The sequence below is a fragment of the Sphingobium sp. WCS2017Hpa-17 genome (assembly GCF_031843765.1).
Lineage (GTDB): Bacteria > Pseudomonadota > Alphaproteobacteria > Sphingomonadales > Sphingomonadaceae > Sphingobium.
Map to the genome: position 1 here is coordinate 230687 of NZ_JAVTIV010000002.1, position 461373 is coordinate 692059.

Sequence of the window (461373 nt, forward strand, 5' to 3'; positions counted from 1 at the left end):
CTCGGTCAAACGGGACGCATCGACCGTATTTCGAAAGGCGAGGTCACATCGTCCGATTTCGCGGGCATCGCCGACCGCCTTCCCGCCTTTGTCGCAGCAGGAATCCGCGCGCTGTGCATGCCAGAAAAATACCCAGAAACAGAAGCCTAGCAGCCTCAATAACATATTTCTTTTCTAAAAAAGAAATATGTTGACTCCGACGGGCTAAGCAAGGACATTCGGCGTCAGGAGAAGGACGGGCGACGGTAAGAAACCGCAGGCCCGAAACTGAAAGGGCGGCACATGTTTCATGCAGTCTTGCGCACATCGGCCTGCGCGGCAGCGCTGATGGCGGGCACGGTATCGGCACAGGAGGATGGCAGCGGCCAGGCCGGGGCGGAAGTCCCCACGGCTGACATCGTCGTCACCGGATCGCGCGCCATTCGCGACGGGTCGCAGGCACCCACCCCCGTCACCGTGGTCGCGGCGGAAGCGCTGACAAAGGCGCAGCCGGGTCTGATCGGCGAAGCGTTGAACCAGTTGCCGGCTTTCCGCGGATCGACCCGCCCGACCGGTGGCTTCACCGCCGCGACCGGGCCGGGCACGGGCAGCTATCTCAACCTGCGCAATATGGGGCCGCAACGCACGCTGGTGCTGGTGGACGGCCGCCGCGCGGCGCCCTCGGCCCGTGACGGCTCGACCGACATCAATCTTCTGCCCGAAGCGCTGATCAAACGGGTCGATGTCGTCACTGGCGGCGCCTCTGCCGCCTATGGGTCGGACGCGGTGGCCGGCGTCGTCAACTTCGTGCTGGATACCCGCTTCACCGGCCTCAAGGCGACGATCCAGTCGGGCATTTCTGATCAGGGCGATGTCCCGACCTACAAGGCTAACCTGACCGCCGGCCACAGTTTCGCCGACGGGCGCGGCCGCATCGTGGCCAGCGCCTCCTATCTCGACGTCGGCGGCCTGCAAAGCGTGGCGGACCGCGACTGGGGGCGACCCGGTACCGGATTCCTCAGCAATCCGGCGGTCCCCGGCCAGCTCATCTTCCGCGACGATCTGCGCGCCTCGACCGCATCGCCCGGCGGTCTGATCCTCAGCGGCCCGCTCGCCATGCAGCAATTCGCGCCGGACGGCACATTGATACCCTTTTCGCGCGGATCGCTGCAATCGGGCCTGATCCAGGTCGGCGGTGATGGGGCGCAGGTGTTCAGCAACCTGTCCGCCGCGATCCGCACCCACAGCTATTTCGGCCACGCCGAATTTGACGTGACGCCTTCGCTTACCCTGTTCGCGCAGGGGAATCTCGCCTTCGCCCGCAACCATTATAATCAGGTGCAGCAATTCAACCTGGGTGGTTTCAACGGCTTTACCATCTACAGCGGCAACGCTTTCCTGAACCCGGCGGTGCAGGATATATTGACCGCCACCAACATACCGGCCTTCGCCATGGGGCGGATGAATTTCGATTTCGGCGACCCCGCCAATGCGACGGCCAAGGCGCGCACCATCGACCTCAAGACCGGATTCCGTTTCACCGGTCCGAACGACCTGACGATCGAGGGCTATTATGGCCATGCGAAGAACTGGACGCGCATCCGCACCGACAATAATGTCGTGCTGGAACGGCTCTATGCCGCGGCTGATGCAGTCCGTGACCCGGCCAGCGGCACTATCGTCTGCCGCGTCGCCCTCACCAATCCGGGCCTTTACCCCGGCTGCGTGCCCATCAATCTGTTCGGCAACGGCGCGCCGTCGCAGGCGGCGATCGACTATGTCGAAGGGTCGTCTGCCTATCGCACCGACTTTACGCAGGATGTCGCCGACCTGTCGGCTCGCGCTCAGCCTTTCTCGACCTGGGCCGGCCCGGTGTCGCTGGCGGCGGGCGGCCAGTATCGCCGCATCAAGCTGGATCAGGTAACCGACGATATCGGCCCTTCCATCAATGACGCGACCGGTATTCGGGGCTTCCCCGCCGCCTATCAGAACCAGCCGGGCGGCTATCTGCTGACCAATGTCTTTCCCATTTCGGGCGGCTATCATCTGTGGGAGGTCTTTGGTGAGGCGGCCGTGCCACTGGCGCGCGACATGCCTTTCCTTCACGCGCTCGATCTCAACGCAGCGGTCCGCTACACCAATTACAGCACCAGCGGCGGCGTCACCACCTGGAAGGCGGGCCTGGTCTGGGAGCCGGTTGCCGGCCTGCGCCTGCGCGGCACGGCATCGCGCGATATCCGCGCGCCCAACGTGCCTGAACTGTTCGCGGGCACGGTCCAGAACACCGGGTCGGTAATCGAAAATGGCACCACCGTGCCGATCATCCAGGTGACGCGCGGCAATGCCAGCCTGCAACCCGAACGGGCCAGGACCTATACGGCCGGCATCGTGCTCAGCCCCTCCTTCCTGCCGGGCCTGACCCTGTCGGCGGACTATTATGCGATCGACCTGTCCGGCGTCATTTCTTCGCTCACGCCGCAGATCACGCTCGACCAGTGCAATGCCGGGGCGACCGCGCTCTGCGCCAACATCACCCGCAATGCCGCCGGGCAGATCACCCGCATCGAATCCCCGACGCTGAACCTCAATCGCCTGAAAAGCGCCGGTATCGATTTCGAACTGGGCTACCGCCCGACCGGTGATGTGCTGGGCGGGTCGATGCAATTGCGGATGGTCGCCAGTTTCCTGCAAAAACAGCGACAGGATATCAGCAACGGCACCTCCACCGACCGCGCCGGCGAAGTCGGCCTGACCGCCAATCCGCGCTGGACGGCGACCGCCAACGTCACCTGGGCGCGTGGTCCGTTCGAACTGTTCGTGCAGGAACGCTTCATCAGCGCCGGCACATATGACGTCACCCGGCAGGAACCGGCCCGGATCGAGGATAACAGCGTCAAATCGGTCTTCTACACCGACGCGACCGCCTCCTGGCGCATCGACAAGCGCTTCCGCCTCTTCTTCACCGTCAATAATCTGTTCGATCGGGATCCGCCGCTTGCGCCCAACGGCACGCTGGTCACTTTCATTCCTACAAATCCGCAGCTCTATGACGTGATCGGCCGCCACTTCACCGCCGGCGTCAATCTCAGCTTCTGATGTCCGCGCAGGAGAACCGCATGCCCAGCATCCCATGTCTCACCCGCCGCAGCGCCCTGCTGGCCGCCGCCGTCGCCATGGCCGGCACCAGCAGGGCAGGGCGGGCCATGGCGGCCACGCGCGCGTCCGTGCCGCTGCCGACCGCCGACCAGATCCGGCGCGATTATCAGCAGATGGTCGATTTCGGCCCGCGCCTGCCCGGTAATGCCAATCATCTTCGCTTCGTGGACTGGCTCGCGCGTCAGATGGTTGCGGCGGGCCTGCAAATGGGGCCGTGCGAAAGCTACGCCTATCGCCGCTGGGAACCGAAAAGCTGGACCCTCGACCTCCTCGATGGAGGAAAGCGCAGCAATATTCCGACCGCCTATTTCGTCCGCTCGGCCTCCACCGGGCCGCAGGGTGTCACCGGCCCGCTCGTCTATGCCGGCCGCCTGGAAGCCAGTGGCCCCGCCAGCTTGCCGCCCTTTAAAAAAGATAGCCTTCTGGTTTTCGACGCCTCGCTCCCCGACATGGCGCTCAGTCATATCGTCCACCCCCATTTCATCCACCTGCGCGGCGAGGCGCGGGCGGATGTTCTGGACACGCGCTACCATCGCCTCTGGACCATGCCGTCCTTCCAGATGGATGCGCTGGCGGCACAGGGCGCGGCGGGCGTCGCCATCATCATCAATGCCTCCTCCGCGATGATAGCGGGCAATTTCTCGCCTCATGCTTCTCCCTACAAGGCGAAAGTCCCGGCGCTCTTCGTCGGGCAGGATCAGGGCGACACCCTGCGCGCGGCAGCAAAAGCGGGACAGTCCGCCCACCTCACCCTCCATGCCGACTGGATCGACGGCGACGTACCGCAGATCACGGCGATCCTGCCCGGCATCAGCGATGAGGTCATGATCGTCGATACCCACACCGACGGCCAGAATTTCATCGAGGAAAATGGCTGCATGGCGATGCTGCAACTGGCGCGCCATTTCGCCAGCCTGCCACCGGGACAAAGGCTGCACCGTACCCTCGTTTTTGCCGGCTGGCCCGGCCATATGAGCGGCGACATGCCCGAAGCGCCCGGCTGGGCGCTCGCCCATCCCGACCTCATGCGCCGCGCGGCTGCCGCCTTCACCATCGAGCATCTGGGCGCCAGCGAATGGGCCGATATGCCGGGTCGGGGCTATGCAGCGACCGGCCATCATGAATATATGAACTGGCCAGCCACTGCCGGACCGCTGAACGATATGTTGATAGAGGGGATCAAGCGCCACGACCTGTTGCGCCACGCGGTGGAGCAGGGGCCGGGCTATACGACCGGCCGGGTCTTCCATAATAGCGGCATCCCCCATATCGCCTGCATATCCGGCCCCAATTATCTGCTCGGCATCGCGCCCAACGGCCATATGGACAAACTGGATGCCGATCTTGCCGCGCGCCAGACGGCGATGATCGCGGATCTGATCCGGCAGGCCGACGCGCTGCCCATCGCGGCGCTCAGGGGCAGCGACAAGAGCCTGGGCGCCGATCCGGTCACGGGGCGGGATACTGCCACCCGCGCCGCCTGTCCCGCCTGATCCATGGCACCTGACAAGCGCCCTTGCGTTATTCTCCCTTCTGACTCATTGGAGGCGATCCGTTGAACGCGCCCAAGCTTCTCTCGACCCCCGGCACGGACGCCTATGTCTATCCCCTGCTGATCCGCCACCTGCTCGCCAATGTCGCGGACCAGAGTGAGGCAGAGATCGTCAGCGGCGACCGCCGTCTGACCTATCGCGCCTTTGTGGACAGGGTGACGCGGCTGGCGACCCTGCTGGCGGCGCGCGGCGTCCGTGCGGGCGATACCGTCGCGGTAATGGACTGGGACAGCCATCGCTATCTCGAATGCTATTTCGCGATTCCGATGATGGGCGCGATCCTGCAAACGGTGAATGTTCGCCTGTCGCCGGCCCAGATCGACTTCACTTTGCGCCAGTCCGGTGCGACCTTCCTGCTCCGTCATGCCGATTTCGCGCCGCTCTGCGCGCAATTGCTGCCGGCCCTGCCTCAGATCAGCGGCGTGATCGTCATGGAAGGGGACGGGGATGACTATGAATCTTTGATCGACGCCACGCCGCCCGAATTCACCTTCGCCGATTTCGACGAGAATGCGATCGCCACCACCTTCCACACCACGGGCACCACCGGCGATCCCAAGCAGGTCTTCTTCAGCCACCGTCAGCTTGTCCTTCACACCATCACGCTGGCGGCGACACTGGCTAATCAGCCGGACGGGCAAGGGTTGCGGCGCACCAACGTTTACATGCCGATGACGCCGATGTTCCATGTCCATGCCTGGGGCATGCCCTATGCGGCGACCATGCTTGGCGTGAAGCAGGTCTATCCCGGCCGCTATGATCCTACGACTCTGCTTGCACTCAAGCGGCGCGAAGGCGTCGATTTCTCCCATTGCGTGCCCACCATCCTGCGCATGCTGCTGGACGCCAATGCCGCGTCGGGTGAGAACCTGGCGCCCTGGACCTTCGTGATCGGTGGTGCGCCTCTGCCTGTTGCACTGGCGCAGGAGGCGGATGCAGCGGGCATCACCACGCTGGTCGGCTATGGCATGTCGGAAACCGGACCGATCATCACGCTGGCGCGCGGCGCGCCGGACGATGTCGCCGGCCGTTGCCGCGCCGGCTTCCCCGCCATATTGGTACAGGCGCGGATCGACACGACCCACGGCGGCGAATTATTGTTGCGCGCACCCTGGCTGACGCAGGGCTATGCGACCCAGAAGGACAGCGACGCGCTCTGGGCCGATGGCTGGATGCACACCGGCGATGTCGGTGCCGTCGATTCCGATGGCACATTGCGCATCGTCGACCGGCTGAAGGATGTGATCAAGACCGGCGGCGAATGGGTGTCCTCGGTCGATCTGGAGGATCTGCTCGTCGCCCAGCCCGGCATCGCCGAAGCCGCCGTCGTCGGCATCCCCGACGCCAAATGGGGCGAACGCCCGGTCGCCTTCCTCGTCACCCGCCAGGGTGCGCAGCCTCCGCATCCCGACGAGCTTTGCGCGGCGTTGCAACAGCATGTCGCCTCCGGCCGGATCAGCCGCTACGCCATTCCGGAACGGCTGCTGACGCTCGAAGCACTGCCGCGCACCAGCGTCGGCAAGATCGACAAGAAGGCGTTGCGCGCCATGTTGGCCTGAAGACAGGCGGAAGGGGGGAATGATGGCGCGACGCAAGCTCCTGATCGGCGGCATGACTAGCCTCGCGGCGCTGGGCGGCCTGCTCGCATGGCGATCGCGCCCTTTGCCGCCGCTGCCCTACGTCGCGCCCGCTCCCATCCCGGATCGCGACACGCTCTGGCACTGGATCGAGCGGCTCAACGCCTTCGGTCCGCGCCTGACGGCCAGCCCCGCCCATCAGAAATCGGTCGACTATATCGCCGAAGAACTGGCCGCCATGGGCCTGACGGTGCATCGCGATACCCATCGCATCCGCCGCTGGACGCCCGGCCGCACCGCGCTGCGACTGGAGGATGGCACATCCATCCCGGTCGCCGCGCCCTATCCCTATTCCGGCAGGACCGGGCCGGACGGCATGACCGCACCGCTTGTCTGGTTCGACAATGCACCAAAGGATTTTTCCGCCGCGCGCGGCAAGATCGCTATCGTTCCGGTCGGTCGGCTGGACCTGACGACGCTCACCACCCTGATGCTGTTTGATCGTCGCGCCACTCTGCCGGACGAAAGCGCCGATATTGCCAATGGCGAAATCGTGCCGGTCCTCGGCCCGCTTACCAATATCTTTCTCGATCGGGCCAGGGCAGCCGGCGTGCGCGGCGTCATCTGCCTGTTTGAAGGGCTGTCGGACGCACTGGCGCAGGGGCAGGTGCTTCCGTTCACCACCCCTTATGCCGATTGCCCTGCGCTCTGGGTCGGCGATGGCCAGCGCGATAATCTGCACCAAGCGGCCGCACGCGGCGCCTCCGCCACGCTGACGCTGGAAGCCACATTGGCGGATGCCGACACCGACACGCTCCATGTCGTACTGGAAGGGAGCAATCCCCATGAAACGATCATCGTCAACACCCACACGGACGGCCCCAATGCCTGCGAGGAAAATGGTCCGGCCGGTCTGCTCGCTCTGGCGCGCGCCCATGCCGTGCGGCAGGATCGCCGACGCTCGATCATCTTCGTCTTCGCCACCGGCCATTTCCAGATTCCGCAGCTGGTGGACGGCCATGGACAGGCGACTACCGCCTGGCTCCGGCGCCATCCCGAACTGTGGGACGGCCAGCCGGGCCATGCCCGCGCCGTCGCCGGCCTGACGCTGGAACATCTGGGCTGCATGGAATGGAAGGATAGGGATGATCGCCCCGCGCCAACTGGCCGGCTGGAGCGGGAAATCGTCTATGCCACCAACCGGCAAATGGAACAGGTCTATCGCGCTTCCGTCGCCGGTCGTTCCAAACTGCGCAGCTTGGTGGTCGCGCCGCGTCTGGCTCATATCTTCCTGGGCGAAGGTGCGCCGCTCTATCAATGCGGCATTCCCTCCATCTCGCTGGTGCCCGGACCCGACTATCTCTGCCAGCTATTGCCGGACGGCGGACTGGACCGGCTCGACGCGGACTTTGCGCACCAGCAGGTGGATAGTTTTTCCCGTGCACTGACCCTGCTCGATGCGTTGCCCGCCGCCGCGATCGGCAGCGCGCGCCCCGCCGGCGGTTTGATGCGTCCGCTCGCGGTGGTGGCGGAGGCTCTGGCGGGCTTGCACCGCTAAGGCGCGCGCTACCGGAAAATGCCGCATCCTATTTTCTATATTTGATCTTTTTCTTTAAATAAGACAAAAAATATCCATGAAGAAAAATCAGTTCAGCGAAAACATGATTTACCTGTCCAACTCGTTGTCGCGTTGGTGCCTGGTCCTCTTGGTCATCGGGGCCGGTATCGCCCTGGGATTATTGGCCAATCGCCTGCCGAAGCCGGTCCCGGACACGGCGCCCGCAACCCTGTTTTCCGCCGAACGGGCGATGAAGGATGTCCGTGCCATCGCCACCCGGCCGCACCCGACCGGATCGCCGGAAATCGGGGAAACGCGCCGCTATCTGATGGCGCGGATGACCGCTCTCGGCCTCGCACCGCAAATGCGCACCCATGATGCCGTTTCCGCCCGCCCCTACACCAAGGAAATCGCCCCGGCCGGCCGCATGCGCAATATCGTCGGTACCTACCGGGGCACCGATCCGGCGCTTCCTGCCATATTGGTCATGGCCCATTATGACACCGCTGCCCTGTCGCCCGGTGCTGGGGACGACACATCCGGCGTCGCCGTCGCGCTGGAGGTTGCCCGCGCGCTCAAGGCCGCCGGGCCACTGCGCCGCTCCGTCATCTTCCTGTTCACCGATGGAGAGGAAGCCGGTCTGATCGGCGCCTCCGCTTTCTTCGCCGCCGACCCCCTGCGCCACCGCATCGGTCTGGTCCTGAACCTGGAAGCGCGCGGCGACAACGGCAAGGCGCTGATGTTCCAGACCAGCGCCGGCAACCACCAGCTGATCGACACCTATCGCCGCACCATCGCGTCGCCGGCCGCCGACTCGCTGATGGCCACCGTCTACAAGCGCATGCCCAACGACACCGACCTCACGGTAGCGCTGGACAAAGGGCTGGCCGGCATGAACTTCGCCTTTGTCGGGCATCAGGTCGCCTATCACACCGCGCTGTCGACTCCCGACCGGCTCAATGTCGGCAGCCTCCAGCATATGGGCGATCAGTTGCTGCCGCTGGTGCGCAGCTTCGCGGACGCTGACACGCTGGACCAGACCGGTGGCGACCGCATCTTCACCGACTTGTTCGGCCAGTTCTTCATCGCCTATCCGCTCTGGCTGGGCTGGCTGCTGGCTCTTGTCGCGATCGGCGGAACGGTCGGCATGACCGGGGTGGCCCTCGTCCGCCGACGCATCGACTGGCGTGACGCTTTGGCCGGAACGGGTGGATTGCTCGCAACCCTGCTTGGCATCGCGACCCTGCTGATGCTGGCCATCCGGCTTGCGGCCTTTCTGGTAAGCGATGTTTCTTCACCCTATGCGCTCATCGGCCAGTTCGACTGGCTGCTCCCCGCCACGCTTTTGCTCGGCCTCGGCGCCGGTGGGCTGTTGCTGGGCATTGCCGTCCGTGGGCGGCCAAGGGGTGCGGCGCTGCTGCTGGTGGCGTCGGGTCTGGCGGGCGCCCTGCTTGGCATGTTCAGCGTACTCCCGCTCGTTCTCGGTATCGTAGCAGCACTGCTGGTCTGGACAAGCATGCGTCGGCCTCGCTCGCTCGCCGGTTGGTTCGCAGGCGCCCTGACCCTGCTTGCGCTGCTCGCACTCGCCATGCAGGTGACCTTGCCCAATGGCGCGCATATGCTGGTCTGGCCGTTGTTCCTGCTTGGCGCGCCGCTGGCGCTGCTGCTCTTTGCGCCGGATCGGGCCGCGCGCCCGCTGGGTCTGGCCGTCATCACCCTCCCTGCCCTGCTGATCGCCGGGCTGACGGCACGGTCGGGCTATGATTTCTTCCTGATGATCGGCACCTCGTTGCCGGCCGTGGTCACGCCCTTCCTGCTACTGACCCTGCTGGCGCTGGCGCCCTTGTTCTGGCCCATCCGCGCCCTCCCGCGCGTCGCGACGTTCGCCACAGCCGCCGGCCTTGCCCTGTTCGTCGCAGCCGCCATTCTCGCGCGCACGCCGACCGCCGACAATCCGGACATGGTGGAGGCCTTCTACATCGCCGATCTCGACAAGGGCCGCGCCAATTGGGTCAGCGCCAAGCTGGACCGCGCTGGCTGGGTCCGCCGCGCCCTGACGCAGGATGGCGGCGACCCGAAGCTGGGTTCGATCGCCCCCATCTCGAAGGAGGATCATTGGATCGCTCCGGCCAGGCGCGCCGCCTTCATTCGCCCGCAGCTGGCCCTGACCGCCAGTGGCGTGGGCAAAGCCCATCGCCTGAGCCTCGACGCGGCCAACCGCAATGGCGGCCGTTTCATGCGCCTCTATCTCAAGCCTTCGCTGGACCTGCGCAATGTCCGCATCATGGGCCAGAGCGCACCGGGCACGCTCAAGGCCGGCGACTGGACGCCCGTCACGTTCCACGCCAGCGGCGCCGATCCGGTTCGCCTGACGATGGATGCTACCTGGAAGGGCAAGGTGGACGTGCAGATGATCGAACTGGTCGATCACTGGCCGAAGGGCAGCAAGGTCATCCCCTTGCCGCCCCACAGCATCGCCTATCGTCGCTCGGGCACCAGTCTGGTCATGGCCAGCACGACGCTGGCTTGGTGAGCGCGGCTCAGGCGGCCTGCCGGTTGGCTGCGGCGATGGTTCGTTCGGCCATCTCGTCCGCCACCCAGGCCGCCGATCGCCCCTCACGCCGGGCAAGGTCCAGTATCTCGCCCACGCGCGGACCGATTTGGTCGACGCGCGCCGCCACGCTGGCCCGGTCCTCGCCCAGATATTCGGCCGATACGCTGATGATGCCGCCGGCATTGACGACATAGTCCGGCGCATAGGCGATGCCGCGCTCCAGCATCAGGTCGGGGACGTCAGGCGTGGCCAACTGGTTGTTCGCCGCGCCACAGACCAGCCGGGCCTTCATGCCCGCCACGCTCTGCGCCGTCAGCGCACCACCCAGCGCACAGGGGGCGAATATATCCGCCTCCACCGCCATGATGTCTTCCACATCCACAACCGTGGCGTTCAGCACCGCGCCCAGCGCGTTGCGGCGGCGCGGGTCGATATCGGCAATCACCAGCCGCGCCCCGGCATCGGCCAGTTGCCGGCATAGGCTCGCCCCGACATTGCCGGTGCCCTGCACCGCGACGGTCAGGTCGGACAACTCCGCGCCCAATGTCAGCCGGGCGGCGGTCCGCATGGATTCAAACACGCCCAGCGCGGTCCAGGGCGACGGATCGCCGCCAGCCTGATCGCCTGCTGGGTCCAACCCGGCGACATGGCGTGTCACCATGGACACTTCGCGCATGTCGGCAACCATGGTGCCGACATCCTCCGCCGTAACATATAGCCCTTCCAGTTCCTCGACCGCACGGCCAAAGGCACGGAAGAGGGCGGCGCGGTCGAAATGGCCTTCGGGCCGGCGCAGCACTGCCTTGGCTCCACCAAAGGGCAGCCCGGCCAGCGCATTTTTATAGCTCATGCCCTCGGCCAGACGGCAGGCATCGTCGAACGCGGCCTCAAGATCGGGATAATGCCAGAAGCGGCATCCACCGGCCCCCGGCCCCAACGCGGTGGAATGAATTGCGATCACGCCGTCCAGGCCGCTTTCGGGATCGAGCAGGCGCACCGATTGCATCGGCGGGTTCAGGCGGGCGAGACGGGCAACCATGATCTTCTCCTTGGGAATGTCCCGTCCTTATCGACGTCCGGTAGAGAAGAATCTTGCCTGATCTTTTGGTCATACTCGATAAAATGCGAATGATTTATCCGCTGATGTGGGATAAGTAGGAAAATATGATCGAACTCGACAGTTTCGAGCGGAAGATTCTCCGCGAGCTGCAACGCGATGCCAGCCAGACCACGGCGGAAATTGCGGAGAAAGTAGGGCTGACGCCGTCGCCTTGCTGGCGCCGCATCGACCGGCTGGAGCGGGAGGGGCTGATCCGCAAGCGGGTCGCGGTGCTCGACCGGCGCAAGGTCGGCCTGAATGCTCAGGTCTTCGCTCAGGTGAAGCTCAACGCCCATGGCCGCGCCAATCTGGACGAATTCAGCGCCGCCATTCAGGGCTTTCCTGAAGTGCTGGAGGCTTATGTGCTGATGGGCACGATGGATTTCATGCTGCGCATCGTCGCCAAGGATATCGAGGCTTATGAGCGCTTCTTCTTCGAGCGGCTGAGCAAATTATCGGGCGTGCAGGAAATCAATTCCACCGTCGCGCTGTCTGAAATCAAGGCGACCAACGAACTGCCGATCTGAAACGGTGGCGGCGGGTCTTGGCCCGCCGCCCCATAGTGTCATTTCCAGGTCGCGCCCAGCAGCCGACGGAAATTGCCGCCCAGCACCGCGCGAATATTGGCGTCCGAATAATCGCGACGCGCCATTTCCTCGACCAAATTATAGATTTTCAGCGGATCGTCGAACCCGTCCGTGTCGATCTTGTCGCGGAAGGCATAGCTGCCCTTATAGCCGGCCTTCAGCTTGGCATAGGCGGTCGGCTCCATGTCGTCATAGCCGTACAGATCGGCGTCCGACCCGATGCCGACCTTGTCGATGCCGATCAGCTTGGCGACATGGTCGACCTGATCCACCAGATTGATGATTGTCGTCGGCTCCTGCGCTGTCAGGAAATTGCGCACGCCGGTAATGCCCATCACGCCACCCCTGGCGCCCAGCGCCTTGATCGCCTCATCCGTCTTGGTGCGGGGATGGTTGTTGAGTGCGCGGCAATTGCTGTGCGTGATGGCGATCGGCCCGCTGGCCATGGCGATCGCATCCAGCGTCGTTTTGTCGCCGCAATGGGACACGTCGACCAGCATGCCGATCTTGTTCATCTCAGCCACGATCGCGACGCCATAGTCGGACAGGCCGCCATCGATCCGATCAGTACAGCCCGACCCGATCCGATTCTGGCTGTTATAGGTCAGCTGCGACACGCGCTGGCCCAATTGATAGAAAGTCTTTACATCCTCGACCGTATCGAAATGGTCGCTATTTTGCAGTCCCATGATGACTGCCATTCGGCCGTCCGCCTTAGCGCGGTCGAGATCGGCGCCCAGCCCCACGCCCTGGAACAAATGCGGGTTGCGCGCGACGAAGCCGGTCCAGGCGAGCAGCCATTGCAGGGTCTGCTGTTTCGCATCCGGCCCGCCGATGCCGATGCTGTTATGGAAGGCGGTGATGCCGCTCGCGCGGAAATCGGCCGCCCATTTCTCGCTCACCGGTTCGGCATAGACTTCGGGGCGGAAGTCCAGCGTCAGTGGCCCCAGCATGTCGATGATGAGCGATTCCCGCACCAGATCGGTCACGCGCTTGGAGTAGCGGCGCGGGGACGCGGCATGCGCCTGATACAGGCCGCCATTGATCATCGGAAAAGCGAGCGCCGTTGCCGTGACGGCGCCTGCCAGCATCTGCCGCCGCGAAACACCCTTTTTGTTGTCCATGTCTCACTCCCTCATTGTCCGGATTGAAAAGAGTTTGCCGACATTGATTGATCCTGTATAGAGAAATAATATCTAAAACGAGAATATATAGGGGGTTCGGCATGCTGTATCTCGATCAAGACCGTTGGTGTCGATGGAGGTGGACCTTTGGCGGCGCGGCTGCCGCGCTTCTGCTGGCCCCGGTTGGCCCAACAGCGCTCGCAAAACCCGTTGCAGCGGCAAACCCTGCATCCATAGACCGTATAAAATTGGCCGGACTCCCGGATTTTATCGACGGTATAGTGGCGCAGCAGATCGCGCAGCGCGAAGTGGCGGGCGCGATTATCACCGTCGTCCATCGCGGCAAGGTGATCATGACGCGCGGTTATGGCTTTGCCGATGTGGACAAAGGACTTGTCGTCGATGGGCGGCAGACGCTGTTCCGGCCGGGGTCGGTGTCCAAACTCTTCACTTGGGCTGCGCTGATGCAGCAGGTCGAAGCCGGCAAGGTGAATCTGGATGCTGACGTAAATCGCTATCTCGATTATGAAATTCCGCCATTTCAGGGCCAGCCGATCCGGGTGCGCGATCTTTTCGCTCATGCCGTGGGCATGAGTGACCTGTCCTATGCCGAAGGCGAGTGGGAAAAGGAGGAGGCCTATCAATCTTTCCTCAAGACCCATATTCCCCAGCGTCTCTGGGCGCCGGGTGGCGAAATTTCCTATTCCAACTACGGTGCGTCGCTGGCCGGTTACATCGTGGAATGTGTGTCGGGCGAAGCGTTCCCGGATTATGTCGAGCGCCATATTTTCCAGCCGCTTGGCATGGCCAATACGACCTTTCGCGAACCGCTGACGGGAGGCAGGGCGGCGCATATGGCGCTGGGCTATGCGCTGGTCGACGGTCGCTTCCAGGCGAAGCCCTATGAACGCTATGACAAGATCATGCCGGCGGGTTCGGCGGCGGCCACGGCGCCTGATATAGCGCGCTTCATGCTGGCTATGCTTGGCAATGGCGCACTGGGTGGGGCGCGTATCCTTAAGCCGGAGTCGGTGCGCTTCCTCGAAAGCGATTCGATCGCCAATGCGCCGGGTCTGCCGGGCATGGCCCATGGCTTCATGGTTGCGCGCGAAGCGGGGCCGCGGCTGGTCGGACATGGTGGCAACACCATGGATTTCCACAGCTATCTGCTGTTGGCTCCAGAAGCCGATTTCGGCTTCTTCGTGTCGATGACGGGTGGGCAGGGCAGCTATGGCGCTCGCACGGAACTCAGTGATGCGATCATCGGCCGCCTTTTCCCGCAGGCGCCGGCGACGCGCTGGACGCAGGCAAGGGCCAGGCTGCCGGTCGGTGCCTACCGTGTCAACCGCCGCGATTATGCCAAGCCCGCAGATCCGGCGGGCGACCTCAAACTTTCGCTTCAGGGCGAACATGGCCTGCTGGTCGAGGGGCAGGGGCGCAAAAGCTATTGGGAACAGATCGGCCCGGCACTGTACGAACAGGTGACCGGCGCGAGAAGTGGCGGCCCCTATGACCGGCTGCTCTTTTATGGCGCGTCGGACGATCCGCGCCTCTCCTTCGGCTCCCAGCCACATGTCACCTATCATCTGGTGCCCGCAGCGGAAAAATGACCAGTTAAATGCCGCCGATCGAGCCCGATCGGCGGCATTATTTTTCTGATATGACAATTTTATCTCATTTAGGATTGAACTGTCCTTATATTAATGTTCTTATCCTCCTCAGTTGAATCGAAGTAAGCGGTCACGTCAGGCGGAAACTAAGCGAATTATAAGCGGACGGCCTTGGTGTGCTGCGCCCTTCGATGGGTGCAAAGGGGTATGAGCATGAAGTCCAACCATTTGTTGTGGCTTGCGGGCACCGCGTTGGCGGGGATCGCAGGCATGTCGCCCGCCATGGCGCAGCAGCCGGCGGAACAGGCCGCGGAATCCGAAATCATCGTCACCGGATCGCGCATTCAGCGGCAGGGCTTCGATGCGCCGACGCCCACCACCGTATTGGGGGTAGAGCAATTGCAGCAGGGCGACCGGCCGAGCCTCGCCCAGGCGCTGAACGACATTCCGCAATTCCGGCCCACCGCCACGCCGGAAACCACCACCGGCAACACTACCGCTGCCGCATCGCCGGCCGACTTGCGCGGCCTGACCGCCGTGCGCACGCTAACCCTGCTTAATGGCCATCGCTTCACCGGCAGCGCTGACCTGAACAGCGTGCCGCAAAATCTGATCAAGCGGGTAGACGTGGTGACTGGCGGTGCGTCGGCCGCCTGGGGGTCGGGCGCAGTTGCCGGCGTGGTCAACGTCATTCTGGATGACGAACTGACCGGCTGGAAAATGGGCGCCAACACCGGCATATCGTCGCGCGGCGATGGCCATCGCTTCGGCGGCGACATCGCCTGGGGCACGAAATTCGCGGGTGATCGCGGCCACATCATGGTTGGCGGCGAATATCTCAAGAGCCGGGGCGCCTTCGATCGTGATTCCCGGCCGAACCTCAATGCCGGACTGTTCCAGCGCGCCGATGGCCAACTCGTCCTGACACCGGATGTGAACTACACCATCCTCAATCGTGGCGGCTCGATCCTCAGTACCTCTGCCGTCCCCTATAATCTGGTTTTCAATCCCGATGGGTCGGTTGGCCCGTTGCCGCTCGGTAGCGAAACCTATGGCCAGCAGACGATCGGCGGTGGCGGCCAGAGCATCTACGACTATTTGTCGGTCAGCACGCCCTATGAACGGACCAATCTCTTCGCTCGCGTCAGCTACGACCTGACCGACAATCTGAAGATCTGGGCCGAGGGCAGCTACAACCGCATGGCCGGCGACTTCAGCTTCTTCCCGGAAACGCCGATTTCGGTGATTCAGCAGGACAATGCCTTCCTGACCGCGACCGCCAAATCGCAACTGGCGGCGGCTGGCGTCACCGGTCCCTTCATTCTCGGACGCATATTGGACGATGTCGGGCCGGACGGCATGTTGCGGTTCAACTATGCCCGCCGCAATCTGGAAGGAGCGATCGGGTTGGATGGCAGCTTCGGCGATGGCTGGAGCTATAAGGCCTATTATGACCATGGTGAGTTGCGGAACCGGCAAACGCTGGGCAATCAGCGTATCGCTGCCCGCTTCAACAAGGCGATCGACGCGGTGCTGGTCAATGGCAGCCCGGTCTGCCGCGTCAATGCGGACGCCAGCACGACGAATGACGACGCCGCCTGCGTGCCGATCGACATTCTCGGCAATGGCAAGATCAGCGACGCTGGGCGTGCCTATGCCTTTGGTGACGCCTCCTCGACCAGCACAACCAAGCTGGACGCGGCAGGCTTCAGCGTCAGTGGTCAGCCTTTCTCAACCTGGGCCGGCCCGGTCGATATAGCAGTGGGCGGCGACTTCCGCTGGGAAGAGTTCGTCACCAACTCGATTGATGGGCTCTCGGCGACCCGCGCCTTTGCTACGCTCAACTATGCCCCGACCAATGGCGGCTTCAATGTGAAGGAATTCTTCGCGGAAGTCGCGGTGCCGCTGCTCGATGTCGCGGACACGGCCAAGCTGGAAGTGAACGGCGCCGCCCGCTATTCCGATTACAGCACCAGCGGCGGCATCTGGTCCTGGAAAGCCGGTGGCACGTTGCGGCTGGTCAACGACCTGCTGCTGCGTGCCGTCTATTCGCGCGACATCCGTTCGCCCAGCATCAACGAATATTATCTGGGTCGCGCCACCAATATCGGCAACATGCAGGATCCGTTCCGCGACAATTCGGTCGCACTGAACGTGTTCAGCTATACCGGCGGCAATCCGGACCTCGATCCTGAAATCTCCCATACATTGACGTTGGGCGGTTCCTATTCGCCCCACTTCGTGCCGGGGCTTCGCCTGTCGGTCGATTTCTACAAGATCAAGATCGACGGCGTCATTGTCACGCTGGCACCGCAGGACGTTCTGAACCTCTGCGCAGCGCAAAATCCAAACGACAATCTGTGCGGCGGCCTGTTGGAGCGCGATGCCAATGGCGGCCTTGTGTCCGTGCTGCGCACCTATCGCAACCTGGCCCAGTACAAGACCAAGGGGCTGGATATCGAAGCGGCCTATCAGGTACCGGTGGGAGCCGGGCGAGTGACCGTGCGCTCGCTGGCGACCCACGTCATGGAGTTGCTAATCGACGATGGCGTCACCACGACCGATCGCGCGGGCATCGTTGGCGGCGACACGCTCTTCTCTACGCCCAAATGGCGTGTCACGACGTCGGTCGGCTATGATGACGCGCATTTCGGCACGGACTTACGCGTGCGTCATGTCAGCGGTGGTCAATATACCTATGTGCCTGGCCCCAACGGCCAGTTGCCGCTGAACAACGACATCAGTGGTCGCACCTATGTCGATCTTGCCGTCCGCTTCAAGGTGGGAGCGTTCACTCTCTACGGCAATGTCAACAACCTGTTCGATCGTGATCCGCCGATGTCGCAATATACCAACGCCAATTACGACGTGATCGGCCGCTATTTCTCCGGCGGGGTGAAACTGAACTTCTGATCGCTGTACGGCGACCTGGGCGGCGGCATGCCCCTTGCCTGCCGCCGCCCGACTTCAAGGGATGAAAGGATATGACGATGTGTCTGGCACATCCATCTTTTCGAGCAGCGGATACCCAGCGTGGGGCGCGACAATGACGGAACGATCTGCAAACAGGATGAACAGGGAAGGGGCAGCATCATGCGATGGATGAAATATCTGGCCGCCGGCGCATTGGCGCTGGCCGGCGGCGTTACCGTGGCGCAGCAGGCACCCGCCGATGCGCCGTCCTTGCTGCCGCAACCGGCGGCCAAACCCGGCGCGCTGCTGCCAGTGCCATCCTCGGTCGATGGGCAGCATGCGCTGACCAAGCAGGATGCGGATGCCTGGCTCGACGGTTTCCTGCCCTATGCACTGGCGCGGGGTGACGTTGCGGGTGCAGTCGTCGTCATCGTCAAGGATGGACAGGTGCTGACCCAGCGCGGCTTTGGCTATGCCGACGTCGCCGCGCGCAAGCCGGTCGATCCCACCACTACGCTCTTCCGCCCCGGCTCGGTGTCGAAACTCTACACCTGGACCGCCGTGATGCAGCAGGTGGAGGCCGGCAAGCTGAACCTGGACACGGACGTCAACCAATATCTGGACTTCAAGATCCCGCCCTATGACGGCAAGCCAATCACGCTGCGTAACATCATGACGCACACCGCCGGCTTCGAGGAAGCGGGGCGTGACCTGATCGGCAAAAGCGACAATATCCCGACGCTGGAAGCCGCCTTAAAGCGCTGGACGCCGCATCGCGTCTATGCGCCGGGGTCGACGCCGGCCTATTCCAACTATGCGACCGCGCTGGCCGGCTATATCGTGCAGCGGGTCAGCGGCATGCCGTTCGACGATTATATCGAACGCAACATCTTCCAGCGCCTCGGCATGCAATATGCCAGCTTCCGCCAGCCGCTGCCGGCTGCGCTCCAGCCGCACATGGCTAAGGGCTATCAACTGGGATCGGGCGATGCCAAGCCGTTCGAGATCGTCTCGGTCGCGCCCGCTGGCAGTTCTGCGATCAGCGGCGGCGACATGGCGAAGTTTATGATCGCGCACCTCGACAATGGCGGTCTGCTACTGAAGCCCGAAACGGCGAAGCTGATGCACTCGCCGGCCAATGAACCGTTGCCCGGCCTCAACCATATGATGCTCGGCTTCTATGAGGAGAAGATCAACGGCATCAGCGCCATCGCCCATGGCGGTGACACACGCTGGTTCCATTCCGATCTGACGCTCTTCCCGAGCAAGAATGTCGGCATCTATATTTCGCTCAACAGCATGGGGAAGGAAGGGGCGGTCAGCCCGATCCGCAACACCTTCTTCAAGCAGTTCGCCGATCGTTATTTCCCGGCGCCAAAGACCACGCCCAAGGAACTCCCGACCGCCAAGGCCCATGCGGCGCAGGTGGCCGGCACCTATGCCAGCAGCCGTGCACCGGTTGAAAACTGGGCCGCGATGATGGGCTTCCTCGGCCAGATGGAGGTTGGCACGGACAAGGATGGCAAGCTGTCGGTCCCTGCCTTCAAGACCATCGGCGGCGCGCCGCGCCAATGGATGGAGGTTTCGCCCTACATATGGCAGTCGACCGAAGATGGCGACCAGTTTGCGGCACGGGTCGAAAATGGCAAGGTCACGCGCGTCTTCTACGGCCCGGTCGCGCCGATCATGGTCTGGGATCCGGTGCCCTGGTACAAGGATACCGCCTGGTTGAAGCCGCTGGCGATCGCGGCGCTGGCTATTCTGGCACTGACCGCTTTGGCCTGGCCCGCAGGCGCCATCAATCGCAAGCGCTACGGCGCGAAGCTGGAACGGACGGGGCATGCCCTGACCCTGCATCGGCTGGTCCCAGCATGTGCATGGGGCGTGCTGGCGTTGCTCGGCAGCTGGCTTCTGGTCGTGACCAAATCCAGCGAGTTCGTGACGTCTGCCGGATTGATCTGGTTCAACCAGATTGCGGGCCTGCTGCTCTTCTTCGGCTTTGTCGGCGTGGCCGGCTGGAACGCTTATCTGGCTTTTCAGACTAAGCGCGGCTGGTTCGGCAAGCTGTGGAGCATCCTGTTGCTGGTTGCCGCCATCGTGATGCTGTGGGTGGCACTCGCCTTCCACCTCATCAGCTTCGGCGCCAACTGGTAACAGCGGGTGCAGCCGGGCGCGACGGCGTCGCCCGGCTGCCCTTTTTCTTCAGATCTCTCGTCCGCCCGCTCTCGATGCGCGGGCGCCGGGCGACTTGCGCCCGATCGCTTCAGGAGTTTTCATCGTGACCACCGCTCTGACTCTCGACGTGCAAGCCCAGCGGCTCGACTTCAAGGCGCCGTTCCGTATTTCAGGTTATGTGTTCGAGGGGCTGGACTGTGTGGTCGCGACTCTGTCGGATGGCACGCATAGCGGGCGTGGTGAAGGCGACGGCGTCTATTATCTGGACGACCGCCAGCCCCATATGCTGGCCGAACTGGAACGGGTCCGCGCTGCGATAGAGGCTGGGCCGACCCGCGAAGAGCTGCGCGCGATCCTGCCGGCCGGCGGCGCGCGCAATGCGGTCGATGCCGCCTTGTGGGAACTGGAGGCGAAGCGCAGCGGCACGCCGGTTTGGGCGCTGGCCGGGCTGGAGGCACCAAAACCGGTCGTCACCACCTTCACGCTGGGTGCCGACGATCCGGCGAAGATGGCGGAGGCTGCGGTCGCCTTCGGCTCGGTCCGTGCGATCAAGATCAAGCTGACCGGTGACCTCGACCTCGACATCGCCCGCGTGGCCGCGATCCGCGCCGGGCGGCCGGATGTGTGGCTGGGCGTCGATGCCAATCAGGGTTTCGCGATCAACGAGTTGGACAGTTTGGTGGCCGCAATGGTCACCGCCAACGTCTCCCTGATCGAGCAGCCTCTCGCGCGCGGGCGGGAGGCCGATCTGGACGGCTATCGGTCGCCCATCCCGCTGGCGGCGGACGAAAGCGCGCTGACGCTGGATGACGTGCCGGGGCTGGTCGGCCGGTTCGACGTGGTCAATATCAAACTCGACAAATGCGGCGGCCTGACCGAGGGGTTGATGATCGCCGCGGCGGCGAAAGCGGCCGGCCTGGGTGTCATGGTGGGCAATATGGGCGGCTCCACGCTCAGCATGGCACCCAGTTTCCTGCTGGGGCAGCTATGCGATATTTGCGACCTGGACGGCCCGATTTTCCTGAGCGGGGATCGTGATCCCGCCATCCGCTACGAAGACGGCATGGCCTGGTGCGACGAGCGCATGTGGGGCCGGCAAAGCCCGGATGCGACATGAGCGTCGCCGGAGTTCTTAGTCAGTGAAGCCTGTGCATGATGCGCGCAGTTGGTTCGGCCAGCCGCCGGGACTGACCATCTTGTTCCTCACCAACATGTGGGAGCAATTTTCCTATTTCGGCATGCGGGCGCTGCTCGTCTACTACATGACCCGGCAACTGATGCTGGGGCAGGGACAGGCCTCCTTCGTCTATGGCGCCTACACCGCCTGCGCCTATTTCACGCCGATCGTCGGCGGGGTGGTCGCGGATCGCTGGCTGGGCAAGCGCCGCGCCGTTGCGATCGGCGCCTCGATCATGGCGGCGGGCCATTTTATGATGGCGTTCGAGCCGCTCTTCTATCTTGCGCTCGGTACGATTGCGCTGGGCAACGGCCTGTTCCTGCCCAGCCTGCCGAGCCAGATCAACGACCTGTACGCGCCGGGCGATCCCCGGCGCGGCTGGGCCTATAATGTCTATTATGTCGGCATCAATATCGGCGGCTTCCTGGCGCCGCTGATCTGCGGGACGTTGGGCGAAGTCTATGGCTGGCATTATGGTTTCGGCGCTGCCGGGATCGGCATGTTCGCTGGCCTTGCCATCTATCTTTTGGGGCAGAAGCATTTGCCGGTCGAGCGGATGTCACCATCTATGGTCGATACAGCAGCGCCAGCGCCAGCGGCGCATAACCGCCAACTCTGGCTGGTGCTGGCGGCGGTGGGGCTGTGCGTCACCATATTTCGTGGTGCCTATGAGCAGGTCGGCAATACGGTCGCGCTCTGGGCCGGCAGCGGGGTGGATCGCACCTTTGGAAGCCTCACCATTCCCATGACTTGGTTCCAGTCATTGAACCCACTGCTGGTCATGCTGCTCACGCCGCCCTTGCTGGCGCTGTGGCGGCGACGGGCCGAGGCGGGGCGCGACACCGCGCCCGCGCGGCGGATGGCGCATGGCGCGCTGCTCGTCGCTCTCGCCTATGTCCTGCTCGCGCTCGTCGCCTGGCAGTCCGGGGACAGGCAGGCGCCCTGGCTCTGGCTCGCCCTCTTCTTCCTTGTCTTCACCGTGGGAGAATTGTTCATCCTGCCTTCGGGTCTTGGGCTCTTCGCCCGCCTCGCGCCACCCCGGCTGGGCGCGACCACCGTGGCAGCCTGGTACCTCACCATCTTCGCTGGCAGCCTGAGCGCGGGTCTGGTTGGTACGTTGTGGAGCCATATGGCGCATGGCAGCTATTTCTCGTTGCTCGCTGCACTTGCCTGCCTCGCCGCTTTCCTGCTCCGGCTGCTCGATCCGGCCATTCGTCGCATCGACCAGAGCCGGAGTGATAAATAGGTTGATTATTCTCTAATCAGGATCATAATGTCCTTATTAGCAAAAATGGAAATGAGATATGACGATGCAGTCTGGCGGGTTTGATCTGGGAACGTTGATCCTGCCCCGCCCCTATCTCCTGTTTTTGGGCGACGCGACCGAGCGTGGTTTCGCCAAGACGGCGCTTGGGTTGGCGGACTGGGCGCCGGACCTGTGCATCGGCGAATATGGCCTGCCCGGCTGCACGGTGATCGCCGGCCTGCCGCAACTGACACCGACGCAGGCGAAGGAAAAAGGCGCCCGTGCCCTTGTCATCGGCGTAGCCAATGTCGGCGGCGTCATTCCTGATCACTGGATGGACGCGCTGGTCGAGGCGCTGGAACAGGGCTTCGATCTGGTCAGCGGCATGCACGCCAAACTGGCCAGTTTCCCACGGCTGGCTCATGTGGCGGCGCAGACAGGGGGGCGGTTGATCGACATACGCACGCCCCCGCCCGGCATCCCGATCGCCACCGGACGCAAGCGCAGCGGTAAACGGTTGTTGACCGTCGGCACCGATTGCGCGCTGGGCAAGAAATATACGGCCCTGTCCATTGCCGATGGCCTCAAGGCACGCGGCGTGAATGCCGATTTCCGCGCCAGTGGCCAGACCGGTATCATGATCGCGGGATCGGGCATGCCGATGGATTCGGTGGTATCCGATTTCCTTGCCGGCGCGGCCGAGATACTCAGTCCCGATGCATCAGAGGAACATTGGGACGTGATCGAGGGGCAAGGATCTCTATTCCATCCCGCTTATGCCACGGTATCGCTGGGCCTGCTGCACGGCAGTCAGCCGGACGTCTTCGTCGTCTGCCATGAGGTTGGCCGGACGGACATATTGGGCGTCAGCGGCTACAGCCTGCCTTCCATCGCGCAGGTGATCGAACAGACCATCGCCATGGGACGTCTGACCAATCCGGCAATCCGCTGCGCGGGTATCAGTCTCAATACGGCGTCGCTCGATGCCGCAGGCGCCGCTGCGGAGATCGACCGCCTGTCAGCCGAACTCGGCTATCCCGTCGCCGATCCGATCCGGCGCGGTCCGGCCTTCGACCGGCTGCTAGACGCCTGCCTCGCATGAGCGGCGCGGGGGGAGAGAAGGGAGCAAGCTGGTTCCAGCGCTTCCTGCTGCCCGGCTTCGCACTGAAGGCGGTCATCATCGGCGGCGGCTATGCCACCGGGCGCGAACTGGCGGAATTCTTCCTGCCGAGCGGGCCATGGGGTGGCCTTGCCGGCATGATTCTGGCGATGCTGATCTGGAGCATCGTCGCCGCCGTCACCTTCCTCTTCGCCCGGATGGTCGGCGCGCGCGACTATCGCAGCTTTTTCGAGGCGTTGCTGGGCCGCGCCTGGTTCATCTTCGAAATCGGCTATCTGCTCTTCATCATCCTGATCCTCGCCGTGTTCGGTGCAGCGGCCGGCGCCATAGCGCAGGCGGCATTTGGCGCGCCGCCGATCCTGGGCACGCTGGCGCTGATGGCGGGCATTGGCCTGTTCGCCACCTTCGGCAATGCGTCGGTAGAGCAACTGTTCAAATGGGTGTCCTTCCTGCTTTATGGCGTTTATTCGTTGTTCCTGATCCTGGCGCTCGTCGGCTTCGGCGACCGGATCGGAGCGGGTTTTGCGGTGCCTGCTGCAACGGATGGCTGGGCGCTGGGCGGCCTCACTTATGCCGGCTACAATATCATCGGCGCCGTCGTGATCCTGCCAGTCCTGCGACATATGACGTCGGATCGCGATGCGCTGGTCGCGGGCCTGATTGCCGGACCGCTCGCCATGGCGCCGGCCATCGCCTTCTTCGTCTGCATGATCGCCTTCTATCCGGGCATTGCGCAGGAAGTGCTGCCGTCCGATTTCCTGCTCGGCCAGTTGGGCAGCCCGGCCTTCCATCTCCTCTTCCAGTTGATGATCTTCGCGGCCTTGCTGGAAAGCGGCACCGGTGCGGTCCACGCGGTCAATGAACGCATCGCCAAGGCATGGCATATTCGGCGCGGTGCGGTGCTGGGCAATCCGGCGCGCCTCGGCATCGCCCTGTTCATCCTGACCGGCTGCATGCTGGTCGCCGACCGTGTCGGTCTGGTCGCCCTGATCGCCACCGGCTATCGCGCACTCGCCTATATTTTCCTCACTGTCTATGTCCTGCCGCTGCTGACGATCGGTCTTGTCCGATTGGTGAGGCGGCGGTCCACACGCCAAGCGGAGGCTGCATGAAGCGCCTGTTGATTGCTCTCGCCGTCACATCCACGTCGGTCTATGCCGCACCGCCTGCCGATTTCGACGTCCGTGTCGAAGCATTGCGCAAAGCAGCCGGCGTGCCCGGTGTCGGTGTCGCCATTGTGGAGCAGGGCCAGACTGTTCTGGCGAGGGGCTACGGCGTCAAGCGGCTGGGCTCTGCTGACCCGGTGACGCCGCACACGCTGTTCGCGACCGGATCGACCGGCAAGGCGGTGACGGCGGCGGCGCTCGCGACCCTGGTGGATCAGGGCAAGATCGGCTGGGACGACAAGGTGATCGACCATCTGCCCGGCTTCCAGATGTGGGATAGCTGGGTCACGCGCGAAATGACGATCCGCGACCTGCTGGTCCATCGCTCCGGTCTGGGGCTGGGGGCCGGCGATCTGCTGTTCGTGCCGCGCAGCAACCTGTCGCGCGCGGAGGCGGTGCGGCGCCTGCGCTATATCAAGCCTGCGACCAGCTTCCGCAGCGGCTATGCTTATGACAATATCCTCTACATGGTTGCGGGCCGCCTGATCGAGACGGTCACGGGCCAGACATGGGAAGCCTATGTGAAGGACCATATCTTCAAGGTCGCGGGAATGACGGATTCGGTCAGCGACGATCCCGATCGTTTCGCCACTCCTGACCGCGCCCAGCCCCATGCCCGCATGAATGGCGGCCTACGCGGGGCCGGCGATCAGGAAGTGCTGGACGAACGGGACGGTCTGGCGCGTAACGCCGCGCCAGCGGGCGGGCTGGCGGTCAGCCCGGTCGACATGGGCAAGTGGCTGGCGCTGCAACTGGCTAAGGGTAAGCTGCCCGACGGTGGGCAGCTCTACAGCACGACGCAGGCGGAGCAGATGTGGCGCCCCGCTACGCTGATGCCGATCGCGCCCAGGCCGCCCGAACTGGCGCTGACCCAGCCCAAATTCCTCAGCTATGCGTTGGGCTGGCAAGTGCAGGACTATCGCGGTGCGAAGATCCTGCAACATGGCGGCGCGGTGTTTGGTTTCCAGACCATGGTCGTGCTGATGCCCGAACAGGATGTCGGCTTCGCGATCGAGATCAACAGCGAGGATGGCGAACTGGTACAGGGGCTCGTCTATGAGCTGCTCGACCATTATCTCGGCCTGCCGGCGCAGGACTGGCCAGCGACGTTCCGCGCGTTCAAGGCGAAGAAGATCGCCGAAGGCCTCGCCGCCTTTAAGGCGAAGGCCGCCGTTCCGGTCAAATCCGCGCCCTCGCTACCGCTCGCCCGTTATGCCGGCGCCTATCGCGATCCCTGGTATGGCGACATCGTCGTTGGACAGGACCGGCAGGGGCTGACCATCGACTTTCGCTCTACGCCGCGCATGGGCGGGCGGCTGGCCCATTTCCAATATGACAGCTTCCTGACCCGTTTCGACGACAAGACGATCGAGCCGGCCTATGTCAGCTTCGGCCTGGATGCGGACGGCAAGGTGGAGCGGGTGACGATGAAGCCGGCCTCGCCCATTGCCGACTTCAGCTATGACTATCAGGATCTGCTGTTCACGCCGGTCAAGCCGTAAGGCGCGGCTTCAGCCCTTGCGCGGCGCGCGCTTCTTGACCTCGTCCTTGGTCACATGGTGATGCGCGTCGTGCATCAGGTTGGACAAATCCTCTTCCGCGCTGGACATGACGCCGATGGTCAATGTTTCCTTGAAGCCCGGCGCGCAGACATAGGCGTGCCCCATGCCTGAATCGATATAGATGGACTCGCCGGCCTTCAGCTCGATCGGGTCGTAAAATTCCGTGTGGACGATGATCGCGCCTTCCACGACATAGATGAATTCCTCACCGGAATGGCGAACCAACTGGCCGAATTCCTCGATCGTCTGGGCATGGATGCGGGTGACGACCGGCACCATCCGTTTCTGCCGCAATTCGGTGCAGAGATAATAATATTCATAATTGGATGTATCGACGCGCACGGCATTGTCGATCGTCCCGACGCTGCGCCGGCCCATGATCGCCGTGGGCTGGGCGGTATCGGCCTCCACGAACAGGTCGGCGATGCTGATGTTCAGCCGTTCGCTCAGTTGCAGCAGCTTGTCATAGGTCAGCGACAGCCGGTCATGCTCCACCTTCGACAAAGTAGACACCGGAATGCCGCAGCGCTGGCTCATTTCCTTCAGCGTCCAGCCATTGCGGGTGCGCAGGTCCGTGATCACCGCGCCCAGGGTCCGTCGACCGCCTGCCATTCAATTCGCTCCTGTATTACCCTGCGCGAACGGACCATCATGTCCTGTTCGGAAACCCCGCCATAATCTAGCATTGCCGCGCCGGGATACGCAATGCGTCGCCCTGTTCCCTATCGTTTACCCGGCCGTGGCAATGGTCGAACGCGCTTTGCCTTACGACGATCCATTCGACCATCGAAAAATATGTCCTGATAGGAAAATTTGTTTTGCCGGACGGCTGGTGGGCTGATGGCTCCATTTTCAGGCGCAAGACAGGATGGAAAATCTATGCTAATCGGGAAAATCGTGTCCATCTGTCGGGCACAAGGACAAGCATAAGCGGAAACGGATGGCAGTTACTCCCAGGCCCGGTGTCGACAATAATCCCGGCGCGTTTCTGCGAGAATTCCGCCTTGCCCATGGCCTCACCCTGGCGGAAGCGAGCCGGAAGACTGGCTTGCCCGTATCGACCCTGTCCAAGGTCGAAACAGGCAAGATGTCGCTCAGCTACGAGAAACTGGTGAAGGTCAGCAGTGGCCTTGGCATCGACATCGCGCAACTGTTTTCGGGCGCTGCGGCTGCCGCGCCAGTGGCGCAGATGCCGACTGGTCGTCGCAGTATCACGCTGGCGGGGGACGGGCCGACCATCCGCACGGCCGCCTATGATTATAGCTATCCCTCTGCCGACCTGCTGAACAAGCAGTTGAACCCGATGATTCTGGATGTCGGTGCCCGCTCGATCGACGAGTTCGGTGCATTGATGCGCCATCCCGGAGAGGAATATGCCTTCGTGATCGAGGGGCAGTGCGAATTTCACAGCGATATCTATGCCCCGTCACTGTTGAAGACGGGCGATTCCATCTATTTCGACGCCTCCATGGGCCATGCCTATGTCGCAGTGGGCGAAGGGCCGTGCCGCGTGCTCTGCGTCTGTTCGGCCAAGGATGCCGAACTCAAATCGACCCTGCATCCGATTGGCGCTGACCAGGCGTAAAATACTCCATTTCTGCCTTTTTTCCGGGCCGATCGGCGCAGGAGCAGAGATGTGTCCGCTCTATTGACAATTTGACTTGTCTGTTGTCAGATTAGAAAAAATTTCCATAATGGAAATTTTCGCGTCTTTCGGGACGGTAATCGACATAAGGGGGCGGCATGCGCGCATTGTGCAAAGGGATCGGCATGGCCATCATGGCCTGGGCGGGGCAGGGCATAGCCCAGCCGCCCGTCGCTCCACCGGTCACAACGACCACCCCGATCGTGCAATCCGTCGTCCACAGCCTCGACAAGGCCGATGTGGATGCCTGGCTCGACGGCTTCATGCCCTATGCCTTGCAGCGTGGCGATGCTGCCGGCGCCGTGGTGGTCGTAGTCAGGGACGGGCAAATCCTGACACAACGCGGTTTCGGCTATGCCGACGTCGCGAGCCGTCGACCGGTCGATCCGGATAAAACCCTGTTCCGTCAGGCGTCCATTTCGAAACTCGTCACCTGGACCGCCGTGATGCAGATGGTGGAGCAAGGGAAGATCGACCTTGATCGCGACGTGAACGCCTATCTGGATTTCAAGATTCCCGATCGCTTCGGCAAGCCGGTCACGATGCGCAACCTCATGACCCATCGCGGCGGGTTCGAAGAGGTGCAGCGCGGCCTCAACAGCTACGATATCAAAGACATCCCGCCGCTCGACGTCGCGTTGAAGCGTCAGATCCCGGCGCGGATCTTCCCGCCCGGTACGACCCCGGCCTATTCCAACTATGGCACGACTTTGGCCGCCTATATCGTCCAGCGCGTGTCGGGCGAACCGTTCGATGCCTATGCGCAGAGGCATATTTTCGCGCCGGCGGGGATGGTGCGCTCCAGCCTCAGCCAGCGCCTGCCCGCCAGCCTACAGGCGCTGGTGGCAAGCGGCTATGGGCGGGGGTCGGGCAAGCCGACACGGCTGGAACTCAACAGCTTCTGGCCCGCCGGCGGCATGAGCGCATCGGGTGCAGATATGGGCCGCTTCATGATCGCCCATCTGGCCGATGGCGGCGCGCTGCTGCGCCCCGACACGGCGCACCGGATGCACGACACGATCCTGAAGTCGATCCCCGCGCTTAACGGTATGGCGCTCGGCTTTTACGAACAGAATATTAATGGCCGTCGTGCGCTTTCCCATGCCGGCGACACGCTGACCTTTCATAGCCAGCTCTGGCTGCTGCCAGGCGAGAAGGTCGGCCTCTACATGTCGATGAACGCGGCCGGTACGGACAAGCTGTCCGGCGCGATCCGCAGCCATTTGTTCGATGCCTTCGCGGATCGCTATTTTCCCTCCGACCGCAAGGAGGAAGACCGCGTCGATGAAAAGACGGCGCGTGCCCATGCGCGCATGATGGTCGGCACCTATAACAAGACGCGGCGGTTGGAGACGAGCTTCCTGAAAGCGATGGAAGTGGTGGGCGGCCAGTTCAGCATCGGGCTGGACGCGCAGGGCGGCCTGCTGTTCAAGGCATCGCCGGCATTGGGTGGCCAGCCCCGGCAATGGATCGAGGTTGCGCCCTTCGTCTGGCGCGATCGCGACGGGCCTATGCGCCTCGCCGCGCAAGTGGAAAATGGCAGGGTGGTGCGCTTCGGCCTCGACAGTTCGTCCCCCTACATGCTGTTCGAGCCGGTGCCCTGGTATCTGTCCACAAGTTGGATCAGCCCGGCGTTGCTCGCCAGTCTGGCCGCCTTGGCCGTCACGTTCCTGTCCTGGCCCGTCGTTGCGCTGATACGCCGCCGCTATGCAGTCCGCCCGGTGCAAAGCGTTGCGCAATGGCGCGTCTATCGGCTGTCGCGTACGTTCGCAGGATTGGCCGCTGTCCTGCTGGTCAGCTGGCTGTTGTTCGTGAGCAAGCTGGTCAGCGATTTCTCGTCCATGAACGGGGAACTCGACTGGGCGCTCATCACGCTGCAAGTCGCGACGCCGCTGATCCTGCTGGGCCTGTTGTGTACCACGCTTTGCTACGCAGTGCTGAGCTGGCGGCGGCCCGGCATGCGATTTGCGAAAATCTGGAGCCTTGTCCTTGTAGCCAGTGCTGCACTGCTGTTGTGGGTGGGGGGCGCTTTCCACCTGATCGCATGGGGGCATAATTTCTGATTGGAGAATTATTTGCTTGAAATTCTCCTAATGGAAAAATACTATGAAGTCACATCAACGGTGCAGGGCATGGAACGGGATTCGCCATACAGGCGTCCGGCATGCCCGCCTCCACTGACAGGTGAGACAGGTGTTTCTTCAGACAATCGACCATGCCGCTGGCGCCGATGCGCGCCTTCAATCGCTGCCCCAGCCCTATCTGCTGTTCCTGGGTGACACGGCGGAGGCCGGTTTTGCCAAGACCGCCTTTGGCCTGCGTGACTGGGCAGCGGACAAATGCACTGGCGAATATGCACTGCCGGGCGCAACCGTCAGTACCGGGCTGCCGGCCTTAAACCCAGTGCAGGCGCATCGGGCCGGCGCCCGTTCGCTGCTGATCGGCGTCGCCAACAGCGGTGGCGTGCTGGCCGATAATTGGTTGCCGGCGCTGGTCGAGGCGCTGGAGGCTGGGCTGGATATCGTCAGCGGTCTGCATATGCGCCTGTCGGAATCGCCGGTCCTGACAGAGGCGGCGGCGCGGCTCGGTCGCCGGCTGATCGACGTGCGTCATCCGCCCCGCGATATTCCGGTCGGCACCGGGCGCAAGCGCAGCGGCAAGCGGCTGCTGACCGTCGGCACCGACTGCGCGCTGGGCAAGAAATATACTGCCCTCGCCGTCGCGCGCGCCTTTGCCGACCGGGGCATCGCCAACGACTTTCGCGCTACCGGCCAGACCGGCATCATGATTGCGGGCGGCGGCGTGCCGATGGATGCGGTCGTCTCCGATTTCGAGGCGGGCGCGGCCGAGATGCTCAGCCCTGATGCCGCGCCCGATCATTGGGATGTGATCGAGGGGCAGGGATCGCTCTTCCACCCTGCTTATGCCGCCGTGTCGATGGGCCTGCTCCATGGCAGCCAGCCCGATTGCATCATCGTCTGCCACCACCCCGGACGCATGGAGATGCTGGGCACGCCCGGCTATGCCCTGCCTAGCGTGGAGGAGGTGATCGACCTCAACCTGCGCATCGGATCGCGCACCAATGCCGCCATTCGCTGTGCCGGCCTGTCCTTCAACACCGCGCATCTGGGCGAAGCAGAGGCGTTTGCTCTGATGGAGGCGGAAAGCCAGCGGCTGGGCATGCCGGTTGCCGATCCGATCCGCGGGGGAGCCGCCTTCAACCGGCTGATCGACCGCTGCCTCGCATGACGATAGCGGCGCCATCCCACCCCGGCAGGGGTAAGCGCATCAGGCGTTGGGCCGTGCGCATCCTGCTCGGCTTGCTGGCGCTGGTCCTGTTGCTGGTCGTGGCCGGCGCGCTTTATGAAGGCTGGAGCCGACATCAAGCCAGGCGCCTGTATCCGCCGCCGGGCCGGCTGGTCGATATTGGCGGGCGCCGCATCCATATCGACTGTCGCGGCGCCGGGTCGCCAACCGTCATCCTCGAATCCGGTCTGGGTTCGGGCGGATCGGTCGACTGGGCGCGCGTCCATGATGCGCTGGCCCGCCATAGCCGCACCTGCGCCTATGACCGGGCCGGCATCATGTGGAGCGACCCCAAGCCCGGCCCGCAAAATGCCGCTGCCGTGGCGGACGATCTTCATGCCACCCTCGCGGCCGCCGGCATCAGCGGTCCGCTGGTGCTGGTGGGCCATTCGGTCGGCGGCCCCTACACCCGCGTCTATGCCGGCCGCTATGGCAATCAGGTTGCGGGGCTGGTCATGGTCGATGCGTCCCACCCCGATCAGGTTGCACGCTTCGGGCAAGTGGTGAAGGCCAATGTCGATCCGGGCAAGGCCGCCGGTATCGTCCGCATCGCCAACGCCTTGTCCTGGACCGGCCTCGTCCGCCTGATGACCAACGGCCAGATGCCCAACCTGCCGCCGGAAGCGGGCGCGAAGATCGGCGCCTATACCAGCCATTCGATCGGCGGCGCGCTCAGCGAATTGCAGGGCTTCAACCGCACCATGGATCAGGCGCGCACCGTGCACAGCTTCGGTGATCGCCCACTGATCGTGCTGACTGCCATGGCGCCCTACACGCCCGCGCAATTGAAGAGCCTCGATCTCTCGCCGCAGGATGGTGCGCGTATGAAGCAGGTCTGGCAGGCGCTGCACAGCGACATGGCCGCTATGTCGACCCATGGCAGCCAGCAGATCGTGCCGGATTCCGGCCATTATATCCAGATCGACCGGCCCGATGTCGTGATCGCGGCGGTCGATCGGGTCGTCGATGCCGTGCGCGTCAGGCAAGCGCAGCAATCAGGCCGCCACATAGGGGAGAAATGAAGATGAAACGTGCCTTGCTTTGTAGCGTCATGGCGTTGCTGCTCGTCGCCAATGCACCCGCCGCCGATTACGACATCGTCATCCGGGGGGGGCGGGTGCTGGACGGCGCCGGCAACCCCTGGGTTCGCGCTGATGTTGCGATCAAGGAAGGGCGGGTCATCCAGGTGGGTCAGGTGAGCGGTCATGGCGCAAAAGAAATCGACGCCAAGGGTCGCTATGTCTCCCCCGGCTTCATCGACATGATGGACCAGTCCGGCGGCGTGCTGCTGAAAAATGGCGCGGCGGAGAATAAGCTCCGCATGGGTGTGACCACCGTGATCGCGGGTGAAGGCGGCACCCCGGTCGAGGCGGCGCAGATCCCCGCATATTTCGCCCAGCTTGAGAAACAGGGCATCTCGGTCAATTTCGGCAGCTATTATTCCACCACCCAGGCGCGGATGAAGGCGATGGGCGATGGTGCGGGCAACCCGACGCCAGCGCAGATGGACATGATGCGCAAGGAAGTGCGCACCGCCATGGAAGCGGGCGTGTTCGGCGTGACCAGCGCGCTCATCTATCCGCCCAGCAGTTTCTCGACCACCGCCGACCTTGTCACCATGGCGAAAGTGTCGGCCCAGTGCGGCGGCTTCTACGCCACCCATATGCGCGACGAAAGCGGCGACCTTGTCAAAGCCGTCAACGAGGCGATCGAGATCGGAGAACAGTCGGGCGCGAAGGTCGAAATCTTTCACCTGAAGGCGGCATTCGCACCGGGCTGGGGCAAGCTGATGCCCGAAGCGATCGCGGCGGTGAACGCGGCGCGGGCGCGGGGCGTCGATGTCGCGGCGGACCTTTATCCCTATACCGCCGGCGGAACCGGTCTGGAGATCATCGCGCCGAGCTGGGTATGGGCCGATGGCGTGCAGAAGGGGATCGAAAGGCTGAAAGACCCCAAGCTGCGGGAACGGATGAAGAAGGAGGTTGCGGCCGGCTCCATGCCCGGCTGGTCCAATCTGGTGCAAGCATCGGGCGGCTTCGGCAATGTCATCCTCGCCAATGGCTTCAGCCAGAAATATGCGCCCTATCATGGTCAGAGCCTGGAAAAGATCGGTGCCGCACTGAAGCGCGATCCAGCCGATGTGGCGTGGGATATCCTGCTGGCGGGGCTGCCCAACCGGTCCGTCGCCCTCTATTTCATGATGAATGAAGGCGATATCGAAACCGCCCTGCACCAACCATGGGTCAGCATCGGCAGCGATGCAGCCGCGTCGGAAAAGTTCGGCCAGATGGACGCGCTCGGCCTGCCGCACCCGCGCGCCTATGGCACCTTCCCGCGCATCATCGCCGAATATGTGAAACGCCGCCCGGTGCTCTCGCTGGAGGATGCGGTGCGCAAGATGACCGGCTGGCCTGCCCAGCGCATGGGCCTGACCGATCGCGGCCTGATCCGCGACGGGATGCGCGCCGACATCGTCATCTTTGATCTCGACCGGCTGGACGACGTCGCCAGTTGGGACAAGCCGACGGCAGCGCCCACCGGCATCGACACGGTGCTTGTGAACGGTGTCGTGACGATCGAGGATGGCCGGCACAGCGGTGCGAAGGCCGGGGCCGTGCTGCGTCACGGCTGCGGCGGCTGAAACAGAGGGAGGACAGAATGAAGCGGATTTTATGGACGGCGCTGGCGACCAGCATGCTGGTCACGCCGGCCTTGGCACAGGACAAAGCACCGTCGCAGCGCAGCTATATCCAGGCCGGCCGTCTGCTCGCCGACCCGGCAACCGGCCGCGTCGACAGCAACAAGACGATCGTGATCGAAGGCGGCAAGATCGTCGAGATACGCGATGGCTTCGTGGGTGAAGGCCAGGTGATCGACCTGCGTGATGGCTTCGTCCTGCCGGGCTTCATCGACAGTCATGTGCATATCACCTCCCAATCCGGTCCCGACAGCCGGCTGGACGGCGTGACCAAATCGACCACGGCGCAGGCGTTCGACGGCATCGTCTATGCAAAGCGCACGGTACGGGCCGGTTTCACGACCGTCGCCGATCTCGGCTCAGATCCTGAAGCGATCAACGCGCTGCGCGACGCCATCGCGCAGAAGAAGGTCGTCGGGCCGCGCATCCTGGCTGCTGGCATCGTCGCGGCGCATGGCGGCCATGGCGACGTCCATGGCTATCGGCAGGAAATACTGGACCTGTTCCGCCCGACCACCCTTTGTTCGGGCGCCGACGATTGCGCCCGCGCGGTTCGGCAGGCGGTGCAGCAGGGGGCGGACGTCATCAAGACAGCCTCGACCGGCGGCGTCATGTCGGACACGGCGGCTGGCCTTGGCCAGCAGATGAGCGACGCCGAACTCCTCTCCATTGTAGAGACGGCGCACCGGCTGGGACGCAAGGTTGCGGCCCATGCCCATGGCACGGACGGGGTCAACGCCGCCCTGCGCGCCGGCGTGGATTCGGTCGAGCACGGGACCTATCTCGACGCGGAATCCATCCGCCTGTTCAAGGCGAAGGGCAGCTATCTTGTGCCAACCCTGCTGGCTGGCGACACCGTGACGCGGCAGGCGGAAACCGCCGAATGGATGCCCGCCACCGTCCGGGCCAAGGCGCGGATCGTCGGTCCGCTGATGATCGACGCCGTGCGCCGCGCCCGCGCCGCCGGCATCAATATGGCGTTCGGCACCGACTCCGGCGTCTCCGCCCATGGCGACAATGCCCGCGAATTCGCGCTGATGGTACAGGCGGGCCTGCCGCCGATCGACGCCATCCGCGCCGCGACCGTGTGGGCCGCCACCCATGTCGGGCTGGATAAGGAGGTCGGCTCGATCACCCCCGGCAAGGCGGCGGACATCGTCGCGGTCAAGGCCGATCCGCTGGCCGATATCCGCGCGCTCGAAACCATGGCCTTCGTGATGAAGGGAGGGGATGTCGTCCGCGCCGTCGGCGAATGACCCCTTCCTGACCCCGCAATGACCGACCTGCCCGAACCGGCTCCGCAACCCTGCGGGGCCGGATGGCCCTTTTCATGCCCAGACTTTGGAGATTCTCATGCAGCGCCTCACGCTTGCCGTCACGATCGAAACGCTTCGGCTGGCTGAAACCTTTCGCATATCCGGCCGGGCGATCGACAGCGCGGACGTGATCGTCGTCACCCTGGACGATGGCGATCATCGCGGGCGGGGGGAGGCCGCCGGCGTCTATTATCTGGGCGACGATATCCCGCAGATGCTGGCGATGCTCGATCTGGCACGCCCGGCGATCGAGGCGCATCCCTCACGCGCGGAGTTGCGCACCATCCTGCCGCCCGGCGGCGCGCGCAATGCGGTCGATGCAGCGCTCTGGGATCTGAAGGCCCAGCGTTCGGGCACACCCGTCTGGCAACTGGCCGGGCTTCAGGAACCCAGTCCGCTGCGCACCACCTTCACCATCGGTGCCGACGATCCCGCGCGCATGGCGGCCAAGGCGCACGCTCATGCACAAGCCCGTTCGATCAAGGTCAAGCTGACCGGCGACCTTGATCTCGACATTACCCGCGTCGCTGCGATCCGTGCCGCGCGACCCGACATCTGGCTGGGTGTGGACGCCAATCAGGGTTTTGCCGTCGCCGACCTTGATGCCCTTGTTGCGGCCATGGTGGCGGCCAGGGTTTCCCTGATCGAACAGCCCCTGCCACGCGGGCAGGAAGCGATGCTGGAAGGGTTGGACTCACCCATCCCGCTGGCCGCCGACGAAAGCGCCCTGACGCTGGACGATGTCGACGGACTGAAGGGGCGGTTCGACGTCTTCAACATCAAGCTCGACAAATGTGGCGGCCTGACCGAAGGACTGATGATTGCCGATGCCGTGCGTCAGGCGGGTCTGGGCGTGATGGTCGGCTGTATGGTCGGCAGCAGCCTCGCCATGGCGCCGGGCTTCCTGCTGGGGCAGGTCTGCGACTTGGTCGATCTCGATGGCCCGCTCTTCCTTGCGCAGGACCGGGCGCCGGCCATGATCTATGAATATGGTCTGGTCCATTGCAGCGCAAACGTCTGGGGCGGCTGACACAAAAAGGGCAGCGACCCGTTCAGGCCGCTGCCCCTTGCAGAACGGGGAGGGAAAGGCCCGTTCAGAATTTCAGCTTCACTCCGCCCGACATGTAACGGCCGATCACATCATAATGGGGGCTGATGAAGGGGGTGAGCGGCGGATCGACATCGAACAGATTGTTGACATTGCCGAACAGGGTGAAGGCACCGGCTTTGAACTGTACGCCCGCGTCGGTATATATCCGCCCGTCCACAGCATTGTTGCGGATCGACTGGCCATTGGGGCCGACCTGTCTGCTATAGACGCCGCCATCGACATAACGCAGGCGCAGATTGGCGCCGAAGGCGGTGCTGTCATAGGCAATCGTGCCGGTCAGCCGCCATTTGGGCGTGGAGAACGCCGTCTCCCCGCCCACAATGCCCGTGACATCGGTGCCGTTGATCTTCAGGTCGAAGACATGGTTGGCCAGTGCATGGAAGGACAGGCTGCCTGCGCCGACCGCCATGCGATAGGAGGCTTCGACATCAATCCCGCGCGTGCTGTAATGGGCAAGGTTACGATAATAGGTCTGTAGGGATTCGATCGTGCCATTGGTCGCGCGGGTGATGACGCCGCCACAGCTGGGGTCATTCGGATCGGCGGCAAAACACTGGTTCAGCGTATCCTGCGCCGTGATCGTCGTGATCACATTGTCGATCTTGATGCTGTAATAGTCGGCAGACAGCCGCAGCCCGCGCGCGAAGCGGGGGGAATAGGAACCGCCCAGCGTCAATGTATGCGATATTTCGGGTGTCAGGTTCGGATTGCCACCACCATAGACGACGACATTGGTTTGCGGCGCGCCCAGAAAGGGGTCCTGCAAATTGCCAATGCCGGTGGAGCGGCTGAGATAATATTCGCCGATGCTGGGCGAGCGGATATCCCGCGAATAGACGGCGCGCAGCAGCAGGTCGTTGACCAGCCGCAATGTGCCGCCCGTCTTCCAGGACCAGATGCCGCCGCTCGTGCTGTAGTCCGAATAGCGGGCGGCGCCGTTCACCTCCAGCCTTGCGACATCGACGGCGTCGATCAGCGGCATGTTGACCTCGACAAAGGCCTCCTTCACGCTGAAATGGCCGCTGGTCGCGGAGGAATTGAGCGTGCCCAATGCCTTGACCAGCGACAGCGCATCCACATGGTTGGTGACCTGCCTTTCCCAGCGGACATCGGTGCCGAAGGCGACATCCACTGCGCCGGCCCAGGTGGAAAAGGGCTGGCCCTGCACGCTGGCACCGGCGGCATCCAGCTTCATCGTGTAGATGAGGTGCGATCCGCCGAAGGCGTATGCCGCCGCAGCGTCGGAGATATTGCCGTTGCCCAGCAAATTGATCGGCGCACAGGTCGGATCGTCATTCGCGGTGGAGGCATCGGCATTGATCCGGCAGACGGCCTGGCCGTCCACCAAAATGCTGTCGACCGCATTGTTGAAACGGGCGGTGATGCGCTGATTGTCGATCCGGCTGCTGATCCGCGCCTCGCCATGATCATAATAGAGATTATAGCTCCACCCGTCGCCGAACGTCCCGTCCAGGCCGATCGCACCCTCGATGATGCGCCGGCTCGTGCGTAGCGTCAGCATCTTGTCCGCGCCGACATCGTCCAGCATCCGCCCCAGCAGGAAGGGACCGGTGACGCCCGCCGCTGCCAGCTGGTCGCGCGCGCCTTGCGTCAGGAAGGCGTTGTCCGGCCGGATCACCGCCAGCGGCGTCTCGGGGAAGAGCCCGTAATGGGATGTGGTGCGATGGAAGCTCGCATTGGCCCAGATTTTCACATTGTCGCTGATCTCATAATCCGCGCGGGCAAAGAGGTTGGCGCGTTTGTAGGGTGTGCTGACCGCGACATAGTCGTAGATATTCTGCCCGTCGCCGCCGACCGTATATTGGCCCGCCGTCTCGCTGCCCAACGGCAGGGGGCCGACGCTGCCATCGGGATTGAAGATCAGGCCATAGGGGACGCCAGTCGCACTCAATATGGACCCGCCCCGGTTCAAGAGGGTGAAATTGGGATTACGCACCAGTTCCAGCTGGCCGTCGGCATGCTGGAAGACGCCGGCTTCGAGATTGGGCCGCTCCTTCCGGTTCAATATGCCGCGTTCGAGCAGATAGTCGCCCGACAGCATGACATGTCCCCGACCATCGGCGAAATTGGCGCCCCAGGCCAGGTCGGCACCATAGCGGGCGCCGTCGCCGCGACTGGACACGCCGCTCTGCATGCCACCGCGCAGGCCAGTCATGTCATCGTCCAGCAGGATATTGACCACGCCCGCGACGGCGCCTGACCCCCAGGCGGCCGATGCGCCGCCGGTCACGACGTCGATCTGTTTCACCAGATTTTGCGGAATAGCATTCAGGTCGTTGCTGCCGATGAAGCGATGGCCGTTGAGTAGGGTCAGTGTGCGCACCGCGCCCAAACCGCGCAGGTCGGCGGTCGAAACGCCGCTATTCGTCCCGCCGACCGTGGTCGTCGGGGTGGATGTCGGGCGGAATTGCGGGGCGTCGTTCAGCACCTGCGCGATGCTGGGTCGGTTGCCGAGGTCCAGGTCCGCGCCGCCGATCACCGTGGTCGGCGTGGGCGCATCATATCCCGATCGCTGGATGCGCGACGCGGTGACGACAATCTCCTCGCGTGCGTCGGCCGTCTGAGGTGCGACGTTCCCTGCTTGGGCCACCGTCCGGGCTCCTGTCTGGGCCAGTAGCGGGTTGCCCCATGCCAGGACGGACAAAGCCGTTCCCGCACACCATCTCCAGGCTGCGACGTCCATAATCTCCCCTTTCTCCCTTGGCCGGCCGGACCGACGCCTTGTTCCGCTGCCGCCATTGCTGCGTGCAGTCTGAAGAGAAAGAAGCAGAAAATTTAGAAAATATCAACTTGATATGAAAAATATTTCAAATATTGAAAAATTATTCAAAATCAAGACGAGGTGGCGGCCGCTAAGGGCTGCAACAGGCGATTTGCCTGTCCAACTCGTTGTTCATTTTGAAGGGCTGGCAGGCCGCTCACCCTGTGCAGGGAGCGGCCCGCTCGCATATCATTCGGGCGCGATTGCGCTCCATTTCCGGTCGGATGCGGCATTGGCGATGACGGTCTCGACAAAGGCCATGGTCCGCAGGCCGGCTCCGATCGAAGGGAAGCCGTCCGCCCTGTCGTCGGCGCCCGTACGGATACGGGTCGCGAACAGGCGATAGAGATTGGCAAAGGCCTCGATATAGCCTTCGGGATGGCCCGCTGGCGTGCGCAGGCGCGGCAGGGTGGAAGGCGCCAGTCCCGGTCCGCCGGCTCGCACCAGTTCCGTTGGCCGGTCCAGCCAGCGGAGGGTCAATGTGTTCGGCTCCATCTGCGACCATTCCAGGCCGCCCTTTTCGCCATGGATGCGCAGCTTCAGGCCATTCTCATCGCCTGCCGCGATCTGGCTGGCCTTGAGCGTGCCGCGCGCGCCATTTTCCAGCCGCAGCAGGATGCCCACATCATCGTCCAGCCGGCGCCCCTCGACATGGGTGGTCAGGTCCGCGCACAGTTCCCGCACCTCCAGGCCCGACACATGTTCGGCCAGGTGGAAGGCATGGGTGCCGATATCGCCAAGGCAGCCGCCCAGTCCCGCGCGCGCAGGGTCGGTGCGCCATTCGGCCTGCTTGTTGCCATCCCGGTCGATCGGCTGGCTCAGCCAGCCCTGCGAATATTCGACCTGCACCAGCCGGACCTTGCCGAAATCGCCCCGCGCCACCCGCGCCCGCGCCTCTTCCACTAGGGGATAGCCGCTATAGGTGAAGGCGAGGCCGAACTGGCGGCCGGACCGTTCTGCCGCCTGCGCAATCTGCCGGGCCTCCGCCAGGCTGAGCGCCATCGGCTTTTCGCAGAAGACATGAAAGCCGGCATCCAGCGCGGCGATGGCCATCGGTGCATGCAGATGATTGGGGGTCACGATGGCAATGGCATCGACGCGCTGATCGACAGGGAGCGCCGCCTCCGCCGTCAGCAGCGCATCGAGCGAATCATATACTCGCGACGGCACAATGCCCAGCACCGTGCCGGATCGCTGATTGCGTTCGGGGTCGCTGCTGAAGGCGCCCGCCACCAATTGCCAGTCGCCGTCCAGTGCGGCGGCTGCGCGATGGATCGCGCCGATGAAGGCGCCTTCGCCGCCGCCTGCCATGGCTAGGCGCAACGCTCTTACGGTCATCTCTCTCCTCCTTCTATGCTGTTCACCGGTAGCGCAATCACTCCGGTCTTGATCTCGGATGATTTACCGGTAAATGAATAGCAAGAATAAACAAGACGGAGAGTCGAGGATGCGCAGGGTAGCGAACCTCAGCCTGATACCGGCCGCAGCTCTAGCGGCCATCGCCATGTCGGCCAGCGCGCAGACCCCGCCGCCGGCCTTTGGCGCCTGCCGCGCCTGCCATACTGTCCAGAAGGACGCGAAAAGCGGCATCGGCCCCAATCTGAACGGGGTCGCAGGGCGTGCGGCGGCATCATTGCCCGGCTTTACCTATTCGGCGGCGCTCAAGGGATCGAAGCTGCGCTGGGACGATCAGACTCTGGACGCCTTCCTGGCCGCACCGATGAAGAAAGTGCCCGGCACCCGTATGCCGATCGGTACGCCCGATCCGGCCAAGCGCGCTGCCATCATCACCTATCTGAAGAGTCTCAAATGAAGCAGAGCAATGGCATGCGCGGTCCCGCCATCCTTCTCGCCCAATTCATGGGCGATGCGGCGCCCTTCGATACGCTGGACAATGCTGCACGCTGGATGGCGGATGCGGGTTACAAGGGCATTCAGGTGCCCAGTAACGATCCGCGCTGCATGGATCTGGCGCTGGCGGCCGAAAGTCAGGATTACTGCGATGAGCTGGCCGGCCGTTGCCGCGAAGCCGGTGTCGAGATTTCCGAACTGTCGACCCATTTGCAGGGGCAGTTGGTCGCGGTTCACCCCGCCTATGACGCGGCCTTCGACAATTTCGCGCCACCGCAATTGCGTGGCAAGCCGGTCGAGCGGCAGGCCTGGGCCGTCGATCAGTTGAAGCTTGCCGCCAAGGCGAGCCGCCGACTGGGGCTGAAAGCGCATGCCACCTTCTCCGGCGCCTTCGCCTGGCCCTTCATCTATCCCTGGCCGCAGCGCCCCGCGGGGCTGGTGGAAGAAGCGTTCACGGAACTGGGCCGGCGCTGGCTGCCGATTCTTGATGCGTTCGAGGACGAGGGTGTGGACCTCTGCTACGAATTGCATCCGGGCGAGGATCTGCATGATGGTCTGACCTTCGAGCGGTTCCTTAACGCCGTTGGCGGTCACGCGCGCGCCAGCATCCTCTACGATCCCAGCCATTTCGTGTTGCAGGCGATGGACTATCTTCAGTTCATCGACATCTATCGCGACCGCATCAAGATGTTCCATGTGAAGGATGCGGAATTCAGCCCGACCGGCAAGGCCGGCGTCTATGGCGGCTACGCCGACTGGGTCGATCGCCCCGGCCGTTTCCGCTCGCTGGGCGACGGGCAGGTGGACTTTACCGGCATCTTCTCGCGCCTCACCCAATATGGCTATGACGGCTGGGCCGTGCTGGAATGGGAATGTTGCCTGAAGCATCCCGAGGATGGCGCGCGTGAAGGCGCGCCTTTCATCGAGGCGCACATGATCCGCCGGCCGGAACGGGCATTCGACGATTTTGCGGGCGGCGGCGATCCCGCCAACAACCGGCGCTGGCTGGGACTGGCCTGACAGCGACGCAAATCAAGGCCCCGATAACAAACATCATATGGGGCACAGGGTAGAGGAACGGGCATGACGGGCATAAACCGGCAGAGGCTATTTTGGTTGAGCGTATTGGCGCTCTTCACCGCGTCGATGAGCGCGGCGCTGCGCGCGGCGATCGCCAGCAGTCTGAAGGCGGAATGGATCGACCCGATCGCGCCGATCGCTGCGGGCGAGATGATCGGCGCCGCGCTAGGCTCCGCTTTCCTCGGCTTTTCGATCACCGTCTTCGTGGTCAGCGCCTTTCTCGATACGCTGGGTGTGCGCCGCGTCCTGATCGGCTGCGGTGTCGCCTTCCTGATCGGCACGACGCTGATCGTCGGCGCAGGCAGCTTTGCCAGCGGCATGGGCATCTATCATCTGGTGTGGCTCGGCATGTTGCTAAGCGGCATCGGCTGGGGCTTTGCCGAAGCGTCGATCAACCCGCTGACCGCGCGCCTCTATCCTGACGACACGACCCATCGTCTGAACGTGCTGCACGCCTGGTATCCCGGCGGTCTGATCGTCGGCGGGCTTGCCGGCGTCTTTCTCGCCTCGGTTTTGCCGTGGCAGGCGATCATGGCGCTGGCTTATATCCCCGCCATCGCCGTCGTGCTGATCGCTGCTACCACCAGCTTCCCCGCGCCCCCTGCAACCGCAGGCAGCCGCGCGATGAAGGACATGATGCTCGAAGTGTTCCGCCGCCCCAGCTTCTTCATCTGGTTCGGCGCGATGTTCCTGACTGCCTCGTCCGAACTGGCGCCGGGCCAGTGGATCGACGTCGCGCTCACCAATCGCGTCGGCATGCGCGGCATATTGCTGCTCGTTTATGTCAGCGCGCTGATGTTCGTTTTCCGCCATTTCGCGGGGAAGATCGCCGGTCGCCTGTCCAACCCCGGTCTGCTCTGGGTGTCCAGCCTGCTTGCCGCCATCGGCCTCTTCCTGCTGTCGCAGGCGCAGTCGCCTGTCTCCGCCATCCTCGCCTCGACCGTCTGGGGCCTTGGCGTCTGTGCCATGTGGCCGACCATGCTGGCTTCGGTCGCCGAACGCTATCCGCGCGGCGATAGCTGGGCGCTGGGCCTTGTCGGATCGGCGGGCGCGCTCGCCAGCTTCTTCGTTCTGCCGCAACTGGGCGAGATGTTCGACCGCGCGAAGGTCGAGATTGCGGGTGGTCCCGAAGCCTTCACCCGCCTGACCGGGGAAGCGCTCCGCGCCGTGGAAGATGCCGCCGCATCGCAATCCTTCGCGCGCCTGACCTTCGTGCCGATCACGCTATTGTTCGTCTTTGGCGGCATCTGGCTCGCCGAGCGACGCGCCGCCAACCGAGGGACGGGCGCATGACGATATCCCGTCGCACCATGATCGGCGCGACCGTGGCGGTGGCAGCCGCCCCCGCTATCGCCGCAGCCGCCGGCAAGGGCAGTTCCAACGCCGCCCGCTTCTCGCTCGCCTACGCCCCGCATGAAGGCAGCTTCGCCAGCCGGGGCGCTTTGCTCGAACAGATTGCCTATGCCGCCGATCAGGGCTTTACCGCCTGGGAAGATAATGAAGCCCGCGCCCGCCCGGTCGAACAGCAGGAAGCCATGGCAAAGGCGCTGACCCAGCGCGGCATGACCATGGGCGTCTTCGTCGCCTCCATGCCCAAATGGGCGGATTTCCGCCCGCTGCTGGGCAGCAATGACGATGCCGAGCGCGAAGCCTTCCTCGCCGACGTCCGCTCTTCAGTGGAGGTCGCCAAGCGCCTCAATGCGAAACATGCGACCGTCGTCACCGGCTTCATGGACCGCAAGTTGCCGCAGGATATCCAGACTGCGCGCATCATCGACTGCATGCGCCGCGCCGGCGATATCGTCGCGCCCCACGGTTTGACGCTGGTGATGGAACCGCTCAACACCCGGACGAACCATCCCGGCGTCTTTATGCAGTCGATCGCGCAGGGTTATGCCGTCGCGCGCGGCGCGAACAGCCCCGGCGTGAAGATATTGGCGGACCTCTATCATGAGCAGATCCAGTCGGGGAATCTGATACCCACGCTCGACGCCTGTTGGACGGAGATCGGCTATATCCAGTTCGGCGACAATCCCGGCCGCAAGGAGCCGGGCACGGGCGAGATCAACTATGCCAATATCGTCCGCTGGCTGCGCGGGCGCAATTATGGCGGCGTGATCGGCATGGAACATGGCAATTCGGTGAGCGGCCGGGAGGGCGAGGATCGCCTGATCGCCGCCTATCGCGCTATCGACAAAGCATAAGACAGGAGGAGGCGAGAGGATGAAACGCATTCCTATCGGCATGGCAATGGCGCTCGGCCTGATGGCAGGCACGCTGGCCCATGCGCAGGACAAACCCGGTTTCAAGGACACGCCGATCCTGCCGGGCGGTAATTGGCATGTCCATGATCCCGACCGGCCGGCCCCCACGGTCGTCACCCCGACGGTGCAACCGGGCGGCGCGCCGTCCGACGCGATCATCCTGTTCGACGGCACATCGCTCGACGCATGGCGCAGCGAGCGCAAGCCTTGGCCGGTGGCGAAGGGCGTGCTGACGGTCCCGTCCCGCGCCGAAAGCGGCGGCGAAAATGCTCTCATATCGAAGCAGGAATTTGGCGACGTCCAGCTGCATCTGGAATTTCGTTCGCCCAACCCGCCGACCAAGACATCGCAGGATCGCGGCAATAGCGGTATCTGGTTCATGCAACGCTATGAGGTGCAGATCCTCGACGGCTATCAGAACCCGACCTATGCCGACGGCACGGTCGGCGCTGTCTATGCGTGGAAGCCGCCGCTGGTGAACCCGTCGCGCAAGCCCGGCGAATGGCAGAGCTACGACATTATCTTCGAACGGCCCCGCTTCGCCGCGGATGGCAGCGTCACGCGCCCGGCCTATGTCACCGTGCTGCTGAACGGCGTGCTGGTGCAAAATCATCAGGCGATGCTGGGCACCACCGCTTGGCGCAAGATCGCCCAATATCAGGCGCATGGCGACAAGGCGCCGATCCAGCTTCAGGATCATGACTCGCCGGTATCGTTCCGCAACATCTGGGTCCGGCCCTTGCCGGAAGACGCTATCGCACAGGATTTGAAAGGGGCAGGACAATGATGGATCGCAGACAGGCGCTCGCCGGCGTACTCGCCCTGTTCGGCGCGCAGATTTTTGCGCCGCTCGCTCGCGCTGCCGGCCTTGCGCCCGCCGGTGTGATCAGTGAGGGCGCACCCAGCATCCAGGTGTTCACGCCCGACCAGCGCGCGCTGATGACGGCGCTGAGCGAGCGCATATTGCCGACCACCGACACGCCCGGCGCGATTGCGGCAGGGGTGCCCGCCTATATCGAAAAGCTGCTGGCCGACTGGGCGCTGCCGGAGGATCAGGCACCGATCCTGTCGGGCCTAGCGGAAATCGATTCCCGCAGCCGGCAGGATTACAAGATACCCGCCGTCGATACCAAGCCGGAACAGCAGGACGCCCTGCTGACGCTGGCGATGAACGACGCGATCCCGAACGGCATCGAGTTTTTCGAAGCGTTCCGGCAACTGGTCATCACCGGCTATTATACATCGGAAATCGGCATGACGCAGGAACGCGAATATCTGCCCGTACCCGGCGAATATAATGGCGCCTTCCCCTATGCTCAGGTCAACAAGGTCTATTCCGCATGATCATGAATCGTCGCTCCATGCTGCTGGGCGCGGGTGGCCTCGCCGCGCTCGCCAGCCAGACCTTCATCGCAGGCGGCGCGCAGGCGGCGCAGCTCCGCAAGGTCGGCCTGCAACTCTATACCGTGCGCGACCTCTTCTCCGCCGATCCGGTCGCCACGCTGGAGCAGGTGGCCAAGATCGGCTATCGCGAGGTGGAATTTGGCGGTGGCGGCTATGACGCCATGGACCACAAGCTGCTGCGCAAGACGATGGATCGCCTCGGCCTGACCAGCCCGTCGCTGCATATCGGTTATGACGCGCTGCTCGACAATTTCGACGCCAGCGTCGCCATGGCCAAGACGCTGGGCGCTGACACGGTCATCCTGCCCTATATGGTGGACAAGCATCGCGAAGCGGCTGCCTGGGACGCAGCGCTGGTCAATATCAACCGCTTCGGCGCGCAATTGAAAGCGGCTGGCCTTGGCTTTGCCTATCATAATCACGACTTTGAATTTACCGTGAAACCCGACGGCGTCAGCCTGTTCGACCGGCTGGTCAAGGCCTGCGATCCCGAACTGGTGAAGATCGAACTGGACCTTTACTGGGCGGTCCATGCCGGGGAAGATGTGCAGGCGCTGATCAAGCGTCTCGCCGGCCGCATCTACGCTTATCATGTGAAGGACATGCGCCCGGATCGCAGCATGACGGCGGTCGGCGCCGGCACGATCGACTTCGCCAGCCTGTTCAAGCTGAACGCGCTCGCCGGGGTACGGCATTTCTATGTCGAAAATGATCAATGCCCGGCGCCCTATATCCCGGACATCAGCAAGAGCTTCCAGACCCTGCGCGGCCTGCGCTTCTAAACATTTCATCCTTGGGAGAGGATCATCATGGCTTCGACGGACAGGTTTGATGCGATCGTCATCGGTACGGGCATCAGCGGTGGCTGGGCCGCCAAGGAATTGACGGAAAAGGGGCTGCGCGTCCTGATGCTGGATCGCGGCCATATGGTCGAGCATGGTGAAGGCTATACCTATGACGGCCGCCCCGCCTATGATGTGCCGGCCCGCAACATCATGCCAGACGCCTTGCGGGAGAGCGATTACTTCATCGCCAAACATGGCTATGTGCAGCCGAGCAATCAGGCCTTCTACAATAATGATCGCCTCAACCCCTATGATTATGGCGAGGGCAGCAAATTCTACTGGATCCGTCCCGGTGCCGTCGGCGGCAAGTCGCTGATCTGGGGCCGGTGGAGCTTCCGCTGGAGCGCCGCCGATTTCGAGGCGAACAAGCGGGAAGGGATCGGTGGTGCCTGGCCGATCACCTATGACGACCTCGTCCCCTGGTACGACTATGTCGAAAAATATGCCGGCGTGTCGGGATCGCGGGAAAACCTCCCCTATCTGCCGGACAGCCAGTTTCAGCCGCCCATGCCGATGAACATCGCGGAAAAATGGATGAAGCAAAGGCTGGAGTCGGAATTTCCCGGCCGGAAGTTGATCCACGCCCGCCTGTCCAACATGACGGAGGACAAGCCGGAGCAGGGCCGCACCAGATGCCAGGTCCGCAACCAGTGCGGCAATGGCTGTTCCTTCGGCGCCTATTTCTCGACGCAGGCGGTGACGCTGCCGGCCGCGCGGGCGACGGGCCGGCTGACGCTGCGGTCCGACGCGGTCGTCACCAATCTGGAATATGATCCCGCGACCAAGAAGGTGACGGGCGTGCGCTTCGTCGACACCAAGACGGGGCAGGCCGAAACGGTCAGCGCGAAACTGGTTTTCCTCAACGCCTCGACCCTCGGTTCGGTGCAGATTCTCATGAACTCGCGCCAGCCCGACGGCACGCGCAGCCATTTCGATTCCAGCGGTACGCTCGGCCGCTATGTCATGGATCATATCTTCCGCGTCGGCGTGAAGGGCGACATCCCCGGTATGGAGGAATTCATCGAATTTGGTCGTCGTCCCGGCGGCGTCTATGTCCCGCGCTTCCGCAACAATGGCCAGGAGGGCGATGTCGGTTTCAAACGGGGCTATGGCTATCAGGGTGCCGCCTATCGCGAACCGTCCAGGCCGGTCGGCTTCGGTGCGTCGATGAAGGAAGGCATGCGTCGCTATAGCGGCTGGAAATTCCAGATGGGCGCCTTTGGTGAATGCCTGCCCTATGAAGACAATCATGTCGCGCTGAACCCGGACAAGACCGACCGCTTCGGTGTCCCGCTGATGCGGTTCAACGTCACCTTCCGTGAAAATGAGCAGCGGATGATGATCGACGCCCGCGAGCAGGGCGAAAAGATGCTGCGCGCTGCCGGCCTTAAAAATGTCGAAAGCAGCGTGCGCGAGCATGTGCCCGGCGATGCCATCCACGAAATGGGCGGCGCACGCATGGGCGACGATCCCCGCGCGTCGGTGCTTAACAAATGGAGCCAGGCGCATGATGCGTCCAACCTGTTCGTCACTGACGGCGCGCAGATGGCGTCGATCAGCTGCGTCAATCCGTCGCTGACCTTCATGGCATTGACGGCGCGCGCCGTGGATCATGCGGTCAAGGGGCTGAAAGCCGGCACAGTCTGAACGACATCCCGTCCCTTTCGCCACTATGACGCAGTCGACAAGGCGCTATCAGGGGGGCGAGGGGGACATGGATGTGACGGTAAGGCGACGACAAAGGGGTGTGACTATCCGCGCAGTGGCGGAACGGGCCGGCGTATCCGCCATGACGGTGTCCAACGTGATCAATGGCGCCGGTCGCGCAGGCGCAGCAACGATCGAGGCGGTGCAGGCGGCGATTGCGGACCTTGGCTATGTCCCCAATCTCGCCGCCCGCCGTCTGGCCAAGGCACGGGCGACGACCGTTGGCCTGATTTACGACCGGCGCACACCCTTTCTGGATGCGGTACTGGTCGGTTCGCTGCGGGCCACCAATGCCCATGGGCTGCAACTCATCCTGCGCGATGGTGAGGATGTCGCGCGCGCCAGTGCCGAACGGATCGCGCAGGACCTGGTGCGCAGCGGGGCCGATGCGCTGTTGCTGGTCCCGCCCTTTGCCGAACGACTGAGCGGTTCGGCAGCGTTAGCTTCGCTGGGCGTACCGCTGGCAACGATCGCGACCGGCACGGCGATGGTGGACATCACCACCGTCCGCATCGACAATCGGGCGGCGATGTTCGCCATTACCGAGCGGGTGATCGCCAACGGCCACAGGCGGATCGCCTATATCGCCGGTCCCGATCCTTATAGCGTCGTCGCCGCGCGTCTCGACGGCTTTCGTGCGGCGCTCGCGCAACATGGCCTGCCTGAAGAACCGGCGCTGATCGTTCAGCATGGCGATTTCGACTATATGTCCGGCATCGCTGCCGCGCAGTCGCTGCTATCCAACCCGGACCGGCCCACGGCCATCATATGCAGCAGCGACGATCTGGCCGCCGGCGTCATCGCGCATGCCAATGACATTGGGCTGCGTCTGCCGTGCGATCTGACGGTGACGGGTTTCGACGACACGATATTGGCGTCGCGTATCTTCCCGCCGCTGACCGTGGTGCGCCAGCCCGTCGAGGACATGGCCTTTCGCGCGACCCAATGCCTGATCGCGGCGCTGGGCAAGGGGACCGAGCAGACCGTCATCAGCGACGAACTTTTCGACCATGTCATTGTCGAGCGCCAATCCGTAGCGGCGGCACCTGAACATGAATTTATGAAGGAGTGAGGCAATGAAGGCCAGCAGAAGGGAATGGGCAGCCATGGTGGCATTGGGTGGCGCGGGCATGGCGTTGACGCCGGCAAAGGCGGCGGAGCAACCACAACTGGTGCATCATGTCTTCTTCTGGCTGAAACAGCCCGGATCGCAGGCCGATCGCGACCGGCTAATCGCGGGTTTGCGCACCTTGCGGGATATCCCCGTCATCCGTCGTCTGGAAATCGGTGTGCCTGCCAGCACCGAAAAGCGCGACGTCGTAGACTCAAGTTATGACGTGTCGGAACTCATGTATTTCGACAATGCGCAGGATCAGAAAAGCTATCAGGACCATCCGATCCACCAGGCGTTCGTCAAAGCCTGCGAAGGACTTTGGCAGAAAGTCGTGGTCTACGACATGGCGATCGTACCGGGCTGAACCGGTATGGCATCCGCCCACGGGCGGTGGGAGGATGCCGCATCAACGCGCAATCAATGACGTTTGGCGCCTGATGACTTTACCTTGATCCGTTCGCTTCGAGCGCAGTCGAGAAGCAGATAGTGCGGTGCGAGCGTTTCTCGACTGCGCTCGAAACGAACGGAGGTTGTTGGATCGACCTGATACCATCCGATCCTGGCGCATCGCTGACAGAGGTAGTCCATCAATCCTTTCGAATTGACAAAGTAAATTGATTTAATAAATTGCCGGCCATCCGAACGGGCGACATAAGATCGTCTGGGGTGAGGAGAGAGCGGACTGGCATGGCTTTGACATATGGTGTTTTACGGTCGCGTTGGTCTCGACGCGCTATCGCAATGGGATTGCTCGCGACCGTAGCGCAGATCGGCGCAGCGCAATCACCGACCAAGCGCGGCGTCGACCTCGCCAATCCGCTGGTCGGCACAGCGCCGCTCGACCGGCAGGATCTGATCGGCAATGCGCCGCCGCCCGGCGAGCCGGTCTATTCCGGCCAGACATCTCCGGGGGCGCGCCTGCCCCATGCGTCGGTCGAAACCGCGCCGGTGAACAACAATATCGCGCTGACCTATCCCAATGGGGTGCCGACGCCCTATCATTATCCCAATCCCACGATGATCGGCTTCACCGGTGGCGGCGGGCAGACCTATGGCGGCAATGCCGAACCCATCATCATGCCGGTGGTGGGCGACTGGTCGGTGCCGCCTGCCTATAGCCAGGCTTATTATGACAAGAAGCGGGAGGTCGCGTCGCCCGGCCGCTATTCGGTCTATCTCGACACATTCCGGACGCAGGTGGACCTGACCGGCACCCGCTGGGCCAGCCTGATGCAGTTCGCCTTCCCGCAAAGCGAACGGTCGAACATCGTCCTCAATCTGCCGGGCCATGGCGGCACGGTGGAGGTGGTGGACGACCATACTATTCGCGGCTTGTCGAAGGGGCAGGAGTCGATCGACGGCCGCTATTTCGTCGCCGAATTTTCCCGTCCTTTCACCGCCCATGGCGTCTTCAGCAAGGCGCCGGGCGACGCGAAGGGGTGGGGCATAGGCGAAAAACATGTCGCGCCCGGCGAAAGCCGGATCGAGGGTGCCTATGCCGGGGCCTACGTCACCTACGCCACCAAGGCAGGGGACAAGGTGCTTGTCCGCATGGCCCATGGCACCAGTTACGAACAGGCGACACAGCGTCTGCGACAGGAACTGCCCGACTGGGACTTCGCCGCCGTCCATGCAAAGGCGCGGGGCGTATGGGACAGACTGCTGCGCCGCGTGCAGGTCAGCGGCGGCACGGAAAAACAGCGGGCGATGTTCTATTCCACCCTGTTCCAGTCCTTCGCCAGCCCCCGGTTGATCGCGCAAAAGGGGGAGAGCTTCACCGACAGCAATGGCAAAGTGCAGGTCGCGACCCATGACCGCTATGGCCCGGTGCCCTTCTGGGACACCGGCCGCAACCAGATCGTCCTGCTGACGCTGATGGAGCCGGAGGTGGTGCGCGACATCATGCAGTCCGAATATGAAATGGCGCAGGAAAAGGGGTATATGAACACCTCCTTCCACGCCGACAATGCGGTGTTCCTGTATCTGGGCGCGTGGAAGCGGGGCGTCGATTTCGATTACGCAGGCGTGTGGAATTATCTGCGTAAGAACGCGACCGATCCTAAAGGGCCGCGCGATTATCTGGCGGAATATGACCGCAATGGCTGGATCGCGGACATCGTGCCCGACAGCAATCCCAGCCCGCCCTATGCGGGCGGCAAGGCGGGCGCGGCCAAGACGATGGAATATGCGTGGGACGATCATGCGCTGGCCGACTATGCCAGGCGGCTGGGGAAGGCGGAGGACCAGCGCCGCTTCCTGAAACGCGCCGGAAATTATGCCAATGTCTTCGACAAGGGCACCGGCTTCATCCGGGGCCGCACGGCCGACGGAAAATGGATCGCCCCCTTCGATCCGCAGGAACCCTATTATAATTTCATGATGAAGGAAGCGTCGGGATGGTCCACGCTCTGGCTCGCCCCGCATGATGTGAAGGGGCTGATGACCCTGCTCGGCGGTCGCGAAGCGTTCAACGCGAAACTCGACCAGTTTTTCGGAACGCCCTACACGCCCAAGGGCATATGCCGCGACTGCACCGGCCTGATCGGTCAATATGTGCACGGCAATCAGCCCGACCAGCAGGTGCCCTATTATTATGACTGGTCGGGCCAGCCATGGAAGACGCAGGCGCTGGTCCGCCGCATCCTTGCCGACATGTATGGCAGCGACGCCGCCGGCTACGGCTATGCGGGCATGGACGATCAGGGCGCGACATCCTCCTGGTATGTCATGAGCGCCATGGGCTTCTACCCCGTCGATCCGTCCAGCGATGTCTATATGATCGGCAGCCCGATCTTCGACCATGTGTCGCTGGAAATGGGCGGCGGCAAGCGGCTGGAGATCAGCGCGCAGAATAATAGCGCCGCCAATATCTATATCCAGTCGATGACGCTGAACGGCCGGCCATGGGACAAGCCCTGGTTCCGCCATGCCGACATAAAGGACGGGGCAAAGATCGCCTTCGTCATGGGGCCGAAACCGAACATGCGATGGGGCAGCGCGCCACAGGCGACCGCGCCTTCCATGTCCGACGACCAGACCAAGGGGAAATGACCATGCGCTTTTTCGGCCCGGCCCTGCTGGCCCTTTCCGTCGCGGTGGCCCCGGCGGCCATCGCGCAAGGCGACGCCACCTATACCAGCGACCTGACCACCATCTGGGGCAAGGGCGTGACCCCCGATAATGTCTGGCAAAGCTATCCCCGGCCGCAACTCCAGCGGCGCGAATGGCGCAATCTCAACGGCCTGTGGGACTATGCGATCACCGCGCCTGCCGTGGCCCGGCCGGACAGGATGGACGGGCAGATATTGGTGCCTTTCCCGGTCGAATCCCGCCTGTCACGGGTCGCGCGAAAACTGACGCCTGACCAACGGCTATGGTACAAACGCAGCTTCACCGTGCCCGCCAACTGGGCGGGGCAGCGGATCATGCTGAATTTCGGCGCGGTCGATTATGCATCGCAAATCATGGTCAACGGCGCGCCGGTGGGCGGGCACAAAGGCGGCTTCGACGCCTTCGGCTTCGACATCACCGACTATCTGAAACCGGGCGACAATGAAGTGATGGTGCAGGTGGCCGATCCCAATTCGGCGGGCACCCAGCCGCGCGGCAAGCAATCGCTCGACCCCAGCGGCATCTGGTACACGGCGGTCAGCGGCATATGGCAGACGGTGTGGATCGAGCCGGTGCCCAAACTGCACATCGCCGACGTGCGCGCCACCGCCGACATCGACCGGGGCGTGGTGGAAGTGGACGTCGCGCTCAGCAACTGGGCCAGCGACACCGACGCCGTGCGCCTTACCGCCAGCAGCGGGGGCAAGGTCGTCGCGACCACGATCCTACGTGGCAACCGCCATGCGACCCTGCCGATCCCGAACGCGCATCTGTGGTCGCCCGACGATCCGTTCCTGTACGATCTCAAGGCCGAACTCATCACCGTGCGCGATCCCTATGCTGGCCAGACCGACCGCGACCGCATGGCCTATGACGTCCGCTTCACGCTGGCGGAGACGCAACGCTACGCCGCTGCGCAGTCTGATGGCGTGCCCCGCGACAGCGTCCAGACCTATTTTGCGATGCGCAAGATTTCGGTGGGGCAGGGGGCGGTGCGCGGCCAGCCGGTGCTGCTGCTCAATAACAAACCGCTTTTCCATAACGGCACGCTGGATCAGGGCTGGTGGCCCGACGGCCTGCTGACCCCGCCCTCGGAAGAGGCGATGAAGAGCGACCTCCTCTTCCTCAAGAAAGCGGGCTTCAACATGGTCCGCAAACATATCAAGGTCGAACCGGCACGCTATTATTACGACGCCGACAGGCTCGGCATGATGATCTGGCAGGACATGCCATCGGGCGGGGGGGAGGATCAGTTCGTCGCCGGCAGCAGTCAGGGACAGGCGATCTTCCCGTCCGCCACCATGGCCGACCATATCGATGAACTCACCCGCATGGTGGGCAATCTGCGCGCTTTCCCCTCCATCGTGCTTTGGGTCGTGAATAACGAAGGCTGGGGCCAGTTCGACAGCGACACCCTGTCCCGCACGGTCAAGGGGCTGGACCCCAGCCGACTGGTCGATGCGAACAGCGGCTGGATGGACGTCGCCCCCGGCGTGTCGGATGTGTTCGACATCCACACCTATGAGGACAAGCCCAATGTCCCCGCGCGCCATGCCGATCGGGCCATCGTGTTAGGCGAATATGGCGGTGTCGGCCTGCCAATGAAGGGCCATTTGTGGAAGCCGGGCAAGTCGCTGTGGAGCTATCAGGTGGCGGGCGGCGACGGCGATTATCTGACCCGATATCGCGCCAAGATGGAGGAGGTGGTGCGGCAGGCGAAGCAGCATGGCCTGTCCGCCGCCGTCTATACCCAGACCAGCGATGTGGAGGACGAAATCAACGGCCTCCTCACCTACGACCGCGCGCAGGCTAAGGCGAAGGCGGAGGATCTGGCGAAGATCGCCGCGCCTCTGTGGGACGCAACGCCCTGACATTGGGAGACGGAAAGCAGCCCGATATCCGAAACATTGCGCCGCTTTTAATTTAATTGACAAATTTCTTTTTTTAATCTGATATTGGCGATGGACAGGGGTTGTGGCCGGAACCGTTCCGAGCCGTCGCCTCTCCCATCATAAATCGAACAAGGGCGGATACCGCCCAAAACCCTTGGGAGGGTGCTGAAATGACTATTGGATGTGAGGAAACTCGCCTTGGTTCGGGCCGTGCCCGGTTGGCGCGCGCTTTGCTGGTTTCGGTCAGCCTCATGGGTGTCGTTACTGCCGCGCAGGCGCAGGATGCCCCCGCTGCCACGCCCACGCAGCAGCCAGCCGCCGCTCCGCAGGACGCCGCGCCGGATGGCACCATCGTCGTCACCGGCTATCGCCAGTCGATCGAACAGAGCCTGCGTCAGAAGCGCGAGGCCAATGCCTTTGTCGATGTCATCACGGCAGAGGATATCGGTAAATTCCCTGACAAGAATGTGGCCGACTCGTTGCAGCGCGTGCCGGGTGTCATCATCGAGCGCGATGGCGGCGAAGGATCGAAAGTCAGCATTCGCGGTCTCAGCTCCGACCTGACACTGACCCAGCTGAACGGCAATTTCATCGCTTCTGCCGATAGCGGCGATCCGTCGCGCTCGTTCAACTATACGCTGCTGCCCGCGAACATGATCTCCAGCGTCGAAACCTTCAAGTCGCCCGAAGCGCGGCTGGACGAAGGCGGCGTCGGCGGCACCGTCATCCTCAAGACCCGTCGTCCGCTCGATCTGGAACCCTGGACCGGCTTCGTCTCGGCCGAAGGCGTCTATGCCGACGTGTCCAAGAAGTTCGAGCCGCAAGTGTCCGGCCAGTTGAGCTGGCGCAATGCCGATGAGACATTCGGCATATTGGTTGGCGCCACCTATCAGGAACGGCGTAACCGGACCTTGTCGGCCGGGACCGAAACCTGGTCCTGGTGGACCTATGACCGCGCCAATGAGCCGGCGACAGACGTCAACGGCAACCCCTATGCCAATGACGACGCGATCACCTATTGGGCAGAAAATACCGGCGCCACGACGCAGGATGGTACCCGCTATTCGGGTTATTGGGCGCCGCAGGCGGTCAGCCAGTCGATTCAGGACCAGCAGCGCAAGCGTCTGGGCATTCAGGCGACGGCCCAATGGAAACCGACCGACGAGTTGACGCTGACCGCCAATTATTTCCGCTTTCAGATCAAGAACAACTTCACGTCGAACGTGCTGAAGATTCCCGAATGGGGTTATCGCAATTTCTTCACCGGCGGCACCTTCGACGACAGCGGCACGATCCTGCAAGGCGCGAACTTCGCCGTTCCTCCTGCCGGCACGGGATGCCTGGCGCAGGCCACGCCCTGCACCATGGAAACGCCGCAGTTGTCAGGCCAGTATAGCCGCGAAAAAATCACGTCGAACACCTTCGACATCAATGGCGAATATGAACATGACCGGTTTAAGGCCAGCTTCGTGGTCGGCAAGACGCGCGCGACCGGTGGTCCTTCGCTGCGTTTCAGCGTAGCGGCCAAGCCACGCCTGACCACGGCGACGCAAAACACCAACGGCAATCTGGTCAGCGACTGGGCATTCAAAAACGGCTCGGTCGACATGCAATTTTCGCCGGAGTTGCAGCAGAATATCATGAACGGCATCGCCCAGATCGACGTCGGATCGACCGGGGGCAGCTATACCAACAGCCTGATCGAACAAACCTATGCGCAGGTCGACCTGACCCGGTCCTTCGATAGTTTCATCGACTCCGTGCAGGTCGGTGCCAAATGGCGCGATGGCAAGGTCAGCCGCAAGATCGGTCGGGCCGAATGGTATGCCGATGCCGAAAACAAGATCCGCTATCAGGATACGCCGGGCGGCGCCGTGGCGCGGCCGGAATTCTTCTACGACAAGTCGATGGGCAATATTCCGGGCGGCTTCACCGCCAGTTCCTTCCCTGGTATCAATTTCGGCAATTATCTGGACTATCTCAATAGCACCTATGGCGATTCCGTTCGGGTAGAAGAGGATCAGAATCTCTACCGTATCGGGGAAAAGATCTGGGCCGGCTATGCACAGGTTAATTTCAAGACCGATACGCTACGCGGCAATCTGGGCCTGCGCATCGTCAATACCAAACAGACCGGTCGGTCGACCGACACGCTCTATTATCAGGACGATTATTGCGTGAACGGGCCGGGCGGTCCCTTCTCCCCGCCGCCGCAGGGCGCGGACGGCAACTGCCTGGTCATCCCGCTCGACGATCGTGAACGCCGCGTCTTCAGCGCGGTCGATGAATCGAAGAGCTACACGGATTTCCTGCCCAGCTTCAACGTCTCATGGGAAGTCCGCCCCGATCTTGTCCTGCGCGGCGCGGTGTCGAAGGTGATCGCACGGCCCGGCTATAATGACTTGGCTGGCGCCCGTTCGCTGACCTTCAACTCCGATGCCTTCGTCTATGACCGTCAGCAGTTTGGCGCGCGGCCCGGCTGGTTCGGCAATGGCGGCAATTTCGACCTGAAGCCTTTCTCCGCCTGGCAATATGACCTTGGCATCGAATGGTATTTCCATCAGGGATCGGTGCTGGGTGCCACCCTGTTCCGCAAGGATGTGTCGGACTTCATCGTGCCGCTGGTGCTCGACCTCACCCAGACCGTCGCGGGCGAGACGGTGGTGGTCCAGCAATATTCGACACAGGCCAACGGCTCCAAGGCCAAGTCGCAGGGCATCGAACTTTATGCCCAGCATACCTTGCCCTTCGGCCTCGGCGCGCAGGTCAACTTCACCTTTAATGACACATCGGTCGCGGACATCGCGCTCGGCGGCCAGACGGTCGGCACATCGCCGCTGGTCGGCAGCGCCAAGACCCAGCTTAATGCCTCGCTCTTCTGGGAAACCGACAAGTTCCTGGTCCGCGCCTCCTATAACCGCCGTGGCAAGGTGGTGCGCGGCATTGCGTCGGGCCTCAACATCTATGACGACCCCTATGAGCAGGTGGACCTCAATGCCTCCTACAATATCAATGAAAAGCTTTCGTTGACGGCGTCGGTCATCAACCTGACCAAATCGGAACAGCGGCAGCATCTGGGCAATGACACGAAGGATCGTTTCTATTCGAACGTCTATGCCGGGCGGCGTGCCTATGTCGGCGTGACCTATAATTTCTGACCGGGTCGCACCGAAGGGGCGGATGTCTGCACGCATCCGCCCCGCACTTTTTGAAACGGGGAGCAGGGATTTGGGGCGTCGGTTGACATGGTGGATGGCGGGCGCGGCGGCGCTGCTGCCGATAGCCGCGATCGCGGGCAATCCGGCGCTGCCCGGCTATTATGCGGACCCGGAAATCCGCGCCTTTGACGGGCAATACTGGATCTACCCCACCTACAGCGCCCATGACGGCGCGCCCGACCTGACGAAGCGCTTCACGCCGCAGCAGGCAAAGGCGCGCAAGGCCAGCTCCATCCGCCCCTCCTATCTCTATCAGACCTTCTTCAACGCCTTTTCCTCGCCCGATCTGGTCCGCTGGAAAAAGCATGACCATGTGCTGGACGTCGCGAATATTCCCTGGGCGTACAAAGCGATCTGGGCGCCTACGGTCATCGAACAGGGCGGGCGCTATTATATGTTCTTCAGCGCCAACGACATTCAGTCGGATATGGAGGTGGGCGGCATCGGCCTCGCCGTCGCCGACCATCCCGGCGGCCCGTTCCGCGACGCCATCGGCAAGCCTCTGATCGACAAGTTCCACAATGGCGCGCAGCCGATCGACCCCTTCGTCTTTCGCGACGATGATGGACAGGTCTATCTCTTTTATGGCGGCTGGAAGCATTGCAACGTTGTCAAACTGAGCGCCGATCTGAAGTCCGTGGTCCCCTTCGAAGACGGCACCACCTACCGCGAAATCACCCAGCCCGGCTATGTCGAGGGCAGCTTCGTCATCAAGCGGAACGGAACCTATTATTTCATGTGGTCCGAAGGCGGCTGGACCGGCCCGGACTACGCCGTCGCCTACGCCACCGGTCCCACCGCGCTCGGCCCCTTTACGCCCAAGGGCCGGATATTGGCGCAGGATTTCCGCATCGCACGCGGCGCGGGCCATCATTCGGTGCTCAACATTCCGGGGACGGACGACTGGTATATCGCCTATCATCGCCGCCCGATCGGCGATGATGTCGGCGAACATCGGCAGGTGGCGCTGGAACGGCTGATCTTTGAAGCGGACGGCAGCATCCGTGCCGTGGTGATGACGAACGAAGGCGTGGCGCCGCAAAAGCCGCCGCGCACGAACAAAGCAGGGGAGTGAAGTGAGCGTGAAGAATCTCCGCAGAGCCATTGGCTTCATCATGGGCGCATCCCTGCTGGCGCTGACGAGCTTGGCGAGCGGGCAGGGGACACCCATGGCGGAACCCGCACATGGTGGGCGCGCGCCGCAGGCGGCGCCTGCGCTGGTAGACCTCGCCAACCCGCTGATGGGCACGGACAGCAGCTACGAACTGTCCTACGGCAACACCTATCCCGCCGTCGCCGTGCCATGGGGCATGAATTTCTGGACCCCCGTCACCGGCAAGATGGGCAATGGCTGGGCCTATAGCTATGACGCGCACAAGCTGAACGGCATCAAGCAGACGCATCAGCCCAGTCCGTGGATGGGCGATTATGCCGCCTTCGCCCTGTTCGCCGAAACCGGCGCGGTCAAGGTGAAGGAGGAGGAGCGCGCATCCTGGTACAGCCACAAGGCGGAGGAAAGCCACCCCTACAGCTACAAGGTCTATCTCGCCGACTATGACGTGACGGCGGAGGTCGCGCCCACCAGCCGCGCCGCCCAGTTCCGCTTCACCTTTCCGCAGAGCGACCAGTCCCATATCCTGCTGGACGCCTATGCCGGCGGATCGATGGTGAAGATCGATGCGGCCAACCGCCGCATCACCGGCTATGTCCGCAACAACAAGGGCGGCGTGCCGGACAATTTCCGCAACTATTTCGTGGCGCAGTTCGACCATGACTTCACGGTCGGCCAGACATGGGATGGCAGAGGGACCATCGACGCCACCGCCCAGCGCGAAGGCGATCATGTCGGCGCGGTCATCAGCTTCAAGACGCAAAAGGGCGAGCAGATCGGCGTCAAGGTCGCCTCCTCCTTCATCAGCGCGGAGCAGGCGCTGCGCAATCTGGAAAGCGAAGTCGGCAGCGGCAGTTTCGACGCGACGAAGGAAAAGGCGAAACAGGTCTGGGAAAAGGAGTTTCAGCGGATCAGAGTGGAAGATCCCGACATCGACAACCGCCGCACCTTCTATTCCGCGCTCTACCGGATGCTGCAATTCCCCCGCGCTTTCCACGAGATAGACGGGCAGGGGAAGCAGGTCCACTACAGCCCCTATGACGGGAAAGTGCATCCCGGCCCCCTCTATACCGACAATGGTTTCTGGGACACGTGGCGCGCCGTATTCCCCTTCTTCGCGCTGATGTACCCGGAACTGGACGGGCAGATCATGCAGGGTCTGGTCAACACCTACAAGCAATCGGGCTGGCTGCCCGAATGGGCCAGCCCCGGTCATCGCAACGTCATGATCGGGTCGAACAGCGCGATCCTGATCGCCGACGCCTATGCCAATGGCGTGCGCGGCTTCGACGTGAACACCCTCTATGAAGCGATGGTCAAGAACGCGACCACCTCAAAGGGCCGCCCCACCGATGCGAAGGGCAGGACGCTGACCGCTGTCGGCCGCGAAGGCGTCGAATATTATAACGATCTGGGCTATGTGCCCTATGATGTCGGCATCAATGAAAATGCCGCCCGCACGCTGGAATATGCGACCGCGGACTTCGCGCTGTCGCGCCTCGCCACGCAGCTGGGCAAGACCGCCGACGCCAGACTTTACGCCGCCCGCGCCCAGAATTTCCGCAAGCTCTATGACCAGCAGAGCGGCTGGATGCGCGGCCGCAACAGGGACGGGTCGTGGAGCGCGAACTTCAATCCCTATAAATGGGGCGACGCCTTCACGGAGGGCAATGCGCTCCATTACAGCTGGTCGGTGATGCAGGATGTGCAGGGCCTCATTGACCTGATGGGCGGCGACGCGAAATTCGTGGACCGGCTGGACAGCATCTTCACCACGCCGCCGATCTTCGACGACAGCTATTATGGGCAGGTGATCCACGAAATCCGCGAAATGCAGATCGTGGACATGGGGCAATATGCCCATGGCAATCAGCCGATCCAGCATATGATCTATCTCTACGACTGGGCGGGCGCCCCGTGGAAGACGCAGAGCCATGTCCGCGACGTCATGCGTAAACTCTATGCCCCGACGCCCGATGGCTATCCGGGCGATGAGGATAATGGCCAGACGTCGGCATGGTATGTCTTCTCGGCGCTGGGCTTCTACCCGGTGACGCCCACGGTCGGCCAATATGCGATCGGCAGCCCGCTCTTCCGCCGCGTGACCCTCACCATGCCGGGCGGCAAGACGCTGACGGTGGAGGCCGAAAACAACAGCGCCACCAATGTCTATATCCAGTCGGTGACGCTGAACGGCCAGCCATGGAACAAGCCGTGGCTGCCGCGTGAAGAATTGCAGAAGGGCGGCACCTTGCGCTTCGTCATGGGCGCGCAGCCTAACAAGGCGTGGGGCGCGGCCAAGGCCGACGCGCCCTTCTCCATGAGCAAGCCCAAATAAGAAACGAGAGGATCAACCCCATGAGTTTCCGGCGCCGCGACGTCATCACCGGCGCCGGAGCGCTGGCACTGGCTGCTACCATCCCCCAATCCTCCCCCGGTGCAGCCAGTGCCAGCGCATTCCCGACCAAACGCCCGCCAAAGGGCGACCGCCGTTTCGTGAGTCGAGCAGTGGAGGCGGAAGTAGCGCGGGTGAAGGCAAAGATCGCCGATCCTGAATTGCGCTGGCTGTTCGAGAACTGCTATCCCAACACGCTCGACACCACGGTCTTTGCCGGGACGGTGGACGGCAAGCCCGACGCCTTCGTCATCACCGGCGACATCGACGCCATGTGGCTGCGCGACAGTTCGGCGCAGGCGCAGACCTATGTCCACCTGACGCCGAAGGACGCCGACCTGCGCCGCCTGTTCCATGGCCTCATTCAGCGGCAGGCGCGCTGCATCCTGATCGACCCCTATGCCAACGCCTATATGAAAGACCCGGCGGCCCGCTCCAGCCTGCCCGCCATTTCGGACAAGACCGACATGAAACCAGGCGTCGCCGAACGGAAATGGGAGATAGACAGCCTCTGCTACCCCATGCGCCTGTCCCACGCCTATTGGACCGCGACGAAGGACAAGGCGCCCTTCGACGCGCTCTGGGCGAAGGGGATGGCAATGGCCGTCGCCACCTTGCGCGAACAACAGCGCAAGGATGGCCCCGGTCCCTATCATTTCCAGCGGATCGACAAGTCGCCCACCGAAACCCTGATGTTCGACGGCTATGGCGCGCCCACGCGCAAGGTCGGCCTGATCCATTCCGGTTTCCGCCCGTCGGACGACGCCTGCCTCTATCCCTTCCTGATCCCGTCCAACTTGTTCGCGGTGTCCGCGCTGCGGATGTTGGCGCAGGTCTTGAGCGAGGCACGCGGCGACGCGGCGGCGGCGCAGGATTGCGCGGCGCTCGCGGCGGAGGTGGACGCGGCGCTCAAGGCCCATGGCCAGATGGACGACGGGAAGGGCGGCAAGGTCTGGGCGTTCGAAGTGGACGGTTATGGCAATGCGATCTTCATGGACGACGCCAATGTGCCGAGCCTGTCGGGCCTGCCTTTGTTGGGCGCGGCCGACCGGAGCGATCCGCTATGGCAACGCACCGCCGCGCTGGCGTGGAGCGATCGCAACCCTTATTTCTTCGCCGGTTCGGCGGCGCAGGGCATAGGCGGCCCGCATATCGGCATGGACATGATCTGGCCGATGTCGCTCATCACCCGCGCCCTCATCAGTCATGACGATGCGACGCTGCGCCAATGCCTGACATGGTTGCGCGCCACCCATGGCGGCACTGGTTTCATGCACGAAAGCTTCCATAAGGATGATCCGGCCAACTTCACCCGCAGTTGGTTCGCCTGGGCCAATGGCCTGTTCGGCGACCTGATACTGGACATCGAAAAGCGCAGGCCCGCCCTGCTGGCGCAGCGCTTCGCATAAGGGGAGAGGATGATATGCTGACCGCCAATCGCCGCCAGCTTCTGGCCGGCGCCGGGATCGCCGCGATGACCGCGACCCTGCCGATCCGCGCCACCGCGCAGGGTGCAACCGCCGCCGCACAGCCCGACCTGTTCGTCGGCACCGGCGGCCATGGCCACACCTTCCCCGGCCCCTCCATGCCGTTCGGCATGGTGCAGCTGGGACCGGACACCAACAATGCCGGATGGGACGCCTGCTCTGGCTATCATGTCGATGACGGGTCGATCATGGGCTTTTCCCATACCCATTTGTCGGGCACCGGCATCGGCGACATGCTGGACGTGCTGGTGGTGCCGACCCGCGGCCCGCTGCAACTGACGCCCGGCCCGGTCGGCAAGCCGGACGAGGGCTATCGTCAGCGTTTCACGGATGAACAGGCCGAACCCGGCTATTATCGCGTAAAACTGGAATCGGGTGTATTGGCGGAACTCACCGTCACCGAACGCACCGGCCTGCACCGCTATCATTTCCCGGCAGGGGCGGGGCATATCCTGATCGACTTCGCCCATTGCAAGCAGGAAAAGCCCGACGAACCGATCCGCATCGAAAACGCCTCGCTCGATCTCGCGCCGGACGGCACCCTGACCGGCAGCCGTCAGGTCTTCCGCTGGGCGGAGGGGCGGCACATCCATTTCGCGCTGCACCTTTCGCGCAAGCCCGACCGGGTGGCATTTTTCGGCGACAACGACACCCCGCTGCCCAAGGGCGCAATGTCGGCCAAGGGCCAGCGCCTCAAGGTCGCCTTCTTCTTCGATGAGGCAGGCGGCGATCCCATCCAGATCCGCACCGGCATTTCCGCCGTCGATATCGTAGGCGCAAAAGCCGCCCTCTCGGCCGAAGCCCCCGACTGGCATTTCGACGCCGCCCGCGCAGCGGCCAGCGCAGCATGGAAGAAAGAACTGTCCAGCGTCACCGTGCGCGGCGGCACACCCGCCCAGCGCACCATCATGGCCAGCGCCCTCTACCACTGCCTGCTCGCGCCGCAGCTGTTCACGGATCGCGACGGCCGCACCATGGGGCTGGATGGCAAGGTCCGCACGTTGCCGCCCGGCGAGCGCGCCTTCACCGCCTATTCGCTGTGGGACACCTATCGCGCGTTGCATCCGCTGCTGACGATCATTCAGCCGGATCGCGCCGCGCTGATGACCCGCGACCTCATCCGCCAGACGCGCGAAAGCCCCTATGGCCCGCCGGTCTGGCCGTTGCAGGGCAAGGAAACCGGTTGCATGATCGGCTGGCACGCCGTGTCGGTGCTGGCCGAAGCGCAGACGAAGGGGATCGAAGCGGACTATGCGGCCGCATGGCCCAATATCCGCCGCCGCGCCTTCGACCGGACCATGCCCGATATCGACAGCACGCTGGGGCGCGGCTTCTATTACGACCTCGGCTACATCCCCGCCGACAAGATCTGGGAGTCGGTCAGCCGCACGCAGGAATATGCCTATGACGACTGGGCGATGGCGCGCCTCGCGCAGGCGGCAGGCGCAAGCGAGGATGCCGCAGCGCTCAAAGCACGTAGCCGCAATTACCGCAACGTCATCGACCCGAAGATCGGCTTCGCCCGCCCGCGCTTTGCCGACGGCAGCTGGTGGCATGATTATGACCCGATCCAGATCGGCCACGATCCAAAGCGTCACCGCGACTATACGGAGACCAATGGCTGGCAGGCGACCTTCCTGACGCAGCATGATATTTACGGCCTGATCGACCATTTCGGCGGCGACGCGGCGTTCGAAAAGAAGCTGGACGCCCTGTTCAACGCGCCATCGACCCTGCCCGACAATGCGCCGCCCGACATCAGCGGTCTTGTCGGCCAATATGCCCATGGCAATGAGCCGGACCAGCACGCCGCCTATCTCTACGCCTATTGTGGCGCGCCGCATAAGACGCAGGCGATGGTCCGCCGCCTGCTGACCGAAATGTACAAGGCCGCGCCGGACGGCGTCATCGGCAATGACGATTGCGGCCAGATGAGCGCCTGGTTCGTGCTGAGCGCATTGGGCTTCTACCCCGTCGATCCGGTCAGCGCGCTTTATGTGCTGGGGTCACCGCTGTTCGACGAAGCATCCGTCGATCTCGGCAACGGCCGCCGCCTGACGGTGAAGGCGACCGGCAACGCCCCGGACTGCCCCTATGTTCAGTCCGTGCGGTGGAACGGCCAGCCCTATGAACGCAACTGGATCAGCCATGCCGATCTGATCAAAGGCGGCGAACTGCTGTTCGACATGGGGCCAAATCCGTCGCGTTTCGGCACCGCCACCCGCCATCGCCCGCCATCCTTCGATTGCCGGCGCAGCTGACCGGTCAGGCGTCGCTATCCGCCCCCATGCTATGCGGCACTTTCCACAGGGCGCCGGGCTTGGGCAGCAGGAAATGGCTGAACGGCAGGATGGCGGCCCCCACGGCCGGCGCATCCTCGGACAAGGTCGCGCGGGCCACCGGCGCGAGCGAGGGCAGCTTGTCCGCCATCGCCTGCAAATGCGCATTGGCCCGTTCCGCCAGCAATTCGACCATCGCCGCCGGCAGGCGTCCGCCCACCAGCACGGCGGCGGGATTGACCAGGCAATTGACAGCCGCCAGCGGCTCGACCAGTTGCCGTGCCGCCAGATCGATCCAGCGATCCGCGCAGGCCGCCGCTTCCGGCACTTCCCCGCCAAGCGCATCGGCCAGACTATGACCGTCCTCGGCCAACGCTCTGGTCAAGGCGGATAGCGACACGATATTCTGCAATTGCGCATCGCTGCCGCCCTCGACCCGGTGCGCCGGCATGAAGCCGATTTCGCCGCTGCGCCCATTCGCACCGCGCACATAATTGCCGTCGATCACCAGCCCGCCGCCCAGACCCGACGACAGCAGGATGTAGAAGAAGCTGTTGATCTTTTGCCCCATGCCCAGTTGCATTTCGCCCATGGCGGCGGCGGCGGCGTCATTCTCCACGAAGACGGGTGGACCGAAGCGGTCGGAAAACAGGTCGCTCATCTGCACGCTGTTCCATTCGCCATAGGCCGCCGGCCGACCGGGCAGGTCGACCGATCCCAGATCGTCGGGCACCGCCACGCCGATGCCGACCAGCTTGGCCGGGTCCACGCCCGCACCCTGCAACATGCCCTCGATCGATTTGTGATAGAGCGCCTGGACATGGGGCGGCAGCGCATAATCGATATTCTCGCTGATGCGCGCCAATGTCGTGCCGGCGAAATCGACCAGAACGATGGTGAAATGATCACGGTCGATATTGATGCCGATGGAATAGCAGGCGTCGCTGCGGATCACCAGCTTGGTGGGCGGCTGGCCGCGCCCGCCACGCCGCTGCCCGGCCTCCTCGATCAGCCCGTCCTGCAACAGCCGCTTGGTGATGTTGGCAATGGCAGGCGCGGTCAGGCCGGTGATGCGGGCCAGTTCGACACGGGTCAACATACCGCACACGCGGATGGCGTGCAGCGTGATGCGCTGATTATGGTCGGCGGCGCGTTCCAGATTGGTGCCCGACAGGCGCGGCCGATGGGATGTCTCCGTCATGCCTGATATCCTTCGGGCGGCAGGGCCGAACCCACATCAATACGCAATGTCGTCATAAGGCGGCTTCCCATGCCGTGCGCCACCGGTCAATGGCCCATCTTCCAGTCTGGACCCGCGCGTTTCGGGGAAATATCGCCACACCACCAGCAGTTGCACGACCATCGCGCCCGAAAATGCCCAGAAGGGCGCCGCCCGCCATCCCTGCGCCACGATCGGAAAGCCAAAGGCGATGGCAGCGTTCAGTCCCCAATGCACCGCGCTGCCCAGTGCCTGTCCACGCGCCCGCACGGCGGTCGGGAAGATTTCGGACAGATAGACCCAGATGACGGCGCCTTGCGACAGTGCAAAGAAGAGGATGAAGCCGACCAGCATCGGCAGCAGCAAAGCCTGTCCACGATCCAGCGTATAGATGGTGGCGACGCCCGCCAGCGCCACCGCCGTCCCCGCCGCGCCGATCAGCAGAAGTGGCCGCCGTCCCGCCCGGTCGATCATCGCCATGCCGATCAGCGTTGCGGCCAGATTGGCGATGCCGATCGCGACCGATTGCAGGTCGGCGGACAGGCTGCTGAACCCGGCCATCGCGAATATGTCGCCCAGATAATAGAGGATCGCGTTGATCCCCGACAACTGGTTGAAGGCGGCGATGGCGATCGCCAGCAGGATGGGCCGGCGATGGATGCGCCAGGACAGGCGATCGCCTCCGCTATCGACGGCAATGGCATCGGCCATCAACGCGTCTGCCTCCGCCATCGCCAGTCGATCCATGGCCCGTCGCGCCGCGTCGGTCCGCCCCCGCTGCAACAGCCAGCGGGGACTGTCCGGGATGCGCAGCAGCAGGATCAGGAACAGGCCGGCCGGTACCGCCGCCACGCCCAGCTTGATCCGCCAGACATCCGGCGTCTCGTTCGCAAGACCGATCAGCGCATTGCTGAGATAAGCGGCCAATATGCCGATCACGATGCTGAGTTGGAAGGAGGCGACCAGCCGCCCGCGCCGGTCGGGCGGACTGATCTCCGCGATATAAACGGGTGCCAGCACGGACGAACCGCCGATCGCCAGCCCGCCCAGTACGCGAAAGGCGATGAACGCAGGCAGATTGCCACTCAGCGCGCAGCCGATCGCCGAGACGATATAGGCGATGCCGATCCAGATCAGCACGGCCCGGCTGCCATAACGGTCGCCCGGCGATCCGGCCCCCAATGCGCCGATTAACGTGCCGATCAGCGCGGCGGACACGGCGGCGCCCAGACCCGATGGTGACAGGGCAAAGCTGTCGGTCAGCGCATGGGTGATGCCGGCGATGACTGCCGTATCGAACCCGAACAACAGACCAGCCAGGGCCGCTGCGGTTACGGCGCTCCGGTGCACTGATTCATCCGTCTGGGCCGGCCGACCCTCATAGCTCCGTTCAGCCCGATCCCGCGCCATATATCCTCTCCCTCCAGCACTTTGCCGAATGTCTTATTGAATAATGCAATTTAATGTATTAATTGAAAAGGGCCAGCATAAATGGCTTTATACCTTCCCGTGGCGGGGCAAGAAGGAGAATGGGTGTGGGAAGAGGCAAGGGCGCAATGGTCGCGCGCCAAACGGATTCAACTGTCCAACTCGTTGTTCACGCCCTGATTGCCGCGCATGAATAATCTGCCGGATCAGCCGCCTCTGGCCCGCCCGCTGGCCGGCGTCGAACTGGGCGGAACCAAGTGCATCTGCACTCTGGCGACTGCGCCAGACACGATCCTCGACCAGCGGACCATCCCGACCACCCGGCCGGAGGAGACATTGCCTGCCATCCTCGCCATCTTGCGGGAATGGGACAATCAGGGCGGTTTTTCCGCGCTCGGTCTGGCCTCCTTCGGCCCGGTCGATATCAATCCTGTCTCGCCCGGCTATGGCCATGTTCTCGCCACGCCAAAGCCTGGCTGGCCCGACGCGGACATAGTTGGCACGCTGGCTGGCGGCTTCGATGTACCGGCCCGGTTTGACACGGACGTCAATGGCGCGGCGCTGGCGGAAATGCTCTGGGGCAGCGGGCGCGGCCTGCGCGATTTCGCCTATGTGACGGTCGGCACTGGCGTGGGCGTTGGCCTGATCGTCCATGGCGCCCCGACGCGCGGCATCGGCCATAGCGAGGTCGGCCATATCCGCGTGCCCCGTCTGGCCGGCGACTCTTTCGTCAGCACATGCCCCTATCACCCCGATTGCGTCGAAGGACTGGCCGCTGGCCCGGCGCTGGCCGCGCGGTTGACCGGGCGGTCCCTGGCGGATGTCGGGCCGGATGATCCGGTCTGGTTGCCGGTCATCGATGCGCTGGCGGGCATGGCTCATGCGCTGGTGTGCAGCACCGGGCCGCTCCGCATCGCGATGGGTGGCGGGGTGCTCGTCGGTCAACCCCATCTCCTGCCCCGCATCAACGCCGCACTGTTGGAAAGTCTCAATGGCTATATGGTGTTACCCGATAGCGTCCCTTATATCGTGAAGCCGGAACTGGGTGGGCAAGCCGGCCCGCTGGGCGCGATTGCGCTGGCCGCCATCGCCTTGAAGGGAGCGCTCATTTGACCTGCCATCGTCTGACGCCCCATATGGTGGAAAAGCCCTGGGGCCGGACCGATATTCCGGCGCATTATGGCGCGACGCCCGGCCAGCGTATCGGTGAGGTCTGGTTTACCGGGCCGCAAAGCCTGTCACAGCCGCTGCTGGTCAAATATCTCTTCACCAGCGAGCGGCTCTCGATTCAGGTTCATCCCGATGACGCGCAGGCGCAGGCTAAGGGCCTGGCTGGCGGCAAGTCGGAATGCTGGTATGTGGTTGAGACGCAAGGCAATGCGCAACTGGGTATCGGAACGCGAGACAGGGTTGACGCCGAAACGCTGCGGGCCGCAGCGCTCGACGGCGCGATCGAGGATATGCTGGACTGGAAGCCTGTCTGGCCCGGCAGCTTCTATTACATCCCTGCCGGCACCATTCATGCCATTGGCGGCGGCATCACTCTGATCGAGGTGCAGCAGAACCATGATGTGACCTATCGTCTTTACGACTATGGACGGCCGCGCGAACTGCATCTGGACGATGGACTGGCGGTCAGCCAGGCTGAGCCTTATGCGCGACCGGAAATGCAGGTTTCGGGCGATAGCTCTTCTTTGCTGGTCGATGAGCCACATGCCCCCTTTTCGCTTGAAAGCCTGATCGGTCAGGTTGACGAGAGCGTGCATCTGGACAACGGCCCTCTCTGGTTCATACCTTTGCGCGGGCAGGGCGTGATGGACGGGCAACAATGGGACGCAGGAGAATGCTGGCTGATCGAAGATCAGGCTGATCTTCTCGTCACTCAGCCATTCCACGGATTTGTCGCGCGCCCGGTGGAACCATTGGCCCGGCCGGCGCAATAGCCGAAACAGTTATCCGGCGGATTTCGCTTGTTCCCTGATGCCACCCTTCTACATTGCGGGGAAGGCACAGGGGAGCGCCATGGGCATATTGGACTTTCTTTCGAAGCAGTTCGTCGATGTCATCGACTGGGTGGAAGAACCCGGACAACTTGGCTGGCGCGTGCCGCTGGCAGACCGGGAAATCCAGAATGGCGCGCAACTGACGGTGCGGGAAGGGCAAATTGCCGCCTTCTTCAACGAAGGACGGATCGCCGACATGTTCGGTCCCGGCCTCTATACGCTCGACACCGCGACCCTGCCGTTGCTGACGGCGATCATGCACTGGGACAAGGGGTTCAAGTCGCCCTTCAAGTCCGACGTCTATTTCTTCTCCGAAAAGGAACAGGTCGGCCTTAAATGGGGCACGGCGCAGCCGGTGACGCTGCGCGACCCCGAACTGGGGCCGCTGCGCGTCCGCGCTTTTGGCAGCTATAGTTTCCGGATCAAGGACGTCGCGCCCTTTGCCTCACGGATCATGGGAACGCTGGGCGAGGTGAAGGTCGCTGATATCGAGCCGCAACTGCGCGCTGCGATCCAGACGGCACTGGCGACAGGTATCGCAGGTGGCGGCACCGCTTTCCTCGACCTTGCCGCCAGCCAGACCGCTCTGTCCGATGCGCTCAAGGCCGCGGTCGCACCAGCTTTCGCCCAATGGGGGCTATCGGTCGAAAGTTTCTTCGTCGAAAGTCTGTCCCTGCCCGAAGAGGTACAGAAGCATCTCGACAAGGCCAGTTCGATACGCGTGCTGGGCGATCTCGACCGCTATGCCAAGTTCCAGGCAGCCGAGGCGATCGAGACGGCAGCGGCGCAGTCTGGCGGTGTCGCGGGTGTTGGCGCCGGCGCGGCCGCGGGCCTCGCCATTGGCCAGACTATGGCTGGCGCGTTGGGCAGCGGGGCGAGCGCTTCTGCGGCGCCCGCCGAAGACCCCTTCGCCCTGATCGAAAGGCTGCACAAGCTGCTGGAAATGGGCGCGCTGACTCAGGCTGAGTTCGACGCCAAGAAGGCCGAATTGCTGGGCCGCATCCGCTAAACCCCCGATGCAGTCCGTCGCCTGCCCCACTTGCGGCGCGGAAGTCTCCTTCCGTTCGCCGGCCTTGCCCGTCCGGGTGTGCGACTATTGTCGCACGCTGGTCGTGCGCACCAGCCAGAGCGCGCAGGCTATGGGTGAGGCGGCAGTGCTGCCCTTCGACATCAGCCCGGTCCAGATTGGCACCGAGGGACGCTGCTTCGACCAGTCCTTCACCATCATCGGGCGGATGCGCTGGTCCTGGGACGACGGGGCCTGGAATGAATGGCTGATGCTAATGGCCGATGGCAGCCACGCCTGGCTGGGCGAGGCAATGGGACAGTTCATGGCCCTGCGCAAGGTGGAGTTGGCAGGGTCGTTGGCGCAGGTCATCCGCCGCCTGATGAACGACACGCCGGTCAAGCCGGGCGAGAGCGGCAATATCGCCGGACATGCCTATGAGGTCGCCGATATTCGCACCGTGCGTTGCATCGGCTGCGCAGGCGAACTGCCTTTCACCGCTCCGGCGGGTTGGGAAGCACTCAGCGTCGATTTCCGCAACCGGGATGGGCGCTGCGCTTCCTTCCAGAAGGACCGGCACGGGCCGACCCTTTATGTCGGCCAATATGTAACGCTGGAGTCGCTGCAACCGCGCAACCTTCGCGCGCTGCCGGGCTGGAGTCTGCACCCCCATGTCGCCTGACGACAGCAGTGTTCGCACCCTGTCCTGCCCGGCCTGCGGCGGGACGATTGCCATGCGCGCGGCTGGCTATACGGTGACGCTCGCCTGCGAATATTGCGGCACGCTGATCGACGCGACCGACTCGGACGCGCGGATCATTACACGCTATCATGAAATGCAGGCATCGCTCGCCATCCCGCTCGGCACGCGCGGCACGTTGCGCGGCGTGGAGTGGGAAGCGATCGGTTGGCTGCAACGCTCGGACGGCTGGGCAAGCTGGGAAGAATATCTGCTGTTCAACCCCTATGCCGGCTATCGCTGGCTGATCGCGCAAAATGGCCAGTGGAGTCTCGGCACGATGCTGACTGCGGCGCCGCAGCGCGACGGGCCGGACCAGATCGCCGCAGGCCGGCGCTTCAGCCCCTTCTACAGCGGCAACACCGCGCGGGTGACGCGGGTGGCAGGCGAATTCTACTGGCGGGTGAAGGTGGGCGAAGAGGTGCGCGCCACCGACTATGTCCGCCCCGGCTTCATGCTCAGCCTGGAACAGGACGACCGGGAGAAAAGCTGGACGATCAGCGAGCTTCTGACCGGGCGAGAGATAAGGGCAGCGTTCGATGTCGATCCGCCGCCGGCCTGGCTTCCGGGCATCACGCCACTGGCGCACCAGCCGTCCCCCTATGCCCGGCGGCTCAAGGGCTGGTGGCCGATCGCCACCCTGTCCTTCCTGGGGCTGCTGGTTCTGCTAATTCTGCTCGGCGGCACCATGCAGCCGCAGAGCTTCAGTCTTGCGGCAACGCCAGATGGCCCGGCAGTGTCACAAACCTTTGGCCCGATTGTGCTGCCCTTGGGGCGGCAGGCGATGACGGTGGAGGCGGTGACGCCCAATGTCGAGCAGGGCTGGGTCGATATCGACGTCTCCTTCGTCGATCGCAAGACGCAGGACAGCTATGACGCCTATGCCCTCAATGAACGCTATTCGGGGCAGGATTCGGACGGCTATTGGTCCGAAGGCAACCGGTCGCAGACGCTGAAGGTCGCCAGCCTCCCTGCCGGCACCTATGATCTGGTGGTGGACGTACAGGCCCATCATTGGGGCAGTTCGGGAAGCTTTGCCTATGATACGGCAAGCGGCACCTACAAGGCCGATGGCCTGCCTCCGGTCGAAATCGTCCTCACCGTAGCGCGTGGCGCGCGCTTCGCCTCCAACTTCTGGCTGGCGGTGCTGATGATCCTGGTCCCGCCGCTGCTGATGCTGGTCCTGCACATCCTGTTCGAAAATGCGCGACTGGCGCAGAAGGACGGTTCGCCGGCCGATGCTGATGACTGGCTTCAGGGCATGCAATCGCCATGAGCCGCAGCAGTTTCCTCTATGCCCTCTGGTGCATTGGCGTGCTTGGCCTCTATCTCGCCGCGGCCTCACAGGGCTATTCCCCCTTCGCCGATGGCGGACGCACGGCCGGCGCCTATCGCGCTTATGGTCCCACGCATAAATAGGAGACGTCGATGCTCATATCGTTGCCGACATTGGTCAATTCGCTCGTCTATGCCGGGGTCGGCATCGTCGTCTTCGTCGTCGGCTTCGTCATTCTCGACCTGCTGACGCCGGGCAAGCTGTGGGAGGAGATACGCGACAAGCAGAATCTCGCCGTCGCTCAGTTCGCGGGCGCCATCGCCATCGCGCTCGGGATCATCGTGGCCGCCGCCATTCATGGCTGACACGCCGTCTGCCCCAACGGAGCGCAGGCGCACCGCGCTGGTTGGGCTGTTGCTCGCCAGCGTGTTTGCGGTCGCGACCTGCGGCCTCATCTATGAACTGCTCGCCGGGACGATCGCCAGTTATCTGCTGGGCGACAGCGTCACACAATTCTCGACCATCATCGGCACTTATCTCTTCGCCATGGGCGTGGGCAGCTGGTGCTCGCGCTATGTGAAGCGCGACGAACTGCGGCTGTTCATCCGGGTGGAGATACTGGTCGCTCTGCTTGGCGGCTGGTCGGCCGCCGGCTTGTTCCTGCTCTTTCCACTGGTCGAACAGTTCCGGCCGATCCTCTATGGCCTCGTCTTCGTCATCGGCTTCCTCGTCGGCCTCGAAATACCGCTGCTGATGCGCATCCTGCGCGATCGCTTCGACTTCAGCGAGACGGTGTCGAACGTCCTGACCTTCGACTATGTCGGTGCGCTGGCCGCGTCCTTGCTCTTTCCGTTGCTGCTGGTCCCACATCTGGGCCTGATCCGCACCGGCCTGATGTTCGGCCTGCTCAATGTCGGCGTTGCGCTGCTCTTGCTGCTGTTGGTCCCCGCCCGCGCCAGCCTGATGCGGGAACGCATATTGGCGCTGGTCGTGATGGCCAGCCTGATCACGGGCTTCCTGCTGGCCGACCGGATCCAGCGCTGGTCGGAAATTGCCGCCTATGGCGAACGGGTCATCTACGCTACTTCCAGCCCCTATCAACGGCTGGTGCTGACCCGGCATGATGAAGACATCCGCCTCTATCTCAACGGCAATCTGCAATTCTCCTCGCGCGACGAATATCGCTATCATGAGGCGCTGGTGCATCCGGCGATGGGGCGGGTGGCGCGGCCCGAACATGTGCTGATCCTGGGCGGCGGCGATGGCCTCGCCGCGCGCGAGGTGTTTCGCCATCCTCAGGTACGCAGTGTCACCCTGGTCGACCTTGACCCGGCCATGACCCGCCTGTTCAGCCAGACCGGAATTCTCCGCTCGCTCAACGGCAGCGCGCTCACCGACAAGCGCATGCACGTCGTCAATGCAGACGCCTTCCGCTGGGTGCGCGAAAACAAGGTGCGCTTCGACGTCATCATCGTCGACTTTCCCGATCCGGTGGATTTCTCGGTCGGCAAACTCTACACCGAGACTTTCTACCGCATGCTGCGCCCGCATCTCGCACCCGGTGGCATGGCGGTGATCCAGAGCACATCGCCGCTGGTCGCGCCCGCCGCCTTCTGGACGGTGGCGCAGACGCTGGAGGCCGCCGGCTTCCACACACGCCCCTATCATGTCTATGTACCGAGCTTTGGCGAATGGGGCTTCATCCTGGCCGGGTTGGCCGATCCGGGCGCGGCGACGCGGCTGCTGCCGGGCAATCGCTTCCTGTCGGACGCCACCGCGCGGCAGGCCCAGTTCTTTCCGCCCGACATGGCGCGTCGTCCGGTGCCGGTGAACCGGCTCGACAATCAGGCGCTGGTGCGCAGCTTCGCCGAAGAATGGGCGCGCTATGAAGGCTGACAGGCGGGCGGTGCTGAAAGGTGGCATGGCGGCGGCCACCGCGCTGGCGCTGCCCGGCTGCGAAGCCCCGACATCGGGCAGCAGCGGCGGCGCGGACATGGCGCTTGGCCACCGGCTGCGCGACGGCGCCTTTCCCGAACCGCAGCGGGAGGTGCTTGTGCCGATCCTGATCGCGGGTGGCGGCGTCGCCGGCCTGACCGCCGGCTGGCGGCTGCGCGAGGCGGGCTGTGATGATTTCCGTCTGATCGAGCTGGAGCAGCAGCCCGGTGGCAATGCGCGCGGCGGCCGCAACGCCGTATCGGCCTATCCGCTGGGCGCCCATTATCTCCCCATTCCCAATGAGGAAGCGCGCGGTTTGCGCCATATGTTGCGGCAGTTCGGCATGATCGTCGGCGACCGGGATGGCAAGCCGGTCTATGATCCGCTGCAACTTTGCGCCGACTTGCAGGAACGGCTGCTGTGGCAGGGAAAATGGCAGGAGGGGCTGGTGCCGAAGACCGGCCTGTCGGTAAAGGACAAGGCCGACCTTGCCGCCTTCGACCGTATTGTGGCCGATTTCTCGCGCCGCCGCGACGCACAGGGGCAGCCCGCCTTCGCCATTCCGATCGCGTATAGCGCGCAGGATGCCGACCTGCTGGCGCTCGACCGGATCAGCTTCGCGCAGTGGCTCGACCGCCAGGGCTGGACCTCGCCAGTGCTGCGCGCCCATGTCCGCTACGCCTGCCGCGATGACTATGGCACCGAACCGGCGGAGGTGTCAGCCTGGGCCGGTATCCATTATTTCGCCAGCCGGCGCGGTTTCACCGCTGACGGTGCGGGCGACAATGAACTGACGTGGCCCGAAGGCAATGGGCGCCTCACCCGCCTAATGGCCGATCGGCTGGGCGACCGCATCGCCACGGGCCAGGTCGTCTTTCGCGCTCGGTCCGATGGTGCCGGCGCAACGGTTGATGTCTTCGACGCGGGACAAGGGAAGAGCATCCGCTATCGCGCCGATGCCGTCATCCTCGCCATGCCGCATTTTATCGCCAGCCGCCTGCTGGGCGAGAAACCTGATACCGCCCATAGCTATGCGCCCTGGCTGATCGCCAATGTCACTGTCGATCGCGCGCCAGCCGGGAAGGGAAGCGCACTCGCCTGGGACAATGTTTCGGCCAGCAGCGCCTCGCTCGGCTATGTCGTCTCCACCCATCAGAGCGCCTCGCGCGAAGGGCCGACGGTGCTGACCTGGTATATGGCCTTGTCCGACATGCCGCCCGCTGCCGCTCGCCGCCTGCTGGTCGAGCGGTCCGATGCGGACTGGCGCCGGATGGTGCGGGACGACCTGCTCGCCATGAACCCCGATCTGGACGGCGCGATCCGGTCGATCGACCTGTGGAAATGGGGCCATGCCATGATCCGCCCGACGCCCGGTTTCCTCTGGCAGGTCGCCCCTGCGCAGCGCGCCGCGATCCGGCCACCCTTCTTCCGCGCCCATTCCGACCTCAGCGGTCTGTCGCTGTTCGAGGAAGCCCATTATCAGGGCATGGCCGCTGCTGAAGCGGCCCTGTCCTCGCTCGGCCATGCCCATGAAACTTTGCTGTGACACCGCCCATGACTTATGACGGCCGGCATCTGCTGGCGGATCTTTACGGTTGTCCCGTGCTGGACGATGTGGCCCTGATCGAAACCGCCCTGCGCGCTGCGGCGGAGAGCGCCGGGGCGACGGTGATCGGCCTGCACCTCCATCATTTCGGCGAAGGGCAGGGCGTCACCGGCGTTGCGCTGCTGGCGGAATCCCACATGTCGATCCATAGCTGGCCGGAACATGGCTATGCGGCGGTCGACATCTTCCTGTGCGGCGTGCGTCATGACCCTGCCAAGGCGTTGCGGACGCTATCGGCCTATCTGCTCCCTATCCATATAAAGGAGAATGTGGTGCGGCGGGGCAATCAATCGGAATTGGGAAAGACGTGGCAACCGGATCATTGATGTGAAAAGGATAGTATGACTGAAGGCCTGAACCCATAGTGCGGGCCACGTGCGATCAGATCATCTTCATCACCTTGCCCTGTCGCAACGCCACGGGTTCAGACCAGCGAATTGAGCGCGGCCGGCAACGCGCGTTGCAGGCATTCCACCGCTTTGCTCACCTTGGGCAAGAGGTGCCAGCGCTGGGGATAGACGGCCCAGATGGGTTCGTCGGCAGGTCGCATGTCATCAAATAATAATGCCACCTTGCCTTCCTGGAGGAGCGGCAGGACATAGAAATCGGGCAGTTGGCAGATACCGAGGCCAGCGACGCAGGCTTCGATGACGGCGTGCCCGCTGTTGCAGCGAAACCGGCCATCGGGCCGGTGAATCACATCCCGTCCGTTTATGTTGAAGTGCCATGTCGAACTGGTACCTCTCAGACATTCATGACCGGATATATCCTCGATCGACGCTGGTATGCCGCGCTGTGCGAGGTAAGAGGGCGCAGCACAGGTCAATAACCCCCGAGAAGCGATACGTGTCGCGATGAGTCGATGATCGGAGACGGCCCCGGTGCGAATAGCCAGGTCGTATCCCTCGCCAACCAGGTCCACAATCCTGTTCGACAGGTCAATGGACAGGCGCAGTTTCGGGAACGGGGTTGCGAAACTGCGCAAGATTGGAGCGACAAATCGCTCCCCCATCGCTGTAGAACAGCTGACCCGCAATTCGCCTTGCGGCACCCCCTTGTCGGACACGAGGGCAATGGCTTCGTCGCGTTCCTGCTCAATTCGCTCGCATCTTTCGAAGAAGACACGGCCGGTGTCGGTCAAGCGAACGGTCCGGGTCGTTCTTTGGAAAAGTTGGGCCTGTATTCTTTGTTCCAGCGCCAGGACGGCGCGGCTCACATGCGTCGTCGATACGCCCAGGCTTTGCGCGGCGCGCGTGAAGGATCCCGCCGACGCAACGGCCACAAATTCTTCAATGCCCGCCCATGCTGCCACCATTATCACTCCAAAGTAATAATCTGTTGCGAAATGAGGATGTTTATCACGAGTTGGGGACATTTCTATAACCGGATATGCCGGATCAGGAGAGGCTCGGAGCGCAAGCTGTGGAACGGTGCTCACTGCTTATCGGTTTCGGGCGCGCGCGGACACACGATGGAAGCGCGAACATCGCAAGGCCGCGTCGACAAAGTGGATTCCCAATCGGCCTGATTTCTGGTGCAGGGCTTCTCTTTTTGGCAGAGGCAATGGCTCGGGGTGATCTGACGGACGCGGAATGGAATGTCATGGCAAGACTTCATCCTGACTGGAAGGGAGGCATCTGGCTCTGGTGCTGTCGATGCCCTGATGGGGATCCCCGTCATCAAGCCCAAGGCCTTGCTCGCCGACAAAGATTATGATGGCGACGCCGCGCGCGACAAGCTGCTGATACGGGGCATTCTTCCGATCATCCTGCTCAAATCCAATCGCCGCGAGCCCGTTGCCTTCAATGTCCGCCGCTATCGGGATCGCAACCGCACCAAGCGCATGGTCTGCCACAAGCAGTTCCGTCGCTTCGCCACGCGCTACGACAAAACCGCTCTATTCTTTGCCAGCTTCCTCGACCTCGCCGAGATCTGCAAATGGCCGCCGCACTTTGTCAACGCCACCTACGTGCCTATTCTTTTATTCCTGCGACCGGGCGATCGAACCAATAGGCTGTCGTCAGGACATGGCGATTGACGTTGATTTGCACCCACAATAGCTTGCCGCAGGCTGGTGCGGCAGTCGGAGACCGGTTCATGGACAATATCGCCGAAGGCCGTGCGCCGGGCTATCGCTACTCGCGGCGCGGTACCCTGCCTCTGATCCGGATATTGTCCGTCGTCGACAATCGGCGCAATGCCCTGCTGCTCGCCCTTCAATGGATAATCATCGTCGCCGCCATGGCGATCGCGATCCGGGCAGACCATATATTGGTGTACGTGCTGGCCGGCCTGGTCATCGGTACGCGGATCCAGTGTCTGGCGGTGATGATGCACGATGCTTGTCACGGCTTGTTGTTCAGCAATCGGCGCATCAACGATCTCATCGGTGACATTTTCGTTGCCTATCCGCTGGTCCTCAGCATCGACCTCTATCGTGTCGCCCATATGGTGCATCACCGCCATACCAACACGCCGCAGGATTATGACTATCGGGTCCAGCGCAAGGATCCCGACCAGCATTTCCCGAAAAGCGGCAGGGCCATGGTCCGACTGTTCTTCCGCAGCCTGTTTGGCCTCAACTATTATCGCGTGGCCCGCGCGGCGCGGGTCTGGTCACCCATCGCCAATTTCCACAATCCCCGCCGCTTCGGCTTCGATTTTCGCCTGGCATTGCGGCTCCGCTATGTGGCCTGGGCGGTGATCGTCTATGGGCTCGTCCTCTGGTCGCCCTGGCGTTGGCAGATATTGGGTCTTTTCATGATCCCGCAATTCATCTGGGCCAATGTCTTCAACCGCATCCGTGCCATGGCCGAGCATGTCGGCGTCCCCGACGCGCAGGAACTCAACGGCACGCGCACCGTCATCCCCACGCTGCTCGACCGGATCCTGATCGGGCCGCTCAATGTCAGCTATCATCTGGAACATCATCTGTTCCCATCGGTGCCCTGGCATAATCTGCGCCGTCTGCACGGGCATCTCATGGCCGATCCGGTTTATGCGGCAAATGCGCACATCACGCAGGGCTATTGGGGCGTGGTCAGGGAACTGATGCCCCAGCCAGCATCGACCGCTAGGGGCGTGAACAGCGGGCATGCAAAGGTGGAATGAAGATGTCCGTGGTACGCGTGCACGACGGGTGCTGCCGAGACATCACCTCAATCTGACGCTCGGCGAGACTTGCCACAGAAAATGTAAAAGACTAACGAGCTGTTGCGAATTATTCGCAATTGCCTGACGGGGCTGATCCGGGTGGATGGGGGGTGAGGGGTTTCGTGGCGAACGAGCAGGGGGCTCTTTATTTCTATCGCACCCATCGTGCATCGCTGATCGACTATGCGCGCGTGATTACCGGCAGTCAGGCCGAGGCGGAGGATGTTGTTCAGGATGCCTGGATACGATTCGACCGGGCTTTCGATGGAGACGCGGTACGACAGCCGCTGCACTATCTCTATCGGATCGTCCGCAATCTGGCGCTGGACGGGCGCCGGCGGGCGTTGATCGCGGGAGAAAGGCAGGGGGACGATCTCGCCGATCTCGTAAACGCCGTTCCGTGCGAGCGGCCCACGCCAGAAGCGCAGGCGATAGCCCGCAACGAATTGGATCATGTCCGTGCCGCACTTGCCGAACTGCCGGAGCGGACGCGCATAGCGGTGGAAATGCACCGTTTCGGCGGCCATACGCTGATGGAGATTGCTCAACATCTGGGTGTATCCGTCGGGCTGGTCCATGGCCTGGTGGCCGATGGTATCAAACATTGCCATCGGCGCCGGATGGCGGCCCGCGAATGATTTTTGCGATGCGGCTGAAAAACCGGTTACCCTCAAACGTCTTCCGTCCATGGACGAAGCGGACCCTGCATGGCAGCCGACGGCCTGGCGCACACGGCTCAGGCTGGTGGCGCATTTCGGATGTGCCTGTGTAATGATGGATGATGACGAACGCATATTGGGCGAAGCCACAAACTGGCTGCTGGCGCTGGCCGATCATCCGGACGATACGGACATGGCTGCCCATTTTCGCGATTGGCTGTCCGCGGATGCGCGCCATTGGGATACATGGCAGCAACTCGGCCAAAGCTATGAGATGATTGGAGACGCCGGGACGGCTGGCGCAACGTCCGCCATGGCTGCGGAGCCAGCGCGACTGCCCATGGGACGGTGCGCACGCCGCCGGCGGGCGACTCCGTCGCTCATTCTGAAACGGCGACCGATGATCGCGAGCGCCGTTGCGGCGGCCCTTGTCGCCGTCTGGCTGGTCCCCTCTGCGCTGCTGGCGATCCAAGCCGACCATAGAACCGGAACGGGGGAGTTGGAGACGGTGGCCCTGGCGGATGGTTCCACCGCGCAACTGGGACCGCAGTCCGCGATCCGCGTGACCTTTACACAGGGGGAGCGTCGGATTCACCTGTTGCAGGGGGAAGCGCTGTTCCAGGTACGGCCCAATCCTGCCAGGCCCTTTCGCGTCGCGGCCGGTTCGGTCACGACCACGGTGTTGGGAACCGGATTTGATGTGCGCAGATTGGCCGCTGCCACCCATGTCGGCGTGCAACATGGCCGCGTGCGCGTCGACGATAGCGCATCCGGTGCACGATCGACCTTCCTGTCGGCGGGGGATGAGGTCCGGATAGACAAGGGCGGCAGGGCGCAGGTCGACCATGTGGCGCCAGCGTTGATCGCATCCTGGGCCTTGGCGGAGGTCAATGCCCGTGACCGGACCGTGGCGGAGGTGATTGATGACATCCGACCCTGGTATCGGGGCAGGATCATCCTGATGGACGATGCGATCGCTGCACGGCGCGTCAACGGCGTCTATAATCCCCGCAATCCGCTACAGGCGGTTCATTCGCTGGTCGGGCCTATCGGGGGCAGCGTGACCCGGATTACGCCCTGGCTCATTATCGTCGGATAATATCTATTAAAATCATATATTTGATCCAGATTTCGTTAAGCTACCAGAAAAAATCTGAAATTCCTCTCTAGTGCCACAGTCCTTGGAATGCAGCGCGATCGCATATGCGACACATTAGCACATATGGATCGCGCTCATAAAAGATCATTGATGACCGGGGGTTTGAAAAGACATGAACAATGGACGCTGGTTCCGGGCGCACAAGGCGGCGTGCCTGGCGCTTCTCCTGACGAGTGCGGCGGCGCTGCCTTCCGCGCCGGCGCAGGCGCAGGGGCGCACGACGCGCGATTTTGATATTGCCACCCAGCCCTTGCCGGACGCTATCATCCTGTTCGGCCGGCAGGCGGGGATCGAGGTGTCGGCGGAAAGCAGCGTGACCCGCGGTCGCCGGACGCCGGGCGTGTCGGGCAATCTTGCGCCGGCCGAAGCCTTGTCCCGCTTGCTATCTGGCACCGGCCTTACCTTCCGCTGGCTGTCCAGCCGGTCGGTCATGGTCGAAGCCGCGCCCGATAGCGCAGATGGTACGGTCCAACTGGGGCCGGTGCGCGTAGAAGGCGCGACCAGCGGCGGCGGGTCCATCGTCACCAGCGATGCGAATGCGACCGAGGGCGACAGCAGCTACGTTGCGCGCGCAATGGGCACGGCAACGGGCCTGTCCTTGTCACCGCGTCAGACGCCACAGTCCGTCAGCATCGTCACGCGCGCGCAACTGGATAATGAGGCGGCGGTATCGATCAACGACGCGCTGGCCCATGCGACCGGCGTGAAGATCAACGAAGGCGAATATTTCGGCACGGCCATCACTATTCGTGGTTTCGACATCACCACGATCCAGGTGAATGGTGCGAACGTCAATTTTCCGCAGCAGCCCGGCGCTGCGCAGCAGGATATGGCCATCTACGACCGGGTCGAGGTGTTGCGCGGCGTGGCCGGCCTGACCCAAGGATCGGGCAAGCCGGGCGGTACGGTCAATCTCGTCCGCAAGATGCCCACGCTCGATCATCAGGCGAACCTGCTGGTGCGCGGCGGATCATGGGATAACTACCGCGTGGAAGCGGACGTTTCGGGCGCGCTCAGCGAAGACGGCCATCTGCGCGCGCGCATTGTGGGCGCCTGGCAGGACAAGGACAGCTTCATCGACTATGTGAACGAGACGAAGCGCGTGGCCTATGGCGTGGTGCAGGCCGACCTTGGCAGTTCGACCATGGTCAGCATCGGCGCGGACTGGGCGAAGGCGACCGGTACGCCGGAATCCATGGGCTATCCCCGCTACACCGATGGCGGCGCGCTCGAATTGCCCCGCTCCACCTTCTTCGGTGCAGCCTGGAACCGCCGCGACAGCGAGACGACGACCGCCTTCGTCGAGGTCGAGCAGCAACTGGGCGGCGACTGGAAGGCCAAGCTGGTCGGTACCGGCATCTGGACCTCGCTTTTCAATCGTCGCATGTTCGTTTCGGGGCAGGCGGTCTATCGCGATACCGGCACCGGCCCATTGGTCCGCGCCACGCAACTTTATTATGATGCCCGCCAGTCGGTTGCCGATCTTCAGGTAGATGGACCGCTGAACCTGCTGGGCGGCCGTCATGAACTGGTGTTCGGCGCGAATTTTCAGAAGGTGCGCGGCGTCACCAGTTCCGACACGCTTGACGCGCCCTGGTATGGCTCCACGCCCGACATGCTGAACTTCGACCCGCTCGACTACAGCTTCCCCACCATCACGAAGGGCACATCGCGCACCACCACCCGCACGCAGCAGGGTGGCGTCTATGGTCTGGCGCGCATGTCGGTGCTGAATGATGTGAAGCTGTTCGCCGGCCTGCGCGTCAACTGGTGGAAGACGGCGACCGAAACCCTCTCGCCCACGCTCACCACCCGCTCCGGCTTCAAATCCAGCGCGCAGCTTCTGCCTTATGGCGGGCTGACTTGGGATGTGCGTCCGGGTACCACGCTCTATGCCAGCTATACCGATATTTATGAGGCGCAGAATGTCATCGACCGGAACGGCAATCTGCTCGACCCGATCGTCGGCGCCAATTATGAAATCGGCGTGAAGCAGGGCTTTGCTGACGACAAGCTGCTGCTCACCGCCTCGCTGTTCCGCATTTCGCAGAGCAATCGCGCCATCGACGATCTCACCGGCCCGACCCCCTGTCCCTCGACCGGCAATGACTATTGTTCGGTCGCGGGCGGCAAGGTGCGCAATCAGGGCGGCGAAGTGGAGCTGGCGGGACAATTGGCCAAGGGCTGGCAGGCGACGATCGGCTATACTCTGACCGACACCAAATATGTGAACGGCCCCAATGGCGGGCAGCGCTTCACCGCCTATCAGCCCCGGCATCTGGTGAAGCTCTCGACCGCCTATGATCTGGGCGGCGGGCTCGACTGGCTGACGCTCGGTGGCAGCGCGACATGGCAAAGCCGCCACTGGGTAGAGGTGCAGGCCATGCCGGGCTTCGAAATGGCGCAGAAACCCTATGCGCTGGTCGATCTGATGGCACGGGCGAAACTGGGTGACGCCCTGTCCCTTTCGGTCAATCTGAACAATGTCTTCGACCTCAACTATTATAAATATCTCAGCCACGAGCGGGCCTATAATTATGTCGGCGCACCCCGGAATGTCCTGGTGACGCTGCAAGGCAAATTCTGACCCACGCACGGCCTGGCCCGGATGATGGCGTCGGGGTCGGGCCGGCCATCCATATTTTTCGCCGGCGATGGTGAAAAATCGTCTGGCTCGAACGTCTAATCAATAGGCGCTCAACTGGTATTGAAAAGCAATCGCATGAAAGACGCATTCCGCCAGTCGATGGCCTGGCTGCACACCTGGGTCGGTCTGGTCGCCGGCTGGATATTATTCTTCGTCTTCGTGACCGGGACGGCGGGCTATTTCCAGCTGGAAATAGGCCAGTGGATGCAGCCGGAACGGTCGGTGACGGCGGCGCCGGCCAATGCCGATCGGACCCGGTTGACGGAACTGGCAATGCAGCGGCTGGAGCAGGTGGCACCGGCCGCCGCCAGCTGGAACGTCACCTTCCCCTATATCCGGCCGGGTGAACGCGAATGGATGAATTTTTCGATCCGTTGGGAGGAAATGCCCAAGTCGGGTCATGAATATGGCGCCGGCGGCAGTGAGCAGCTCGACACGCGGACCGGCGCGATATTGCCGCCGGACGTCGAGCCACGGGAAACGGCCGGTGGCCGGGGCCTCTACCGCATGCACTATTCGCTGCATTATCTGCCCTATCAATGGGCTTACCGGATCGTCGGCATTGCCACCATGCTGATGCTGGTCGCGATCATCAGCGGCATCATCACCCACAAGAAGATATTCAAGGACTTCTTCACCTTCCGCCCCGGCAAGGGCCAGCGGTCCTGGCTCGACGCCCATAATGCGGTCAGCGTCATGGCGCTGCCTTTCTTCCTGATGATCACCTATAGTGGCCTGCTTTTCTTCCTCTTCACCTATATGCCTGCGGGTAAGGCCGTTCTTTATGGCACGGACGAGGAAAGTGGCCGGGCCTTCTACGACGAACTTTATGAAGGCGGCGCGCACAGGCACGCCCCGATCGCGCGTCCATCCGCCCCGATGGCTCCGATGCTGGCCCAGGCCGCCGCGTTGTGGGGGGCGGACCAGATTGCCTCCGTCACGATCGAGCGGATGGAAGGCGAGCCGCCGCAGGTGATCGTGTCGCATGTGCCGGTCGGCCTGAAACTTTATGATGCCGCTAAGCTGCGCTTCCATGCCGACAGCGGCGCTCGCCTGCCCGATGAGCCCGATCCCAGCGGCGCGCCCGGCGCGACGCAGACGGTGATGCTCAACCTGCATGAGGGCGTCTACGCCGATTATTGGGGGCGTTGGGTCTATTTCGCGTCGGGCCTGCTGGGGTGCGGGATGATCGGCACGGGACTGGTGCTATGGACGGTCAAGCGGCGGCGCTTTCATCTGGCGAGCGGACAGGATGCGCGTGAGGATGCCGGCGTCCGTCTCGTCGAGGCGCTGAACGTTGCGACCATCGCTGGCCTGCCGCTGGCGATTGCTGGCTTCTTCTGGGCCAACCGGCTCCTCCCCATCGGCATGATGGACCGTGCCGATTGGGAATATCACAGCCTGTTCGCGCTATGGCTTGGCGCCTTCTTCTACGCGCTGGCCCGGCCATTGCGGCGGGCCTGGATCGAATTGCTCTGGGCAACCTGCGCGGCCTTTGCCTTGATCCCGCTGCTGAACGGGCTGACGACCGGCCGGCATCTCTTCGCGGCCATTGGGCAAGGCGACTGGGTCTTCGCCGGCTTCGACCTTACCATGCTGGGGCTGGCGGCCTGTTTCGCTATCACTGCGCGAAAGGCGGCAAAGCGGCTCGATGCCGGTAGCAAGGCGCCTTCGTCGCCAGCGCGCCAGCCCATCTTGGGGGAGGCGCAGGCGTGAGCGGGCAAGGCAAGTGCGTAACCGCGCGCTATCGCTGGGCGGTGGCGTCGCGCGTGGTCGTGGCTTTTGGTGGCGGCTATGCGCTGACATCGGCGGCTATCGTGCTGGCATCCCTGCTCTGGCCGCTGCCCCGCGCGCAGGCAGTGATGGCGGCCTCGATGCTCAGCTTCGCCCTCTATAGCGGTTTCATTCTCTGGGCCTTCCATGCGCGTCACCTGCGATCCGTCTGGGCTGTGTCGGTGGCCGGCACTGCCGGGCTATCACTTGCCGCTTGGCTGCTAGGCGCTGGAGGCGCGGCATGAGCGGCGCGCATCTCGCCATGCTGGCACTGGCCTTCGCTGGCTTCGGCGCGCTTGCTCTGGCCACCGAACGACACGCAAAACATCTGTTGCGCGTGCTGCCGGCCCTGCGCTGGCGCCGTACCGCGCGAATCGGCGGATGGTTGCTCCTCGGGGGCGCGCTGCTGCTTGGCATGCGCGCGCTCGATACGGCGGGCGTGGGCATCGCCATCTGGTGTGGCTGGCTCAGCATTGCGGCCATTCTCCTTGTCTTCGCGCTACCTGAATGGCCCTGGCAGCCGCCAGTCAAAGCGCGGTCGGAGCGAGCACCCAAAGGTGCGCCATCCGCCATGGATGACGCGCCGATGCGCAAGCCGCGCCGATGGATCGGCTGGCTGATGCTGGGCAGCACCATGGGGACGTTCGCCCTGGCCTATGCGCGCGTCGAAACCAGGGCGCTGGACCGCGATGATGCCATCCATGGCCAGGTCGGCCCCTGGGGTTTCACCTTTGCGGAAGCTGATCGGAATGCCCCCGAAGTGGCGAGCATGGATATACCGATCAAGGCCTATCGCCTGCGCTTCTGCGAGATGTGCGATGCCAGCATACTCCATGTCTATCTGAAGGTGAACAAGCCACGCGCCATGCGCGCCGCCGGCGTGGCGTTCGAGGGCAATCGCTGGGATCGCGGCGCGGAGATTCAATTGCCGTCCAACCTGACCGGCGACAGCCAGCTCTGGATGACGGTCATCGGCAAGGACGGCACGGTCCATCAGGTTGCTTGGCCGATGAAGGCTATATCGCCCGCCACCGTCGACTGGTTTGCCGAACAGGCAAAAGGAGAATGAGCCCCATGCGTATACTGGTCAGGGGCCTGCTCTGCATGACGCTGTCGATGCTGGCCATGCCGGCGCATGCCCATGGCCCTGTCCTCAAATGCGTACTGCTCGATCAGCAGACGGTGCGCTGCCGGGGCGGCTATGCGGAGGGGGACGCCGCACCCGGCGTGGGGCTGGAAGTCATCGACCATGGCGGCCGGACATTGCTGGCGCGCAAGCTGGACAGGGACAGCCTGCTCACATTTCCGCGCCCCAGGGGCGGCTATTATGTCCTGCTCGATGTCGGGCCAGGCGAACAGGCCATCGTCGAGCATGACGAGATCGGATTTCCCCGCACGCGCGACAAGGCCCGATGGGTCAGGAGATAGGAACATGATGCCATTGACGAGCACAGTAGGATGGCCGGCATGAGCCTGCGCGAAGGTGCCGCACGATTGCGCTTGGTTGAAAGCGATATGGAGGCCGCGCAGGTCGCTTATGCGCCGCCGAAAGCCGCGCTTCCGGTCTACAGCTACACCCGCTATTCGGATCAGCCGATGAGCTTGCGCACCCGCCTGTGCGGTGCGGGCGGCGTGGGGCTGGTCGCGCTGCTCTTCGCCGGGTGCATGTTGCTGAGCTGGCAGGTCTACAAGGCCGTGAAGACGCCCGCGACGCTCAACGTCTTCAACGTCGCCCCGCCGGCTGCACCGCCGGAACCGGTCCGCGAAGTGCCGCCCGGCCCGGATAAGGTGCAGAAGGAAACAGCGAAGCCGGATCCCGATCAACCCAGGATCGAACCGCCGAAGGTGGAAGTGCCCAGCGCCAATCTGTTGCCTGTCGTGGCCGCCAAACCAACGCCGGACCCGGGCCCGCCGGTGAAGGAAACCACTGCGCCGGAAAGCAAGCCCGCGCCGCCCGCGCCGCAGGTGTCGACTGGCAAGCCAACCTGGGAAGGGCTGGTGCTGGGCGCACTCAACAAGGTGAAGCGCTACCCGCGCGACGCCCATTTCGCGCGGCAGCAGGGCGTGCCCTATATCCGCTTCGTCATGGACCGGGCGGGGAAAGTGCTCTCCTCGCGACTTGAACGATCGTCGGGATATCGCTCGCTCGATCAGGAAGCTCTGTCGCTGCCCAAGCGCGCACAGCCGCTGCCCAGGCCCCCCGAAGATGTGAAGGGCGACACCATCGAACTGGTCGTCCCCGTAGAGTTTTTCATGCGATGAATTTGTCCCTGTTCTTTTCCAGCCTCGCCGTAGTGGCAGGCACGCCTGCCGACGAGCAGTCCCGGCCGGACCTGTTGGCGCAGCAGCCGACCCATCCGCCGGTGATACCGACCGGCCCCGATCCGGTATATCCGGCGGAATTCTATGCGCCGTTCCAGCCGCAGACGGCGCTCGACATGCTGGAACGCACGCCGGGCTTCCTCCTGTCTGAAGGCTCCAGCCTGCGCGGCTTTGGCGGCGCGGCTGGCAATGTCCTGATCGACGGGCAACGCCCTACGGTGAAGGCCGGCGGCATCAGTCAGGTGCTGCGACGGATCAGCGCGTCGCGGGTGGAGCGCGTCCTCCTGCTGCGCGGCACCGACGCCGCCGAAGCGCAGGGCCAGACGCTGGTGGCCAATGTCATCCTGCGCGCGGATGCCGGCGGATCGGGCAATGCGTCGCTGACGCTGCGCCACACTGCCGATGGGCGGATTTCGCCGTCCGGCCAGATCAGCCATGCCCGCCGCATTGCCGGTTGGCAGACCAATATCGAACTGTCGGGCGAAGTGGTGCGCTATCCGACCGACGGCCTCTATTATAATCGCGACGCAACCGGCACGCTGACCCAGACCCGCTTCGAGCGGATCGACGGCAAGGCACCCGAGCTTGGCCTGGCCGCGTCCACATCCGGCATGGTCGCGGGCGGGGCGCTGACCGTCAACCTGCGGCTGAACAAGGATGGCTATCGCTCCGACCGCGCCATCGACATTTTCGCCGGCGCGCGCGAAGGCACGCCGCAGGCGGTGCGTGATATCCTCTATGAGGAAAAGGGAAAGAGCGGTGAACTGGGCCTGGACTGGACCCGCGCGCTTGGGAAGGGCTGGACCACCAAGCTGGTGGGCCTTGCCCGGCTGGAGGATGGCACGACCGACGAAAATTATGTCGAGCCAGGCTATCAGGGCGTGTCGTCGCTGCGACAGAAGCCGCTCGAACTGGTCGGCCGCACCACGCTGACGCGCGAGGGCGACCATGCGATCCGGCCTGAGCTGGGCGTCGAGATAGCGTATAATCGCCTGTCCAGCCGGCTCGATTATGCGGAAGATGTGGGCGGCGGCCTGATGCCGGTCAATCTCGCCAATGCCGACACCCGCGTATCGGAACTGCGCGGCGAAGCCTTTGCCAACCTCACCGTCAAACTGGCGCGCACGCTCAATTTCGAAAGCGGCATGGCCTTTGAAATGTCGCGGATCCGCGTGACGGGCGATTTTCCCAACGAACAAAGTCTGTCCTACTGGAAGCCGTCCGCCGCGCTGGTCTGGTCGCCATCGGGCAGCACACAACTGCGCATCGGTGGCCGCCGAACGGTGGATCAACTCGATTTCGGTGACTTTGCGGCATCGGTGAATCAGGCCGATGGTCGTCCGCTGGGCGGTAATGCCGGCCTGCGCCCTGCGCGCGTCACGCGCGCGCTCGGCCGGGTCGACCATCGCTGGGGAAAGGGCGGCGCAATCGCGGTCGAGGGCTATCATCAATGGCATCAGGGGCTGCTCGGCTATCTGCTGCTGCTATCAGGGGACGAGGCGCTGGGCACGATCGGCAATGCCCGACAATGGGGCGTCACGGCGCAGGCGACGCTGCCGCTCGATGCCGCGATCCGGGGTGCCCGGCTGACCCTCGACGGCACGCTGCGCGGTTCGCGCTTCCGTGACCCGGTGACAGGCAATATCCGCAAGATGGACGATATTCCCCCGCGCAGCCTGACGGCCGAATTCCGCCATGACGTGCCCGCCCTGCGATCCTCCTGGGGGGTGAATTATACGGCGGCCGAACGGGCGTCGGTCTATTATACCGGCGAATTGCTGACCTGGCGCGACGATGCGCTCTGGGGCGCCTATGTCGAGACGACCGCGCTGGCCGGGTTCAAGACGACGCTGAAGGCGAGCGCTATCAATGGTCAGGATACGCATCGCCTGCGGCGCTTCTATACGCCCAGCCGGGCCGGGCTGGCGTCCGGCCTCGAACAGCGCGATCAATGGCAGGGCGCGATCCTGTCGCTGACACTGGCGCGCGCGCTATGAACCGCACCACTTTGCCGTTGCATCGCCGCACCCGTGTCGAGCGCCGCGTGCTCGCCGTCATGCGAGGGGACTGGGCCATCCCGCTCGATCCGCGCGCTGCCCGCTGCTTCACCATTCTTCATCAGCTGGCCGAGCGGCGCGGGTTGGGGATACAACCGCCGGGCACATCCTATGTCAGCGAAGGCGAACTGACGTTGCTGTCGTGGATCGCGAACAGCCAGCGGATCAGCGCGCCGGTCCAGCCCCCGCATGACCGGCGCCTCGCCATCGTCACATGCCATTGCGCGCGCTGGCTCAATCAGATGCGGCTGCGCTTGTCGCCCCTGACTCTGTATAGCGGTCCAGCTGTCCGGGCTTGATCGCCATCCCCGAACGGTTCCGTATTTGCGAACGAATCTCAAAAAGGAATGTCATGACCGGATTGGCGAATAGCCCCGCCTCGGCTCCAGCCACCGACTCCTTCAGCCTCAAGCCGCTGATGTTTGAAACCTTCGTCTGCTCGATGGCGATGATGGCTTTCGTTGCACTGGCGGGGCCGATCGCGCGCGTTGTCGGCCTTGCGCCCTGGCAGGTCGGTGCGGCCATGACGGTCGCCGGTGTCGCCTGGATGGTGATGGCGCGCATCTGGGGCGCTGCCAGCGATCGCCGGGGCCGCCGCAAAATCCTGTTGCTGGGTCTGGGTGGGTTTGCCGTCACCTATGTCCTGCTGTCGCTCTTCATCGATTTCGCGCTGCGTACGACGATGGGGCCCGCGCTGGCGTTCATCGGGCTGGTCGTCGGTCGTGCGGTGGCCGGCATCTTCTACGCCGCCGTGCCGGCGACCAGCACGGCGTTGGTGGCGGACCATGTCCCGCCGGGAGAACGCGGCAAGGCGATGGCGGCGATCGGCGCGTCCAGCGCGGCGGGCATGGTGATCGGTCCCGGTTTCGCCGGTCTCGTCGGTCCGATCAATCTCAGCCTGCCACTCTATCTGACCGCTTTTTTGCCGGCGGTGGCCTTTGCCGTGCTGTGGCGCGTTCTCCCCCAGCAGGAACAGCATGCGCCACCCAAGGCCGACCTGCTGCGCCTGACCGACCCTCGGTTGCGTAGGCCCATGACGATCGCGTTCGTCGCGATGTTCAGCGTTGCCGTCGCGCAGATCACGGTCGGTTTTTTCGCGCTCGATCGGCTGCATCTCGATCCGGCGGGTGCGGCCCATGCGGCGGGCATCGCGCTGGCGGCGGTCGGCGTGGCGCTGGTGCTGGCGCAGGTCGTTCTGCGCCAACTCGACTGGTCGCCGATGACGTTGATCCGCCTGGGCGCCTTCATCGGCGGGGTCGGCTTCGCTGCGGTCACGCTTGCGACCAGCGCGCCGCTGCTCTGGGCCTGCTATGCGGTGGCGGCCTTCGGCATGGGCTGGGTCTATCCGTCGGTGTCCGCCCTTGCCGCCAATGCGGTGAACGCACATGAACAGGGCGCAGCGGCCGGCTCGATCGCGGCGGCGCATGGACTGGGTGTCATTCTCGGCCCGATCGTCGGCAGCTTCGTCTACACGCTCGACAATGGCGTGCCTTTTGCGCTGGTCGGCGGTCTGTTGCTGATCGTGGCGGCCTGTCGAACCCGCTAAGCGGGGGTGCGGCCATGGTCCATGGCGATCCGCGCCAGCCGGTCGGACGATGTCAGAAACATGCAGGTGCCGTCCTGTCCGAAGCAGATGTTGGCGACGGCCTTGCCGGTACCGATCAGGCCGATAGGTTCGCCTTCAGCCGTCAATATATGCACGCCGCCCGGTCCGGTCGCGAAGACATGCCCGCCGGGCGCCACCTTGAGTCCGTCGGGCAGGCCCGGCAGTCCCCGTGCCAGATCGGCGCGAAAATCATGGAACAGTCGCTGTCCCGTCGGTCGTCCATCCGCGCCCAACGTATAGGCGCGCACCTCCGGCTGTTTCTCGTCCGATAGGGCCAGATAGAGCGTCCGCCCATCCGGCGCGATCGCCACGCCATTGGGGCGGTGATGGCTGCCGTCCAGCAATGCCACCGTGCCATCCGGAAAGAGCGCATAAAGGCCATTATGCGCGACCTCCCGCAGGGCCGACGCATCGCCATCCGTAAAGCCATAGGGCGGATCGGTGAAATAGATGATCCCGGACGGTGCAATGCACAGGTCATTGGGGCTGTTGAACCGCTTGCCCTCGAACCGCTCGGCCAGGATGGTCCGCTCGCGACTTTGCAGGTCGATCCGCACGATCGTGCGCGTGCCGCTGTCTGCCGCGACTAATGCGCCGTCCTTGTCGATGATCAGCCCATTCAGGCCCGCCTCCCGCACGCCCGCCGGGATATCGCCTTGAAAGCCGGCGGGCGACAGGAATGGCTTCGCGCCTTCATCCTGCCGCCAGCGATAGACGGTATTGGCCGGTGGATCGCTGAACAGCAGATAGTCGCCCTGCGACACCCACACCGGCCCCTCCGCCCAGCGAAATCCTTCCGCGAGAAATTCGACCGTGGCGGATGGCGGGATGATCGCGTCCAGCCTTGGGCTCAGCCGCTTGACGAAGCCGGCAGGGGCAGGGGCAGGGGCAGGGGCGCCCATCGCCGCCACCGGCAGGCTCGCCAGCCCGGCCAGAACCGTTCGCCGCGCGATCATGCGCTCATCCTGATGCTGCGACCATCTGCGGCGCTGCGATAGATCGCCTCGATCACGCGCAGGTCGGCCAGTCCTTCCTCGCCCGCGACGATCGGTGTCGCGCCGCTGATGATGCACTCGGCCATATGGTCGAGTTGTCCGGCAAACTGGTTCTTGGCCGGGGCGGGCAGCGTGCGCGGCGCGGTCACGCCATCCTTGCGGATGGTCATCACCTGCCCGGCATAGGATGTCGCCGGCTCCATGTCGATCCATCCCTGCGTACCGCTCACTCTGTAGCCATTATGGGATGAGCTATAGCTGGACACGCAATTGGCGATGATGCCCGATGGAAAGCGCAGCAGGAAATTGATCTTGTCCTCCACTGTGTGGAAGCGCGGATCGGACCGGTCGGTGGCTTCGACGGCTGTCACTTCCACGGGTTCCTCTCCGCTCAGATAGCGCGCGGCGTTCAGGCTGTAGATACCGATGTCCATCATTGATCCGCCGCCGGACAGGAGTCGGTCGAGGCGCCACTGATCCGGCCTGATGGGAAAGCCATGGTCGGCTGTGATGATCTGCGTTCGCCCGACATGGCCGGCACGGGCCAGATCGATCGCCAGCCGGTTATAGGGCTCGAAACGCGACCGATAGCCGATCATCAGCTTCGTCCCCGCCTTCCTGCACGCGGCGATCATCGCTTCGCATTCCGCAACGGATACGGCCATCGGCTTCTCGCACATCACATGCTTGCCGGCCTGCGCGGCGCGGATGCTATATTCGGCATGCAGGCTGTTGGGCAGCACGACATAAACGATATCGATGTCCGGATTGTCGCGGATGCGATCAAAATCGGCATAGCTGTAGCGATGCGTCCTGGGGATGCCATAGTCCGCGCCATATTGATCCAACTTGGCGGGCGTGCCGCTGACCAGCGCCACCAGTCGGGCATGGTCGCATCTGGCGAAATTGGGCATGATCTGGCGCGTGGCATAGGAGCCAAGCCCCACGATCGCATAGCCGATCTTGCGGGCGGGCCGCGTCGCCGCGCTCCCGCTCATGCCGGACAGCATCATGCCGGCGCCGAGGCTGGCCAATATAGCGCGACGGGAACTGTCGATCATGCTATCCTCCCATTCAGGGGCGATCAGTCCGCCACGCGGCTGAGCGCCGGGCGCAACCAGCCCAGATTGCGGGCGGCGATCGCTGCCTGGGTGCGGTTGCGGACGTTCAGCTTGCGCATCAGCGCGGTCATATGGACCTTCACCGTGGCCTCGGCCATGCCCAGCTCATAGGCGATCTGCTTGTTGAGCAGCCCCGAATGGACACAGCGCAGCACCTTCATCTGGGTCGGGGTCAAGCGGGGCGGTTCGGCGCCCCTATGGTCGATCCGTCCATATGCTTGCTGATCGAGACTATCGTGCAAATCCATCACGAAGTGCATCCGTCCTCTCCCTGTTCGGTCCGACAAGGGTGCGCCAGCTTTTGGCCGCTGGCTGCATCGGACTCGGTACCGCTAACAGTAATAGAATCAGTCAGACAGCTTCAAGCAAAAAATGGAATGACCTAACGAAATATCTAGGATGTTCTCAATTATCCTCTATAATCTGTCTAACAGATTTTAAGCCGCGGGAGCGGAATCGCTGGATTTCAGCGCGATATGATGGGGGGAGAGGATGGCGCTATCACTATGTCGCTCGGCAGCGCTTGCCGATTTAAGGTTCTTCGCTGATCATAAGGCGCAGGCAAGGTGAGTCCGGCGGACTATCGGCTTGTCCTGGCCGCCATCGCGGGCATCGCCTTGTCCATCGCCCTTATCATCCGGGGCCGCCTCCATCCTTTTGTCGGCCTGCTCTGCGGGGCCTTCACCGTCGGGTTGCTCGCTGGCCTGCCGATGGAGGAAACGGCCAAGGCGGTGGAAAAGGGGGCCGGCGCCATATTGGGCGGCACCGGCCTTGTCGTAGCGCTGGGCCTTGGCCTTGGCGCGATGCTGCAATTGTCGGACGGCGCGGGCGGTCTGGCGCGCGCGGCGCTGCGACTGTCGGGCGTGCGCGGCGCGCCCTGGGCCAGCCTGTTCACCGCCATCGTCATCGGCCTGCCGCTCTTCTTCGAAACTGGCCTTGTCCTGCTCTTGCCGATCGTAGCCTCGGCGGCGGCGGCGCTCCCCGCCGGGCAGAATGGTGATACCGCCAAATTGCGTCTGATGCTGCCGGCGCTGTCGGGCCTGTCGGTGGTCCATGCGCTGGTGCCGCCGCATCCGGGGCCGCTGCTGGCGGTCAATGCGCTGGGGGCCAATCTCGGCCTCACCCTCCTCTATGGCCTTATCATCGGTATCCCGACCGCGATCATCGCCGGCCCGCTGCTGGCGCGCTTCACCGCGCCCGGTGTCAAGCTCAACCCACCACTGCTCGATCCGGTGAAGATCGACGTTGCCACGCCATCGGTCGGTCGCACGCTGACCGCCGTGCTGCTGCCGGTCGTGCTAATCGCGGCCGGTCAGGCGGTTGCGCTGTTGCCGCCCGCCGTCGCGGCGCATTTCCACTGGCTCGCCTGGGTCAGCGATCCGGTCGTCGCCCTGCTGGTCGCCGTGCTGGTGGCACTGCCGCTGCTGTTCGGCGGCCGCATCACCGATCGCACCGTTCAGAATGCGATCTGGACTGAAGCGATGACACCCGCCGGCGGCATCATCCTGGCGATCGGCGCAGGCGGCGCGCTGAAACAGGTGCTGGTGACGGCTGGCCTGTCCGACATGCTGGTCCGCATTGCGCAGGGCGGTGCGATTTCCCCGATTTTGCTCGCCTGGGGCGTGTCGGTCTGCATCCGCCTTGCGACGGGGTCGGCCACGGTGGCGACCATTACCACCGCTGGCGTGATGCAGGGGTTGGTCGCAGCGTCCGGCGTGGACCCGGAATGGATGGTCCTAGCCATCGGCGCCGGTTCGCTCTTCTTCTCCCATGTCAACGATCCGGGCTTCTGGCTGGTGAAAAGCTATCTGGGCACCGACATGCCCGGCACCTTCCGCACCTGGTCGATCATGGAGACGGTGGTTGCGGTCGTCGGCCTGCTATTGGTGCTTGTCGCCAGCAGCATCTTCTAACTAGGGAGCATGATGAGCCAGACGCGCCTTTCCGACCATGTCTATGCCCAGATCGTCGACATCATAAAGTCTGACGGTCTGGAGGTTGGCGCGCGCCTGCCATCGGAGGCGCGTCTGGCGGAAATGTTCGGCGTATCGCGCGCGATCGTGCGTGAAGCGCTGATGCGGCTGGCATCGGACGGCATTACGGAGGCGCGTCGCGGCGCCGGTTCCTTCGTCAAGAGCCGCCCGTCCGACCGGCTCGCCATGTTCATGCCGTCTACCGAGCTACCAACGACGCTGGGCAGCTATGAAGTGCGCTTCGTGCTGGAGGCGGAGGCGGCGCGCCTGGCCGCCACCCGCCGCACCGCGCAGGAAATAGCTTATGTGGAAGAAGGCATGGAAATGCTGCGCGCCGCGCTGCTCTCCAGTGAACCCGCCCATGTCGAGGATATGGAACTGCATCGCCGCATTGCCGAGGCGACCGGCAATCCCGCCTTCCTGATCGCGTTCGATGCGCTGCATGGCGATGTGGATAAGATCATGCGGGCGGGCGTCGATATCAGCCGCTCCCGCCCGCCCGACGTCATCGCCACGATGCTGCGCGAACATGAACAGATCGTCGCTGCCATCCGCGCGCAAGACCCGGAGGGCGCTGCGCTCGCCATGCGCTGGCATCTGTGGGAAGGGCGCCGTCGCCTGATGCCCTGATGGCCCGTCGCGGGTCAGGCGAGCCAGTCCAGCACCTTGTCTCGCAACACGTCCGGCGCGACATCGGTGGTCAGGATCAGCGTCTGTGCATCGGGCAACGGTCGCTCCAGCGTCGCGATCTGGCTGTCCAGCAAAGTGGCGGGCATATAATGGCCCGGCCGGTTGTTCAGCCGTGCCAGCAACGCCTCCCGGCTATTGTCCAGCAGCACGAACCGCAGTTGGCTGCCGACCGCTGACCGTAGCCGATCGCGATACACGGCCCGCAAGGCGGAACAGGCCGCAACTGCCGCGCCATGTGTCTGACTCGCTGTCGCAATCGCAATGCCCAGCCGGTCGAGCCAGGGCCAGCGATCCGCGTCCGTCAATGGCTGCCCGCCGCGCATCTTCTCGATCGCTTCGGGCGCATGAAAACTGTCCCCTTCCAGAAAGGGGCAATTCATGGCGTCGCCCAGCAGCGCGCCGAGCGTCGACTTGCCGCAACCGCTGACCCCCATGACGATCAGGGCGAGGGGCTGGGGTCTGTCGCGATGGGCGAATGACGGCACGACGGCGTCCCTTGCAGGCGAACATGGCCCGGCGGGCATCGCCGGGGCCTGCGCGGCTATAAAAGGGCAGGCAGTGGGCTGAAAACTACGACCTATGTCGCAAGTGCCAAAGCCCGCCCCGGCTTTTAGCCCTGCACGCACGACAATCATATGGAGAGGCGGCTATGATCGGACGCAACATGATCGCGGCTTTGCTGGCGGCGACCACCCTTGGAGCGCCGGCCTGGGCCGCCGGCACATCGGTCTTCCCGGTCGCACCGGACGAACCCCATGCCGTCACAGTCAAGGCGAAGGGCGACGGCAAGGCGGATGACAGCGCGGCGATCCAGCAGGCATTGGATCAGGCCCGCGACAAGACCGGCCATGGCATCGTCTTCCTGCCGTCGGGCACCTATCGCATCACCCGATCGCTGATCGTCCCGGCGGGCGTGCGCGTCTATGGCGTCGGGTCGACCCGTCCGGTCCTGTTGCTGGGCGCCAACACGCCGGGCTTCCAGCAGGGCGTATCGACCATGGTCATCTTCGCGGGTGGCGACCAGTATCAGGTCGGCAAGGTGCCGGTCCCGGTGCCGACCGTCGTGCCGCGCGACAAAGTGGTGCGCGACGCCAACTCCGGCACCTTCTATTCGTCGATGAGCAATGTCGATATCGAGATCGGCGCGGGCAATCCGGCGGCGGCGGGCGTGCGGTTCCGCATGGCGCAACATGCGTTCCTCAGCCATATGGAGTTCCGCCTCGGGACTGCCTTCGCCGGCGTCTATCAGGCGGGCAACGTTATCGACAATGTCCATTTTCAGGGCGGCCGCTATGGCATCGTCACGGAAAAGACCTCCCCCGCCTGGCAGTTCACCCTGCTCGATTCCAGCTTCGATGGCCAGCGCGACGCGGCCATCCGCGAGCATGAGGTTGACCTGACCCTCGTCAATGTCGCGATCCGCAACACACCTGTCGGGATCGAGATCGACCGCGGCTATAGCGACAGCCTCTGGGGCAAGGATGTCCGCTTCGAAAATATATCGAAGGCCGGTGTCGTCATCTCCAACGAGAAAAATGTCTTCACCCAGATCGGTTTCGAAAACGCGCTTGTCGAGAACAGCCCGGTCTTCGCCCGTTTCCGGAACAGCGGCAAGACCGTGGACGGCAAGGGCAAGGCCTATAAGGTCGCCAATTTCTCCTACGGCCTCGCCATTCCCGACATCGGCCATACCGGAGAATATAAGACAGAGGCGGATATCCATTCCCTGCCCGCCCTGCCCGCCCCGCGCGAAGGCGCAATCCGCGACCTGCCGCCGATGCGCGAATGGGTCAATGTCCGCACGCTGGGCGCTATGGGCGACGGCAAGGCCGACGATACCGCCGCGATCCAGAAGGCGATCGACAACCATCGCATCCTCTATTTCCCGGTCGGCTTCTACAAGGTGACGGACAGGCTGACGCTACGCCCCGACAGCGTGCTGATCGGCCTGCACCCCGCCATCACGCAACTCTACATTCCCGATGATAATCCCGCCCATTCCGGCCTCGGCCCGGTGCTGCCGATCCTCGAAAGCCCCAGAGGTGGCGACAATATCCTGTCGGGCCTTGGCCTGTTCACCGGCCGGATCAACCCGCGCGCGTCCGCCTTGCTATGGCGGTCGGGGGAGAAGAGTCTGGTCGAGGATGTGAAGATCATGGGCGGCGGCGGCACCCCGACCGCCGATGGCAAGATGCTGGGCGCATTGCGTGTCAACACCGGCGATCCGGTCACGGACGGGCGCCTTGATGCCCAATATCCCAGCATCTGGGTGACGGACGGCGGCGGGGGCACCTTCGCCGATGTGTGGAGTCCCAACAGCTTCGCCCAGTCCGGCCTGCACATCACCAACACCAGTACGCCCGGCCATGTCTATGAAATGTCGGTCGAACATCATGCCCGCAACGAGATCGTCCTCGACAATGTCCAGAATTGGGAGTTTCTCGCTCCCCAGACAGAGCAGGAGGTCGATGACGGCCCGGACGCCATCTCGCTCGACATTCGCAATTCGAAGAACCTGCTGTTCGCCAACTATCATGGCTATCGCGTGACGCGCACCTATGCGCCGGAAAAAAGCGCGGTGAAGCTCACCAATTCGAGCGATATCCGCTTCCGCAACGTCCATATCAATGCCGAAAGCGGCTTTGCGACCTGCGACGACGAAGGCTGCGGCACCTTCCTGCGAGCCAGCAAATATCCGTTCGACAATGCGATCGAGGATGTAAGCCGCAAGCTGTTCGTGCGCGAGCGCGAGTTCGCTAAACTGGATATCGGCGCAGCCGACCGCAAGATCGTGCCGGACTCACCCAGCAGCGCCAAGGTCGAGAAACTGGAGGACGGTTTCTGGTCGATCTCCGGCGCGGCGGTGGATGCCGGGGGGGCGCTCTATTTCATCGACCGCCGGTTCCAGCGCATCCATCGCTGGACCGAAGCGAAGGGGCTGGAAATCGTCCGCGACAATGCGCTCGACCCGGTCAATCTGGCGATCGACGGATCGGGGCATCTGCTCGTGCTGTCCTCGCTGGGTCCGAAGGGCGGCGTCTATTCGGTCGATCCCGAAGGACCGAAGGACCAGATGACGCTGATCCAGCCGACCCCGGTGCGGGCTGGCGGCGCGGCGAAGACGCTGCTGCCGGTCAACTGGTGGAATAATGGCGAATTCCGCGACCAGCTCGACCACAAGACCTACGAGTTCACGACGCTCGCCGAGATGTTCGCGCGCGATGTCGGCTCGCCGAAGGCGAAGGAGTATCTCTCGCCCGATGGCAGCCTGTCCCTGCCCGCCTTCCGCGTGTGGCAACAGGGACCGATCGATCACACCGGCTGGCGTTGGTCCGATAGCCTGAACGCCAATGGCCTGATCGGCGGCAAGCCGGGCGAGCGCCTGTTCGTCACCAACGGGTCGGAGAATGTCACCTATAGCGGCACCGTGGGTGCGGGCGGGACGTTGACCAACCTCAAGCGCTTTGCCAATCGCGGCGGCGAGAGCGTCGCGGTTGATGGCCAGGGCCGCGTCTATGTCGCGAACGGACAGGTCTTCATCTACGGCCCCGATGGCAAGGAGGCGGGGCGCATCGACGTGCCCGATCGCCCCTTGCAGATACTGTTCGGTGGGCCGGACAAGCGGACGCTTTTCATCCTGACACATCACGCGCTCTATGCGGCAAAGCTCTGAAAAACCGGGCTTCCTGCCGCATCTACGACCTATGTCTTAAGTGCGGCGGGCAGGGCGCGAAGATAGGTTTCGGATAACCGCCCGCCATGGGCGTACCGGCTCCGGGAGGGGTGGCCGGATATAAAGGGGAAGGATCCATGAAAGTGACGATTGCAATCCATCGGCAACTGGCCGGCGTCAGCCTGGCGGCGGTCGCGACCATGGCGCTGGCCGGCATGGCGCAGGCCCAGACGGCGCCGGCGCCCCAGCCCCAGAGCATCGCGCCGCAGGATCAGGCGGACGATGCTGCTGCGCCCCGCGCCGCGGATATTGTAGTCACTGGATCGCGCATCACCACCAGCGGTTTCAATGCGCCCACCCCGACCACGGTGATCGGCGAAGAGCAGATCGCCAATAATGCGCAGCCCAATATCTTCAACACGATCGCGCAATTGCCCTCGCTTCAGGGATCGACCGGCGCGGCAACCGGTACCTTCAGCACGTCCAGCGGCCAGCAGGGTCTCAGTTCCTTCTCGCTCCGCGGCCTTCAGCCGATCCGCACCCTGACCCTGCTCGATGGCCAGCGCGTCGTCGGCGCCAACGTGACCGGTGTTCCCGATATCTCCATGTTCCCGCAATTGCTGGTCAAGCGGGTCGATGTCGTAACGGGCGGTGCCTCCGCCTCCTACGGGTCTGACGCGGTTGGCGGCGTCGTCAACTTCATCACCGACACGCATTTCGAAGGGTTCAAGGGCAATATTCTGGGCAGCATCACCAAATATGGCGATGATGAAACGGCGCTGGTACAGGCGGCTTATGGCAAATCCTTCATGGACAATCGCCTGCATGTCGTGCTGAGCGGCGAATATGATCATGAAGGCGGCGTCGGTGCAGGCGATTTCGGCACGGATCTGGCCGGCAGCCGCAACTGGTATCGCGCGACCACGCTGATGAATACCGGCCAGACCAACAATGGCCTGCCGCAATTCAATTATCGCGACTATGCGCAGCCCTATCAATATGCGCGCTACGGCCTCATCAACAATGGTCCGCTCCAGGGCATTGCCTTCGCCCCGGACGGCACGCCCTATCAGTTCAATTACGGCTCGAACGGCACGCCGACCGGCACCGGTGCCGTCACCAACTGCTATCGCGGCAACAGCTTCTGCGAAGGCGGGGATCTGTCGGGCGCGCCCGGATCCGGCGCCTCGCTCAAGTCCAAACTGGAGCGCATCAACGGTTATGGCCGGATCGGTTTCGACTTCGCGCCGGACAATGAAGCCTATCTCACGGTGAACGTGGCGCAGGTGAAGACCAACAACCAGCCCAGCCCAGGCTATGGCCGTGCGAACCTGACCGTCCAGTGCGCCAACCCCTATTTGCCGCAATCGGTGCGCGATGCCTGCGCGACGGCTGGCGTCACATCCTTCGGTTTCGGCTCGAGCAACGCGTCCTTCCCCGACCCGCAAGTCTATACCGATCGCAAGCAATATCGCTTCGTCGCCGGTGCCAAGGGCAAGTTTGAGGTCGGCGGCTCTGACTGGAATTATGACGCCTATTATGAACATGGCATCACCATTTCCGACATCCGGGTGAAGGATATCGTCCTCCAGAACCGCTATGCCGCGGCGGCCAATGCGATCGAACTGAATGGTGCGATCGTCTGCGCCGATCCGGTGGCCCGCGCCAATGGCTGCCAGCCGATCAACATCTTCGGCAATTTCACCCCTTCCGCGTCGGCGCTCGCCTATGTCGCCCCGCACGAAAATGGCCCGTTCCAGCATACGAAGCTGACGCAGGACGTTGCCAGCCTGAACTTTTCGGGTAGCCCTTTCGACTTGTGGGCCGGCCCGGTGTCGGTCGCGTTCGGCGGTGAATATCGCCGCGAATTTTACCGCGTGAATGCCGACCCCTATGGCGCCGGCGTGTCGGCACTCAGCCCCAACAGCCCGGCCTATCCGGCCGACCCGCTACTGAACGCGGATCAGGGTAGCAACTGGGCGGCCGGCAACTACAAGAATGGCCGGGGTAAGTATGAAGTCTATGAAGGCTTTGTAGAAGTCGACCTGCCGCTGTTCGACAGCCAGTCTGTTGGTCGCGCAAACCTGAACGCCGCAGGTCGCGGCACCCATTACAGCACGTCGGGCACGGTCTGGGCATGGAAGGTCGGCGGTACCTGGGACACACCGCTCGACGGCATCCGCCTGCGTGCCGTCACCTCGCGCGACGTGCGCGCACCCAATCTGTCGGAACTTTTCGCGGCGCCGACCGTCACTACGCTGCCCAATTTCAGCGATCCGTTTCAGGGGTCTGCGGTGCAGGCGTTCCAGAACACGATCGGCAATCCCAATCTGAAGCCGGAAATCGCCCGCAACACCGAAATCGGCATCGTGCTGGCGCGCCCGTCCTGGTTGCCGGGGCTCAGCCTGTCCTTCGACTATTATGACATCAAGCTGAAGGGCGTCATCTCCAGCCTGTCGGCGCAGCAGATCGTGCAATTCTGCTTCGACGGCAATCAGGCCTTCTGTGGCGGTTTCAGCCTCGACAACGCCAACCCCGGCCTCAACTATATCAATGTCCAGCCGTTCAACCTCGCCTCCTGGCGGACAAGCGGCTTCGATATCGAGGCCAGCTATCAATGGCAGCAGCCGCTTGGCCTGCCGGGCAATTTCACCGTCCGCGCACTCGGCACCCATATCCGCAAGTTCATCGTCAATGCGGGCATCGCTGGCGTCGACCCGGTCGATCAGGCCGGCGCAAACAATGGCGCCACGCCCGACTGGAAATGGCTGGCGGTGCAGACCTATGACAGCGACCGGTTCAGCCTGACGGTCCAGGAACGCTGGTTCAGCGATGGCACGTTCGGCAACCAATATGTGGTCTGCCAGTCATCCTGCCCGACATCGACCGCGAACCACCCGACCATCGACTATAACAAGATGAAGGGGGCCTTCTATGTGGATATCGGCGCGACCTTCAAATTCAGCGATCGCCTGTCCATCTATGGGAAGGTCGACAATCTGTTCGACAAGGACCCGGTCGCCTCGCCGCAGACCAATACCGGTCTGGACATCAATCCGGCCCTCTACGACACGCTGGGTCGCATCTATCGCGCAGGTGTTCGCTTCAATTTCTGACAACCGCCCCTGATTTCCCCCAACCTCGTCCCGGTCCTGCACGACCGGGACGTCTTCTTTTCGGCTACGCCATATCGACGTCAGCATTACGGACGGCCATCCGGCGGTCGCCGACAAAGCGTAATTACAGACCTTTCAACTAGTATGAGAAATGAACCGGTAGGTCGATCAAAGCATTCCGGCATCCCCTGACGCATTGCGGATCAGCGCCAGCATCTTCATGCGCGCTTCCTCGCCCTCGCCCCGCATGATCGCATCGAATACGGCATCATGGTCCGGCATGGGATCGCGGGATTCCTTGCGCTCGTCGCGGGCAAAGCGCGTGGTCCAGGCGACCACCGCCGTGACCGATGTTGCCAGAGTGATCAGCGATTCATTGCGCGTGGCGAGCAGGATCAGCCGGTGGAAGCTCTGATCGGCTGCGCGGCCCTCTGCCGTCTGTAGCCCGAAGCGGCGCATTTCCTCCAGCGCATGGCCCATCCGGGAAATATCCTGTCCATCGCGGCGCAGAGCCGCAAATTCCGCTGCGGCCGGCTCCACCACCTTCCGCAACTCGAAAATGTCGCGCAGGAATTCCGGCGTCGGTCCCGCCTCGAACATCCAGGCAAGGACGTCCAGATCCAGCATGTTCCAGCGCAGCCGCTCGTTGATCCGCGTCCCGCTCTTGGTGCGGCTATAGACCAGTCCCTTGGCAGAAAGGACGCGCACAGCCTCGCGATAGGCGGTGCGCGACACGCCCTGTTCGGCGCTGTAGCGCTCCTCGCCCGGCAATATGTCGCCCGGCTGGTATCGCCCGCCCACGATCGCAATGCCCAGATCATGCGCGATCCGGTCGTGCACGGCCCGCTGCGCCGGACTGGCGGGGCGGGACAGGGGGTGGTCGTCTGCTTGCGTCATGCGCCTTCGTCATCCCTGCCGGGCTGGTCGTCAAGTCCGAACCACTGAAATCGCTATGATTGGTATGAGAAAAAATAGCAGTTTGGTGTCAAACTTTATTACTCCGTCAAATTACCGCTTGAATTAGCCAAAAATCACCGTCATCTAGTACGAGAAATAAAAATGACTCGGAGGGGAATGTTCGGATGAAAAACGCATTTCAGCTGTCCATCTCGTTGTTCGCTTTGCTCATGGCACAGGCGGCGGCAGCCCAGGACACGCCGGCGGTCAGCGACGGCGACATCATCGTCACGGGCATGCGCGCCAGCCTGTCGTCGGCGCAGAATATCAAGCGCAATGCCCGGCAACTGGTCGACTCGGTCGTGGCCGAAGATATCGGCAAGCTGCCCGACAATAATGTGGTGGAGGCGCTTCAGCGCGTGCCCGGCATCCAGGTGTCGCCCCGTGCCCGCGGCGAATCTGCGACCGTTCTCATTCGCGGCCTCCCCGACGTCGTCACGCTGGTTAACGGCCGCAACATCTTCAGCACCACCGGTCGGTCCCTGTCACTGGCCGATGTGCCGGCGGACCTCGTCGCGGGCGTGGACGTCTATAAGTCACGCTCCGCCGATCAGCTGGAAGGCGGCATTGCCGGCCTTATCAACGTCCGCACCCGCCGTCCCTTCGACTTCAAGGGGCTGGAGGTCGCGCTGGCCGGCCGCGAAGTTTATAGCGAGCAGCCAGACAAGGTCGACCCCTACGCCAGCGCGCTCATCAGCAACCGCTGGTCGACCGGCATCGGGGAGATCGGTGCGCTGGTCAGCGTCTCTTATCACAAGACCCGCTATCGTGACGAAACCATCTATAGCGGCGGCTATTTCGGCTATAATCTGGACAATAGCCGCGCGCCTTATACGCCGGGCGTCCCGCTGGACCCGCGCGGCACCAGCCCGACCGATCCGAAGGTCTTCCGCACCGATGTCATCGGTGCCTTCGACCGGATCGGCACACGCACCCGCCCAGCCGTCAACGCCACGCTGCAATGGGCACCCGACGATCGCTTGACCATCCACGCTGACGGCCTCTTCTATGGCTATCGCGAGCGGGGCAACAGCAACCAGAATTTCACGTCGATGAACGGCACTTTATTGTCGCCGCTGGTCTTTGTGGACGACACGAAGCTGGTCCAGTCGCTCAGCATCACCGGCGGCCGCGTCGCCAATTTCGGTGGCGCCTACCAGAATAAGGCCGATCGCTGGCAGGGCGCGCTGGGCGCAGACTGGACCAGCGGCGACTGGAAGGCGGCGACCGAATTTTCCTACACCCGGTCCAAGGCAACCGATGTCGGCAATAATCTGGACGTGGATTTCATTGCGGCCCGCACCGACGCGGTGTTCAACGATGGCTCCGGCGCGCCGCATTTTACCCTGCCCAATGACGATATGGCCGATCCATCGCGCTATTATCTCTCACGCCTGTCCACCACCCGCACGATCGGCGACGGCAAGGAACTGGCCTGGCGCGGCGACCTGTCCTATCGCGCGCCGTTCCTGATCTTTTCAGGCCTCGACGCCGGCCTTCGCCTCAGCAAGCGCGACGCCAAATCTGACAGCTTCACCCAGACGATCAACTGCTCGGCTACCGGCGCGGTCCAATGCTACAGCATCAAGGCTGCCAGCCTGCCCGGCCTGATGACGGTGACCCCCGGCGACTTCTACACCGGCACCCGCCAGTTCGTGCGGCAATGGGCAACGCCAACCACCGACTATCTGTTGAACAATATCGGCTCGCTGCGCCAATTGTTCGGCCTCGCCCCCGGCGATCCAGCCTATCAGGATACCCAGCATTTCGACATCGAAGAGAAAAATTATGCCGGCTATGGTCAGGCCAATGTCGAAGTTGGTCGACTTGACGGCCAGATCGGCGTGCGCGTCATCCGCACCGACATCACGTCCAACGCCTTCCTGGTGCTGCGCGGCGCGACCTCTCCGGTCACCATCCGCAACAAGAGTACGGATGTGCTGCCCAGCCTGGCGCTGCGCTACAAGCTGAAGGACAATCTGTTCCTGCGCCTCGCCGCCAGCAAGACGATTACCCGGCCCAGCTTCGCACAACTCAACCCCGCACTGACGCTGACCCCGCCCGTGCCGGGGCAACAGCCCTTTGGCCGTGGTTCTAGCGGCAATGCCGATCTGAAGCCGATCCGCTCGGACAATTACGACCTGTCGCTCGAATGGTATATCGACCGGTCCAGCTCGATCACCGCGACCATTTTCCGCCGCGACGTCACCGGCTTCATCCAGTCGGTGACCAGCAATTTCGACATCGACTATCTCGGTGCCGACAATGGCGTCTATCAGATTACCCGCCCGGAAAATTCCGGGTCCGGCAAGTTGCAGGGGATCGAGGGCGGCTTCACCTTCTTCCCCCGCGGCGTGCCCGGTTGGCTGGAGGGCATCGGCATCAGCGCCAACGGCACCTATATCGACGGCAAGAACAAGGCGCTGTCTCCCTTGCCCGGCGTCACTGGCTATATGGACATTCCGTTCCAGAATGTGTCCAAATATTCGGCCACGGGCACGCTCATCTACGAAAGGGGCGGTTTCTCCGGCCGCGCCTCCTATGTCTGGCGCGACAAATATAATGCCGGGCTGCACTTTACCGGGGTCAATCCCAATTTCATCACCAATGGCCAGATCAGCAATCTTGACCTGTCCTTCTCCTATGAGATCAATCCGAAGTTCACGGTCGTATTCGACGCGACCAACGTCCTGAAAAATCTTTACCAGACGTCTTTCAACGACCCCAGTCTCTACCCGCGCGACACGGTTCTCTACACGCGCACCTTCGCTCTCGGTTTCCGGGCGAAGCTTTGAAGATGCCCCTATCGAGAGGATGCTCCATGACGATTTCCCGAACGATCGCTTCTTTGTCGGTGCTGCTGGCGCTGCCGCAACTGGTGCTAGCGCAGGAAGCGCGACAGGTCATGATCAGCGTGGATACCGCGAAGCCGGCGGGCAAGCTGCCGCCGGTCTGGCGCTTCTTTGGCGCGGACGAGCCGAACTACGCAACGATGAAGGATGGCCGCAAGCTGCTGGTCGAACTCGGCGAGTTGAAAAAGGGCGCAGTCTATTTCCGTGCTCATAATCTGCTCAGCAGCGGCGATGGCACCGCCGCTTTCAAATGGGGCAGCAGCAACGCCTATACCGAAACCAAGGATGGCAAGCCGGTCTATGACTGGAAGGTGGTGGACGGCATCATCGACGCCTATCTGGAACGCGGGGTGCGCCCCTATCTTCAGATCGGTTTCATGCCCGAAGCCATGTCGGCCGCGCCGGCTGGTACGCCCTATCAGCATAGCTGGCGCCCCGGCTTCGATTACAAGCTGATCGCGACGGGATGGACCTATCCGCCCAAGGATTATGAGAAATGGGCGGAGCTGGTCTATCAATGGACGCTCCATAATATCGAGAAATACGGCAAGGCCGAGGTCGAGAAATGGTATTTCGAGGTCTGGAACGAGCCCAACTCGCCTTTCTACTGGACCGCCTCGCCGGAGGAATTCTACAAGCTGCATGACTATGCGATCGGCGCGGTGCGCCGCGCGCTGCCGACCGCGCGGGTTGGCGGGCCGGACGTTGCCGGGGCGGGCGGCGCCTTCATGGATGGCTTCCTGAAACATGTGTCGTCGGGCAAAAACTATGTGACCGGCCAGACTGGCACGCCGACCGACTTCCTGTCCTTCCATGCCAAGGGCAAGCCGGAATTTGTCGACGGCCATGTTCGCATGGGCATCGCCACCCATCTGCGAGAAGCCGATCGCGGTTTCACCAAGGTTCTTTCGATCCCGTCGCTCGCCGCAAAACCGGTGGTGATCGGCGAAAGCGACCCGGAAGGTTGTGCCGCCTGTCCGGGGCCGCAGAATGATTATCGCAACGGCACCATGTACAGCAGCTACACAGCGGCCAGCTTCGCGCGCATCTGGGAATTGGCGGAGCGGCGGAAGGTCAATCTGGAAGGCGTGTTGTCCTGGTCCTTCGAATTTGAGGATCAGCCCTGGTTTGCAGGGTATCGCCAGCTATCGACCAATGGCGTCGACTTGCCGGTCCTCAACGTCTTCCGCTTGTTCGCACAGCTAGGTGACACGAAGCTGGCGACCGTCAACGCCGCCCAGATCTCGCTTGATCAGGCGATGGCTAAGGGTATCCAGGGTGACGCCGACATCGGCTCCATCGCGACCCGCACGGCGGATGGGAAGGTCGCGCTGCTGCTCTGGCATTATCATGACGATGATGTCGCCGGGCCGGCCGCGCAGGTGACGATCAGCCTCAAAGGGCTGAAGGTCGTGCCAGCCGGTGCGAAGCTGTGGCGGGTCGATGGCGACCATGCCAATGCCTTTGCCGCCTGGAAAAAGATGGGGTCGCCCCAGTCGCCTGATCAGGATCAATATGCGCAGTTGGAGGTCGCGTCGGTCATGAAGGCGGAGACAGTCGCTATCACCGGCTCGCGCGGCGCCGCCAGCATCGCTCTGGCACTGCCGCGTCAAGGTGTCGCGCTCTTGGTTCTGGACGGTCAGTAAGATGACGGTTCTGGACCGGGCAAGGGAGCGGCTCCACGCGGGACGCTGGACGATTGCGGCGATGATCACCGTCGCCATCGCCATCTCCTATCTGGACCGCCAGACCCTGCCCTGGGCGATCAAATATATCGAGGCCGACATTCCCATCGGCAATCAGACCAAGGCGTTTCTCGATTCCGCCTTCCTCGCCACCTACGGACTCATGTATCTGGGCGGGGGCTGGTTGCTGGATCGGGTGGGCACCCGGTGCGGTTTCCTCATCATCATGATCTTCTGGTCGCTCGCCTGCGCCAGCCATGGCCTTGCAGGCGGGATCGCCGCACTGGTGATCAGTCGCCTGGCTCTTGGCGTGGGGGAGGGCGGGGGCTTCCCCGCCGCGACCCGCGCCATTGCCGAATGGTTCCCAGTTGAACGCCGTGCCGCCGCCATGGGCCTCGTCAATGCCGGGACGGCGGTGGGGGCGGTCGTTGCGCCGCCGCTGATCGCGGGCATCCTAGCCTATGGTCATTGGTTAGACTTTGCCAGCTGGCGTTGGGTCTTCTTCATCACCGGCGGCTTTGGCCTGCTCTGGGCGCTCTGGTGGTTCCTGACCTATCGCACCCCATCACACGAAGAGACATACAGCGCCGAGGATACAGCGCCGATCCCGACAGTCACCATGCTGCTCGCCCGCCGGGAAGTGCGTGGCCTCGTCGCCGCCAAATTCCTCAGCGACGGGGCTTGGTATTTCTATCTCTTCTGGCTCCCCAAATATCTGTTCGAAGCGCATGGCTTCGACCTGAAGCAGGCGGCGACCATCGGCTGGATTCCCTATGCGGCGTCCGGCGTCGGCAGCCTGTGCGGCGGCTGGCTGTCCAGCCGTCTCCTTTCCTCCGGCCGCTCGGTGAACGCCGCGCGCAAGATCGCCTTGGCCTTGAGCGCGGCCTGCATGCCCTGGGTGATGTTTGCACCCTCCGCCACTTCAGTCGCGGCGGTCATTGCGATTTTCAGCCTTGCCTTCTTCGGGCAGCAAAGCTGGTCGACGCTCGTCATGACCTTGCCGACCGACCTTGCCCCGCGCCGCGCACTCGGTCGGCTTGCCGGCCTTGTGGGCCTTGGCGGTGCCTTTGGCGGTATCGTCATGGGGCAGGCGGCGGGCTGGGCGCTCGACGCCGGGCTTGGCTACACGCCGGTCCTCATACTGGCTGCGACCCTGCACCTGATCGCCTTCGCGCTGATCTGCCTCTCCATCCCTCGCATTACGCCACTCATCTTCACCCGAAAGGCCGTCTCTTGAAAATCACCGAAATCCGCACCCGCGTCGTTCAGTGGGAAGGCGACACCGTGCCCCTGCCACCGCACTTCTGCACTAACCCCATGGATCTGGTGTCGCCGATGCTGTCGCCCGAAACCATGGGCACCTTCACCTTCCATGGCTGGCTGATCGTGGAAATCTTCACCGATCAGGGGCTGGTCGGCATCGGCAATGCCGCGCTCGCGCCACTCGTCACCAAGCAATTGATCGACCAGTATCTCGCACCTTTGCTGATTGGCCAGAACCCATGGGACAGCGAGTTCCTCTGGCAGCATATGTATCGCAAGACGATGGCCTTCGGACGCAAGGGCGTGGCGTTGGTCGCCATCTCCGCGCTCGACATCGCCATCTGGGACTTGATGGGCAAGGCTGCGAAACAACCCGTCTTCCGGCTGCTCGGTGGCCGGACCAAAGCCCAGATTCCCGTATATGCCAGCCGGCTTTATTCGGTTCCGCTCGACGAACTGGCGCAGGAGGCCGCCGCCTACAAGGCGCAGGGCTACAAGGCGATGAAATTGCGTTTCGGCTGGGGGCCGATCGACGGCGCGGAAGGCATGGCCCGCAATGTGGAATTGATCCGCACCGTGCGCGAAGCCGTGGGCGACGAAATCGACATCATGGCCGATGCCTATATGGGCTGGAGCCTCGACTATGCGAAGCGGATGATGCGCCTCATCGAACCGTTCAATCTGCGCTGGCTGGAAGAGGCGATCATCCCAGACGATATCAACGGATATCATGAACTACGCCGCTTCGGCACCACGCCGATCGCGGCAGGGGAGCATGAATTTACCAGCTACGGTTTCCGCCAGATGATCGAGGCGAAAGCGCTCGACTATTTCCAGTTCGACACCAACCGCGTCGGCGGTATCACTGCCGCACGGAAGATCCAGGCGCTGGCCGAGGCCTATTCCATCCCCGTCGTTCCGCACGCCGGACAGATGCATAATTATCATGTCGTCATGGCCAGCCTGAACAGCCCGATCGCGGAATATTTCCCGATGGTCGATGTCGAAGTCGGCAACGAACTCTTCTGGTACATTTTCAAGGGTGAACCGCAGGCAGTGGACGGCCATATCGATCTGGACGACACTCTGCCCGGTCTGGGCCTCGAAATAGATGAGGCCGCTCTCTCGCGCTTCAAGGTGATCGGATGATGAAAATAGCGATATTGGGACTGGGCATCATGGGATCCGGCATGGCGGGGCAACTGCTTGCGGCCGGGTTCGACGTGACGGTGTGGAACCGCAGTGCGGACAAGGCAGTGGCTTTGGCTGAGGTAGGCGCGCGTGTCGCCGCCTCTCCGGCCGATGCGGCAACCGGCGCAGCCATCGTCATCGCCATGCTTGCCGATGACGATGTGTCACGCATGATCTGGACTGGCCAGGGTGGTGCGCTTGCGGCCATGGTATCGGGTGCGATCGCAATCGAATCCAGCACCCTGACTGGCGACTGGGTGTTCGATCTGGCACGCGAAGCGGCCGCACGGGATGTCCGCTTCCTGGAAGCCCCCGTGACTGGCAGTCGTGATCAGGCGGCGCAAGGCACGCTCCGTTTCCTTGTCGGTGGCGATGTCGACGTGATCAACGCCGCTCGCCCGGCATTCGATGCAATGGGCGGAGCACTGGTTCATCTTGGCCCGGTCGGCAGCGCCGCGACGGTCAAGCTCGCCAATAATTTCCTGTGCGGCGTCCAGGCGGCCAGCCTTGCCGAAGCGATTGCCTTGTTCGAGAAACATGGCCTCGACATCGAGCAGGCCATGTCGATCCTCTTCGATGGCGCGCCTGCCAGCCCGATGGTGAAGGGTGTCGGTCGTCGCATGCTCGACCGTGATTATGCGCCGCATTTCCTGGTACCATTGATGGCCAAGGATCTGGGCTATGCGGCGCAGGCGCTGGCCGATGCCGGCATCCGATCCAGCATCGCGACTGCTGCACGGCAGCGTTTCTTGGATGCCGATGCAGCGGGAGAGGGGCTGCGCGACATAGCGGCAATCGTGGAGCCGCTCAGAAAAGCCTGAAAGAGAATGGGAGACGATCAATGAAGAAGCGCTTTCACCTGTCCATCTCGTTGTTCGCGGCGACGATCATGACGCCGCTGTCGCCTGCGATGGCACAGGTCAGCGCGCCAGCCGCGACGGCATTGACCGCGACCGCCACGCTGCACGGGGACCGGCCCGGTGCCATCATCGACCGCCGCATCTTCAGCCAGTTTGCCGAGCATCTGGGCTATGGTATTTATGGCGGCATCTGGGTTGGACCAGACTCAAAGATCCCTAACACGCGCGGCTATCGCAACGATGTCGTAGCCGCGCTGAAGGCGCTCAACGTGCCGGTGGTGCGCTGGCCGGGTGGGTGTTTCGCCGACGAATATCATTGGCGCGAAGGGATCGGCCCGCGCAGCCAGCGCCCGGTCAAGATCAACACGCATTGGGGTGGCGTGACCGAACCCAACAGCTTCGGCACCCATGAATTCATGGACTTTGCCGAACTGATCGGGGCGGAAGCCTATGTGTCGGGCAATGTCGGCAATGGCACCCCGGCGGAAATGGCCGAGTGGGTCGAATATATGACCGCGCCTGCCGGCACGCTGGCGGACGAGCGGGCGAAGAACGGGCGCAAGGAACCGTGGAAGCTGCCGATGTTCGGCATCGGCAATGAACTATGGGGCTGTGGCGGCAATATGCGCGCTGATTATGCCGCCGACGTCACCCGCCGCTACGCCACATTCGTCAAATCGCCGCGCGGCACGAAAATCCTCAAGATCGCGAGCGGCGCCAACAGTCGGGACTATGACTGGACCGACGTGATGATGCGGGTCGCGGGCAAGGCGATCGACGGTATCGGCCTGCATTATTACACCCATCCCACGCGCGGCAAGGTGAAGGGATCGGCGACCGACTTTACCGAAACCGACTATGCCCGCACCCTTGTCAGCACGCTCGTCATGGAGGAGTTGCTGGAAAAACATGGCGCGATCATGGACAAATATGATCCGGAAAAGCGGGTCAATCTGGCTGTGGACGAATGGGGCATCTGGACAGATGTGGAGCCCGGTACCAATCCCGGCTTCCTGTATCAGCAGAACAGCATGCGCGATGCGATCATCGCTGCACTCAACATCAATCTGTTCGCTCGCCATGCCGATCGGGTGCGCATGACCAATATCGCGCAGATGGTGAATGTCCTTCAGGCGATGATCCTGACTAAGGACGACAAAATGGTGCTGACCCCTACTTATCATGTGTTCGACATGTACAAGGTGTTTCAGGACGCGACCTTTTTGCCGCTGGACCTGACGTCCCCCTGGTACAACAAGGACCAATGGACGGCTCCCGCAGTCAGTGCAGCGGCAGCACGGGACAAGGCAGGTCGGGTCCATATCGCCTTCACCAACACGGATGCCAACCGGTCCGTCACCGTAACGGCGAAACTCCAGGGCGTGACGGCTTCCACCATTGAGGGCCGCATCCTGACCGCCCCCGATGTCCAGTCGCACAACGATTTCGCATCGCCGGATGTGGTGCGGCCAGCGGCGTTCGACGGTGCGACGCGGACGGACGACGGGGTGACCATGGCACTGCCGCCCCACAGCGTGGTAATGCTGAGCCTGCGTTGAACCCGGCAGCGCGCACTTGTAGCCGATAAGCTCTGGTAAGAGCCATAAGCTAGGCCGCGTTGACAAAGTGTGACAGCCATTTGCGAATGGCGGCGAGGTTTAGGAAGCTTGCGAAGGATAGAGCAGTTTTGTCGTATCGCGTGGCGACACGGCGGAACTGCTTGAGTTGCCCGAACATGCGCTCGATGCGGTTTCGGTCACGATAGCGGCGAAAGTCGCAGGGAATGGGTTCGCGGCGATTGGCCTTGGACGGGATGATCGGCAGGATGCCGTGCATCAGCAGATTTTGGCGGACAGCATCGCCGTCATAGCCCTTGTCGGCCCGCAGCGCCTTGGGCGTGGTAACGGGGATCGCCATGAGGGCATCGACAGCACCATAATCGGATGCTTCACCGCCGGTCAGGATGAAGCCGATAGGGCGTCCCTGATTGTCACAGCAGGCGTGGACCTTGCACGTAAAGCCGCCGCGTGATCGACCAAGAGCCTGCGCACAAGCCCCCCTTTTCCGCCCACTGCCGAAACATGGCCGCGAACTATGGTGCTGTCGATCATGTGCTGCCAGTCGTCGGTCAGTCCCAATTCCACCAATGTCGCCAGGATCGCATCCCACACGCCTTGTTCGGCCCAGCGCCGGAACCGCACATGGACCGAATTCCACAGACCATAGCGTTCGTGCATATCCCGCCACGGACAGCCGACACGCAACACATGCAGCATTCCGTTGAGGAAACGCCGGTTGTCATGGGCAGGACGGGACTTGCGACCGCGCTCCGACGGCAGAAGCCCCGCAATCACATCCCATTCCTCGTCCGTTAGATCGCCCCGGCCCATCATTGCTCCTCGCAAAGAGAAGCTCTGAATCAGAAATCAGGCCAATTGGGAATCCACTTTGTCAACGCAGCCTAGCCGAAGTCGAGATACAAAGCCGTTCGGTGCAAGCGTTCGATAACTGGCCGCCCGCTTGTCGCCATTTGGACTGTCAGCCCTCGACAAATTCGATGAGATTGCCGGCGCAGTCGCGGATGAAGCAACCCTTCCCGAATGCTTCCCGCACGATGAAAGCAATATCAGCCTGCTTGGCTTCCATATCCTCAAGAAAAGCTTCCAGATCGGCGACTTGGAAGGCGACATGCTTATTGCCATGGGTTTTGAGGTCGAGCGGGGGAGAGCGCCTGTCTTCGGGCAGTGGAGCGGCGCCGTCGACCTCGAAGATTTCGAAGCGCAGCGAACCCTTGCGAACCATAGCTGTGTGCGACCGGGCCGCGTCGATATAGAAGCGCCTTTCCAGCTCGAAGCCCAGCACGCGGGCGTACCAGTGGATCGCTTCCTCCAGATTTGGAACGGAGATGCCGCCATGGTGAAAGGTGAAATCGGTCATCAGCCGATCTTCGCGAAGGTTTCGGCGCACCAGTCGGCGATATAGTCGCGCATGCCCGTGCCGTTGTCGGCGCCGCAATGTTCAACCTCGAAATCCTTCGCGGTGAAGATGCGCATGTGGCGCGCGGGGCTGTTGACCGCCTGATCATAGCTGCGCTGCGCATTGAAAACCGGGATTTGCCGATCATTTTCGCCATGTGTGATAAGGAAGGGGACCTGGATCTTTTCCACCTGCCCGTCGAGCGTGATCCGATCCGCATATTCCAGAAATACGTTGCGATCATTGATGCCGAACACCCACATCACATGGTCCCAATAATGGGGCACGGGGTTTTCGCCTTCATTGACGACACGTTCGCGCTGGCGCTTGCCCCAGACATGATTGGCCCCCATCACCGCGCACAAGGCATAGCGCGGTTCGTTCGCGGCGATGCGCGGCGCATGGTAACCGCCAAAGGACAGGCCGAAAATACCGATCCGGTCATGGATCACATCGTCGCGCGTCAGCAGATATTCCAGCGCGGGCGTACCCCAGCGTTCGCCATCATAAATGGCGGGCAGGTCGCGTTTGCGGATCGCTTCGCCGGTGCCCGGCTGGTCGATGAACAGCGTATTGATGCCGCGTTCCAGATTGGATTGACCATGTCCCGCCATGCACACCTGTTCCTTCATGGAATCAAGGCCGTTGACCGACACTAAAGCGGGGCGGGGCGTGCCCGATCCGTCATGATAGAAGATGCCGGTATAGCTGCCGCCTTCATAGGGAATTTCCACCTTGTCGACATGCAGGCCGCGCAGTTTCGCGCCCTTGTGGAACAGGTCCATGCCTTTTTCATAGGCCGCCCAGCGCGGGGCATAGTCGCGGCTCTGCATCCGTTCGGCGGCCAGATAATAGCCCGACGCGCGCAGATATTTGGTGCCGGCTGACAGGGCATAGCCCTGTGCCTCATCTGCCTGCGCATTGGCCGCAACCTGATCGGCGACCTTGATCCAGCTATCGAACATTTGTGCGCTGCCAGCGTCCGCACCGGCCTTTGCCGCGTCCATGATCGGGCGGTTGGCTTCGTCGATTTCGCCATGATTGCCGCCGCAGACAAGGGCCAGATTCGTCGCGAGATTCCAGACATAATTTCCGGGGAAAGGTTCGAACATCGGGCATCCTTTTTGGGTCGGCTCATGAGCCGGACGCAGATTATCACAAGCTATTAAGAGCGTTGGCCCAAGCGCCGATCAAATTGAATTTGTGGAACTACGGTATCGATGAATTGGCTTTGACCGTCGCACGAGCATCCTGCATCGCCGCATCAAAGATCGACAAAGGAGACGATATGCGGCTGGCAACGCTCTGTGACGGGACCGCCGATGGGCAGTTGATCATGGTGTCGCCTGAGGGTAGCCACTATGCTGCCGCGCCCGTGGCGACGCTTCAGCAGGCGCTGGAAAGCTGGGATACATTTGGCCCGGCGCTGGCCGCCACGCAGGAATTTCCGCATATGCTGGACGTAGCATTGCTACGCGCGCCATTGCCCCGGTCGTGGCAGTGGCTCGATGGGTCGGCCTTTGAAAGCCACGGCGCGCTGATGGACAAGGTGCTGGGCGTGCAGCCGGCAAAAACCGGGCTGCCGCTGATGTATCAGGGATTGTCCGATCATTTCTATGGTTCTGGTGAAGATGTAGAAATGCCTGACGAGGCGCTTGGCATTGATTTCGAAGGCGAATTCGGCATCATTGTCGATGCGGTGCCGATGGGCACGAGCGCGCAGGACGCGATCGCCCATATCCGGCTGATCGTGCAGATCAACGACTGGTCCCTGCGCTTTCTGGCCGGTCCGGAAATGAAGACCGGCTTTGGCTGGATCCAGGCCAAGCCCGCCTGTTCGATGGCGCCCTTCGCCGTGACGCCGGACGAGTTAGGGGATCAGTGGCGGGATGGCCGGGTCTGTCTGGACCTGCTGGTCGACTGGAACGGGGAGCGTTTTGGCGCGGCCAATGGTGAGCCCATGAGCTTTGGCTTTCACGAACTGGTCGCCCATGCGGCGCGGACCCGCCATTTGCCAGCCGGGACCGTGATCGGTTCGGGAACGGTGTCGAACAGCAATTTCCGGGAGGTCGGTTCGTCCTGCATCGCTGAACGGCGCGGCATCGAAATCGTCGATGAAGGCGCCCCCCGGACGCAGTTCATGCGCTTTGGCGACCGCGTCCGCATGGATGCGCGACTGGCGGACGGCCGTTCGCCCTTCGGTGTCATCGACCAGCAAATCATAGCGTATCAAGGAGCATGAGCATGGCAGAATTCAGCGATTCCGGCCTGCCGCCGGTCCAGCGCGTCGTCACCGGGCACAATGCCGACGGCCGCGCGATCTTCAAGTCCGATGATGTGGCGCCCACCCGGATGGTTCCTTCCGGCGACGCATCCTTTCTGCTGCTCTGGACGACCGAGACGGTGCCGGCCGACAATAATGACGAAACCGACGGTCGTGAACGCGACGCCGGGCTGACGCTCAATCAGGGCTCGGTGATCCGTATAGTTGATATGCTGCCTGGCAAGCAGTCGCCCATGCATCGCACCAACAGCATCGATTATGGCATCGTAATGTCGGGCGAAATCGAACTGGAACTGGATGACGGTCGCAAGACGTTGGTTCGGGAGGGCGGCATCATCGTGCAACGCGGGACCAATCATTTGTGGCGCAATGTTACGGACAAACCCTGCCGGATCGCGTTCATCCTGATCGAGGCGCCGGCCTATCTCCATAATGGCGAACCGCTGCGCGAAATGAAACCGGAAGACGTGGATTGAAAGGGACGCCTGCTGTTCAGATTTTTTGATCCGGAGTTGGTTTTTACAATCAGTTCGGACACCATGACCATATCGACGCCATCATGGTCTATACTGTATAATCGCGAGGAAAATCTTTTGAGGATTGAGAAAGAATGAACCGGCGAATGGAGCGATAGGTGTTGCGTTCGGCACCCCGATCAGGCCCGTTGCAATGGGCCTCCATGTTCGGGGGCGAAGTGGTGACGTCGTGGCAGTGCCGTTACGCTGATGCTCGATTTACTCGGTTTTATGCGACAGCGTGCCTTCTTACGTTATGTCGAGGTGGTCCGTGCCGGCACGGAAATAGCTCGCCCCGCAGAAGGCATCAATCCATCCCCAGCACGGCCTTATCGCAACTGCTGTCATACTGGTCGGCGGCAGCTTGATTGATATCCTCCAGCCGATAGTGTGGCATCAGCTTCGCAAAGGGGAACGCCCCTCCGGCATTGAGGGGGATCAGTTCCGGCAGGAAGGTCTGGGGATCGACATTGCCCTCCATCACGCCGCAGATGCTGAGGTCGAGCGACAGCATGTACAGGATGTCGAGGCTGATGGCTGCATCCAGCGCTTTGGGCACGCCGAGCGCTTCCGCCCTTTGGCCTGACGTTCGCCAAGCAGGTTCTGAACTAGACCGGGAACGCGATGGGCAAGCGGATGGCAATGGACTTGGTTTTCAGGCTGCAATCCCGTTGCCCGCCATGTGTATATGGCGGGCAACGGGGTGGTCATCAGGCTGTGCTGTGCAGGGTTCAGTTCCTTGCTGAACCTAAGGTAGATTGATTCAGACTGTCCTGCATGCCGGTCTCGGCGCCGATGGTCAGCCCTTTTCCGGCAGCGCCCATGCGATCACCTGATCGCCGATCGGCGTCTTCATGAAATGATGGCCGCCCGTCATCAGGACCACATATTCGCGCCCATCCTGCTCATAGACCATCGGCGTCGCCTGACCGCCCGCCGGAAGCGCCTGTTGCCACAGGATCTTGCCGGTTTTGAGGTCGATGGCCTTGAACAGGTCGTCCGTCGCCGCGGCGATGAAGATGATGCCGCCTGCCGTGACGACCGCACCGCCATTATTGGGCGTGCCGATGGTCAGCGGCAGATGGCTGGGAATGCCGAAGGGGCCATTTTTGCGCGCCGAACCGAACGGACGATCCCACAGCGTCTTGCCGGTAGCGATGTCGATCGCGCGAATACCGCCATAGGGCGGTTGTTTGCACAACATGCCGGTAAAGGGCATCTGCCAGCCGGCATTAACGTCGATGGCATAGGGCGTTTCAGCCTGCGGATCGCCCGCTCCTTCTGCGTGGGGCTTGTCGCTGTGACTGGCATTGCCGCCCTTTTCGGCTTTCAGCGACGCCTGGGCCATCGCCGCTTTCTGTTCGCGGGTATACCAGCCCTTTCGATTGGCGTCGGCACGGGGCACCAGGCGGACATAGTTGGGCATGTCGTTATAATTGGCGACGATAACACCGCGTGTTGGATCGACCGCGACGCTGCCCCAGTCGGTGCCGCCATTATAGCCGGGATATTCGATCGAATGGCGATCGGTTTCCGGCGGCGTGAAGAAACCCTTGTAGCTCGCCCGGCGGAAGTTGATGCGGCAGATCATCTGATCGATGGGCGACATGCCCCACATATCGGATTCCGTGAGCGGCGCCTTGCGCAGCGTATGCCACAGCGAGACGATTTGTGTGGGCGCGCGCTGTTGCGGCTCGACGCCGCCACCGGGCGCACGGATCGTACCGATCGGCGTGAGCGGTCGACCGGTGACACGGTCAAGCACATACATGTCGCCCTGCTTGGACGAGACGAGCAGGGCCGCCTTGCCCTTATAGTCGATCAGGGTCGGCTGGCTGCCGAAATCATAGTCCCAGACGTCGTTCTTGACTGCCTGGAATGTCCAGCGGGGCTTTCCGGTCGTCACGTCGAGCGCGACGATGGAGGTGCCGAAGCTGTTCTCCACCGGCGACCGCATGCTGCTCCAATAATCGACCGTGCTGTTGCCCATGGGCAGATAGACAAGGCCCAGTTTCTCGTCGCCGCTGGCAATCGTCCACATATTGGGCGTACCACGCGACCAGTGCTGCCCGACGGGCGGATAGCCGTTCCAGTCCGGGTGCATCATGTCCCAGGCGAAGCGCAACTTGCCGGTGACGGCGTCGAAGCCCTGGATAACGCCGGAGGGTTCCCAGCGTTGCTGCCCATCGAGCGTCTGGTGCCCAGTCACCGCTATGCCGCGAATGATGACTGGCGGCGAATTGATGGAGACGAGGCCGGGAAACACCTTGCCCATGCCGATTTTCGCATCGACCTGACCGTTGTCGCCGAAACCGCTGCATGGACGTCCGGTTTCTGCGTCGACGGCGATCAGGCGCGCGTCCAGCGTCCCTTCAATCAGGCGGCGCGCGCAAAGTGTGCCGGCTTTCGCGGTGGGCACCGCATAATAGCTGACCCCGCGACAGGCGGCGGTATAGGGTATCCACTCATCCCTGACCTTCGGATCGAAGCGCCACTTTTCATTGCCACTGGCGGCGTCGAGCGCGATCATCACATTCTTCGCCGAACAGAGGTACAGCATGTTGCCGACCTTGAGCGGAGTCGTTTCCGCGCCATATTGCGCGGCGGCGGCTGGCGTCCGCGGCATGTCGCCGGTGTGGGTGAGCCAAACCTGCCGCAGTTGCGCGACATTGCCTGCATTGATCTGCGTCAGGGGTGAATAGCGGCGGGCGGCACCTGTGCCGCCATAGGCGGGCCAGTCGGGGCCGGTCGCCATGCCCGACGGATCGGTCATCCCCAGTGAATTTTGTGCTGGCAGGGCAGCGACGACATCGCTTCTCGTGCCCAGGAAGGTGAATAGAAGGCCCGTGACGAGAACCACTGCACCCACGCCGACAACGGCGTTGCGCCACTTGTGGGGCGCCCGTGTCAGCGTGGGCATGACGAGGATTGTGGCGACCAGCAAGACGATCGGCGCGATGATGCGCGGCACCAACGCCCAGGCCAGATTGTTCTGCGCATCAAGGAAAGCCCAGAGGATAGTGACAGCGACGATGGCGATATAGAGCCATGCGCCCTTCATGCGACCGCGGATCAGCAGATAGCCCGACACCATCATGGCAAGACCGGCAGGCAGGTAATAGAGCGAGCCACCCAATGTGGCGAGCCAGGCCCCGCCTGTGGCAAGGACAGCGCCTATCAAGCCCACGATCATTCCCAAGATGAGGGCGGACCAACTGCGTCTTCCTGCCATATCAACCGTCCTTGCTACGCCGCAGGGCAGCGCCATGGCTGGTCTGCGGAAATCTTTTTCCCGCGAACGAAAGGTTTCAGAGTTTTTTCTGTTCCGTTGCAAATTTGTAATGTGCGGTGAGGATGCCGCGCGTCTTCTGTTCAAACTGCATTCGGCTGCCGCCATTTGTCGATGCAATTTCCCATGCCCTGCTCGGTCGAGCGCGGCTGACGAACTGACGAATGGATTGACATCTCGCTGCCACTCTCCCTCAAAGTGACGCGTACAGACCTGCTTGCCCGGTGGATGGCGGCAGGGGTGATAAATGAAATGGGGGCGATTATGAGAAAATTTGCACGTCTTCTGATTTCCGCGGCGATGGTCGCGGGCTTGGGCAGCGCGCCCGCGCTCGCCCAGCCCAAGCAGGTGCTGACGCATGAGACGCTGTGGATGATGAAACGGGTCGGCACGCCGGTGACCAGCCCGGACGGCAAATGGGTTCTCTATACACTGACAGAGCCGTCCTATGCGAAGGATGGATCGGTCAGCGATCTTTGGATCGTGCCAGCCGACGGCAGCGCGGCGCCACGGCGGCTGACGTCGGGCAAGGCAGGAGAGAGCGACCCCGCCTGGGCGCCCGACAGCCGCCGCATCGCTTTTTCTGCCAAGCGGGAAGGCGATGATGTGGCGCAGGTCTACATCCTCGACCTTGCGGGCGGTGAGGCGCGACGCGCGACCGATGTGCCGACCGGCGCGGCCCGGCCGCAATGGCGCCCCGATGGACAGGCGATACTGTTCGAAAGCCTGGTCTATCCCGGCGCGGTCGACGCTGCGACTAACAAGAAAGCAGCCGAAGAGCGTAAGGCCCGCAAATTCTCCATGCGGGTCTACGAGCATTTCCCGATCCGCTATTGGAACGACTGGCTGGACGATCGCCGGCCCAGCCTGTGGGTGCAACCCTTGTCTGAAGGCGCGGCTGCACGCGATGTCATCTCGACGACGCAGCTTGCCCAAGCGGAGGGCTTTGGCGGCAATCCGCAAAATGACGGCGGCATGACTCTGTCGCCTGTCTGGAGTCCCGATGGCAGCGAAATCCTGTTCATCGCGACCACCCAGCGCTGGGATGCCGCCCATGCGCGGGTCAATTATGGCCTCTACCGGATGCCGGCAGACGGCGGCGAACCGACTCTGGCCACATCAACCCTGGGTGAATATGCCGATCCCAAATTCACGCCCGATGGCAAAAGCCTGATCGTAAAGTTCAACAGCCAGGGCGAAGATGTCTATGATCTGGCACGGCTGCATCGCATCGACTGGCCTGCGGGGCGCGCTGCGACGCTGCTGACGGGCGCGTTCGATCGCGAAGTGGACGGCTATGCCATCACGCCCGACAGCCGGACGCTGTATTTGACGGTGCCCGATGCGGGCATGGAAAATGTTTATCGTCTGCCGGTTGCCGGTGGCAAACCCGAACTGGTGGTTGCGCCCAAGGTCGGCGGCTATAGCGCGATCGACATTCCGTCCGACGCCAAATCGACTGCGCTGATCGCCAGCTATGGCAGCGCGGTGAACCCGGCCGAAATCGTGCGTATCGATCACCGGACGGGCCGTCATACCAACCTGACCAACGTCAACACGGCGCTCGCGGCGACGATCGACTGGTCAAGCCCCCAGCATTTCTGGTTTACCAGCGACAAGGGGCGCCGCATCCACAATATGATCGTGACGCCGCCTGCGTTCGACCCGGCCAAGAGATATCCGCTGATGGTGTTGATGCACGGTGGGCCGGCATCGTCCAACGCCGACCAGATCGGTCTGCGCTGGAACTATCATCTGCTGGCCAGCGCCGGTTATGTCGTGCTGATGACCGATTATACCGGATCGACCGGCTATGGCGAAGCCTTTGCCCGCGCGATCAAGCTGGACCCGCTGCGCGGCCCGGCCGACGAAATCAATCGGGCCGTGGATGAGGCGGGCAAGCGATTCAGTTTCATCGACACCGCCAATGCCTGCATCGGCGGTGCCAGCTATGGCGGGCATCTCGCCAACTGGATGGAAGCCACGACCACCCGCTATAAATGCATCGTCAGCCATGCGGGCGAGGTCGATCTGCTGACCCAGTGGGGCACCAGCGACTTCAACTATGGCCGCGAAGTGGCGAGCGGCGGTCCGCCCTGGGGCGACAGCAAGGTGTGGCGCGACCAGAGCCCGATCACTTATGCCAAGGACTGGAAGACGCCGATGCTGCTGACGGCAGGCGAGCGCGACTATCGCGTGCCGATGTCGAACACGCTGGAAACATGGTCGACATTGCAGCGGATGCAGGTGCCCAGCCGGCTGCTCATCTTCCCCGACGCCTGGCACTGGATCACAAAGCCTGAAGACAGTCGCCAATTCTATCATGAGGTGCAGGGCTGGCTGGCCCATTATCTAAAGGGCGGACCAGCGGTGAAGGGCGGCCCACTCGCAACCCCGGAAAATGCCGCGCCCGACATCGAATGATGTGGCCGCTTGCGGTCTGAGAAACGCCGGCGGATCCCATGATCCTGCCGGCGCCTTCTGCGTATTGGGGGAGAACCAAAATGGTCGTTCAGCGGATCATTTTCACTGCCCAGATACACACCGTTCGCTATTCGGCGGCTGCCCTCTCTTCCGCGTCGGCAAAGACCCGCGTCTTTAGGTGTTCCGCAAGCTCATCTACCTTGATCGCTTTCCTGTAAATCTTATGCCTATTTTCTATCGCTGCGGCGCGCGTGTCAGTCGTCGCCGTAGTCATATGCCGTGTTTGCCGAGTAGTGGATACGTCGAACGCATCGGTCGTCAAAGCCAGCCTGTTCGTAAGAATGCGTCGACGGCGGCCCGGCTTTGTGAACACAGGTTGCGTCAGGCGTGCAATCGCTTCTTGGATCAAATAGGCATCGACGCGATGTATACCCGGTTACTGGAACAGAACCGCCGCGTGCCGCACCAGGAACGTCGGATTTTCTCCACGACGTTTCAGCATGCACCGCATCTCCTTCCCGCAGGATAACGTGCTATCTTGCCTTTGGCGGCTTCGCGTCGCTGATGTCATGGCTCTCCGTCATCCTTGTCCTTTGGCCAGACGACGTTCCAACCTTCACTCCGATTGATCTCCCGCAGGATATTTTCCTTGTGGGCGGATCGTTCCAGCAACTGCTTCATCATCGAATAGCCCAGTGCGCGATAACTTTCCCATTGCGCTTCGTCGAAGAACTGGTCGCCGGTGCTTTCCTGTGGGAAGCTGGGATGTTCGGTCGCATAGCCAGTGATGTCTACCGGCAGCCCCTCGAACAGGCGGGGCTTCATCCACACGATATGGCCGGTCAGCTTCTCTTCCACCTCGAAGTCGCCCGTCTTGCCGTTCCAGGGGCGCTGATGGACCTTGAGCAGCAAGCAGAAAGCTGCATCCTTGGGGGCCGCAGCCAGCCCGTCGGACGATCGGGCGGCAGCGCGGACGCGCCAGTCCTCGTCCGATCCGTTCAGGAACAGGGCAGCGCCATCCCGGCCGATGAGCGCCTCCACCTCCGTCCGGTCGGCCACGACCACCGCCATACCCAGATCGATGCGTGCCTTGCGCACCAGATTTTCCATGTCGCCGAACAGAAAGCGCGGGTCGGCGCCATTGTCGGCCACGACGATGGTCTGCACATTGCGCCGCAACAGTTCATAGGCGCCGCTATTTTCGAAATGGCCGCCGTCCGATATATTGATGTAGGCGGTGTCCCGCGTGTAGAGTCCCCGCATCTCGCGGGCGAGGTAGAAATAGGTGATGGTCCCGAGCAGCCAGACCAACGCACGCGCTTTCCACCGTGAGTTGATGCCGTCCGCCTCCTGAATCATCCGGCCTACGCGCCACCAATAGCCCAGGCGGATATTGGCGAAGCTGAGCGCCAGTGACCCACCCAGGCTGGTACGTGCGCCCATGCCCGTGGAGGCCGCGGCGCCGGAAATTGCGCATAACTGTCCCAGAGACAGCGTCTCCACCCCATATTTCTTCAATTCGTCCCAGCGGAAATGCGTCCGCTGGGACACCAGCTTGGCGGTGTCCATGAACACGCCTTCAGGTGCGAAGACCAGCGGTACGCCTTTGCGATCGCGTTCCAGCATCTGTGACTTGTCGGCGCCCTTAGTCTCGTTCAGCGTGACGTTTATCAAGTGGATGGGCGCGGCCGTGCGTGTCTTTTGATAGACATGAATCGGAATCTGGTCCTGCGGGTCGCTCTCCATGATCGACCGTTCGGACCGTGTGAGCGTGCCCGGCGCGCCGTTCAACGCAAGCCGCTGCATGTTGCTGCCGCCGATATAGGCGCGGGTCAGGCGCGAGGCGTAGATTGCGTGCAGTGACGACAGGTTGATGAAGCCCTGCGACGCTCCGGTGAAGCGGAACAGCAATCCGACGATGAAGCACAGGAACAGCATTACGGTTCCGATGCTGACATCACCGAAACGGCTGAGTGGCGCGAATCGGCCGGGTATCGCCCATTGCTGATTGTCGAACAGCAGATACTGGATGCCGATGTGGATCGACACCGCCAGCAACATGTATAGCGCAAGCGCGGCAACCAGAGCGGCAGTCCACAGATAGCGGCCGATCCATCGACTGAGCGTACCGCTGCCATCCTTGAACCAGCTTGGCAGCTTGTTGATGATCCACGCGCCCAGTGGCGCTGCCAGTGTGGCGACGCCGGCAAAGAAGGAAGCATCGCCCGACGCCGCGCGTATCCATGCAAAGCCGGTCAGGCCCAGCGTATCGACGGTCGCAATGCCCGCGATAATGAGCGCCCATGTCAGCCAGTCGGCACTCCAGCGCGTCAGTATCCGGCGGATTTCAGGTGTGAAGGCGTCGCGCTTGCCAATCTCCGTGATATTGGATCGGTTGATCTGCCATGCCGCGAAAATACAGGCGATACAGGCCATGATCGTGAGCGCGACGGTGATGCCCATCAGCACGTCCATCCCGCGCCAACTGACCCGCAGGTCTGCATTTCGGCGCATCCAAAGCCACAGGCCGCCGGCCGCGACCACACCTGCGGCCGTCCCCGAAATCACCAGCGTGATGCGCACCGTCGGATTGCCCAGCCAATCCAGCCAGGCGCGCACCCTGTCCAGACTCTTGCTCTGCGTCACCTTGCGCAGCGCCAGCCGTAGCGCCGATCCGCGATCGGACAGATATTCGGTCAGCCAATAGCTGACGCCAACCGACAGACCCAGGAATACCGCCACAGCCGCCAGCAGCCACACCGGGCTCAGGATGATGCCGACTTCGCTTTTGGGCTTTGGCACGCAATTGCAGGGGGGTGGCGCCTTGGGCTCGATATACAAAATGTCCGCGATGTTGCCTTTTACCGCCGCATCGGCCTGTGCGACCTCGCTCATTTCTTGCTTCAGCCGTTCCTGCGTTGGCTCCCTGTAATCCGCCATTGCGAACGAGGCTGCGATTAGCAGGATCGATGCGAGCGCGATCGGTAACGCGAAGACATAGATCATCGCGATCCAGTTGCGGATCAGATAAGCACCCGCCGCGATAAAGTCTGATGTGCCGTTGGGTGCGAGATAGCGGCTATGCTCGCGCAGCCAGCGTACAGGATGACGAATCCACCTCGGCTCTGCTTGGGTACCGATATTTTTGGCGGTCAGGCTGGCCTGGTCGGTCAGTGCCGACTGGGCGAAATGCGCCTTGGCCGACAACTCTTCGGGTGCAGGTTCGGCCGGGCCATTGGGCATTTCTGGTCCACGCACGCCATCTGGAAGGAACAGACTGCCGAGAAAGCTGCCGAAATAACCACTGCCCGACACGGTCGAACAATAGTCAAAATCCAGAAGCCGCTGCTTGCGGGCCAGCGCCTGGGCGATGCCCAGCGAAATCGTCGCGCTGCGAATACCGCCGCCTGAACAGGCGAGGCCCATCGATGCGTGGGGCACAGGCGTTTGCAGACCGGCGTGATCCAATATTGCCCGGCGTTCGCGCACGACTTCGCGTGCCCGTTCCTTGATCATTTCGGTATATTCGGCAGTGGTCATTGCTGGCTCGGTTGATATCGGATCACCTCTGAGCCAGGCGATAATACCCTGCCACAAGGTTACGACCGCTCCGGCTCCCGCTTCTGCGGGCTTGCGTTGCCAAAATTTTCTTCCGACCATTGTCTGTCCCCCGGTCGCGGGCTGCGCCCTCTCTTTCCTCAACGCCGAATGGATAGCAGCGTATATTTCATCGCCCCCAGCGTTCCTTTGACCGGATAATCGGATATGCGGACGCGGTTGCTCTGGTTGCCGCCCAGCACGCGGATAATATCGCTGCCAATCTTTTCGACAAAGAAGCCGACATGGCCGCCGTCGCCGCTGGCGGATTGCCGCCGCCACACGACGATGTCGCCAGGGTGCGGATCATCGGTCACCGCCTCGCCCCAGCCCTCATCATGCCAACTGCGCGCCCATTTGCTATCGGTGCCCTTCAATCCGGCCTGTTCAACGCAATAGTTGACGAAGGATGAGCACCAGGCGGTTTCGTCCGATGCCGCACCACCCGATGTGCTGCTGTGGTACATGACAATGCGCGGATTGTTCTGTGGACCTGTCACCTCGCGCACGTCCAGAGCCAGCTCGGCCTGCGCGACGACATATGGGCGCGGGATTGCCGGAGCCGACGCCAACGGTAATCCGCCCGCCAGCGCTTTCAGAAAGGCGCGTGCCATGAAACCGTCGGCTATCCCGTCGCCGTCGATGTCCACCTGTACCCAATCGCCTTCCTGCCCCAGCCCGTGCACGATGGTCCCCAACGGCAGCGTCTGGAGCACGGTGAAGCCGTCGCCCGCGCCGCCGCGCAGGCGCAGGCCGCTGCGCGCGATCACCTCGAACACGGCAATGCCTTCGCTGCCCTGCCGTTTGGACGGGGGCAGATGCTGCTGCGGGGTCGCGCCGAACTCACCGAAATCTTCGAAGGCGGGATTGAAGATATTGCCATCATAATCGAACCGGCCAAAGCTCGATTGCAACTCCTGGAATTTCTGGAAGAGCGTCCATTGCTGCGATGCCAGGAACGCCTTCGATCCGGACCAGCCCAAGGAGGCGGGAAGCCAGAATAACGTGGCGTGACCGGTCGATTTCAGCCGCGAACAGACCGCACCCGACCCATAGACTCCAACTCGGAAACGCCCACCGAGTGCCGCGTTCACCTCGGCGAAGTAGCGGTCGATCTGATCCAGTTCGCTGTTCCGGAAGAAATCATGATCTACGCCGAAATAAATGGCGGACCCCGCCGGCTGACCGATCGTCGCGGCCAGTGTCATCGCTCGGTTGGCGTCGCGCGTACCCTTTCCTGCACTAAAATCGTCCAGAAAACCGCCGGCACCGCCGCGCTGCTGGAATACCACGGCGACTCTCAGTCCGGCCGCCGTCAGCTTGCCATATTCGGCGGGCGTCAGGCATTTGGATGGGAAGGTCGACGAGTTCTTGTTGTTGTAATAGCGCACGACCGTACGCACGCCTTCCTGAAACAGGCGCGCGGCATGATCGCCCAGAGGATATGGTGAATCGATGATATCGTGCATGGTCACCCCCAAAATTAACAAGAATCCAGTGCAGCCCGTTGCCGGACGCGACTCTATTTCCTGATTGAGCGACCTGTTGGAAAATAGGGTGCTGATGCGAATTAAAGTCAATTAACAAGAGTGGTTATAACTTTTAGGCAAAATTAACTTATTGAAATAACTTTATTAAAATTTCACCGAAATTTGTCTTTTTTTTGAATTTTGTATTTTTAAATATCGTGACAGAATTATATTTAATCCATAAATATATAAATATAACAGTATAAATCATAGCATTATGAAATGTCTATAGGCACGCTATAACTATCAACTATGTGAAAATGATAAGATGTAATGCATCATCTTCGAATGTGCTCAGGACGGGCTTTGGTGCGCCCGATCCGTTTGGGGACGCAGGCTGGTGCAGATGCGCCAGAAGCGCATTTTCAAACAGATCCTGAGATAGCGGCAAATATGGCTGGATCCGGCACATCGGCGCATCCGACAACCAGATCAAATCACGCATCGCAACGTCTCCTCACGCTGCCATCGAACCGATCAAGCACCTGCTCGGGAAGCGATTGAATAAGTCTTGACCTTACACTACCCCTGTCGGTTACAAGAATAGGGCGAGGCTCAAATGTTATCCGCAAGATAATTTCCTATTCGGGACAGGAAATGTCAGGATAAGCGGGAAATGTGCGAAGTTAATCAGGAGCAAGCCTGTTTCAGGCTTTGATCCGCAGGGTCGCCAGCGCTGCGAGCAGCAGCGTCGCAGCGGCAAAGGCCATGGTCCAGATCGGGTCGCCGGGAAAGAAGGCCTTCATGATTGAGCCCATGGCGGTGGCGACTAGCAGTTGTGGCACCACGACGAAGATATTGAAAACTCCCATATAGACGCCAAGCTTAGCCTGCGGCAGGCTGGACGCCAGCATGGCATAGGGCATGGCGAGGATGGAGGCCCAGGCAATGCCGATCCCCACTTCACTCAGCAGCAGCAATTGCGGATCGCGCAGCACCAGGATACTGCCGAACCCCGCAGCTCCTGCAATCAGGCACAGGGCATGGGCCCGCGCCTTGCCGATCCGCGCGGCGAGCCAGGGCAGCAGAGTCAATGCCGCAACAGCCGCCACGCCATTATAGACGGAAAAAAGGACACCTACCCAATTGCCGCCAGCCTGATAGGCGGCGCTGGCCGGGTCGGCCGATCCGAACATATACTGGGCCACGACCGGCGTGGTGTGAATCCACATGATGAACAGCGCCGACCAGCTGAAGAACTGGATCAATGCCAGTTTGCGCATGATCGGCGGCATGCTGCCAATGTCGCCGACGATATGCGCCAGCATATTGGTTTCCCGCCCGGCTCGCGCCAGCAGGATCGCGGCCACACTGGCGAGTCCATAGCCTGCCAGCAGCATGCCCAGCAGATAGACTTCCTTCTGCATTTCCCACTGTTCGACCAGAAGTGCCACGATCAGGCCGCCGCCAATCCAGGCGAAGCATGGCGCGATGCCACGGGTGGACAGATCGGTTACGGCGGCCGCCCTCTCTTCCGCGTCGGCAAAGGCCCGCATCTCCTCCGGCGCATATTCGCGGGTCGTTAGCACCGTCCATAGCACCGCCGCAAACAGCGCCGCGCCGCCGGCCCAGAAGCTGAATCGCACCGTGTCGGGCACGTGCCCCACCGGTGCGACATTGGCGACGCCCAGATGCTCCAGCAGCCAGGGGAAGAGCGATCCCACCACCGCGCCTGCCCCGATGAAGGCGGTCTGCACCGCATAACCCACCGTATGCTGGTCCTTGCGCAGCATGTCGCCGACAAAGGCGCGGAACGGCTCCATCGAGATATTGAGGCTGGCGTCGAGCAGCCAGAGCAACAGTGCCGCCATTAGCAGCCCGTCGCTTTGCGGCATGCCCAACAGCGCAAGGGCGGACATGATAGCACCCAGCAAAAAATAAGGGCGGCGGCGGCCAAGGCGGCCAAGCCATGTCCGGTCCGAAAGATGGCCGATGATCGGCTGCACCAGCAGACCGGTCAAGGGCGCGGCGATCCAGAGAACGGACAGGCTTTCAATATTGGAGCCGAGCGACTGGAAGACGCGGCTCATATTGGCATTCTGTAGTGCAAAACCGATCTGGATGCCGAAAAAGCCGAAGCTGATATTCCATAACCCGGCCAAGCCCTGCTTCGGCTTTTCTGTCGCCTGCGTCATCCTGCCTCCCCGTGTGGCGTCTGCACGATCGCCTGCATCTTCATCCAGGGCTGGCACAGCACGCCTTGCGGGGCAAGTTGCGCATACGAATTCATACCCAATCGCTGTTCCACATCGGACTTAAGCTACAGGAATTACATGGCATATGTTTAGATCTGGAGCGATTGCAGTTGGTTGGTTGGGGTTTGAATGACTAAGCTCATGACTCATTGATTGATCCAGAAGACAACGGTCGCGGCGATGCAGATGGAGGATATGAAGGTGTGCGCATCGGTCGTAGCGGGGATGGATGCGCCGCCAGTCCTTGAGCCCGCCAAACATGTTCTCGATCTTGTAGCGTTGGCGATAGGGCTTGAGATCGTGCCGGATCGGGGTCTTTGGGCTTTTCTCTGACGGAATGCCGGCGGCGATATAGCGCTCCGCGAGTGTCTTGCGGAACCCGTCGACATCGTAGCACCGATCACCGAGCAGGGCCTTGGCGCGGGGTAGGGCATGGAGCATCAGGACTGCGCCTTTATAGTCGCTCATCTCGCCTTCGCTGAGCAACATGATAAGCGGTCCGTCCCTGCCGTCGCATACGACATGGAACTTCGAATTCAGGCGATCTTTGGCGCGTCCGATATGTCTGGGAGCCACCCCTTCAGAGCAAGCTGGCCGTGGTCCGGTGCGCCTTTAAATGTGTCGCACCGATCATAACTGGTCGGGCTTGCCACCCTGTGTCGAGAGGGTGGAGAAGATCTGGTTGAACACCCCGAACCGGCTCCATCAGATGAAACGATTATGGATCGTCTTGGGCGGACCATAATCAGCAGGCGCATCGCGCCATCGCAGGCCATTCCTGATCACGCAGATGATATCGCTGATGGTCCGCCGATCATCGACCCGTGGCACGCCGTATGACAGCGGGATGTGGCTCGACCCGGCGCATCCGCGCCTCCTACAGCCAGATCAGATCACTCATAGCAACGCCTCCTTGCGCCATCATTGAATCTACCAATCCTCATCGCCGCAAGCAATTTGATAGGTTCCGCGCGTGGGACAGGCCGAGTCGCATAGCGAAACCCGTTTCCCCGTTCGGCTAAAAGGCTGTGCGTAAACATGCTTTACGCTAGGGAAAGCGTTGCATTGTGCTACGAATGCAATTTTTGCAAGTGCGAACATCTCGTTCGCACTTGCGGAAAAATGACGATCGAGGCACAAAGAACGTGCCTTTCAGGCATCCTCTCCTAAAAACTTTCAGGGCTGGTCTTCGGATCGGCCCTCTTTTTGTCCGCATCGGACGGCATGTCGTCCAGCCCTTGCGGCATGCGCCATTCCACGCTGTCATCCAGATAGGCTTCCAGTTCGCGCCAGTGCCGGTCCCAGCCGGGACCACGACGCGCCGGCGGCACTTCCTGCTCGACCATCAGCCGCGCGCGCCGCACCGGATTGGACGGGCGCTGTTCCATGCGCGCCACTATGTCGCGCAGATCCTGGGGCCGGTCCTTGCTCATCATATCCTCCGCGAGACGTCGCAATCGTTCCGTACGCCGCCTTTGGCCTTGAAGCGGGCAGATAGGCAATGGCTTTCCGGAGTGTGATGCAACGAATATTGTCTTGGCGTCACGCTTCCGTCATAAAGCCCCATGTCATTGCCATCCGGCCCCACGGCCCCACCCATCGCCCGTATCCAGCAAAATGTGCTGGCCGTAGGGGAACGTCGCCTTCTCAACTGGTTGTGCGCCCGCATGCCGCGCTGGGTAACGCCTGATTTGTTGACCGGGATCGGCATGGTCGGCGCCTTTGCCATCTTCGCCGGCTATGCCGCGAGCAACTGGGGCGTCGACTGGTTGTGGCTCGCCATCGCCGGTTATGCGGTGCAATGGTTCGGCGATTCCATGGACGGCAGCCTAGCCCGCTATCGCAAGATCGAGCGTCCTTCCTACGGCTATTTCATCGACCATAGCTGCGACGGTCTGGCGACTCTGCTGATTCTGGCCGGCATGGGCGCCAGCCCCTATATCCGCATGGATGTCGCGCTGGTGGCGCTGGCCGGCTATTTGCTGCTGTCGATCCATGCCTATCTGTCGGCACGGGTGCTGGGGGAGTTCAAGCTATCCTATCTGGCGGCCGGTCCCACGGAATTGCGGCTGTTGCTGATCGGACTGACCATCGCGATGATGCTGCTGGGCTATGCGCCGGGCTGGTTCGGTGCAGTGTCCGGCTTCGACCTGTTCGTCGGCATCGTAGGCACGATCCTGGTCCTGCTGTTCATCAAGCAGACGCTGACGACCGCCAAAAGGCTCGCTCTGGCCGAACGCCGCTGATCGGGGTGAGGCCGGTCCGCATGGGATCGGCCCGCCCGTATCACGGGTGGCGATGGTCCCGCGCGCCGCAGCGCGAGATCAATTGATTGAGGCGCACTTCATCCTGCGCGCCCGACGCAAATAATTGGCAAAGCCAATCCAGACACCGTGCCAGTAGCAGCATGGTTCCTCTCCCTCATTATCCGTGCAGCATAACAGATTCGCGGCGGCGGAGAAGGGGGGAGAAAAATTAATATACCTGCTTACTGATCGGCGCCGATCACCCGATAGAGCAGCACTCGATTGCTGACCAGCGCCAGGTCGGTAGCAATGGCCGACTGACGCGCGCTGTAGAGGGATCGCTGGCTGGTGAGGGCGGTAAGGAAAGTGTCGATGCCCGATCGATAGCGCTGGTCCGCCAGATCATAGGCCCGCTGGCTGGCCGTCACCAGCCGGCGCTGCGCCGCCTGTTGCGCGTCGATCGTACCGGCGCGGGCCAGCCCGTCGGCAACCTCCTGAAAGGCGGTCTGCACGGCCTTTTCATATTGGGCGACATAGAGGTCGCGCTGGGCCTTGCTATACTCCAGATTGCCGCGATTGGCGCCGCCGAAGATCGGCAGGCTGGCGGACGGGCTGGCCGACCAGGCGAAGCCGCCGCCGGTGAAGAGCGAGGACAAAGCCGAACTGGCCACCCCGATGGCCGACGTCAGGCTGATGGTCGGGAACATCGCCGCGCGTGCCGCGCCGATATCGGCATTGGCGGCTTTCAACTGATGTTCGGCCTGTAGCACGTCAGGGCGCTGGAGCAGTATGTCGGAGGTGAGGCCCGCCGGCACCTTCGCCACGCCGGCGATCAGGCTGTCGAGCGACTGGGGTAGCAAGGCGTCCTCGACCGGGGCGCCGACCAGCAGGTCGAGCGCATTGCGGTCCTGCGCGACCTGGGTGATGTTGGCGGCGACATCCGACGCGGCCTGTTCCACCGTGGTTTCGGCCTGATGCACGTCCAGCTTGCCGGCCAAGCCGGCGACGTTGAGCGAACGGGTCAGGTCCAATGTGCGCTGCGCGCTGGCCTGCGTCTCGCGCGACAGGGCCAGCAATTCCTGATCTGCCGCCATCGTCGCATAGGCCGTCGCGGTTTCGGCGATCAGGGTGATGCGGGTCGATCGCGCGCCCTCCTCGGTCGCCAGATAGGTTTCCAGCGCCGATTGCGTCAGGTTGCGGACCCGGCCGAACAGGTCGATCTCGAACGCGCTGAAGCCAAGATCGGCGCTGTAGCTGTTCTGGCGAGCATCATTCTGGCGCGTGAAGCTGGCCGCCGCATCGGCGGTGAGGGTGGGCAATTGGGCCGCGCGCTGCACCTTATATTGCGCGCGTGCCGACTGGATGTTGGCGATGGCCACACGCAGGTCGCGGTTATTCGCCAGTGCCCGTTCGATGACCGTGTGCAGGCGCGTGTCGCTGACCAGTTGCGTCCATGGCAGACCGGCTTTTTCGCCTGCCTGCGTCGGGGCATAGGCTTCCCCGCTGGGCAGGGTTGCGGGCACCGGCAGCGTCGGGCGGACATAGGTCGGTGCCATATTGCAGCCTGCCAGTGCCAGCAGTGACGCAGCGGAAAGGACAGCGCGGATCATGCGGGGACTCCTGCGCCGGGCGCCGGGGCGGGCGGCGTAGACTTAGTCTTGTCGCTGCCGAACAGGCGGGCGATGGTGAGGAAGAACAGGGGCACGTAGAAGATCGCAAGCACCGTGGCGGTCGTCATGCCGCCGACCACGGCAGTGCCGATCGCGACGCGGCTCTGCGCGCCCGCGCCGGTTGCGATCGCCAGCGGGATGACGCCGGCAATGAAGGCGAGCGAGGTCATCAGGATCGGGCGGAAGCGCAGGCGCGCGGCCTCCAGCGCGGAGGTCCACGCATCCTTGCCCTGTTTGTGCGCCAGTTCGGCGAATTCGACGATCAGGATCGCATTCTTCGCCGCCAGACCCATGGTGGTGAGCAAGCCGACCTGGAAGAAGATGTTATTCTCCAGCCCGCGCGCCCATACCGCCAGCACCGCGCCGATCAGGCCCAGGGGAATGACGAGCAGCACCGCCAGTGGGATAGACCAGCTTTCATAAAGAGCGGCAAGGCACAGGAACACGACCAGTACCGAGAGGCCGTAAAGAAGCGGCGCCTGACCGCCGGAGAGCTGTTCCTGATAGGAAAGGCCGCTCCAGGCATAGCTGGTGCCGGCGGGAAGCTGCTTCTGCAATTCGACCATCCGATCCATAGCATCGCCCGAACTGGCGCCGCTGCCGGCCTGACCCTGGATTTCGAAGGAGGACAGGCCGTTGAAGCGCGAGACGGTGCTTGGCCCCATGGTCCAGTGGGTCGTTGCAAAGGCGGAGAAGGGGACCATCTCGCCGGTGCTGGTCGATCGTACCATCCAGTTGTCGATATCGGTCGGCAGGGCGCGATAGGGCGCGTCGGCCTGCATGTAGACGCGCTTCACGCGGCCGCGATCGACGAAGTCGTTGACATAGGTGCTGCCCCAGGCAGAACTCAGCACCGCATCGACATTGGCCTGCGTCAGGCCCAGCACGGCCAGTTTCTCATTGTCGATGTCGACCTTGAGCTGCGGTGTGTCTTCAAGCGAGGCGGCGCGGACGCCGGCGAGGATCGGGTCCTTTGACGCGGCCTCGATCAACTGGTTGCGCAGTTCGAGGAAGCGTTCGCGGCTGAGGCTGCCATTGTTGAGCAGTTCGAAGGTGAAGCCGTTCGACTGGCCAAGGCCGCGAATGACGGGCGGGGTCATGCCCAGCACCTTCGCATCGCGGATCGCCGCCAACTGCTTGGTGGCGCGGCCCGAAATCGCCGTTGCGGTGTTCGCCGCGCCCTTACGGTCGTCCCATGGCGACAGGTTGATGAAGCCTTGCCCCACATTCTCACCCTGACCCTGGAAGCTGAAGCCGGTCATGATGAAGGCGAAGGCGACATTGTCCTTTTCATCGTTGAGGAAATAATTCTGCACCTGATCGATAACCGCTGCGGTGCGGCTGGACTTGGCACCGGCGGGCAGGGTGACCTGCACCATCACCTGTCCCTGATCCTCGACTGGCAGGAAGCTGGACGGCAGGCGCACGAAGACCAGCACCAGCAGGCCCAGAATGAGGACATACACGCCCCAGAACAGCTTGCGCCGGCCCATCACCTGCTCGGTGCGGCGAACATAGCCATTCGTCATCCGCTCGAACCAGCGGTTGAACTTGCCGGCCCAGCCCTTGTCGCGATGCTCCTCGCTCGCGGATTTGAGGAGGGTGGCGCACAGCGCGGGCGACAGGATCAGCGCGACGACCACAGACAGCAGCATGGACGACACGATAGTGATGGAGAATTGGCGATAGATGACGCCGGTAGAGCCACCAAAGAAAGCCATGGGCAGCAGCACGGCAGAGAGGACGAGCGCGATGCCGACCAGCGCGCTGCCTATTTCCTCCATCGACTTGATCGTCGCCTCGCGTGGGGAAAGCCCCTCCTCCTCCATGATGCGCTCGACATTTTCGACCACGACGATCGCGTCGTCGACCAGCAGGCCGATGGACAGGACCATGCCGAACAGGGTCAGCGTGTTGATCGAATAGCCGAACAGGGCGAGGATGCCGAAGGTGCCGAGCAGCACCACCGGCACGGCGATGGCGGGGACAAGGGTCGCGCGCCAGCTTTGCAGGAAGACGAACATCACCACGACGACCAGCGCGACGGCTTCGAGCAGGGTCTTGATAACCTCCTCGACCGACAGCTTGATGAAGGGGGTGGTGTCGCGCGGATAGACGACCTTGTAGCCGTGCGGCAGGCTGCCGGACAGTTCGGCGACCTTGGCCTTGACCAGTTCGGCGGTCTTGAGCGCGTCGGCGCCCGGCGCAAGCTGCAACGCGATGCCGGATGCCGGATGGCCGTTCAGCCGGGCCGCCGTGCTATAGCTTTCATTGCCCAGTTCCACCCGCGCGACGTCGGACAGATGGACGATCGAGCCGTCGGTCTGGGTCTTGACGATGATGTTGCGAAACTGTTCGGGCGTTTGGAGGCGCGCGCGCGCCGTGACCGTGGCGTTGATCTGCTGGTTGGCGGGGGCGGGGTCGGCGCCGATCTGGCCGGCCGACACTTCGACATTCTGCGCTGAAATCGCGCTTTGCACGTCGGACGGCATGAGCTTGACGGCGGCCAGCTTATAGGGGTCCAGCCACACGCGCATTGCATATTGCGAGCCGAAAATCTGTGTGGCGCCGATGCCGTCGATACGGGCGATCGGATCCTGGAAATTATTGACCAGATAGTCGGCGATATCCGCCTGCGTCGCGCTATCCGTTTCGTCATACAGGCCGACCAGCATCAGGAAGTCGGTCTGCTGCTTGGTGACGGAAAGGCCCTGTTGCTGCACCGCATTGGGCAGGCGGCTCAGCGCCTGCTGCACCCGGTTCTGCACCTGCACCTGCGCCGTGTCGGGATCGGTGCCCTTCTGGAAGGTGACGGTGATGCGCGCCTGCCCCGTCGCGGTGGACGAGGAGGAGAAATACATCAGGCCATCGATGCCGGTCAACTGCTGTTCCAGCACCTGCGTGACGCTGGTTTCGACGGTTTCGGCGGACGCGCCGGGATAGGTGGCGCTGATGCCGACGCCGGGCGGGGCGATATCGGGATATTGGGCGATCGGCAGCGACAGCATCGCCCCCAGGCCCGCCAGCATGATGCCGATGGCGATGACCCAAGCGAAGATCGGGCGTTCGATGAAATAGCGACTCAGCAACGGACGGCTCCTACTTCGTCGACTTGACGGCGACGGGCTTGACGACGGCGTCGGGCTGCACCTTGTCCGTGCCCTCCACGATCAGCCGGTCGCCGGCCTTGAGGCCCGCCGTGATCAGCCATTTGTCGCCGATCGCCTGCGCGGCGGTGACCGTGCGGCGCTCGACCTTGTTCGCCTTGTTGACGACCAGCGCGGTCGCATTGCCCTTGGGGTCGCGGCTGATACCCTGTTGCGGAGCGAGGATGGCACCGGGAACTACCGATTGCGGCGCGACGACGCGCACGAACATACCGGGCATCAGCAGGCCGTCAGGGTTCGGAAAGCGGGCACGCAAGGTGACGGTGCCACTGTTCACGTCCACGATCGGTTCGGCGAATTCGATGCGGCCTTCCTGCGGATAGTCGCTGCCATCGTCCAGCTTCAGCCGGATGGTCGCGCTGGCCGGCAGCGTCTTGCCTGCCGCCAATGAGCGGCGCAGCGCCAGTATCTGCGAACTGGACTGAGTCACGTCGACATAGATGGGGTCGAGTTGCTGGATCGTGGTGAGGGGATCGGTCTGGCTGGTGGTCACCAGCGCGCCGGGGGTGAAGAGGGTGCGGCCGATACGTCCGCTGATCGGCGCGCGAACCAGCGTGAAGTCGAGATTGACGCTGCTGGTCTGGAGGCTGGCACGGGCTTGTTGCACCGCAGCCTGCGCCTGCCGCGCGGTGGCGATCACATCGTCGCGATCCTGTGCGCTGACGGCTTCGGTGTCGCCGAGGCTGCGATAGCGCTGCGCCTTGGCCTGCGCGGCCGCCGCCGTCGCCTGCGCGCTTGCCAGACTGGCCTGCGCCTCGTCCCGCGATGCGCGATAGAGGCGGGAGTCGATCTGGTAGAGCGGCTGGCCGGCCGTGACCATCGCGCCTTCGGTAAAGAGACGCTTCTGGATCAGGCCCGCCACCTGCGGGCGGACTTCCGACATCATGGTCGACACGGTGCGGCCGGGCAGTTCGCTCGACACGGTGGTGTTTTCCGCCGTCAGCGTCACCACGCCTACCTCTACCGGTCCTTTTTCCGGCGGTTTCTGCTGCCCGCACGCGGCAAGGCTGAGAGCCAGGGCGATCGGTGCGACCCGAAGGCTATGCAGGGTGGAAATGGGCATGTTGTGACGCTTATCCTAAAACCGACGGGCCAGACTGGCCCCTGCGATGCCCACCGGGACAGCGGCAGAACCGACCCGGACGCACAAGGGGGAGGGAGGGGATGTGCGCGATCGGGCGGCCCGCTGTACCGGTCCCCGGCCGTAAGGGCAGGGACAGGCATCGCAAGGACTCTCTTGTGTCGGCGGGGGGAGCCGACAGCGTTCTCATCGCGGCTTTGTCCGTCACATGGTAGAGCGACTTATTTTCCGATTGCCACGATAGGTTGCACCGCAGCACATCTGCGTATCGCTTTGTATCAGCCTGTATCGCGCACGAAGAAGCGCAGACTTTTAATGCATCACGCGCTAGGATGGGCCATGGCTGACGCGTCTTCCTTTAATCCCGCCACCGTGCTGGTGGTCGATGACGATGCCGATATTCGCGACCTGATCGTGGGCCAGTTGCGGCAGGAAAATTACCGGCTGCTGGCAGCGGCCAACCTCGCCGAACTGCGCCAGACGCTGCGTGACGAGGATGTCGACCTGATCGTGCTGGACCTGAACCTGCCCGATGGCGATGGCCTGTCGCTGTGCCGGGAGTTGCGGGCCGACGGATCGGACGTGCAGATCATCATGGTGACGGCGCGGGGCAGCGCGATCGACCGGGTGCTGGGGCTGGAACTGGGGGCGGACGATTATCTGACCAAGCCGTTCGAGCCGCGCGAGTTGCTGGTGCGCATCCGCAACCTGCTGCGCCGTGCACGCACCGGGCCGGCCGCGCGCCCTGCCACAGCCATGCGCTATGCCCATATCGGCCCGTGGCGAGTGGATTTGATCCAGCGGCGGCTGGTGGCGCTCGACGAGCGGCTGGTGATGCTGTCTTCCGCCGAATTCCGCCTGCTCAGTCGCTTTATCGATGAACCCAATGTCGTGCTGGATCGTGAGACATTATTGCCCGAACGCCGCGCTACGGCTGCCTTCGACCGGTCGATCGATTTGCAGATCAGCCGGTTGCGGCACAAGCTGGCGACGCTGCCGGGCGGTGAAGACCTGATCCTGACGGTGCGTGGCGAAGGCTATGTACTGGCCTGCGCGGTGGACCATTCATGATCCGCCCGGCGATCGGCCGCGCCCGCAGCTTCTTCCGGTCGATGGCAGGACAAATCTTCCTGATCCTGACGCTCGGAATGTCGGTCGCGGCTATCGTGGCGTTGCTGGTGGCGGAACAGACGCGCCATCATGATTTCGAGCGGATACGCCGCCAGCGCGTATTGGCCAGCGCGATCGATGTCGCGGATCGGTTTCGTCGCGACCCGAGGCGGATCGAAACGATGATGGCGACGCATAGCATCATCGGCGTGGCCCCCGCGCCGGAAGGCATCAGCCTGAACGAGCAGGATTCCGATCTTGAGTCCCTGCTGCAAGCGCGACTGGGGCCGCGATCCGAACCCGAAGCAGGCCAAGTGCCCATCGGCCTTTGCTTCCCCGACAAATACAGGACTAGGGAGTTTTTGGCCGGTCTGGTCGACGCGCCGCGCCCCGACTGCTGGGTCATCCGCTACACCGATGGGATCGGGCAACGCCGGGCGCTCGCGCTCAGCTTTCCACGGATGGCCAAGCCACCCAGCACGATCTTCAATCCGCTCTACCTGATCGTCATCATCGCCTCATCGGCCGGGCTGGCCATATTGGTCGCCAGATTCGTGTCGAAGCCGTTGCGCCGGCTGGAGCAGGCGGCGGAAGCCTTTTCCGTGTCGCTCGACCCGGAGGAAATTCCGGAGAAAGGGCCGGAGGAGGTACGCGCGGCCCTCTCCACCTTCAACCTGATGCAGCGCCGCGCCCGTGCCGGCTTTGCCGAGCGGACGCAATTGCTCGCTGCGATCAGCCATGATCTCCAGACCCCGCTCACCCGCTTGCGGCTGCGGCTGGAACTGGTGGAGAATGAGGAATTGCGCGCGCGCCTGCTCGCCGATCATCAGGCAATGCAGACGCTGGTGCGGGAGGGGCTGGACCTTGCCAGCAGTATCGAGGCGCGGGAAGAATGGTCCTCGCTCGACATCGATTCCCTGCTGACCAGCATGGCGGAGGACGCCGAGGAACTGGGCGCGCCGGTGCATTTCATCAGCGGCTGCGGCGGCACGGTGCGGGTCAAGCCCAACGCGCTAACCCGCTGCATCGCCAATCTGGTCGACAATGCCGTCAAATATGGCGGCAGCGCAGAGATTAGTTGCGCACGGACTGGCGGGCGGCTGCTGATTCATGTGCGCGATCATGGTCCCGGTATTCCCGCCGACCAGCTCGACCAGATGTTCGAGCCGTTCACGCGCGGGGCCAGCAGCCAGCCGGGCGGGCGCCATGGCACCGGCATTGGCCTGACCATCAGCCGGTCGCTGGCGATGAGTTTCGAGGCATCGGTGCGGCTGCGCAATGCCGAGGATGGCGGCCTGATCGCCACCATCGACATGAAGGGTTAGGCGAGTAATCCTGTAATGAGGAGCAGGGCGGCAACCGGGACGCCCGCGCGGGGAATTGCCGGGCGATAGGTCATGCCCAGCAGCACGACCCCGCCGAGCAGCGGCAGCAGGCCGACCCAGGCAACCAGCGCCATGCCGCTATCCTGCCATAGCCAGAGGCTGAGCAGCGACAGGCCGAACAAGGTCCAGCCTGCCAGCTCCAGATGGGCGACGAAGGGACGCTTCTGCCATGTCGCCAGCAGCACGGGACGATGCCGCTGCATCCGCGCCGCCAGCGCGAACAGCGAAAGATACAGCAGGCCGATGGTCAGCATCATGCTGGCACCGCCTTTCGGCGGACCGGGGTGTGCGTGGAACGGCGGCGGAGTTGCTTCCACACTAGAAAGCCCAGCGCAATCGCTGCCGTCAGCAGCATGGCATTACCGGTAACAAGCATGATATCGCTGGCCCAGATCGGCCCCAGCAAGGCGGCCAGCACGCAGAGCAGCGACAACAGGCCGAGCAGAAACGGCCAGCCCAGCTTTGGCGTAAGGCCGAGGCCCAGCAACAGCGCCGCGCCCGCGCTCCACAAGGCGACAGACACTTCGGCTTCGGCCCGCGCGGTCATGCTTAAAGGCAGCAGGCGATTGGCGATGAGGAAGGCCGCGATGCCGATCGGCACGCCGACAAGGCCGCCGACGTTCAGCCGTTCCAGCAGCCGGTTGCCGATCGACAGCGGTGCGCGTTCGCGCCGCTTGACGATCCACAGCACCATGCCGCTCGCAATCGCCAGCGTCAGCATGGCGCCGCCAAGGAAGTAGAGCCAGCGGGTCAGCAGCGGTGCGAAATGGGCCATGTGCAGACCGTAGATGGTCTGGTAGGTGCGGATGGCAGGGCGTTGTTCTGTCCAGGCCTTCAGCACTGTGCCGGTCGAGCCATCGAAGCTGATCTCCGCCGGCAGATAGCCGATCGACGCGGTTTCGACCGGATAGATGGTTACCACCGCACCGCTGTCTCCGGGATTGAAGATATAGACCCGCCCGACCGGCGCGCCCGCAAAATGGCGCTGCGCCTGCGCCAGCATCGGCGCGATCGGGGCGAGTGGTGCCTTGGTTCCGGTCGCTGCCTTCGTCACTGCACCGGGCGTCAGGTCGCTATAAAGCGCCATCAGATCCTGCCCATAGCCCGCTGTCATGGCCCAGGGCATGTTGAGCGACGCCAGCGTCAGCAGGCCGGTGAAGGTGATCATGACGTGGAAGGGCAGGGACAGCACGCCCAGCGCATTATGCCCGTCCAGCCATGACCGTTGCCCCTTTGCCCGGCGGAAGGTGAAGATATCCTTGAAGAAGCGTTTATGCGCGATGATGCCGGTAATGATAGCCACCAGCATTAGCATCGCCGCCAATGAAGCGAGCAGCCGGCCCCACGGATAGGGCAGTTCCAGTTCGAAATGCAGGCGGTAGAAAAATTCGCCGCCCAGCGAGTCGCGGGCGAGCGGTGCGCCGGTCAGCGGATTGAGCGCGCGGCTGAAATATTCGCCCCCGCTGTCATAGGCCGCCTCGACCAGATTGGATCGGCCATCGGGCGCCGACAGGTACCAGCCGGTCGATCCGGTCGTGTTCGCCGATAGCCAACTGGTCGCGGCGGTGATGGCACGAACCGGATCGGCCGGGCCGCTGATTTCGGGGCGCATCCAGCGGCTGATTTCCGGCTTGAACACGCTCAATGTGCCGGCGAGGCACATGATGAAGAGGATATGGCCGAGCAGCAGCCCGGTCCAGCCATGCAGCCAGGCCATCGCCTGCCGTGCGCCGTCGCGCACCATGGTGCTCGCCCCGCTCATGCCGGTTGCCCCGCCATCCAGCCGATGCCGCCCAGCAGCAATGCCGCGAGTGCCACGCCAGCCAGCGCACGCCATGGCCCGCGCGCCAGAAAGGCCCAGATGGTGACGGCAGGCGCCACCAGATAGGCGATCAGGGTCGCGATCGTGACCGCCTCCACCCGCGCCATCGGCAGGGTGCGGGCCAGCGCCGCCGCGGCCAGCGCGGCTACGCCATAGGCGCCAAGCGTCCCGGCCAGCGTGCGCAGCGCGACATTGGCGCGATAGCGCCAGCCGCTGCGCAGGGGACGGGCGGCCGCCTTGGTCAAAAATCGAGGCTCAGCGTGGCCAGCGCGCTGCGCGGCGCGGCATAATAGGCCTGGCCCCACATCAGGCTGTTGAGATAGCGCGTGTTGGTGACGTTGCGTATATTGACGCTGGCGCTGACATGCTCGGCCAGCTTCACGCTCGTCATCAGATCCAGCACGGCATATCCCTTCTGCCGGATGGTGCCTCCATCCGCCTGTGTGCTGATTGCATTTTGCCAGCGCAGCTGTCCACCCAGTTTGAGGTCGTTGAGGTCCGGAATCTTGTAGGTGGTGGACAGTTTCAGCGTCCGCGTCGGCAGCCAGGTGCGGGTGTCGTTGCCATCCTCATCCTCGATATCCAGATGGGTATAGCCGCCGCTCAGGCTCCACTGGTCGGTGATGTTGCCGGCCACTTCCAGCTCGAAACCGGTCGATGTGGTGTCGACGCCGGTATAATAGCTGCGCAGGCCGTCGTCGAACGTACCGGCAAATTCGGCCAGGCCGCTTTGCCTGGCGCGGAAGATGGCGGCGGTGGCATAGAGGCGATTATCGAACCATTGGCTCTTTATGCCCGCCTCCAGGCTGGTGCCCTTGGCCGGATCGAGGCGGCGATTGTTGATGTCCACCTCGGGCTGCGGATTGTAGATGTCGGTATAGCTGGCGTAGAGCGAGACATGCTTGTCGATGTCGAAGATCAGGCCGGCATAGGGGCTGAACTTGCTGTCCTTGCGATATTGGTCGACGTCATAGGATGTGCCGCTGGTCTTGAGCCACATCAGACTGCCGCCCACAACCGCCTTCAGCCTGTCGGTCAGGTTGAGATGGGCCGCGCCATAGACGCGCGTCAACTGGTCCTTCACATCGGTTTGCAGGATGGCGTCGGGATAGGTCGGTTCGGCGATTAGCCCCTGATCCCATTGGCCGATGGCGGGATATTCGATCAGCTCATCGGAAAAGGCTTCCCAGGCCTTGCCACGGGAGGAGGACGTCGAGACGCCGAAGGCGAGGCTATGTTCGCGGCCCAGCAGCGTGACAGGGCCGGACGCATAGAAATCGCCCAGATATTGTTTGTAGGTGGTGGGATAGATGCCGGTCATCCCATAGACGCCCAGGCCCGTTTCCTTGTCCGGCGTGCCATAGGCGTAAAGCAATTTGGCCCGTTCATCATGTTGCTTGTAGGTGAAGACGCCCTTCACCGCCCAGCCATTGTCGAAACCATAGGCCAGTTCGGCAAAAGCGTTCTGATCGGTGGTGTTCCAGTAGGTCCAGTCGGCGCTGGTGGAGGTGGAGCGCGGATAGCTGATCTGCGTGAGGTCGCTGTAGATCAGCGGCAGGGCACCCCACAGCACACCGTCGGAATTATTCTCCTGTCGCGAATAGCCGATGGTCGCCTTCAATTGCGGCGTGACCTGCCAGCTGACGATGCCGCCCATCACATCGCGATTGACTTGATTATAGTCGAGATAGCTGTCCTTTTCCTCATGCGCGTAGATCAGCCGGGCAGAGAGGGTATCGGTCAGCGGTACCGACACGTCGCCCTCCAGCCGCCACTGGTTCCACGATCCCGCCTGGGCGGAGACTTTCGCCTGGAATTCGTCCAGTGGTCGTTTGCGCACATAGTTGATTGTCGCGGACGGATTGCCGATCCCGGTCATGATCGCATTGGCGCCGCGGATCGTTTCCACATTTTCGAACAGGGCGGTGTCCATGTCGCCATATTGGATGCCGGAAATCAGCGGCAGGCCGATGCCGTCGATCTGGAAATTGGTGACGTCGAAACCACGGCTATTATATTGGGTGCGATCCGTTTCGGCCCGTTCCACATTGATGCCGACCGCCTGCGAGAGGAGGTCGTTGATGTTGGTCAGCGCATAGTCGTCAATTCGCTCGCGATTGATGATCGTGATCGACTGCGGCGTCTGGCGCGGGGTGAGGCTGAGACCGGTGGCGGAACTGGACGGCTGGTTGGCTTCGCCGGTGACGATGATCGTGTCGTCCTTGTCCTTACTGTCGACGTCGGCAGCGTGGGCCTGCAGAGGGAGCATGAGCATGGCGCCGGCGAGCAGGGCGGAGCGTGTCAAGGCGGGCATGATATCGTCCTTCATCATAGTCGCTGCGCGGTTAGGCTGATGATGGAATGCGAGTCAATCGCATTAGCAATCGTTGCATGTTTATTTCTCTGAGTTGCGGAATTTTTGCCGCAGTCGGCGATTTGCGCCGGTCGGCACCATGGCCGTGCCGAGCGGCAAAGCCATTTTGCGCCTCTCTGTGTTTTCTCCCTTTAGGATGGCCGCAAAAGTCATGGGAGCGGACAGATGAATATGATCGTGCCCACAGGGGCTGGCCAGGTGCGTGGCGCCGTCCATGATGGCATCGTTCGCTTTCTGGGCATTCCTTATGCGGCGCCTCCTGTTGGTGATCGCCGTTTCGCCGTGCCGCAGCCGGTGCAGGGTTGGAGCGGGGTGCGCGACGCGTTGGCACCGGGCGCCAATGCACCGCAGCGGGTGCGCCCCGTGCCCGGCGTCGATGTCGAGGCGCTGGTGGGCAGCGGCTGGAGCAAAGGCGACGATTATCTGACGCTCAACATCTGGAAGCCCGCCGGCGACGCGGCGGGTCTGCCGGTGATGGTCTTCATCCATGGCGGCGGCTTCGTGGTCGGTAGCAAGGATGCGCCGGTGCAGGATGGCAGCGCCTTCGCGCGTGACGGTGTGGTGCTGGTGGCGATCAATTATCGGCTTGGCATCGAGGGTTTCCTGCCCATTCCCGGCATTCCGACCAATCTTGGCCTGCGCGACCAGATTTTCGCGTTGCGCTGGGTGCGGGACAATATCGCGGCCTTTGGCGGCGATCCCGCCAATGTGACGGTCTTCGGCGAATCAGCCGGGGCGATGTCGGTCGCCAGCCTCATCACCTCGCCGCTCGCCAAAGGGTTGTTCCAGCGCGCCATCGTGCAAAGCGGCCATGGCGCAATGACGCGGGATATCGGCGTGGCGCAGCGGCTGTTGAAGGCGCTGGCGAAGCGGCTGAGGATCACGCCCGATGCCGACGGCTTCCGATCGGTTGCGCCGGGCGACATGCTGGACGCGATGGAGAAGGTCAGCCAGCCGGCAGCGCGCATCGATCTGCGCGACGGTGAAGGGCGTGAGCCAGTGTTCGGTATCAGCCGCTTCGTACCAGTCCATGGCGATGATGTCTTGCCCCACAAGCCGCTTGCCGCCCTGAAGGTCGGCGTGGGGGCAGAGGTGGATCTGCTGATCGGCACCAATGCGGAGGAGATGAACCTCTACTTCATCCCCACTGGCGTGCGGGAGAAGATCGGCCGGCTGCTCGCGACCTGGTTCGTGCACAAGCATCAGCCCAGCGCGCGCAAGCTGCTCCGCGCTTATGGCATGGGAGCAAAAGGCGTGAGGGCGGGCCACGCCTTTACCGACGCCATGCACGATCTCGTCTTTCGCTGGCCCGCCCGTCGCTTTGCCGAGGAGCATCGCGGGCGCACTCATATGTATGAGTTCGAATGGCGATCGCCGCTCTTCGGCGGGCTGGGCGCGGCGCATGCGATGGAACTGCCCTTCGTGTTCGATACGCTGGCCAGCGTCACCGGACCGGAAGGGATATGTGGCGCAGCGCCGCCGCAGGCGCTGGCCGACCGGGTGCATCGCATCTGGGTCGATTTCGCCACTGACGGCCGCCTGCCCTGGGCGCCGTTCACCCGTGACGAACGGCTGGTCTATCACTTTGCGGCAGGGGAGGCGGTGCATGAACCGCCCATGCCCGCCGCGCCCTATATGCCCTGAAGGATAAAGCCATGTATCTGGAACGACTGAAACTGGATGGTCGGCGTGCGCTCGTGACCGGTGGTGCGAGTGGCATTGGCCTCGCCTGCGTCGAGGCGCTGGGCGAAATGGGGGCGGCGGTGACGATCGCGGACCTGAAGTCCGACATGATCGACGCGGCGGTTGCGAGTTTGCAGGACAAGGGACTGGACGTCGACGGCGTAGTAATGGACGTGACCGACAGCGATGCGGTGACGGCCATTGCCGACCGGATGGGCGCGATCGACATATTGGTGAACAATGCCGGCATCGCGCGCAGCGACACGCCGGCCGAAACGGTCGCGGACGAGCATTGGCGCAATGTGTTGGACGTCAATCTGAACGGCACCTTCTGGTGCGCCCGCGCCTTTGGCCGGCACATGCTGGCGCGGGAGCGTGGGAGCATCGTCAATGTCGGGTCGATGAGCGGCTTCATCGTCAACCGACCGCAACCGCAAAGCTATTATAACGCCTCCAAGGCGGCGGTGCATCAGTTGACGAAGAGCCTCGCGGCCGAATGGGCCGACCGGGGCGTTCGGGTCAATGCAGTGGCGCCTACCTATATCCGCACGCCGCTTAACGAATTCGCGGATAAGGAAGGGCCGATGTACCGGCGCTGGATCGACTCGACGCCGATGGCGCGTCTGGGCGAGGTGGAGGAAGTGGCGTCGGTCGTCGCTTTCCTCGCGTCCGACGCGGCCAGCCTGATGACCGGCAGCATCGTGCTGGCCGATGGCGGTTATAGTTGCTGGTGAGGGGAAGGCGCGAAACACGGCTCTAGGTCCGTTCGCCCTGAGCCTGTCGAAGGGCGATTTACGCGCCCTTCGACAGGCTCAGGGCGAACGGTGTTTGATGATATCGCGATTAATGCGACAGCGAGTTGGACAGGTAAATGCGAATCCGATCGGCGAAGTGATCGACCCGAACGGCATAATCGACTATCTCCCCAAACCTATCTGAAAGCTGTACCTATCAGATAGGCCCAGATATGATCCGACGGACATGATTCCCTCGGACAGCGGGAGGAGAGAATGATGAAATTGAAGGCTTTGCTATGTGCCGGTGTCGCAATCGCCGCGTCCCTTCCCATCGCAGCGCAGGCGCAGCAGGCGCCCGCCGCCGAGGCCGCCGCCAATTCCGATATCATCGTCACCGCGCGCAAGCGGCAGGAAACGCTGCTGGACGTGCCGGTCGCGGTGACGGCGATCAGCGGTGACACGCTGGCGAAGCAGAATATCAATTCGGTCCGTGAAGCCGCCGCGCTGTCGCCCGGCCTCAACATCTCCAGCGACGGCGCGGGCCGGGCGTTCGTGTCGATCCGTGGCGTGGGCGTCACGCTGGTGCAGACGGTGCAGCCGGGCGTCGGTCTGTTCATCGACGGCATTTATCGCCCCAACACCGCCTATCTCAACAATCCGTTGCTCGATGTCGAGCGGATCGAGGTGCTGCGCGGGCCGCAGGGGACGCTTTATGGCAAGAATACGTTGGGCGGCGCGATCAACGTCATCACCCGCCAGCCCGGCAATGAGTTCGAGGCGCGGGGCGCGGCCAGCTATGCCGGCCCGGACAATAGCTGGCTGGTGTCCGGCTCCGTCTCTGCCCCGATCGTCCAGGACAAGCTGGCCATCCGTATCGGCGGGGCGCATCGCCAGCAGGACGGTTTCATCCGCAACACCACGGTCGGCGGCCATAGCAACAGCCTGAACACGGACTCGGTCAGCGGCACGCTGCGCTTTACGCCGGGCAATGATGTGGCCGTGTCGGTCAACGGCTATTACGACTGGATCAAGGGCCATAACGTACCCTACGCCTGGGTCAGTGGCCCGACCGACTATTCGCGCAACAATAATTTCAACACCACCGGCATCACCACCTATAAATATCGCGGCGTGAATGCCCGGATCGAGGCGCCGATCGAGGCGATCGACACCCGCGTCACGCTGCTCGCCGCCTATGATGCGCGCGACACCAACTCGCCCGACAGCGACGGCGATTTCGGTCCGGCCAATGTCGTCCGCTCGACCGGCCGGGATCAGTTGCGCACCAAGACGGTGGAACTGCGGTTCGACACCACATTGAATGAGCAGCTTTCGACCCTGTTCGGCCTGTTCTACAGCCGCGAAACGTTCGACGCGGCGGGCGCCAATACCATCGTACCCTTCGGTCTGGTGCTGCCATCGTCCGATCATCGTGTCGGCGACACCTATGCCGCCTTCGGCACCGTCTTCTGGAAGCCGTCGAGCGATTGGGAGGTCGCGCTCGGCATGCGCTACGACCATGAGAACCGCCGGGCATCGGGGGCGCCGCGTCTGAAGTCGAACGAGGTGGAGCCCCGCCTGTCGATCACCCGGCACTGGAATCCCAGCCTGATGACCTATGCCTCGGTCGCGCGCGGCTATCGCGGTGGCGGCTTCAATGCGCCAACGGCGCCGGTCCGCACTTATCAGGGGGATAGCGCCTGGACTTATGAAGTCGGCACAAAATATGCGACGTCCGCCTTCAGCCTGTCGGGCGATATCTTCTTCAGCGATTACAAACATTATATCGGCCTGAACAGCGTCGCACCGAGCAGCGCGGGCGGGCTGGTGACGGTCGATCTCAATGCCGGCCATGTCCATAGCTATGGCGCGGAACTGGAAGCGCGGGTGCGGCCGACCGACAACTGGACCATCTCCAGCGGCCTGACCTACATGCACGCCCGGCTGGTCGATTCCTCGGAATATACCGATGTTACGGGCCGCACTTTGTCGAGCGACCATCTGACCTTCCAGCCCGACTGGCTCTATAATATCAGCAGCGACTATGTCGTGCCGCTGGGCGACAACAAGCTGACCTTCAACGCCAGCCTGAACGGCAAGAGCAAGCGACTGGCCGCGACGCTGAACCAGACCACGCCGACCTTCCTGAAGGGCTATGCGGTGGTCAACGGCTCCATCACCTTCGCCACGGCCAAGGGCATCGAGTTCGCTGTGTTCGGCAACAATCTGTTCAACAAGAAATATTTCGACTCCTATATCGAGAAAACGACGTTGCAACTTGCCGGCCTGCCGGCATCGGACCTGGGCATTATCGGCGACCTGCGCCGCTATGGCGTCCGCGCCAGCTTCAAGTTCTGATCCGATGAGCGCCCACACGCCCCTGCTGCCGCGCAAACCCCTGCCGGACGGCTTCCTCGATCGGGTCGCGGCCCTTGTCGGCGACCGTCTGGCCATGGGGGAAGCGATCCGCCTGCAACATGGGCAGAGCGAGGCCCATTTCGAGCCGGTGCTGCCCGACGCGGTGGTCTTCGCGCAAACGACCGAGGAGGTGGCGGACCTTGTCACATTGTGCGTGGCGGCGGGGGTGCCGATCATCCCCTTTGGCGCGGGTACGTCGATCGAGGGCAATACGTTGCCGGTCATGGGTGGGATCACCATTGATCTCAGTCGGATGGATGCCATCGTTGAGGTTAATCAGGAGGATTTCGACTGCACGGTGCAGGCGGGCGTGCGGCGCGAGCAGCTGAACGAGCATCTGCGCGATCAGGGCCTGTTCTTCCCGATCGATCCGGGCGCCAACGCCACTATCGGCGGCATGGCCGCCACGCGGGCTTCGGGTACCAATGCCGTGCGTTACGGCACGATGCGCGAAGCGATTCTGAGCCTGAAGGTGGTGACGCCCGACGGCAGGATCATCCGCACCGCACGGCGCGCGCGCAAGTCTGCGGCAGGCTATGACCTCACCCGGTTGATGATCGGCAGCGAAGGGACGCTGGGCATCATCACCGAAGTGACGTTGCGCCTGCATGCCATACCCGAAGCGATCTCCTCGGCCGTATGCAGTTTCGATACGTTGCAGGGCGCGGTCGATACGGTGGTGCAGTCGATCCAGATCGGCGTGCCGCTGGCGCGGGTCGAGATATTGGACGACGCGCAGATGCGCGCGGTCAATCGTTGGTCGAAGCTCGACTATCCCGAGCTGACTACCCTGTTTTTCGAGTTCCACGGGTCGCAATCCTATGTGGACGAGCAGGTTCGGACAGTGGAAGAGATTGCCGCCATGAATGGCGGGGGTGAATTTCGCTGGTCGAACCTGCCCGAACAACGCTCCAAATTATGGAAGGCCCGGCACGAGGCCTATTATGCCGCCGTCAACATGCGTCCCGGCGCGATCGGGTGGGCGACGGATGTGTGCGTGCCGATCAGCCGGCTCGCCGAATGCATCACCCAGACGCGCGAGGATCTGGACAAGGCCAGCCTGCCCGCGACAATATTGGGCCATGTCGGCGACGGCAATTTCCATGTCATCTTCTCCATCGACCCGAACGCACCGGAGGAAATGGTGGAGGTGGAAGCGCTCAACCAGCGGCTGGTCGACCGGGCGCTGGCGATGGACGGCACCTGCACCGGTGAACATGGCATCGGCCTTGGCAAGCAGCATTGCCTGGTCGAGGAACTGGGCGAGGCGGTCGATCTGATGCGCGTCATCAAGCGCGCGTTGGACCCGCAGAACCTGTTCAATCCGGGCAAGATTTTCGCTTTCTGAGACAGAGGCGTTTAGCCGGGGGGCTAAACTGTCCGGCCGCGCTGGTTCCCCTGGCGCGGCCGGGCATCACAGGAAAAGGATGGCCATGACCAGTCTGCCGCTCGTCGATCCGGCGCTTCGCCCTTTGCTGGAGGCGGTGCCGACCCAGCGTCTGTCGGCCGACATGCTGCCAGCGCTGCGGGAACAGGACTTTCCCGCGCCGCCCTTTACGGATCGCGGCGTCGCGCTGGAACGGCGCAGCGTGCCGGGGCTAAAGGGCGCGCCCGAAGTCCTGCTCCATATCTATCGCCCGCTGGATGTCACCGGGCCGCTGCCCTGCATCTACCATATCCATGGCGGCGGTCACGTGACGGGTAGCGCCGCCGATCTGGAATGGCTGCATCATCCGCTGGTTGCGGACCTCAACTGCCTGCTCGTCTCTGTCGATTATCGGCTATCGCCCGAAGCGCCTTTCCCCGCCGCGATCGAGGATTGCTATGCTGGCCTTGGCTGGCTGTTCGGACAGGCCGATGCGCTGGGTGTGGACCCTGACCGGATCGGCGTGATGGGGGAGAGTGCCGGCGGGGGGCTGGCCGCCGCGCTGGCGCTGATGGCGCGGGACCGGGGGGCATATCGCCTTGCCTTCCAGCATCTCATCTATCCGATGCTGGACGATCGCACCTGTATGGCGGCCGATCCGCATCCCCATGCAGGGGAATTTATCTGGACCGCGCATAATAATCATTTCGGCTGGTCGGCGCTGCTCGGCCATGCGCCGGGTGCGGCCGGCGTGTCGCCCTATGCCGCGCCGGCGCGGGCGGACAGTCTGGCCGGCCTGCCGCCGACCTTCATCGCGACCGGCGCGCTCGACCTGTTTCTGGAGGAAGATATGGACTATGCCCGCCGCCTGTTGCGCGCAGGGGTGCCGACCGAATTGCACGTCTATCCCGGCGCCTTCCATGCGTTCGACATCTTCGCCGATGCGCCGGTATCGTTGCAGGCGCGGCGCGACAGCCGGGCCGCGCTGGAACGGGCGCTGGCCTGATGGCGACGATCATCCCTGTCGTCGCCCCGGCCAGCCCGCCATCCTTCCTGCACATCCTGCCGTCCTTGCTGATCCTGGCGCTGGCGATGGCCGCCGGCTTCACCATGATGGGATCGTTCAGCATGGTGCAGGAGGGGGCCAAGGCGGAAATGGCGCTGAGCGATTTCCAGCTGTCGCTGGTACAGGGCGTTGCTGCCGCCGTGCCGCTACTGCTTTTTTCCATACCCATCGGGTTATTGGTGGATCGTACCAACCGGCTCCGCCTCTTCATCGGGCTGGCCGTGGTTTGGACCATCGGCACCTTCCTGACCGCGACGGCGCAGAGCGTGACCATGCTCTTCATTGCCCGCATGCTGGCGGGCATTGGCACCACCGGCGCGCTTACGGCGGCCTTGTCGCTGTGCGCCGACCTCTGCCCGCCGCATCAGCGGGGCAGGGCGTTGCTGATCGTGACACTGGGCAAAGCTTTGGGGCAGGCGGGAGCGTTCGCGCTGGCGGGTTGGTTGCTCAGTTTTTTCCTGCATGATGCTGCCAGCGGCCTGTTCGCCAACGTCGCGCCGTGGCGCGCCACCCATTATGCGCTGGCGGCGATCAGCGCCGCGCTCGTCCTGCCGATGCTCTTGTTGCGCGAACCGGCCCGGCGCGAAGTGGCGGCTGGTATTCATGCCCCTTGGCGTGTCGTGATGGCCGAACTCTGGTCGCGTCGCGCCTTCCTTGGCCCCCTCTTTATTGGGCAGGTCAGCGTGGTGATGGCCGATGCCGCCGCCGCCATCTGGGCATCGCCTGTCCTGTCGCGCAGCTATGGGCTGGCGCCGCCCGATTTCGCCGGCTGGATGGGCAGCCTCATCTTCCTGACCGGGGTTGTGGGATCGGTGCTCGGCGGCGTGGCGGCCGATATCGGGCAGAAAAGCGGCCGCAAGGGCGGCTTGCTGATCGGGGCGGTGATTGCCGCTGGCCTTGGTATTCCCGCCGCGCTCTTCCCGATCATGCCGGGCATCCCGAGCTTTGCCGTGGCGCTGGGCGCGTTGATGCTGTGCGGCACGGTTACGGGCCTGATCACTTCGGTCGCGCTGACGGTGATGCTGCCTAATGAGGTGCGGGGCCTGTGTATTGGCGCCTTCATCGCGCTGGCCGGGCTGATCGGCTTCGGCGTTGCGCCCACGCTCGTCACCGCGATCAGCGGCCTGCTGGGTGGGGAAAAGCATCTGGGCGAGGGGCTGGCGGTGGTCGGCGTCACCGTCAGTTGCGTGTCGCTCGGCGCCTTTTGGTTGGCGATGAAGTGGGTGCCAGTAAAACCTATCTGATAGCTATTGTCAAAAGCTATCAGATAGGTCATGAATGTGGGCAAGGAGAGAAGGCCCATGGACCGAATCATCGTATCGCCGGAAATGATCGCATTGGTCGGACCGGGTATGGCCGTGCCCGCCAATGATGCGGGATTGACGGCGGCCTTCATATTGGGCTTTGGCGCGGTGGGGCAGGCGGCTTCGGTTCGGCTGATCGATCGGCCTTCACTGGATGATCTGAACGAGGATCAGGCCAGCCGCCTCATACTGCTGGTATCGCCCGACGCATGCGAGCGAGTGGCAGACGGCGATATGGCGCTGACGCCGGGCGTCGCTTATTATCTTCCGACGCCACTGCGGGCCATCGCCTTGGCCATCCGCGACTGTAGCCTGCATGCGGCCGCCGCCACCCCCTATCGCCTGGCCAAGAGCATCGAATTGCTCTGCGACCTGCTACGGATCGGGCGAGAGGAGGGTTATGTGCCGATCGGGCAGGATGCGCTGCTGTCCCGCGCCGATAGCGAACGGCTGGTGGCGGCGCGCCGTTTGATCGAGGATCGCTGGGCGGAAAAGCTGACGCTGGATGCTATTGCGCGGGCCTGTGGCCTCAACCGGGCCAAGCTGACGCGGGGTTATCGCGACATGTTCGGTTGTACCGTGGCCGATGCGATCACCGCGCAGCGGCTCGACCGGGCCGGGGCGATGCTGCTGGCTACCGAATTACCAGTATCCTCGGTCGGCTATCGCTGCGGCTATCTCAACAACGCCAGCTTCACCCGCGCCTTCGCCCGCCATTTCGGCGTTGCGCCAACGCAATATCGTGCGCACAGGCTGGCGGCATGACGGAAGATGGCGGTTCCCTTGTCAATCGCGCCATTCAGGCGGTGCGCGACCATATTCGCGACCATGGCCTGAAAGTCGGCGACACGCTGCCGGGCGAGGGTAGTTTTGCCGCCGATCTGGGCGTCAGCCGGGCGGTGATGCGCGAGGCCTTTGGCGCGCTCGCGGCGCTGCGTCTGATTGATGTCGGTAATGGCCGGCGTGCGCGGGTCGGCGCGATCGACGGATCGGTCATGGGCGCTTCGCTCGACCATGCCGTGTCGACCGAGCAGGTGAGCGTCGCCGATGTGTGGGATGTGCGGCGCACGCTGGAACTGCGCATCGCCGCGCTCGCGGCGCAACGGCGCACCGACGAGCAGGCGGCCAGTATCCTCTCGATCGCGCAAGCCATGGCCGACGGGCAGGACGATATGGAGCAGGTTACGCGGCAGGATATCGCGCTACACACCGCCATTGCGGAGGCGGCGTCGAACCTGCTGTTCGCGCAGATCATGCGCTCCTTCGCACCGCTGATGGAAACGGCGGTGCCCCGTGCCTGGGAAACGCGGCAGACCGATACGCAGCGGCAGGAGATATTGGCCTGTCACATGGATTTGGCGCAGGCGATCGCGCGGCGCGATTCCGTGGGCGCGGCGGCAGCGATCGACCGGCATTTCGACACGTCGATCGGCCAGATGCTGGGTTCCTGAGCGCGAAACAAGCCCGATCGGCCTATTTCGGGCGTGTATCGCGCCTAAAAAGATGACAATTATGGATATGGGAGCCTTTCCCCCCCTTGGACGGGCCGAAAACGCGCGCTATCAGGCTGTTGCGAAGGTTCCTGCAAAAGAAAGGCAATATTTATGAACAACACGGATCTGGCTGAAGCCGTTGCCTCGGCCCATGGCCTCTCCAAGGCGGATGCCCGCAAGATCGTGGACGATGTCTTCACGGCGATCGCCGACGCAGCCGGCAAGGGCGACGAAATCTCGCTGAACGGCTTTGGCAAGTTCAAGGTCAAGGACAGCCCGGCCCGCGAAGGCCGCAACCCGGCCACCGGCGCGACCATCCAGATCGCTGCCGCCAAGAAGCTGACCTTCACGCCTGCCAAGGCGGTCAAGGACAAGCTGAACGGCTGATCCGGTTCAGGCGCCGCGCATCGGCGTGGCGCCTGCCTCTTTGGCTGAGATGCGCGTTTTCCAGGGCATCCAGCGCCAGTGCGACCGCGCCCAGCGGTCCGGCCTGATCGCCCAGTACGGGCGGCCGCACGATCGATCCGACCGTCTGCGTCGTGACGAAGGGCAGATAGCCCGCCAGTTGCGCCACCAGTTGCGCCCTGACCCGGTCGAGCAGGCTTGCGCGGCCCATGCCCACGCCCCCACCGATCAGCACCTGCCGCGCCGCCGTGGTGAGCAGGATGGTGCCGATCATCTGGGCAATGTCATGAGCGACATCGTCCCAGCGCGGATCATCGCTGGTGATCCGGTCGCCGGGGACGCCGAATCTTTGGGCCAGCGCCGGTCCCGCCACCAGCCCCTCGATACAGTCGCCATGGAAAGGGCAAGCGCCGGCAAAGCTGTCATCGGGCGCGCGGCGTGTGAGGATATGGCCGACTTCCGGGTGCATCGCGCCATGGAGCGGGCGGCCGTGCAGTGCGAATCCGGCGCCCAGCCCGGTGCCGATGGTGATGTAGCAAAGGCAGTCGGACGGGATGTCGCCCTCCGCGCCCGCACCCCAGCGCGCTTCGGCCAGCGCGGCGCCGTTGACGTCGGTGTCGATCGCGGCCGGGCAGGGCAGGTTGGCGGTCAGCGCGCCATAGATATCCGCGCCGGTCCAGCCGGGCTTGGGCGTGGGCAGCATATGACCAAAATCCGGTGCCGCCCGGTCGAGCCGCAGCGGCCCGAACGATCCGATGCCCAGCGCGGCGAAAGGCGCCTCTGCATGCCAGCGCTGCAACAGGGCTGCCGCTGCGCTCAGCGTCTCGGCCGGGTTCGTCGTCGGGATCATGACCCGATCGACAATGTCCCGGCCATCGGCGCGCAGCACGAAGACCTTCGTCCCGCCCAGTTCCACCCCGGCGATATGGGGCAGGGCGTTCCGATGCGGGGTAGGAGCAGGTGACATGGGGCTTGGGCCTCGGCAGGAAGAATGGCCCGCTTCATAAGCGAGGCTGGTCTTCCGCGCCAGTTCCGGTCGGGTGAATCGGCATTGGATATTGTCCCGAAACATCGCGAACGGGAGGGATAGGGCTTCGACAGGATCAGCCCGAACGGTGGTGGGGGAGAGGGCGATCGGGATTGGCGTGCCCTAAGCGCGGACGATGACCTCCACGCCCGCCAGCCCGCGCGTCAGGGCGAAGGGCTTGTCGACATTGACGCAGGCTTCGACAACGCCGGGCCAGCAGAGACATTCTTCGCCCAGCCGCTGGGCGAAGGTTTCGATCAGCGGGATATGCACCTCCGCCATGGCTTCCGCGGCGCGGACGATCCGGCGATAGTCGACCGTTTCGCCGATCCCTTCGACCGCGCCGCCATCCAGCAGCAACTGGACGGTGATGACCAGCGGCTGGCGCCGGCCGATCTCGTCGGGATTGATGCCGATATCGGCCAGCAGCGGCAGTTCCTTGACCCGGACGCGGGTGGTGACGGACGTTGCCATCTTAGCTCATGCTCCTCTGCGCGGCGGTGACGGTGTTGCTGAGCAGGCAGGCGATGGTCATGGGACCAACGCCGCCCGGCACCGGCGTGACGGCTTTGGCATGATCCAGTTCATGGGTCGCGCAATCGCCCACGATGCGGCTGTTGCCGTCATGATCGACCATGCGGGTGATGCCGACGTCGATCACTATTGCGCCGGGCTTCACCCAATAGCCGCGCACCAGATGCGGCGCGCCGGCCGCCGCGACGATCACATCGGCGGCGCGGGCGATGTCGGGCAGGTTGCGCGTTTCGATATGGGTGACGGTGACGGTCGCTTCCCGCTCCAGCAACAGCATGGCGACCGGCTTGCCGACGATATTGGACTTGCCGATCACCACGACGTTGAGGCCGCGATAATCGTCTATCACGCTATCGAGCAGCAGCATGATGCCGAGCGGTGTGCAGGGCACCAGCCCTTTCGATCCGGTCGACAGGCGGCCGACATTGACCGGGTGGAAGCCGTCGACATCCTTGGCCGGGGATATCCGGTCCAAAACCCGCGCCGCGTCGATCCCGGCGGGCAGCGGCAACTGGACCAATATGCCATGCACCGCCGTATCGGCGTTCAGCGTGTCGATCAGGTCCAGCAGTACCTGTTCGCCGCAATCAGCGGCCAGCCGCTTTTCGATCGAGCCGATGCCGGCCTTGCGACATTCGCCGATCTTGCGCCGGACATAGATTTCGCTGGCGGGGTCATGTCCCACCAGCACCACCGCCAGCGCCGGATCGACGCCGTCGGCCTTCAGCCCGGCGACGGCCTGCGCGGTCCGCTCGCCCAGCGCGCGCGCCATCGCGCGCCCGTCGATCAGCGCTGCCATGGATCAGCCCCGGAAGACGACGGTGCGCGACTCGTTCATGAAGACCCGGTCCTGCAAATGCAGCCGCACCGCTTCCGCCAGCACACGCCGTTCGATGTCGCGGCCGCGCCGTACCAGTTCATCGGGCACATCGGCATGGCCGATCATCTCGACATCCTGATGGATGATCGGGCCTTCATCGAGGTCGGCGGTGACATAATGGGCGGTTGCACCGATCATCTTCACGCCGCGCTCATATGCCTGATGGTAGGGCTTTGCGCCCTTGAAGCCGGGCAGGAAGCTGTGATGGATGTTGATGCAGCGGCCCGACAGGAAGGCGGCCAGATCGTCGCTCAAAATCTGCATGTAGCGGGCGAGGACGATCAGATCCGCGCCGGTTTCTGTCACCACCTGCTTGATCCGGGCTTCCTGACTAGCCTTGGTGTCCTTGGTGATCGGGAAGTGGAAGAAGGGCATGTCGCCGATCATCGAGGTGTGCAGCACCTCGCGCGGATGGTTGGAAATGATGCCGACCACATCCATCGGCAGTTCGCCGATCCGCTGGCGATAGAGAAGGTCGCCCAGACAATGGTCGAATTTGCTGACCATCAGCACGACCTTCTTGGGCGCGGCCTGATCGGTCAGGGACCAGTCCATGCCGGCGTCCTGCGCGATCGGCGCGAACCCGTCGCGCAGGCCGTCGAGCGTTTCACCCGCGCCGGGCTTGAACGCGACGCGCATGAAGAAGGTGTTGTTCATGGCGTCGTCAAACTGCTGCGCATCGACGATGTTGCAGCCGCGCGCCGCCAGATAGCCGGCGACCTTGGCCACCAGACCGGGCTTGTCATCGCACTGAAGCCGCAGCGTATAGATAGTCGTCACGTCAATCTCCTCCCGCTCACCCATCTGCGTCAGTGCGCGCGGGCATAGTCGTTGATCCAGGCCACCGTCTTTTCCAGACCGCCAAAGGGGTAGAAGTGCAGTCGCACCTTGCCATGTTCGTCCCCCAGCGCCCGCTCGAAAGTGTCGACCAGCTTGTCAGGCCCGGCCGATCCGATCAGCTTCGTAATCGAAATTCCGTATTTTGCGAGCACGGAAGCAGACGCCCCGACACCGCAGCGGGCGGCGAAGCGCATGAGCGTCTTGATGCCGGCCGGGCCGGGCACGCCGATACGGACCGGTGCGCTGATGCCGCGGGCGCGCAATTCGGTCAGCCAAGCGAGCACCGCGTCGGCATCGAACACGAACTGCGTCACGATCAGCGGCGCCATGCCGCGCGCTTCGATCTCGCCGCACTTGTTGGTCAGCACCGACCAGCATTGCTCCGGCGCCATATTCGGATGCCCCTCGGGATGGCCGCCAATGCCGATGGCGCGGATGCCGGCCCGCTCGAACGCGCCGCTGGCGATCAGGGCGCTGCTGTCGAAATAGGGGCCTTCCGGTTCGGACGGGTCGCCGGCGATGACGAAACAGCGGCGCACATCGGCTTCCGCGACGGCGGCGGCCAGATAATCCTCGAACTCGGCGGTCGATGTGATGCGGCGTGCGGAGAAATGCGGCATCGGCTCGAAACCCAGACTGCGCACCAGTTTGGTGGCGGCGATGCGGGCGGCGAAATCCTCGCCCGGCAGGAAGGTGACGGCGACCGGCGTTTCGCGGGCGATGGCGGGGGCCGCCTCGCGCAGGGATTCCACGTCCTTTGCGGTCATCTCCAGCGAATAGCCGTCGACCATGTTGACGGGCGCACGATCCCAGTTCGGGTGAATGACCGGCATTATATCCCTCCAGCCTTTTTGCTTGTTGCGACTCCTTCTAGAGCATCGAATTAAATTCGCATAGATGAAATATTCATAGATACGAAATTTCATGAAATGGTTTGGACGGGTTGGCTGAGCTATGCACACAAACGCCAAAACCGCCGCACGGGGACGTGCGACGGCGGAGAGGTGGAGGGAGGAAGGAGCGGGATTGGTGCGTCCCGCTCCCGACGGTCAGAAGCGCACGCGCACGCCGCCGGAGAGGCGCCGGCCCGTTTTGCGATATTCCTTCGTCCGGTCTTCGCTTACCGAATAGATGAACTCCTTGGCGTCGTTCAGATTGAGCGCGTCGGCGAAGATGGTGAAGTTGGGCGTGACTTCATAAGAAAGCCCGGCGTCCAGCTGGCCATAGGCGTTGAAATATTCCGGTTCGCCATTGCGGCCCGATGCCACCTGAAGGAAATTGTCACGCCAAGTATAGGCGACACGGGCCTGGATGCCGCTCTTCTCATAGAAGCCCACGAGGCTGTAGCTATATTTGGACAGGCCTTCGAGCCCGAAGGAGACGTTGGCGACGGCATTTTCATATTTGGCGTTGGAGGCGGTATAGTTGAAGCTGGTCTGGACGCCGAGGCCGTCGAACGGGGCGGGCAGGCCGGTGAAGGCCTGGCGATAGCCGACTTCGAAGCCCTTGACCGTCGCGCCCTTGCCATTGCCCGGCACCGTCACCTGAAAGGTGACTTCGTCCACCTTCTGCGGCGTGGTGACGAGCGTCACGAAGGAGTCGATCTTCTTGTAGAAGGCGGCGAAGGACAAAAGCGAGGCGTTGGAGAAATACCATTCGACGCCGGCTTCGATCTGCTTGGCGCGGAAGGGTTGCAGGTCCGGATTGCCGCGACTGATCGTCTCATTGCCGGGGTTCGTCTGGATCGACTGGCGCGGCGACAGGTCGGTCAGGGTCGGGCGGGTCATCACCTTCGACGCGGACAGGCGCAGGATCAGGTCGTCCGCCGCCTCCAGCTTGATATTGAGCGAGGGCAGCCAGTCGTCATATTTGCCGCGGAAGCTGACCGGGACGATACCCGACACGACGATGTCGTTCTGGCCGGTCGGATTGCCGTTGGCATCCACGCGCGGCTTGGCGCTCAGCACCGTGCGCGATGCGCCGGACGAGGTGTAATCGGTATTTTCGTAGCGCAGGCCTGCATTGATGGTCAGTGGCATCGATCCCAATGTGGTTTCGAAATTGGCCATGACATAGGCGATCTTCACCTTTTCATCGATGACTGAGGACGCGGAGGGCGAGAAGACGGCCGGGTTGAACGCCTTACCGTCCTCCGTCGCATATTGGTCGATCACGCTGACCAGTTGCTGCGGATTGTAGATCACCCAGTCGCGGATGATGTTGTCCGGCCCGCTGCCCTGGAAGAAGTTGCGGTTGGTCGGGCTGAACAGCGATGCCGGCAGCAGGCGGTCCGACCCGCAATAGGCGCATTGTTCGCCAAAGGGCATTTCGTCGGCGGTCAGCGTCTTCTTGCGGTTGGCGATCATGCCGCCGGAGAAGAAGGTCAGGTTCGATGTCGCGTTCCATTCGGCGTCGGCGCGATATTCGCCGATCTTGTCATCGACATCGGTGCCGCCGCCCCAGATATAATAATGGGCGGTGATGCCCTGCGGGTTGGTCGCGGCATTGGGATAATTGGGGCTGGTGAAGCCATAATCATAGATCGGGCTGTCGCCGCGCCGGTCGAACCACAGGTCGATATTCTTGCGGCGGATGGTGGTGAAAAGATTATTCTCCTTGCCGCGCCGCTCCGCCTTCGACCGGGAGGCGTCGAGCTTCAGTTTGAAGGTATCGACCGGCTTCCATTCGACATTGACGCCGAACTGGTTTGTCATGACGTTGCGCTGGTCATACTGCAGAATCTGGTCGACGAAGCCGCCCTGATAGCGCTGATAGACCGCCTCCCCCCCTTCGACCACCTGCTCGACCAGCGTGCCGCCGGAAAAGTCATAGGCAAGGCCCGTCTGCTGCTCGGTGAACTTGGCCTTTGAATAGAGGCCGTCGAGCGTGACCGTCAGCGTGTCGGTCGGGCGGACCTGCAACGATCCGGAGAAGCCATAGCGTTCCAGTCCGCGCTCGAAGAAGAAGGGCGACAGGTTGGAGGGCATGGAAATGTTGGAGAAGGGCGCGACATCGGGACCGATGCGCCCGCCATTCACGCCATTGGCGCGGTAGTAGGAATCGCCGCTGGAGCGCTTCACATGGCCTGCGCCGATGGTGAATTCGTCATTGCGGGTGTCGCGCTTGGTATAGACGCCCGAAAGCGACAGGCCGATGGTGCGATCGGCATTGCGCCAGGAGGCGACGCCGGAGACTTCGGGATTGAACTTGTCGGCGATCTCCGCCCACATCTGGCCGGCCGATGCGCTGAAGGCGAATTGTTCCTTCTGATCGATCGGGCGCAGCGTGTGGACGTCCACGGTCGCGCCGATCGACGCGCCGTTCAGATTGGCCTGCGGAGATTTGAACACGTCGGCACCAGCGATGATTTCGGACGGCAGCACGTCGAAGGAAAATTCGCGGCCATTATTGTCGGTGGCGAGCGTGCGGCCATTGACGGTGACGGCGTTGAACTTGGGACCAAAGCCACGGACGGTGATGTAGCGGCCTTCACCCCGGTTACGCTCGATCGTGACGCCGGCGACGCGCTGGAGCGATTCGGCGACATTCTGGTCCGGTAGCTTGCCCAGATCCTCGGCCACGATCGAGTCCACCACGCCGATTGAGTCCCGCTTGATGTCGATCGACGCCTTCTGGCTGGCGCGAATGCCGGTGACGATGATGTCTTCGTTGGTCGATTCTGCCGCATCCTGCGCCAGCGCCGCGCCGCCGATCGTCAGCGCCAGACCGGACGCTGCCATCATGCTCGCAAGACGGACCTTACCCACCTTCCTCATGTTCCACTCTCCCTGATTTTATTATTGCTGTTTATGACGCCAACGTTGGCACATGTCAAATGACGTAATACATAATATGAATTAGCGGACGGATTTGATTGGCAGGACGCACAGGGCCGATCCGAACACGAACAACAGCGCCGCGATGAAGATGGCCCGGTAGTCATTGTCAAACAGGCCGAGCAGGATCGCGGCCATGACCGGGCTGATGATCTGGGGGATGTTGACCGCCGTGGTCAGCACGCCCAGATCCTTGCCTTCGTCGCCCAGCGTGCTTTTGGGCAGCACCTGCGTCATCAGCGCCATGTCGATCGACATGAACATGCCGTAACCGATGCCGATCACCCCGGCATAGACCCACATGCCGGTCATGGAGGGGGCCAGCAAAGGCGCGCTCATCGCCACGCCCATGATCAGGCTGCCCAGGATGACGAACGGCTTGCGCCGCTGCCAGCGGTCGGACAACCAGCCGGATATTAGCGAAGAAGCGATGAGGCAGACCAGCGTGAGCAGCGCCATATTGGCGATGGCGATGTTCGATGCGCCGTCCGCCAAACCAATATAGTCACGCAATATATAGAGCAGATAGGCGGCGACCGCCTGATAGCCCATATAGATGGTGAAGCGGCTGGCGAAGGCCCAGGCGAAATCGGGATGGGCGCGCGGGCTGATCCAGAAGCTTTTGAAGAAACTGCCCCAGTGGATGGGCCGGCGCGGCGCGGTATCGTTGGGCGGTTCGCGATTGAGCGCGACGAAGGCGATGCAGGAAGCCGCGATGGCGCCGGCGAACAGGCCATAGGCCAGCACCCGTTCTCCGGCGAGATAGCCGGCGACCACGGTGCCGGCCGTCAGGCCGGCGGTCATGCCCGCGCCGACGATGCCGGATATGCCGCCGCGCGTTTCCGGCGCGAAGCGATCGGCGATCAAAGTCGTCATCGCCGGCTGCATCGCATTATAGGCGACTGCCGCCATCACCCACAGGATCATCAGCGACCAGAAGCTGGTCATCCACGACACGCCGAACAGGCAGAGCGATCCGATCAATGAGGCGATCGCGATCCAGGGCGCGCGCCGGCCCCAGCGGCTGCGGGTGCGGTCCGACAGGGCGCCAGCGATCGGTGTCGCCAGCGTCGAGAAGATGGAGGTGATGGCGAAGAGCAGCGCGAGGTTATTCTCCTTTGCGCCCGGCGACAGTTCGGCGATCTGGTTGGGCAGCAGCACCCCCAGAACGCCGCTGTACAGCGCCATCAGCAGGAAGAAATTGACCATCAGGGACAATTGCAGTCGCGTGCGCGCCGTGCCGGTCACCCAGACGGGCGTCGTGCCTTCAGGAGCGGTGACGCTATGCATCACTCCGCCGTCCGGCTTTCGGGCACAAGCCGCAGGCCGGCATTGCGCGGGCGGCGATGCGGGCCACCGCGGCTGCTCCAGCCATGACCCGTGACGCTCTGCGCGATCGCAACCTCGTCAATCTCTATGCCAAGGCCCGGCCGATCGCCCAATATGATGCCGCCATCTGCGATCTGCTGGTCCACATCGAAACCGGATGGGAAGCCGAAATCCTGCACTTCGATGCCGATCATATTGGGTACGGCGGCGGCGGCATGGGCCACCGGATTGGCATTATAGGCGACCGGCGAAACGGGCAGGCCGCGCGCATGGGCCGCCATCGCGACGCGGTTGAAATGGGTGATGCCCCAGACGCTGCCGGTCTGGACGATGTCGACCGCGCGCGCGTCGAACAGCGGCAGATATTGTTCCAGTCCGGTCAGATTTTCGCCCGTTGCGACGGCCGTCTTCACGGACCGGGCAATGGCGGCATGGCCGGCCGCATCCCATCGCCGCACCGGCTCCTCGATCCAGGTCAGGTCGATCCTTTTCTCGATCTCGGCCAAATGGCGGATCGCCTGCTTGCAGTTCCATGCTTCATTGACGTCGAGCATCAGGGCGGGGCGGTTGCTGTTGCGGGACAGCAGGTCACGGGCGATTTCCAGCCGGGCGATATCGCGATCCAGATCGCGCCCACCCTTGATCTTGGCGGCGGTGAAGCCGCGATCGGCCCAGGCGCTGTAATGGGCGGCGAAGGCGTCGTCATCCAGACCGTAGCACAGCCCCGATGCGTAGCCCGGCACGAACCGGTCGGCCGCGCCGAGGGTGCGCCATAGCGGCTCATCGGCCATCTTCGCCTTCAGATCCCATAGCGCCATGTCGATCGCGGCGATCGTGCCGAAGGTCGCGCCGGCATGGCCGCTCTTGAACACATGGGCGAGCATCGCGTCGTAGAGGGTGGCCACGCCGCGCGGGTCCGCACCCTCGACCGCCGGGAATAGCCGCTCGATCTCGGCATGCTGGCCAAGGCCGAGGCCGGTGAGTCCACCATCGGTTTCCAGCAGCAGCACGGGCACTTCGGTCACGCCGGTTTCGACGATGCCGTTTACGTCGCCCACGGGACGTTGCCAGTCATGATAGGCGGTAAGGCTGCGATAGCCTGTAATCTTCATCGGGATGTCCTCTACCCTCCGGTCCAGCCGGCCACGAGTCATATTATGTATTATCTATGTTGTTTGACAAGTCTTGACGGCGCTTGTCAATCGGGTCCACCGTCGAAACTACGCCGTGCAGGGCGTTTGAACGAGAAAAGGCGTAGGGACAGATGCAGGATAGAGTGGCCGGGGGAGCCTTGGCCGGCAGCGCTTTGGCGGCGACGCAGCGGGTGCGGCGGCGGCCCAGACTGGCCGAGGCGGTGGTCGAGGATCTGGTCAATGCGATCGTCACCGAAATGTATCCGGCCGGTACCGCATTGCCACCGGAAAACATGTTGTGCGACCTGTATGGCGTCAGCCGTACCGTGGTGCGGGAGGCGACGACGGCGCTGACCGAAAAAGGGCTGGTCGTGTCGCAGCAGGGGCGCGGCACGATCGTGCGCGATTCGCGGGACTGGAACCTGCTTGACCCCATGATCCTGGCGGCGTTGTTCCGGCGCGAGGATGGCCTGTCCTATCTCGACAATCTGTCGGAAATCCGGTCCTCGCTGGAAGCCTCCATGGCGGCCAAGGCGGCGAAGAAGGCGACGCCCGAAAGCGTGGCGGAACTATCAGCGCAGATCCGCAAACTGGAGGGGCTGGTTGAAATGCCCGCCGCCTATGTGCATGAGGATGTGAATTTCCATGACATCATCATGCGCATGTCGGGCGACCGGCTGAGCAAGGCGATCATCGACGGGATTCAGGGCAAGGCGCTCAACACCCATGGCTATGCCGGGAAGCTGAGCGTCGCTCATGTCCGCGACACCCATGCCGCGCACCAGCGTATCCATGACGCGATCGCCGCCGGCGACCCGGAAGCGGCTGCCCGAGCGATGCGCGAGCATATCGAATCCTCCTGGGCCAAGCGGCGTGGATCGCACGCCGCAACCTGAGTTTCAGGCCGGGCGGCGGTTGCCCGCAAACGCCCAACGCAGCGTGCCCGCGACCATTGCGGTGGACAGCCTGATCGCGGGCCTGCGCAAATGGCGGGTGGGCAAAGCGTGCATCGCCCTGGCCCAGTCGGGGAGAAGGTCCACGGCGGCCTCCATCGTCATCGCCTGGATCGGGGCGGCGGCTGGGGACGGGGCTTTCTGATGCAGGACGAGCCGGGCGACTTCATGGGTGCGGGCGTCGGCCTGTAACGCCGGGCGCATATGTGCGATCAGCGCTTCGGCTTCGGCGCGAGTCTCTGGCACGGGCGCTGCCCCTAGCCTGCGGGCGATGGTCGCGAACTGGGCAAAGTAGGCGTCCTGATCCGCCGCGCTCATCGCCGGCTCGCCATAGGCAATCCACGCATCGAGGAAACAGAGCGCCTCCGTCACATGGACCCAGGCGAGCAGTTGCGGATCGTTGGCGCTGTAGGGCGTGCCGTCGGCCAGCGTGCCGGACACCCGATCATGCACATCGCGCACTCGCGCGATCGCGGCCAGCGCGTCGTCCTTCTGCGCATAGGTGGTGACGGCGATGAAGCGGGCGGTGCGCCGCAACCGTCCCAGCATGTCGTCGCGAAAGGTCGAATGATCCCATATACCGGCCAGAGCGGCGGGGTGCAGCATTTGGACCAGCAGGGCGGACACGCCGCCGACCATCATGGTGGTGACATCGCCATGGACGCGCCAGATGACGGAGCCTTCCGGAAACAGGGCTTCGGCCGAGCGGACGACCGGCTTCTCACCCCGTGTGCGATCGTTGAAGATGGCGCGGACGCGACCGACAAGGGCCTGTTGCAAGGGGCGGGCGGCAAAGGCGGGCATGAGGGCCATTGGGGTATCAACGCTGAAGAGAGGAGGTGGGTTCGGGTATATGATCTTCATCCGGAGGCGCGACGCGGGTCAGCACCTTGGTCCGTGCGAGATGTTCGGGCAGCGCGATGTTCCAGGCCAGCCCGGCCCGCTCCAGCAGCAGGATGAAGGCATAGCCCCAGTCGCTCTGGCCCGGATAGAGGCCGATCCGCGCAGAGCCGGGAAAGGCATGGTGATTATTGTGCCATGCCTCGCCCATAGTCGGGATCGCCGCCCAGGGGACGTCATGCGCCTGCACGCCGGCGCCGTTGACGATCCAGCTTTGCGGCCCGCGCCGATGCGCCAGATGGCCGATGAACCAATGGCCCGTCACCGAAATGCTGATGCGCGCGCACAGACCCCAGAGCAGCCAGCCCCAGCCACCGATGGCGAAGAGCAGCAGGGCGATGGGAATTTGCTGCGCCATCCATGTGGCATCGAGAAAGCGATAGAAGCGATCGCGCCCCGCTGCGCCCAGATCAAACACGGGCGGATGATCGAGGACCAGCCGGCAGTGCATCTGCCACCAGGCGTCGACCAGCATGGGGCGCCGATGCGCGAGATAGTCATGGCAATCCCCCTGCCGCTGTGCCCAGTCGCGCAGGTCATGGGTGCGGATCATCCAGAAGGGGCCGCTCATCCCCACACATGTACCGACCCAGACCAGACAGCGCTCCAGCCAGAGCGGGCAATCGAAGCTGCGATGGATCAGCCGGCGATGGAAGCCGACGCTATGACCCAACAGCAGCGATCCGCCGGTCAGCAGCAGGAAGATGGCGAAGGCGCTCCAGCTGAAATGGAAAGGCGCCAGCAGCGCGCCGACCAGCATGATGCCGTTCCATAGCGAATGGACCGGATCCCATCGCACCGTCCCGTCGACCGGATTGCTGTCGGGCAATGCCCGCAGGCTGTTCACGCTGCAACGATCGGCGACGTCCATAGCGACAATCTCCTAGGTAATTAGCTTATTGCTTAATTATTCTTTGGCGCTTGTCAAGTGGTTAGCTTATTCCTTAAATAGGGAGATGCAGAAGATTTTCGAAGCCCTCGCCTCCGCGCCCCGCCGCAAGATATTGGCCTATCTTGCGCATGCGGAATTGAACGCGGGCGACATCGCCTCCCGCTTCGCCATGTCGAAGCCCGCAGTGTCGCAGCATCTGGCGATTCTGGAAAATGCCGGGCTGATCGTCAGCGAGAAGCGCGGCCAGTTCGTTTATTATAGTCTGGTGCCCGACAGCCTCGCCAATACGCTCAATGCCTATGTGCAGGAGGTCTGTCCGGTGTCTCGCCCGCTCAAGGCGGAAAGCGCGGAGATTGCGAAGGGCCGGAAGGCGGCTGCAGACGATTGAGCGTGCGACTTGCTCGCTACTTTTCGGCCGCGAGCAGGAAGACGACATAGCCGCGAAATTGCGGATGATGGGCGAGCATGGCGGGCGCGCGCCATGTCCCGCCTTCGACCAGCGCCACGCGGAAGGGGATGGGGAAATTCTCCATCCGCTGGAAATAGGAATCATAGCCTTCGATGGTGGTGCGGCCCTGATAGGTTTGCACCACCACTTCGTCGATAATCTTACTGAATTGGGCAAGAGCGCGCGGGTCGCCATGCGCGCTCCAATCCATCAGTCCGGTGATCGATAATTGCCAGCTTTGCGGCAGGCGCCGGCGCAGTTCGCGCAAAAACAGCGCATAGCCGTCGATGCCGCGCGTGGCGGCGTCGAAATCTATCTGGAGACCGGCGACCTGATTGCCAGCGTCCTGCCAGCGGCGCAGATCATTGAAGATCGTCGCATAGGTCGCTTCGTTCCAGTCCAGACGGTCGGCGCGGACGACCAGCCAGACCGTTTTGCCGGGCAGGCGGGGTACGCCCATGCGTAACCGTTCCAGTCGGGCGGCCCCGCCGCGCCGCACTTCGCCATCCAGAAGATAAAGGGTCTTGGGCTGGAGCGTCTTGGCCGGCCGGACGCCCGGCCAGACATAGAAGGCATCATGGCCGGCAGCCGCGACGATATCCGCATCCGGCCGGGGCTGGCAGGCGGACAGTGTCAGCGTCGCGAGCAGCGCCATGGCCCATGCGACCGGTCGCATCGTCATCAATGATGTCACCAATAATAGCGCAGGGCCTTGGCCCACTGGCTGTCGGGATAGCGCTGTTTCAACTCGGTGAACCAGGCCTTGCGGTCGCTCTTGGGCGATTGCGCCGCCTCATATTGCTTATAGTCGCTATAGGCAGGCGCGCAGCCATTGGCGCCCGACGGCGCGTAGCACATCACGGCGCGATACAGGGCATAGGCGCGATCCTCCGCTGCTGCGCCCTTGTCGGCAATGATCGCGGCATAGATGTCGCCGCGCGTGCGGCTGCGGCCGGAAAAGCCATCCGGACCATGGCCGAGCGACAGCGGCGCGGTCCCGCCGCCGAACAGGTCGAAACCGTCAAAGCCGTTCAGCCGGTAGAAGTCGCCCAGACATAGCTGTGCACGATCGTTGCGGGGCGTGTGCGCCAATGTCGCGGCGGTCTGCGCGATGGCGGGGCAGGCGAAGCCATCGGACCATTTGCCCTTGATGAACAGGCCGACCGGAATCTTATCCTGCTGGGAAAAGCCCCATAGTCCTGTTTCACTATCGGCATTGGCGGGCACCAGCGCTAGATCACCGGCAAAATCGCCATAAGCGCCGCGCGTCAGATCCTTGTAGAGCAAGGTGAAGCGCGCCACGTCCCGTTCCCGCGCCGGGCGGGCGGCATCCTTGGCGCTGATGCGCAGGATGGCGGGCGTCGCCACGGTTTGCAGCAGGATGGACCGCGTGGTCGTGTCGGAAATCGGCGAGTCCGGGCTGAAAATCTGGTCGATCCGCCCGTCGCGCTGCCAGCGTATCGCAAGGCCCATCTCGACCAGCGGCCTTTGGTAGAAGGGGCTGGCGCCATCCAGCAATTCGCGCCAGAATCCGGCTTCATTGACGTCGCGGGCCTGGCCGAGCGCCATGCCGCGCAAAACCTGACGGCTGAAGGCCAGCGGCGTATAGCGCTTTTCCCGCGCGGCGTCGGGCAGCATGGCCAATATCGCCCTGGGATTTTCGCCGGCGTAATAGCTGCGGGTGGCCTGAAGCAGGCCGTACAGGTCGGGGTGCGTGGTGAATTGGTCTTTCTGTGCGGCGAGATCGGCGGGGGAGAGGGCGGCCGGATCGTCCGCCTTTTGCCGCATGCGTTTCAGGTCGGCAACGGCCAGCAATAGCGGGATGTCATCCTGCCCGGCGATCAGCGTTCGGGCATCCTCGCGCTCCAGCAGCTTGATGTCGATTTCCTCGGCCAGGTCGGCGGCGGCTTCGGCATCGCCCGGCGTAGCGGCCAGCAGCGCTTCATAACGGCGGATGAGTGTGGCCATGTCGCCGCTGAGCCAGGCGACGCGGCGGGTCAACCCCTGCGCCGATGCGGCATAGCGCCCCTTGGGATAAGCCTTGAGATAGGCGGCGATGGCATTGCGGGCCTCTGCGATGCCGGCCTGATCGACTTTGTCCGATCCGGCGAAGTCGCCATATTCGTCCACGGCTTTGGCGATCGCCGCGCGCAGGCCGATGCGGATCGGCATATATGTGGCGGTTTCCGCGATCCACGGATTGTGGGCGCGGGTCAGGGTGCCGAAGCCCTGACGGGCGTTGGTCCAGTCGCCCCGGTAAAAGGCGTCGGCGGCCTTTAGATAGGCCTGATAGTCGCGGCCTGCCTTGCTGCTGATCTGGCTATCGTCCCACTTGATCTCGCCACAACCGGTCTGCGCCCGTAATCCGCCCAGCGCCGTGCGCTCCGCCGGCGTCAGGCTCTTGTCTGCGGCGAGCGCGGCAGCAAAGGCGGGGATGCCAGCGACCGAGGGTTCGCAGACGGGCGCGGCTGCCGGGTTTTCTTCGACCGGAGCGGGCTGTGGCCACAAGGCCGTGCGCAGGCTGGACCAACTGAAGAAAGTGCGGCCGAATTGCGGATCATAAGGGTCGATCGCCGTACTGGACGGCGCGTCCTGCACCGGTTTCAGGCTGCGCATCAGCAGCAGCAGGTTGATCCGGGTGTCGTTGCCCGGACTGATTGCCGCGCGGCCGCCGCAATCGAAGTCGCGCGACTCCATCTGCCAGTCCGGCTCGCAGGAGGAATCGGCACAGGCCCATAATGTCCCGCCCAGCCCGAGCGCGGAGAAGGCCAGTAGCGCCGAGATTGCGATCGGACGCTTGCGAAAAAGAGCGAGGCTGTGGGGCATTATGCGGCTCTGTCGATTGGGGACGTTCATGTCGGTGGCGAAACTGGACAAAAGATCGTTCGCAGGCAATGGCCATGTCAGGATAAGGCCAAGATGGAGACGCGAGCCGTGACCATGATCGAGCGTGCTGCACGCGCCATGTATGACAACGTCCAGCCCGAATGGGACTGGGACGATCCCGATGCGGAACTGCTGCGCCGCATGTACCGGGACAATGCCAGAGCGGCGATCCGCGCGCTGCGCGAACCGAGCGATGCCGTGACCAATGCCGGTTATAATGAACTGCTCTGCTATAATAGCGCCGGCAATGCCTGGCGCGCGATGGTGGATGCGGTTCTGGCCGAACAGGATTGAGGGCACCGCAATATCGGTGCAGTAGTCGGACTCAGGTGCCACAGGCCGCCTGATTTCCGTGCCGTCATCGTCGGACTTGCGTCAATCATACGCAAATACAATGCCTATCCCCTTTTCCCGCTCTCGAATTCAAACGCGGCCCTGCCCTATTTGAGGCGCGGCAGTCGATTCGGCACCGCACCTCCTGCGGCGCCCGACGGCGTGCGGGAGATTTCACATGCAGGACATCCTCTGGATCGGCCTCACCCTGGGCTTGCTGGCGGCGACGCTGAGCTACGCGGCCCTGTGCAGCAAGGCATAAAGGAGCGAGGCCATGACCATCGACCTCTGGCTGGCGGCGATGACCGCGATCGGCCTTCTTCTCTATCTGGTGGCCGTGCTCGCACGCCCCGAACGCTTCTGATCGGGAGGCGAAAACATGACATTCCAGGGATGGATATTGATCCTGGCCTTTGTCGGCATCTTGCTGGCGCTGGCAAAGCCCATGGGCCTTTGGCTGTTTGCCCTTTATGAAGGACGGCGCACGCCGCTCCATGTGGTGCTGGGGCCGGTCGAACGTGGCTTCTACCGGCTGGCGGGTATCGACCCGGCGCAGGAGCAGGGCTGGCGTCGCTACGCGGTCCATATGCTGATCTTCAACGCGGTATTGCTCTTCTTCACCTATGCGATCCTGCGCCTTCAGGGCGTGCTGCCGCTCAATCCGCAGGGCTATGCCGGGCTGAGCGAACATCTGTCGTTCAATACGGCGGTCAGCTTCACCACCAACACCAACTGGCAAAGCTATGGCGGGGAATCGACCCTGTCGAATCTCAGCCAGATGCTGGGCCTGACCATCCATAATTTCCTGTCGGCGGCGACCGGCATTGCGCTGGCTTTTGCGCTGTTCCGGGGCTTTGCCCGGCGGGAAGCGAAGGGCATTGGCAATTTCTGGGCCGATATGACGCGCATCACGCTGTATCTGCTGCTGCCAGCCTGTTTTGTCTACGCGCTGTTCCTGATCGCCAGTGGCGTGCCGCAGACATTGGCCGGATCGGTCGGCGTCACCACGCTGGAAGGCGCGCGGCAGACACTGGCGCTGGGGCCTGTCGCGTCGCAGGAGGCGATCAAGATGCTGGGCACCAATGGTGGCGGCTTCTTCAATGCCAACAGCGCGCACCCGTTCGAAAATCCGACGGGATTGACCAATTTCGTCCAGATGCTGTCCATCTTCCTCATTGGCGTCGGCCTGACCTATACGTTCGGCAAGGCGGTCGGCAATGTGCGACAGGGTTGGGCGATACTGGCGGCCATGACGTTTTTGTTCCTCCTGGGCACGGCCGTCACTTACTGGCAGGAGGCGGCGGGCAATCCGGTGCTGCACCATTTGGGCATCGCCGGGGGCAATATGGAGGGGAAGGAAGTCCGCTTCGGCATCGCCGCCTCCGCTCTTTTCTCGGTCGTCACGACGGCAGCGAGCTGTGGCGCGGTCAACGCCATGCATGATAGTTTCACTGCGCTGGGCGGCATGATCCCGCTGATCAACATCCAACTGGGCGAAGTCGTCGTTGGCGGCGTAGGCGCGGGCATCTACGGCTTCCTATTGTTCGCCATCCTCGCCGTGTTCGTCGCAGGGCTGATGGTCGGTCGCACGCCGGAATATGTCGGCAAGAAGATCGAGAGCCGGGAGGTCAAGCTGGCGGTCCTCGCCATCGCCGTCCTGCCACTGATGATCCTGGGCCTTTCGGCACTGGCGTCGGTCTTGCCGTCGGGACTGGCCGGCCCCCTCAACAAGGGACCGCACGGCTTCTCCGAAATCCTCTACGCCTTCACATCGGCCGTGGGCAATAATGGGTCCGCCTTTGCCGGCCTGTCCGCCAACACGCCCTTCTATAATGGCCTGCTGGGGATTGCGATGTGGATCGGCCGTTTCTTCATCATCGTGCCGATGCTGGCGATCTCCGGCGGCCTGGCCGCGAAGAAATATACGCCGGCAACGACAGGCAGCTTCCCCACCACCGGGCCGCTCTGGACTGGCCTGCTGGTCGGCATCGTCCTGATCGTGGGTGGCCTCACCTTCCTGCCCGGCCTCGCCCTTGGCCCGATCGCCGATCATCTCGCGATGATCAACGGCCAGACATTCTAAGATTGGAGCAAATATATGGCACGCACCGCGTCCAAATCGCTCTTCACCGCCGACCTGATCCTGCCCGCGATCGGGGATGCTTTCCGCAAACTCAAGCCGAAGGAACTGATCCGCAATCCGGTGATGTTCACCACCGCCGTCGTGGCGATGTTGCTGACGGTGCTGCTCGTCGTCGGGCAGGACGGGCTTGCCACGGGCTTCAAGCTGCAACTGGTTATCTGGCTGTGGCTGACCGTATTGTTCGGCACCTTCGCCGAAGCCATCGCCGAAGGGCGCGGCAAGGCGCAGGCCGCCTCACTGCGCGCGACCAAGGCGGAACTGACCGCCAAGCGCTTGAAAGGAGATGGTCGCGACTATGACAATGTCGCGGCCAGTGCGCTGAAACTGGACGATATCGTGCTGGTCGAAACCGGTGACCTGATCCCGTCCGATGGCGAAGTCGTGTCCGGCGTCGCATCGGTCAATGAAGCCGCCATCACCGGCGAGTCCGCGCCGGTGATCCGCGAGGCCGGCGGCGACCGCTCGGCCGTGACAGCAGGCACCCGCGTCATTTCCGACGAAATCCGAGTGCGCGTTACCGTCAATCCGGGGCAGGGTTTCCTCGACCGGATGATCGCGCTGGTCGAGGGCGCGGAACGGCAGAAGACGCCCAATGAAATCGCGCTGACGCTGCTGCTGGTGGGCCTCACCATCATCTTCCTGATCGCTGTCGGCACCATTCCGGGCTTCGCCAGCTATGCGGGCGGTGCGATCCCGGTGTCGATCCTGGCGGCGCTGCTCATCACCCTGATCCCCACCACCATCGCGGCCTTGCTGTCGGCCATCGGCATTGCTGGCATGGACCGACTGGTGCGCTTCAATGTGCTCGCCAAATCGGGCCGTGCGGTCGAGGCGGCGGGCGACATCGACGTGCTGCTGCTCGACAAGACCGGCACCATCACGGTCGGCGATCGGCAGGCGACGGAGTTCCGCACCGTCGGCGGCACATCGCAGGTAGCCCTTGCCGAAGCGGCGCTGCTCGCCAGTCTGGCCGATGAAACGCCCGAAGGTCGTTCGATCGTCCTGCTCGCGCGCGAAAAATTCGGTCAGACGGCAAATGCGCTGCCCGATGGGGCGGAGGTCATTCCCTTCACCGCGCAGACCCGCGTGTCGGGCGTCAGCTTCAATGACTCCATCATTCAGAAGGGTGCGGTGGATTCGATCCTGCGAACCTATCCGGATGCCGCGAAAACGGAGGCCGCCAATGAACTGCGCCGCATCAGCGACGAAATCGCCCGCGCGGGCGGGACGCCGCTGGCTGTGGCGAAGGATGGGGCGCTGTTGGGCTGTATCTTCCTGAAGGATATCGTCAAGGCGGGTATCCGCGAACGGTTCGGCGAATTGCGGCAGATGGGCATTCGCACGGTAATGATCACCGGCGACAATCCCCTGACCGCCGCCAGCATCGCGGCCGAGGCGGGTGTGGACGACTTCCTGGCCCAGGCCACGCCGGAGGACAAGCTGGCCCTGATCCGCAAGGAACAGGAAGGCGGCCGCCTGGTCGCCATGTGCGGTGACGGCACCAATGATGCGCCTGCCCTGGCGCAGGCCGATGTGGGTGTCGCCATGAACACCGGCACGCAGGCCGCGCGTGAAGCGGGTAACATGGTCGATCTAGACAGCGATCCGACCAAGTTGATCGAGGTGGTGGGGCTGGGTAAGCAATTGCTGATGACGCGGGGCGCGCTCACCACCTTCTCGGTCGCCAACGACGTGGCGAAATATTTCGCCATCATCCCGGCCATGTTCGTCGTGCTCTATCCTGGCCTTGGCGTGCTGAACGTCATGGGCCTCGCCACGCCGCAAAGTGCGATCCTTTCCGCGATCATCTTCAATGCGCTGATCATCCCGCTGCTGGTGCCGCTGGCATTGAAGGGGGTGACCTATCGCCCGATCGGCGCGGGGCCGCTGCTGGCTCGCAACCTTGCCATCTATGGCCTTGGCGGGCTGATCGCGCCCTTCGCCGGCATCAAGATCATCGACCTGGCCGTCAACGGCCTTGGCCTCGCCTGAGGAAACAGACCCATGAATAAGGACATCATCACATCGCTCCGGCCTGCTCTGGTCATGACGATCCTCTTCGCCATGCTGCTGGGCCTTGTCTATCCGCTGACCGTGACCGGCATCGGCCAGCTTGTCTTTCCGTCGCAAGCCAATGGCAGCCTGATCGAGCAGGATGGCAAGGTCGTGGGGTCGCGGCTGATCGGACAGGGCTTTACGTCCGATCGCTACTTCAGCCCGCGTCCGTCGGCGGCGGGCAAGGGCTATGATGGTCTGGCTTCATCGGGATCGAATCTCGGCCCGACCAGCCAGGCCCTTGTCGATCGTGTAAAGGCAGACAGCGCGAAACTCGAACAGACCAACCCCGGCCAGCCGATCGCTGCCGATCTGGTAACGGCGTCGGCTTCCGGCCTTGACCCCGATATCACGCCGCAGGCCGCTTATTATCAGGTCGACCGGATCGCGCAGGTGCGCGGGCTTGCAGCAGCCGATGTCCGCGCGCTGGTCGACCACGGCATCGAACGGCCGTTGCTGGGCTTTCTGGGCGAGCCGCGCGTCAACGTCCTTGAAATCAATCGACGGCTGGACCGGATCGGCGCTACCACCGTCCGATGAACGACCCCGATCGCCGCGATCCCGAAGCCTTCCTGCGCGCCGCTGCGCAGGAAGGTCGTGGCCGTCTCAAAATCTTCCTCGGCGCCGCGCCGGGGGTGGGCAAGACCTATGAAATGCTGACCGACGGGATGCAGCGTCGCAAGGCAGGGATCGACGTCGTGGTCGGCATCGTGGAAACGCATGGCCGCAGGGAAACCGAGGCTCTGCTCGTCGGGCATGAGATCGTGCCGCGGCACGACGTCGATCATATGGGCCACAGTCTTGGCGAGATGGACATTGACGCCATCCTGGAAAGAGCGCCCGCACTGGTGCTGGTGGATGAACTCGCGCACAGCAACGCCATGGGGAGCCGCCACCCCAAACGCTATCAGGATATCGAGGAACTGCTGGACGCTGGCATCGACGTCTACTCTACGGTCAATATCCAGCATGTCGAAAGTTTGAATGACGTCGTGGCGTCTTTCACCCGCATCAGGGTGCGGGAGACTGTGCCGGATTCCATATTGGAGATGGCCGAGATCGAGGTGGTGGATATTCCGCCAGATGAACTGATCGAGCGGCTGAAGGATGGCAAAGTCTATATCCCGCAAGAAGCCACGCGGGCGCTCAGCCATTTCTTTTCGAAATCAAACCTCACCGCGCTCAGGGAAATGGCCCTGCGCCGTGCTGCGCAAGCGGTTGATGCGCAAATGCTGGAATATGTCCGTGCCCATGCGCTGGCTGGCAGCTTTGCGGCAGGCGAACGCATCCTCGTAGCGATCAGCGAGGTGTCGAGCGCGCAAGGGCTGGTTCGCGCTGCCAAGCGTCTGGCCGATGCCCTAAAGGCGCCATGGTCGGCCGTGCATATCGAAACGCAGCGCAGCCTGGCCTTCACGCAGCAGGAGAGGGCGCAACTGGCTGATACGATGGCGCTCGCATCCCGTCTGGGGGCCAGCACCGCCACCATCCCGGCGACGTCCGTTGTCGAAGGCCTGCGCCACTATGCCGCCGATGCCCGCGCGACGCAGATCGTGATCGGCAAATCGTCGCGGCCATGGTGGTTCGAAATACGCCATGGTTCCGTCGTCGACCGTCTGGTGCGCGAGATCGGCGATATTGCTGTTCATGTCCTGCCGGGCGACGATCTGGCGCAGCGACCGCGACTGAACGAGCCAGCCTTGCGACAGGGTTGGGGCAGGCCACTCGACTATGTCTGGTCGGCCCTGCTGATCATGGTGTTGACGATCGTTGGGCGGCTGCTGATCGAGATCATCGACCTCGGCAATATCGCGCTGCTCTATCTGGTGCCGGTCATGTTTGCGGCAGCGAATTTCGGGCTGCGCGCTGGTCTGTTCGCTGGCCTCCTTTCAAGTCTCGCCTATAATTTCTTCTTCCTGCCACCGACAGGCACGCTGACGGTCAATAATCCGGAAAATATCATCAGCATCCTCGTGCTGTTGGGGGTTGCGATTGTAACCAGCCAGTTTGCGGCGCGCGTGCGTGCGCAGGCGGACCTTGCCCAGTCCAATGCGCGCCAGAATGCCGCATTGGCGGGCTTCTCACGCCAGTTGACTGCGTCGGCCAGCCAGGAAGAATTGATGCAGGCCATCTGTGCCGAAGTGTCAAGGCTGCTGTCGGTCCGCACCGTCCTGCTGCTGCCATCGCGCGATGGACCGCAATTGCGCGCTGCCGTCCCGCCGGAAGATCATATGGGGCAGATTGAAAAGGCGGCGGCGCAATGGGCGATCGACAATGAGCAGCCGGCCGGGCGCGGTTCATCGACGCTGACGGCTTCCGACTGGTTGTTTCACCCACTGCGCACCACTCGCGGAGTGCTGGGCGTCCTGGGTCTGGCACGCGAGGATGCCAGCGTGCCGCTCAGGTCGGACCAGATCCCCCTGTTGATGAGCCTGCTCGACCAGGCATCCATCGCCTTCGATCGCATGGCGCTGGAAGAGGAAATGCTGGAGGCACGACAGATACGCGAGCGGGACCGGCTCCGCTCTGCATTGCTGTCGTCGGTCAGTCACGACCTGCGCACACCGCTCACCACCATCATATCCGGCATGTATGAACTCAAGCGGCAGCAGCCTTCCGAACTGCTTGATTCCGTGGCCGCAGAAGCGCAGCGACTGAGCCGGTTCGTTGCCAATCTGCTGGACATGGCGCGGGTGGAAGCCGGAGCCTTGCCGCTGAAGATCGAACCCACCGATCTGTTCGATGCGGTCGCCGGCGCGGTCCATGACACACGCCAGTCACTCGCCGGGCATGATGTTCAGGTCGACATATTGCCGGATATTCCGCTTGTTCGCATCGATCCGACCTTGTTCCATCATTGCCTTATCAACCTGCTCGACAATGCCGGTCGATATGCCGATCCCGGAACACCCGTCCGGATCAAAGGGCAACGTCTGCATGATGCCATCGCCTTGTCGGTCATCGACCAGGGCCCTGGCATTCCGGCGGGCGCCGAGTCACGGGTCTTCGATACTTTCACCAGGCTCGAAGGTTCGGATCGTGTGAAGCACGGTACCGGACTTGGCCTTGCCATCGTCAAGGGCTTTGCAGAAGCCATGGGACTCCGGGTTTCCGCGTCGAACAATTCTGAACCGTTCGGTGCCTGCTTCACCATCACCATCCCGCAGGCGCTGATCATCACCGAATTGCCCCATGAGGACATATTATGAAGTTGCGGCACAAGGTCCTGATCGTCGATGACGAACTCCATATTCGCAAGCTGATCCAGGCCGCATTGTCGCGCGCCGATTATGCGACGGTCGAAGCGGAGAATGCGCGCGAGGCACTGGAGAAACTCAAGGACGAACAGCCCGACATCAGCCTGCTCGATCTCGGCTTACCGGATCGCGATGGACTTGAACTGGTGCCATTGTTCAAGCAGCATTCCGACACGACGCTCATCATCGTGTCGGCGCGCGACGCAACCGACCAGAAGGTCGCGGCTCTGGACCTGGGCGCGGACGATTATCTGACCAAGCCTTTCGATACTGACGAACTGCTGGCGCGGGTGCGGGTGGCGCTGCGCAATCGCATGGCCAAGGATGGCGGCGTATCGACCGTACGCGCAGGCGATGTCGACATCGACCTGATCGCCCGTATCGTGCGCAAGGCGGGCAAGGAAATTCATCTGACGCCCAAGGAATATGCCGTTCTTGCACAGTTGGCCAAGTTTCCCGGCCGGGTGATAACCCATGAGCAGATCATGCGGACGGTGTGGCCCGCCGAGCAAGAGCATCATGTCGAATATTTGCGCGTGCTGGTCCGGACGCTGCGGCAGAAGTTGGAAACGGACCCTCAGCGCCCCAGGATCATCGGAAACGAACTGGGCATCGGCTATCGTCTGCGGTTCAACGTCGAAGGAGAAACCGAGGAGTTTGCGCCGTGATGCCGTACCAATGGCTGCATATCTGGAGGGTGCGTGCGGCGGCCGCCGATAGCACGGCAACCATTTATTCAATGTAGTTTCAGGCGCGGCCGCACGAAGCGGTTGATGTGGCTGACCACGATTAGCGCGGGGCCGCGAAGCCAGCCATGCACCGCGAGCAGGTGCATGCGATAGAGCGACATATAGACGAACCGGGCGAGGCGGCCTTCCACCGCCATGCGGCCGCCGACCAGCTTGCCCATTAGCGATCCTACCGTCGAGTAGCGACTGAGCGAGACCAGCGAGCCATGGTCGCGATACACGAAATGCCTGAGCGGCCGCTTCGACATCAACTGGCCGAGATTGGCGAAGACGGTATCCGCCATCTGGTGCGCGGCCTGCGCGCGCGGCGGGATCGGGCGATCAGTGCCTTTAGGTGTGTAGGAGGCACAGTCGCCCATCGCGAAGACGCGGTCGTCAGCCATGCTTTGCAGCGTCGGTCGCACGATGATCTGGCCGGCGCGGGAGAGGTCCAGCCCATCCAGCCCGTAGCGGATCGGCGCTGCCTTGACCCCTGCAGCCCAGACCTGAAGATCGGCGGCGATGAATTCGCCCGCCTTCGTCTCCATGCCGTCGGGCGTGGAGGCGGTGACGGCGATGCCGGCGCGGACCTTGACGCCCAGCGCCTCCAGTTCCTCGCGCGCGGCATCCGCCAGCCGGTCCGGCAAGGCCGGCAGGATGCGCGGTCCCGCCTCCAGCAGGGTGACGTCGAGCCGTTGGCGGTCGAACACTTCCAGCCCATAATAGCCTAGCGCATCGGCGGCATTATAGAGTTCCGCGGCGAGTTCGACGCCGGTGGCGCCACCGCCGACGATCGCGATCCGCACCCGTGCGTCCGACGCCGGATCGGCCGACATGGCGCGCGACACGCGCAGGCAATGGTCGAGCAACTGGTCGCGGAAACTGTCGGCCTGCGCCCGACTGTCAAGGAACAGGCAATTGTCGGCCACGCCTGGCGTGCCGAAATCATTGGTGACGGAGCCATAGGCCAGCACCAGATAATCATAGCGGACCGAATGGGCGCTCACGACCTCGCGGCCCTTGGGATCGAATACTGGCGCGATATGAACACGCTGCGCCGTGCGATCGATGCTCTGCAACGTGCCATAGAGATAGCGATAGCCCCAGCGATGACAGTGGCTGCGATAGCCGACCTCGTCCAGGCTGGCGTCAAGCGATCCCGTCGCCACCTCGTGTAGCAGCGGCTTCCAGATGTGGGTGCGGTTGCGGTCGATCAGGATGATGTCGTGGCGCTTGCGGCCGTAGCGCGCACCCAGCTTGCGCGCGAGTTCCAGGCCGGCGGCGCCGCCACCGACGATGACGATCTGGGTTTTCTTGTCGGGAACCACGTGTATTCCTCCTTGATCGACAGGTTGGCGGGGCGGCCTGCGGCGCGATGTTTGTGCATTGCAATAAGCCGCGTGCACTCGCAAGCCGAGGCGGCGGGCAAGGTGCATATGGCGCACCTCAAAACTGCATCTTCACCTGGCTGCCCAGCGCCAGCGCGTCATGGGTGCGGCGATAGGCGAAGGCGCTGGGGTCGAGAATATATTGCACGTCCGGCCGGATGCTGAGCCAGCGGCAAAGCTGGATGCCGTAGCTCATCTCGACCGCGGTCTCGCCCGCTGGCAACGCGGCATAGCCACCGGGGATATCCTGAGTATCGGCTTCGGCGCGGCGCAGGCGCGGATTGACCTGCGCATGAACGATGCCGATCGAGATGCTGTCCGCGTCCCGGCCGGCAAAGGTTCCGGTCTTGACCAGGCCGGCGGCATACCAGTGGGTGATCTGGGCCGAGGCCTCTGGATTGGCGGTGAACTGGGCAAAGACCGAGAGGCCGCGATTGCCCGTCCCTTCGCGCAGGATCGTCTGGTCCGCTAGCGCATAGACGCCATAGCGTCCCCGCAACATGCCCTGCTCGCCGCGCCGGGCGGCACGTGACGTGTCATAATAGGCACCGATCTTGTAATGGCCTGGCAGCACGTGGCTGCCCGACGCGATGCCGGGATCATATTCCAGTTCCAGCGGCAGCAGCACGCCGGTCGTGCCGCCGGCAAAAGGACGGAAGGCGTTGTCGGGGGCATTGAGGCGCGGATTGACCTGATAGACGCCAGTGCGCAGCGCGAGATCGGGCCGGATGCGATAGCGCACCGCCGCGCCCCAGCGCGCATTGGGATAATTATACCAGCCGCTATTGCCCGATTCCGACAGCGGATGGGCGCAGAAGGCCGCATTGACGAAATTGCACCCCAGGATCATCCCGCCCAGATCATTGCCCATGGCGAAATAGCCCAGGCGCAGGTTGAGTCGGCCATTGTCGATATTCTGTTCGTAGCTGAGTTCCGACAGGCGCGTATAATTGCCGCCGGCCGCCTCCTGAATCGGCAGGCGATTGCCGACGATATCGGAGGACAGGCCGACGCCGCGCCGGTCGTTGATGGTCACATGCACGATGCCGCCGGACAGGCCGACGATCCGGTCCATGTCGAAATCGAGGCTGGCGCGCAGTTGCTGGGTATAGGCGCTGCTGCGCTGCTGGCCGCCATCGACCGCGGCAAAGGCTTCGCCGACATAGTCCGCGCGGACGGTGACGCCCGCCTGCTTCAGCCGCGTGCGCAGCCTGCCCCAGTCGCCGGTCAGCGTTTCGCGCGGGGCCGCCACCGTCTTTTCCGGCGTAGTCTCCTGCGCATGGGCACTTGCGACCGGCAGCAGGATCAGCAATGCCGTCAGCGGCAGGCGGGCATGAAGGTGAAGACAGTGGGCCAAAGCCCCTCCCTTCCGCGCGGCACATCTGCGCGCGGTGACATGATGGATGACGATAAACAGGCGGAGCGGCGCCGGGGCCGCTCCGCCCATGGCTCAGCGCAGCGTATAGGCGATCACATAATCGCCCCGGTCGGGCGACTGGCGCGCACCGCCCGCCGTCACCACCACATATTGCTTGCCGCTCTTAGGCGACTTGTAGCTCACCGGACCACCCTGGCTGCCGACCGGCAAGCGGGCTTTCCAGACTTCCGCGCCGGTTGCCGCGTTGAAGGCGCGCAGGTAGAAATCCTGCGTGCCGGCGATGAAGACCAGGCCGCCCTGCGTCGCCAGCGTACCGCCCACCGTCGGCATGCCGATCGGGATCGGCAGGCCCATGCGGATGCCCATCGGCCCGGTGTCGCGCACCGTGCCCACCGGTACCTGCCACTTGATGGCCCGGCTCTTGAGGTCGATAGCGGTCAGCGTGCCATAGGGCGGCGCCTGACAGGGAATGCCCAGCGCCGACAGGAAGCGGTCCTTCACCACCGAATAGGGCGTGCCCTTCAGCGGAACGCTACCCATGCCGGTATTGACCGCTTCGCCAGCGCTGCCCGACTGCCCCTTCTGCGCCGCCGTCTGCGGGACCATCTGGACCCACAAGCCAAGCCGCATGTCGTTGACGAAGATGGTGCCGCTGGTCGGATCGGTCGAGATGCCGCCCCAGTTCATGCCACCCAGCGATCCGGGGAAGCTCAGCGACTTGTCGGTGCCGGGTGCGGTATACAGCCCCTCATAACGCATGCCCTTGAAGGCGATGCGGCAGAGCAGCTGGTCGAACGGGGTAGCGCCCCACATATCCGCCTCGGTCAGCGGACCGACGCCGATCTGCGGCATGCCCAGCGACTTGGGCTGGGTCAGGGAATAGGGTTCGTCCGCTATGTTCGCGGGCTTGACCGGCACTTCCTTGACGTCCGTCAGCGGCTTGCCGGTGGCACGGTCGAGCACATAGACCTGCCCCGCCTTGGTGCCGAAGACGAGCGCGGGCACCTTGCGCACCGCATCGACCGGGAAGTCTACGAAGCTCGGCTGCATCGGCAGGTCGAAATCCCACAGATCGTTATGGACTGTCTGGAAATGCCACTTCTCGCGACCGGTGGTGGCGTCGAGCGCCAGCATCGACGCGCCATATTTGTGATCGAGCGCGCTGCGGGTCACGCCATAAAGATCGACCGATGCGCTGCCCACCGGCATGAATACCGTGTTCGACGCCGGATCATAGGACATGGCGGCCCAGACATTCGGGGTCGACCGGGCATAGGTCTTGCCCGCCGGCGGCGCGCCGGTGATCGCCGGATTGCCCGGATCGAAGGCCCAGCGCAGCTTGCCGCTGATGACGTCGAAGCCGCGCATCACGCCGCCCGGCATATCGACCTGCACATTGTCGGCAACGCGGCCACCGACCACGACGGTCGTGCCCGCCAGCGTCGGCGCGGAGGTCAGCTGATATTGGGGATCGGGCGCATTGCCGAGGCCAGCCTTCAGGTCGACCCGGCCATTGGTGCCGAAATCGGCGCAATATTTGCCGGTGTCGGCATCCAGCGCGATCAGTTCGGCATTGATCGTGTTCATCAGGATGCGGCGCTGACAGGCAGCACCGGCCGGCACGGTCGCCGCCGTCACCGGCGTCGCGCCGGGCAGGCTGGGCTGCTGGATCGGCGCACGCGCGTCGAAATAGGCCAGGCCCCGGCAGCGCATCCACACCGACGCCTTGGCATTGACCAGCGTCTTCCACTTTTCGCGACCGGTATCGGCATCGAGCGCGATGACATTATTGTGCGGGGTACAAACGAACAGCGTGTCGCCCACCTGCAACGGCGTATTCTGGTCCTCTGCGCCATTGCCGTCGCTGAGCGCCATGTCGCCGGTGCGATAGGTCCAGGCGACCTTCAGCTTGTTTACATTGTCGCGCGTGATCTGATCTAGCGCAACGAAGCGGCTGCCGCCGGGCGTATTGCCATAGGCGGTCCAGTCCTTCTGCGCCTGCGCCGGATCGACCGGCACCAGCGCGTCTGCCTCACCCGCGAAGGGAACTGTCGGATGCGGCACGAACATGCCGGCTGCCCCGACCGCCGATCCCAGGCCAACCAGTGCGGCCACCAGCAAAGCCGGACGCCAGGCCGGCGCCGAACCATCCCGGCGCCGCAGCAGCGGATAGGACAGCGCCACCACCGTCGCGCCGACGCCGATGGCCAGCAGGCGGGATATGAGCGGCCAGAAGCTGAAGCCCACTTCCCATAAAGCCCAGAGGATGGTCGCCACAAAGGCGGCGCCGAAAACCCAGGCTCCGCTTGCCTTGCGCAACGCGATGAGGATGCCCGCTGCGATCAGCACGATGCCGGCAATCAGGAAATAAGGGCTGCCGTTCAGGCTGACGAGTTTCACCCCGCCAATGGCAAAGAACAATCCCGCGGCGACAATCACCGCCCCCAACAGAAAAAGCCAGCCGCGAACGAACGGCTGACCGTGCATTTTCGTGCCTGACACGCGGCACCTCCTTCATCTCTTATGGTCGTCGGAGAGTGCCGCTCTGAGGTCGATGGGGAGCCGAGTCGCCAGACCGTCGCAGCCACGACGTTGTGTACCATTTAGTACATCGCATCGTCTGTTGCAAGACTGGCTATGTTTCTCGGGCGAGAAACCATGCCCCATCATCGAGCGGTCGCGTGTCTGTTGTGGATTATGGGGGGAAAATGCGCCTTCAGCCGGTCTACCGGAGCCATCGTATCCGCATGGTGTCATTACGCTGGTCGTGATCGATAGGGACCGGATGTGCGGGGTGTGAACGCCATCATGCGGAACGATAGAAAGTAGTAAACAGCGGTGCGATCGAACGGTCTGGCTCTTTGCGTCGGCACAGAGCCAGACCGTGATGACTTACAGCTTTTCAGTAAGCTCCGGCACGATCTTGAACAGATCGCCGACCAGACCGATGTCCGCGACCTGGAAGATCGGCGCATCCTCATCCTTGTTGATGGCGATGATGGTCTTGCTGTCCTTCATGCCCGCCAGATGCTGGATCGCCCCGGAAATGCCGACCGCGACATAGACTTCGGGCGCCACGATCTTGCCGGTCTGACCGACCTGATAGTCGTTGGGGACATAGCCCGCATCCACCGCCGCCCGGCTCGCACCCACGGCAGCACCCAGCTTGTCGGCCAGCGGGAAGATGGTGGCCTCGAACGTCTCGCCGTCCTTCAATGCGCGGCCGCCCGACACGATGATCTTGGCGCTGGTCAGTTCAGGCCGTTCCAGCTTGGCGATCTCGGCGCCGACGAAGGAAGAAAGCCCCTTGTCCCCGGTCGAGGTCACGGCTTCCACGACGCCCGAACCACCCTCGCTCGCCGCCTTTTCAAAAGCGGTGCCGCGCACGGTGATGACCTTCTTGGCGTCCTTCGACTTGACCGTCGCGATGGCGTTCCCGGCATAGATGGGGCGCGTGAACGTGTCTTCGCTCTCCACCGACAGGATATCGCTGATCTGCATGACGTCCAGCAGTGCGGCGACACGCGGCGCGATATTCTTGCCGTTGCTGGTGGCCGGCACGACGAAAGCGTCGTGGCTGGCCATCAGTTCGACGACCAGCGGCGCGACATTTTCCGGCAGCGCATGGCCGAAAGCCGCGTCATCGGCGACATGGACCTTGCCAACACCGGCGATCTTGGCGGCAGCAGCAGCAACGCCATCGACGCCCGAACCTGCAACCAGCAGATGCACTTCGCCCAGCTTGGCTGCGGCGGTCACGGCCGAAAGCATCGCGTCCTTGACCGCGCCGCCTTCATGTTCAACCCAAACAAGAGCCTTCGTCATGCTGCCACTCCCAGAGCCTTGAGCTTTGCCACCAGTTCATCGACATCGGCGACCTTGATGCCGGCCGAGCGCTTGGGCGGTTCGGAAACCTTCAGCGTTTCCAGACGCGCAGCGATGTCCACGCCGTAATCGGCGGGGGTCTTGTTCGCCAGCGGCTTGGCCTTCGCCTTCATGATGTTGGGCAACGACGCATAGCGCGGCTCGTTCAACCGCAGGTCCGTGGTGATGATCGCCGGCGTGTTCAGCTTGACCGTCTCCAGCCCGCCGTCGACTTCGCGCGTCACGCTGACGCTGCCATCGGCAACCTCGACCTTCGACGCGAAGGTGCCCTGCGGCAGATTCAACAGGGCTGCCAGCATCTGGCCCGTCTGGTTGCTGTCGTCGTCGATCGCCTGCTTGCCCAGGATGATCAGGCCAGCGCCTTCCTCTTCCTGCACCTTGGCGAGCAGCTTGGCCACGCCCAGCGGTTCGACTTCGTCATCGGTCTGGATCAGGATCGCTCGGTCGGCACCCATGGCAAGCGCGGTCCGCAGCGTTTCCTGCGCCTTGGCCACGCCGATCGACACCGCCACAACCTCGGTCGCCACGCCCTTTTCCTTCAGGCGGATGGCTTCCTCGATCGCAATCTCGTCGAACGGGTTCATGCTCATCTTGACGTTCGCCAGGTCCACACCCGTCCCGTCCGTTTTCACCCGCGGCTTCACATTATAATCTATAACCCGCTTCACGGGCACAAGGATCTTCATATTCAACATCCTCCATTAATGGTCAGACCATTATAAAGTAGTGGCTTCTTGTCAAGCAGGCTGGTCGAACCATTGCTCGATTGATCGCAGGGAGTTAGCGTTGGCTTTTCCGATCGATAGGTTTGCCCGATATGAGAACGCCGCCTTCCTCACCCAACTTCGCGCCGATCAAGACGCAGCGCGCTTTCGAGGTCATCTGCGAGCAGATTCGCGCCCAACTGGCGGCGGGGACGTTGAAAACCGGTGACAAGTTGCCGGCCGAGCGCGAACTGGCCGCGGAGTTCCAGGTCAGCCGCAGCGCCCTGCGCGAAGCGTTGCGCAGTCTGGAAGTGGCGGGTATCATTCGCAATGTGAAGGGCGTGAAGGGCGGCGCCTTCATCCAGTCTGCCGAACCCGACAGGATTGTTCAGGCGATGCAGGATTATGTGCATCTGGGCAATGTCTCGCTGGACGAATTGACCGAGGCACGATTGGCGACACAGGATATCATCGTCCGCCTCGCCTGCGAGCGCGCGAGTGAATCAGATCTGGCTGAACTGGAGGCGATTGCAGAACGGACGCGGCAGGAAACGAGTGTGGAAGCGCGTTATGAATGCGCCGCAGCTTATTATCGCGTGCTGGCGCGCGCGACCAAGAATCGTATGTTCGGTATCTTCGTGGATTCGCTGTCGGCTATCCTGCATGAGTTTGTCCAGGGGCCCGATTATGAAACGTTGCAGGAGACGCTGATCGACTCTCGTTTCAAGCTGGTCCGGCATTTGCGCATGCGGGATGAGGATGCGGCAGCAGCGGAAATGCGCAAGCATCTGGAGCGCGTGCATCGCCACGTTCGTAAGAATCTCAAGGCGCAGGATGCGCCGGTGAAAGTCGGGAAAGCGCGCGGCAAGGCGGCCGGATGAATTGACCGCTCAGCGGCATCATGCAATAGGTAGGACCATTCAATATTTGGTTCTATCAAGGATGAGGCATGGCTGAAGAACAGGCTGCGGCGAAGGGCGATGCGCTGGCCGGTGTGCGGGTGCTGGATTTCACCAGCGTGATGGCGGGGCCGTTTGCGACGCGGATGCTGGCGGATCTGGGCGCCGACGTCGTGAAGGTGGAATCGCTGGACGGCGATCAGGTACGCGCCCGCCCTCCGGTGCGCGACGGACACAGCGCTTATTTCGGTCATTTGAACGCGGGTAAGCGGTCGATCGCCTGCAATTTAAAATCTCCGGAGATACGAGCGCTGATCCTTGAACTGGTGAAGCGGTTCGATGTGGTGGTCGAAAATTTCCGGCCCGGCGTGATGCAGCGGTTCGGACTGGATTATGCGACGCTGGCCGCCATCAATCCGCGTTTGATCTACTGCTCCATCTCCGGCTATGGGCAGGAGGGGCCGAAGGCGCATCATCCCGCCTATGCGCCGGTGATCCACGCGGCCAGCGGTTTCGACATGGTCAATCTCCATTATCAGGATGGTGCCGATCGCCCCGCAACCGGTGGCGTCTTTGTTGCCGACGTGCTGGGCGGTACCCATGCCTTTGGTGCGATCCAGGCGGCGCTATACCAGCGGGAGAAGACCGGGCAGGGGCAGCATATCGACATGTCGATGCTGGAGGCGATGGTCGGCATGCTGGTTTTCGAAACGCAGGAGGCGCAGTTTCCCGGTGGGGCGCGGCGACCGCTCTATTCGCCGCTGCGGACCGGTGATGGCTTCATCATGGTTGCGCCGACCAGCCCGCGCAATTTCGAGCAGCTGAGCGATGCGGTCGGGCATCCCGAATGGCGCGATGATCCGCGCTTTCGCACCAATGCCGATCGCAACGCGAATTGGGCGACATTGCTGGGCCTGACCGAGCAATGGACCATGGAACGGACATCGGCCGAGGCGGAAGCGGTCTTGTCGCAGCATGGCGTACCGTGCGCACGCTATCGGGGCATGGCGGAGGTGCTGGACGATCCGCAACTCGCCGCGCGGGAAGCCTGGACGACGATCCATGATGGAGCCGGTCCGTTCGTCGTGCCCAATCCGCCATTCCGCATGAGCGGATCGAGGGCGCAGCCGCGCGATCTGGTGGCACAGCTGGGCGAACATGGGGCGTCATTGCTGACGGAGGAATTGGGACTGTCCGATGACGCGGTCGCGCATTTGCGGGCGGCAGGACAATTGATCTGAAAAGAGGGGGAGGGGAATTGCTCCCCTCCCACAGCGTTTAGCGGAGCAATTCCCGCGCGATGGTGTTGCGCTGGATTTCCGAGGAGCCTTCGTAAATCCGGGTGATGCGAATGTCGCGATACAGGCGCTCCACCGCAAAGCCGCGGCAATAGCCGTTGCCGCCGAAAATCTGAACGGCGGTGTCGACGGTGCGGCTGCCCGCTTCGGTTGCGAACAGCTTGGCCATGGACGCCCGTTCGCGGCTCTTGTCGCCCTGATCATAGCGCCAGGCGGCGTCGAGCAGCATCAGGCGGGCGGCGCGCATGTCCGTCGCCATATTGGCGAGATAGTGGCGGATCGCCTGGAATTCGGAGATGACGCCGCCAAAGGCCGGGCGCACCTTCGATTCCTCGATTGCCAGTTCCAGCGCATATTCGCCCATGCCGACCGCCGTGGCGCCGACATTGATGCGACCTTCGTTCAGACCTTCGAGTGCGTAGCGGAAACCCTGGCCCTCTTCGCCGAGCAAGGCGTCGGCGGGCACCTGACATTCGTCGAAGCTGAGTTCGAACACGCCGGGCGAAGCGGTGCCCATCAGTTCGATCGTGCCGGTGACCGAGAAGCCGGGCGTGTCGGCCGGCATCAGGAAAGCGGAGATGCCGTTGCGGGCGCCCGCTGCCTTGTCGGTATAGGCATAGACGATGACATATTTCGCCTTCTTCCCGTTCGAGATGAAGGTTTTGCTGCCATTGATCCGCCAGCCGTCGGCATTGCGGACGGCGGTGGTGCGCATCGAACCCGGATCGGAGCCGCTATTGGGTTCGGTCAGCGCGAAGGCGATCGGGATTTCGCCGGTGGCCATGCCGGGGAGCAGGGCAGCGCGCTGTTCCTCGCTGGCATGATAGATGATGTTCTTTGCCCCCGGCCCCATCAGCGGACGCAGTTCGGTCCAGAACTGGGGCGGAAGGCGGGCGAGTTCGATCTGCACTGCCGCCTGCGCCAGTGCGCCGAGGCCAAGGCCGCCATAGGCTTCGGGCAGGGCCATGCCGAAATAGCCATTATCGACCAGCGTCTGACGCACGATCGGCGGGATGACCCCTGTCTCCTGAAAGGCGACCTCATAAGGCAGCAGGTCGCGGACGATAGTGCGCGTAACGTCGCAGAATTCCTTGATATCGTCGGGTAGTTCGAAATCCACGGGGCTTCCCCTCCTTCATGAGTGAGACAACGAGTTGGACAGCTGAATTGCTTTTTATCCTATAATGGTCCTACCATTTGACAAATGGTCAGTCCATTCAAATTTTCGATCCCGCTGGCGTTCCTGCCGGGACGCATTAGGATGCCGTCACCATGTCCACCGACCCGTTCGACCTCAATCTGCGGCACCTGCGCGCGCTGCTCGCGATCCGGGAACATGGCGGCATCACCGCCGCAGCCGACGCGGTCAGCCTGTCGCAGCCGGCATTGACGCAGGGGCTGGCCAAGCTGGAGCGGCAGTTCGGATATACGCTGTTCGAGCGGCGATCGGGCGGCATGGTCGCGACGCCGATGGGCGAAATCGTGATCGAGCGTGCGCAGGCGGCGTTGGAGCATCTGTCGGTGGGGGCGAAGGGCCTGTCGGCGGTGTTCCTGCATCCCGAGCGCCTGATGACCATGACGCAGTTGCGGGCTTTTCTGGCGCTGGCGGAAGCGGGGAGTTTCGCGTCTGCCGCGCAGGGCACCGGCCTGTCGCAGACGGCGGTGCATCGCGCGGTCGGCGATCTGGAGCAGATGATCGGCGGCAAGCTGGTCGAGCGGCGCGGGCGGGTAGTGTGGCTCAACCCGGCGGGCAAGCGGCTGGCGCGCGGCACGCGGCTGGCGGTAGCGGAGATATCGGCGGCGATCGCGGACCTGGGGCTGGATAGCGGCAGCGGGAGCGAACTGATCGCTTTCGGTGCGCTGCCACTGTCGCGGCCCTATCTGGTGCCGGCCGCCATGGGGCGGTTGACACGGGAGGAGCCGCGCGCGGCCTTCAAGGTGTTGGAGGGAAGCTGGCGCGAACTGGTCGAGCCGCTGCGCGACGGCGTGATCGACATGATCGTTGGCGCTTTGCGGCCTTATGAAATTGCCGACCTTTACCAGATGCCGCTGGTGGAGGATCGGCTGGTGATCGCGGCGGGCAGCGGGCATCCGCTGGCGCAGGTGGCCGCGCCGACCATGGCGCAACTGGCCGCCTATCCCTGGATCGTCGCGCCGGCCAATTCGCCGCTGCGCGAACAATGGCAGCAATTGTTCGCCGACCAGCCGCAACCGCCGACGCCGATCGAATGTGGATCGGTGATGATTATCGGTCGGCTGTTGACCGAGGGGCATTTCCTGACCCTGCTGTCGCCCGATCAGGTGGCGTTGCAGATCCGCAGCGGCTTGCTGACCCAGATCGGCCCGCCGCTGGAAACCAGCCGCCGTCTGGTGGGCATTACAACCCGCCGGAGCTGGCGCCCGACCGCGATCCAACGGCGGTTTCTGGACTTGGTGAAGGATGCGGCGACGCGGCGGGTGGAAGAGGCGGCGGTTGTCGGGTTGCGTGGAGAGGGTTGGGTCTAGGGAAGTGCCGGATTTCGCATCGCGCCAATTCGACAAATATGACAAAAATATCTAATCGAAAAATATCAGAAAAATTATCGGCGTCTACGCAATGCTGGAATTAATTTGAAAATATGCTGCCGATACGGGAGTTTGAAAATCCTAATATCCCGTCGAGAGATATTCTTGTAATTTCGATACGGCATCGCCATATATATGTAGCGCCTTTGCTTTTAGAAAATTGCAACTCTGTCTGGCGTTGTCTCTTCACGATCAGAAATTCATTTGATTGGCTTTCCTGAGGCAGGAGGCAGTTGTCGTCGTTTCCGGGGGTATGGCAGCCGGCGAATGGCGCAGTCGATGAGGCGTGCCCAATGATCGCATATTTTCTTCTCGTCCATCGTTATCCAGAGCAGTTTAAGCGCTTGTTCAAAGCGATCTATCTTCCTGGCAATCAATATGTCGTCCATGTGGACAAGAGTTCGGGTGAAGATCTGGAAAAGGACATTGCGACTTTTCTGGAGCCGTTTCAGGGTGCCGCGCTTCTGGAACCGGAAAATGCGCTATGGGGCGGATATAGCCTGGTCGACGCCGAATTGCGCGGCATGGCCCGGCTTCTTTCCATGGATGCGTCCTGGACCCATTATATCAATCTGTCCGGTCAGGATTTTCCGCTCAAGAGCCAATATTATATCCGTCAGTTTTTTGCCGCCAACCCTGACAAGCAATTTATTCGCGCGCTGGACCAACGCAAGGAACGCCCCGACACGCTGAACCGGATCAGCCATATCTTCACGGAAGACGATGGTGTGATGACGGCAACAGGTGTTGCGCGGCCCTATCTGACGGGCGATACGCCGTTTATCGGTACGCAGTGGAAAGCGGTCACCCGCAGCTTTTGCGAATTTGTCTGCCATGACCCGCAGGCCGATCGCTTCAAGACATTCTACCGTAATAGCTTCATCGCTGACGAGGCCTTTTTTCAGACGGTCATGATGAACAGTTTCGATCAGAGCAGCGTCATGAACGACGATTTGCGGATGATCGATTGGGTGCCCGATGGCGACATCAAGTTGCGCCCGCGCAATTATGAAGTAGCGGATCTAGGCCAGTTGCAACGCAGTAGCGATCTCTTCGCACGGAAGTTCGATGCTGAGGAAGATCCGGACATTCTGCCTCTGCTGGAAAATCATCTGCGGACCCCCGCAGCGAATATCTATCAGGCAACAGGATGTGCGCCCAGAATCCCGGTTCATTCTGTCATGCGGGAAGTCGTGGCGGCATGAAGATCTGCCCTTCCCCTTATCCGTTTTCGAAAAGGACAATAGCATGGCCAAATCACAGAAAAAATCGAACCGCGAAATTCGCAAGCCCAAGGCTGAAAAGCCCAAGAGCAACGCGTCCAAGCCATCGGAAAAGGGCGGCGTCGTGCCGGGACTGGAACATATGAAGCGGTAGGGAAGGAGCAAGGCACATGAGAATTTCAGTGGCGCATTGTCGCGAGCAGGAAGCCCTGCACAGGGGCAAGGCCCTGAGCGAACCTTTGGAAAACCGTCGGAAAATCGCGCTGGCGGCGGCCAAGGCCTGGGAGGTCGAAGCGGTTCTGGCTGAGAAAGTGGCATCAAGAGTGGGGGCACTCAACACACTCGATGCTGCAATCGCGTTGGAGTTTGAACGGGAAACGAAATCGGGAATGGCCGAATAGGGGTTTTGCCGTTCCCAAAAGGAATACCCAGATTTGAAACGGCGTGGGTCGGACCAACTCACCACCGCCGTTTCAAAAATGATCCTGTGCTTCCTTAGTCCAGCTTGATCCACACTGCCTTGGTTTCCAGATAATCCTCGATATGGTGCGGGCCGGATTCCCGGCCGAAACCGCTCATGCCATAGCCGCCGAAGGGGACGCCGGGGTCGAGCATCTGGTAGCAATTGACCCAGACCGATCCGGCTCTGATCCCCCGCGCCATGCGGTGCGCAGTGGCGAGATCGCGTGTCCACACGCCGCTGCCCAGGCCAAAGGGCGTGGCGTTGGCGCGCTCCAGCACTTCCTCGATCGTCTCGAAAGAGAAGGCGGACAGGACTGGGCCGAAAATCTCCTCTCGCGCGATCGTCATGTCGTCGGTCACATTGTCGAAGATGGTGGGGGCAAGGAAATAGCCGTCGTCATAGCCGGTGCCGAAAAGGCGGGTGCCGCCGGCGAGCGCACTGGCGCCTTCCGCCACGGCGCTGTCCATGAAGCCCAATATCTTGTCCATCTGAAGCGCGGAAACGACCGGGCCGACCTGGGTTTCGGGGTTCAGCGGATCGCCGACCTTGATCGTCTTGGTAAAGGCGGCGAGCCGTTCCATGAACTCGGCGCGGATCGAGGATTGGACGAAGAGGCGGGTGCCGGCGGAACAAATCTGGCCAGAATTGGCGAAGACGGCCATGGCGGCGGCGGGCACGGCTTTGTCCAGGTCTGCGTCGGCGAAGACGATGTTCGGGGACTTGCCGCCCAGTTCGACCGTGACCCGCTTCATGGTGGGGGCGGCGGCATGCAGAATCTTTTCGCCCACGCCGGTCGATCCGGTGAAGGCGATCTTGTCGACGCCAGGATGGCTGGAGAGCGCTGCGCCTGCATCGCCCATGCCGGTCAGGATGTTGATGACGCCTTCGGGCACGCCGGCCTCCAGGCAGAGTTCGCCAAAGCGCAGAGCGGAGAGCGGCGTCTGTTCGGCGGGCTTCATGACGAGTGTGCATCCGCTGGCAAGGACCGGGCCGGCCTTCCACACGGACATGCCGATCGGGCCGTTCCAGGGGTTGATCGCAGCAACGACGCCGATCGGTTCCTTCAACGTATGGGACAGGACATCGCCGGGCGCGCTGTTGTCCAGCGTTTCGCCGGCGATCAGCGTCGCCTGCCCCGCATAATAGCGTAGCAGGCTGCCCGCGCGCGCCCTGCCAAGGATGGTGCGGCTATAGGGTGCGCCCAGGTCCAGCGTGTCGAGCATCGCCAGTTCCTCATAATGGGCCTCCACCAGATCGGCGAGGCGCAGCATGATGCGTTGCCGTTCGGCCCCTTTCATGCGGCTCCATGGACCGGTGAGCGCGGCGCGGGCGGCCTTGACCGCGCGGTCGACATCTTCCGCGCCGCCCTGCGCCACCAGCGCCAGCAATTCGCCGGTCGCAGGGTTGCGGGTTTCGAACCGCTTGCCCGACAAGGCCGGCACGCGCTGGCCGCCGATCAGCATATCCTGTTCGGGCCGGTCGAGCAGGGCAGGGCGAGGCGGAATGGTGGTGATGGTCATAAGTCTCTCCGGGCCGGGATCAGGCGGCGATATTGGATCGAAGGGCGTCTTCGAGGATGAAGCGGGCGGCGCGTTCGGCAATCATCATCGTGGGCGCGCTGGTGTTGCCGCTGATGATTTCCGGCATGACCGAGGCATCGACCACGCGCAGGCCGGCGACGCCGCGCACGCGTAGCCGATTGTCGACCACGGCCATGGAGTCGCCGTCCGGCCCCATCTTGCACGTGCCGGTCGGGTGATAGGCAGTGTTGACGATCTTGCGCAGCGCGGCGTCGATTTCGGCATCGCTCTGATGCTGGGCGCCCGGTTCGATTTCGTCACCGGTCATGGCGACCAGCGCGGGCTGGGCGAAAATGCGGCGGGCTTCGCGGAAGCCGGCGATCAGCGTCTTCATGTCATAGGGGTCGGCGAAGAAATTGGGGTCGATGACAGGCTTTTCCTCCGGCCGGTTGCTGGCAAGGCTGACGGAGCCGGCGCTCTTCGGGCGGAGCAGCTGGATCAGCGCCATATAGCCGTGGCGGCGCGGGACGGAGCGGGCGTCGATCTTCAGCCCGACGAGGAAGGTGATCTGGATGTCCGGCCGGCCGCTGCCGTCGGTGCAAAGGAAGCCGCCGCATTCGGCGACATTGGAGGCCAGCATGCCAGTACGGTTGAAGAGGTAGCGGAAGGGGCTGGTGAGGATACGCGGCAGTGCCTTAGGCGAGATGGCGTAGGCTTCACCCGACGGGTTTTCCATCGCGACATGGACGGTCGGATGATCCTGCAAATGCTGGCCGACGCCGGGGAGGTGATGGACGATGTCTATGCCCATGGCGCGCAGATGATCCTGCGGGCCGATGCCCGACAGCATGAGCAATTGCGGTGAATTGGTCGCGCCGGCGCACAGGATGATTTCGCGACGGGCGGTCAGGATGCGGCGGGCGCCGTCCTTCTCGACCTCGATGCCGCTGGCCCGGCCGCGATCGAAGAGGATGCGGCGAACCATGGTTTCGTCGAGAACGCTGAGATTTTCGCGATGGAGCGCGGGGTGGAGGAAGGCGCGGGCGCTGGAGAGGCGGGTGCCGTTGCGCTGGTTGAGGTCGTAGCGGCCGAAGCCATCCTGTCGTTCGCCGGCAAAATCATTGTTGCGATGATGGCCGGCCTGCGCGGCGGCGTCCACGATGGCGGTGGCGATGGGGTTCCAGCTTTTGGGCTTTTCGACGTCCAGTTCGCCGCTCTTGCCGTGCCAGGGCTGGTCGGGGCCGTGATAATTTTCGACCGCCTTGAAGGCGGGAAGGACGTCATCATGGGACCAGCCGGCGTTGCCAGCATCGGCCCAGCCATCATAATCCGCCTTTTGCCCGCGAATATAAACGCCGCCATTGATGGCGCTGCATCCGCCAAACAGCTTGCCGCGCGGGAAGTTGATCTGGCGGTTGTTGACGGCGTCGTTGCCGGCGAGCGACTGTTTCCAGTTATATTTTTCGTGCGGCAGCAGGAAGATATTGCCGACCGGCATCGCGGTCTTGACGTTGACGGGCCAATTGCGGTCGGACGGGCCGGCTTCGATCAGGGCGACGCGGTTGGCCGGGTCGGCGGACAGGCGGTTGGCCATCAGGCTGCCCGCCGAACCGGAACCGATCACGATATAGTCATAGTCGCTCATGCGCGTGCATCCTGTCGGCCGAGGCGGGGGACATGGCCCCGGACGGCGATGAAACCAAGGGCGTTGATCAGCATCAGGGCGGCCAGCACGCCGAAGAAACCCAGATTGCCGCCGCCGATGAGGGTGGCACCGGCGACCGCGCTGACGATTGCGCCGGCGCGGCCTGCGGCGCCCATCAGGCCAAGGCCACGGGCCCGCACGGCGGTCGGGAAGGCGTGGGCGCCGACGGCAAACATGGCCGATTGCGCGGCGCTGGCAAACAGGCCGAGCGCGCCGAGCGCGGCCAGCACCGCCGGCTCGTTGCGTCCGCCGTCGATGGGCAGCAGCGCCAGCAATAGGCAGACGCCCGCGCCGGTGATCGCCATCAGGATCAGCGTGGGGCGCGATCCGAAGCGGATGATCGCAAGGCTGGCGAACATCGCGCCGATCGTGCCGCCCAGATTGAAGCTGGTGAGGCCGAGGCTGGCGGTCTGGAGCCCGAAGCCGGCGCTGAAGAGCATGGTCGGGGCCCAGTTGAACATGAGGTAGATCATGAACATGCCCGAGAACATGGCGAGGCTGAGCGCCAGGCTGTCGCGCAACATGGTGCCTTTCAGCAAGGCGCTGAACGGGGTGTAGGGGGCTTTCCCGTTCACCTTCTCCGCCGGTTGGACGGACGCCGGATCGGGATGGGCGATGCGGCGCAGGATCGCGTCCAACTCCGCGCGACGATCGGGCCGTTCGGCCAGATAACGAGGCGATTCCGGCAGGATGAACCAGAGCAGGGCGACAAAGGCCATGGTGAGCAGGCCGCCCAGATAGAAGAGCCAGCGCCAGCCCAGCACCGGCAGGATTGCGGCGGCCGCGACGCCGCCCAATATGCCGCCGATCGACACGCACACCACGCCGAAGGTGACGGCCACGCTGCGCCAGCGGGCAGGGGTGAATTCCGCGATCATGGCGCTGGCCGTGCCGGGGACGCCGCCAAGGCCCACGCCGGCCAGTGTCTTGAGGACAGCGACATGCCACAGTTCGACGGAAAAGCCGGTGGCGAGGGTTGCCACGCCGAAGATGGCGACGCCGATCAGCAGCGCTCCGCGCCGGCCGAACCGGTCACCGATGAAGCCGGAGGTCAGCGTGCCGATGGCCATGCCGACGAAGCCGAGCGCGAAGACGAAGCCCAGCGCATCCCGGCTGATATTCCATTCTTTCAGCAGGGACGGGGCGGCAAGGCCCAGCATCTGATTGTCCAGACCGTCCAGAACGACGGTCGCGGCAATCATCAGCACAGCCCAGACCTGAAAGGAGGACAGGGGCAATGCGTCCAGCATCCCCTTGCCTTCCGGCTCCAACGCGATCCCTGCCAAACGGCTTCTCCTCAATGGGCTTTTGCCCTGTTATCCGTCATCGCGGCCCTTACCCTTGGGCGGCGTACTTACCCTTATATGTCCAGCACCAGATTGGCGGTCTTGGCGCCGGAACAGCAGACCATGATCAGCTTGTTCGCTGCCTTTTCCTCATCGGTCAGGAAATGGTCGCGATGGTCGGGCACGCCGTCCAGCACCTTCACCTGACAGGTGCCGCAAATCCCTTCCGAACAGGCGAAGCCGATATCGACGCCGGCCATCAGCAGCGCGTCGAGCATCGTTTCGCCTTCTTCGACGGCGATGGTCTTGCCACTCTTGGCGAGTTCCAGCGTGTAGCCGCCTTCGGTCGCCAGCTCGGTTTCGGCCGAGAAATATTCGATATGGGCGTGGCCCTTGGGTCGGTCGGCATTGGTCGCGACGAAGGCGTCCAGCATGCCGGTCGGGCCGCAGCAATAGAGATGCGCGTCGGCCGGTGCGCGGCCACAAATGGCCTTCAGGTCCAGCCGCTGGCCGCCGGGCACGCCATCATAGGCGATTTCGACCTGTCCATATTCCTCAACCCGGTCAATATAGGCGGCGCGATCCGGCGTCGCGGCGACATAATGGAGTTCCCAGCTACGGCCGAGTTTCTCCAGCCGCGCGATCATCGGCAACATGGGGGTGATGCCGATGCCGCCGGCGACCAGCACCGTGTGGCTGGCGTCCTCCACCATCGGGAAGTTGTTCTTCGGCTCCGACATTTCGACGATCTGGCCGACGCGCCATTTCTCGTGAATGTGACGCGATCCGCCGCGACCGTCGATCGCATGATGGACGGCGATTTCATAATAGCCGCGAATGGCGGGATCGTTGACCAGCGAATAGCTGCGCGCCAGCCCCTTTTCGAGTTGGAGGTCGACATGGGCGCCGGGTTCGAACGCGGGCATCATGCCACCGCCGACCGGCTCCAAAATATAGCTGTTGATCCCGTCCGCTTCCCAACGGATGGTTCGGATACGTACCTGCATCACACTCTCCCCTCGGCGCGATGCGTCTCTTGACCCGGCCGGTGCGCGATGGATCGGCGCCCGGTGCGGATCGCAATGCGTCTCGTCACCCTATGTCCCTTCGTTCGGGGCGTGCCGGCACATGGATCGTGCCGGCCGCCGGTCTGGCTCACTCTGCCGCTTCCACCTTTTCGGGCCAGCGCACCGCCTTTGCCAAGGCCGTTTCATAGGCATTTTGCAAGCTGTCGCTGGGGTCGTGCAGGAAAGACCCTGCGCGGGCGCGATAGAAGACGTCCGGATTTTCGATGCCCGGTGGCACCACACCCTTGTTGGCGAAGGCGCGCGCGGCCAGCAGCACGCGGCGGCGGACGCGGGCGATCATCTGGTCGGTCGGCGCCAGATTTTCAAAGCTGTGGTCGGTGATCGGCCCCATGCTTTCGGTCACGGCCTGATCCTGCATCGTGATGTTGGGGATGCCGGTGAACTGATGGCCATTGCGCTGCGATTCCCGGTCGATCGCCCAGTCATTCGCTTCGCTGTCGGTCGAGCGCCAGCGACCAAACCAGTCGGTCGTGTTGGGGGCATAGTTGATCTGGTCGAACAGCGGCGTACCGTCCTTCAACGTAGAATTATAGGCCGGGTTGCCGGCATCCACGCCGCAGGTGATGTCGAACAGCATCGAATGTTCGTCGTCCATCGGCACCCAGGCGCGGGCGATGGCGCGGGTGGCGAAACGGTTGTTGGGCGTCTGCGTCCACATTGGGAACATATAATGGGCGACGCGCCAGCTCATCTGGCCATCGTCATTGGGGCGATAGCCGCCATACATGACGCCCCAGTCGGACTGGGCGACTTCATATTCCGGTGCGCGGTCCAGCACGGTGGGGCGCATCGGATGGTCCGGTTCCAGATCGTCCGCCTCGATCCCGCCGACATGCAGGAAGCCGACATGGCTGGTGTCGATGTCGCCTTCCAGCGCCTGAAGCCAGTTGCAATCGCGTTGTAGGCACCAGATTTCGGCGTCCGGGTGCATCGTCGCCTCGATTTCCGGCAGCGGCGGCGGGTTCGCCTGATCCTGCCCCATATAGACCCAGATCAGGCCGTTGGCCTCATGGGTCTTGTACGCTTTGGCATGGACCTTTTCCTTGAAGTCCATGCGGGCGGGGACGGAGGGCATGTCGACGCACTTGCCGTCCACGTCGAATTTCCAGCCATGATAGACGCAGCGGATGCCGTTCTGCTCGTTGCGACCGATGAAGAGAGAGGCGCAACGGTGCGGACAGCGATGATCCATGATGCCGACGCGACCCGAACTGTCGCGGAAGGCGATCAGCTTTTCGCACAGGATCATCAGCCGGACCGGATCGCCATCGCTCTGCACTTCGGACGACAAGCAGGCCGGCAACCAATATTGCCGCATGAAATTGCCCATCACGGTTCCGGGACCAACTTTGGTCAGGTCTGCGCTATCACTGGACTGCATGGTTCAGGCTCTTCCTACACTACCCTGTTGGACGGTCGGGCCAATCCGGGAAATCCCGCCATTGCCTGCCGTCATTCGTTGCATCTGCTATATCCTCGCTAGACGCTGGCGGACGGTGACCCCAATCGGAATATGGTCGTACCATTCAAAAATCGGGACGAAGCTATTGTGCGGCGGAGAAATTTGCTGCTTCACCCCACTTGCCAAGGCGGCAGGCAAGCCGCTCGCATCCCAGGGGAGACGCTTTTCATGCCGTTCAAAATCCAAACTTCCACCGCCATCGGCGCCGTTCTGGGCGCTTTGATGATCGGCGCCAGCGCGCCGGCCATGGCGCAGGCGGAAGCACCCGCGCCGCAGGAAAGCGCGCCGCAGGAATCGGTCAGCGGGGACATTATCGTAACGGCACAGCGCCGCGAATCGACGGTGCGCGAAGTGCCATTCTCGATCGCGGCCTTTGGTGGCGAGGATCTGCGCAAGACACAGGTGTTCAGCCCCACCGCCCTGACGCAGCAGATGCCGGGCATCACCGTCAACACATCGGACAAGTCGTTGTCGATCGTCGCGATTCGCGGCAATGTGTCGACCTTCCGCACGGCCACGCTGGACACGCCGGTCGCCTATTTCATGGACGACGTCTATTATGTGTTCAACAATGACCTGAACGCCAATTTCTACGACATTCAGCGCGTGGAAGTGCTGCGCGGGCCGCAGGGCACGTTGTTCGGCCGCAACGTGGTGGGTGGCGCGATCGCGGTCATCACCAACAATCCGGAGATGAAGGAAGACTGGTACGGCCAGGTGACGGCAGGCAATGGCGCCTATGTCCGCACCGAAGGCATGGTGAACGGCGTGCTGGTGGACGACAAGCTGGCGTTCCGCGCATCGTTCAGCACGGAAACGTCCAACGGCCTGATCGACACGCCCAACCAGAAGGGCAGCTATGGCAAGACCGACGGCGTCGCGATGCGCGGTAAGCTGCTGTTCCAGCCGACCGATACGCTCAAGATCGTCCTGTCGGGCGACTATAGCTATACCGAGGGTAATGGCGGCGCGATTGGCCTCGGCATTGGCGGGGTGCAGCGCATTCCGGCGACCTTTGGCGATTATGATGACGGCAAATGGACGAACAATGACTTCGCCCGCTCACCCTATCGCCAGCGGCTGCGCGGCGGCTATCTGCGCGGCGATCTGGACGTGCTGGGCGGCACGCTGACTGCGATCACCGGCTATCGCCTGAATGACAGCCATGCGACAAACGACGATGTGCCGGTCGCAACGCAGGTGCCGGTGTTCGACCGCCGGCAGGTGGTGAAGAACAGGAGCTTCACGCAGGAAGTGCGCTTTGCCTCCGCGCCGGGGCGCTTCTCCTATGTGGTGGGCGCTTATTATCTGTCGGCCGACGTATCGACCACCAACATCTTCAATTACAGCCCGCTGCCCGGATCGGCCGTGCCGGCATCCGTCCGCCGGAACCCCGACATCACCAACATCACGCGCGTTCAGGACGGCAATGTCCGCAGTTTTGCGGTGTTCGGCGAAGGCACGTTCGAAGTTACCGACCGGCTCTCGCTGGTCGCGGGCGGCCGCTATACATCGGACCGCAAGAAGATCGACTATCACGCCTTCTCGACCACCGATGCGGGGACGATTCCCGGCTTCGGCTTTCCCGGCGAAGTGCTGGCATCGGGCGGCAAGACCTGGAACGCCTTCACCCCGCGCGTGACGCTGAAATATGAACCGATCGACAATGTGAATCTCTATGCGACCTGGGCGAAGGGCTTCAAGTCGGGCGGGTTCGTCGACAATGCCTATCGCAACCCCACCATTCCGCTGGAGCCGGAAAAGGCGCAGAATTACGAAATAGGCGCCAAGACGCGGCTGTTCAACAACATGCTCGATTTCAACGTCGCACTGTTCAAGCAGAAGACGAAGAATCTCCAGAACTTCTCGGGCGCGGGCGGGATCGCCCATACCTATAACGGCACGCTGGAAATGAAGGGGTGGGAGGTCGAATCCGTGGTCCGGCCTATCGACGGGCTGCGGCTGACCGGCAACTACACGCATCTGATCGGCACCTATACCGATCTGCGCGATCCGCTGGTCAATCTCGACTATTCGGGCAATCCCGCCAAGTTCGCGCCGCGCGACAGCTTTACGCTCGGTGCCAGCTACGACCTGGCAATGGGCAATGGCGCCAAGCTGATACCGCAGGCCGACTTCAACTATTCCAGTCGCATTTCGACGGACGATGCCAACACGCTGCGCCTGTACGAAAATCTGCATAACGATACCAAGGGACGGACGCTGAATGCGCGGCTCAATTATGAGTCCGCCGATGGCCGTTGGACATTGGGCGTCTGGGGCAAGAACCTCACCAACAATTATCAGATCGTCAATGCCGACGACATCACGGCCTTCCTGGCGGTACCGGGTAACGGTACCACCTATTGGAAGATCTTCACCAATACGCCGCGCACCTATGGCCTGACCCTCTCCATCAGGCCGTAAGCCGGAAGGCGTTATAGGGGGGAGGGTGCAGCCTCCCCCTTTTCCAATATCAGGATCAGGACGGATCATGGCCGAAGATTTCGATTTGCCCGCCAACGGCAGTTTTTCCTTTGCAGGGCGCACGGCGCTGATCACCGGCGGCGGGCGCGGCGTGGGGGAAGCGATCGCGCGCGAAATCCATGCCGGGGGTGGGAAGGTGGCAGTGAGCGATGTTGATCTGGCGGTCGCACAGCAGGTGGCAGATTCGCTCGATCCAAGCGGCGCGAGCGCCATCGCCCTGCCGCTCGACGTGCGGGAGAAGGACGGTTTCCTGTCCGCGCGCGACCGGATCATGGCGGACTGGGGCAAGGTCGATATCGTCGTCAACAATGCCGGCTTCGCCAAGCGCACCCCGACGCACGATATCACCCCCGAAGAATTCGATGCGATCGTGCAGATCAACATGCGCAGCGTGTTTCTGAGCTGCCAGATCTTTTCCGAACATATGCGCGAACATGGCTATGGCCGGATCGTCAACATCACCTCGCTGGCCGGGCAGAATGGCGGGACGGTCGCTTCGCCCCATTATGCGGCGTCCAAGGCAGGGGCGATCATGCTGACCAAATATTTCGCGCGCTATCTGGCCGGCACCGGCGTCACCGTAAACGCCATCGCACCCGGTCCGATCGACACCGCCAAGGCGCGGCTGTCCGCCGAACAGATAGCGCGGGTAGAGGGCGAGGTGCCGGTCGGCCGCTTCATGGCGGTGAGCGAGATTGCGGCGGCGGCAGCGCTGCTGGCGTCGGACCGGGGCGGCTTCTTCGTGGGGGCGACGCTGGACATGAATGGCGGCCTGTATCTGCGCTGACGTTAGGGAGGGCGGCCGATCGGTCCGCTAATCTTATCGCTCATCCCGCTTATCTTATGGCATTATCGCATAGCGATTGGCTGAGCCGTCGCGCGCGGCATATTTATGGCACAACAGCAAATGAGGCCGGCAAAGCTATCGGCTAGGGTAAGGAGAGTCGGATGTTCATTTATAACGCCTGGTATGTGGCTGCCTTCGCGGCCGATATCGCGCCCGGCAAGACACTCGGCCGCAAATATCTGAACAAGGCCGTCGTGCTGTTCCGCACCGAAGCGGGCGAGATCGCCGCGCTGGAGGACCGGTGCAGCCATCGCGCCATGCCGCTGTCCGCTGGCCATGTCGACGGCGATGTCATCCGCTGCTGCTATCATGGCGTGGAGTTCGACAAGCGCGGTGCCTGCACTCGTATCCCGAACCAGACCCGCATCCCGCCGGCCGCCAATGTGCGCCATTATCCGGTGGTGGAGAAGGATCATCTGATCTGGATCTGGATGGGCGAGCCGGCGCTGGCCGATCCGTCGATCATCGTCGACAATCCCGAACATGACGATCCCAAATGGTCATGGCGGCCCTATAATTTCCCGGTGAAGGCCAATTGGCAGTTGATCATCGACAATATCATGGACCTGACCCATGTGCCCTATATCCATGCCCGCACGATCGGCGGCAATCCGGAACAACATTATGGCGCGGACACCAAGGTCGAGTTTGACGGACGAAAAGTGACGTTGCTGCGCAAGATGCCCAATAGCGTTCCGCCCAAATCCTATGTCGATGCGGGTGGATTCAAGGGTCGGGTCGATCGCTGGCAGGAAGTGCGCTTCAATCCCGGCATCGGCATGACCTGCCGCGTCAACGCGGGCGGCTGCGATGTCGGTACGGGCGCGTATGAAGGCAAGCGCGACAATGGCTTCATGCTGGCCAACAACCATTTCATCACCCCGGAAACCGAGACGACCAGCCATTATCTCTGGACCATCTGCACCACTGCACCCAAGGAAAGCGGTGTGCCGGATGTGTTGTTCGACCAGTTTTTCGACACCATTACCGAGGATGAGGAAACCTTGCAGGCGCAGCAGGCGCGGATCGATGACGAGCCGGGTCGGCCGTTCGTGGGCATCGCCAGCGACGGTGCGGTCAATCAGGCCCGCCGCGTATTGAGCGCTTTGTTCGAGGCCGAACAGGGTGCCGTCATCGCAGCGGAATGATGGAAAGCGGAGGGCGGACGCTGCGCCGGCAGGTCCGCTCCTCGTCTCCAGCGCCTAAAACTCCCGTGACAATGTCAGGCGCCAATTGCGCGGATTGCCGGGCGTGACGCGGTCGATGCCGCCGGTGTCGGGGAAGTAGCGCTTGTCGAAGAGATTGGCGACGGTCAGTTGCGCGCCCCAGCCATCGCGGCGATAGGACAGGCCGGCATCGACCAGCGTGTAAGCGGGCAGCCACAACAGAACCGATCCGTCCGGTCGCGTCGAATAGATATCGCCGTTACGCTTGCTGTTATAGCTGATCCCCAATGTTGCGCCGAGGCCGGTGAGTGGCCCTTGCTGCACTTCATATTGGGCGAAGATGCCGATATTATGTTTGGGTACGTTCGACAGCGGCGCGCCGACGGTGAAGAAATTGTCCTTCTTCACCGTGGCATCGACATAGGTATAGGCAAGGTTGAGGCTGACGCCGTTCACCGGCCGCCATTGCAGTTCCGCCTCGACCCCGCGTGCGCGCTGCTCGCCGGTCACGACCGAAAAGTCGAGATAGATGGGGTCCGCCGTCGTCACATTCTTGCGCGTCAGCTGATAGATGGCGAGGCTGCCGCTGACTGGCGCACCGTCCGGCGCGAATTTGACGCCCAGTTCGATATTCTTGCCGCGCTCCGGCGGCACCGGACCACCGATCGGATTGCCATCGGCATCGAAGCCGACGACCTGCTGGCTATAGAGTTGCGGCAGGAAGGAGCGGGACCAACTGGCATAGGCGTTGACGCCGGTTATCAGTTTCAGCGTCGCGCCGATGCGCGGGCTGAAAGCGTCATCCTTTTGCCCGGCGGCATTAGCCCAGTCATAGCGGCCGCCCAGGGTCAGTGTCACCAGATCGCCGAATTTCAGATGGTCCTGGATATAGATGCCGGTCTGATGCGCCTTGCTGCCGCCGGGCGCGCCGGTGACGGCGGAGGTGTCGAGAACCGCATCATAATCGGGATGGGTGATGCTGAGCGGGAAATGGGTCGGATCATAATCGCCCGCGCTGTAGTAAGTGCCCTTATTATGGCGATAGTCGATCCCGGCCAGCCATTCATGACTGATCGTGCCTGTCGCGAACCGGCCCCTGAGCCGGCTGTCGACTGCGAAATCCTTATCCGTGGCGCGGTAGGGGCCGTAGAAATAGCGGCCGATCGTGTCGGTCGGCGTGTCGCTATAATTGCCGTCGGCATCAATGAAGCCGGCCGCAAACATCCAGCGGTTCCAATATTCCTTGCGTCGGGTGTAGCGCAATGTTTGCGAGAAGCTGACCGCGTCACTGAAGCGATGATCGAAAATATAGCCGATCTGGACCCGGTTGCGATTGTTGACGACCCGCTGGTTGCCGCCATTGTTGATGGCGAAATTCTCCGGGATGGCGACCAGTCCGGGCAGCACTGTGCCATAGGCTGGGACCGGTGAGATCGGATTGTCATGGTCGCGCTGATAGCGGCCAAGCAGGGTCAGGCTGGTATCAGCGCCGGCACGCCAGGTGATCGACGGCGCGACGAAGATGCGGTTGACGCCGGCATTGCGCACGAAGCTGTCGGCATCGCGATAGGTGAGGTTGATCCGACCGAGAAGCGTGCCTGTGCTGTTGAGCGGGGCATTGGCATCGACCGTGCCTTCGACCAGATCCCATGAACCGGTGGAGGCCGTGACCTTGAGGAAGGCATCCTCGCGTGGCCGCTTGCTCACCAGATTGATGAGGCCGCCCAGTGGCGCCTGACCGAACAGCATGGAGGCGGGGCCTTTCAAAACCTCGATCTGTTCCACCGCCGACAATTCCTGATTGAAGCCGACGCCGGCTTCGTTCACCAGTCCGTCGAGATAGACGCTGCCATAGGCGGCATCAAAGCCCCGGATCGTATAGGCGTCATAGAAGCCATAAGTGGTGCTGCGCGAGACGCCGGCGACGGTGCGCAGCGCTTCGGACAGGCGGGTGACGCCGCGTGCCTCGATATCGGCAGCGGATACGACGGATACGGCCTGGGGCGTTTCGATCAGCGGCACGTCCGACTTGCCGGCTTCGATGCTTTCGCGGAGATGGATGCCGGTGACGACGATGTCGGGCCGGGCGATTGCATTGTTCTGTTCGTCAGGACTGGCCTCCTGCGCATATCCTGCGGTCGCCATGGCTGACAGCGACAGGCCGATCAGCAAAATATGAATCTTCATTCGCCCCTCCGCAAATTTGCCGGCCGATTATATTTATTGCTAATGGATTGCAATATCGTTTTATGCGATGGTAGCACCAGCATCTATTGGAATTTCTTGATCGTCTGCCTTCCCTGCCAATAAGCGGCGAATGATTATCGCATATTTTCAAGTCTTTGCGTGGATGGTGGTGCCTTGTTCATCGGCGATCATAGAGGATCAAGAAATAATCATGGGATTTGGGCGGCGGGTTTTCATACGCCTTGCCCATCGCTCCACATCAGGAGCTTCATGGCAGGAAAGGATGACATCATGTCCACAGCCGCAGCCGAAATCATCACCACAGCCGCGCTCGATATTCGCCCGCTCCAACCCACGATCGGGGCCGAGATCCACGGCATTGATATCAGCAAGCCGATCGCTCCCGAAATCCGCGACGCCATCCGCGCGGCGGTCTTGCGGTATAAGGTCGTCTTCTTCCGTGATCAGCAACTCGACAATGATAGCCATGCCGCGTTCGCGCGGGAATTTGGGCCGCTCTACACCCATCCCAGCACGACCCATGATCCCAAGGTCACGCCTATCCACAATATCTCTGCGCTCGACAATGCCCGCTTCGACAAGCGGCAGGCGAAGGTGAAGATCAGGCCGGGCGAGGCCTATCATAGCGATACCAGTTGGCGGCTGGTGCCGACCTGGGGCGCGGTGCTGCGGGCGGTCGACCTGCCGCCGGTTGGTGGCGACACCGTCTGGGTCGACGCGAACCTCGCCTATGAAGGGCTGTCGGATGAACTGAAGGCGCGACTGGAGGGGCTGCATGTCACCCATGACTATCGCCCCTCTCTGCTGGCCGACGGCCATGATTATCCGATCGTCGCCCATCCGGTGGTGCGCACCCATCGTGAGACGGGCCGGAAGATCCTGTGGGTCAATCTGACGCAGGATCCGCAGATATTGGGTGTCGAACTGGCTGAAAGCCGCGAACTTATCGACCAGATATTGCTTCAATATAAGCGGCCGGAATTTCAGGTCCGCTTCTCTTGGAAGCCCGGCTCAGTCGCCTTCTGGGACAATCGCGCGGCCGTTCATTATGCGGTGCGCAACTATGGCGATTATCCGCGCCTGCTCCATCGCGTCCTGATCGCCGACGAACCGCTCTACGCCGATCTCTGAAAAGCGACAGGGCATGACCGAACCGGTCGCATCCGATCAACAGGCGACGGGAGTGGCGCATCGCCGCTCCCGCCTCTGGCTTTGGGGCGGGCTGGTACTGGCTCTGTCCGCGCTTGCCTTCATCCTGTTCCGTCCCGCTTCCGGCGGAGTGGCCGACGACGCCCGTATTTTGGTCGTGGGCGACCAGCGCGGAGGTGCGCAGGCGCTGCTCAAGGCGGCGGGTGAACTGGACGATGTGCCCTATCAGATCAAATGGGCCTTGTTCCCGGCCGCGTCACCGCTGTTGGAAGCGCTGGATGCCGGCGCGATCGACATTGGCGGCATCGGCGCGGCGCCCTTTGCTTTCGCTTATGCCAGCGGCGCGCAGATCAGAGCGGTGACTGCCTATCGTCCCACTGGCGACCATGCCGGCAAGGCATCCGCCATCGTCGTGTCGAAAAACTCGCCCATCCGCACGCTGGCGGACCTGCGAGGCAGGAAGGTGGCGACGATCCGGGGATCGGCGGGGCAGGATCTGGTGCTGCGTCTGCTCGAACGGGCGGATATCGATCCGCAGACCATTCACTGGACCTATCTCGCCAATGGGGAATCCAAGGCGGCGCTGGCCTCAGGGGCAATCGACGCCTGGTCGACCTGGGGCAGCTATGTCGGCATTGCCGTGCTGGAGGATGGCGACCGGATATTGGCCGATGGCGGCAATTTGCCCACTGGCGTCGGCTTTTACGCCGCCAACGACAAGGCAATCGACCAGAAGCGCGCGCTGCTGGGCGATTATGTCGCGCGACTGGCACGGGCGCGGGCCTGGGCGCGCGATCATCTGGACGATTATGCCCGCGCCCTGGCGCAGGAAACCGGCATACCGGTAGAGGTGGCGCGCTTCGCCGCCCAGTCCTATGTCGGCAATGCCGTGCCGATCGACGCGGCGCTCATTCGGGAACAGGCGCGTATTTTCGAGCGCTATCATGCGGCCGGGATAATTCCGGATATTCCAAGGGCGGACAAGGGTTATGATGGATCGTTCAATCAGCAAGTGGCCGAAGCGATCCGTCGCACCGGAGCATAGGTTAACCGCATGACCCTTCCGTTTCTATCCCGCCGTCACGCGCTCGCAGGCCTTGCTGCGACCGGGCTTATTGCTGGCTGTGGCCGTAGCGCCGGCAGCGAGACGCTCAAGGTCGGCAGCCAGAAGGGTGGTACCAAGGCGTTGATGCTCTCGTCCGGCGTGCTGGAAGGGGTTGGCTATTCGATCGAGTGGGCCGAATTTCCTGCTGCCCAGAATCTGCTTGAGGCCGTCGGCAGCGGTGCCGTGGATGTCGGCCTGGCCGGTGACGCGCCATTCCAGTTTGCTTATCAGAGTGGACTGCCGATCAAAGCGATATCCGCCCAACGCAGCGATCCACGCCCCAGCGAGGCGGTCGCCATCGTCGTGCCCGGCGATTCCCCCGTGCGGACCATCGCTGACCTGAAGGGAAAGCGCATCGCCACTACGCGTGGGTCGATCGGCTATTATCTCGCCCTGCGTGCTTTGCATGAAGCGGGCCTGACACCCGATGCGGTGCATTTCATCTGGCTGACGCCGGGCGACACCCGCGCGGCCTTCGCCTCGCGCACGATCGACGCCTGGGCCTGCTGGACGCCTTATTCCTCGACGGCGATTGCGGAGGGCGCACGGGTCGTCGCCGACGGGCAAAATCTCATCCATGGCTATGTCTTCGAGGTTGCCAACGAGCAGGCGATCGCCACCAAGCGGACGATCCTGGCGGACTTTTTGCAACGGGAGGCGAAAGCGCTGGACTGGGCGACGGCGCACCCCGCCGGCTATGCGAAGGTGCTGGCGGCGGAAACCGGACTCCCGCCGGATATCGCGCTCATCATGGTACGCAAGAATAGCCGCCACGCCGTACCGATCAGTCCTGCCGTTATTGAGGATCAGAGGATCGTTCTCGATACATTTGGGCAAGCCGGAGAAATAAAGCCGGCCAGGCCGCTGGATCAGGCCTTTGCTGTCCTATAAATGTAAATCATAGATATATTGTAATATATCGATAAAATTAAACTAAACATGGTCAAGATTTAACTCATTTAATTTGCGCTATGACTATCGATAACAATCATTCCCGAAAGATAATAGTCGCAGGGAAAGATGATGATCCTATCGCCGTTACTGAAAAATAGCGTTTCCACTGTCTCACTCGTTGTCGCATGCGCGGTCTGCGCCCACGCCGCCGAGCCGCCAGCACCTGCCGGCCCCGATGATGCGGCAGAAGGGAGCGCCATCGTCGTGACCGGTGTGCGCGGTGCGCGGCCCCGGACCGTCGCCGACAGCCCGGTGCCGATCGACGTCATCGACACGCGCGAATTGCAGGCGACCGGCCGCGTCGGCCTCAAGGACATATTGGGCAATATCGTGCCCTCGCTCACCGTGCCGGCGCTGGGCGGGGGTGGCACATCCTCGGGCGCCAAGCCCATTTCCATCCGGGGCCTCAGCGGCGATTATGTGCTGGTGCTGGTCAACGGCAAGCGTCGCCATACGACCTCGCTTATCAACAATCTCTCCCGCATATCGGGGGGCAGCACGCCGGTCGATATCGATCTGCTCGCCGCCAATGCCATCGGCCGCGTCGAAGTGCTGCGCGACGGCGCCGCTGCCCAATATGGGTCGGATGCAATTTCCGGCGTCATCAACTTCATCCTGGATGCCGCCCCGGAAGGCGGCACGTTCACCACCACCGCCGGCAGCCTTTATGAAAAGGGCGGCGAACTGATCCAGCAATCGGTCAGCTATGGCACCCGCATCGGCGCGGACGGCGGATTCATCCGTTTCGCGGCAGAGGGCAAGTTCCACGACCGTGCCGATACCTCTGGTGCGATCGTCGCGGATTCAGTCGATCTCTATCCCCGTCTGGCGGACGGCTCCCGTGATCCCCGCGAAGCGACGATCGACCGCAATCGCGCCGGCAATTATGGCCGCACCAATCGCGACTATATCGTCAACGGCTCCTATAATGCGGAACTGCCGTTGAGCGACGCAACGACGCTCTACAGCTTCTCGACACTCAGCTATCGCGACATCAGGGACGGGCGCGGTCAGTTTAACGCCAACAACATCAATTCGTTGCCGGAAATCTATCCCAATGGCTTCCTGGCCAAGCGTCGCATCTGGGAAACCGACTTCCAGATCACGACCGGCGCCCGCACTACGCTGGCTGGTTTCGACGCGGACTTCAGCAGCAGCTTCGGGCGGGATGATGTGAAGCTGGGTGCGGTCGACACGCTCAACCCTTCGCTGGGGCCGAGCAGCAAGACCAGCTTCTTCATGGGCAAGCAGATTGCCAGTCTCTGGGTCAATAATGCCGATTTCAGTCGCAGCTTCGATCTGGGGCTGGCCGAGCCGCTGACGCTGGCCTTCGGGGTTGAACACCGATGGGAGCGGTTCCAGAACAAGGCAGGCGAACCGGACAGTTATCGCGACGGCGGCTATGTCGTCCCGACCGGCACGACGCCGTTCGAACTGGCTTATGGCGGACAGCGGCCGGCGGCCAGCCTCGTCTCCTTCACCGGGACGACGCCGGCCGACGCCTTCGTCCTCACCCGCAACAATGTTGCCGCCTATGTCGATATCGGCGCCAACATCACTAACGCCTGGTTCGTCGGTATCGCTGGCCGCGCCGAACATTATACCGACAGTTCCGGGGATACGGTCAGCGGTAAAATCTCCACCCGCTATGAGATCGCGCCGGGTTTTGCGCTGCGCGGCGGCGTCAATACCGGCTTCCGCGCGCCATCTTTGGCGCAGCAGGGTTTTTCGACCTCGCAAAATACCAGCGTCATCATCAATGGCGATCAGGTGCCGCAACTGGTGAAGTTTCTGGCGCCCAATGATCCGATCGCCGGCTATTTCGGCGCCAGGCCTTTGACGCCGGAAAAGTCGCTGAACTTCACCGCCGGCGCGACCTTTGAAAGCGGATCGTTCCGCCTGACGGTCGACGGCTATCAGATCCGGATCAAGGACCGGATCGTGAAGACCGAAATCCTCAACAGCGCAGAGGCCAAGGCGATCCTTGCCAGCCCGGAAGTCACGGTCATTCTCGCCGCGCGCGGCGTGCCGGGGATCAGCAGTGCGCAATTCTTCATCAACGGCGTCGATACCCGCACGCGCGGCGTGGACGTCGTGGCGGAGTATATATGGCGCACGGGTTCATGGGGCGATTTCAGGCTCAACGCCGCTTACAGCTACAACAAGACCAAGTTGCTGGACGTCGCGGCCAATCCCGCCAACCTGTCCAACACCATCCTGTTCGGCCGGCAGGCGCGCGCCGACCTGACCAGTGCGACGCCGCGCGACAAGCTGGTGTTGAGCAGCGAATGGACGTTGGGAGCGCTCCGCAGCCTGTTGCGGGTGACCCGCTTCGGCAAATATACCGAAACCGGGACCAGCCAGACCTCGACGGCGGACGATCGCACTTTCAGTCCGAAATGGGTGACCGATCTCGACATTTCCGCCGATCTCACGCCGACGATCAATGTCGCGGTAGGCGCGAACAATCTGTTCGATGTCTATCCTGACGATATCGGCGTGATTCAGGCGAATACGGGCGCCGGCCTTTATGGCAATTTCGCGCCCTTCGGACTGAGTGGCGGATTTTATTATGCCCGACTGGGCGTGAAATTCTGACCTGCCGGCCATCCCGCCGATCGTTGGAAGGCGGGATGGCGCTGGCTCAGCTATCGACCCGGCTGCGGATGTCGGCCAATGCGGCCAATATGGCGGGGGCCTCGGTGCGGACCAGCCAGTCGGGGCTGATATCAACAAAGCGCACAACACGATCACTGTCGATGATGAGCACGGCCGGTTGCGGAAATTCCGCGCTGTCTGTGCCGGTCAGGTCACCGATCCAGCCGGGCGTCGGCTGACCTTCGGGCACGACGTTCCGATCGAAGCTGATGCCGAAGCGGCGCGCCAGCGCATTGCTCCGGTCGTTCGCCACCGGAAAGCCGAGGCCATGCCGCTCGGCGATCGCACCCAGTCCCTTTTCCGGCAGATGCGGGCTGACAGCGACCAGCCGCACACCGGCGGCGTCCAGCGCAGGGCGAAGCTGGCGGTCATAATAGGGCAGGGCCAGATTGCAGGCCGGGCAGCCGGCGAAACGGAAGAAGATCAGCACGGCTGGCCCATCCGCCACCAGATCATCCAGCGTCAGCACCTGGCCATCTGCGCTTTCCAGCGAAAAAGGCGCAACCACATCGCCGACCTGCACGACCGCCGTCGGATCGAAATCGGCGACCAGCCGCGCGCGCCGATCGACATTTTTGGCGAGTTGCGTCGGCTCCCAGGTGCGGACGCGCTCCGCATGAAGGACCTGAAACTGCGCGGTCAGGCTTTCCGTCTCCGCCATGGATGTTCCTTTCTGATCGAACCATGCCCTACAGGCACGATCCGAAAATTAAGGCGCGCGGCTGGCGGCGACCAATGCGCAATGCTGGCCTGTTATGACTTGCGCTCATAGAGGGAGATGAGAAGGCACCGAGATTCGTTCACGACCCGTCGGTGATCAGCGTGCCGCCATCCACCACCAGATTATGGCCGGTCACGAAAGCGCCGGCGGGGGAGGCTAGGAACAGAGCTGCGCCGGCGACCTCCTGAACCTCGCCCGGACGGCGCAGCGGGGTCATGGCCATGCGGAGCTGCATGAAGGCCGCGTCGGCGAGCAAGGGGGCGGACAATTCGGTGCGGATGAAGCCGGGTGAGATGGCGTTAACGCGGACATTGCGTGGTCCCCATTCAACCGCAAGGTTGCGCGCCAGTTGCGCCACGCCCGCCTTGGCGAGCGCATAGGCATTGATCGCGCCATTACCGCGCAGGCCCGACAGGCTGGACACCAGAATCGCACTGCCACCGCCCCTTGTCGCCAAGTGGGGCAGCGCGAGATTGCACAATTGCACCTGGCTGCGCAGGTTGATGGCCATGACCCGGTCGAAATCGTCCATGTCGACGGCGGCAAAGGGACCGGGCCGCCCGGTAATGCCCGCGTTGCAGACCAGGATATCGATGCCGCCATGCCGATCGACCGTACCGTCGACCAGCGTCGCCAGCTGCGCGGCATCGGTCACGTCGGCGGGGATGGCGAGAGTCTGCAATTCCCGACCGATGCGGTCGCAATCGCCGATATTCTCGCTGGAAATCACGACGTTCGCGCCATGATCCTGAAACATGCGGGCGATGGCGAGGCCGATACCGCGCGTCGATCCGGTGATGATCGCGACCTTTCCGTGGAGATCGAACGGGGTCAACATCGTGTCTCTGGCATGTCTTCCGCCTCTGTTTCCGATAGTGACCGAACAATGGGGCGGGCGAGCAGCGATGGTCAAAGCCAATCTATTGATAGGCGGCTTCCATATATTCGATTTGATCTGGCCGTGGCAGAAGGCGCCGCGATCATGCGCAGCGCATCGCTTCGGCGAATAGGTGGGTTTGATCCTTTCGGTTTGACGATGTCCGCTGCCCGGCGGCATGTCTTCCCGATAAAAGGAGAGACTGGCGCCATGTTGAATGAGAAAAGGGCATGAAGGATCGCGCGGAGGCGCCGGAGCCGGGGTTCATGACCGGCTTTTCCCTGTTATTGCCCATCACATTGTCGACCATGGCGATCGTGCTGCTGGCGCCGATCCTGCCGCAATTGCTGGCCGATTTCAGCGATGTGCCCGGTTACGAATATTGGGTGCCGATGATCCTGACGATTCCGGCCCTGTGCGTTGCAATTTTTTCGCCGCTAGGCGGGATGTTGGGCGATTGGTTCGGGCGGCGGCGGCTGTTGCTGGCGTCTTTCCTTGTCTATGCGCTGGTGGGTGTGGCGCCGCTGTTCCTGACCAGCCTGCCCGCCATTCTGGTTTCGCGGGTCGGCGTGGGTATGGCGGAGGCGCTGATCATGGTGCTGTCGACCACGATGATCGGCGATTATTATCGCGGCGCGGCGCGTGACAAATGGCTGGCGGGGCAGACTGCTTTTGCGTCGATTTCCGCCTTGCTCTTTTTTAATCTCGGCGGGCAACTGGGGGTGTTCGGCTGGCGGGCGCCCTTCTGGGTCTATGGCTCCGCCCTGCTGATGTTCGCACTGGTACAGCGCCATACCTGGGAACCGCGTCGTACGGAGGCACCGGACCGGGCGGGCAATGTCGGCTGGGCAGGTTTCCCCTGGGGCCGGATGCTGACTATCATGGCGATCACCATCTATGGCTCGGTCTTTTTCTACACAGTGCAGATTCAGGCGTCGTCCGGCCTGCACATGCTGGGCATGAGCGATCCGGCGCGGATCGGTTTCCTGACCTCCGTCGCCAGCATCGGGGTGCCGTTGGGGACTTTGCTCTATTCCCGGATCGGGCGCTGGCCGGTGCGTGGATTGCTGTTGATCGAATTTGCCGTGCTGGCGATCGGCTTCGGCGTGATGGGTATGGCGCGGACAGGGGAGATGTTTCTGGCGGGCTGCTTTCTCAACCAGATTGGCGCGGGCCTGTTGCTGCCCACTTTGCTGGTTTGGGCCATGAGCCTGCTGTCGTTCGAGGTTCGGGGCCGTGGCGCCGGCATGTGGCAGAGCAGCTTTGCCTTCGGACAATTTCTGAGCCCCGTGATCGTGACGCTGCTGTCGAAACAGGCCGGCGGGTTGCTGCCGGCCTTTGGCCTGTTGTCGCTAGGCGCGCTGGTCGGCGCAATCATCGCGATGCTGGTGCCGTTCCGGCGGGGCGGGCAGAGCATCGCAGGAGCCGTTGCCCATGGCTGACCGGTTGAAAGGCAAGGTCGCGGTAGTGACGGGCGCCGCCAATGGCATCGGGCAAGGATGTGCGCGGCTGTTCGCCGACGAGGGCGCAACCGTGATCGGCGTAGATAGAACAGGTACCGACGAGAGTTGCGATCTGCTGGATGAGGTGGCGGTCGGATCGCTGTTTGCCCGGATCGGCGCAGAGCATGGGCGGATTGATATCCTGGTCAATGCGGCGGCTTTTGCCGTCTTCGACTGGATCGAGACGATGCGCTATGCCGACTGGAAGGCGACGTTGAGCGGTGAACTGGACATCGTCTTTCTCACCACCCAAGCCGCCTGGCCCTGGTTGAAGGCCAGCGGCCGAGCATCCGTCGTCAACTTCGCATCCGCCAATGCGCGCCATGCGCTGGAAGGGTCGCCGGCCCTGGCGCATTGCGCGGGCAAGGGCGGAGTGCTGGCGATGACCCGGCAACTGGCGATGGAGGGCGCGCCGCTCGGCGTTCGCGCCAATACGATTGCGCCCGGCTTCATCCTGACGGCGGCGACCCGACATCATCTGGCATCCGATCCTGCGATCGAGGCGAAGATATTGGCGAAGAATATGATCCAGCGGTTGGGGGAGCCGGAGGATATCGGCTGGTGCGCGGTCTGGCTGGCTTCGGATGAGGCCCGATATGTGACCGGCGCGGATATTGCCGTCGATGCTGGTGCGACCGCCTGGTAAGATGATGGCCGAGCGTGGCATGGCAAAAGGGCCGGTGGTGATCCACCGGCCCGGATCTTTTAGAAGGGCTGGTTGAGCCGGCTGAGCGCGCCTTCCAGCAGGGCAGCATGTTCCTGCGGCGGGCGGTGCGCCAATTGCAGGCGGCCGATGCCGACGCTACTTTCGATGACATCGCGACAACGCTCGTAACGGCGCTCTTCATAAGCGGCGAGGCCGGAGGCGACGTCCGGCGCCTTTGCCAGTTCTTCGGCAAGCACGATGCCGCTTTCTACGGCCATGCCTGCGCCCGATGCCAGATGCGGGGTCGTCGCATGGGCTGCATCCCCGACCAGCACGATCCGTCCGTTCGACCATGGCCCTGGCTGGAGCGCAGCGGCGAGCGGGCGGTAATTGATCCAGTTGTCGCGCGTCATATTGTCCCGGATCCAGCCGGCATTGCCGCCGAAATCCTTGAGCAGATGTCGGAGGGTGGTGAAGAGCTCATCCTCGGTCATGAAGGATTCGCGGTCCTCATGTGGTGTCAGCATCCACATATAGACGGTATCCGGCCCGCAGGCAGTGATGCCGCAAGGGTTATCGTGACCCAGATAAAATTCTCCGGCGTCGAGGCCGGGCGGCTTGGTGATCGAGATGCGCCAGCAGCCTTGTCCCGTCGGCTGGGGCGGTCCCATATGCGGGAAAGCGATCGTGCGAACGCTGGAGGCGACGCTGTCCGCGCCGACCACCAGATCATAGCGGCCGCAAGATCCGTCCGAGAAGGTCACATCGACGCCGTTCGCAGCATTTTCAAGGGCGATTACGGTCAGCCCGAGGCGGACCGGGATATCCAGTTCCTTCACGCGGGCCTGCATGATCCTGTGCAGCACTGGCCGCATGATGCCACCCGTTGCGGGCAGGCCTTCCTCGATCACCGGTTCTTCCAGATCATGGAGGTGCGTGCCGTCGAAGCGGAACAGGCGGGTCTTGTTGGTGATCGCGCCGGCCTGCTTGATCGGCTCCAGCAGGCCGAGGCGGCGATAGGCGCGCAAGGTTGGGCCGGTTATGGTGATGCCCGCACCATAGACGCGCCATTCCGGATCAAGGTCGATCAGCTCTGTGCGAACACCCCTTTCCGTGAGACTAATGGCTGTCGCCATCCCGCCAATGCCTCCGCCAACGACAAGCGCCGTGGCGATGCTCTCGATTACATCCTCTGCCATGGGATGATGGTTGTACGGGCCGGGGCGGCAGGACAAATTCTTCCTGTCGATGTGTCACATCCATCCGGTAGTTTCATGGTCGTCCCTGTGGGCAGATAGGTGCCATCCAGCAAATCAATGTGACTTTTCCGCCGCGCTCTCCAGAATTGACCAAAATCAAATCATCAGGGAGAGGATCATGCGTACCCTTTTATTGGCGACCACCGCCTTTGCGGGAATGATAGCGGCCATGCCGGTGCAGGCGCAGACGGCCGATCAGGCGGCGCAAGGCACAGTGGGGCTGGACGAGATCGTCGTCACCGCACAGCGCAAGGAAGAAAGCGCGCAGAAAGCCGCCGTCGCCATTGATGCTGTTACCGGCAGCGACCTGTTGCAGCAGGGCATCGCCAGAGCCGAAGACATTACCAAGACCGTACCGGCCATTAGCATCACCAATGGCGGCGGCTCCAACACGTCCATCTTCATTCGCGGCGTCGGCAACATCACGTCGAGCAGCTATAACGACCCGGCGGTGACGCCCAGCTATGACGGTGTTGTGCTGGCGCGGGCCGCTGGCGCCTTCGGCTCCGCTTTCTACGACCTTGCCCGTGTCGAGGTGCTGAAGGGGCCGCAGGGTATTCTCTATGGCCGCAATGCCACGGGCGGCGCGGTCAACATCATTCCGGCGCATCCTGAAATCGGCCGCAATGGCGCCGGGTTCAACTTCTCCTATGGCAATTATGATGCCGTCAATGTCGATGGCTATGTCAACCTGACCACCAGCGACAACAGCGCGTTGCGCTTCGCGGCGACGCGGCAGGTGCGGGACGGCTTCAATCGCGACGGCAGCGACGATCTTGACCGCAGCGGCCTGCGCGGCCAGTTTCTGATCGAACCGAGCGATGCTGTCAGCCTGCGCATTGGCGCGGACTGGACCAAGGTGGGCGGCGTCGGACCGGGCGGTAGCTATATCGGTTCCTTCACGCCGGGCGCTTCGGGCTATACCTTCACCAAATCGCCGTTCGATGCGTCCGAAGGTTTCAACACGGATGCGGCCAATGCCTATCGCCAGACCCTGCTTGGCGCGCCGGGCTTCGGGTTCCTGAACGCGATGAATCAGGATGCGTCGGTTGACTACACCTATTGGGGCGTCAACGCGGAGCTGAACTGGAAGACCGATATCGGCACCTTCACCCTGATCCCGGCCTATCGCCAGTCGAAGGGGGAAACCTTCTTCTACGGTCCGGCCTTCAACACGGCCTATAATTGGGAGAAGGACAGCCAATATAGTCTGGAGGCACGTCTGGCCGGATCGGTCGGCATGGTCGACTATGTGCTGGGTGGCTTCTACTTCAACGAAACGATCGACGCGAAGAATGAATATAATCAGGAGTTCGTGCTGCCGATCCAGTCCTACACCCACAAGACGAAAAGCTGGGCCGCGTTCGGCCAGTTGACCGCAAATGTCACGGATCGGTTCCGGCTGGTCGGCGGTGCACGCTACACCCATGACAAGAAGTCGATGGATGGCATCATCAACAATTTCATCACCTTTTGCGGCGGCCTGCCACCGGCGAACATCACGCCGCCGGCTTCCTTTGCGGCCGGTTGCGCCGCGCCGGGTGCCTTGCCCCACTATCCCAATTTCCTGACGACGGCGGATACGGTGAACTGGCTGGCCAGCAATGGCTGGATCGCGGCGGGCAGCACCGATCAGGCCAATGCCCAGGTCTTCCCGTTGCTGAACGGCACCGGCACGATCCTGAAAACCTATAATCCGGTGGTCGACAGCGGCACCTATTCGCGGGTGACATGGAAGGCGTCGGCGGAATTCGACCTCGGCCCGCAGAACCTGCTCTATGCCACAGTCGAGACCGGCTATCGCGCGGGCGGCTTTCAACTGGCGGAGGGCAAATCGCGCTACGACCCGGAATTCATCACCGCCTATACGATCGGATCGAAGAACCGCTTCTTCAACAACCGGGTGCAGCTCAACCTGGAAGGCTTCTACTGGAAGTATAAGGACCAGCAGATCACCTATTTCACCGTCGACACGAGCGGTACGCTGATCAATTCCAATGAAAATGCGGGCAAGGCGACGATCAAGGGCTTCGATGTCGATGCGATGGTCAAGGCGACCCGGACGACGACGCTGAACGCCAAGTTGCAGTATCTCAAGGCCACCTATGACGACCTGCATCTCTATACGGCATCGCCGCGCGACAATATCAATTGTTCCTTCACGCTGACGGGCGCCACGGCGGGCGGCGCGCCGGTGAAGGACTTCAACTGTTCGGGCAAGCCGCTGCTCTTCTCGCCCAAATGGACCATCAATCTGGGCGCGGAGCAGGTGGTGCCGCTCAGCGACAGACTGGAACTGGTCGGTAATGTCGCGACCGCCTGGCGCGCATCGCAATATGGCGCCTTCGAATATCTCGATTTCGAACGCATCCCGGCCTATTGGCAGACCGACCTCAACCTGACCCTGCGGTCGGCCGATGGTGGCTGGTCGGTCGGCGGCTTCATCTACAATCTGGAGGACAAGCGCCGCATTTCCACGCCGCAGCGCTCGCCGATCGGCATGGCGGTCGCCCGCTTTGGCGCGCCGCGCACCTATGGGCTGCGGCTGTCGGCGGAATTCTAAGCTGTAGGTGGATGGGAGGGGGCAGGTCGCGCACCTGCCCGCTCGACAAGGAAGAGGAGAGAGCATTGCGGGTTGATCGGCGGTCATTCATGCGGGGTGCGGGCGCGCTCGGAGCCTTGGCAGCGACGGGCGAGGCGCAGGCGGCCGCTGCCAAGTTCAAGCGGCCGAACATCATCTTCATCATGGCCGACGATCTGGGCTATGCTGACCTGTCCTGCACCGGATCGCACCATATCAAGACACCCGCGATCGACAGCATTGCGGCGCAGGGCGTTCAGGTGCGGCAGGGCTATGCGAACAGCTCCATCTGTTCGCCGACCCGCACCGCGTTGCTGACCGGCTGCTACCAATATCGCTTCGCCATCGGGATCGAGGAGCCGTTGGGGCCGGCCGCGCCCGAAGGGATCGGCGTGCCGCTCGATCGGCCGACCATCGCCTCGGTCATGCGGACGATCGGCTATCGCACGACATTGATCGGCAAATGGCATCTGGGCGAGCCGCCCAAACATAGCCCGCTGCACCATGGCTATGATGAATTTTTCGGCATCGTAGAAGGCGCGGCCGACTATTTCCGGCACCATATGGTGATGGGCGGCAAGGATGTCGGCATCGGCCTGGCGCAGGGCGACACGCCGATCGAACGCAACGGCTATCTGACCGACCTGTTCGGGGATGAGGCGGTCAGGACGATCGAGCAGGCCGGCGACACGCCCTTCTTCATGAGCCTGCACTTCAATGCGCCGCACTGGCCGTGGGAAGGGCGGAAGGATACGGCGGTGGCGCCGACGCTTGGCGCGTCCTTTCATTATAATGGCGGCAGCCTTGCCAAATATAAGGAAATGGTCGAGGCGATGGACCAGAATGTCGCCAAATTGCTCGCCGCGCTGGAGCGGAGCGGGAAGGCGGATGACACGATCGTCATCTTCACCAGCGACAATGGCGGGGAGCGTTTTTCCGAAACCTGGCCCTTTACCGGGATCAAGGGCGAGTTGCTGGAGGGTGGCATTCGCGTGCCGCTGCTGATGCGCTGGCCGGGCAGGATCGTGGCGGGTTCGACATCCGATCAGGTCATGATCTCGATGGATTTCCTGCCGACCCTGCTGGCGATGGCGGGGGGCAGCGTCGCCAAGGCCGGGACGTTCGACGGCATGGACCTGTCAGCGCAACTGACCGGCAAAGCGGCGCCAGCCACGCGCGCGCTCTACTGGCGCTACAAGGGCAATGGGCAGGCGGCGCTGCGCGATGGCGACTGGAAATATCTGAAGCTGGGCGGGAAGGAACATCTGTTCAATCTGGCGCAGGATGAACGGGAGCGGGCCGACCATGCCACCGACGATCCGGCCCGGTTGAAGGCGATGCGGCTGCAATGGGACAGCTGGAATGCGCAGATGCTGCCCTATCCGCTGGGCAGCTACAGTGAAGATGTGCGGGACCATTATGCGGATCGGTATTGAAGCATGACGATCATCGTGACGGGTGCGGGCGGCTTTGTTGGGCGCCAACTGGTGCAACGACTCTTGGCGGGGGGCCATTCGGTCGTAGGCATGGATACGGCGGCGGGCGGCATCCCGGACGGTGTGCGCCCTGTCGTGGGTGATATCTGCTCCGCCGATGTGCGGGCGGAGGCGTTTGCCGATGGCTGCAACGCGCTGGTCCATCTCGCCACCGTGCCGGGCGGCGCGGCGGAGGCCGATCCGGCGGCATCGCGCCGGGTGAATATCGACGCCATGTACGACCTGCTGAACGCGGCGAAGGCGGCGGGCAACCGGCCGCGGATCGTCTATGCCAGTTCGATCGCGGTGTTCGGCGATCCGTTGCCGGCGCAGGGGGTGGACGACCTGACCCCGCTGGCGCCGCGCATGGTCTATGGCGGGCACAAGGCGATGATGGAGATGGCGGTCGCGATGATGCATCATCGCGGCGAGATCGAGGGGGTGAGCGTTCGCCTGCCCGGTATTCTTGCGCGCCCCAAGGGGCCGTCGGGCATGAAGTCTGCCTTCATGAGCGACTTGTTCCATGCGTTGCGGGCGGGCGAGCCTTTCATTTGCCCGGTATCGGCGGATGCGACCATCTGGGCGCAGTCGGTCCGCCGTTGTGCCGATAATTTGCTTCACGCGATCGATATGGACGCATCCCTGATGCCGGCGACGCGGGTCGTGACGCTGCCGGCGCAGCGCATCACCATGGGTGATCTGGCGGCGGAAATTGCGCGCCAGTGCGGCACCTCCACCGATCTGGTCAGCTATCGCGCCGATGCCGCGCTGGAGGCCGCTTTCGGCGCGCATCCGCCCCTGTCCACGCCCGCCGCCGACCGTGCCGGCTTTGCCCATGACGGCGATACTGCTAGGCTGGTCACCAATGCACTGTCGGTCATAGCGGCAGGCTGACAGGAGGAGAGTGACATGCGGTTCGACAGGCTGGATCTCAATCTGCTGGTGGCGCTCGACGCGCTGCTGAGCGAGCGCAGCGTCAGCCTGGCGGCGGACCGCATCTGTCTGTCGCAATCGGCGACGTCCTCTGCCCTTGGCCGTCTGCGCGAATATTTCGCGGATGATCTGTTGGTGCAGAAGGGGCGGCAGATGGTGTTGACCGCCCGCGCCGAAGGACTGGTCGATCCGGTCCGCGCGGTGCTGGAGCAGATCCGCACCACCATCGCCGTGCCGCCGCCGTTCGATCCGGCGACGTCGGACCGGACGATCCGCATCATGGCGTCGGATTATATGACCGAAGTGCTGCTGGCCGGGGCGATGACGGATTTGCAGCGACAGGCGCCCGGCATGCGGTTCGAGATCCAGTCGTTGACCGAAGTGTTGCTGGAATCGCTGGAGCGCGGCGCGATCGACCTGCTCGTCACGATCGACTATGCGATTTCCGCCGATCATCCGAGCCAGATATTGTTCGAGGATGATTATGTCGTCGTCGGCTGGAACGGCAATCCCGCCATGGCCGAGCCGATGACCAAGGACCGTTATTTCGACATGGGGCATGTCACCGCGCGCTTCGGTCGGGCGCGGGTGTCGGCGTTCGAGGACTGGTTCGTGCGGCGGCAGAAGCGCCAGCGCCGGATCGAGATCGTGACGCACAGCTTCCTGTCGATGGCCGGGCTGGTCATCGGGTCCAATCGCATCGCGACCATGCACCGGCGGCTGGCGACGCGGATGGCGGAATATCTGCCGCTGACGCTGCGCGAGGTGCCGATGGACATCCCGCCGATCCGGGAGGCGATCCAGTGGCATATCTCCAGCAATAACGACCCGGCGATCCGTTGGGTGGTGGAACGGATCGTTGCCGGTGCGCAGACGCCGGCCGGTGCTGAGGGCAGCGTGGTGTCGTTCGAAGAGGCACGGATTTCGCGCGAGGAACTGGCGGCACAGTTTCTGAGCGATGCCACGCCCAAAGCGCGCGGCTGAGGGCCCCGCTGTTGGAATGTCGGGGCTTAACTTCGCACATTTCCCGCAGATTCAGACATTTTATTACGCCGTACCGATCCTATCGGAAAGCGGGGCAGCCAGTATAGTGGTCGCGGCGCCTGTAGGACAGAGTCGTCCCTTATTGCTGAGCATCGAAGGTGCGGCGGGCTTCCTCTATCTCTTCGCGCCGGGCCTGCGTCCAGCCAAGCAGCCGTTTCGCTTCGGCCAGCAACCCCTGCCCCAATATCGTCAGGGCATAGCCGACCCTGGGCGGGACATCTCCGCTGACCGATCGCGAGACGAGGCCGTTGCGTTCCAGCAGGCGCAGCTTGAGGGTCAGCACCCGCTGTGAAATTCCACCTTCCGCGCTCATCCGGTCGAGCAGGCGGCGCAGTTCGGCATGGCGGAAGGGACCGACGTCCAGCAGCAGCAGGATCAGCATCGACCAGCGATCGCCGAGCAGGCCGAAGATTGTCCGGATCGGTGCGTCCTGCTCCGCGCCATGCTGGTGCATATCCTGCGCCAGCGCCATCAGGCTGCTGCGGCATGCAGGGTCGAAATCGTCGAAGTCGCTCATGGATCGCTATTTTGAAGGCACAAAAAAGTGCCGTCTTCTCCCCTCTGGCAGGCACATTATGATGCTTTTCCAGAAGATCAATGAAAGGAGAGGGCGATGGCGTCGGATGCAATCCGTCTCGACGGAAAGGTGGCTGTCATTACAGGCGGGGCGGGCGGGATCGGCGCCGCGACGGCGCGATTGATGGCGGCGCGAGGAGCGAGGGTGGCGATTGCCGACATCGCGATCGACGCTGCAAAGGCGCTGGCGGGCAGCCTGCCCGGTGCGATCGCCGTGCCGCTCGATCTGGAGAACGAAGATTCGATTCAGGCGATGGTGGCCGCCGTGGTGGACCATTATAAGCGGCTGGATATCCTGCATAATAATGCCGCGCTACTCGGTCCCGATATCGCGCAGCAGGATGGCGATATCGAGCATATGGGAACGGCGCTGTGGGACCGGACCTATGCGGTCAATGTGCGCGGGACGATGATCGCCTGCCGCGCGGCCCTGCCGCATCTGCGGGAGAGCAAGGGCAATATCGTCAATACCGTCAGCAACCTCGCCTTGCAGGGGCATCTGATCCAGGCAGCCTATAGTTCGTCCAAAGCGGCGATCATCCAGATGACGCGGTCCATTGCGGCCAGCCATGGCGCGCAGGGCGTGCGTTGCAACGCCGTCGCACCAGGCATGACGCTGACGCCCGCCTTGCGCGAAGCCTTCCCCCCGGAGCTCCGGCAGACGGTGGAGGCGGAGACGCTGCGCGACCGACTGGGCGAGCCGGAGGATATTGCCGAGGCCGTCGCCTTCCTGGCGTCCGACGCGGCGCGCAACATCACCGGGCAGTTGCTGGTCGCCGATGGCGGCTGCGCCAGTCATGTGCCGGGCATCGCGCAATTTCGGGCCTTTTTTGGAGAGCATGCATGAGCAGCTATGACATCGTCGTGATGGGCGGCGGGCATAATGGCCTGACCGCCGCCGCTTATATGGCCAAGGCTGGCAAGAAGGTCTTGGTGCTGGAGCGCAAGCCGCATTATGGCGGCGGGGTTTCCACGCGCGAGCTGATCCAGCCCGGCTTCTGGCATGACGAGCACAGCAATGTGCATATCATGATCCAGGGCAATCCGATGCTGCGTGAGGATGAACTGGGCCTGCTGTCCAAATTCGGGCTGGAATATATCTACCCCGAATTGCCGCATGCCTCGATCTGGGAAGATGGCACGGTTGTCCGGTCCTGGCGTGATCTGGACCGGACCTGTGAGGAAATCGCGGCCTTCTCTGCGAAAGACGCCGACGCTTATCGCAAGTTCGCGCAGGCCAGCATGGCGGCCCTGCCGATGTTCATGTCCGGCCTCTACGCACCGCCCTTCCCGATGGGGGCGTTCGTGGCGATGATGGACCAGTCGGACGAGGGGCGTTTCTTGCTGGACGTCATGCAGCGGTCCGCGCTGGACGTGGTGAACCAATATTTCGAAAGCGACCTGCTGCGCTTGCACATCGTGCGGATGGTGACGGAAAATCTCCAGATGCCCGATGAACTGGGCACCGGCATGGGCGCGTTCCTGATGCCCGGCATCATCCATGCCTATGGCTGTTCGATGCCCAAGGGCGGGTCGGGACAACTCTCCCATGCGCTGGTTCGTGCGATCGAGCATTTTGGGGGCGAAGTGCGCTGCAATGCCGAGGTACGCCGGGTCATCGTATCCGGTGGCAAGGCAACGGGTCTGGAACTGGTCGACGGGGAGACGTTCCATGCGAAGGATGGCGTGATCGGCGCGATCCATCCGCATGTGCTTCGCACATTCGTCTCCGAAACGCCCGAACCGGTGCTGGAGCGGGCGGAGCGCGTCACCCAGTCGACCTTTTCCATCAATCTGACCCATCTGACCTTGAAGGAGCGGCTGAAGCTGAAGGTCGGCAACGATACCAACGCCATGATGACCGAACTCATGGACTTCTACACCATGCGCGACATGCTGCTGGAATATGACAAGCTGCGGCGGGGCGAAGTGTCGGAACGGCTGATCGCCGGCGGCGACAACACGATCTTCGATCCCAGCCGTGCGCCCGAGGGGGCAGGCGTCTTCTACGGTGTGAATTTCGCGCCCTATGATCTCTATCCCGGCGGTCCCGGATCATGGGATGACCGCAAGGAGGAGGTCGCCGACAGGGCGCTGGCGCAATATCGCAAATTCTACTCCAACCTGACCGACGACAATATCAGCGGACGGCTGATCCGATCGCCGGTCGATCATGAACGCGACAGCCCGGCCAGCTTCCTGAAGGGCGATATCCATGGCTGCGCGCCCTTCTTCTACCAGTCGGTTGGGCATCGCCCTACGCCGGATCTGGGCCATTTGCGCGTGCCGGGGATCGAGGGACTCTATCTGGTCGGGCCGTTCATGCATCCAGGCGGCGGCGTGTTCGGTGCGGGCCGGGCCACGGCGATCCAGATGATGGACGATATGGACATCGATTTCGAAAAAGTCTGCGCAGGAGCGGTGCAATGACGGACAAGAAGGCGCCCGCGATGAAGATATTGGATGCGCAGGACAAGGAATTGATGACCGTGCGCCGGATCGAGCGGGAGGGGAATGCGCTGATCATCCGGGGCAAGATTTTCGGCGCCATGCCCATGGTGGCGAAGCTGACCCCGGTTGAAGCCCGCGCCGCCCTGCGACTGCTGGACTTCAGGACGATCCTGTTCCTCCTGTCCCTTCTGTTCCGCAGATAGCTGCGTCCCATGAAATGCGCTTTTGGGCGACCGGGTCACTCTTCATAACAGCAGGGAAGGATGAGGAGTGACCATGAGCATTTTGGGCGTAGCAAACGCTGTCTTCGGTGTTTCCGATCTCGAAGAACATCAGCGCTTCTGGACGGATTTCGGCTTGTCCCTGTCTCAGGCAAATGAGGATGAGGCAATATTCGAACTGCCTTCGGGTTCGCGCATCACATTATACCGCCATGGCGACCCGCGCCTGCCATCGCCCGATCCCTTCCCCGGCGACGGTCTGAAGGAAACCGTCTGGGGTGTGGAAAATGCGGATATGCTGGAAGGCATCGCCACCAGCCTCGCGACCGAAGTCGATGTGCGGCGCGATGCCGATGGCACGGTCCATTGCCTCTGCCCCGATGGCCAGCCGATCGCGGTGCAGATCTGGGACAAGCGGCCGGTGGTGAGCGAGGCCAGTCCGGTCAACACGCCCGGTCATTACCCCCGCTTCAACCAGCATCGCATCTGGCGCCGCCGCGCCATTCCCAAGACGATCAACCATGTGGTGTTCTTCTCGCCCGATTATGTCGGCAGCTTCGAATTTTATGAGCGGCATATGGGCTTTCGCTATGTCGATCATAGCAAGGGCACGGGCATTTTCGCGCGGGCGCCCGGCACGTTCGAACATCATGCGATTTTCTGGGTGAATTGCGACCTGCCGATCGCGCCGGATCATTTCAAGTTCATGCACATCGCCTTTGGCATGGACGATATCGACGAGGTGATGCTCGGCGCCAATATCATGGAGGCCAAAGGCTGGAAAAATGCCAGCATGAACAGCAGCGGCGGCATTTCCCGGCACCGCATATCGTCGGCCATCTATTATTATTGCGACATGCCGGGCAAGGCCGGCGAGGCCGAATATCATGCCGATACCGATTATCTGGATGATAATTGGGTGCCGCGGGCCTGGGATTTCCGGTTCGGATCGCTGCTCTGGTCGAACAATGCGCCGCCCATCTTCCGGGGCGACAATATTCCCTGGGATATGGCATTCGATGCAGATCGGGCGAGTTTCGAGCCGTTCCGCAAGACGAAGCCCGGCAAGCGGAAGGTGGAAGGCAAGCTGGCGGAAATCACGATCGAGGATGAGCATGCGCTCTGACAGATAGAAAAAGCGGGGCCGCAGCGATGGCGGCCCCGCTTTTTCGGTTTTCAGCGATCGGCCTTGTCGGCGGCCTGTCGTGCAGCAAGCTGGCGCGCCGCCGTGGCGGCGGCATCGGCGGCGGTGACGATGCCGTCCTGGTCATTATCCTGCTCGGCAAAGGCGCGCGCGCCCGACACATCATATTCGGCCTGAGTCATCTTGCCGTCCTTGTCCTTGTCCAGCACGCCGAAGCGGACATGGGTCTGGCGGATCTGGCGCTGGCGTTCCTCGGTCTTCTTGTCTTCGCTGCGGTCGGAGGCGGCGAGTTGCTGCTCCAGCCGGACGCTATATTCCTGCACATATTCGTCTTCGGACACCCAGCCGTCACTATTGGCATCGGTCGCCCTGAAGCGGGCGACGCGCGCGGCGTCGAACTCGGCGCGTGTGACCTGGCCATCATGGTTTGCGTCATAATCGTGGATGAAGGCCGATCCTTCATGCGGGGCGGCGATGGTGATGCCGGCGGTCGTGAGAAGAGCTGCGGCGAGGGGCAGATGGATTTTCATAGAGGCTCCGTCGAATGGAAGACGCGCGGGGATCAGGCCGCGTCGAAGGTCAGGGTATAGGTGTAGCTGCGATAGGGCGTTTCCGACCCGGCCGGCGCAGCGCCGCGATGGCGCACCAGGATCAGATAGGTGCCGGCATCCTCCGGCTTCAGGCTGAACCGGCCATTGGCACCGCTTTTGACCTGCGCCACCACCTTGCGCCCGTCATAGAGGCCAGCGCTGCGGAACAGGGTGATGTCGGCTTGCGGGAGCGGCTTGCCGTCGAACAGCAGGGCGAAGCTGGCGTCAGACCCGGCGACGATGCCGTTGGGATGGGTGATGGCCTGAATTTCCAGCGCCTTGCCCGAAGGCTTGAGCGCGGCGTCGGTCGGCTGGCCACGGGTCACATAGGCGTCGGCCAGCGTCATGCTCTGCACATCGACCTGCTCGGCATTGGCCGGCGGTTCGCCGCCTTCGACGCGCATTTCCCATTTGTCGCCTTGCCTGAACATCTTGCCCTTGCGCCCGGCGCGCTGGCCGCTGGTGACGCGATAGGTGCCGTCGGCGGGGATTGCCGCCTCGAACACGCTGAGGTCGCGCAAATGGGTGACGGGACCGGTCGGCAGTTCCTTTCCGTCCGGCCCGACCAGATGGAAGGGCGCGTCGCGCATCGCCACTTCGGGCAGGAAGGCATCCTCTGCAAAGGCGGACTGGACCGTGACATGGTCGCCCTTGCCCAGATCGAACAGGGTCGGCAGCACATAGGGCATATGGGCCTGCGCCGCCGAAGCGCCGACGAGGGTCAGCAGCAGGGCCATGGAGCGGAATCGTGATGGTTTCATAAAGTCCCCTTTCTGCGCTCGCAGCTATAACTAATGAGACTCACTTGCAATATCATTTCTACCTGCTAGGTGCGATGCCGTTCGGGGCGTTCGCGTCCCATCGCCAACCGCCAAAAGGGGACCGCAAACCATGAAGAAGACCCGATTGAAGCTGTTGCTGGGCACTGTGCTGATCGTCGCGCCGATTCCGGCGCTGGCGCAGAGCGATGCCGATGCACCGGAAACCACGCGCATGGCACTCGACCGCATGGTTATTTCCGCCGGTACGGAAAAGGTCGCGATCGACACGCCGCAGGCGGTCAGCACGCTCGACCAGGAAGATATCGACCAGGTTCAGGCGACCACCATCGGCGACCTGCTGGAGGGCATGCCGGGCGTCAATGTTCAGGGCGGCGTCGGCCAGTTAGGGCAGGGCTTCAATATTCGCGGCATGGGTACGGCGATCGGCGACAGCGACAATCGCATCCTGCTGACGGTCGATGGCGTCACCAAATTCTACGAACAATATCGCATGGGCGCGCTCTTCACCGAGCCGGAGCTGTATAAGCGGATCGAAGTGCTGCGCGGTCCTGCTTCCTCGACCCTCTATGGCGCCGGCGCGCTGGCAGGCGTGGTCAATTTTACCACCAAGGATGCGTCCGACTTTCTGAGCGACGGCGATCCGCTGGCGGTGCGCCTCAAGGCTGCCACCGAAGCCAATGCGGAAGCGCGCACCCTGTCGGGCATCGTCGCGGTCCAGCCGACCGAGGGCGTCGAACTGCTGGGCAGCTACAACTACCGCCGCACCGACGATTACAAGAGCGGCAATGGCGACACGGTTGCCGCCTCCGCGACCGAATCCGACAGCTGGCTGGTCAAGGGCCGTGTGTCGATCGGCGGCAACAAGAAGCACGCCATCTGGGCCAGCTATCAGGACTGGATCAGCGACGCGCCGCAGGTCTATGACCAGATTTCGGCCGCCACCGGAAACAGCCTGATGCGCCGCCGCGTCCACGACAAGACTGCTGTGCTCGGCTATGTGAATGATTTCGACGGCAGCAAGATCTTCAATATCGAGGCACAGGTCGCCTATTCGCTGTCGAAGGTGCACCAGACCGAAACCACCTTCCTCGGCGCGCTCGACTATTCCGAATTTTCCTATGAAAGCTGGCAGGCGAAGGTCCAGAATACCAGCGAGTTCGATCTGGGTGGCGATTGGAAGACCTTCCTGATCCTGGGTGGCCAGTGGAGCACGCAGGAACGGCGCAATCCGCGGGTTGCGCTGGACGGCACGGTGACGCCAGGCGCGGGTACACATCCCGAAGGCGACATGGATCGCTATGGCCTTTATGGCCAGTTGGAGATCGTCTGGTCCGACAAGCTGACGATCATGCCGGGGGTCCGTGTCGACTGGACCAAGCTGAAGCCCGGCGCCACGGTTGTCGGCGGTACGCGCCTGACCGACAATGTGACGGACAGCGGCGTGTCGCCCAAACTGGCCGCGCTGTATAATTTCACGCCCTGGTTCGGCCTTTTCGGGTCGGTCGCGCGCACCGTGCGCATGCCCAATGTCGATGAAATCTTCACCCGTTCGGCGACCCGGCCCAACAATCCGGACCTGCGGCCGGAGAAATCGGACAATGTTGAGGTCGGCTTTACCCTGTCCTTCGACGATATGCTGGGCAAGGGCGATCGCTTCCGCGCCAAGACGACCTTGTTCCAGAACGACGTCAAGGATCTGATCGTCAATGTCTCGGCAGCGGCGGGCACACCCTATTTTCAGAACATCAACCGCTCGCGCTTCAAGGGGCTGGAGGTCGAGGCCGAATATGGCATTGGTGGCTTCTTCGCCCGCGGCAATGCCTCCTTCATCGACGGCAAGAACCGGCTGACCGGCGATTATCTCAACACTATCCCGGCCAACGACTATCGGCTGACGCTCGGTTATGCCGATGCTGGCACGGGCCTGTCGGGCGGCTGGACCGGCGAATTTGCCGAGCGGCAGGACAAGGTGACGCCGGGTGCCTTCGCTTCGGCCGGATCGGGCCTCGCGACGCCGGGCTATACCGTCCACAACCTCTTCTTCGCCTTCAAGCCGCAGAGCGGCGCGGCCAAGGGGTTCGAGTTCCGCATCGCCGTGGATAACGTCTTCGACAAGCAGTATCGCCGCCACCTGTCCGCACTCGCGGCGGAAGGGCAGAGCTTCAAGTTCACCGTGGCGAATAGCTTCTGACGCCATGGACGGGGCAGCGCATCCTTTCCGCATCGGTGGACCGGCAGCGGCCTCGCTGCTGATCAACGCCCTGCTGATCGGGGCGCTGCTCAACCTGGGCATGGGGCATGTCAGCCGGCGGGCCGAGTCTTCGCCAATGACGGTTCTGTCCCTCGCCCTGCTCAAGGGGGTGGAGCAGGGCGAGGAAGAGGCGGAGACGGCAAGGGTGGAGGCGGCCGCGTTCAGCCCGACCGCTGCCGTCCCGCCTCCGCCGACCGACCCGCTGCCTGCGCCAGTTGTCGCTGTTGCGTCGGCAGTCGTGGCGGTGCCTGCGCGCCTTGCCTTGCAGCAACCGGTCCAATTTGCCGCCGCGCCTGCTGCCAGTTTGGCCCCGGCCGCATCCCAACCCGCCCGTCCGGCCATGGCCGCTGTCGCGTCTGCCGCTGCGCCACCGCCAAGGCGCGGCGCAGCCGATGGGCTGGACGTCAAGGCGCCGCCGGGCACCAGCCGCAGCTATGCCGCCAAGGTCCGCTCCTGGCTCTACGCGCATAAAATCTATCCCCGTCGCGCCCGGATGCGGCGCGAAGAGGGGCAGGTGCAGGTCCGCTTCGTCCTCGACCGTGCCGGCCTGTTGCTGGAGGGCGCCGTCATTCAGGGATCGGGCAATGCCGTGCTGGACGAGGAAGCCGAAGCGATGCTGCGCCGCGCCTCACCCTATCCGCGCGCGCCAGCCGAACTGCCCGGCGAACGAATCGAGTTCACCGTGCCGATCGCCTTTACCTTGCCGGCCTGATTCAGAAACGCTTGAACAGGCGCAGGCTGACGACACGGCCCAGCGGGTCGAGATAGGCGGGTTGCTGGCTGATCGGCGTATCGCCCAGCCGGTCGCGGACGGCGGGCCGGGCATTGGCGATATTACGGATGCTGGCGTCGATCATCAGCTTCTTCGCCCACCCCGCCTTGGGCAGCAGTCTTTCCATGTCGGCATAGACGGTGACAGAGGTGGTGCCGAGACTGGCGAAGCGCAGGTCCGCCGTGTCGATCATGCTGCGCGCACGGCTGCCCGAATGCCAGACGGATTGCACGAACATGCCGATGCCGTTGCGGTACAGGCCCATGTCCCCCTGCACATCCCAACGGGGACGGCCACCGCTCGCCACGATATTGTCGCCGTCCAGCAGGTCGAGCGGGGTCGTGCCGGGGCTGAGCGACAGGCGATCCTCCAGCCGCAGGGCTGGCGTCAGCGACGCATAGAGATAGGTCATGCTGGGCGGCTGGCCTTCCGGCGGTTTTTCCGGCTTGGAACCGACCTCGCCGGAAAAGGACAGGGTCGCCTTCACCGTCCGTTGCCGTTCGCGATACAGATTGACCGGGCGCAGGTCGACGGTGGTGAGTTGCCCCGCGGCATCGCGCAGGAACCGATCGGGGAAGGCCGCCGCGATCGCCGGCGTCAGGACCGATATGGTCGCCGACTGGTCATGGATTGTCGCATCCTCGTAGATGAGGCTGGCGCGGAAGGCATCGGTCCGCAGCGGCTGGATATTGGCGGTCAGCGTCAGCGTCCGCCGCCGTTCGGGCGACAGGTCGGGATTGCCGCCATAGACGGATGTGACGAACAGGCTTTCCCCCGACACAAGGTCGACGAAGGGCATGTTCGGCGTGGCGATGCGCGGGGCGCCCAGTTGATCCAGTGTCGGCGCCGTTTCCGCCCGCTTGAGCGTGGCCAGCAATTGCACCCGCTTCACCGGCGTCCAGACCAGACTGGCATGGGCGGTGTAGAGCGGGCCATAGCGGCTGACCGCGTTGACGCCGCCCGACAGGTCGACCGAAAGCCGGCCGAGGAAGGGCAGGACATTGTCCGCAGCCGAGGCGATGGGGATGGTTGCCGCGAGGCTGCTGCCACCCTGGCTGCGCCCGAGGACGACATTGGCGTCGGGGAAGGCGCGCGACAGGCTGTCGCTGCTGGAGCGTTGCGCGTTGAACGTCGTCGTCACCGCGACCGGCCCGGCCGGCAAGGTCAGGAACTGGCCGTTGAGGATCAACTGGGCATCGTTCGTCGTGATGGTCGAGCGGGCGCGGTCGCGGATCGCTGCGCCGATCTGTCCGGCGGAGAAGGGCGAGAAGGCATCGCCGCCCAGCAGGATCGCATCCTGCACATTGGCCATGTCGAAGCCGAGATCGCTGTCGGTCTGGCTGCGCTTGCGATCATGGTTGAGCCTGAGCGACCAGTTCCATCCGCTGAAACCACCGATCAGGCCCAGCCCGGCATGCAGCGTCCAGATGCTGCCATTCTGCGTCAGCGCCGGCACCTCATCCAGATAGCGGTTGAGCAAGATGTCGCTGGCAAAGGGCGAAGAGCTGTTGCCGGCGGGGACGAGGAGGGACGCCGTGCCCAGCCCCTGAAGCGCCCAGCTGCGCTGCCGCTCGATCGAGAGGCTGAGCGCGGCTGTGGTCCGGTCGCTGATCGGCTGGCTGAAGAAGCCGGCGATCTTCATCGTGCTCTGGCGCGGCTGGAGGTTGCGATAGGCGCCCGGATCGGTGACATGGGGCTGGTTGGCGCCGGGCAGATAGGCGGCTAGCGTTTGCCGCGCATCGGGATCGAGCGGGACGGCGGCGATGGTCACGGGGCTGCCCGCCAGCGCGCTGAGTTGCGGATCAATCTCGCCGCCGTCCGCGCCGGTCACATTGCCGATCCGGTCATAGGGCAGGCTGGGATCGGGACGGATCGACCGTCGATCCTGTCGCAATTCGCTCTGCTGCAACAGGGTGGCGGTCAAGGTGAGGCGTTTCTTACCGCGCAGGCGGGTCATGGCAAAGCGCCCATCCCCGGTGCCGCCGCCGCCATCCGTGCTGGTCTGGCCATTGGCCATCGCCTCGAAGCCCTGAAATTTCGCCTTGGTGGTGAAGTTCATGACCGGCTGGTTGGGAGGGTAGCCCATGGCGGACGCGGCCTCCTGCGGCAGCAGGTCGAAGGACTGGATCGCATCGAACGGCAGGCTCTGGACTTCTTCGTCATCCAGCGGCCGGCGTCCGTTGATGGCAAAGACGGGGTTGGCGCCATCCGCGCCCTTCAGCTGCGCGCCCAGTCGCTGCATCATATCCTTGATGCTGGTGATGCCCATCGCCCGCAGCTCTTCCGCGTCGAAATGGCGCAGCGGTTGCGTCTCACCGATCTGGCGCCGGCCATTGACCACGATCGGGTCGGCCGGCGCCGGCTTTGCGTCATGGGCCATCGCCTCGCCGCCTGTCAGCAGCAGCATAGTGCAGCCGATCAGCCTGCCATTATGGGTTCGTCGGTTCATGCTTGCTGCGAACAACTGCCTGTCTTTGCTGGAAGACCTGCTTTGAACGAAAGTATACGATGTGCAACGACAAATGCGAATGGTGACAGGATTTGTCCGACATTTGGGGAATAGCGTCAGTCAAACGGGATATGTTTGCGATGCCGGGATAATAGGAGGCGGGGCTGTTTACCCCGCCTATCTTGACTTCAGAGGGTGCCGCGCAGGGTGACCATCAGGTTACGGGGCGTCGCATAGCGCGCGCTGCCGGTCGACAGGCCGGAATAATAGGTCTTGTCGAACACATTATCCAGATGCGCGGCCAGCGTCAGATGCTCCGAGAAGCGATATTGCGCCATCAGGTCGACTGTCGCCAGAGCGTCCTGAACATAGATGACGCCGTTCGGGCCGCCATATTGGGCGCGGGTCTTGCCCTGCCACAGCAGATTGGCGCCGACCGTCAGCCCGTCCAGCTTGCCGGGCAGGCGATAGGTGGTGAACATCTTGAAGCTGTCCTTGGGCACCTGCGGCAATTGCCGCACGCCGTCGCGATCCTCCGACCGGGCATTGGCGAATCCACCCGACAGGCGCCAGCCGGGCAGGATCTCGCCATTCACCTCCAGTTCGAAGCCGGAGGATTTCATGCCCGACACCGCATGATAGGCGGTGCTGCCGTCAGGGGCGAAGATGCCGTCGCCATCGGCCATGGCATAATTGTCCTGCTTCATGCGGAAGACGGCAGCGCTGGCGGCCAGACGGCCGTCGAAGAAGTCGGCCTTCAGGCCGGCTTCATAAGTATTGCCTTCCAGCGGTGCGATCAGGTCACCATCGACGGTGCGCGCCGTCTGCGGTTCGAACACGCTGGCATAGCTGACATAAGCGGAAATCGCCTTGTTGAAGTCCAGCACCATGCCGGCATAGGGGGTCAGCACCGCCTTTTCATGGGTGCCGGCCGTCCAGGTCCGGGGGCCGGTGGTACCCTGGGCATAGCTGTCCTGCTTCCACCAGGTCAGGCGGCTGCCCAGGATGATGGACAGCGGTGCGATCGGCTTCAGGCGGGCGACGCCGGCGGCGGCGGTGGTCTGGATACGATTGCCGGCCAGGTCGCCGGTCGCGGTCAGGTCAGGTTTGGTCGCATTGCCGGTCTTGAAGAATTCCAGCGCATTGATCGGCTTCATATAGTCGCCGCCATTCCACCAGCCGGGATAGGGCGTCTGATCATCGTCGAAGCGGGCGTGGCTGAGCGTCAGGGCGATATGCTGGTCCTGACCCAAGGCCTGGAAACTGCCGCGCAGATTGGCATAGACGGCGTCGAGCGTGAGGTCGGAGGCCCAGCGGGTCGCATAGAAGGTGCCGCCCAGGCCGGTGACCTTGTCGATCGCGGTGCCGAAGAAATAGCCGATGCTTTCGTCATAGGAGCCGGACTTGTGCTCGGCATCGACTTGCAGATGCCAGTTCTGGTCGAAATCATGGGCGATCGAGGCGAAGATATTGGTGCTCTTGCGGCTGAAGTCTGACCAGTTGGCGCCGCTGTTGGTCGACCGCGCAAAGTGGGTTTCGGTGCCGTCGGTGTAATAGAGCGGCAGACCGCCGCGCGACGCGCCGGTGTTGCGGAAATTCTGATATTCGATGCCGGCGGTCAGCAGCGTGTTAGGGGTCAGGTCCGCCTCGATCACGCCATAGAGCGCCTGACGCTTGGCATGTTCGCGGTCGATGAAGCTGTCATTATCCTGCCAGGCGCCCGCGACGCGCGCGCGGATGCGCTGGTCGGACGTCAGCGCGCCGCCGACATCGCCTTCGATCCGGTAATTGTCCCATGATCCCACCCGTGCCGACATGCTGGCGCGCAGGTCGGTGCCCGGCCGCTTGCGGATCATGTTGATCGCCGCCGACGGATTACCGGTGCCGGTCATCATGCCGGCCGATCCGCGAATGACCTCCACCCGTTCATAGGCGACGAGATCGGCGGTATCTTCGGTAAAGCCGTAGATGTTGGTCGGCCGGGCGACGCCGTCGACCAGATAGTTTTTCACCTCGACACCGCGCGCGGTATAGTTGGTGCCGTCGGTGCCGAGCGAACTGGTCCGGTTGGACTGGATGCCGACAATCTGCTCCATGACCGAGGCGATATCGTCCAGGCCCTGTTCCTGCATGCGCAGGCTGTCGAGCACGGTGACCGACTGTGGCGTCTCACGCGAAGACAGGGTCAATCCGTTCGTCTGGGTCACGCCGGTGACGATGATCGAATCCTCGTCCGCCTCATCGGCCGGCGCCTGCGCATGGGCCTGCGCGGTGCCAAGCAGTGCCATCGCCAGAGTGAACGGTACGGAATGGCGGAAGAGGTTTTTCGTCGAGAAAGTCATGTTGCCCCCAGCAAACGTGGTGCGCGCAGCGCAATGATTATTGATATGCGGACGCGCCATTAATGAAACTGATTTGCAAATGCAACAAAATTGGCAATGTTTTGACACAGTTCATGCGCCACAAGGCAGAAGCGGACGGAGCAGGCAGGACGTTGGGATCATGCGGTCCGCAGCGGCGTTGATACCCATCATGAGAGGATGATGATCATGCTTGCCAACGCACGCCGAGAGATACTGACCCGCCCGATTCTGTCCCTTGTCCAATCAAGCCTGCCGCGCCTTTCCGTTACGGAGAGCGAGGCGATCGATGCCGGTGACAGCTGGTGGGATGCGGACCTGTTCACCGGCGATCCGGACTGGTCGCGCCTGCTGGCGGTGCCGCCAGCCACCCTGACGGCCGAGGAACAGTCCTTCATGGATGGCCCGGTCGATATGCTGTGCGCGATGATCGACGACTGGCGCATGACCTGGGAAACGCACGACTTGCCGCAGGCGGCATGGGATTATCTCAAGGCAGAGAAATTCTTCGGCATCATCATTCCCAAGGCGCATGGCGGCCTTGGCTTTTCCAATTTCGCCCATAGCGAGATCGTGCGGAAGATCGCGACGCGCTCCGTTTCGGCGGCCGTCACGGCGATGGTCCCCAATTCGTTGGGGCCGGGCGAACTGATCTTGCGCTTCGGGACGAAAGCGCAGCAGGCGCATTGGCTGCCACGGCTAGCGGACGGGCGTGAAATTCCCGCCTTCGGCTTGACCAGCCCGGAAGCGGGATCGGACGCTGCGGCGATGACCGACGAGGGCGTCATAGGCAAGGGCGAGTGGCAGGGGCGCGAGGTGCTGGGCATCCGGCTGAACTGGCGCAAGCGCTATATCACGCTGGGGCCGGTCGCCACAATCCTGGGGCTGGCGTTCAAGCTGCGCGATCCCGACCATCTGCTGGGCGAGCAGGAGGATATCGGTATCACCGTCGCGCTGGTGCCGACGGACCTGCCGGGCGTGTCGATCGGACGGCGGCATATTCCGTCCATGCAGAGTTTCCAGAATGGCCCCAATGAAGGCCATGACGTGTTCGTGCCGCTGGATCATATCATCGGCGGGCCTGAGCGGGCGGGGCAGGGGTGGAAGATGCTGATGAGCGCGCTGGCGGCGGGGCGGAGCATATCCCTGCCGTCGCTGTCGGCCGCAGCGGCCGCCTTTGCCGCCCATACGAGTGGCGCCTATGCGCGGGTGCGGTCGCAGTTCAACCTGCCGATCGGCCGGTTCGAGGGGATACAGGAGCGGTTGGCCCGGATCGCCGCCAACGCCTATCTGCTGGACGGCGCGCGACGGCTCACATGCGCGGGGCTGGATCAGGGCCATCATCCGGCGGTCATCTCCTCGATCCTGAAACTGCACGCGACGGAACGGATGCGTGTGGCCATCAACGATGCAATGGACGTGCATGGCGGTAAGGCCGTGATCGAGGGGCCGAACAATTATCTGGGCAACCAGTATCGCGCCATCCCGGTCGGCATCACGGTCGAGGGAGCGAATATCCTGACGCGCAGCCTCATGGTCTTTGGTCAGGGCGCGATCCGGTCGCACCCGTTCCTGTTGCAGGAGATACGGGCCGCGGGCGAGGGCGATCACGCACAGGCACTGGTGGATTTCGACGCTGTCCTGTGGAAGCATGTGGGCCATGCGCTGAAGACGGCGATCCGTGCGTTTGCGCGTAGTTGGAGCGGGGGTCTGTTCGCGCCGGCGCCCAAGGCTGGCCGGGCGACCCGCTTTTACCGGCAGATGAGCCGTTATGCCGCAGGCTTCGCCTTCCTGTCCGACATCGCCTTCCTGACGCTGGGGGGCGAGCTCAAGCGGCGCGAATTGCTGTCGGGGCGACTGGGCGACATATTGTCCGAACTCTACCTCCTGTCCGGGGCGCTCAAGCGCTGGGAGGATGAGGGGCGGCAGGATGCCGACTTCCCGCTTCTGGCCTGGTGCATGGAGAGCGGTTTTGCCACGATCGAACAGCGCTTTGCCGAGGTCATCGCCAATTTCCCGGCGCGACCGGTAGGATGGATGCTGCGGCTGTTCATCCTGCCCTTCGGCCGGCGCCGGCACGGGCCATCGGACCGCATCATTCGCAAATGCGCGCAGATCATATTGGAACCCAATTCTGCGCGCGATCGGCTGGTCGATGCCATTTTCATCGGCGGGCCGGAGGAGCCGGTCGCGCGCCTGACCGAAGCTTTCCGCCTGATGGTCGATACCCAGCCTATCCACGACCGGCTTCGCAAGGCGGGGGTTAAGGACTGGCAGGACGCCAAGGCGCGCGGCCTGATCACGGAAGCCGAACTGGCGCAGTTGGAGGCGGCGGATCGGGCGGTGGCCGACGTGATCGCCGTGGATGATTTCGCGCCTTCCGACCTGGCGCGCACAGGCGCTGTGCCCGGCATGGCGCAGGCGGCGGAATAGCTGTGCTCCGTTGCGCTGGCGGCCTGATGGCTGCCAGCGCATCTGACATGATCAGTTCAGGCCCAGCATGCCGCGCAGGCGGGATAGATCCTCCGCCAGTACATGGACCTTGCCGGCGAGCAGTTTGCGGTCGCGTTCGGTCAGCTTCACATAGGAGACGAAGCCGCCACCGGGCGCGCGATATTTGGCCAGCGTGTCGAACACCGTCCTGAAATTCGCTTCCGTCTTGGCGGCAAAGGCGCGGTCGCGGCGCTCCACCAGCGGACGCAGCAGCGTGACGATCTTGTAAGCGCCCTCGAAATTGGCCTGGAAATCATACAGGTCGGTGCGGCTGTACCGATTCTCCTCGCCCGAAATCTTGGTCGCGGCGACTTCTTCCATCAGCACGGCGGCGCCACCGACGACCTTTTCGGGCGGGAAGGTCAATTTGGTGAGGCGGGTCTGGAGTGCCAGCACGTCGGCCATCAGCTTGTCGGCGGTGCGGCCGACATTGCGGGTGCTCTTTTCCACCCACAGCGCATATTCGATCCGATGGAAGCCGCCGAAGCGCGGGTCTTTTTCCGCCTTTTCATGATCGTCGGCGCGGCTGTCGATGGCGGCGTCCAGATCGCTGAACAGTTCGGCGACCGGCTCTATCTTCTCATAGCTGGTGCGGGTGGGGGCGTAGAGGCGCTGCGCCTCGGCGATCTTGCCGGCCTTGACCGCAGCGACGAACGCGCGGGTGTCGGTGACGAACTGGCGCACATTCTGGGTCACATAGATTTTATACTGGGCGATCGGGCCGACCAGTTGCAGCGGCGAAGGCGCGCCCTGATTGGGTCGGTTTTGCGCCAGCGCGGCCGAAGGGACCAGCGGCGTGGCTGCCAGCAGGCCCAGCAGGGTGCGGCGCGTGAGGTCGATCATATTATCCTCCTGTCGGGAAAGGGAAATCAGGCTGCGCGGGCGGCGGCGATCAGGGATCGGCCGATCCAGTCGCGATCGTCGCTGATGCCGGGCAGGGTGAAGAAGAATCCGCCACCGATCGGCTTGATATATTCCTCCAGCGGCTCGCCATCGAGCCGGCGCTGGACGGTCAGGAAGCCGGCTTCCAGATCGGCCTGATAGCAGATGAAGAGCAGGCCCATTTCCAACTGGCCGGACTTGGTCACGCCATTGGAATAGTTGAATGGACGGCGCAGGATGAGATTGGCGTCGCTCTGCGCCGTGCGCGGGTTGGCGAGGCGGATATGTGCGTCGAGTGGCGTGCGCTCGCCGGCCGGGTCGCGGCTATAGTTCGGCACGTCATGTTCGGTCGGGCCGCCATCCATGGGCGCGCCGCTGGCCTTCAGCCGGCCCATGATGGCTTCCTGCTCGCCAAGAGGCGTGCGGTCCCAGCGTTCGACGAAATTGCGGATGATGCGCACCGCTTGATAGCTGCCGCCGGTGGCCCAGTCAGGCTCCCCTTGGCCGGGGCGCACCCACACCAGCCGGCTCATCAGCGCGGCATCATTGGAATCGGGATTGGCCGACCCGTCGCGAAAGCCCAGGAAATTGCGCGCGCTTTCCGCCGGCTGGCTTGGTTTGGCGGGAATGGGCGGCACGCTGCCCTCCTGTTTCCAATGCATCACCAGCAGGTCGGGCAAAGTCTTGATGATATCGCGCAGGGCGTGGATATTGGTGTCGGGCGTGTTGGCGCAAAACTGGATCGACAGGTCGCCATGGCAGAGCGCGGCGTCGAGCGCGTCATTGGGATGGGCCTGCATCGCGGTGAGTTGGCGCGGCTTGAGGCGGGTGAGGCCAAGATCGTCGTTGAAGAGCGCGGGGCCGACCGACACGGTGATGGTGAGCGCGTCGGGCTGCACGTCCGGCCCCAATATGCCCGATCCGACCGGTGGGAGCTTCGGGTCGATATCCGGCTGGCGCCCGCCAACGGTGAGGAAGGCGATGCGTTCAGTCAGGGTGCGGAAGAGCCGTTCCAGATCGTCAAGCGTTTCGGCGAGGACGAAGAAGCTGGCGATCATGCCGGCGCTGGGGCGTGGCGTCGTGATGCCGGCCTGATAGGGGCCATGATAGGGAATGCGTTCGCCAGTATGCTCGCTCTTCGGGGCGTCTGCGACCTGATCGCCCTGTGCGGTATCCGGGCGGGCGAGTGCGGCAGCGGGCATGGCAGCGATGGCGCCAAGGCCTGCGCCGAGCAGGCGGCGGCGTGCAGGAGAGGCTGGCTGCATCAGGCGAGGCCCAGCGCGGCGTTGACCTTGCCCAGATCGTCGGCGAGGCGGGCGAGCGCGGCAGCCACCGCCTTGCGCTGCGCCGTGTCGAAAGCGGCGGCGGTGCGCGATGGCGCGAGGCTGGTTTCGAGGGTGGCGAGATCGGCCTTGATCGCCTTGTCCAGGGCGGGATTGGCCTTGGCCAGCAGGGACGAAAGCAGTCCGGCGGACTTGCTGGCGGCCTCAAGCGCAGCTTGCACATCGGCGGGGCTGTCGTCGCCGGCAGCGGCCAGAGAGTCGGACAGGCGCGCCAATTGCTTTGCGGGCAGGTCGGCCAGCTGTTCGGGCTTGAGTTCCAGCGTAGCCAGTCGTTCCTTGAGCGTGGCGATGTCGGCAAGCAGCCGGTCGCCGGTTGGAACCAGCGATGACATAGCGCCGTGGCCCGCCAGCGTCCGTGCGATCCGGCGGAAGCCCATGAAGCCGGGGTCGGCGTCCTTCTTTTCATAATAGTCGGCGCGGGCGTTCAGCCGAGCGTCGAGATCGCCGAACAGTTGCGCGGCGGATTCCAGGCGGACATAGGATTGATGGGCGGCGGAATAGAGTTTCAGGGCCTCATCGCGCTGGCCGGCCTTGATCGCGGCCACCAGTGCCTGCGCGGCGCTGTCCAGCGTCTCCGCTTCGGTCAGCAACGTCACCTGATATTCCGCCAGCAGGCCGACATAGGCGACCAGCGAGGGGCGCGCGGCCTCCGCATCTGATTCCGCCGAGGGCGTGACATGCAGCTTTCCGCGCGGGTTGTTGAGCAGGCCGCAGGTGATCTCATAATCGCCGGGCGCCAGCTTCACCGTCATCACCTGTTGCAGGCCGGGCGCGATATTCTCGCGCTCGTCCACGACCATGACGCCGTCCAATATCTCCCATTCCAGCGCGCGATCGGTGGCGTTGACGATGGTGAAGACGGTCCTGCCCGCCGGGACTGTGATGTCGTTGGGGTCGCAGACCTTGCCCTTGATAGTGACGGTCACGGCATGGTCGCCGCTCGCACCCGGTGCTTTGGCGCGGTTGGAGGCGAACCAGAAGGCGAAGAGGCCGAGCAGCACGAGCAGCGCGGAGGCGATGAGAGCAAGGCGCATGGCGCGCGGGGAAGCGGGGCTGGTCATCAATGGGCCTTGGCAGAAATGGCCGCGACGGTGGGCGCGGGACGGAAGAAGAGGAAGAGGCTGACGGCAAGGAAGACGGCATAGACGATCAGTTCGCCCAGCACCGGCACAGCCTGATAGCCGAGCAGGCCGGACAGGATCGCGCCCAGCGGTCCGTCCATCGGCAGGGTTTCGGACAGGTCGACCACCACGGTCTGAAGCCCGTTCCAGACGCCCGCTTCATGGAATTTGCGCAGGACGCCGGCCAGCAGGCCCGCCGCCACCAACAGGATGAAGACACCGGTGAAGCGGAAGAAGCGGCGCAGGTCGAGGTGGATGCCGCCCCTGAACAGGCCGATGCCGACGACTACCGAAAGGGCGATGCCGGCCAGTGCGCCCACGGGGGCTTCCCATCCGAGGCTCTGCTGGAAAATGGCGAGGAGGAAGAAGACGGATTCCAGTCCTTCGCGCGCGACCGCCAGGAAGACCATGCTGATGAGCGCCCAGGCCGGGCCGCTTTCGCGAGCCAGCGCGCGGTCGATATTGGCATGCAGTTCGCCCTTGATCGACCGCGCGGCGCGGCGCATCCAGAAGACCATGCAGGTCAGCATCACGACCGCGACCAGCCCGACGATCCCTTCGAAAAATTCCTGCTGCTTCTGAGGGAATTCGGCGGCGACCATCTGAAGGCCGGCGCCCACGAACAGCGAAAGCGCGCTGGCCAGCAGCACGCCGACCCAGATGGCGGGCATCAGGTCGCGGCGCTGGGCATGGTGCAGATAGCTGGCAACGATGCCGACGATCAGTGCAGCCTCAATGCCTTCGCGCAGCATGATGAGGAAAGGAACAAGCATGGAGGCTCCGGCGCGGTGATGCGGATGCCCATGGCATATATGATAATAGTTCGCAAATTCAATTACGAAATAGGCGCGACCGCGCGTTGCATCCAGTTGGCGGCCCTGTCCAGCAGTTCGGTTTCGACGTCGGTCGGGGTCCGGCCGCTCTTCTTTGCGACCTTGAAGCTGTGGTCGGCCTGATCGACCAGATGAAGAGTGGCGCGACGGCCGAGGGTGGCCGCCGTCGTGCGGAGCAGCTCGATATCGGCCAGCGCGTCCCGCGTCCCGGAGAGGAAGAGCATCGGCACGCGGATCTGTTGCAGATGGGCAGCGCGATCGACGCCGGGCTTGCCCGCCGGGTGTAGCGGGAAACCGAGGAAGGCAAGGCCGCGTACGCCGGGCAAGGGCGTGTCCGCCTGCGCCTGCGATGTCATGCGGCCGCCAAAGGACCGGCCGCCGGCAAAGAGCGGCAGGTCGGGTGCCAGCGCCGCGGCATGGGCGGCGGCGGCGCGCACAACCTTATGGGCAAGCACGGGCTGGTCGGGGCGCTTGCTGCCTTTTTCCATATAGAGGAACTGGTAGCGCAGGGTTGCGATACCCCGTGCCGCGAGCCCCAGCGCATTGGCGGTGATGGTCGGATGGGTCATGCCCGCCCCGGCGCCATGGGCGAACAGGAACAGCGCCGTGGCCCCGACCGGCCGGATGAAGATGGCGGAAACCCCATCCTCTCCGACCGCGATCCTGTGATGTTCCATGTCCATGCTGCGACGCCTTGTCCTCGACGGGGAATGACGCGCCCGCATCGGCTTTTGCGCGCCCTTGCACAAGGGCGGATGCGCCGGTCAGGGCGTCACGCTCACCAACTGGTGGAAATAGGCCAGCGTCTCCCCCATCACATGGGGCGGTTCGGGCAGCGGATAGTGGCTGAGCTTTACGATGACCGTGCGGCTTTGCGGGTGGATATAGATGAACTGTCCCGCGAGGCCGAGCGCGGTATAGGCGCCCGGCTGGTCGTCCAGCTGCCAGAACTGGAAGCCATAGCCGCGCCCGCCAAAGGGGGTGGGCTGGGCGAAGGGAATCATGCTGGTCGCCTGTTTCATCCAGCCGCGCGGCAGAACCGGCTTCCCGTCGCGCAGGCCATCGTCCAGCATCAACTGGCCTAGCCGGGCATAGTCGCGCAGCGTGGCGTTGAAGCCCATGCCCGACAGTTCTCGCCCCTTGCCCTCTGGCCCGTCGGCGATCCAGAAGGCGTCGCCTTCCATGCCGGCGGGTTGCCACAGGTTTGTGGCGGTGAAGGCGGCGAGCGACTGGCCGGTGGCCCGTTCCAGCACCCAGCCGAGCACGGCAGTGTCGAGCGTTGCATAGTTGAAGCGGCTGCCGGGTTTTGCCGCGCGGGCGATGGTCTTGGCGCGATCGGCGAAGCGCTCTTCGTTCAGCACGATGGCGTGGCGATGGATGAGCGCGGCGACGCTGGGCTTCTCGCCAAAGTCATAGCGTTCGTCATAGTCGACGCCGGATCGCATCTGAAGCAGCTGGCGGATCGTCACGTCGCCATAGGCGCCCTTGCGCAGTTCGGGGACATATTTGCCGGCCGGATCGTCAAGCGAGGCGATCTTGCCCTGATCGAGCGCGATACCGATCAGCAGCGAGGTGATCGACTTCGCCATGGAAAAGGAGATGAAGCGATCGGCCGGGCGGGACCGGTTGCGATACTCCTCGAACACGACCTTGCCATCGCGCATCACGATGATGGCATTGGTATAGGTGCGGCGCGCCCATTTATCATAGCTGCGGGTGACGCCGTCCTGCTGAAAGGCGGGCGGGGTGATGGGCTGGCCATCGGGTAGAGCGCGGACGGCATTGCCATGAGGCACCGCGCGAGTCTCGAACATGTCGGCCGAATGGCGGAAATTGAAGGCGTTGATGTCGGCATCCAGCCAATGTTCGCGCATCTGGATGACGGGATCGGCGGGTATGTCGGTCGGATTGGCAGCGGGTACCGGCATGGCAACGCCGGCCAGTAGTAGTGGCGCAAGCAGGCGCAGGGACAAGCGGATCATGGGAACCTCGTGAAGAAAGGGCGGCGCGGGGAAAGCCGCGCCGCCTGTTGGCCGATCAGAACTGCTTCTTGAGCGTCACCGCCCAGGTGCGCGGCAGGCCCGGCGCGCCGGACAGCACGCCCACCGAACTGAAATTGGTGTTCATCGAGGTGAAATAATATTTGTCGGTCAGGTTGCGGACTTCGAGCGAGGCGCTCCAGCCATCGTCCCCGCTACGCCAGGTGACACGGCCATTGGCCAGGAAATAGCCGTCGATCCGGCTGGTCGCCACCAATGTCGGCAGCGGCCCGCCGCCCGCACCGGCATCGGTGGTCGACACGGTGGTGGCATCCGTGTTGATCGCGTCGACATAGATATGCGACTGGTAGCTGCCGTCGAGGCGGAAGCTGAGTTCCCCGCCCAGCACGTCCGGCACATCATATTGCGCGCCGGCATTCCACTTCCACTTGGGGGTGAAGGGCGGTACCATGTCCATGGTGACACCAGTATTGGCGCTGCCGAGCGAGGTATATTTGAAGTCTAGATAGCTGAGCGATCCATCGAAGCTGAGACGGCTGGTCGGCCGGAACATGGTTTCGAACTCGATGCCCTTGACGTCCGCCGACCCGACATTGGTGGGCTGAAGGCAGGGCGTGCCTTCCGTCCCGGCATCGGTCGGGCAGTTGAACACGGTCAGGATGATATTCTTGTAATCGTTGAAGAAGGCTGAGACGTTGAAGCGCAGCATGCGATTGAACAGGTCGGATTTGAAGCCCGCTTCATAGGCGGTGATGGTTTCCGGCGAGAAGGGCCGCACCTGACTGGGGTAGAAGGGGCGGGGATTGACGCCGCCCGCGCGATAGCCGGTCGATACCTGAGCATAGACCATGAAGGCCGGCGAGAAGCGATAGTCGGCTGCAACGCGCCAGTCGGTCCGCTGCGACTTGAAATGCGCGCCCAGGCCATTGAGGCCGAAGAGCAGACAGTTGGGCGAATTACCCACGCCGGTCGGCCCGGCTGTCGGCGCGCCCAGGAAGAATTCGCATGGTCCCTGAATGGCCGTGCCGTCAGGATTGCGGCGGACATAGCCATAATCCTTTTCGTCCCAGGACGATCGGATGCCGCCCGTCAGCGTCAGCGCATCGACCGGTTTGAAGCTGACATTGGCGAACAGCGCCTTGTTCTTCGCAGGCGTTGGATCGGGGCCATGGAGGAAGTCTATGCCGGCATAGTTCAAGTCAATGCGGCCGGTGAACTTGCCCTTGGTATCGAAATAGAAGCCGCCCACCGTATAGTCGAGCCGGCGGTCGAGCGCGGTGCCGCTCAGCCGCAATTCCTGGCTCCACTGGGTGTTGGTCTGCTGCTGTTCGAACATGGAGGACTGGACCGGCGCGCCTTCGGCGAAGGACCAGTCGGCCTCATAATGGCGGTAGGATGTAATCGACTTCAGCGCCAGTCCGTCGCTGATGGTCCAGTCGATCGTGCCGGCGAAACCATAATTGTCGAGGTCCGAATGCGGGTCGAGCGACAGCGGCTTATAGGCCATCTGTCCGTCGCGCGTCGCATTGTCGGTGAAGGTGGCGTAGCTGATGAACTTCTTGTTGTAGCCCGACGGCGGCGTGTCGCAGCTGTTGACGCCGAACGCGACGAAAGCGCAGTTGAGCGCCACCGGCGCGCCATTGACGCCAGCCAGCCAGGGGCGCGGGCCGCCGGTCGCGCTGGGACCGGGGAAGGTGCCGGCCTTGTTGGCGAAGATTAGTACGCTGGCGCCGGCCTCGTCGCGCTGACGGGTATAGTCGGCCGATACGTTGATTTCGACATTGTCCGTGGGCAGCCAGCGCAAAGCCGCCTTGGTCGCGATGAAGCTCTGCCCGCCCAGTGTACCCAGTTCGGGGTTTGCATCGGTCGCCTGCGTCGGCACGTTGGACCCCGGATGGGTCAGCGCATAGTCCAGCCGTTTGACGTAGCCGTCCCGGTTCTTGCTGGCGCCCGAGACGCGCAGGAACAGGTTTTCGGCCAGCTTCAGGTCGATATAGCCACGCATGTCGATGCGGTTATAGCTGCCGTAGGTTGCCTCCAGCATGCCGCTGCCGTCGCCCTTGGGCTTGACCGAATAAAGCTTGATCGACCCGCCAAGCGAGTTGCGGCCGGCCAGCGTCCCCTGCGGGCCGCGCAGGATTTCCACCCGGTCGAGGTCCATCAGGTCCAGCAACGATCCGGTCAGCGTCGGCAGATAGACATCGTCAATATACATGCCCACGCCCGGTTCGAGCGCGAAATTGGGATCGGACTGGCCGACGCCGCGGATGAAGGCGATGATGCCGGGGCCAAGATAGCCGTTTTGCGGCGCGAGCGTGACGTTGGGCGTCTGCGCCGCGACTTCGGAAATATTGGTCTGGCCGCGCGCTTCCAGCGCTTCGCCCGTCACTGCCGTGATGGCAAGTGGCGTATCCTGTAATTTCTGCGACTTGAACTGGGCGGTGACGATGATGTCCGCCGCAGCGGGTGCCGTGCCGGCCTGTTCCTGTGCCCAACTGGCCGGCGCTGCGGCAAGGCAGGCCAGCACGGTCAGGCTCGTTCCCAACAAGAGTTGATTATTTGCCATTATATCCTCCCCATTTGTATGCTTATGATACAATATAGTTAAAATTCTGCCGTTTTATTTTGACTGAATTGCGACGGTCAGAAGAACAGGCTCAACGCTATTTGTGAAATAATGACTTGCTGAAGCGGAGCATTTTATAATGTGCGACAGACATGATCGCGATGATCATGGCTTGATAGTTTTTATATAAATAATGAACAGGTGTATTTATTTCGCCTTGTCGTAGCGAATCCATCCTCCCTTCCTGTGTTTCAGTCGTCCCGATTATAGGCATTGTCCGATGATCGACTGGCAATTGTCCGTATATATGAAATATTCTGAAATGTGAAATGATATTTGTTCAGGTGGCAGATTTTGGTAACATTCTGAAATATATGGAGTTGTCGTCAATCTGGTTCGGATGGGGTGACCCGATGATCTGGACCAGGGCCGAGTTGCAGATACGGCATATCAATCCTCCCTGGGCGGACGTCCGCGTCGCCGCTTGCCGGGGTCCGACAACGTCACGCCCCGGCGCTTTAGCCCTTCGCGCAGCAGCATTTCGATCTGCGCATTGACGCTGCGAAATTCGGCCGCGGCGCAGCGTTCCAGCGCCTCGTACAGCGCCGGGTCTAGCCGCAGGGGAAAAGCCTTGCGCGGGGCGATATCGTCCTTCGCCACGATCCGCGCCTATTGGTAGAGGGTGCCTGTATTGACCACCGGCTGGGTATCCCGCTCGCCGCACAGCACCACCATCAGGTTGCTGACCATGGCGGCACGGCGCTCGTCGTCCAGTTCGACCACATTCTTGGCCGACAACTGGTCCAGCGCCAATTCGACCATCGTCACCGCGCCTTCGACCAGCCGGGTGCGGGCGGCGATGACGGCTTCGGCCTGCTGGCGGCGCAGCATCGCCTGCGCAATTTCCGGCGCATAGGCGAGATGGGTCAGGCGACATTCGTCCACGGTGACGCCGGCGAGCGCGACGCGGTCCTGCAATTCGGCCTGCAATTCGTCGGCGACATGGGCGCCGTCGCCACGCAGCGTTTTTTCCTCATGTTCGAAATCATCATAGGGATAGCGCGATCCGATCGCCCGCACCGCGCTTTCGATCTGGATTTCGACGAACGCCTTATAGTCATCGACATCGAACAGCGCCTGCGCCGTATCGGTGACGCGCCAGACGACGTTGGACGCGATTTCCACCGGGTTGCCGCGCTTGTCGTTGATCTTGAGCTTTTCGGAGGTGACGTTGTGGACGCGCACGCTGATCTTCTGCCGGGTCAGCCAGGGCAGCACCCAACGCAGGCCCGGCGTGCGATCGGTGCCCTTATAATCGCCGAACAGCAGGATCGCCGCCGCCTGGTTCGGCTGGATCAGATAGAAGCCAGCGAGCGTCAGAATGAACAGCGAGATGGACAGCAGAAGCAGCAAGGTGCCGATCGCCTCATGCCCGGTACCGAGCAGACCGATGGCGACCAACCCGCCGACGACGCAGAGCGGCGGGACCAGCAGCATGGCGTAACCGCTCAGGGTGGCGATGCGCCGCTCTCGCGTGGCCTGAAGCAGGGACATGGACTCGATCCTCTGTAAATTATGATATCATAATTATATCGAATTCAAGGCGCGATCAAGGGGCGGTATAAAGGCCCTTCACCGGCGATGTGGCGAACCGACAAGATGGGCTTGGCGAGCCGATATCCGATCGGCTAGAGCGGCCGCATGACAGACCAGATCACAATCCGCCGCCCCGACGACTGGCACGTCCATCTGCGCGATGGCGATATGCTGAACGCCGTCGTCCATCACACGGCGTGCCAGTTCGCCCGCGCGATCGTCATGCCGAACCTGACGCCCCCGGTCATCAGCGTCGATGCGGCGCTGGCCTATCGCGACCGGATCGTGGCGGCGCTGCCAGCGGGCACGGATTTCACGCCGCTGATGGTCTGCTACCTGACGGACGACGCCGATCCGATGGAAATTGCGCGCGGTTACGCGCAGGGCGTCTTTGCCGCCTGCAAACTCTATCCGGCCCATGCCACCACCAATTCCGCTCATGGCGTCACCGACATTCGTCGCCTGTCCAGTCTGTTGGACACCATGCAGCAGATCGGCATGCCGTTGCTGATCCATGGCGAGGTGACGGACCGCGATGTCGACATCTTCGATCGCGAGGCAGTCTTCATCGATCGCATCCTGACGCCGCTGGTACGCGATTACCCGGCGCTCAAGATCGTGCTGGAGCATATCACCACTGCGGAGGCAGTCGATTTCGTGGAAGCGAGCGGGCCGCTGATCGGGGCGACTATTACGCCGCAGCATGTCATCATCAATCGCAACGCGATTTTCGACGGCGGCATCCGGCCCCATGCCTATTGCCTGCCGGTCGCCAAGCGGGAGCAGCATCGGCTGGCGGTGCGCAAGGCGGCAGTGTCGGGATCGCCCAAATTCTTCCTGGGCACCGACAGCGCGCCGCATGCGATCGGTCGCAAGGAATCGGCCTGCGGCTGCGCCGGCATTTTCAACGCGCCCTTCGCTCTGGAAAGCTATCTCCAGGTGTTCGAAGAAGAAGGTGCGCTTGCTAATTTCGAGGGCTTCGCGTCGGAGCATGGCCCCAATTTCTATGGCCTGCGGCTGAATGATGGCACGGTGACGCTGAGCCGCGAGGATGTGGTCGTACCGGATGCGCTGACGGAAGGGGGGATCAGCCTTGTTCCCTTCCATGCGGGCGAAACGCTGCGCTGGCGTCTGGTCGACTGACGGGATGGCCCAAAGCTCTTATGGCCTATGCCATAGTTTTGATTGACCCCACTCCAGGATAAAGAGGGTTGACGTTCAGCCCTCCAAAAGCCGTAAGCGCGGCACAGCAAGCGTGAATACAACGTCTGTGCCGATGCTTTCGCGATAGACCGATGGGGCTGGAGCGGCCAAGATAGGCGGAGACAGCGCATCGACAAAGGGGAGGAGGGCAAGAGTGAAGATAGGTGCACCCAGAGAAACGGCCCAGGGCGAGGCGCGTGTCGCGCTGACGCCTGACAGCGCCGTGCTATTGCAAAAATTGGGCCATAGCTGCCTGATCGAAAGCGGGGCCGGCGCGACGGCGGGCTTTGGCGACGAGGCCTATCGGGCGGCAGGTGTGACCGTGGTCGCCGGGGCCGAGGCACTCTGGGCCGAGTCGGATGTGATCGTGAAGGTCCGTCCGCCCGAAACGGAAGAGGCATCGCGCCTGACGCCGGGCAAGACACTGATTTCCTTCTTCTACCCTGGCCAGCGAAGCGAAGAACTGGCGGCGATCACCGCCACCGGCGCCAATGTGCTGGCGATGGACATGGTGCCCCGCATCTCGCGGGCGCAGAAGATGGATGCGCTGTCGTCCATGGCGAATATCGCTGGCTATCGCGCGGTGATCGAGGCGGGCGCCAATTTCGGGCGCTTCTTCACCGGCCAGGTGACGGCTGCTGGCAAGGTGCCGCCGGCCAGGGTGCTGGTGATCGGCGCAGGTGTCGCTGGTCTGGCGGCGATCGGTGCGGCGACCTCGCTGGGCGCGGTCACGCTGGCCTTCGACGTGCGACCGGAAGTGGCCGAGCAGATCGAATCCATGGGAGCGCAGTTCGTCTATCTCGACTTTGCTGAAGAACAGCAGGATGGGGCGGCGACCGGTGGCTATGCCGCACCGTCCAGCCCGGAATTTCGCGAAGCGCAGCTCAAGAAATTCCGTGAACTGGCGCCCAATGTCGACATCGTCATTTCCACCGCGCTCATTCCGGGGCGCGATGCGCCGGTCCTGTGGACGGAGGATATGGTGGAAGCGATGCGGCCGGGATCGGTCATCGTCGATCTGGCAGCCGAACGCGGCGGCAATTGCGAACTGACTGTCGCCGACCAGAAGATCGTGTCGGCCAATGGCGTGACGATCATCGGCTATACCGATTTCCCGAGCCGCATGGCGGCGCAGTCCAGCTCGCTTTATGCCAGCAACGTGCGCCATATGCTGGCGGACCTGACGCCGGGCAAGGATGGCGTGATCGTCCATAATATGGAGGATGACGTGATCCGGGGCGCAACCATCGCCTTCGAAGGGGCCGTCGCGTTCCCGCCACCGCCGCCCAAGATCAAGGCGATCGCCGCGCAGAAACCCAAGCCCAAGGCCGAGGAACTGACGCCCGAACAGAAGCGGGCGAAGGATGTCGCGACCTTCAAGGCGCAGACCCGGTCGCAGGTGACGACGCTGATCGCCGGTGCGGTGCTGCTGATGGCAGTCGGCGCGGTGGCGCCGGCCAGTTTCATGGCGCATTTCACCGTCTTCGTGCTGGCCTGCTTCGTCGGCTTTCAGGTCATCTGGAATGTCAGCCATGCGCTGCATACACCGCTGATGGCGGTGACGAACGCGATTTCGGGAATCGTCGTGGTGGGGGCCATGCTTCAGGTCGGGTCGTCCAGCACGATCGTGCTGGTTCTGGCAACGATTTCCATCCTGATCGCGTCGATCAATATCGTAGGCGGCTTCCTGGTCACGCGCCGGATGCTTGCCATGTTCCAGCGGTCGTAAGGGGGACGATCCATGTTCGATATCGGTGTGGTATCCGCCGCCTATATTTCCGCTGCGGTTCTTTTCATTCTATCCCTTGGCGGCCTGTCCAATCAGGAAAGCGCCAAGCGCGCCGTATGGTATGGCATAGCCGGCATGGCGCTGGCCGTGGTGGCGACGCTGTTCGGTCCCGGTGCGGCCAATTTGCCGATCGTGGTCGCCACCTTTGCGGTCGCTGCCGTCATCGGCTGGGTCGTGGCGGTGCGCGTCCAGATGACCGAGATGCCGCAACTCGTCGCGGCGCTGCACAGCTTCGTGGGTCTGGCCGCCGTCTTCATCGGCTATAATGCGCATTTCGAACTGGAAACGGTGAATGCGCTCGAGCCTGCGGCGCGGGCGGCATTGACCGGCTTTGCCGGTGTGCTGGCGCACAAAACCCCGGTCGAGATCAACATCCTGAAGGTCGAGGAGTTTCTGGGCATCTTCATCGGCGCGGTGACCTTCACCGGGTCGATCGTCGCCTTTGGCAAGCTGGCGGGAAAGCTGGATGGCAAGGCGAAGAAGCTGCCGGGTGGTCATGTGCTCAACGCCACGGCGGCGATCGCCTCGCTGGTGCTGCTGGTCATGTATGTCGGCAATATCGGGGTCGAGGGTCGCGAACTGACGGTGCTGATCGCCATGTCGGTGCTGGCGCTGTTCATCGGTTTCCATCTGGTGATGGGCATCGGCGGCGCGGACATGCCCGTCGTCGTGTCGATGCTGAACAGCTATTCGGGCTGGGCGGCCGCCGCGATCGGCTTCACGCTGGGCAATGACCTGTTGATCGTGACCGGGGCGCTGGTCGGTTCCTCGGGCGCGATCCTCAGCTACATCATGTGCAAGGCGATGAACCGCAGCTTCGTGTCGGTGATCCTAGGCGGCTTTGGCGGCACAAGCGGCCCGGCGGCGGAGATCGAGGGCGAGCAGGTCGCAATCGACGCCGACGGCGTGGCGGCTGCGCTGAACGACGCGGACAGCATCATCATCGTGCCGGGCTATGGCATGGCGGTGGCGCAGGCGCAGCAGGCGGTGAGCGAACTCACCCGCAAGCTGCGCGCGGCGGGCAAGACCGTCCGCTTCGCCATCCACCCGGTCGCGGGGCGTCTGCCCGGCCACATGAACGTGCTGCTGGCCGAGGCCAAGGTGCCCTATGACATCGTGCTGGAAATGGACGAGATCAACGAGGATTTCCCGTCGACCGACGTGGTGATCGTCATCGGTTCCAACGACATCGTCAATCCGGCCGCGCAGGACGATCCCAATTCACCGATCGCCGGCATGCCGGTGCTGGAAGTGTGGAAGGCCAAGCAGGTGTTCGTGTCGAAGCGCGGACAGGGCACGGGCTATTCCGGCATCGAAAATCCGCTCTTCTATAAGGAGAATACGCGGATGTTCTATGGCGACGCCAAGGTCGCGGTGGACAGCCTGCTCGGCAAGATCGGCTGAACGAACGATCTTTTTTGGTCATGAAAAAGGCCCGGCTCTCTATCGGAGAGCCGGGCCTTTTCTTTTGGGGTCAGGCGGTCAGAAGCGCCCTTCGAAACTCAGCCCCAATATGCGCGGTTCGGTGAGCGTGCCGCGCACTCGTCCGTCGAAATCGGTGAAGAACTGGCTGGGCTTCTGCACGTTGAAGACATTGCTGGCGGTCAGGAAAGCGCCGAAATGCTCGCCTTGCCAGCCGATCTTTGCATTGACCAGCGTGCGACCTGGAATGTCGCGAAACGCCTGATCGACGGTGTCCTGATAATAGGCGCTGCGATAATTGGCGTTGAGATTGGCGAACAGGCCGTTGGGATGATGGAATGTCGCGCCACCCGACAGCGTCCAGTGCGGCGCGCGGGCAAATTCATTGCCCTGCGCCGCCGCCGAGAGCGATCCGATGGTGACGTTGAATTCCTGGAACTTGGTATTGCTGTAGCCGGCGCCGGCATAGAGGTTGAGCGTCTGGGTGGGCCGGCCGCTCAGTTCGACCTCGGCACCGTAGAGGCGCGACTTGCCGGCATTGACGACCTGCGTGTCGAACACCGCGCCGGGGGTCAGCTGGACCGACACCTGCTGGTCCTTCCAGTCGATCCAATAGGCATTGGCGTTGAGTGTCAGGCGGCGGTTGAACCATTCGGACCGCAGGGCAAATTCATAGTTCCAGGTATATTCCGGATCGAAATCATAGGTTTGCGCACGCTGCTGGTTCAGACCCGAACCGCCGGCACGATAGCCGCGCTGGGCGGTGAAGCTGAGCGACACGTTCTGTGCCAGATCATAGGTCAGGCCGATCTTGGGCAACCAGGCGGTGTAGGTGACGGGGCGCACCGGCTCGACGCTGTTGGCGCCCGCCGCCGTCGCCATCAGGATGGCGTTGAGCTGCGTGACGATCGGCGCCAGCGCCGGGATCGGCAGGTTGGCGGGATCGGGCAGCGCCCGGTCGATCACCACCGTCTGGATCGCGCCCCGTTCCTGCGTTTCATGGTCGTAACGCAGGCCGGCATTGATCCGCACGCGATCCGTGACCGGGAAGGTCAGGTCGGCGAAACCGGCATAATTTTCGGTCAGGCGCGGCTGCGACAGGCTGTTGCGGATCGGAACCACACCACCATAGAGGTTGAGCACGGCGTTCACCGTGGCCTGCGGCAAGCCCATCGCCAGCAACTGCCGGTCGACGCCCAGCCGGGTGAGGTTCAGGCTCTGCGTCGCTTCGAACTGATAGCCGCGATTGTCGTCGCGCAGATAATAGCCGCCGATCAGGCCATGAACCCAGCTTTTGTCGATGTTGAAGCGCAACTCCTGCTGGAAGGTCTTGTCCGGATCATAGACGCGGCTGGTCTGGCCCGGCGCCGGCCCGCGATCGGGATCGCCGACCGAGCGGAAGCGGATGTCGCTATAATTGGTGACGGAGGTGAGGCTGAGGCCGCCGCCCAGATCATAGCCGATCTCCACCGTGCCGATGTCGCTCTTCACCGTCTGATCGTCCATGACGTCTTCAGTAGCGATCCGGTCGCGGCCATTATAGGGCGCGTCGAACTCGCTGTAGAACATACCGCGCTGATGCCGGTCGTGCATGAAGGTCGCGACGATGCGCAGGCCGGGCAGGAAGTCGGGCGTCAGCAGCAGCTTGGCCCGGACCGTCTCCGACTCGCGACGATCAGCATCCTTGTGTGTGGTGACATTATGGATCAGCCCATCGGCACGCGAAATCTCGCCCGCCAGGCGGAAGGCGACCTGTCCGTCAACCAGCGGGCCGCCGATCGCGGCGCCGAAGCGGCGCTGGCCATCCTTGTCGGTCATCAACGCGCGGAAGCGGCCGCTCCATTCATAGCTGGGATCGGTGGTGCGGATAATGACCGCCCCGGCCAGCGCATTGCGGCCCTGAACGGTCGATTGCGGTCCACGGAACACTTCCACCTGCGCAATGTCATAAAGGTCGAGCGGCCCGGCTGTTAGCGCCGTGCGCGGCATGACCGCGCCGTCCAGATAGACGCTGGCCAGCGCGCCATCCCCGCCGCCCGATACGCTGAAGGCGTCGATGCCGCGAATAGAAAAGGTGGTCTTGTTGCCGTCTACCGCCAGATTGGGCGTCCGTTCCAATATGTCATAGACGCTGAGCAGATTCTGGTTGCTGATGGATTCGCTCGTCACCACCGCGACGCTGGCTGGGGTTTCCTGCAATGTCCGGTTTGTTTTCTGTCCGGTAACGATGATGTCGCTGTTATCGGCCGATGGTCCGGCCGGATTGGCGTCAGCTGCCGCCTGCGCATAGGCAACAGGTGCCGTGCCGGCGAGTAGCAAGGCGGTGCTGAGAAAACGAAAAAGCATGATGTATCCCCCCACAAGATGAGGCGCCCCTAAGAACATATATGTTGCGAGTCAATAGCACTAGCAATATAGGCGCAACAGGAGGACGGGTAGATGGGGGCGGCTTTTCTGATCGTTGTGGCGCTGATCGCGTCGCTGGCCGGCATATTGCTGTGCTGGCGGGCATGGACGCATCATGTTTTGGGCTGGCGCGTGGGGGCTGGCGCCGTCGCGCTCTGGGGCCTGTCGACCTGGGCCTGGATCGCCGGATTCGGGCCGGAAATCGGCATTGCGCTCGCGCTGGAGACGGCGGCGTTGCTGGCCTTTGCCTTCATCCTTACCCGGATCGAGATACGACCCGCGCAGGCCGTGCGGGATCGGACCGCGCCGCCGTTGCCGCGCCGCCGTTATGGTCGGGGGATTGCGCGGGCGCTGACCGCCGGATTGCTGGGCTTTGCCGCCGCGATTGGTCTGGCGGTGCTGTTCGCCACCCGTGCACCGCTGGCAGAGCAGACGCGCCTCATCCTCGCCGCACTCGCCATGCCATCGCTCTGGTGCGGGGCGATCGCCTGGACGGTTTGCGACCGGCTGCTGCTGCTCCAGATCGGCGTCTTCCTTGGCCTCGCTGCGACCAGCGCAGGCATCACCTTCATCACGGCCTGACCCATGCAGATTCCTAAAAGTCTCACCCGCGCCGCCATGGAGGGCCATGGCCTGCTCGGCGTGCTGTTCGGCGCCATCATCTACGTGCTGTGCCTGACCGGGTCGATCCTGGTGCTGGTGGATCAGATCAGCATCTGGGAACGGCCGGATGCGCCGGCCATCGCCAGCCTGTCGGACGCGGATATCGCGGCCATATCCGTCCGTGCCCTTGTCAAGGCGCAGGCGGCGGGCGTGGCACATGACATCTACATGCAAATGCCCACCGAAGAGCTGCCGCGCATGACCGTCTATGGCTATGGCGAGAAGGGCGAGCATCGGGAATGGAATGTCGATGCATCGGGGCAGCTGGTGCCGCATGCGGAAACGCCCTGGCTGGAATATATGCAGCTGCTGCATTTCAATCTGACCCTGCCGGGGGCGATCGGACGCTATATCGTCGGCATTTTCGGGACCATATTGCTGGCCAGCATCGTCACTGGCCTGCTGGCGCACAGGCGCATCCTGAAAGACGCTTTTCGCCTGCGTTGGGGCGGATCGCGGCGGCTGACCAATGCCGATCTGCATAATCGCGTCGGCGTCTGGGCCTTGCCCTTTCATCTGATCGTGGCGTTGACCGGATCGCTGCTGGGCCTTGCCGGCCTTATCACCATCATTCTGGCCATGGTCGCCTATAAGGGCGATCAGGAAAAGGCTATAGCTTCGCTGCTCGGCCCGCAGGCCGGGACGGATACGCGCGCTGCGCCGCCGCCCGACGTGGCGCGGATGCTGCGCGATATCCAGTTGCGCGCGCCGGGCGCGGCCGTGACCCAGCTGGCGATCGAGCATGCCGGCACCGTCGGGCAACAGGTGCGGATCATGGTAGCGGCGCCGCGCCATCTTGCCCGCAACGAGGCTTTTCTGTTCAGCGCCGATGGCCGCTTCAAATGGCGGGCCGGCCTGACCGACGGCAATGCCGGCATGCGCATCTATGGCATGATCACGCCGCTCCATTACGGCACCTATGGCGGCGTGGCGCTCAAGATCATCTATGCGTTGCTCGGAATGGGATTGACCCTGATCGTCGCGACCGGCGGCAATGTCTGGCTGGCCCGACGCCGCGAGCAGGGGCGGGCGACGCCCCGGCTGGAAGCGCTGTGGGCGGCGATCGTCTGGGGCCAGCCGATCGTCATGGCGGCGGTCGCGCTGCTGCTACTGTTTGCGCCGGTGCCAGCGGTCGCCACCTATTGGTTGCTGACCACGCTATGCTGGATCGCGGCGCTCAGCCTGCGGGCGAAGGCCAGGGTGTCGTTGCGGATCGGGCTGGCGGGAACGATCCTCGCCTTGTTCCTGGCCCATGCGGTGGTGCGGGGTGCGGCCTATTCGATCGTGCTGGCGGTGGACATGGTGGTGGTCCTGATCGCGCTGGTATGGATCGCAAGGAGCATCGGCATGCTGTGGCGCCGGCCGTTGCAGCCGGCCTCCGCCTAGAAGCGTGCCCCTGCCGCGACCAGCGCTTCCTTGACCCGCGCGGTCGCCATGCCGAGCGGGTCAGTCTCGCCAAGCAGGGCGAAGCTGCCGTTGAGCGCGAAGGCGCAATGGCCGTGGACCGTGGCGACCAGCGAGCGGGCGAGGCGCTGGGCTTCACCCAGATGTTCGTCCGGCAGGATCGCTGCGATCTCCCGCACGATCACGTCGGTCAGCGCCCCGCGCCGTTGGGCGAGCGCGTCCGGCATCGCCATGCCGGCCGGCAACCGATGGTCGTAGATCGCCGTCCACAGGTTCATCTGCTCCGATGCGAAGCTGAAATAGCCCGCGACCAGAGTCGCGATGCGATCGGAGGACGGGTCTGCCAGCCTGTTTTCCAGATGCTGCGCCCATTGCTCGAACGTGCGGGTATTGATCGCCGCGACCAGCAGGTCATAGCTACCGAACACATTATAGAGCGTGCCCACGGCATAGCCGATCCGCTTGGCCACTTCGCGCGCGGAGAAGCGGGCGAAGCCGACCTCCGCCATGTGCCGATGGCCTTCCTCCAGAATCAGCGCTTCCAATTCCGCGCGGCTATGATCGGATCGCCTGCCCATGGAAGCCGTGTAGAAATTTAATTATCCACTGTCTAATTTTTTAATTGCTCACCGTTCAATTAATGGATATTCCAACCTGCGACGCGACAATGGGGCGATTAACGGCCCGTCGATATTTGTCGCTTACAGGCACTCCATCAGGGGGTATTGTTCATGTCTGCACCGGATCTGTCGCTGCTGGGAAAACGGCGTTTCGCGCCCTTGTTCGTCGTCCAGTTTCTGGGGGCGTTCAACGATAACCTCCTGAAATTCGCGCTGCTGTTCCTTGCCAATTTCGTGCTGTTCCGCGCGGAGCCGGACAAGGCGGGACTGCTGGCGACGATCGCGACGGGTTTGTTCATCCTGCCCTATTTCCTCTTTTCCGCGCTGGCGGGGCAGATTGCCGACGCCTGGGACAAGGCGAAGCTGGTCCGCGCGGTCAAGACTGCCGAAATTGTCATCATGACGACGGCGCTGATCGGCTTCTGGCTGGAATCGGTGCCGCTGCTGCTGGCCTGCCTCTTCTTCATGGGGCTGCATTCGACTATCTTCGGCCCGGTCAAATTCTCGATCCTGCCACAGCATCTCCAGCCGCAGGAGTTGATGGGCGGCACCGGTTTAGTCGAGGCAGGAACCTTCCTCGCCATTTTGGGTGGCCAGTTGCTGGGCGGAACCCTGACGGGCGCCAAGGCGCCGCTCTGGCTGGCCGATATCGTCGGAACCAGTGCAGCAGGCACCTTGCCGGCATGGATTGCAGGACTGACGGCAGTCTTTGTTGCGCTGCTGGGTTTCAGCGTTAGCCTGGCCGTGCCGCCCGCTCCGCCGATCGCGCAGGGGCTGCGGATCGATCCCAATGTGTTTCGCAGCACATGGCAGATTTTGAAGGCAGCGCGCCATGGCCGTGGCGTGTGGCTGTCCATTCTGGGGATCAGCTGGTTCTTTGCGGTGGGCGCGGTGCTTTTGGCCCAGTTTGCTCCGCTGGTCAGCGGCGTGCTGCAAGCCAGCCAGGATGTCGCGCAATTGTTCCTGCTGGTCTTTTCGATCAGTGTCGCGCTGGGATCACTGCTCGTCAATCGACTGTTGTCGGGTGAAGTCTCCGCCCGCTTCGTGCCGATCTCGGCACTGGCCCTGGCCGGCTTCATGATCGACCTGTGGCTCTCCACCAGCGCCTATGTGCCGGTGACGCCCGATGCCGGCATTGCGGCTTTCATCGAAACGGCCGGAAGCTGGCGTATCCTCATCGACCTGTTCGGCATCGCCTTTGCCGGCGGGATGTTCATCGTGCCGCTCTATGCGATCCTTCAGACCCACGCCCCGCGTGAGGAACGGTCGCGCACCATCGCCGCCAACAATATCCTGAACGCCGCCGTCAGTGTCGCCGTCGTTCTGGTCGTCACGCTGATGCTGGCGCGGGGCGAAAGCGTGCCGGGCGTCATCGGCACGTTGGGCTTTGCCACGCTGACCATCGCGCTCATCTCCTGCTGGCTGCTGCCCGAAACCGTCATCAAGGCGATCGTGCGCGCGACGTTGCGCTTCCTCTATCGCATCGAACTGTCGGGTGAGGAGCATATGCCGCGCGCCGGTACGCCCGCCGTCGTCGTGGTCAACCATGTCTCCTTCCTCGACGGGCTGCTGCTCGCCGCTTTCCTGCCGGGCAAGCCGACCTTCGCGGTCAACACGCAGATCGCCAAAGCCTGGTGGGTGAAGCCCTTCCTGCCGCTGTTCGACGCCTTCCCGGTCGACCCGACCAATCCCATGGCGGCCAAGGCGATGGTGAAGGCCGTGCGCGAAGGGCGGACTTTGGTCATCTTCCCGGAAGGGCGCATCACCGTCACCGGCGCGCTGATGAAGATATTCGATGGCCCTGGCATGGTCGCCGACAAGGCCGACGCGCCGATCATCCCCGTGCGCATCGACGGCGCGCAATATTCGCCCTTTTCCCGCCTGCGCGGCAAGGTGCGGTTGCGCAGCTTCCCGAAGATCAGGCTGACCGTGCTGCCGCCCCGGCGTTTCAGCATTGAGGGCGAGATGACGGCGCGTGCGCGCCGCGCGATCGCTGGCCGTCGTCTCTATGACGAGATGAGCGAGATGATCTTCGCCACTTCGAACACGGATGAGACGTTGTTCGCGGCACTGCTGGAGGCGCGTCATATCAACGGTGGCAAGGCGGCCGTCGTTGAAGACGTCAAGCGTGAGCCGATGAGTTATAATCGGCTCGTCGTCGGCAGTCTGGCGCTCGGCCGTCCTTTGGCGGCGGCGAGCCGTCAGGGGGAGGCGGTCGGTGTGCTGCTGCCCAATGTCTCCGCCGTGGTCGCGACCTTCTTCGCGCTTCAGGCGCATGGCCGGGTGCCGGCGATGCTGAACTACACCGCTGGCCTCACCAATTTGAAGGCCGCCTGCACCGCCGCGCAGATCCGCACCATCGTCACCGCCCGCGCCTTCGTCGATCAGGCGAAGCTGGGCGATATCGTCGTTGCGCTCGAAGCCGAAGGGCTGACCATCCTCTGGCTGGAGGATATCGGCGCAAAGATCAGTACCGGCGCCAAGTTGCGCGCGCTGATTGCCAGTCGCTTCGCCGGCTACAGCCATCGCCGCCTGCGCATCACCCCCGACGCGCCGGCCGTCATCCTCTTCACCAGCGGATCGGAAGGCCTGCCCAAGGGTGTGGTGCTGACCCACCGCAACCTCCTGTCCAACTGTCGTCAACTCGCCGCGCGGATCGACTTCAACAGCGCGGACATGGTGCTGAACGCGCTGCCGGTGTTCCACAGCTTCGGCCTGACCGGCGGCACGCTGCTGCCGATCCTGCACGGGGTGAAGACGTTGCTCTATCCCAGCCCGCTGCATTACCGGATCGTCCCGGCGCTCGCCTATGACAGCAATGCGACGATCCTGTTCGGCACCGACACCTTCCTGTCGGGCTATGCCCGCATGGCGCATGGCTATGACTTCTATTCGCTACGCTACATCTTTGCCGGCGCGGAGCGGGTGCGCGACGAAACGCGCAAGGCCTATGCCGACAAGTTCGGCCTGCGCATCCTGGAAGGCTATGGCGCGACCGAGGCCGGGCCGGTGATCGCGGTCAACACGCCGATGCACTTTCGCGCCGGCACCGTCGGTCGTTTGCTGCCGGGCATAGAGGCGAAGCTGGACGATGTGCCCGGTATTGCCGAGGGCGGCCGCCTGTCGATCCGTGGCCCTAATATCATGGCGGGCTATATGAAGGCCGATGCGCCGGGCGTGCTGCAACCGCCGGAAGAAGGCTGGCACGACAGCGGCGACATCGTCACCATCGACGGCGAAGGTTTCGTGACCATCCGTGGCCGTGCCAAGCGCTTTGCCAAGATCGGCGGCGAAATGGTGTCGCTGCCCGCCGTGGAGGGCTATGCCGCTGCGCTCTGGCCCGATGCGGACCATGCCGTCGTCACCCGCCCCGATGCACGCAAGGGCGAGCAACTGGTGCTGTTTACGACGCGCAAGGGCGCGAAGGCGGCCGACCTCCAGGCCTGGGGCCGCGCCAATGGCATAACCGAACTCGCCATTCCGCGCGATATTCGCGAACTGGACGCGCTGCCGGTGCTGGGCACGGGCAAGCTCGACTATGTCGCGATGGGCAATATAGCCGCTGCCTGACACCCCAATCACATCGTGACGGTCCGGTCTGGCGCCTGCGCGCTGGCCCGGTCCGCCGCTTGATCGGATGGTCCGCATAATATATTTCGTATACAATATTTGACATTGCGCTGTTATTGCCGCAGCATCCCGCCTGCCAAAAAAAGGTCAGGGAGACACAAAATGCGGAATTACCGTGTGAAACTATGCTGCGCGGTGGCTGTCGCCGCGCTGGTGCCGGGGGTGGCGCTGGCGCAGACGGCCCAGGACGGCGATTCGTCCGGCGCATCTGAAATCGTGGTGACGGGCACGCGCATCAAGCGCCCCGATCTGGAAAGCAACAGCCCGCAGACCGTCGTCGGCTCGGAAGAGTTTCGCTATCAGGGGGCGACGACTGTCGAAGGCGTGCTGAACCGCCTGCCGCAATTTACCGCCGACGCGAACGAGAATGTGTCCAACGGGTCGGACGGCACATCCAATATCAACCTGCGTAACCTGGGTTCCAACCGCGTGTTGGTGCTGGTCAATGGCCAGCGCATGTTGCCGCAACAGGCGATCGACCTCAATTTCGTGCCCAGCAGCCTGGTCGAGCGCGTTGACGTCCTGACCGGCGGCGCTTCGGCGGTCTATGGTTCGGACGCATTGTCGGGCGTCGTCAATTTCGTGCTGAAGGACAATCTGGACGGCATCCGCATCGATGCCCAGACCGGCTTCTATCAGCATGACAATAATAATAGCGCGGTGCGCGGCCTGCTGGATGACAAGGGCTATCGCAAGGCCAACGGCTCGGTCATGGACGGCGGCAAGCAGGACATCACTGTGTCGGCGGGCAAGAATTTCGCCGATGGTCGCGGCAATATCACTGCCTATGCCGGCTACCGCCACTACAACCCGGTGCGCCAGTCCACGCGCGACGTATCTTCCTGCGCCCTGCAACAGGCGGACGATGCCGGCACCGCGCTCTTCTGCGGCGGGTCGAGCAATACGCCCTTTGGCACGTTTGTCCCGCTGGAGGGCGCCTATCAGGGGCAGACGCTGACCAATAACAAGGACGGCACCCAGACCTTCGTCCCTTATGACAACAGCTATGCCTATAATTATGCGCCGGACAATTATTTCCAGCGTTCGGACGAACGCATCACGGCGGGCGCCTTCGCCAAGTTCGAACTGAGCAAGGCCGCCGAAGTTTATGGCAGCTTCATGTTCATGCGCGACCATACTTTCTCGCAGGTCGCGCCTTCGGCCATCTTCCTCGGCTCGCCCTTTGCGATTTCGTGCAACAATCCGCTGGCCAGCGCCAGCCAGTTGGAAACGCTGTGCGGCAGCAAGGCGGGGACGGACCAGACGGCCGATGCGCTGGTCGGCTATCGCATGTCGATCGCCCCGCGCCGCGATGACCTGAAGCATACAGACTATCGCTATAGCGCCGGCGTGCGCGGCGATCTGGGCAGTGGCTTCAGCTATGATTTGAACTATCTCTATTCGCTGGTCCGCTTCAAGGAACGCTATCTCAACAATGTCGACGCGGTGAAGGCGCAGCGCGCGCTGGATGTCGTGACCGTCAATGGCGTGCCGACCTGCCGTTCGGTGGTCGATGGCACCGATCCCAACTGTATTCCGGTCAATGTCTTTTCGGCCGGCGGCGTGACCGCCGAACAGGGCGCCTATCTCTTCACGCCCAGCAACACATCGTCGCGCAATTCGCAGCAGGTCTTTTCCGGCACGCTGAGCGGCGACCTAAGCCAGATGGGTATCACCAGCCCCTGGGCCAGCCGGGGCGTCGGCATCGCACTGGGCGCCGAACATCGCCGCGAAACGCTGGCTTTCTTCGCCGACGACATCGCCCAGCAGGGCGGTGCCACCAATGCGGACGGCATCATCAGCGTGACCGAAGGCTATGGCGAAATCGAAATCCCGCTGATTGCGGACATGCCCTTCATCCGTTCGCTGACAATCAATGGAGGCTTGCGCTATTCGTCCTACAGCAACGAACAGAAGTCGACCGGCTTCAAGTCGAAGTTCAATGTCTGGACCTACAAGGGCGAACTGAGCTGGCAGCCGGTCGATGATCTGCGCCTGCGCGCCAGTTACAATCATGCCATCCGCGCGCCCAATATCGGTGAACTCTTCGCGTCGCAGTCGGTCGGTAACGTCGCGGGGCAGGATCCCTGCTCCGGTTCTGACCCGGTCGCATCGGAAGCGACCTGTGCGCTCACCGGCGTTACCGCCGCGCAATATGGTAACATCGTGGAATGTCCGGCGGATACCTGTTCGGCGCTGGGTGGCGGCAACCGCAATCTGCGGCCCGAAACTGCCGACACCATCACGGCAGGCTTTGTGCTGACGCCGCGTGCGCTGCGCAACTTCTCGCTGTCGGTCGACTATTACAAGATCAAGGTGAAGGACTATATCGGCGCGCTCGACGCTTCGCTGATCATCAGCCAGTGCGCGGAGACGGGTGACGCTTATTATTGCGGCCTTTTCAATCGTGATCCGCGCTCGGGCGCGATCTTTGGCCAGAATGGCTATATCGTATCCACCACGCTCAACACCGGTTATCTCAAGACGTCGGGCATCGATATTACCACCGACTACACGTTCGGTATTGGCAAGCTTGGTCGGTTCAACGTCAACATGGTCGGCACCTGGTTGGCCAAGCAGGTGGCGCAGCCGTTGCCGGGACTGGGCAGCTATGACTGCAAGGGGCTGTTCGGTTACACCTGTGGCCAGCCCTCGCCCGAATGGCGCCATGTTGCGCGTTTCACCTGGATGGCACCGAGCGACACGGTGCTTTCGCTGTCCTGGCGTCATATCGGCGGCACCAAGCTGTCTAGCCTGTCGGACAACCCGTCGCTCAGCGGCACGCCCAGCGTCATCAATCGCAAGATCGACGACTATAATTATTTCGATCTGTCGCTGACCCAGTCGATTGGTAAGCAATTGACGCTGCGGGCCGGTGTCAACAATATGTTCGATAAGGATCCGCCGGCGATCGCCGCAGGCATCCTGTCGTCCTTCGGTAACGGCAACACCTATCCGGGGGTCTATGACTCGCTGGGTCGCAACATCTTCATCGGTGCGACGGTGAACTTCTGACAGACCTGCTGGTCGGGGCAAATCCCCGGCCAGCAGACATAAAAAGGCCCGCCTGCATGGTGATGCAGGCGGGCCTTTTTATATGGCGCAGGATAGGATCAGCGCGCCGCGTCGATGGTGAAGCTGTAGGTCAGCGACCGTAGTGGGATGCGGAAATTCATATGCGCCCGTCCGTCCAGATTCCATCCGGTGTCGCCACCCACCCCAGCTTGCGCTGCGTCGATTAGCAGCGTGCCATGGTCGTGCGGGCGGATGTCCGAACTATGTGCCTGCCCCGGCGGCTTCATCGCCAAGTCCGCATAGGGGAAGGCCAGTGCGTTGACCGACAGCGGCTGCGCGCCGGTGATGCGCAACCCGGTGTCGGCGCCGGTCAGCGCGATCCAGCGGACGTCGCTCTTGTTCCCCGATTCCTGCGGGCGGGCATAGTCATGATATTGCTCAGCAACGCTACCGCTCCATTGCGCGATCAGCCCGCTACTCTTGCGATCCGCATAAGTCTCCTGCGGCCCGCGACCATACCAGGCGACCCGGTCCAGCGCCGCCGGCGTGTCGAACGCCAGACCGACACGCAACGGATCGGGCAGCGTGTCGCGGATCGGATCGAAGCGCATCGTCACGCCGACCCGGCCATCGCCGGCCATGGTCCAGCGGGTTTCGACCTTCACCGATCCCACGCCCATGTCATGCCTTACGATGATGGCGTTGCCCGATCGCTCGATCGCCTCGACCCGGCGATGGTCGGAGAAATATTGCCACATGGCATGGCTTTTGGGGATGCCGGCGCCCACATCATTGTCGGTCGGCGCGCGCCAGAAATTGGGCGCTCCGCCGCTGAGCAGCAGGGTGCCGCCGCGCGCATAGCGCCGCACCAGACCGGTTGCACGGTCGATCTCCAGCACAGTGTCGCCAGCGGACAGGCTGAACGTTTCCGCCGTCTCGACCGGTGCGACATCGCCGGCAGATGGCGCAGGCAGGGCAGGGGCATTGAGGGCGAACTGATCCCATCCCATGACATGCCCCGCCGGCAGCATCGGCACGGCGCTTGCCTTGGTTCGCGCGCGCAGTACCAATATCCTCTCGGCCGCCCCACTCTTCGGCGCGGGCAGGGCGAGGGGCAGCGGTGCGCTGCCGCCCGGCGCGACGGCCGGCATGGGCAGGCTGGCGCTGGCGGCGGCGATGCCATCCTCCATCACCGTCCAGTCCAGCGTGAAGCGGGACAGGTCGATATGGTCGTGCCGGTTGAGGATGCGATAGCCGCTGCCATCCGCCACGAAGGCTATGGGCCCCTGTACCTTGGCCAGTTCAAAATATTCAGGGTCGGGCGTGCGGTCGGACTGGATCACGCCGTCGCCCACCGGGCTGTCGTCGCCATGGACACCGGGCGCCTTGGGATCGGGATCATAATCCACCCCCTGCCCCCAATAGGCTCGACCATCCTTGTCATGCAACAGCATGGTCTGGTCGACCCAGTCCCAGACGAAGCCGCCCTGCAATTTGGGATGCGCGCGCATCGCCTGCCAATAGCCCTCCAGATCGCCCAGGCTGTTGCCCATCGCATGCGCATATTCGCACAGGATCAGTGGCTGTTTGAAGGCGGGATCGCGCGCATAGTCGATCATCTTGGGCACATCGTCATACATGGGCGCGAAGATGTCGACATAGGCGTTCACGGGATGACGCCAGCCGCTCATGCTCCAGCCGAGAAAGCTGACGAGGCGCGTCGGATCTTCCTGCTTCACCCATTTGGCCGCCGCTTCGAAACTGTCGCCGATCCCGGTTTCATTGCCGAGCGACCAGAAGATGACGGACGGATGATTGCGGTCCCGCTGTACCATGCGCTGCACCCGGTCCAGATGCGCGGCGCGCCATGCGGGATCATTGCCCAGCAGCACGGAGGGATCGTTGTTCCGTTCCTGAGACAGGCTGAGATAGCCGTGGCTCTCGATATTGGCTTCATCCATGATGTAGAGGCCATATTCGTCGGCCAGATCATACCAGCGCGGATCGTTGGGATAATGGGATGTGCGCACCGCGTTGACATTCGCGGCCTTCATCAGGGCGATATCCTTGCGCATCGTCGCTTCGGAGACGATACGAAAGGTCTTGGGGTCATGTTCGTGCCGGTTGACGCCGCGGATCATGATCCGCTTGCCGTTTACCCGCACCTCGCCGCCGGCAATCTCCACCGTGCGGAATCCGATCCGCCGGCTGGTCGCCTCGACCAGTCTGCCCTTGTCGTCCAGCAGTTCGACCAGCAACGTGTAGAGGTTGGGCGTTTCGGCGGTCCATGGTTTCACGCCCGGCAGGCTGGCGTCCATCCTGACTGCGCCGCTGCCCGTCGCCTCGCGTACCAGCAGGCTCTTCCCGTCCTCCAGCAAGGTGGCCCGCACCCGCATGGCCGCCGGATTGCCGCCGATCGCGATCGTCAGCCCCAGCCGCCCGTCGCGATAGTCATGCTCCAGCCCGGCATCGACGGTCAGATCGCTGATATGGGTCGGCGGCGCGGCGTAGAGGCTGATGCTGCGCTCTATGCCATTGACCCGCCAGAAATCCTGATCCTCCAGATAGCTGCCGTCGGCAAAGCGATAAAGTTCGATCGCCACGATGTTGCGACCCGGTTTGGCGTAGCGGCTGATATCGAATTCAGCCGGTAGCTTGGAGTCCTCCGAATAGCCGACCCGCTGCCCATTGACCCAGAGATAATAGGCTGCGCCGGCCGCGCCCACGGTCAGCAGCATCCGGCGTCCGGCGAAATGGGCCGGGATCGTCAGTTCGCGCCGATAGGAGCCGACCTCGTTCAGGTCATGCGCGATCTTGGGCTGGTCGCGGGGGAAGGGGTAGCCGCTGCCGACGAACACCGGTCGGCCATGTCCCTCTGCCTGCCAGATGCCGGGTACCTTGATCGTGCCCCACTGGCTCGCATCGAAGTCGGGACGGTAGAAGTCGACTGGCCGGCTTTCCGGATTGGGCGACAGATGAAACTGCCAGTCCCCATCCAGCGAGAGATGATAGCGCGACCGCGCCACATCGCGCGACAGGGCGCCCGCGCGCGTTTCGAACCCGTCGAAAGTCGCATGCATCGGTTCGGCGCCCTGCCGGATCACCTCCGGCTGTTCCCATTCGGGCGGGCTGGTCTGTGCCGCAGCGGGAGAGAGCATAAGGCCGGCGATCAGCGCGCCGGTCGCGCTGGAGTGCATCCACATGCGCATCAGTCTCTCCCCCTTGCTCTTACTGTCCCTTGACCACGACCAGCACTGCGCCACGCGCCGGCACGGCATAGCTGGTGGGCAGGGCGGTCGCCGTCGCGCCGGACCATTGGTCCTCGACCTGCGTGATCGAGGACAGGCCGGCATCCGCCGCCGTCACGGCCATGGTGGCAGCTTCGGTACTGCGATTGAACAGCGCCAGCGCCACGCGCCCGTCCGCCAGAGGCTTGGCCCACACTTCCAGCGGGCCTTGCTTGCGCACGGCCTTGCCCTGCACCCCACGCGCATCCTGGTCGATCGCGATGACCCGGCGGTTGGTCAGCATCGCCAGCGTCGCCGCATCCGTCTCGCGCAGGTCATGGCCCATCATCAGCGGCGCGGCCGACATCGCCCACAGCGTCATATGGGTGCGATATTCGTCCGCGCTCATCCCACCATTGCCGATTTCCAGCATGTCGGGATCGTTCCAGCCGTGCGGTCCGGCATAGGCAGCGTTGCCATTCTTGTCGAAACCGATCTTGGCCATCGTTTCATAATCGTCGGTAATGTCGCCGGTGGTGCGCCATAATTGTCCACCGACATCGCGGCCCCAGCTGCCGACGTCGAAACGACCATATTCACACAGCGAATAGATCATCTCCCGCCCGGTCGCCTGCAAGGCCGCGCCCATTTCATGATAGCTGCGCTTGACCGTATCGGCGTCGGCATAGAACCATTCGCCCGAACAAAGATCATATTTCAGATAGTCGAAGCCCCAGTCGGCAAAGCTCTTGGCATCCTGCGCGACATGGCCGTAGCTGCCCTCATAGCCGGCGCAGGTGCGCGGCCCCTGCGAGCTGTAGATGCCGATCTTCAGCCCCTTTGCGTGGACATAGTCGGTCAGCGCCTTCATGTCCGGGAACTTCTCGTTCGGCTGCAACACGCCGCTGGCGTCGCGCTTCCCCTGCCAGCCATCGTCGATGTTGATGTAGGTGTAGCCCGCGTCGCGCAGGCCGCTCGACACCATAGCATCGGCCATGGCGCGGACCGTCTTGTCATCGATATGTTCGGCGAACTTGTTCCAACTGCTCCAGCCCATCGGCGGCGTCGCGGCCAGTTTGCTGGGGATGGGCTGGCCCAGCGGCGGCAGCGCGGTGAAGCGGAAGGCGCGCGCCCTGGCATCCTTGGCCGTGCCGCGATAGCCGTCGATCGCGATCGCGCTTTCCCATATCTGCCCTTCCAGATGCGGCTTCCCGTCCTTCAGGCTGACGCTCCATTTGCGGGTCAGATGGTCGCGATCGTTGATGTTGCGCGCTTCGAACAGCAGCTTTCCATCCTCGATACGCGGGTTCATCATCTCGACCGGGCCGTACCAGAGCGTCGTGACGCGGCCCTCGATCTTCGCACCCTTGCTTTTCACCTCCATCATGGTGACGCCGGGCGTGGGCGGTGCCTTGTCGAACAGCCAGACGCCGTCGAAGGCGGTTTTGGCGGCGGCGGGCATGGTCAGGCTGGCGGTAGCGAAAAGGGCAGCAAAAAGGGCGCGCGTCATCGCGATCTCCTCAGTGGATCAATGAAAAACGACAATGGAAAGGGAGGATGTGGCCGTCAGGCGGCCGCTTCCTCCTGCCGGGCGCCGCTACGGCTGCGGCTGTAGAGACAATAGAAGAGCAGGCCGATCACGTTCCAGGCGCCGAAGCGGATCAGCGTGGATTCTGGCAGGCTGAATAGCAGATAGGCGCAGCCCAGGATCGTCAGCGTGCCCACCACATAGGGTTGCGGGCAACGGAACAGACGCGGCAATTCGGGGGACCGTCGGCGCAGGATCATCAGGCAGGCGCCCACTGCCATGAAGGCGATCAGCGTGCCGGCATTGGCCAGCTCGGCAATCTCGTCCAGGCGGAAAATGCCGGCGACCAATGCGATCGACACGCCGGTAATCAATGTGATGCGGGTCGGCGCGCCAGTGCGCGGGCTGATCTTGGCCAGACTGCGCGGCAGCAGCCCGTCACGCGCCATGACGAAGAAGACGCGGCTCTGGCCATACATCATCACCAGGATGACGGAGGGCAGGGCAATGACGGCGGCAAGCGCGATCAGATGCGCCGCGACCGGCTGGCCCAGTTGGCGCAGCACCAGCGCCAGCGGTTCGGGCGAGTTGGCAAGCTGCTGGAAGGGCAGGGCGCCGACGGCCGCGACGGCCACGCCCATATAGATGATGGTGCAGACCAGCATCGACCCGATGATGCCGATGGTGAGGTCACGGCCCGGATTCTTCGCTTCCTCTGCCGATGTGGCGACCGCGTCGAAACCGTAGAAGGCGAAGAAGACGATCGCCGCCGCCGCCATCACGCCGCGTTTCTCGCCGCCGATTTCGGTACTGGCAAAGCCATAGGGCATGAAGGGGTCGAGGTTGGTGGACTGAAAGGCGGGCAGCGCCATGGCCACGAAGATCGACAGCGCTACCAGCTTGATGATGACCAGGATGATGTTGAGCGTTGCGCTTTCGCGCGTGCCGGCGATCAGCATCCCCATCACCGCCAGCGCCACCATGACGGCGGGCAGGTTGATGATGCCGCCGCCATGCGGCCCGACCAGCAGCATATGGGGCAGATGGATGCCCGCCGATTGCAGCCAGCCGACCAGATAGCCCGACCAGCCGACCGCGACGGTCGAACAGGCCAGCGAATATTCCAGGATCAGGCTCCAGCCGACGATCCAGGCGATCGTCTCGCCCATGGCGGCATAGCTGAACGTATAGGCACTGCCGGCCGCCGGGATCAGCGTCGCCATTTCGGCATAGGCGAGCGCGGCGCAGGCACAGACGGCGCCGGCTATGGCGAAGGCCAGGATGACCGCAGGCCCGGCGCGTTCAGCGCCCACGCCTGTCAACGTGTAGATGCCGGTGCCGACAATCGCGCCGACGCCCAGAGCGATCAGATGCGGCCAGCTTAATGTCTTGGCCAGACTATGCCCGGACTCGCGCCTTGCGAGTGACTCGATGGATTTGCGTGGTCCGAGCATGAAGTCCCCTATTATATGGTCATTGCGTGTGGCTGGCGGCGAGTTGCGCGCGCAGGTCGTCCAGCGTGCTGGCAATATGGCTGGTCAGCAGCGCCTGCACTTCGTCGGCATTGCCGGCGAGCCAGGCGTCGAGCAGCGCCTGATGTTCTTCATGGGCGCGGTCGCCACGGCCGGCCGGCTCCAGATGTGCCAGCACATAGCGTTCCGCCAGCACCTCCAGCCGCTCGACCAGTTGCGTGGTCAGCAGTCGTCCGCCCGGCCGCACCAGCGCGACATGGAATTCCCGGTTGCGCACGGCAACGGCATTCAGGTCGTCATTGGCGGCCGCGTCCAGCAGCTTGAAGGCGTCAACCGCCGCCTGCTTGTCTTCGTCGGTCGAGCGCGTGCAGGAAAAGGCGGCGGCAGCCGGCTCGGTCGCCAGGCGCAAAAGGTAGATTTCCTCTGCCTGGTCGGCAGACATGGGGCGCACGAACCAGCCGCGATTGGCCTGACTGGTCAACAGCCCTTCATGCTCCAGCCGTGCGAGCGCTTCGCGCAGCGGAATCTTGCTGACGCCGAGTTCGGCCGCCAGTGCATCCTGCCGCACCGGCTCGCGGTCGGGCAGCTTTCCTTCGATGATCCGCTCTCGGATCACCTCGAAAATACGTTCGGAAAGCGTGCGGACGACGATGGTCACCTGTCTGTCTCCATATAGGGCGCTGCGACGCAGGAAAAACGCGTCGCAACTCGACCGTATACGGTAGATAATCGTCTATTGCACTGCAAAAGCGCGACTGTTGTCCGTCTGTCCAATAATGTCATAACTCCCATGCGCGGCGCGGCTTTGGCCGGCTGCAAGCTGGAGGAAGGACGAAATCGGGTCATGATCGGCTTTGGCCTTGTGCGCTATCTGCTCAGTCGATATACCGTATACGATATTGAAGAGGCGATGCAATGGAGTTTTTGTGGGGCGCGTAGCGATAGTGGGCGGTGGAGTGGTGGGACTGGCCACGGGGCTGGCCCTGCTGGACGCCGGACAGTCCGTAATCCTGATCGATGACGATGCGGACGGGCAGGCGGCGTCCTGGGGCAATGCCGGTCATATCGCGGTCGAACAGGTGGAGCCGCTGGCATCGCTGGCCTTGCTGCGCAGTGTGCCGCGCCGCCTCTTCTGGCGCGGTGGCGCATTGGACTTCCCACTGTCGGCAATCGGCGCGTGGTTGCCCTTTGGCCTCCGGCTGATGACGGCGGCGCAACCGGCGCGGTTCCGGCAGGGCAGCGATGCCCTGCGCGGGTTGCTGGCGCAGGCGATGCCGGCCTGGGAGGCGCTGGTCGATCGGATCGGCGAGCCGGACCTGCTGCGGCAGGATGGCCATTATGTGCTGTGGCACAGTGCGCAATCGGCGGAAACCGGCCGCGCCAGTTGGGCGGCGGCCGATACCGGTACAGCACAAGTGCATGACGTGGCCTTGCCGGAACTGGCGCAACTGTCCCGCCTCACCAGTCGACCGATGGCGGGCGCGATCCGCTTTTCAGGCAGTGGCCAGATCGCGGACCTTTCCGCCCTGCGCCTCGCCCTTCGCGCGGCCCTTGTTGCAGGTGGCGGCGAGATTGTCGGGCGCAGTGCCACTTTGCGCCGCACTGGCGGTCGGGTTGAGGTGCCCGGCATCAAGGCCGACTATGTGATGGTCTGCGCCGGCGTCCGTTCCCGTCCGCTGATGGAGGCGCTGGGGCATAAGGTACCGATGATCGCCGAGCGCGGCTATCATATCCGCGCCGATGCCGCCGACTGGCCGGCCGACCTGCCGCCGGCGGTGTTCGAGGATCGCTCGATGATCGTCACCCGCTATCGCAACTGCGTGCAGGCGGCTAGCTTCGTCGAACTGGGCCGCGTCGATGCGCCCGCCGACCCGCGTAAATGGGAACGGCTGGAACGGCATGTCGCGGAACTGGGCCTGCCGATCCGTGGCCCCTTCACCCGCTGGATGGGCTGCCGCCCGACCCTGCCCGACTATCTGCCGGCCATTGGCCGATCGGACAAGGCGGACAATCTATTTTATGCCTTTGGGCATCAGCATCTGGGGCTTACACTGGCGCCCATCACGGCGCAGATGATAACGGCGCGGGTCACGGGAAAGGCGCCACAGCTGTCCAACTCGTTGTTCGACATTCGGCGTTTCGCATAAGGATAAGATATGATTGGTGGATCAACCGCGCAGGTCGAACTGGATCGCCTGTACCCCTGGACCGAGCGTGCTGCCCCCATAGCGGCAGACGAGCGTCTGGCGCGCATCGACAAGGCACGAGCGCTGGCCGACGGCATTGGTGCGCAGGCGCTGCTGGTCAATGCCGGGGCTTCGCTGCGCTATTTTTCGGCCGTGCCCTGGGGGCAGAGCGAGCGGCTGGTGGCGATGCTGCTGCTGCCGGGGCGTGACCCGATCATCATCTGCCCGCATTTCGAGATCGGCACACTGGAGGCGGATCTGGCGATAAGCGCCGATATCCGGTCATGGCAGGAGGATGAAGACCCGGTCGCGCTGGTGGTCGACGCGCTGGCAGAGGCTGGCGTGCGGATCGTGGCGGTCGACCCCGAACTGCCCTTCCACTTCGCCGAGCGGCTGCGCATCGCAACGTCGGCGGCTCTGGTCGATGCCACCCCGATCATCAGCGGCTGTCGCATGGTCAAGTCCGCCGCCGAACTGGCGCTGATGCAGCAGGCGAAGTCCATGACGTTGCAGGTGCATGCCGCCGCTGCGCGCATATTGCGCCCCGGCATAAAAGCGAGCGAGGTGACGCGCTTCATCGATGAGGCGCATCGCCGGTTGGGGGCGAAAGGCTCCAGCTTCTGCATCGTGCAGTTCGGCGAGGCGACCGCTTACCCCCACGGCCTGCCGGGCGACCGCGCGCTGGAAGAGGGCCAACTGGTGCTGATCGACACCGGCTGCACGATCCAGGGCTATCATTCCGACATCACCCGCACCTATGCCTTCGGCGCGGTGGACGATCAGGCGCGCGATATCTGGGCGCTGGAGAAGGAAGCGCAGCAGGCGGCGTTCGATGCAGTCGTGCCCGGTGCGCCCTGCGAGAGCGTGGATGCGGCGGCGCGAGCGGTGCTGGAGAAGGCGGGGCTTGGGCCGGACTATCGCCTGCCGGGCCTGCCGCATCGCACGGGCCATGGCATCGGCCTGTCGATTCATGAACCGGCTTATCTGGTGCGCGGCGACAAGACTACGCTGGCGCCGGGCATGTGTTTTTCCAACGAGCCGATGATCGTGGTGCCGCGGCGCTTCGGTATCCGACTGGAGGATCATTTCCACGTCACCGAAACCGGCGCGCAGTGGTTCACCCAGCCGCAGGTGGCGATCGACCGGCCTTTCGCCGAATAACTAGCGAGGTGCGGGGCGCAGCAGGCGTTGCGCCCCGATATTGATGACCAGCACCACCGCGCCGATCGTCGCGGCCACAAGGCCGATGCGCAGATAGGCGTCCAGAATGATCGCGCGGTCGCCGCCATTGGCGCCGCCGCCCATCGCTTCGATCACCGAGGCGATCACGCCCGCGCTGAAATTGCCGGCTGCGGTGGCGAGGAACCATGTGCCCATCAGGAAGCTGAGCATATGGCGCGGGGCGAAGCGCGACATGGCGGAGAGGCCGACTGGCGACAGGCACATTTCGCCGATCGCATGGCAGAGGAAGAGCAGGAAGATGAAGGCCAGCGGCACCTTCTGATCGGCCGGCACCCACTGCGCCAAGGTCATCAGCACGAAGCCGCCGCCGACCATGATGATGCCGAAGGCGAAACTGCTGATCGGCGTGGGCATTCGGTCCGCCTTCGCAAGCCGCAGCCACAGCGCGGCGAAGGGCAGAGCGATCAGACAGACGAAGAAGGGTGGCAGTGCCTGAAAGACCGAAGCCGGTACTTCATGGCCGAAAACCATGCGGTTTACATGATGGTCGATGAAGAGGCTGAGCGAGGAGCCGCTCTGTTCGTACAGGCCCCAGAAGACCGGCTGGATGAGGATGAGCGCCAGCGCGTAGAGCAGCTTGCGGCGCTCCTCGCCCTCCAGTCGGGCGAGCGCGATCCAGACCAGCAGCAGGCCGATCGCTATGCCGCCGACCGCGAGCAGCGTGCCGGTCAATTTGGGCGATATCAATAGCAGCCAGCTGAGCAGGGTCAGCGGCAGGGTGAGGCCATAGATCAGCCATTCGCGCTTTACGCCAAACACCGGCTCCGCCAGTGCCGCCGGATCGGGCGCTTCGCCGCCGCCCAGCAGATGGCGCTTGCCGCGCGCGAAGACGATGACGCCGGCGATCATGCCGATCGCCGCTGCGCCAAAGCCATAGCCCCAGCCCAAGGTTTCGCCCAGAATGCCGCAGATGACCGGACCGATCGCGCCGCCCAGATTGATGCCCATGTAGAAGAGCGTATAGGCGCTGTCCCGGCGGGGATCATGGGCCGCGTAGAGCTTGCCGACCAGCGCCGAGATATTGGCTTTCAGGAAGCCGGTGCCCACGACGATCAGCGACAGCCCGATCCAGAAGACCGCCTGTGCCGAGGCGCCGAGGGCATCCTCAAGCCCGAGGGTGATATGGCCGCTGGCGATCACCAGCCCGCCGAACAGCACCGCCTTGCGCTGGCCCAGCCAGCGGTCGGCGAGATAGCCGCCGATCATGGGGGAGAGGAAGACCAGCGCCAGATAGGCGCCGTAGAGCAGGCCCGATTGCTCGCCCGAATAGAGGAAATGGCGCGTGAGGTAGAAGATCAGCAGCGCGCGCATGCCGTAGAAGGAGAAGCGTTCCCAGAGTTCGGTGAAGAAGAGGACGTACAGCCCCTTGGGATGACCCCAGAGGGTTTCGGCTGCCGGCTGAGTGGTTGTCATATGGTCAGGGAATCCAGCGATAGTCGGGCTTGGCGGTGACTTCGGGCACGGGGGCGGTCAGGTCCGCGCCGCGCTTGGGGTCTTTGCCCGACTCCTGATCGACGAAGCCGTAGGAGACGCCCTTGTCGAACTGGCCGCCGCGATGTTCGACATCGCCGATCGTCTGCGCTGTGCCGGACAGGATGATCCCCTTCTCATATTCGCCGATGCCGAGCATCGAGGTGGCTGCGCGGGCGTGGCCGCGAAGGATGGTGTCGCCGCGCAGGACGGTGAGGCCGGCGATGACGGCGTCGTCGTGCAACTGCGCCTGGTCAGAGACGACGGCATGATCCTCGACCCGTGCCCGGTTGGCGACCATGCCGGAGAGGACGCGGGCATAGGGGCCGACATAGGCGGTGGCAGCGACCTTTGCGTCGGGCCCGATCCAGCCGCCGCCATTGGGATGGCGATGGCCGCCGGAGATGGGGGCGGGCGCATCGGGCCGGGCGCCGCCCAGCTCCACCATCCAGGGATAGCGGTAGATGGAATAATAGGGTTGGTCCCAGGGGATTGTCTGCATCTGCGAGGGGGTGGCCATGACGACGAGATAGAGGCCCTTGTCGTCTGGGCGGATGGCGATGGCCGTCTGGGCGCGGGCGCCGCGCTGGAGCGGGCTGTAGCGGCTCTTGCCGTCCGCGCCGACCGCGACCACGCCCCAGCGCCAGTCGGAGGCTGGCGGTGGGATGGTATCGGGTTCGTCGGCTAGGCCGGGCAGTTTTGTGGTGGCCGATGCCTGTTGTACTATGCCGCGGAAGCTGACGGCGACGCGGGTCTGGCCGGCATCGGGGGTCAGCCTGACGATATTATAGCCCCAGCGTTGGGGCGCCCAGAGGTCCGGCACGGCGTAGCGACGCTTGTCCGTGTCGATCGGGTCGAGCACGGTTGCGGCCAATATGTCGGGGCCGCTACTCTGGTCGTAGCCGCCATAGTTTCTGCGATAGACGGTGCCATTGGCATAATCCCAATTGGCATTGTGCAGCGCCCAGTCGCCGAAGGCGTCGTTCAACTGGTCCTGCGTCCAGCCCATGTTTGAGCGGAAGACAGTGAAGGGGTCGGCGGTCAGGCGGGCGGGGTCGTCCTTGCCGGGCGCATTGCGCCACAGGGCGTTGACGGCATCATAGCCATGGCGGTCTTTCAGATATTCGAACCATTGCCAGTTGCAGTAGCGCGACCGGGTCGAGCCATAATAGAGGTGCGGATATTGTTTGAGCAGCACCGAACAATGGGTGTTGTCGCGAAATTCGGGCAACTGGGTGGTCATCCAGTTGGCATGGCTTTCGAACATCCAGCCGGTGTAGGGCGAATCCATCAGGCGGCCGGTCGCGGCCTGAAGGGCGTGGGTCAGTTCATGGGCGAGGCCGAACCGGTCCCTGAGCGCGCCCGGCCCGATCCACATGCCCATATGGCCGAGCGAGTCCGTGCCGCCGGTTAGGCCATAATCGACGCCGATATAGGCATTGACCTTGTACTTTGTGGCATCGCCGCAATGGGGCGTCGGGAAGCCCAAAGTGTCGATGAAATAAGACCAGACATATTCCAGATGCGTGGCGGCGGCCTTCGCATCGGCGGGATCGACGGTGCCGGGCTTCCAGTGGAAGGCGACATGGGCGCTTTCCATCTGGAGGGGCAGGGCGCCATTGACCTTGTCGCCCGGATCGGTTGCGGCCACGGTCCAGGGGGCGGTGGCGCAAATAGGATTTCCGGCGCTTAACTTCGCATATTTCCCGCTAGTTTCGACATTTTGTTGCGCCGGGCTGATCCTATCGGAAAGTGCCGCGCGACAATCACCTCGCGTGAATATAGCAGTCGGACCGGCAATAGGACAGCGATCCGCCATGGGCCGGGGCAGGGCAGCCAGCGCCGCGCCCCCCATCGTCAGACCAAGAGCTGATGCGAGGAGGGCGCGGCGCATCGTCATCAGCGCGGCGTCAGCGTGATGCGGGTGGCGGTGGCGCTGAGCGGGATGGCGTAGCCGCCCCGGTCGGCCGTGCCGCCGCTGAACACATAGGGCTTGCCGTCTTTCGTCGTCGTTTCGAACAGGAGGCGCGCCTTGGCTGTGGCGGCGTCGGCGGGATCCAGCGTCAGCACGACCTGACCCGACGCGCCGTCATAATCGGCGCTGGCGATGCGGCCGGCCTCCAGCGTGATCCACAGGCCCGCGGGCGCAATGAACAGGCGGCGGCGTGCGCCGTCCTGCGGGACGATATGGATCTTGCCGGCGTCATCCGTGACCTTGCCGCCGAAGCCGAGCCAGCCCAGATCCTTGTCCTTGACCGCATAGGTGGCCGAGGCGATTGCATGGCCGTAAAAGCCCATGCCATAGTCGCCGCTGATCGCATCCCACTTCATCATATCGGGCCAACTGTGGAAGGCGGCAGACCCGAAGCCCTTTTCGTCGATATTGGTGATGCCGCCCATCATGCCGCCATAGGCGACGCGTAGCAGGTGCAGATCGTCCGGGTTCTGGCGATAGGCGTCGAACAGCGGCACGGCGTTGAGCGCCGAGCCATAATGGTGAATCTGTCGCTCGATCCGCGATACCTTGCCGCCATAGAGGAAGTCCCAATAGCGGCGGGCATTGCCATTATAGCCCCAGCTCGGAATAGTCGGATCATAGCCAAGGATCACCTCCTTGGTGACGTCGGCCTGCGGCTGGTAACCGAAATAGCGCATCCAGGCATAGACTTCGGGCTGGCCGGTCGAATCCCACGCCATTTCGCTGCCGAAGGGATATTTGAGCGTGCGCCAGTGATCGGCGCGGCCCTTCATCAGCTTCTCCATTTCGGCCGCTTGCGCGGTCAGGCCTTCGCGCTTCAGGTCTTTCAGGATGTCGAGGAAGATGTCGCCTTCCATCTGGCCGAACTGCGCATAATAGGGCGCGTCGCGCATCATCGCGACCGAGGTGCGGTAGGCCCAGTCGAGATAGAAGCGCCAGTCATGCTGCTTCACCAGCCCCTGATTGTCGCGGGCGAGGCGATAGAGCACCCAATGGCCGATCGCGACATGGGGATAATTGTAGGACCGGCCGAGATCGTCCGAATCCTTCTTCGACCAGGCGGTCCAGTTCTTCCAGTTGATCGTCGGGTCGTAATAGTCCGGGAACTCCTTCGGATCATAATAGAAGAGGCTCTTCTTGACCGCGCCGGCCTGAGCGCCTTCGGCCACCTGAAGATGGCCGAGCACGGTTTCATTGACCATGCGTTCGAGCTTGGCGACTTCCTCCGCATTGGGGTTGTCGAGCTGCTTGATCGCGGCGGCGACCCAGCTGCCTGCGCCGCCCTCGTCGCTCATGCCGGCGACCCAGACGCGGCCGTCCTGCGTCAGGATCTTATTCTCTTCCCGGTCATAGGAGAGGATGGCGGGCGAGCGGTGGAAGGGATCGTCCTTGCCCTCGAACCATTGATTGGTGGTGGTGAAATGACCGATATCGGCCATCACCTGCTCCAGCGGCTTGGTGATATAGTAACTGACCGTCTGCGCCTGCCCATCGGCATAGGTGATGGTCAGGCGCGCCTGACCCCAGCCCGACGCCTTCACATCATAGCGCGCCGAGCCGGCGCTGCTTTCGACCGGCGTGGCGGTGAGGGCGCCAGCGGGGAAGCTTTCGATCTTTGCGACCGGGCTGGCGGATTTGAGGTAGAGGCTAGCCGACTGGTCGGTGGGCACGACATAGCCGGGGATGCCGACCGCGACCGGGCGCTTGTTGGCGACCAGCGTATCTTCGATCGCGCGGATGCTGGGCGACGTGACGAAGCGCAGGCCGATGGTGCGGCTCTGGCCGGGCGCGAGCGTGATGCTGGTCGCGTCATTCCATTGCGGGCCGGCCTTGGCCCATTCCTTCTCGACAAAGCCCTTGCTGGCGACGGTCCAGTCGTAAAAGCCTTCGGAGACCTGCGTGCGCGGGCTGCGGTCGGTGAAGATATCGTCCTTGGGCGCGGCGCGGGCTTCGAGGACCGGGCGGTAGGCTTCGAGCGGCGTGTTCTTCTCGGGCAGGACCAGCAGCGCAGGCCCCTGACCGTTGAGGCGTGTTACCTGCAAATAGCCGGCGTCGCGGCCGATATAGGGATCGACGAAGCTGGCCTGCGCATGGGCCTGATCTAGATCACGGTCGAGGATGATATTGTCGAACACCATCGGCATGCCGAGCGCGCCGATTTCGACGGGGGCGTTGCTGCTGTTGACCAGCGTGAAGCGCAGGGCGAGGACGCCATTATCATTGACCCACTGGCGTTCGACACGCAGCGGGATGCTCGCGCCCATCGACGCGGTGATATCGGCCGCGGCCAGTACGTCGCCGCGCGCAACCAGCTTGACGATGGGCTTGCGGACATGGGCGGAGGAAAAGTCCTGCCACGCGCCATCGCCGCTCTTCAGGCGGAGATGGAGGTCGCCGATATGGACATAGCCGTCTGCCGCGCGTTCCGCTTCGCGGGCGGCGGGGACATAATCGAACGCCGCGTCGCCGCTGGGTGAGAGGTGCGCCAGCGTCTGCGTATCGGTGCGCAAGGCCAGATCGAAGGTAGGCGTTTTGTACGCCGTCTTCGCGATCGGCGGGAAGACCTTCTTGGCGGGCTGGGCCTCGGCGAAGGCGGCCTGCGCCGGGATCATCGCGGGCACAGATGCCAGCAGCAGGGCGATCAGGGGGAGCTTCTTGATCATGGTCGTCCTCGTCATTTCGCGGCGGGGGTGCGTGCGGTGAGCGCTGGCGGGGTTTCGCCCAGCAGGTTGAGCGTGAAATAGTCGCGCAGCTTCTTCCAGAAGAAGGGCTGGTAGACGCGATGGGTGGTGTTGGGCAGGACGACCAGATCGACGTCGCGCCCGGCATCCATCAGCGCCTTGGCAAGGCGGAAGCTTTCCGTCACCGGCACATTATCGTCGATGTCGCCGTGGATCAGCAGCAGCTTGCCCATCAGATTGCCGGCGACCGACATGTTGCTGTTGCGCTCCCACGTCGCTTCGTCCGGGTTGCCCATGGAGACTTCGGGCCACCATGTCTTGTCGAGGCGCAGGTCGTGATTCCCCGAGGAGGAAACGCCGACCGTGAAGAAATTCGGTCGCCGCAGCACGAAGCGGGCGGTGTCGTAACCGCCGGCCGATCCGCCGAACACGCCGACGCGGGTGGCATCCATATAGGGATATTTGGCGGCCATCTGGCGGATGAGGCTGATATGATCGTCCAGCCCGACTTCGCCCAGATTCTGATAGGCGGGCAGGCGGAAGACCTGACCCCTGCGCGAGGTGCCGGTGCCGTCGATCATCACCACGATGGCGCCGATCTGCGCCACGGCATTGCCGGATACGCGGTGGGCGTCGTTCCAGGTAGCGGGGACGTCGGTCGTGGTCGGGCCGGTATAGACATTGTCGATGATCGGATAGCTGCGTTTGGCGTCGAAGTTCGCCGGGCGGAAGATCATGCCGTAGATCGGCGTATGGCCGTCCGCCGCGATGCCCTGAAAGGGTTCGGGCGATGTGTAGCCGGCCGCGCGCAGGCGGCTGTCATCGGCGGTGGCGAGGTCCATGACGATCTGGCCTGTCCGCCCGTCGCGCAGCACGGCATGGGTCGGGCTGGTGGGGCTGGACATCTGATCCACGATCCATCGGCCGTCGTCGGACAGGGTCGCGTCATGATCGAGCGGTTCGGGCGTCAGTTCGGTCGGGTCGCCGCCGGTCAGCGATATGCGATAGAGGGCGCGCCAATAGGGGTTTCGGGCCTTTTCCCGGCCGACGCCGGTGACGACGAGCGATGATTTGTCCCTGGCGACATGGTCGACCGACAGCACCTCCCATTCCCCCCAAGTAAGCGGTTTCCCGCCATCGGGCGCATCAGGGGTGACGAGATAGAGCTGCGCCCAGCCGGACCGTTCGGAGATGGAGAGTTCTCCGCCCAGGTCAGGCGCGGGCAGGATCATGCTGGAGGTGACGGTGACGAGCGGCTTGACCGCTTCATGCGCGACGATGCGCGCGGCGCCGGTGTCGGGATCGGCCTGATAGACGGCCTGTTGCTTATAGCCGCGTTCGGTCCAGAGGATGCGCGGCTTGCCGTTTACCCAGCCCATGTCGGGCGGTGAGGGGTAGAGGATGGATTCCGAGGGGATCGCCAGCGGCACGATCTTCGCCTTGCCCGCCTTCATCGCCTGTTCGATATCGATGACAAAGCGGGTCGCCTGCGGCAGCTTTTCCGCGCCGGCGAGCGGATAGACATAGGAGAAACTGCGCGGGTAAAATTCGCCCGGTGGGTTTTGCTGGGTGATGGAGAGTTTCTTCACATCGCGCGTGTCGAGCCGCCAGCTCAGCAGATAACGGCCATCGGGCGACCATGCGCCGGAGACGGGCATGTCGGGTTCTTCGGTGCCGGCGCGCAAGATATCGGCCAATTGCGGGATGGAGCGGCCATAGGGCTGCTCGCGGGTGCCGTCGGTGGTGAGGGTGACTTCCTTGCCGCTCTTTATGTCGATCGCGATCAGATTGAAGTTGCGCGCGACGATGCGGAAGCGGCCGTTGGGGGAGGGGAGGGAGAGGTCTTCCTTCCGTTGTTCCTCGATGATCTTTTCGGCTTTGCCATTGGCGGCGAGGGTCCAGCGGCCATCAATGGCAGCGAAACGCAGGGCCTTGTTCGCCGGGTCATAATCGACTTCGGCGATATGGGCGGCGTCTACATCGATGCTCTTTCCGGTCGCGGTGCTCAAAGCGGCGAGCAACTGCGCGGTCGTTGCCACCTGTGTCTTCGCGAGCGTCGAGAGGTCGACATAGACATAGCTTTGCGCAAGGCGGTTGCCGATGCGGTAGAGCAGCCCCTTGCCCTCACCGACGAAGCGCGGGGCGACGTCGGCATTGTCGATCAGGTCGCCCAGGCCCTGGCCGTTGAACTTGTCCGACAGGGCATAGCGCGCGCTGATGGTCGGCTGGGCGACGGCCGGCGTGACCGGGCGTGCGGCGGCCGGTACCGACAGGGCGATGGCGCAGGTCAAAGCCAGCAGACTGATGCTTTTCGATACGGGATAAGGGAGCATGCCCACGGCGGCGCGTACCTATATTGTCATGAAAGAAGGCGCAGTCATGGCCGTAACAAGACTGGTCGTCAACAAGATTATACGATATAAGATCGGTCTTTTCCCCGTGTCCTTATCGGTGTAGCGTGGGATGAACGATATGGATTGGATGGCAGGCATGAATGACGGGCGGCTGGATCGGGACGGTGGCATCGGCACGCCGATCGTCATGGGCCGCTTGCATCATGTGGTGGCGCACCGGCTGGCGACGCAGATCGTCAGCGGCGCCTTGCCCATCGGCCATGTCTTTCCAGCCGAGGTGGACCATGCCGAAACATTGGGGGTGTCGCGATCGGTGCTGCGCGAAGCGTTCCGCATCCTGACCGCCAAGGGGCTGGTGAGCAGCCGGCCCAAAGCGGGCACAAGAGTCAATGAACGGCGCCAGTGGAGCATGCTCGATCCCGATGTGCTGGCCTGGCAGATCCAGTCGGAACCGAGCGAGCAGTTTCTACGCGACCTGTTCGAACTGCGCATGATGGTGGAGCCGCACGCCGCCGAAATGGCCGCTACTCGCCGCAGCGAAGGGCAGTTGATCGACATGGCCAATGCGCTGGATGCGATGGAGCGCTATACGCTGGCGACGGAGAAGGGGCGCGCCGCCGATCAGCGTTTCCATGGATTGCTGATGGAGGCGGCACAGAATGAGCTGCTTTTCTCGCTGTCCAGCTCGATCATGTCGGCGATCGCCTGGACCACGGCGACCAAGCAGCGGGTGCAGGAGGCGCCGCGCGATCCGATGCCGGAGCATCGTGCGCTCTATAAGGAAATCGCCGCGCAAAATCCGCGTCAGGCGCAAAGGGCAATGCGCACGCTGATCGAACTGGCGCTGGCGGACATGCACGTCGCCCTGCGCCGCTAACACCAGAAAAAGGGGAGATCCGATGATCCCCCCTTTCGATTCTTATTTCATCGTCGGGATGACGAAGCTCTGGTCGATCACCGACCCGCCGCTCGGCCAGCGCTGCGTGACCTTCTTGGTGCGGGTGTAGAAGCGGACCCCGTCGACGCCATATTGATCGAGATCGCCGAAGCCCGACCGCTTCCAGCCGCCGAAGCTGTGATAGGCGACCGGCACCGGGATCGGCACGTTGATGCCGACCATGCCGACTTCCACTTGGGCAGCGAATTTGCGGGCGGCGTCGCCATTGCGGGTGAACAGCGCCACGCCATTCCCATATTGATGGCGTGTGGCGAGGCCGACGGCTTCCTCGAACGTGTCGGCGCGCACGATCTGGAGCACCGGGCCGAAGATTTCCTCCTGATAGCTCTTCATATCGGGCGTCACGCGGTCCAGCAGGGTCGGCGCGAGGAAATAGCCTTCCTCATAGCCCTGAAGCGAGAAGCCGCGGCCATCGACGACCAGTTCGGCGCCTTCTTCCACGGCGAGGTCGATATAGCCTTCGATCCGCGCCTTGTGCTGGCCGGTGACGACGGGGCCATAATGGGCTTCTTCGTCGGTCGAGATGCCGACCTTCAGCTTTTCGATCCCGTCGATCAGCCGTTCGCGCAGGGTTTCGGCGGTCTGCGCGCCGACTGGCACCACGACGGGGAGCGCCATGCAGCGTTCGCCGGCCGAGCCATAGGCCGCGCCCAGAATGTCGGCGACGGTCTGATCGAGATCGGCGTCGGGCAGGATGATACCGTGATTCTTTGCCCCACCCATGCACTGCGCGCGCTTGCCCGCCGCGGCCGCGCGCTGATAGACATAGTTGGCGATGTCCGACGAGCCGACGAAGCTGACTGCCTTGATGTCCGGATGGTCGCAGATCGCATCGACGATGACCTTGTCGCCGTGGACGACGTTCAGCACGCCCTTGGGCAGGCCAGCCTCGACCAGCAATTGCGCCAGACGTACCGGCACGGATGGGTCGCGCTCGGACGGCTTCAGGATGAAGGCGTTGCCGCAGGCCAGCGCGACGGAGGACATCCACAGCGGAATCATGGCCGGGAAGTTGAACGGCGTGATGCCCGCGACCACGCCCAGCGGCTGGCGGAGCGAATAGACGTCGATGCCGGGGCCGGCGCCTTCGGTATAGTCGCCCTTCAACAGATGCGGGATGCCGCAGGCGAATTCCACGACCTCCAGGCCGCGCTGGATATCGCCCTTGGCGTCCGACACGACCTTGCCATGTTCGGAGGCGAGCAGTTCCGCCAACTCCTGCATATTGTCTTCGATCAGGCCCTTGAAGGCAAACATCACGCGGGCGCGGCGCTGCGGATTGGTGGCGGCCCAGTCGACCTGTGCGGCCTTGGCATTGGCGACCGCCCGGTCGAGCAGCGAGACTTCGGCGAGTTCTACCTGCGCCTGTACCTGGCCGATGGTCGGGGCGTAGACATCGCCCAGCCGGCCGGGTTCGGATACGGTTTCACCGTTGATGAAATGGCTGATCAAACGCATCGCTGCTCTCCTTGGCTATCATGGTCTGGTTGCGCTGGCATGGCTTTTAGTCCATGCAAATTGACACAGGAACCTGCCAAATTGCCGATAGGGCTGTGCAAAAATGTCTACACTGGATTGGGATGATCTGCGCCTTTTTCTGGCCGTGGCCCGCGCGGGGCGCATGGCGGGTGCGGGGCGTCGGCTGGGGATGGACCATAGCACGGTCGCGCGCCGGCTGACCCGGCTGGAGGCGCTGGTGGGCAGCCGGCTGCTGGATCGCGGGCCGCGTGGCGTGCAGTTGACGGAGGCAGGCCAGAAGCTGGTCGATCATGCCGAACGGATCGAGGGGGAGGTGGTCGCGGCGACGGCGACGCTGGGAGGCAGCGATGCACGCATTTCCGGCGCCGTGCGGCTGGCGACACCGGAAGCCTTCGGCACCTATCTGGTCGCGCCCTATGCCCATCGCCTGCATCAGACCCATCCCGACCTGCGGCTGGAACTGGCACCGGAGCCGCAACTGGTCAGCCTGGCCAACCGGGAAGCGGATGTCGCGATCCTGCTGAATCGGCCGACCAGTGGCCCCATCGTGGCCCGGCACCTGATCGACTATCGGCTCGGCCTCTATGCCTCGCGATCCTATCTGAATGCGCATGGCCCCATAAGCGCCGACCGATTGTCCGATCATCCCTTCGCCTGGTATATCGACGCGCGGATCGACATTCCCGAATTGCGGTTTCTGTCCGAAGTGTCGGCAGACGCGGTCCCGGTTTTTCGTTCCACCTCCATCGCCGCGCAGCATGCGGCGGTTGCCGGCGGGCTGGGGCTGGGCGTGCTGCATCTTTTTGCGGCGGAGGATGATCCAGATCTGGTGCGGCTGTTGCCGGAAACGGTCGAGGTCCGGCGCAGCTACTGGCTGGCTATCCATGCCGACCAGCAGCGATTGCCCCGTGTCCGTGCGGTGGTCGATTTCCTTCACGCCATGGTGGAAGAGGCCCGTTCGCGTTTCTGAGCGGGGGTAACATAGGGCATGGCCAACAATAAGGATTGACAGCAAGACCCTTCACTCTATCATATAGTATACGATATTCGGTAGGAGTGTTTAGCAATGAAAGCCAATCGTCGCGAGTGGCTGGCAGGGGTCGCTGCCCTTGCCGTCTGCGCCGTCCCGTTCAAGGGGCTGGCCGCGATCGCGCCCAAGATTCCACTGCGGGCCAAGCCGCTGCCGCTGACCGATGTGCGCCTGCGCCCGTCCGATTATGCGACCGCGGTGGAAGTGAACATCGCCTATCTCCTGTCGCTCAGCCCCGACCGGTTCCTGCATAATTTCCGCAAATATGCCGGGCTGGAGCCCAAGGCGCCGATCTATGGCGGCTGGGAATCCGATACGATCGCCGGTCATACGCTCGGCCATTACATCACCGCTTTGGTGCTGGGCTGGCAGCAGACGGGCAATGCGGAATGCCGCCGCCGCGCCGATTATATCGTCGATGAACTGGCGCTGTGTCAGGCGCAGCGCAAGGATGGCTATATCGGCGCGCTGGGTCGCAAGACCAAGGACGGCCAGATCGTCGATGGTGAGCAGATTTTCCCCGAAGTGATGCAGGGGCAGATCAAGTCGGGTGGCTTCGACCTGAATGGCAGCTGGTCGCCGCTCTACACCGTCCACAAATATTTCGCCGGTCTGCTCGATGTGCATGGCGCCTGGGGCAATGCGAAGGCGCTGGCGGTCGTGACCGGCCTGGCGGGCTATTTCGAGACGGTGTTTGCGGCGCTCAACGATGCGCAGATGCAGGAATTGCTGGGCTGCGAATATGGCGGCCTCAATGACAGCTATGCCGAATTATATGCCCGCACGGGCGACGCGCGCTGGCTGGCGGTGGCCGAGCGCATCTATGACCGCAAGGTGCTCGATCCGTTGGTGGCGCAGGAGGACAAGCTGTCCAATTTCCACGCCAATACGCAAGTGCCCAAGCTGATCGGCCTCGCGCGCATCCATGAACTGACGGGCAAGGAAGAGCCAGGTCGAGCCGCGCGCTTCTTCTTCGACCGGGTGACGCAGCATCACAGCTATGTCATCGGCGGTAATGCCGACCGCGAATATTTCTTTGAGCCGGACACGGTGGCGCTGCACCTGACCGAATCCACCTGCGAACATTGCAACAGCTATAATATGCTGAAGCTGACGCGGCATCTTTATGGCTGGCAGCCCGACGGGGCGCTGTTCGACTATTATGAGCGGGCGCACCTCAATCATGTCATGTCGGCGCAGAACCCGGCCAATGCCGGCTTCACCTATATGACGCCGATGATGAGCGGCGCGCCGCGCGGCTATTCGCAGCCGGACGAGGACGCTTTCTGGTGCTGCGTCGGCTCCGGCATGGAAAGCCACGCCAAGCATGGCGATTCCATCTATTGGGAAGGCGACGATACGCTGTTCGTCAATCTCTACATCCCGTCGGAGGCGCAGTGGAAGGCGAAGGGCGTCGGCCTGGCGCTGGATACCGAATATCCGTTCAAGCCGGATATCAAGCTGACCATCGATGCGGTGAAGCAGGGGGCGTTTGCGCTGGCGCTACGTATTCCCGGCTGGGCCAATGGCCGCTTCGGGTTGACGGTGAATGGCGCGCCGGTGTCGGTGAAGCCCGCCAATGGCTATGCGGTCGTCACGCGCCGCTGGAAGAAAGGCGATGTGGTGGCGCTGAGCCTGCCGCTCGACCTGCGGCTGGAGGCGGCGCCGGGATCGCCCGACGTGGTGGCCGTGGTGCGCGGGCCGATGGTGATGGCGGCGGACCTTGGCCCGGCGGAAATGGACTGGACCGGGGTGGAGCCGGCGATGGTCGGGGAAGATCCGCTGGCGGCCTTCGCGCCGATCGTGTCGGATCGTCCGCGTTACCGCACGCAGAACATCATCCGCCCGGCGAACCTCGCCTTCGTGCCTTTCTACAGCCAATATGAGCGGCGCAGCGCGGTCTATTTCAAGCGTTTCTCGGAATCCGCGTGGAAGACCGAGGAGGCCGCTTTCCTTGCCGAACAGGCGCGGCAGAAGGATCTGGCCGCCCGATCGATCGACATCATGCATCTGGGCGAGATGCAGCCCGAGCGCGACCATGCGCTGACGTCGGAAATCAGCTATCCCGTCTCCTATCGTGGGCGTAATGGCCGCGATGCCCGCTCGGGCGGCTATTTCGAATTCGCCATGAAGGTGAAGCCCGGCCCGCTGCTGTTGCAGGCGACCTACTGGGGCGGGGAGCGCAAGCGCAGCTTCGACATCATGGTCGACAATGTGAAGCTGGCGACGCAGAGCCTGGACAATGACAAGCCGGGCAAGTTCCTGGACGTCGATTATCCGATCCCCGAAGCGCTGACCAAGGGCAAGACCAGCGTGAAGGTGCGCTTCGTGCCGCATGATCGCAGCTCGGCCGGGCCGGTGTTCGGCGTGCGCCTGTTCACCGCCAAGCCGGCGACCGCCGCATGAGTGACATGGTTGTAATGACCCTTGGGCAAGCGGATGCGCTGGCCCGCAAGGTGCTGGAAAGTCGGGGGCTGGCGCCCGACCATGCCGCCTCCGTCGCGCGGACGATGGTGGCGGGCGAGCGGGACGGTTGTGCGTCGCATGGCCTGTATCGCCTGCTGGTCGCGGCCAATTCGATCGAGCGTGGCGTGGTCGTGCCGGACGCCGTTCCGCTGGTGAGCGAACCGGCCGCCGCGCTGGTGCGGGTCGATGGCAAGGGCGGTTTTGCGCAACTGCCATTCGAGCGGGGCCTGCCGCTGCTGATCGAGAAGGCGCGCAAGTTCGGCATTGCGGCGCTGGCGCTCAACAATGTGGTGCACTTTGCTGCGCTCTGGCCGGAGGTTGAGGCGCTGACCGATGCCGGGTTGGTGGGGCTGGCCTTCACGCCCAGCCATGCCTGGGTTGCGCCGGAGGGCGGGACGAAGCCGGTGTTCGGGACCAATCCGATCGCCTTTGGCTGGCCGCGTCCGGGCGGGCATCCCTTCGTCTTCGACTTTGCTACCAGCGCGGTGGCGCGGGGCGAGATCGAACTGCATCGCCGCGCGGGCAAAACGATTCCGCCTGAATGGGGCTATGACGCAGAGGGCCATCCCTCGATCGATCCCAAGGCGGTGCTAGACGGGGCGATGCGCACCTTTGGCGGACATAAGGGATCGGCGCTGGCGGCGATGGTCGAACTGATCGCCGGGCCGCTTATCGGCGACATGACCAGCGCGGAATCCATGGCGGCCGATGAAGGCCGCATGGGATCGCCGATCGGTGGCGAACTGGTGATCGCGATCGACCCGGCCGGATTCCTGGGCGCGAGTGTCGAGGATCATCTGGGCCGCGCCGAGGCGATGTTCGACGCGATCACCGGGCAGGGCGCGCGTCTGCCGGGCGCGCGGCGCTATGTCGCGCGGGCGCAGTCGGATGCGGAAGGCGTGCGCATCCCGGCGCAATTGCATCGGGACATTATGGCTTTGCTGGAAGGGGAAATGGCGTGACGAACTTTGGCGGCCGGGTCTGGCTGCTCGCCGGCGCGGCGTTCATCAGTCTGGCGGGGCCTCTGGCGCAGGCCCAGCCCGCAGTACAGTCGGCCGACAAGGCGTTCGAGGCGATCTATACGGCCGAATATGACTGGCGGTTAAAACAGTCCGGGCCAAGTGAGGATGGTCCCAAGGATCAGGCGCTGGCGCTGCCCGATGTCGGCCCCAAGGCGCAGGCCGCGCGGCTCGCCCGCTGGGAGCAGGTGGAGAAGCAACTGGCGGCGATCAAGGTCGACCAGTTGTCGCCTGAGCAGAAGATCAACTTCGCCGTCTACAAGGGGCAGATCGACGCAATGCTCGCCGAGCAGCGCTATCGCGATTTTGAGAAGCCGCTGAACGCCGACACCAGCTTCTGGGGCGATCTGGCCGGTTGGGCGCGCGATCCCGTGCGCGATGAAGCCGGCGCGCGGCGCTATATTGCCATGCTGCGCGACATCCCCCGTTTCTACGACCAGCAGATCGCCAATATGCGGGCTGGGTTGAAGCGCGGCTTCACCCCGGCGCAAATCACATTGCAGGGCCGTGATATCGGCGTCGAGCAGGTGGCGAAAGCGAAGAGCGTGGAGGATAATCCCTTCTACGCGCCGTTCAAGGCGCTGCCCGCGACGATCCCCGCCGATGTGCAGGCGGCGTTGAAGGCGGAGGGGCAGGCCGCGATCACGCAGGCGGTGGTGCCGGCGCACCAGAGCCTGCTGACCTTCCTGCGGCAGGACTATATTCCGGGTGCGCGCAAGGATCTGGCGGCCTATAAATTGCCCGACGGCAAGGCCTATTATCAGTCGAAGATCCGCGAGTTTGTGACGCTGGACAAAAGCCCGGCGCAGATCCACCAGATCGGCCTCGATGAAATGGCGCGCATCCGGGGGCAGATGGGCGAGGTCATGAAACAGGTCGATTTCAAGGGCGACCTGCCGGCTTTCCTCACCTTCCTGCGCACCGATCCGCAATTTTATGCCAAGACGCCGCAGGAATTGCTCAACCGTGCCGCCTGGATCGCCAAGAGTTTCGATGGCAAGGCATCGCAATATTTCGGCCGCATGCCGCGCATGCGCTTCGCGATCAAGCCGGTGCCGGGCGATATCGCGCCCTTTTATACTGGCGGGCGCGGCGGGCCGGGCATCTATCTAGTCAACACCTATAATCTGCCCTCGCGGCCTTTCTATTCGCAGGTCGCGCTGACGCTGCATGAAAGCGCGCCGGGCCATGCGATGCAGATGCCGCTGGCGGCGGAGAATAAGGAACTGCCCGCCTTCCGACGCGACACCTATCTGTCGGCCTATGGCGAGGGCTGGGCGCTCTATTGCGAGGCACTGGGCGAGGATATGGGCATGTATGAAACGCCCTATGACCGGTTCGGCATGCTGAGCTATCAGGCGTGGCGCGCGTCGCGGCTGGTGGTGGATACCGGCATTCACGCGATGGGGTGGACCCGCAAGCAGGCGCAGGATTATCTGCACGATAATACGGCGCTGTCCGATCATGAGATCGAGACGGAGGTGGACCGCTATATCGCCTGGCCGGGGCAGGCGCTGTCCTATTATATGGGCGAGCTGGCGTTCGTCGATGCCCGCAGGAAGGCCGAGAAGGCGCTGGGGCCGAAGTTCAACATTCGCGCTTTCCATGACGCAGTGCTGGCGCTGGGCGCGGTGCCGCTGCCAGTGATCGACCAGCGGGTCGACCAGTTGATCGCCGATGGTGGCAAGGGGCCGTATCCCGATGAGGAGTAACCTGTTTGCCAGTCTGGCGCTGATCGCGCTGGTCGCTCCCGTCCATGCGCAGGAAGCGCGCCAGATCAGCGTGCCGGGCAATCCCATATTGGCCGATGGTGATTATTATTCGGCCGATCCGGCACCCTTCGTAGCGGACGGGGCGCTGTGGATCGTCGCGGGGCGCGATCAGGCGGCGGCGGACGTCAACGACTTCGTCATGGGGCAGTGGCAACTGCTGAAGACGAACGATCCGAAATCAAGCAAATGGACTCATTATCCCGACATCATCCGTCCGGAAAATGTCTTCGCCTGGGCGGAGGAAGCGCGCGCCTATGCCGGGCAGATCATCCAGGGGCCGGACAAGCGCTATTATTTCTACGCCCCGGTGCTGGAGAAGAATAGCAACGCCAAGGATCGCTTCGCCATCGGCGTGGCGGTGGCGGACAGCCCGACCGGGCCGTGGCGCGATGCCCATCCGTCGGGGCCGATCCTGTCGCAACATGTGCCGGTCGCCAAGGATATCCAGAATATCGATCCCACCCTGCTGATCGACGATGACGGGCGGGTGTATCTTTATTGGGGCACGTTCGGCCAGTTGCGCGGCATCGAGCTGGAACGCGACATGGTGACGCTAAAAGGCGGGGGCCAAGCGATAGAGGGGCTGACCGGCTTTTTCGAAGCGCCCTGGATCATGAAGCGCAAGGGCATTTATTACATGCTCTATGCGGGAAACAAGGCGGGGCCGACATCGGACTGTACCCCGGCCGTCTATCATGCCTGCATCGCCTACGGGACCGCGCCTGCGCCCATGGGGCCGTGGACCTATCGCGGCGTGGCGCTGAAGCCGGTATCGTCCACCACGTCCCATCCGGGCGCGGTGGAGTTTAAAGGGCAATGGTATCTGGTCTATCACACCGCCGACGCGAAGGATGGCGGCCATTTCCGCCGCAGTGTCGCGATCGACAAGATGGAATGGGACGATAGCGTGACGCCGGCGCGCATCAGGACGGTGGTGCCGACACGGCGACCCCAGCCGCCTTTGCCGCCGACCCGCAATATCGCACGGGCGGCGTCCGCCACGGCCTCCAACGAACCGCTGCCGGTGCAATATTGGATCAAGGCGCTGAACGACGGCGTCACCAAGGCCGCGCCGTTGCCGCCCGACCTGTGGGGCAACTGGTCGCCGAACAATCCTGCGACGCAGTGGATCGAATATCGCTGGGACAAGGATGTGACGATCGACGGATCGCGCCTCTGGTTCTGGAACGACCAGCCGGCCGGATCGGGCGTCGGCGTCGCGCCGCCGGCGGCCTGGCATCTGGAATATTGGCAGGGCAAGGGCGGCTGGACCGCGGTGCCGGGCGCGGGCAGCTATGGCACGGCGCCGGGCGGGTTTCAGGCGGTCAGCTTCCCGCCGATCCGCACCCGTTGCCTGCGTGCAGTGCTGGAGGCTTCGGGCGACGGCAAGAGCCATGCCGGGCTGGCCGTGCAGGAATGGGAAGTGCTGGCGCCCAAGGCCGTGCCGCCTGTGGTACGCGATCGGGACTCGAAACCGGCACCGGGTTGCGGCTGACGCGACAACGAGTTGGACAGGTGATCGGGATAAGGGGCGCGGGGTAACCGGCGCCCCTTTTTCTTATCTTTCAAAGATTTGATCGCAAGCTGCGCTCTTTCTGCAACTTTGTTGCCGAAAGATTGCAATGGCCTTGACTCCGACAAAATAATGTAGTTGGTATACGATATAAAGTCAGGCGATCCGCCGGGGAATAAGGGGAAAGTGGATGAAGTCTCGTACGGTTCTCAACATGTCGGCGGCTTTGTCCGCGTTGACTTTCGCGTCGCTTTCGGTCGCGGCCATGGCGCAGGACGCGCCGCAATCCCCGGACGAAGCGGCCGCCGCCAAGTCGGACATCATCGTCACCGGCGTGCGGGGCAGCGTTGCGGCGGCCGCGACCAAGAAGAAGAACAGCAAGCAGATCGTCGATTCCATCGTCGCCGAAGACGCCGGTAAATTGCCGGACAATAATGTCCCCGAAGCGCTGTCGCGCGTGACCGGCGTGCAGATCAACCGCGAGCGTGGCCAGGGGCAGGGCGTCACCATTCGCGGCCTCAGCCAGGTGCAGACCACGGTCAACGGCAACAATGTCAATCTGGGCACCGAGCGCTCGATCAGCCTGGCGGATATCCCGGCCGAATTGCTGAAGTCGGTCGACGTCTACAAGACGCGCACCGCCGATCAGGTGGAAGGCGGCATCGCCGGCACCGTGAACGTCGAACTGCGCCGTCCGCTGGACCTGAAGAAGGGCCTGACCGTCGCGGGAAGCGTGCGCGGCGCCTATGACGAGTTTGCCGAGAAGACCAGCCCCTATGCCAGCCTGTTGGTGGGCGAACGGTTCGAAACTGGCATCGGCGAAATGGGCTTCCTGCTCAACGGCAGCTGGACCAAGACCTATTATCAGGAAAATTATGTCGAGAGCGAGTCGCCCGACACCGTCTGCTGTGAGGGCGATGCGAACAGCCCGCTGAACAATCTGCCGGCAGAATATCGCAACGCGGTCATCCCCTATCGCACCCAATATGGCACGGAAAGCGGCTATGTGACGCGCCCGTCGCTGAGCGGTGTGTTCCAGTGGAAGCCGTCCGACAAACTGGAGTTCATTCTGGAGGGCAGCTATATCGGGTCGAAGGAGCGCCGCTCGATCGACAAGATGTGGACGCTCAACCGCGAATGGAATACGCAGTTCAGCGGTATCGAACTGATGCCGGACGGTCAGACGATCAAGAAGCTGACCATTTCCAACCCGAACGGCGTGCCGGCCTATATCGAGGGGACGTACAACACGCTGAAGCGCGACCTGTACACCACCAATTTCGAAACCAACTGGCGCCCGACCGATCGCGCGTTGCTGCATTTCAGCACCCAATATAGCTGGTCGAAGGACAGCTATTATTATGTGCAGCAGATCCTGCGGCCCTATAACCTACAATCGGCGACGATCGATTTCGTGTCGGACGCCTATTCGCGGCCGATCCCGTCGATCACTTTCAATGGCACTGACCTGAACGACGTGACCCAATATGGCGTCAACCGGTTCCAGGACAATGCCGGCATATCGAAGAACAAGGAATTTGCGAGCCAGCTCGACCTGACTCTGGAACTGAGCGACAAGAGCCTGCTGCGGTCCTTGCAGACCGGCATCCGTTTCAATCGCCGCGACGTCGATCGCTATTATGGCTATCGCGACGGCTTCCCCCGCGTCGATGGCAAGGATGCGCCGCTCACGGCCTTCCCCGGCGGGGATCAGGCATCGCTGATCGGCCCGGATCTGGCCGGTTCGCCGCAATGGTATCGCATCCCCGGCAAGGCGCTGCTCGACAATATCGACGCGGTGCGCGCCTATATTCAGGCGACCGATCCGGGCAACGCGGTCCGTTTCTCCAGCGAATTGCCGCCGAGCGATCAGGGCCAGACCTTTACCTCGGTCGAAAATACCTTCGCGGCCTATGCGCAGCTTAACTATGGCTTCGATGTCGGCTTCCCGATCGACGGCGTGGTCGGCCTGCGCGCGGTCAATACTTGGGGCAGCTCGAACAGCTTCCAATATCGCATCGGTGCAGCGGCGGACGGATATCCGCTGATCATCGAGGAAAGCTCGGGGCGCGGCAACTTCATGGATTATCTGCCCAGCGTCACCGCGACGCTGCATTTCGATCCCAAGACGCAGTTGCGCCTGTCCTATACCACCAACGTGTCGCGGCCGAACTTCTACGACCTGCGTCCTTTCTTCTTCGTCGATCCCAATGCGGCGACGCCCAATGTCGATGCCGGCAACCCGGACCTGAAGGCGCAGCGCGAATGGTCGATCAATGCCAGCCTGGAACATTATTTCGGGCGGGCCGGTTCCGCGTCGATCGCGGGCTATTACAAGAAGGCGACCAACTGGACCTATTTCAGCCGGGAAGTGGCGGCCGATCTGGGTGAATATGGCCTGCCGGGCCGCAGCGGCACGATATCGCAGTTGCGCAATGCGGGCGACGGCACCTTCTACGGCATCGAAGCGCAGGTGCAGAGCTTCTTCGACTTCCTGCCGGGCGCGCTCAAGAATTTCGGCGCCAGCCTGAACGTCTCCCGTATCCTGGAGGCGCGCGTCGAATACCCTTATCCCGAGGATTTCCCCGGTGCGTTCGACTCGGTCGACACGTCGAAATGGACCGCCAACGCGGCGCTCTATTATGACACCCCCAAGTTCAGCACCCGCGTCGCCTTCAACTATCGTTCGCCCTATCGCCTGTGGGTGTGGACCGACAATCCGGCCTATAGCTGGTACAATGACGCCACCTATCGTCTGGATGCGGCCGTCAACTACACGCCGGTCAAGTTCATGACCCTGTCGATCGAAGGCACCAACCTGACCGGCAACGATCCCTATCGCTACTTCGGCAAGGATAATCTGCTGCCGCTGGGCGTCCGCACCATGGCGCGGACGGTGCAGGGCAGCGTTCGCTTCCGCTTCTGATCGCGATGCGCAGCTAGGCAGACACAAGCGGTCGTGGCGAATTGTCGTCACGGCCGCTTTTTCTTGGGAGGACGAGGGCGTGCGTGCAGTCCAGATATTATTGGTGCTGACTGTCATGATGGTGGGTCAGGCACAGGCGAAGGAGGTTGCGGTCACGGTGCCGGCGACCGCGATGCCATGGAATCCCGGCGTCAATGGCAAGAAGAGCTTTGGTCGGCGCGATGGCAGCCGCCCGGTGATGATCGCGGGTCAGCATCTGTTCGAGGGCGCGAAGGTCCGATTTTCCGCGACTGGGGAAACGACGACGATTCCGGGTGGTATCGCCATCGGGCCGGACGGGCAGGCGGATTTCGTGGCCGACGATAATGTCGGCAATTCGGGCGTCGTCTTTCCCGGCTATTATGTCGATCGGGCGACCCGGCCGATCAAGCTGAACGCGCTGCTCGGCGCCTTCATCGACGCGGACGGCCGGATCGTCGGCATGCCCTTCCTGATCGGGCGGGCGGCGGCGGTGAGCGTGCCGGCCGGGGCGATGGGCATTTCGCTGGGCATCAATGACGATATTTATGCCGACAATGCTGGTAGCCTGTCGGTGACGGTCGATATTCCCGAAGCCCGCGTGATCGTGGAGGATAAGGAGGCGCAATGATGAAAGGCCTGTTGCTGGCGACCGCCCTGCTGATGGCCGCCGCCCCGGTGGCGGCGAAGGAGGTCAGCCTGAGCGTCGATGCGCGGTCCGGCCCCTGGCTGAACAAGGCCAACAAGAAGATGCGCTATGGCAAGGGCGACGAACGGCCGCCCGCCATGGTCGGCGGCTTCGTCAATGACACCGCCGAGAAGATCGCGATTCTGGTGGCCGATGGCGCGACGACGCAGGTCGACGGTCGGGATGTCGGGCCGGAAGGGCTGGAGGATCAGGCGGTAGATGACCAGCCGGGCGATGGCGGGAAATATTATCCCAGCCTATATGCGCCCAAGATCCTCTATCCCAATCATCGCCATGCGTTGATGGCGGCCTTTGTCGATGCGCAGGGCGTATTGATGGGGCGCCCCTTTGCGGTGGGGAAGGGCGCGCGGGTCACGATCCCGGATCAGGCCGCGGGGTTGGTGATGGGGTTCAACGACGTCGGCTTTGCCGGCAACAGCGGCGCGCTGGCCGTGACCGTGACATTGCCCGATGATTGATCGCGGCGCAGCAGGAAAGGATGACATCATGACGCGATCCGGAATCACTGTCCTGTTGCTGGCGGGCATCGGCCTGGCCACCGCATCGGTCGCGCTGGCCGGCGAGGTGGCCCCCGACCGGCGCTGCATCGTGCAGAGCCGGGTTGCCGCCCCGGTGGTGCGCGAGGATGGCCGGCTCTATTTCCGGGGCCAGCCGAACCGGAAGCAATCCTATATCGCGGTCTTCAAGGGCGGTTCCTGCCCCGGCCTCAACGCCTTCGCCACCGCCGTCGTGGAGACGAGCGGCGCGGGCTATTGCGAGGGGGACAAGGTGCGGGCGCTGGCCACGCCCAGCCAGATAGCCGGCCCGATCTGCGTGATCGACCATCTTCAGCCATTCAGCGGCGATGTCGATGATCCGGTGCCGGATGCTAGCGGTAACAAATGATTGCCGCAGTGCAAAAAGTCCGTTGCAAGTGCCAACGTAATATCGTATACGATATTTAGATTAATCGCGAAAAGGCAGGAAGAACGAATATGGCAATTGGTTGGAAGGGCGTGTTTCCGGCGGTCACCACGCAGCTGCGTGAAGATCTGTCGATCGACCTCGCCGACACGCAGCGCGTGGTCGACGATCTGGTCAAGGACGGCGTCACCGGCGTGATTGCGCTGGGGACTGTGGGCGAGAACAACTCGCTGGACTATGAAGAGAAGGTCAGCGTTCTTTCTGCCATCGTCGAAGTGGTGGACGGTCGCGTGCCGGTGATCACCGGCGTGTCGGAGTATGATACGCGCCGCGCCGTCCGCTATGCGCAGGCCGCCGAAAAGGCTGGCGCCGATGGCCTGATGCTGCTGCCGCCGATGGTCTATGTCACCAAGGCCCATGAACTGGTGAACCATTTCAAGGGCGTGGCCGACCAGACCGGCCTGCCGATCATGCTCTACAACAACCCGCCGGCCTATCGCACCGTCATCGACCAGGAGGTTCTGACCGCCCTGATCGACGTCGAGAATATCGTCGCGGTCAAGGAATCGGCGCCCGATACCCGTCGCTTCACCGATTTCCGCAATGCGTTCGGCGATCGCTACACGCTGTTCGCGGGTCTGGACGACGTCGCGCTGGAAGGCCTGTATCTGGGTGCGCAGGGCTGGGTGTCGGGCCTGACCAACGCCTTCCCCAAGGAATCGGTCGAGCTGGTCCGTGCTTTCGAGCGGGGCGATCATGCCAAGGCGATGGAAATCTATCGCTGGTTCATGCCGCTGCTGCATCTGGATGCCGAACATGATCTGGTCCAGTCGATCAAGCTCGCCGAAGAAGTGATGGGTCGCGGGTCGGAGCGCGTGCTGCCGCCGCGCTATGTGTTGCAGGGCGAACGCCGCGCCGAAGTGATCGCGATGGTCGAAAAGGCCGCCGCGACCCGTCCGGACCTGTCGGTCGCCGCTGCGGCCTGATAGGGAGCGGCGATGCGTCACACCTTCTTCTGCATCGATGGCCACACGGCCGGAAACCCCGTCCGCCTCGTCGCGGGCGGGGCCCCGCTGCTCAAGGGCGCATCCATGTCGGAACGGCGGCAGGATTTCCTGACCCGTTTCGACTGGATTCGCACCGGCCTGTGCTTCGAACCGCGCGGGCATGACATGATGTCGGGCGGCTTCCTCTATCCGCCGACGTTGCCGGATGCCGATATCGGCATATTGTTCATCGAAACCAGCGGTTGCCTGCCCATGTGCGGCCATGGGACGATCGGCATCATCACCTTCGGCCTGGAACATGGGCTGATCGTGCCGACGACGCCCGGCCGGCTGAAGGTCGAGGTGCCCGCTGGCGTGATCGAGATCGCCTATGAGACGGAGGGGCAGAAGGTGACGGCGGTGCGCATCACCAACGTCCCGGCCTATGTCGCGGCGAAGGGAATCGAAGTCGATGTGGAGGGCATCGGCGCGCTGAGCGTCGATGTGTCCTATGGCGGCAATTATTATGCGATCATCGAGCCGCAGGGCCAATATACCGGCCTGGACGATATGGGCGCGGCGCGCCTGATCGAGCTGAGCGGTCGCATCCGCGAGGCGATCCGCGAGACATATGAGCCGGTCCATCCGCTCGACCCGACGATCCGGGGGGTCAGCCATATCCTCTGGGCGGACAAGCCGCGCGGCGAGGGGGCCGATGGTCGCAATGCCGTCTTCTACGGCGACAAGGCGATCGACCGCAGCCCGTGCGGTACCGGCACGTCGGCGCGACTGGCGCATCTGGCGGCATCAGGTCGACTGAGCGTGGGCGACCGTTTCGTCCATGAAAGCTATATCGGCAGCCGCTTCATCGGCCGGGTCGAGGAAGCGGTCGAACTGGGCGGGGAAGATGCGATCATCCCCTCGATCGAGGGATCGGCGATCGCGACCGGCTTCAACACCATCTGGATCGACCAGGCTGACAGCTTCTGGTCAGGCTTTCAGGTAAAATGATCTGGCGGGCGGGGGGCGTGGTGCCTCCCGCTTTGCACAGACGCGCCACATTTGCGGCCGTTTGTTTCGAGCGAAGTCGAGAAACGAGGCAGAGCCGAGATCTGCGAAGCCAAACGGAAACGCGGGGCTAAGGGCTTCTCGACTTCGCTCGAAGCGAACGGAAGTCACGCAATCCGCATCACCCCTTGCCGCGCCGGGGGCGCAGGCCGTCGCGCATCGCGATATTGCTGTTGATCCGGGTCACGCCGGGCAGGCGGGACAATATCTCGCCATGGATGCGTTCATAGGCGTCTACGCTGTCGACCTCCACGCGCAGCCAATAGTCGACAGACCCGGTCATCAGGAAACATTCCCGCACCTCCGGACATTGTCGCACCGCATGTTCGAAGCGGGACAGATAATCCTCCGTCTGGCGGTCCAGCGTGACCTGTACCAGCACATTGACGATCGCGCCCTCTTCGCGCCCGCCAGTTACCAGCGTATAGCCGCGAATATAGCCTTGCGCTTCCAATTGGCGGATACGCCGGTGGCAGGCGGAGGGCGAAAGACTGACCTCCGCCGCGATTTCCGCATTGGAGCGGCGGGCGTTGAGTTTGAGCAGGCGCAGAATCGCGCGATCGGCATTGTCGAGGCTATTGGTCATTTATGCGACTCTGTTGAAATATCCTGTCCTATATGGCGGAATATTCAAATAAAGTCGCATATTTCGGCAGCCTATTTGCAGAAACGTCGGTTAGCCTGACGGTTATCGAAAGGGGATGGCGATGGATTATGGAACGGCGGCTGACCTGCGCATCGATCTGGGCGCGTTGGTGGCCAATTATTGCCTGATCGCAGAGCGGGTCGCCCCCGCGCAGGTAGCCGGCGTGGTCAAGGCGGACGCCTATGGCCTTGGTGCGGTGCCGGTGTCGCGAGCTTTGCTGGACGCAGGGTGCCGCCATTTTTTCGTCGCCCATCTGTGCGAGGCGGCGATGTTGAAGCCCCACCTGCCGCAGGATGCCACCCTGTATATCCTCAATGGTCTGCGTCCCGGCGCGGAGGCGGAATGTGCGGGGATCGGAGCGGTGCCTGTGCTCAACGCGCTGGTCCAGATCGATCGCTGGGCGGCGCTGTCGCGCGAACTGGGGCAAAGCCTGCCGGCCGTGGTGCAAGTGGATAGCGGGATGTCGCGCCTTGGCCTGACGCCGGAGGAACTGGCGGTCCTGCGTGATGAGCCGGGCAGGCTGGCCGGGGTCGATGTCCAGTTGGTCATGACGCATTTGGCCTGCGCGGACGAGCCGTCCAGCCCGGTCAATGCCGACCAACGGTCCCTGTTCGACAATATCGCGGCACAATTCCCCGGTGTGCCGCGTTCGATCGACAATTCAGGCGGGGCCATGGCGCCCGACGTGCGGCATGGCGATATCGTGCGCGCGGGCATCGCTCTTTATGGCGGCGCGCCGCATGGCGATCCCAACCCGATGGCGGCCGTGGTCGCGCTCGACGCCTATATCATGCAGTTGCGGCAGGTGCCGGCCGGCGCAGGCGTGGGTTATGGCCTGACCCATCGCTGCGAACGGCCGACGCAGATCGCCACCGTTTCGGTCGGCTATGCCGATGGCTGGCCGCGCCATCTGAGCGGCCGGGGCAGCGCCTTTATCGGCGGCGTCCGCGTTCCCGTCATCGGCCGGGTGTCGATGGACAGCATGGCAGTCGACGTTACCGATGTGCCTGCCGATCTGCTTTATCCCGGTGCGCCGGTCGAACTGCTCGGCGCCAACCAGAGGATCGACGACGTCGCCGCGCAGGCGGACACGATCAGCTATGAAATATTGACCCGGCTCGGCAGCCGATATGAACGGACCTATCTGCCGGTGCCGACGGTTACCGATGCAGGGAGTGTGCAGGCATGAAGATCGTCATATTGGGCGGCGGCGTGATCGGCGTCACATCCGCCTGGTATCTAGCCGAGGCCGGGCATGAGGTGGTCGTGGTCGACCGCCAGAATGGCGTCGCGCAGGAAACCAGCTTTGCCAATGCGGGCGAGATTTCGCCGGGCTATGCCTCCCCCTGGGCGGCGCCGGGCATCCCGGCCAAGGCGCTGCGCTGGCTGTTCATGCAGCATGCGCCGCTGATCCTGCGGCCAAAGGTTGACATGGCGATGTTGCGCTGGCTGGTGGCGATGCTGGGCAACTGCAACGCCACGGACTATCGCATCAACAAGGGCCGGATGGTGCGGCTCGCCGAACATAGCCGTGACCGGCTGATCGCTCTGCGCGAGGCGACGGGCATCCGCTATGACGAGCGCAGTCGTGGCACGTTGCAACTGTTTCGCGAACAGAAACAGATGGACGGCATCGCCAAGGATATAGAGGTGCTGCGCTCCGACAATGTGCCGTTCGAGGTGCTGGATCGCGCCGGGTGCCTTGCCGCCGAACCTGGACTGGCCGCCAGTGAGGCGTCGATCGTCGGGGGGCTGCGCCTGCCACAGGACGAGACTGGCGATTGTTTCAAATTCACCAACGCGCTGGCGGACATGGCGAAGGCGCGCGGCGTGCAGTTCCTGATGGGCCGCACGATCCGGGGCCTCGCCACGGAAGGCGGGCGTATCGCCCATGTCGATACGGCGGAAGGGCCGGTGAGCGGCGACGCCTATCTGGTCGCGATGGGCAGCTATTCGCCGCTGATCGTCGCGCCGCTCGGCCTGCGCCTGCCGGTTTATCCGGTGAAGGGCTATTCGATCACCGTGCCGATCGTGAAGGAAGAAGGCGCACCGGTGTCGACCCTGCTCGACGAAAGCTACAAGGTGGCGATCACGCGGCTTGGCGACCGTATCCGTGTCGGTGGCATGGCCGAACTGTCGGGCTATACCAATGACTTGCCACAAGCGCGGCACAATACGCTGGACCATAGTGTCGGCACGTTGTTCCCCGGTGCAGGCGACCTGTCCGGCGCGACCTTCTGGAGCGGATTGCGACCGATGACGCCGGATTCGACGCCAGTGGTGGGCGCGACGAAGATCGACAATCTGTTCCTTAACACCGGCCATGGCACGCTGGGCTGGACCATGGCCTGTGGTTCGGGCCATGTCATTGCCGACATCATCAGCGGTCGGGAAACCGCGATCGAGAGCGCCGATCTGGCTTTGTCGCGGTATCGCAACTGACATCCTAGGAGACAGCATGACCATCACCCGCATCGAAACCGGCCTGCGCATGAGCGAAGTGGTCATCCATGGCGACACCGTCTATCTGGCGGGACAAGTCGGCGACGGCGAGAGCGTCACCGCGCAGACGAAGAGCGCGCTGGAGGAAATCGAGCGCCTTCTGGGGCTGGCCGGCAGCAGCAAGTCGCATATCCTGCGCGCCACCATCTGGCTGGCCGACATGGCGGACTTTGAGGAAATGAATGCGGTCTGGGATGGCTGGATCGCCGATGTACCCGCGCCCACCCGCGCGACCGGCGAAGCAAAGCTGGCGACGCCGGATTACAAGGTGGAGATCATCATCATCGCGGCGGTGGCCTGACCGGATTGTGCCGGCGCCGGGTTCAGCGCGCCGGCACGAACAGGAATTTGTAGGTCGGCGCGTGATAGGTGAAGCCGGGTGTCAGCGCGCAATCCTGCGGCGCCTGACCATAAGCGGCGAGGTCGATGCAACGCATGGCCGAGGCGATGTTGGTCATCAGCGCGACGCGACCGACGCCGGTCGCGCGCTCGCTGCCGCTGCCGCCCTTTGATTCCGCCGACGTCGCGATTTCCCGATCGAAGATGCGCTGGCCATTGTCGATGCGGGTCAGGCTCCATCCCATGCGCACCGTCGCGTCACTGGAGAAGGAGATTTTGAACGGCGCGTCCATGCTGATCCAGCGGGGCGATAGCCGCACCTGGGCCTCCGCCTCGCTGGGGGCCAGCAGGTTGAGCTTCTCCAGCGTCTCGCGCAGGGCCTTCTCGAAACTGCTGCGCTTGGCCGCCCCCATGATCCCCGCGGTGGCGGATGTGCCGACGACGCCCGGCATGTCCGCCACCGCGTCGAGCGCGATGCGGTGATAGAGCGGATGCTCCGGTGCGACCGGCTTGGGCGCGCCGGGGCTGAATGGCAGGCCGACGGGATAGAGGGGCACGTCCGCAGCGAAAGCGCAGGCAGGGCTGAAGGCGATCGCGGCGGCGGCGGGAAGGAGGGTGCGCATGAGGCCATGGCTAGCCGATAATCCTGCGTGTCCGCTTACGAGATGTCGTTAACGCCGTGCTGGCACTTGGGCGGATGAGCGGTTAAGCCGGCGCGATGGACAGCGCAGGCCCTTATCGCCGGATCGGCATTGTCGGCACGGGTCGCGTGGCGGGCGCGTTGGCACTGGCGCTCATGCGACATTCGACAGCGCCCCTGATGATCTGGGGGCGTGACCCCGTCCGGCGTGATGCGCTGGGCGCGGCGACGACGGGGAGCCAGAGCGCACACGATCTGGCGGCGATCGCGCAGCAGTGCGACCTGATCCTGATCGCGGTGTCGGACGATGCCATCGCCGGAGTCGTTACCGATCTTGCCATCTGCCTTCCCGATGGCGCGGCGCCGTTCATCCTGCATCTGAGCGGGCGCAGCGGGGCGGCCTTGCTAGCGCCGCTACAGCAGCAGGGCGCGCTGACGGCGGCAGTGCATCCGGCCATGACCTTTACCGGCGACCCGGCACAGGAAGTCGCCCGCATGACCGGGGCGACCTTCGTCATTACGGCTGACAATGATCCGGCCATCGCGGCGGCGCGAGATCTGGTCGCCCGGTTGGGCGGCGTGGCGGAGCAGGTGGGGGAGGGGCAGCGGGCGCTGTATCATGCCGCGCTCTGCCACGCGGCCAACCATCTCGTCACATTGATCGCCGGGTCGCGCGATGCGCTGGCAGCGGCGGGCATTGCCGATCCGGCGGCGTTGCTGGGGCCGCTGGTCCGCGCGGCAATGGATAATAGTCTGGATCGCGGTATGGCGGCGCTGTCCGGTCCGTTGCTGCGGGGGGATGGGGAGACGATCGGGCGGCATCTGGCCGCGCTACGTGCCGACCAGCCGCATCTGCTGCCAGCCTATGGGGCCATGGCGCGCGCGACGTTGGATGCGCTTGATGAACATGGCCAATCTGTGTCTCTTTCGTTGCGAACCATGTTGGATTGACTGCACGGCTTGAAGCATATCTGTGCGCTGGCTAATGCGAAAAAATCGCAATCCGGAGCCAGCCGATCAAGCCCATCGACCTCAACCTGCTGATGACGCTCAGCATGCTGTTGCAAACCCGTAGTGTCAGCCGGTCGGCCCAACGACTGGGGCTGAGCCAGCCGACGGTCAGCCGCGCACTGGGACAATTGCGGCAATTGCTGTCCGATCCGCTGCTGGTGCGATCGGGCGGGGGCATGACGCTGACCCAGCGGGGGGAGGAACTGGCGCAGCCGCTCGAAGCCTGGCTGGCGATGAGCAGCGCGCTGCTGGAACCGGCGCGCTTCGATCCCGCCCTGCTGGACCGCAATTTCCGCATAGCGGCGACCGATTATGGCGTCCTGTCGGTGGTGTCGCCCGCACTGCCCGGGATCGGCGCGGCGGCCCCCGCCTGTGGCATCGATGTGTCCGCCTTTTCGGGGGATATGTTCAAGAAACTGGTGTCGGGCGAGCTGGACCTCATCATCTACGGCTTCGAACCCGACCTGTCGCTGACCCATGCGCGTCACCTGTTCAGCGAGACGCAATCGCTGATCGTGCGGTCCGATCATCCGATCCTGGCGCGCGGTGCCGCCGCGCCGATTTCGCTCGACACCTATCTGGCCTGGCCGCATGTCGCGGTCACGATCGGCGATCCGGACGTCGATCATGTCCAGTCCCGTCTGGGCGAGCGCGCAGCAGAGCGGCAATTGGTGGCGCGGCTGCCTTATTTCTACGCCGCGCCCGACCTGATCGGCGCAACCGACGCGATCCTGACTATGCCAACCCGCGCAGCCGGGCGGTTTGCCCGCTCGCATGGCTTTGCTTGCCTGCCTTCGCCGACGGAGATTAAAGGCTTCGATTATTGGGTGCTCTGGCACGAGCGCAGTGCCCGTGATCCCGCGACGCTGTGGTTGATCGACCAACTGGCGGCCGCCGTCTGACCGATCAGATCGGGCAAGTCGGTTATTCAAAATTGATATTTGGCATAGCATGGAGAATGCGACAGATGCGACTGCGAAGCAATCGCATCTGAGAGCGTCGCAAAGGCGCCGGGGGACTTCCAAAAAACCATCACCGCCGGACTGCGCATTCTGTCGCAGCCTAATCCAGAGGCGCATTCGCGCGCCCATCCTGTCGTTCAATCCAAGGACTTTCCATGAAGGCCCAGACCCTTTTGCGTGCCGGTAGCGCGCTCGCCGCCATCCTCCTTCCCGCCACTACTCTTGCCGCCGACGCGGTCGCCGATGGCGACCAGATCGTCGTCACCGCCGCCGGACGCGAGCAGGAAGTGCGCGATGCGCCAGCCTCCATTACCGTCATCAATCGCGAGACGCTGGATCGCATGCCTTATCGCGAAGTCACCGACGCGCTGATGGAAGTGCCGGGCGTCACCGTTACGCCGGGCGAAGGCAACAGCCGCGACATCTCCATTCGCGGCATGGCGCCTCAATATACGCTGATCCTGGTCGATGGTAAGCGCCTGTCCTCACGCGAATCCCGCACCAATGGTGGCAATATCAGCGAAGGCGGCCAGTTGCCCCCGCTCGAAGCGATCGAGCGGATCGAAATCGTGCGCGGTCCCATGTCTTCGCTCTACGGCTCGGACGCGATGGGCGGCGTCGTCAACATCATCACCCGGCGGATCGGTGGCGACTGGCGTGGCAGTGCGCGGGTCAACGGCACGATGCAACTGGGCAGCGACTATGGCAATTTTGCGGACGGTAATTTCTATCTGTCCGGCCCGGTGACGAAGGGCGTCGGCATCCAGTTGCAGGGTGCGATCAACCGGCGCGAAGGCGACAAGGTGATCGGCGGCACGCCCAAGCGTGAGGATGAAAGCCTGGCTGCCAAGCTGGGCTTCGCACTAAATGACAATCACGAAATCCTGGTCGAGGCCGGCTATTATCGGCAGAAGGTGACGCAGATTTCGGGCGAGACGATCGAGGCGTCCGCCACATCGCCGGCCGGCACCGTCGATATTCAGGACCAGAAGCGCAAGGTTGCCTCCATCAGCCATAGCGGCAAATGGGGTTTCGCGTCCTCCGAATCCTATATCCAATATGAGGATGCGGAGAACGTCACCTCGCAGAAGGAAGTGAAGAATACGGTTGCGCAGAGCCTGTGGGTCGTGCCGCTGCCGTCCAACACGCTGACCCTCGGCGGCTTCTATCGCCATGAGGATCTGACCGACCTGACCGGCAACCTGCTGTCCGGTTCCACCACCACCGGGACGACCCGGACCAGTTGGGCCTTGTTCGCCGAAAATGAGCTGAAGCTGCTCGACGGGCTGGCGCTGACCGGCGGCATCCGCATGGACAATGACGAACAATATGGCGTCCACTGGACCCCGCGTGTCTATGCGGTGTGGAACATCAATCCCGCCTTCACGCTGAAGGGCGGTTATTCGCAGGGCTTCCGTGCGCCCAGCCTGCGCCAGACCATCCCCGACTGGGGCCAGTCCAGCCGCGGCGGCACCATCTATGGCAATCCCGATCTGGAAGCGGAAACCAGCCGCACGATCGAGGCCGCTTTGCTCTTCTCGCGCGGTCGCTTCAACGCCAGCCTGACCGCCTATGACACGCGTTTCAACGACAAGATCACCCGCGTCACCTGCGAAGTGGCGGCGGCCTGGTGCATCGACGAGCCGCTGAGTTCGATCGGCCGTCCGCCCACGACCTATGTCAATGTCGACAAGGCCAAGGTGCACGGCATCGAAATCGCGGTCGACTTTCCGCTGATCAGCACGCTGCGGGTCAACGCCACGGGTACGCTGACCGATTCGGAGCAACTTACCGGCGCGGCGGCGGGGGCGGCGCTCAACGACACGCCCAAGCAGCAGGCCAGCGCCTCGCTCAACTGGAAACCCGATGATCGCCTGTCCGCCTATGCCCGCGCCGTCTATCGCGGCAAGGAGGCGGTGACGGAGGCGCAGATCAGCGGTACCAACATCTTCGCCGCCAGCTATACGGTGGTGGATATCGGTGGCTCCTACAAGATCACGCCGGCCTTTACCGTGCATGGCGGGGTGCAGAATCTGCTCGACAAGCGGCTGGATTATGATGCGTCCGGCTATGTCATCGACCCGGCCCGCATCTGGATGGGCGTAGGCGTCCGCTTCTGATTCATGAAGGTGCCGCGTGTCTTCGGGCAGGCGGCGCCTTGTCATTCCCGTGCATCCTCTCTTGTATGGCGCGGCGCTGGCAAGCTATGCCGGTCGCAAATAGAGAAGGATGGATGCGTGGCCAGATCGCCGACGAACATACAGGGTAAGGCGAGTGGACGGGCCGGCGAGGCGGAGGAAACCCGCCTCAACATATTGGACGTCGCGACGCTGGAATTTGCCGACAAGGGGCTGAGCGGCGCGCGGATCGACGAGATCGCCGAACGGACCGATGCGTCCAAGCGGATGATCTATTATTATTTCGGCAGCAAGGAAGGCCTGTATCGCGCCGTTCTGGAGCGGGCCTACACGGCGGTGCGCGAGATTGACGCGGATAATACCCGCAGCGATCTGGCTCCTGACGCAGCGCTGCGCGACGTGGTCGGCGCGACCTTCGACTATCATCATCAGCATCCCGAATTCGTCCGGCTGGTAATGAACGAGAATATCCTGCGCGGCGCCCATATCGGCGAGATTCCCGGTATTCGTGAACGCAATCGCAAAGTGGTGGAACAGTTGCGCAACATCCTGGCGCGCGGCGTTGCCAGCGGCCATTTCCGCGAAGGGATCGACCCGCTGGAACTGCACATGACGATCAGCGCGCTCTGCTTCTACAACGTCTCCAATCGCTATACCGTCTCCTACGGTTTCGAGCGGGATGTGACCGCGCCCAAGATATTGGCGCGGCGACGGGGCAATGTGATCGACATCGTCGAAAGCTGGTGCCGGGCCTGAAGGGAAGGGCGACGATTTCTTCAATAATCGTCATCCTGAACTTGTTTAGCTGCGCTGGCCTTCGGCTCAGGATCCATTGCGCCGTCATGCACCATCCGTTCGTCAGGAAAAATGGATGCTGAACCAAGTTCAGCATGACGTTGATTGGCGACGGGATGCAGTGTGGCTACTCCGCTGCTCCGTCTGTCGCTGGCACATCATCATCGGACTTGCCTTGTGCATCGCCGATGATATCAATGTACGAAATAGTTAGCACAAGAATCGCGAACGGGAGAGGATTATGCGCAAGCGGATCACGCTATCTTTGGGTCTGGCGTTGCTCACGGCCACCATGTCGGCGCCCATATCAGCTTATGCCCAACCGCCATCGCCGGCGACCTCCCCCGAACCTGCGCTCGGCGATCCGATGCCCGACCGCATCCTGACGCTGGCGAACGGCGTCACGGTCAATACCGATATCGCCTATTCGACCATCCCCGGCTATCGGCCCATCATCCTCGACCTTTACCGCCCGGCGCAGCAGAGCAAGCCGCTGCCGCTGGTCATCTACATCCATGGCGGCGGCTGGGCGAACGGCCATACCCGCCAGTCGGGCGCCTTCAGTGACTTTCCCGCCGTGCTGGCCGACCTGTCTGCGCGGGGTTATGTCGTCGCCTCGCTTGAATATCGGCTGTCGAAGGAAGCGCCTTTCCCCGCCGCGATCGATGACGTCCGCACCGCCATCCGCTATCTGCGCGCCAATGCGCAGCGTTTCGGGCTGGATGGCAGCCATGTCGCGGTGTGGGGCGGATCGGCTGGTGGCCAACTCGCGGCGCTCGCCGCGCTGCAATGCGGCAGCGCGCCGACCAGCGAGGACAAGAGCAATCCGGGCCAGAGCGATTGCGTACAGGCGGGCGTCGGCTGGTATGGCGTCTATGATTTCGCGACCATGCCGCCGGTCATCGCCGGCGCGGAGAACGCCTATCTGGACTGCGTGAAGCCCAATTGTTCGGCCGACCGCATCAAGGCCGCCAGCCCCGCCGCCCATGTCGATGCCAAAGACCCGCCGATGCTGCTGATCCACGGCACGGACGACAAGGTCGTGCCCGCCGACCAGTCGCGCCAGCTTGCCACTGCCTTGAAGAGCGTCGGCGTCCCGGTCACGCTGGAAATCATCAATGGCGTCGGCCATAGCTGGATCGGCGCCGATGCCGCTGCGACCCGCGACGCCTCGCTCCGTGCGCTGGACCTGACCTTCCGCTTCTTCGATACGCAGCTCAAGGGCCGCAAGTGATGCGGCGCCTGATGCTGGCACCCGGCTTGGTTCTGGGCTTGCTGCTGTCGTCAGCTGCCCCGGCGCAGATCGTCGCACAGTCCGCCGGCGATCCCGTCCGCACCGACGCGGGTCTGGTCGATGGCAAGGCACTGCCGTCGGGCGTGCGCGCCTGGCTGGGCGTGCCGTTCGCCGCGCCGCCGGTGCGCGATCTGCGCTGGCGCGATCCGCAGCCGCATGCGCGCTGGGATGGTGTGTGGCATGCCGATCGTCCCGCGCCCGAATGTATCCAGCCGCTGCGCGCCCGCAACCTCAACCATTATTTCGGGGAAGAGGCGACCAGCGAGGATTGCCTCTATCTCAACATCTGGGCGCCGCCCGGCCCCGCGCCGGCGGGCGGCTATCCGGTCGTCACCTGGATCTATGGCGGCGGTTTCAATATCGGCTCTGCCTCCATGGCCAATTATGCCGGGGAGGCGCTGGCGGCCAAAGGGGTCGTCTATGTCGCCATCGCCTATCGCGTCGGGCCATTGGGCTTCCTCGCTCATCCTGAACTCAGCGCGGAAAATGGCGGCCGGTCGGGCAATTACGGCCTGAAGGATCAGGTCGCGGCACTGCGCTGGATCAAAACGAATATCGCCGGTTTCGGCGGCAATCCGGCCAATGTCACGATAGCAGGCCAGTCGGCCGGGTCGATGTCCGTCTCGTTGCTTCAGGCCAGTCCGGCGACAAAGGGCCTGTTCGAGCGCGTCGTCGGCATGAGCGGCGGCGCATTTGGCGGCATCGGCACGCCGGCCCCGCTCAAGGAAGCGGAGGCCGAAGGCCTCGCCTTGCAGGAAGCGCTGGGTGTCCAGTCGATCGAACAGATGCGCGACATGCCCGCCGACAAGCTGACCGCGCTCGCCGCGCCGGTCCGCCGCCGTCCGATCGTGATCGACCGCGAGGTCGTGGCGCAGACGCCCGCCGCTGCTTTCGCCGCCGGGCGCCAGAATGACGTGCCGTTGCTGCTGGGCTTTACCCGCGACGAAAGTTTTCGGTCGCTAGGCCCCATCACATCGGTCGCCGACTATGCAGCGGCCGTGCGCCGCGCCTTCCCGGACAAGGCCGATGCGATCCTGAAACGCTATTCCGCCCGTACGGTGATGCAAGCGCAGCAGCAGGCCCGCGATATCGAGCGTGATTCCACCCTCAATGCGCAAATGGCGCAATGGGCGCTGGCGCAGGCCGCCACCGGCAAGGCGCCAGTGCACGCTTACTTCTTCACCCGCGTTCATCCCTACAGGCCGGGCGTGCGCTTCGCCGATCATGATCCCGCGACGGTGGGCGCCTATCATAGCGCCGATATTCCCTATTGGCTTGGGACGCTGGACAGCCTCAACCTGTTCCGCACCACCCGCGACTGGACACCGGTAGATCGGGCTCTGTCGGGCGAGATGATGGACCATCTGGTGGCCTTCGCCCGCACCGGCAAACCGGGCGCGAACTGGCCTGCCTTTACGTCGCGCAAGCCCATGGTGCTGCAATTGGGCGAGATGCGCAGCATGATGCCATGGCCGCATTTCGCCGACTGGCCGTTGTTCGGCGACGCATCGCCACCGGCCGAGCGGCCCAAAGTCAGGGACTGATGGCGATGATCGGTAGACGGGATATGCTGGCCAGTATCGGCGGCGCGATGGCGCTGTCGGTGGTGCCGGGCAGGGCGGCCACCACCGACATGCCCGGCCTCGACTTCGTCTATGAGGCGATCGTGACGCTGGAACCGACCGAAGAAATCGGCCCGACCCCGATCGGCACTCGCCGCCGCGTGCCGATCACTGGCGGCACTTTCGCCGGTCCCCGCATCCGGGGCACGGTGGTCGCGGGCGGCGCGGACTGGCAGTTGCAGCGCGCCGACAATTGGACCGTGATTGAGGCCGACTATATGATGCGCGCCGACGATGGCACGCCGATCCATGTCCGCAATGTCGGCCTGACCAACAGCCGCGTGCCCGGCGCCACCAGCCGCTATCTGCGCACCGTCCCCAGTTTCGAGGCGCCGATCGGCCCGCATGACTGGCTCAATCAGGCGATCTTCATCGGTACGATCGGCGCGCCACCCGAAGATGCGCCCAAACCATCGGTGCGCATCCGGGTCTATCGCGTCACATGACGCGGCTTTCCATCCTTGCCGGCACAGCCGCGCTGGTGCTGACGGGCTGCGCGACCACATCGTCCATACAGCGCCCCACCGACGCCTGTGCCCCAACGGAGCAATTCAGCTTCGTCTGCGGCGCGAACAAGCCGGAGGATCTGGCCCACATCTCCGAAACGCCCTGGATCGTCGCCAGCGGCTTTGCGACCGGGGCGGGGCTGAAGCTGGTGGACAGCCGCACGCGGCAGGCGCGATTCTGGTTCACCGCCGCCGCCGATCAGGTTGCGCCAGACCCGGCCTATCCCGATTGCGCGACACCGCCCGATCCGGCGCTGTTCACCGCGCGCGGCCTCAGCTTGCGGATGACCGGGCCGGGGCAGGGTAGACTGCTCGTCGTCAACCATGGCGGGCGGGAGGCGATCGAGGTCTTCGCCATCGACGCGCGCGACGACACCGCACCGCCGACCCTGCGCTGGCAGGGGTGCCTCGCCATGCCGCAAGGCCATGTCGCCAACGCCGTGGCCTCCTACAGCGATGGCACCGTGCTCGCCACGGTGCTGACGCGCCCCGGTACCAGCATCACCGACTTCGTGCTCGGACGCGCAACTGGCGGCGTTTACGAGCGCGGCCCACGGGATCGCGCCTTTCGTCTGCTGCCCGGCACCGAACTCCCTGGCAATAACGGGCTGGAAACGGCGCGCGACGATAGCGGCTTTTACGTCATCGCCTTCGGCCTGCGCGAGGTCGTTGCTTATGCCCGGACCGATACGCGCCAGCCGCTCTGGCGCGCGCAGGCGCCCGAATTCATGCCGGACAATATCCATTGGGACGGCAACAGACTGCTGCTTGCCGGCATGGTGCGCGACGAACCGGCCTGCGGCGGCTTGCGCCAGATCATCAACGGTGTTGCTGACGGCATGCTCTGCCATCGCGGCTACGCCGTGGCGCAGCTCGATCCGGAAAGTCGGCGCTTCTCGCTGATCGCCTATGGCTCGCCCGACCCGGTCTTCAATGGCGTTTCGGCGGCCGTCCTGATGGGCGACGACCTTTGGCTCGGTTCCTATCAGGCGGACCGGATCGCCATCCATCGCCTGCCGAAAAATGGTATGAACTAGTTCGTACATTTCGCTTGCCGAAATATTCGGACTGGCGTAGACGTGATTCTGCAAGATCGGGAAACATATTCCGGCGGACGGGGAGGATCGGGCCAGCCATGGGCCAGCGTAGCATCTATATCTTGAACGGCCCCAATCTCGACCATCTGGGCGTGCGCGAACCGCATATCTATGGGACCGAGACGCTTGCCGATGTCGAAGCCGCCTGCTGGCATGAAGCCGAAGGCTGGGACGTCGACCTGATTTTCCGCCAGACCAATGCCGAACATGAGATGGTCGGCTGGTTGCACGAAGCGCGCGTCGGTGCGATGGGCATCGTCCTCAATCCCGCCGCATTCTCTTATGCCGGCTATGCCATGCTGGACGCGCTCAAAATGTGCGATTGCCCGATCGTGGAGGTCCATATTTCCAATATTCATCGCCGGGACGAGGAATGGCGTACCCGCTCGATCGTGACACGCACGGCGACGGCGATGCTGTCGGGCATGGGGACGGACGGCTATCCGCTGGCCGTGCGCCATCTGCGGCACCTCAGCCAGCGGCGGAACGCGGCATGAGGGCGGTCGATCCTGCCACGCTGCTGCGCCCCACCCGCGCGCGCATCGGCGTGCTGGCGCTCATCAGCGTCGCCACACTGCTCAACTATATGGACCGCGCCGTCATGGGCGTGGCGGCTCCGTCACTGACGGCGGAACTCGGCATTTCCCCGGAGATGATGGGCTTCATCTTTTCCGCCTTTTCCTGGACCTATGCCGCGTCGCAAATTCCGGGCGGCCTGCTGCTTGACAGGCTCGGCACGCGCATCACCTATGCCGGATCGCTGATCCTCTGGTCCTTCTTCACTTTGCTCCACGGCATAGCCGGTAATGTGGCAATGTTGTTCGGCTTTCGCCTTGCGCTGGGCATGGCGGAGGCACCTTGCTACCCGTGCAACAGCCGCATTCTCAGCAGTTGGTTCCCGCAGGATGAACGCGCGCGAGCCAATTCCGTCTATGCCGTGGGGCAATATGCGGGCCTCGCCTTCTTCGCGCCGGTCCTGTTCTGGGTGGTCGGCAGCTTTGGCTGGCGCGCCCTGTTCCTGATTGCCGGGGCGCTCGGCATGGCGTTCGGCCTGCTGATGTATGCCCGCTATCGCGATCCGGGTGAAAGCAGCCGCGTCAATGCCGCCGAACTCGCGCATATCGAAGCGGGCGGCGGCCTGACGATCGCCAAGGCGGACGAGAAAATCCCCTTCTCCTGGGCCAATGTGCGCAAGCTGATGGGTAAGCGCCAGATTTTGGGCGCCTCGATCGGGCAATTTTGCGGCAATTCGACGCTGGTTTTCTTTCTCACCTGGTTCCCCACCTATCTGGCGACCGAGCGGGGCATGGACTGGCTGAAGTCCGGCACCTTCGCGGTGCTGCCCTATATCGCCGCCTCAGTCGGGGTGCTGCTGGGCGGGCAGGTGTCCGACCTGCTGATCCGCCGCACCGGCTCGGCCAATATCGGGCGCAAACTGCCGATCGTCGCGGGCCTGCTGCTGGCCTCCACCATTGTCGCGGCCAATTTCGTCCAGAGCAACACGCTGGTCATCATCATCATGTCTATCGCCTTTTTCGGGCAGGGCATGGTCAATCTGGGCTGGACGCTGATTTCCGATGTCGCCCCGCGCCAATATATCGGCCTGACTGGCGGCGTCTTCAATCTCTGCGCCAATCTGGCGGGCATCGTGACGCCGATCGTGGTCGGTGTGATCGTGGGGCAGACCGGCTCCTTCTACGGCGCACTGGCCTTTATCGGCGTGCTCGCGCTGGTCGGAGCCGCCGCTTATGTCTTCATCGTGGGGGATGTACGCCGGGTGGAGATGGACTGACCAACAGACGGTTCAGAATATAGCCCTAAGGGACAATAGAGCCTCGGGTCGCACGAAATTATGTACGAACTAGTTAGTAATAATAAAGGGAGGATGGAATGAAGACAGGTTTCACCATGCAGCTTCGCCTCGGCGGATCGCTGGCCGCGCTGGCGCTGGGCGCCTTTGCCGCGCCGCTATGGGCACAGGACCAGGCCGCGCCGGCTGAGGAGGCCGCCACCGCGCTGGCCCCGCAGGCTGCTGACACCGCCGCACCTGCCACCGCCGATATCGTCGTGACCGGATCGCTGATCGCCCGCCCGAACAATGTCGCGGTCAGCCCGATCGTCACCGTGTCCGATGAACTGGTTCAGCAGAGCGGCCAGATCACACTGGAAGATTCGCTGAACCAGCTGCCCGGCTTCACCCCGTCGGGCAATGCCGGCACCGGCGGACAGGGCGCCGGCGGCCGCGCGACGCTCAACCTGCGCGGCCTGGGTTCCAACCGCAACCTCGTCCTGCTCGACGGCCGCCGCCTGCCGCTGTCGGATATCAACGGCAATGTCGACATCAACATCCTGCCGGAATCGATCATCGGTTCGGTGGATGTCATCACCGGCGGTGCGTCGGCGATTTACGGGTCGGACGCCATGTCCGGCGTGGTCAATTTCAAGACCGACAAATATTTCGATGGCATTCGCGCCGATATCCAGAATGGCAACAGCTTCCGCGGCGATTATAACAAGTTCAACGCCTCGCTGGCGCTGGGCACCAAATTCGCCGACGATCGCGGCCGGCTGATGCTGGCGCTCAGCTATGGCCAGCGCGATCCGCTCTCCGGTTCGCAGCGCGGCTTCTTCGCAGACAAGGTGCCGTCCTCCTTCATCGGCACCGGCACGTTCGTGCCCAATGCGCTCAACCTGCCCAATCAGGCGGTGCTCAACGGCCTGTTCGCCAGCTATGGCGTGACCAATCCCGTCAATCCGACGCTGAACCTGGGCTTCAACAATGACGGCTCGCTCTTCGTCCAGACCGGCGCAGTCAATTATAAGGGGCCGACGACCGGCGCCTATGCCGTGGTGGGTGGCAATGTCCGCATGCCGGTCGGCCCGCAATTGCAGTTGCTCAACGCCTTCGAGCGCAAATCGGCCTTTGCCAAGGGCGAGTTCGACCTGACGGAATCGCTGACCGCCTATGGTCAGTTCCTCTATGTCGACTCCACTGTCACGACCGAAGCAGGTGGCAGCCTGACGCAGTTCGCGCCCTTCACCACCATTCCGGTGACCAACCCCTTCATCCCGACCGACCTGCGCACGCTGCTGGCCTCGCGCGCCAGTCCCGATGCACCGTTCCGCTGGAGCGGCCGCTATGTGGGTATTGGCGACAAGGGCTGGGACGAAAATTACCGGGTCCAGCAATATCTTGGCGGTCTGAAGGGCACGATTGCCGGGTCGTGGAAGTTCGACGGCTTTGTCTCCTATGACGAGACGGTCCATAACCAGTCGATGTTCAACGCGGTGCTGAAGTCGCGGGTCCAGACGCTGCTGAATGCGGCCGATGGCGGCGCTTCGCTGTGTGCCGGCGGCTTTAATCCTTTCGGCATCAGCAACGCGGCCAGCCTGTCGCGCGAATGCCAGCAATATATGACGGCAACGGTCCACAACCGCGAACGGTTGACCCAGACGCAGGTCCAGGGCCAGGTCAACGGTCCGCTGTTCGATCTGCCCGCCGGCCCGGTCCAACTGGCCTTGCTCGCCGGCTATCGCAAGAATACGTATAAATATGATCCCAGCCCCGATCTGGTGTCGAACAATATTGAAGCCGTCGTCGGCTCCAATCCGGCGCAGGGGGAGATCAGCGTCAAGGAGTTCGCGGCGCAGATCGACGTGCCTCTGCTGTCGGATACGCCTTTCTTCCATGAACTCGGTGTCGGCGCCGCCTTCCGCTATTCGGATTACAACACGACCGGTAGCGTGAAGAGCTATGAATTCGATGCCCGATGGCAGCCGGTGGACGCGCTGCTGATCCGCGGCAGCTTCCAGCGCGCGGTGCGGGCCCCCAATATCGGCGAGCTTTTCTCGCCCGTCACCGGATCACAGCTGGCGATCGGTACGCCGCCCGCCGCCATCGGCGATCCGTGCGACGTCCGCTCCTCCGCCCGGACCGGTACGAACGGTGCGCAGGTGCGTGACCTTTGCCTGGCGCAGGGCATCCCGGCCGCTGCGATCGACGCCTATCAGTTTGCCACCACCGCCACCGGCGGCAATATTCAGGGCAACAGCGGCTTGACCCCGGAAAAGGCGAACACTTTCAATGTCGGCTTCGTGTTCAATCCGAAACTGTCCTCGCCCTGGCTGTCGGGCTTCTCCTTCTCGGTCGACTATTATAACATCAAGATCAGTAACGTCATTTCGACCATCAATGGTCTGACTGTCCTTGCCAAATGCTATAATCTGGATGGATCGAACAGCAGCTATTCGAACAGCAACGAATTCTGCCAGCTGGTTCAGCGCGATCCCACCGGTCAGCTCGTCGCCATTGCCCAGCCATATCTGAACCTCGGCGCACTGGACACCGATGGCGTCGATGTGCAGGTTAACTGGTCGCTGAAACTGTCGGAGGCCGGCATCGGTGGCGGTTCGGGTAAGATCTATGCGTCCTCGGCCATCGGCTGGCTGAACCATTATAAGGTTCAGACCTTGCCGGGCTCCGCGTCGCAGGATTTCGTCGGCACCAGCACGCCGGGTCGCCCGCTGCCCAAATGGAAGGCGTTGACCACCGTGGGCTACAGCTCCGACGTCTTCGGCATCGGCCTGCGCTGGCGTTATCAGGGCAAGCTGCGTGACATCAGCGCGATCACGACGCCGGCGGCGGAGCAGGTCGGGGTGAAGCCCTATAACCTGTTCGATGTCTTCTCCACGCTCGACATCAACGACAATATGCAGTTGCGCGGCGGCATTACCAACCTGTTCGACAAGGCTATTCCCTTCGTCGCCAGCTCGCAGAACGGCACCGATGCGGGCACTTACGACATGGTTGGTCGTTCCTTCTATGTCGGCGCGAAGTTCAAATTCTGATCTCTCCGCCTGCCCCGCCGCCCGGCGCATCGGGCGGCGGGGATATTTTCTCCCAACCGGATGACCCCACTTGACCCAGACCCGCTCCGTCCCCGCCCGCTATCTGACCGGCCTGATCGGGCGGGATATTCAGGCATCCCTGACGCCGCGCCTGCATGAAAGCGAAGCGGACGCACAGGGCGTGCGCCTCGTCTATCGCCTGTTCGATTTCGCGGCGGATGGCATGGACGGCAACGACCTGTCCCGGCTGCTCGACGCGCTGCAACTGGCCGGTTTCGCCGGCGTCAATGTCACCCACCCCTATAAGCAGGCGGTGATCGCCCATCTCGATGAACTGTCACCGCAGGCAGCGCAGATCGGGTCGGTCAACACCGTCGTCTTCCGCGACGGTCGTCGGATCGGCTATAATACGGATGTCACCGGTTTCGCCGAAAATCTCCGCTCCGGCCTGCCGCGCGGTACCGCCACCGACCGCGTGGTGCAGATGGGTGCGGGTGGAGCTGGGGCGGCCACCGCCCATGCCTTGATGGACCTCGGCGTGACGCAACTGACCCTGTTCGATTCCGACGGCAACCGTGCCACCGCCCTGGCGCAAGCGCTCTGCGCCGCCCATGGCGCGGGTCGTGCGGTCGTGGGGCAGGATCTCGGCGCGGCAGTCGCAGGCGCCGACGGCATCGTCAACGCCACCCCCATGGGCATGGCGGTCCATCCCGGATCGGCCATCCCCCGCGCATTGCTCGAACCCCGACTGTGGGTCACCGATATCGTCTATTTCCCGCTGGAAACCCAGTTGCTGCGCGAAGCCCGCGAGGCCGGCTGCACCACGCTGGACGGCAGCGGCATGACCATTTTCCAGGCGGTTGGCGCCTTCCAGCATTTTACCGGCCGCATCGCCGATCCCGCCCGCATGGGCGCCAGCTTCCGCGCCGCGCTGGCGGGGTGATACGCGCGCGCGGTCGGCTGGTCGCAACCGGCTTGTCGTTTATGAACCATTTGGTACGTTACATCGATGCGGCAAGGAGGAGAGTCACGCCATGACCCTGCAATTCGGCATCGCGACCGTATCATTGAGTGGCACGCTGGAGGAGAAATTGCGCGCGGCTGCCGCTGCCGGCTTCGACGGGGTGGAGATTTTCGAAAATGACCTGATCGCCTCGCCGCTGCGTCCGCGCGAAGTGCGCGCGATGCTGGAGGATCTCGGCCTCTCCTGCATGCTCTACCAGCCGTTCCGCGATTTTGAAGGCATGCCCGGCGCCATGCGTCAGCGCGCTTTCGACCGGGCGGCGGCAAAGTTCGACCTGATGGGGGAACTTGGCGCGCGGCACATCCTCATCTGTTCCAACTGCTCGCCCCATGCGCTGGGCGAACGCAACCGGATCGTCGCCGACTTTCAGCAGCTGGGCGAACTGGCCGCCAGCCGCGACATCATCGTCGGTTATGAAGCGCTTGCCTGGGGCCGTCATGTCTTCGACCATCGCGACGCCTGGTCGATTGTTGAGGCGGTGGATCATCCCCATGTCGGCATCATCCTCGACAGTTTCCATTCCTTGTCACGCGGTATCCCCAACGATAGCATCCGGGCTATTCCGGGCGACAAGATCGCCTTCGTACAACTGGCCGACGCCCCGAAACTGGATATGGACCTGCTCTACTGGAGCCGTCACTTCCGCAACTTTCCGGGGCAGGGCGGCCTATCGGTCGAAGCCTATGTCGCCGAAATATTGGCGACCGGCTATCAGGGGCCGCTTTCGCTGGAAATCTTCAACGATCGCTTTCGTGGCTGGTCTGCGGACCTCATTGCTGCCGATGGCCTGCGCTCGCTTCGCTATGTCGAGGATGCGGCGTTGCGTCTGCTCGATCGGCCCGCTGCGACCCCTGCGCCGCCGGCCAATGTTCGTCCGGAATTTGTGGAGTTCGCGGTCGGCGACGAAGACGTCGCCGCACTGGAGAGCATGTTCGCTTCGCTGGGCTTCGTGCGGACCGGTACCCACCCTACCAAGGCGGTCAGCCGCTGGCAGGCGGGATCGGTCAATCTGGTTGTCAATGCGCAAGGAGTGGGGTTCGGCCATGATTTTCGCGCCGCCCATGGCCCATCCATCTGTGCCGTCGGGCTGGTGGTGCCCGAGCGCGATGCGGTCGCCGCGCGCGCGGCCCATCTTGGCATCCGCACGATCGACGATGGTGACGCGCCGGGCAACCTTGCCTTCCCCGCCTTGCGCGGCATTGGCGGTAGCCTGGTCTATCTGATTGGGGCGGATGATGTCGACGCCATGTGGCACGGTGAATTTACGCCCACCGGCGCCGTGATCGATGAGGCACCATTATCCATCGATCATCTCGCCGCCGTCGTGCGGATCGAGGAGTATTTGTCCTGGCAACTCTATTGGCGATCGCTGTTCGGCTTGCAGCAAAGTTTCCAGGCGGATGTGATCGATCCGTCGGGACTGGTACTGAGCCAGCCGCTGCAATCGGCGGATGGCGCGCTGCGCATTACCCTCAACGCATCGGAAGCGGTTGGAACCCTGTCATCGCGCTTTGTCGAACATAATGTCGGCGGCGGCTATCAACATATTGCGCTCGCCACGCCGGACTTGCTGGCGCGGACGGCAAGCATGGTAAAGGATGGCGCCGAAATCCTGCCGATCCCGGCCAATTATCATGATGATGTCGCGGCTCGCTTTGCCCTTGACGATCAGCGGCGTGATGCATTGGCGCAGGCGAACATCTTTTATGATGCCGATGGCAATGGCGGCGACTATCTTCAACTTTATAGCCGCGCTTTTCACAAGCGCTTCTTCTTCGAATTTGTCGAGCGCCGTGGCTATGAAGGCTATGGTGCGCCGAATGCCAGTATTCGGCTGGCGTCGCAGGAACGCTACAAGCTGGCCGCCGCTGATCCAGCCTGACGGGTGCCGCACCATGGGTCGGTGCGGCACCTGCGTTCAATCAGGATGCGGCACTGGCCTTATCCGCCTTGATGCCCAGCTTCTTGCGCGGCGCCTTTGGCGTGGCGGGTGCCTTGGCGGCGCTTTTGGCCTTTGCCGGCTCCGCAGCAACCGGCGCCGCCTTTGCCGGCGTTTCGGCTTTGGGCTTGCGCGCGGCTTTTTTCGCGACCGGCTTGGGTACTGGTGCTTCGCTCACGATCGGTGCGCCGGCAACCGGGGCAGCAGCGGGTTTGGCGCTAGTCTTTTTCCGGGACGTGGCGGCGGGCTTGGTCACTTTGTCGGTGCCGGCCTTGGGTGCGGCCGCCTTTTGCGTGGCGGGCGGCGTGGCAGGCTTGGCCTCGGCAACCGGAGCGATGGCGGATGCGGCCGCGATACGCGCCTGCGTGCCGCGTTGACCCAGGCCCAGCTTTTGCGCGACCGCACGGCGCTGGTCGGAATAGGCCTGCGCCACCATCGGATAGGTTTCGGGCAGACCATAGCGGGCACGATAATCGGCCGGCGTCAGCCCATGGGTGGCCAGATGCCGCTTCAGCGTCTTGTACGGCCGTCCGTCGATCAGGCTCAATATATGGTCGCGCGAAGCGATGCTCTTGCGCACGCTTACCGCAGGCACATGTTCGACCGGTTCCGGTTCGGCTGGTGCAGTTTCGGCGATCAATGCAGCGCGCGTCGATTGGATCAATGTTGCCAGATCTTCACTGGCGACTGTGTTGTTGGCGACATAAGCGCTCAGCAACTGGACGGTCAGGCTCGTATAATCGGGCTGTTCGGCATCGGCCATGATGATATCCTATCCAGACTAACTGGCCCAGCAAGGTGCGTCATTATCGAATGGGCCAGCCTGTCTTGTGCCGTGCTCTGGGCCAGTTGTCAAAGTGGCGTCAGGAAAGGCGTTTCGTACTATTCAACACATATGGCATCAAAGCGATAATTGCTGCACCGCAACGATTGCTCCATGTCATCAATTGTCGTGCTGAACGACCGCAGTTGGCAAAGTTGCAGGATAGCAGACTGATGTGGAATATTGTCGAGCGTGGACAGCAACCGTCATGTCGCCGTCCACCACCTGCCCCGATTAAGCCGGGCTGGTCGACCCGCCTATCGCCTTGACCAGCGCGATGCTGGCACGCATCCGCGCAATTTCCGCGCTCAGCAATGCACTCTGGGCATCGAGCGCATCGGTCTGGGCCGTGACGACTTCCAGATAGTCGGATGCACCATCGCGATAGCGGGTGAAGGCCAGGTCACTGGTGCGCTGCGCGGCCTGTGCCGCGTCGCGCTGGTCGACCAGTTGGACCGACAAATGCCGCAGCGCGGCAATGCCATCTTCGACCTCGCGAAAGGCGCCGAGCACGGTGGTGCGATAGCTGGCCGCCTGTTCTTCATAGTCGGCGCGCGACAATTTGACCTGCGCCTTGCGTCGACCGCCGTCGAACAGGGTGAGCGCGGCGGCGAGTGGGCCGAGGCCCCAGACACTGTTGGGCGTCGTCAGCAACTCTCCATGGGTCGCCTGCCAGCCACCGCTCAGTCCCAGCGTCAGCGATGGGAAGAAGGCTGCGCGCGCCACTCCGATCCGGGCGTTCATGGCGAACATCCGTCGTTCTGCCGCCGCCACATCCGGCCGGCGCTGCAACAGGGTAGACGGCGCACCGGCGGGAACCTCTGGCGCGCCGAGCGGCTGCACCTTTGGCGCTATCGAAAAATCGGAGGCCACAGCGCCGGTCAGCGCCGCCAGTTCATGCTCGGTCGCCGCCCGTTCGTTGGCGACCGCCGAAATCCGCGCCTTGGCATTGCTCAATGTCGTGCGCGCGCGGTTGACGTCGATCCCCGATGCGATGCCGCCCTCGTGGCGCGTGTCTGTCAGCCGGTAAGCGCGATCGAACGCCTCGACCGTTCGGTGCAGCAGGTCCGCCTGCGCATCCAGCCCGCGCAGGCGCGCATAGGCATCGGCCACCGCCGCCTGCAAACTGAGCCGCGCGGCAGCGAGATCGGCTTCGTTCGCCTGCGCATCGGCCTGTGCGGCCTTCACGCTGTTGCGGATGCGGCCCCACAGGTCCAACTCATAGTCCAGCGCCGCACCGACCGAATAGTCATTATAGGTTTGCGCCGTGCCATTGCCCTGAAACCGGTTGCCCGACACGCGCTGGCGGCTGCCATCGGCGCCTACGCCAACGGTCGGGATCAGGTCCGACGCCTCGACTCGCGCCACCGCGCGCGCCTGATCGTAGCGGGCGAGCGCGGCCGCAAGCGTCGGGCTGGCCGATTCCGCCCGCGTTTCCAGATCGTCGAGCACCGGGTCGCCGAACATGCTCCACCACGGACCGCGCGGCGCGGCGTCCATAGGCGTCGCCTGGGTCCAGCCTGCCATTTCTTTATAGGCTTGTGGCGCGGCAATCTGCGGCGGCTGATAGTCCGGCGCCATCGAACAGGCGCCCAGCAGGCTGAGGCTCAGCCCCGCCAGCGCGCGCCGCACCAGCTTAACCCGCATGCGCCGTGCCCTTGCCGCCGGCCGCAACCGTCACCCTGTCGCCCGACTGGATCGAATCCGGCGGGGAATCGATTACCTTGTCCCCCAGCTTGATTCCGCCCGATACCAGCACGGTCGCGCCTTCGTCACGACTGATGGTGACAGCACGCACGGTCACGCGATTGTCGCGACCGACCAGCGCGACGGTCGGGCCGTCATTGCCATAGAGGATCGCGCTGCCCGGCAGGGACATGCCATTACCGCCGCCTTGGCCGACATTGAAGCTGACCTGCGCGAAGGCACCGGGCTTCAATGCCCGATCGGGATTGTCGGCCTGCAACTGCACCAGCACTGCGCCCGATTGCGCATCGACCGCGCCGGCACTGCTGGTCAGCTTTGCGGTGAAGGTGCGGCCCGGATATTCGGGCAGCGTCAACGTGGCGGCCATGCCCGGCTTCACCTGCGCCGAATAGCCCTGCGGCACGCGCACATAGATGCGCATGCGATGCACATCGGACACGGTGAACAAAGGCTGCGACGCGGCATTGCCGGCGACCACCAGCGCACCGATCTGCGCTGCACGGCTGGTTACGACGCCGTCGAAGGGTGCTGCCAGCCGGGTAAAGCCCTGCAAGGCGCGCAACCGCTTCACATTGGCCAGTGCGGCGTTGGTGACGGCCGATCGCGCGGCCAGATCGCCATTCTTCTCGTCCGATTCCTGCTTCGACACAGCATCCTTGGCCAGCATCACGGCCCAGCGCCTGGCGGTCGTGTCGGCCAGCCGCTGCTGCGCCAATGCGGTCTGGTAATCGGCCTGCGCCGCGGCCAGCTGCTGGTCGACTTCCGGCGCATCCAGCACGGCCAGCGACTGTCCGGCGCGGACATTGTCGCCGATATCGGCCAGCCAGCGGCTGACATAGCCGTTGGTCCGGGCATAGATGGCGGCGCTGTTATAGGCCTGGACATTGCCCGGCAGCACCAGCGCGCCGCCCTTGCCATCCTGCTTGGGCGACACCACAGCGACGGACGGTATGGCGGCCTTTTCCGCGGTCCCGCGCAGTTCGTTGGTCGCGCTGATCCGGGTTGCCATGCCCACGCCAACGACGGCGATGGCGATCACGGCGGCGCCGATACCCACCCGCTTGAGCGTTCGGCTGTCCGGGCCGGTGACGGGCTGATTCTGTTCCGGGATGATATCAGACATGGCTGGGCTGCATTTCCATCTGGGGGTCGGCGGCCTTGTGGCGGCGGTGGACGAAGCTGAAGATGACGGGGACGAAGAAGAGGGTGGCGATGGTGGCGCAGACCAGACCGCCGATCACCGCGCGGCCCAGCGGCGCATTCTGCTCGCCGCCTTCGCCCAGACCCAGCGCCATCGGACCCATGCCGATAATCATGGCCAGCGCGGTCATCAGCACCGGGCGGAAGCGGACCATGCCGGCCTCCATTGCCGCGGCGGTGGCATCGCCCAGTTCGGCCAGCTTCTCCCGCGCGAAGCTGACGACCAGGATTGAGTTGGCCGTTGCGACGCCCATGCACATGATCGCGCCGGTCAGCGCCGGAACGGACAATGTGGTGCCAGTGACGAACAGCATCCACACGATGCCGGCCAGCGCTGCGGGCAGGGCGGTGATGATGACGAACGGGTCGACCCAGCTCTGGAAGTTGACGACGATCAGCAGGTAGATCAGGATGATCGCGCCCGCCAGACCAAAGCCCAGGCCGGAGAAGGCGGTGTTCATCGTGGCATATTGGCCGCGCATGGTGATGGTCGCGCCCTTGGGCTCATCCTTTTCCAACGATTTGATGGCAGCGTTGATATCGCCCGCGACTGCGCCCAGGTCGCGCCCCTGCACCGTGGCATAGATGTCCAGCACCGGCGCGATATTATAATGGGACACCACCGGCACCGTGTTCGACCGCTCGATCGTGGCAAGCCCACCCAAAGGCTGCACCGCGCCATTGGCACCCGCCGCTGCCGACACCGGCACATTGGACAGGTCGCTGATCGATCCGACCAGATATTCGGGCGCCTGCGCCACCACCGGGTAGGATACGCCGCTCTTGGGATCGACGAAGAAGACCGGTGCAGTCTGCGCCGTACCCGCCAGCGAACTGGCGAGGCTGGTGGTCACGTCGCGTTCGGTCAGGCCATATTGGCCCGCGCGGCTGCGGTCGACGTCGACGTCCAGCTGCGGCGACCGGCCCGGCTGCTGGATGCGCGCATCGGCAAGCCCCGGAATGGTCGCGACCTTGGCCAGCAGCTTCTGCGCATAGGCGCGGTTGGCGGTGGCATTTTTGCCGGCGATCTGGATATCGATCGGGGCCGGGGCGCCGAAATTCAGGATCTGGCTGGTGATATCAGCCGGCAGGAAGGCGAAGGTCGTGCCGGGGAAGCGACGCGGCAGTTCCTCGCGCAGCTTGCCGACAATCTCGTCGGTCGGGCGATGGCCATGCTTCAGCGCGATCATCATGTCGCCATCCTGCGGACCGATCGTGCCGCTATTATTATAGACGGTGTTGATGGAACTGACCGGCAGGCCGATATTATCGGTGATGGCGTCCAGTTCCTGCGCCGGCACCATGTCCTTGACCGCGGACGCGATCCGCTCGAAGCGGGCGGCGGTATCCTCGATCCGGCTGCCCACCGGCACGCGCACATGCATGGCGATCTGGCCCGAATCCACTGCCGGGAAGAAATTGCTGCCCAGCATCGGCAGCAGGCCGAAAGACAGGATGACGATGCCCATAAAGCCCAGCAGGAACGGCTTGCGCGCGTTCAGAGCGCCGCGCAGCAGCCCGATATAGCTGCTGCGAACCTTCTCGAACTGCCGTTCGAACCCGCGCTGGAACCGCACCAGCGGGTTCCGCGACGTGGCGCTGCCCGCCATATGCGCATCACCATGTTCGACATGGGGCTTCAGCAGGTACATGGCCATGGTCGGCACCAGCGTCCGCGACAGGATGAAGGATGCAATCATCGCGAACACGACCGACAGCGCCATCGGCACGAACAGGAAACCCGCGACGCCCGGCAGGAAGAACATCGGCACGAACACGATACAGATGCACAGCAGCGATACGAAGGCCGGCGTCACGATCTGCGCCGCGCCGTCCAGGATGGATTCCACCACCCCCTTGCCCTGTTCCAGATGCCAGTTGATATTCTCGATCGTCACGGTGGCGTCATCGACCAGGATGCCGACCGCCAGCGCCAGTCCGCCCAGCGTCATGACGTTCAGCGTCTGACCGAACATCGCCAGCGCCGCGACCGCCGCAAGGATCGCCAGTGGAATCGACAGCGCGATGATGACGGTGGACCGCCAGCTACCCAGGAACAGCAGGATCATCAGCGACGTCAGCGCTGCGGCCAGTGCGCCTTCGTGGATCACGCCCTCGACCGCCGCCTTCACGAACAGCGACTGGTCGCCGATCACCAATATCTTCAGGCTGTCGGGCAATGTCTCGCTGATCTTGGGCAGCGTGTCCTTCACCCCGTCCACGATCGCCAGCGTCGACGTCGCGCCATTCTTCAGCGCGGTCAGCAGCACCGACCGGCGGCCTTCCACATGCACCACATTGGTCTGCGGCCCGTTGCCGTCGCGAACATAGGCGATGTCGCGCATATAGATGGTGGCGCCGTTCACCACCTTCACCGGCAGGTCGTTCAGTGCTTCGATCGTGCCCGGCGCATTGTTCAGCCGCACGCTATATTGGGTCGCGCCGATCTTCACGAAACCGGCGGGATTGATCTGGTTCTGCGCGGCGATGGCGGTGCCGACATCCTGCGCGGTCAGCCCCTTGGACTGGAGCGCGACGGGGTTGAGGTCGATCTGGATCTGCCGCTGCTTGCCGCCTGACGGGAAGGGCATGGCCAGGCCCGGAATGGTCACCAGTTGCGGCCGGATCTGGTTCTGGCCCAGGTCGAACAGTTGCTGTTCCGACAGGCCCTGACCCGACAGCGCCAGTTGCAGGATCGGCACGGTCGATGCGCTATAGTTCAGAATCAGCGGCGGGGTGACGCCCGGCGGCATCTGGCGCAACACCGTCTGCGACACCGACGTTACCTGGGCCGTGGCGGTGCGGATGTCGGCACCGGGCTGGAAATAGATTTTCACGATGCCAATGCCCTGCATCGACTGGCTTTCGATATGTTCGATATCGTTGACGGTCGTGGTCAGCACCCGCTCATAGGGGGTGACGATCCGATTGCTCATATCCTCCGGCGGCAGGCCCGAATATTGCCAGGCCACGGCGATCACCGGGATACGGATATTGGGAAAGATATCGACCGGGGTGCGCACCGCCGCCATGATGCCGACGATCGCAATCAGGATCGCCATCACGATGAAGGTCAACGGCCGATTCAGCGCAACCTTGACGATACCGATCAAACCAGGACTCCCGCACTCGTCACGCCGGCCAGAACCGCCGGTAGTGAATTTCCGCCTCTCCGTTCAACCAGGGCCGCAGGAGGAACAACGCATGTAGGCGCTCGACCCGCCATATCCTGCGCCATGCTGTGCGAAGGGCGTCTATTATGGTTTCAAAACGCCACCCTTGAAGCGGCCTATGGGCAGTTGTCTATTTCGTGTCCAATATCTAATAAAGCATGATTGATATCTATGGCGACCTGATCTTATGGACTTGCGGCATCTGCGTTATTTCCTTTGCGTGGCCGAAGAGATGCATTTCGGCCGGGCGGCCCGTCGGCTGGGCATGTCGCAACCGCCGCTCAGCCAGCAGATCCGCGCGCTGGAGGAGGAACTGGGCGCGCGTCTGTTCGACCGGACCAGCCGCCGTGTCGCGCTGACGGAGGCAGGACGGCTGTTCCTGCCCGAGGCGCGCAAGACGCTGGTGCAAGCGGACCATGCGGCGCAGGTCGCCCGCCGGACCCAGAATGGCCATTTGGGACGGCTCGCGCTCGGATTCACTGCCTCCGCCCCATTCGTGCCGGAAATTGCCGACGCGCTCTATGATTTCCGCCAGGGTTTTCCTCATGTCGACCTGCGCGTACAGGAACTGGGGCGTGACGATCAGGTCACGTTGATCGAACGGGGAGATTTGGACATCGGCATCATTCGTGGTGTCGCGGCTCCGACCTTGCCCGATGGCCTCAGCGCCACATGGTTGCTGGAAGAGGATATGCTGCTCGCCCTGCGACAGGACCATGATCTCGCCCGGCGCGAGGCAGACCCGTCCATCGCCGATCTCGCCGGCGTGCCTTTCGTCCTTTACGCCACCACCAGCAGCACGGACTTCAACGACCATTTCTTTGCCCTGTGCGAACAGGCCGGCTTCCGCCCCAGCATCGCATTGGAGGTCGGCAGTTTCGCGACCCTGCTGGGGCTGGTCGCCGCCGGCTTCGGCGCCACGATATTGTCGCGCTCGCTTTCTCGCCTGCATGTCGACAAGGTGATCCTGCGCCCGCTTGTCCCGGTCTTTCGCACCCGCCTGTGGATGATACACAAGAGCGACCTTCCGCCGACCGCGCGCGCCTTTCAGGACGCGATCCGGCGGGCAGGTGCGGGTCCGGCCGCTTAGAAGCGGCGGTCGTCAGTCCCAATGGCCTGCAACAGCAGGCATGCGTCAACCGATCCCATGCAATCGGCGGGGGTAACGGGTGATGCCCAGTTCCGGCCGCAGGCGCGCCTCGATCTCCGGCGGTAACGCACCGAACAGGATCGTGCGCGCGTCGGCAATCTCCAGCATCTGCGCCATGATCGGTCCGCAATTGCGCATATGGGCCTGCATCGCATCAGGATCGCGATAGACGTCCAGCGCCACGCAATGGCTATCCGCGTCGAAGAACCATTCATAGCCCAACGTGCCGGGATCGAGGGCGCAAGCCTGATCATAGGCCTGCCGCGCCAGATCGCGAAACCGTTCCGCCTGTCCCTCATGCGGCCTGAACCAGGCAAGGGCACAAAGTCGTTCATCGCCCGGCGGCGGCACGCGATGCGGCGCCGGATCGGTCATCCGGCCGAAGGCAAGCGGCCCCAGATAATCTACATGGCCGAGTTTCTGCCGCATCCTGTCCTGCACGGCATCAGGCACCTGCCCGGCGAAACTGATCGACAGGTCGGCATGGGCCATGACCTCCGCCACCCGGCCATTCTGCATCTTCCCATGCAGCGCCAGCGCCGCAGGATCGTCATAGACCTCGATGACATAGGCCTGCCGCCCGTCCGCACTCAGATACCATTCATAATATTGGGTACCGGTCATGTCGGGCAGGATGGCATCGTGGCAAGCGCGCGCCGCCGCTTCAAATGCTGCGGTTTTGCCGTCATGAATGGCAATCGGCACGAAGCCGTAGATCTTTTCCATCACCTGCTCCCTTTCAGATTGCTGTGCCGCCATCGACCGGCAATGCCACGCCGTTGATGAAGCTCGCCTCCTCAGACGCCAGCCACAGTACCGCGCCCGCCACCTCCTGCGGCAGGCCGGGACGCTGCATCGGGATTCTGGCGGTCAGCATCGCCAGCTTGTCTTCCGCGCCGGCAAAGCCCGCCTCGACCAGATCGGTCATCACAAGGCCGGGGCAGATAGCATTGACGCGAATGCCACGCGCCGCATTTTCCAATGCCACGCATTTGGTCATGCCCAGCACCGCATGTTTGCTGCCATAATAGGCGCTGCATCCCGGACTGCCGCGCAGGCCCGCCACCGATCCGCAATTGACGATGGCGCCGCCACCGGATGCTAAAATGGCGGGCACCTGATATTTCATCGCCAGCCATGTGCCGGTGACGTTGATCGCCATCACCTGTTCGAACATGGCAAGGTCGGCATCCTCCACGAACAGGTTTACCGTGCCGGTAATCCCGGCATTATTATAGGCGACATGCAGGGCGCCGAATGTTTCGACCGTTCTGGCCACCATCGCCGCGACCGATTCGGGCTGGGTGATATCCGTCTGCACGAAATCGGCCGTGCCGCCCGCCGCGCAGATCGCTTCGACGCCTTCCTCACCCTCCGTTGCCCGACGCCCGGCGATCATCACCTGCGCGCCCTCTGCCGCGAAAGCCTGCGCCGTCGCCAGTCCGATGCCCGACGTACCCCCCACGACCAGCGCGACGCGCCCGTCAAAACGCTTTGCCATATATCCTCTCCACGATCCTACTTTAGGGTGACGATACGGATTGCAAAATAAGTTCGCAAGATTATCATACACAGACAATCAAATTTCGGGGAGGGCACATGGCCAGCGAGTACACGTCCATCATCTATGCCGAGCAGGATCATGTCGCGACGCTGACGCTCAACCGCCCCGATGTGCTGAATTCGATGGACGAAGTGATGACCGGCGAGATTGTGTCGGTGATCGAAAGGCTGCGTCGTCCGGGCAAACTGCGCGCGTTGGTCATCGCCTCCACCGGCCGTTGCTTTTCGGCCGGCGGTAATTTCGACGAAATCCATCGCCTGATCGAGGATTATGACGCGCGCATGGACGCCTATGACAATGGCCGGCGCGTCATTCATGGCATGGCGGAAATCGCCGTCCCGGTGATCGTCGCGCTACAGGGCGATGTCTATGGTCTGGGCACGTCGCTGGCCCTGTCAGCGGACATCATCGTCGCGTCGCGCAATGTCAGGATCGGCGATCCGCATGTGAAGGTGGGGCTGGTCGCGGGCGACGGAGGCACTTTGGTCTGGCCGACTGCCTTCGGCCTGCTCAAGTCCAAGCGGCACCTGCTGACCGGCGACCCGATCAGCGCGGAAGACGCGCATGTCCTTGGCGCGATCAGTGAACTGGTGGACGAACCGGAACAGGCGCTACCACTGGCGCAGCAACTGGCGGCCAAGGTCGCCGTGCTGCCGCCAATTGCCGTCCAATATACCAAGCGCGCGCTCAACCACAGCATGCAGCGCGCCGCGCTCGACCATTTCGAATTCGCCATGGCGCTGGAACAATATGCCATGACCAGCGAGGATTTGAAGGAAGCCCTCGCCGCGCTCAAGGAGAAGCGCAAGGCCAGCTTCAACAATCGCTGACCCCATGCATCTGCGCGATTACAGACAGGACAGCCGCCCCGCGATCATCATGGCGGGCAGTGGGCAGGCGGTCAGCTTCGCCGAACTGGACGATCGCGCAAATCGCGTCGCGCACCTGCTGCGCGCGCGCGGGTTGCGACCGGACGACCGCGTTGCCCTCTGGATCGACAACAGCCCCCATTATCATGAGATTGCCTGGGGCGCCTATAATGCGGGCCTGCTCTTCGTGCCCATCAGTACGCGGCTGAAGGCGGATGAAGCGGCCTACATCGTCCGTGATAGCGGCGCTACATTGCTCTTTGCCTCGCCCACGGTCGATCATGACGGGATCGCCGCGATCCTTGGCCGGGATGTTGAACTACTCCTGCTCGGTGACAGCTACGACCGCGCCGTCGCGCCACTGCCTGTCACGCCGATCCCGGACGAAACGCGCGGCAGCGCCATGGTCTATTCCGCCGGCACCACCGGTCGGCCCAAGGGTATCACGCCCCATCTGACCCCCGCACCGATCGGGGAGCCGCACCCGCTCACCACCACGTTGGTCGGCCTGTTCCAGCTGGATCGCGACACCGTCTATCTGTCGCCCGCCCCGCTCTATCATACCGCACCGCTCAAATGGACGATGGCGGTGCAGCAGGCCGGCGGCACGGCCATCATCATGGAGACATTCGACGCCGCCGCAGCGTTGCGCGCGCTCGAAACCTATCGCGTGACCCATAGCCAGTGGGTCGCCACCATGTTCGTGCGCATGCTGCAACTGGACCCGGACCAGCGCCGCTTCGACAACAGCACTCACCGCTTTGCCCTCCACAGCGCCGCGCCCTGCCCGATACCGGTCAAGGACGCGATGATGGATTGGTGGGGGCCGATCCTCCACGAATATTATGGCGGTTCCGAATCCGTTGGCCAGACGGCGATCGGCCCGCAGGAATGGTTGCAAAGGAAGGGATCGGTCGGGCGAGCCACGCGCGGCATCCTGCATATCGTGGATGATGGCGGGCGCGAACTCGGCGCCGGGCAGACTGGCCTCGTCATGTTCGAAGGGTGCGGCGGCTTCACCTATCATAATGATCCGGACAAGACCGGCCGCGCCTATGATGCGCGCGGCTGGGCGACGTTCGGCGATATCGGCCATGTCGACGCGGACGGCTATCTTTTCCTCACCGACCGGCGTGACTATGTCATCAATGCGGGTGGCGTGAACATCTACCCGCAGGAAGCGGAAAATCTGCTCAGCACCCATCCCGCCGTGCAGGATGTGGCCGTCTTCGGCATTCCCAACCCTGAATATGGCGAAGAAGTGAAGGCAGTCGTCCAGCTTCGCGATCTTGCCATGGCCGGTCCGGCGCTCGCCGATGACCTCATCGGCTGGTGCCGCGAACGGCTCGCCACCAACAAATGCCCGCGCAGTATCGACTTTGAAGCCGACATGCCGCGCGAACCTACCGGCAAGTTACTGAAACGCCTGTTGAAGGCGCGCTACTGGCCGGCCCCATCAGGAGACGCGCATGTCCGAGCCTGAACTGCTCACGCACATAGACGGGAGCATCGCCCGCATCATTTTCAACCGCCCTGCCGCCCGCAATGCGCTGACGGCAGCCATGGTGCAGGGCATGATCGCCTTCCTGCGCGAATGCGAGCGGCGAGACGATGTGCGCGTAATATTACTGACGGGCGCTGGCGATCATTTCATGGCCGGCGGCGATGTGAAGGCCTTCGCCCGCAGTGCCGATGCTTCGCCCGCAGACCGCAGCACCCTGTTCGAAACGCTGGCGCTCGACACGCTGCCGCTTTTCGCGTTGCTGGAACGCATGCCCAAGCCGATCGTCGCCAAGGTGCGCGGGGCCTGTGCAGGGGCCAGCATCGGCTATGTCGCGGCGGCCGATTTCGCGATCATCTCCGATACCGCCCTGTTCATGGTGGCCAATGCCGGCATCGGTACCAGCCCCGACGGTGCGACCAGTTGGCACCTGCCGCGCATCGTCGGCATGCGCAAAGCAAAGCAGATGTGCCTGCTGGGTGACAGGCTGAGCGCGCAGGAGGCGCTGGATTGCGGGCTTGCCACCTGGTTGCATCCCGATGCCGAACTGGACGCAGCGACGGAAACGCTGCTCCTTCGCCTAGCGACCGCGCCGACCGTGGCGCTGGGACAGGCCCGACTGCTGCTCAACGCCGCATCCGGCAACGCCCTGACCGATCAACTGGCGCTGGAGGGGCAGGCCGCCGGCCTGTGCGCCGCCACGCAGGATTTCGCGGAGGGCGTCACTGCCTTCACCGAAAAGCGCGGCCCCAATTTCAAAGGACAATGACATGACAGGCATGCTGGACGGGATCAGGATATTGGACGTCACCCGCTTCGTCGCGGGACCGGCGGCCACGGTGCTGATGGCGGATCTGGGCGCGGATGTGATCCGCATCGAAACCCCCGGCGGCGCGGAGGACCGGAGCACCTTGCCGTTCAAGGATGGATTCCATGGCGGCGTCGGCTTCACCCAACTGGGTCGCAACAAGCGGGGCCTGTCGCTCGACCTGTCGAAGGAAGAGGGGCGGGCGGTGTTCGACCGATTGTTGCCGACCGCCGATGTCGTGGTCGCCAATTTGCCGCGCAAGACCGCCGCTGCGCTCGGCCTCGACTATGAGCGCATGGCGGCGATTAAGCCCGACATCATCTTCGTCCACATGACGACCTTCGGCAATGACGGGCCCTATGCTGATCGGCTGGGTTTCGACGCGATCGCGCAGGTGATGAGCGGCCTCACCCATATCAGCGGCGATCCGGGCAAACCGATGAAGCATAACAGCGCCTGGGTCGACATGAGCACCGGCTTCCTTGCGGCCTTCGGCGCGATGGCGGCGCTGCACCATCGCAACCGCACGGGGGAAGGGCAGAAGGTCGAAACCAACCTGCTTCAGACGGCGATGACCGTGGGCAATTATTTCCTGTTCGACCAATATTGCAACCAGACCGATCGAGTCGGCACCGGCAATCGCGCGCAATCGGGCGGGCCAGCCGACCTCATCCAGACGAAGGATGGCTGGGTCTATATGGTGGCGCTGGGCGACCCCATGTTCCGCCGCTTCATGCGCATGATCGGGCGGGAGGATCTGCTGGACGACCCGCGCTTCGCCAATGACGAGCTTCGCGCCGAAAATGGCGCGGTGCTGAGTGCGATCGTGACGCAATGGGCACGGCAATATGACAATGCCGAAATCCTGCCGATCCTGGAGGCCAACCGGATACCCGCCGGCCCGCTCCTGACCCCGCAGGAGGCGCTGGACGACCCCCATGTGCGCGACCAGTTTCTGGTCGAAGTGCCGGTGGAGGGGTTGCCCAAGCCGCTGCCCTATGTGAAGCCGCCCGTCACTTTCAGCAAGACGCCGGGCGAAATCCGCAAGGGCCCCCCGCGCCCCGGCGAAGATGGCGACGCGGTTCTGGCCGAAGCCGGCTTTGCGCCGGAGGAAATTGCCGGCCTGCGCGCCGCCGGGATCATCTAGCGCAGGCTGCGCAGACCGGCCCGGACCTCGCCCACAAAGATGGCGGGCTGCTCGAAGGCAGCGAAATGCCCGCCCTTGGCCGCGCGGTTCCAGTAGATGATGTCGGAAAAGACCCGCTCCGCCCAGCGGCGCGGCGGGCGGCGCATTTCCGCTGGGAAGATGCTGCACGCGACCGGCAGGTCGATCGCCGCATTGCCGAACGCGCTGCGGAAACTTTCCCAATAGAGGCGCGCGGAGGAGGCCGCGCTGTCGGTCAGCCAGTAGAGCATGATCGTGTCGAGCATCGCGTCCCGATCCAGTGCCTGTTCCGGCTCGCCTTCATTATCGGTCCAGGCCTGGAATTTCTCATAGATCCAGGCTGCCTGCCCGACCGGCGAGTCGGCCAGCGCATAGCCCAATGTCTGCGGCCGCGTGCTCTGCTGCGTCGAATAGCCAAGCCCGGTCTGCTTGTGCGCTTCGGCCACGTCGCGCGCTTCCTGCGCCTCCGCATCGGTGAAATCCTCGTCGGGCGGCGGGAAGCAGACGACCATGTTGAGATGGATGCCGACCAGTCCCGGAACCCGCTGCACGGCCATCGCCCGCGTGATCGCCGATCCCCAGTCGCCGCCTTGCGCGACATAGCGATCATAGCCCAGCCGCTGCATCAGCGTGCCCCATGCCCGCGCGATCCGCTCCACTGTCCATCCGGTCGCCATCGGCTTGTCGGATAATCCATAACCAGGTAGTGATGGAATGACGAGATGGAAGGCATCTTCAGCCCGGCCGCCATGGCGAGTGGGATCGGTCAATGGCCCGATCACGTCCAGAAATTCCAGGAACGTCCCCGGCCAGCCATGGCTCAATATCATCGGCATGGCGTCGGCATGGGGCGACTGGACATGCAGGAAATGGATGCCGAGGCCGTCGATCATCGTGCGATAATTGGGCCATGCGTTGACCGCCGCTTCGCAGCGCCGCCAGTCATAGTCGCCGCGCCAGTGATCGACCAGCGCGCGCATCCGATCCAGCGGCACGCCCTGCGACCAGTCGTCCACCGTCTCCGGGTCCGGCCAGCGTATCCGCGCCAGCCGAGCCGCCAGATCGTCCAGAGCAGCCTGCGGCACGTCGAGGGTGAAGGGCAGGATCGCATCGCCCTGCGCGGCGTCGAGCGGCGGGGGATAGATGCTCATGCGCCCAGCCGATCGAGCAGGTCGCCCAGACGAAACAGCGCCTGCCGCCGATGCCAGCGCGCCATGCCGAAGCGGACATCGTCAAAATGCCCTTCCTCCAGATTGCGCACCGCCTTGTGCCCCATCACCCCCAGCCGCAACTGGCCCCAGAGCAGATAGAAATCGAGCTGTTCCTGCGGCGGCAACCAGCCGCCGGCATTCGCATAGGCTTTCAGGAAATCGCTAAAGCTGCCCATGCTTTGCGCGGCATACCAGAGATAGGCCAGATCCGCCGCCGGCGTGCCGACATGGGCGAACTCCCAGTCCAGCACCGCTGCCACCCGGTCACCTTCGACCAGCATGTTGTTATAGTTGAAATCGTCGTGGGTCAGTGCTGTCGGGCCATAAGCGTGCGCGCGATGCCCGTCGATCCAGTCGAAACAGGCATCCATGACCGCATTGCTCTCTTCCAGAGCCTGCCAGTCCGCCCGATATTCGGCGAATTGCGCGTCGAAAAAGGCGTCTCCCTGCGGCTGGTCGGCGCGGGGCCAGTCAGTCACCGGGACGGCATGCACTCTGGCCATGCAGCCGGCGGTATCGGCCAGCAGCGCCTTGTTGGGACCGGGCGGAACATAGATGCTGCCCACCGGCGCCCCGGAGGCGCGGGCGAAGACGATGAAGGGATCGCCGATGACCGTACCGCTCGGTTCCAGCACAAAGGGCTGCGGAATTCGCGCGCCATGATCCCATAGCAGGCGCAATGGTCCCCATTCGTCGATCACCGTCGTGCCCAGATAATTATTGGCACTGCGATCGACCCGCAGGGCGAGATCAACCGGTAAAGTCCTTGCGCCTTCCAGCGTCACCAGCACCGTCTTTTTCGACATGCCACGCGATACCGTCTGGGCCGATCGCACGACGATATCGCCCTCGCCGCTGACAGCCTGATTGAGGAAATCGGCCAGTGCTGCGCGATCCAGCGCATCATCGGTCGCCATCGTCTTCCGACTGTCTCTTTCGCTGTTCGCGACCTGCTCGAATGTACGTTGATAAGCCATCTCGTCCGCCACGGACCCGCGCGGCAGCACTAGCGCTTCCTGCGTGATGATGTCGCCCAGCAACATGGCGATGGCATCCTTGGCCGCGATGTCCGCGTCCAGCCGTCCCACGGCATCGCGGACCAGCCGTAATTGATTGGCGGTGCCGATGCTCATGAATAGGGCCCTCCCAGCGTGGAACTGCGGCCGATTTCCACCAGCCCTTCGCCCTGCTCCCCGGTTTCGATCAGGCGCAGCGGACAGAAATTCTCGACGATGTGGAAACTCGCCTTTCCGGCCGGCGCTTCGGACACCAGCGGCACATGGGCGAACCGGCCCGCAATATCGCTTTCGATCGTGTAGCGCGTGCCGAACACATCCTCGACCTCATGGATGAGTTTCGCGCACAGGCCGTCGGCCATCTCGCCTTCGGTCCGTACCTCGATCCGCCGCAGTGCGCGCGGCCCATCGCTGTCCACGACATAGCCTTCCTTGGCGACGAAGCCGGGCCGGTGGGTGGTGGAAATGGTCTTGATGCCGAAGCTGCGACCGGGGAAGTTCAGCCCGCACCAATTATGCGTTAGCCCCCCGGAATCGCTGCGCATCACCCAGCTATGGTCGCGATAACCGCTGCCGCCGATCGCCTGCTCCTCGCCATCGGCAAAGCGAATATGCCCTTGCGCATTCAACGCCTGCTGCTGGTGATTATAAGGCAGGTTGAGGCCCAGCGTCATCACCTCCTGAAAGGAGGGGGCCGGGTTGCCGGCGGTTCGGCAGGCCGCATAGTCGAACGTCGCCTGCCGCGCGGTGAAGGCGAGCGTCAGGTCGACCTCCTCGGTCTTCAGCGCCAGTTCGAACCGGCGGTGCGGCTCAGCGAAATGGAGCGACAACGCGCCGTCGCCGATCGAACGCTGATGCTCGAAATCGGCGGGGAAGGGCGTGACATTGGCGTAGCGGATCGACCGTCCCGCCACTTCCAGATTGGCGGTATAGCGCGCCCGGTCATGGCCCGGTTCATGATTGAGGTGAAAGACGCCGAAAGCGTCGCTCTCCGGCGCGATCAGGATGAAGAAATAATTCTCCTTGTAGCGCAGTTGCGCAAAGGCGGGGACAGGGTGGGGCAGATCATCGTGAATGCTTGTCATATGTCATTCGCCTTCCGGAAAATCGGCCAGCGGCGCGACCGTCTCGCTCCACTGAAGATCGGCAATCTTGGCCTCATGGGCCGCGACGATGGTGGGCAGCGCTTGCGCGCCCAGCACCAGCCGCAATGGCGGGGCGTCGCCCAGCACGGTATCGATTATGATCTTCGCGCCGCGCGCCGGATCACCCTTTTGCGTGCCGTCCGCTGCGGCATAAGCGCGCCGTTGCGTCAGCGTGGCGGTATAATCCGTGATCTCCGTATCGGGCAGGTCGATCGAGCGGCCGAAGAAATCGGTGCGGAACGGGCCGGGGCAGACGATCATCGCGCGAATGCCGAGGTCGCGGGCCTCGGCCGCCAATGCTTCGGTCATCGCTTCCAGCGCCGCTTTGCTGGCGGAATAATAGCCCGACCCGGCAAAGCCGCGCGCCCCGGCGGTGGAGGATATGTTTACGACAAAGCCGGATCGCCGCGCCCGCATGCCGGGCAGCACTGCCCGCATCAGCGCGGCCGGTCCCAGCACGTTGGTCGCGAATTGCCGTTCCACCGCCTGCGCCTCCGCTTCCTCGATGGTGGAGAGGAAACCGTAGCCAGCATTATTGACCAACATGTCGATCGCGCCGAAGCGATCGAACGCGGCTGTTACCGCAGCGTCGATCGCTGCGCCTGATGTCACATCCAGTTGCACGGCCATGCAGCGGTCGGGGGCCCGCGCGACAAGATCGGCGACATCCTCCGGCCTGCGCGCGGCGGCTACCACCCGATCACCCCGCGCCATTATTTCGCGCACCAGCGCCCGGCCGAAGCCCGCCGATGCACCGGTGACGAACCAGACAGGCGGCTGTTCCATGCACATATGTTTCGCTCTCCTGTCGTTCGACGTCCGCGCACATGGCCGACGTCGAATCATCTGTCGGCTGCGATTTTTGTCTCGACCGAATTAGATCGCAAGCATATAATGTTCTATATAACGATATTCACGATATGGGAGGATGACCGTAACATGGCGCGTATGGGATATAGCGAGGAGCATGAGGCTTTCCGGCACACGGTGCGCAGCTTCCTCGATCGCGAACATGAGCCCTATCTGCGCCAATATGAGGCCAAGGGCGGACTGGATCGCGAATTCTGGAAAAAGGCGGGCGCGGCCGGCCTGCTGGGGTTAGCGCATACGGGTGAGGGTGATTTCACTTATTATGCCATCATGGCGGAGGAACTGGGCCGCACCGCGGGCAGCGCCACGACCGGCAGTTCCCTTATGGCGGATGTCGCCACCTATATATTGATCGGCCACGGGACGCAGGCGCAGAAGGATCGCTATCTGCCCGGCATCCTGACCGGCGAATGGACGCAGGCCATGCCGCTGACCGAACCGGGCGTGGGCAGCGACGCGACCGCGATCGCAGCGACGGCAACCCGCGACGGCGACGACTATGTCATCAATGGCGAGAAATATTTCATCTCCAATGGCGCGGGTGCGAACCTGCTTTACGTCGTCGCCAAGACCGACCCGGCCAAGGGCGGGCGCGGGATGAGCGTCATCATCGTGGAATCCGATACGCCCGGTGTCGCCCAGTCGAAGATCCCGATGATAGGCTGGCGCCAGGGGGATACCGGCGCGCTCAATTTCGACAATGTCCGCGTGCCCGCGACCAATCTGGTCGGGGTCGAGGGCGGCGCGATGAAGATATTGATGGATACCTTCCTGGAGGACCGCATCCAGATCGCAGCCCGCTGCCTCGGCGCCGCATCAAAGGCGCTGGAACTGACGCTCGACTATGTGAAGCAGCGCAAGGTGTTCGACCAGCGGGTGATCGATTTCCAGAACAGCCAGTTCATGCTGGCCGATTGCCGCGCCGACATTCGCATCACCGAAACCATGGTCGACACCGCTATGATCCGGCTGCGGAATAAGGAATTTACCTTCGAGGACGGCGCGATCCTGAAATTATGGGCGACGCAGATGGAGGGGCGGGTGCTGGATCGCTGCGTCCAACTGTTTGGCGGTGCGGGGCTGATGGACGAAAACCCGATCGCCCGCATGTGGACCGCCGCGCGCATCCAGCGCATCTATGCCGGCACCGATGAATTGCAGAAGGTCGCGATCGCGCGCGGAATGCTGGCATGAGCGGGGAGAGCGTCGAGGCTTTCGCCCGCCGCTATGGCGATGCCTGGGCCGATCCGGACAGCGATGCCTTCGTCGCGCTGTTCGCGCCTGATGCCGTCTATCGCGACGATCAGGTCGGGCGGCTGAACGAAGGTCATGCGCAATTGCGCGCGTTCCACGCCCATTTCGTTGCCGCCATTTCCGATATCCGCATGGATTTCCCGCGGGCGTTTCAGTCGGGCCAAGACGTCTGTCTGGAATGGCGCTTCAGCGGGCGGCAGACCGGCACCTATCATGGCCGGCCTCCCACCGGCATCGCCTTTTCCGGGCCGGGCGTCGCCCTGATCCGGCTTGCGCCCGACGGGCTGATCCAGTCGGTGATCGACTATTATGACAGCGGGGCGGTGAAGACGCAGTTGAATGCGGAGGCACTTGCATGACGATCAGGGTGGAGCGGCAGGGCGCGGTGGCGCTGGTGACATTAGATCGGCCGCAGGCGAAGAATGCGATCACCGACGCCATGCGTCGCCAGTTGTGGGAAGCGTTCGAGGATATCGCGCTGGACAACGATGTTCGCGCGGTGGTGCTGACGGGCGAGGGGGGGGATTTCTGTTCCGGCGCCGATGTCGGCACGTTCGGCGGTGGCGGCATTCCGGGATCGCTGGGGCGGATGCATGAACTGGGGCGGATCAACCGCGCCATCTATCACCTCAATAAGCCGACGATCGCCGCCGTATCGGGCATCTGCGCCGGCATGGCCTGGGGCTTTGCGCTGTGCTGCGACTTTGTGCTGGCGGCGGAGAGCGTGAAATTCGTGCAGATATTTCGCAATGTCGGCCTGTCGCCCGATGGCGGTACGGTCTGGTTGCTCAACCGGCTGGTCGGGCCGATGCGGACAAAGGAACTTTGCTATAGCGGCCGGGTGGTGCGCGCCGAAGAGGCGTTGCGGCTTGGGCTGGCGCTGGAAGTCCTGCCGCCGGATGACCTGCTGCCCCGCGCCATGGCCTTTGCGCAAGAACTGGCGGCCGGGCCGGGCATTTCAATCGGTCTGGCCAAGCGGCAGGTCGATCTGGCCGCGACCATGGATTTCGACCAGTTCCTGTCGGCCGAACATATGATGCAGCCGGTCGCGAGTCGGTCGGAGGATCATGCGGAAGGCGTCGCCGCCTTCCGCGAGAAGCGCAAGCCCGTCTTCAAGGGTGCATGAGGTCGGGCCGCTCACGCGCGACCAGCCGCCGGGCATGGATGAACATGATGCCTGACAGGATGCAGGTGCCCATGCCCGCCATCATCGCATAGCGTAGGCTGTCCGCCGCGAAGACTGGTCGCCAGTGATCGCTGAGCGCCCCCACCAGAAAGGTGGTGAGCGCCCCGCCGATCACCGCATTGGCGCAGTTGGAAATGCCGGCCGCCGTGCCCCGCGTATGCGGCGCGCTGACCGCCTGATAGGCGGCCGAGAAACAGGGGGAGTAAAGCACGCTGACACAGGTGCCCAGAAACGTGGCGGCCAGCGCCCACTCTTTCGAGGGGGCGATGAAGATCAGCATGTAGAGCGGGAATAGCGCAAAGACGTTCCAGATCGAAAAGCGGATCAGCGCATCGGTCCCCTTGGCCGCCAGCCAGTTGCCGATCCAGCCGCCGCCGATCAGGCCCAGCGCCATGCCGCCGGCCATCAACGGGCCGAAGATCAGCCCGACCTCCCGGATGGTCATGCCATGGCTGCGGATGAAGAAGCTCCCCAGCTGATTGACCAGCCCGACATTGACGAAGGTGACGACCGATCCCGCCGCGATCAGCCAGACGAGCGGCCGATTGCGCCAGACATCGCCAAAGGTCGATCCGCGCATGTCGCCCAGCCGTTGCACCGGCACGCGCTTGGGTTCGCGGCCCTTCCACAGCACCAGCAATGCCAGTAGCAGGCCGGGCGGTCCCGCGACCAGAAAGGCCGGACGCCAGCCATATTCGGATGCGATCCAGCCGCCGACGGTCCAGGCGATCAATATGCCCGCCATGCCCCCGGCATAGAATGTCCCCATGGCGAGCGGCCTGCGCGCGGGCGGATAGCTGTCGCTGATGAGCGACATGGCGGCAGGCACGATGGCGGATTCGCCCGCACCCACCGCAGCGCGGGCCAGCGCCAGTTGCGGGAAACTGGAGGCCAGACCGCATCCCATGGTGAAGAGGCTCTACAGGCCCAGCGATCCGGCGACCAGCCGCGACCGGCTCCAGCGATCGAGCAGCCAGCCCGTCACCATGCCCAATATGCCATAGACGAGCACGAAGGCCGCGCCGGTGAGCAGGAAAAGCTGGGTATCGGACAGGCCGAATTCGATCTTGATCGGTTCGGCGACCACCGCGATCATCAGCCGGTCGACATAGGCGAGGCAGTAGGCGGCGGACAGCAGCGCCAGCATCATCGGCGCGCCGCTCGTCTTGGGGGTGACATCGCTCTTCATGGCTCAGCGCGCCGACCGCAGGAAGGGCTGGCCATTGACGGTCAGACCCGAATAGCTGTTGGCGACCGCCATCGGCAGGAATTCCGCCGGAAAGTTCAGGCTCGGCCGGGACGCGGCATCCAGTTGGGCGATGGCGGCGGGATCGAGTGTCAGGTCGAGCGCGGCGAGGTTCGCCTCGAACTGGGGCAGGGTACGCGCGCCCATGATCGGGGCGGCCACGCCCGGCCGCGCCAGCAGCCAGGCCAGCGCCACGCTGGCCGGGGTCGCGCCATGGGCGGCGGCGATCCCCTTCAGCAGGTCGATCACCGCGAACGCATGCTCGCTGACATGGCGTTCCAGACTATTGGCCCGGCCCGGTGATGCCGCCTGCCGATGATCGCGGTCATATTTGCCGCTGAGCAGCCCCGACCGCAGCGGCGACCAGGGCGTGATGCCCAGCCCCATGGCCTGCGCCATCGGCACCAGTTCGCCCTCCACCGTCCGTTCCAGCAGGGAATATTCGACCTGCAAGGCGATCAGCGGCGCCCAGCCCCGGAAAAGGGCGATGGTCTGCGCCTGCGCCACCTGCCAGGCGGGGGTGTCGGAAAAGCCGATATAGCGGACCTTCCCCATGCGGACGAGATCGTCGAGCGCCGCAATCGTTTCCTCGACCGGGGTGAAGGGGTCGGCCCAATGCTGCCAGTATAAGTCGATATGATTGGTGCGCAGCCGTTGCAGTGACGCGTCGCAGGAGGCCATGATCGCCTTGCGACTGGCGCCGCCGCCATTGACATTGCCCGGCTGCATATTGCCGCTGAACTTGGTCGCGATCACCATGCGATCATGGCGGGCTGGATCGGCGGCGATCCAGTCGCCGATGATCCGTTCGCTGCTGCCGCCGGTATAGATATTGGCGGTGTCGATGAAATTGCCGCCGCGATCGGCATAGGCGTCGAGGATGCGGGTCGCCTCGTCCGCCTCGCTGCCAAAGCCCCATTCGGTGCCGAAGGTCATGGCGCCCAGACAGAATCGGCTGACTTTCAGGCCGGACCGGCCAAGCGTCACATAATGGTCAAGCGGCATCGCGCTTCTCCTTGTTTGCGGTGTTCTGAAAGAGGACGAATCAGCTTTTAAGGCTGTTGCGCGGCGCTCTGGACCGCCCGCGAAGTGTCGGTCACGGCCGAATGAGACAGCGAGTTGGACAGGTGTTGCGCGTTATCACATCCTGCTGCCAGGCCCGGATTTCCTTGCATTTTGACATCCTCTCGCGCTTTTCACCTTTGCAATTGCAATGGCCGTGAAAAACCGTAATTATATATATAGTCAGCAAGCGTATAGAACTGACGAGCATAATCAATATAGATTACGACATTGAGGGAGGATGTGATGAAGCGGTTCGGAACCCTGCATGCGCTAGCCATGACCAGCTGTCTGGCGGGCGTATCGCCGGCCTTCGCGCAGGATCAGGCGCCCCAGTCCCCGGAACAGGCGCAAAGCCAGGCTAATGTCGGCGTCGCCGACATCATCGTAACGGCCAACCGCCGCGCGCAGAACCAGCAGGATGTGCCTATCGCGGTCAGCGCCGTGACCAGCGAGCTGGCCGAGAAGCTGGGCGTGACCGACATCGCCACGCTGACCAATGTGGTGCCGGGCTTCACCTTCAACCGGCAAAGCTCCGGCGCGCAGCCCTTCATCCGGGGCATCGGCAACCAGTCGGCGACGATCGGCAATGAGCCATCCGTCGCGATGTTCGTGGACGATGTCTATATCCCGACCAGCAATGCGGCGATCTTCGAATTCAACAATATCGATTCCGTCGAAGTGCTGAAAGGGCCGCAAGGCACGCTGTTCGGACGCAATGCGACGGGCGGCGTGGTCCATGTCCACACCCGCGACCCGTCCACCACCAAGTCGTCGGCCGACTTCGAGATCGGCTATGGCAATTATGAGACGGTGACGGCCAAGGCTTATCTGAACCTGCCAGTATCGGACAGAATCGCCGTCAATCTCGCGGCCTATCGCGTCGATCAGGGCGAGGGCTGGGGTCATGACATCTATACGGGCGACGACCTTTACACCCGGCGCGCCTGGGGTCTGCGCGGCAAGATACTGTTCAAGCTGGGCGAGGATACCGAATTGCTGCTGTCGGGCGGCTATAATTATCAGAAGGGCACGGCGGGCATGTCGTTCCGCACGGTGGAGGGCTTTGCCGGCCGCGCGGGGATGACGCCGGAGGAGGCGGGCGCGGGTTTCTATGACGGGATGACCGGCATCGGTGACTGGTACAAGGCGAAATTCGCCATGGGATCGGCCAAGCTGACCCATGATTTTGGCGGCATCCGCTTCGTCAGCATCACCGCCTATACCGACACAAAGAACCCCAATCATTATGATATCTCCGCGCATCGCGGCAACCTGACCGCCGATTACCGGCAGGAAGAATGGGCCTTCACCCAGGAATTGCAGCTGATGTCGGCGGACGATGCGAAGCTGCAATGGATCGTTGGTGGCTTTTATCTGAAGGACGCGGCGCTGTTCGACGGCGTCTTCACCGGCACCGGGCCGGCGGCGGGGACCGGGCCGGGCGGCGCCAATCTGGGGCCGGCCATTCCGGTCGGTCGCTATTCCAGCAGCCATGCCCGCCAGAAAACAGAATCCATCTCCGCCTTCGGTCAGGCGAGCATGGAGATTGTCGATGCGCTGACCGCGACGGTCGGCCTGCGCTATACGTCGGACAAGCGCTCGATCGGCTATAATGGTGGCGATTTCGGCATCATCGGCGGGCCGGTGCTGGCGACCGCAGGGCCGTTCCCTGACAGCCGCCGTTTCAACAAGGTGACGGGTCGTTTTTCGCTCGACTATAAGGTCAATGACGACCTGATGGTTTATGCCGCCTTCAATCGCGGCTTCAAGAGCGGCGTCTATTCGACATCCAGCTATAACAGCGCAACGAAAGCGGTCGTGGCGGCGGTGCTGCCCGAAACGCTCGACGCCTTCAGTGGCGGCTTCAAGAGCGAATGGTTCGACCGCATCGTCCGCTTCAATGCGGAGGCTTTCTATTACAAGATCGCCAATGCCCAGTTGCAGAACAACCTGACCAATCAGGCCGGCACCGAAATCCGCAATGCCGGCAAGTCGCGCCTCTACGGGTTCGAGGCGGAACTGACGGTGCAGCCGACGCAGGCGCTGACGATCATGGGCAGCGTGTCGGTGGTGAACGGCAAATATACAAGCTTCCCCGGCGGACCGACCTATTTCCCGCAGGCGCCCAATGACCAGATTCCGATCCCGCAGGGTTGCGCCAGCAATCCGCTGATCTTCCCGGCGGGCGGCGGCGGTCCCGTCTATCCAACTGGCGCGGGGACGCCGCTGCTGCCGGTGCCGGGCGGCTGCGACCTCAGCGGCAACAAGACGTTGCAGACCATTCCCTTCTCCAGCAGCCTCAGCATCGTCTATTCGATCCCGCTGGCGTCAGGATCGATCGACCTGTCGAGCAACTGGCTGCACACCGAACCCTATTATTTCGAGCCGGACAATAATCCTTATGTCCGGCAGGGGGCGGTCGATCTGGTCAATGCCGCCGCGACCTGGAACAGCGGCAGCGGGCTTGGCGTCCGGCTGTGGGTCAACAACCTGATCGACAAGAAATATTACAGCTATATCGCCAATAGCGGATCATCGGGCGTCAAGGGATCGCCGGCTGCGCCGCGCACCTATGGCGTGACCCTGACGGGTCGTTTCTGATAATCGGGGGTGGGCGGGGGCGCTGCATGGGCGTCCCCGTCATGACCCGACAAGAGGATATGGGATGCAGTTTATCGACGTCAGCCGCGACGGACCGGTCACGACCGTCACGCTCAACCGTCCGGCCGTGATGAACGCCATCAATGTCGAGATGCATGAAGAATTGCAGGCGGCCTTCGACGCCTTTGCAGCCGATCCCGACCAGCATCTGTGTGTGGTGACCGGGGCGGGGGACCGCGCCTTCTGCGCCGGATCGGACCTGAAGGCGGCGGCGCAGAGCGGCCTGCCGCCCACTTACCCGCGCAGTGGCTATGCCGGGCTGATCGAGCGGTTCGATTGTCCCAAGCCCTTCATCGCAGCGGTCAACGGTGTGGCGATGGGCGGCGGGTTCGAGATTGCGCTGGCCTGCGACATTATGATCGCGGCGGACACGGCCAGTTTCGGCCTGCCCGAACCGCTGGTCGGTGCGGTGGCGTTGGGCGGCGGCCTGCACCGGCTGGCGCGGCAGATCCCGCTCAAGCAAGCGATGGGCGTCATATTGGCGTCGCGCCGTTTGTCTGCGGCTGAGGGGCTGCGCATGGGCTTCGTCAATGAAGTGGTGCCGGCGGCCGAGTTGCAGGCCGCGACCCGGCGCTGGGTGGACGACATCATCCGCGCCTCGCCCGTGTCGGTGCGCACATCCAAGGCGGTGGTGCAGCGTGGCCTTGCCGAGGATAGCATCGCGACCGCCATGGCGAAGCAGAAAGACTATCCCGAATTCATCGCCTGGCGCGCGAGCGAAGACATCAAAGAAGGCCCGCGCGCCTTTGCTGAAAAGCGCAAGCCGGTCTGGACCGGGCGCTAAGACCTATGACCCATAGCATCGCATTCCGACAGGAGAGACATGACGTGACCGCCCAGCTTGCCGATGCCATCACCTTCCCGCGTGGACCGGCCTGGCGCAATCGCATCGCCCTTGCCCCGCTCACCAACTGGCAGAGCCATGAGGATGGGACGCTGGGCGAAGATGAATATCAGTTCCTGACCCGCCGGGCCGATGGCGGCTTCGGCCTCGTCATGACCTGCGCCGCCGCCGTGCAGAAAAGCGGCATTTCCTTCCCCGGCCAGCTGGCGGTCTATGCCGATGCGCATGTCGACGGGCTGGCCCGGCTGGCGGAGGGGATCAGGGCACGCGGCGCGGCGTCGGCGGTGCAATTGCAACATGCCGGGTCGCGCAGCAATCCCGATATCAGCGGGGCGCAGGCCGTGTCGCCCTTCCCCTATGCCAAGCGCAATGTCCGCGCGCTGACGACGGCCGAAGTCGAGCAACTGATCGAGGATTTCGTGACCGCCGCCGTCCGCTGCGAAAAGGCCGGGATCGACGGGGTCGAACTGCATGGCGCGCATGGCTATATGCTCTGCCAGTTCCTCAACGCCGAAGAGAACCAGCGGGATGATGGCTTTGGCGGCTCCTATCGGAACCGGACGCGCATCTATCGCGATATCATCAGCGGCATCCGCGCCGCGACCGGCCCCGATTTCCAGCTGGGCGTGCGCCTGTCGCCGGAAAAATATGCCTATGGCACGGGGGAGGCGATCGCCTTTGCCGAGGAATTGCTGGGCGGCGGGCAGATCGACTATCTCGACATGTCGCTGTGGGACAGTTTCAAACTGCCCGATGACGACGCCTATCACCCCGCGCGGCTGGTCGACCTGTTCGGGCGGCTGGATCGCGGCAATGGCACGCGGCTGGGCGTGGCGGGGCATATCTTCTCGTCACAGGAGGCCCAGGACTGCCTGAACAGCGGCGCCGATTTCATCTTCTTCGGGCGTGGCGCAATTCTCCATCATGACATGGCGCGCCGCGCGATCGAGGAGCCGGCCTTTGTGTCGCGCAGTTTCCCGGTGACGCGCGCCTATCTGACGGAGCAGGCGGTGGGGCCGGCCTTCCAGACCTATCTGGCGACCGGCTGGAAAAATTACGTGGCGGACTGAGGGAAGGCGGCGTTCAGGGCGCGCCGGCGAAGGTCAGGATCGGCTTGATCGTCTTGCCGCTATGGGAATCAGCGACGGCTTCATTGATCCGGTCGAGCGGATAATAAGCAGACAGCCGGTCGATCGGGAATCGCCCTTCCATATACCAGTCGACCAGTTGCGGGATCAGGATCGCGGGATCGCAATCGCCGTTCACGACGCCCCGTATCACCCGGCCACTGATGAGCGGCAGGATGTTGAGCGTCACTTCCGACTGGCTTGATGCGCCCACCAGCACGCAGGTGCCGCGCTCCTTGAGCGCGCCGACTGCCGCCGCGATCAGGGCAGGGACGCCCGATGTGTCGATCGCCTGATCGACGCCGCCCAGAGCCGCCAGCGCCTCGCCCAGATCCTGGCTTGACGTGTCGATGATGTCGGTCGCGCCCAGTTCCTGCGCCAGCGCCAGCCGCGACGCGACCCGATCGACAGCGATGATGCGCCCGACGCCCAGCGCCTTGGCCGCCATCAGCGCCGCCATGCCGACCGCGCCGGTGCCGAACACCGCCAGTGCCGTGTCCGGGCCGGGCTTCAGCACGTTGATGACCGTGCCCGCGCCGGTGGACAGACCGCAGCCGAGCGGCCCCAGCAGTTCCAGCGGCGCGTCCCCGCGCACTTTGATCGTGTTGCGCGGACTGGTGATCGCATGGGTGGCAAAAGAGCTTTGGCCGAAGAAGGCGCCGCCCAGCTTTGCGCCCTTGTCGTCCGTCAGCGTGGCCGACCCGTCCGGGCGGCTGCCGTAGAAATTGAGCAGCGGATAATGCTGGCAATAGGCTGGATGATCGTCCGCGCAGGACGGGCATGTGCCGCAGGTGTTGAAGGTCAGCACCACCGGATCGCCCGGCGCGAAGCCGCTGACGTTCGCGCCCACCGCCTCCACGATGCCGGAGCCTTCATGCCCCAATATCTGTGGCAAAGGCAGCGGCATGATCTGTTCGATGATGGCGAGATCGGTGTGACAGATGCCCGTCGCCACCAGCCGGACGCGCAGTTCGTCCGCGTTGGGTTCGGCGAGGTTCACCGTCTCGACCGTGAATGTGCCATGGGGCTGACGCGCCACCGCTGCCTGTATCTTCATGCTGGTTCCTCTCCTGCGGCCACCATCTCGCTGGCGGCAATTTATCGTAATGCAGCATATTATTATTCAGTTGACAATATGCTGGGTTCGGAGTGATTGCTAATGGAAATAAACGAAGACAATAATGGGAGGGTGTTCATGCTGCGTCATGTGCTTTGGACGTCTGCGTCGATCGGCGCATTTCTGGTTTCCCAATCTGCCTTAGCGCAAGAAAACAGTGGATTGGCGGACATTATCGTCACCGCGCAGAAGCGGGCGGAAAATCTTCAGGACGTCCCCATCGCCATTTCCGCCGTGCCCGCCAGTGCGCTGGCCGAGTCGGGTATCCGCTCCACGCAGGATCTGGCCCAGTCGGTCGCCGGCCTGAACGTCACCCGCACCACGGAGGCGACCGTCTTCACCCTGCGCGGCATCGGTACGCAGGGCGGCTCCACCGGGCAGGATGGCGCGGTCGCGACTTTCATCGACGGCGTCTATATGCCGTCCATGGCCGGCGCGACCTTCGCGCTCAACAATATCGAGCGGATCGAGGTGCTTAAAGGGCCGCAGGGCACGCTCTACGGCCGTAACGCGACCGGCGGTGCGGTTAATGTCATCACTCGCACGCCGCAGCAAAAATTCTCGATGGATGCCTCGCTTGGCTATGGCAATCTGGAGACGATGGAGGGCAATTTCTACGCTACCGGCGGGCTGGCGCAAGGGATCAGTGCCGACGTCGCGGTCTATTATCGCAATCAGGACAAGGGGTTCGGCTATAACCGGATCATCAATCGCGACGTCAATCGCTCGCAGGACTTCATCGTCCGCAGTAAATTGCTGTGGGAAATCGGTCCCGATACCGACCTGACGCTGGCGGGCGACTATGGCCGCACCAAGGGATCGCTGGCTATCGCCTATCGCCCGGTGCCGACATCGCAACTGGTCGATGGCACGGGCTATGCCCAATATCTGGCCAATGGAAATGGCTATTACGACTCGCAAAGCGAGTTCGAACCCGTTGTCGATACCCGCATGTTCGGTGGATCGGCCAAGTTGCAGCATAGTTTCGGTGCATTCAGCCTGACCAATATTCTGGCTTATCGCGGTGCCAAGGGCTTCCAGCGCGTCGAAGTCGATGCCACGCCGCTCAAGATTATCGACGCGCCGCTCTTCAATCGGGAGAAGCAATGGACCGAGGAAGTCCAGCTCGCCTATGACAGCGACTCGGTGAAGGCGATGGCCGGCTTCTTCTACATGGACGCCAAGAGCCAATATGATCCGTTCCAGATCGCGGGCCTTGCGATCACCGGCCAGACCGGCGGCCTGTCCAACCGGATCGTCATCTATTCCACCCAGAAGACGCAAAGCTATGCCGGTTTTGGGCAGGTCACATGGGAGTTTGCGACCGACACCAACCTGACGCTCGGCGCGCGCTACACGGTGGACAAAAGGCGGCTGGATGCCGACCAGAATCTGGCCATCGGCATCCCGCTGCCCGATGCCTATTGTTCATCCTATTGCCGCCCGGACGGCCTGCTGGTCCCGATCGGCAGCGTCAGCCAGAGCAAGACCTTTAAGAAGCCGACCTGGCGCATCGCGCTGGATCATCAATTCGGTCGCGACCTGATGGTCTATGGCAGCTATAGCCGGGGCTTCAAGAGCGGCGTTTATAATCTGACCTCGCCTAGCGACGCGCCTGCGCAGCCGGAAACGCTGGATGCCGGCGAACTGGGCTTCAAATCGACCATCCTGAACCGTATCCGCTTCAATGCAGCGGCCTTCTATTACAAGTACAAGAATATTCAGGCATTTCAGGTCAACGGCGCGAATACCACGCTGACCAATGCCGCGTCGGCCAAAATCTACGGCTTCGACTTCGACTTCCAGGCGGAAATTGGTGCCGGCTTCTCGCTCAGCGGCAGCGGTGCCTATCTGCATCACCGCTATGGCAGCTTCCCGGTCGCGACCATTTCCTTCCTGCAACAGCCGGACGGCGCGCCCGACTATGCAGGCTATACGCCGGGTCTGGGCAATTACGTCTTCCCTAATTGTAGCGCGGCCGAACATAGTGGCAAATTCTATTGCTCTGCGAGCGGCAACAAGCTGGTCAATACGCCCGACTTCACCTTCAACCTGACGCTCAATCATGAGCTGGAACTGGCCGGTGGCAAGCTGAACAGCAATATCAACTGGTCCTATAATAGCGGCTTCTACTGGGCGGTCGACAATCGCCTGAAGCAGCCGAAGTTCAACATCGTCAATGCCCAGATGATGTGGACCGCGCCCGAAGAGCGCTGGAACATACGGGGCTGGGTCCGCAACCTGACCGACAGGAAATATCTGCTGACATTGAACGAGAATGGCAGCGGCGACATCGGTACACCGGCCCCGGCGCGGACCTATGGCGTCTCGCTCGGCTTCCATTTCTGAAAAAGGACGGCAGGATCATGGAGTCATTCCATCTGGTGATTGACGGAAAGCTGGTGGCCGGCGCGCAGAGCATGCCGGTCATCAACCCGGCGACGGAAGTCTCGATCGCCGATTGCCCGCGCGCGGACGAAGCGCAGTTGCAAGCGGCCGTCGCGGCGGCCAAGGCGGCCTTTCCCGGCTGGGCCGCTTCGCCCATCGACGAGCGCCGCGCGGCGCTCGTCAAGGTCGCGGACGAGATGGAGGCACGGCTGGAGGAACTGGCCCGCCTGCTGACGGCGGAACAGGGCAAGCCGCTGCCCAAGGCGATGGAGGAAATCGGCGGGTCCGCCTTCATCCTGCGCGCGCTGGCCAGCCTCGACCTTCCGGAAAAGGTGGTTCAGGAGGATGAAGGCGGCCGCTTCGTAGAGCAGCGCTATCCGCTTGGCGTCGTCGCGGCGATCACGCCCTGGAATTTTCCCATCTCGCTGTTGATGGTGAAGGCCCCGCCTGCGCTGCTGGCCGGCAATACGGTGGTGGCCAAGCCCGCGCCGACCACGCCGCTCACCTCACTGCGGATCGCGGAAATCTTCAACCGCCATCTGCCCGCCGGCGTGTTCAACATGATCGTGGATGGCAATGATCTGGGCGGCATACTGACCGCGCATCCGGACGTCGCCAAAGTCTCCTTCACCGGATCGACCGCGACCGGGCGCAAGGTGATGGCCAGCGTGTCGAGCCTGCTGAAGCGGATCACGCTGGAACTGGGCGGCAATGACGCAGCGATCGTGCTGGACGATGTCGATCCCAAGGCAACGGCCAAGAGCCTGTTCGAAGGCGCGATGGTCAATTCGGGGCAGGTCTGCCTCGCGATCAAGCGCGCCTATGTGCATGACTCCCAATATGACGCCATTTGCGACGAACTGGCGGAACTGGCGGGGCTCGCGGTGGTCGATGAAGGGACGCAGCAGGGCGCGCAATATGGCCCGCTGCAAAACAAGGCGCAATATGACAAGGTGCGCCAGATGATCGAGGAGGCCGGCGAGCGCGGCACGGTGATCGGCGGCGAGACGCTGGACCGGCCGGGCTATTTCATCCGCCCCGCGATCGTGCGCGACATCGACGATGATGCAGCCATCGTGCGCGAGGAGCAGTTCGGTCCGGTGCTGCCGGTGTTGCGTTACACTGATCTGGACGACGCCATCGCCCGCGCCAACGACACGGATCAGGGGCTGGGCGGCACCGTATGGGGCAGCGACAAGGCGCGCGCGCTGGCGGTCGCGAGCCGGCTCCAGACCGGCATGGTGTGGATCAATAGCCATATGAACATCAATCCCTTCATCCCCATGGGCGGGGCCAAGCAATCGGGCATGGGGCAGGAACTGGGCCAAAGCGGGCTGGAGGAATTCACCCAGCGCCGGCTGGTCTTCGTGCCCGCCTGATGCCCCTTGCCGGAGACTGTGATGCAATATGATGTGGTGATCGTCGGTGGCGGTCAGGGCGGGGCGAGCGCGGCGGTGCTGCTGCGCCAGTCTGGTTTCAACGGGACGATCGCGATCGTCGGGCGCGAGGCCGAAGCACCCTATGAACGGCCGCCGCTGTCGAAAGACTATATGCTGGGCGAAAAGCCGTTCGAGCGGCTGCTTATCCGCCCGGCCGATTATTGGGAGGACAATGGCATCGACCTGTTGCTGGGGTGCGAGGCGGTGGCGGTCGATCCGGCGGCGCAGACGGTGACGCTGCGCGACGGGCGGGCGATCGGCTATGGCGACCTCATCTGGGCAGCGGGCGGCGATCCGCGCCCGATGAACTGTCCCGGCAGCGACCTGCCCGGCATCCATGCGGTGCGCGACCGGGCGCATATCGACGCGATCCTTGGCGAACTGCCCGAAGTCGAGCGGGTCGCGATCGTCGGCGGCGGCTATATCGGGCTGGAGGCGGCGGCGGCGCTGCGCAAGATGGGCAAGGCCGTCACCTTGCTGGAAGTGCTGCCGCGCGTGCTGGCGCGGGTGGCGGGGCCGCAACTTTCCACTTTCTTCGAGCAGGAGCATCGCGCCCATGGCGTCGACCTGCGCACCGGCATTGGCGTCGCCGCCTTTGAAGGCCATTGCCGGCTGGAAGGGCTGCGCCTCACCGACGAGAGCTTCCTGCCTGCACAACTGGCGATCGTCGGCATCGGTATCGTGCCGGCGGTCGCCCCCTTGTTGGCGGCGGGCGCGAAGGGGGGCAATGGCGTGGAGGTGGACGACCATTGCCGCACCAGCCTGCCCCGTATTTACGCGATCGGCGATTGCGCCGCCCATGCCAATGTCTTTGCCGACGGCACCGTGATCCGGGTGGAATCGGTCCAGAATGCCAATGATCAGGCGAGTTGTGCGGTGAAGGCGATCCTGGGCGATCCGCACCCCTATGCGGCGACGCCCTGGTTCTGGTCGAACCAATATGATCTGCGGTTGCAGACGGCGGGCCTGTCCGCCACCCATGACCAGACGGTGCTGCGCGGCGATCCGGCCACGCGCAGCTTTTCGGTCGCCTATCTCAAGGAAGGGCGGCTGATCGCGATCGACTGCGTCAACCAGACGAAGGATTATGTGCAGGGCCGCAAGCTGGTGGAGGCGCGCGCCACCGTCGCCGCGGATCAACTCGCCGATGCCAGTCGTCCGCTCAAGGATCTGATGCCTGTGGCATAAATAGTTTGTCAGCATATCATAACTGTCATTATGGTAAGAATTGCAGCATGGCGATATCGCCAGCATAAAGAGTCGCAAGGAGAGGGCGTTGGCGAAGAATAAGGTCATCATCAGTTGCGCGGTGACGGGCGCGATCCATACGCCCAGCATGTCGCCGCATCTGCCGGTGACGGCGGAGGAGATTGCAGAGGCGGCGATCGGCGCGGCGGAGGCCGGCGCCGCGATTATCCACCTTCATGCCCGCAACCCGGTCGATGGCCGCCCGGACCAGAATCCCGACCTGTTCGAACCTTTCCTTCAGGTGATCAAGCAGCGCAGCGATGCAGTCATCAACCTCACCACCGGCGGCCATCCATCAATGACGCTGGAGGAAAGGCTGCGCCCGGCGATCCGGTTCCAGCCGGAAGTCGCCTCGCTCAACATGGGCAGCATGGGCTTTGGCCTGTTCCCGATGCTCGATCGGTACAAGGACTGGCAGCATGACTGGGAACCGCAGGTGCTGGAGGCATCGCGCGATCTGGTGTTCAAGAATACCTACAAGGATATCGAGGGGCTGCTGGCGCTGCTCAGCCCGCTCGGCACCCGGTTCGAATTTGAATGTTATGACACCAGCCATCTCTACAATCTGGCCCATTTCCTCGATCGCGGCCTGGTGAAGGCGCCTTTGTTCATCCAGACCTGCTTCGGCATATTGGGCGGCATCGGCAGCCATCCCGACGATGTCATGCACATGAAGCGCACCGCCGACCGATTGTTCGGCGATCAATATGTCTGGTCGGTGCTGGGCGCCGGCGCGCGGCAGATGGGTATCGTCGCCATGGCGGCGTCGATGGGCGGCAATGTCCGCGTCGGGCTGGAGGATTCGCTGTGGGGCGGGCCGGGGCGACTGGCGCAGAGCAATGCGGAGCAGGTGCGGAGCGCCCGCGCGATCATCGAGGGGATGGGCCTGTCGGTCGCGACCCCGGACGAAGCGCGCGCGATCCTGCATCTGAAGGGCGGGGACCGCACCGCCATCTGACGCGGCACATGACGAAGGATATGGGGTGAGCATGGACAGACGCGGGCCGCTGGTCGGGGTGAAGATATTGGAAGTGGCGGGGGTCGGTCCAGGCCCCTTCTGCGCGATGATGCTGGCGGACATGGGGGCGACGGTGCTGCGGGTCGAACGGGCCGGTGCCCCGCCGATGGTGCCGCCGATCGACCCGGAAAAGAATCTGCTCCATCGCGGGCGGGAAATTATCAACCTCGATCTCAAGAGCGCGGACGGTGTGGCGCAACTCCTGTCGCTGGTCGATGCCGCCGATGTGCTGCTGGAGGGTTATCGCCCCGGTGTGATGGAACGGCTGGGCCTTGGCCCGGACGTCTGTCTCGCCCGCAATCCTGCGCTGGTCTATGCGCGCATGACCGGATGGGGGCAGGATGGGCCGATGGCGCATCTGGCCGGGCACGACATCAATTATTTCGCCATGTCGGGCAGCCTGATGCTGTGCGGGCGGGAGGATGAGATCCCGCTGCCCAACCTCAACATGGTCGCTGATATGGGCGGTGGCGGCATGCTGATGGCGTTCGGCATCACCTGCGCGCTGCTGGAGGCGCGGGCGAGCGGGCAGGGGCAGGTGGTGGACGCCGCCATGACCGAAGGCACCGCGTTGCTGGCGACGATGATCCACGGCTATCGGTCGATGAACCGCTGGAGCGACAAGCGCGGCGACAATCTGCTGGATGGCGGCGCGCCCTTTTACGACGTCTACCGGACGGCGGACGGGCAATATATGGCGGTCGGGTCGATCGAACCCAAATTCTATGCCGACCTGCTCGCCGGCCTCGACCTTGATCCCGCCGATCTGCCGCGCCAGCATGACCGCGCCGCCTGGCCGGACATGAAGGCGCGTTTTACCGCCCTCTTCGCCAGCCAGAGCCGCGCTCATTGGGAGCAAGTCTTCGCCGATCGCGATGCCTGCGTCACCCCGGTCCTCTCACCGGACGAGGCGGCAGCCCATCCCCATGCGCAGGCGCGCGGCATGTTCGGCGATCCCGGCGGCGTGGTGCAACCGATGCCCGCGCCCCGCTTCAGCCGCACCCCCGGCGCGATCGCCAGCCCGCCGCCCGCGCAGGAGGTCGGGCTGGATGCGATCGATCCGGTCTGGCGAATGCCCGCCAGTCGCTGATCCGCGCTTGGCGCGGGCGGCGACGGCGGTTATCCTGCATCCATGGACACGCATGACCCCGCCCTGATCCTGCACGGCTACTGGCGTTCGGGCACCAGCTATCGCACCCGGATCGCGCTCAACATAAAGGGGCTGCGCTACGATCAGGTCAGCCATGACCTGCGCACCGGGGAACAGCGCGCGCCGGATTATCTGGCGCTCAACCCGCAGGGGCTGGTCCCCGCGCTGGAGGTGGAGGGCCATGTCCTCACCCAGTCCGGCGCGATCATCGAATGGCTGGACGAACGCTATCCCGATCCGCCTTTGCTGCCGGTCAGCGCGATCGACCGGGCGGCGGTGCGCGCCATGGCGCTGCTGGTCGCCTGCGACATCCATCCCCTCAACAATGTCCGCGTCCTCAACCGCCTGCGCGACGATCTCGGTGCATCGCCGGATGCGGTGAAGGACTGGATCGCCCATTGGATCAGCCAGGGCTTTGGCGCGCTCGAAACGCTGGTGACGCGCCATGGCGGCCGCTTCTGCTTTGGTGACCGGCTGACGCTGGCCGACTGTCATATCGTGCCACAGCTTTATTCGGCCGACCGGTTCGGCGTGGACCTGAGTGCTTTTCCCCGGCTGGTCGAAACGGTCGGGCGCGTCCATGCGGAACCAGCCGTAGCCGCCGCCCACCCGGACCGGCAGGCCGACGCGGGTTAGTCTTCGCGCGGCTCCGCTGCGATGCTGATCGGCGCGAACAGCGGATTAGTGCGCAGACTTGCCAGTGCAGCCGCCAGATCGGCTTGGCGGAAGGGCTTGCCAAGACGCGGCAGACCCGCCGCCAGCCCGACCGCGTCGGAATAGCCCGACACGATCAACACCGGCAGCGTCGGGTTGATCAGCGCCACTTCCTGCGCCAGTTCCACGCCGGTCATGTTGGGCATGATATGGTCGGTGACGATGATGTCGACATGGCCCGCCAGCCGCAACTGGTCGATCGCTTCCGTGCCCGATCGCGCCTCCAGTACCTTGAAGCCCAGATCCGCCAGCATGTCCGCCGTGCTGGCGCGCACGATATCTTCGTCATCCACCAGCAGGGCAACACCGCTGAAATCTCCCGCAGCGGGCGCGGTGCCCGATGAGACGACCGCGCTCTGCTCGCTGACCGGCAACCATAGCGCCACGGATGTGCCATGCCCCGGCTCGCTTTCGATCTTCAGCGCGCCGCCCAGTTGCAGCGCCAGCCCATGCGCCATCGACAGGCCAAGGCCGGTGCCACGGCCCACGCCCTTGGTGGAAAAGAAAGGCTCGATCGCGCGCCGCCGCGTTTCGGCATCCATGCCGGTTCCGGTGTCGGCTACCTTCACCACGACATAGCGGCCGGGCTTTACGCCATCGGCCTGCTTCTTCTTCTGTTCGGTCAGATGCGCCGACATCAGGAATTCGCCGCCGACCGGCATGGCGTCGCGCGCGTTCACCGCCAGGTTGAGCAACGCCATTTCCACCTGATGCGCGTCGGCCAGTGCCGATGGCAGGTCGGCCGCCAGATCGAGCCGCACCTGTACCTGCGGCCCCAATGTTGTGCCGATCAGTTCCGCCATGCCCAGCACCAGCGCGGCCAGATCGACCGGTTCGGGCTTCAGCGGTTGCCGCCGGGCGAAGGCCAACAGGCGCTGCACCAAAGTCCGCGCCCGGTCGGCCGAATCCAGCGCGCCGCTGATCAGCCGCTGTTCCCGCTCGCCGCCCACCTGTCGGCGGTGCAGCAGGTCCAGGCTGCCGATGATCGGCGTCAGCAGATTGTTGAAATCATGCGCGACGCCGCCGGTCAGCTGGCCCATCGCCTCCAGTTTCTGCGACTGGCGCAGGGCATCTTGCGTCTGCACCAGTTCGCGCGTTCGCTCCTCGACGAGATGCTCCAGCGTCGCGGCCGATGTGCGCAAGGCGTCTTCCATCCGCTTGCGCTCGGTCACGTCGATCGAAATGCCCGCCAGCCCCGTCGTTGCGCCGTCCGCCAGTCGCGCCGGCTGCGCCTGTACCGCGATCCAGCGTATCTCTCCGTCGGGCGTCAGCACCCGATATTCGATGTCGTAATTGCCGCCATTGTTCAGGCTCTCGCGGATCGCCACATTGACGCGGTCGCGATCGTCGGGATGGATCGCCGCCTGCAAATCGGCATAGCTGAAGGGCTGGTCGGGATCGCGGCCGAAATTGCGGCGGCACAGTGCTGAAGCATCCAGTTCGCCGGTCGCCATGTCATAGGTCCAGGCGCCCATGCGCCCGGCCGTCAGGATCAGCGACCGCTGCCGCCCGCTTTCCTCCATCTCGTGGATCAGCCGTGCGTTTTCGACCGCGATGGCGGACAGGCGCGCCAGCCCTTCCAGCCGGTCGACCGTCGCCTGATCATGGCCACCAGTGTGCGACCAATAGGCGCCCAGGGCGGCGACCGGGGCCGGTCGGCCGATCGGCGCCATCATCAGGCTGCGCACGAAGGTCGGGCGATAGGCGTCCTGCGGCACGCGATCGTCCAGTGCGATGTCGGGAATGACCACCGTCTGGCTATGGTGCATCGCCCATCCCGAAACGCATGTGTCCGCGGGGAAACGCGATCCGGCCCAGAGCGGTCCGATCGCATCCTCGGCGACATAGTGGCACAGTTCGCCATCCTTGAGGACGACCGCGATCCCTTCCGCTCCGATGGCTGACCGGGCGGTCTGGCGCAGCACTTCCACCACCTCCGCCATGGACCGGGCAGCGGCCAGCCGCTCGCTCGCCTCGATCAGGAAGGATTGCGCGCTGGGTATATCCCGATCCGACGACGATGACGGTCCATCAACCATGTTCGCTCCCGTTCATCCCCGTCCGTCGGCAAAGTCGATCATCCGAACCGTTATAACGCCTTAGCCTTGATGGAATTTAAACGCGCGCTCCTTTTCGCAGGCAAGCGATAAAACGCATTGATACAGATCAGGATCATGGCGATCGGCTCGGACAAGGCTTGCGCTGACGGCGAAACAATCGCTAGTCGAGGCCCCGACACCTGTATAGGCGAGGGGCCATGGCAACGATAAAAACCGCTTTCGGCTCGCTCTCGCTGACGCGCGCATCCATCTGGTCCGCGCTGGGGCTGCTGATCGGCCTCTGCTTTTTCGCGGTGAGCGGTACGATTGCTTATCGCAATATCCAGACGCTGCGCGAAAGCGACATGGCGGTCCGCCATACCCACAGCGTCCTGATCGCGCTCGACGAGCTGCTCTCGACGGCGCAGGATGCGGAGACGGGACAGCGCGGCTATCTGTTGACCGGTACCCAGGCCTATCTGGAACCTTATAATAGTGCGGTCGCGGCACTGGCCGCGCGGATGGACAATGTCACCACGCTGACGCGGGACAATGCGGCGCAGCAGGCCAATGTCACGGTGCTCAAACGCCATGTCGATGCGAAGCTCGCCGAACTGCGCGAAACCGTCGACCTGCGCCGCACCAGAGGCATTGCCGCTGCGCTGGAGGTCGTGACCACCGATCGCGGCAAGATCGAGATGGATGCCATCCGGGCACAGCTCAACAATATGGCGCAGGAAGAATTGCGCCTGCGCGCCATCCGGCTGGAGGATATGGCGGTCGCGTCGCAGACCGCGATCACCAGTGGCATCGTCACCAGCCTGATCGGCATGGGTCTGACCATCGCCATCTTCTTCCTGATGCGCATCGCCAGCCGTGCCCGCATCCGCCAGCAATGGTTACAGGCCGGGCAACTGGGGCTGGCCACGGCCATGCGCGGTGAAAAGTCGATCGAGGAGCTGGGGGAGGCGATCCTGCTGTTCCTGGCGCGGTACCTGGGATTCCAGGGCGGCGCCTTGTTCAAGGGAGAAGGGGGGCGCTTCCAGCGTGCCGCCACGCTCGGCATCCCGTCCGATGCCGTTCTGCCAGAAGGCTTCCTGGTCAAAGAAGGCTTACTGGGGCAGGTTGCGGCTGAGGGGCAGCCTCTTGTCCTTCAGGATATTCCCGACGGCTATCTGACCATAGGCTCCGCGCTGGGCCGCGACCGGCCGCGCCATCTGGTGATCGTACCCGCAAAGGCGGACGAAGTGGTCAACGCCGTCATAGAACTGGGATTCTTCCAGCCAGTCGATGCGACCACGCTGCAATTGCTGGAACAGGCCGCACCGGCGATCGGCATTGCGCTGCGCTCCGCCCGCTTCCGCGCACGCTTGCAGGACGCGCTGGAGGAAACGCAGCGCCAGTCGGGCGAATTGCAGGCGCAGAGCGAGGAACTTCGCGTCTCCAACGAGGAACTGGAGGAGCAGGGCCGCGCGCTCAAGGAATCGCAGGTCCGCCTGGAACAGCAGCAGGTCGAACTGGAACAGACCAACAGCCAGTTGGAGGAACAGGCCCAGACACTGGAAAATCAGCGCGACGAACTGGAACGCGGCGCCGCCAACCTCACGGTCAAGGCGCGCGAACTGGAACAGGCCAGCCAGTATAAGTCCGACTTCCTCGCCAACATGTCGCACGAATTGCGCACGCCGCTCAATTCGCTGCTGATCCTGTCGAAGCTGCTGGGCGACAATCCGGACGGCAACATGTCCGCCGATCAGGTCAAATTCGCGCGCACGATCGAATCCTCCGGCAACGATCTGCTCACCCTGATCAACGACATTCTCGACCTGTCGAAGATCGAGGCCGGCCATATTCAGGTCCAGCCCGAAACTGTCCCGCTGCAACGGCTGGCCGGGGATATCCGCCAGATGTTCCAACCGATCGCCGAAAGCCGCGAACTTGCGTTCGAGATCGAGATGGCGTCCGATTGCCCGCGCGCGATCGAGACGGACCGGATGCGGATCGAGCAGATCCTCAAAAATCTCCTGTCGAACGCCTTCAAATTCACCGAGCAGGGCAAGGTCAGCCTGACTCTGTCCCCGGCACAGGGCGGCGGGCTGGCGCTCGCCGTGCGTGACACCGGCATCGGCATGTCGGCCGAACAGCAGGGCCATATTTTCGAGGCTTTCCATCAGGCCGACGGCACGATCAGCCGGCGCTATGGCGGCACGGGCCTGGGCCTGTCGATCTCGCGCCAGCTGGCCCGCTTGCTGGGTGGCGCCATCACGCTGGAAAGCGAGCCGGGCAAGGGCAGCCTCTTCACCCTCACCGTGCCGCTGGCGCTCGATCCCGCCACCACCGCGCCGCGCGACGCCGCACCCGCGCGCGTCGAAGCCGCCCCGGTCGCTCCCGTCGCCAGCCAGCCGCCCGTCCGCAGCACGCCAGCCTCCGACTGGACGCTGGAGGATGACCGCGCCTCCATCGCCGAAGGCCGCCGCCTGCTGCTGGTGATTGAGGATGACGATGTGTTCGCCTCCATCGTGCGCGACCTGTCGCGCGACATGGGGTTCCAGTGCATCATCGCCGGCACGGCGGAGGAAGCGGTGCGCCTCGCCCGCGACTATATGCCCAGCGCCGTCGTGCTCGACCTCGGCCTGCCCGACCAGTCGGGCCTTACCGTGCTGGATCGGTTGAAACATGACGATGCGACCCGCCATATCCCGATCCATGTCGTGTCCGCCTCCGACCATAGCCAGGCAGCGCTGTCGCTGGGCGCGGTCGGTTATCTGGTGAAGCCGGTCAAGCGCGAGCAACTGGCCGAAGTGCTGGAAGGGTTGCAGGCGAAGCTGGCGACCCGCGTGCGCCGCGTCCTCATCGTGGAGGATGACCCGGTCCAGCGCGATGCCGTGGGCAAGCTGCTGCTGACCGACGACGTCGAGACAGTCGGCGTCGGCAGCGCGGCGGAATGTCTGGCGCAGTTGCGTCAGCAGACTTTCGACTGCATGGTGCTGGACCTGACGCTGCCCGACACCTCCGGCTTCAAGTTGCTGGAGACGTTGAGCGAGGAAGGCGATCATGGTTTCCCGCCGGTGATCGTCTATACCGGCCACGACCTGTCGCCGGACGACGAGCAGCGCCTGCGCCGCTATTCCAGCTCGATCATCATCAAGGGCGCCAAGTCGCCCGAGCGGCTGCTGGATGAAGTGTCCCTCTTCCTGCATCAGGTCGTGTCGGAACTGCCACCCGAACAGCGCAAGATGATCCAGAAGGCGCGCAATCGCGACGCCGCATTGGAGGGCCGCCGCATCCTCATCGTGGAGGATGATGTGCGCAACGTCTATTCGCTGACCAGCGTGCTGGAACCGCGCGGCGCGGCGGTGCAGATCGCCCGCAACGGGCAGGAGGCGCTGGATGCGCTGGCCGCCGCATCGGACGATCCGGCCAAGACGATCGACCTTGTGCTGATGGACGTGATGATGCCGGTAATGGACGGCCTCACCGCCACGCGCACGATCCGGAACGACACGCGCTGGTCTGCGTTACCGATCCTCATGCTGACGGCCAAGGCTATGCCCGACGACCAGCAACGCTGTCTGGAGGCGGGGGCGAACGACTATATGGCAAAGCCGATCGACGTCGATAAATTGCTGTCGCTGGTCCGGGTATGGATGCCGCGCTAGTGTCGGAGCATGTCGAGGATATCGAGATCCAGCTGCTGCTGGAGGCGCTGTATCAGCGCTATCATTATGATTTTCGTCACTATGCCCGCGCGTCCATCAAGCGCCGCCTGCTTCAGGCGCGCAGCCAGCTGGGCTTTACCAGCTTCTCGGCAATGCAGGACCATCTGCTGCACGATCCCGCCACGCTGCCGCGCCTGCTCAACTATCTGACCGTGCAGGTCAGCGAGATGTTTCGCGATCCGTCCTATTTCCGGGCGCTGCGGGAAAAGGTGATCCCGCATCTGCGCACCTACCCCTCGCTCAAGGTCTGGGTCGCGGGATGCAGCCATGGCGAAGAGCTTTATTCGCTCTCCATCCTGTTCCGGGAGGAGGGCCTGGATCAGCGCACGCTTTTCTATGCGACGGATATCAACCCCGACGCGCTGCGGGCGGCGGAGGCTGGCGTCTATCCGCTCGACCAGATCCGCAAATTCACCGAAAACCATCAGAAGTCGGGCGCGCGATCGTCGCTGTCCGATTATTATACCGCGGATTATGGCCGTGCCGTCTTCGACAAGAGCCTGCGTTCGCAAGTGGTGTTTTCCGACCATAGCCTGGTAACGGACGCGGTCTTCGCCGAAATGCATCTGATTTCCTGCCGCAACGTGCTGATCTATTTCGATCGGGCGTTGCAGGACAGGGCGCTCGGCCTGTTCCGTGACTCCCTCGCGCGCAAGGGATTCCTTGGCTTGGGCTCGAAGGAAAGCCTGCGCTTTTCAGCCCACGCCTCCGCCTTCGCCGATTTCGTGCGCGAAGAGAAAATCTATCAGAGGCAGGACGCATGAGCGCGGTGGCCATAGAGGCGCCGATCGAAGCCATCGCGATCGGCGCGTCGGCGGGCGCGGTACAGGCGTTGCTGCGCATCCTGCCCGCGCTGCCGGCCGACTTTCCGATCCCGGTGCTGATCGTCGTCCATGTCCCGCCCGATCGCGGCAATGCGCTGGTGGCGCTGTTCGCCGCGAAATGCCGGGTCGCGGTGCGGGAAGCGGAGGACAAGGAGCCGATCCTGCCCGGCACCGTCTATTTCGCGCCATCCGATTATCATCTGCTGGTGGAGGCCGACCGCACACTGTCGCTGTCGATGGATGAGCCGGTCAACCACAGCCGCCCGGCGATCGACGTGCTGCTGGAAAGCGCGGCCGATGCCTATGGCCCGGCACTGGCCGGCGTCATCCTGACCGGTGCCAATCATGACGGTGCGGCGGGGCTGAAGGCCATATGCGCTGCTGGCGGCACCGCCATCGTGCAGGATTTCGCCGATGCGCAGGTGGCCACCATGCCCGAAGCGGCGCTCGCGGCCTGTCCGTCCGCGCGCATGATGACTCTGGACGATCTTATCCCCTATCTTCTGACACTGGCGGCGACATGACGAGCGAGACGCACCCCATTTACTGCCTGCTGGTCGATGATCTGGCGGAAAATCTGCTGGCGCTGGAGGCGCTGCTCCAGCGCGATGGCCTCGTCTGCCTCAAGGCGCGCTCGGGCGAGGAGGCGCTGGAACTGTTGCTGGTCCATGACGTCGCGCTGGCCCTGCTGGACGTCCAGATGCCGGGCATGGATGGCTTTGAACTGGCCGAATATATGCGCGGCAACGAACGCGCCCGCCACGTTCCGATCATCTTCGTGACCGCCGGAACCACCGACCTGCAACGCCGCTTTCGCGGCTATGAGGCTGGCGCCGTCGACTTCATCCAGAAGCCGATCGAGGCCGACATATTGCGGTCGAAGGCCGCCGTCTTCTTCGACCTGCACGATCAGCGGCGCCAGATCGTGGCGCAGCGCGACGAAATGGCGAAGCTCGCCGCCGCGCTCCAGTCGGCCGACCGGCGCAAGAATGAATTTCTCGCCATCCTCGGCCATGAATTGCGTAACCCCATCGCCGCGCTCGCCGCCGGCCTGCATCTTCTGGAACGGCGCGAAGGCACCGATGCCGCACGCGAGATACGCGGGCGCATGGATCGCCATGTCCAGCATCTGTCCCGCCTGATCGAGGATATTCTGGACATTGCCCGTATCGACCAGGGCAAGATTTCGCTGAAGACGCAACGCATTTCGCTTCAGGACGCGCTCGGCTTCGCGGTCGAAGCCTGCCAGCCGGCGATCGAGGCCGCGCAGCACCGGCTCGTGCTCGACATTACCGACAAACCGGTCTGGCTCGATGCCGACTATGCCCGCATCGTCCAGATCGCTGCCAATCTGCTCAATAACGCGGCCAAATATACGCCGGCGGGCGGCGAAGTCCGCCTGACCGCGCGGGTGGTCGATGGCTGGGCGGAGATAGAGGTGGCGGACACTGGCATCGGTATCCCCACCGACATGCAGGCCCGCATCTTCGACCTGTTCGCGCAGGTCAAGAAGCCCAATGGCGACCCGCAGGAAGGGCTGGGCATTGGTCTGGCGCTGGTGCGGCAACTGGTCGCGCTGCACGGCGGCGGCCTGTCGCTCAAGCAGAGCGTGCCCGGAGAGGGCAGCGTCTTTCAGGTCCGCCTGCCCACGGTGGAGGCGCTGGTCGCCTGATCCTTTTTGGCAACAGTCTGCCGCGCACGTCCTTTAAGGCGGTGCTAATGACTTGCAACAGCCCTCTTGCTGGTCTAGCGGACCGGCGCATCCGCAAGGGGGGAAAATAATGAAGAGTCGCGCCGCTATCCTGTTCAACACGACGATGCTGTCTATCGCTGCCGTCGCGCCATCGGTGCATGCCGCCGAAGCGGACGATATCGTCGTCACCGCCGCTCGTTCGGTGTTGCCGGCCAATGCGCTGCCGCTGACCATCGACGTCATCGATCAGGAAACGCTGAACCAACAGGTGGCGATCGGCGGATCGATCGTCGATGCCGTCTCCACGCTCACCCCGTCCTTCTCGCCCACGCGCCAGAAGCTGTCGGGCGCTGGCGAAACGCTGCGCGGGCGCTCGCCGCTCTACGCCATCAACGGCATCCCGCAGACCGCGCCGCTGCGCGACGGCGCGCGCGACGGCTTCACCATCGACCCCTTCTTCGTGGACCGGGTAGAACTGATCTACGGTTCCAACGCCTTGCAGGGGATCGGTGGCACCGGCGGCATCGTCAATCAGGTGACGGCCGCGCCTGCGAAGAGCGATGGCCTGTCCGGCCGCATGCTGGTGCAGGGCAATGCCGATACGGGTTTCCATGGCGATGGCATCGGCGGCAAGGTCGCGGGCCTGCTCGCCTGGCGCGGCGGGCGCTGGGATGCGATGGTCGGGGCGGCCTATGAAAAGCGCGGCACCTTCTATGATGGCCATGGCGACCGGGTCGGCACCGATCTGACGCAGGGCGAAACGCAGGACAGCCGTAGCTGGTCGCTGTTCGGCCGTTTCGGCTATGCGCTCAGCGACACGGCGCGTCTCGACCTCACCATGAGCCGCTTCCAGTTGAAGGGGGAGGGCGACTATATCGCGTCCAACGGCAGTTATCTGATCGACCGGCCGACCACGTCGGTGCGCGGCACGCCGCCCGGCGTACCCGCCACCAGCCGCACCGAAAGCGCGGCGCTGACCTTGACCGATACCGATCTGGCCGGCGGCAACCTGATCGCGCAAATCTTCTTCAACCGCTCGCGCGACACTTATGGTGGCGAAATCGCGCCGATCGCGACCTTCCAGGATGTCGCGCTCGCGCCGATCGGCACGCTGTTCGACCAGTCGCAGAACCGCAGCCGCAAATATGGCGGCAAGCTCAGCTATGAACGCACCATCCCCGGTTTCGAGGCGCTGACCGCCATCGTCGGCGTCGATGCACTTTACGACCTCACCGAACAGCGGCTGATCGCCACCGGCCGCAGCTGGGTGCCGCCAACCGACTATCGCAGCATCGCGCCCTTCGCGCAGGCGAACCTGGCCCTGTTCGACAAGAAGCTGCGCATCGCGGCCGGCGTCCGTCATGAAGATGTGAAGATCGGCATCGACGATTATACCACGCTCGCCAGCTATGGCGGCTTTGCTGTCTCCGGCGGCACCCCGCGATTCAGCGACACGCTGATCAATGGCGGCGTGATCCTGGAGCCTTGGGCCGGCATCCGCGCTTATGCCAGCTATGCCGAAGGCTATACCGTGCCGGATGTCGGGCGCATCGCCCGCGCGGTCGGCACGGCGGGTGTGGATATCGACGATTATGTGAACATCGAACCGATCGTGTCCAACAATCGCGAAATCGGCGTGGAAGTGAAGCGCGGCCCGCTCGACGCCAGCGCCGCCTATTTCTGGTCGACCAGCAAGAATGGATCGCTTTTGGTCCAGACCGCGATCGGATCGCCGTTCGAAATCCAGCGCCAGCGCGTGGAGATCCAGGGCCTCGAACTCAATCTGAGCGTCAAGACGCCGCTCCCCGGCTTGACCTTGTCGACCGGCTATGCCCATCTGATCGGCCGCACCGACGGCAATGCGACGGACGGCGTGGGCAAGGTGGATCGCGACCTCGACGGCGCCAACATCTCGCCCGATCGCCTGAACGTGGCCGCCAGCTATGTGAACGGCCCACTGTCGGCGCGCATCCAGACCCAATTCTTCCTCGCCCGCCAGTTCGAACGCGCGCCGGGCAATTACAACCCGCTATACCGGTTCGACGGTTATGACGTGACCGACCTGTCGCTGCGCTACCAGACCGGCTTCGGCGCGCTCACGCTGGCGGCGCAGAACATCTTCGACACCTTCTATATCGACTATTACAGCCAGACGGTCCGCCCCAACGACAATGCCCATTATTTCGCCGGGCGCGGGCGTAACTTCACCCTGTCTTGGGACTATCGGTTCTGAACCGATATGGGATCGGGGGCAGGGGCCTCTCGATCCCATATCAACAGGCGCGTAAATAATGCTACAGGGGCGCCATGCTCACCCTGCGCCAGATCGAGATTTTCCGCGCCATCATGATCGCCAAGACGGTCAGCGCCGCCGCGCAGATGCTCGGCACGTCGCAGCCCGGCCTCAGCCGCATGCTCGGCCATATGGAGGACAAGTTGCGCTTTCGCCTGTTCGACCGCACCCGCGGCCGGCTGGTCCCCACCCATGAGGCGCGCGTCCTGTTCGACGAGATCGAGCATGTCTATAAGGGGTTCGAAGACCTCAACCATGTCATCAAGCGGCTGGCCAAGGGGGAGGACCGGACCTTCCGCGTCGGCGCCTCGCCCTCGCTCGGCCATTCGGTCGTGCCGCAGATGCTGGCCCGCCTCACCGCCAACTATCCCGGCCTCACCATCCAGTTCGACATTCTCTCGGTCGAGCAGGCGGCCGATTATCTGGCGCTCCAGCGCGGCGACTATGCCCTGACCGCTTTTCCGCTCGACCACCCCAACATCCTGTCCAGCCGCATCGGCGCCGGGCGCATGGTCTGCGCCGTGCCCTCCAGCCACCCGCTCGCCGATCGGGAGCGGATCAGCGTGGCGGATATAGCCGGCGAGCAACTGCAATCCTTCCGCCCGGACACGCCTCATGGCCGCATCATCGCCGACATGTTCGCGGGGGCGGGGCAGGAACTGGAGGTCGCCACCTATATCCGCTTCGCCGAAACCGCCGTCGCCTTCGTCGCCAACGGCATGGGCGTGGCGCTGGTGGACAGCTTCACCGCGATGCAGGCCCATGCCGAAACCGTGCGCTTCCTGGAGTTCGAGGAACCCGGCGTGCTGCCCGTCTATATGAACCGCAATCTGGAATCGCCCCGCGCCATCATCGGCGAGACATTCGAGGAAATAGCGCGCTCCGTCTTGCTCGCACTACCAAGACCCCAAATCATCACGACCAAAGCCATAACATAAAGGCATGGCAAAGCGCGTTTGATATGATGGAAAGCAAGGATCATTCGCAACATAGCGGTCCGACCCGCAGAATAGAACCAGATACGGCACCGGGTTGGTTGATGTGACGGAACCGGTGGTTCCCGAGAGGATGAAAGGCGTTTCCCAGATGGCCAGTTATTCCGCCAGCGGCACCGTGTCCGTCCGGCCCTATGTAACCGTGGACAACGCCCCGGCACGCGCGTCCGACAGCAACTGGACCGCGCGTCAGATCCTCGTCGTGGCAACCTGCTTCATCCTCAACATGCTCGACGGCATGGATGTGCTGATCCTCTCCTATATCGCACCCGCGCTGTCGTCCGACTGGCAGGTCAGCCCCGAAAGCCTGGGCGTCGTATTCAGCGCCGGGCTCGCCGGCATGGCGGCGGGCGGCCTGCTCATCGCGCCGCTGGCCGACCGCTTTGGCCGGCGCAAGCTGATCCTCGCCTCGCTCATCATGATGGCCGCCGCCATGTTCGCATCGGGCATCGCCACCTCCATCCCCGAACTGATCGCCAGCCGCTTCGTCGTGGGCATCGGCATCGGCACGGTGCTCGCCAGCATGGCCGCGCTGACCGCCGAATATGCCCCTGAAAAGCATCGCACCTTCGCGGTCGGCTTCCTCCAGGCCGGCTATCCTGTCGGCGCCACCATTACCGGCTTCGTCGTCGCCAGCCATGTGACCACCCATGGCTGGCAGGCGATGCTGCTGGGCGCCGCTGCCCTCTGCGCTGCCGCCATCCCGCTGGTCTGGCTGCTGCTGCCTGAATCCATCGCCTTCCTCCTCAGCCGCCAGCCCAAGGGCGCCCTGGAAAGGGCGAACAAGCTGCTCGCCTCGATCGGCCAGCCGCAACTGGACGCGCTGCCGCAGCAGCAGACCAGCGAAACCCGCCATGCCGGCGTGCGCGGCCTGCTCAGCGAAGGGCGCGCACCCAGCACCATCCTGCTCTGGCTGGCCATTACCTTCAGCTTCATGACCCTCTATTTCGTCATCAGCTGGATTCCCAAGCTGGCGGTCGAGGCCGGCCTGCCTGCGAAGGACGCCATCTATGCCGGCGCCATATACAATATCGGTGCCTTCATCGGCACCTCCTCGATCGGCCTCGTCGCCATGCGCTTCGACCTGCGCCGCCTGATCCTGGTCTATATGGCGCTGGCCGCCGCCGCACTCATCATCTTCGGGTCGGTCGCCATGCCGCTCGTTGCGACACTGGGCACGGCCTTCCTGATCGGCGTCTTCGTGCAGGGCGGCTTCAACGGCTGCTACCCGCTCGCCGCCAGCCTCTATCCGCCCGAAGCGCGCGGCACCGGCATTGGCTGGGCGATGGGCGTTGGCCGGATCGGCGCGGTGATCGGCCCGATGCTCGGTGGCTTCCTGCTCGCGGCCAAGGTGTCGCTGCCGGTGATCTTCGGCATCTTCGCGGTGCCGGTGGTGCTGGCGGGCCTCTGCGCCTCGCTCATCCGCCTGCCCAAGGCCGCCTGACCCTTTCTTTCGATCAAGGACAAGTTCCATGTTCCAGACCCCCGTATCGGATACGGGCCGACCAGTCGCGTCCATCCTCTGCGGCCTGATCGGCAGCGGCATCGCCGGATCGCGCAGCCCGCAAATGCACGAGGGCGAAGCCCGCGCGCTCGGCCTGCCCATGGTGTACCGCATCCTCGACGGCGAAGTGATGAGCTATGACGCGGCGGGCCTGCCGCGCCTCATCCCCATGCTGGCGGCCATGGGCTTCGACGGCATCAACGTCACCCATCCCTTCAAGCAGGACGTCATGCCGCTGCTCGACAGCCTGTCGCCCGCGGCCAAGGCGCTGGGCGCGGTCAACACCATCCTGTTTGAAGATGGCCGCACCTATGGCGACAATACCGACTGGTCCGGCTATCGCGCGCATTTCCTGGCCGGTCTTGGCCAGCATAAGCGCGCCCATGTGGCGATGATCGGTGCAGGCGGGGCAGCGGCGGCGGTCGGCTATGCCCATCTCGACCTGGGCGCCACCCACCTCACTTTGTTCGATCCGGCACAGGACCGGGCGCAGGCACTGGCCGATCGCCTCGCGGCGCTCTTCCCCGCCGCAAAGGTGACGGCGGCCCCCACGGCACAGGCCGCCATCAGCGGTGCCGACGGCGTGGTCCAGACATCGCCGATCGGCATGCTCAGCCATCCCGGCCTGCCCTTCGATCCCGATCTGCTGACCGCCGGTCAATGGGTGTCGGACATCATCTATTTCCCGCTCCAGACCGAATTGCTCGCCGCCGCGCAGGCGAAGGGCTGTGCGACGCTGACCGGCGGCGGCATGGCGGTGATGCAGGCGGCCCATGCCTTCGCCCTGTTCACCGGTATCGAACCGGACGCCGCGCGCATGCTGCGCGATTTCGACCGCGCCAGCGCAGGAGTTGCCGCATGATCGCCGACACCCCGCCCGCCATCGTCGTGCCCGCACCGGTCGTGCTGGCAAAAGCCGCGCAGTTGCAGGGACCATCCGCCGGCCCGCAAACACCGCCGCCAGCACCGGCCGACAAGCCCGGCTGGCGCACGCGGCTAAAGAACAAGGGCGTCGACCTCACCTTCTCCTATGTCTCCGAAAGCGCGGCCAGCATCACCGGCGGGCGGGATGGCGGCGCGGCCTATACCCAGCAATTGCTCGCCTCCGCCTCGATCGACACGGGCAAGGCGTTCGGTCTCGACGGCGGCAAGATCATCGCCACCATCATCCACCGCAAGGGCGAGGATCTGACCGCAACCCGCCTCGGCAACCTGTTCGAAGTGCAGGAATTGTTCGGCGGCGGTCAGGATCTGCGTCCGGCCGAACTCAGCTACGAACAGAAATTGAACGGCGGCAAGACCGCGCTGAAATTCGGCCTCTATCATACGGGGGACGATTTCGCGACCTTGCCCAGCGGTTGCCAGTTCCAGAATTTCGCCTTCTGCCCGCGCCCGACAACGCTTTTCTACAATAGCGGCTTTTCCGGCTTTCCGATCCCGCGCTGGGGCTTGCGCGTCCGGCAGGAGATTGCGCCGAACCTCAGCGTCACCGTGGCAGGGTTCGAGGTCAACGCCTTCCGTGCCCAGACCGGGGCAGGGTGGAAACTCGCCCCCCGCTTCGATAGCTTCGTCGTTCCGGTCGAACTGGGGCTGAAGACGGGGCAGAAGCCGGGCGGCCTGCCGGGCCTGTTCCGCGTGGGCGGGCTGGTCGACACCACCGACCGCGCCGATGTGCGCGACGATATCAACGGCGATTCCTATGTGCTCTCCGGCCTGTCGCCCGCCATGCGGCAGGAGCGCTGGAGTGCCTGGGCCATGGCGGAACAGATGATCGTCCGCTTCGGACCGGGTGATCGCGGGCTCAGCCTGTTCGGCACGCTCACTTTGTCGGACCGCCACACCGCGCGGGTGCCGACCTTCATCAGCGGCGGCTTCGTCGCACGCGGCCTGTGGGACAGCCGGCCCAAGGACAATTTCGGCCTCGGCCTCGTCTACGCCCGCGTCAATCCGCGCATCACCGATCGCCAGCGCGATCAGCTATCGCTGGGGCAGGATGTCGCGGTCCAGACGCATGAAATGAGCGGCGAAATCTTCTATGGTTGGCAGGCGACCCGCCAGTTGCTGATCCGTCCCAATCTCCAATATATCCACCGGGTCGGCGCGACTGATCGCTATCCAGATGCCGTGGTGGCCGGGGCAACGATCAAGCTCATCCTGTAAGGGCAGAGCGCTGTCCTACAGCGCACCTTCGCTGCTATCTCCCCGTTCGTTCTTCGACAGGCTCAGGACGAACGGATATTGTTCGATAATTTCCAACATCTGTTCGTAAATGTCGTATTCAGCAGGAAAAGTGCGAAGTTAACCGCCCATATTCCTACAGCGTCGCCGCCGGGGTCGCATCCGGCCGGAACCGGTTCTGCGCGGCCAGCCGCACCCCGGCATTGGGCGCGCCATAGCCGGCATAGCCCTTCGCCCGCTGGACGAACTCGAAGAAGAACAGCTTGTCGAACGCCCGGCTATACATCTGCCAGAAGCCCGCGCCATCGCCATCCTCGTCATAGAGGACGCCGTCCGCCGCCATCCGCGCCGCCATCGCCGCGTCGAGGTCGAACCGCGCGGCAAGGTCGGCATGATAATTGGCCGGTATCTCCAGCATCGCCGCGCCATTGTCCCGCAAGCCCCTGGCCGTCGCGAAAATATCGTCGGTGGTCAGCGCGACATGCTGATATCCCCCGCCCAAGCCATGGTCGAGGAAGCGGGACGAGAGGGTTTCCCGCGCATCCGATGCATTGATCGTCACCCGGAACGCGCCGTCCGCCGACTGCAACGCCTGACTATGGACCAGCCCCGACGGGTCGATCACATCCTGCGGCCCGCGCGCTTCCAGTCCGAACAGCGATCGCCAGTATAGCTGCCAGGACAGAAATTCGTCATTATGGACCACGGCGGCCAGATGGTCGATGCCGCGCACATCGGCGCCGATGGCATCCGCATCCATCTCCACCGCATCGAATTCGCGCGCCCACAGCCCCTCTACCTCATGATCGTCGATCAGATAGATCAGGCTGCCGCCGACCCCGCGCAGCGCCGGCATCGCCATCCGCCCCGGCCGCCCTTCGGGGCTATAGGCCTTGATCCCCAGCGCGGCGGCACGGTCCAGTACCGCTGCCTTGTCCTTCACCCGCACCCCGATGGCGCAGATCGACGTGCCCTGCGTCGCGCGATAGGCGCTGGCAAAACCCTTCGGCTCGGCATTGACGATCAGGTTGACGCCGCCCTGCCGCCACCGCGTCACCTTCTTGTGGCGATGCTCGCCCACCAGCGTAAAGCCTAGCGACGCAAAGCTGCTGCCCAGCCGCGCGGCGTCGCTGCCATCGGCGGTAAACTCCACAAACTCGCAACCCAGCACCGGCTGCGGCGCGGGCATGGCGGTCGGCTGGTCGATCAGCCGTTGCGCGGCGTCGCGGACATAGTCGAGCGAGCGATGCCCGTCCTCCGCCACCAGCCGCGCGGCGTTGGAACGGAAGCGATCGTTGAAGATTTCCAGGCTCAGCGGCCCGTCATAGCCGGTGCGCAATATCTCCGCCACGAAGCCCGCGACGTCCAGCCCGCCTTGCCCCGGCAGGTTGCGGAAATGGCGGCTCCAGTAAAGCAGGTCCATGTCGAGCAACGGCGCGTCCGCCAGTTGCACGAAGGCGATCTTGTCGCCCGGTATCGCCCGGATGCTCTCGCTAGGGATCTGGCGCGACAGCGAATGATAGCTGTCGAGGATGATGCCGATATGGGGATGGTCGACCGCCTCCACGATGGCCCAGGCGTCTCGATGGTCGTTGACATGCCGGCCCCAGGCCAGCGCCTCGTAGCCGACGATGATGCCACGTTCCTGCGCGATCCCGCCCAGCTCCCGGAAATCATCGACGATCCGCTCTCGCTCACCCAGCGCGGCGGGGTGACAGCTCGAACAGAAGAGGATGCGGTCGGTGCCCAACTCTTCCATCAGGTCGAACTTGGCCCGCGCCCGGTCGAAGGCGCGACGGCGCAGGTCGCCCGGCAATCCCTCGAAATCCCGGAAGGGCTGGTAGAGCAAGCAAGCCAGACCCAGATCGGCCAGCATCGCCCGTACCTCTTTCGGCGACAGGGCTGACCCGACCAGATCATTCTCGAAAATCTCCACCCCGGCAAAACCCGCAGCAGCAGCCGCTTTCAGCTTCTCTTCCAGCGTCCCGCGCAGCGATACGGTGGCGATGGCGTTCAGGGATCGGGCAATGGTCATGGCGGCTCCTCGGCAGAGCCGCCATAATCCTCTCCCCGGTCAGCATCGGCAATCGGACCGAACTGACCGGGGCATAGCTTATGGTTATACCATCCTATTTGCGCTGCGCGGGCGTGGCATCGCGGGTCGCCCGGAATTCGCTATCCGCCGACCAGTTGGGCCAGTCATGGCTGTCGGCCACGCGGCGCCCGACATTGTAAAGCAGGGTCAGGTCGCCGACCCAGCTGCTCGTATCCCAATTGGCGTCATATTCGTCGGCCGGCTGATGATAGCGATCCTTGGTATAGGCGTCCTGCAACAGCTTGCCGCGTTCGGCCCCGCCATTCACCAGTTCGCGGCCCGGATTGAAGGAAATGGCTGGCACGCCGCGCTTGGCCATCGGGAAATGGTCTGAGCGGTAGAAGCTGCCAGCCTCCGGCCGCGCGTCCGGCGTATAATGGCGACCCAGTTTCTCGCCTTCCTGCGTCAGGGTGGTCAGCAGGTCCAGTTTCGCCGCGCCCGAAATGCTGAAATTGCTCGTCTTCTCCATGCCGAACGGCCCGTCCATATTGACGACGCCGGCCGTGGTCGCCAGCGGGCGCAACGGATTGTCGGCATAATATTCGGACCCCAGCAGCCCCTTTTCCTCGGCTGTCACCGCCAGGAACAAAACGGTGCGTTCGGGCTTCGGCCCCTTGGCATAGGCGCGCGCCAGTTCCAGCAGCGCGGCGGTGCCCGACGCATTGTCCTTCGCGCCATTATAGATGGTGTCGCCCTTCGCATCGGGCGCGCCGATGCCCAGATGGTCCCAATGGGCCGAATAGATCACCGTCTCGTCGGGATATTTACTGCCCTGCACCAAACCCGCGACATTGTGCGATGTGATGATCTCCGATTTCACCGCATAGTCGGCGCTCATCGTCGCCTTCAAGGGGATAGGCTTGAAATCCTTCTTGCGCGCCGCCGCCTTCGCCGCCTCGAAATCCACGCCGGACGCGGCCAGCAGCTTGGCGGCCAGATCCTTCTGCACCCATCCTTCCATCTGGGTATGGGCGGCCTTGGGATCGGCGCGAACGATGTCGAACATGGTGTTGGTGTTGCTGTTCTTGACCGTGGCCCAGCCATAGGAAGCCGGCTCGCTCTCATGCACGACCAGAACGCCCGCCGCACCCTGCCGCGCGGCTTCCTCATATTTATAGGTCCAGCGGCCATAATAGGTCATCAGCTTGCCGCCGAAATCGCCTTCGCCGCCCTCGAAATCGGGGTCGTTGACCAGCACGACCATGATCTTGCCGTGCAAGTCCACGCCCTTGAAATCGTCCCAGCCGCGCTCTGGCGCCTTCACGCCATAGCCGACGAAGACCAGAGGCAGGTCGGCGAACTTGACCGAAGACTGGCCCGTCTCCGCCGCACGCACCGCGATCTCGCCGCCTTGCGTCAGCGTTTCAGCGCTGCCGCCGATATGCATCGAGAGGGTGGGCGTGCCGGTGATGTTCGACATGCGCAGCGGCACATCCTGGAACCAGCTGCCCTTCGGCCCGGCCGGCTTCAGCCCCGCCGCCTTCATCTGCGCGGAAATATAGTCGATCGTTTTCACTTCCGCGCGGGTCGCCGGGCCGCGGCCTTCAAAATCGTCGCTGGCCAGCGTCTTGATGTCCTGACTGACTCGCGCCACGTCGAAGCTGGGCGGAGCTGCCAGCGCGATCGCCGACGTGGAGAGCAGGCCGGCCAGCATCAGCGGGCGAACGAACTGGAAAGAGGGCAACATATTCAACTCCTTGGCGCAGGGCTGCGCAGCGAGTCGGGATCATGCCGATCAGACGGCCGATGTCGACATACTTTATACAGATGTGCAGCGAAACAAGTTCGCTAGCATATCTTATGGAAAGCCTGTAGCGCATGGCGACGACAGGAGAGGTTGCAATGATGGAAATGACCCGCAGCGAATATCGGACAGGCGATGGCCTGACTTTGGTTGCCGATGTGGGTGGTCCGGCGGATGCGGCCACGATCATGCTGCTGCATGGCGGCGGCCAGACGCGGCATAGCTGGTCGGGCGCGATGCGCCGCATGATCGGGGAGGGCTATCATGTCATCAATTTCGACGCGCGTGGCCATGGCGACAGTAGCTGGTCGGACAGTGGTGACTATTCGCTCAAGGCGCGCGGCGCGGATTTGCAAACGGTGATCGGCGATCGCCGGCCGGTCGCGCTGGTCGGCGCGTCGATGGGCGGCATGACCAGCTTCTACGCCGCCGGCATGGGGCAGGCGCCACAGGCGACCGCGCTGATATTGGTGGATATCGTCCTGCGCCCGGCGGCGGCCGGCGTGCAGAAGATTCAGGGCTTCATGAAGGCCCATGATCGCGGCTTTGCCAATATAGACGAAGCGCTGGCCGCCGTGGTCGCCTATAATCCGGAGCGAAAGGGGCAGCGCGATCCGTCCGGCCTGATGAAAAATCTGCGCCTACGCGACGATGGGCGGCTCTACTGGCATTGGGACCCGCGCATGATGGCGGCGCGTCCCAGCGCCGAACCGCCAGCCTGGACGGAGGATCTGCTCGCCGCCAGCAGCCATATCCATATTCCCACATTGCTGGTGCGCGGCGGCAAGAGCGATATCGTAGATGACGAAGGCGTGGCCGAACTGGTCCGGCTGGTCCCGCAGACCGAAGTCTATTGCGTTCCCGAAGCCGGCCATATGGTTGCGGGCGACCGCAACGATGCCTTCAATGACGGCGTGCTCGACTTCCTGCATCGCATCCGGTTCGGGCAAGTATAAAAAGGCTTCACTGATATTGATCGTAAGCTTATAATATACTAGCATAATAAAATTAACGATATGGGAGAATGGGATGGCGGTGAAGACAGGCCTGATGGCGACCCTGCTTGCCGGCGGTTCGATAATATTGGCTATGGCGCCTGCCCTTGCCCAGACGGGTGCTGACGATGCCGCGCAGGAAGGCAGCATCGGCGACATCGTCGTCACCGCGCAGCGCCGGTCGGAATCGCTCCAGAAAGTGCCGATCGCGGTGGCGGCGATCACCGGCGACGGGCTGGTGAAGGCCGGGATCGAGGGCACGACGCAACTCGCCAATGTCACGCCCGGCCTGTCGCTAGGCGGCGAACGCAGCACCATCGCCCCCTATCTGCGCGGCGTTGGGTCCAAGAACTCGGCGCCCGGCGATGAATCCGGCGTCGCCACCTATGTCGACGGCGTCTATATCGCGGCGCTTTCCGGCGTGAACCTGATCTTCAACAATATCGAGCGGATCGAGGTGCTGAAGGGGCCGCAAGGCACCCTGTTCGGCCGCAACGCCACCGGTGGCCTGATCCAGATCATCACCAAAAAGCCATCCCATGTCACCATGGTTGATGGCGAGGTCGGCTATGCCAATTACGATACTTATACAGCCAAGGCCTATGGCACCACGGGCATCAGCGACACCGTCGCGGTCGACCTGGCGGCGGTCTATGTCAATCAGGACAAGGGCTATGGTCGGAATTCCGGCAGCACGCCGGGCGTCTCTGGTCAGGAGGTGAACTGGAAGGAGGAGTGGGGCGTTCGCGGCTCCATCCTGTTCGAGCCGAGCGACGCGCTCAATTTCCGCCTGACTGGCGACTATGCCCATCGGGATTCCGACATCGGCAATGTCCGCATCATCTATCCGGGTACGCGCACGACCGGCGGATTCAGCTATGACGGCAATCAATATGGCACGATCAGCAACCTGACCTCCTTCGGCACTTTCAAGCAATGGGGCGTGTCGCTGGTCGGGGAATGGCGGATCGGCGAGGCAACGCTGAAAAGCACGACCGCCTATCGCGATTATCAGAATGATTCCCGCTACGATCAGGATGCCTCGCCCCTCGCGCTGGTCGATGCCATCCTCAAGGAATCGACAAAGTCCTTCCAACAGGAACTGGTGCTGCTGGGCACCACGGGCAGGCTCGACTACACGACGGGCCTCTTCTATTTCCATTCCAGGGCCGCGTTCGAACCGCTGGCCGTGCGCAGTGCCACCGCCGCGCTCAACAGCGCCATCCATGATGACGTGACGACCAACAGCTATGCCGCCTTCGTGCAGGGCACCTATCATCTGACGGACAGCACGCGGCTGACCGCCGGCCTGCGCTACACGCGCGACGAGCGCAGCCTGAACGGCGAGACGATCGCGCTGGCCGGTCATCCGCTGGGGGAGGGGGCGGTCATCGACACGACCGAGAATAATCCCACCCGCCCGGTCAGCCCGGCTTTCCCTGACGGCGCCTTCTCCAACGATGTCGCGTTCAAGAAGCTGACCTGGCGGCTGGCGATCGACCATCAATTGAACCGCGACATCCTGCTCTATGCGTCATGGAGCAGGGGGTTCAAAAGCGGCATCTTCAATCTGGGCGGTCCCTATTTCCCGCCGGCCCGGCCGGAAACGATCGACGCTTATGAGGCCGGCTTCAAATCCGACCTGCTTGGCCGGACGTTGCGGCTCAACATGTCGGCCTTCTATTATGACTATAAGGATTTGCAGCTCAATCGCCTGATCGCGGGGGCCAGCTTCATCTATAACGCGGCGCAGGCGCGTATCTATGGTCTGGATGCAGAAGCGATCATTGCCCCGCCGGTTTCGACGGGCGACCTGCAATTTCGCATGGGCCTGTCGCTGCTCAACAGCGAATATAGTGAGTTCAGGGATGCCCGCGTCTATACGCCGCGCGCAGCTGCCCCGTTCGGCAATGCCGAAACGATCCGCGACGCTTCGGGTAACGATCTTGTCAACGCACCGCCGGTCACGCTTAACCTAGGCGTCAATTATGACCGGCCGGTCGGCAATCTGGAGGCAGGGTTCAGCGCCAATTATCTGTTTAACAGCGGCTTCTACTGGGATCCGGGTAATCGGGAGGATGTGAAGCAGGATGGCTATGGCGTGCTGAACATGCGCGTCAGCCTGTCCGCGCCCGACCAGCGCTGGCGCATGGCGCTGTTCATGAACAATGTCACGGACGAACGCTATTTCCAGAATGTGACCGTGTCGGGGATCGGCGACAATGCCTTCTACGCGCCGCCCCGCACCTATGGCGTGACGCTGGGCTTCAAACTGGGCGGACGGTAAGGCGTCCGCGCATGGTGACCTTCATGCGTCGATGAAGGTCACCACCTGCTCCAGCGGCACCCGCGATACCGGGAAGCTGTTCACCGGCGCATCCGGATCACGATAGCCCACGGAAATACCGCAGAAGAGGATATGGTCGTCCGGTATGGCGACATGGGCGCGGATCTGTTTCTGATAGACGGCCCAGGCCTCCTGCGCGCAACTGTCCAGCCCTTCTTCGCGCAGCAACAGCATCAGGCTTTGCAACCACATGCCGACATCGGCCCATTGCGGCGGCCCCATATAGCGCGGCATATGCACCAGCATCAGCAGCGGCGCGCCGAACGCGCGATAATTGCGCCCGAATTGCGCCAGCCGCCCGGCCTTGTCCACCCGCGCGACATTCAGTGCCGCATACATGCTCTCGCCCACCTCATGCCGGCTGGCGGCATAGCGGTCGGCCAGCGCTTCGGGGTAGATGACATAATCGCCATTATGCGCGGCGCGCCCCTGCGGCAACACGCTGGCCAGATCGTCGCACAGCCGGGCCAGCGTGTCGCCGCCTACGACATGCAGGTTCCAGGGTTGCAGGTTCCCGCCCGACGGCGACCGCTGCGCCTTGTCCAGCACCCGTTCCAGTACCGCTCGATCGACCGGATCGGGCAGGAACTGGCGGATCGACCGCCGCGTCGTCACGGCCTCTGTCACGTTCACGGCGTCACCCCCTCCATCGGCCGGAATATCGTCATGTCCGCCTCGACCATGAAGACGCGCACCGACTCCGGCAGCAGAAATTCTGTCTCATCGGCGATCCGCTGTCGATGCACATCCGGGTCCGCCATCTCCCGCATCGTTTCCTCTGCCGTGGCTCTGTCCTCATAGAAGACCTCGGAAATCACGTCATAGTCGCCGGGATGGTCCGGATCGGGATGGATCACGAAATTGCGCCGATGGATCGCCGCGCCATGGGCGAGCAGGCGGTTCATCAGATGCACATGATGGTTGGAATAATAGTCGCGAAACGCCGCGAAGCTGATGTCCGGGCGCTTGCTTGCCAGCACGATCACCTTGAACATCAGAGCGACCGGGCGACGATCACGCGCATGATCTCCGCCGTCCCGGCAAAGATGCGATGCAGCCGCGCGGCGGTGAACAGGCGCGACACCGGATATTCGTCCATATAGCCCGCGCCGCCGTGCAGTTGCACGCATGTGTCCATGATCCGCCCCTCCATTTCGGGCAGCCACATTTTTGCCATCGCGCATTTCAGCGTATCGAGCCGTCCCTGCGCCTGATAATCCCGGATGACGTCGTCCAGGAAGGCGCGACCGACTGCCAGTTCCGTCTTCATCTCCGCCAGCTTGAACTGCGTATTCTGGAAATCGAAGATGGTCTGGCCGAACGCCTTGCGGTTCTTCACGAATTCGATCGTCTCCTCCAGCGCCCGTTGCGATGCGGCATGGGCGATCAGCGGCCAGGTGATCCGGTCCATGTTCACGCCGCCCAGACACAGCGCCATGCCGCGCCCTTCCTCGCCCAGCAGATTGCTCACCGGTACGCGCACTTCGTCAAAGCTGATCTCGCCGGTGTTGGAGGCGTTGACGCCCATCTTCTTGAGCGCATGGCCACGCTTGAAGCCGGGACGGTCGGCCTCCACGATGATCATCGACAGCCCCTTCGATCCCGGCGCGTCGCTGGTTCGGGCGACCACCATGAAGGCGTCGGCGATCGACGCCTGCGAGATATAGGTCTTGGCACCGGTGATGACATAGTCATCCCCTTCGCGCCGTGCGGCGGTGCGGATCGAGGATACGTCGCTGCCGCTGTCCGGCTCGGTGATGGCCAGCCCGAACAGCATCTCGCCGCGCACCATGGCCGGCAGATATTTCTGCCGCTGCTCTTCATTGGCTGAGCGATACAGGATTTCGCTGGTGCCATCGGCAATCAGCGACGGCGCCATCGCCGCGCCCGCCGGGCTATAGCCGATCTCCTCTGCGATCACGAGACGATACAGGAAGTCGCCGCCCGGCCCGCCATAGGCTTCAGGAACGTCCACGCCCAGCAGGCCCGCTTCGGCCGCCTTGGTCCAGAAACTGCGCGGGATCGCATGATCCTCGACCCACTGGTCGACATGCGGCTCGATTTCCGTCGCGATGAAATGACGCACCGTTTCCCGAAACATCTGATGTTCGGACGTCCAGAGCGACTCCGTTGACTGATAGGCCATATATCCTCCCCATGATTCCATGTTATTCGCTAGCATATATTACACCAGCATGTTAAATCGCGGTCAAGCCGGGAGAGACAGGATATGCTGACAATATATGGAACCAAGCCGAGCCGCGTCGCGCGCTGCCTCTGGGCGCTGGAGGAACTGGGCCTGCCCTATCGCCAGCTACCCGTACCTGACAGCAAGGCGGCCGAGTTCCTCGCGCTCAATCCGATGGGCAAGGTGCCCGTGCTGGTCGACGGTGATTTCATCCTGACGGAATCGGTCGCGATCACCGCCTATCTGGCGACGCTGACGCCGAACGCACTGCTGCCGACCGACGCCCAGAGCCGCGCGCGGATGGACCAGTGGACCAGTTGGGCCATTACGGAGGTCGAATTTCATTTCACCGTCATGGTCCGCGAAATCCGTCGGGCTGGCCAAGCGGGGGAGACGCCCGACGGCGCGATCGTCGGCGCCTGCCTGTCGGGTGTGACCGATACGCTGGGCGCATTGGAACGGCATCTGGCGGCGGGCCATGCCTATGTCGCGGGTAACGCCTTCACCCTGGGCGATATCAACACCGCCTTCCCGATCGCCGGCATCGCCCCGCGCATCGACATGACGCGCTTCCCTGCCATTGCCGACTGGCTGGCGCGCTGCACGGCCCGCCCGGCCTGGCAGCGGGTGCAGGCGATCGACGACAGCGCCCTGCTGGCAGCCTGACCGTTCAGTCGAACCGTCGCCGCACATGATGCGCGGCGACCATGAACAGCAGGCCCGACAGCAAGGTGAAGCCAGTCGCCACGGTCAGCGCCCAGCGCAGGCTTTCCGCGCCGTAGGCGGGCATCAGCCGATCGCTGAGCATGCCGACGAACAGCGGGATCAGACCCTGCCCGATCAAGGCGTTCAGCACATTGGAACAGGCGCCGGCCATCCCGCGCTGACGGGCGGAACAGACGCTCTGCATCGTCGCCTGAAAGGCCGGGGCGTAGATGACGGCCAACCCCATGGCGAGGAAGCAGGCCCCCAGCGCCGCCCCGGTCGACCCGCTCCACAATATGGTCAGCAACACCGGCACCAGCAGCATATTCGCGACGATACAAATCCACATCGGCGCCGCCAGATGCCGCGCAGCCAGTCGGTTGCCCAGCCAGCCGCCGACCAGCATGCCCGCGATCAGGCCGAAACTCGCCGCCGGCCCGAACAGGAAGCCGACCTGCTGCTGCGCCATGCCATGCAGGCGGATGAAATATTGCGGTAGCCAGATCAGCATGCCCAGGCTGCTGAACACGCCGAAGCTGGCTGCGGCGCACAGCCAGACATAGGCCCGGTTATGCCACAGCTGCCCCAGCGTCCGGCCTAGCGGGGCAGGCGCTTCCGCATCGGCATCATATTGCCCCCGCGGCGCATCCGGCATGCAAAAGAAAATCAGCGCTGCCAGGATCATGCCGGGTACGGAAGCGACCCAGAAAGCGGCGCGCCAGCCATGTTGGGTGGCGATCCAGCTGGCCGTGACGAAGCTGGCCAGCATGCCGATATTGCCGCCGACCTGAAACAAAGCGAGCGCCAGCGCTCGGCGCTGCGGCGGGAAATGATCGCTGAGCAGCGACATGCCCGCCGGATTGGCGCCCCCTTCGCCAATGCCCACGCCCGCCCGCGCGACGGCCAGCAGTGCGAAGCTTTTGGCAAAGCCGCACAGCGCCGTCATCGCGCTCCACAAGGCGATGACGAAGGCGATCAGGCCGCGCCGCCCGCGACTGTCCGCCAGCCGCCCGAAGACGAGGCTCGCCACCGCATAGACCAGCACGAAGGCCGGCCCGGTCAGCAGCGCATATTGCGTATCGCTCAGCGCAAATTCCAGCCGCAACGGCTGGGACAGGACGACCACCAGCAGCCGGTCATAATAGTTCATCAGGTTCATCGCCGCGAGCAGCGCCAGCGCCACCCAGGCGCCGCCGCGACGCATCACTTGATCTCCGCCGTGCAGCGATCCAGCACCATCAGGTCGTCGCGATTGGGCACGACTGCGCGGAAACGCACCGTGCCCGGCCCGCTGCCCCAAAATTCGAAGCGGATGCGGTCGCCCGGCAGGACCGGCCGGCTGAACCGCACCGCCATCGCTCCAAACCGCGTCGGGTCCATGCCGCAAAATTGCTTCAGCAGCGCATAACCGGCCATGCCCTTGGTCGACAGGCCATGCAGGATCGGCCGGGGGAAGCCGGCAACCTTCGCCACATCCGGGTCGATATGCAGCGGGTTGAGGTCGCCCGACAGGCGATAGATGAGCGGCTGGATTTCGGTCGCCTGCACCTCCACGGCGCTGTCCGGCGCACTGTCCGGCAATTTCGCCAGATCGGCCGGCACCTCGCCCCAGTCGCCACAACCGCCATCGCCGCGCAGCATCAGCGTGTTGGTGACGGTCGCGATCGCCTGTCCGCTCTGCGCATCCGTCACCTGCTTGCGCTGGTGCAGCATCGCCCCGCGTTCGCCCATGTCGCGGACGCCCATGATATGATGGCTGGCCCTGATCCGTCCTTCTGGCGGCAGCGGCGCGTGCATCTCCAGCCGCTGCTCGGCGTGGAGCAGCTTCTTCCAGTCGATGCCATAGTCCGGGTCGCGCGCCCACATGCCCGGATGCCCCAGCACATTGGCGTAAGTGGGCGATGCCTTCAGCCGCTCCTCGAACAGATAGTCGATATGGCCCGCGTCCAGCGGTTTCGATCCGAAACCGACGCCAAGGGCATAGAGGATCGTGTCCCGACTGGTATAATTCTGCTCAGTATCAGGAAAGTGGCGATTGACGACTTTATTAAGGTCCATGAACTCTTCCTTCAATAGCTTTTCGGCAGGCCAAGAACCTTCTCGCCGATGAAGCTCATGATCATCTGTTCGGTGACGGGCGCGATGCGCAACAATATGCTCTCGCGGAACAGGCGTTCGACCTGATATTCCTTGGAATAACCCATGCCGCCATGGAACATCACTGCGCGGGTGCAGGCGTCGAAGCCGGCGCGCGCGGCCAGAAACTTGGCGCTGTTCGCCTCCGCGCCGCAACTCTTGCCCGCATCATAAAGCCAGGCCGCCCGCATCACCATCCAGAAGGCGGATTCCAGCGCCATCCAGCTTTCGGCCAGCGGATGCTGGATACCCTGATTCATGCCGATCGGCCGGCCGAACACATGGCGGTCCTGCGCATATTGCGCGATCCGCTTCAGCGCCCCCTGCCCATTGCCGACGGCTTCCGACGCGACCAATATCCGTTCGGGATTGAGCGAGTGCAGGATATAATGGAAACCCTTGCCTTCCTCCCCGATCAAATCCTCATCCGGCACGAAATAATCGTCGATGAAGGTCGTGTTCGAATCGACGGCGTTGCGTCCCATTTTCGGAATACGCCGCACCTCGATCTTGCTGTGGTCGAGGTCGGTGTAGAAGAAACTCATCCCATCGGTCGGCCGCTTGCACTGGTCCTTGGGCGTCGTGCGCGCCAATATCACGATCTTGTTCGCGACCTGTCCCGATGACGTCCATATCTTGCGGCCGGTAATCCGATATCCACCCGGCACCTTGGTCGCGAAGGTCTTGATGCTGGTCGTATCCAACCCGGCATCCGGCTCGGTCACGCCGAAACAGGCCTTGTCCGTCCCTGCGATCAGGGGTTTCAGCATCCGTTCCTTCTGCTCGGGCGTGCCGAACACGACCACGGCATGCGGCCCGAACAGGTTCAAATGGATGGTCGATGCCGCCGAATAGCCGCCCGATCCCTGACAGATGCGGTTCATCATGATCGCCGCTTCGGTGACGCCCAGCCCCGATCCGCCCAGTTCCTCCGGCATGGTAATGCCCAGATAGCCGCCTTGTGCCAGCGCGGCGTGGAATTCATGCGGAAACTCGCCGCTCTGGTCGAGTTTCGACCAATATTCGTCACCAAACTGGTCGACGATACGACCCACGCCATCGCGGACCGATTGCTGGGTTTCATTCAGTTCTATTTCCATGACTGGTCCCCCTTCAGGCGAAGATCTTGCGGCTGATGATTTCGCGCATCACTTCGGACGATCCGCCGGCAATCTTGCGGATACGGCTGTCGATGAAGGCATGGGCGATGGGATATTCCAGCATATAGCCGGCGCCGCCGTAAAATTGCAGGCATTCGTCGGCGATCCGCCATTGCAGTTCGCCCGCCAGCATCTTGGCCATGGCCGCCGTCTCATTATCGAGCGCCTTGTCCACCGCCAGTTCGACGCAGCGGTCGACGAACACCTGCATCGCCTGCGTCTGCGCCACCATTTCCGCGATCTTGAAACGGGTATTCTGGAAATCCGACACCGGCTTGCCGAAGATCATGCGGTCCTTGGTATAGGCGATGGTGCTGTCCAGCATCCCCTTGCACATGCCGATCGCATGGACCGCGATCGACAGCCGTTCCTCGGCCAGATTATGCACGGCGATGCCCATGCCCTGACCTTCAGCGCCGATGCGGTTGGTCACTGGTACGCGCACGTCGGAGAAGAAGAGTTCGGACGTATCCTGCGCCAGCAGCCCGAATTTTTCCAGATTGCGCCCGCGTGAGAATCCCGGCCGGTCGGTTTCCACGACGATGAAGCTCATGCCCCGTGCGCCCGCCGCCGGATCGGTCTTGCAGGCGAGGATGACGATGCTGGCCAGTTGCCCATTGGAAATATAGGTTTTCTGCCCGTTGATGACATAGTCATCGCCATCGCGCACCGCGCTGGTCTTGACGGCTTTGAGGTCGCTGCCCGCGCCGGGTTCACTCAGGCCCAGCGCCGCGATCGTCTCGCCCAACACCATGCCGGGAATCCAGCGGGCCTTCTGCTCCTCGCTCGCGAAATTCAGGATATAGTTGGCGGCCATGTCGCTATGCACGGCAAAGCCCGGCCCGGTCGCCCCGGCATAGCCCAGTTCCTCGGTAAAGACGGCGTTATATTTATAATCCGCGCCCGCCCCGCCAAATGCCTCCGGCGCGTTGGAACAGAGGAAGCCCGCCGCACCCGCCTTGCGCCACACCTCGCGCGACACCACGCCATCCTCCTCCCACTGACGATGATAGGGGGTGATCTCGCTCTCGATGAAGCGGCGTACCGCATCGCGGTACATCTCATGCTCTTCGCCATAAAGGGGGCGGGGTAGGGTCTTCACGTTGCGTCTCTCCGTGTCGGAAAAAATGGAAATGTCAGGCGATGCCGCGCCCGGTCAGGCCGCCATGATTGCCCTGCGCTTCAAAACCGTAGGGGGCGTATCGGCCGTTCAGGAATATCTCGAACTGCGACCGGCCATGGCGCACCCGGCCATCCGGCGCAGTCAGCGTGACGCGCGCATAATGTTCGACGCCAAAGACGGTTTTCGTCTCGCCATTGCCGGGGAAGCGATGCTCGCAGGGCTGGCATGAGAAATCATATTCGTCCCACTCCATCGCGGGACTGCGACCATGCCAGGTGTGGATCGTGCCGCCATCATGCCAGGCACCGACATGATAGCCGATCTGCCCCAGCACATGCGGCGGATGCGGACAATCGAAGCTAACCGTCCAGCGCTCGCCCTTTGTATCAGTCAGCGTCACGACGCCATCGGTCACCGACCGCGTGCCGGGTCGCCAGTTGAACTGATGATCATAGTCGACCAGCCCAAGCTTGCCGCCGTCCCAGCCATAGTCGATCGATCCTTCGAACGGCACGCCAAAGGCGTCGTTCAGCACCTGCCTTTGCCCGTCCGGTCCTTCGTGGAAATGGAAATAGCTGGAGATATCCTCCGCCTCGATAAAAGCGGAAAAGCGCAGCGCGCGCGGCACCGCCACAGGTTCGGCGGGCGGCAGCCATTGCGGCGCGGCGCCAAGTGGCGGGCGACTTTCATAAATGCCCCAGGACCGGTCGCGCGATCCGCCCCATGGCGCCTCCTGCGGCATCTCGAAGCGCTGGCCCGCCACCTCCATCCAGCCGGTGCAGCGCCCGACCTGATGATAGCGGCTCTGGTCGGTGGTGAAGCGCCCGGCCTTCACCGCGCGATGGTGCATGGCAAGGTGACAGGGCGACAGCCCCTGCCATAGGATGTCGAACGCGATCTCCGACTCGTTGGGTTCGCAGATCAGCCGGATGGCCTTCAGCGGCTCGACAAATTCATAGCGCAGCGGCCCGATCGCCACCGAAAAATCGTCGCGCCACACCCGGCTGAGCCGCAGCGCCCGCTGCACCCCGCGCAGGTTGCTGTTCACATAGCCGCCGATGATATTGCTGTTGGGCGCGACCCGCATGCCGGTCCATACCGATGCGCCGCTTTCCACATCATAGGCCAGGAAATAATAGCCATCGTCCCAGGCCGGATCGCTGTTGGGCACATAGGACATGGGATAGGGCGTAGCGTGGAACGGATATTCGTCCCCCGGCGTCAACGCCATCTTCTCGAACAGTTCCTCGGCCATCCTGCTCCCTTTCCGTAACAGCCTGTGTCGGCTGATCGGGGTGCTGCCCGTTGACAGCCCCCTTGCGCTCAAATAAGCGATGAAGCATATAGTTTGCAACATCACAATTAGGATGTGTCCTAATTTTAGAGAAGAAGGAGGGGCCGATGGGCATCTGTGAAGGACGGGTCGCAATCGTGACGGGCGCGGGGCGCGGCGTGGGGCGCGCCTATGCGCTCAAGCTGGCGGAGGAAGGCGCGAAGGTCGTCGTCAACGATCTGGGCGGCACTGCGGCCGGCGACGGCGCGGACCTTTCACCCGCGCAGGAAGTGGTGGAGGAAATCCGCAAGGCCGGCGGCGAGGCGATCGTGAACGGCGCCGATATATCCGACTGGGCGCAGGCGCAGGCGATGGTGCAGCAGGCGATCGATACCTTCGGCGGGCTCGACATTTTGGTCAACAATGCGGGCATCCTGCGCGATCGCATGATGGTCAACATGTCGGAGGATGACTGGGATCTGGTCATCAAGGTGCATCTGAAGGGCACTTTTGCGCCCTGCCACCATGCCGCGAATTACTGGCGTCTGGAAAGCAAGGCGGGTCGCCAGCGCGACGCGCGGATCATCAATACCAGTTCCGGCTCCGGCCTGTTCGGCAATATCGGCCAGGCCAATTATGGCGCGGCAAAGGCCGGTATCGCTTCCTTCACGCTCATCACCGCGCGCGAATTGTCGCGCATCGGCGTCACCGTGAACGCGCTGGCGCCCCGCGCCCAAACCCGCATGACCGAAGGGCTGCGCGAAGTATCCGGCGAAATGCTGGAGCGGCGCGACCCCGAATGGATCGCCGCACTGGTCGCCTTCCTTGCCAGCCCGGCTGCGTCCGACATCACCGGTCGCATTTTCGCGGAAGCCTGGGGCTTTGGCTATACGGTCGGCGACGGCTGGAAACATGGCCCTCGCGCCGCCGCCTCGCGCGATGCCAGTGAGGTGGAAGGGCCGCTACGCCATGCGCTCGCCGCTGCCGGCTATAATGCCGGGATCGAGCGCGACACCTTCGTCAATCCCTGAGCGGGAGAGCGATCATGAAGATCATCCGCGCCCATGATTTCGGCGGACCCGACCGGCTGGTGATGGAAGACATCGACCTGCCGCTTCCGGGACCGGGTCAATTGCGCCTGCGTGTGCAAGGCGTCGGCGTGAACCCGGTCGACTGGAAACTGCTCAGCGGCAAGGCCCCCGTGCTGCCGCCGCTGCCGCTCGTTCCCGGTGGGGATGTGGCGGGGGTCGTGGACGCGGTGGGAGATGGGGTCGAAGGCTGGAGCGTGGGTGATCCGGCCTTTGCTCATCCGGGGCTGACGGGCGGCTATGTCGAATCGATCCTGATCGATGCTGCGGCCTGCGCCGTCAGCCCCAGGGGATTGAGCGCCCCGCAAGCGGCGGGTCTGCCGCTGGTCGCGCTGACCGCCTGGCAGGGGCTCGCGGCGGACGGCCGCGACCTGAATGGCCTGCATGTGCTGGTCCATAATGCGGCCGGCGGCGTCGGCATGGCGGCAGTGCAGATCGTCAAGGCGCGGGGCGGTCGCGTCACCGGCACGGCCTCGGCCGCCAATGCCGACTATGTCCGCGCGCTCGGCGCCGACGCCGTGGTCGATTTCCGCACCGATCCGCCTGACGGACAGGCGCAGGACGTCGATATATTGCTCGATCTGGTCGGCAATTCGCAGGAAAGCGGCCTCTGGTCGCTCGTCAGGCCCGGTGGCTCGGTCATCCGTATCGCCGGCGGGCCGAAAGCGCGCGATGTCGAGGAGGTGGACGGCGTGCGCGCCTACAAGGTGCGTGTGCGCCCCAACGGCGCACAGTTGCGGGAAATCGCGGCGCTGGCCGATCGCGGCGCGCTCAAGGTGGAGATCGCCCGAACCTTCCCCTTCACGCAGGCCGCCGACGCCCTGCGCGCCAGCATGGGCGGCCATGTCCGTGGCAAGATCGTGCTGGCAGTCGATTAAATCGCGACGCTCGCCGGAAAGCTGTTGCGGAAAAGGTTCGCATGCGTATCATGCGTGGGCGAATTGGTCGGATTCGACCACATAAGGAGAGAGACATGGCCCTGTATGATCCAGTCCGCGAGGAATTGGTGAAGGCAGATCCTGAAAAGGGTAGTTTTCGCGTCCACCGCAACGCCTATCGCAGCGCGGAGGTTTTCGAGCAGGAAAAGCAGCAGATCTTCGCCAAATGCTGGCTCTATGTCGGCCATGATACGGAGCTGAAGAAGAAGGGCGATTTCCATGCTCGCCGCGTCGGCGGCCGCGACCTCATCTTCATCCGCGACAAGAAGGGGGAGGTGCGGGCGCATTACAACACCTGCACCCACCGTGCCGCGAAGGTGTGCCGCGAGCGCACCGGCAATGCCCGCAACTTCACCTGTCCCTATCATGGATGGGTCTTCAGTTCCGAAGGCAATCTCGTTTCGCAAAACGCCCAGACCGGCTATGTCGAGGGGATTAACGAGGACAAGCATCTCGACCTGCGCTCGGTCGAACGGCTGGAGCAATATCGCGGCTTCTGGTTCGTGAACTACAATCCGAAGGCGATCAGCCTCTATGATTATCTGGATGGCGCCCGCGACCAGATCGACGCGCTGATGGACCAGACCGAAGGGCAGCAGATCATCCTGTCGGGCGAACATACCTATTCGATCCGCGCCAATTACAAGCTGCTGTGTGAGAATAGCTATGACGGCTATCATCTCTTCCCGGTCCACGCCTCCTATTTCGATTTTCTGCGCGATCAGATGGTCGGCACGCCGGGCGAAGGGCTGATCGACAAGACGCTGGCGACCTACAACACCGCCGGTTGCGCCCGTTCGCTGGGCAATGGCCATGCGGTGCTGGACAGCTTCGTACCCACCGGCCGGCCGGTGGCGCAATGGCTGCCGTCGATGGGGCTGGACACGAAGGATGAGATCGAAGCGCGCTACGCCAATCTGGTCAGCCGCATGGGCGAGGAACGGGCGAAATATATCGCCGAATGCCAGAAGAATCTGGTGATCTTCCCCAACCTCGTCATCAACGATATCCTGTCCGTCACGGTTCGCATCATCGAACCGGAATCGGAAAACAAGATCCGCGTCACCGCCTGGGCGATGGGACCGGATGATGAAAGCGAGCAACTGCGCGCGCTGCGGCTCGACAATTTCGTCTCCTTCCTCGGCCCGGCCGGTTTCGGGTCGCCCGACGATATCGAGATGCTGGAAATCTGCCAGGATGCGGCCGACCATACGCCGATCGAATGGAGCGAAATCTCCAAGGGCTTCGGCAAGGCGGAAGACCCGCTCTACGCCGAAGGCGCGCCGGACGACGAGATCCAGATGCAGGCCTATTGGACCATGTGGGACCGGGTGATGCGCGGCATCGACACGCTGGAAACCCAATAAGCCAGACCGATACAATCAGGACAGGCAGAGAAAAATGACAATGAATCGTGCCGGGGTAGAGGATTTTCTGTTTTACGAGGCGGAGTTGCTCGACGCCTGGGAAACCGAGCAATGGGCAGCCCTATATACCGAAGATGCGCTGTATGAGGTGACTTCGCCGGCCTGCGAAGATCCGGCAGGCGCAGATGCGCGCAACACGCTATTTCTCATTTCCGATCGGATCGACCGTATTCGCGGCCGCGCCATACGCCTGACCAAGAAGACGGCGCATGCCGAATATCCCCGGTCCAAGACGCGGCACATGATTACCAATGTCCGCGTGACGGGCGGGGAGGGCGACGAGACGACAGCGCGCGCCAACTTCGCCGTGTTCCGCACGAAGGAGGATACCAGCACCATCTATATGGGCGAAGCCTTCTTCACGCTGGTCGAAACGGCCGATGGCGTGCGTATCCGCCACAAGCGCTGCACGCTCGATCTCAACAGCCTCTATAATCAGGGGCGGCTCACCATCATCCTGTGACGGATAGGAACAGTAAAATGGGTGTCGACTTTCGTTATCGCCGTCTTGGCTATCTCGCTCTCAATGTCACCGACATTGAAAAATCCACCGCCTTTGCGACCGATGTCTTTGGCATGGACCAGTCGGGGGAGGGCGACGATGGCGCGCGCTTCTTCCGCATCGGCTCGTCACATCATGACATCATGCTGATCCCCGCCGAAAAACCCGGCTTCGTCCGGTCGGGCTGGGAACTGGAAAGCGAAGAGGATCTGGACAAGGCGCTGGCCCATTATCAGCGCATCGGCCTCGCGCCGCAGCTCATCCCGCAGGAAGAGGCCCATATGCTCGGCCTTGAACGCGCCTTTCGCATCGTCGAGCCCAAGCTGAACACGGTGTGGGAATATTATGCGCGGATGAACTATACCACGGTGCCGCGCACCAACAGGCTCACCAACTTCCAGGGCGGCAAGCATTACGGCCTCGTCATTCCCGACTGCAAGGCTGTGACCGACTATATGGTCGAAAATATGGGCTTCCTCGTCTCCGATTATCTGGAAGGCTGGAAGGCGTCACTACTGCGCGCATGGCCCAATCCCAACCATCACAGCTTTGCGCCATTGCAATTCCCGGCGCCTAGGCCGACCTTTCATCACCTGGCCTTCATGGTCAACGAGATTGACGATATCGGCAAGCTGTTCAACCGGATCAAGCGGTTCGATGTGCAGATACAGTTCGGTATCGGTCGTCATCCGACGTCGGGCAGTATTCACCTCTATATCTACGATCCCGACTATTTCGTCTGGGAATACACGCTCGGCATGGAACAATTCCCGGAGGAAGGCGCGCGTGAACCGCGTCGCATGTCCGCCGATCCGGCCAATCTCGACCTGTGGGATGCGGTGCCCGAAACCATCCATGCCATGAAATTCCCCGGTCTGGTGACGGGCTGACGATGGCGGGACTATCGGGGAAAATCGCCGTCATTACCGGGGCGGCACGGGGGATCGGCAAAGCGATCGCCATGCGTCTGGCGCAGGAGGGCGCGGCCCTCACCGTGTCGGACATCAATGGCGATGGATTGGGCGCGCTCTGCGCCGAACTGGAAGCGGCAGGATCGCCAAAGGCTTGTAGTCATGCCGCCGACCTCAGCGTGGAGGAAGGCGCGCAGGCACTGCTCGCCGCCGCGCTGGCGGCGCATGGCCGCGTCGACATATTGGTGAATAATGCCGGCGGCGGCGTCATCCGGCCGTTTCTGGAACATACGCCCGAAACGCTACGCCAGACGATCGACCGCAATTTGTGGACGACCATCTGGTGTACCCGCGCTTTCCTGCCCGGCATGATAGAACGGCACCATGGCCGGGTCATCAATATCGGCGCGGATTCCGTCCATACCGGCACCTATAGCCATGCCGGCTACAATGCGGCCAAGGGCGGGGTGCATGCGCTGGTCACCGGCCTTGCCTTCGAATTTGCCAAGGACGGTGTGACCTTCAACGTCGTGTCGCCCGGCGGCGTCCTGACGGAGGATTTGCAGGCGATGATGTCGGACGATCCCGCCACGCTCGCCAAATATAAGATGAGCGTCCATCCGCGCGACGTTGCGAAGCGGGAAATCCCTGCGCAGCGCTTCACCGAAATGCGGGAGGTCGCCGCCTATGTCGCCTTCCTCGCGAGCGACGATGCCGGCGCGGTCAATGGCCAGATCCATTCGATCAACGGCGCGCAGTGGATGATGTGAAGGCGATGCTGATCGACTTCCATACCCATTTCATCCCCCCGGCTTTTCCGCAAAAGCCGGCCGGGATCGCCGAACCTGCATGGCCATCCCTGCGCCCCGCGGCGGGCGGCGGCGCGACGATGTTCACCGGCGACACCAAGTTCCGTGATTTCGATCCGCTCTATTGGGATGTCGATCGCCGCATCGCCGCCATGGACGCGGCGGGTGTCGACATACAGGTCATCTCGCCGCTGCCTGAACTCCTCTCCTACTGGCTCGATCCGGCGGCGGGCGCGATCCTGACCGACGCGATCAACCGCGCTGGCGCGGACATGGTCGCCCGGTCGGGCGGCAGGCTGAAGGCGCTGGGCGTTCTCGCTTTGCAAGATCCCGATCATGCCGTGCGCCAGGTCGCGGAGGTGGCGGCGCTCGGCCTGTCCGGCCTCTTCCTCGGCAGCCATGTGAACGGCCAGTCCATCGCCGCCGATCGCTTCCATCCCGTGCTGGAACAAGCCGAACGTCACAACCTCCCCCTGTTCATCCACGGCATCAAGCCCGGTGGGCTGGATCGGATCGAGGGACCAGCGCTGATGGGCGCGGTCGTCGGCATCCCCTATGAAGGGACGATGGCGCTGGCCGGCTTCATGGCGACCGACATCTTCGCCCGCTTCCCCAACCTCCAGATCGTCTTTGCCCATGGCGGCGGCATGATCGGCTCCGTCATCGACCGGATGGAGCTGGTCTGGTCGAAATTCCCCGCCGCCATGCAGGGCGCGCTCCGGGAAGCGCCAACCGCCTATGCCCGCCGCTTCTGGTACGACAGCGTCGTCTTTTCCCCCGAAAATCTTGCCTATCTCGCCGCCCGCTTCGGCGCGGACCGGATCATCGCGGGCAGCGATGGTCCGACCGAGATCGGCCAGACCGACCTTCCCGGCTTTCTTGCGGCCACCGGACTATCCGACGCCGATCGCAAGGCCATTCTCGGCGGCAATGCCGCCCGCTTGCTGGACATCATGCCATGACCAAGACCGCCGTTAAGATCGACGACAAATATACGCAGGATGAAGGGAGGATCTACATCTCCTCCAATCAGGCGCTCGTCCGCCTGCCGATGATGCAGCGCCAGCGCGATCTGGCCGCCGGCCTGAACACGGCGGGCTATATCACCGGCTATCGCGGATCGCCGCTCGGCATCTACGACAGCAATCTCTGGTCGGCCTCCGCGCTGCTCAAGGAAAATCATATCCGCTTCCAGTCCGGCGTGAACGAGGAACTGGCGCTGACCTCCATTCGCGGCACCCAATGGCTGCATTATTACCAACAGGCCAAATATCAGGGCATCTTCGCCATCTGGTATGCCAAGAATCTGGGCGTCGATCGCGGTTTCGAAGTCATGCGCCAGGCCAATCTGGAAGGCAGCGCCAAGCATGGCGGCGTGCTGGTGATCGGCGGCGACGATACGGGCGGCAAGTCCACCGTCACCGCCACCTCCTCCGACCCGGTGTGGAAGGCGGCGCTGATGCCGATCCTCTACCCGTCCAACACGCAGGAATATCTGGATTACGGCCTGCTCGGCTGGAGCCTGTCGCGCTTCGCCGGCGTCTATACCGCCTTCAAGGTCGTGACCGACACGATCGAGCGCACCTCCACCGTCGATGTCGATCCCAGCCGCTCGCTCCCGGTCCTGCCCGATTTCGACATGCCGCCCGGTGGCCTCAACAAGACCAAGGGCGACATCATGCCGTTGCCGATCGAGCGGCGCATGGTCGAATATAAGCTGCCCGCAGCCCAGGCCTTCGCCCGCGCCAACGGCTTCGACAAGATCATCTTCGACAGCGACCGCCGCGAACTCGGCATCGTCACGGCCGGCAAGCCCTATCTCGACGTGCGCGAGGCTCTCAATGAACTGGGCATCGATGAACATCGCGCCCGCGCGCTAGGCATCCGCCTCTACAAGCTTGGCATGACCTTCCCGATCGAACCGGAGGGCGCCACCGCCTTCGCCCGCCGCCATCGCGAAATATTAGTGGTCGAGGAAAAGAGCGCCTTCATCGAGGAGCAACTCGTTTCCCTCCTCTACGCCATGCGCGCGGACGAACGGCCCGACATCACCGGCAAGACCGACACCAGCGGCGCGCGCCTCGTCCCCGATTTCGGCGAAACCACCGTCCACCTCGCCATCGACGTCCTCATCGCCCGGATCGAGGCGCTGGGGCTGGCCGACGAAGCGCTCGCAGACCGCATCGCCCGCATCCGCGAAGCCAAGTCGAAGGTTCACGCGATCAAGCCCACCGGCCTGATGCGCACCGCCTTCTTCTGCTCCGGCTGCCCGCACAACACATCGACCCGGACCGTGGACGGCAGCCTGACCTTCGCCGGCGTCGGCTGCCATGGCCTCTCCGCCATGTTCATGCCCGACCGCCCGACTGAATGGTCCGCGCAGATGGGCGGGGAGGGGATGCTCTGGGCCGGTCTCCACCCGTTCATCGACGTGCCCCACGCCTTCCAGAATATCGGCGACGGCACCTATTTCCATTCCGGCCTGCTCGCCATCCGCGCCGCCGTCGCCAGCGGCGCAACCATGACCTACAAGCTGCTTTACAATGACGCGGTCGCCATGACCGGCGGCCAGCCGGTCGACGGCACGCTGACGGTCGAATCCATGGCCAATCAGGTCTATTGGGAAGGGGTGAAGCCCGTCGTCATCGTCACCGACGAGCCGGATAAATATCCATCCGACATTCGCTGGCCCGAAGGCACCACCATCCGCCATCGCCGCGAGCTGGAGGAGGTGCAGCGCGAAATGCAGAAGCTGCCCGGCGTTTCCGCGATCATCTACGACCAGACCTGCGCGGCGGAAAAGCGCCGTCGGCGCAAGCGCGGCAAATTCCCCAATCCGCCCAAGCGCGTCTTCATCAATCAGGAAGTGTGCGAAGGCTGCGGCGATTGCAGCAAGAAGTCCAACTGCGTCTCTGTCCAGCCGGTCGACACCGAATTCGGCCGCAAGCGCAAGATCGACCAGTCGCAATGCAACAAGGATTTCTCCTGCCAGGACGGTTTCTGTCCCTCCTTCGTCAGCGTGCTGGGCGGCGAACCGCGCAAGTTCGGCGCGGCCTTCCGCGACGAGGAACTGGTCAGCGTCTTCGGCGCCATTCCGGCCCCGGCGCCGGCTCGCCATGACGATGTCTACAATATTCTGCTGACCGGCATCGGCGGCACCGGCGTCCTCACCGTCGCGGCGATCGCCGGCATGGCCGCGCATCTGGATAATAAGGGTGCGTCGGTCATGGACATGACCGGCATGGCGCAAAAGGGCGGCGGCGTGCTCAGCCATATCCGCATCGCGCCGTCGCCCGAGCAACTCCATGCCCCGCGCCTGTGGAACCAGTCGGCTGATCTCGTCATCGGTTGCGACATGGTCGTCACCACCAGCCCCGCCACGCTGGACATGGTCGCCCCCGACACGCAGATCATCGTCAATACCGAAGTCGTCCCCACCGCCCAGTTCCAGTCGAACAATGCGATCAATTTCGGCCCGGAAAAACAGCTTGAAGTGCTGCGCACCGTGGTCGGCGACCATGTCGAGGGGATCGACGCCACCCAGATCGCGACCAAGCTGATGGGCGACAGCATCACCACCAACATGTTCATGTTGGGCTATGCCGTGCAGAAGGGTTTCGTGCCGCTCGGCATCGCGGCGATCGAGGAAGCGATCAAGCTTAACGGATCGCAGGTGAAGTCCACGCTTCAGATATTCAACTGGGGTCGCCTTGCCGCCCATGATCCGGCGCTGTTGCAGGATTATATCGCCCGCACCGGCATCCATTCGACGCAGGAACCGCTGTCGCAGGATATCGACAGCCTGCTCGCCCGCCGCATCAAGCATCTGACCGACTATCAAAATGCAGCCTATGCGCAGGATTATGCCGATATGGTCGCCCGCGTCCGCGCGGCGGAAATGGCGGCGGGCCTTGGCGGCGACCTGAAGGTCACGACCGCGGTGGCGCGCTACCTCTCCAAACTCATGACCTACAAGGATGAATATGAGGTCGCCCGCTTGTATAGCGCGCCGGAGTTTCGCGAGCGGCTGGAGCAGAGTTTCGAGGGCGATTACAAGCTGAAGGTCCAGCTTGCTCCGCCACTGCTTGCCCGTCCCGCCAAGCCCGGCGGCGAACCAAAGAAGATCGAGTTCGGTCCCTGGATCTTCACCGGCTTCAAGCTGCTGGCGAAGATGAAGGGCCTGCGCGGCGGCCTGTTCGATATTTTCGGCAAGACCGCAGAACGCCGGATGGAGCGCCGCCTGATGGTCGAGTATCGGGCGCTGATCGAAAGCCTTCTGCCGCGCCTGTCGCCCGGCACCCAGGCTCAGATCGCCGCCATCGCCGAACTGCCGGAGATGGTGAAGGGCTATGGCCCGGTAAAGGATGCCAATGTGGCCCTCTATGAAGCAGAAATCGGCAAGCTGGTCGCCGCGCTGGATGCCCCGGTGGCACAGGCGGCCTGATTGAGAAGTCTCCCCTAACGCCGTTCGGGCTGAGCCTGTCGAAGCCCCGCCCTTCGACAGGCTCAGGGCGAACGGGCGGGGGAATGAAGAATAAAGGGAGAGAGGAAGCATGAGCCGCACCATCTTGCTGACCGGCGGCGGCCGGGGCCTTGGCCGTATCATGGCGCATGCGTTGGCCAAGGACGGCCACAGCCTCATCCTGTCCTCCCGCAGCGAAGATACGCTGATCGAAACCGCCGCCGAATGTCGCGCACTCGGCGCCGCAAAGGTCGATTACCTCCTCGCCGACCTTGCCATAGCGGGGGAGGCGGAGCGGCTCTCGGACGTCGCGCTCGATCGTTTCGGCACGATCGACATCCTCGTCAACAATGCCGGCATCGCCATCAACGAAGTGTCGAAGGATTATCTCACGAACCCCTATCGCTTCTGGCAATCGGACCGCGCGATCATCGAACGCTATCTGGCGATCAACACGGTCGCGCCGATGATCCTCGCCATCCGGCTGGTCGAGCAGATGAAGCAGCGCGGCTGGGGCCGGATCGTGGCCAACACCACCAGCCTCGACACGATGCTGCGCAGTTCGCTCTATGGCGCGTCCAAATCGGGGTTGGAGGCGGAAACCGCGATCATGGCCAATGATCTGGCCGGCAGCGGCGTGACCGCCAATGTCCTCGTCCCCGGCGGTGGTTGCGGGTCGCGGATGACCGACGAGATGGGCCTGCCGCGCGACGCAGTGCTGCCGCCCGAAATCATGGGGCCGCCCATGGCCTTCCTCGCCTCCGACGCCTCGAACCATATCAACGGCCGCCGCATTCAGGCGCGGCTATGGGACGCCGGCCTGCCACCACTCGACGCGATGGATCAGGCCGGCGACGTCATCGCCTGGACCGGCTGTGGCATACAGGGCGTCCAGCCTGCGGCTACGAAACTAAGCACGCCCGGCCAATATTGATAACCCGCCCGCGCCTCAAGCACCGTTCGGGCTGAGCCTGTCGAAGCCCGGCTTTTTCTCTGAAGGTCATTTCCATGGATTTCTGCCTGACCGAACAGGACGGCCCAATCCTGACCGTCACCATGAACAATCCGGACAAGCTCAATGCCCTGATCCCGGACTCCCACGCGCAGATGGCCGCCATTTTCCGCGATTTCGAAGCAGATACCACGCTGCGCATCGCCATCCTGACCGGCGCCGGTCGCGCCTTCTGCGCCGGCTCCGACATATCGGCCTATGTCGCGGGCACCAATCGCCCATTGCCGCCGGAAGGGGGCGGGGGGCTCACCCATTATCATAGCCGCACCAAGCCGGTGATCGCCGCCGTCAATGGACTCGCCATGGGCGGCGGGTTCGAGATCGCACTGGCCTGCGACATCATCGTCGCCGATGAGCGCGCCAGTTTTGCGCTGCCCGAGCCCAAAGTCGGCGCGGCCGCCATGGGCGGGGGCCTTGTCCAGCTCGCACGCAAATTGCCGGCTTCTGTCGCCATGCAACTGGCGCTCACCAGCAGCCGCATCGACGCCACCCGCGCTTATGCCTTGGGCCTCGTCTCCGAACTGGCACCGGCGGGACAAGTGCTGGCGATCGCGAAGGCCATGGCCTGGCAGATAGTGGCGGGCGCCCCGCTGGCCGTCGCCGCCTCGCGCCATATCGTTCAATGCACCCTTGATGGCGCCTCCCGCGACATGCTCGACCGGGAAGAAACCGCGCTGCGCCAGCGCGTGATGGCCAGTGCGGACTTTACCGAAGGCATGGCCGCCTTCATGGCGAAACGGTCGCCCACATGGACGGGACACTGACCCTTCCTGTCCTATTTCAGCATATCATGCTATAAGGGCAGTCCCGCTTTTCGATAGGATCAGGCGGGCGCAATTAAATGTCAAAATCTGCGGGAAATGTGGGAAGTTAAGGGCCGGCTTGTAGGCAAACCGGCCCTTCCAACTCATGCCTTTTCGAGGATATGGACCGCCGCGCTGGTGCCCAGCCCGACCACATGGGTCATGCCGATCTTCGCGCCCTTGATCTGCCGTTCCCCCGCCTGACCGCGCAGGTGCAGCGCGATCTCATACATGTTGGCGATGCCGGTCGCGGCGATCGGATGCCCCTTGGACAGCAGCCCGCCCGACGCATTGACCGGGATCGACCCGGTCAGTTCGGTCGACCCGTCGCGGATCAGCTTCACCCCTTCGCCCTCGCCGCACAGGCTCAGATTCTCATAATGCTGCAATTCGACCGAAGCGAAACAGTCATGCAGTTCGACCAGGTCGATATCCTTGGGATCGACCCCTGCCATGGCATAGGCCTTCTGCGCCGCCAGCCGGGTCGGGCCATTGACGTCGTGCATGATCGGATCGCGCTCCTGCCAGGGCGCCGACGCCATCGCCGACCCGCGGATACGGATCGCCCGGTCCATCAGCCCGCGCCGCTTCACCTGCTCCTCCGACATGACGACCGCCGCCGCGGCGCCGTCGACATTGACCGAACACATCAGCTTGGTCAGCGGCCAGGCGATCGTCTCGGCCTCCAGCACCATGTCCAGCGGCGTCTCCTTGCGCAGGAACGCCTTGGGGTTCATCGTCGCATTATAGTGGTTCTTGACCGCCACCTGCGCAAAATCCGCCTGCGTTGCGCCGGTACGCGCAGCATATTCGATGCCCGATTCCCCGAACACTGCCGGCATCGTCGCCGATCCCAATATCCCCTCGGTCGGGATCGCGCCCGGCACCGCGCCGCCCAGCATGCCAAGGCCGGTCATCTGCTCCACCCCGACGCACAACACCGTGTCGAACTCGCCCGCCTTGATCGCCGTATAGGCCATGCGCACCGCCGACGCGCCGGTCGAGCAGGCATTGACCAGATTGATGATCTGCACCCCGGTCTGGCCGATCTGTTGCAGCACCTTCTGCCCGATCATCGTCGTGTAATTGCTGCCGGAAAAGACCGCCTGCACATCCTTGATTCCGATATCGGCCTCGTCCAGCGCCTCTAGCGCCGCCTGCGCGCCAAGCTGGCCCGGCGTCCGGTTGGGATAGCGGCCAAAGTCGATCATATGGATGCCGACAATATAGATATCACTCATGCTGGGCGCTCCTTCAGGCCGGGATCGGTTCGAAATAATGGGCGATATAGCCGCCGCCCGCCTTGTCCTTGCGGCCCAGCGCGTCATCGAACCGCACCCGCACCCGCTGGCCGGGCGCGGCATGTTCCGGATCGAACCCGGCGGTGTTGCGCAACGTCCCCTTGATCGTCGGCCCGCCGTCCAGATCGACCACCGCCGAGATGAACGGCACATCGACACCGGGAAAACCGCGCCGCACGATCACCGCCGAATGGAGCGTGCCTTCGGTAGCGGGCACGAAACTCTCCAGCACATCGGCCCGCCCGCCGCAGCGCCCGCATGCCACCCGCTCACTATCGGCATAGGTGGCCCCGCAGGCCGTGCATTTCTGGGCGATCAGGCTGGGCTGGCCGCCCGCGTCCAGGATGATGAAGGGGAAGGCCGGCTTCGGCGCTTGCGTCACAACACTCATGATAGGCTCTCCATGGGACAGGGGATTTCGGATCAGGCGCGGCCGTGCGCGGCGCGCCACTCGGCCTGTCGGCGCAATTCCAGCTTGGCGATCGTTTCGCGATGCACTTCGTCGGCACCTTCGCCGATCCGCACTGTCCGCATATGCGCCCACATTTCGGGCAGCGGGGTGTCGTAGCTGAGGCCCGCGCCGCCATGAAACTGCATCGCCCGGTCCAGCACCTTCAGCGCGACCTCGGGCGCCATCACCTTGAGTTGCGCGATGTCGCCGCGCACCGCCTTCATGCCTTCCTCCTGCATCCGCCGTGCGGTTTGCACGATGAAGGCGCGGCAGGCGTCGATCTCGATCCGGCTACGGGCGATGGCGTCGGTAACCACCTGCCGCTCGACCAGCGGCTTGCCACCAATGATGCGCTTTTCGACCCAACTACACATTTCCATCATCGCGCGTTCCGCCGCGCCGATCGCGCCCATGCCCAACTGGATGCGCCCTACGCCCAGCGTCGACTGCATCATCAGGAAGCCTTCGCCTTCCTTGCCGATCAGGTTGCTGGCGGGGATGCGGACATTGTCGAAGATCAGGTCGCAATGGCCGAACGGTGCATCGTCATAGCCCATCACCGTCTCGATCCGGCCAAGGCTTAGCCCTTCCGCCTCGCGCGGCACCAGTACCATGGAATGCCGCGCATGGCGCGGCGCGCTGACATCCGTCGCCCCCAGCACCAGGAAGAAGCGGCATTCATCCATCGCCCCGCCGGTCGCCCAGCTCTTGACCCCGTTCAGCACAAAATCGTCGCCCTCGCGCCGGATATCGAATTTCAGATCGGTGGGATCGGACGAAGGGACATTACGCTCCGTGATCGAAATGCAGGACCGAATCTCGCCCGCCATCAACGGCTTCATGTAACGCTCTTTCAGCGCCTCCGACGCATGGTTGTTCATCGCCGTGCTGTTCGAGATGGTGCCAGTATAGCAGTTGAAGATTTCCGGCCCATGGTTGCACCAGTTCATGATCTCGCAGATCGGCGCATAGTCCATCAGCGACAGGCCACGCCCGCCAAGCTCGACCGGCAGGGGGAAGAGCCATAGCCACTGCGCTTTCGCCTCCGCCCGCAATTGACGCATGATCGGCGTATAGGTCCAGCGGTTCTCCGCCGCCTGCAACTGGTGATGATGTTCCTGCTCGGTCGGGATTACCCGTTCCAGCATGAACGCTTCCACCTGCCGGATCAGATCCTCATTTGCCATCGCGGACTCTCCCATGTGATTTTCATATTGCGCTAGCGTATCATCTGCTACATCACAATAGCGAAACAGCGCCGAGGGACTCAGCGACAATAAGTTGCGCGCCCATCGACGGACCAAGCTGGTCGATCAGGCCGGCCATTATGGAGGATGAGGATGAGCGGTGTTTTCCTGAAGCTGGACCCCCGGAATTTCGATACCGAGGAAAGCCCCTATGGCGACGAGATGGAGATGTTCCGCACCACTGTCCGCGCCTATTTCGAGCGGGAGGTGGAGCCGCGCTACCGCGAGTTCGAGGCGCATGGCACCGACCGGGCAATCTGGAACAAGGCCGGCGAATATGGCATTTTGGGCGCTACCATCCCCGAAAGCTATGGCGGCCCCGGCGCGAATCGCTTCTCCATCATGGTCGCGGCGGAAGAACTGGGCTACTCGCCGGCCGGTGCGACAGCCGGTTCCTTCATCGGCACCGACATCTGCACCAACTTTCTGGTCGACTATGGATCGGAGGAGCAGAAGAAGACATATTTCCCCCGCATCCTGACCGGCGACTGCGTGCAGGCGATGGGCATGACCGAGGCGGAATCGGGTTCCGACGCCTTCGCCGCACGCACCACGGCGGTTCGCGATGGCGACGAATGGGTCATCAACGGCAGCAAGATCTATATCTCCAACGGTGCCAAGGCCGACGTCACCTATGTGCTGTGCAAGACCGCCCCGGAATTGAAAGCCAAGGGCATGAGCATGATCATCGTGGAGAAGGGCACGCCCGGCTTCACCCAGCAGCGGATGATCACGCAGGGTTACAAGGGCGGCGACACGGGCGAACTGTTCTTCGACGATGTGCGCGTGCCAGTCACCAATCTGGTCGGCCCGGAAAATGGCGCAGCGGCGATGTTCGTGCCGAACATGGCACTCGACCGGCTCCAGATCGTCGCCCGCTCGATCGGCGCGGCCCAGCGCGCCTTCGAAATGACGCTCGAACATTGCCAGACGCGCAAGCTGTTCGGCCAGCGGCTGATCGACTTTCAGAATACGCAATTCGTTCTCGCGCAGATGGAGACGGAAATCCGCGTCGGCCGCGCCTTCTACAATTCGCTGCTGCGCAAGGTCGCGACCAACACCATCACCGATGCCGAAAGCTCCATGGCGAAGATTTGGCTGACCGAGCTGGAGTTCCGTACACTCGACAATTGCGTGCAGCTCTGGGGAGGGCAGGCGTGGATGGACGATCATCCCATTAGCCGCATGTTCACCGCCGCGCGCGTCCAGCGGATTTTCGCCGGCGCGACCGAACTAATGAAGGACGTGCTGGCCCGCCGCTACACGCGCTGATCGAAGGAGACGTCTGATGCGCGCAAGCGGGTTGCTCGAAGGGCTGAAAATCGTCGATCTGGGGATAGGCATGGCGCCGGCCCTGGCGGCGAAAATGCTGGCGGAACTGGGGGCGGAGGTTCACCGGGTCGAGCCGGACGGGGGCGATCCCTTTGCCGATATCTATCCTGCTTATGCCATATGGCACGGTGCGGCCAGACGAGCATCGGCGGATGCGCTGCCCGCCTTGCTGGCTGAGGCGGACGTCTGCATCATGGGGGGCGAGGACCATCCCGATCTGCCCCCGCGCCGTGATGCGGCGATGATGGCTGCTGATCATCCGCGCCTCGTGATTCTGGATATCAGCGACGGCCCTGCGGGTACGCGCTATGTCGGTCCGTCGACTGAGTTGCTGGCACAGGTACGCAGCGGACTGGTTTGGGAGCAGGAACCGGACCGGCCGATCGTCAACGCGTTCGAACCAGGCAGCTATGGCGCGGCGTTGCAGGGCCTGATCGGTCTGCTCGGCGCCCTGTTTGAACGGGAGGCATCGGGGCAGGGGCAGGTCGTCACCACCTCCCTGTTCGAAGGTGCATTGCCCTGGATCGGTACCTATTGGGCGAAGCTGGAAAAGCCGACACCCATGGCCGATTTCGTGATCCCACGCGGCGTGGCGCCGCTGATTTTCCGTACACGGGACGATCGTTTCATCCATATGGCGATTGGCGGCGCGGGGTCGAAATATGGCTTCTATCAGGCGCTGGAGATTGATGACCCAACGGTCCTGCCGGGCGACAGCGGTATGCCAAAGCCCGGTGGCAGTCGAAAGGATTTCTTCGGCGACTATGACCTGCTCGCCGCCCATGTGGCGAAGAAGGATTGTGACGACCTGCTGGCGCGCATCTGGGAACGGGGCTTGCCGGCCGAGGAAGTGCAGCACCCCGGCGCCTGCTGGTCGGACCCGCAGGTCATGCATAATGACATCATCGTCCGAGATGCAGATGGCACGCGCCATGTCGGACTGCCCTTCGCGACGGCTCCGCTGGCTAGTGGCGCTGCCAGGCGCGCACGCAAAGGGCGCAAGCCGCTGGAAGGTTTGCGCATTGTCGATTGCGGCGCTTTCGTTGCGGGGCCGCTGGCTGGCGTGGCGCTGGCGGATCTCGGTGCCGTCGTCATCAAGATCGAGGCGAAGCAGGGCGATCCCAACCGGTCGATCTTCAAATCCTTTTCAGTCGCCAATCATGCCAAGCGAGTGATTGGCATCGACATGAAACATGCCGACGGGTTGAAGATCGTGCACCAGCTTTGCGCCGATGCGGATGTGGTGATGAACAATTTCCGTCCAGGGGTTGCCGCCCGGCTGGGTGTCGATCCTCAGAGCCTGTCCAGCATCAATCCGTCCTTGATTGCGCTGGAGGCACCGGCCTTCGGCAATGACGGCCCTGCCGCCGCCAAGGCCGGGTTCGACATGGTAATGCAGGCCTGGACCGGGCATGAAGTGAAGGCCGCTGGGGCCGGTAACGCGCCGCGCTGGAACCGCACCAATCTGGTCGACATTGCCGGCGGCATGATCGGGTCGATAGCGCTGTTGGCGGCACTGCTTCATCGGGAGCGGACTGGCAACAGCGTCGCGCTGGAATCGCCGCTCTGCAACGCCGGTATCTACACGCTTTCCGAACTGATCCAGCGCCCTGATGGCAGCTTTGCCGGCGTATCGTCGCTCAGTGCGAGCCTCAGCGGCTATACCCCGCTTGAAAGCCTGTATCGGGCGGCGGATGGTTGGGTCGCCATCGTCGCGCGCGGCGCGCGTGCGATGGCGGGGCTTCAGAGCGCGCTCGACCTGCCAGCGATTGATGAGGCTCTAATCGCCCAGCAGGTTGCCAAGCTCGACCTGGGACAACTCAAGGTTGCGCTGGAACCGCACGGTATATGGGTCGAGCCATGTCGCGACGGCAAGGAACAGCAGATATTGACCGATCCGGATCTGATCGCGCGCGGCACCGTTCGTGCCACGCGACATGCAGCCTTCGGTCAGATCAATGAGATCGGCACGGCTTTCTCCTTGTCTCGTTCGGCGCTGGGCAATGACCTGCCCGCACCGATGCCGGGCGCGCACACGCGCGAGACGCTGGCGTCGCTCGGCTATGATGAGACAGCGATTGAGACACTCTATGCGACGCAGGCGGTAGCCTGAAGACAACGATAAACAGTCATACGGGAAGGGATGGATCATGAGCGTGAAGGATATACTGGATGTCGACCTGACAAACGCCCCGCGTGAGCGTGGCAAGGCAATGATCGACGATCTCGACCATATTCGCGATCAGACTCCGGTCTTCTGGAGTGAACGGTCGCGATGCTGGTTCATCACCCGTCATTCAGATGTCGTGGACGCTTTTCAGCGGCGCATTCCCGTCACCAATGATGGTCGTATGTTCCCCGTCTTCCATCTGATCCCGCCGGAAGAATGGGATGCTCGCATCCCTACGCTGGTCAAATATTCCGATCTCTGGATCACCAGCACAGAAGGTGAGCGCCATGCCCGCCTGCGCTCGCTGCTCATGAAGGCGCTCAACCGCAAGGTGGTGGAGGGTTTCCGGCCCTATGCCAAGGCACGCGCCGAGGCGCTGGTCGACAAGATGATTGCCGAAGGCGAACTGGAGTTCAACGAAGGCATATCACGCGCCATGACCGGCGATGTGCTGTTCCAGATTCTGGGCATGCCGCCCGAATTGACGCCCGAACTGCGCAACTGGGCGACCTGGCTGATGGAGGGGGTTGGGGCGACCGTCCCCACCCCCGAACGGCTGGAAAAGGCCAGCTTCGCATTGGAGAAAATGAACGAGGCAGTGGCTGTCGAACTGGAGAAGCGACGTACCGATCCGAAGGAAGATTTCCTCACCGGGCTGCTCACTGCATCGGAGGGCGAGGATCGCCTCTCCTATGACGAGATATTGGCGCAGATGCACGTCGCTATCGTCGCTGGCCATGATACGACGATGAACACCATCACTCTGTCGGTGGAGGCGCTGGCCCGCGATCCCGAAGCCTGGGCCTGGGCGCAGGCCAATCCGGATCGGATCATGGATGTAGTAACGGAGTTGCAGCGTCACATCGCCATGGTCGGTGGTCAGCCGCGTCTGGTCTATGAGGATTTCGAACTGCACGGCCACAATATCCGCAAGGGGGACGTGGTCGCAGTGCTTATTTCCACCGCCAATCGTGATCCGGCGGTCTTCGAACATGCCGACCGAATCGATTTCACGCGCGACAATCGCGGGTCGATGGTCTTTGCGCCGGGCATCCATTTCTGCCTTGGCCATCATCTCGCCAAGATGCAACTCAGCGAATTTCTGGGCGCCCTGCTGCGCAAGGTGAAGCGGATCGAGGTGCTGGAAGATGCGCTCGACTTCCTGCCGGTCTGGGTGTTCCGCGGCGTCTATCAGATGCAGGTACGAGTGACGCCCCTCTGACGTCCGCTCAGCGCCCCCTGAAGTTCGGGGGGCGCTTCTGCGTGAAGGCGGTGATCGCCTCGACGAAATCCTCCTGCATCGCGACCTGCCCCAGCATTGCGATCTCGCTGTCCATGGCCTCGGCGAGCGTTTGACGTTGGGCGCCCCAAAAAAGTGCCTTGGCGCCTTGGGCGGCCGCTGTCGGGCTGGCGGCAATGCGCTGTGCTATGGCATCAATGCGGGCATCCAGTTCGTCGTCGGTTACAACCCAGTTCACCAGATGATAGCGCTCCGCCGTCGCGGCATCGATCCGTTCCGCCATCAGCGACATTTGCAGCGCGCGAGACAAGCCGATCTTACGGGACAGGCTCCAGCTTTCACCATGGTCCGGCGTATGGGCCAGATCGAGTTGGGGCAGGCTGAACTTCGCTGTGTCCGATGCGACCACCAGATCGGCGAGGATGACGATCTGTAGCGCGACGCCGATGGCATGGCCTCGAACCGAAGCGATGATCGGTTGGGGCACGCGCTGCATCGCCAGCACCAGCGGCTTCGACAGGCTACTCACCGCTTCGGTGAAACGATCATGGCGCACCTGCGGATCGGGCGAGAGCCAGTCGGCGATATTGCCGATGTCGCCACCGGCCGAGAAATGCTTGCCGGTACCGCCGATAACAACGACGCGCGTGTCGCGGTCAGTCTCCAGCGCCTCGAACAGCGCGATCAACGTCCGGGTCATGTCGTCGTCAATGGCGTTCATCCGCTCGGGCCGATTGAAGCGGATGGTGCAGATGTCCTTCGCTCGCTTGATGTCGATACGGTTCATATCCCTCTCCCCATTTTTGCTTGTAGCGCTTGATCGTCACATGTAGTTATCAAGCATATTATCATAATGCGAACAAGATCGGAGAGAGCTATGCCGCTGAATATCGATCCCGACATCTTTACCGACGGCCATGAGCAGTTTCGCCGGACGGTACGCCATTTCTTCGAAACGCAGGCCGACCCCTTTGTCGAGCAATGGGATGAAGATCATGCCATACCCCGCAGCTTCTGGCTGAAGGCGGGCGAGGCCGGTATATTGGGCATCGGCGTGACGGAGGAATTTGGCGGCCCCGGCGGCGACTTCCTCGACCGCGTGGTGATGACACAAGAGATGGGCTACTCGATATCCGGCGCGAGCATCGGCCCTGCCTTCCAGCGCGACCAGATGTGCGAGCAGTTGATGGACTTCGGCACCGAAGAGCAGAAGCGCCAATGGCTGCCCAGGATGGTGAAGGGGGAATGCCTGCTGGCCTTCACCGTCACCGAGCCGGATTCCGGGAGCGATCTCGCTTCCATTCGTACGACGGCCGTGCGCGATGGCGACGACTATGTCATCAACGGCGCCAAGACCTTCATTTCCGGCATTGCCGACGCCGACCTATTCATGGTCGCGTGCAAGACCGATCCATCGGCGGGATCGCGCGGCATTTCCATCTTTCTGGTGGAGCGAGACCGGCCGGGCCTTGGCATCGGTCGTATCCTCAAGAAGATGGGGTGTCATGCCTCCAACAATGGCGAATTGGTGTTCGACAATCTTCGTGTGCCGGCGACCAATTTGTTCGGGTCGCTTAACGGTGGATTCAAGGTTCTCGTCAAGAGCCTGAACCGCGACCGGCTGATGTGGAGCATCATTGCCCATGCTGCCGCGACCCGCGCCTTCGATCTGACGGTTGAATTCGTCAAAAATCGCCGGGCCTTCGGCCAGACAATCTTCGACTTTCAGAACAGCCAGTTCAAGCTGGCGGACATGAAGGCCGATCTCAACGTGGGACAGGCCTATATCGACCATTGCCTGCGCACTTATATCCGTAAGGGCGAGGTCGATATGGGGGAGGCGACCGTCGCGAAGCTATGGCTGCCGGAAATGGAGGGGCGGGTGCTGGACCAGTGCGTCCAACTCCATGGCGGCGCAGGATATATGCACGAATATCCGGTGTCGCGCCTGTTCACCGCCGGGCGTCTGCATCGCATCTTTGCCGGAACGGCAGAGATCATGCGGCTCCAGATCGGCCGGGCACTTTAAAGCGGGGGCAAGGCCGCGCCCCTGGGGTCGGCATCATGGCCGTCCCCATGCGGCACCCGCTTACGACCGTGCCCGTCCATGTCGATCAGGTTGCGCTTCATGCGATGCAGCACGGCTTCGGCGAAGAGGATTTCTTCCACCGTCACGCAGTCCAGCATCTCGCGATTGAGCGCCGTGGCACGGGCCTGGATACCCTCCAGCGCCTGTTCGCCCTGTGCGGTCATGACGACCCGCTTGGCTCGCCGGTCGACCGGATCCGCCTTGCGCTCGACATAGCCGATCGCCTCCAGCCGATCGAGCAGACCGCCCAGTGCTACCTTGCCGATGTCCAGTACATTGGCCAGTTCGGTCTGCATCATTTCATGGCGACTGTTACGCGACAAATTGGTCAGCACCCACCATTGCGAGCGGGTAATGCCCAGCGGTTTCATCACCTTGTCAACCACTGTACGACGCAGGCGGGACACATCATGCACCAGAAAGCCGAGGCGATAGCGATTGGCGTCGGGCGCGTTGGGCATATCATCCATAGACATCATTCCTGCCGCCGCCCACGATGGGAAAGGGCGACCTTTATTGCGATATTATGTCTAATACATCCGCTTCGGAATAATACGCAAGCGAAATTTATGGATATGTAATAGTGACTTTGGGCGTTATCGCGGAAGGCGGCTATCCGCTCGCCAAATATCAATGAGAGGAAGAAGAATGGCCGTTAGCCGCCATTTTTGCGCAAATCGGCATCCATCTGAAGCAACCGCTTCTTCATGCGGTGCATGATATCCTCGGCCAGACGCACTTCCGCTTCGGTAATGTCGCGCAGGGTTTCGCGGTTGAGGTCAGTGCCCTGCTCCTGCATCTGCACCAGAATCTCTTCGCCCTTGCGAGTCATGACGACACGCTTGGCGCGACGGTCGGCGGGATCGGCCTTGCGTTCGATATAGCCGGACGCTTCCAGTCGATCGAGCAGCCCGCCCAGTGCCACCTTGCCGATATCCAGCACATTGGCCAGTTCGGTCTGGACCATTTCATGGCTGCTGTTGCGCGCCAGATTGCTGAGCACCCACCATTGCGATCGGGTGATGCCCAGTGGCTTCAACGCCTTATCGATCACGGTACGGCGCAAGCGCGACACGTCATGGATCAGGAAACCCAGACGGAACTGGTTGGCGACCGGCGTTTCAGAATAGTCCATTTTGTCAAAAGTCCGAAAAATCTAGCCTTTCAGGCATGATATCAGCCGCCCTTCCTGTCAAGGAAATTGAGTGGATGCGATATATACGCATGCAGATGGTATGTATGCGAACTTCTATTGACCTTGCGTCGTGTCCGCCATATGCCTCGTCCCATAACAAGGGAGAGAGATGTGCTGACTCCGCTGGACGAGACGCTGCACCATCAGGCGCCGCTGACCTTCGATCACGTCCATTCGACCGATCATCGTTTCTACGATCGCCAGTTGATGGGCGGTTTTCGCGCCGATGGCGAGGTCGCCTTTCTCGCCGGCATCACAGTCTTCAAGAATATGAATGTGATCGAGGGCTTTGCCATGGTGCAGCACCGGTCGCAGCGCCAATATAATGTACGCCTGACCCGCCAACTGCGCCCCATGCCGGATAGTGACTCACGCATCGGGCCATTGTCGCTGTCCGTGATCGAAGCGTTCAAAACGCTGCGCTACACGCTGGAGGCGGGCGATTACCCCATAGTGCTCGACATGCGGTTCGACGCGATGCTGCCACCGCGACTGGAACATCCCCATGTGTCGCGCGGAGACGGGCGGTTGCACACCGATTATCTGCGCTACAATCAGCTGGGTCGGATCAGCGGTCATATGATGGTGGAGGGCGAGCGGATCGAAGCGACCGACTGGTTCGGCTGGCGCGACCATAGTTGGGGCGTGCGGCCGGGCGTAGGCGGCTTCGAACCGATGACCGGCACGCCCAGTGCTGGCGGTGTTGCTTCGGCCTCCCGTACGGGTGGCAAGGGGCTGTTCCTCGTCCATGCGGGCTTTCGCGCGGGTCGGTTGGGCGGCGCGGTGCAACTGATCGAGGATGGCGAGGGTAAGCGCCTCTACACGGAGGGTGAAGTGCGCGAAGGGGAGGGGGACCCGATCGAAGTCACCGGCATTACGCATGACGTCTTGTTCAAGCCCGGCACCCGCGTGTTCGATCGGATGGCGCTCGCCCTCACATTGGCGGATGGTCGCCATATCCCGATCGAGGCGCAATCGGTCGGGCGCCCGTGGGTCTATCGCGGTGGCGGCTTCGATGGGGGATTTACGGACGGGGAGGGGCAGGGCGTCTGGCGTTCGCGCGACCTCATGTTCGAGATCGACAGCTATGACATCAGCGATCCCGAAGTGGTGATCCTGCCCGACGGCAGCCGGGCCACGCCCAAGCATCGTGAACAACTCGCCACCTGTAGCATCAATGGCGAAGCCGGCAGCGCCTATATTCCGATTTTCGTCATCGGCCCCCAGCCGCGTTTCGGCCTTTGAGGGATATGATATGATCGACCAGCAATCCCTGTCCGCCTATTTCGCCGCGCATATGGGCGGCGACGTCCGCGTCACCCGCTTCAAGCGCACCTTCCCCGGCATCAGTCGCGAGACGTTTCTCGTCTGGACCGATGAGGGCGGCAGTGAAGGCGGCTATGTCTTCCGCACCGATGCGCTGGGCGGGCCGATCTGCCCGGTGCCGCTCGACTATGAATATCGCATCATCAAGGGCCTTTATCCGACCGCCGTGCCGGTGGCCGAACCGCTCTGGTTCGATCCTGCGTCGGCGCTGACGGACGGCCGCCCGGTCATGGTCCGCCGGATGGTGGACGGCAGCAACGACCTGCCCGGCCTATACGACGAAGGCGCGGACGCCGCCGCCCGTCGTCAGCGGGTCGCGCTCGATCATGCGGAGAAGCTGGCGACGCTGCATGCGCTGGATCTGGACGCGACCGGCTTTACCGCATTTGTCGACATGCCCGCATCCGCCGCCGATTGTGCCCTGTTCGATTTCGATCGCTGGCAGGACATCTTCCGCGAGGTTCGCACCGATCCCTTCCCACTCGTGACCGAGGCCGCCTATTGGCTGAAGGAGCATCTGCCGACGACGGCCCCGCGCATTTCCCTGTGCAAGGGCAATAACGGCATGGGCGAGGAGATATGGAAGGACGACCGGATCGTCGCTTTGTCCGACTGGGAACTGGCCTTTGCCGGCGATCCGGCGCAGGACTGGGCCTTGTCGCAGGGCATGCTGACATTGGGCGACGCGGACGTGACGCTGCGCCATTATGAGGATGTCGCGGGCTTCAGCATCGACCGGTCCAGCCTCGATTTCTATCGCGTCTGGGAAGTATGGAAGGCGGTGCCGACGCTCAACAACGGGCTGCGGCCCTTCCTGTCCGGCGAAAATCCACGCGTGCCCCGGCTCAATCTGGGCTTTGGCCGGGTCAAGCTGTTCGAGCAATTGCTGGCCATGATGATCGGCAAGCCGATCGATGAAGCCGCCCATATCGTCGCGGAATGGCGCAAGAGCCCTTACCGCCCCGAAAATGCAGCCAATTGAAGGGAGAGCGGACGCCATGATGCCGACAAGCCAGCAAATGCTCGCCGCCGTGCAACGTGCGCTTCAGGAGCATGTCGCGCCGAAGATCGACGATCAGTGGGCACAGAGCGCGTTGCGCAGCGTCGACGTAATCCTGAACCATCTTCAGGCGCGTGTGCCAGTCGAAGGGGTCATGTTGCATGAGGACAGCCGCGAACTGATCGCGCTACTGACGGAAGCGCGCGATCGCCTCTCGCATGACGACCCAGCCCTTGCCGCCTTCCTCGCGGAAGCGCCGGCATTGCTCGTTGGCTATGCCCGCGTCGACGCGTTGCAGGCGCTCAACCACAAGGGCCGCGAAGCCGTCGATGCGCTGCTCCATGTCTGCCATGCGCGCAAGGGAGATGCGGTGGCCGATGTCGTCCATGCCGATTTGCGTGCCTGGCTGCTGAAACATGCCGACCGGGAAAGCGGCTTCTTCTTCCCAACCTATGTGGGGCGGCCGGTATGAACGATCCGCTGCTGGGCGAGAAACTGCGCAGCATCCTTGCTGCCGTGCGCGCCGACCTGAAACCGCAACTGCCGCAGGGCAATCCACGGCTGCGCTGCGATCTCATCGAAATGATGCTCGCGCGTCTGGCCGTGGAGGCCGAGGAACCGGAAGATCCGCCGCCGGGGGTAGCGGCCGAGGCGGCATGGCGCAGCGCGCATGAGGATCGGATTGCCGCCATCCTTGCGGCGCCGGTCGCGCCGGCTGGATCGGGTGCGGAACTGGAAATCCCCGCCGATATCTTTACCGGCTGGTTCGCCGACAAGGATGCGTCGATCGCCGTCGCCAAGGTCACGACCGTTCCTGGCGGACGATCCAAGGGCACGATCCTGCTGGATAGCGCAGACGGGCGGCAACTGGTCGTCCGCCGCGATTTTACCGCAGCCGTCACCGGCACATCCGTCGCGGACGAATTTCCGGTTATCAAAGCTGTGCATGGCAAGGGCCTGCGTGTGCCCGAACCGCTCTGGCTGGAAGAGTCGCCGCAGGCGATCGGGGGACGGTTTATCGTCTTCGAGCGGCTGGCCGGCGCGTCCATGGGCACTCTATTCTCGACCGACGCGACGCCGGCCTTCTGCCGCGATTTTGCGGCGGAACTCGCGAAGCTGCATCAATATGATATTGACGATCTGGGGCTGGCGGACAGCCTCCTCTACGGTCGTGCCGATCATCCGGTCCGCGCCCATGTCGAAAGCTATGAGGCGCGCTATCGCAAGGGCATGGCGCCCGTGCCGCTGATCGACGCGGCCTTTGCCTGGCTGCACGAACAATGGCCGTATATCGGCAATGAACGGCGACTGGTCCATGGCGATGCGGGGTTGCACAACACGCTGGGGCAGGGGGAGCGGCTGACCGGCCTGCTCGACTGGGAATTCACTCATGCCGGCGACCCGGCCGAAGATCTGGCCTATTGCCGTTTCCTCGTTTCCCGCGTGCTGCCATGGGAGGAGTTCATGGCCGCCTATCATGCGGCAGGCGGCCCGCCGGTCAGCGAGGCCCGCATGGCCTTCTTCACCGTCTGGCGCACCTTGCTGCTGTCAGTGCTGACCGGCTTTGCGCGGCACAGCTATGACAGCGGCGTCGATCGCGACCTGCGCATCGCCACCATTGGCTGCAATACTTTCCCCAAACAGTTGCGCGACCTGGCCAACGACCTTGCCCCGATGATCTCGAACATGGAGGTGCCTGCATGAGCGATTCCGAACTGAGCTTCGTCATCGACGGTCCCATCGCCCGCGCGACGATCAACCGCCCACATGCGATGAACGCGATGAAGAACGGCATGTGGGAGACGCTGGGCGATCATCTGCGCGCCATCGAGTTCAACCGCGACGTGCGCGTCGTCCTGATCACCGGGGCGGGCGACAATTTCTGCGCGGGTGGCGATGTGAAGGAATTTTCCACCACATTGGGTATGACCGACCTGGAGCGCACAAACCACTGGATGACCAGCGGTGACAAGGGCAACCAGCTTTTTGCGATGATCGAGCGCATCCCCCAGCCGGTTGTGGTGCGCATCCGGGGCATGGCGGCGGGCGGGGGCCTCGCCATGGTCGCGGCCGCCGACCTTGCCATCGCATCGGACAAAAGCCGTTTCCTGGCGGCGCAGATAAGGGTCGGGGTGATTCCTGATTCCGCGCTCAGCTACAACCTCGTCCGCAATATCGGGCCGAAGCGCGCCAAGCAGATCGCCTATCTGGGCGATATCTTCGGACCGGAGGAAGCGCGCGAGTTCGGTCTGGTCAACTGGGTCGTAGGAGACAGCGAGTTGGACAGTAAAACCGAAGAATTGCTCGCCCGGATCGCCGGGCTGCCGCAGGAGGCGCTGGGCCGGACCAAGCGGGCGATGAACATCGCCCATCGCATTTCCGTGGTCGATCATCTGGCGCAGGAAACGATCGACATCGGCGCTGTGGTGGCCCACCCCGATTATGCCGAACGCGTCACCGCCTTCATGGAAAGGCAGCGCTGAGCGAGGCCACCATCCCCGCTTATCCGGGGATGGCGCCTTGCCTCATATCTCCACGAAGACCGCATCCCCTTCGATCCTGATCGGGAAGGTCTGGAGCGGGTCCATGCAGGGCAAGCGGCATGGTTCGCCCGTCCGGATATCGAAAGCGCCGTCATGCCACGAACAGATGACCTTGCCATCCTCGATATAGCCGTCCTCCGACAGGCTGGCTTCGCCATGGGTACAGATGTCGGCAGTGGCGAAAATCTCGTCGCCGATCATGTAGAGGGCGAGCGGGGCATGATCGGCCAGTTCCGCCTTGAAGATTTCCCCATCCTCCAGGTCGGACATCGTGCAGGCCTTCACCAAAGTCATTTGCAACGCCTCTCCAAATTCACTATTCCGCATTATGTGCTAGCGAACTATATGCACGCGGCCAAGATAGTGCAAGACTAATGCAATGGAGAGCGTCCTGATTCAGCATCCGCGCCGATGGGCGGAAACGCAGCCGGATCGGCCAGCGGTGGTCTATCCCTCGTCGGGGGTGACGCTGTCCTATGGCGCACTGGATGCGCGGGCCAATCGTTGCGCACATCTGCTGCGCGCCAGAGGCCTCCAGCGCGGCGACCATTTTGCGTTGTTGGTGGAAAATGTGCCGGTCTTTCACGAGCTGGTCTGGGCCGGCCATAATGCGGGTCTCTATTATACCGCGATCAGCTGGCGCTTTCATGTGGAAGAGATCGCCTTCATCATCGCAAATTGCGGCGCACGGCTGGTCTTCCATACGGAAAAACAGGCCGCATTGGTCGACCAGTTGAAGGCCCGCTTGCCCGACATTTGCTTCATCGACGTAAGCGACGACAGCTATGCGGCGGCTTATCCGGCGACGCCGATCCCTGACGAAAGCCGGGGGTCGGACATGCTCTACAGTTCCGGATCGACCGGTCGGCCCAAGGGGATCAAGCAACATCTGCCCGATAGCGGTATAGATGGCCTGTCGAAAATGTTCGTCATCTATGCCGATCGCTATGGCTGGGGCGAGGACACGGTCTACCTGATGCCCTGTCCGCTCTATCATAGCGGGCCGATGCGCTTTGCTATGGCGATGCAGCAGATCGGCGCGACTTTGATCGTGATGGAAGCGTTCGAAGCGGAAGGCGCGCTGGCACTGGCTGACCGGTATCGCGTGACCCATGCCCATTGGGTGCCGACCATGCTGGTGCGGTTGCTGAAACTGCCGGCGCAGGTGAAGGCGCTCTACGATCTCTCCTCCGTCCGCATCATCGTCCATGGCGCTGCGCCGATCGCGCCCGACGTCAAGCGCGCGGCGATCGACTGGTTCGGCCCGATCCTGGAGGAAAGCTATGGCGGGACGGAGGGGAACGGGCTGACCATGATCGGATCGGCCGACTGGCTGGCCCATCCTGGATCGGTCGGCCGGCCCTTTCTGGGCGCGATCCATATTCTGGACGATGACGGTCGCGACGTTTCGACCGGGCAGGTCGGCACGGTCTGGTTTTCGGGCGGTCCCGGCTTTGCATATCACCAGGACCCGGACCGGACTGCCGACGCCCATGATGCGAGCGGGCGCAGCACGTTGGGCGATATCGGCTATGTCGATGCGGAAGGCTATCTCTACCTGACCGACCGGCGCAGCAACATGGCGATATCGGGCGGGGTGAACATCTTCCCGCAGGAGGCGGAGAACCGCCTGATCTCCCACCCGGCTGTGGCGGACGCCAGCGTCTTTGCCGTGCCGGACGAGGATATGGGCGAACTGCTGCATGCGGTGGTCCAGCCGCTTGACCCGACGGCTGACACGGACGCGCTGGCGAGTGAATTGTCCGGCTGGTGCCGCGCGGCCCTCGCCACCATCAAATGCCCGCGCAGCTGGGAGTTTCGTGACCAGTTGCCGCGCCACGACACCGGAAAAATCTATGCGCGCCATCTGAAGGACGAATGGCTGGTGCGCCATCGCAAGACAGGAGCATGATATGGCAGGCGTGTGGTTCGACGAATTGACGGTAGGGCAGCGGTTCGAACATCCGATCCGCCGTACGGTGACAGAGACGGACAATGTCCTCTTCACCGCGATGACGCATAATCCTGCACTGCTGCATCTGGACGAGGAATATATGAAGGGCACCGAATTTGGCGCCCGCATCGTCAATTCGGCTTTCACGCTGGGCCTGATGGTGGGCATTTCGGTGGGCGACACGACGCTGGGCACAGCTGTCGCCAATCTGGGCTGGGACGAGGTGCGCTTTCCCAAGCCGCTTTTCCATGGCGACACCATTCATGTCGTGAGCGAAGTGATCGACCTGCGCGATTCCAAATCGCGGCCGGAAGCCGGCATCGTCACTTTCCTGCATCAGGCGTTCAACCAGCATGGCGACCTTGTCGCCTCCTGCAAGCGGTCTGGCCTGCAACGGCGGAAGTCGGCGGCATGAGTGACACCCTGCCGCTGCGGTCCTGGCTGTTCATTCCGGGGGATAGCGAGAAGAAGATGGCGAAGGTCGCAGGCTGCGGCGCCGATGCCGTCATCCTCGATCTGGAAGATGCGGTGAGCCCGGACAACAAGCCGCTCGCCCGTCGCCTGATCCCGGATTTTCTGCGCGCGACGCCGCGTGAAGCCCGGACGTCGCAATATTGGGTGCGGGTCAATCCGTTCGATACCGGGCTGACGCTGGATGATCTGGCCGCGATCATGCCCGGTGCGCCGGACGGCATCATGCAGCCCAAGACCAACGACCCGGAAGATGTACGGCGCCTGTCCCATTATCTCGACGCGCTGGAGGCGGCGCACGGGATCGCGCGGGGATCGGTGAAGATCCTGCCCGTCGCCACCGAAACCGCGATCGCGCCCTTCACCCTGGGCCAGTTCGCCAGCGCCGGGCTGGAACGGCTCGCCGGCCTGACATGGGGGGCGGAGGATCTGTCGGCCGCTTTGGGCGCCAGCACCAATGTCGACGCCAGCGGGCAATGGGCCTTCACCTATCAGATGACGCGTTCGCTCTGCCTGCTCGCGGCGCATGCGTCAGGGGTGCAGGCGATCGACACGCTCTATGTCGATTTCCGCGATGAGGAGGGGTTGCGCGCAACCAGCCGCGCTGCGCGGGCCGAGGGCTTTACCGGCCGCATCGCCATCCACCCTGCGCAGGTGGCAGGGATCAATGACAGTTTCATGCCCTCGGCTGAAGAGGTCGCGCATGCCCGCCGGGTGATCGACGCCTTCGCGGCCAGCCCCGGCGCGGGCACGGTCGGGCTGGATGGCAAGATGATCGACATTCCGCACCAGAAACAGGCGGGACGGGTGCTCGCGCAGGCGGCGGCGTTCAGCGCGCGCGCCTGATCGTCATGCGCCGGCGCTGTCCTGCCTGAAGCGGGCAACCTGTCGCAGCACATCGTCGGCATGTTCGCGGCGACAGATCAGCAGGTCGGGCAGATACACATCCGCCTGATTATAGACGAGCGGCGATCCGTCGATACGCGAGCAATGCAGACCATGGGCGCGCGCGACCGCGACCGGGGCCATGCTGTCCCATTCATATTGGCCGCCGCTATGCAGATAGATGTCGGCCTGTCCCAGGATGATCGCCATCGCCTTTGCGCCGGCGGACCCCATCGGCACCAGTTCCGCGTCGATCGCCTCCGCAACCGCCAGCGCTTCGGCCGCGGGGCGGGTGCGGCTGACGACCATGCGCAGCTTTTCCGGCGCGGGCGGGACGGTGCGGACATGATCGGTGCGCAGCACTATGCCACCGTCCATGCCCGGCAGCGCGACCGCGCCGATGCTGGGGATACCGTCGATGGCAAGCCCCACATGGACCGCCCAGTCGGTCCGCTCCTCGCCATATTCGCGGGTGCCGTCCACCGGATCGACGATCCAGACGCGGCTCTTGGTGAGCCGCTCCGCATTGTCCTTTTCCTCTTCCGACAACAGCCCGTCGTCGGGCCGCTGTTCGCGCAGGGCGTGGCAGAGGAACTGGTTGGCGGTCTGGTCGCCCGCCTTGCCCAGCGCCTTGGGGCTGAACAGGGCGGAGGCGCGGACGTCGAGCAGCAGGCGCCCCGCTATTTCGGCCAGATGGGCGGCCAGCGTGGCGTCGGACAATGGTTCGCTCATGGAATCAGCCTGGCGACGATCGCATCGGCGGCTTCCTCCGCCGTCATCACTGCCGTGTCGATCCGGATTTCGGGATCTTCGGGCGCTTCATAGGGACTGTCGATGCCGGTGAAGTTCTTGAGTTGCCCCGACCGCGCCTTCTTGTAGAGGCCCTTGACGTCGCGCGCTTCGGCATCGGCCAGCGTCGTGTCGATATGTACCTCGATAAACTCGCCGGGCTGCATCATGGAGCGCACCATATCGCGTTCGGCGCGGAAGGGGGAGATGAAGGCGGTGATGACGATCAGGCCCGCGTCGGTCATCAGCTTCGCCACTTCGCCAACGCGGCGGATATTTTCCACCCGATCAGCGTCGGTAAAGCCCAGATCCTTGTTCAGGCCATGGCGCACATTGTCGCCGTCCAGCAGGAAGGTGTGGCGGTTCATCCGCGCCAGCTTCTTTTCCACCAGATTGGCGATGGTGGACTTGCCTGCACCTGACAACCCTGTGAACCACAGCACGGCCGGCTTCTGGTTCTTCAGGCCGGCATGGAAATCGCGACTGATGTCTGTCGCCTGCCAATGGACATTCTGCGCGCGGCGCAGGCTGAAGTGGAGCATGCCCGCCGCCACCGTCGCATTGGTCAGCTTGTCGATCAGGATGAAGCCGCCCAGCGTTCGATTGGCGGCATAGGGTTCGAACACGATCTGCTTGTCGGTCGACAGGTTGGCGACGCCAATGGCGTTCAACTCTAGCGTCTTGGCCGCCAGATGCTCCATCGTGTTGACGTTGACCTGATATTTGGGCTGCTGGATCGTCGCCGTCACCATCTGGGTGCCGATCTTGAGCCAGTAGGAGCGGCCGGGCAGCATTTCCTCGTCCGCCATCCACACGATCGTCGCCTCGAACTGGTCGGCGGCCTGTGGCGGGCTGTCGGACGCCGCGATCACATCTCCGCGCGAGCAGTCAACCTCATCGGCGAAGCAGAGCGTGACCGACTGGCCGGCAACGGCTGCATCCAGATCGCCGTCCAGTGTGACGATGCGCGTGATCGTGCTGGTCTTGCCCGACGGCAGGACGCGGATGGCATCGCCCGGCTTGACGCTGCCCGTCGCGATCTGGCCGGAGAAACCTCGGAAGTCGAGATTGGGGCGGTTGACCCATTGCACCGCCATTCGGAACGGCTTGTCGGCATCGGCTGCGCTGTTGACCTCGACCGTTTCCAGATGTTCGATCAGTGCCGGCCCCTTATACCAGGGCGTGTTCGCGCTGGGACCGGTGATATTGTCGCCCTTGAAGCCGGAAATTGGCATGGGGGTAAACGCTGTGATGCCGATCGAGCGAGCGAAGGCGGCGTAATCGGCCACGATTTTGTCGAACACCGCCTGATCATAACCGACCAGATCCATCTTGTTCACCGCCAGCACGATGTTGCGGATACCGATCAGGTGGGCGAGGTAGCTGTGCCGACGGGTCTGGGTCAGGATGCCCTTGCGCGCGTCGATCAGGATGACGGCGAGGTCGGCGGTCGAGGCGCCGGTCACCATGTTGCGGGTATATTGTTCGTGGCCGGGCGTGTCGGCGACGATGAACTTGCGCTTTTCGGTCGCGAAGAAACGATAGGCGACGTCGATGGTGATGCCCTGTTCGCGCTCGGCGGCAAGTCCGTCGACGAGGAGGGCGAAGTCGATCTCCTGCCCCTGCGTACCGACCTTCTTGCTGTCCGCTTCCAGCGCTGCCAGTTGATCCTCGAAAATCATCTTGCTGTCATAGAGCAGGCGACCGATCAGCGTGGACTTGCCATCGTCCACCGACCCGCAGGTGATGAAACGCAGCATCGTCTTATGCTCATGCACCTTGAGATACTGGTCGATGTCCTGCGCGATGAGGGCGTCGGTCTTGTAGATGGGGTCGGCGATGATGTCGGTCATAATGAGAAAATCCCGTTCGGGCTGAGCTTGTCAAAGCCCTCTACTGAGCGAAGCGAAGTACCTTCCTGCGGTCGGCAGAGCCCTTCGACAGGCTCAGGGCGAACGGAGGGAGAGTGCGGGTTTAGAAGTAGCCCTCTTGCTTCTTCTTCTCCATGCCGGCGCCGCCTGCATCCTTGTCGATGGCGCGGCCCTGACGCTCGGAAGTGGTGGTCAGCAGCGTCTCCTGAATCACCTCCGGCAGCGTCTTGGCCGTGCTCTCGACCGCACCGGTCAGCGGATAGCAGCCCAATGTGCGGAAGCGGATCGAACGCATCACCGGCTCTTCGCCCGGTTGCAGCGGGAAGCGATCGTCATCGACCATCAGCAACATGCCGTCGCGCTCCACCGTCGGGCGCTCATCCGCGAAATAGAGCGGCACGATCGGCACATCGTTCAGGTGGATATATTGCCAGATATCCAGCTCGGTCCAGTTGCTGATCGGGAAGACGCGAATGCTCTCGCCCTTGTTCTTGCGTGCATTGTAGAGGTTCCACAGTTCGGGTCGCTGGTTCTTGGGATCCCAGCCGTGCGACGCAGTGCGGAAGGAGAAGATGCGCTCCTTCGCCCGGCTCTTTTCCTCGTCACGCCGCGCGCCACCAAAGGCCGCGTCGAAACCGTGGAGGTTGAGCGCCTGCTTCAGCCCTTCCGTCTTCCACATGTCGGTGTGGAGCGGGCCGTGGTCGAACGGATTGATGCCGCGCTCGGCTGCTTCCGGATTCTGGTAAACCAGCAACTCCATGCCGCTTTCCTGCGCCATCCGGTCACGCAGCTTGTACATCTCCTGGAACTTCCAGGTCGTGTCGACATGCAGAAGCGGGAAGGGCGGGGGCGAGGGGTAGAAGGCCTTACGCGCCAGATGCAGCATCACGGCGCTATCCTTGCCTACCGAATAGAGCATCACCGGCTTTTCCGCCTCGGCTACCACTTCGCGCAGGATGTGGATGCTTTCGGCTTCCAGCCGCTCCAAATGGGTCAGGGTCTTCGCGTCCACTATCATTCCTCGCAATCTTCTTGCGTGCCCCATTGCCACCGGGCAACAATCATTGGACCTCCCATATGGGAGGCTGTAGGCTTCTGTCCATGCGATTGGACGATTCCGGCCTGCTGGCCAGCCTGTATGACGGCCTGTTCCAGCAACCGCTGTGGCATGATTTTCTGGAACGACTGCGGGGGCGTTTACAGGCGCCTTATGCCGGTCTGGCATTTTATCCACCCCATGAAAGCGGGCTGGTGGCGTTGCATGCCGGAACCGTAAAATCTTTGAATCTAGGCAATATTTTCATCGAAGATCATTTCGATCCTGCCGCATCGCGCCGGTCGATGCGGGAAGGGCGGGTCTATGCTCTTGGCGAGTTGATCGAACCAGATGACGCTGCGCTTACCATGTGGCGTGACGAAGAACTTCTACCGGTCGGCATAGAAGATTTGCGGGCGGTTCGGGTCACAGAAGAGAGCGGCGTGAACGCATGGCTCTGTTGCGGAGGGCGTTATCTGTCGGTATCCGCCACATCCTTGCTCAGCATGCTGGCGCCCCATTTGCGGATCGCGATGCGCAGCTTCGTGGCGCTGGAGCGGGAAAGGCTGCGGTCCAGCCTGGCATCCGAAGCCTTTGGGCGCCTCAATTTCGGCTGGCTGACGTTGGACGCACAATGCCGCATCCTGGACATGACGGCGCATGTCGACCAGCTATTCCAGCGCAACGGCCTGTTGCGGCGCGGACGTTATGACCGGCTGACACCGGCATTGCCGGAACTGGATCGGGAACTGACGGCGCTGGTCAAAAGATTCGCGCAGGATGCCGATGCGCGGCCGCGTGCTATCAACCTCAGCCGCGATCCACGGATGGACATGCTGGTGGCGCCGTTCCGAGGCGGATCGGTCGCAGCGGGCAATGCGCCGGTGGCGATCGTCTATCTGAGCGGCGACCGTTCATCTCAGGCGGACCGGTGCGAACAACTGGTCGAATTGTTCGGCCTTTTGCCGAGCGAGGCGCGGCTGGCCTGGGAAATCGCCCAGGGCATCCCGATCGCGGAGGCCGCCGCCAACCTCAATCTGACGGTCGAGACGGCGCGCAACTATTCCAAGAAAATCTACGCCAAGATGGGCGCGCGGGGTCAGGCGGAACTGGTACGGATCATCCTGAGCAGCGTGCTGGCGATCGCCTGAGCGGGCGTTCCATGCGACAGCGAGTTGGACAGGTGTTTGCGATGGTGGGATATGGAGATATTTAACATAATCCTTATTATCGAACTTTTATACCCGAAAAACCAGACCCAGCCAATCGGCCAGACGATGCAATTCCCTGTCCAGCGCGTCCCGCGTGTCGGGCGGTGCGTCGGGTTCCAGATGGCGGGATTGCACCAGCAGGCGCCCGGCCTTGCGATCCGCCTTGAGATCGACCCGTGCGACGATGCGGTCGCCGAGCAGGAATGGCAGGTCGTAATAGCCATGGGTGCGCCGGTCGGCTGGCGTGTAGATGCCGATGCGATAATGGAAATCGAACAGCCGCAGCGTGCGCGACCGTTCCCAGATCAGCGGGTCGAAGGGCGACAGCAGCGCTTCTGCATGAATGCGCCGGGGCGTGACGGCGTCGCGGTGCAGATAGGCGGCCTGGGCCTGCCCTTCGATCCGGGCGGGGATCAGGACCGCTTGCTCCCGCAATGAGTCGATGGCGGCACGCGCATCGTCCGGTTGCAGCCGGAAATAGTCGCGCAGTTCGGCTGCCGTCGCGATCCCCAGAGCCTTGGCCGACCGCTCGATCAGCGCTGTCCGGGCATCATGCGGCGACGGCGTCGGTTGCGCCAGAATGGCCGGGGGAATGACTCGTTCGGGCAAGTCATAGAGCCGTTCGAAGCCGCCACGCCGGGTCGCCGTGGTGACATGGCCAGCCCAGAACAGCCATTCCAGCATCTGCTTGGCCGTCCCCCACTCCCACCAGCCGCTGCGGCCGCGCCCGCCTTCGAAATCGGCGGCGGCGCGCGGGCCTTCGGCACGGATGCGATCGAGCAGGGCCATGGCGTCTGCCCGGCGCTCGCCCGCAAAAACCCGCAGCCCTTTCCATCCCGCCTCCCCCCGGTCGGCGCGGTCCATGCGCCAGCGCAGCAGCGGATGCAGGTCGAGCGGAAGCAGCGAGGCTTCATGCGCCCAATATTCGAACAGACGCCGGTCGCGCGGACGGCCCCAGGCTGCACTGTCGAGCCAGTCGCGATCATAACCGCCCAGCCGTGAAAAGGCCGGCATATAATGGGCGCGAGCGAGGATGTTGACGCTGTCGATCTGGTGCAGGCCGAGCCGGTCGGTGACCTTGCGCAGATTCAATTTGGACGGAGTTGCCGGACGGGCACGGCCAAAACCCTGGGCAGCGAGCGCGATCCGGCGCGCGTCGGTTATGGAGAGGCTAACGGTCAAACTCTGCGCCTATCCACCCGTACTACGCCGGATCACCAGCCGCGCCGGCAATGTGCCCGGCGGTAGCGGCTGATCCTCCACCTGCGCAACCAGCGTGTCGACCAGCAACTGCCCTGCCCCCTTCATGTCCTGCATGATGGTGGTCAGGGGCGGCGTGGTCAGGCTGGCGGCAGGGATGTCATCGAAGCCGACGATGGCGACATTGCCCGGCACAGTAAGGCCAGCCTCCGCCAGCGCACGCATTGCGCCGATAGCTATCAGGTCACTGGCGGCGAAGATCGCGTCGAAGGATACGCCCCGCCCGATCAGCGTTCGGGCGGCGGCATGGCCGGCATCCTCTGCCGTCAGCGCATCGACCTGCAACGCCGGATCAGGGGCAATGCCCTGCCCCGCCATCGCATCGCACAGGCCGGCATAGCGATCGGCAAACTCAGGATAATGTTCGTCGGCCTGCCCCAGAAAAGCGATGCGGCGGCGGCCGAGGCCCAGCAGATGATCGCCCGCGAGCCGCCCTGCCCCCACATTGTCCGACCCCACCGTCGGACCGATCGTGTCCGCGCCCACCGACCCCCAGCGCACGAAATGGGTGCCATGATCGACCAGTTCGGTCAGTCGTCGCTGATAAAGCGTATAGTCGCCATAGCCGAGAAGAATGAGGCCGTCTGCGCGATGGCTGTCCTGATAACGGACATGCCAGTCATCCTCCATCTTCTGGAAGGAAATGAGCAGGTCCAGTCCACGGGCGCCGCATTGCCGGGTAATCGCCCCCAGCATGGCGAGGAAGAAGGGGTTGATATTCGATTCGTCCGGCGTCGGATCTTCGAAGAACAGCAGGGCGATGGTGTTGGAGCGTTGCGACCGGAGCGAAGACGCGTTCTTGTCCACCGAATAATTGAGGTCGCGGGCGATCGCCTCGATCCGTTCGCGGGTGGCGCGGCTGACCGATCGCGACCCCCGCAGCGCGCGGCTGACCGTGGGCTGCGACACGCCGGCCAGATAGGCAATGTCGAAGCTGGTCGGCTTGTTGCCGGGCGGACGCCCCATCTTCCCTCTCCCGGCGCGAAGGACCGATGCGCCACAGCCATGGTAGATGGCCTATGAAAACAAGGCAATTGCGCGCTTTCCAACAGGCGGCAGCGTGACAATCCGGTCACAGCCGATTGCGTCGCATATTATGCGCATACGTATGCCTGCTGGCGGGGGAGATCGGACGCGGCCTATGCAGGGTGAACCCGCAGGAACATGGCACTGTAAAGCCATGCCGGCGGCGAGGGTTTCCAGCACCGGCGATCAGGGTCTGTCCGGTGTCTTTGGGGGAGAGGATAAAGTGGCTCAACATCATAACCGCGTCCATTTGCTGGGCGCTTCGCTTCTGGCCATCATGGCTGCGGCCAGCCCCGTGTTCGCTCAGGAGGCTCCGCAAGCCGCCCCGCAAGCTGATGCCGCGCCGCAGGACGGCGGCAGCGACACGATCATCGTCACCGGCTTCCGCGCCGCGCTGCAAAGCGCCGTCAATGTGAAGAAAAATGCCGCGCAGATCGTGGAGTCGGTGTCGGCCGAGGATATCGGCAAGCTGCCCGACGCATCGATCGGCGAGTCCATCGCCCGCCTGCCCGGCCTGACGTCGCAGCGCCTGTTCGGCCGCGCCAATTCGATCGCGATCCGCGGCGCCAGCGCCGACCTCTCCTCCACCACGCTCAACGGCCGGCCGCAGACGTCGACGGGTGAGCAGCGCAATGTCGAGTTCGACCAATATCCCTCCGAAGTCGTCAGCCGCGTCGATGTGTTCAAATCGCCGCAGGCCAACCTCATCAATCAGGGTCTGGCCGGCACGGTGGACATCCGCACCATCCGTCCGCTCGACTATGGCAAGGAGCTGTTCTCGGTCGGTGCGCGCGGCGTCTATACCGACCTTGGCAAGGTGAATGCCGACAGCAAGGACAAGGGCTATCGCCTGACCGGCACCTATGTCGGCCAGTTTGCCGGCGACCGCATCGGCGTGTCGCTGTCCGCTGCCTATAATGACGAACCCTATCAGTCGAAGGAGTTCGAGGCCTGGGGCTATGCCGACGGGCCGAATGGCGACAAGGTGATCGGCGGTATCAAGCCGTTCGGCGTGTCCACCCAGTTGAAGCGCCTTGGCATCCAGGGCGCGGTGCAGGTGCAGGCGACCGACACGCTGCTGCTGACTTTCGACGGCTTCTATGGCGACTTCAAGGAAAAGCAGATCAAGCGCGGCGTCGAATTTCCGCTCTATTGGAGCGGCGCGACATTGGTGCCGGCCAGCATCGGCACGGACGGCGACTTCATCAACAAGGGTACGTTCACCGGGGTCGAGGCCGTGGTCAACAACCATGGCTATGAGCGCAAGTCGAAGATTTTCTCGGGCGGGTTCAACGCCAAATATACCGGCGACGATGGCTGGTCGGCCAGTTTCGACTTCGGCTATTCGCGCACCGACCGCAACGAGCTGTCGCTGGAATCCAATGCCGGCACCGGCTACGGCCCCGGCAATGGTGCAACCGACACGCTGGATTTCGTCAGCGACGGCAAGGGCACGCATTTCACCAGCCACCAACTGGACTATAGCGATCCCAATCTGATGGTGCTGACCGACCCGCTCGGCTGGGGCGGCGGTGCGCCGCTCGGCCATCAGGAAGGCTATTATAACAACCGCATCATCGACGATGAGATCAAAAGCTATCAGGTCGAATTCGGCAAGGAGATCGAGGGCAGCTTCCTGTCGAAGATCACGGCCGGTCTTGGCTATGTCGATCGCACCAAGTCGAAGACGCCGGAAGAATATGTGCTCAATCTGGCGAACGGCGCGACGTCGCTGGTGCTGCCGGAACAATATCGTCTGGCCGCCACCGACCTCAGCTTCATCGGCGTTGGCCCGATCCTGTCCTATGATCCGTTCAAACTGCTGGCCGACGGCGTCTATATCAAGACGCTGAACCCCAGCAAGGATGTGCCGGCCAAGGCCTATTCGGTGACGGAGCGGGTGATGTCGGCCTATCTGATGGCCAATATCAAGTCCGACATGGGATCGGCCGAACTGAGCGGCAATTTCGGCGTGCTGGCGCAAAATACCGAACAGAAGTCGCGTGGCTTCGTCAATCTGGCGGCGGCCGATCTGGTGCCGACGACGCGGGGCGACACTTATTGGGATATCCTGCCCAGCATGAACCTGTCGCTGCGCTTCCCCAGCGATTTCGTGGTCCGTCTGGCAGCGGCGCGCGAAATCCAGCGGCCCCGGTTCGAGGATATGAAGGTCAGCCTGGACTATGGCTATAATACGGCCAGCGGCGTCATCACCGGCACCGGCGGCAATCCCACGCTGCGCCCCTATCGTGCCTGGGCGGCGGACCTGAATTTCGAGAAATATTTCGGGACGAAGGGCTATGTCGGCCTGCAATTCTTCGCCAAGAAGCTGCAAAGCTATGTCTATCGCGAGACGGCGGCGTTCGATTATACCGGCCTGCCGGTGGTTCTGCCGCCGGGCGTCACCGATCCGGAAGGCACGCTGACCCGTCCGGTCAATGGCAAGGGCGGCAAGCTCTATGGCTTTGAACTGGCCGGCACGGTGCCGTTCGACATCATCACGCCGGCGCTGGACGGTTTCGGCCTGACCGGCGGCATGGGCTATACCAAGACCAGCATCAAGCCGGGCGTGGGCGCTGCATCGGAAGACCTGCCCGACTATTCGCGCTGGGTCGCCAACGGCACGCTCTTCTTCGAGAAATGGGGCTTCAATGCGCGCGGTTCGGTCCGCTATCGCTCTTCCTTCGTTGGCCAGTTTGTCGGCTTTGGCGGTGAGCGCGAGTTACGCCGGGCACTGGCGGAAACCATCGTCGATGCGCAGGTCGGCTATGATTTCCAGAAGGGCAGCGCGCTCGATGGCCTGTCTGTCTTCGTGCAGGGCCAGAATCTGACCGACGAACCCTTCGTGTCGGTGGACACCGGCGCGTCGATCCAGATCCGCAACTATCAAAGCTATGGCCGCCGCTTCATGGCGGGCTTCAACTACCGCTTCTGATGTGTAGACTGGCCCGGCGGCCAGTGTGTCGCCGGGCCTTCACTGGTTCATGATATAGGGGTGCCCTGATGGGACGAACGGCCACGAACTTCCTCGTGACGGCCGCCGGGATGGCTGCGGCCCTGATCGGGATGGGACAAGCGCAGGCGGATACGCTGAGCGACCTGCGTGCCCGCACGCCGGAGCAGGAGATCGTCTATTTCGTCCTGCCCGACCGCTTCGCCAATGGCGACCCGAAAAATGATCGGGGCGGCCTGAAGGGCGGTCCGCTCCAGACCGGATACGACCCGACCTCCCGCGCTTTCTATCATGGCGGCGACCTCAAGGGACTGACCGCGAAGCTGGACTATATTCAGGGGCTGGGTGCGACCGCCATCTGGCTGGCGCCGGTGTTCAGGAACAAGCCGGTGCAGGGCGCCAAGGGGCAGGAAAGCGCGGGCTATCACGGCTATTGGGTGACGGACTTCACCACCGTCGATCCGCATTTCGGCACGGACGCGGACTTCAAGGCGCTGGTGGATGCGGCGCACCAGCGCGGCATGAAAGTCTATATGGACATCATCGCCAACCATACCGCCGATGTGATCCAATATCGGGAAAGCCCCACGAGCGCGGCGCCCTATCGCAGCAAGGCCGATTATCCCTGGTCGCGCCGGGGTGGCGCATCGGGCCAGCCGATCAATGACGGTTTCGCCGGCGACCATGACGGCAGCGCCGCCAACTGGGCGAAGCTGACCGACCCGGCCTTTGCCTATACGCCCGTCGTGCCGAAGGGAGAGGAAAAGGTCAAAGTCCCAGCCTGGCTCAACGATCCCGTCTATTATCATAATCGCGGCGATACCGACTGGAAGGGGGAGAGCGCGCAATATGGCGACTTCGTCGGCCTCGACGATCTCGCCACCGAAGACCCGCGCGTGGTCGCCGGCTTCATAGACATCTATAAGGGCTGGATCGACCGGTTCGGCATCGATGGCTATCGCATCGACACCGCCAAACATGTGAACGCCGAATTCTGGCGCGCCTTCATCCCCGCCATCCGCGCCCATGCGGCGGCGAAGGGGATTGCGAATTTCCATATCTTCGGCGAAGTCGCGACCGACGCCTATGATCCGGCGCTGCTGGCAAGCTGGACGCGCAATGCCGCCTTCCCCGCCGTGCTCGACTTTGCCTTCATGCGGGCGGCGGTCGATGCGGCCAGCGGCAAGAGCGGCACCGACATGCTCGCGCGGCTGGGCGAGGATGATGCACTTTATGAAGGCGGCAAGGCAGCGGCGCTGCAACTGCCGACCTTTCTTGGCAATCATGATGCCGGCCGCTTCGCTTATTTCCTGCGGCAGGCCAAGCCCGGCCTGAGCGCCGACGAAGAACTCGCCCGCGATATTCTCGGCCATGCGATGCTGCTGACTTTGCGCGGCGTGCCGACGCTCTATTATGGCGACGAGCAGGGCTTTGCCGGCACCGGCAATGACCAGCAGGCGCGGCAGGACATGTTTGCGTCAAAAGTAGCCGAGTATAATGCAGACCGGCTGGTCGGTACGAGCGCAACCACGGCGACCGACAATTTCAATCCCGACCACCCGCTCTATCGCGTGATCGCCACGCTGGCGAAAATTCGCCGCGACACGCCCGCTTTGTCGCGCGGCGCGACAATCCTGCGCGCCAGTTCAGACAAGCCCGGCCTCTTCGCGGTCTCCCGCATCGATCCCGATACGGACAGCGAGGTGCTGGTCGCCTTCAACACATCGGCCGCTCCGCTGTCGGGCCATGTCGCGGTCGATCCAGCCAGCGGCGGCTTCACGTCGCTGGCCGGCACCTGCCCGGCAGCGCCAGTCGCGCCGGGCAGCCTTGCCCTCTCCCTCCCCGCCTTCGGCTATGCCGTCTGCGCCGCCAAACCCTGAAAACGGAAACGCCTTCATGACGCTTGCGACGACATCGACCGATCAGCTCTGGTGGAAGGGCGCGGTAATCTACCAAATCTATCCGCGCAGTTTTCAGGATAGCAATGGCGACGGCATCGGCGACCTGAACGGCATCACCCAGCGGCTGGACCATGTCGCCCGGCTCGGTGCGGACGCGATCTGGATTTCGCCTTTCTTCACCTCACCGATGCGCGATTTCGGTTATGACATCGCCGATTATTGCGATGTCGACCCGATCTTCGGCACGCTTGCCGATTTCGACGCGCTGGTCGCGCGCGCGCATGAACTCGGCCTCAAAGTCACGATCGATCAGGTCTACGCCCACACGTCCGACCTGCACGACTGGTTCGCGCAAAGCCGCGCCAGCCGCACCGGCGACAAGGCCGACTGGTTCGTCTGGGTCGACCCGAACGAAGACGGCACCCCGCCCAACAACTGGCAGTCGGTTTTCGGCGGCCCGGCCTGGACCTGGGACGGGCGGCGCGGCCAATATTATATGCACCAGTTTCTGAGCAGCCAGCCGCAGCTCAACGTCCATAACCCGGCAGTGCAGGATGCACTGCTCGCCGCCATGCGATTCTGGCTGGATCGCGGCGTTGACGGCTTCCGCCTTGATGCGCTCAACCACTCGATGCACGATCCGCTGCTGCGCGATAATCCGCCCGCGCCCGGCACCGGCAAGCCGCGCACCCGCTCCTTCGACTATCAGGTCAAGAAGTACAGCCAGTCGCACCCCGGAGTGGTCGACTTCATCAAGCGTATCCGCACGCTGTGCGACGAATATGGCGCAATCTTCACCGTGGCCGAAGTTGGCGGCGACCTCTCCGAAAAGGAGATGAAGGCTTATACGGCGGGCGAAAGCCACCTCAACAGCGCCTATGGCTTCAATTTCCTCTACGCTGACAAGCTGACGCCCGCGCTGGTCGCCGAAACGGTCGAGCGCTGGCCCGACGAGCCGGGGCTTGGCTGGCCAAGCTGGGCGTTCGAAAATCATGACGCCCCGCGCGCGCTGTCGCGCTGGTGTGCGCCAGACGACCGCCCCGCTTTTGGGCGGCTGAAGGCGATGCTGCTGGTCGCGCTGCGGGGCAACGCCATCCTCTATCAGGGCGAGGAACTGGGCATCACCCAGGTCGATATCCCCTATGAGCGGTTGCAAGACCCCGAAGCCATCGCCAACTGGCCGCTCACCCTGTCGCGCGACGGCGCGCGCACGCCCCTGCCCTGGGCGGTCGACGCGGCACAGGCGGGTTTCAGCACCGCCGAACCCTGGCTGCCGGTCGGCGATGAGAATGTCGCCCGCGCCGTGGATGCGCAGGAGGCTGACCCCGCCTCGCTGCTCAACCATACCCGCGCCATGCTCGCCCTGCGCAAGGCACATCCGGCGCTGCGCCATGGCAGTCTGGAGATATTGATCGTCGACGACCAGCGCCTGCTTTTCCGCCGTGAAGCCGATGGCCAATCGCTGCTGTGCTTGTTCAACCTGTCGGGCGAACCGGCTACATGGCCCGAAGAGATTCCGCCGACCAACAAGCTGCTCAGCGCCGTCAATGGTGCCGCGCCGGGTAGCCTGCCGCCTTTCGGCGCGTTGGTGATTGAGGAATAGGGACAGGAATACGGCCTTGCAGGCCGGTTTCCCCCGGTCCGGACTGCACGCCGGGCCGGGGGTTCTCTATCATCTGGGCGCCATGCGGATCGCGCCGTCGAGGCGGATGACGTCGCCATTCAGCATCGGATTGCGAACGATGCTTTCCACCAATTGTGCATATTCGGCGGGTTTGCCGAGGCGGCTGGGATGCGGCACCTGCGCGCCCAATGCGTCCTGCACATTTTGCGGAAATGCCTCCAGCATCGGCGTCAGGAAAATGCCGGGCGCGATCGTCATGACGCGGATCTTGTGCTGGGCCAGATCGCGGGCGATCGGCAGGGTCATGCCGACGACGCCGCCCTTGGATGCGCTATAGGCCGCCTGCCCGATCTGCCCGTCATAGGCCGCAACCGAAGCGGTGTTGACGATCACGCCGCGTTCGCCATCCACCTCATCCGCCGCCGCGAGCCGCGCGGAGAATTTGGAAATGACGTTGAAACTGCCGATCAGGTTGACCGTCACCGTCTTGGCGAAGGTGTCGAGCGGGTGCGGCACATTTTCCTTGCCCACCGTCTTTACCGCCGGCGCGATGCCCGCGCAGTTGACGAGGATGCGGGCGACGCCATGTTCCGCCTCCGCAGCGTCCAGCCCCGCCGTAACGCTGGCATCGTCAGCCACGTTGACGGCGACATAGACGCCGCCCAGCGCTTTCGCCGTCGCCTGTCCAGCCTCCTCATTCAGGTCGAAGATCGCGACTTTAGCGCCCTGCGCCGCCAGCATCGTGGCGGTCGCCTTGCCCAGCCCCGATGCGCCGCCAGTGACGATCGCCGCTACGCCTTTGATGTCCATATATCCCTCTCCGTTCAGATCAGTTCAACAGCCATGGCCGTGGCTTCGCCGCCGCCGATGCAGAGGCTCGCGACGCCGCGCTTCAGACCGCGCGTTTCCAGCGCGGCGATCAGCGTCGCCAATATCCGCGCGCCCGATGCGCCGATCGGATGGCCCAGCGCAGTCGCGCCGCCATTGACGTTGATCCGGTCGTCCGGAATGCCCAGTTCCTTGGCGGCGATCATGGCGACCACGGCAAAGGCCTCGTTCACCTCGAACAGGTCGACATCGGCGACCGACCAGCCGGCCTTGTCCAGCACCTTGCGCATGGCGGGGACTGGCGCCGTGGTGAACTTGGACGGCTCATGCGCATGGGCCGCGGTCGCGACGACCTTCGCCACCGTCTTGAGGCCGAGCTTTTCCGCCACGCTGGCGCGGGTCATGACCAAAGCCGCCGCACCGTCCGAAATGGACGAGGCATTGGCGGCGGTGATGGTGCCATCCTTGACGAAGGCGGGTTTCAGCGAGGGTATCTTGTCAGGCTTGGCCTTGCCCGGCTGCTCGTCGGTATCGACGACTGTGTCGCCGCCCCGGTCCTTAACTGTCACCGGCGTGATTTCGCGGGCGAAGGCGCCGCTGCCGATCGCCGCATTGGCGCGTTCCAGCGAGCGGATGGCATAGGCATCCTGATCCTCGCGCGTGAACTGATAGTCGCGCACCGCTTCTTCGGCAAAGACGCCCATTGCCTTGCCGGGTTCATAGGCGTCTTCAAGGCCGTCCATCATCATCGTGTCGATGATACGGTCATGGCCGATGCGCGCGCCGGATCGATGCTTGGGCAGCGCATAGGGCGCGTTGGTCATGCTTTCCATGCCGCCGGCAATCACGATATCGGCCGCGCCGGACGTGAGTGCCTCATGCGCCATGATCGCGGCCTGCATGCCGGAGCCGCACATCTTGTTGACGGTTGTGGCTTCCGTATTGAGGCCAAGGCCGGCGGCCAAGGCCGCCTGCCGGGCGGGGGCCTGACCAAGGCCAGCGGGCAGGACGCAACCCATATAGATGCGGTCGATGGAGTCGCCCGGCGCACCTGCGCGATCGACGGCGGCCTTCACGGCGGCTGCACCCAGTTCGGTGGCCTTGAGCGGCGACAAGATACCCTGGAACGCGCCCATCGGCGTGCGGGCATAGCTGGCGATGACGACCGGATCGTCCTGCATAATCTCTCTCCTGAAAAAGCGGAATTAAAGGCTGCGCGCGATCACCATGCGCTGAATGTCGGACGTGCCTTCGTAAATCTGGCAGACGCGCACGTCGCGGTAGATTTTGGCCACGCCATATTCCTCCAGATAGCCATAGCCGCCCAGCGTCTGCATCGCGCCGGACACGATCGCCTCGGCCGCTTCGGACGCGAACAGCTTGGCCATGGAGGCCTCGGACAGGCAGGGCAGGCCCGCATCCTTGGTCCGTGCGGCATGCAGGACGAGTTGCCGCGCCGCCTCCAGCCGGGTGGCGAGGTCAGCGAGGCGGAAGCCCACCGCCTGATGGTCGATGATCGCCTTGCCGAAGCTCTTGCGATCCTTGGCATAGGCGACAGCGATCTCCAGCGCGGCCTGCGCCATGCCGACGCATTGGGCGGCGATGCCGATGCGGCCGGTTCCGAGGTTCGCCAGCGCGATGCGATAGCCCTGCCCCGGCTGGCCGATCAGCAGTTCATCCTCCACGAACATGTCGTCGAACCGCAATGCGCAGGTATCGGAGGCACCCTGCCCCATCTTATGCTCGACCTTGTCGACTCCATAGCCGGGCCGGTCGGTCGGCACGATGAAGGCGGACAACCCCTTCTTGCCGGCCTCTGGGTCGGTGACGGCGATGATCATCACCAGCCCGGCGATCTTGCCCGACGTAATGAACTGCTTGGCGCCCGTGATACGCCAGCCGCCGTCGACCTTCACCGCGCGGGTGCGCACGGCCGAGGCGTCAGACCCGGCATCCGCTTCGGTCAGGGCGAAGGCGCCGATGGTCCGCCCGCCGATCAGGTCCGGCAGGAAGCGCGTCTTCTGCGCGTCGCTGCCATCTTTGAGCAGGCCGGAGACGAGGATGCTGTTCTGGATCGAGACGATGGTGGAGAGCGCACCGTCTGCCGCCGCGATCTCCATCAGTGCCAAAGCATAGGAAACTGCATCCGCCTCCGCACCGCCAAAGGCTTCGGGCGCGGTCATGCCCCACAGGCCAAGGCCGGCCATCTCCTCGAACAAGGCGGGCGGATAGCCACCCTCCGATTCGAAGCGAGCACTATGCGGGCGGATGGTTTCCTGCGCGAAATCACGCACCGTGTCGCGGATGGCGGCCTGAATCTCCGTCAGCATATACTCTCTCGTATTTTATCTACTGGTGAGTATATTGATTGTCCCAGCGTTTCTTGTCAATGCTTGGAACGCCCAAGGAGCCGCTATTGTCCAAGTCCGTCGCCATCACGCCTGCCCTGCCCCTTACCTCGCCCTTTCGCAGCAAGTCGGAGAGGGAGCAGGATCGGGCGGACAAGCGGGAGGCCGTGTTGCTGGCGGCGGTGCGCATGTTCAACGCGCGCGGCTATCATGCCGCTTCGCTGGACGATGTCGCCGCGAGCCTCGGCATCAGCAAGCCGACCATCTACCATTATCTGGGCAACAAGGAGCAGGTGCTGGTCGAATGCGTCAACCGCGGCCTGTCCATGCTGCGCGAAGCGGCGGACGCGGCCATGAGCGCGCCGGGCAGCGGCCATGACCGGCTGCGGGCCTTCCTGTTGCGCTATGCCTGCGTCAACATGGACGATTTCGGCCGCTGCGTGATCCGCACCAATGAGGAGGTGTTGTCGATGGACAGCGCCATCCGTTTCCGCGCCCGCAAGCGGGAAATTGACGCGGCGGTGCGGGAGATGATCACGGAGGGGATCGCCGATGGCTCCATTGCACCGGTCGACGTGCGCTTCGCTTCCTTCGCGCTGGCCGGCGCATTGAACTGGCCGGCACGCTGGCACGACCCGGCGGGGCCATTAAGCCCGCAACAGGTGGCCGAAAAGCTGGTCGACATCGCCTTGGGTGGCCTCATCCCGCACAACTGAAGGCCGGCGTTCCTTTCGCAACTGGAACGTTCCGGTGCCTTCTGCATTGAATGTCCCGTGATGACGGGGACCATTTCGCCATGGGAATTTTCGCAGCCTGCCACCACGCAGCAGGAGCCGTCATTGCCGCGCCTTAGACCGATATTATCGATCAGACAAAACAAGATTCCCGGTTTGGATCGGGCGGTCCGCACTTCTACAAAAATGCCGCAGGGAAATGACAGGAGAAACCGTTATGGATGCCAAGACCTCTGACCCGCTGGGTTGTCCGATGAAGGATCCGGCCGCGCGGCGCACATTGCTGGGCCGGACCAATCGCGACTGGTGGCCCAATCAACTGTCGCTGGATATTCTTCAGCAGAACGGCCTGTCGGGCAATCCGCTGGACAAGGATTTCGATTATGCCGCCGCGTTCAAGTCGATCGACTATGATGCGCTGAAGGCGGACCTGACCGCGCTGATGACCGACAGCCAGCCCTGGTGGCCGGCGGATTATGGCCATTATGGCCCCTTCTTCATCCGCATGGCCTGGCACTCGGCCGGCACCTATCGCACCGGCGACGGGCGCGGCGGTGCGTCGTCGGGGTCGCAGCGCTTCGCGCCGCTCAACAGCTGGCCGGACAATGGCAATCTGGACAAGGCGCGTCGGCTGCTGTGGCCGATCAAGCAGAAATATGGCCAGAAGCTGAGCTGGGCCGACCTGATGATCCTGGCCGGCAATGTCGCGATCGAGTCGATGGGTGGTCCCGTTTTCGGCTTTGGCGGCGGGCGCGTCGACGTCTTCGAGCCAGAGAAGGACATTTACTGGGGTACGGAAGAAAATTGGGTCGGTGACGAGGCCAATGAAACCCGTATCCAGCCGGAAAAGGACATGGCGCTGGAAAGCCCGCTGGCTGCGATCCAGATGGGGCTGATCTACGTCAATCCCGAGGGCCCCGGCGGCAATCCTGACGCGCTTCAGTCGGGCCGCGACATTCGCGAAACCTTCGCCCGCATGGGCATGAATGACGAGGAGACGGCCGCCCTGACGGCGGGCGGCCATACGTTCGGCAAGGCGCATGGCGCGGGCGACGCATCGCTGGTCGGCGCGGAGCCGGAAGGCGCGGACATCGCGCAGCAGGGGCTGGGCTGGCAGAGCGGTCATGAGAGCGGCATGGGCGACCATACCATCACCAGCGGGATCGAAGGCGCCTGGACGCCGACGCCGATCACATGGGACATGACCTATTTCGACATGCTGCTGGACCATGAATATGAGCTGGTGCGCAGCCCGGCGGGCGCCAAGCAATGGCAGCCGGTCGGCAATCCGGAAGAGACGCTGGCGCCCAAGGCGCATACGCCCGGCGTCAAGGTGCCCACGATGATGACCACCGCCGACATGGCGATGAAGGTGGACCCGGCCTATCGCGCGGTGATGGAGAAGTTCCGGGCCGACCCGGCCTATTTCGCCGATGCCTTCGCCCGCGCCTGGTTCAAGCTGTGTCATCGCGACATGGGGCCGAAGGTCCGTTATCTTGGCCCCGAAGTCCCGGCCGAAGACCTGATCTGGCAGGATCCGATCCCTGTCGCGACGGGGCCGACGTTGAGCGAAGCGGACGTCGCCGCGCTCAAGCAGAAGATTGCCGGGTCGGGCCTGTCGGTCGCCGATCTGGTCAAGACCGCCTGGGCCTCCGCCGTCACCTATCGCGGGTCGGATCATCGCGGCGGTGCCAATGGTGGTCGCCTGCGTCTGGCCCCGCAAAAGGACTGGGACGTCAACGAGCCAGCCGAACTGGCGCGGGTGCTGACGGTCTATGAAGGCCTTGCCAGCGACAGCGACGCGTCGGTTGCCGATATGATCGTGCTGGGCGGCAGCGTCGGCATCGAGCAGGCGGCGAAGGCGGCCGGCTATGATGTGACTGTGCCGTTCACGCCGGGCCGCACCGATGCTTCGCAGGATCAGACGGATGCCGACGGCTTCGATGTGCTGGAGCCCAAGGCCGATGGCTTCCGCAACTATCTCCAGACGCGCTACAATGTGCCGACCGAGGAATTGCTGGTCGATCGGGCGCAACTGCTGGGCCTGTCCGCGCCGGAAATGACGGTGCTGGTGGGCGGCTTACGCGTGCTGGGCGCCAATCATGGCGGGTCGCAGCATGGCGTGCTGACCGATCGGGTCGGGCAGTTGACGAACGACTATTTCGTCAACCTGCTCGACATGGGCACGGCCTGGAAACAGGTGAACGACAAGAGCGACGAGACATTCGTAGGCACCGACCGGGCCAGCAACGAGCAAAGATGGACGGCGACCCGCACCGACCTGGCCTTCGGGTCCAATTCTCAACTGCGCGCTTTGTCGGAAGTCTATGCCTCTTCGGATGCGAATGAGAAGTTCGTTCGCGACTTCGTGGCGGCCTGGACCAAGGTGATGAATGCCGACCGGTTCGACCTGACGGCATAAAGAGACAGCGCGTTGGACAGCTGGCGGCGATCTTTCCGACCGTCGCCAGCTTTTCAATAATATAGAACGAACGAGCCGATTTTATATCTATGCGCTGAACGATGAAGTTGGACTAGACCTTGATCAGCCCGGACGATCCGGCCGATACCCAGCAAGGAGCCTTCCCATGAGCCAGTTCATCACCACCAAAGACGGCGTCGACATCTTCTTCAAGGATTGGGGCAGCAAGGATGCCCAGCCGATCATGTTCCACCATGGCTGGCCGCTCTCGTCGGACGACTGGGATGCGCAGATGCTGTTCTTCCTGTCGAAGGGCTATCGCGTCATCGCCCATGACCGGCGTGGCCATGGCCGGTCGGCCCAGGTCGATTTCGGTCATGACATGGCCCATTATGCCGCCGACGCTGCTGCGGTCGCCGAGCATCTGGACCTGAAGAACGCCATCCATATCGGCCATTCGACCGGCGGCGGTGAAGTGGCCGCCTATGTCGCCCGTCATGGCCTGCCGCAGGGCCGCGTCGCCAAGGCCGTGCTGGTGAGCGCGGTGCCGCCGATCATGCTGAAGACGGACCGCTATCCGGGCGGCCTGCCGATGGATGTGTTCGACGGGTTGCGCGCTGGCCTGGCCGCCAATCGCGCGCAATTCTTCCGCGATGTCGCGAGCGGCCCCTTCTACGGTTTCAACCGGGATGGTGCTGATGTGAAGCCCGCCGTCATCGACAATTGGGTGCGGCAGGGTCTGAACGGCAGCGCACTGGCCCATTATGAAGGGATCAAGGCCTTTTCCGAAACCGACCAGACCGACGATCTGAAGGCGATCACCGTGCCGACGCTGGTGCTGCATGGCGATGACGATCAGGTGGTGCCGTACAAGAATGCCGGCGTGTTGCAGGCGGAATTGCTGCCCGACGCCACGCTGAAAATCTACGAAGGCTATTCGCATGGCATGCTGACGGTGAATGCCGATGTGCTGAACGCCGATATCCTGGCCTTCATTCAGGGTTGAAAGTAAAATGGGCCGGACGGCGGGGTGACGGATCAGACGTCGCTCATGCCGTCCGGCTCTATGTCCTCGCGGCCCAGCCCGACAAACTGGTCGAGCAGCCAGCTGGCGGCCGGTCCCGGCGGGGTATCGCGGCGCCAGATGCCGGAAAAGCGATAGGTACCGCCGCTATGGTCGGGCATCACCAGCCGCACCAGCGTGCCCGCGACCAGATCCCCCTCGATCATCGGCAGCGGCATGTTGCCCCAGCCAATGCCTTCGCGCAGCAGCGCATGTTTCGCGCCCAGATCGGCCAGACGCCAGGTCTTGGGGCTGCTGACGGAAAAATCCTGCCCCTCCGTAAAGCGCGACCGGTCGGTCAGCACCAATTGCGTATAGTTGCGCCCTGCCCCCGGCGCGATCGCCTCCATGCGGCCAAGCGGATGGTCGGGCGCGGCAACCGGCACCATCGGCACCAGCCCGGCGCTCATGCTTTCGATCCCCTCGACACCGGCGGATAGCGGCCCGGAAATGCCGATCACGGCCGCCCGATCCAGCACCATCGCGGTGATGGCGCCCAATGCTTCGGCATGGAGGCGCAGCTGCACGGTGGGGAATGCCTGCGAAAAGGCGCGCAGCACCTTGCCCAGCCGGTCGGACGGCAGCATGACGTCGACCGCCAGATCGACCTCCGCCTCCAGCCCGTCGAGCAACCCCTTCACCTTCGCCCGCAATCCGTCCAGGCCATGGGATATGCTGCGCGCCTCCGCCAGCAGGGCGCGGCCGGCGACGGTCAGCACGGGCTTGCGCGTCCCTTCCCGGTCGAACAGGGACAGGCCCAGCTGCGCTTCCAGATTTGAAATGCCATAGCTGATGACCGACACGGCGCGGTTCAGCTTGCGCCCGGCGGCGGCGAAACTGCCCGTGTCCACGATCGCCAGAAAGATACGCAGCTGGTCGAATGTCGGCGTGCCGGGATTATTCACTATTCCATTTCCTCGAACATAAGGATCGGTTTTATCCATCTGAACAGGAAAGATGGCAAGGGGTAAAGACGTCTTCAACAGGGCGACGCCATCCCGGCGACCTCCGCCCGATCAGGAGATAAGACGATGATCGAACTGCGCCCCTTCGACAGCCTTGGCGGTGACAATCATGGCTGGCTCGACGCCAAGCATCATTTTTCCTTCGCCGGCTATCATGATCCCGCCCGCATGCACTGGGGCAATCTGCGCGTCTGGAACGACGACACGATCGCGCCGCATACCGGCTTCCCGCCGCACCCGCATCGCGACATGGAAATCATCACCTATGTCCGCGAAGGCGCGATCACCCATGAAGACAGCCTGGGCAACAAGGGCCGGACCGAAGCGGGCGACGTGCAGGTGATGAGCGCAGGCACGGGCGTGCGCCATTCGGAATATAATCACGAAGATGTGACGACGAAGATCTTCCAGATCTGGATCATCCCCACCCGTCAGGGCGAAGCGCCCAGCTGGGGCGCCCGCCCCTTCCCCAAGGGCGAACGGTCGGGGCATTTCGTGACGCTGGCGTCGGGTTATGAGAATGACAATGACGCGCTGACCATCCGCACCGATGCGCGGATCGTGGCGGCGACGCTGAAGGCCGGGGAAAGCGCCGACTATCCGATCGGCGCCGATCGCAAGGCCTATCTGGTCCCCGCCACCGGCGCGATCCAGATCGACGATGTTCGCGCCAACGCTCGCGACGGCGTGGCTATCCGCGACGTCGAGGTCATCCGCGTGACCGCGATCGAGGATAGCGAGATCGTGCTGGTCGACGCCGCCTGATCTAATCAGGCCGGAATGGGCGCCGTGGCTGCGATAGTGGCCATGGCGCCCTTTTCTTCGAGGCTGGCCAGATGGCTGGTCAGTTGTTCGGCGAAAACGGCATCCTCGCGCAGCGCGGCTGGCATGATCGCATCATAGGCCAATATAGCACGCACGCGACCGGCGGCGTCGGCTTGCCCCTTCAGAAGAGCGGCGAGCCGGTCGGCCAGCGGATCGTCCACCACATGGGCGATGCCCGCATCGCTCATCCCCGCTTGCCAGCGGATCCATGCGGCCACGCCCAGCGCCAGCGCGTCTACATTCTGCCCTGCCGCGCGGCGATCCGCGATGGTGGCGAGTAGGCGCTGGGGCAGTTTCTGCGACCCGTCCATCGCAATCTGATGGGTGCGGTGCATCAGCGCGCCATTGTCGAAACGCGCCATCAATTCGCGTCGATAGGCAGCGACGTCCAGTTCTGCCGGCGGTGACAGGGTGGTTTCCGCCTCGTTCCACAGCCGTTCGACGAAGGCGCGCATCGCGGGATGCTCCAGTACGTCATGCACATGGGCGATGCCCGCCAGCCCGCCCAGATAGGCGATGGCGCTATGCGCGCCGTTGAGCAGGCGCAGCTTGGCTTCCTCCCAAGGGGCGACGGCGGCGGTGATCTGCACGCCGGGGCCGAAATCGGGGCGCGGGCCGCAGAAGCGATCCTCTATCACCCATTGAGTGAAGGGCTCGGTCTTGACTAGCGCCTCGTCCGTCAGGCCATGGTCGCGGGCGAAGACGGCGATATCGTCCGGGATCGTGGCCGGCACGATGCGATCGACCATGGTTTCGGGAAAGGCGCCTTCCTGCGCGATCCACTCCGCCAGCGTGAGGTCATGATGCTGTGCCAGCGCCATCACCGCGCCACGCAGCCTTTGCCCGTTGCGCGGCAGATTGTCGCAGGAGATGGCGGTGAAGGGCGGCAGGCCACGCGCGCGGCGCTTCGCCAGGGCAGCGACGAGGAAGCCGGGTGCCGTCACCGGTGCATCCAGGCTGGCGATATCGGCGGCCAGTTGCGGGTCATCGGTGCGTAGCGCGCCGCTGGCCGGATCGAGCTTATAGCCCTTCTCCGTGACGGTCAGGGTCACGATATGGGTGTCCGGGCTGGCCAGCATGTCCACCACAGCCGCCGGGCCTTCCGGCGCGACCGTCACGCCCAGCACTGCGCCGATCGTCCGCACGGCCACTTCGGCGCCATCGCGCACCAATATATGGTAGAGGCCATCCTGCGGCGCCATCTGGTCGCGCACGCCGGGGGAGCGCAGCGACACGGCGCGGATGCCCCAGCGCAGATCGCCCGCCGCCAGCGCATCGTCGAACATCACCGCCTGATGCGCGCGGTGAAAGGCGCCGATGCCCAGATGGACGACGCCGGGCGTCACCTGCGACCGGTCATAGGTAGGGCGGGCGACCGTAGCAGGCAAGGCAGCCAATGTGGCGGAGGACAAGCGAGTCATGGGCAATTCCTGCGTAATCAGAGGGTGACGCCGCGTTTCCAGATGGCGATGTCGCGTTCGCCATTCACTTCGTTGCGGGCGGGTTCGCCCGACGCAATGGCGCAGATGCGGGTCATCAGCGCGTCGGTGGCGGCGTCAAGGCCGTCATCCAGCACATGCGCCGCATCGAAGTCGATCCAGCCGGGCTTGCGCCGGGCAAGGTCATGGTTGGTGGCCAGTTTCAGCGTCGGGATCGGGCTGCCGAGCGGCGTGCCGCGGCCGGTGGAAAAGAGCGTCATCGTGGCGCCTGCGGCGGCGAGCGCGGTGGTCGATACGGCGTCATTGCCCGGCGCCTCCAACAGGGTGAGCCCCGGTCGGCGCAACGTTTCGCCATAGGCCAGAACGTCGGTGACGGTGGCATGGCCGCCCTTTTGCACCGCGCCCAACGATTTTTCCTCCAGCGTGGTGATGCCGCCCGCGACATTGCCGGGGCTGGGATTTTCCGAAATCGGTTCGCCATGGTCGATGAAATAGCGTTTGAAGCGGTTGACCAACCCGACCAGCGCGTCGAACACCGGCTCATCGGCGGCGCGCTGCATCAGCAACCGTTCCGCGCCGAAAATCTCCGGTATTTCGGTCAGGATCGCCTGCCCGCCTGCCTGCGTGACGACATCGGCGGCACGACCGATCAGGGGGTTGGCGGTGATACCGCTTAGTCCATCGGAACCGCCGCATTTGAGGCCGAGGCGCAGCGCCTCAATGCCGACCGTCTCACGCCGGTCCTGCGACGCGATGGCCATTAGTTCGTCGATCGCGCTTTCTGCCGCTTCATATTCGTCGGCACTGATCTGGGCGCCGACGCTGCGGATGCGGTCGCGGCGCGCCGGCGGGATGCGGTCGAGCAGCTTGGACAGCTGATTTTCCTCGCAGCCAAGGCCGATGATGAGGACGCCGCCGGCATTGGGATTGGACGCCAATGCCGCCAGCACGCGCGCGGTACCGTCCAAATCGTCGCCCAGTTGCGAACAGCCCAGAGGGTGGGGGAAGGCCAGCACGGCATCGACCTGTCCGGCATGGCGATCCGCTGCCTGCTTCGCGATCCGTTCCGCCGTGCGGGCGACACAGCCGACGGTCGGGATCACCCAGATTTCATTGCGGGTGCCGACGCTGCCATCGGCGCGGCGATACCCCTGAAACTGCCAGCGCCGATCGGCGGGTATGCTGACGATGCCCTGCAACGGCGCAAAGCTGTATGGCTCCTCCGCCTTCAAATTGGTGTGGATATTGTGGCTGTGGACATGGGCGCCCTGTGCGATCGCCTGAGTCGCACTGCCGATCGGCCAACCATAGCGCCGCACCGGATCACCCGCTGCCATGGCATGCAGCGCGACCTTGTGGCCCCGGCCGATCGGTTCAACCAGCCTGATGACCTGCCCCCCAATATCGACCGTTTCGCCTGCCTCAAGTGCGCGCAGGGCCACGGCGACATCGTCGTCGGGAGCGATCCGCACGGCGTCCGGCAGGGCATGAACGGGTTGGTCGCGGGGGGCTGTGATCGTCTCCATTGCGCCTTGATAGCATTTGTGCCAACGTTGGCACAAGCTCAAAGGAGATGATGCAAGTGACCCCGCTGACGCTCGACCCCAATCGTCTGTTCCCGGCCGATCCCGGCACCCGCGCCATTGCCCGCACGCTCTATGACAGCATTGCGCATCTGCCGATCGTCAGCCCACATGGCCATACCGACCCCGCCTGGTTCGCGACCAATGACGCCTGGGACAATGCGACCGCGCTGCTGCTGGCGCCGGACCATTATCTCTATCGCATGCTCTACAGCCAGGGCGTGAAACTGGAGGCATTGGGCGTTCCCGCCCATGGCGTGCCCGGTGACGCCGATCCGCGCGCGGCGTGGCGCATATTCGCCAGCAATCAGCATCTGTTCCGAGGTACGCCTTCGCGCCTGTGGCTGGACCATGTCTTTGCCGAAGTATTCGGCTTTGAAGAGGCGCTGAGCGTCGACACTGCCGACCATTATTTCGACCGGATCGGCGAATTGCTCGCCACCCCCGCCTTCCGCCCGCGCGCGCTGTTCGACCGGTTCAACATCGAACTCATTGCCACGACCGAAGGCGCACATGACCGGCTGGACCATCACGAAGCCATCCGCAAGTCAGGCTGGACCGGGCAGGTCGTCACCGCCTACCGCCCCGACGCAGTGGTCGACCCGGAGCATGAGGATTTCCACGCCAGCATGGCCGCCTTCGCCGATCTGACCGGCGAGGATGTCATGACATGGCGCGGCTATCTGCGCGCCCATGCGAAGCGGCGGCAGGATTTCATCGCCATGGGTGCGACCTCCACCGACCATGGGCATCAGAGCGCGCGCACGGCGAACCTGTCCGCCGCTGACTCCGCCGCTTTGTTCGACCGGATCGTCGGCAAGGAGTGGACGGCACAGGATGCCGAACTGTTCCGCGCCCAGATGCTGACCGAAACGGCGCGGCTCAGTCTGGAGGACGGGCTGGTGATGCAGATCCACCCGGGCGCCTGCCGCAACCATAATAGCTGGCTGCATCAGCATTATGGCCGCGACAAGGGCGCCGACATTCCGGGGCGCACCGATTATGTGGGGGGCCTGAAGCCCCTGCTCGACGCCTTCGGCAATGAAGCGGACCTGTCGATCATCCTCTTCACGCTGGACGAAAGCACCTATGCCCGCGAACTCGCGCCGCTGGCGGGCCATTATCCCTGCCTGAAGCTGGGGCCTGCCTGGTGGTTCCACGACAGCCCGGAAGGCATGATGCGCTTCCGCGAGATGACGACGGAGACGGCGGGCTTCTACAATACGGTCGGGTTCAACGACGACACCCGCGCCTTCCTGTCGATCCCGGCGCGCCATGATGTCGCGCGGCGCGTCGATTGCGCCTTCTTGGCCCGGCTGGTGGCCGAAGGGCGGCTGCGCGATTGGGAAGCCCAGGAACTGGCACAGGATCTGACCTATAATCTGGTGCGCAAGGCCTATCGCCTGCCCGAAGCGCCCGCCCGGCCACTGGCGAGCGCCGCCTGATTTGTCAGGACGCCCGCGCTCGCATAGAGCGGGGCGTCCGCCCCCTCAGCGAAAGCCGCCATGCCCCCCAGAGACTCCAGCCCCGGCGAACCGACCATCATCGACGTCGCTGCGCTGGCGGGCGTGTCGATCCGTACCGTGTCGCGCGTGCTCAACCATTCGCCCAAGGTCAACGACGACACGCGCGCACGGATTCAGACCGCGATCGATGCGCTGAATTTCCGGCCCAGCCTGCGCGCCCGCGCCATGGCCAAGGGGCAGTCGCTGCTGATCGGCATGGTGCATAATGACCGCAACGCGCTGGTGCTGGACAGCGTGCAGCGCGGCGTCGGGCGGGAAGCGACCCGGCGCGGCTATGAGGTGATCTGCCACAGCGTGCCGGTGGGCAATCCCGGCGCGGCGGCCGATGTGCTGGATTTTGCCCGGCGATCGCGGGTCGATGGACTAGTGGTCATGCCGCCAGTGTCGGACATGGCCGGGCTGCCGGTGGCGTTGCAAGCCGACCATGTGCCGGCGGTCGCCATTTCGGCGGTGCCGATGCAAGGCTATGGCGCGGTGCTGCTGTCGCGGGAGCGGCAGGCGGCGGGCGATGTCGCGCGCCATCTGCTGGATCTGGGCCATCGGCGGATCGCGATGATTACCGGCCCACAGGATATGATATCGGCGATCGAGCGCCGCGCTGGCTTTGCCGAGGCGCTGGCCGAGGTCGGTGTCGCGCCGATGGCAGAGATGGAGGGCGACTATAGCCTGGCCGCCGGGATCACCGCCGCCCGGCAATTGCTGGCGGCGTCACCCGCGCCGACCGCGATCTTCGCCGCCAACGATATCATGGCCGCCGCTGTGCTGAAGGTCGCGGCGGAGCGCAGCATCGCCGTGCCCGCAACCTTGTCCGTCATCGGCTTCGACGGCAGCATCCTGGCGGAGATGCTGACGCCTTCGCTCACCACCGTGGCTCGCCCCTTTGGCGAGATGGCGGAAATGGCGACCCGTCAGTTGATCGACCTGATCGAGGGGCAGGCGCTGTCCGATATGGACAGCCCTGCCCTCTCGCTGGTCCCGGCGGAGTCCAGCGCGGCGGTGCCTATTTATAGCGACCCATCGTCACCTTGATCCAGACCGGCTGGTCGATCAGGTTCAGGCCATAATCGGTCTGGTCGCCGTTCCAGATGCGGTCCATCATCCATTGCCCCTTATCGAAATGGCCTTCCTCGACCTTGACGATCATGCCGCCGGGCGCGCTGCCCTGTTTGGAGGCAAATTCGACGCGGACATGGTCGCCGGTGAAGAGGAACTCGTTCGCGGATAGCTGCGCGACCACCATGCCGCCGGTCGGCTCGGTCGCCCAGATGGGCAGGTCCGCCTTGGGGAACCATTCCCGCTGGCCGAACTGCCATTGGCCGAAGCTGGCGGTGATGGTCCAGTCCCCCATGGTCGTGCTGATCGGCGCGCCATCGTCCGGCTTGGCCGTGCCCCAGACGGGATGGTCGAAGGCGATCTTCGCCCAGGGTGCGGACGCCATGACGCGATATTTGGCGGCGAAGGCGTCCAAAGTCTTGTCGTCGAAGCTCTTGGCACCCAGCGGATAATTATAATAGCCGGTGCCATCCATGCCGAAAGGCGCAAAGCCGATCGCGCCGCGCCCCAGCGTCGCCCAGAAATAGCGCGCATATTCGGCTGCATTGCCGATTTCCGGCACCATCAGCGCATTGTCCGGGCGGGTGTAAAGGTCGAGATGCTTGAAGACGTTGCGGCTGGCGCGGTCGTAGATGTCGGGTGCTGCAAGGTCGAGCGAGGGGGCGGCGGCCTTCCATATGTCGATGACGTCGCCCTGCGGCCCGCCGCTCGAGAGCGCCATCGGATCGGGCTTGGCGAAGGGATCGCCGAGCGAGGCGTTGACATACATGGGCAGCGGCTTGATCGCCTTGCCGGCCCTGGCCAGTTCCTCGATATAGCGCGCGGTGTACCAAGTGTTAAACGTACGGTCGGCCTGATCGCCAAAGACGCCGGCCCATGTGCCGGCCGGCTTCTTCAACGCCTTCGTCAGCGTGGCCGGTACTGGCCCGTCGAACAGCTTCTGCGCGGTCGGGGCATAGTCCCGCGGGTTCTTGTAGCTGCCGACCTCATTTTCCGGCTGCACCATGATCACCGTATTCTGGGCATCATGATCGCGGATATAGGTCATCAGCTTCAGGAAGGCGCGCTTGTCCGCCTCCAGCGTCGCCGCGCCATGGGGGGACAGGACGCCATGATCCTTGCCGTCCTTGGTCTTCATGCGCGGGAAACGGCGATTGTCCAACTTCACCCAATCGGGGGTGTAGGCAAGTCCGGTATTCTTCCACGCGCCGAACCAGAGCAGGACGATGCGCTTGTCATGGCGGCGCGCTTCGTCGAGCAGGGTCTGGACGAAGCTGTAATCGAACTGCCCTTCCTTCGGCTCCAGCTGCTCCCACGCGATCGGCGCTTCGACCGTGTTGGCGCCGATCCGGTCCAGCACCGGCCACACCTTTGCCAGCGGCGTGGCATAGTTGCTGCTGTTGTTCACCTGACCGCCCAGCATCAGGAAGGGCGCGCCGTCCACGATCAGGGCATGTTTGCCATTGCGCGTTTCGATATGCGGGGTGTCGCCCTGCGCGAAGGCGGGCGTGGCGGTCAGTAGCGTAGCGGCGAGCAGGAGCCGGGCAAGGGTCATGAAAGGGCCTTTCAGGGCTGTTCGTCGAGGGAGAAGATGCGGGTCGTTTCGGTCCATTTGGCGCCGGGCACGGCCCAGGGGAGCGGGCGCTGGACAGCGTCCATCTGCGCTTCCCAGGCCTGCACCGCCGGATCGGCCGCGTCGGCCGCCGCCTTGGCCGCCGGGTCGAAACCGGGGCCGGTTTCCATCAGCATCACCAGCCGGCTGCCGCTCCGGTAAATCTCCATGGTGCTTATGTCGGCCGCGCGGATGCTGGCGCCGATCGCCGGGGGCAGCGCGCCGGCGGCATGCCATGCCTCATATTGCGCGATGGCCTCCGCCTCGTCGGTCAGATCGATCAGCAGGACATGCCGCATCAGTTGACCCAGCCGCCGTCGATCACATGCACCGCGCCGGTGGTGAAGGCGGCTTCGTCACTGGCGAGATAGAGGACGAGGTTGGCAATCTCCTCAGCTCGGCCGAGCCGCCCCATGGGCTGGCGCGCGATGAAGGCGGCCTGCGCCGCTTCATAATCCCCGGTATCGTGCAGCCGCTGTTGCAGCGAGGGCGTGTCGATCGTGCCGGGGCAGATGCAGTTGCAACGCACCCCCTGCCCCACGAAGTCGGCGGCCACCGCCTTGGTGAGGCCGATGACGCCCGCCTTGCTCGCGCCATAGGCGAAGCGGTTGGGGATGCCCTTCACCGAACTGGCGATGGAGGACATGTTGACGATCGCGCCAGCGCCCTTTTCCACCATGGCGGGCAGGAAGGCGCGGATGGTGTGATACATGGCGGTCATATTGAGCGAGAGGGCGAAGTCCCAATCTTCCTGCGGACATTCCAGTATGTTGCCCGCATGCACCACGCCCGCGATATTGGCGAGGATGTCGATCGGGCCCACCTCTGCCGCCAGCGCGCGTACCGCCGCGCCATCGGTCGCGTCGAGCGCGCGCAATTCGCAGCCCTCCAGCCCTTCGAGCGCGTCGAAATCCCGGTCGGTCGCGATTACCCGCGCGCCTTCTGCCACGAAACGCTGGGCCGTGGCCCGGCCGATGCCCCGCGCCGCCGCCGTGATGAGCGCGACCTTGCCCTCCAGACGCGGGCTCATGCGCGCGCCCTCGTCGGAAGACAGTCGGGACCGATGGGATCGAAAGCCTTGTAGGTCAAAATAAACTCCTGATGGCCAAGGGATTCTGAAATGCTGCGTTCACCCGCCGCGACAGCGAGCACCCTGTCGTATATCTCCGTGCCGACCTGCTCCAGCGTGGCTTCGCCCTCCAGGATGCGGCCGGCATTGACGTCCATGTCGGCGGCCAGACGGCGGCCGGTGTCGGGATTGGCGCAGATCTTGATGACCGGCGAAATGGCCGATCCCACCACCGATCCGCGCCCGGTGGTGAACAAAGTCAAATGCGCGCCGCACGCGATCAGTTCGACGATCTCGGCATTGTCGGAGATGTTCGGGAAACCAAAGCGCGGTTCGCCATCGGGCACGACGTCGAGCAGATAGAGGCCGCCGGTCGGCGGTACGTCGCCCGGCTTCAAGATGCCGTCGATGGTGGAGGAACCGGACTTGCTATAGGCCCCCATCGACTTTTCCTCCTGCGTCGTCAGGCCGCCTTCCGCATTGCCCGGCGCGAAGCTGCCAAAGCCCATGATGGTGTAATAGCGTTCGGCCTTCTGCACGCATTGCTCGATCGCGACCGCCAGTTCGGGCGTACGGGCGCGGTCGGCCATGATCGTTTCGCAGCCGACCAGTTCGCCGGTTTCCTCGAAGATGCAGGACGCGCCATCCGCCACCAGCCGGTCGAAGGCGCGCCCCACGGCCGGATTGGCGGTGATGCCGCTGGTCCCGTCCGACCCGCCGCAGATGGTGCCGACGACCAGTTCCTCGACGCCCATGGAGACACGCGGCACATCGGCGATGGCGGTGCGCACGCGCGCCACGGCTTCGACGCCCGCCGCGATCGTCGCTGCAGTGCCGCCCGTCTCCTGAATCACCAGCAGTTCGGCGGGACGCCCGCTCGCCCGCGCCACCGCCAGCAACCGCTCGCGATTGAAACTCTCGCAGCCCAGCGACACGATCACCAACCCGCCGACATTGGGATGGGTGGCGATCGCCTCCATCACCTTGGCGGCATAGGCATTGGGATAGCAGCCGGGAAAGCCGATCAACTGGACATCGGGATCATCCGCCTTGTCCACGATCCGCCGCGCGACATGATGCGCGCATTCCACCAGATAGGCGACCGCCACGACATTGCGGATGCCCTTGCGCCCATCCTGCCTTTGCCAGGCGCGGATCATGCCCCCTGCTCCAGCGTGGTGCGGGTGTGGCTGCTGATATAATCGCTCTTCATATTGTGCATGTGGACCCAGTCGCCGGTCGCCACGTCAGCCGTCATCGACCCGATCGGTGCGCCATATTTGATCACCTTGTCCCCGGCATGCAGCGGCGTGCGCGCGACCTTATGCCCGATGGCGATGCCTTCGCGCGCCGGGATGGTGCCGCCGGAGGCTGGCAATATGTCGCCCGCCTCGATCGAGCGGACGCAGATGAGGACATTATCGTCAGGATGCAGCAGGATCAGCCGCGCGTCGTCCTGCAACATGGAGGAATCTTTCAATGAAGCGTCCAGCGCGGGCCAGAGCGGATCGGGCAAGCGCGCCGACAGGCGGGTCATGGCGTCGGCCACCTGATCCGGCCCGACAAGACCGGGGATGACGCTGACGACGGCGGGATGGCGCAGCGGGAATTGCAGCGCGGCGGCGGGCAGCGACGCGTCAAATTGCGTGCAGGCCTGCGCCAGTCGCTGCGCCTTGCAAAGGATCGCGTCGCTGGGCGTGGCATAGTCGAAGTGGAGCGGGCCACTCAGGTCACGCGCCAATATGCCGCTATTATAGGGGCCGCCTATGATGATCCTGACACCCAGATCCGCGCAACGCGCCAGCAATCGCACCGCGCTGCGATCCAACAGCGTATAGCGGCCGGCGAGCAGGATCATGTCCAGATCTACATGGTCGAGCAGTTCGTCACAGATCGCGACTTCATTGACGCCGATGCCGATCGCGCCGATTGCCCCCGTATCGTGCAGGTCACGCATCGCCCGATAGCCGCCGTCCAGGAAATCGCGCAGATGCCGGCCATGATCATCGCCATGTGTCGCCCGGCCGATGTCATGGGCCAGCAGCAGGTCGATCCGGTCGCGACCCAGACGCGCGCAACTGCCCTCGAAAGATCGCAGGACCGCATCATAGCCATAGTCGAACAGCGGCTCGAACGGATCGGCATCTACGAATCCGTGCCGCTCCCCCTGCGCATCGGTCGGCACCAGCAACCGCCCAACCTTGGTCGAGACGACCGCTGCGCCCGCCGGATCTCTCTCCGCCAGCATCGCGCCCAGCCGCCGTTCGGCCAGGCCAAAGCCATAATGCGGGGCGGTGTCATAATAGCGGATGCCGGCGTCCCAGGCGGCGTCCAGCGTTGCCTGCGCCTCGCCATCCTCCACCACGCGGTAGAGATTGCCGATGGGCGCGGTGCCCATGCCCAGCGTCGGGAAAGTGACGGTCATGCGGCCCCTGTGCGTTGCGCCACGCGGGCGAAGAGTGCAACGACCCCGAAGCAGAGCGCCGGCACCAGCATCGCCGCGCGGATCGTGCCGGTCAGGTCCGAGACAAGCCCCATCGCCATGGTCAGCACCGCGCCGCCGATGATCGCCATGACGATCATCGACGCCCCCGCCTTGGTCAACGGGCCAAGGTCGCGCAGCGACAGGACGAAGATGGTCGGATACATGATCGACATGAAGAAGCTGGTCGCGACCAGTGCGACAAGGCCCGCCATGCCGCCGCCGATCGCCAGCAGGGACAGGGCGATGTTGATCCCGGCGAACAGCGCCATCAGCCGCGCCCCGTCAAAACGGGCGAGCAGGGCGGCGCCGGCGAAGCGACCGATCATGAACAGCGCCAGCGACAGGGTCAGCAGCCATGCCGCCTTTTGCGCGCCGATGCCCGGCACGACGCTCTCCGCATAGCGGATCAGATAGCTCCAGATGCCGACCTGCGCGCCGACATAGAAAAATTGCGCGCCGACGCCCGCCAGATAGCGCGGCCGCCGCAGCAGCGCGCCATAGCCGGCGAAGATCGGACCACGCGCCCCTTCCGCCTGCGTTGCCGCGCGCGGAAAACGGGTGAAGGCCAATATCACCGCCCAGCCGAGCACGACCAGCGCGATGACGAGATAAGGCAGCCGTACCGCCGCCGCCCCGGCTGCCCCTTGCACCGGCGCATCGGACAGGATCAGCGTCGCGCCCAGCGCCACGCCGGTGATGGAGCCAAGGGGATTGAACGCCTGCGCCAGATTGAGGCGCTGTGCCGAGCCTTCGGTCGGTCCCATCACCGCCACCATGGGATTGGCGGCGGTTTCCAGAAAGGCAAGGCCACTGGCGATCACGAACAGCGCGAAAAGGAAGAAGCCGTAGCTGAGTTGCGCCGAGGCCGGCAGGAACAGCAGCGCACCGCCGCCGAACAGCAGCAAGCCCATGATGACCGTCGCCTTGTAGCCCAGCCGCTCCGCCGCCAGCGCAGCGGGAATGGCGAAGCAGAAATAGCCGAGATAGAAGGCCGACTGGACCAGCCCGGACTGAAAATCCGACAACGAAAAGACATGCCGGAAATGGGCGATCAGCACATCGTTCAGATTGTTCGCCACGCCCCACAGGAAGAAAAGGCCGGTGGTCAGGACCATCGCCATCCGGCTAGTGCGCTCCCGGCCGCCTCCTTCGACGCCGCTACCCTGGCTATGCATCAAACCATCCTCTCTCTTGCCCAAAATGGCAGGCCGGCCCTTTGCGGGTCCGGCCTGCCAGGGGAGGGACGCTAGAAACGCCCGCACGTCCGATCAATAGGTCAGGCGGGCGGTGATGCTGACGCGACGGTCGTTGAGCACCGAGGACTGCGGACGGCTGGGGATGCCGTAATAGGTCTTGTTCTCGGTATCGGTCAGGTTCACGCCGTCCACGGTCAGCGCGAAATTCTCGTTGACCGTATAGGTCAGCGACGCATCAACCTGACCGCGCGCGGCGTTGAAGATCGGCAGGTTGCCGCTGCCATTGCCGCGCGTCGTCACGACATATTTGCTGCGCCAGTTATAGGCGACGCGGGCCGACAGCGGGCCCTTGTCATAGAAGCCGACCAGATTGTAGCTGTATTTGGACAGCTGCTCCAGCGGCACGAACAGCTGGTTGCCTTCATTGTCGAACGCATTGGGGCTGGGTGCCTTGCTGTCGACAAAGGTGAAGTTGGCCTGCACGCCGAAGCCCGACCAGATGCCCGGCAGGAAGTCGAAGAAGGTGTTGCCGCCGATTTCGGCGCCCTTGATCTTCCCATTGTCGCCATTGACCGGGCGAGTCACGTCGACATTGAAATTGCCATGGCCAAGGTCGAAGGTTTCGGTGCTGGTGACATTGGCGATGAAGCCGTCCACCTTCTTGTAGAAAGCGGCGGCATAGAGCGAACCCGTGCGCGAGAAATACCATTCCAGCGAGGCGTCGAACTGCTTGGCTTCCAGCGGGCGCAGGTTGGCATTGCCCGACGATGCTGTGCGCAGGCCCGAACCGGAATTAAACTCCACGATGTTGATATTGGGATTGAGCTGGGAGAAATCAGGGCGCGTCAGCCCCTTCGACGCGGCCAGACGCAGTTGCAACTGGTCGCTCAGGTGGAAGCGCAGGTTCAGGCTGGGCAGCGCGCGGGTATATTCGGAATCGCGGCTGATCGGCACGAAGCTGATCGGGCCATTGCCCGGAATGACATTGCCATTTTCGTCCTCGGCCTGCGGCGTCTGGACGGAGAAGCCGCTGGTCGACACTTTGGTCTTTACCACGCGGACGCCGATATTGCCGTCGACCCGCACCGGAAGGTCGTCAAAGCCGAACTTGACCAGACCATAAGCGGTATAGGTTTTTTCGCCCTGCGTGTTGCGGTCGCTCGGTTGATAGCCGACGCCCTTGAGCAGCGCCGCCGGATCGCCGGTGTAAGGCGCCAGCGCCGCGCGGGTAGCGTCATAATCCAGCACCAGGTCGCGATTGACGAAAACTGCGCCATCGGGAACACCCTGGAAGCCGCGATACAGGTCGCCCCGGAAGCGATGCACATCCAGCAGGCTCGACGGCAGGCTGCTCAGACCATAATAATTATAGGTGCTGCTGTCGGTGACGGCCGAACGATCCGTGTAGCGCAGACCGAATTTCAACGAGCGCAGGACGCTGCTGTCGAACTTATATTCGGCGTCCACGCGACCGGCATATTCGGTGCCGACCGAATGTTCGATATGGTCGAGATAGCCCGCGCCGCTGGCATAGTTGGCCGGATCGGTGACCAGGCCATTGCCGTTGGTCGGGTCATTGTCGGGCGAGATGATCATCGTCGGCACGCCATTGCCGACTTCCTGATAGAGACGCTCGGCCGTGGAGGAGAGGATCACGATCGAGCGCTGACCGTCGGTGACGCCCTTGATGTACTGGAAGTCGCCGGTGACGCTCAGCCGGTCGGTCGGATTCCATTTGGCGTTGAACGAATAGTCGCTGGTCACCGAATGGCGGGTTTCCAGGCTGGTATTCGCGTTGATCGGCAGGTTGACGAAGGTGCCGCTGCGCATATTGCCCTGATCATCGAAGGTGAAGGGCGCGCTGTAGTCGGGCGTGATGTCGCTATCGCCGGTGTAGGCGAAGAAGCTGTAGTCGCCGTAGCGGAACTTGTAATCCGACCGGACATATTCGGCGGTCAGTTCCAGTGTGTCGCTGGGGCGCCACTGGACAGCGGCGTCGATGCCCAGACGGCGGCGATCGCCCAGATACTGGCCGATGCCCACGCCATGCGGCAGATAGGTTTCCTTGCCGGTGCGGCCAAGGCCTGCGAGCGTCGCGGCATCGGCGGCATCGGTAGGGTCCAGCCGGTAGAAGGGCTGGCTGCTGATCTGGTCCTGACGAAAAGCGGTCTTCTGATAGCCGACATCGACCATCACGCCGATTTCGCCCAGGCTCGTGTCCCAACGGTCCGACAGCAGTAGGTTCGCCTGCGGCTTCGACTTGCCGTACAGGTCATAATAGTTGACGCTGGCGCTGGCCGAGGCCTTGAACCCGTCGAAATCGAACGGCTTGCGGGTGCGCAGGTTGATCAGGCCGCCAATGCCGCCCTCGATCAGGTCAGCCGACGGGTTCTTGTAGACGTCGATCCCGGCGAGCAGTTCGGACGGCACATCCTCCAGGCTCAGCGTGCGGCCACCATTGGCTGTGAAGACGTCGCGGCCGTTGATTTCGGTGCGGACCTGGCTGAGGCCGCGGATCGCGACCGATGTGCCTTCGCCATAGCTGCGCTGGATCTGGATGCCGGTGATGCGCTGCAAGGCTTCGGCCACGTTGCGGTCGGGCAGCTTGCCGATGTCTTCAGCGACGATGGAATCGACGATGACGTCGCTGTTGCGCTTGATCGCCTGCGCGCTCGACAGGCTGGCGCGGACGCCGGTAACGACGATGTCGCCTTCATCGGCGGCGGCCTGCGGCGCAGCGGCATCCTGCGCACGGGCAGCGGCGCTCAGCGCGACACTGGCGATCGAAATGCCGGCCAGCAGCGCGGCGCGACGCGGCATATGAATGATCTTGGTCATGAAACCCTTCCTCTCCCTGGCTCCTGTCCGGAGCACTGATGTGATTCGCGGCGGCAAACGGCCGGAATATTTCCCTTTCATGTCCCGATCCGCTGTTGGGAGCGGTAACAAGACAAGGCCCCATTACTCCCACATTTCGAATTATGAAATATAAAAATTGATTTCATATGTGGATTTCGCCTAGAAGGTATCGACCGGCACGGGATGCGCCTCCACAGGGGAGTATCGATAAAAGGAGGGGAAACCGGATGACTGGCAAAGCGCGCTATCAGGCGCCCGCCCTGACCAAGGGCCTGGAAATACTGGAACTTCTTGCCGGGGCGAGCGACCCCCTGATCATGTCTGACATATCGACGGCGCTTGGCCGGTCTGTCAGCGAAATCTTCCGCATGCTGCAAGTACTGGAGGAGCATGGCTATATCGCCCGAGCGGAGGAAGGCTATCGCCTGACCAACCGCCTCTTTGCGCTGGGCATGAGCCAGCCGCCGATCCGCGACCTCGCCTCCACCGCCCTGCCGGTGATGCAGGATCTGGCGCGCCGAGCGGGGCAAAGCTGTCATCTGGCCGTCGCGTCGGGTGCGGAAATGGTCGTCATCATCGCGATCGAGGCCCCCGGCCTGTCGGGCTTTGCCGTGCGCGTGGGCTATCGCCGGCCGCTGCACCGCTCCAATTCCGGCCGCATCCTGCTCGCTTTTCAGTCACCCGACGCGCGGGCAGCGATGCTGGACGATATCCGCGCCACCGGCGACACGCTGGACGAGGCGGAACTGACCGAGCGGCTGGACGCCACCGTCGCGGCCGGGGGCGCCTTTGCCCCCAGCCCGATGCTGACCGGCATCACTGACCTGTCTGCTCCGATTTTGGTCGGCGGCGTAGCGCGCGCTGCGCTGACCATGCCCTTCGTCGATGGCGCCGCCAACCGGGCGACGACGGAGGCCTGCACCCAGATGGTACGGGATGCCGCCGCCGCGATCGGCGACGCCCTGTCACCGATCATGGTCCTGCCCCCGCGTGACATGGAGGATGGACAATGAGCCGACTTGATCGTCGCACCGCGCTGATGGCGGCGGCCGGGCTGGCGGCGCTACCGGGCCTTGCCAGCGCGCAAGTGACGGCCAGCGACGAGATCATCGACCTGTGGCCCGGCACGCCGCCCGGTGACACCGGGGGGCGCATCATCCGCAAGATCGAAGATCAGGCCAGGCCCGGCGGCAAGCCGGACCGCTGGGTGACGGGGATAGACCGGCCCGTTCTGGTCGTGCGCCGCCCCGCCCGGCCCAATGGTGCGGCGATGCTGGTGGTACCGGGCGGTGGTTACGGCTTCCTGTCCTACGACAATGAAGGCACCAGTCAGGCCGACTGGCTGAACGCGCACGGCATCACCGCCTTCATCCTGCTCTACCGTTTGCCCGGCGAAGGCTGGGCACGGCGCAAGGATGTA

353 protein-coding genes and 3 pseudogenes (2 of these 356 only partly in view) are annotated in these 461373 nt (G+C 63.4%); 222 read left to right on the forward strand and 134 right to left on the reverse strand.

From position 1 onward, the window contains the following. The 6 genes from RQH62_RS05365 to RQH62_RS05390 all read left to right on the forward strand — a co-directional run. Positions 1 to 150: the final stretch of a TetR/AcrR family transcriptional regulator gene (locus RQH62_RS05365; protein ID WP_311267714.1), read on the forward strand. The gene continues 558 nt to the left of window position 1, outside the view; only the last 150 of its 708 coding nucleotides appear in the window; its start codon lies off the left edge, out of view; it ends in the stop codon at positions 148 to 150. Between the two features lie 132 nt (positions 151 to 282). Further along, on the forward strand, positions 283 to 3075 hold the full coding sequence (locus tag RQH62_RS05370) for a TonB-dependent receptor domain-containing protein (RefSeq protein WP_311267715.1): 2793 nt from the start codon (positions 283 to 285) through the stop codon (positions 3073 to 3075). A 20-nt stretch (positions 3076 to 3095) separates the two neighbouring features. Further along, entirely contained in the window at positions 3096 to 4628 is a 1533-nt protein-coding gene (locus RQH62_RS05375) for a hypothetical protein (RefSeq protein ID WP_311267716.1), read from the forward strand. Positions 4629 to 4690: 62 nt separating this feature from the next. Further along, positions 4691 to 6247: a long-chain-fatty-acid--CoA ligase gene (locus RQH62_RS05380; RefSeq protein WP_311267717.1), complete on the forward strand. Its 1557-nt coding sequence runs from the start codon at positions 4691 to 4693 to the stop codon at positions 6245 to 6247. Between the two features lie 22 nt (positions 6248 to 6269). Next, positions 6270 to 7823, forward strand: coding sequence for a hypothetical protein (locus RQH62_RS05385; RefSeq protein ID WP_311267718.1), 1554 nt, complete (start codon positions 6270 to 6272; stop codon positions 7821 to 7823). Between the two features lie 76 nt (positions 7824 to 7899). Then, positions 7900 to 10356, forward strand: coding sequence for a M20/M25/M40 family metallo-hydrolase (locus tag RQH62_RS05390; protein WP_311267719.1), 2457 nt, complete (start codon positions 7900 to 7902; stop codon positions 10354 to 10356). A 7-nt stretch (positions 10357 to 10363) separates the two neighbouring features. Here RQH62_RS05390 and RQH62_RS05395 read toward each other — a convergent pair whose 3' ends face one another. Continuing rightward, positions 10364 to 11416 (reverse strand): Glu/Leu/Phe/Val dehydrogenase dimerization domain-containing protein, encoded by a 1053-nt coding sequence (locus RQH62_RS05395; RefSeq protein ID WP_311267720.1) that lies wholly within the window; start codon positions 11414 to 11416, stop codon positions 10364 to 10366. 125 nt (positions 11417 to 11541) lie between these two features. Here RQH62_RS05395 and RQH62_RS05400 point away from each other — a divergent pair, with 125 nt between their 5' ends. Then, the gene (locus tag RQH62_RS05400; protein WP_311267721.1) at positions 11542 to 12003 is read left to right on the forward strand and encodes an Lrp/AsnC family transcriptional regulator; all 462 of its coding nucleotides are present in this window, start codon (positions 11542 to 11544) and stop codon (positions 12001 to 12003) included. Positions 12004 to 12041: 38 nt separating this feature from the next. Here the strand turns inward: RQH62_RS05400 and RQH62_RS05405 are convergent, their stop codons facing one another. Continuing rightward, positions 12042 to 13187, reverse strand: a complete 1146-nt coding sequence (locus RQH62_RS05405) for a membrane dipeptidase (protein WP_311267722.1) — start codon at positions 13185 to 13187, stop codon at positions 12042 to 12044. Positions 13188 to 13435: 248 nt separating this feature from the next. Between RQH62_RS05405 and RQH62_RS05410 the strand changes: the two genes are divergently transcribed. The 8 genes from RQH62_RS05410 (at position 13436) to RQH62_RS05445 (ending at position 26096) form a co-directional block, all read left to right on the forward strand. Further along, positions 13436 to 14797, forward strand: coding sequence for a serine hydrolase domain-containing protein (locus RQH62_RS05410; protein WP_311267723.1), 1362 nt, complete (start codon positions 13436 to 13438; stop codon positions 14795 to 14797). A gap of 213 nt (positions 14798 to 15010) precedes the next feature. Next, positions 15011 to 17710 (forward strand): TonB-dependent receptor domain-containing protein, encoded by a 2700-nt coding sequence (locus RQH62_RS05415; protein ID WP_311267724.1) that lies wholly within the window; start codon positions 15011 to 15013, stop codon positions 17708 to 17710. Positions 17711 to 17890: 180 nt separating this feature from the next. After that, complete coding sequence (locus RQH62_RS05420) at positions 17891 to 19864, forward strand: serine hydrolase domain-containing protein (RefSeq protein ID WP_311267725.1); 1974 nt, start codon at positions 17891 to 17893, stop codon at positions 19862 to 19864. A gap of 124 nt (positions 19865 to 19988) precedes the next feature. After that, positions 19989 to 21002: a dipeptide epimerase gene (locus RQH62_RS05425; RefSeq protein WP_311267726.1), complete on the forward strand. Its 1014-nt coding sequence runs from the start codon at positions 19989 to 19991 to the stop codon at positions 21000 to 21002. A gap of 22 nt (positions 21003 to 21024) precedes the next feature. Continuing rightward, positions 21025 to 22308, forward strand: a complete 1284-nt coding sequence (locus RQH62_RS05430; RefSeq protein ID WP_311267727.1) for a peptide MFS transporter — start codon at positions 21025 to 21027, stop codon at positions 22306 to 22308. A gap of 58 nt (positions 22309 to 22366) precedes the next feature. Further along, positions 22367 to 23410, forward strand: coding sequence for a DUF1611 domain-containing protein (locus RQH62_RS05435; RefSeq protein ID WP_311267728.1), 1044 nt, complete (start codon positions 22367 to 22369; stop codon positions 23408 to 23410). Further along, a complete protein-coding gene (locus tag RQH62_RS05440) occupies positions 23407 to 24540 on the forward strand; it encodes a hypothetical protein (protein WP_311267729.1) in 1134 nt (377 codons plus the stop codon). Before RQH62_RS05435 ends, RQH62_RS05440 begins: the two co-directional genes overlap by 4 nt. After that, positions 24537 to 26096 (forward strand): serine hydrolase, encoded by a 1560-nt coding sequence (locus RQH62_RS05445; RefSeq protein ID WP_311267730.1) that lies wholly within the window; start codon positions 24537 to 24539, stop codon positions 26094 to 26096. Before RQH62_RS05440 ends, RQH62_RS05445 begins: the two co-directional genes overlap by 4 nt. A 9-nt stretch (positions 26097 to 26105) precedes the next feature. On the opposite strand, the gene RQH62_RS05450 is transcribed toward RQH62_RS05445, so the two are convergent. After that, positions 26106 to 26768 (reverse strand): XRE family transcriptional regulator, encoded by a 663-nt coding sequence (locus RQH62_RS05450; RefSeq protein WP_311267731.1) that lies wholly within the window; start codon positions 26766 to 26768, stop codon positions 26106 to 26108. Between the two features lie 328 nt (positions 26769 to 27096). Between RQH62_RS05450 and RQH62_RS05455 the strand changes: the two genes are divergently transcribed. The 7 genes from RQH62_RS05455 to RQH62_RS05485 all read left to right on the forward strand — a co-directional run bounded on the left by RQH62_RS05455 (position 27097) and on the right by RQH62_RS05485 (position 36151). After that, positions 27097 to 27741 carry an XRE family transcriptional regulator gene (locus RQH62_RS05455; protein WP_311267732.1) on the forward strand — a complete coding sequence of 215 codons (645 nt, stop codon included), beginning with the start codon at positions 27097 to 27099 and terminating at the stop codon, positions 27739 to 27741. A 158-nt stretch (positions 27742 to 27899) separates the two neighbouring features. Beyond that, positions 27900 to 29864 carry a serine hydrolase domain-containing protein gene (locus tag RQH62_RS05460; protein ID WP_311267733.1) on the forward strand — a complete coding sequence of 655 codons (1965 nt, stop codon included), beginning with the start codon at positions 27900 to 27902 and terminating at the stop codon, positions 29862 to 29864. Between the two features lie 130 nt (positions 29865 to 29994). After that, the gene (locus RQH62_RS05465; protein ID WP_311267734.1) at positions 29995 to 31050 is read left to right on the forward strand and encodes a DUF1611 domain-containing protein; all 1056 of its coding nucleotides are present in this window, start codon (positions 29995 to 29997) and stop codon (positions 31048 to 31050) included. A gap of 53 nt (positions 31051 to 31103) precedes the next feature. Continuing rightward, the gene (locus RQH62_RS05470; protein ID WP_311267735.1) at positions 31104 to 32129 is read left to right on the forward strand and encodes an alpha/beta hydrolase; all 1026 of its coding nucleotides are present in this window, start codon (positions 31104 to 31106) and stop codon (positions 32127 to 32129) included. 2 nt (positions 32130 to 32131) lie between these two features. Next, the gene (locus tag RQH62_RS05475) at positions 32132 to 33748 is read left to right on the forward strand and encodes an amidohydrolase family protein (protein ID WP_311267736.1); all 1617 of its coding nucleotides are present in this window, start codon (positions 32132 to 32134) and stop codon (positions 33746 to 33748) included. A 17-nt stretch (positions 33749 to 33765) separates the two neighbouring features. Beyond that, positions 33766 to 35061 (forward strand): amidohydrolase family protein, encoded by a 1296-nt coding sequence (locus RQH62_RS05480; protein ID WP_311267737.1) that lies wholly within the window; start codon positions 33766 to 33768, stop codon positions 35059 to 35061. A gap of 97 nt (positions 35062 to 35158) precedes the next feature. Beyond that, a complete protein-coding gene (locus RQH62_RS05485; protein ID WP_311267738.1) occupies positions 35159 to 36151 on the forward strand; it encodes a dipeptide epimerase in 993 nt (330 codons plus the stop codon). Positions 36152 to 36215: 64 nt separating this feature from the next. Here RQH62_RS05485 and RQH62_RS05490 read toward each other — a convergent pair whose 3' ends face one another. Both RQH62_RS05490 and RQH62_RS05495 read right to left on the reverse strand, forming a co-directional pair. Then, positions 36216 to 38843, reverse strand: a complete 2628-nt coding sequence (locus RQH62_RS05490) for a TonB-dependent receptor domain-containing protein (RefSeq protein WP_311267739.1) — start codon at positions 38841 to 38843, stop codon at positions 36216 to 36218. Positions 38844 to 39203: 360 nt separating this feature from the next. Next, positions 39204 to 40352, reverse strand: a complete 1149-nt coding sequence (locus RQH62_RS05495) for a Gfo/Idh/MocA family oxidoreductase (protein ID WP_311267740.1) — start codon at positions 40350 to 40352, stop codon at positions 39204 to 39206. A 109-nt stretch (positions 40353 to 40461) separates the two neighbouring features. Here RQH62_RS05495 and RQH62_RS05500 point away from each other — a divergent pair, with 109 nt between their 5' ends. The 17 genes from RQH62_RS05500 to RQH62_RS05580 all read left to right on the forward strand — a co-directional run bounded on the left by RQH62_RS05500 (position 40462) and on the right by RQH62_RS05580 (position 64754). Further along, positions 40462 to 40827 carry a c-type cytochrome gene (locus RQH62_RS05500; protein WP_311267741.1) on the forward strand — a complete coding sequence of 122 codons (366 nt, stop codon included), beginning with the start codon at positions 40462 to 40464 and terminating at the stop codon, positions 40825 to 40827. Beyond that, positions 40824 to 41885: a sugar phosphate isomerase/epimerase gene (locus tag RQH62_RS05505; RefSeq protein WP_311267742.1), complete on the forward strand. Its 1062-nt coding sequence runs from the start codon at positions 40824 to 40826 to the stop codon at positions 41883 to 41885. The genes RQH62_RS05500 and RQH62_RS05505 overlap by 4 nt, the downstream gene beginning before the upstream one ends. Positions 41886 to 41981: 96 nt before the next feature. Then, positions 41982 to 43238 carry an MFS transporter gene (locus tag RQH62_RS05510; RefSeq protein ID WP_311267743.1) on the forward strand — a complete coding sequence of 419 codons (1257 nt, stop codon included), beginning with the start codon at positions 41982 to 41984 and terminating at the stop codon, positions 43236 to 43238. Then, entirely contained in the window at positions 43235 to 44149 is a 915-nt protein-coding gene (locus tag RQH62_RS05515; protein ID WP_311267744.1) for a TIM barrel protein, read from the forward strand. Before RQH62_RS05510 ends, RQH62_RS05515 begins: the two co-directional genes overlap by 4 nt. Before the next feature lie 19 nt (positions 44150 to 44168). Continuing rightward, positions 44169 to 44996 carry a DUF1080 domain-containing protein gene (locus RQH62_RS05520; RefSeq protein WP_311267745.1) on the forward strand — a complete coding sequence of 276 codons (828 nt, stop codon included), beginning with the start codon at positions 44169 to 44171 and terminating at the stop codon, positions 44994 to 44996. After that, entirely contained in the window at positions 44993 to 45553 is a 561-nt protein-coding gene (locus tag RQH62_RS05525) for a gluconate 2-dehydrogenase subunit 3 family protein (protein WP_311267746.1), read from the forward strand. Before RQH62_RS05520 ends, RQH62_RS05525 begins: the two co-directional genes overlap by 4 nt. Further along, positions 45550 to 46395 carry a sugar phosphate isomerase/epimerase gene (locus tag RQH62_RS05530; protein ID WP_311267747.1) on the forward strand — a complete coding sequence of 282 codons (846 nt, stop codon included), beginning with the start codon at positions 45550 to 45552 and terminating at the stop codon, positions 46393 to 46395. The genes RQH62_RS05525 and RQH62_RS05530 overlap by 4 nt, the downstream gene beginning before the upstream one ends. A 27-nt stretch (positions 46396 to 46422) precedes the next feature. Next, a complete protein-coding gene (locus RQH62_RS05535; protein WP_311267748.1) occupies positions 46423 to 48105 on the forward strand; it encodes a GMC family oxidoreductase in 1683 nt (560 codons plus the stop codon). Positions 48106 to 48172: 67 nt separating this feature from the next. Further along, positions 48173 to 49237 carry a LacI family DNA-binding transcriptional regulator gene (locus RQH62_RS05540; protein ID WP_405053522.1) on the forward strand — a complete coding sequence of 355 codons (1065 nt, stop codon included), beginning with the start codon at positions 48173 to 48175 and terminating at the stop codon, positions 49235 to 49237. A gap of 4 nt (positions 49238 to 49241) precedes the next feature. Then, positions 49242 to 49643 carry a Dabb family protein gene (locus RQH62_RS05545; RefSeq protein ID WP_311267750.1) on the forward strand — a complete coding sequence of 134 codons (402 nt, stop codon included), beginning with the start codon at positions 49242 to 49244 and terminating at the stop codon, positions 49641 to 49643. 377 nt (positions 49644 to 50020) lie between these two features. Beyond that, positions 50021 to 52330 (forward strand): GH92 family glycosyl hydrolase, encoded by a 2310-nt coding sequence (locus RQH62_RS05550; RefSeq protein WP_311267751.1) that lies wholly within the window; start codon positions 50021 to 50023, stop codon positions 52328 to 52330. Next, positions 52327 to 54261: a sugar-binding domain-containing protein gene (locus tag RQH62_RS05555; RefSeq protein ID WP_311267752.1), complete on the forward strand. Its 1935-nt coding sequence runs from the start codon at positions 52327 to 52329 to the stop codon at positions 54259 to 54261. The genes RQH62_RS05550 and RQH62_RS05555 overlap by 4 nt, the downstream gene beginning before the upstream one ends. Before the next feature lie 191 nt (positions 54262 to 54452). Continuing rightward, the gene (locus RQH62_RS05560) at positions 54453 to 57440 is read left to right on the forward strand and encodes a TonB-dependent receptor (RefSeq protein WP_311267753.1); all 2988 of its coding nucleotides are present in this window, start codon (positions 54453 to 54455) and stop codon (positions 57438 to 57440) included. A 70-nt stretch (positions 57441 to 57510) separates the two neighbouring features. Beyond that, a complete protein-coding gene (locus RQH62_RS05565) occupies positions 57511 to 58575 on the forward strand; it encodes a glycoside hydrolase family 43 protein (protein WP_311267754.1) in 1065 nt (354 codons plus the stop codon). 94 nt (positions 58576 to 58669) lie between these two features. Continuing rightward, on the forward strand, positions 58670 to 60949 hold the full coding sequence (locus RQH62_RS05570) for a GH92 family glycosyl hydrolase (RefSeq protein WP_311268103.1): 2280 nt from the start codon (positions 58670 to 58672) through the stop codon (positions 60947 to 60949). Positions 60950 to 60969: 20 nt separating this feature from the next. After that, on the forward strand, positions 60970 to 62415 hold the full coding sequence (locus RQH62_RS05575; protein ID WP_311267755.1) for a glycoside hydrolase family 125 protein: 1446 nt from the start codon (positions 60970 to 60972) through the stop codon (positions 62413 to 62415). A gap of 14 nt (positions 62416 to 62429) precedes the next feature. After that, positions 62430 to 64754, forward strand: a complete 2325-nt coding sequence (locus tag RQH62_RS05580; protein WP_311267756.1) for a GH92 family glycosyl hydrolase — start codon at positions 62430 to 62432, stop codon at positions 64752 to 64754. A gap of 4 nt (positions 64755 to 64758) precedes the next feature. Here the strand turns inward: RQH62_RS05580 and RQH62_RS05585 are convergent, their stop codons facing one another. Both RQH62_RS05585 and RQH62_RS05590 read right to left on the reverse strand, forming a co-directional pair. Continuing rightward, entirely contained in the window at positions 64759 to 65973 is a 1215-nt protein-coding gene (locus RQH62_RS05585) for an ROK family transcriptional regulator (RefSeq protein WP_311267757.1), read from the reverse strand. Between the two features lie 36 nt (positions 65974 to 66009). Continuing rightward, a complete protein-coding gene (locus tag RQH62_RS05590; protein ID WP_311267758.1) occupies positions 66010 to 67401 on the reverse strand; it encodes a sugar porter family MFS transporter in 1392 nt (463 codons plus the stop codon). A 207-nt stretch (positions 67402 to 67608) separates the two neighbouring features. Between RQH62_RS05590 and RQH62_RS05595 the strand changes: the two genes are divergently transcribed. From RQH62_RS05595 to speD, 10 genes are all read left to right on the forward strand, one after another. Continuing rightward, positions 67609 to 68532: an ROK family protein gene (locus tag RQH62_RS05595; RefSeq protein ID WP_311267759.1), complete on the forward strand. Its 924-nt coding sequence runs from the start codon at positions 67609 to 67611 to the stop codon at positions 68530 to 68532. Then, positions 68529 to 69362, forward strand: a complete 834-nt coding sequence (locus RQH62_RS05600; protein ID WP_311267760.1) for a class I mannose-6-phosphate isomerase — start codon at positions 68529 to 68531, stop codon at positions 69360 to 69362. The genes RQH62_RS05595 and RQH62_RS05600 overlap by 4 nt, the downstream gene beginning before the upstream one ends. 79 nt (positions 69363 to 69441) lie before the next feature. Next, complete coding sequence (locus RQH62_RS05605; RefSeq protein ID WP_311268104.1) at positions 69442 to 70431, forward strand: SPFH domain-containing protein; 990 nt, start codon at positions 69442 to 69444, stop codon at positions 70429 to 70431. Positions 70432 to 70438: 7 nt separating this feature from the next. After that, positions 70439 to 71110 (forward strand): DUF4178 domain-containing protein, encoded by a 672-nt coding sequence (locus RQH62_RS05610; RefSeq protein WP_311267761.1) that lies wholly within the window; start codon positions 70439 to 70441, stop codon positions 71108 to 71110. Then, positions 71100 to 72443 carry a DUF4178 domain-containing protein gene (locus RQH62_RS05615; RefSeq protein ID WP_311267762.1) on the forward strand — a complete coding sequence of 448 codons (1344 nt, stop codon included), beginning with the start codon at positions 71100 to 71102 and terminating at the stop codon, positions 72441 to 72443. Before RQH62_RS05610 ends, RQH62_RS05615 begins: the two co-directional genes overlap by 11 nt. Beyond that, positions 72440 to 72586 carry a hypothetical protein gene (locus RQH62_RS05620; protein WP_311267763.1) on the forward strand — a complete coding sequence of 49 codons (147 nt, stop codon included), beginning with the start codon at positions 72440 to 72442 and terminating at the stop codon, positions 72584 to 72586. The genes RQH62_RS05615 and RQH62_RS05620 overlap by 4 nt, the downstream gene beginning before the upstream one ends. Positions 72587 to 72595: 9 nt before the next feature. Beyond that, a complete protein-coding gene (locus RQH62_RS05625) occupies positions 72596 to 72808 on the forward strand; it encodes a DUF350 domain-containing protein (protein ID WP_311267764.1) in 213 nt (70 codons plus the stop codon). Continuing rightward, entirely contained in the window at positions 72801 to 74339 is a 1539-nt protein-coding gene (locus tag RQH62_RS05630) for a polyamine aminopropyltransferase (RefSeq protein WP_311267765.1), read from the forward strand. Before RQH62_RS05625 ends, RQH62_RS05630 begins: the two co-directional genes overlap by 8 nt. Beyond that, positions 74329 to 75924 (forward strand): FAD-dependent oxidoreductase, encoded by a 1596-nt coding sequence (locus tag RQH62_RS05635; protein ID WP_311267766.1) that lies wholly within the window; start codon positions 74329 to 74331, stop codon positions 75922 to 75924. The genes RQH62_RS05630 and RQH62_RS05635 overlap by 11 nt, the downstream gene beginning before the upstream one ends. A gap of 8 nt (positions 75925 to 75932) precedes the next feature. Then, complete coding sequence (gene speD, locus RQH62_RS05640; protein ID WP_311267767.1) at positions 75933 to 76310, forward strand: adenosylmethionine decarboxylase; 378 nt, start codon at positions 75933 to 75935, stop codon at positions 76308 to 76310. A 98-nt stretch (positions 76311 to 76408) separates the two neighbouring features. Here speD and RQH62_RS05645 read toward each other — a convergent pair whose 3' ends face one another. Next, the gene (locus RQH62_RS05645) at positions 76409 to 77296 is read right to left on the reverse strand and encodes a LysR family transcriptional regulator (protein WP_311268105.1); all 888 of its coding nucleotides are present in this window, start codon (positions 77294 to 77296) and stop codon (positions 76409 to 76411) included. 285 nt (positions 77297 to 77581) lie between these two features. Between RQH62_RS05645 and RQH62_RS05650 the strand changes: the two genes are divergently transcribed. From RQH62_RS05650 to RQH62_RS05710, 13 genes are all read left to right on the forward strand, one after another. Next, the gene (locus RQH62_RS05650) at positions 77582 to 78022 is read left to right on the forward strand and encodes a hypothetical protein (protein WP_311267768.1); all 441 of its coding nucleotides are present in this window, start codon (positions 77582 to 77584) and stop codon (positions 78020 to 78022) included. 59 nt (positions 78023 to 78081) lie between these two features. Then, entirely contained in the window at positions 78082 to 79095 is a 1014-nt protein-coding gene (locus RQH62_RS05655; RefSeq protein ID WP_311267769.1) for a fatty acid desaturase family protein, read from the forward strand. A 164-nt stretch (positions 79096 to 79259) separates the two neighbouring features. Next, positions 79260 to 79775 (forward strand): sigma-70 family RNA polymerase sigma factor, encoded by a 516-nt coding sequence (locus RQH62_RS05660; protein ID WP_311267770.1) that lies wholly within the window; start codon positions 79260 to 79262, stop codon positions 79773 to 79775. Positions 79776 to 79824: 49 nt separating this feature from the next. Further along, the gene (locus RQH62_RS05665; protein WP_311267771.1) at positions 79825 to 80895 is read left to right on the forward strand and encodes a FecR domain-containing protein; all 1071 of its coding nucleotides are present in this window, start codon (positions 79825 to 79827) and stop codon (positions 80893 to 80895) included. 172 nt (positions 80896 to 81067) lie between these two features. Next, on the forward strand, positions 81068 to 83542 hold the full coding sequence (locus tag RQH62_RS05670) for a TonB-dependent siderophore receptor (RefSeq protein WP_311267772.1): 2475 nt from the start codon (positions 81068 to 81070) through the stop codon (positions 83540 to 83542). A gap of 135 nt (positions 83543 to 83677) precedes the next feature. Continuing rightward, positions 83678 to 85318 carry a PepSY-associated TM helix domain-containing protein gene (locus RQH62_RS05675; protein ID WP_311267773.1) on the forward strand — a complete coding sequence of 547 codons (1641 nt, stop codon included), beginning with the start codon at positions 83678 to 83680 and terminating at the stop codon, positions 85316 to 85318. Beyond that, complete coding sequence (locus RQH62_RS05680) at positions 85315 to 85620, forward strand: iron transporter (protein WP_311267774.1); 306 nt, start codon at positions 85315 to 85317, stop codon at positions 85618 to 85620. Before RQH62_RS05675 ends, RQH62_RS05680 begins: the two co-directional genes overlap by 4 nt. After that, positions 85617 to 86444 (forward strand): DUF3325 domain-containing protein, encoded by an 828-nt coding sequence (locus RQH62_RS05685; protein WP_311267775.1) that lies wholly within the window; start codon positions 85617 to 85619, stop codon positions 86442 to 86444. The genes RQH62_RS05680 and RQH62_RS05685 overlap by 4 nt, the downstream gene beginning before the upstream one ends. Before the next feature lie 5 nt (positions 86445 to 86449). Further along, on the forward strand, positions 86450 to 86803 hold the full coding sequence (locus tag RQH62_RS05690; protein ID WP_311267776.1) for a hypothetical protein: 354 nt from the start codon (positions 86450 to 86452) through the stop codon (positions 86801 to 86803). A gap of 39 nt (positions 86804 to 86842) precedes the next feature. After that, a complete protein-coding gene (locus tag RQH62_RS05695; protein WP_311267777.1) occupies positions 86843 to 87637 on the forward strand; it encodes a TonB family protein in 795 nt (264 codons plus the stop codon). Next, complete coding sequence (locus RQH62_RS05700) at positions 87634 to 89694, forward strand: TonB-dependent receptor domain-containing protein (RefSeq protein WP_311267778.1); 2061 nt, start codon at positions 87634 to 87636, stop codon at positions 89692 to 89694. Before RQH62_RS05695 ends, RQH62_RS05700 begins: the two co-directional genes overlap by 4 nt. After that, entirely contained in the window at positions 89691 to 90053 is a 363-nt protein-coding gene (locus RQH62_RS05705) for a hypothetical protein (RefSeq protein WP_311267779.1), read from the forward strand. The genes RQH62_RS05700 and RQH62_RS05705 overlap by 4 nt, the downstream gene beginning before the upstream one ends. Positions 90054 to 90106: 53 nt before the next feature. Then, positions 90107 to 91300, forward strand: a complete 1194-nt coding sequence (locus RQH62_RS05710; RefSeq protein ID WP_311267780.1) for an MFS transporter — start codon at positions 90107 to 90109, stop codon at positions 91298 to 91300. On the opposite strand, the gene RQH62_RS05715 is transcribed toward RQH62_RS05710, so the two are convergent. The 3 genes from RQH62_RS05715 to RQH62_RS05725 are packed head-to-tail and all read right to left on the reverse strand — an operon-like array spanning position 91297 to position 93727. Further along, entirely contained in the window at positions 91297 to 92316 is a 1020-nt protein-coding gene (locus RQH62_RS05715; RefSeq protein ID WP_311267781.1) for an SMP-30/gluconolactonase/LRE family protein, read from the reverse strand. The two genes, RQH62_RS05710 and RQH62_RS05715, sit on opposite strands and share 4 nt — an antisense overlap. Continuing rightward, a complete protein-coding gene (locus RQH62_RS05720; protein WP_311267782.1) occupies positions 92313 to 93416 on the reverse strand; it encodes a Gfo/Idh/MocA family oxidoreductase in 1104 nt (367 codons plus the stop codon). Before RQH62_RS05720 ends, RQH62_RS05715 begins: the two co-directional genes overlap by 4 nt. Positions 93417 to 93439: 23 nt before the next feature. Further along, on the reverse strand, positions 93440 to 93727 hold the full coding sequence (locus tag RQH62_RS05725; RefSeq protein WP_405053523.1) for a response regulator transcription factor: 288 nt from the start codon (positions 93725 to 93727) through the stop codon (positions 93440 to 93442). Between the two features lie 315 nt (positions 93728 to 94042). Between RQH62_RS05725 and RQH62_RS05730 the strand changes: the two genes are divergently transcribed. After that, positions 94043 to 95389, forward strand: a complete 1347-nt coding sequence (locus tag RQH62_RS05730; RefSeq protein WP_311267784.1) for a gluconate:H+ symporter — start codon at positions 94043 to 94045, stop codon at positions 95387 to 95389. A 12-nt stretch (positions 95390 to 95401) separates the two neighbouring features. Beyond that, the gene (locus tag RQH62_RS05735; RefSeq protein ID WP_311267785.1) at positions 95402 to 96079 is read left to right on the forward strand and encodes an FCD domain-containing protein; all 678 of its coding nucleotides are present in this window, start codon (positions 95402 to 95404) and stop codon (positions 96077 to 96079) included. Positions 96080 to 96093: 14 nt separating this feature from the next. On the opposite strand, the gene RQH62_RS05740 is transcribed toward RQH62_RS05735, so the two are convergent. Then, on the reverse strand, positions 96094 to 96573 hold the full coding sequence (locus tag RQH62_RS05740) for a gluconokinase (protein WP_311268106.1): 480 nt from the start codon (positions 96571 to 96573) through the stop codon (positions 96094 to 96096). A 215-nt stretch (positions 96574 to 96788) separates the two neighbouring features. Here RQH62_RS05740 and RQH62_RS05745 point away from each other — a divergent pair, with 215 nt between their 5' ends. Together RQH62_RS05745 and RQH62_RS05750 are read left to right on the forward strand one after the other, a co-directional pair. Continuing rightward, positions 96789 to 99812: a glycosyl hydrolase family 28-related protein gene (locus tag RQH62_RS05745; RefSeq protein ID WP_311267786.1), complete on the forward strand. Its 3024-nt coding sequence runs from the start codon at positions 96789 to 96791 to the stop codon at positions 99810 to 99812. Positions 99813 to 99949: 137 nt separating this feature from the next. Continuing rightward, entirely contained in the window at positions 99950 to 102928 is a 2979-nt protein-coding gene (locus tag RQH62_RS05750; RefSeq protein ID WP_311267787.1) for a TonB-dependent receptor domain-containing protein, read from the forward strand. Positions 102929 to 103096: 168 nt separating this feature from the next. On the opposite strand, the gene RQH62_RS05755 is transcribed toward RQH62_RS05750, so the two are convergent. After that, positions 103097 to 103825 carry a FadR/GntR family transcriptional regulator gene (locus tag RQH62_RS05755; protein ID WP_311267788.1) on the reverse strand — a complete coding sequence of 243 codons (729 nt, stop codon included), beginning with the start codon at positions 103823 to 103825 and terminating at the stop codon, positions 103097 to 103099. 185 nt (positions 103826 to 104010) lie between these two features. Here RQH62_RS05755 and RQH62_RS05760 point away from each other — a divergent pair, with 185 nt between their 5' ends. The 6 genes from RQH62_RS05760 to RQH62_RS05785 all read left to right on the forward strand — a co-directional run bounded on the left by RQH62_RS05760 (position 104011) and on the right by RQH62_RS05785 (position 113295). Next, positions 104011 to 106680, forward strand: coding sequence for a TonB-dependent receptor (locus RQH62_RS05760; RefSeq protein WP_311267789.1), 2670 nt, complete (start codon positions 104011 to 104013; stop codon positions 106678 to 106680). A gap of 26 nt (positions 106681 to 106706) precedes the next feature. Further along, positions 106707 to 108383, forward strand: coding sequence for a GH39 family glycosyl hydrolase (locus RQH62_RS05765; protein WP_311267790.1), 1677 nt, complete (start codon positions 106707 to 106709; stop codon positions 108381 to 108383). Between the two features lies 1 nt (position 108384). Further along, positions 108385 to 109659, forward strand: a complete 1275-nt coding sequence (locus RQH62_RS05770) for an MFS transporter (RefSeq protein ID WP_311267791.1) — start codon at positions 108385 to 108387, stop codon at positions 109657 to 109659. Next, positions 109656 to 110834, forward strand: coding sequence for an L-rhamnonate dehydratase (locus tag RQH62_RS05775; RefSeq protein ID WP_311267792.1), 1179 nt, complete (start codon positions 109656 to 109658; stop codon positions 110832 to 110834). The genes RQH62_RS05770 and RQH62_RS05775 overlap by 4 nt, the downstream gene beginning before the upstream one ends. Beyond that, on the forward strand, positions 110831 to 111697 hold the full coding sequence (locus RQH62_RS05780; protein ID WP_311267793.1) for an NAD(P)-dependent oxidoreductase: 867 nt from the start codon (positions 110831 to 110833) through the stop codon (positions 111695 to 111697). Before RQH62_RS05775 ends, RQH62_RS05780 begins: the two co-directional genes overlap by 4 nt. Before the next feature lie 89 nt (positions 111698 to 111786). Then, positions 111787 to 113295, forward strand: coding sequence for an alpha-L-arabinofuranosidase C-terminal domain-containing protein (locus RQH62_RS05785; RefSeq protein ID WP_311268107.1), 1509 nt, complete (start codon positions 111787 to 111789; stop codon positions 113293 to 113295). Between the two features lie 49 nt (positions 113296 to 113344). Here the strand turns inward: RQH62_RS05785 and RQH62_RS05790 are convergent. From RQH62_RS05790 to RQH62_RS05805, 3 genes and pseudogenes are all read right to left on the reverse strand, one after another. Then, a pseudogene (locus RQH62_RS05790) lies at positions 113345 to 114129 on the reverse strand (IS5 family transposase). Between the two features lie 145 nt (positions 114130 to 114274). Next, complete coding sequence (locus RQH62_RS05800) at positions 114275 to 114673, reverse strand: VOC family protein (protein WP_311267795.1); 399 nt, start codon at positions 114671 to 114673, stop codon at positions 114275 to 114277. Beyond that, on the reverse strand, positions 114673 to 115824 hold the full coding sequence (locus RQH62_RS05805; protein ID WP_311267796.1) for an alpha/beta hydrolase: 1152 nt from the start codon (positions 115822 to 115824) through the stop codon (positions 114673 to 114675). The genes RQH62_RS05800 and RQH62_RS05805 overlap by 1 nt, the downstream gene beginning before the upstream one ends. A gap of 176 nt (positions 115825 to 116000) precedes the next feature. Here RQH62_RS05805 and RQH62_RS05810 point away from each other — a divergent pair, with 176 nt between their 5' ends. Beyond that, complete coding sequence (locus tag RQH62_RS05810) at positions 116001 to 116954, forward strand: fumarylacetoacetate hydrolase family protein (protein WP_311267797.1); 954 nt, start codon at positions 116001 to 116003, stop codon at positions 116952 to 116954. Between the two features lie 2 nt (positions 116955 to 116956). Beyond that, a complete protein-coding gene (locus RQH62_RS05815) occupies positions 116957 to 117472 on the forward strand; it encodes a cupin domain-containing protein (protein ID WP_311267798.1) in 516 nt (171 codons plus the stop codon). 346 nt (positions 117473 to 117818) lie between these two features. Here RQH62_RS05815 and RQH62_RS05820 read toward each other — a convergent pair whose 3' ends face one another. Further along, a complete protein-coding gene (locus RQH62_RS05820; protein WP_311267799.1) occupies positions 117819 to 118070 on the reverse strand; it encodes a hypothetical protein in 252 nt (83 codons plus the stop codon). 240 nt (positions 118071 to 118310) lie between these two features. Further along, complete coding sequence (locus RQH62_RS05825; protein ID WP_311267800.1) at positions 118311 to 120743, reverse strand: membrane-bound PQQ-dependent dehydrogenase, glucose/quinate/shikimate family; 2433 nt, start codon at positions 120741 to 120743, stop codon at positions 118311 to 118313. Positions 120744 to 121064: 321 nt separating this feature from the next. On the opposite strand from RQH62_RS05825, the gene RQH62_RS05830 reads away from it, so the two are divergent. Next, entirely contained in the window at positions 121065 to 123224 is a 2160-nt protein-coding gene (locus RQH62_RS05830; protein ID WP_405053515.1) for a prolyl oligopeptidase family serine peptidase, read from the forward strand. Positions 123225 to 123791: 567 nt separating this feature from the next. Here the strand turns inward: RQH62_RS05830 and RQH62_RS05835 are convergent. The 6 genes and pseudogenes from RQH62_RS05835 to RQH62_RS05860 form a co-directional block, all read right to left on the reverse strand. Next, entirely contained in the window at positions 123792 to 126764 is a 2973-nt protein-coding gene (locus RQH62_RS05835) for a hypothetical protein (RefSeq protein WP_311267802.1), read from the reverse strand. 158 nt (positions 126765 to 126922) lie between these two features. Beyond that, a complete protein-coding gene (locus RQH62_RS05840; RefSeq protein ID WP_311267803.1) occupies positions 126923 to 128290 on the reverse strand; it encodes a TIGR02594 family protein in 1368 nt (455 codons plus the stop codon). A 310-nt stretch (positions 128291 to 128600) separates the two neighbouring features. Then, positions 128601 to 128795, reverse strand: a complete 195-nt coding sequence (locus RQH62_RS05845; RefSeq protein ID WP_311267804.1) for a hypothetical protein — start codon at positions 128793 to 128795, stop codon at positions 128601 to 128603. Positions 128796 to 128997: 202 nt separating this feature from the next. Further along, a complete protein-coding gene (locus RQH62_RS05850; RefSeq protein WP_311267805.1) occupies positions 128998 to 130485 on the reverse strand; it encodes an MFS transporter in 1488 nt (495 codons plus the stop codon). Between the two features lie 206 nt (positions 130486 to 130691). Continuing rightward, a pseudogene (locus RQH62_RS05855) lies at positions 130692 to 131413 on the reverse strand (IS5 family transposase). Positions 131414 to 131711: 298 nt separating this feature from the next. After that, positions 131712 to 131981 carry a hypothetical protein gene (locus tag RQH62_RS05860; protein ID WP_311267806.1) on the reverse strand — a complete coding sequence of 90 codons (270 nt, stop codon included), beginning with the start codon at positions 131979 to 131981 and terminating at the stop codon, positions 131712 to 131714. A 129-nt stretch (positions 131982 to 132110) separates the two neighbouring features. Between RQH62_RS05860 and RQH62_RS05865 the strand changes: the two genes are divergently transcribed. Continuing rightward, a complete protein-coding gene (locus RQH62_RS05865) occupies positions 132111 to 132791 on the forward strand; it encodes a CDP-alcohol phosphatidyltransferase family protein (RefSeq protein WP_311267807.1) in 681 nt (226 codons plus the stop codon). Positions 132792 to 133033: 242 nt separating this feature from the next. Here the strand turns inward: RQH62_RS05865 and RQH62_RS05870 are convergent, their stop codons facing one another. From RQH62_RS05870 to RQH62_RS05880, 3 genes are read right to left on the reverse strand one after another with little or no spacing between them, the layout of a single operon-like run. After that, a complete protein-coding gene (locus RQH62_RS05870) occupies positions 133034 to 134401 on the reverse strand; it encodes an efflux transporter outer membrane subunit (RefSeq protein ID WP_311267808.1) in 1368 nt (455 codons plus the stop codon). After that, positions 134398 to 137550 (reverse strand): efflux RND transporter permease subunit, encoded by a 3153-nt coding sequence (locus RQH62_RS05875; RefSeq protein ID WP_311267809.1) that lies wholly within the window; start codon positions 137548 to 137550, stop codon positions 134398 to 134400. The genes RQH62_RS05870 and RQH62_RS05875 overlap by 4 nt, the downstream gene beginning before the upstream one ends. A gap of 10 nt (positions 137551 to 137560) precedes the next feature. Next, the gene (locus RQH62_RS05880; protein WP_311267810.1) at positions 137561 to 138691 is read right to left on the reverse strand and encodes an efflux RND transporter periplasmic adaptor subunit; all 1131 of its coding nucleotides are present in this window, start codon (positions 138689 to 138691) and stop codon (positions 137561 to 137563) included. A gap of 357 nt (positions 138692 to 139048) precedes the next feature. Here RQH62_RS05880 and RQH62_RS05885 point away from each other — a divergent pair, with 357 nt between their 5' ends. Together RQH62_RS05885 and RQH62_RS05890 are read left to right on the forward strand one after the other, a co-directional pair. Continuing rightward, positions 139049 to 139780, forward strand: a complete 732-nt coding sequence (locus tag RQH62_RS05885) for a response regulator transcription factor (RefSeq protein WP_311267811.1) — start codon at positions 139049 to 139051, stop codon at positions 139778 to 139780. Next, positions 139777 to 141144 carry an ATP-binding protein gene (locus RQH62_RS05890; RefSeq protein WP_311267812.1) on the forward strand — a complete coding sequence of 456 codons (1368 nt, stop codon included), beginning with the start codon at positions 139777 to 139779 and terminating at the stop codon, positions 141142 to 141144. The genes RQH62_RS05885 and RQH62_RS05890 overlap by 4 nt, the downstream gene beginning before the upstream one ends. Here the strand turns inward: RQH62_RS05890 and RQH62_RS05895 are convergent. From RQH62_RS05895 to RQH62_RS05910, 4 genes are read right to left on the reverse strand one after another with little or no spacing between them, the layout of a single operon-like run. Beyond that, positions 141141 to 141461, reverse strand: coding sequence for a DUF3325 family protein (locus RQH62_RS05895; protein ID WP_311267813.1), 321 nt, complete (start codon positions 141459 to 141461; stop codon positions 141141 to 141143). The two genes, RQH62_RS05890 and RQH62_RS05895, sit on opposite strands and share 4 nt — an antisense overlap. Continuing rightward, positions 141458 to 142966 (reverse strand): PepSY-associated TM helix domain-containing protein, encoded by a 1509-nt coding sequence (locus RQH62_RS05900; RefSeq protein WP_311267814.1) that lies wholly within the window; start codon positions 142964 to 142966, stop codon positions 141458 to 141460. The genes RQH62_RS05895 and RQH62_RS05900 overlap by 4 nt, the downstream gene beginning before the upstream one ends. After that, a complete protein-coding gene (locus RQH62_RS05905; protein WP_311267815.1) occupies positions 142963 to 143271 on the reverse strand; it encodes a ketohydroxyglutarate aldolase in 309 nt (102 codons plus the stop codon). The genes RQH62_RS05900 and RQH62_RS05905 overlap by 4 nt, the downstream gene beginning before the upstream one ends. After that, a complete protein-coding gene (locus RQH62_RS05910) occupies positions 143268 to 145340 on the reverse strand; it encodes a TonB-dependent siderophore receptor (RefSeq protein ID WP_311267816.1) in 2073 nt (690 codons plus the stop codon). Before RQH62_RS05910 ends, RQH62_RS05905 begins: the two co-directional genes overlap by 4 nt. Positions 145341 to 145571: 231 nt before the next feature. On the opposite strand from RQH62_RS05910, the gene RQH62_RS05915 reads away from it, so the two are divergent. From RQH62_RS05915 to RQH62_RS05955, 9 genes are all read left to right on the forward strand, one after another. Next, entirely contained in the window at positions 145572 to 147044 is a 1473-nt protein-coding gene (locus tag RQH62_RS05915; RefSeq protein ID WP_311267817.1) for a carboxylesterase family protein, read from the forward strand. 11 nt (positions 147045 to 147055) lie between these two features. Beyond that, positions 147056 to 147817 carry an SDR family oxidoreductase gene (locus RQH62_RS05920; RefSeq protein WP_311267818.1) on the forward strand — a complete coding sequence of 254 codons (762 nt, stop codon included), beginning with the start codon at positions 147056 to 147058 and terminating at the stop codon, positions 147815 to 147817. A gap of 276 nt (positions 147818 to 148093) precedes the next feature. After that, positions 148094 to 150178, forward strand: coding sequence for a TonB-dependent receptor (locus RQH62_RS05925; RefSeq protein WP_311267819.1), 2085 nt, complete (start codon positions 148094 to 148096; stop codon positions 150176 to 150178). A 4-nt stretch (positions 150179 to 150182) separates the two neighbouring features. Next, the gene (locus RQH62_RS05930) at positions 150183 to 151586 is read left to right on the forward strand and encodes an FAD-linked oxidase C-terminal domain-containing protein (protein WP_311267820.1); all 1404 of its coding nucleotides are present in this window, start codon (positions 150183 to 150185) and stop codon (positions 151584 to 151586) included. Between the two features lie 85 nt (positions 151587 to 151671). Continuing rightward, entirely contained in the window at positions 151672 to 152610 is a 939-nt protein-coding gene (locus tag RQH62_RS05935; protein WP_311267821.1) for an alpha/beta hydrolase, read from the forward strand. After that, a complete protein-coding gene (locus RQH62_RS05940; protein ID WP_311267822.1) occupies positions 152610 to 153914 on the forward strand; it encodes an MFS transporter in 1305 nt (434 codons plus the stop codon). Before RQH62_RS05935 ends, RQH62_RS05940 begins: the two co-directional genes overlap by 1 nt. 57 nt (positions 153915 to 153971) lie before the next feature. After that, positions 153972 to 154739 (forward strand): AraC family transcriptional regulator, encoded by a 768-nt coding sequence (locus RQH62_RS05945; RefSeq protein ID WP_311267823.1) that lies wholly within the window; start codon positions 153972 to 153974, stop codon positions 154737 to 154739. Then, complete coding sequence (locus RQH62_RS05950; protein ID WP_311267824.1) at positions 154736 to 155425, forward strand: FCD domain-containing protein; 690 nt, start codon at positions 154736 to 154738, stop codon at positions 155423 to 155425. The genes RQH62_RS05945 and RQH62_RS05950 overlap by 4 nt, the downstream gene beginning before the upstream one ends. A gap of 153 nt (positions 155426 to 155578) precedes the next feature. Further along, positions 155579 to 155854, forward strand: a complete 276-nt coding sequence (locus RQH62_RS05955) for an HU family DNA-binding protein (protein ID WP_056693415.1) — start codon at positions 155579 to 155581, stop codon at positions 155852 to 155854. On the opposite strand, the gene RQH62_RS05960 is transcribed toward RQH62_RS05955, so the two are convergent. From RQH62_RS05960 to RQH62_RS05995, 8 genes are all read right to left on the reverse strand, one after another. Beyond that, on the reverse strand, positions 155832 to 156839 hold the full coding sequence (locus RQH62_RS05960; RefSeq protein WP_311267825.1) for an ROK family protein: 1008 nt from the start codon (positions 156837 to 156839) through the stop codon (positions 155832 to 155834). The genes RQH62_RS05955 and RQH62_RS05960 overlap by 23 nt on opposite strands. Positions 156840 to 157022: 183 nt before the next feature. Then, positions 157023 to 157373 (reverse strand): dihydroneopterin aldolase, encoded by a 351-nt coding sequence (locus tag RQH62_RS05965; protein ID WP_311267826.1) that lies wholly within the window; start codon positions 157371 to 157373, stop codon positions 157023 to 157025. Position 157374: 1 nt separating this feature from the next. Continuing rightward, positions 157375 to 158232: a tetrahydrofolate dehydrogenase/cyclohydrolase catalytic domain-containing protein gene (locus RQH62_RS05970; protein ID WP_311267827.1), complete on the reverse strand. Its 858-nt coding sequence runs from the start codon at positions 158230 to 158232 to the stop codon at positions 157375 to 157377. A 3-nt stretch (positions 158233 to 158235) separates the two neighbouring features. Beyond that, positions 158236 to 159093 (reverse strand): formyltetrahydrofolate deformylase, encoded by an 858-nt coding sequence (purU, locus tag RQH62_RS05975; RefSeq protein WP_311267828.1) that lies wholly within the window; start codon positions 159091 to 159093, stop codon positions 158236 to 158238. Between the two features lie 29 nt (positions 159094 to 159122). Continuing rightward, entirely contained in the window at positions 159123 to 159986 is an 864-nt protein-coding gene (locus tag RQH62_RS05980; RefSeq protein WP_311267829.1) for a methylenetetrahydrofolate reductase, read from the reverse strand. A 216-nt stretch (positions 159987 to 160202) separates the two neighbouring features. Next, on the reverse strand, positions 160203 to 162929 hold the full coding sequence (locus RQH62_RS05985) for a TonB-dependent receptor (protein WP_311267830.1): 2727 nt from the start codon (positions 162927 to 162929) through the stop codon (positions 160203 to 160205). An 81-nt stretch (positions 162930 to 163010) separates the two neighbouring features. Continuing rightward, positions 163011 to 164279: an MFS transporter gene (locus RQH62_RS05990; protein ID WP_311267831.1), complete on the reverse strand. Its 1269-nt coding sequence runs from the start codon at positions 164277 to 164279 to the stop codon at positions 163011 to 163013. Beyond that, positions 164279 to 165430: a mandelate racemase/muconate lactonizing enzyme family protein gene (locus RQH62_RS05995; protein WP_311267832.1), complete on the reverse strand. Its 1152-nt coding sequence runs from the start codon at positions 165428 to 165430 to the stop codon at positions 164279 to 164281. The genes RQH62_RS05990 and RQH62_RS05995 overlap by 1 nt, the downstream gene beginning before the upstream one ends. A 152-nt stretch (positions 165431 to 165582) precedes the next feature. On the opposite strand from RQH62_RS05995, the gene RQH62_RS06000 reads away from it, so the two are divergent. Next, positions 165583 to 166347, forward strand: coding sequence for a FadR/GntR family transcriptional regulator (locus RQH62_RS06000; protein WP_311267833.1), 765 nt, complete (start codon positions 165583 to 165585; stop codon positions 166345 to 166347). Between the two features lie 3 nt (positions 166348 to 166350). Here the strand turns inward: RQH62_RS06000 and RQH62_RS06005 are convergent, their stop codons facing one another. Together RQH62_RS06005 and RQH62_RS06010 are read right to left on the reverse strand one after the other, a co-directional pair. Beyond that, the gene (locus RQH62_RS06005; RefSeq protein WP_311267834.1) at positions 166351 to 167217 is read right to left on the reverse strand and encodes an oxygenase MpaB family protein; all 867 of its coding nucleotides are present in this window, start codon (positions 167215 to 167217) and stop codon (positions 166351 to 166353) included. A gap of 7 nt (positions 167218 to 167224) precedes the next feature. Then, positions 167225 to 168175 carry an acyl-CoA desaturase gene (locus RQH62_RS06010; RefSeq protein WP_311267835.1) on the reverse strand — a complete coding sequence of 317 codons (951 nt, stop codon included), beginning with the start codon at positions 168173 to 168175 and terminating at the stop codon, positions 167225 to 167227. Between the two features lie 85 nt (positions 168176 to 168260). Between RQH62_RS06010 and RQH62_RS06015 the strand changes: the two genes are divergently transcribed. Next, the gene (locus tag RQH62_RS06015; RefSeq protein WP_311267836.1) at positions 168261 to 168584 is read left to right on the forward strand and encodes a metalloregulator ArsR/SmtB family transcription factor; all 324 of its coding nucleotides are present in this window, start codon (positions 168261 to 168263) and stop codon (positions 168582 to 168584) included. 16 nt (positions 168585 to 168600) lie between these two features. Here the strand turns inward: RQH62_RS06015 and RQH62_RS06020 are convergent, their stop codons facing one another. Together RQH62_RS06020 and RQH62_RS06025 are read right to left on the reverse strand one after the other, a co-directional pair. Next, complete coding sequence (locus tag RQH62_RS06020; RefSeq protein WP_311267837.1) at positions 168601 to 169326, reverse strand: DUF3142 domain-containing protein; 726 nt, start codon at positions 169324 to 169326, stop codon at positions 168601 to 168603. An 8-nt stretch (positions 169327 to 169334) separates the two neighbouring features. Further along, positions 169335 to 171470, reverse strand: a complete 2136-nt coding sequence (locus RQH62_RS06025) for a hypothetical protein (protein ID WP_311267838.1) — start codon at positions 171468 to 171470, stop codon at positions 169335 to 169337. A gap of 93 nt (positions 171471 to 171563) precedes the next feature. Here RQH62_RS06025 and RQH62_RS06030 point away from each other — a divergent pair, with 93 nt between their 5' ends. The 7 genes from RQH62_RS06030 to RQH62_RS06060 all read left to right on the forward strand — a co-directional run bounded on the left by RQH62_RS06030 (position 171564) and on the right by RQH62_RS06060 (position 179983). Continuing rightward, positions 171564 to 171824, forward strand: a complete 261-nt coding sequence (locus RQH62_RS06030; protein WP_311267839.1) for a hypothetical protein — start codon at positions 171564 to 171566, stop codon at positions 171822 to 171824. A gap of 313 nt (positions 171825 to 172137) precedes the next feature. Further along, positions 172138 to 172227, forward strand: coding sequence for a potassium-transporting ATPase subunit F (locus RQH62_RS06035; RefSeq protein ID WP_311267840.1), 90 nt, complete (start codon positions 172138 to 172140; stop codon positions 172225 to 172227). Between the two features lie 15 nt (positions 172228 to 172242). Then, the gene (gene kdpA / locus RQH62_RS06040; protein WP_311267841.1) at positions 172243 to 173946 is read left to right on the forward strand and encodes a potassium-transporting ATPase subunit KdpA; all 1704 of its coding nucleotides are present in this window, start codon (positions 172243 to 172245) and stop codon (positions 173944 to 173946) included. A 15-nt stretch (positions 173947 to 173961) separates the two neighbouring features. After that, positions 173962 to 175998 (forward strand): potassium-transporting ATPase subunit KdpB, encoded by a 2037-nt coding sequence (kdpB, locus tag RQH62_RS06045; RefSeq protein WP_311267842.1) that lies wholly within the window; start codon positions 173962 to 173964, stop codon positions 175996 to 175998. A 12-nt stretch (positions 175999 to 176010) separates the two neighbouring features. Continuing rightward, a complete protein-coding gene (gene kdpC, locus RQH62_RS06050) occupies positions 176011 to 176601 on the forward strand; it encodes a potassium-transporting ATPase subunit KdpC (RefSeq protein WP_311267843.1) in 591 nt (196 codons plus the stop codon). Then, positions 176598 to 179267, forward strand: a complete 2670-nt coding sequence (locus tag RQH62_RS06055; RefSeq protein WP_311267844.1) for a sensor histidine kinase KdpD — start codon at positions 176598 to 176600, stop codon at positions 179265 to 179267. The genes kdpC and RQH62_RS06055 overlap by 4 nt, the downstream gene beginning before the upstream one ends. Continuing rightward, entirely contained in the window at positions 179264 to 179983 is a 720-nt protein-coding gene (locus RQH62_RS06060; protein ID WP_311267845.1) for a response regulator transcription factor, read from the forward strand. Before RQH62_RS06055 ends, RQH62_RS06060 begins: the two co-directional genes overlap by 4 nt. A 68-nt stretch (positions 179984 to 180051) precedes the next feature. Here the strand turns inward: RQH62_RS06060 and RQH62_RS06065 are convergent, their stop codons facing one another. The 5 genes from RQH62_RS06065 to RQH62_RS06085 all read right to left on the reverse strand — a co-directional run bounded on the left by RQH62_RS06065 (position 180052) and on the right by RQH62_RS06085 (position 187380). Continuing rightward, a complete protein-coding gene (locus tag RQH62_RS06065) occupies positions 180052 to 181371 on the reverse strand; it encodes an NAD(P)/FAD-dependent oxidoreductase (RefSeq protein WP_311267846.1) in 1320 nt (439 codons plus the stop codon). Positions 181372 to 181489: 118 nt separating this feature from the next. Next, positions 181490 to 182788 carry a carbohydrate porin gene (locus tag RQH62_RS06070; protein ID WP_311267847.1) on the reverse strand — a complete coding sequence of 433 codons (1299 nt, stop codon included), beginning with the start codon at positions 182786 to 182788 and terminating at the stop codon, positions 181490 to 181492. 93 nt (positions 182789 to 182881) lie between these two features. After that, positions 182882 to 185311: a glucose/quinate/shikimate family membrane-bound PQQ-dependent dehydrogenase gene (locus tag RQH62_RS06075; RefSeq protein WP_311267848.1), complete on the reverse strand. Its 2430-nt coding sequence runs from the start codon at positions 185309 to 185311 to the stop codon at positions 182882 to 182884. Between the two features lie 390 nt (positions 185312 to 185701). Continuing rightward, on the reverse strand, positions 185702 to 186634 hold the full coding sequence (locus RQH62_RS06080; RefSeq protein ID WP_311267849.1) for an FAD-binding protein: 933 nt from the start codon (positions 186632 to 186634) through the stop codon (positions 185702 to 185704). Continuing rightward, the gene (locus RQH62_RS06085) at positions 186631 to 187380 is read right to left on the reverse strand and encodes an electron transfer flavoprotein subunit beta/FixA family protein (RefSeq protein WP_311267850.1); all 750 of its coding nucleotides are present in this window, start codon (positions 187378 to 187380) and stop codon (positions 186631 to 186633) included. The genes RQH62_RS06080 and RQH62_RS06085 overlap by 4 nt, the downstream gene beginning before the upstream one ends. Positions 187381 to 187511: 131 nt before the next feature. On the opposite strand from RQH62_RS06085, the gene RQH62_RS06090 reads away from it, so the two are divergent. Next, entirely contained in the window at positions 187512 to 188279 is a 768-nt protein-coding gene (locus RQH62_RS06090) for a GntR family transcriptional regulator (RefSeq protein ID WP_311267851.1), read from the forward strand. Between the two features lie 68 nt (positions 188280 to 188347). After that, positions 188348 to 189538 carry a CoA transferase gene (locus RQH62_RS06095; RefSeq protein ID WP_311267852.1) on the forward strand — a complete coding sequence of 397 codons (1191 nt, stop codon included), beginning with the start codon at positions 188348 to 188350 and terminating at the stop codon, positions 189536 to 189538. A gap of 37 nt (positions 189539 to 189575) precedes the next feature. Here the strand turns inward: RQH62_RS06095 and RQH62_RS06100 are convergent, their stop codons facing one another. Further along, positions 189576 to 190715, reverse strand: a complete 1140-nt coding sequence (locus RQH62_RS06100; RefSeq protein WP_184274578.1) for an acyl-CoA dehydrogenase family protein — start codon at positions 190713 to 190715, stop codon at positions 189576 to 189578. A gap of 152 nt (positions 190716 to 190867) precedes the next feature. Here RQH62_RS06100 and RQH62_RS06105 point away from each other — a divergent pair, with 152 nt between their 5' ends. From RQH62_RS06105 to RQH62_RS06120, 4 genes are all read left to right on the forward strand, one after another. Beyond that, positions 190868 to 192100, forward strand: a complete 1233-nt coding sequence (locus RQH62_RS06105) for a LysR family transcriptional regulator (protein WP_311267853.1) — start codon at positions 190868 to 190870, stop codon at positions 192098 to 192100. 353 nt (positions 192101 to 192453) lie between these two features. Then, a complete protein-coding gene (locus tag RQH62_RS06110) occupies positions 192454 to 193365 on the forward strand; it encodes a beta-1,6-N-acetylglucosaminyltransferase (protein ID WP_311267854.1) in 912 nt (303 codons plus the stop codon). 43 nt (positions 193366 to 193408) lie between these two features. Continuing rightward, positions 193409 to 193537: a hypothetical protein gene (locus RQH62_RS06115; protein ID WP_269462532.1), complete on the forward strand. Its 129-nt coding sequence runs from the start codon at positions 193409 to 193411 to the stop codon at positions 193535 to 193537. 16 nt (positions 193538 to 193553) lie between these two features. Further along, the gene (locus RQH62_RS06120) at positions 193554 to 193784 is read left to right on the forward strand and encodes a hypothetical protein (RefSeq protein WP_311267855.1); all 231 of its coding nucleotides are present in this window, start codon (positions 193554 to 193556) and stop codon (positions 193782 to 193784) included. 94 nt (positions 193785 to 193878) lie between these two features. On the opposite strand, the gene RQH62_RS06125 is transcribed toward RQH62_RS06120, so the two are convergent. The 5 genes from RQH62_RS06125 to RQH62_RS06145 all read right to left on the reverse strand — a co-directional run bounded on the left by RQH62_RS06125 (position 193879) and on the right by RQH62_RS06145 (position 200826). Continuing rightward, the gene (locus RQH62_RS06125; RefSeq protein WP_311267856.1) at positions 193879 to 195366 is read right to left on the reverse strand and encodes an aldehyde dehydrogenase family protein; all 1488 of its coding nucleotides are present in this window, start codon (positions 195364 to 195366) and stop codon (positions 193879 to 193881) included. Between the two features lie 19 nt (positions 195367 to 195385). After that, positions 195386 to 197011, reverse strand: a complete 1626-nt coding sequence (locus RQH62_RS06130; RefSeq protein WP_311267857.1) for a GMC family oxidoreductase N-terminal domain-containing protein — start codon at positions 197009 to 197011, stop codon at positions 195386 to 195388. Beyond that, complete coding sequence (locus RQH62_RS06135; protein WP_311267858.1) at positions 197008 to 198357, reverse strand: MFS transporter; 1350 nt, start codon at positions 198355 to 198357, stop codon at positions 197008 to 197010. The genes RQH62_RS06130 and RQH62_RS06135 overlap by 4 nt, the downstream gene beginning before the upstream one ends. A 74-nt stretch (positions 198358 to 198431) precedes the next feature. Beyond that, on the reverse strand, positions 198432 to 199364 hold the full coding sequence (locus RQH62_RS06140; protein ID WP_311267859.1) for a PDR/VanB family oxidoreductase: 933 nt from the start codon (positions 199362 to 199364) through the stop codon (positions 198432 to 198434). A gap of 148 nt (positions 199365 to 199512) precedes the next feature. Beyond that, entirely contained in the window at positions 199513 to 200826 is a 1314-nt protein-coding gene (locus RQH62_RS06145; protein WP_311267860.1) for a Rieske 2Fe-2S domain-containing protein, read from the reverse strand. Between the two features lie 249 nt (positions 200827 to 201075). Between RQH62_RS06145 and RQH62_RS06150 the strand changes: the two genes are divergently transcribed. The 3 genes from RQH62_RS06150 to RQH62_RS06160 all read left to right on the forward strand — a co-directional run bounded on the left by RQH62_RS06150 (position 201076) and on the right by RQH62_RS06160 (position 205389). Continuing rightward, positions 201076 to 203334 (forward strand): TonB-dependent receptor, encoded by a 2259-nt coding sequence (locus RQH62_RS06150; RefSeq protein ID WP_311267861.1) that lies wholly within the window; start codon positions 201076 to 201078, stop codon positions 203332 to 203334. Positions 203335 to 203401: 67 nt separating this feature from the next. Beyond that, complete coding sequence (locus RQH62_RS06155) at positions 203402 to 204181, forward strand: SDR family NAD(P)-dependent oxidoreductase (protein WP_311267862.1); 780 nt, start codon at positions 203402 to 203404, stop codon at positions 204179 to 204181. 161 nt (positions 204182 to 204342) lie between these two features. Then, positions 204343 to 205389, forward strand: a complete 1047-nt coding sequence (locus RQH62_RS06160; RefSeq protein WP_311267863.1) for an aromatic ring-hydroxylating dioxygenase subunit alpha — start codon at positions 204343 to 204345, stop codon at positions 205387 to 205389. 54 nt (positions 205390 to 205443) lie between these two features. Here RQH62_RS06160 and RQH62_RS06165 read toward each other — a convergent pair whose 3' ends face one another. Beyond that, the gene (locus tag RQH62_RS06165) at positions 205444 to 207594 is read right to left on the reverse strand and encodes a TonB-dependent siderophore receptor (RefSeq protein WP_311267864.1); all 2151 of its coding nucleotides are present in this window, start codon (positions 207592 to 207594) and stop codon (positions 205444 to 205446) included. A gap of 291 nt (positions 207595 to 207885) precedes the next feature. Between RQH62_RS06165 and RQH62_RS06170 the strand changes: the two genes are divergently transcribed. The 4 genes from RQH62_RS06170 (at position 207886) to RQH62_RS06185 (ending at position 213421) form a co-directional block, all read left to right on the forward strand. Further along, positions 207886 to 208746: a TauD/TfdA family dioxygenase gene (locus RQH62_RS06170; protein WP_311267865.1), complete on the forward strand. Its 861-nt coding sequence runs from the start codon at positions 207886 to 207888 to the stop codon at positions 208744 to 208746. 13 nt (positions 208747 to 208759) lie between these two features. Next, positions 208760 to 209809 carry an ABC transporter substrate-binding protein gene (locus RQH62_RS06175; RefSeq protein ID WP_311267866.1) on the forward strand — a complete coding sequence of 350 codons (1050 nt, stop codon included), beginning with the start codon at positions 208760 to 208762 and terminating at the stop codon, positions 209807 to 209809. Positions 209810 to 209818: 9 nt separating this feature from the next. Then, positions 209819 to 210760: an ABC transporter substrate-binding protein gene (locus RQH62_RS06180; RefSeq protein ID WP_311267867.1), complete on the forward strand. Its 942-nt coding sequence runs from the start codon at positions 209819 to 209821 to the stop codon at positions 210758 to 210760. Positions 210761 to 210889: 129 nt separating this feature from the next. After that, entirely contained in the window at positions 210890 to 213421 is a 2532-nt protein-coding gene (locus RQH62_RS06185) for a TonB-dependent receptor (protein ID WP_311267868.1), read from the forward strand. A gap of 46 nt (positions 213422 to 213467) precedes the next feature. Here RQH62_RS06185 and RQH62_RS06190 read toward each other — a convergent pair whose 3' ends face one another. Both RQH62_RS06190 and RQH62_RS06195 read right to left on the reverse strand, forming a co-directional pair. Continuing rightward, the gene (locus RQH62_RS06190; protein WP_311267869.1) at positions 213468 to 214142 is read right to left on the reverse strand and encodes a peroxiredoxin-like family protein; all 675 of its coding nucleotides are present in this window, start codon (positions 214140 to 214142) and stop codon (positions 213468 to 213470) included. 139 nt (positions 214143 to 214281) lie between these two features. Beyond that, complete coding sequence (locus tag RQH62_RS06195; protein WP_311267870.1) at positions 214282 to 215040, reverse strand: SDR family oxidoreductase; 759 nt, start codon at positions 215038 to 215040, stop codon at positions 214282 to 214284. Between the two features lie 269 nt (positions 215041 to 215309). On the opposite strand from RQH62_RS06195, the gene RQH62_RS06200 reads away from it, so the two are divergent. Further along, positions 215310 to 216521, forward strand: a complete 1212-nt coding sequence (locus tag RQH62_RS06200) for an MFS transporter (RefSeq protein ID WP_311267871.1) — start codon at positions 215310 to 215312, stop codon at positions 216519 to 216521. Next, positions 216514 to 217227, forward strand: a complete 714-nt coding sequence (locus tag RQH62_RS06205; protein ID WP_311267872.1) for an SDR family NAD(P)-dependent oxidoreductase — start codon at positions 216514 to 216516, stop codon at positions 217225 to 217227. The genes RQH62_RS06200 and RQH62_RS06205 overlap by 8 nt, the downstream gene beginning before the upstream one ends. Positions 217228 to 217286: 59 nt before the next feature. Here RQH62_RS06205 and RQH62_RS06210 read toward each other — a convergent pair whose 3' ends face one another. Further along, the gene (locus RQH62_RS06210) at positions 217287 to 218426 is read right to left on the reverse strand and encodes an FAD-dependent monooxygenase (RefSeq protein WP_311267873.1); all 1140 of its coding nucleotides are present in this window, start codon (positions 218424 to 218426) and stop codon (positions 217287 to 217289) included. Positions 218427 to 218604: 178 nt separating this feature from the next. On the opposite strand from RQH62_RS06210, the gene RQH62_RS06215 reads away from it, so the two are divergent. The 4 genes from RQH62_RS06215 to RQH62_RS06230 all read left to right on the forward strand — a co-directional run bounded on the left by RQH62_RS06215 (position 218605) and on the right by RQH62_RS06230 (position 224459). Further along, on the forward strand, positions 218605 to 221049 hold the full coding sequence (locus tag RQH62_RS06215) for a TonB-dependent receptor domain-containing protein (protein WP_311267874.1): 2445 nt from the start codon (positions 218605 to 218607) through the stop codon (positions 221047 to 221049). A 116-nt stretch (positions 221050 to 221165) separates the two neighbouring features. Further along, positions 221166 to 222503: a sulfatase-like hydrolase/transferase gene (locus RQH62_RS06220; protein ID WP_311267875.1), complete on the forward strand. Its 1338-nt coding sequence runs from the start codon at positions 221166 to 221168 to the stop codon at positions 222501 to 222503. Between the two features lie 3 nt (positions 222504 to 222506). Beyond that, complete coding sequence (locus tag RQH62_RS06225; RefSeq protein ID WP_311267876.1) at positions 222507 to 223436, forward strand: NAD-dependent epimerase/dehydratase family protein; 930 nt, start codon at positions 222507 to 222509, stop codon at positions 223434 to 223436. A 15-nt stretch (positions 223437 to 223451) separates the two neighbouring features. Beyond that, on the forward strand, positions 223452 to 224459 hold the full coding sequence (locus RQH62_RS06230; protein ID WP_311267877.1) for a LysR family transcriptional regulator: 1008 nt from the start codon (positions 223452 to 223454) through the stop codon (positions 224457 to 224459). Between the two features lie 139 nt (positions 224460 to 224598). On the opposite strand, the gene RQH62_RS06235 is transcribed toward RQH62_RS06230, so the two are convergent. After that, positions 224599 to 225036 carry a helix-turn-helix domain-containing protein gene (locus RQH62_RS06235; protein ID WP_311267878.1) on the reverse strand — a complete coding sequence of 146 codons (438 nt, stop codon included), beginning with the start codon at positions 225034 to 225036 and terminating at the stop codon, positions 224599 to 224601. A 96-nt stretch (positions 225037 to 225132) separates the two neighbouring features. Here RQH62_RS06235 and RQH62_RS06240 point away from each other — a divergent pair, with 96 nt between their 5' ends. The 4 genes from RQH62_RS06240 (at position 225133) to RQH62_RS06255 (ending at position 228893) form a co-directional block, all read left to right on the forward strand. Beyond that, positions 225133 to 225942 (forward strand): SDR family oxidoreductase, encoded by an 810-nt coding sequence (locus RQH62_RS06240; protein WP_311267879.1) that lies wholly within the window; start codon positions 225133 to 225135, stop codon positions 225940 to 225942. After that, positions 225939 to 227525 (forward strand): NAD(P)/FAD-dependent oxidoreductase, encoded by a 1587-nt coding sequence (locus tag RQH62_RS06245; protein WP_311267880.1) that lies wholly within the window; start codon positions 225939 to 225941, stop codon positions 227523 to 227525. Before RQH62_RS06240 ends, RQH62_RS06245 begins: the two co-directional genes overlap by 4 nt. Beyond that, the gene (locus tag RQH62_RS06250; RefSeq protein ID WP_311267881.1) at positions 227522 to 227749 is read left to right on the forward strand and encodes a hypothetical protein; all 228 of its coding nucleotides are present in this window, start codon (positions 227522 to 227524) and stop codon (positions 227747 to 227749) included. The genes RQH62_RS06245 and RQH62_RS06250 overlap by 4 nt, the downstream gene beginning before the upstream one ends. Before the next feature lie 73 nt (positions 227750 to 227822). Then, entirely contained in the window at positions 227823 to 228893 is a 1071-nt protein-coding gene (locus RQH62_RS06255; protein WP_311267882.1) for a VOC family protein, read from the forward strand. Positions 228894 to 228943: 50 nt separating this feature from the next. Here the strand turns inward: RQH62_RS06255 and RQH62_RS06260 are convergent, their stop codons facing one another. Both RQH62_RS06260 and RQH62_RS06265 read right to left on the reverse strand, forming a co-directional pair. Beyond that, positions 228944 to 229441 carry a hypothetical protein gene (locus RQH62_RS06260; protein WP_311267884.1) on the reverse strand — a complete coding sequence of 166 codons (498 nt, stop codon included), beginning with the start codon at positions 229439 to 229441 and terminating at the stop codon, positions 228944 to 228946. A 32-nt stretch (positions 229442 to 229473) separates the two neighbouring features. Next, a complete protein-coding gene (locus RQH62_RS06265) occupies positions 229474 to 230262 on the reverse strand; it encodes a DUF4198 domain-containing protein (RefSeq protein ID WP_311267885.1) in 789 nt (262 codons plus the stop codon). A 130-nt stretch (positions 230263 to 230392) separates the two neighbouring features. Here RQH62_RS06265 and RQH62_RS06270 point away from each other — a divergent pair, with 130 nt between their 5' ends. Both RQH62_RS06270 and RQH62_RS06275 read left to right on the forward strand, forming a co-directional pair. Then, complete coding sequence (locus tag RQH62_RS06270) at positions 230393 to 232474, forward strand: TonB-dependent receptor domain-containing protein (RefSeq protein WP_311267886.1); 2082 nt, start codon at positions 230393 to 230395, stop codon at positions 232472 to 232474. Between the two features lie 4 nt (positions 232475 to 232478). Beyond that, the gene (locus RQH62_RS06275; RefSeq protein WP_311267887.1) at positions 232479 to 233246 is read left to right on the forward strand and encodes an energy transducer TonB; all 768 of its coding nucleotides are present in this window, start codon (positions 232479 to 232481) and stop codon (positions 233244 to 233246) included. A gap of 1 nt (position 233247) precedes the next feature. Here RQH62_RS06275 and RQH62_RS06280 read toward each other — a convergent pair whose 3' ends face one another. Then, a complete protein-coding gene (locus tag RQH62_RS06280; protein WP_311267888.1) occupies positions 233248 to 235755 on the reverse strand; it encodes a TonB-dependent receptor domain-containing protein in 2508 nt (835 codons plus the stop codon). Positions 235756 to 235943: 188 nt separating this feature from the next. Then, positions 235944 to 238097: a TonB-dependent siderophore receptor gene (locus RQH62_RS06285; RefSeq protein WP_311267889.1), complete on the reverse strand. Its 2154-nt coding sequence runs from the start codon at positions 238095 to 238097 to the stop codon at positions 235944 to 235946. A gap of 207 nt (positions 238098 to 238304) precedes the next feature. Between RQH62_RS06285 and RQH62_RS06290 the strand changes: the two genes are divergently transcribed. Beyond that, positions 238305 to 240548 (forward strand): acyl-CoA dehydrogenase, encoded by a 2244-nt coding sequence (locus tag RQH62_RS06290; RefSeq protein ID WP_311267890.1) that lies wholly within the window; start codon positions 238305 to 238307, stop codon positions 240546 to 240548. 51 nt (positions 240549 to 240599) lie between these two features. On the opposite strand, the gene efeO (RQH62_RS06295) is transcribed toward RQH62_RS06290, so the two are convergent. The 9 genes from efeO (RQH62_RS06295) to RQH62_RS06335 all read right to left on the reverse strand — a co-directional run bounded on the left by efeO (RQH62_RS06295) (position 240600) and on the right by RQH62_RS06335 (position 250907). Beyond that, positions 240600 to 241451 (reverse strand): iron uptake system protein EfeO, encoded by an 852-nt coding sequence (gene efeO / locus RQH62_RS06295; RefSeq protein WP_311267891.1) that lies wholly within the window; start codon positions 241449 to 241451, stop codon positions 240600 to 240602. 26 nt (positions 241452 to 241477) lie between these two features. After that, entirely contained in the window at positions 241478 to 242755 is a 1278-nt protein-coding gene (gene efeB, locus RQH62_RS06300; protein ID WP_311267892.1) for an iron uptake transporter deferrochelatase/peroxidase subunit, read from the reverse strand. Beyond that, positions 242755 to 243894, reverse strand: a complete 1140-nt coding sequence (gene efeO / locus RQH62_RS06305) for an iron uptake system protein EfeO (RefSeq protein ID WP_311267893.1) — start codon at positions 243892 to 243894, stop codon at positions 242755 to 242757. Before efeO (RQH62_RS06305) ends, efeB begins: the two co-directional genes overlap by 1 nt. Continuing rightward, positions 243894 to 244727, reverse strand: coding sequence for an iron uptake transporter permease EfeU (gene efeU, locus RQH62_RS06310; RefSeq protein WP_311267894.1), 834 nt, complete (start codon positions 244725 to 244727; stop codon positions 243894 to 243896). Before efeU ends, efeO (RQH62_RS06305) begins: the two co-directional genes overlap by 1 nt. Before the next feature lie 62 nt (positions 244728 to 244789). Next, positions 244790 to 245470 carry an alpha/beta family hydrolase gene (locus RQH62_RS06315; protein WP_311267895.1) on the reverse strand — a complete coding sequence of 227 codons (681 nt, stop codon included), beginning with the start codon at positions 245468 to 245470 and terminating at the stop codon, positions 244790 to 244792. An 81-nt stretch (positions 245471 to 245551) separates the two neighbouring features. Further along, on the reverse strand, positions 245552 to 246769 hold the full coding sequence (locus RQH62_RS06320) for a serine hydrolase (RefSeq protein ID WP_311267896.1): 1218 nt from the start codon (positions 246767 to 246769) through the stop codon (positions 245552 to 245554). Between the two features lie 55 nt (positions 246770 to 246824). Beyond that, positions 246825 to 249353 carry a TonB-dependent receptor gene (locus RQH62_RS06325; RefSeq protein ID WP_311267897.1) on the reverse strand — a complete coding sequence of 843 codons (2529 nt, stop codon included), beginning with the start codon at positions 249351 to 249353 and terminating at the stop codon, positions 246825 to 246827. Between the two features lie 450 nt (positions 249354 to 249803). Continuing rightward, entirely contained in the window at positions 249804 to 250013 is a 210-nt protein-coding gene (locus RQH62_RS06330; protein ID WP_311267898.1) for a toxin-antitoxin system HicB family antitoxin, read from the reverse strand. A gap of 9 nt (positions 250014 to 250022) precedes the next feature. After that, positions 250023 to 250907 carry an SPFH domain-containing protein gene (locus tag RQH62_RS06335; protein ID WP_311267899.1) on the reverse strand — a complete coding sequence of 295 codons (885 nt, stop codon included), beginning with the start codon at positions 250905 to 250907 and terminating at the stop codon, positions 250023 to 250025. Between the two features lie 147 nt (positions 250908 to 251054). Between RQH62_RS06335 and pyrC the strand changes: the two genes are divergently transcribed. The 3 genes from pyrC to RQH62_RS06350 all read left to right on the forward strand — a co-directional run bounded on the left by pyrC (position 251055) and on the right by RQH62_RS06350 (position 255345). After that, entirely contained in the window at positions 251055 to 252092 is a 1038-nt protein-coding gene (pyrC, locus tag RQH62_RS06340) for a dihydroorotase (protein WP_311267900.1), read from the forward strand. Between the two features lie 214 nt (positions 252093 to 252306). Further along, a complete protein-coding gene (locus tag RQH62_RS06345) occupies positions 252307 to 253881 on the forward strand; it encodes a Re/Si-specific NAD(P)(+) transhydrogenase subunit alpha (RefSeq protein WP_311267901.1) in 1575 nt (524 codons plus the stop codon). A gap of 12 nt (positions 253882 to 253893) precedes the next feature. Then, positions 253894 to 255345, forward strand: a complete 1452-nt coding sequence (locus tag RQH62_RS06350; RefSeq protein ID WP_311267902.1) for an NAD(P)(+) transhydrogenase (Re/Si-specific) subunit beta — start codon at positions 253894 to 253896, stop codon at positions 255343 to 255345. Positions 255346 to 255423: 78 nt separating this feature from the next. Here the strand turns inward: RQH62_RS06350 and RQH62_RS06355 are convergent, their stop codons facing one another. Then, positions 255424 to 257709 (reverse strand): TonB-dependent receptor, encoded by a 2286-nt coding sequence (locus tag RQH62_RS06355; RefSeq protein ID WP_311267903.1) that lies wholly within the window; start codon positions 257707 to 257709, stop codon positions 255424 to 255426. Positions 257710 to 257802: 93 nt separating this feature from the next. Between RQH62_RS06355 and RQH62_RS06360 the strand changes: the two genes are divergently transcribed. Beyond that, complete coding sequence (locus RQH62_RS06360) at positions 257803 to 258351, forward strand: hypothetical protein (protein WP_311267904.1); 549 nt, start codon at positions 257803 to 257805, stop codon at positions 258349 to 258351. A 3-nt stretch (positions 258352 to 258354) separates the two neighbouring features. Beyond that, complete coding sequence (locus tag RQH62_RS06365) at positions 258355 to 259818, forward strand: PepSY-associated TM helix domain-containing protein (protein WP_311267905.1); 1464 nt, start codon at positions 258355 to 258357, stop codon at positions 259816 to 259818. On the opposite strand, the gene RQH62_RS06370 is transcribed toward RQH62_RS06365, so the two are convergent. Further along, on the reverse strand, positions 259815 to 260414 hold the full coding sequence (locus RQH62_RS06370) for a TetR/AcrR family transcriptional regulator (RefSeq protein ID WP_311267906.1): 600 nt from the start codon (positions 260412 to 260414) through the stop codon (positions 259815 to 259817). The genes RQH62_RS06365 and RQH62_RS06370 overlap by 4 nt on opposite strands. Positions 260415 to 260567: 153 nt before the next feature. Here RQH62_RS06370 and RQH62_RS06375 point away from each other — a divergent pair, with 153 nt between their 5' ends. Together RQH62_RS06375 and RQH62_RS06380 are read left to right on the forward strand one after the other, a co-directional pair. Beyond that, the gene (locus tag RQH62_RS06375; RefSeq protein WP_311267907.1) at positions 260568 to 264026 is read left to right on the forward strand and encodes an acyl-[ACP]--phospholipid O-acyltransferase; all 3459 of its coding nucleotides are present in this window, start codon (positions 260568 to 260570) and stop codon (positions 264024 to 264026) included. Between the two features lie 162 nt (positions 264027 to 264188). After that, the gene (locus RQH62_RS06380; protein ID WP_311267908.1) at positions 264189 to 267101 is read left to right on the forward strand and encodes a TonB-dependent receptor domain-containing protein; all 2913 of its coding nucleotides are present in this window, start codon (positions 264189 to 264191) and stop codon (positions 267099 to 267101) included. 98 nt (positions 267102 to 267199) lie between these two features. Here the strand turns inward: RQH62_RS06380 and RQH62_RS06385 are convergent, their stop codons facing one another. Genes RQH62_RS06385 through RQH62_RS06400 form a run of 4 tightly spaced genes read right to left on the reverse strand, consistent with a single transcriptional unit; the run spans position 267200 to position 273986 of the window. After that, on the reverse strand, positions 267200 to 270310 hold the full coding sequence (locus tag RQH62_RS06385; RefSeq protein WP_311267909.1) for a glycoside hydrolase family 2 TIM barrel-domain containing protein: 3111 nt from the start codon (positions 270308 to 270310) through the stop codon (positions 267200 to 267202). A 19-nt stretch (positions 270311 to 270329) separates the two neighbouring features. After that, positions 270330 to 271838: a glycoside hydrolase family 27 protein gene (locus tag RQH62_RS06390; protein ID WP_311267910.1), complete on the reverse strand. Its 1509-nt coding sequence runs from the start codon at positions 271836 to 271838 to the stop codon at positions 270330 to 270332. Positions 271839 to 271894: 56 nt separating this feature from the next. Further along, positions 271895 to 273310, reverse strand: a complete 1416-nt coding sequence (locus tag RQH62_RS06395; RefSeq protein ID WP_311267911.1) for an amino acid permease — start codon at positions 273308 to 273310, stop codon at positions 271895 to 271897. 19 nt (positions 273311 to 273329) lie between these two features. Continuing rightward, positions 273330 to 273986: a GntR family transcriptional regulator gene (locus RQH62_RS06400; RefSeq protein ID WP_311267912.1), complete on the reverse strand. Its 657-nt coding sequence runs from the start codon at positions 273984 to 273986 to the stop codon at positions 273330 to 273332. A 268-nt stretch (positions 273987 to 274254) separates the two neighbouring features. Between RQH62_RS06400 and RQH62_RS06405 the strand changes: the two genes are divergently transcribed. Then, positions 274255 to 275475, forward strand: coding sequence for an FAD-binding oxidoreductase (locus RQH62_RS06405; protein WP_311267913.1), 1221 nt, complete (start codon positions 274255 to 274257; stop codon positions 275473 to 275475). Positions 275476 to 275484: 9 nt separating this feature from the next. Next, the gene (locus RQH62_RS06410; RefSeq protein ID WP_311267914.1) at positions 275485 to 276675 is read left to right on the forward strand and encodes a Xaa-Pro peptidase family protein; all 1191 of its coding nucleotides are present in this window, start codon (positions 275485 to 275487) and stop codon (positions 276673 to 276675) included. On the opposite strand, the gene RQH62_RS06415 is transcribed toward RQH62_RS06410, so the two are convergent. From RQH62_RS06415 to RQH62_RS06430, 4 genes are read right to left on the reverse strand one after another with little or no spacing between them, the layout of a single operon-like run. Continuing rightward, entirely contained in the window at positions 276676 to 278169 is a 1494-nt protein-coding gene (locus tag RQH62_RS06415) for a peptide MFS transporter (protein ID WP_311267915.1), read from the reverse strand. It abuts the gene before it with no gap. Between the two features lie 4 nt (positions 278170 to 278173). Then, positions 278174 to 280126: an Svx/AvrXca family virulence/avirulence protein gene (locus tag RQH62_RS06420; RefSeq protein ID WP_311267916.1), complete on the reverse strand. Its 1953-nt coding sequence runs from the start codon at positions 280124 to 280126 to the stop codon at positions 278174 to 278176. After that, on the reverse strand, positions 280126 to 282867 hold the full coding sequence (locus tag RQH62_RS06425; protein ID WP_311267917.1) for a DUF5695 domain-containing protein: 2742 nt from the start codon (positions 282865 to 282867) through the stop codon (positions 280126 to 280128). Before RQH62_RS06425 ends, RQH62_RS06420 begins: the two co-directional genes overlap by 1 nt. Before the next feature lie 11 nt (positions 282868 to 282878). Beyond that, positions 282879 to 285218, reverse strand: coding sequence for a DPP IV N-terminal domain-containing protein (locus RQH62_RS06430; RefSeq protein WP_311267918.1), 2340 nt, complete (start codon positions 285216 to 285218; stop codon positions 282879 to 282881). A 139-nt stretch (positions 285219 to 285357) separates the two neighbouring features. On the opposite strand from RQH62_RS06430, the gene RQH62_RS06435 reads away from it, so the two are divergent. Further along, positions 285358 to 286116: a FadR/GntR family transcriptional regulator gene (locus tag RQH62_RS06435; RefSeq protein WP_311267919.1), complete on the forward strand. Its 759-nt coding sequence runs from the start codon at positions 285358 to 285360 to the stop codon at positions 286114 to 286116. A gap of 42 nt (positions 286117 to 286158) precedes the next feature. Here RQH62_RS06435 and RQH62_RS06440 read toward each other — a convergent pair whose 3' ends face one another. Continuing rightward, the gene (locus RQH62_RS06440; RefSeq protein ID WP_311267920.1) at positions 286159 to 287655 is read right to left on the reverse strand and encodes a CoA-acylating methylmalonate-semialdehyde dehydrogenase; all 1497 of its coding nucleotides are present in this window, start codon (positions 287653 to 287655) and stop codon (positions 286159 to 286161) included. A gap of 103 nt (positions 287656 to 287758) precedes the next feature. On the opposite strand from RQH62_RS06440, the gene RQH62_RS06445 reads away from it, so the two are divergent. The 11 genes from RQH62_RS06445 to RQH62_RS06495 all read left to right on the forward strand — a co-directional run bounded on the left by RQH62_RS06445 (position 287759) and on the right by RQH62_RS06495 (position 302029). Further along, complete coding sequence (locus RQH62_RS06445) at positions 287759 to 288646, forward strand: LysR family transcriptional regulator (protein ID WP_311267921.1); 888 nt, start codon at positions 287759 to 287761, stop codon at positions 288644 to 288646. A 96-nt stretch (positions 288647 to 288742) separates the two neighbouring features. After that, a complete protein-coding gene (locus RQH62_RS06450; protein ID WP_311267922.1) occupies positions 288743 to 291112 on the forward strand; it encodes a glycoside hydrolase family 127 protein in 2370 nt (789 codons plus the stop codon). After that, positions 291109 to 292134 (forward strand): Ldh family oxidoreductase, encoded by a 1026-nt coding sequence (locus RQH62_RS06455; protein ID WP_311267923.1) that lies wholly within the window; start codon positions 291109 to 291111, stop codon positions 292132 to 292134. The genes RQH62_RS06450 and RQH62_RS06455 overlap by 4 nt, the downstream gene beginning before the upstream one ends. Then, on the forward strand, positions 292131 to 293903 hold the full coding sequence (locus RQH62_RS06460; protein WP_311267924.1) for a DUF885 family protein: 1773 nt from the start codon (positions 292131 to 292133) through the stop codon (positions 293901 to 293903). The genes RQH62_RS06455 and RQH62_RS06460 overlap by 4 nt, the downstream gene beginning before the upstream one ends. Then, positions 293893 to 295458: a family 43 glycosylhydrolase gene (locus RQH62_RS06465; RefSeq protein ID WP_311267925.1), complete on the forward strand. Its 1566-nt coding sequence runs from the start codon at positions 293893 to 293895 to the stop codon at positions 295456 to 295458. The genes RQH62_RS06460 and RQH62_RS06465 overlap by 11 nt, the downstream gene beginning before the upstream one ends. A gap of 208 nt (positions 295459 to 295666) precedes the next feature. Beyond that, positions 295667 to 298402, forward strand: a complete 2736-nt coding sequence (locus RQH62_RS06470; protein ID WP_311267926.1) for a TonB-dependent receptor — start codon at positions 295667 to 295669, stop codon at positions 298400 to 298402. Between the two features lie 79 nt (positions 298403 to 298481). Continuing rightward, the gene (locus tag RQH62_RS06475) at positions 298482 to 299051 is read left to right on the forward strand and encodes a hypothetical protein (protein WP_311267927.1); all 570 of its coding nucleotides are present in this window, start codon (positions 298482 to 298484) and stop codon (positions 299049 to 299051) included. Then, complete coding sequence (locus RQH62_RS06480; protein WP_311267928.1) at positions 299048 to 299587, forward strand: hypothetical protein; 540 nt, start codon at positions 299048 to 299050, stop codon at positions 299585 to 299587. Before RQH62_RS06475 ends, RQH62_RS06480 begins: the two co-directional genes overlap by 4 nt. Positions 299588 to 299615: 28 nt before the next feature. Next, complete coding sequence (locus tag RQH62_RS06485) at positions 299616 to 300014, forward strand: hypothetical protein (protein ID WP_311267929.1); 399 nt, start codon at positions 299616 to 299618, stop codon at positions 300012 to 300014. A gap of 89 nt (positions 300015 to 300103) precedes the next feature. After that, positions 300104 to 301018, forward strand: coding sequence for a dihydrodipicolinate synthase family protein (locus tag RQH62_RS06490; RefSeq protein WP_311267930.1), 915 nt, complete (start codon positions 300104 to 300106; stop codon positions 301016 to 301018). A 12-nt stretch (positions 301019 to 301030) separates the two neighbouring features. Further along, the gene (locus RQH62_RS06495) at positions 301031 to 302029 is read left to right on the forward strand and encodes a 4-hydroxyproline epimerase (protein ID WP_311267931.1); all 999 of its coding nucleotides are present in this window, start codon (positions 301031 to 301033) and stop codon (positions 302027 to 302029) included. A gap of 178 nt (positions 302030 to 302207) precedes the next feature. Here RQH62_RS06495 and RQH62_RS06500 read toward each other — a convergent pair whose 3' ends face one another. Next, positions 302208 to 302672, reverse strand: a complete 465-nt coding sequence (locus RQH62_RS06500; protein ID WP_311267932.1) for an Lrp/AsnC family transcriptional regulator — start codon at positions 302670 to 302672, stop codon at positions 302208 to 302210. A gap of 121 nt (positions 302673 to 302793) precedes the next feature. Between RQH62_RS06500 and alr the strand changes: the two genes are divergently transcribed. The 3 genes from alr to RQH62_RS06515 are packed head-to-tail and all read left to right on the forward strand — an operon-like array spanning position 302794 to position 305535. After that, complete coding sequence (alr, locus tag RQH62_RS06505) at positions 302794 to 303921, forward strand: alanine racemase (protein ID WP_311267933.1); 1128 nt, start codon at positions 302794 to 302796, stop codon at positions 303919 to 303921. Next, the gene (locus RQH62_RS06510; RefSeq protein ID WP_311267934.1) at positions 303918 to 305174 is read left to right on the forward strand and encodes a D-amino acid dehydrogenase; all 1257 of its coding nucleotides are present in this window, start codon (positions 303918 to 303920) and stop codon (positions 305172 to 305174) included. The genes alr and RQH62_RS06510 overlap by 4 nt, the downstream gene beginning before the upstream one ends. Before the next feature lie 16 nt (positions 305175 to 305190). Further along, on the forward strand, positions 305191 to 305535 hold the full coding sequence (locus tag RQH62_RS06515; protein ID WP_311267935.1) for a RidA family protein: 345 nt from the start codon (positions 305191 to 305193) through the stop codon (positions 305533 to 305535). Between the two features lie 22 nt (positions 305536 to 305557). Here RQH62_RS06515 and RQH62_RS06520 read toward each other — a convergent pair whose 3' ends face one another. Beyond that, the gene (locus RQH62_RS06520; RefSeq protein WP_311267936.1) at positions 305558 to 306196 is read right to left on the reverse strand and encodes a hypothetical protein; all 639 of its coding nucleotides are present in this window, start codon (positions 306194 to 306196) and stop codon (positions 305558 to 305560) included. 95 nt (positions 306197 to 306291) lie between these two features. Here RQH62_RS06520 and RQH62_RS06525 point away from each other — a divergent pair, with 95 nt between their 5' ends. The 13 genes from RQH62_RS06525 to RQH62_RS06585 all read left to right on the forward strand — a co-directional run bounded on the left by RQH62_RS06525 (position 306292) and on the right by RQH62_RS06585 (position 323392). After that, positions 306292 to 307164, forward strand: a complete 873-nt coding sequence (locus RQH62_RS06525) for a DUF2520 domain-containing protein (protein WP_311267937.1) — start codon at positions 306292 to 306294, stop codon at positions 307162 to 307164. Between the two features lie 92 nt (positions 307165 to 307256). Next, positions 307257 to 308126 (forward strand): LysR family transcriptional regulator, encoded by an 870-nt coding sequence (locus RQH62_RS06530; protein ID WP_311267938.1) that lies wholly within the window; start codon positions 307257 to 307259, stop codon positions 308124 to 308126. A 215-nt stretch (positions 308127 to 308341) separates the two neighbouring features. Next, entirely contained in the window at positions 308342 to 310306 is a 1965-nt protein-coding gene (locus RQH62_RS06535; RefSeq protein ID WP_311267939.1) for a TonB-dependent receptor domain-containing protein, read from the forward strand. A 117-nt stretch (positions 310307 to 310423) separates the two neighbouring features. Next, positions 310424 to 311080: a TetR/AcrR family transcriptional regulator gene (locus RQH62_RS06540; protein WP_311267940.1), complete on the forward strand. Its 657-nt coding sequence runs from the start codon at positions 310424 to 310426 to the stop codon at positions 311078 to 311080. A gap of 280 nt (positions 311081 to 311360) precedes the next feature. Beyond that, positions 311361 to 312353 (forward strand): alpha/beta hydrolase, encoded by a 993-nt coding sequence (locus tag RQH62_RS06545; RefSeq protein ID WP_311267941.1) that lies wholly within the window; start codon positions 311361 to 311363, stop codon positions 312351 to 312353. After that, on the forward strand, positions 312353 to 313957 hold the full coding sequence (locus RQH62_RS06550) for a carboxylesterase family protein (protein WP_311267942.1): 1605 nt from the start codon (positions 312353 to 312355) through the stop codon (positions 313955 to 313957). The genes RQH62_RS06545 and RQH62_RS06550 overlap by 1 nt, the downstream gene beginning before the upstream one ends. A 5-nt stretch (positions 313958 to 313962) precedes the next feature. After that, on the forward strand, positions 313963 to 314481 hold the full coding sequence (locus RQH62_RS06555) for a DUF3237 domain-containing protein (RefSeq protein WP_311267943.1): 519 nt from the start codon (positions 313963 to 313965) through the stop codon (positions 314479 to 314481). Continuing rightward, a complete protein-coding gene (locus RQH62_RS06560) occupies positions 314478 to 315578 on the forward strand; it encodes a hypothetical protein (RefSeq protein WP_311267944.1) in 1101 nt (366 codons plus the stop codon). Before RQH62_RS06555 ends, RQH62_RS06560 begins: the two co-directional genes overlap by 4 nt. Before the next feature lie 98 nt (positions 315579 to 315676). After that, on the forward strand, positions 315677 to 316135 hold the full coding sequence (locus RQH62_RS06565) for a type II 3-dehydroquinate dehydratase (RefSeq protein WP_311267945.1): 459 nt from the start codon (positions 315677 to 315679) through the stop codon (positions 316133 to 316135). Continuing rightward, positions 316132 to 317430, forward strand: coding sequence for an MFS transporter (locus RQH62_RS06570; RefSeq protein WP_311267946.1), 1299 nt, complete (start codon positions 316132 to 316134; stop codon positions 317428 to 317430). Before RQH62_RS06565 ends, RQH62_RS06570 begins: the two co-directional genes overlap by 4 nt. A gap of 98 nt (positions 317431 to 317528) precedes the next feature. Beyond that, positions 317529 to 320486: a TonB-dependent receptor domain-containing protein gene (locus RQH62_RS06575; protein WP_311267947.1), complete on the forward strand. Its 2958-nt coding sequence runs from the start codon at positions 317529 to 317531 to the stop codon at positions 320484 to 320486. A gap of 70 nt (positions 320487 to 320556) precedes the next feature. Continuing rightward, entirely contained in the window at positions 320557 to 321429 is an 873-nt protein-coding gene (locus tag RQH62_RS06580) for a shikimate dehydrogenase (protein ID WP_311267948.1), read from the forward strand. A gap of 91 nt (positions 321430 to 321520) precedes the next feature. Beyond that, entirely contained in the window at positions 321521 to 323392 is a 1872-nt protein-coding gene (locus tag RQH62_RS06585; protein ID WP_311267949.1) for a TIM barrel protein, read from the forward strand. A gap of 40 nt (positions 323393 to 323432) precedes the next feature. Here RQH62_RS06585 and RQH62_RS06590 read toward each other — a convergent pair whose 3' ends face one another. From RQH62_RS06590 to RQH62_RS06605, 4 genes are all read right to left on the reverse strand, one after another. Next, positions 323433 to 324212 carry a MucR family transcriptional regulator gene (locus tag RQH62_RS06590; protein WP_311267950.1) on the reverse strand — a complete coding sequence of 260 codons (780 nt, stop codon included), beginning with the start codon at positions 324210 to 324212 and terminating at the stop codon, positions 323433 to 323435. 294 nt (positions 324213 to 324506) lie between these two features. Next, positions 324507 to 325919, reverse strand: a complete 1413-nt coding sequence (locus tag RQH62_RS06595) for an efflux transporter outer membrane subunit (protein WP_311267951.1) — start codon at positions 325917 to 325919, stop codon at positions 324507 to 324509. Continuing rightward, positions 325909 to 327102, reverse strand: a complete 1194-nt coding sequence (locus tag RQH62_RS06600; RefSeq protein WP_311267952.1) for an efflux RND transporter periplasmic adaptor subunit — start codon at positions 327100 to 327102, stop codon at positions 325909 to 325911. The genes RQH62_RS06595 and RQH62_RS06600 overlap by 11 nt, the downstream gene beginning before the upstream one ends. Then, positions 327095 to 330292 carry an efflux RND transporter permease subunit gene (locus RQH62_RS06605; RefSeq protein WP_311267953.1) on the reverse strand — a complete coding sequence of 1066 codons (3198 nt, stop codon included), beginning with the start codon at positions 330290 to 330292 and terminating at the stop codon, positions 327095 to 327097. Before RQH62_RS06605 ends, RQH62_RS06600 begins: the two co-directional genes overlap by 8 nt. Positions 330293 to 330539: 247 nt before the next feature. Between RQH62_RS06605 and RQH62_RS06610 the strand changes: the two genes are divergently transcribed. Further along, positions 330540 to 331442, forward strand: coding sequence for a LysR substrate-binding domain-containing protein (locus RQH62_RS06610; protein ID WP_311267954.1), 903 nt, complete (start codon positions 330540 to 330542; stop codon positions 331440 to 331442). 45 nt (positions 331443 to 331487) lie between these two features. On the opposite strand, the gene RQH62_RS06615 is transcribed toward RQH62_RS06610, so the two are convergent. Beyond that, a complete protein-coding gene (locus RQH62_RS06615) occupies positions 331488 to 332228 on the reverse strand; it encodes an antibiotic biosynthesis monooxygenase (RefSeq protein ID WP_311267955.1) in 741 nt (246 codons plus the stop codon). 13 nt (positions 332229 to 332241) lie between these two features. Then, a complete protein-coding gene (locus tag RQH62_RS06620) occupies positions 332242 to 333003 on the reverse strand; it encodes a glucose 1-dehydrogenase (protein WP_311267956.1) in 762 nt (253 codons plus the stop codon). Positions 333004 to 333101: 98 nt separating this feature from the next. Here RQH62_RS06620 and RQH62_RS06625 point away from each other — a divergent pair, with 98 nt between their 5' ends. Genes RQH62_RS06625 through RQH62_RS06640 form a run of 4 tightly spaced genes read left to right on the forward strand, consistent with a single transcriptional unit; the run spans position 333102 to position 337391 of the window. Then, positions 333102 to 333896: an enoyl-CoA hydratase/isomerase family protein gene (locus tag RQH62_RS06625; RefSeq protein ID WP_311267957.1), complete on the forward strand. Its 795-nt coding sequence runs from the start codon at positions 333102 to 333104 to the stop codon at positions 333894 to 333896. 4 nt (positions 333897 to 333900) lie between these two features. Next, entirely contained in the window at positions 333901 to 335418 is a 1518-nt protein-coding gene (locus RQH62_RS06630) for an acyl-CoA synthetase (RefSeq protein WP_311267958.1), read from the forward strand. Next, positions 335405 to 336205 carry an enoyl-CoA hydratase-related protein gene (locus RQH62_RS06635; protein ID WP_311267959.1) on the forward strand — a complete coding sequence of 267 codons (801 nt, stop codon included), beginning with the start codon at positions 335405 to 335407 and terminating at the stop codon, positions 336203 to 336205. Before RQH62_RS06630 ends, RQH62_RS06635 begins: the two co-directional genes overlap by 14 nt. Position 336206: 1 nt before the next feature. After that, positions 336207 to 337391 carry a CoA transferase gene (locus tag RQH62_RS06640; protein WP_311267960.1) on the forward strand — a complete coding sequence of 395 codons (1185 nt, stop codon included), beginning with the start codon at positions 336207 to 336209 and terminating at the stop codon, positions 337389 to 337391. Here the strand turns inward: RQH62_RS06640 and RQH62_RS06645 are convergent. From RQH62_RS06645 to RQH62_RS06660, 4 genes are read right to left on the reverse strand one after another with little or no spacing between them, the layout of a single operon-like run. Further along, positions 337388 to 338560: an alpha/beta fold hydrolase gene (locus RQH62_RS06645; RefSeq protein ID WP_311267961.1), complete on the reverse strand. Its 1173-nt coding sequence runs from the start codon at positions 338558 to 338560 to the stop codon at positions 337388 to 337390. The two genes, RQH62_RS06640 and RQH62_RS06645, sit on opposite strands and share 4 nt — an antisense overlap. After that, positions 338557 to 339753 (reverse strand): phosphotransferase family protein, encoded by a 1197-nt coding sequence (locus RQH62_RS06650; RefSeq protein WP_311267962.1) that lies wholly within the window; start codon positions 339751 to 339753, stop codon positions 338557 to 338559. The genes RQH62_RS06645 and RQH62_RS06650 overlap by 4 nt, the downstream gene beginning before the upstream one ends. Further along, complete coding sequence (locus RQH62_RS06655; protein WP_311267963.1) at positions 339750 to 340721, reverse strand: hypothetical protein; 972 nt, start codon at positions 340719 to 340721, stop codon at positions 339750 to 339752. Before RQH62_RS06655 ends, RQH62_RS06650 begins: the two co-directional genes overlap by 4 nt. Positions 340722 to 340724: 3 nt before the next feature. Beyond that, entirely contained in the window at positions 340725 to 341573 is an 849-nt protein-coding gene (locus RQH62_RS06660) for an oxidoreductase (RefSeq protein ID WP_311267964.1), read from the reverse strand. 147 nt (positions 341574 to 341720) lie between these two features. Here RQH62_RS06660 and RQH62_RS06665 point away from each other — a divergent pair, with 147 nt between their 5' ends. Genes RQH62_RS06665 through RQH62_RS06675 form a run of 3 tightly spaced genes read left to right on the forward strand, consistent with a single transcriptional unit; the run spans position 341721 to position 344031 of the window. Further along, positions 341721 to 342845, forward strand: coding sequence for an acyl-CoA dehydrogenase family protein (locus tag RQH62_RS06665; RefSeq protein ID WP_311267965.1), 1125 nt, complete (start codon positions 341721 to 341723; stop codon positions 342843 to 342845). After that, a complete protein-coding gene (locus RQH62_RS06670) occupies positions 342842 to 343264 on the forward strand; it encodes a nuclear transport factor 2 family protein (protein ID WP_311267966.1) in 423 nt (140 codons plus the stop codon). The genes RQH62_RS06665 and RQH62_RS06670 overlap by 4 nt, the downstream gene beginning before the upstream one ends. Next, on the forward strand, positions 343261 to 344031 hold the full coding sequence (locus RQH62_RS06675; protein WP_311267967.1) for an enoyl-CoA hydratase/isomerase family protein: 771 nt from the start codon (positions 343261 to 343263) through the stop codon (positions 344029 to 344031). Before RQH62_RS06670 ends, RQH62_RS06675 begins: the two co-directional genes overlap by 4 nt. Here RQH62_RS06675 and RQH62_RS06680 read toward each other — a convergent pair. Together RQH62_RS06680 and RQH62_RS06690 are read right to left on the reverse strand one after the other, a co-directional pair. Further along, a pseudogene (locus RQH62_RS06680) lies at positions 344018 to 345280 on the reverse strand (MFS transporter). The gene RQH62_RS06675 and the pseudogene RQH62_RS06680 overlap by 14 nt on opposite strands. 3 nt (positions 345281 to 345283) lie before the next feature. Further along, on the reverse strand, positions 345284 to 346342 hold the full coding sequence (locus RQH62_RS06690) for an aldo/keto reductase (RefSeq protein ID WP_311267970.1): 1059 nt from the start codon (positions 346340 to 346342) through the stop codon (positions 345284 to 345286). A gap of 303 nt (positions 346343 to 346645) precedes the next feature. Between RQH62_RS06690 and RQH62_RS06695 the strand changes: the two genes are divergently transcribed. The 3 genes from RQH62_RS06695 to RQH62_RS06705 all read left to right on the forward strand — a co-directional run bounded on the left by RQH62_RS06695 (position 346646) and on the right by RQH62_RS06705 (position 350977). After that, positions 346646 to 349003 carry a TonB-dependent receptor gene (locus tag RQH62_RS06695; protein WP_311267971.1) on the forward strand — a complete coding sequence of 786 codons (2358 nt, stop codon included), beginning with the start codon at positions 346646 to 346648 and terminating at the stop codon, positions 349001 to 349003. Positions 349004 to 349067: 64 nt separating this feature from the next. After that, positions 349068 to 349847, forward strand: a complete 780-nt coding sequence (locus RQH62_RS06700) for an enoyl-CoA hydratase-related protein (protein WP_311267972.1) — start codon at positions 349068 to 349070, stop codon at positions 349845 to 349847. Positions 349848 to 349891: 44 nt separating this feature from the next. Then, positions 349892 to 350977 (forward strand): NADH:flavin oxidoreductase, encoded by a 1086-nt coding sequence (locus RQH62_RS06705; RefSeq protein ID WP_311267973.1) that lies wholly within the window; start codon positions 349892 to 349894, stop codon positions 350975 to 350977. A gap of 13 nt (positions 350978 to 350990) precedes the next feature. Here the strand turns inward: RQH62_RS06705 and RQH62_RS06710 are convergent, their stop codons facing one another. After that, positions 350991 to 352091 carry an NAD(P)-dependent alcohol dehydrogenase gene (locus RQH62_RS06710; RefSeq protein WP_311267974.1) on the reverse strand — a complete coding sequence of 367 codons (1101 nt, stop codon included), beginning with the start codon at positions 352089 to 352091 and terminating at the stop codon, positions 350991 to 350993. Between the two features lie 222 nt (positions 352092 to 352313). Here RQH62_RS06710 and RQH62_RS06715 point away from each other — a divergent pair, with 222 nt between their 5' ends. The 6 genes from RQH62_RS06715 to maiA all read left to right on the forward strand — a co-directional run bounded on the left by RQH62_RS06715 (position 352314) and on the right by maiA (position 360030). Next, entirely contained in the window at positions 352314 to 354500 is a 2187-nt protein-coding gene (locus RQH62_RS06715; protein WP_311267975.1) for a TonB-dependent receptor, read from the forward strand. 14 nt (positions 354501 to 354514) lie between these two features. Further along, on the forward strand, positions 354515 to 355918 hold the full coding sequence (locus RQH62_RS06720) for an aldehyde dehydrogenase family protein (protein ID WP_311268108.1): 1404 nt from the start codon (positions 354515 to 354517) through the stop codon (positions 355916 to 355918). 21 nt (positions 355919 to 355939) lie between these two features. After that, on the forward strand, positions 355940 to 357166 hold the full coding sequence (locus RQH62_RS06725; protein WP_311267976.1) for an FAD-dependent oxidoreductase: 1227 nt from the start codon (positions 355940 to 355942) through the stop codon (positions 357164 to 357166). A gap of 88 nt (positions 357167 to 357254) precedes the next feature. Continuing rightward, positions 357255 to 358184 carry a 3-keto-5-aminohexanoate cleavage protein gene (locus RQH62_RS06730; protein WP_311267977.1) on the forward strand — a complete coding sequence of 310 codons (930 nt, stop codon included), beginning with the start codon at positions 357255 to 357257 and terminating at the stop codon, positions 358182 to 358184. 31 nt (positions 358185 to 358215) lie between these two features. Further along, on the forward strand, positions 358216 to 359334 hold the full coding sequence (locus tag RQH62_RS06735) for a CaiB/BaiF CoA-transferase family protein (protein WP_311267978.1): 1119 nt from the start codon (positions 358216 to 358218) through the stop codon (positions 359332 to 359334). 42 nt (positions 359335 to 359376) lie between these two features. Then, positions 359377 to 360030: a maleylacetoacetate isomerase gene (gene maiA / locus RQH62_RS06740; protein ID WP_311267979.1), complete on the forward strand. Its 654-nt coding sequence runs from the start codon at positions 359377 to 359379 to the stop codon at positions 360028 to 360030. Here maiA and RQH62_RS06745 read toward each other — a convergent pair. Further along, positions 360027 to 362147 carry an ATP-binding protein gene (locus RQH62_RS06745; RefSeq protein ID WP_311267980.1) on the reverse strand — a complete coding sequence of 707 codons (2121 nt, stop codon included), beginning with the start codon at positions 362145 to 362147 and terminating at the stop codon, positions 360027 to 360029. The two genes, maiA and RQH62_RS06745, sit on opposite strands and share 4 nt — an antisense overlap. A gap of 218 nt (positions 362148 to 362365) precedes the next feature. Between RQH62_RS06745 and RQH62_RS06750 the strand changes: the two genes are divergently transcribed. The 9 genes from RQH62_RS06750 to RQH62_RS06790 all read left to right on the forward strand — a co-directional run bounded on the left by RQH62_RS06750 (position 362366) and on the right by RQH62_RS06790 (position 375335). Then, on the forward strand, positions 362366 to 365806 hold the full coding sequence (locus RQH62_RS06750; protein ID WP_311267981.1) for a response regulator: 3441 nt from the start codon (positions 362366 to 362368) through the stop codon (positions 365804 to 365806). Next, on the forward strand, positions 365791 to 366630 hold the full coding sequence (locus RQH62_RS06755; protein WP_311267982.1) for a CheR family methyltransferase: 840 nt from the start codon (positions 365791 to 365793) through the stop codon (positions 366628 to 366630). Before RQH62_RS06750 ends, RQH62_RS06755 begins: the two co-directional genes overlap by 16 nt. Then, positions 366627 to 367214, forward strand: coding sequence for a chemotaxis protein CheB (locus RQH62_RS06760; protein WP_311267983.1), 588 nt, complete (start codon positions 366627 to 366629; stop codon positions 367212 to 367214). The genes RQH62_RS06755 and RQH62_RS06760 overlap by 4 nt, the downstream gene beginning before the upstream one ends. Continuing rightward, complete coding sequence (locus RQH62_RS06765; RefSeq protein WP_311267984.1) at positions 367211 to 368362, forward strand: hybrid sensor histidine kinase/response regulator; 1152 nt, start codon at positions 367211 to 367213, stop codon at positions 368360 to 368362. The genes RQH62_RS06760 and RQH62_RS06765 overlap by 4 nt, the downstream gene beginning before the upstream one ends. A 109-nt stretch (positions 368363 to 368471) precedes the next feature. Further along, complete coding sequence (locus RQH62_RS06770) at positions 368472 to 370616, forward strand: TonB-dependent receptor (protein ID WP_405053516.1); 2145 nt, start codon at positions 368472 to 368474, stop codon at positions 370614 to 370616. Between the two features lie 74 nt (positions 370617 to 370690). Then, positions 370691 to 371614, forward strand: a complete 924-nt coding sequence (locus RQH62_RS06775) for a LysR family transcriptional regulator (RefSeq protein ID WP_311267985.1) — start codon at positions 370691 to 370693, stop codon at positions 371612 to 371614. 148 nt (positions 371615 to 371762) lie between these two features. Beyond that, positions 371763 to 373115: an MFS transporter gene (locus RQH62_RS06780; protein WP_311267986.1), complete on the forward strand. Its 1353-nt coding sequence runs from the start codon at positions 371763 to 371765 to the stop codon at positions 373113 to 373115. Positions 373116 to 373143: 28 nt separating this feature from the next. Continuing rightward, positions 373144 to 374037, forward strand: coding sequence for a shikimate dehydrogenase (locus RQH62_RS06785; protein ID WP_311267987.1), 894 nt, complete (start codon positions 373144 to 373146; stop codon positions 374035 to 374037). Continuing rightward, positions 374034 to 375335 carry a carbohydrate porin gene (locus tag RQH62_RS06790; RefSeq protein WP_311267988.1) on the forward strand — a complete coding sequence of 434 codons (1302 nt, stop codon included), beginning with the start codon at positions 374034 to 374036 and terminating at the stop codon, positions 375333 to 375335. Before RQH62_RS06785 ends, RQH62_RS06790 begins: the two co-directional genes overlap by 4 nt. A 154-nt stretch (positions 375336 to 375489) precedes the next feature. On the opposite strand, the gene RQH62_RS06795 is transcribed toward RQH62_RS06790, so the two are convergent. Continuing rightward, a complete protein-coding gene (locus RQH62_RS06795; RefSeq protein WP_311267989.1) occupies positions 375490 to 377388 on the reverse strand; it encodes a TIM barrel protein in 1899 nt (632 codons plus the stop codon). Positions 377389 to 377482: 94 nt separating this feature from the next. Continuing rightward, positions 377483 to 379135, reverse strand: coding sequence for a M28 family peptidase (locus RQH62_RS06800; protein WP_311267990.1), 1653 nt, complete (start codon positions 379133 to 379135; stop codon positions 377483 to 377485). Between the two features lie 155 nt (positions 379136 to 379290). Between RQH62_RS06800 and RQH62_RS06805 the strand changes: the two genes are divergently transcribed. Further along, positions 379291 to 380148 carry an alpha/beta hydrolase gene (locus RQH62_RS06805; protein WP_311267991.1) on the forward strand — a complete coding sequence of 286 codons (858 nt, stop codon included), beginning with the start codon at positions 379291 to 379293 and terminating at the stop codon, positions 380146 to 380148. Between the two features lie 73 nt (positions 380149 to 380221). Then, positions 380222 to 382474, forward strand: a complete 2253-nt coding sequence (locus tag RQH62_RS06810; RefSeq protein ID WP_311267992.1) for a TonB-dependent receptor — start codon at positions 380222 to 380224, stop codon at positions 382472 to 382474. A 21-nt stretch (positions 382475 to 382495) separates the two neighbouring features. Here the strand turns inward: RQH62_RS06810 and RQH62_RS06815 are convergent, their stop codons facing one another. The 3 genes from RQH62_RS06815 to RQH62_RS06825 are packed head-to-tail and all read right to left on the reverse strand — an operon-like array spanning position 382496 to position 384680. Continuing rightward, positions 382496 to 383167: a nitroreductase gene (locus tag RQH62_RS06815; RefSeq protein ID WP_311267993.1), complete on the reverse strand. Its 672-nt coding sequence runs from the start codon at positions 383165 to 383167 to the stop codon at positions 382496 to 382498. After that, positions 383164 to 383529 (reverse strand): EthD domain-containing protein, encoded by a 366-nt coding sequence (locus tag RQH62_RS06820; protein ID WP_311267994.1) that lies wholly within the window; start codon positions 383527 to 383529, stop codon positions 383164 to 383166. The genes RQH62_RS06815 and RQH62_RS06820 overlap by 4 nt, the downstream gene beginning before the upstream one ends. Then, entirely contained in the window at positions 383529 to 384680 is a 1152-nt protein-coding gene (locus RQH62_RS06825; RefSeq protein WP_311267995.1) for an acyl-CoA dehydrogenase family protein, read from the reverse strand. Before RQH62_RS06825 ends, RQH62_RS06820 begins: the two co-directional genes overlap by 1 nt. 84 nt (positions 384681 to 384764) lie before the next feature. Between RQH62_RS06825 and RQH62_RS06830 the strand changes: the two genes are divergently transcribed. Beyond that, positions 384765 to 385388 carry a glutathione S-transferase family protein gene (locus RQH62_RS06830; RefSeq protein ID WP_311267996.1) on the forward strand — a complete coding sequence of 208 codons (624 nt, stop codon included), beginning with the start codon at positions 384765 to 384767 and terminating at the stop codon, positions 385386 to 385388. A 4-nt stretch (positions 385389 to 385392) separates the two neighbouring features. On the opposite strand, the gene RQH62_RS06835 is transcribed toward RQH62_RS06830, so the two are convergent. Genes RQH62_RS06835 through RQH62_RS06855 form a run of 5 tightly spaced genes read right to left on the reverse strand, consistent with a single transcriptional unit; the run spans position 385393 to position 391101 of the window. Continuing rightward, on the reverse strand, positions 385393 to 386631 hold the full coding sequence (locus tag RQH62_RS06835) for an MFS transporter (protein ID WP_311267997.1): 1239 nt from the start codon (positions 386629 to 386631) through the stop codon (positions 385393 to 385395). Further along, positions 386631 to 387485 carry a MaoC/PaaZ C-terminal domain-containing protein gene (locus tag RQH62_RS06840; RefSeq protein ID WP_311267998.1) on the reverse strand — a complete coding sequence of 285 codons (855 nt, stop codon included), beginning with the start codon at positions 387483 to 387485 and terminating at the stop codon, positions 386631 to 386633. Before RQH62_RS06840 ends, RQH62_RS06835 begins: the two co-directional genes overlap by 1 nt. Before the next feature lie 11 nt (positions 387486 to 387496). Next, positions 387497 to 388663: an acyl-CoA dehydrogenase family protein gene (locus tag RQH62_RS06845; RefSeq protein ID WP_311267999.1), complete on the reverse strand. Its 1167-nt coding sequence runs from the start codon at positions 388661 to 388663 to the stop codon at positions 387497 to 387499. Positions 388664 to 388676: 13 nt separating this feature from the next. Further along, positions 388677 to 389825, reverse strand: a complete 1149-nt coding sequence (locus tag RQH62_RS06850; protein WP_311268000.1) for an acyl-CoA dehydrogenase family protein — start codon at positions 389823 to 389825, stop codon at positions 388677 to 388679. A gap of 34 nt (positions 389826 to 389859) precedes the next feature. Continuing rightward, positions 389860 to 391101 carry a hypothetical protein gene (locus RQH62_RS06855; protein WP_311268001.1) on the reverse strand — a complete coding sequence of 414 codons (1242 nt, stop codon included), beginning with the start codon at positions 391099 to 391101 and terminating at the stop codon, positions 389860 to 389862. Positions 391102 to 391247: 146 nt separating this feature from the next. Here RQH62_RS06855 and RQH62_RS06860 point away from each other — a divergent pair, with 146 nt between their 5' ends. The 10 genes from RQH62_RS06860 (at position 391248) to RQH62_RS06905 (ending at position 403032) form a co-directional block, all read left to right on the forward strand. Beyond that, positions 391248 to 392150, forward strand: a complete 903-nt coding sequence (locus tag RQH62_RS06860) for an SDR family oxidoreductase (RefSeq protein WP_311268002.1) — start codon at positions 391248 to 391250, stop codon at positions 392148 to 392150. A 14-nt stretch (positions 392151 to 392164) separates the two neighbouring features. Next, positions 392165 to 393085, forward strand: coding sequence for an NADP-dependent oxidoreductase (locus RQH62_RS06865; RefSeq protein WP_311268003.1), 921 nt, complete (start codon positions 392165 to 392167; stop codon positions 393083 to 393085). A 95-nt stretch (positions 393086 to 393180) separates the two neighbouring features. Further along, a complete protein-coding gene (locus tag RQH62_RS06870; RefSeq protein ID WP_311268004.1) occupies positions 393181 to 394512 on the forward strand; it encodes an aromatic ring-hydroxylating dioxygenase subunit alpha in 1332 nt (443 codons plus the stop codon). Between the two features lie 34 nt (positions 394513 to 394546). Next, positions 394547 to 395035, forward strand: a complete 489-nt coding sequence (locus tag RQH62_RS06875) for an aromatic-ring-hydroxylating dioxygenase subunit beta (protein WP_311268005.1) — start codon at positions 394547 to 394549, stop codon at positions 395033 to 395035. A gap of 17 nt (positions 395036 to 395052) precedes the next feature. After that, positions 395053 to 395964, forward strand: coding sequence for a VOC family protein (locus RQH62_RS06880; protein ID WP_311268006.1), 912 nt, complete (start codon positions 395053 to 395055; stop codon positions 395962 to 395964). Between the two features lie 2 nt (positions 395965 to 395966). Continuing rightward, on the forward strand, positions 395967 to 396755 hold the full coding sequence (locus RQH62_RS06885) for an SDR family NAD(P)-dependent oxidoreductase (protein WP_311268007.1): 789 nt from the start codon (positions 395967 to 395969) through the stop codon (positions 396753 to 396755). After that, a complete protein-coding gene (locus RQH62_RS06890; protein WP_311268008.1) occupies positions 396743 to 397756 on the forward strand; it encodes an amidohydrolase family protein in 1014 nt (337 codons plus the stop codon). Before RQH62_RS06885 ends, RQH62_RS06890 begins: the two co-directional genes overlap by 13 nt. Next, a complete protein-coding gene (locus tag RQH62_RS06895; protein ID WP_311268009.1) occupies positions 397753 to 401238 on the forward strand; it encodes an indolepyruvate ferredoxin oxidoreductase family protein in 3486 nt (1161 codons plus the stop codon). The genes RQH62_RS06890 and RQH62_RS06895 overlap by 4 nt, the downstream gene beginning before the upstream one ends. Positions 401239 to 401347: 109 nt before the next feature. Then, complete coding sequence (locus RQH62_RS06900) at positions 401348 to 402190, forward strand: SDR family oxidoreductase (protein ID WP_311268010.1); 843 nt, start codon at positions 401348 to 401350, stop codon at positions 402188 to 402190. A 74-nt stretch (positions 402191 to 402264) separates the two neighbouring features. After that, positions 402265 to 403032 carry an enoyl-CoA hydratase-related protein gene (locus tag RQH62_RS06905; protein ID WP_311268011.1) on the forward strand — a complete coding sequence of 256 codons (768 nt, stop codon included), beginning with the start codon at positions 402265 to 402267 and terminating at the stop codon, positions 403030 to 403032. Between the two features lie 143 nt (positions 403033 to 403175). Here the strand turns inward: RQH62_RS06905 and RQH62_RS06910 are convergent, their stop codons facing one another. The 3 genes from RQH62_RS06910 to RQH62_RS06920 are packed head-to-tail and all read right to left on the reverse strand — an operon-like array spanning position 403176 to position 406010. Continuing rightward, positions 403176 to 404312, reverse strand: a complete 1137-nt coding sequence (locus RQH62_RS06910; protein WP_311268012.1) for a thiolase family protein — start codon at positions 404310 to 404312, stop codon at positions 403176 to 403178. Positions 404313 to 404325: 13 nt separating this feature from the next. Next, positions 404326 to 404763 (reverse strand): OB-fold domain-containing protein, encoded by a 438-nt coding sequence (locus RQH62_RS06915; RefSeq protein ID WP_311268013.1) that lies wholly within the window; start codon positions 404761 to 404763, stop codon positions 404326 to 404328. Between the two features lie 32 nt (positions 404764 to 404795). Next, on the reverse strand, positions 404796 to 406010 hold the full coding sequence (locus RQH62_RS06920) for an acyl-CoA dehydrogenase family protein (protein WP_311268014.1): 1215 nt from the start codon (positions 406008 to 406010) through the stop codon (positions 404796 to 404798). A 153-nt stretch (positions 406011 to 406163) separates the two neighbouring features. Between RQH62_RS06920 and RQH62_RS06925 the strand changes: the two genes are divergently transcribed. Genes RQH62_RS06925 through RQH62_RS06935 form a run of 3 tightly spaced genes read left to right on the forward strand, consistent with a single transcriptional unit; the run spans position 406164 to position 410794 of the window. Beyond that, a complete protein-coding gene (locus RQH62_RS06925; RefSeq protein ID WP_311268016.1) occupies positions 406164 to 407342 on the forward strand; it encodes an acyl-CoA dehydrogenase family protein in 1179 nt (392 codons plus the stop codon). A gap of 16 nt (positions 407343 to 407358) precedes the next feature. Next, positions 407359 to 409515, forward strand: coding sequence for a CoA transferase (locus tag RQH62_RS06930; protein WP_311268018.1), 2157 nt, complete (start codon positions 407359 to 407361; stop codon positions 409513 to 409515). 37 nt (positions 409516 to 409552) lie between these two features. Beyond that, the gene (locus RQH62_RS06935; RefSeq protein ID WP_311268019.1) at positions 409553 to 410794 is read left to right on the forward strand and encodes a cytochrome P450; all 1242 of its coding nucleotides are present in this window, start codon (positions 409553 to 409555) and stop codon (positions 410792 to 410794) included. Positions 410795 to 410801: 7 nt separating this feature from the next. Here RQH62_RS06935 and RQH62_RS06940 read toward each other — a convergent pair whose 3' ends face one another. Continuing rightward, positions 410802 to 411599 carry an enoyl-CoA hydratase-related protein gene (locus tag RQH62_RS06940; protein ID WP_311268020.1) on the reverse strand — a complete coding sequence of 266 codons (798 nt, stop codon included), beginning with the start codon at positions 411597 to 411599 and terminating at the stop codon, positions 410802 to 410804. A gap of 90 nt (positions 411600 to 411689) precedes the next feature. Here RQH62_RS06940 and RQH62_RS06945 point away from each other — a divergent pair, with 90 nt between their 5' ends. Then, positions 411690 to 412841, forward strand: coding sequence for an acyl-CoA dehydrogenase family protein (locus RQH62_RS06945; protein WP_311268021.1), 1152 nt, complete (start codon positions 411690 to 411692; stop codon positions 412839 to 412841). Here RQH62_RS06945 and RQH62_RS06950 read toward each other — a convergent pair. Continuing rightward, positions 412838 to 413371, reverse strand: coding sequence for a MarR family transcriptional regulator (locus tag RQH62_RS06950; RefSeq protein WP_311268022.1), 534 nt, complete (start codon positions 413369 to 413371; stop codon positions 412838 to 412840). The two genes, RQH62_RS06945 and RQH62_RS06950, sit on opposite strands and share 4 nt — an antisense overlap. Before the next feature lie 185 nt (positions 413372 to 413556). Continuing rightward, positions 413557 to 414036, reverse strand: coding sequence for a MarR family transcriptional regulator (locus tag RQH62_RS06955; RefSeq protein ID WP_311268023.1), 480 nt, complete (start codon positions 414034 to 414036; stop codon positions 413557 to 413559). Between the two features lie 171 nt (positions 414037 to 414207). Here RQH62_RS06955 and RQH62_RS06960 point away from each other — a divergent pair, with 171 nt between their 5' ends. Genes RQH62_RS06960 through RQH62_RS06980 form a run of 5 tightly spaced genes read left to right on the forward strand, consistent with a single transcriptional unit; the run spans position 414208 to position 418905 of the window. Then, on the forward strand, positions 414208 to 415341 hold the full coding sequence (locus RQH62_RS06960; RefSeq protein WP_311268024.1) for a hypothetical protein: 1134 nt from the start codon (positions 414208 to 414210) through the stop codon (positions 415339 to 415341). A gap of 10 nt (positions 415342 to 415351) precedes the next feature. Further along, on the forward strand, positions 415352 to 416404 hold the full coding sequence (locus RQH62_RS06965) for a phosphotransferase family protein (protein ID WP_311268025.1): 1053 nt from the start codon (positions 415352 to 415354) through the stop codon (positions 416402 to 416404). A gap of 16 nt (positions 416405 to 416420) precedes the next feature. Beyond that, complete coding sequence (locus RQH62_RS06970; protein ID WP_311268026.1) at positions 416421 to 416894, forward strand: hypothetical protein; 474 nt, start codon at positions 416421 to 416423, stop codon at positions 416892 to 416894. Continuing rightward, complete coding sequence (locus RQH62_RS06975; RefSeq protein WP_311268027.1) at positions 416891 to 418126, forward strand: phosphotransferase family protein; 1236 nt, start codon at positions 416891 to 416893, stop codon at positions 418124 to 418126. Before RQH62_RS06970 ends, RQH62_RS06975 begins: the two co-directional genes overlap by 4 nt. Continuing rightward, positions 418123 to 418905 (forward strand): enoyl-CoA hydratase/isomerase family protein, encoded by a 783-nt coding sequence (locus tag RQH62_RS06980; RefSeq protein WP_311268028.1) that lies wholly within the window; start codon positions 418123 to 418125, stop codon positions 418903 to 418905. The genes RQH62_RS06975 and RQH62_RS06980 overlap by 4 nt, the downstream gene beginning before the upstream one ends. A gap of 42 nt (positions 418906 to 418947) precedes the next feature. On the opposite strand, the gene RQH62_RS06985 is transcribed toward RQH62_RS06980, so the two are convergent. Next, positions 418948 to 419259: a non-heme iron oxygenase ferredoxin subunit gene (locus RQH62_RS06985; RefSeq protein WP_082462936.1), complete on the reverse strand. Its 312-nt coding sequence runs from the start codon at positions 419257 to 419259 to the stop codon at positions 418948 to 418950. A gap of 85 nt (positions 419260 to 419344) precedes the next feature. Here RQH62_RS06985 and RQH62_RS06990 point away from each other — a divergent pair, with 85 nt between their 5' ends. The 3 genes from RQH62_RS06990 to RQH62_RS07000 are packed head-to-tail and all read left to right on the forward strand — an operon-like array spanning position 419345 to position 422236. Then, entirely contained in the window at positions 419345 to 420877 is a 1533-nt protein-coding gene (locus RQH62_RS06990) for an AMP-binding protein (RefSeq protein WP_311268029.1), read from the forward strand. 1 nt (position 420878) lies between these two features. Beyond that, positions 420879 to 421334: a MaoC family dehydratase gene (locus tag RQH62_RS06995; protein WP_311268030.1), complete on the forward strand. Its 456-nt coding sequence runs from the start codon at positions 420879 to 420881 to the stop codon at positions 421332 to 421334. Next, positions 421331 to 422236, forward strand: a complete 906-nt coding sequence (locus RQH62_RS07000) for a CoA ester lyase (RefSeq protein ID WP_311268031.1) — start codon at positions 421331 to 421333, stop codon at positions 422234 to 422236. Before RQH62_RS06995 ends, RQH62_RS07000 begins: the two co-directional genes overlap by 4 nt. Before the next feature lie 3 nt (positions 422237 to 422239). Here RQH62_RS07000 and RQH62_RS07005 read toward each other — a convergent pair whose 3' ends face one another. The 3 genes from RQH62_RS07005 to cysD form a co-directional block, all read right to left on the reverse strand. Continuing rightward, complete coding sequence (locus tag RQH62_RS07005) at positions 422240 to 423007, reverse strand: 3'(2'),5'-bisphosphate nucleotidase CysQ (protein ID WP_311268032.1); 768 nt, start codon at positions 423005 to 423007, stop codon at positions 422240 to 422242. Next, entirely contained in the window at positions 423004 to 424917 is a 1914-nt protein-coding gene (gene cysN / locus RQH62_RS07010) for a sulfate adenylyltransferase subunit CysN (protein ID WP_311268033.1), read from the reverse strand. Before cysN ends, RQH62_RS07005 begins: the two co-directional genes overlap by 4 nt. A gap of 121 nt (positions 424918 to 425038) precedes the next feature. Beyond that, positions 425039 to 425953 carry a sulfate adenylyltransferase subunit CysD gene (gene cysD, locus RQH62_RS07015; protein ID WP_311268034.1) on the reverse strand — a complete coding sequence of 305 codons (915 nt, stop codon included), beginning with the start codon at positions 425951 to 425953 and terminating at the stop codon, positions 425039 to 425041. An 83-nt stretch (positions 425954 to 426036) separates the two neighbouring features. On the opposite strand from cysD, the gene RQH62_RS07020 reads away from it, so the two are divergent. Beyond that, positions 426037 to 427122, forward strand: coding sequence for a helix-turn-helix transcriptional regulator (locus RQH62_RS07020; protein WP_311268035.1), 1086 nt, complete (start codon positions 426037 to 426039; stop codon positions 427120 to 427122). An 87-nt stretch (positions 427123 to 427209) separates the two neighbouring features. Here the strand turns inward: RQH62_RS07020 and RQH62_RS07025 are convergent, their stop codons facing one another. Both RQH62_RS07025 and RQH62_RS07030 read right to left on the reverse strand, forming a co-directional pair. After that, complete coding sequence (locus tag RQH62_RS07025; protein ID WP_311268036.1) at positions 427210 to 428364, reverse strand: DNA glycosylase AlkZ-like family protein; 1155 nt, start codon at positions 428362 to 428364, stop codon at positions 427210 to 427212. 9 nt (positions 428365 to 428373) lie between these two features. Beyond that, complete coding sequence (locus RQH62_RS07030; RefSeq protein ID WP_311268037.1) at positions 428374 to 429408, reverse strand: LacI family DNA-binding transcriptional regulator; 1035 nt, start codon at positions 429406 to 429408, stop codon at positions 428374 to 428376. Positions 429409 to 429745: 337 nt separating this feature from the next. Between RQH62_RS07030 and RQH62_RS07035 the strand changes: the two genes are divergently transcribed. From RQH62_RS07035 to RQH62_RS07045, 3 genes are all read left to right on the forward strand, one after another. Beyond that, a complete protein-coding gene (locus RQH62_RS07035) occupies positions 429746 to 432403 on the forward strand; it encodes a TonB-dependent receptor (protein ID WP_405053524.1) in 2658 nt (885 codons plus the stop codon). 68 nt (positions 432404 to 432471) lie between these two features. Next, on the forward strand, positions 432472 to 434301 hold the full coding sequence (locus RQH62_RS07040; protein WP_405053517.1) for an alpha-amylase family glycosyl hydrolase: 1830 nt from the start codon (positions 432472 to 432474) through the stop codon (positions 434299 to 434301). A gap of 16 nt (positions 434302 to 434317) precedes the next feature. Beyond that, positions 434318 to 435925: an alpha-amylase family glycosyl hydrolase gene (locus RQH62_RS07045; protein ID WP_311268039.1), complete on the forward strand. Its 1608-nt coding sequence runs from the start codon at positions 434318 to 434320 to the stop codon at positions 435923 to 435925. A gap of 69 nt (positions 435926 to 435994) precedes the next feature. Here RQH62_RS07045 and RQH62_RS07050 read toward each other — a convergent pair whose 3' ends face one another. The 3 genes from RQH62_RS07050 to RQH62_RS07060 are packed head-to-tail and all read right to left on the reverse strand — an operon-like array spanning position 435995 to position 439104. Next, positions 435995 to 436756: an SDR family NAD(P)-dependent oxidoreductase gene (locus RQH62_RS07050; protein WP_311268040.1), complete on the reverse strand. Its 762-nt coding sequence runs from the start codon at positions 436754 to 436756 to the stop codon at positions 435995 to 435997. Between the two features lie 14 nt (positions 436757 to 436770). Continuing rightward, positions 436771 to 437955 (reverse strand): acetyl-CoA C-acyltransferase, encoded by a 1185-nt coding sequence (locus RQH62_RS07055; protein WP_311268041.1) that lies wholly within the window; start codon positions 437953 to 437955, stop codon positions 436771 to 436773. Positions 437956 to 437979: 24 nt separating this feature from the next. Beyond that, the gene (locus RQH62_RS07060) at positions 437980 to 439104 is read right to left on the reverse strand and encodes an acyl-CoA dehydrogenase family protein (protein ID WP_311268042.1); all 1125 of its coding nucleotides are present in this window, start codon (positions 439102 to 439104) and stop codon (positions 437980 to 437982) included. Positions 439105 to 439190: 86 nt separating this feature from the next. Between RQH62_RS07060 and RQH62_RS07065 the strand changes: the two genes are divergently transcribed. From RQH62_RS07065 to RQH62_RS07075, 3 genes are all read left to right on the forward strand, one after another. After that, positions 439191 to 439838 (forward strand): TetR/AcrR family transcriptional regulator, encoded by a 648-nt coding sequence (locus RQH62_RS07065; protein WP_311268043.1) that lies wholly within the window; start codon positions 439191 to 439193, stop codon positions 439836 to 439838. A 235-nt stretch (positions 439839 to 440073) separates the two neighbouring features. Next, positions 440074 to 442278 (forward strand): catalase/peroxidase HPI, encoded by a 2205-nt coding sequence (gene katG / locus RQH62_RS07070; protein ID WP_311268044.1) that lies wholly within the window; start codon positions 440074 to 440076, stop codon positions 442276 to 442278. Between the two features lie 166 nt (positions 442279 to 442444). Next, positions 442445 to 443284 carry an alpha/beta hydrolase gene (locus RQH62_RS07075; RefSeq protein ID WP_311268045.1) on the forward strand — a complete coding sequence of 280 codons (840 nt, stop codon included), beginning with the start codon at positions 442445 to 442447 and terminating at the stop codon, positions 443282 to 443284. 32 nt (positions 443285 to 443316) lie between these two features. Here RQH62_RS07075 and RQH62_RS07080 read toward each other — a convergent pair whose 3' ends face one another. Further along, positions 443317 to 444246: a LysR family transcriptional regulator gene (locus RQH62_RS07080; RefSeq protein ID WP_311268046.1), complete on the reverse strand. Its 930-nt coding sequence runs from the start codon at positions 444244 to 444246 to the stop codon at positions 443317 to 443319. 126 nt (positions 444247 to 444372) lie between these two features. On the opposite strand from RQH62_RS07080, the gene RQH62_RS07085 reads away from it, so the two are divergent. Beyond that, positions 444373 to 445071: a pirin family protein gene (locus RQH62_RS07085; RefSeq protein WP_311268047.1), complete on the forward strand. Its 699-nt coding sequence runs from the start codon at positions 444373 to 444375 to the stop codon at positions 445069 to 445071. A gap of 5 nt (positions 445072 to 445076) precedes the next feature. On the opposite strand, the gene RQH62_RS07090 is transcribed toward RQH62_RS07085, so the two are convergent. Both RQH62_RS07090 and RQH62_RS07095 read right to left on the reverse strand, forming a co-directional pair. Then, a complete protein-coding gene (locus tag RQH62_RS07090) occupies positions 445077 to 446552 on the reverse strand; it encodes a mannitol dehydrogenase family protein (RefSeq protein ID WP_311268048.1) in 1476 nt (491 codons plus the stop codon). A 17-nt stretch (positions 446553 to 446569) separates the two neighbouring features. Next, positions 446570 to 448096, reverse strand: a complete 1527-nt coding sequence (locus RQH62_RS07095; protein WP_311268049.1) for an altronate dehydratase family protein — start codon at positions 448094 to 448096, stop codon at positions 446570 to 446572. Between the two features lie 47 nt (positions 448097 to 448143). On the opposite strand from RQH62_RS07095, the gene uxaC reads away from it, so the two are divergent. Both uxaC and RQH62_RS07105 read left to right on the forward strand, forming a co-directional pair. After that, positions 448144 to 449598 carry a glucuronate isomerase gene (gene uxaC / locus RQH62_RS07100; protein ID WP_311268050.1) on the forward strand — a complete coding sequence of 485 codons (1455 nt, stop codon included), beginning with the start codon at positions 448144 to 448146 and terminating at the stop codon, positions 449596 to 449598. 60 nt (positions 449599 to 449658) lie between these two features. Beyond that, positions 449659 to 450708, forward strand: a complete 1050-nt coding sequence (locus tag RQH62_RS07105; protein ID WP_311268051.1) for a LacI family DNA-binding transcriptional regulator — start codon at positions 449659 to 449661, stop codon at positions 450706 to 450708. Here RQH62_RS07105 and RQH62_RS07110 read toward each other — a convergent pair. The 7 genes from RQH62_RS07110 to RQH62_RS07145 all read right to left on the reverse strand — a co-directional run bounded on the left by RQH62_RS07110 (position 450680) and on the right by RQH62_RS07145 (position 459932). Continuing rightward, positions 450680 to 452287, reverse strand: a complete 1608-nt coding sequence (locus tag RQH62_RS07110) for a DUF5597 domain-containing protein (RefSeq protein WP_311268052.1) — start codon at positions 452285 to 452287, stop codon at positions 450680 to 450682. The two genes, RQH62_RS07105 and RQH62_RS07110, sit on opposite strands and share 29 nt — an antisense overlap. An 11-nt stretch (positions 452288 to 452298) precedes the next feature. Beyond that, positions 452299 to 452643: an L-rhamnose mutarotase gene (locus RQH62_RS07115; protein WP_311268053.1), complete on the reverse strand. Its 345-nt coding sequence runs from the start codon at positions 452641 to 452643 to the stop codon at positions 452299 to 452301. Beyond that, positions 452643 to 453374 (reverse strand): SDR family oxidoreductase, encoded by a 732-nt coding sequence (locus tag RQH62_RS07120; RefSeq protein WP_311268054.1) that lies wholly within the window; start codon positions 453372 to 453374, stop codon positions 452643 to 452645. Before RQH62_RS07120 ends, RQH62_RS07115 begins: the two co-directional genes overlap by 1 nt. Then, positions 453371 to 454573, reverse strand: coding sequence for a UxaA family hydrolase (locus RQH62_RS07125; protein WP_311268055.1), 1203 nt, complete (start codon positions 454571 to 454573; stop codon positions 453371 to 453373). The genes RQH62_RS07120 and RQH62_RS07125 overlap by 4 nt, the downstream gene beginning before the upstream one ends. After that, a complete protein-coding gene (locus RQH62_RS07135; RefSeq protein ID WP_405053518.1) occupies positions 454570 to 455838 on the reverse strand; it encodes an aldo/keto reductase in 1269 nt (422 codons plus the stop codon). Before RQH62_RS07135 ends, RQH62_RS07125 begins: the two co-directional genes overlap by 4 nt. Further along, positions 455835 to 457073 carry an L-fucose:H+ symporter permease gene (fucP, locus tag RQH62_RS07140; protein WP_311268056.1) on the reverse strand — a complete coding sequence of 413 codons (1239 nt, stop codon included), beginning with the start codon at positions 457071 to 457073 and terminating at the stop codon, positions 455835 to 455837. The genes RQH62_RS07135 and fucP overlap by 4 nt, the downstream gene beginning before the upstream one ends. Before the next feature lie 93 nt (positions 457074 to 457166). Then, on the reverse strand, positions 457167 to 459932 hold the full coding sequence (locus RQH62_RS07145) for a TonB-dependent receptor (protein WP_311268057.1): 2766 nt from the start codon (positions 459930 to 459932) through the stop codon (positions 457167 to 457169). A 248-nt stretch (positions 459933 to 460180) separates the two neighbouring features. Here RQH62_RS07145 and RQH62_RS07150 point away from each other — a divergent pair, with 248 nt between their 5' ends. Together RQH62_RS07150 and RQH62_RS07155 are read left to right on the forward strand one after the other, a co-directional pair. After that, positions 460181 to 460966, forward strand: coding sequence for an IclR family transcriptional regulator (locus RQH62_RS07150; protein ID WP_311268058.1), 786 nt, complete (start codon positions 460181 to 460183; stop codon positions 460964 to 460966). Next, positions 460963 to 461373 carry the 5' portion of an alpha/beta hydrolase gene (locus RQH62_RS07155; protein ID WP_311268059.1) on the forward strand. It continues 558 nt past the right edge of the window, so 411 of the gene's 969 nt are visible here — the first part of the coding sequence; the start codon lies at positions 460963 to 460965; the stop codon falls past the right edge of the window. Before RQH62_RS07150 ends, RQH62_RS07155 begins: the two co-directional genes overlap by 4 nt.

Bases quoted from the DNA above. Each gene is read 5' to 3' on its own strand.
- RQH62_RS05610 (WP_311267761.1), top strand. From the start codon at position 70,439: ATGCAGTCCGTCGCCTGCCCCACTTGCGGCGCGGAAGTCTCCTTCCGT.
- RQH62_RS06160 (WP_311267863.1), top strand. From the start codon at position 204,343: ATGTTCATTTATAACGCCTGGTATGTGGCTGCCTTCGCGGCCGATATC.
- RQH62_RS05675 (WP_311267773.1), top strand. From the start codon at position 83,678: ATGAAAGACGCATTCCGCCAGTCGATGGCCTGGCTGCACACCTGGGTC.
- RQH62_RS06315 (WP_311267895.1), bottom strand. From the start codon at position 245,470: ATGGACATGGAACATCACAGGATCGCGGTCGGAGAGGATGGGGTTTCC.
- RQH62_RS05960 (WP_311267825.1), bottom strand. From the start codon at position 156,839: ATGTCACCTGCTCCTACCCCGCATCGGAACGCCCTGCCCCATATCGCC.
- RQH62_RS06435 (WP_311267919.1), top strand. From the start codon at position 285,358: ATGGATTGGATGGCAGGCATGAATGACGGGCGGCTGGATCGGGACGGT.
- RQH62_RS06320 (WP_311267896.1), bottom strand. From the start codon at position 246,769: ATGATCCGCTTGTCCCTGCGCCTGCTTGCGCCACTACTACTGGCCGGC.
- RQH62_RS06950 (WP_311268022.1), bottom strand. From the start codon at position 413,371: ATGGATGATATGCCCAACGCGCCCGACGCCAATCGCTATCGCCTCGGC.
- RQH62_RS06755 (WP_311267982.1), top strand. From the start codon at position 365,791: ATGGATGCCGCGCTAGTGTCGGAGCATGTCGAGGATATCGAGATCCAG.
- RQH62_RS07145 (WP_311268057.1), bottom strand. From the start codon at position 459,932: ATGACCAAGATCATTCATATGCCGCGTCGCGCCGCGCTGCTGGCCGGC.
- RQH62_RS06560 (WP_311267944.1), top strand. From the start codon at position 314,478: ATGACGCGGCTTTCCATCCTTGCCGGCACAGCCGCGCTGGTGCTGACG.
- RQH62_RS07040 (WP_405053517.1), top strand. From the start codon at position 432,472: ATGGGACGAACGGCCACGAACTTCCTCGTGACGGCCGCCGGGATGGCT.
- RQH62_RS07090 (WP_311268048.1), bottom strand. From the start codon at position 446,552: ATGACTCGCTTGTCCTCCGCCACATTGGCTGCCTTGCCTGCTACGGTC.
- RQH62_RS05450 (WP_311267731.1), bottom strand. From the start codon at position 26,768: ATGGCAGGCGGTCGACGGACCCTGGGCGCGGTGATCACGGACCTGCGC.
- RQH62_RS05630 (WP_311267765.1), top strand. From the start codon at position 72,801: ATGGCTGACACGCCGTCTGCCCCAACGGAGCGCAGGCGCACCGCGCTG.
- RQH62_RS06665 (WP_311267965.1), top strand. From the start codon at position 341,721: ATGGCGCGTATGGGATATAGCGAGGAGCATGAGGCTTTCCGGCACACG.
- RQH62_RS06130 (WP_311267857.1), bottom strand. From the start codon at position 197,011: ATGAGCGACTATGACTATATCGTGATCGGTTCCGGTTCGGCGGGCAGC.
- RQH62_RS06155 (WP_311267862.1), top strand. From the start codon at position 203,402: ATGGCCGAAGATTTCGATTTGCCCGCCAACGGCAGTTTTTCCTTTGCA.
- RQH62_RS06630 (WP_311267958.1), top strand. From the start codon at position 333,901: ATGCATCTGCGCGATTACAGACAGGACAGCCGCCCCGCGATCATCATG.
- RQH62_RS06595 (WP_311267951.1), bottom strand. From the start codon at position 325,919: ATGCGGGTTAAGCTGGTGCGGCGCGCGCTGGCGGGGCTGAGCCTCAGC.
- cysN (WP_311268033.1), bottom strand. From the start codon at position 424,917: ATGACCGACATCATCGCCGACCCCATCTACAAGACCGACGCCCTCATC.
- RQH62_RS05540 (WP_405053522.1), top strand. From the start codon at position 48,173: ATGGATGTGACGGTAAGGCGACGACAAAGGGGTGTGACTATCCGCGCA.
- RQH62_RS05990 (WP_311267831.1), bottom strand. From the start codon at position 164,279: ATGCATAGCGTCACCGCTCCTGAAGGCACGACGCCCGTCTGGGTGACC.
- RQH62_RS06990 (WP_311268029.1), top strand. From the start codon at position 419,345: ATGGAGAGCGTCCTGATTCAGCATCCGCGCCGATGGGCGGAAACGCAG.
- RQH62_RS05705 (WP_311267779.1), top strand. From the start codon at position 89,691: ATGAACCGCACCACTTTGCCGTTGCATCGCCGCACCCGTGTCGAGCGC.
- RQH62_RS06810 (WP_311267992.1), top strand. From the start codon at position 380,222: ATGGCGGTGAAGACAGGCCTGATGGCGACCCTGCTTGCCGGCGGTTCG.
- RQH62_RS05805 (WP_311267796.1), bottom strand. From the start codon at position 115,824: ATGTTCGAACCTTTCCCCGGAAATTATGTCTGGAATCTCGCGACGAAT.
- RQH62_RS05935 (WP_311267821.1), top strand. From the start codon at position 151,672: ATGACCAGTCTGCCGCTCGTCGATCCGGCGCTTCGCCCTTTGCTGGAG.
- RQH62_RS06020 (WP_311267837.1), bottom strand. From the start codon at position 169,326: ATGACGATGCGACCGGTCGCATGGGCCATGGCGCTGCTCGCGACGCTG.
- RQH62_RS05865 (WP_311267807.1), top strand. From the start codon at position 132,111: ATGTCATTGCCATCCGGCCCCACGGCCCCACCCATCGCCCGTATCCAG.
- RQH62_RS05445 (WP_311267730.1), top strand. From the start codon at position 24,537: ATGAAGCGCCTGTTGATTGCTCTCGCCGTCACATCCACGTCGGTCTAT.
- RQH62_RS06690 (WP_311267970.1), bottom strand. From the start codon at position 346,342: ATGCCGCTTGACCATTATGTGACGCTTGGCCGGTCCGGCCTGAAAGTC.
- RQH62_RS05750 (WP_311267787.1), top strand. From the start codon at position 99,950: ATGAAAGTGACGATTGCAATCCATCGGCAACTGGCCGGCGTCAGCCTG.
- RQH62_RS06360 (WP_311267904.1), top strand. From the start codon at position 257,803: ATGGGGGCGGCTTTTCTGATCGTTGTGGCGCTGATCGCGTCGCTGGCC.
- RQH62_RS06370 (WP_311267906.1), bottom strand. From the start codon at position 260,414: ATGGGCAGGCGATCCGATCATAGCCGCGCGGAATTGGAAGCGCTGATT.
- RQH62_RS06055 (WP_311267844.1), top strand. From the start codon at position 176,598: ATGAACGACCCCGATCGCCGCGATCCCGAAGCCTTCCTGCGCGCCGCT.
- RQH62_RS05635 (WP_311267766.1), top strand. From the start codon at position 74,329: ATGAAGGCTGACAGGCGGGCGGTGCTGAAAGGTGGCATGGCGGCGGCC.
- RQH62_RS05570 (WP_311268103.1), top strand. From the start codon at position 58,670: ATGGCGGAACCCGCACATGGTGGGCGCGCGCCGCAGGCGGCGCCTGCG.
- speD (WP_311267767.1), top strand. From the start codon at position 75,933: ATGACTTATGACGGCCGGCATCTGCTGGCGGATCTTTACGGTTGTCCC.
- RQH62_RS06270 (WP_311267886.1), top strand. From the start codon at position 230,393: ATGAAGAAGACCCGATTGAAGCTGTTGCTGGGCACTGTGCTGATCGTC.
- RQH62_RS06490 (WP_311267930.1), top strand. From the start codon at position 300,104: ATGGCAATTGGTTGGAAGGGCGTGTTTCCGGCGGTCACCACGCAGCTG.
- RQH62_RS06015 (WP_311267836.1), top strand. From the start codon at position 168,261: ATGCAGAAGATTTTCGAAGCCCTCGCCTCCGCGCCCCGCCGCAAGATA.
- RQH62_RS06910 (WP_311268012.1), bottom strand. From the start codon at position 404,312: ATGAGTGATATCTATATTGTCGGCATCCATATGATCGACTTTGGCCGC.
- RQH62_RS05395 (WP_311267720.1), bottom strand. From the start codon at position 11,416: ATGGTTGCCCGTCTCGCCCGCCTGAACCCGCCGATGCAATCGGTGCGC.
- RQH62_RS06925 (WP_311268016.1), top strand. From the start codon at position 406,164: ATGAGCGGTGTTTTCCTGAAGCTGGACCCCCGGAATTTCGATACCGAG.
- RQH62_RS06425 (WP_311267917.1), bottom strand. From the start codon at position 282,867: ATGATCAAGAAGCTCCCCCTGATCGCCCTGCTGCTGGCATCTGTGCCC.
- RQH62_RS05605 (WP_311268104.1), top strand. From the start codon at position 69,442: ATGGGCATATTGGACTTTCTTTCGAAGCAGTTCGTCGATGTCATCGAC.
- RQH62_RS06470 (WP_311267926.1), top strand. From the start codon at position 295,667: ATGAAGTCTCGTACGGTTCTCAACATGTCGGCGGCTTTGTCCGCGTTG.
- RQH62_RS07110 (WP_311268052.1), bottom strand. From the start codon at position 452,287: ATGACCCTTGCCCGGCTCCTGCTCGCCGCTACGCTACTGACCGCCACG.
- RQH62_RS05440 (WP_311267729.1), top strand. From the start codon at position 23,407: ATGAGCGGCGCGGGGGGAGAGAAGGGAGCAAGCTGGTTCCAGCGCTTC.
- RQH62_RS05885 (WP_311267811.1), top strand. From the start codon at position 139,049: ATGGCTGACGCGTCTTCCTTTAATCCCGCCACCGTGCTGGTGGTCGAT.
- RQH62_RS06620 (WP_311267956.1), bottom strand. From the start codon at position 333,003: ATGGCAAAGCGTTTTGACGGGCGCGTCGCGCTGGTCGTGGGGGGTACG.
- RQH62_RS05390 (WP_311267719.1), top strand. From the start codon at position 7,900: ATGAAGAAAAATCAGTTCAGCGAAAACATGATTTACCTGTCCAACTCG.
- RQH62_RS06965 (WP_311268025.1), top strand. From the start codon at position 415,352: ATGATCGACCAGCAATCCCTGTCCGCCTATTTCGCCGCGCATATGGGC.
- RQH62_RS05800 (WP_311267795.1), bottom strand. From the start codon at position 114,673: ATGACCGATTTCACCTTTCACCATGGCGGCATCTCCGTTCCAAATCTG.
- RQH62_RS06195 (WP_311267870.1), bottom strand. From the start codon at position 215,040: ATGTTGACCCCGTTCGATCTCCACGGAAAGGTCGCGATCATCACCGGA.
- RQH62_RS05385 (WP_311267718.1), top strand. From the start codon at position 6,270: ATGGCGCGACGCAAGCTCCTGATCGGCGGCATGACTAGCCTCGCGGCG.
- RQH62_RS06805 (WP_311267991.1), top strand. From the start codon at position 379,291: ATGATGGAAATGACCCGCAGCGAATATCGGACAGGCGATGGCCTGACT.
- RQH62_RS06365 (WP_311267905.1), top strand. From the start codon at position 258,355: ATGCAGATTCCTAAAAGTCTCACCCGCGCCGCCATGGAGGGCCATGGC.
- RQH62_RS06250 (WP_311267881.1), top strand. From the start codon at position 227,522: ATGACGGACAAGAAGGCGCCCGCGATGAAGATATTGGATGCGCAGGAC.
- RQH62_RS05845 (WP_311267804.1), bottom strand. From the start codon at position 128,795: ATGCGTGATTTGATCTGGTTGTCGGATGCGCCGATGTGCCGGATCCAG.
- RQH62_RS06510 (WP_311267934.1), top strand. From the start codon at position 303,918: ATGAAGATCGTCATATTGGGCGGCGGCGTGATCGGCGTCACATCCGCC.
- RQH62_RS06875 (WP_311268005.1), top strand. From the start codon at position 394,547: ATGACAATGAATCGTGCCGGGGTAGAGGATTTTCTGTTTTACGAGGCG.
- RQH62_RS06430 (WP_311267918.1), bottom strand. From the start codon at position 285,218: ATGCTCCCTTATCCCGTATCGAAAAGCATCAGTCTGCTGGCTTTGACC.
- RQH62_RS06485 (WP_311267929.1), top strand. From the start codon at position 299,616: ATGACGCGATCCGGAATCACTGTCCTGTTGCTGGCGGGCATCGGCCTG.
- RQH62_RS06190 (WP_311267869.1), bottom strand. From the start codon at position 214,142: ATGGCGGAGACGGAAAGCCTGACCGCGCAGTTTCAGGTCCTTCATGCG.
- RQH62_RS06025 (WP_311267838.1), bottom strand. From the start codon at position 171,470: ATGCCCCACAGCCTCGCTCTTTTTCGCAAGCGTCCGATCGCAATCTCG.
- RQH62_RS06695 (WP_311267971.1), top strand. From the start codon at position 346,646: ATGAAGCGGTTCGGAACCCTGCATGCGCTAGCCATGACCAGCTGTCTG.
- RQH62_RS06105 (WP_311267853.1), top strand. From the start codon at position 190,868: ATGTCCACCGACCCGTTCGACCTCAATCTGCGGCACCTGCGCGCGCTG.
- RQH62_RS06590 (WP_311267950.1), bottom strand. From the start codon at position 324,212: ATGGCCGATGCCGAACAGCCCGATTATACGAGCCTGACCGTCCAGTTG.
- RQH62_RS07020 (WP_311268035.1), top strand. From the start codon at position 426,037: ATGCGATTGGACGATTCCGGCCTGCTGGCCAGCCTGTATGACGGCCTG.
- RQH62_RS06525 (WP_311267937.1), top strand. From the start codon at position 306,292: ATGGACAGCGCAGGCCCTTATCGCCGGATCGGCATTGTCGGCACGGGT.
- RQH62_RS06395 (WP_311267911.1), bottom strand. From the start codon at position 273,310: ATGCTCGGACCACGCAAATCCATCGAGTCACTCGCAAGGCGCGAGTCC.
- RQH62_RS07085 (WP_311268047.1), top strand. From the start codon at position 444,373: ATGATCGAACTGCGCCCCTTCGACAGCCTTGGCGGTGACAATCATGGC.
- RQH62_RS06440 (WP_311267920.1), bottom strand. From the start codon at position 287,655: ATGCGTTTGATCAGCCATTTCATCAACGGTGAAACCGTATCCGAACCC.
- RQH62_RS05760 (WP_311267789.1), top strand. From the start codon at position 104,011: ATGAAAAACGCATTTCAGCTGTCCATCTCGTTGTTCGCTTTGCTCATG.
- RQH62_RS06940 (WP_311268020.1), bottom strand. From the start codon at position 411,599: ATGAACCGTATCGACATCAAGCGAGCGAAGGACATCTGCACCATCCGC.
- RQH62_RS05740 (WP_311268106.1), bottom strand. From the start codon at position 96,573: ATGGGGGTCAGCGGTTGCGGCAAGTCGACGCTCGGCGCGCTGCTGGGC.
- RQH62_RS06185 (WP_311267868.1), top strand. From the start codon at position 210,890: ATGATGATCCTATCGCCGTTACTGAAAAATAGCGTTTCCACTGTCTCA.
- RQH62_RS06635 (WP_311267959.1), top strand. From the start codon at position 335,405: ATGTCCGAGCCTGAACTGCTCACGCACATAGACGGGAGCATCGCCCGC.
- RQH62_RS05625 (WP_311267764.1), top strand. From the start codon at position 72,596: ATGCTCATATCGTTGCCGACATTGGTCAATTCGCTCGTCTATGCCGGG.
- RQH62_RS06765 (WP_311267984.1), top strand. From the start codon at position 367,211: ATGACGAGCGAGACGCACCCCATTTACTGCCTGCTGGTCGATGATCTG.
- RQH62_RS06010 (WP_311267835.1), bottom strand. From the start codon at position 168,175: ATGGACGTCGCCGATCGTTGCAGCGTGAACAGCCTGCGGGCATTGCCC.
- RQH62_RS06565 (WP_311267945.1), top strand. From the start codon at position 315,677: ATGGGCCAGCGTAGCATCTATATCTTGAACGGCCCCAATCTCGACCAT.
- RQH62_RS06500 (WP_311267932.1), bottom strand. From the start codon at position 302,672: ATGACCAATAGCCTCGACAATGCCGATCGCGCGATTCTGCGCCTGCTC.
- RQH62_RS07150 (WP_311268058.1), top strand. From the start codon at position 460,181: ATGACTGGCAAAGCGCGCTATCAGGCGCCCGCCCTGACCAAGGGCCTG.
- RQH62_RS07030 (WP_311268037.1), bottom strand. From the start codon at position 429,408: ATGGGGCGTCCGCCCGGCAACAAGCCGACCAGCTTCGACATTGCCTAT.
- RQH62_RS05455 (WP_311267732.1), top strand. From the start codon at position 27,097: ATGGCAGTTACTCCCAGGCCCGGTGTCGACAATAATCCCGGCGCGTTT.
- RQH62_RS06570 (WP_311267946.1), top strand. From the start codon at position 316,132: ATGAGGGCGGTCGATCCTGCCACGCTGCTGCGCCCCACCCGCGCGCGC.
- RQH62_RS05665 (WP_311267771.1), top strand. From the start codon at position 79,825: ATGGACGAAGCGGACCCTGCATGGCAGCCGACGGCCTGGCGCACACGG.
- RQH62_RS06745 (WP_311267980.1), bottom strand. From the start codon at position 362,147: ATGGTTGATGGACCGTCATCGTCGTCGGATCGGGATATACCCAGCGCG.
- RQH62_RS07135 (WP_405053518.1), bottom strand. From the start codon at position 455,838: ATGACCGTCACTTTCCCGACGCTGGGCATGGGCACCGCGCCCATCGGC.
- RQH62_RS05940 (WP_311267822.1), top strand. From the start codon at position 152,610: ATGGCGACGATCATCCCTGTCGTCGCCCCGGCCAGCCCGCCATCCTTC.
- RQH62_RS05475 (WP_311267736.1), top strand. From the start codon at position 32,132: ATGAAACGTGCCTTGCTTTGTAGCGTCATGGCGTTGCTGCTCGTCGCC.
- RQH62_RS05670 (WP_311267772.1), top strand. From the start codon at position 81,068: ATGAACAATGGACGCTGGTTCCGGGCGCACAAGGCGGCGTGCCTGGCG.
- RQH62_RS07045 (WP_311268039.1), top strand. From the start codon at position 434,318: ATGACGCTTGCGACGACATCGACCGATCAGCTCTGGTGGAAGGGCGCG.
- pyrC (WP_311267900.1), top strand. From the start codon at position 251,055: ATGACAGACCAGATCACAATCCGCCGCCCCGACGACTGGCACGTCCAT.
- RQH62_RS07035 (WP_405053524.1), top strand. From the start codon at position 429,746: ATGGCTGCGGCCAGCCCCGTGTTCGCTCAGGAGGCTCCGCAAGCCGCC.
- RQH62_RS05560 (WP_311267753.1), top strand. From the start codon at position 54,453: ATGACTATTGGATGTGAGGAAACTCGCCTTGGTTCGGGCCGTGCCCGG.
- RQH62_RS05955 (WP_056693415.1), top strand. From the start codon at position 155,579: ATGAACAACACGGATCTGGCTGAAGCCGTTGCCTCGGCCCATGGCCTC.
- RQH62_RS06735 (WP_311267978.1), top strand. From the start codon at position 358,216: ATGGACAGACGCGGGCCGCTGGTCGGGGTGAAGATATTGGAAGTGGCG.
- RQH62_RS06835 (WP_311267997.1), bottom strand. From the start codon at position 386,631: ATGCGTCGCGGCGGCGCCTGGGTGGCGCTGGCGCTGCTCGCGGCGATG.
- RQH62_RS05650 (WP_311267768.1), top strand. From the start codon at position 77,582: ATGTCATGGCAAGACTTCATCCTGACTGGAAGGGAGGCATCTGGCTCT.
- RQH62_RS05620 (WP_311267763.1), top strand. From the start codon at position 72,440: ATGAGCCGCAGCAGTTTCCTCTATGCCCTCTGGTGCATTGGCGTGCTT.
- RQH62_RS05695 (WP_311267777.1), top strand. From the start codon at position 86,843: ATGAGCCTGCGCGAAGGTGCCGCACGATTGCGCTTGGTTGAAAGCGAT.
- RQH62_RS05920 (WP_311267818.1), top strand. From the start codon at position 147,056: ATGTATCTGGAACGACTGAAACTGGATGGTCGGCGTGCGCTCGTGACC.
- RQH62_RS07055 (WP_311268041.1), bottom strand. From the start codon at position 437,955: ATGCAGGACGATCCGGTCGTCATCGCCAGCTATGCCCGCACGCCGATG.
- RQH62_RS05420 (WP_311267725.1), top strand. From the start codon at position 17,891: ATGCGATGGATGAAATATCTGGCCGCCGGCGCATTGGCGCTGGCCGGC.
- RQH62_RS06905 (WP_311268011.1), top strand. From the start codon at position 402,265: ATGGATTTCTGCCTGACCGAACAGGACGGCCCAATCCTGACCGTCACC.
- RQH62_RS06225 (WP_311267876.1), top strand. From the start codon at position 222,507: ATGACGATCATCGTGACGGGTGCGGGCGGCTTTGTTGGGCGCCAACTG.
- kdpB (WP_311267842.1), top strand. From the start codon at position 173,962: ATGGCACGCACCGCGTCCAAATCGCTCTTCACCGCCGACCTGATCCTG.
- RQH62_RS06255 (WP_311267882.1), top strand. From the start codon at position 227,823: ATGAGCATTTTGGGCGTAGCAAACGCTGTCTTCGGTGTTTCCGATCTC.
- RQH62_RS05710 (WP_311267780.1), top strand. From the start codon at position 90,107: ATGACCGGATTGGCGAATAGCCCCGCCTCGGCTCCAGCCACCGACTCC.
- RQH62_RS06210 (WP_311267873.1), bottom strand. From the start codon at position 218,426: ATGGCAGAGGATGTAATCGAGAGCATCGCCACGGCGCTTGTCGTTGGC.
- RQH62_RS06030 (WP_311267839.1), top strand. From the start codon at position 171,564: ATGGAGACGCGAGCCGTGACCATGATCGAGCGTGCTGCACGCGCCATG.
- RQH62_RS06200 (WP_311267871.1), top strand. From the start codon at position 215,310: ATGAAGGATCGCGCGGAGGCGCCGGAGCCGGGGTTCATGACCGGCTTT.
- RQH62_RS06650 (WP_311267962.1), bottom strand. From the start codon at position 339,753: ATGAGCATCGGCACCGCCAATCAATTACGGCTGGTCCGCGATGCCGTG.
- RQH62_RS06080 (WP_311267849.1), bottom strand. From the start codon at position 186,634: ATGACGAAGGCTCTTGTTTGGGTTGAACATGAAGGCGGCGCGGTCAAG.
- uxaC (WP_311268050.1), top strand. From the start codon at position 448,144: ATGATGCAAGTGACCCCGCTGACGCTCGACCCCAATCGTCTGTTCCCG.
- maiA (WP_311267979.1), top strand. From the start codon at position 359,377: ATGGACACGCATGACCCCGCCCTGATCCTGCACGGCTACTGGCGTTCG.
- RQH62_RS05870 (WP_311267808.1), bottom strand. From the start codon at position 134,401: ATGATCCGCGCTGTCCTTTCCGCTGCGTCACTGCTGGCACTGGCAGGC.
- RQH62_RS06980 (WP_311268028.1), top strand. From the start codon at position 418,123: ATGAGCGATTCCGAACTGAGCTTCGTCATCGACGGTCCCATCGCCCGC.
- RQH62_RS06790 (WP_311267988.1), top strand. From the start codon at position 374,034: ATGATCGCCGACACCCCGCCCGCCATCGTCGTGCCCGCACCGGTCGTG.
- RQH62_RS05685 (WP_311267775.1), top strand. From the start codon at position 85,617: ATGAGCGGCGCGCATCTCGCCATGCTGGCACTGGCCTTCGCTGGCTTC.
- RQH62_RS06265 (WP_311267885.1), bottom strand. From the start codon at position 230,262: ATGAAACCATCACGATTCCGCTCCATGGCCCTGCTGCTGACCCTCGTC.
- RQH62_RS06670 (WP_311267966.1), top strand. From the start codon at position 342,842: ATGAGCGGGGAGAGCGTCGAGGCTTTCGCCCGCCGCTATGGCGATGCC.
- RQH62_RS06930 (WP_311268018.1), top strand. From the start codon at position 407,359: ATGCGCGCAAGCGGGTTGCTCGAAGGGCTGAAAATCGTCGATCTGGGG.
- RQH62_RS06870 (WP_311268004.1), top strand. From the start codon at position 393,181: ATGGCCCTGTATGATCCAGTCCGCGAGGAATTGGTGAAGGCAGATCCT.
- RQH62_RS07005 (WP_311268032.1), bottom strand. From the start codon at position 423,007: ATGAGCGAACCATTGTCCGACGCCACGCTGGCCGCCCATCTGGCCGAA.
- RQH62_RS05505 (WP_311267742.1), top strand. From the start codon at position 40,824: ATGAAGCAGAGCAATGGCATGCGCGGTCCCGCCATCCTTCTCGCCCAA.
- RQH62_RS06245 (WP_311267880.1), top strand. From the start codon at position 225,939: ATGAGCAGCTATGACATCGTCGTGATGGGCGGCGGGCATAATGGCCTG.
- RQH62_RS06770 (WP_405053516.1), top strand. From the start codon at position 368,472: ATGAAGAGTCGCGCCGCTATCCTGTTCAACACGACGATGCTGTCTATC.
- RQH62_RS06895 (WP_311268009.1), top strand. From the start codon at position 397,753: ATGACCAAGACCGCCGTTAAGATCGACGACAAATATACGCAGGATGAA.
- RQH62_RS06825 (WP_311267995.1), bottom strand. From the start codon at position 384,680: ATGGCCTATCAGTCAACGGAGTCGCTCTGGACGTCCGAACATCAGATG.
- RQH62_RS05980 (WP_311267829.1), bottom strand. From the start codon at position 159,986: ATGCCGGTCATTCACCCGAACTGGGATCGTGCGCCCGTCAACATGGTC.
- RQH62_RS05590 (WP_311267758.1), bottom strand. From the start codon at position 67,401: ATGGCGCGGGATCGGGCTGAACGGAGCTATGAGGGTCGGCCGGCCCAG.
- RQH62_RS05400 (WP_311267721.1), top strand. From the start codon at position 11,542: ATGATCGAACTCGACAGTTTCGAGCGGAAGATTCTCCGCGAGCTGCAA.
- RQH62_RS05785 (WP_311268107.1), top strand. From the start codon at position 111,787: ATGGCACAGGTCAGCGCGCCAGCCGCGACGGCATTGACCGCGACCGCC.
- RQH62_RS06700 (WP_311267972.1), top strand. From the start codon at position 349,068: ATGCAGTTTATCGACGTCAGCCGCGACGGACCGGTCACGACCGTCACG.
- RQH62_RS06260 (WP_311267884.1), bottom strand. From the start codon at position 229,441: ATGAAAATCCATCTGCCCCTCGCCGCAGCTCTTCTCACGACCGCCGGC.
- RQH62_RS05890 (WP_311267812.1), top strand. From the start codon at position 139,777: ATGATCCGCCCGGCGATCGGCCGCGCCCGCAGCTTCTTCCGGTCGATG.
- RQH62_RS06090 (WP_311267851.1), top strand. From the start codon at position 187,512: ATGAGAACGCCGCCTTCCTCACCCAACTTCGCGCCGATCAAGACGCAG.
- RQH62_RS05500 (WP_311267741.1), top strand. From the start codon at position 40,462: ATGCGCAGGGTAGCGAACCTCAGCCTGATACCGGCCGCAGCTCTAGCG.
- RQH62_RS06110 (WP_311267854.1), top strand. From the start codon at position 192,454: ATGATCGCATATTTTCTTCTCGTCCATCGTTATCCAGAGCAGTTTAAG.
- RQH62_RS05575 (WP_311267755.1), top strand. From the start codon at position 60,970: ATGAGTTTCCGGCGCCGCGACGTCATCACCGGCGCCGGAGCGCTGGCA.
- RQH62_RS05580 (WP_311267756.1), top strand. From the start codon at position 62,430: ATGCTGACCGCCAATCGCCGCCAGCTTCTGGCCGGCGCCGGGATCGCC.
- RQH62_RS06410 (WP_311267914.1), top strand. From the start codon at position 275,485: ATGATTGGTGGATCAACCGCGCAGGTCGAACTGGATCGCCTGTACCCC.
- RQH62_RS07060 (WP_311268042.1), bottom strand. From the start codon at position 439,104: ATGCTGACGGAGATTCAGGCCGCCATCCGCGACACGGTGCGTGATTTC.
- RQH62_RS06585 (WP_311267949.1), top strand. From the start codon at position 321,521: ATGACCCTGCAATTCGGCATCGCGACCGTATCATTGAGTGGCACGCTG.
- RQH62_RS05945 (WP_311267823.1), top strand. From the start codon at position 153,972: ATGGACCGAATCATCGTATCGCCGGAAATGATCGCATTGGTCGGACCG.
- RQH62_RS06060 (WP_311267845.1), top strand. From the start codon at position 179,264: ATGAAGTTGCGGCACAAGGTCCTGATCGTCGATGACGAACTCCATATT.
- RQH62_RS06750 (WP_311267981.1), top strand. From the start codon at position 362,366: ATGGCAACGATAAAAACCGCTTTCGGCTCGCTCTCGCTGACGCGCGCA.
- RQH62_RS06675 (WP_311267967.1), top strand. From the start codon at position 343,261: ATGACGATCAGGGTGGAGCGGCAGGGCGCGGTGGCGCTGGTGACATTA.
- RQH62_RS05995 (WP_311267832.1), bottom strand. From the start codon at position 165,430: ATGAAGATTACAGGCTATCGCAGCCTTACCGCCTATCATGACTGGCAA.
- RQH62_RS06955 (WP_311268023.1), bottom strand. From the start codon at position 414,036: ATGGACTATTCTGAAACGCCGGTCGCCAACCAGTTCCGTCTGGGTTTC.
- RQH62_RS07125 (WP_311268055.1), bottom strand. From the start codon at position 454,573: ATGATCCGCGCCTGGCAAAGGCAGGATGGGCGCAAGGGCATCCGCAAT.
- RQH62_RS06095 (WP_311267852.1), top strand. From the start codon at position 188,348: ATGGCTGAAGAACAGGCTGCGGCGAAGGGCGATGCGCTGGCCGGTGTG.
- RQH62_RS06285 (WP_311267889.1), bottom strand. From the start codon at position 238,097: ATGACTTTCTCGACGAAAAACCTCTTCCGCCATTCCGTACCGTTCACT.
- RQH62_RS05925 (WP_311267819.1), top strand. From the start codon at position 148,094: ATGATGAAATTGAAGGCTTTGCTATGTGCCGGTGTCGCAATCGCCGCG.
- RQH62_RS06555 (WP_311267943.1), top strand. From the start codon at position 313,963: ATGATCGGTAGACGGGATATGCTGGCCAGTATCGGCGGCGCGATGGCG.
- RQH62_RS05460 (WP_311267733.1), top strand. From the start codon at position 27,900: ATGCGCGCATTGTGCAAAGGGATCGGCATGGCCATCATGGCCTGGGCG.
- RQH62_RS06975 (WP_311268027.1), top strand. From the start codon at position 416,891: ATGAACGATCCGCTGCTGGGCGAGAAACTGCGCAGCATCCTTGCTGCC.
- efeU (WP_311267894.1), bottom strand. From the start codon at position 244,727: ATGCTTGTTCCTTTCCTCATCATGCTGCGCGAAGGCATTGAGGCTGCA.
- RQH62_RS05860 (WP_311267806.1), bottom strand. From the start codon at position 131,981: ATGATGAGCAAGGACCGGCCCCAGGATCTGCGCGACATAGTGGCGCGC.
- RQH62_RS05915 (WP_311267817.1), top strand. From the start codon at position 145,572: ATGATCGTGCCCACAGGGGCTGGCCAGGTGCGTGGCGCCGTCCATGAT.
- RQH62_RS05690 (WP_311267776.1), top strand. From the start codon at position 86,450: ATGCGTATACTGGTCAGGGGCCTGCTCTGCATGACGCTGTCGATGCTG.
- RQH62_RS06840 (WP_311267998.1), bottom strand. From the start codon at position 387,485: ATGGACCTTAATAAAGTCGTCAATCGCCACTTTCCTGATACTGAGCAG.
- RQH62_RS05485 (WP_311267738.1), top strand. From the start codon at position 35,159: ATGCAGCGCCTCACGCTTGCCGTCACGATCGAAACGCTTCGGCTGGCT.
- RQH62_RS05810 (WP_311267797.1), top strand. From the start codon at position 116,001: ATGCGGCTGGCAACGCTCTGTGACGGGACCGCCGATGGGCAGTTGATC.
- RQH62_RS06205 (WP_311267872.1), top strand. From the start codon at position 216,514: ATGGCTGACCGGTTGAAAGGCAAGGTCGCGGTAGTGACGGGCGCCGCC.
- RQH62_RS05480 (WP_311267737.1), top strand. From the start codon at position 33,766: ATGAAGCGGATTTTATGGACGGCGCTGGCGACCAGCATGCTGGTCACG.
- RQH62_RS06170 (WP_311267865.1), top strand. From the start codon at position 207,886: ATGTCCACAGCCGCAGCCGAAATCATCACCACAGCCGCGCTCGATATT.
- RQH62_RS06640 (WP_311267960.1), top strand. From the start codon at position 336,207: ATGACAGGCATGCTGGACGGGATCAGGATATTGGACGTCACCCGCTTC.
- RQH62_RS05970 (WP_311267827.1), bottom strand. From the start codon at position 158,232: ATGGCAGCGCTGATCGACGGGCGCGCGATGGCGCGCGCGCTGGGCGAG.
- RQH62_RS06795 (WP_311267989.1), bottom strand. From the start codon at position 377,388: ATGACCATTGCCCGATCCCTGAACGCCATCGCCACCGTATCGCTGCGC.
- RQH62_RS07095 (WP_311268049.1), bottom strand. From the start codon at position 448,096: ATGGAGACGATCACAGCCCCCCGCGACCAACCCGTTCATGCCCTGCCG.
- RQH62_RS05850 (WP_311267805.1), bottom strand. From the start codon at position 130,485: ATGACGCAGGCGACAGAAAAGCCGAAGCAGGGCTTGGCCGGGTTATGG.
- RQH62_RS06900 (WP_311268010.1), top strand. From the start codon at position 401,348: ATGAGCCGCACCATCTTGCTGACCGGCGGCGGCCGGGGCCTTGGCCGT.
- RQH62_RS06820 (WP_311267994.1), bottom strand. From the start codon at position 383,529: ATGTTCAAGGTGATCGTGCTGGCAAGCAAGCGCCCGGACATCAGCTTC.
- RQH62_RS06855 (WP_311268001.1), bottom strand. From the start codon at position 391,101: ATGGCCGAGGAACTGTTCGAGAAGATGGCGTTGACGCCGGGGGACGAA.
- RQH62_RS06350 (WP_311267902.1), top strand. From the start codon at position 253,894: ATGTTCGATATCGGTGTGGTATCCGCCGCCTATATTTCCGCTGCGGTT.
- RQH62_RS06355 (WP_311267903.1), bottom strand. From the start codon at position 257,709: ATGCTTTTTCGTTTTCTCAGCACCGCCTTGCTACTCGCCGGCACGGCA.
- kdpA (WP_311267841.1), top strand. From the start codon at position 172,243: ATGACATTCCAGGGATGGATATTGATCCTGGCCTTTGTCGGCATCTTG.
- alr (WP_311267933.1), top strand. From the start codon at position 302,794: ATGGATTATGGAACGGCGGCTGACCTGCGCATCGATCTGGGCGCGTTG.
- RQH62_RS06290 (WP_311267890.1), top strand. From the start codon at position 238,305: ATGCTTGCCAACGCACGCCGAGAGATACTGACCCGCCCGATTCTGTCC.
- RQH62_RS06660 (WP_311267964.1), bottom strand. From the start codon at position 341,573: ATGTGCATGGAACAGCCGCCTGTCTGGTTCGTCACCGGTGCATCGGCG.
- RQH62_RS05780 (WP_311267793.1), top strand. From the start codon at position 110,831: ATGATGAAAATAGCGATATTGGGACTGGGCATCATGGGATCCGGCATG.
- RQH62_RS06610 (WP_311267954.1), top strand. From the start codon at position 330,540: ATGGACTTGCGGCATCTGCGTTATTTCCTTTGCGTGGCCGAAGAGATG.
- RQH62_RS06140 (WP_311267859.1), bottom strand. From the start codon at position 199,364: ATGCAGGTACGTATCCGAACCATCCGTTGGGAAGCGGACGGGATCAAC.
- fucP (WP_311268056.1), bottom strand. From the start codon at position 457,073: ATGCATAGCCAGGGTAGCGGCGTCGAAGGAGGCGGCCGGGAGCGCACT.
- RQH62_RS05900 (WP_311267814.1), bottom strand. From the start codon at position 142,966: ATGAGCGGGGCGAGCACCATGGTGCGCGACGGCGCACGGCAGGCGATG.
- RQH62_RS06125 (WP_311267856.1), bottom strand. From the start codon at position 195,366: ATGACCATCACCACCATTCCGCCTCGCCCTGCCCTGCTCGACCGGCCC.
- RQH62_RS05755 (WP_311267788.1), bottom strand. From the start codon at position 103,825: ATGACGCAAGCAGACGACCACCCCCTGTCCCGCCCCGCCAGTCCGGCG.
- RQH62_RS06865 (WP_311268003.1), top strand. From the start codon at position 392,165: ATGAAGATCATCCGCGCCCATGATTTCGGCGGACCCGACCGGCTGGTG.
- RQH62_RS06465 (WP_311267925.1), top strand. From the start codon at position 293,893: ATGAGGAGTAACCTGTTTGCCAGTCTGGCGCTGATCGCGCTGGTCGCT.
- RQH62_RS06420 (WP_311267916.1), bottom strand. From the start codon at position 280,126: ATGACGATGCGCCGCGCCCTCCTCGCATCAGCTCTTGGTCTGACGATG.
- RQH62_RS06230 (WP_311267877.1), top strand. From the start codon at position 223,452: ATGCGGTTCGACAGGCTGGATCTCAATCTGCTGGTGGCGCTCGACGCG.
- RQH62_RS06985 (WP_082462936.1), bottom strand. From the start codon at position 419,259: ATGACTTTGGTGAAGGCCTGCACGATGTCCGACCTGGAGGATGGGGAA.
- RQH62_RS06775 (WP_311267985.1), top strand. From the start codon at position 370,691: ATGCTCACCCTGCGCCAGATCGAGATTTTCCGCGCCATCATGATCGCC.
- RQH62_RS06145 (WP_311267860.1), bottom strand. From the start codon at position 200,826: ATGCAGTCCAGTGATAGCGCAGACCTGACCAAAGTTGGTCCCGGAACC.
- RQH62_RS07000 (WP_311268031.1), top strand. From the start codon at position 421,331: ATGAGTGACACCCTGCCGCTGCGGTCCTGGCTGTTCATTCCGGGGGAT.
- RQH62_RS06545 (WP_311267941.1), top strand. From the start codon at position 311,361: ATGCGCAAGCGGATCACGCTATCTTTGGGTCTGGCGTTGCTCACGGCC.
- RQH62_RS05370 (WP_311267715.1), top strand. From the start codon at position 283: ATGTTTCATGCAGTCTTGCGCACATCGGCCTGCGCGGCAGCGCTGATG.
- RQH62_RS06085 (WP_311267850.1), bottom strand. From the start codon at position 187,380: ATGAAGATCCTTGTGCCCGTGAAGCGGGTTATAGATTATAATGTGAAG.
- RQH62_RS05930 (WP_311267820.1), top strand. From the start codon at position 150,183: ATGAGCGCCCACACGCCCCTGCTGCCGCGCAAACCCCTGCCGGACGGC.
- RQH62_RS06625 (WP_311267957.1), top strand. From the start codon at position 333,102: ATGGCCAGCGAGTACACGTCCATCATCTATGCCGAGCAGGATCATGTC.
- RQH62_RS07050 (WP_311268040.1), bottom strand. From the start codon at position 436,756: ATGGACATCAAAGGCGTAGCGGCGATCGTCACTGGCGGCGCATCGGGG.
- RQH62_RS05880 (WP_311267810.1), bottom strand. From the start codon at position 138,691: ATGCCCATTTCCACCCTGCATAGCCTTCGGGTCGCACCGATCGCCCTG.
- RQH62_RS05405 (WP_311267722.1), bottom strand. From the start codon at position 13,187: ATGGACAACAAAAAGGGTGTTTCGCGGCGGCAGATGCTGGCAGGCGCC.
- RQH62_RS05555 (WP_311267752.1), top strand. From the start codon at position 52,327: ATGACCATGCGCTTTTTCGGCCCGGCCCTGCTGGCCCTTTCCGTCGCG.
- RQH62_RS06915 (WP_311268013.1), bottom strand. From the start codon at position 404,763: ATGAGTGTTGTGACGCAAGCGCCGAAGCCGGCCTTCCCCTTCATCATC.
- RQH62_RS06535 (WP_311267939.1), top strand. From the start codon at position 308,342: ATGAAGGCCCAGACCCTTTTGCGTGCCGGTAGCGCGCTCGCCGCCATC.
- RQH62_RS06005 (WP_311267834.1), bottom strand. From the start codon at position 167,217: ATGGCCCTCATGCCCGCCTTTGCCGCCCGCCCCTTGCAACAGGCCCTT.
- RQH62_RS05830 (WP_405053515.1), top strand. From the start codon at position 121,065: ATGAGAAAATTTGCACGTCTTCTGATTTCCGCGGCGATGGTCGCGGGC.
- RQH62_RS05835 (WP_311267802.1), bottom strand. From the start codon at position 126,764: ATGACCACTGCCGAATATACCGAAATGATCAAGGAACGGGCACGCGAA.
- RQH62_RS05525 (WP_311267746.1), top strand. From the start codon at position 44,993: ATGATGGATCGCAGACAGGCGCTCGCCGGCGTACTCGCCCTGTTCGGC.
- RQH62_RS05435 (WP_311267728.1), top strand. From the start codon at position 22,367: ATGACGATGCAGTCTGGCGGGTTTGATCTGGGAACGTTGATCCTGCCC.
- RQH62_RS06240 (WP_311267879.1), top strand. From the start codon at position 225,133: ATGGCGTCGGATGCAATCCGTCTCGACGGAAAGGTGGCTGTCATTACA.
- RQH62_RS06150 (WP_311267861.1), top strand. From the start codon at position 201,076: ATGCCGTTCAAAATCCAAACTTCCACCGCCATCGGCGCCGTTCTGGGC.
- RQH62_RS05415 (WP_311267724.1), top strand. From the start codon at position 15,011: ATGAAGTCCAACCATTTGTTGTGGCTTGCGGGCACCGCGTTGGCGGGG.
- RQH62_RS06880 (WP_311268006.1), top strand. From the start codon at position 395,053: ATGGGTGTCGACTTTCGTTATCGCCGTCTTGGCTATCTCGCTCTCAAT.
- RQH62_RS06800 (WP_311267990.1), bottom strand. From the start codon at position 379,135: ATGTTGCCCTCTTTCCAGTTCGTTCGCCCGCTGATGCTGGCCGGCCTG.
- RQH62_RS07120 (WP_311268054.1), bottom strand. From the start codon at position 453,374: ATGAGCCCGCGTCTGGAGGGCAAGGTCGCGCTCATCACGGCGGCGGCG.
- RQH62_RS06785 (WP_311267987.1), top strand. From the start codon at position 373,144: ATGTTCCAGACCCCCGTATCGGATACGGGCCGACCAGTCGCGTCCATC.
- efeB (WP_311267892.1), bottom strand. From the start codon at position 242,755: ATGCAGCCAGCCTCTCCTGCACGCCGCCGCCTGCTCGGCGCAGGCCTT.
- RQH62_RS05745 (WP_311267786.1), top strand. From the start codon at position 96,789: ATGATCGGACGCAACATGATCGCGGCTTTGCTGGCGGCGACCACCCTT.
- RQH62_RS06325 (WP_311267897.1), bottom strand. From the start codon at position 249,353: ATGGCAAATAATCAACTCTTGTTGGGAACGAGCCTGACCGTGCTGGCC.
- RQH62_RS06550 (WP_311267942.1), top strand. From the start codon at position 312,353: ATGCGGCGCCTGATGCTGGCACCCGGCTTGGTTCTGGGCTTGCTGCTG.
- RQH62_RS06970 (WP_311268026.1), top strand. From the start codon at position 416,421: ATGATGCCGACAAGCCAGCAAATGCTCGCCGCCGTGCAACGTGCGCTT.
- RQH62_RS06180 (WP_311267867.1), top strand. From the start codon at position 209,819: ATGACCCTTCCGTTTCTATCCCGCCGTCACGCGCTCGCAGGCCTTGCT.
- RQH62_RS06280 (WP_311267888.1), bottom strand. From the start codon at position 235,755: ATGAACCGACGAACCCATAATGGCAGGCTGATCGGCTGCACTATGCTG.
- RQH62_RS06935 (WP_311268019.1), top strand. From the start codon at position 409,553: ATGAGCGTGAAGGATATACTGGATGTCGACCTGACAAACGCCCCGCGT.
- RQH62_RS05550 (WP_311267751.1), top strand. From the start codon at position 50,021: ATGGGATTGCTCGCGACCGTAGCGCAGATCGGCGCAGCGCAATCACCG.
- RQH62_RS06390 (WP_311267910.1), bottom strand. From the start codon at position 271,838: ATGACGCGCGCCCTTTTTGCTGCCCTTTTCGCTACCGCCAGCCTGACC.
- RQH62_RS06710 (WP_311267974.1), bottom strand. From the start codon at position 352,091: ATGAAGATACAGGCAGCGGTGGCGCGTCAGCCCCATGGCACATTCACG.
- RQH62_RS05655 (WP_311267769.1), top strand. From the start codon at position 78,082: ATGGACAATATCGCCGAAGGCCGTGCGCCGGGCTATCGCTACTCGCGG.
- RQH62_RS05530 (WP_311267747.1), top strand. From the start codon at position 45,550: ATGATCATGAATCGTCGCTCCATGCTGCTGGGCGCGGGTGGCCTCGCC.
- kdpC (WP_311267843.1), top strand. From the start codon at position 176,011: ATGAATAAGGACATCATCACATCGCTCCGGCCTGCTCTGGTCATGACG.
- RQH62_RS06920 (WP_311268014.1), bottom strand. From the start codon at position 406,010: ATGGCAAATGAGGATCTGATCCGGCAGGTGGAAGCGTTCATGCTGGAA.
- RQH62_RS06385 (WP_311267909.1), bottom strand. From the start codon at position 270,310: ATGCGCATGTGGATGCACTCCAGCGCGACCGGCGCGCTGATCGCCGGC.
- RQH62_RS06860 (WP_311268002.1), top strand. From the start codon at position 391,248: ATGGGCATCTGTGAAGGACGGGTCGCAATCGTGACGGGCGCGGGGCGC.
- RQH62_RS06600 (WP_311267952.1), bottom strand. From the start codon at position 327,102: ATGTCTGATATCATCCCGGAACAGAATCAGCCCGTCACCGGCCCGGAC.
- RQH62_RS05840 (WP_311267803.1), bottom strand. From the start codon at position 128,290: ATGCACGATATCATCGATTCACCATATCCTCTGGGCGATCATGCCGCG.
- RQH62_RS06520 (WP_311267936.1), bottom strand. From the start codon at position 306,196: ATGCGCACCCTCCTTCCCGCCGCCGCCGCGATCGCCTTCAGCCCTGCC.
- efeO (WP_311267893.1), bottom strand. From the start codon at position 243,894: ATGACCAGCCCCGCTTCCCCGCGCGCCATGCGCCTTGCTCTCATCGCC.
- RQH62_RS06415 (WP_311267915.1), bottom strand. From the start codon at position 278,169: ATGACAACCACTCAGCCGGCAGCCGAAACCCTCTGGGGTCATCCCAAG.
- RQH62_RS05585 (WP_311267757.1), bottom strand. From the start codon at position 65,973: ATGACGGAGACATCCCATCGGCCGCGCCTGTCGGGCACCAATCTGGAA.
- RQH62_RS06725 (WP_311267976.1), top strand. From the start codon at position 355,940: ATGCAATATGATGTGGTGATCGTCGGTGGCGGTCAGGGCGGGGCGAGC.
- RQH62_RS07115 (WP_311268053.1), bottom strand. From the start codon at position 452,643: ATGCGGCATGTCCTGCTGATCGATCTGACCGACGAGGCGGAGGCCATC.
- RQH62_RS06515 (WP_311267935.1), top strand. From the start codon at position 305,191: ATGACCATCACCCGCATCGAAACCGGCCTGCGCATGAGCGAAGTGGTC.
- RQH62_RS06380 (WP_311267908.1), top strand. From the start codon at position 264,189: ATGCGGAATTACCGTGTGAAACTATGCTGCGCGGTGGCTGTCGCCGCG.
- RQH62_RS06945 (WP_311268021.1), top strand. From the start codon at position 411,690: ATGCCGCTGAATATCGATCCCGACATCTTTACCGACGGCCATGAGCAG.
- RQH62_RS06165 (WP_311267864.1), bottom strand. From the start codon at position 207,594: ATGAAGATTCATATTTTGCTGATCGGCCTGTCGCTGTCAGCCATGGCG.
- RQH62_RS06615 (WP_311267955.1), bottom strand. From the start codon at position 332,228: ATGGAAAAGATCTACGGCTTCGTGCCGATTGCCATTCATGACGGCAAA.
- RQH62_RS07075 (WP_311268045.1), top strand. From the start codon at position 442,445: ATGAGCCAGTTCATCACCACCAAAGACGGCGTCGACATCTTCTTCAAG.
- RQH62_RS05895 (WP_311267813.1), bottom strand. From the start codon at position 141,461: ATGATGCTGACCATCGGCCTGCTGTATCTTTCGCTGTTCGCGCTGGCG.
- RQH62_RS05765 (WP_311267790.1), top strand. From the start codon at position 106,707: ATGACGATTTCCCGAACGATCGCTTCTTTGTCGGTGCTGCTGGCGCTG.
- RQH62_RS06445 (WP_311267921.1), top strand. From the start codon at position 287,759: ATGTCTACACTGGATTGGGATGATCTGCGCCTTTTTCTGGCCGTGGCC.
- RQH62_RS06480 (WP_311267928.1), top strand. From the start codon at position 299,048: ATGATGAAAGGCCTGTTGCTGGCGACCGCCCTGCTGATGGCCGCCGCC.
- RQH62_RS05520 (WP_311267745.1), top strand. From the start codon at position 44,169: ATGAAACGCATTCCTATCGGCATGGCAATGGCGCTCGGCCTGATGGCA.
- RQH62_RS06780 (WP_311267986.1), top strand. From the start codon at position 371,763: ATGGCCAGTTATTCCGCCAGCGGCACCGTGTCCGTCCGGCCCTATGTA.
- RQH62_RS06885 (WP_311268007.1), top strand. From the start codon at position 395,967: ATGGCGGGACTATCGGGGAAAATCGCCGTCATTACCGGGGCGGCACGG.
- RQH62_RS05715 (WP_311267781.1), bottom strand. From the start codon at position 92,316: ATGATCGCGCGGCGAACGGTTCTGGCCGGGCTGGCGAGCCTGCCGGTG.
- RQH62_RS05615 (WP_311267762.1), top strand. From the start codon at position 71,100: ATGTCGCCTGACGACAGCAGTGTTCGCACCCTGTCCTGCCCGGCCTGC.
- RQH62_RS06655 (WP_311267963.1), bottom strand. From the start codon at position 340,721: ATGACAAGCATTCACGATGATCTGCCCCACCCTGTCCCCGCCTTTGCG.
- RQH62_RS05720 (WP_311267782.1), bottom strand. From the start codon at position 93,416: ATGATCGACAGTTCCCGTCGCGCTATATTGGCCAGCCTCGGCGCCGGC.
- RQH62_RS05910 (WP_311267816.1), bottom strand. From the start codon at position 145,340: ATGCCCGCCTTGACACGCTCCGCCCTGCTCGCCGGCGCCATGCTCATG.
- RQH62_RS05545 (WP_311267750.1), top strand. From the start codon at position 49,242: ATGAAGGCCAGCAGAAGGGAATGGGCAGCCATGGTGGCATTGGGTGGC.
- RQH62_RS06760 (WP_311267983.1), top strand. From the start codon at position 366,627: ATGAGCGCGGTGGCCATAGAGGCGCCGATCGAAGCCATCGCGATCGGC.
- RQH62_RS05495 (WP_311267740.1), bottom strand. From the start codon at position 40,352: ATGACCGTAAGAGCGTTGCGCCTAGCCATGGCAGGCGGCGGCGAAGGC.
- RQH62_RS06235 (WP_311267878.1), bottom strand. From the start codon at position 225,036: ATGAGCGACTTCGACGATTTCGACCCTGCATGCCGCAGCAGCCTGATG.
- RQH62_RS06530 (WP_311267938.1), top strand. From the start codon at position 307,257: ATGACGCTCAGCATGCTGTTGCAAACCCGTAGTGTCAGCCGGTCGGCC.
- RQH62_RS06275 (WP_311267887.1), top strand. From the start codon at position 232,479: ATGGACGGGGCAGCGCATCCTTTCCGCATCGGTGGACCGGCAGCGGCC.
- RQH62_RS05515 (WP_311267744.1), top strand. From the start codon at position 43,235: ATGACGATATCCCGTCGCACCATGATCGGCGCGACCGTGGCGGTGGCA.
- RQH62_RS07105 (WP_311268051.1), top strand. From the start codon at position 449,659: ATGCCCCCCAGAGACTCCAGCCCCGGCGAACCGACCATCATCGACGTC.
- RQH62_RS06455 (WP_311267923.1), top strand. From the start codon at position 291,109: ATGAGTGACATGGTTGTAATGACCCTTGGGCAAGCGGATGCGCTGGCC.
- RQH62_RS05770 (WP_311267791.1), top strand. From the start codon at position 108,385: ATGACGGTTCTGGACCGGGCAAGGGAGCGGCTCCACGCGGGACGCTGG.
- RQH62_RS06000 (WP_311267833.1), top strand. From the start codon at position 165,583: ATGCAGGATAGAGTGGCCGGGGGAGCCTTGGCCGGCAGCGCTTTGGCG.
- RQH62_RS06175 (WP_311267866.1), top strand. From the start codon at position 208,760: ATGACCGAACCGGTCGCATCCGATCAACAGGCGACGGGAGTGGCGCAT.
- RQH62_RS06215 (WP_311267874.1), top strand. From the start codon at position 218,605: ATGCGTACCCTTTTATTGGCGACCACCGCCTTTGCGGGAATGATAGCG.
- RQH62_RS05375 (WP_311267716.1), top strand. From the start codon at position 3,096: ATGCCCAGCATCCCATGTCTCACCCGCCGCAGCGCCCTGCTGGCCGCC.
- RQH62_RS06575 (WP_311267947.1), top strand. From the start codon at position 317,529: ATGAAGACAGGTTTCACCATGCAGCTTCGCCTCGGCGGATCGCTGGCC.
- RQH62_RS05535 (WP_311267748.1), top strand. From the start codon at position 46,423: ATGGCTTCGACGGACAGGTTTGATGCGATCGTCATCGGTACGGGCATC.
- RQH62_RS06450 (WP_311267922.1), top strand. From the start codon at position 288,743: ATGAAAGCCAATCGTCGCGAGTGGCTGGCAGGGGTCGCTGCCCTTGCC.
- RQH62_RS06375 (WP_311267907.1), top strand. From the start codon at position 260,568: ATGTCTGCACCGGATCTGTCGCTGCTGGGAAAACGGCGTTTCGCGCCC.
- RQH62_RS06845 (WP_311267999.1), bottom strand. From the start codon at position 388,663: ATGGAAATAGAACTGAATGAAACCCAGCAATCGGTCCGCGATGGCGTG.
- cysD (WP_311268034.1), bottom strand. From the start codon at position 425,953: ATGATAGTGGACGCGAAGACCCTGACCCATTTGGAGCGGCTGGAAGCC.
- RQH62_RS05985 (WP_311267830.1), bottom strand. From the start codon at position 162,929: ATGAGGAAGGTGGGTAAGGTCCGTCTTGCGAGCATGATGGCAGCGTCC.
- katG (WP_311268044.1), top strand. From the start codon at position 440,074: ATGGATGCCAAGACCTCTGACCCGCTGGGTTGTCCGATGAAGGATCCG.
- RQH62_RS06995 (WP_311268030.1), top strand. From the start codon at position 420,879: ATGGCAGGCGTGTGGTTCGACGAATTGACGGTAGGGCAGCGGTTCGAA.
- RQH62_RS05735 (WP_311267785.1), top strand. From the start codon at position 95,402: ATGAGCCAGACGCGCCTTTCCGACCATGTCTATGCCCAGATCGTCGAC.
- RQH62_RS06120 (WP_311267855.1), top strand. From the start codon at position 193,554: ATGAGAATTTCAGTGGCGCATTGTCGCGAGCAGGAAGCCCTGCACAGG.
- RQH62_RS05965 (WP_311267826.1), bottom strand. From the start codon at position 157,373: ATGGCAACGTCCGTCACCACCCGCGTCCGGGTCAAGGAACTGCCGCTG.
- RQH62_RS06115 (WP_269462532.1), top strand. From the start codon at position 193,409: ATGGCCAAATCACAGAAAAAATCGAACCGCGAAATTCGCAAGCCCAAG.
- efeO (WP_311267891.1), bottom strand. From the start codon at position 241,451: ATGATCGACCTCACGCGCCGCACCCTGCTGGGCCTGCTGGCAGCCACG.
- RQH62_RS06495 (WP_311267931.1), top strand. From the start codon at position 301,031: ATGCGTCACACCTTCTTCTGCATCGATGGCCACACGGCCGGAAACCCC.
- RQH62_RS06645 (WP_311267961.1), bottom strand. From the start codon at position 338,560: ATGAGCATCTATCCCCCGCCGCTCGACGCCGCGCAGGGCGATGCGATC.
- RQH62_RS06335 (WP_311267899.1), bottom strand. From the start codon at position 250,907: ATGTCCCTGCTTCAGGCCACGCGAGAGCGGCGCATCGCCACCCTGAGC.
- RQH62_RS05815 (WP_311267798.1), top strand. From the start codon at position 116,957: ATGGCAGAATTCAGCGATTCCGGCCTGCCGCCGGTCCAGCGCGTCGTC.
- RQH62_RS06830 (WP_311267996.1), top strand. From the start codon at position 384,765: ATGCTGACAATATATGGAACCAAGCCGAGCCGCGTCGCGCGCTGCCTC.
- RQH62_RS05950 (WP_311267824.1), top strand. From the start codon at position 154,736: ATGACGGAAGATGGCGGTTCCCTTGTCAATCGCGCCATTCAGGCGGTG.
- RQH62_RS05595 (WP_311267759.1), top strand. From the start codon at position 67,609: ATGAATAATCTGCCGGATCAGCCGCCTCTGGCCCGCCCGCTGGCCGGC.
- RQH62_RS05700 (WP_311267778.1), top strand. From the start codon at position 87,634: ATGAATTTGTCCCTGTTCTTTTCCAGCCTCGCCGTAGTGGCAGGCACG.
- RQH62_RS05825 (WP_311267800.1), bottom strand. From the start codon at position 120,743: ATGGCAGGAAGACGCAGTTGGTCCGCCCTCATCTTGGGAATGATCGTG.
- RQH62_RS06035 (WP_311267840.1), top strand. From the start codon at position 172,138: ATGACCATCGACCTCTGGCTGGCGGCGATGACCGCGATCGGCCTTCTT.